The sequence below is a fragment of the Desertibacillus haloalkaliphilus genome (assembly GCF_019039105.1).
Classification (GTDB): Bacteria; Bacillota; Bacilli; order Bacillales; family KJ1-10-99; genus Desertibacillus; species Desertibacillus haloalkaliphilus.
Genome location: NZ_JAHPIV010000002.1, coordinates 1 through 332,252 on the forward strand (window position 1 = coordinate 1; position 332,252 = coordinate 332,252).

At 39.6% G+C, this 332,252-nt stretch carries 347 protein-coding genes, 6 tRNA genes, 2 other RNA genes, 4 pseudogenes, 2 riboswitches and 2 other annotated features; of the genes and pseudogenes, 280 read left to right on the forward strand and 79 right to left on the reverse strand.

What is annotated here, in order from left to right; genetic code table 11:
- Positions 1-173 precede the first annotated feature (173 nt).
- The 4 genes from KH400_RS02190 to KH400_RS02205 form a co-directional block, all read right to left on the reverse strand.
- Positions 174-1,181: a FecCD family ABC transporter permease gene (locus tag KH400_RS02190; protein ID WP_217221571.1), complete on the reverse strand. Its 1,008-nt coding sequence runs from the start codon at positions 1,179-1,181 to the stop codon at positions 174-176.
- Positions 1,178-2,188 (reverse strand): FecCD family ABC transporter permease, encoded by a 1,011-nt coding sequence (locus KH400_RS02195; RefSeq protein ID WP_217221572.1) that lies wholly within the window; start codon positions 2,186-2,188, stop codon positions 1,178-1,180. The genes KH400_RS02190 and KH400_RS02195 overlap by 4 nt, the downstream gene beginning before the upstream one ends.
- 114 nt (positions 2,189-2,302) lie before the next feature.
- Positions 2,303-3,220, reverse strand: coding sequence for an iron-hydroxamate ABC transporter substrate-binding protein (locus KH400_RS02200; protein WP_217221573.1), 918 nt, complete (start codon positions 3,218-3,220; stop codon positions 2,303-2,305).
- Positions 3,217-4,017 carry an ABC transporter ATP-binding protein gene (locus KH400_RS02205; RefSeq protein WP_217221574.1) on the reverse strand — a complete coding sequence of 267 codons (801 nt, stop codon included), beginning with the start codon at positions 4,015-4,017 and terminating at the stop codon, positions 3,217-3,219. Before KH400_RS02205 ends, KH400_RS02200 begins: the two co-directional genes overlap by 4 nt.
- Positions 4,018-4,193: 176 nt before the next feature.
- On the opposite strand from KH400_RS02205, the gene KH400_RS02210 reads away from it, so the two are divergent.
- The 6 genes from KH400_RS02210 to KH400_RS02235 all read left to right on the forward strand — a co-directional run bounded on the left by KH400_RS02210 (position 4,194) and on the right by KH400_RS02235 (position 9,797).
- Positions 4,194-4,790 carry an MSMEG_1061 family FMN-dependent PPOX-type flavoprotein gene (locus KH400_RS02210; protein ID WP_217221575.1) on the forward strand — a complete coding sequence of 199 codons (597 nt, stop codon included), beginning with the start codon at positions 4,194-4,196 and terminating at the stop codon, positions 4,788-4,790.
- A 325-nt stretch (positions 4,791-5,115) separates the two neighbouring features.
- Positions 5,116-6,114 carry an ABC transporter substrate-binding protein gene (locus KH400_RS02215; RefSeq protein WP_217221576.1) on the forward strand — a complete coding sequence of 333 codons (999 nt, stop codon included), beginning with the start codon at positions 5,116-5,118 and terminating at the stop codon, positions 6,112-6,114.
- Positions 6,115-6,323: 209 nt separating this feature from the next.
- The gene (locus tag KH400_RS02220) at positions 6,324-7,334 is read left to right on the forward strand and encodes a FecCD family ABC transporter permease (RefSeq protein WP_217222055.1); all 1,011 of its coding nucleotides are present in this window, start codon (positions 6,324-6,326) and stop codon (positions 7,332-7,334) included.
- Positions 7,331-8,356, forward strand: a complete 1,026-nt coding sequence (locus KH400_RS02225; protein WP_246589227.1) for a FecCD family ABC transporter permease — start codon at positions 7,331-7,333, stop codon at positions 8,354-8,356. Before KH400_RS02220 ends, KH400_RS02225 begins: the two co-directional genes overlap by 4 nt.
- Positions 8,357-8,374: 18 nt before the next feature.
- Positions 8,375-9,190: an ABC transporter ATP-binding protein gene (locus KH400_RS02230; protein WP_217222059.1), complete on the forward strand. Its 816-nt coding sequence runs from the start codon at positions 8,375-8,377 to the stop codon at positions 9,188-9,190.
- Between the two features lie 46 nt (positions 9,191-9,236).
- Positions 9,237-9,797 (forward strand): nitroreductase family protein, encoded by a 561-nt coding sequence (locus KH400_RS02235; protein WP_217221577.1) that lies wholly within the window; start codon positions 9,237-9,239, stop codon positions 9,795-9,797.
- Positions 9,798-9,920: 123 nt separating this feature from the next.
- On the opposite strand, the gene KH400_RS02240 is transcribed toward KH400_RS02235, so the two are convergent.
- Positions 9,921-11,675: a S8 family peptidase gene (locus KH400_RS02240; RefSeq protein ID WP_217221578.1), complete on the reverse strand. Its 1,755-nt coding sequence runs from the start codon at positions 11,673-11,675 to the stop codon at positions 9,921-9,923.
- Between the two features lie 208 nt (positions 11,676-11,883).
- Here KH400_RS02240 and KH400_RS02245 point away from each other — a divergent pair, with 208 nt between their 5' ends.
- The 11 genes from KH400_RS02245 to KH400_RS02295 all read left to right on the forward strand — a co-directional run bounded on the left by KH400_RS02245 (position 11,884) and on the right by KH400_RS02295 (position 24,301).
- Positions 11,884-13,341, forward strand: a complete 1,458-nt coding sequence (locus tag KH400_RS02245; RefSeq protein ID WP_246589229.1) for an alkaline phosphatase — start codon at positions 11,884-11,886, stop codon at positions 13,339-13,341.
- A gap of 303 nt (positions 13,342-13,644) precedes the next feature.
- The gene (locus tag KH400_RS02250; protein ID WP_217221579.1) at positions 13,645-14,790 is read left to right on the forward strand and encodes an acyl-CoA dehydrogenase; all 1,146 of its coding nucleotides are present in this window, start codon (positions 13,645-13,647) and stop codon (positions 14,788-14,790) included.
- Positions 14,791-14,913: 123 nt separating this feature from the next.
- A complete protein-coding gene (locus KH400_RS02255) occupies positions 14,914-16,524 on the forward strand; it encodes an AMP-binding protein (RefSeq protein WP_217222062.1) in 1,611 nt (536 codons plus the stop codon).
- An 88-nt stretch (positions 16,525-16,612) separates the two neighbouring features.
- A complete protein-coding gene (locus tag KH400_RS02260; protein ID WP_217221580.1) occupies positions 16,613-17,965 on the forward strand; it encodes an acetyl-CoA carboxylase biotin carboxylase subunit in 1,353 nt (450 codons plus the stop codon).
- Between the two features lie 31 nt (positions 17,966-17,996).
- The gene (locus tag KH400_RS02265; protein WP_217221581.1) at positions 17,997-18,209 is read left to right on the forward strand and encodes an acetyl-CoA carboxylase biotin carboxyl carrier protein subunit; all 213 of its coding nucleotides are present in this window, start codon (positions 17,997-17,999) and stop codon (positions 18,207-18,209) included.
- Positions 18,210-18,252: 43 nt separating this feature from the next.
- The gene (locus KH400_RS02270) at positions 18,253-19,161 is read left to right on the forward strand and encodes a hydroxymethylglutaryl-CoA lyase (RefSeq protein ID WP_217221582.1); all 909 of its coding nucleotides are present in this window, start codon (positions 18,253-18,255) and stop codon (positions 19,159-19,161) included.
- A gap of 38 nt (positions 19,162-19,199) precedes the next feature.
- Positions 19,200-19,982: an enoyl-CoA hydratase gene (locus KH400_RS02275; RefSeq protein ID WP_217221583.1), complete on the forward strand. Its 783-nt coding sequence runs from the start codon at positions 19,200-19,202 to the stop codon at positions 19,980-19,982.
- Positions 19,983-20,033: 51 nt separating this feature from the next.
- Positions 20,034-21,563, forward strand: coding sequence for an acyl-CoA carboxylase subunit beta (locus KH400_RS02280; RefSeq protein WP_217221584.1), 1,530 nt, complete (start codon positions 20,034-20,036; stop codon positions 21,561-21,563).
- 81 nt (positions 21,564-21,644) lie between these two features.
- Entirely contained in the window at positions 21,645-23,591 is a 1,947-nt protein-coding gene (locus KH400_RS02285) for an AMP-binding protein (protein WP_217221585.1), read from the forward strand.
- A 158-nt stretch (positions 23,592-23,749) separates the two neighbouring features.
- Positions 23,750-23,965 carry an alpha/beta-type small acid-soluble spore protein gene (locus tag KH400_RS02290; RefSeq protein WP_217221586.1) on the forward strand — a complete coding sequence of 72 codons (216 nt, stop codon included), beginning with the start codon at positions 23,750-23,752 and terminating at the stop codon, positions 23,963-23,965.
- An 84-nt stretch (positions 23,966-24,049) separates the two neighbouring features.
- Positions 24,050-24,301 (forward strand): hypothetical protein, encoded by a 252-nt coding sequence (locus KH400_RS02295; RefSeq protein WP_217221587.1) that lies wholly within the window; start codon positions 24,050-24,052, stop codon positions 24,299-24,301.
- 67 nt (positions 24,302-24,368) lie between these two features.
- Here the strand turns inward: KH400_RS02295 and KH400_RS02300 are convergent, their stop codons facing one another.
- The 7 genes from KH400_RS02300 to KH400_RS02330 form a co-directional block, all read right to left on the reverse strand.
- A complete protein-coding gene (locus KH400_RS02300) occupies positions 24,369-24,551 on the reverse strand; it encodes a hypothetical protein (protein WP_217221588.1) in 183 nt (60 codons plus the stop codon).
- Positions 24,552-24,632: 81 nt separating this feature from the next.
- Positions 24,633-24,848 (reverse strand): YheE family protein, encoded by a 216-nt coding sequence (locus KH400_RS02305; protein WP_217221589.1) that lies wholly within the window; start codon positions 24,846-24,848, stop codon positions 24,633-24,635.
- 237 nt (positions 24,849-25,085) lie between these two features.
- On the reverse strand, positions 25,086-25,568 hold the full coding sequence (locus KH400_RS02310) for a hypothetical protein (protein ID WP_217221590.1): 483 nt from the start codon (positions 25,566-25,568) through the stop codon (positions 25,086-25,088).
- A complete protein-coding gene (locus tag KH400_RS02315) occupies positions 25,537-26,751 on the reverse strand; it encodes a YheC/YheD family endospore coat-associated protein (RefSeq protein WP_217221591.1) in 1,215 nt (404 codons plus the stop codon). The genes KH400_RS02310 and KH400_RS02315 overlap by 32 nt, the downstream gene beginning before the upstream one ends.
- Before the next feature lie 2 nt (positions 26,752-26,753).
- On the reverse strand, positions 26,754-28,130 hold the full coding sequence (locus KH400_RS02320; RefSeq protein WP_217221592.1) for a YheC/YheD family endospore coat-associated protein: 1,377 nt from the start codon (positions 28,128-28,130) through the stop codon (positions 26,754-26,756).
- 9 nt (positions 28,131-28,139) lie between these two features.
- Entirely contained in the window at positions 28,140-29,216 is a 1,077-nt protein-coding gene (locus KH400_RS02325) for a YheC/YheD family endospore coat-associated protein (RefSeq protein ID WP_217221593.1), read from the reverse strand.
- Positions 29,217-29,250: 34 nt separating this feature from the next.
- The gene (locus KH400_RS02330) at positions 29,251-30,633 is read right to left on the reverse strand and encodes a YheC/YheD family endospore coat-associated protein (RefSeq protein ID WP_217221594.1); all 1,383 of its coding nucleotides are present in this window, start codon (positions 30,631-30,633) and stop codon (positions 29,251-29,253) included.
- 210 nt (positions 30,634-30,843) lie between these two features.
- On the opposite strand from KH400_RS02330, the gene KH400_RS02335 reads away from it, so the two are divergent.
- From KH400_RS02335 to KH400_RS02350, 4 genes are all read left to right on the forward strand, one after another.
- On the forward strand, positions 30,844-31,980 hold the full coding sequence (locus tag KH400_RS02335) for a DUF445 domain-containing protein (protein ID WP_312889006.1): 1,137 nt from the start codon (positions 30,844-30,846) through the stop codon (positions 31,978-31,980).
- A gap of 150 nt (positions 31,981-32,130) precedes the next feature.
- Complete coding sequence (locus tag KH400_RS02340) at positions 32,131-32,478, forward strand: YlbF/YmcA family competence regulator (RefSeq protein ID WP_217221595.1); 348 nt, start codon at positions 32,131-32,133, stop codon at positions 32,476-32,478.
- Between the two features lie 673 nt (positions 32,479-33,151).
- On the forward strand, positions 33,152-33,994 hold the full coding sequence (locus KH400_RS02345) for a Cof-type HAD-IIB family hydrolase (RefSeq protein WP_217221596.1): 843 nt from the start codon (positions 33,152-33,154) through the stop codon (positions 33,992-33,994).
- Positions 33,995-34,311: 317 nt separating this feature from the next.
- The gene (locus tag KH400_RS02350) at positions 34,312-35,805 is read left to right on the forward strand and encodes a coproporphyrinogen III oxidase (protein WP_217221597.1); all 1,494 of its coding nucleotides are present in this window, start codon (positions 34,312-34,314) and stop codon (positions 35,803-35,805) included.
- A 71-nt stretch (positions 35,806-35,876) separates the two neighbouring features.
- Here the strand turns inward: KH400_RS02350 and KH400_RS02355 are convergent, their stop codons facing one another.
- On the reverse strand, positions 35,877-36,059 hold the full coding sequence (locus tag KH400_RS02355; protein ID WP_217221598.1) for a YhzD family protein: 183 nt from the start codon (positions 36,057-36,059) through the stop codon (positions 35,877-35,879).
- A gap of 718 nt (positions 36,060-36,777) precedes the next feature.
- On the opposite strand from KH400_RS02355, the gene KH400_RS02360 reads away from it, so the two are divergent.
- The 4 genes from KH400_RS02360 to KH400_RS02375 all read left to right on the forward strand — a co-directional run bounded on the left by KH400_RS02360 (position 36,778) and on the right by KH400_RS02375 (position 39,988).
- Positions 36,778-37,068 (forward strand): hypothetical protein, encoded by a 291-nt coding sequence (locus KH400_RS02360; RefSeq protein WP_217221599.1) that lies wholly within the window; start codon positions 36,778-36,780, stop codon positions 37,066-37,068.
- A 339-nt stretch (positions 37,069-37,407) separates the two neighbouring features.
- Positions 37,408-38,307: an ABC transporter ATP-binding protein gene (locus tag KH400_RS02365; protein WP_217221600.1), complete on the forward strand. Its 900-nt coding sequence runs from the start codon at positions 37,408-37,410 to the stop codon at positions 38,305-38,307.
- Positions 38,300-39,571: an ABC transporter permease gene (locus KH400_RS02370; RefSeq protein WP_217221601.1), complete on the forward strand. Its 1,272-nt coding sequence runs from the start codon at positions 38,300-38,302 to the stop codon at positions 39,569-39,571. Before KH400_RS02365 ends, KH400_RS02370 begins: the two co-directional genes overlap by 8 nt.
- A 96-nt stretch (positions 39,572-39,667) precedes the next feature.
- Positions 39,668-39,988 (forward strand): LSm family protein, encoded by a 321-nt coding sequence (locus KH400_RS02375; protein WP_217221602.1) that lies wholly within the window; start codon positions 39,668-39,670, stop codon positions 39,986-39,988.
- 476 nt (positions 39,989-40,464) lie between these two features.
- Here the strand turns inward: KH400_RS02375 and KH400_RS02380 are convergent, their stop codons facing one another.
- The 3 genes from KH400_RS02380 to KH400_RS02390 are packed head-to-tail and all read right to left on the reverse strand — an operon-like array spanning position 40,465 to position 43,444.
- Positions 40,465-40,755 carry a Dabb family protein gene (locus KH400_RS02380; protein WP_217221603.1) on the reverse strand — a complete coding sequence of 97 codons (291 nt, stop codon included), beginning with the start codon at positions 40,753-40,755 and terminating at the stop codon, positions 40,465-40,467.
- A gap of 18 nt (positions 40,756-40,773) precedes the next feature.
- Positions 40,774-42,126, reverse strand: coding sequence for a xanthine/uracil/vitamin C permease (locus tag KH400_RS02385; protein WP_217221604.1), 1,353 nt, complete (start codon positions 42,124-42,126; stop codon positions 40,774-40,776).
- Between the two features lie 58 nt (positions 42,127-42,184).
- Positions 42,185-43,444: a flavin-dependent oxidoreductase gene (locus KH400_RS02390; protein ID WP_217221605.1), complete on the reverse strand. Its 1,260-nt coding sequence runs from the start codon at positions 43,442-43,444 to the stop codon at positions 42,185-42,187.
- 186 nt (positions 43,445-43,630) lie between these two features.
- Here KH400_RS02390 and KH400_RS02395 point away from each other — a divergent pair, with 186 nt between their 5' ends.
- The 6 genes from KH400_RS02395 (at position 43,631) to KH400_RS02420 (ending at position 51,530) form a co-directional block, all read left to right on the forward strand.
- Complete coding sequence (locus KH400_RS02395; RefSeq protein ID WP_217221606.1) at positions 43,631-44,905, forward strand: metallophosphoesterase family protein; 1,275 nt, start codon at positions 43,631-43,633, stop codon at positions 44,903-44,905.
- On the forward strand, positions 44,902-47,892 hold the full coding sequence (locus tag KH400_RS02400) for an ATP-binding protein (RefSeq protein ID WP_217221607.1): 2,991 nt from the start codon (positions 44,902-44,904) through the stop codon (positions 47,890-47,892). Before KH400_RS02395 ends, KH400_RS02400 begins: the two co-directional genes overlap by 4 nt.
- Positions 47,893-48,047: 155 nt before the next feature.
- Entirely contained in the window at positions 48,048-48,731 is a 684-nt protein-coding gene (locus tag KH400_RS02405; RefSeq protein WP_217221608.1) for a response regulator transcription factor, read from the forward strand.
- Positions 48,728-50,092 carry a sensor histidine kinase gene (locus KH400_RS02410; RefSeq protein ID WP_217221609.1) on the forward strand — a complete coding sequence of 455 codons (1,365 nt, stop codon included), beginning with the start codon at positions 48,728-48,730 and terminating at the stop codon, positions 50,090-50,092. The genes KH400_RS02405 and KH400_RS02410 overlap by 4 nt, the downstream gene beginning before the upstream one ends.
- Before the next feature lie 123 nt (positions 50,093-50,215).
- A complete protein-coding gene (gene yhaM / locus KH400_RS02415; RefSeq protein WP_217221610.1) occupies positions 50,216-51,175 on the forward strand; it encodes a 3'-5' exoribonuclease YhaM in 960 nt (319 codons plus the stop codon).
- 76 nt (positions 51,176-51,251) lie between these two features.
- Positions 51,252-51,530, forward strand: coding sequence for a sporulation YhaL family protein (locus KH400_RS02420; protein ID WP_281418629.1), 279 nt, complete (start codon positions 51,252-51,254; stop codon positions 51,528-51,530).
- A 44-nt stretch (positions 51,531-51,574) separates the two neighbouring features.
- On the opposite strand, the gene KH400_RS02425 is transcribed toward KH400_RS02420, so the two are convergent.
- Positions 51,575-52,450 (reverse strand): peptidylprolyl isomerase, encoded by an 876-nt coding sequence (locus KH400_RS02425; RefSeq protein WP_217221611.1) that lies wholly within the window; start codon positions 52,448-52,450, stop codon positions 51,575-51,577.
- Between the two features lie 249 nt (positions 52,451-52,699).
- On the opposite strand from KH400_RS02425, the gene KH400_RS02430 reads away from it, so the two are divergent.
- Together KH400_RS02430 and KH400_RS02435 are read left to right on the forward strand one after the other, a co-directional pair.
- The gene (locus KH400_RS02430; RefSeq protein ID WP_217222069.1) at positions 52,700-52,783 is read left to right on the forward strand and encodes a YjcZ family sporulation protein; all 84 of its coding nucleotides are present in this window, start codon (positions 52,700-52,702) and stop codon (positions 52,781-52,783) included.
- Positions 52,784-52,851: 68 nt separating this feature from the next.
- Entirely contained in the window at positions 52,852-52,938 is an 87-nt protein-coding gene (locus KH400_RS02435) for a YjcZ family sporulation protein (protein ID WP_217222071.1), read from the forward strand.
- Positions 52,939-53,009: 71 nt separating this feature from the next.
- Here KH400_RS02435 and KH400_RS23925 read toward each other — a convergent pair whose 3' ends face one another.
- On the reverse strand, positions 53,010-53,189 hold the full coding sequence (locus KH400_RS23925; protein ID WP_246589238.1) for a hypothetical protein: 180 nt from the start codon (positions 53,187-53,189) through the stop codon (positions 53,010-53,012).
- 164 nt (positions 53,190-53,353) lie between these two features.
- Between KH400_RS23925 and KH400_RS02440 the strand changes: the two genes are divergently transcribed.
- Positions 53,354-53,938, forward strand: coding sequence for a YpmS family protein (locus KH400_RS02440; RefSeq protein ID WP_217221612.1), 585 nt, complete (start codon positions 53,354-53,356; stop codon positions 53,936-53,938).
- Between the two features lie 66 nt (positions 53,939-54,004).
- Here the strand turns inward: KH400_RS02440 and KH400_RS02445 are convergent, their stop codons facing one another.
- A complete protein-coding gene (locus tag KH400_RS02445) occupies positions 54,005-54,550 on the reverse strand; it encodes a DUF3267 domain-containing protein (RefSeq protein ID WP_217221613.1) in 546 nt (181 codons plus the stop codon).
- 174 nt (positions 54,551-54,724) lie between these two features.
- Between KH400_RS02445 and KH400_RS02450 the strand changes: the two genes are divergently transcribed.
- Both KH400_RS02450 and KH400_RS02455 read left to right on the forward strand, forming a co-directional pair.
- Positions 54,725-56,395: a diguanylate cyclase gene (locus KH400_RS02450; RefSeq protein ID WP_217221614.1), complete on the forward strand. Its 1,671-nt coding sequence runs from the start codon at positions 54,725-54,727 to the stop codon at positions 56,393-56,395.
- 23 nt (positions 56,396-56,418) lie between these two features.
- On the forward strand, positions 56,419-56,769 hold the full coding sequence (locus KH400_RS02455) for a DUF1878 family protein (RefSeq protein WP_217221615.1): 351 nt from the start codon (positions 56,419-56,421) through the stop codon (positions 56,767-56,769).
- A gap of 28 nt (positions 56,770-56,797) precedes the next feature.
- Here KH400_RS02455 and KH400_RS02460 read toward each other — a convergent pair whose 3' ends face one another.
- Positions 56,798-57,376: an HTH-type transcriptional regulator Hpr gene (locus tag KH400_RS02460; RefSeq protein ID WP_217221616.1), complete on the reverse strand. Its 579-nt coding sequence runs from the start codon at positions 57,374-57,376 to the stop codon at positions 56,798-56,800.
- Positions 57,377-57,492: 116 nt separating this feature from the next.
- Positions 57,493-57,864 carry a YtxH domain-containing protein gene (locus tag KH400_RS02465; RefSeq protein WP_217221617.1) on the reverse strand — a complete coding sequence of 124 codons (372 nt, stop codon included), beginning with the start codon at positions 57,862-57,864 and terminating at the stop codon, positions 57,493-57,495.
- A gap of 295 nt (positions 57,865-58,159) precedes the next feature.
- Here KH400_RS02465 and KH400_RS02470 point away from each other — a divergent pair, with 295 nt between their 5' ends.
- Entirely contained in the window at positions 58,160-58,348 is a 189-nt protein-coding gene (locus KH400_RS02470) for a hypothetical protein (protein ID WP_217221618.1), read from the forward strand.
- A gap of 72 nt (positions 58,349-58,420) precedes the next feature.
- On the opposite strand, the gene serC is transcribed toward KH400_RS02470, so the two are convergent.
- Both serC and KH400_RS02480 read right to left on the reverse strand, forming a co-directional pair.
- Complete coding sequence (serC, locus tag KH400_RS02475) at positions 58,421-59,503, reverse strand: 3-phosphoserine/phosphohydroxythreonine transaminase (protein WP_217221619.1); 1,083 nt, start codon at positions 59,501-59,503, stop codon at positions 58,421-58,423.
- A 232-nt stretch (positions 59,504-59,735) separates the two neighbouring features.
- Entirely contained in the window at positions 59,736-60,167 is a 432-nt protein-coding gene (locus KH400_RS02480) for an HIT family protein (RefSeq protein WP_217221620.1), read from the reverse strand.
- Positions 60,168-60,413: 246 nt separating this feature from the next.
- On the opposite strand from KH400_RS02480, the gene KH400_RS02485 reads away from it, so the two are divergent.
- From KH400_RS02485 to KH400_RS02500, 4 genes are all read left to right on the forward strand, one after another.
- A complete protein-coding gene (locus KH400_RS02485) occupies positions 60,414-62,003 on the forward strand; it encodes a long-chain-fatty-acid--CoA ligase (RefSeq protein ID WP_217221621.1) in 1,590 nt (529 codons plus the stop codon).
- Positions 62,004-62,311: 308 nt separating this feature from the next.
- Entirely contained in the window at positions 62,312-63,052 is a 741-nt protein-coding gene (locus tag KH400_RS02490; RefSeq protein WP_217221622.1) for an ABC transporter ATP-binding protein, read from the forward strand.
- On the forward strand, positions 63,049-64,275 hold the full coding sequence (locus KH400_RS02495) for an ABC transporter permease (protein ID WP_246589240.1): 1,227 nt from the start codon (positions 63,049-63,051) through the stop codon (positions 64,273-64,275). The genes KH400_RS02490 and KH400_RS02495 overlap by 4 nt, the downstream gene beginning before the upstream one ends.
- A 70-nt stretch (positions 64,276-64,345) precedes the next feature.
- Positions 64,346-65,089, forward strand: coding sequence for an EcsC family protein (locus tag KH400_RS02500; RefSeq protein ID WP_217221623.1), 744 nt, complete (start codon positions 64,346-64,348; stop codon positions 65,087-65,089).
- A 52-nt stretch (positions 65,090-65,141) separates the two neighbouring features.
- Here the strand turns inward: KH400_RS02500 and KH400_RS02505 are convergent, their stop codons facing one another.
- Positions 65,142-66,317, reverse strand: a complete 1,176-nt coding sequence (locus KH400_RS02505; protein ID WP_246589242.1) for a M20 family metallopeptidase — start codon at positions 66,315-66,317, stop codon at positions 65,142-65,144.
- A gap of 30 nt (positions 66,318-66,347) precedes the next feature.
- Entirely contained in the window at positions 66,348-67,064 is a 717-nt protein-coding gene (locus KH400_RS02510) for a cytochrome c biogenesis CcdA family protein (RefSeq protein WP_217221624.1), read from the reverse strand.
- 349 nt (positions 67,065-67,413) lie between these two features.
- Here KH400_RS02510 and KH400_RS02515 point away from each other — a divergent pair, with 349 nt between their 5' ends.
- The 5 genes from KH400_RS02515 to KH400_RS02535 all read left to right on the forward strand — a co-directional run bounded on the left by KH400_RS02515 (position 67,414) and on the right by KH400_RS02535 (position 73,942).
- Positions 67,414-69,552 carry a transglycosylase domain-containing protein gene (locus tag KH400_RS02515; RefSeq protein WP_217221625.1) on the forward strand — a complete coding sequence of 713 codons (2,139 nt, stop codon included), beginning with the start codon at positions 67,414-67,416 and terminating at the stop codon, positions 69,550-69,552.
- 206 nt (positions 69,553-69,758) lie between these two features.
- Positions 69,759-69,980, forward strand: a complete 222-nt coding sequence (locus KH400_RS02520) for a hypothetical protein (RefSeq protein WP_217221626.1) — start codon at positions 69,759-69,761, stop codon at positions 69,978-69,980.
- A gap of 66 nt (positions 69,981-70,046) precedes the next feature.
- A complete protein-coding gene (locus tag KH400_RS02525; protein WP_217221627.1) occupies positions 70,047-71,168 on the forward strand; it encodes a GerAB/ArcD/ProY family transporter in 1,122 nt (373 codons plus the stop codon).
- 1 nt (position 71,169) lies between these two features.
- Entirely contained in the window at positions 71,170-72,390 is a 1,221-nt protein-coding gene (locus KH400_RS02530; RefSeq protein WP_217221628.1) for a Ger(x)C family spore germination protein, read from the forward strand.
- Between the two features lie 22 nt (positions 72,391-72,412).
- The gene (locus KH400_RS02535; protein WP_217221629.1) at positions 72,413-73,942 is read left to right on the forward strand and encodes a spore germination protein; all 1,530 of its coding nucleotides are present in this window, start codon (positions 72,413-72,415) and stop codon (positions 73,940-73,942) included.
- Between the two features lie 131 nt (positions 73,943-74,073).
- On the opposite strand, the gene KH400_RS02540 is transcribed toward KH400_RS02535, so the two are convergent.
- Positions 74,074-74,568, reverse strand: coding sequence for a hypothetical protein (locus KH400_RS02540; RefSeq protein WP_217221630.1), 495 nt, complete (start codon positions 74,566-74,568; stop codon positions 74,074-74,076).
- 362 nt (positions 74,569-74,930) lie between these two features.
- On the opposite strand from KH400_RS02540, the gene hemE reads away from it, so the two are divergent.
- Genes hemE through hemY form a run of 3 tightly spaced genes read left to right on the forward strand, consistent with a single transcriptional unit; the run spans position 74,931 to position 78,374 of the window.
- Positions 74,931-75,965: a uroporphyrinogen decarboxylase gene (gene hemE, locus KH400_RS02545; RefSeq protein WP_217221631.1), complete on the forward strand. Its 1,035-nt coding sequence runs from the start codon at positions 74,931-74,933 to the stop codon at positions 75,963-75,965.
- Positions 75,966-76,017: 52 nt separating this feature from the next.
- The gene (gene hemH, locus KH400_RS02550) at positions 76,018-76,956 is read left to right on the forward strand and encodes a ferrochelatase (RefSeq protein ID WP_217221632.1); all 939 of its coding nucleotides are present in this window, start codon (positions 76,018-76,020) and stop codon (positions 76,954-76,956) included.
- 2 nt (positions 76,957-76,958) lie between these two features.
- The gene (gene hemY, locus KH400_RS02555; protein WP_217221633.1) at positions 76,959-78,374 is read left to right on the forward strand and encodes a protoporphyrinogen oxidase; all 1,416 of its coding nucleotides are present in this window, start codon (positions 76,959-76,961) and stop codon (positions 78,372-78,374) included.
- Between the two features lie 135 nt (positions 78,375-78,509).
- Here hemY and KH400_RS02560 read toward each other — a convergent pair whose 3' ends face one another.
- The 4 genes from KH400_RS02560 to KH400_RS02575 form a co-directional block, all read right to left on the reverse strand.
- Positions 78,510-79,517 carry an aliphatic sulfonate ABC transporter substrate-binding protein gene (locus KH400_RS02560; RefSeq protein WP_217221634.1) on the reverse strand — a complete coding sequence of 336 codons (1,008 nt, stop codon included), beginning with the start codon at positions 79,515-79,517 and terminating at the stop codon, positions 78,510-78,512.
- A 41-nt stretch (positions 79,518-79,558) separates the two neighbouring features.
- Positions 79,559-80,329: an ABC transporter permease gene (locus tag KH400_RS02565; RefSeq protein WP_217221635.1), complete on the reverse strand. Its 771-nt coding sequence runs from the start codon at positions 80,327-80,329 to the stop codon at positions 79,559-79,561.
- A complete protein-coding gene (locus tag KH400_RS02570) occupies positions 80,262-81,107 on the reverse strand; it encodes an ABC transporter ATP-binding protein (protein WP_217221636.1) in 846 nt (281 codons plus the stop codon). The genes KH400_RS02565 and KH400_RS02570 overlap by 68 nt, the downstream gene beginning before the upstream one ends.
- 207 nt (positions 81,108-81,314) lie before the next feature.
- Positions 81,315-81,569 (reverse strand): hypothetical protein, encoded by a 255-nt coding sequence (locus KH400_RS02575; protein ID WP_217221637.1) that lies wholly within the window; start codon positions 81,567-81,569, stop codon positions 81,315-81,317.
- Between the two features lie 355 nt (positions 81,570-81,924).
- On the opposite strand from KH400_RS02575, the gene KH400_RS02580 reads away from it, so the two are divergent.
- The 4 genes from KH400_RS02580 (at position 81,925) to pheA (ending at position 85,335) form a co-directional block, all read left to right on the forward strand.
- Positions 81,925-82,464: a Spo0B C-terminal domain-containing protein gene (locus KH400_RS02580; protein WP_217221638.1), complete on the forward strand. Its 540-nt coding sequence runs from the start codon at positions 81,925-81,927 to the stop codon at positions 82,462-82,464.
- A gap of 25 nt (positions 82,465-82,489) precedes the next feature.
- Complete coding sequence (gene obgE, locus KH400_RS02585; RefSeq protein ID WP_217221639.1) at positions 82,490-83,773, forward strand: GTPase ObgE; 1,284 nt, start codon at positions 82,490-82,492, stop codon at positions 83,771-83,773.
- Positions 83,774-83,992: 219 nt separating this feature from the next.
- Positions 83,993-84,430 carry a transcriptional regulator ThrR gene (thrR, locus tag KH400_RS02590; protein WP_312889022.1) on the forward strand — a complete coding sequence of 146 codons (438 nt, stop codon included), beginning with the start codon at positions 83,993-83,995 and terminating at the stop codon, positions 84,428-84,430.
- 17 nt (positions 84,431-84,447) lie between these two features.
- Complete coding sequence (pheA, locus tag KH400_RS02595; RefSeq protein ID WP_217221641.1) at positions 84,448-85,335, forward strand: prephenate dehydratase; 888 nt, start codon at positions 84,448-84,450, stop codon at positions 85,333-85,335.
- 51 nt (positions 85,336-85,386) lie between these two features.
- Here the strand turns inward: pheA and KH400_RS02600 are convergent, their stop codons facing one another.
- Together KH400_RS02600 and KH400_RS02605 are read right to left on the reverse strand one after the other, a co-directional pair.
- Complete coding sequence (locus KH400_RS02600) at positions 85,387-85,920, reverse strand: transcription repressor NadR (protein ID WP_217221642.1); 534 nt, start codon at positions 85,918-85,920, stop codon at positions 85,387-85,389.
- A 21-nt stretch (positions 85,921-85,941) separates the two neighbouring features.
- Complete coding sequence (locus KH400_RS02605; protein ID WP_217221643.1) at positions 85,942-87,081, reverse strand: IscS subfamily cysteine desulfurase; 1,140 nt, start codon at positions 87,079-87,081, stop codon at positions 85,942-85,944.
- A gap of 117 nt (positions 87,082-87,198) precedes the next feature.
- Here KH400_RS02605 and nadB point away from each other — a divergent pair, with 117 nt between their 5' ends.
- The 13 genes from nadB to yajC all read left to right on the forward strand — a co-directional run bounded on the left by nadB (position 87,199) and on the right by yajC (position 99,790).
- A complete protein-coding gene (nadB, locus tag KH400_RS02610) occupies positions 87,199-88,773 on the forward strand; it encodes an L-aspartate oxidase (protein ID WP_217221644.1) in 1,575 nt (524 codons plus the stop codon).
- Positions 88,774-88,785: 12 nt separating this feature from the next.
- Positions 88,786-89,631: a carboxylating nicotinate-nucleotide diphosphorylase gene (nadC, locus tag KH400_RS02615; protein WP_217221645.1), complete on the forward strand. Its 846-nt coding sequence runs from the start codon at positions 88,786-88,788 to the stop codon at positions 89,629-89,631.
- Positions 89,628-90,731, forward strand: coding sequence for a quinolinate synthase NadA (nadA, locus tag KH400_RS02620; RefSeq protein WP_217221646.1), 1,104 nt, complete (start codon positions 89,628-89,630; stop codon positions 90,729-90,731). Before nadC ends, nadA begins: the two co-directional genes overlap by 4 nt.
- A gap of 233 nt (positions 90,732-90,964) precedes the next feature.
- Positions 90,965-92,125 (forward strand): SafA/ExsA family spore coat assembly protein, encoded by a 1,161-nt coding sequence (safA, locus tag KH400_RS02625; RefSeq protein WP_217221647.1) that lies wholly within the window; start codon positions 90,965-90,967, stop codon positions 92,123-92,125.
- A gap of 282 nt (positions 92,126-92,407) precedes the next feature.
- The gene (locus tag KH400_RS02630; protein ID WP_217221648.1) at positions 92,408-93,436 is read left to right on the forward strand and encodes a YhcN/YlaJ family sporulation lipoprotein; all 1,029 of its coding nucleotides are present in this window, start codon (positions 92,408-92,410) and stop codon (positions 93,434-93,436) included.
- Positions 93,437-93,562: 126 nt separating this feature from the next.
- Positions 93,563-94,321: a YebC/PmpR family DNA-binding transcriptional regulator gene (locus tag KH400_RS02635; RefSeq protein ID WP_217221649.1), complete on the forward strand. Its 759-nt coding sequence runs from the start codon at positions 93,563-93,565 to the stop codon at positions 94,319-94,321.
- Positions 94,322-94,419: 98 nt separating this feature from the next.
- Complete coding sequence (locus KH400_RS02640; RefSeq protein ID WP_217221650.1) at positions 94,420-94,995, forward strand: BofC C-terminal domain-containing protein; 576 nt, start codon at positions 94,420-94,422, stop codon at positions 94,993-94,995.
- A gap of 251 nt (positions 94,996-95,246) precedes the next feature.
- On the forward strand, positions 95,247-95,867 hold the full coding sequence (gene ruvA / locus KH400_RS02645) for a Holliday junction branch migration protein RuvA (RefSeq protein WP_217221651.1): 621 nt from the start codon (positions 95,247-95,249) through the stop codon (positions 95,865-95,867).
- 41 nt (positions 95,868-95,908) lie between these two features.
- Entirely contained in the window at positions 95,909-96,907 is a 999-nt protein-coding gene (gene ruvB / locus KH400_RS02650; RefSeq protein ID WP_217221652.1) for a Holliday junction branch migration DNA helicase RuvB, read from the forward strand.
- 5 nt (positions 96,908-96,912) lie between these two features.
- The gene (locus tag KH400_RS02655) at positions 96,913-97,122 is read left to right on the forward strand and encodes a DUF2905 domain-containing protein (RefSeq protein ID WP_246589324.1); all 210 of its coding nucleotides are present in this window, start codon (positions 96,913-96,915) and stop codon (positions 97,120-97,122) included.
- Positions 97,123-97,234: 112 nt separating this feature from the next.
- Entirely contained in the window at positions 97,235-98,278 is a 1,044-nt protein-coding gene (gene queA / locus KH400_RS02660; protein WP_217221654.1) for a tRNA preQ1(34) S-adenosylmethionine ribosyltransferase-isomerase QueA, read from the forward strand.
- Positions 98,278-99,417 (forward strand): tRNA guanosine(34) transglycosylase Tgt, encoded by a 1,140-nt coding sequence (gene tgt, locus KH400_RS02665; protein ID WP_217221655.1) that lies wholly within the window; start codon positions 98,278-98,280, stop codon positions 99,415-99,417. Before queA ends, tgt begins: the two co-directional genes overlap by 1 nt.
- A gap of 109 nt (positions 99,418-99,526) precedes the next feature.
- Complete coding sequence (gene yajC, locus KH400_RS02670; RefSeq protein WP_217221656.1) at positions 99,527-99,790, forward strand: preprotein translocase subunit YajC; 264 nt, start codon at positions 99,527-99,529, stop codon at positions 99,788-99,790.
- A 94-nt stretch (positions 99,791-99,884) separates the two neighbouring features.
- Here the strand turns inward: yajC and KH400_RS02675 are convergent, their stop codons facing one another.
- On the reverse strand, positions 99,885-100,265 hold the full coding sequence (locus KH400_RS02675; RefSeq protein WP_246589251.1) for a TIGR04086 family membrane protein: 381 nt from the start codon (positions 100,263-100,265) through the stop codon (positions 99,885-99,887).
- A 192-nt stretch (positions 100,266-100,457) separates the two neighbouring features.
- On the opposite strand from KH400_RS02675, the gene KH400_RS02680 reads away from it, so the two are divergent.
- From KH400_RS02680 to KH400_RS02700, 5 genes are all read left to right on the forward strand, one after another.
- Entirely contained in the window at positions 100,458-101,747 is a 1,290-nt protein-coding gene (locus KH400_RS02680; RefSeq protein WP_217221657.1) for an ArsB/NhaD family transporter, read from the forward strand.
- Positions 101,748-101,906: 159 nt separating this feature from the next.
- Entirely contained in the window at positions 101,907-102,566 is a 660-nt protein-coding gene (locus KH400_RS02685; RefSeq protein ID WP_217221658.1) for a DUF421 domain-containing protein, read from the forward strand.
- Between the two features lie 113 nt (positions 102,567-102,679).
- Entirely contained in the window at positions 102,680-103,018 is a 339-nt protein-coding gene (locus KH400_RS02690) for a hypothetical protein (RefSeq protein WP_217221659.1), read from the forward strand.
- A gap of 272 nt (positions 103,019-103,290) precedes the next feature.
- A complete protein-coding gene (locus KH400_RS02695) occupies positions 103,291-104,439 on the forward strand; it encodes a dicarboxylate/amino acid:cation symporter (protein WP_217221660.1) in 1,149 nt (382 codons plus the stop codon).
- A gap of 363 nt (positions 104,440-104,802) precedes the next feature.
- Complete coding sequence (locus tag KH400_RS02700) at positions 104,803-105,669, forward strand: SDR family oxidoreductase (protein ID WP_217221661.1); 867 nt, start codon at positions 104,803-104,805, stop codon at positions 105,667-105,669.
- A gap of 108 nt (positions 105,670-105,777) precedes the next feature.
- On the opposite strand, the gene spoVB is transcribed toward KH400_RS02700, so the two are convergent.
- Complete coding sequence (spoVB, locus tag KH400_RS02705; protein ID WP_217221662.1) at positions 105,778-107,346, reverse strand: stage V sporulation protein B; 1,569 nt, start codon at positions 107,344-107,346, stop codon at positions 105,778-105,780.
- Between the two features lie 184 nt (positions 107,347-107,530).
- On the opposite strand from spoVB, the gene KH400_RS02710 reads away from it, so the two are divergent.
- From KH400_RS02710 to KH400_RS02775, 14 genes are all read left to right on the forward strand, one after another.
- The gene (locus KH400_RS02710) at positions 107,531-108,352 is read left to right on the forward strand and encodes a DUF368 domain-containing protein (protein WP_217221663.1); all 822 of its coding nucleotides are present in this window, start codon (positions 107,531-107,533) and stop codon (positions 108,350-108,352) included.
- Between the two features lie 10 nt (positions 108,353-108,362).
- A complete protein-coding gene (locus KH400_RS02715; protein WP_312889007.1) occupies positions 108,363-108,674 on the forward strand; it encodes a post-transcriptional regulator in 312 nt (103 codons plus the stop codon).
- 132 nt (positions 108,675-108,806) lie between these two features.
- A complete protein-coding gene (gene secD / locus KH400_RS02720; RefSeq protein ID WP_217221664.1) occupies positions 108,807-110,105 on the forward strand; it encodes a protein translocase subunit SecD in 1,299 nt (432 codons plus the stop codon).
- On the forward strand, positions 110,095-111,027 hold the full coding sequence (secF, locus tag KH400_RS02725; protein WP_217221665.1) for a protein translocase subunit SecF: 933 nt from the start codon (positions 110,095-110,097) through the stop codon (positions 111,025-111,027). Before secD ends, secF begins: the two co-directional genes overlap by 11 nt.
- Before the next feature lie 160 nt (positions 111,028-111,187).
- Complete coding sequence (locus KH400_RS02730; RefSeq protein ID WP_217221666.1) at positions 111,188-112,105, forward strand: cation diffusion facilitator family transporter; 918 nt, start codon at positions 111,188-111,190, stop codon at positions 112,103-112,105.
- Positions 112,106-112,119: 14 nt separating this feature from the next.
- The gene (locus KH400_RS02735) at positions 112,120-112,473 is read left to right on the forward strand and encodes a LapA family protein (RefSeq protein ID WP_217221667.1); all 354 of its coding nucleotides are present in this window, start codon (positions 112,120-112,122) and stop codon (positions 112,471-112,473) included.
- A 104-nt stretch (positions 112,474-112,577) separates the two neighbouring features.
- Positions 112,578-114,935, forward strand: coding sequence for a single-stranded-DNA-specific exonuclease RecJ (gene recJ / locus KH400_RS02740; protein ID WP_217221668.1), 2,358 nt, complete (start codon positions 112,578-112,580; stop codon positions 114,933-114,935).
- Positions 114,935-115,447: an adenine phosphoribosyltransferase gene (locus KH400_RS02745; RefSeq protein ID WP_217221669.1), complete on the forward strand. Its 513-nt coding sequence runs from the start codon at positions 114,935-114,937 to the stop codon at positions 115,445-115,447. Before recJ ends, KH400_RS02745 begins: the two co-directional genes overlap by 1 nt.
- 210 nt (positions 115,448-115,657) lie before the next feature.
- Positions 115,658-117,841: a RelA/SpoT family protein gene (locus tag KH400_RS02750; protein ID WP_217221670.1), complete on the forward strand. Its 2,184-nt coding sequence runs from the start codon at positions 115,658-115,660 to the stop codon at positions 117,839-117,841.
- 143 nt (positions 117,842-117,984) lie between these two features.
- Positions 117,985-118,428, forward strand: coding sequence for a D-aminoacyl-tRNA deacylase (gene dtd, locus KH400_RS02755; protein ID WP_217221671.1), 444 nt, complete (start codon positions 117,985-117,987; stop codon positions 118,426-118,428).
- 95 nt (positions 118,429-118,523) lie between these two features.
- Positions 118,524-118,697, forward strand: a complete 174-nt coding sequence (locus KH400_RS02760) for a hypothetical protein (RefSeq protein ID WP_217221672.1) — start codon at positions 118,524-118,526, stop codon at positions 118,695-118,697.
- 73 nt (positions 118,698-118,770) lie between these two features.
- Positions 118,771-118,997, forward strand: a binding site (T-box leader).
- Positions 118,998-119,080: 83 nt separating this feature from the next.
- Positions 119,081-120,349 carry a histidine--tRNA ligase gene (gene hisS / locus KH400_RS02765; protein ID WP_217221673.1) on the forward strand — a complete coding sequence of 423 codons (1,269 nt, stop codon included), beginning with the start codon at positions 119,081-119,083 and terminating at the stop codon, positions 120,347-120,349.
- Positions 120,350-120,361: 12 nt separating this feature from the next.
- Positions 120,362-122,152, forward strand: coding sequence for an aspartate--tRNA ligase (aspS, locus tag KH400_RS02770; protein ID WP_217221674.1), 1,791 nt, complete (start codon positions 120,362-120,364; stop codon positions 122,150-122,152).
- A 76-nt stretch (positions 122,153-122,228) separates the two neighbouring features.
- Positions 122,229-122,339: riboswitch (SAM riboswitch) on the forward strand.
- Between the two features lie 69 nt (positions 122,340-122,408).
- Positions 122,409-123,623, forward strand: a complete 1,215-nt coding sequence (locus KH400_RS02775) for a homoserine dehydrogenase (RefSeq protein ID WP_217221675.1) — start codon at positions 122,409-122,411, stop codon at positions 123,621-123,623.
- Positions 123,624-123,715: 92 nt separating this feature from the next.
- On the opposite strand, the gene KH400_RS02780 is transcribed toward KH400_RS02775, so the two are convergent.
- Positions 123,716-124,003 (reverse strand): hypothetical protein, encoded by a 288-nt coding sequence (locus tag KH400_RS02780; protein ID WP_217221676.1) that lies wholly within the window; start codon positions 124,001-124,003, stop codon positions 123,716-123,718.
- A gap of 143 nt (positions 124,004-124,146) precedes the next feature.
- Between KH400_RS02780 and ssrS (KH400_RS02785) the strand changes: the two genes are divergently transcribed.
- From ssrS (KH400_RS02785) to KH400_RS02810, 6 genes are all read left to right on the forward strand, one after another.
- Positions 124,147-124,329, forward strand: a non-coding RNA gene (ssrS, locus tag KH400_RS02785) — 6S RNA.
- A gap of 285 nt (positions 124,330-124,614) precedes the next feature.
- Entirely contained in the window at positions 124,615-125,376 is a 762-nt protein-coding gene (locus KH400_RS02790; RefSeq protein WP_217221677.1) for a tRNA threonylcarbamoyladenosine dehydratase, read from the forward strand.
- A gap of 368 nt (positions 125,377-125,744) precedes the next feature.
- Positions 125,745-127,526 (forward strand): L-lactate permease, encoded by a 1,782-nt coding sequence (locus tag KH400_RS02795; protein ID WP_217221678.1) that lies wholly within the window; start codon positions 125,745-125,747, stop codon positions 127,524-127,526.
- 263 nt (positions 127,527-127,789) lie between these two features.
- Positions 127,790-128,509 carry a (Fe-S)-binding protein gene (locus tag KH400_RS02800; RefSeq protein WP_217221679.1) on the forward strand — a complete coding sequence of 240 codons (720 nt, stop codon included), beginning with the start codon at positions 127,790-127,792 and terminating at the stop codon, positions 128,507-128,509.
- Between the two features lie 22 nt (positions 128,510-128,531).
- Positions 128,532-129,962, forward strand: coding sequence for a LutB/LldF family L-lactate oxidation iron-sulfur protein (locus KH400_RS02805; RefSeq protein ID WP_217221680.1), 1,431 nt, complete (start codon positions 128,532-128,534; stop codon positions 129,960-129,962).
- The gene (locus KH400_RS02810) at positions 129,959-130,678 is read left to right on the forward strand and encodes a LutC/YkgG family protein (protein ID WP_217221681.1); all 720 of its coding nucleotides are present in this window, start codon (positions 129,959-129,961) and stop codon (positions 130,676-130,678) included. The genes KH400_RS02805 and KH400_RS02810 overlap by 4 nt, the downstream gene beginning before the upstream one ends.
- Before the next feature lie 165 nt (positions 130,679-130,843).
- Here KH400_RS02810 and KH400_RS02815 read toward each other — a convergent pair whose 3' ends face one another.
- Together KH400_RS02815 and KH400_RS02820 are read right to left on the reverse strand one after the other, a co-directional pair.
- Positions 130,844-131,443, reverse strand: a complete 600-nt coding sequence (locus tag KH400_RS02815; protein WP_217221682.1) for an RsfA family transcriptional regulator — start codon at positions 131,441-131,443, stop codon at positions 130,844-130,846.
- A gap of 241 nt (positions 131,444-131,684) precedes the next feature.
- Positions 131,685-132,944: a replication-associated recombination protein A gene (locus tag KH400_RS02820; RefSeq protein ID WP_217221683.1), complete on the reverse strand. Its 1,260-nt coding sequence runs from the start codon at positions 132,942-132,944 to the stop codon at positions 131,685-131,687.
- Positions 132,945-133,183: 239 nt separating this feature from the next.
- On the opposite strand from KH400_RS02820, the gene KH400_RS02825 reads away from it, so the two are divergent.
- The 20 genes from KH400_RS02825 (at position 133,184) to KH400_RS02920 (ending at position 152,600) form a co-directional block, all read left to right on the forward strand.
- Positions 133,184-133,876, forward strand: coding sequence for a YczE/YyaS/YitT family protein (locus tag KH400_RS02825; protein WP_217221684.1), 693 nt, complete (start codon positions 133,184-133,186; stop codon positions 133,874-133,876).
- Positions 133,809-134,228, forward strand: a complete 420-nt coding sequence (cymR, locus tag KH400_RS02830) for a cysteine metabolism transcriptional regulator CymR (RefSeq protein ID WP_217221685.1) — start codon at positions 133,809-133,811, stop codon at positions 134,226-134,228. The genes KH400_RS02825 and cymR overlap by 68 nt, the downstream gene beginning before the upstream one ends.
- Before the next feature lie 90 nt (positions 134,229-134,318).
- Positions 134,319-135,458: a cysteine desulfurase family protein gene (locus tag KH400_RS02835; protein WP_217221686.1), complete on the forward strand. Its 1,140-nt coding sequence runs from the start codon at positions 134,319-134,321 to the stop codon at positions 135,456-135,458.
- 55 nt (positions 135,459-135,513) lie between these two features.
- On the forward strand, positions 135,514-136,635 hold the full coding sequence (gene mnmA, locus KH400_RS02840; protein WP_217221687.1) for a tRNA 2-thiouridine(34) synthase MnmA: 1,122 nt from the start codon (positions 135,514-135,516) through the stop codon (positions 136,633-136,635).
- A gap of 211 nt (positions 136,636-136,846) precedes the next feature.
- Positions 136,847-137,512: a tetratricopeptide repeat protein gene (locus KH400_RS02845; RefSeq protein ID WP_217221688.1), complete on the forward strand. Its 666-nt coding sequence runs from the start codon at positions 136,847-136,849 to the stop codon at positions 137,510-137,512.
- A 13-nt stretch (positions 137,513-137,525) separates the two neighbouring features.
- Complete coding sequence (gene recD2, locus KH400_RS02850; RefSeq protein WP_217222081.1) at positions 137,526-139,826, forward strand: SF1B family DNA helicase RecD2; 2,301 nt, start codon at positions 137,526-137,528, stop codon at positions 139,824-139,826.
- Positions 139,827-139,894: 68 nt separating this feature from the next.
- Positions 139,895-140,380, forward strand: a complete 486-nt coding sequence (locus tag KH400_RS02855; protein WP_217221689.1) for a PRC-barrel domain-containing protein — start codon at positions 139,895-139,897, stop codon at positions 140,378-140,380.
- An 11-nt stretch (positions 140,381-140,391) separates the two neighbouring features.
- Positions 140,392-140,574: a YrzR-like zinc ribbon domain gene (locus KH400_RS02860; protein WP_217222083.1), complete on the forward strand. Its 183-nt coding sequence runs from the start codon at positions 140,392-140,394 to the stop codon at positions 140,572-140,574.
- A gap of 309 nt (positions 140,575-140,883) precedes the next feature.
- Positions 140,884-141,948 (forward strand): AI-2E family transporter, encoded by a 1,065-nt coding sequence (locus KH400_RS02865; protein ID WP_217221690.1) that lies wholly within the window; start codon positions 140,884-140,886, stop codon positions 141,946-141,948.
- A 75-nt stretch (positions 141,949-142,023) separates the two neighbouring features.
- Positions 142,024-142,235 (forward strand) — a binding site (T-box leader).
- A gap of 423 nt (positions 142,236-142,658) precedes the next feature.
- On the forward strand, positions 142,659-145,298 hold the full coding sequence (alaS, locus tag KH400_RS02870; protein WP_217221691.1) for an alanine--tRNA ligase: 2,640 nt from the start codon (positions 142,659-142,661) through the stop codon (positions 145,296-145,298).
- A gap of 79 nt (positions 145,299-145,377) precedes the next feature.
- On the forward strand, positions 145,378-145,650 hold the full coding sequence (locus tag KH400_RS02875; protein ID WP_217222085.1) for an IreB family regulatory phosphoprotein: 273 nt from the start codon (positions 145,378-145,380) through the stop codon (positions 145,648-145,650).
- The gene (ruvX, locus tag KH400_RS02880) at positions 145,647-146,069 is read left to right on the forward strand and encodes a Holliday junction resolvase RuvX (RefSeq protein ID WP_217221692.1); all 423 of its coding nucleotides are present in this window, start codon (positions 145,647-145,649) and stop codon (positions 146,067-146,069) included. The genes KH400_RS02875 and ruvX overlap by 4 nt, the downstream gene beginning before the upstream one ends.
- A gap of 20 nt (positions 146,070-146,089) precedes the next feature.
- Positions 146,090-146,377 (forward strand): DUF1292 domain-containing protein, encoded by a 288-nt coding sequence (locus KH400_RS02885; RefSeq protein ID WP_217221693.1) that lies wholly within the window; start codon positions 146,090-146,092, stop codon positions 146,375-146,377.
- Between the two features lie 108 nt (positions 146,378-146,485).
- The gene (mltG, locus tag KH400_RS02890) at positions 146,486-147,619 is read left to right on the forward strand and encodes an endolytic transglycosylase MltG (RefSeq protein ID WP_217221694.1); all 1,134 of its coding nucleotides are present in this window, start codon (positions 146,486-146,488) and stop codon (positions 147,617-147,619) included.
- An 85-nt stretch (positions 147,620-147,704) separates the two neighbouring features.
- The gene (locus KH400_RS02895) at positions 147,705-148,349 is read left to right on the forward strand and encodes an O-methyltransferase (protein ID WP_217221695.1); all 645 of its coding nucleotides are present in this window, start codon (positions 147,705-147,707) and stop codon (positions 148,347-148,349) included.
- Positions 148,350-148,370: 21 nt separating this feature from the next.
- On the forward strand, positions 148,371-149,306 hold the full coding sequence (locus KH400_RS02900) for a peptidase U32 family protein (RefSeq protein ID WP_217221696.1): 936 nt from the start codon (positions 148,371-148,373) through the stop codon (positions 149,304-149,306).
- Between the two features lie 13 nt (positions 149,307-149,319).
- Positions 149,320-150,603 carry a peptidase U32 family protein gene (locus KH400_RS02905; protein ID WP_217222094.1) on the forward strand — a complete coding sequence of 428 codons (1,284 nt, stop codon included), beginning with the start codon at positions 149,320-149,322 and terminating at the stop codon, positions 150,601-150,603.
- Entirely contained in the window at positions 150,596-151,228 is a 633-nt protein-coding gene (gene udk / locus KH400_RS02910) for a uridine kinase (protein WP_217221697.1), read from the forward strand. Before KH400_RS02905 ends, udk begins: the two co-directional genes overlap by 8 nt.
- A gap of 121 nt (positions 151,229-151,349) precedes the next feature.
- Positions 151,350-151,826 carry a transcription elongation factor GreA gene (gene greA, locus KH400_RS02915; protein ID WP_217221698.1) on the forward strand — a complete coding sequence of 159 codons (477 nt, stop codon included), beginning with the start codon at positions 151,350-151,352 and terminating at the stop codon, positions 151,824-151,826.
- Positions 151,827-151,979: 153 nt separating this feature from the next.
- Positions 151,980-152,600 carry a YrrS family protein gene (locus KH400_RS02920; RefSeq protein ID WP_217221699.1) on the forward strand — a complete coding sequence of 207 codons (621 nt, stop codon included), beginning with the start codon at positions 151,980-151,982 and terminating at the stop codon, positions 152,598-152,600.
- 68 nt (positions 152,601-152,668) lie between these two features.
- On the opposite strand, the gene KH400_RS02925 is transcribed toward KH400_RS02920, so the two are convergent.
- Positions 152,669-152,884 carry a YrzA family protein gene (locus KH400_RS02925; protein ID WP_217221700.1) on the reverse strand — a complete coding sequence of 72 codons (216 nt, stop codon included), beginning with the start codon at positions 152,882-152,884 and terminating at the stop codon, positions 152,669-152,671.
- A 142-nt stretch (positions 152,885-153,026) separates the two neighbouring features.
- On the opposite strand from KH400_RS02925, the gene mtnN reads away from it, so the two are divergent.
- Together mtnN and KH400_RS02935 are read left to right on the forward strand one after the other, a co-directional pair.
- Positions 153,027-153,728: a 5'-methylthioadenosine/S-adenosylhomocysteine nucleosidase gene (mtnN, locus tag KH400_RS02930; protein WP_217221701.1), complete on the forward strand. Its 702-nt coding sequence runs from the start codon at positions 153,027-153,029 to the stop codon at positions 153,726-153,728.
- A 307-nt stretch (positions 153,729-154,035) separates the two neighbouring features.
- On the forward strand, positions 154,036-154,278 hold the full coding sequence (locus KH400_RS02935; RefSeq protein WP_217221702.1) for a YrhC family protein: 243 nt from the start codon (positions 154,036-154,038) through the stop codon (positions 154,276-154,278).
- 230 nt (positions 154,279-154,508) lie between these two features.
- Here KH400_RS02935 and KH400_RS02940 read toward each other — a convergent pair whose 3' ends face one another.
- The 4 genes from KH400_RS02940 to KH400_RS02955 form a co-directional block, all read right to left on the reverse strand.
- The gene (locus KH400_RS02940) at positions 154,509-155,078 is read right to left on the reverse strand and encodes a YIP1 family protein (protein WP_217221703.1); all 570 of its coding nucleotides are present in this window, start codon (positions 155,076-155,078) and stop codon (positions 154,509-154,511) included.
- A gap of 62 nt (positions 155,079-155,140) precedes the next feature.
- The gene (locus KH400_RS02945; protein ID WP_217221704.1) at positions 155,141-156,787 is read right to left on the reverse strand and encodes a solute symporter family protein; all 1,647 of its coding nucleotides are present in this window, start codon (positions 156,785-156,787) and stop codon (positions 155,141-155,143) included.
- Position 156,788: 1 nt separating this feature from the next.
- Entirely contained in the window at positions 156,789-157,061 is a 273-nt protein-coding gene (locus KH400_RS02950; RefSeq protein ID WP_217221705.1) for a hypothetical protein, read from the reverse strand.
- Between the two features lie 418 nt (positions 157,062-157,479).
- Positions 157,480-158,103, reverse strand: a complete 624-nt coding sequence (locus KH400_RS02955) for an NUDIX hydrolase (protein ID WP_217221706.1) — start codon at positions 158,101-158,103, stop codon at positions 157,480-157,482.
- Between the two features lie 348 nt (positions 158,104-158,451).
- On the opposite strand from KH400_RS02955, the gene KH400_RS02960 reads away from it, so the two are divergent.
- The gene (locus KH400_RS02960; RefSeq protein ID WP_217221707.1) at positions 158,452-158,784 is read left to right on the forward strand and encodes a hypothetical protein; all 333 of its coding nucleotides are present in this window, start codon (positions 158,452-158,454) and stop codon (positions 158,782-158,784) included.
- 48 nt (positions 158,785-158,832) lie between these two features.
- On the opposite strand, the gene KH400_RS02965 is transcribed toward KH400_RS02960, so the two are convergent.
- Entirely contained in the window at positions 158,833-159,021 is a 189-nt protein-coding gene (locus tag KH400_RS02965) for a hypothetical protein (RefSeq protein ID WP_217221708.1), read from the reverse strand.
- 279 nt (positions 159,022-159,300) lie between these two features.
- Between KH400_RS02965 and ykzB the strand changes: the two genes are divergently transcribed.
- Complete coding sequence (gene ykzB, locus KH400_RS02970; protein ID WP_217221709.1) at positions 159,301-159,447, forward strand: protein YkzB; 147 nt, start codon at positions 159,301-159,303, stop codon at positions 159,445-159,447.
- Positions 159,448-159,580: 133 nt separating this feature from the next.
- Here the strand turns inward: ykzB and KH400_RS02975 are convergent, their stop codons facing one another.
- Positions 159,581-159,895 (reverse strand): hypothetical protein, encoded by a 315-nt coding sequence (locus KH400_RS02975; protein ID WP_217221710.1) that lies wholly within the window; start codon positions 159,893-159,895, stop codon positions 159,581-159,583.
- A gap of 184 nt (positions 159,896-160,079) precedes the next feature.
- On the opposite strand from KH400_RS02975, the pseudogene sigK reads away from it, so the two are divergent.
- Both sigK and KH400_RS02985 read left to right on the forward strand, forming a co-directional pair.
- Positions 160,080-160,526, forward strand: a pseudogene (gene sigK, locus KH400_RS02980) (RNA polymerase sporulation sigma factor SigK); the annotation flags it as partial.
- A gap of 81 nt (positions 160,527-160,607) precedes the next feature.
- On the forward strand, positions 160,608-162,188 hold the full coding sequence (locus KH400_RS02985) for a hypothetical protein (protein WP_217221711.1): 1,581 nt from the start codon (positions 160,608-160,610) through the stop codon (positions 162,186-162,188).
- 26 nt (positions 162,189-162,214) lie between these two features.
- Here KH400_RS02985 and KH400_RS02990 read toward each other — a convergent pair whose 3' ends face one another.
- From KH400_RS02990 to KH400_RS03005, 4 genes are all read right to left on the reverse strand, one after another.
- Positions 162,215-163,765, reverse strand: coding sequence for a recombinase family protein (locus KH400_RS02990; protein WP_217221712.1), 1,551 nt, complete (start codon positions 163,763-163,765; stop codon positions 162,215-162,217).
- Positions 163,766-163,779: 14 nt separating this feature from the next.
- Entirely contained in the window at positions 163,780-164,250 is a 471-nt protein-coding gene (locus tag KH400_RS02995) for an ImmA/IrrE family metallo-endopeptidase (RefSeq protein ID WP_217221713.1), read from the reverse strand.
- Between the two features lie 92 nt (positions 164,251-164,342).
- Positions 164,343-165,011: a restriction endonuclease gene (locus tag KH400_RS03000; RefSeq protein ID WP_217221714.1), complete on the reverse strand. Its 669-nt coding sequence runs from the start codon at positions 165,009-165,011 to the stop codon at positions 164,343-164,345.
- An 11-nt stretch (positions 165,012-165,022) separates the two neighbouring features.
- Positions 165,023-165,418 carry a helix-turn-helix domain-containing protein gene (locus tag KH400_RS03005; RefSeq protein WP_217221715.1) on the reverse strand — a complete coding sequence of 132 codons (396 nt, stop codon included), beginning with the start codon at positions 165,416-165,418 and terminating at the stop codon, positions 165,023-165,025.
- Between the two features lie 173 nt (positions 165,419-165,591).
- Here KH400_RS03005 and KH400_RS03010 point away from each other — a divergent pair, with 173 nt between their 5' ends.
- From KH400_RS03010 to KH400_RS03130, 25 genes are all read left to right on the forward strand, one after another.
- Positions 165,592-165,858: a helix-turn-helix transcriptional regulator gene (locus KH400_RS03010; RefSeq protein ID WP_217221716.1), complete on the forward strand. Its 267-nt coding sequence runs from the start codon at positions 165,592-165,594 to the stop codon at positions 165,856-165,858.
- A 55-nt stretch (positions 165,859-165,913) separates the two neighbouring features.
- Positions 165,914-166,159 carry a hypothetical protein gene (locus KH400_RS03015; RefSeq protein WP_217221717.1) on the forward strand — a complete coding sequence of 82 codons (246 nt, stop codon included), beginning with the start codon at positions 165,914-165,916 and terminating at the stop codon, positions 166,157-166,159.
- Positions 166,160-166,351: 192 nt separating this feature from the next.
- Positions 166,352-167,422, forward strand: a complete 1,071-nt coding sequence (locus KH400_RS03020; protein ID WP_217221718.1) for a hypothetical protein — start codon at positions 166,352-166,354, stop codon at positions 167,420-167,422.
- Positions 167,423-167,584: 162 nt separating this feature from the next.
- The gene (locus KH400_RS03025; protein WP_217221719.1) at positions 167,585-167,776 is read left to right on the forward strand and encodes a hypothetical protein; all 192 of its coding nucleotides are present in this window, start codon (positions 167,585-167,587) and stop codon (positions 167,774-167,776) included.
- Positions 167,777-167,844: 68 nt separating this feature from the next.
- Complete coding sequence (locus KH400_RS03030; RefSeq protein WP_246589255.1) at positions 167,845-168,045, forward strand: helix-turn-helix domain-containing protein; 201 nt, start codon at positions 167,845-167,847, stop codon at positions 168,043-168,045.
- A gap of 27 nt (positions 168,046-168,072) precedes the next feature.
- Positions 168,073-168,363: a hypothetical protein gene (locus KH400_RS03035; protein WP_217221720.1), complete on the forward strand. Its 291-nt coding sequence runs from the start codon at positions 168,073-168,075 to the stop codon at positions 168,361-168,363.
- Positions 168,364-168,662: 299 nt separating this feature from the next.
- Positions 168,663-168,899, forward strand: a complete 237-nt coding sequence (locus KH400_RS03040) for a hypothetical protein (RefSeq protein WP_217221721.1) — start codon at positions 168,663-168,665, stop codon at positions 168,897-168,899.
- Positions 168,900-169,020: 121 nt separating this feature from the next.
- Positions 169,021-169,161 (forward strand): hypothetical protein, encoded by a 141-nt coding sequence (locus KH400_RS03045; protein WP_217221722.1) that lies wholly within the window; start codon positions 169,021-169,023, stop codon positions 169,159-169,161.
- Between the two features lie 19 nt (positions 169,162-169,180).
- The gene (locus KH400_RS03050) at positions 169,181-169,339 is read left to right on the forward strand and encodes a PTS ascorbate transporter subunit IIC (RefSeq protein WP_217221723.1); all 159 of its coding nucleotides are present in this window, start codon (positions 169,181-169,183) and stop codon (positions 169,337-169,339) included.
- Between the two features lie 9 nt (positions 169,340-169,348).
- The gene (locus KH400_RS23930) at positions 169,349-170,143 is read left to right on the forward strand and encodes a hypothetical protein (protein WP_246589257.1); all 795 of its coding nucleotides are present in this window, start codon (positions 169,349-169,351) and stop codon (positions 170,141-170,143) included.
- A gap of 73 nt (positions 170,144-170,216) precedes the next feature.
- Positions 170,217-170,423, forward strand: coding sequence for a hypothetical protein (locus KH400_RS03060; RefSeq protein WP_246589258.1), 207 nt, complete (start codon positions 170,217-170,219; stop codon positions 170,421-170,423).
- 64 nt (positions 170,424-170,487) lie between these two features.
- On the forward strand, positions 170,488-171,618 hold the full coding sequence (locus KH400_RS03065) for an ICP22 family protein (protein ID WP_217221724.1): 1,131 nt from the start codon (positions 170,488-170,490) through the stop codon (positions 171,616-171,618).
- A gap of 16 nt (positions 171,619-171,634) precedes the next feature.
- Positions 171,635-173,746: a fibronectin type III domain-containing protein gene (locus KH400_RS03070; protein ID WP_217221725.1), complete on the forward strand. Its 2,112-nt coding sequence runs from the start codon at positions 171,635-171,637 to the stop codon at positions 173,744-173,746.
- On the forward strand, positions 173,743-173,898 hold the full coding sequence (locus KH400_RS03075; protein ID WP_217221726.1) for a hypothetical protein: 156 nt from the start codon (positions 173,743-173,745) through the stop codon (positions 173,896-173,898). Before KH400_RS03070 ends, KH400_RS03075 begins: the two co-directional genes overlap by 4 nt.
- Positions 173,899-173,901: 3 nt before the next feature.
- Positions 173,902-174,444 carry a hypothetical protein gene (locus KH400_RS03080; protein WP_217221727.1) on the forward strand — a complete coding sequence of 181 codons (543 nt, stop codon included), beginning with the start codon at positions 173,902-173,904 and terminating at the stop codon, positions 174,442-174,444.
- Positions 174,445-174,720 carry a hypothetical protein gene (locus tag KH400_RS03085; RefSeq protein ID WP_217221728.1) on the forward strand — a complete coding sequence of 92 codons (276 nt, stop codon included), beginning with the start codon at positions 174,445-174,447 and terminating at the stop codon, positions 174,718-174,720. It begins immediately after the preceding gene.
- Positions 174,711-174,860, forward strand: a complete 150-nt coding sequence (locus tag KH400_RS03090; protein ID WP_217221729.1) for a hypothetical protein — start codon at positions 174,711-174,713, stop codon at positions 174,858-174,860. Before KH400_RS03085 ends, KH400_RS03090 begins: the two co-directional genes overlap by 10 nt.
- Positions 174,861-175,259 carry a hypothetical protein gene (locus KH400_RS03095; protein ID WP_217221730.1) on the forward strand — a complete coding sequence of 133 codons (399 nt, stop codon included), beginning with the start codon at positions 174,861-174,863 and terminating at the stop codon, positions 175,257-175,259. It abuts the gene before it with no gap.
- An 11-nt stretch (positions 175,260-175,270) separates the two neighbouring features.
- Positions 175,271-175,423, forward strand: coding sequence for a hypothetical protein (locus KH400_RS03100; RefSeq protein WP_217221731.1), 153 nt, complete (start codon positions 175,271-175,273; stop codon positions 175,421-175,423).
- Between the two features lie 61 nt (positions 175,424-175,484).
- Complete coding sequence (locus KH400_RS03105) at positions 175,485-175,835, forward strand: hypothetical protein (RefSeq protein WP_217221732.1); 351 nt, start codon at positions 175,485-175,487, stop codon at positions 175,833-175,835.
- On the forward strand, positions 175,835-176,470 hold the full coding sequence (locus tag KH400_RS03110; RefSeq protein WP_217221733.1) for an ATPase: 636 nt from the start codon (positions 175,835-175,837) through the stop codon (positions 176,468-176,470). The genes KH400_RS03105 and KH400_RS03110 overlap by 1 nt, the downstream gene beginning before the upstream one ends.
- A complete protein-coding gene (locus KH400_RS03115; RefSeq protein ID WP_217221734.1) occupies positions 176,467-176,649 on the forward strand; it encodes a hypothetical protein in 183 nt (60 codons plus the stop codon). The genes KH400_RS03110 and KH400_RS03115 overlap by 4 nt, the downstream gene beginning before the upstream one ends.
- Positions 176,615-176,974, forward strand: a complete 360-nt coding sequence (locus KH400_RS03120; RefSeq protein ID WP_217221735.1) for a hypothetical protein — start codon at positions 176,615-176,617, stop codon at positions 176,972-176,974. The genes KH400_RS03115 and KH400_RS03120 overlap by 35 nt, the downstream gene beginning before the upstream one ends.
- Before the next feature lie 24 nt (positions 176,975-176,998).
- Positions 176,999-177,355: a hypothetical protein gene (locus tag KH400_RS03125; RefSeq protein ID WP_217221736.1), complete on the forward strand. Its 357-nt coding sequence runs from the start codon at positions 176,999-177,001 to the stop codon at positions 177,353-177,355.
- Positions 177,356-177,501: 146 nt separating this feature from the next.
- Positions 177,502-178,050 carry a recombinase family protein gene (locus KH400_RS03130; protein WP_217221737.1) on the forward strand — a complete coding sequence of 183 codons (549 nt, stop codon included), beginning with the start codon at positions 177,502-177,504 and terminating at the stop codon, positions 178,048-178,050.
- A 22-nt stretch (positions 178,051-178,072) separates the two neighbouring features.
- Here the strand turns inward: KH400_RS03130 and KH400_RS03135 are convergent, their stop codons facing one another.
- A complete protein-coding gene (locus KH400_RS03135) occupies positions 178,073-178,297 on the reverse strand; it encodes a transcriptional regulator (RefSeq protein WP_217221738.1) in 225 nt (74 codons plus the stop codon).
- Positions 178,298-178,569: 272 nt separating this feature from the next.
- Here KH400_RS03135 and KH400_RS03140 point away from each other — a divergent pair, with 272 nt between their 5' ends.
- The gene (locus KH400_RS03140) at positions 178,570-178,944 is read left to right on the forward strand and encodes a hypothetical protein (RefSeq protein WP_217221739.1); all 375 of its coding nucleotides are present in this window, start codon (positions 178,570-178,572) and stop codon (positions 178,942-178,944) included.
- Positions 178,945-179,138: 194 nt separating this feature from the next.
- Positions 179,139-179,426 (forward strand): annotated as a pseudogene (locus KH400_RS03145) (sigma-70 family RNA polymerase sigma factor); the annotation flags it as partial.
- 259 nt (positions 179,427-179,685) lie between these two features.
- Here KH400_RS03145 and hbs read toward each other — a convergent pair.
- Positions 179,686-179,961, reverse strand: coding sequence for a non-specific DNA-binding protein Hbs (gene hbs / locus KH400_RS03150; RefSeq protein ID WP_217221741.1), 276 nt, complete (start codon positions 179,959-179,961; stop codon positions 179,686-179,688).
- Between the two features lie 184 nt (positions 179,962-180,145).
- Positions 180,146-180,685, reverse strand: a complete 540-nt coding sequence (gene pssA, locus KH400_RS03155) for a CDP-diacylglycerol--serine O-phosphatidyltransferase (RefSeq protein WP_217221742.1) — start codon at positions 180,683-180,685, stop codon at positions 180,146-180,148.
- A gap of 159 nt (positions 180,686-180,844) precedes the next feature.
- Here pssA and KH400_RS03160 point away from each other — a divergent pair, with 159 nt between their 5' ends.
- The 4 genes and pseudogenes from KH400_RS03160 to KH400_RS03170 form a co-directional block, all read left to right on the forward strand.
- Positions 180,845-181,630 carry a phosphatidylserine decarboxylase gene (locus tag KH400_RS03160; RefSeq protein ID WP_217222104.1) on the forward strand — a complete coding sequence of 262 codons (786 nt, stop codon included), beginning with the start codon at positions 180,845-180,847 and terminating at the stop codon, positions 181,628-181,630.
- Positions 181,631-181,746: 116 nt separating this feature from the next.
- Positions 181,747-181,875, forward strand: a complete 129-nt coding sequence (locus tag KH400_RS03165; protein WP_217221743.1) for a sugar diacid recognition domain-containing protein — start codon at positions 181,747-181,749, stop codon at positions 181,873-181,875.
- A gap of 19 nt (positions 181,876-181,894) precedes the next feature.
- Positions 181,895-182,428 (forward strand): PucR family transcriptional regulator, encoded by a 534-nt coding sequence (locus KH400_RS26365; RefSeq protein ID WP_312889008.1) that lies wholly within the window; start codon positions 181,895-181,897, stop codon positions 182,426-182,428.
- Positions 182,412-183,071 (forward strand): annotated as a pseudogene (locus KH400_RS03170) ((Fe-S)-binding protein); the annotation flags it as partial. The gene KH400_RS26365 and the pseudogene KH400_RS03170, both read left to right, overlap by 17 nt.
- A 15-nt stretch (positions 183,072-183,086) precedes the next feature.
- Here the strand turns inward: KH400_RS03170 and mnhG are convergent.
- Genes mnhG through KH400_RS03205 form a run of 7 tightly spaced genes read right to left on the reverse strand, consistent with a single transcriptional unit; the run spans position 183,087 to position 188,855 of the window.
- Positions 183,087-183,464, reverse strand: a complete 378-nt coding sequence (gene mnhG, locus KH400_RS03175; protein WP_217222106.1) for a monovalent cation/H(+) antiporter subunit G — start codon at positions 183,462-183,464, stop codon at positions 183,087-183,089.
- Complete coding sequence (locus KH400_RS03180) at positions 183,439-183,720, reverse strand: Na(+)/H(+) antiporter subunit F1 (protein WP_217221745.1); 282 nt, start codon at positions 183,718-183,720, stop codon at positions 183,439-183,441. The genes mnhG and KH400_RS03180 overlap by 26 nt, the downstream gene beginning before the upstream one ends.
- Positions 183,710-184,198, reverse strand: a complete 489-nt coding sequence (locus tag KH400_RS03185) for a Na+/H+ antiporter subunit E (RefSeq protein ID WP_217221746.1) — start codon at positions 184,196-184,198, stop codon at positions 183,710-183,712. The genes KH400_RS03180 and KH400_RS03185 overlap by 11 nt, the downstream gene beginning before the upstream one ends.
- 5 nt (positions 184,199-184,203) lie before the next feature.
- Complete coding sequence (locus tag KH400_RS03190; protein ID WP_217221747.1) at positions 184,204-185,685, reverse strand: Na+/H+ antiporter subunit D; 1,482 nt, start codon at positions 185,683-185,685, stop codon at positions 184,204-184,206.
- A complete protein-coding gene (locus KH400_RS03195; protein ID WP_217221748.1) occupies positions 185,678-186,016 on the reverse strand; it encodes a Na(+)/H(+) antiporter subunit C in 339 nt (112 codons plus the stop codon). Before KH400_RS03195 ends, KH400_RS03190 begins: the two co-directional genes overlap by 8 nt.
- Entirely contained in the window at positions 186,016-186,441 is a 426-nt protein-coding gene (locus KH400_RS03200; protein ID WP_312889009.1) for a Na(+)/H(+) antiporter subunit B, read from the reverse strand. The genes KH400_RS03195 and KH400_RS03200 overlap by 1 nt, the downstream gene beginning before the upstream one ends.
- The gene (locus tag KH400_RS03205; RefSeq protein WP_217221749.1) at positions 186,438-188,855 is read right to left on the reverse strand and encodes a Na+/H+ antiporter subunit A; all 2,418 of its coding nucleotides are present in this window, start codon (positions 188,853-188,855) and stop codon (positions 186,438-186,440) included. The genes KH400_RS03200 and KH400_RS03205 overlap by 4 nt, the downstream gene beginning before the upstream one ends.
- 337 nt (positions 188,856-189,192) lie before the next feature.
- Between KH400_RS03205 and KH400_RS03210 the strand changes: the two genes are divergently transcribed.
- Entirely contained in the window at positions 189,193-189,423 is a 231-nt protein-coding gene (locus KH400_RS03210; RefSeq protein ID WP_217221750.1) for a hypothetical protein, read from the forward strand.
- 152 nt (positions 189,424-189,575) lie between these two features.
- Here the strand turns inward: KH400_RS03210 and KH400_RS03215 are convergent, their stop codons facing one another.
- The gene (locus KH400_RS03215) at positions 189,576-189,716 is read right to left on the reverse strand and encodes a sporulation histidine kinase inhibitor Sda (protein WP_217221751.1); all 141 of its coding nucleotides are present in this window, start codon (positions 189,714-189,716) and stop codon (positions 189,576-189,578) included.
- A 501-nt stretch (positions 189,717-190,217) separates the two neighbouring features.
- Here KH400_RS03215 and KH400_RS03220 point away from each other — a divergent pair.
- The 9 genes from KH400_RS03220 to KH400_RS03260 are packed head-to-tail and all read left to right on the forward strand — an operon-like array spanning position 190,218 to position 196,147.
- Positions 190,218-190,733, forward strand: a complete 516-nt coding sequence (locus KH400_RS03220) for a YqeG family HAD IIIA-type phosphatase (protein WP_217221752.1) — start codon at positions 190,218-190,220, stop codon at positions 190,731-190,733.
- 2 nt (positions 190,734-190,735) lie between these two features.
- Positions 190,736-191,845, forward strand: coding sequence for a ribosome biogenesis GTPase YqeH (yqeH, locus tag KH400_RS03225; RefSeq protein WP_217221753.1), 1,110 nt, complete (start codon positions 190,736-190,738; stop codon positions 191,843-191,845).
- 30 nt (positions 191,846-191,875) lie between these two features.
- Positions 191,876-192,709, forward strand: coding sequence for a shikimate dehydrogenase (gene aroE, locus KH400_RS03230; protein WP_217221754.1), 834 nt, complete (start codon positions 191,876-191,878; stop codon positions 192,707-192,709).
- Between the two features lies 1 nt (position 192,710).
- The gene (gene yhbY / locus KH400_RS03235; protein WP_217221755.1) at positions 192,711-193,004 is read left to right on the forward strand and encodes a ribosome assembly RNA-binding protein YhbY; all 294 of its coding nucleotides are present in this window, start codon (positions 192,711-192,713) and stop codon (positions 193,002-193,004) included.
- A 40-nt stretch (positions 193,005-193,044) separates the two neighbouring features.
- The gene (locus KH400_RS03240; protein ID WP_217221756.1) at positions 193,045-193,641 is read left to right on the forward strand and encodes a nicotinate-nucleotide adenylyltransferase; all 597 of its coding nucleotides are present in this window, start codon (positions 193,045-193,047) and stop codon (positions 193,639-193,641) included.
- Positions 193,610-194,188, forward strand: a complete 579-nt coding sequence (gene yqeK / locus KH400_RS03245) for a bis(5'-nucleosyl)-tetraphosphatase (symmetrical) YqeK (RefSeq protein WP_217221757.1) — start codon at positions 193,610-193,612, stop codon at positions 194,186-194,188. The genes KH400_RS03240 and yqeK overlap by 32 nt, the downstream gene beginning before the upstream one ends.
- Before the next feature lie 5 nt (positions 194,189-194,193).
- Entirely contained in the window at positions 194,194-194,547 is a 354-nt protein-coding gene (gene rsfS / locus KH400_RS03250; RefSeq protein WP_217221758.1) for a ribosome silencing factor, read from the forward strand.
- The gene (locus KH400_RS03255; protein ID WP_217221759.1) at positions 194,547-195,410 is read left to right on the forward strand and encodes a CvfB family protein; all 864 of its coding nucleotides are present in this window, start codon (positions 194,547-194,549) and stop codon (positions 195,408-195,410) included. Before rsfS ends, KH400_RS03255 begins: the two co-directional genes overlap by 1 nt.
- Complete coding sequence (locus KH400_RS03260; RefSeq protein WP_217221760.1) at positions 195,407-196,147, forward strand: class I SAM-dependent DNA methyltransferase; 741 nt, start codon at positions 195,407-195,409, stop codon at positions 196,145-196,147. The genes KH400_RS03255 and KH400_RS03260 overlap by 4 nt, the downstream gene beginning before the upstream one ends.
- 112 nt (positions 196,148-196,259) lie before the next feature.
- Here KH400_RS03260 and comER read toward each other — a convergent pair whose 3' ends face one another.
- Together comER and KH400_RS03270 are read right to left on the reverse strand one after the other, a co-directional pair.
- Complete coding sequence (gene comER / locus KH400_RS03265; protein ID WP_217221761.1) at positions 196,260-197,081, reverse strand: late competence protein ComER; 822 nt, start codon at positions 197,079-197,081, stop codon at positions 196,260-196,262.
- A 131-nt stretch (positions 197,082-197,212) separates the two neighbouring features.
- Complete coding sequence (locus KH400_RS03270; protein ID WP_217221762.1) at positions 197,213-197,473, reverse strand: DUF2533 family protein; 261 nt, start codon at positions 197,471-197,473, stop codon at positions 197,213-197,215.
- 45 nt (positions 197,474-197,518) lie between these two features.
- Between KH400_RS03270 and KH400_RS03275 the strand changes: the two genes are divergently transcribed.
- From KH400_RS03275 to KH400_RS03290, 4 genes are all read left to right on the forward strand, one after another.
- Entirely contained in the window at positions 197,519-198,133 is a 615-nt protein-coding gene (locus KH400_RS03275; protein WP_312889012.1) for a helix-hairpin-helix domain-containing protein, read from the forward strand.
- Between the two features lie 217 nt (positions 198,134-198,350).
- Entirely contained in the window at positions 198,351-199,637 is a 1,287-nt protein-coding gene (locus KH400_RS03280; RefSeq protein ID WP_217221763.1) for a homocysteine synthase, read from the forward strand.
- Between the two features lie 125 nt (positions 199,638-199,762).
- Complete coding sequence (locus KH400_RS03285) at positions 199,763-200,329, forward strand: ComE operon protein 2 (protein WP_217221764.1); 567 nt, start codon at positions 199,763-199,765, stop codon at positions 200,327-200,329.
- Between the two features lie 33 nt (positions 200,330-200,362).
- A complete protein-coding gene (locus KH400_RS03290) occupies positions 200,363-202,690 on the forward strand; it encodes a DNA internalization-related competence protein ComEC/Rec2 (RefSeq protein ID WP_217221765.1) in 2,328 nt (775 codons plus the stop codon).
- A gap of 101 nt (positions 202,691-202,791) precedes the next feature.
- On the opposite strand, the gene KH400_RS03295 is transcribed toward KH400_RS03290, so the two are convergent.
- Complete coding sequence (locus tag KH400_RS03295) at positions 202,792-202,926, reverse strand: YqzM family protein (protein WP_217221766.1); 135 nt, start codon at positions 202,924-202,926, stop codon at positions 202,792-202,794.
- A gap of 448 nt (positions 202,927-203,374) precedes the next feature.
- On the opposite strand from KH400_RS03295, the gene holA reads away from it, so the two are divergent.
- Entirely contained in the window at positions 203,375-204,412 is a 1,038-nt protein-coding gene (holA, locus tag KH400_RS03300; protein WP_217221767.1) for a DNA polymerase III subunit delta, read from the forward strand.
- 67 nt (positions 204,413-204,479) lie between these two features.
- Here holA and rpsT read toward each other — a convergent pair whose 3' ends face one another.
- Positions 204,480-204,746 (reverse strand): 30S ribosomal protein S20, encoded by a 267-nt coding sequence (rpsT, locus tag KH400_RS03305; protein WP_217221768.1) that lies wholly within the window; start codon positions 204,744-204,746, stop codon positions 204,480-204,482.
- 211 nt (positions 204,747-204,957) lie between these two features.
- Here rpsT and gpr point away from each other — a divergent pair, with 211 nt between their 5' ends.
- From gpr to deoC, 13 genes are all read left to right on the forward strand, one after another.
- On the forward strand, positions 204,958-206,076 hold the full coding sequence (gene gpr / locus KH400_RS03310) for a GPR endopeptidase (RefSeq protein ID WP_217221769.1): 1,119 nt from the start codon (positions 204,958-204,960) through the stop codon (positions 206,074-206,076).
- A 177-nt stretch (positions 206,077-206,253) separates the two neighbouring features.
- Positions 206,254-207,402, forward strand: a complete 1,149-nt coding sequence (gene spoIIP, locus KH400_RS03315; protein ID WP_217221770.1) for a stage II sporulation protein P — start codon at positions 206,254-206,256, stop codon at positions 207,400-207,402.
- A 49-nt stretch (positions 207,403-207,451) separates the two neighbouring features.
- The gene (locus KH400_RS03320; RefSeq protein ID WP_217221771.1) at positions 207,452-207,844 is read left to right on the forward strand and encodes a DUF3679 domain-containing protein; all 393 of its coding nucleotides are present in this window, start codon (positions 207,452-207,454) and stop codon (positions 207,842-207,844) included.
- 123 nt (positions 207,845-207,967) lie between these two features.
- Positions 207,968-209,794 (forward strand): translation elongation factor 4, encoded by a 1,827-nt coding sequence (gene lepA, locus KH400_RS03325; protein ID WP_217221772.1) that lies wholly within the window; start codon positions 207,968-207,970, stop codon positions 209,792-209,794.
- Positions 209,795-209,897: 103 nt separating this feature from the next.
- Positions 209,898-211,037 carry a radical SAM family heme chaperone HemW gene (gene hemW / locus KH400_RS03330; RefSeq protein ID WP_217221773.1) on the forward strand — a complete coding sequence of 380 codons (1,140 nt, stop codon included), beginning with the start codon at positions 209,898-209,900 and terminating at the stop codon, positions 211,035-211,037.
- Positions 211,038-211,237: 200 nt separating this feature from the next.
- Positions 211,238-212,269 carry a heat-inducible transcriptional repressor HrcA gene (hrcA, locus tag KH400_RS03335; RefSeq protein WP_217221774.1) on the forward strand — a complete coding sequence of 344 codons (1,032 nt, stop codon included), beginning with the start codon at positions 211,238-211,240 and terminating at the stop codon, positions 212,267-212,269.
- Positions 212,270-212,345: 76 nt separating this feature from the next.
- Entirely contained in the window at positions 212,346-212,948 is a 603-nt protein-coding gene (gene grpE / locus KH400_RS03340; RefSeq protein WP_217222114.1) for a nucleotide exchange factor GrpE, read from the forward strand.
- A 42-nt stretch (positions 212,949-212,990) separates the two neighbouring features.
- Complete coding sequence (gene dnaK / locus KH400_RS03345; protein ID WP_217221775.1) at positions 212,991-214,826, forward strand: molecular chaperone DnaK; 1,836 nt, start codon at positions 212,991-212,993, stop codon at positions 214,824-214,826.
- A 213-nt stretch (positions 214,827-215,039) separates the two neighbouring features.
- The gene (gene dnaJ, locus KH400_RS03350) at positions 215,040-216,152 is read left to right on the forward strand and encodes a molecular chaperone DnaJ (RefSeq protein ID WP_217221776.1); all 1,113 of its coding nucleotides are present in this window, start codon (positions 215,040-215,042) and stop codon (positions 216,150-216,152) included.
- A gap of 69 nt (positions 216,153-216,221) precedes the next feature.
- Positions 216,222-217,160, forward strand: coding sequence for a 50S ribosomal protein L11 methyltransferase (gene prmA, locus KH400_RS03355; protein ID WP_217221777.1), 939 nt, complete (start codon positions 216,222-216,224; stop codon positions 217,158-217,160).
- 51 nt (positions 217,161-217,211) lie between these two features.
- Positions 217,212-217,964, forward strand: a complete 753-nt coding sequence (locus KH400_RS03360) for a 16S rRNA (uracil(1498)-N(3))-methyltransferase (RefSeq protein WP_217221778.1) — start codon at positions 217,212-217,214, stop codon at positions 217,962-217,964.
- Between the two features lie 8 nt (positions 217,965-217,972).
- Positions 217,973-219,319, forward strand: coding sequence for a tRNA (N(6)-L-threonylcarbamoyladenosine(37)-C(2))-methylthiotransferase MtaB (mtaB, locus tag KH400_RS03365; protein ID WP_217221779.1), 1,347 nt, complete (start codon positions 217,973-217,975; stop codon positions 219,317-219,319).
- Between the two features lie 219 nt (positions 219,320-219,538).
- The gene (deoC, locus tag KH400_RS03370; protein ID WP_217221780.1) at positions 219,539-220,213 is read left to right on the forward strand and encodes a deoxyribose-phosphate aldolase; all 675 of its coding nucleotides are present in this window, start codon (positions 219,539-219,541) and stop codon (positions 220,211-220,213) included.
- Positions 220,214-220,309: 96 nt separating this feature from the next.
- Here deoC and KH400_RS03375 read toward each other — a convergent pair whose 3' ends face one another.
- The gene (locus KH400_RS03375; protein WP_217221781.1) at positions 220,310-221,245 is read right to left on the reverse strand and encodes a Na/Pi symporter; all 936 of its coding nucleotides are present in this window, start codon (positions 221,243-221,245) and stop codon (positions 220,310-220,312) included.
- Positions 221,246-221,529: 284 nt separating this feature from the next.
- On the opposite strand from KH400_RS03375, the gene KH400_RS03380 reads away from it, so the two are divergent.
- The 46 genes from KH400_RS03380 to KH400_RS03605 all read left to right on the forward strand — a co-directional run bounded on the left by KH400_RS03380 (position 221,530) and on the right by KH400_RS03605 (position 265,775).
- Entirely contained in the window at positions 221,530-222,735 is a 1,206-nt protein-coding gene (locus tag KH400_RS03380) for an acyl-CoA dehydrogenase family protein (RefSeq protein WP_217221782.1), read from the forward strand.
- Positions 222,736-222,927: 192 nt separating this feature from the next.
- A complete protein-coding gene (locus KH400_RS03385; protein ID WP_217221783.1) occupies positions 222,928-223,701 on the forward strand; it encodes an SDR family oxidoreductase in 774 nt (257 codons plus the stop codon).
- A gap of 17 nt (positions 223,702-223,718) precedes the next feature.
- Entirely contained in the window at positions 223,719-224,894 is a 1,176-nt protein-coding gene (locus KH400_RS03390) for a thiolase family protein (protein WP_217221784.1), read from the forward strand.
- 17 nt (positions 224,895-224,911) lie between these two features.
- On the forward strand, positions 224,912-225,664 hold the full coding sequence (locus KH400_RS03395) for an SDR family NAD(P)-dependent oxidoreductase (protein ID WP_217221799.1): 753 nt from the start codon (positions 224,912-224,914) through the stop codon (positions 225,662-225,664).
- 56 nt (positions 225,665-225,720) lie between these two features.
- Entirely contained in the window at positions 225,721-227,349 is a 1,629-nt protein-coding gene (locus tag KH400_RS03400; RefSeq protein WP_217221801.1) for a long-chain-fatty-acid--CoA ligase, read from the forward strand.
- Between the two features lie 89 nt (positions 227,350-227,438).
- Entirely contained in the window at positions 227,439-228,008 is a 570-nt protein-coding gene (locus KH400_RS03405; protein ID WP_217221802.1) for a TetR/AcrR family transcriptional regulator, read from the forward strand.
- A 73-nt stretch (positions 228,009-228,081) separates the two neighbouring features.
- Positions 228,082-228,969 carry a 3-hydroxyacyl-CoA dehydrogenase family protein gene (locus tag KH400_RS03410; protein WP_217221804.1) on the forward strand — a complete coding sequence of 296 codons (888 nt, stop codon included), beginning with the start codon at positions 228,082-228,084 and terminating at the stop codon, positions 228,967-228,969.
- A 160-nt stretch (positions 228,970-229,129) separates the two neighbouring features.
- Positions 229,130-229,522, forward strand: coding sequence for an acyl-CoA thioesterase (locus tag KH400_RS03415; protein WP_217221817.1), 393 nt, complete (start codon positions 229,130-229,132; stop codon positions 229,520-229,522).
- Between the two features lie 38 nt (positions 229,523-229,560).
- Positions 229,561-230,628, forward strand: a complete 1,068-nt coding sequence (locus KH400_RS03420; protein ID WP_217221818.1) for a phosphotransferase family protein — start codon at positions 229,561-229,563, stop codon at positions 230,626-230,628.
- 24 nt (positions 230,629-230,652) lie between these two features.
- Positions 230,653-231,417, forward strand: a complete 765-nt coding sequence (locus KH400_RS03425) for a 2-phosphosulfolactate phosphatase (RefSeq protein WP_217221820.1) — start codon at positions 230,653-230,655, stop codon at positions 231,415-231,417.
- Entirely contained in the window at positions 231,413-232,183 is a 771-nt protein-coding gene (locus tag KH400_RS03430; protein ID WP_217222116.1) for an SDR family NAD(P)-dependent oxidoreductase, read from the forward strand. Before KH400_RS03425 ends, KH400_RS03430 begins: the two co-directional genes overlap by 5 nt.
- Before the next feature lie 24 nt (positions 232,184-232,207).
- Positions 232,208-232,987 (forward strand): enoyl-CoA hydratase/isomerase family protein, encoded by a 780-nt coding sequence (locus tag KH400_RS03435; protein WP_312889014.1) that lies wholly within the window; start codon positions 232,208-232,210, stop codon positions 232,985-232,987.
- A gap of 161 nt (positions 232,988-233,148) precedes the next feature.
- Positions 233,149-234,123 carry a quinone oxidoreductase family protein gene (locus KH400_RS03440; protein ID WP_217221822.1) on the forward strand — a complete coding sequence of 325 codons (975 nt, stop codon included), beginning with the start codon at positions 233,149-233,151 and terminating at the stop codon, positions 234,121-234,123.
- Between the two features lie 132 nt (positions 234,124-234,255).
- Positions 234,256-235,848 (forward strand): long-chain-fatty-acid--CoA ligase, encoded by a 1,593-nt coding sequence (locus KH400_RS03445; RefSeq protein ID WP_217221824.1) that lies wholly within the window; start codon positions 234,256-234,258, stop codon positions 235,846-235,848.
- Between the two features lie 50 nt (positions 235,849-235,898).
- A complete protein-coding gene (locus KH400_RS03450) occupies positions 235,899-236,762 on the forward strand; it encodes a branched-chain amino acid ABC transporter permease (RefSeq protein ID WP_217221832.1) in 864 nt (287 codons plus the stop codon).
- Complete coding sequence (locus tag KH400_RS03455) at positions 236,762-237,766, forward strand: branched-chain amino acid ABC transporter permease (protein WP_217221834.1); 1,005 nt, start codon at positions 236,762-236,764, stop codon at positions 237,764-237,766. The genes KH400_RS03450 and KH400_RS03455 overlap by 1 nt, the downstream gene beginning before the upstream one ends.
- Positions 237,767-237,768: 2 nt before the next feature.
- Positions 237,769-238,542 (forward strand): ABC transporter ATP-binding protein, encoded by a 774-nt coding sequence (locus tag KH400_RS03460; protein WP_217222120.1) that lies wholly within the window; start codon positions 237,769-237,771, stop codon positions 238,540-238,542.
- Positions 238,526-239,233 (forward strand): ABC transporter ATP-binding protein, encoded by a 708-nt coding sequence (locus KH400_RS03465; RefSeq protein ID WP_217221841.1) that lies wholly within the window; start codon positions 238,526-238,528, stop codon positions 239,231-239,233. The genes KH400_RS03460 and KH400_RS03465 overlap by 17 nt, the downstream gene beginning before the upstream one ends.
- A gap of 75 nt (positions 239,234-239,308) precedes the next feature.
- Positions 239,309-240,517, forward strand: coding sequence for an ABC transporter substrate-binding protein (locus tag KH400_RS03470; protein ID WP_217221844.1), 1,209 nt, complete (start codon positions 239,309-239,311; stop codon positions 240,515-240,517).
- A gap of 254 nt (positions 240,518-240,771) precedes the next feature.
- Positions 240,772-240,945: a 30S ribosomal protein S21 gene (gene rpsU, locus KH400_RS03475; RefSeq protein WP_217221846.1), complete on the forward strand. Its 174-nt coding sequence runs from the start codon at positions 240,772-240,774 to the stop codon at positions 240,943-240,945.
- Positions 240,946-240,965: 20 nt separating this feature from the next.
- Positions 240,966-241,409, forward strand: coding sequence for a GatB/YqeY domain-containing protein (locus KH400_RS03480; protein ID WP_217221847.1), 444 nt, complete (start codon positions 240,966-240,968; stop codon positions 241,407-241,409).
- 155 nt (positions 241,410-241,564) lie between these two features.
- Positions 241,565-242,899, forward strand: coding sequence for an NfeD family protein (locus KH400_RS03485; RefSeq protein ID WP_217221866.1), 1,335 nt, complete (start codon positions 241,565-241,567; stop codon positions 242,897-242,899).
- Positions 242,900-242,927: 28 nt separating this feature from the next.
- On the forward strand, positions 242,928-243,914 hold the full coding sequence (gene floA, locus KH400_RS03490) for a flotillin-like protein FloA (RefSeq protein ID WP_217221868.1): 987 nt from the start codon (positions 242,928-242,930) through the stop codon (positions 243,912-243,914).
- A 39-nt stretch (positions 243,915-243,953) separates the two neighbouring features.
- A complete protein-coding gene (locus KH400_RS03495) occupies positions 243,954-244,496 on the forward strand; it encodes a YqfB family membrane protein (protein ID WP_217221870.1) in 543 nt (180 codons plus the stop codon).
- 226 nt (positions 244,497-244,722) lie between these two features.
- Positions 244,723-245,004, forward strand: a complete 282-nt coding sequence (yqfC, locus tag KH400_RS03500) for a sporulation protein YqfC (protein ID WP_217221872.1) — start codon at positions 244,723-244,725, stop codon at positions 245,002-245,004.
- 77 nt (positions 245,005-245,081) lie between these two features.
- Positions 245,082-246,269 (forward strand): sporulation protein YqfD, encoded by a 1,188-nt coding sequence (gene yqfD, locus KH400_RS03505; protein WP_217221874.1) that lies wholly within the window; start codon positions 245,082-245,084, stop codon positions 246,267-246,269.
- A 14-nt stretch (positions 246,270-246,283) separates the two neighbouring features.
- Entirely contained in the window at positions 246,284-247,243 is a 960-nt protein-coding gene (locus tag KH400_RS03510) for a PhoH family protein (RefSeq protein ID WP_438821100.1), read from the forward strand.
- A 186-nt stretch (positions 247,244-247,429) separates the two neighbouring features.
- A complete protein-coding gene (locus KH400_RS03515) occupies positions 247,430-249,589 on the forward strand; it encodes an HD family phosphohydrolase (protein WP_217221878.1) in 2,160 nt (719 codons plus the stop codon).
- The gene (gene ybeY, locus KH400_RS03520) at positions 249,586-250,056 is read left to right on the forward strand and encodes an rRNA maturation RNase YbeY (protein ID WP_217221892.1); all 471 of its coding nucleotides are present in this window, start codon (positions 249,586-249,588) and stop codon (positions 250,054-250,056) included. The genes KH400_RS03515 and ybeY overlap by 4 nt, the downstream gene beginning before the upstream one ends.
- Positions 250,040-250,435, forward strand: a complete 396-nt coding sequence (locus KH400_RS03525) for a diacylglycerol kinase family protein (protein ID WP_217221894.1) — start codon at positions 250,040-250,042, stop codon at positions 250,433-250,435. Before ybeY ends, KH400_RS03525 begins: the two co-directional genes overlap by 17 nt.
- Positions 250,436-250,480: 45 nt before the next feature.
- Positions 250,481-251,233 (forward strand): DUF502 domain-containing protein, encoded by a 753-nt coding sequence (locus KH400_RS03530; RefSeq protein ID WP_217221896.1) that lies wholly within the window; start codon positions 250,481-250,483, stop codon positions 251,231-251,233.
- A 1-nt stretch (position 251,234) separates the two neighbouring features.
- Complete coding sequence (locus tag KH400_RS03535; RefSeq protein WP_246589267.1) at positions 251,235-251,633, forward strand: cytidine deaminase; 399 nt, start codon at positions 251,235-251,237, stop codon at positions 251,631-251,633.
- On the forward strand, positions 251,626-252,534 hold the full coding sequence (era, locus tag KH400_RS03540; RefSeq protein ID WP_217221905.1) for a GTPase Era: 909 nt from the start codon (positions 251,626-251,628) through the stop codon (positions 252,532-252,534). The genes KH400_RS03535 and era overlap by 8 nt, the downstream gene beginning before the upstream one ends.
- Before the next feature lie 206 nt (positions 252,535-252,740).
- On the forward strand, positions 252,741-252,887 hold the full coding sequence (locus KH400_RS03545; protein ID WP_217221907.1) for a YqzL family protein: 147 nt from the start codon (positions 252,741-252,743) through the stop codon (positions 252,885-252,887).
- A 40-nt stretch (positions 252,888-252,927) separates the two neighbouring features.
- Positions 252,928-253,692 (forward strand): DNA repair protein RecO, encoded by a 765-nt coding sequence (gene recO / locus KH400_RS03550; RefSeq protein WP_217221909.1) that lies wholly within the window; start codon positions 252,928-252,930, stop codon positions 253,690-253,692.
- Positions 253,693-254,110: 418 nt separating this feature from the next.
- Entirely contained in the window at positions 254,111-255,001 is an 891-nt protein-coding gene (gene glyQ, locus KH400_RS03555) for a glycine--tRNA ligase subunit alpha (protein ID WP_217221911.1), read from the forward strand.
- Positions 254,994-257,078: a glycine--tRNA ligase subunit beta gene (gene glyS, locus KH400_RS03560; RefSeq protein WP_217221913.1), complete on the forward strand. Its 2,085-nt coding sequence runs from the start codon at positions 254,994-254,996 to the stop codon at positions 257,076-257,078. The genes glyQ and glyS overlap by 8 nt, the downstream gene beginning before the upstream one ends.
- Before the next feature lie 211 nt (positions 257,079-257,289).
- A complete protein-coding gene (ccpN, locus tag KH400_RS03565; RefSeq protein ID WP_217222123.1) occupies positions 257,290-257,925 on the forward strand; it encodes a transcriptional regulator CcpN in 636 nt (211 codons plus the stop codon).
- A 37-nt stretch (positions 257,926-257,962) separates the two neighbouring features.
- The gene (locus KH400_RS03570; RefSeq protein WP_217221915.1) at positions 257,963-258,778 is read left to right on the forward strand and encodes a pyruvate, water dikinase regulatory protein; all 816 of its coding nucleotides are present in this window, start codon (positions 257,963-257,965) and stop codon (positions 258,776-258,778) included.
- A gap of 283 nt (positions 258,779-259,061) precedes the next feature.
- Complete coding sequence (locus KH400_RS03575; protein WP_246589275.1) at positions 259,062-259,514, forward strand: YaiI/YqxD family protein; 453 nt, start codon at positions 259,062-259,064, stop codon at positions 259,512-259,514.
- A gap of 71 nt (positions 259,515-259,585) precedes the next feature.
- Positions 259,586-261,391, forward strand: a complete 1,806-nt coding sequence (gene dnaG, locus KH400_RS03580) for a DNA primase (RefSeq protein ID WP_217221926.1) — start codon at positions 259,586-259,588, stop codon at positions 261,389-261,391.
- 61 nt (positions 261,392-261,452) lie between these two features.
- Complete coding sequence (gene rpoD / locus KH400_RS03585; RefSeq protein WP_217221928.1) at positions 261,453-262,571, forward strand: RNA polymerase sigma factor RpoD; 1,119 nt, start codon at positions 261,453-261,455, stop codon at positions 262,569-262,571.
- A gap of 75 nt (positions 262,572-262,646) precedes the next feature.
- Positions 262,647-263,195 carry a hypothetical protein gene (locus KH400_RS03590; protein ID WP_217221930.1) on the forward strand — a complete coding sequence of 183 codons (549 nt, stop codon included), beginning with the start codon at positions 262,647-262,649 and terminating at the stop codon, positions 263,193-263,195.
- A 183-nt stretch (positions 263,196-263,378) separates the two neighbouring features.
- Entirely contained in the window at positions 263,379-263,753 is a 375-nt protein-coding gene (cccA, locus tag KH400_RS03595) for a cytochrome c550 (protein ID WP_217221932.1), read from the forward strand.
- Between the two features lie 196 nt (positions 263,754-263,949).
- On the forward strand, positions 263,950-264,657 hold the full coding sequence (locus KH400_RS03600) for a tRNA (adenine(22)-N(1))-methyltransferase (RefSeq protein WP_217221934.1): 708 nt from the start codon (positions 263,950-263,952) through the stop codon (positions 264,655-264,657).
- Positions 264,654-265,775 carry a Nif3-like dinuclear metal center hexameric protein gene (locus tag KH400_RS03605; RefSeq protein WP_217221937.1) on the forward strand — a complete coding sequence of 374 codons (1,122 nt, stop codon included), beginning with the start codon at positions 264,654-264,656 and terminating at the stop codon, positions 265,773-265,775. Before KH400_RS03600 ends, KH400_RS03605 begins: the two co-directional genes overlap by 4 nt.
- A gap of 101 nt (positions 265,776-265,876) precedes the next feature.
- Here the strand turns inward: KH400_RS03605 and KH400_RS03610 are convergent, their stop codons facing one another.
- The 3 genes from KH400_RS03610 to vrrA all read right to left on the reverse strand — a co-directional run bounded on the left by KH400_RS03610 (position 265,877) and on the right by vrrA (position 268,359).
- Positions 265,877-266,818: a 4-hydroxy-3-methylbut-2-enyl diphosphate reductase gene (locus tag KH400_RS03610; RefSeq protein WP_217221938.1), complete on the reverse strand. Its 942-nt coding sequence runs from the start codon at positions 266,816-266,818 to the stop codon at positions 265,877-265,879.
- 113 nt (positions 266,819-266,931) lie between these two features.
- Positions 266,932-267,423: a CarD family transcriptional regulator gene (locus tag KH400_RS03615; RefSeq protein ID WP_217222125.1), complete on the reverse strand. Its 492-nt coding sequence runs from the start codon at positions 267,421-267,423 to the stop codon at positions 266,932-266,934.
- 258 nt (positions 267,424-267,681) lie between these two features.
- Positions 267,682-268,359, reverse strand: coding sequence for a VrrA/YqfQ family protein (vrrA, locus tag KH400_RS03620; protein ID WP_217221940.1), 678 nt, complete (start codon positions 268,357-268,359; stop codon positions 267,682-267,684).
- Positions 268,360-268,543: 184 nt separating this feature from the next.
- Between vrrA and KH400_RS03625 the strand changes: the two genes are divergently transcribed.
- Together KH400_RS03625 and KH400_RS03630 are read left to right on the forward strand one after the other, a co-directional pair.
- Positions 268,544-269,881, forward strand: a complete 1,338-nt coding sequence (locus tag KH400_RS03625) for a DEAD/DEAH box helicase (protein ID WP_217221942.1) — start codon at positions 268,544-268,546, stop codon at positions 269,879-269,881.
- A 19-nt stretch (positions 269,882-269,900) separates the two neighbouring features.
- Positions 269,901-270,791 carry a deoxyribonuclease IV gene (locus tag KH400_RS03630; protein ID WP_217221944.1) on the forward strand — a complete coding sequence of 297 codons (891 nt, stop codon included), beginning with the start codon at positions 269,901-269,903 and terminating at the stop codon, positions 270,789-270,791.
- A gap of 35 nt (positions 270,792-270,826) precedes the next feature.
- Here the strand turns inward: KH400_RS03630 and KH400_RS03635 are convergent, their stop codons facing one another.
- A complete protein-coding gene (locus KH400_RS03635; protein ID WP_246589277.1) occupies positions 270,827-271,099 on the reverse strand; it encodes a DUF2624 family protein in 273 nt (90 codons plus the stop codon).
- A gap of 221 nt (positions 271,100-271,320) precedes the next feature.
- Here KH400_RS03635 and KH400_RS23945 point away from each other — a divergent pair, with 221 nt between their 5' ends.
- The 3 genes from KH400_RS23945 (at position 271,321) to KH400_RS03650 (ending at position 274,794) form a co-directional block, all read left to right on the forward strand.
- Positions 271,321-272,727, forward strand: a complete 1,407-nt coding sequence (locus KH400_RS23945) for a two-component system sensor histidine kinase NtrB (RefSeq protein WP_246589279.1) — start codon at positions 271,321-271,323, stop codon at positions 272,725-272,727.
- Positions 272,728-273,163: 436 nt separating this feature from the next.
- A complete protein-coding gene (locus KH400_RS03645; protein ID WP_217221946.1) occupies positions 273,164-273,928 on the forward strand; it encodes a metal ABC transporter ATP-binding protein in 765 nt (254 codons plus the stop codon).
- Positions 273,928-274,794: a metal ABC transporter permease gene (locus tag KH400_RS03650; RefSeq protein WP_217221948.1), complete on the forward strand. Its 867-nt coding sequence runs from the start codon at positions 273,928-273,930 to the stop codon at positions 274,792-274,794. The genes KH400_RS03645 and KH400_RS03650 overlap by 1 nt, the downstream gene beginning before the upstream one ends.
- 57 nt (positions 274,795-274,851) lie before the next feature.
- On the opposite strand, the gene KH400_RS03655 is transcribed toward KH400_RS03650, so the two are convergent.
- Positions 274,852-276,969 (reverse strand): RNA degradosome polyphosphate kinase, encoded by a 2,118-nt coding sequence (locus KH400_RS03655; protein ID WP_217221950.1) that lies wholly within the window; start codon positions 276,967-276,969, stop codon positions 274,852-274,854.
- A gap of 70 nt (positions 276,970-277,039) precedes the next feature.
- Positions 277,040-278,608, reverse strand: coding sequence for an exopolyphosphatase (gene ppx, locus KH400_RS03660; protein WP_217221952.1), 1,569 nt, complete (start codon positions 278,606-278,608; stop codon positions 277,040-277,042).
- A 209-nt stretch (positions 278,609-278,817) separates the two neighbouring features.
- Here ppx and KH400_RS03665 point away from each other — a divergent pair, with 209 nt between their 5' ends.
- The 6 genes from KH400_RS03665 (at position 278,818) to KH400_RS03690 (ending at position 282,367) form a co-directional block, all read left to right on the forward strand.
- Positions 278,818-279,582, forward strand: a complete 765-nt coding sequence (locus tag KH400_RS03665) for a metal ABC transporter ATP-binding protein (protein WP_217221954.1) — start codon at positions 278,818-278,820, stop codon at positions 279,580-279,582.
- Between the two features lie 15 nt (positions 279,583-279,597).
- A complete protein-coding gene (locus tag KH400_RS03670) occupies positions 279,598-280,473 on the forward strand; it encodes a metal ABC transporter permease (protein ID WP_217221956.1) in 876 nt (291 codons plus the stop codon).
- A gap of 85 nt (positions 280,474-280,558) precedes the next feature.
- Positions 280,559-281,386, forward strand: a complete 828-nt coding sequence (locus KH400_RS03675; protein ID WP_217221958.1) for a metal ABC transporter permease — start codon at positions 280,559-280,561, stop codon at positions 281,384-281,386.
- A gap of 13 nt (positions 281,387-281,399) precedes the next feature.
- The gene (locus tag KH400_RS03680) at positions 281,400-281,810 is read left to right on the forward strand and encodes a Fur family transcriptional regulator (RefSeq protein WP_217221960.1); all 411 of its coding nucleotides are present in this window, start codon (positions 281,400-281,402) and stop codon (positions 281,808-281,810) included.
- Between the two features lie 87 nt (positions 281,811-281,897).
- Entirely contained in the window at positions 281,898-282,053 is a 156-nt protein-coding gene (locus KH400_RS03685; protein WP_217222136.1) for a hypothetical protein, read from the forward strand.
- Positions 282,054-282,142: 89 nt separating this feature from the next.
- Positions 282,143-282,367, forward strand: coding sequence for a DUF1540 domain-containing protein (locus tag KH400_RS03690; protein WP_217221961.1), 225 nt, complete (start codon positions 282,143-282,145; stop codon positions 282,365-282,367).
- 112 nt (positions 282,368-282,479) lie between these two features.
- On the opposite strand, the gene KH400_RS03695 is transcribed toward KH400_RS03690, so the two are convergent.
- Positions 282,480-283,049 carry a hypothetical protein gene (locus KH400_RS03695; protein WP_217221963.1) on the reverse strand — a complete coding sequence of 190 codons (570 nt, stop codon included), beginning with the start codon at positions 283,047-283,049 and terminating at the stop codon, positions 282,480-282,482.
- Between the two features lie 157 nt (positions 283,050-283,206).
- Here KH400_RS03695 and KH400_RS03700 point away from each other — a divergent pair, with 157 nt between their 5' ends.
- Positions 283,207-283,593, forward strand: a complete 387-nt coding sequence (locus tag KH400_RS03700) for a hypothetical protein (protein ID WP_217221965.1) — start codon at positions 283,207-283,209, stop codon at positions 283,591-283,593.
- Positions 283,594-283,644: 51 nt separating this feature from the next.
- On the opposite strand, the gene ispG is transcribed toward KH400_RS03700, so the two are convergent.
- Both ispG and yqfZ read right to left on the reverse strand, forming a co-directional pair.
- Entirely contained in the window at positions 283,645-284,733 is a 1,089-nt protein-coding gene (ispG, locus tag KH400_RS03705; protein ID WP_217221967.1) for a flavodoxin-dependent (E)-4-hydroxy-3-methylbut-2-enyl-diphosphate synthase, read from the reverse strand.
- 210 nt (positions 284,734-284,943) lie between these two features.
- Positions 284,944-285,303 (reverse strand): protein YqfZ, encoded by a 360-nt coding sequence (yqfZ, locus tag KH400_RS03710; RefSeq protein ID WP_217221969.1) that lies wholly within the window; start codon positions 285,301-285,303, stop codon positions 284,944-284,946.
- A gap of 185 nt (positions 285,304-285,488) precedes the next feature.
- Between yqfZ and KH400_RS03715 the strand changes: the two genes are divergently transcribed.
- The 3 genes from KH400_RS03715 to KH400_RS03725 all read left to right on the forward strand — a co-directional run bounded on the left by KH400_RS03715 (position 285,489) and on the right by KH400_RS03725 (position 288,708).
- On the forward strand, positions 285,489-286,709 hold the full coding sequence (locus tag KH400_RS03715; protein ID WP_217221971.1) for an MFS transporter: 1,221 nt from the start codon (positions 285,489-285,491) through the stop codon (positions 286,707-286,709).
- Between the two features lie 91 nt (positions 286,710-286,800).
- Positions 286,801-287,658 carry a DUF1002 domain-containing protein gene (locus KH400_RS03720; RefSeq protein WP_217221973.1) on the forward strand — a complete coding sequence of 286 codons (858 nt, stop codon included), beginning with the start codon at positions 286,801-286,803 and terminating at the stop codon, positions 287,656-287,658.
- Between the two features lie 417 nt (positions 287,659-288,075).
- Positions 288,076-288,708: an NfeD family protein gene (locus tag KH400_RS03725; protein WP_217221975.1), complete on the forward strand. Its 633-nt coding sequence runs from the start codon at positions 288,076-288,078 to the stop codon at positions 288,706-288,708.
- Positions 288,709-288,793: 85 nt separating this feature from the next.
- Here KH400_RS03725 and KH400_RS03730 read toward each other — a convergent pair whose 3' ends face one another.
- Positions 288,794-289,573: a DUF1189 domain-containing protein gene (locus KH400_RS03730; protein ID WP_217221977.1), complete on the reverse strand. Its 780-nt coding sequence runs from the start codon at positions 289,571-289,573 to the stop codon at positions 288,794-288,796.
- Positions 289,574-289,901: 328 nt separating this feature from the next.
- On the opposite strand from KH400_RS03730, the gene KH400_RS03735 reads away from it, so the two are divergent.
- From KH400_RS03735 to KH400_RS03765, 7 genes are all read left to right on the forward strand, one after another.
- Positions 289,902-291,530, forward strand: a complete 1,629-nt coding sequence (locus tag KH400_RS03735; protein ID WP_217221979.1) for a Na/Pi cotransporter family protein — start codon at positions 289,902-289,904, stop codon at positions 291,528-291,530.
- 82 nt (positions 291,531-291,612) lie between these two features.
- Positions 291,613-292,101: a DUF456 domain-containing protein gene (locus KH400_RS03740; RefSeq protein ID WP_217221981.1), complete on the forward strand. Its 489-nt coding sequence runs from the start codon at positions 291,613-291,615 to the stop codon at positions 292,099-292,101.
- 110 nt (positions 292,102-292,211) lie between these two features.
- Positions 292,212-292,286 (forward strand) — tRNA-Asn (locus KH400_RS03745).
- A 4-nt stretch (positions 292,287-292,290) separates the two neighbouring features.
- Positions 292,291-292,367, forward strand: a tRNA-Met gene (locus KH400_RS03750).
- An 8-nt stretch (positions 292,368-292,375) separates the two neighbouring features.
- A tRNA-His gene (locus KH400_RS03755) sits at positions 292,376-292,451 on the forward strand.
- Positions 292,452-292,453: 2 nt separating this feature from the next.
- Positions 292,454-292,530 (forward strand) — tRNA-Ile (locus KH400_RS03760).
- Positions 292,531-292,546: 16 nt separating this feature from the next.
- Positions 292,547-292,639: transfer RNA gene (locus KH400_RS03765), tRNA-Ser, on the forward strand.
- A 321-nt stretch (positions 292,640-292,960) separates the two neighbouring features.
- On the opposite strand, the gene KH400_RS03770 is transcribed toward KH400_RS03765, so the two are convergent.
- Positions 292,961-293,794, reverse strand: a complete 834-nt coding sequence (locus KH400_RS03770) for an undecaprenyl-diphosphate phosphatase (RefSeq protein WP_217221983.1) — start codon at positions 293,792-293,794, stop codon at positions 292,961-292,963.
- Between the two features lie 282 nt (positions 293,795-294,076).
- On the opposite strand from KH400_RS03770, the gene sodA reads away from it, so the two are divergent.
- The 4 genes from sodA to KH400_RS03790 all read left to right on the forward strand — a co-directional run bounded on the left by sodA (position 294,077) and on the right by KH400_RS03790 (position 298,543).
- A complete protein-coding gene (sodA, locus tag KH400_RS03775; RefSeq protein ID WP_217221985.1) occupies positions 294,077-294,688 on the forward strand; it encodes a superoxide dismutase SodA in 612 nt (203 codons plus the stop codon).
- A 126-nt stretch (positions 294,689-294,814) separates the two neighbouring features.
- The gene (locus KH400_RS03780; protein WP_217221987.1) at positions 294,815-296,104 is read left to right on the forward strand and encodes an MFS transporter; all 1,290 of its coding nucleotides are present in this window, start codon (positions 294,815-294,817) and stop codon (positions 296,102-296,104) included.
- A 59-nt stretch (positions 296,105-296,163) separates the two neighbouring features.
- A non-coding RNA gene (gene ssrS / locus KH400_RS03785) (6S RNA) lies at positions 296,164-296,349 on the forward strand.
- A gap of 232 nt (positions 296,350-296,581) precedes the next feature.
- Positions 296,582-298,543: a peptidoglycan D,D-transpeptidase FtsI family protein gene (locus KH400_RS03790; RefSeq protein ID WP_217221989.1), complete on the forward strand. Its 1,962-nt coding sequence runs from the start codon at positions 296,582-296,584 to the stop codon at positions 298,541-298,543.
- A 68-nt stretch (positions 298,544-298,611) separates the two neighbouring features.
- Here KH400_RS03790 and KH400_RS03795 read toward each other — a convergent pair whose 3' ends face one another.
- Both KH400_RS03795 and KH400_RS03800 read right to left on the reverse strand, forming a co-directional pair.
- A complete protein-coding gene (locus KH400_RS03795) occupies positions 298,612-299,091 on the reverse strand; it encodes an endolytic transglycosylase MltG (RefSeq protein WP_217221992.1) in 480 nt (159 codons plus the stop codon).
- 41 nt (positions 299,092-299,132) lie between these two features.
- A complete protein-coding gene (locus tag KH400_RS03800; RefSeq protein ID WP_217221994.1) occupies positions 299,133-299,483 on the reverse strand; it encodes a hypothetical protein in 351 nt (116 codons plus the stop codon).
- 501 nt (positions 299,484-299,984) lie between these two features.
- On the opposite strand from KH400_RS03800, the gene KH400_RS03805 reads away from it, so the two are divergent.
- From KH400_RS03805 to KH400_RS03860, 12 genes are all read left to right on the forward strand, one after another.
- A complete protein-coding gene (locus KH400_RS03805) occupies positions 299,985-300,506 on the forward strand; it encodes a DUF4912 domain-containing protein (protein WP_217221996.1) in 522 nt (173 codons plus the stop codon).
- A 9-nt stretch (positions 300,507-300,515) separates the two neighbouring features.
- Positions 300,516-303,293, forward strand: a complete 2,778-nt coding sequence (locus tag KH400_RS03810; RefSeq protein ID WP_246589281.1) for a 1,4-alpha-glucan branching protein domain-containing protein — start codon at positions 300,516-300,518, stop codon at positions 303,291-303,293.
- Positions 303,294-303,308: 15 nt separating this feature from the next.
- Positions 303,309-305,723 (forward strand): sugar phosphate nucleotidyltransferase, encoded by a 2,415-nt coding sequence (locus KH400_RS03815; protein ID WP_217221998.1) that lies wholly within the window; start codon positions 303,309-303,311, stop codon positions 305,721-305,723.
- A 148-nt stretch (positions 305,724-305,871) separates the two neighbouring features.
- On the forward strand, positions 305,872-306,021 hold the full coding sequence (gene rpmG / locus KH400_RS03820; protein ID WP_217222000.1) for a 50S ribosomal protein L33: 150 nt from the start codon (positions 305,872-305,874) through the stop codon (positions 306,019-306,021).
- A 128-nt stretch (positions 306,022-306,149) separates the two neighbouring features.
- On the forward strand, positions 306,150-306,713 hold the full coding sequence (locus tag KH400_RS03825; RefSeq protein WP_217222002.1) for a 5-formyltetrahydrofolate cyclo-ligase: 564 nt from the start codon (positions 306,150-306,152) through the stop codon (positions 306,711-306,713).
- Positions 306,713-307,492, forward strand: a complete 780-nt coding sequence (locus KH400_RS03830) for a DUF92 domain-containing protein (protein WP_217222004.1) — start codon at positions 306,713-306,715, stop codon at positions 307,490-307,492. The genes KH400_RS03825 and KH400_RS03830 overlap by 1 nt, the downstream gene beginning before the upstream one ends.
- A gap of 25 nt (positions 307,493-307,517) precedes the next feature.
- Positions 307,518-308,540, forward strand: coding sequence for a ThiF family adenylyltransferase (locus tag KH400_RS03835; RefSeq protein ID WP_217222006.1), 1,023 nt, complete (start codon positions 307,518-307,520; stop codon positions 308,538-308,540).
- Between the two features lie 79 nt (positions 308,541-308,619).
- Positions 308,620-309,576 (forward strand): L-lactate dehydrogenase, encoded by a 957-nt coding sequence (locus KH400_RS03840; protein WP_217222008.1) that lies wholly within the window; start codon positions 308,620-308,622, stop codon positions 309,574-309,576.
- Between the two features lie 257 nt (positions 309,577-309,833).
- Complete coding sequence (gene nhaC / locus KH400_RS03845) at positions 309,834-311,204, forward strand: Na+/H+ antiporter NhaC (protein WP_217222010.1); 1,371 nt, start codon at positions 309,834-309,836, stop codon at positions 311,202-311,204.
- 68 nt (positions 311,205-311,272) lie between these two features.
- On the forward strand, positions 311,273-311,458 hold the full coding sequence (gene yqgO / locus KH400_RS03850) for a protein YqgO (RefSeq protein ID WP_217222012.1): 186 nt from the start codon (positions 311,273-311,275) through the stop codon (positions 311,456-311,458).
- Between the two features lie 178 nt (positions 311,459-311,636).
- Positions 311,637-312,395: an HAD family hydrolase gene (locus KH400_RS03855; protein ID WP_217222014.1), complete on the forward strand. Its 759-nt coding sequence runs from the start codon at positions 311,637-311,639 to the stop codon at positions 312,393-312,395.
- A gap of 4 nt (positions 312,396-312,399) precedes the next feature.
- Entirely contained in the window at positions 312,400-313,950 is a 1,551-nt protein-coding gene (locus KH400_RS03860; RefSeq protein ID WP_217222015.1) for a rhomboid family protein, read from the forward strand.
- Here KH400_RS03860 and KH400_RS03865 read toward each other — a convergent pair whose 3' ends face one another.
- Positions 313,951-314,826 carry a hypothetical protein gene (locus KH400_RS03865; RefSeq protein WP_217222017.1) on the reverse strand — a complete coding sequence of 292 codons (876 nt, stop codon included), beginning with the start codon at positions 314,824-314,826 and terminating at the stop codon, positions 313,951-313,953.
- A gap of 178 nt (positions 314,827-315,004) precedes the next feature.
- On the opposite strand from KH400_RS03865, the gene KH400_RS03870 reads away from it, so the two are divergent.
- Entirely contained in the window at positions 315,005-316,465 is a 1,461-nt protein-coding gene (locus tag KH400_RS03870; protein ID WP_217222019.1) for a spore germination protein, read from the forward strand.
- A 134-nt stretch (positions 316,466-316,599) separates the two neighbouring features.
- On the opposite strand, the gene KH400_RS03875 is transcribed toward KH400_RS03870, so the two are convergent.
- The gene (locus tag KH400_RS03875; protein ID WP_217222021.1) at positions 316,600-316,992 is read right to left on the reverse strand and encodes a YueI family protein; all 393 of its coding nucleotides are present in this window, start codon (positions 316,990-316,992) and stop codon (positions 316,600-316,602) included.
- 164 nt (positions 316,993-317,156) lie between these two features.
- On the opposite strand from KH400_RS03875, the gene KH400_RS03880 reads away from it, so the two are divergent.
- The 19 genes and pseudogenes from KH400_RS03880 (at position 317,157) to KH400_RS03965 (ending at position 332,252) form a co-directional block, all read left to right on the forward strand.
- Positions 317,157-317,669 (forward strand): hypothetical protein, encoded by a 513-nt coding sequence (locus KH400_RS03880; protein ID WP_217222023.1) that lies wholly within the window; start codon positions 317,157-317,159, stop codon positions 317,667-317,669.
- Positions 317,670-317,692: 23 nt separating this feature from the next.
- Positions 317,693-317,887 carry a YqgQ family protein gene (locus tag KH400_RS03885; RefSeq protein WP_217222026.1) on the forward strand — a complete coding sequence of 65 codons (195 nt, stop codon included), beginning with the start codon at positions 317,693-317,695 and terminating at the stop codon, positions 317,885-317,887.
- Between the two features lie 60 nt (positions 317,888-317,947).
- Entirely contained in the window at positions 317,948-318,919 is a 972-nt protein-coding gene (locus tag KH400_RS03890) for an ROK family glucokinase (RefSeq protein WP_217222027.1), read from the forward strand.
- Between the two features lie 436 nt (positions 318,920-319,355).
- A complete protein-coding gene (gene aspA / locus KH400_RS03895; protein ID WP_217222029.1) occupies positions 319,356-320,771 on the forward strand; it encodes an aspartate ammonia-lyase in 1,416 nt (471 codons plus the stop codon).
- A 154-nt stretch (positions 320,772-320,925) separates the two neighbouring features.
- The gene (locus KH400_RS03900; RefSeq protein WP_217222031.1) at positions 320,926-322,065 is read left to right on the forward strand and encodes a YqgU-like beta propeller domain-containing protein; all 1,140 of its coding nucleotides are present in this window, start codon (positions 320,926-320,928) and stop codon (positions 322,063-322,065) included.
- A gap of 64 nt (positions 322,066-322,129) precedes the next feature.
- A riboswitch (TPP riboswitch) is annotated at positions 322,130-322,237 on the forward strand.
- Between the two features lie 134 nt (positions 322,238-322,371).
- Positions 322,372-323,001: a thiamine phosphate synthase gene (gene thiE, locus KH400_RS03905; protein ID WP_217222033.1), complete on the forward strand. Its 630-nt coding sequence runs from the start codon at positions 322,372-322,374 to the stop codon at positions 322,999-323,001.
- A gap of 1 nt (position 323,002) precedes the next feature.
- Positions 323,003-323,200, forward strand: coding sequence for a sulfur carrier protein ThiS (gene thiS, locus KH400_RS03910; RefSeq protein WP_217222035.1), 198 nt, complete (start codon positions 323,003-323,005; stop codon positions 323,198-323,200).
- Positions 323,201-323,205: 5 nt separating this feature from the next.
- A complete protein-coding gene (locus KH400_RS03915; protein ID WP_217222037.1) occupies positions 323,206-323,988 on the forward strand; it encodes a thiazole synthase in 783 nt (260 codons plus the stop codon).
- Between the two features lie 120 nt (positions 323,989-324,108).
- Positions 324,109-325,218, forward strand: coding sequence for a glycine oxidase ThiO (gene thiO, locus KH400_RS03920; protein ID WP_217222039.1), 1,110 nt, complete (start codon positions 324,109-324,111; stop codon positions 325,216-325,218).
- Positions 325,219-325,251: 33 nt separating this feature from the next.
- The gene (gene thiD, locus KH400_RS03925; protein WP_217222041.1) at positions 325,252-326,055 is read left to right on the forward strand and encodes a bifunctional hydroxymethylpyrimidine kinase/phosphomethylpyrimidine kinase; all 804 of its coding nucleotides are present in this window, start codon (positions 325,252-325,254) and stop codon (positions 326,053-326,055) included.
- A 147-nt stretch (positions 326,056-326,202) separates the two neighbouring features.
- Positions 326,203-326,559, forward strand: a complete 357-nt coding sequence (locus KH400_RS03930; RefSeq protein WP_217222043.1) for a hypothetical protein — start codon at positions 326,203-326,205, stop codon at positions 326,557-326,559.
- A complete protein-coding gene (locus tag KH400_RS03935) occupies positions 326,556-327,251 on the forward strand; it encodes an ABC transporter ATP-binding protein (protein ID WP_312889021.1) in 696 nt (231 codons plus the stop codon). The genes KH400_RS03930 and KH400_RS03935 overlap by 4 nt, the downstream gene beginning before the upstream one ends.
- Positions 327,252-327,254: 3 nt before the next feature.
- Positions 327,255-328,028 (forward strand): ABC transporter permease, encoded by a 774-nt coding sequence (locus KH400_RS03940; protein WP_217222045.1) that lies wholly within the window; start codon positions 327,255-327,257, stop codon positions 328,026-328,028.
- An 11-nt stretch (positions 328,029-328,039) separates the two neighbouring features.
- Positions 328,040-328,645: a hypothetical protein gene (locus KH400_RS03945; RefSeq protein ID WP_217222047.1), complete on the forward strand. Its 606-nt coding sequence runs from the start codon at positions 328,040-328,042 to the stop codon at positions 328,643-328,645.
- A gap of 180 nt (positions 328,646-328,825) precedes the next feature.
- Positions 328,826-329,353, forward strand: a pseudogene (locus tag KH400_RS23950) (DUF1385 domain-containing protein); the annotation flags it as partial.
- A gap of 75 nt (positions 329,354-329,428) precedes the next feature.
- Positions 329,429-329,743 carry an MTH1187 family thiamine-binding protein gene (locus KH400_RS23955; RefSeq protein WP_246589367.1) on the forward strand — a complete coding sequence of 105 codons (315 nt, stop codon included), beginning with the start codon at positions 329,429-329,431 and terminating at the stop codon, positions 329,741-329,743.
- Positions 329,744-329,880: 137 nt separating this feature from the next.
- Positions 329,881-330,951 (forward strand): competence type IV pilus ATPase ComGA, encoded by a 1,071-nt coding sequence (gene comGA, locus KH400_RS03955; RefSeq protein WP_217222051.1) that lies wholly within the window; start codon positions 329,881-329,883, stop codon positions 330,949-330,951.
- Positions 330,917-331,975 carry a competence type IV pilus assembly protein ComGB gene (gene comGB, locus KH400_RS03960; protein WP_217222053.1) on the forward strand — a complete coding sequence of 353 codons (1,059 nt, stop codon included), beginning with the start codon at positions 330,917-330,919 and terminating at the stop codon, positions 331,973-331,975. Before comGA ends, comGB begins: the two co-directional genes overlap by 35 nt.
- A gap of 201 nt (positions 331,976-332,176) precedes the next feature.
- Positions 332,177-332,252, forward strand: a tRNA-Ala gene (locus KH400_RS03965).

Genomic DNA, 332,252 nt, shown 5'->3' on the forward strand with positions numbered 1-332,252 from the left:
AACTGACTAGAATAATATTTATTGGACAAAAATACTCCCCCTAAGGTAAAACAGATTTTTATTTTTTAATCTGTCTATCCTAGAGGGAGCATATCAAAAGGTAAAACCCCCCTTTTGCCCTAGCCTCTACATCATAAATGGACAGAGTTGGTTGTGGAGATAGATTTAATTCTTTACTTTTTCAATAATAAATACATAAAATAAGGGGCACCAATGAGTGCGACCATAATTCCCGCTGGTATGCCATCAGGGTCAACTAAATTTCGTCCAATGGTGTCCGCCAACAGTAATAACCAACCACCAATCAAGATGGCAACGGGGATAAATAGCTGGTTTCTCGGTCCTACAAGCGCTTTGGCAATGTGTGGAGCCATGAGACCGATAAAGGCAATACCCCCTGTAACTGACACCGCAGAGGCGGCTAATGCTACAGCTGTTAATAATAAAACGAGACGCTCTTTTTCAAGCGATATGCCAACACCAATTGATAGTTGTTCACCTAATCCAAGGATATTTAAGCGATTAGCTTTGTATAGAGTAAAGGGAATTAAAACCAATAACCATGGAAGGATCGCTAAAATAAACGGCCAATCCGATCCCAAAATGTTCCCAGCCAACCATTTAGCAATAAAATCAACTTTAGCGCGTTCAGCTGATGAGATTAGGACTATCATGACACCAGAAAGTGCGAGCGAGAAACCGACACCAACCAATACTAATCGAACAGGCTCGAGACCGGCATTTCGATCGTAAGCAAACAGGTAAATGAAGCAAGCTGTTAATAACGCCCCTAGAAAAGCAATGAGCGGAAGGACATAAACAAATGAACCAGCTTGTATTGGAAAAAACAAAAAGAAAACTGCAATCGCAACTCCTGCCCCAGCGTTAATACCGATAATCCCAGGATCAGCTAAATCATTTCGTGTTAACCCTTGTAAAATAGCGCCTGATAGAGCAAGTGCCATACCTGCTAACAATGTAATAATGATACGTGGTAAACGCACAGAAAATAAAACAAACTCTTCCTTAAATGTCCCTTGTCCGAAAATAGTAGGGATTAAGCGGTTATAAGATAAAGAGGAGTAGCCAATACCCATTGCAACAATTGACGTTGCGGTAATAAGTCCTAGTAAGAGCAATAGAATGATTCGTTGTTTTTTTAATAGCGAGTGATGGATCATGAGAATGCACTGCCTCCTTTACGAACGATGATGAGGAAGAAAGGTAAGCCCATCATTGCAACAATTGCTGCTACTGGTGTTTCAAAGGGGGCATTGATTGTTCGACCCAGTGTATCTGCTATTAACATAAATGTTGCACCTGCGATCGCGGACATCGGAAGGATAAAGCGATAATCTGTACCGACAATGGCACGAACGATATGAGGAATCATTAAGCCGACAAACGCTAAATTACCGACAAGAGCAACCGAGGCTCCAGCAAGCAAAATAATAACCATAAAAAGCGCCAATTTGATTAGAGCCGTTTTTTGCCCTAATCCGACCGCAACTTCTTCACTTAAACTTAAAATCGTCAGTTGTCTAGCTAAGAAAAGAGAAATGAAGATCCCGATCAAGATGAAGGGGACAATGACTTGAAGTTGAGTCCAAGTTGTTCCAATGACTCCGCCTGATGTCCACATCGATACATTTTTTGAGATTTTAAAGTAGATGGCAATCCCTTCGGCAATGGCGTAAAGGAATGCAGAGACGGCAGCACCAGCTAAAACAATCCGAAAAGGTGAAAAGTTCCCTTTTTTCATTGCACTAATACCAAAAACCATGATTGCTCCAATTGCTGCTCCGATAAAACAAGCGATCATAATGCTCAAGTAATTTGCAGAAGGGATAAAAGCAATCGTAATGGCAAGTGCTGCGTTTGCACCAGCCGTTAACCCAAGTAATCCAGGATCAGCTAGAGGATTTCTCGTTACCCCTTGCATAACCGCACCAGAAACCGCAAGTGCTGCTCCAACTAAAAGTGCGGCGATTTCACGCGGTAATCGAATTTCACGGATAATCGTAATGTGATCATTGGTAGCGTTCGTCGTAAGTGCTAGCCAAACATCTTTTGCAGATATGTTTGCTGCTCCAAAAGTTATAGCTATAATAAACATACCGATTAACAAAACGGATGCAACAATTAGTTTATAGATAAATGGGATCGTATGTTGTCGTTCATTTCTCATAAGCCTCTCATCTTTCTATTATAAAATAAAGGGTTGAGTCAAAAGGTCGCTTTGTACTCTTTTGACACCAACCCCGATACTAACGATATACTTTTGAGTAAACTTCCTAATTTGTTAGTTCTCTAGAAAGCTATCAATAAAGTAGTCTAACTGGAAATCTAATGTTACTGGGTCATTAAAGTAGAATTCATATAGGTTCACTTCAAATACGTTATTGTTTTGAACGGCTGGTATGTTGTTAAAAGTATCTGTTTCTTGGAAGGAGCTATCACTACCATCTGAACTCAAAATGACATAGTCTCCAGCAAACTCTGGCAGCACTTCTAGTGATAATGCATAGAAACCTGGCTCTAAAGCCTCTTCTTTAACTCTTTCAGGCATGTTTAATCCCATTTCTTGATAAAGGATTTCTGTCCCACGCCCCCAGTTGTCGCCATATACGTAAAATTGCTTATCAAAACTTTCAATGACAGATACTGTAGCATCTTCACCAATTTCTGCTTTAATCTCTTCTCCAGCGGCTTGAGCACGTTGTTTAAAATCATCAATCCAAGCTTGTGCTTCATCTTCTTTATTTAACAGCTTACCAATCTCTAAGTGCTGGGTTAAGTAATCAACTGCACCGTATGTATATGTGACGGTTGGAGCAATTTCATTTAGTTTATCGACGTTGTTAATGTTAGATAAGCCAATGATTAAATCAGGATCTAACTCAATAATCTTTTCTAAGCTTTCATCAGTTACTTCTTCAACATCATGTAAATGATCATCAAACTTTGGGTTCATTTTTGCCCAAGGGTCTACACCGACAAGGTTAACGTTTAATGCCATAACATTTCCTGCGTATGAAGATAGCACGACAACACGTTGTGGGTCAGCAGGAACTTCAATCGGGCCATTTTCTGATTCATAAGTTATCGTTTCAGTCGTGTCTTGAGGTGCTTCGTTTTGTTCTTCTGATGTTGTTTCGTTACTACACGCACTAATGAGTAGAGCTAGTACGAACATAAATGGGATGAATTGTTTTTTCATAGGGTTGATACTCCTTTTAATAGATTATATGTAATGCACATCGGTTTGCTTGTTCTAGGGTCACGTCCAACTTCGGCATCGATATGAAAAACTTTTTTTAGGACGTCTTTGTTCATTACTTCTTCAGAGTCCCCAGCTTTAACGATTTCTCCGTCTTTTAGAGCAATGATATAGTCGGCGAATCGAGCGGCTTGGTTTAAGTCATGGAGGACCATAACAATCGTTCGTCCTTGTTCAACATTTAAGTTTTGCAAGAGCTCTAAAACCTCTAGTTGGTGGGCCATATCTAAATAGGTGGTAGGCTCGTCTAGGAAAATAATCTCCGTCTCTTGAGCAAGTGCCATTGCAATCCACACACGCTGTCGCTGACCTCCTGATAAGGCGTCAACTGGACGAAATTTAAATTCCTTGATACCTGTAACTTCTAGTGTCCAGTCGATCACTTCATAATCTTTTTTCGATAAGCGTCCAAACCCTTTTTGATGAGGGAAGCGGCCGTAAGAAACGAGTTCACCGACGGTTAATCCACTTGCACTTTCTGGTGTTTGGGGTAAAATTGCCATTTTTTTCGCTAATGTTTTTGTGTTTTCTTTTGAGATATGTTCTCCATCTAAAATGACTGACCCAGATTGATGAGCAATGACTCTAGTAATCGCTTTCAAGAGTGTGGATTTACCACAGCCGTTTGAACCGATTATTGTGGTTATTTTTTTATCTGGGATTTCTACACTAAGGTTCTTTACAATGGCTTTTTCACCATAGCTTATGTGTAATTGGTCTGTATAAAGGCGTACCATGATGACCTCCAACCTAAATAGGTAGTTAATTTAATGATAATGATTATCAATATTGTTGTATTTAACTATAATATGAGTTTTTTTGACAGTCAATAGCCGAATTGAAAAATATTATCAGCTAGATTTAAGTTGTTTAATATGATATGTTCATTTAAAAAGTCGAAAAGAGGTTGTTTATGAAGCAGGTGAATTTTGCCGCGAACGCGATCACTTCAGAAGAGGAACTAAGGGAAATCATTGGTCACCCTCATCAGTTGGTTTTAAAAAAAAGCATTTCATTTATTGACGAAAAGTGCAAAGTGTTTATTTCGACGTCACCACTTTTGTTCCTGTCGACATCTGATTCCCATGGGAAATGTGATGTTTCTCCAAGAGGAGATCTTCCTGGGTCTATTAAAATTTTAAATAATAAGCAGCTAGTCATTCCTGATCGACCTGGAAATAAGCGCTTAGATTCAATATTAAATATTTTAACTAATCCTCAGATAGGTTTAATATTTCTTATTCCTGGCGTTGAAGAAGTGTTGCGTATTAACGGGCGGGCTACGGTCATTAATGATGGTGAAATCTTAAGCAAAATGAGTTTAAAGGGGAAAACTCCTTCACTTGGGATAGGTGTTGATGTGGAAGAGTGCTTTATTCATTGTCCTAGAGCATTAAAAGAGTCGAAGATCTGGAGCCCGGATATGTGGCCCGAAAAAGAAGAGGTACCAGCGATGATGGACATTTTTCGTGCGCATTTAAAAGTTAATGGAATAGATCTAAAAGAGTAAGAGTCTTATTAGAGTATTAGGGCGTATCCATATAGCTTTGGGATACGCCCTTTTTGGGGTAGGAGTGCGCTAGCAGGGACGAGAATCGAGGATGATAGCCTACTTGCACCGCCTTTGATTTAGTTAGAGGGTCGTACACTGGAGTGGGAGAAGCTGGTTCAAGAGTGTTGTAATGGTATAAATGATTTCGAAAAATAAAAAAGTTTATTGACATCTTCCTATATAAAATGTAGGATAATACCTATAAATGATAATCATTATCATTTATATAGTTTTACTGATAGTGATTTCAAGACTCGATTATACATAAGAGAGGGGAATTACAATGAAAAGAAAAACATCTTTGCTATTTTTTTTAGCAGTTATGCTAATAGGGATGGTCATCCTATCGGGGTGTGGTTCTGATCAGACGGGCAGTGAACCCGCACCAGAAACAGAAGTAGCAGATCAGACGGAAGAAACAAATGATACGGAAACTGCTGATACAAGAGTGATTACGCATGAAATGGGAGAAACAGAAATTAGTGGGACACCTGAACGAGTAGTTGTACTTGAGTTTTCATTTGTTGATGCACTAGCTTCACTTGGTATTACGCCAGTAGGGATTGCTGATGACGATGATTCGGAACGAATTATCGGCCCGATTGCAGAACAAATTGGTGATTATACGTCTGTTGGCGCGAGAAAAGAGCCGAGCTTTGAGATTATCGCAAGTTTACAACCAGACTTAATCATCGCCGATTTAAACCGCCATAAGGACTCATATGAGCAATTCAGTGAGATTGCACCAACGATCGTATTATCTAGTTTAAGTGCAAATTATCAAGAAAACATTGATGCATTTCCTGTGATTGCTGAAGCTCTTGGAGCAACGGAAGAAGCAAACCAACGTATGGCTGAACACGAGGAGTTAATTAGTGAATACAAAGCTAATGTACCCGAAGATGAACATCGTACATTCTTACCTGCAGTAGTAACAGAAACAGGTTTTCATGCTCACTCTTCGACTTCTTATACAGGGTCTTTACTTGAAACATTAGGATTTGTAAATGCGATTCAAGGTGAAGGTGTTGAAGATGCTACAAATAAAATTGATTTAGAAACAGTAGTAGAGCATAATCCAGATATTTTATTTTTAATGACGGCTGGTGGCGAAACCATTGTCAATGAGTGGGAAAATAACCCTTTATGGCAAGAAGTGAGTGCCGTAAAAAACGGCCATGTTTATGAAGTCGATCGTAATGAGTGGTCTCGTTTCCGTGGTTTAATTGCAGCGGAACTCATCGTTGAAGATACGATTAATCATTTATATGAACAGGAATAGGAAGTTCATCGGTATCGTCTCTTCGGTTCATTCAAAAAAAGCGGTAAAGTAGCTCTTCGCCGCTTTTCTTATCTTTTAATCTTGCTGTCGCTTAAAGGATAAGAAAAGCTGCGCGAAGACAATCTTTTCTTTTGGGAAAGTCTTATATATTGATTCATCTAAGGAAGTGACTTCGCGTGAATATTTCAACAAAACAAGGGCAAGTAAAAATGTTTAATCGATTGTCAAACCGATATTTTTATTTTGGGTTTCTTTTTATACTTGGGATTTCTGTTCTAAGTGTCGGGATATTGATGAGCACATCTGTAGGTATGGCTGATGTTCACTTCAGTCATGTGATCGAATCGTTTTTTATTGCTGATTTAGCTAAAGAGCATTTGATCGTGCAAACGGTTCGTTTACCGAGAGCTGTAATTGCTTGTATCATCGGAGCAAATTTAGCAGTCGCCGGTGCGATTATGCAAGCGATTACCCGTAACCCCCTTGCTTCGCCCCAAATATTTGGGATTAATGCAGGGGCCTCTTTCATGGTTGTTCTTTCCACTGTTTTATTTGCTGGATTCTCTTCATCTACGCTTGTTTATTTTGCTTTTATAGGTGCAGCCATTGGAGGAATCATGGTTTATTATTTAGGTTCTTCAGGTAGTGGTTTAACACCTGTGAAACTAGCTTTAGCTGGAATTGCCATTCACTTATTTTTGAGTGCATTAACAGAAGGGCTCATTATCTTTAATGAGCATACAACAGAAGGGGTTCTGTTTTGGTTAGCGGGAGCGATTGATAGTAAAAGTTGGCAAGATGTAAAACTAATATTGCCATGGGCTGTCACTGGGCTGATTTGTTCATTCTTGTTAGCTAAATCAATCAGTATCTTAAGTCTCGGTGATAATGTCGCCAAAGGACTAGGGCAAAGTATTGGCTGGATTCGGTTGTTATCAGGGGGGTTAGTCATTATCTTAGCAGGAGCTTCCGTTGCTGTTGCAGGTCCGATTGGTTTTGTAGGACTGATTATTCCTCATATTGCTAGGTATCTTGTTGGTGTTGATTATCGTGTAGTACTGCCATTTTCAGCTTTATTTGGAGCGATACTACTTGTCTATGCTGATGTGATTGCTAGGTTTATTGCATTTCCGTATGAGTCACCCGTTGGAATTGTGACGGCTTTATTAGGTGCCCCTTACTTCTTTTATTTAATCAGTAGGAGGCGAAAGATGTCATGATTAACCATGATACAAACCTAACTCATATGATAAGGAAAATAGATAGGCCTAAACTATTATTAATTATTTTACCGATTGCAATTATATTATTTTCTCTCATTAGTACTGGTGTAGGGGCAGTATTCATCCCTCCGCAAGAAGTGGTTGCTGTTTTGCTAGGCTCAGGAAACGATATGAATACATTCCTTATCGAAAGTTACCGAATTCCCCGAATTGTGCTAGCGATTCTTATAGGAGCTGGTTTAGCAGTTTCAGGGACCATTTTACAAGGAATTATTCGAAATCCATTAGCATCCCCTGACGTCATTGGAATTACAAAAGGTGCAGGGCTTGCTGCTGTTATCGTGATTATCTTGTTCCCGAATTCACCTGTTTACGTATTGCCTGTTTCTGCTTTCGCTGGTGCGATGGCTGTTGCTCTAATTCTTTATTTAATGGTTTATAAACAAGGGATTCAGCCGACAACCTTAGCTTTAGGTGGCGTTGCCTTAGGGGCAATCTGTCATGCGGGAATTCAGTATTTCATGATTAAGTATCCGCTTGAAATTAATGCAGCTTTAATTTGGTTAACAGGAAGCTTATGGTCACGGGGATGGGACCAAATTTACGGGGTTCTTCCCTGGATTCTTATTTTGTTACCTTTAACAATGGTTTTAGCGATAAAGCTAGATATTTTAAACCTTGGAGATGATGTCGCACAAGGTCTAGGTGAGAGTGTAACAAAAGTCCGCTTGCTTATGTTAATGATAGCTGTAGCTTTGGCCGCTTCTTGTGTGGCTGCTGTGGGATCAATCGGTTTTATCGGTTTAATTGCACCTCACATAGCAAGGAAACTTATAGGTGTGAAGCACAAACATTTGCTACCTATCTCAGCAATGATTGGTTCATTGTTGGTCGTAATAGCTGATGCAATCGGGAGAGGGATCGTTCCACCGAAGGAAATTCCGGTTGGGATTGTGATAGCCGTGATAGGAGCACCTTATTTTTTATATTTATTACGTAACTCAAAGAATAGTTTTTAAATTTAAAGGGGTGTAATGATGGGGAAGTTAAGTGCAGAACAACTTTATTTAGGATATGAATCTTCGACGATTGTTGAGAATTTAAACCTGACGATTCCAGAAGGCGAGATTACCATACTTATTGGTTCTAATGGTTGTGGAAAGTCAACGATTTTACGTTCCTTTGCAAGGTTATTACACCCAAAAAAAGGAGCAGTTTATCTTAACGGTGAGGACATTCAAAAGCAGTCGTCAAAATCGGTCGCCAAGAAATTAGCGATCTTACCACAGGGCCCACAAGCGCCGGAGGGATTAACGGTTAAAGAATTATGTTACTATGGTCGTCATCCTCATAAAGGTATCTTTTCTAAAAGTACAGATGATGATCACGAGATCGTGGAGTGGGCGCTTCATGCAACAGGGCTGACTTCCTTGGCAGAACGGTCTTTAGATGCTTTATCTGGAGGACAACGTCAAAGAGCTTGGATTGCGATGGCTCTGTCTCAAGGAACGGATCTGCTCTTATTAGATGAACCAACCACATATTTAGACTTAGCGCATCAAATTGAGGTGTTAGAGCTTTTAAAACGGTTAAATCATGAATATGGACGTACAATTATTATGGTTTTACACGATTTAAACCAAGCTTCTAGATATGCTGATCATTTAGTAAGTATTAGTGATGGCGACGTTTATCAGCAAGGGCCCCCGGCAGAAGTATTTACCGAAGACATGTTAAAGGATGTTTTTGGATTAGAGTGTAAAATCATTTCCGATCCTGTTGTTGGTACTCCAATGTGTGTACCGTTTGGTGTATCTAAACCTAAGAATGTCAAAAAAGCGATGTTAGGCTAATAGAACTACTTTTGGAAATCTATAAAAACTGAAAGGGGAAGGGTCTATGGAAGGGAAGACAAATTCTATTGTTGCTAAAGTAATCCGTGAACGTCGCTCAATCAAGAGCGGTTATACAGATCAACCTGTTTCACAAGAATTAATTCTTGAATTATTAAATGATGCGGTTTGGGCACCAAATCATTGTTTTAGAGAACCATGGCGCTTTATCTTTATACCAAAAGAGAATAAGGATGATTTTATTGAAGATATTGTGACCACCTATCCAAAAGAAGTTCAAGAAAATAAACGGCGCTATTTAAGTCAACCGACAGCTTTTCTCATTGTCGTTATGAATGAGGATCCAAGACAAAAGCAATGGGAAGAGGATTTTGGAGCAGTAAGTAGTCTTATCCAAAATTTCCAATTGTTAGCATGGGAACGAGAGCTAGGGGTTGTATGGAAAACAAACCCGCATATTCACGATCCAAAGGTGCGTGAAAGAGCAGGGGTGGAACCAGGAGAGAAGATTGTCGGCATTTTGCATATGGGATATTTTGACGAGGCTCCCAAAGCTAGAGAACGCACCCCAGCAGAGGAGAAGTTTACGGTATATAAGCGTTGTTAAAAGAGAATAAATACACCATTTCTAAAAGCAAGGAAGGATTGAAAGGAATACTTTTCATTAAATGATAAACAAAGCAGCAACCATCAAATGAAAATGATAGGGTTGCTGCTTTGTATTATGAAGTTACGGTTGATTCGTCAACTGAGGCGTAAGACGTTGCAGGAGTGTCGCCATTTGAGCACGGTCCATTTGCTCTTTTCCTGCGAATGTCGTCGCTGTCTTCCCTTTAAATACTTGGTGATGTGCTGCTGCAATAATGGCGTTACTTGCCCAATGACCTTCTACTACATCGGTAAATGGGTTTTGCATCTCAGCTGTTCGTTCTAATTGCAAAATGCGACTTAACATGGTAGCCATTTGTTCTCTTGTCATTGGTGTTTCTGGTGCGAATTGATTCGCTTCCAGCCCTCTCATAATACGATGTTGGGCTATGATTTCAATTTCTTCTCGTGCCCAATGGTTATAAATATCATGAAAGAAAGGAATGTCTTCTGGTGTACTTGTAAGATTAAGGACTCGAACTAAAATGACTGCAGCTTGTGCTCTTGTTAATTTTCCCTTCGGTGAAAAAAGGTTTCCTCCTGTCCCTTTCATCCAGCCACGCTCATACACTTCGTGAATGGCATCATTTGCCCAATGCCCAATTGTGTCTTGAAAATATTGCTGCTTGGGTACAGTAGGATCCGGTGAAGGCTCCTCAGGTACAGGATCATCTTGTATCTGGTCATCAGGTATAGTAGGATCCTCCGGTAAAGGTTCCTCAGGGTTAGAGTCATCTTGTGTCTGATCATCGGGTATAATAGGTTCCGGTAATTGAATGAGACCATAGCCAAACCAAGGGTCCCTTCCTGGTTCGCCTAAATCTAACGTATTCTCTCGTAATTCTTTTCGTAACTGGCTTACGTCCATGTCTGGGTAGTGTTGTTTCAGGAGCGCTAATGTTCCGGTTACGTAAGGGGCTGCCATACTTGTTCCATCTAATTGGACATAGTTATTGTGTAAGTACGTGCTTAAAATATTTACCCCAGGAGCACTAACTTCAACCGTAGGCCCTGTTGCCGAAAACGATCCTCGTCGATTATATTGATTTGTAGCAGCAACAGCGATCACAGAGTCGTATCTTGCAGGATAAGCCACAATATCCCCTATGCCTTGCGGATTCCCGTCGTTTCCGCCGGCCCCTACCACTAAAATGTTTTTCTCATAAGCTTTATCGACTGCATTTTTAAGTGCATTAGACTCTCGTTGCATCCCGAGGCTTAAATTGATAATGTCCATGTTATGATCGATTGACCAATCAATGGCGGCTATGATATCCGACAAATAGCCAAGTCCATCTTCATTTAATGACTTTAGTGCATAAATGGATGCTTCAGGAGCAACGCCAACAATTCCGATGTCATTATCATTTGCAGCGACAATGCCCGCAACATGTGTGCCATGACCATTATCATCATCATAAGAGTTAGTTCCAAATACAAATGTGGCTCCCCCAGAAATCGTTAAGTCCTCATGTTGAGCAATGCCTGTATCAACAATGGATATGTTTACCCCTTCACCGGTCAAACCATGATTATGAAAATTTGGGAGTTGGATCCTTTCATTCCCCCATGTTACCCGTTGCGGTTCAACAGAGACAAGTTGATCGGCTTCGACGGATAAAATGTTTGCTTGTTTCCTTACTTGATCTACATGCTCTAAGGGGAGGTAAACCGTTGCACTATCAACATTTTCAGGATCATCCATAATGATACCGTCATATGTCTCAACAACAGAAATGTCGTCTTCATAAACAACAATAAATCGCCCATACGTTTCAACATTTGATGCCGAGTCAAGCTGTATAGGAGGATCATCATTTGTTTGTAAAGGTGACATTCGGTCTACTTGAGGTTGAACACATGCTGTAAGTAGAATTAAAAGACTGAGTGAATAGATAAGGTTTTTTATTGTAGATCACCTTCCCTTTAGTTACGCATTTTCTGTTGTTAACATCCCCCAATTTCCTTGTGAACATGTCCAAGATTTGTGAGTGACCGTTTTTGAGCATGATCTTGGTCAAAAGTGGCAAAATAGGAAAGAAACTATGGCTATGATTTTTGAGAGAAAGTGGTGGATGCTGATGAAGCAGAAGATGATACAAGCTTTATTGGTTTTGTTGTTCATGGGGGGCTCAGTCAGTCCTGTTGCGGGGACGATGCTTAATCAGGTAGACATGCACACAATAAAACAAGAAAGCGTTCAAAACATTGATCAACCTAAAAATATTATACTAATGATTGCCGATGGTATGGGGGTTGGACAAATGGAGATCGCTCGTATATTTGAATATGGGAGGGAAGGCGAATTATTTATAGAAACCCTTCCACATACGGCTTTCATGAGAACATATTCAGCTGACCACTCAACAACTGATTCTGCAGCGGCAGGGACAGCTTTAGCAACTGGCCAAAAAACGAACAATGGTTTGATTGGAGTTTCTCCGGGCGGCGATGAACTGTTAAGCATTTTAAAGATATTCAAGGAGAGTGGCAAATCAGTTGGTGTTGTTTCGACCAATACAGTGACAGATGCGACCCCGGCTGCTTTTGTTGCAAATGTTGATGATCGTTGGAAAGGACAAGTGAAAATTGCCCGTCAGTTGTATGAAAATAACTGTGATATTATTCTTGGCGGTGGAAGGAAATTCTTTACTTCTGTTGAGGAAGATGAGGATTTACTATCATTATTCCAAAACAATGGGTATGATTACGTGCAAACAAAAGGCGAGCTAGCGAAGGTTAGGCCTGATGCTAATACAAAGTTACTTGGTTTGTTTCATGATTCACATATGAATTTTTTAGGTGATCGTGCCTATGTCGAAAGCAAAGAGCCTACACTTGTAGAAATGACTGAAAAGGCGATTTCAACAGCTTCACAAAACGAAGACGGATTTTTCTTAATGATTGAAGGAGCGAGAATAGATCATGCCTCGCATGCAGCCGACTTTAGTGGGATTTGGAGAGAGGTCATTGATTTTGATCGGGCTGTGCGTTCTGCAGTCAAATGGGCCCATCAAGATCAGGAAACATTAGTCGTTGTGGTGTCCGATCATGAAACAATGGGAGTTGCGGCCACAGAACCAATCGATATTGAAAGTCTCAAAAAAATTGACGTATCTCCGCAGTTTATGGCCGCACAATTGCAAGTCGATGAGCAAACGAACCGTTTTACAAACGAAAGCATTCATGCCGTTTTTTTAACATACGCGAACATAAATCTTACTGATGAAGAAATTGACTTGTTTCAAAGTGAAATTTTGGAGCGAGATGAAGGGATCTATCCAGAACATAAGGTAGGCTGGGAAATCGGAAGTTTCATTGCACAACATTATCAAGGAGGAATCATTGATTCAGATATCAGAAAAGCGAGTAAGACGACTTCGGGTCATACAAGTAACCTCGTGCCTATTTTTGCTTACGGTTTAGGTGCTAATAGGTTTAATGGAGTACTTGATAATACAGATATTCCAAAGATCATTTTGAGTATTAGTCGAATGAGATAAATCGTCTGAATGCAACCGTCTTTCCATAATGAAGGGCGGTTTTTTCCAGTTTATGGTATAAGTATACGATGGAACAAAAAGGGAAAGGCAAAGGAGGAATTTTCAAAACAGTTATTTGCTTGGGTCTATATGAGTTGTTATAGAGGAGACCAATCTAGCATAGAAATGAAAGGGGAAAAGCATTTTTAAAGTTATGTGATGAAGCAGAAGTACCTTTTTTGTATGGCTATTGGGGTAAATGTGAGAAGAACATTTGAACAAGTTTGGTCGTAAGAAAAGAAAGCACTTTTAGGAGGTCCTTGTATGAACTTTGATTTAACGAAAGAACAAATGATGGTTCGAGAGATGGTCAGGGACTTTGCCCAAAATGAAGTTGCACCAAAAGCGGAGTATGTTGATCGTGAAGCAGAATTTCCAATTGATACATTTCAAAAGATGGGTGAATTAGGGCTTCTAGGTATTCCGTTCCCTGAAGAGTACGGTGGATCAGGCGGAGATACAATTTCTTATGCCCTTGCTGTAGAAGAAATTGGTCGTGTCTGTGGGAGTACCGGGCTAAGCTACGCTGCAGCTGTCTCTTTGGGTGCCAGTCCGCTTTATTATTTCGGAACAGAAGAACAAAAGCAAAAATACTTAGTACCGCTTGCATCTGGGCAGGCACTTGGCTCGTTTGGATTAACCGAACCGAACGCAGGATCCGATGCAGGTGGGACACAAACCAAAGCGGTCCTTGATGGTGATGATTATGTGATTAATGGTGAGAAATGTTGGATTACCAATGCTGGATTTGCTAAGACCGTGATTGTAACTGCTGTCACCAGTAAAGATAAAAACGGGAAAAATATTATTTCAGCAATTATTGTACCAACGGATACACCAGGATTCACCATCAATAGTGATTACGACAAGATGGGCGTTCGGGGCTCAAACACATCTGAGCTTATTTTAGAGGATGTCCGTGTGCCGAAGGAAAATTTGTTGGGGGACCCTAAAAAAGGCTTTAAGCAATTTTTATATACATTAGATGGAGGCAGGATTTCAATTGCGGCATTAGCGGTTGGGATCGCGCAAGGGGCTTTTGATGCTGCACTTCAGTATTCAAAAGAACGTAAACAATTTGGGCAAACAATCTCCAAGTTCCAGGCGGTTCAATTTAAGCTCGCTGATATGGCAATGGAGATTGAATTAGCGCGTAACATGGTTTTAAAAGCTGCCTGGCTTAAAGATGAGGGGAAGCCATTCACAAAAGAAGGGGCATATGCCAAGCTATTTGCATCTGAAATGGCAACGCGCGTCTGTAACCAAGCGATTCAAATTCATGGCGGTTATGGTTATATGAAGGAATATGGAGTAGAACGGATGCTACGTGACGCAAAGTTAATGGAGATCGGAGAAGGGACTTCCGAGATTCAAAGACTTGTCATTGCTCGTCAACTAGGTTGTAGGTAATGAAAAATATCTACTCTAGCTAAGTACCTGACGAGATTGATATAGAAAATTATAAACAAACATAGGGAGAGATCTTGAGTGGCTGAGACATTACATCTTACCGTTGGCGATTTACTGTCAGAAATGGCGAACAAACAGCCGGACCATGAAGCTGTTGTTTACCCAGACCGTGGTTTACGTTATACGTATAAGCAATTTGATGAATTGTGCTGCCAAGCTGCAAAAGGTTTGATGAAGCTAGGTGTTAAGCGCGGAGAACATGTTGCCGTTTGGGCCACGAATCGTCCAGAGTGGCTTACGACTCAATTTGCAACTGGCAAAATGGGGGCTGTGCTCGTTACCGTCAATACAAGCTATCGAACAGCAGAACTAGAGTATTTATTAAAGCAATCGGATACGACAACGTTACTTTTAATGGATTCATTTCGGGATTCATCTTATATTGATATGCTTTATGACATCGTTCCAGAATTAAAGTCATCTGAACCTGGTAAGTTGAAATCTAAGAAATTACCATACTTAAAAAATATTATCTTTTTAGGCGAGGAACGTCATCCAGGAATGTTTTTGTGGTCAGATATTTTAGAAATGGGTGAAGATGTGAGTGATGCTGAGCTTATGGATCAAATGAACCGATTAGAGCCGGATGATGTCATCAACATGCAATATACGTCTGGAACTACTGGATTTCCAAAAGGGGTTATGCTAACCCATAATAATTTAATCAATAATGCGATCAATATTGCTGAGTGCATGAATGTAACAGCAACGGACCGTATGTGTATACCCGTCCCATTTTTCCATTGTTTTGGTTGTGTGTTAGGTACGATGGCTTGTGTGACAGTAGGGGCAACAATGGTTCCCCTTCAGGAGTTTGATCCGAAAACCGTATTACAAGCGGTTCAAAATGAGAAGTGCACCGCCCTTCATGGAGTGCCGACGATGTTTATTGCCGAGCTAAATCACCCTGACTTTGACAACTATGACTTATCACATTTACGAACAGGGATCATGGCTGGATCTAACTGCCCAATTGAGGTCATGAAGGCGGTTGTAGAACGCATGGGGGCTCGTGAAATTACAATTGCCTATGGTCAAACCGAATCTTCGCCAGTGATTACACAAACGCGAGTCGATGATCCACTCGACATAAGAGTAGGGACGGTTGGGCGTGCGTTGCCAAATGTGGAAGTGAAGATTGTTGAGCCAGGAACTGATAAAGAGGTCGCAAGAGGTGTCCAAGGTGAACTGTGTACGAGAGGTTACCATGTTATGAAAGGCTATTACAAAAATCCTGAAGCGACCGCAGCTACCATTACAGAGGATGGCTGGCTTCATACTGGAGATCTCGCAGTCATGGATGAAGCTGGATATTGTCGTATTACAGGGCGTCTTAAGGATATGATTATTCGTGGTGGGGAAAATGTTTATCCAAGAGAGATTGAGGAATTTTTATATCAGTATCCAAAAGTTCAAGATGTGCAAGTTGTTGGTGTCCCTGATCAAAAGTTTGGTGAAGAAATCTCAGCATGGATCATTTTAAAAGAAGGAGAAACAGCTACAGTTGAAGAAATCTATAATTATTGTAGGAAGATCGCTCGTTTTAAAATTCCACGATATATAGCATTTGTTGACGAATATCCAATGACTGCATCAGGTAAAATTCAAAAATTTAAATTAAAAGAGATGGCAAGTAAACAATTTCAATTACCTGACCAGTCACCACCCTCTTAATTTTGTAAGCGTTACCAACGGGTGTTTAATTTACTGAAATTTTTAAAGTGTTTGATTCATTCGATAAAAGTTACTAGAGGTGATGGTGTTGTTTAAAAAAGTGCTAATTGCCAATCGCGGTGAAATTGCTTGCCGAATTATTCGTACGTGTCAACGTTTAGGGGTTGCAACCGTTGCGGTTTATTCAGAGGCTGATGCTGAAGCTCCTCATGTCCAAATGGCAACGGAAGCCTATTTGATTGGGAAACCACGTGTGAATGAAAGTTATTTACAATTGGAACGCATTCTAGAGGTTGCAGCGCGAACGGGTGCAGAAGCGATCCACCCTGGGTATGGGTTACTATCAGAAAACCCAATGTTTGCAAAGCGTTGCAAAGAGGCTGGCATAGTATTCATTGGACCAGATGAAAATGTCATAGCCCGGATGGGAAGTAAAATTGAATCAAGAAAAGCAATGGCTGATGCGGGTATACCGGTAGTACCAGGGATCGCACGCCCGTTAACGGATGTTAATGAAGCTGTGCATGTCGCAAAAGAAATTGGATTTCCAGTGATGGTTAAGGCATCAGCTGGTGGTGGCGGTATCGGCATGCAAATGGTAGAAAATGAACAACAACTACGAAAAGCTTACGAAAGTAATCAACGACGTGCATCAGACTTTTTTGGTGATGGAGCGATGTATATTGAAAAGTATATCGAGAATCCACGCCATATTGAAATTCAAATCTTAGCTGATCACAGTGGAAATACGATTTATTTATGGGAGCGAGATTGTTCGGTTCAGCGTCGGCACCAAAAAGTGATCGAAGAGGCCCCTTCTCCTTTTTTAGATGAAGAAACAAGAAAGGAAATGGGTGAGGTTGCTGTCAAAGCAGCAAAGTCACTCAAATATACAAATGCCGGAACCGTTGAGTTTATCGTCGATGAACATAAAAATTATTATTTTCTTGAAATGAATACACGTCTTCAAGTTGAACACCCCGTGACAGAGGAAATTACAGGGTTAGATTTAGTTGAAGAGCAGTTAACTATTGCTGCAGGGAAGGATCTGAAGATAAGCCAAGATGAGGTGAAACGTTGTGGGCATGCGATTGAAGCTCGAATTTATGCGGAAGATCCGACGACGTTTTTTCCATCACCGGGGACAATCACAACGTTTCGACCATCAGAACAACCTTTTGTAAGGAACGAATGCGCGGTGAGCGAAGGCTCAGTTGTGACTCCATATTACGACCCAATGATTGCCAAGGTCATCGTATCAGCTCCAGACCGTAGCCAAGCGATTGAGAGGATGCTCAAAGCGTTAGAAGATTACGAAGTCGAAGGAATTAAAACAAATCTTCCGATGTTAAAGAAAGTCATCAGCCATGATGCATTTCAAGATGGAGCAGTAACGACTAAATTTGTTGCTCATTATTTACAAAATAAACCAATAAAATAAATAGAACAAGGATATGGGGAGGACGAACAAAATGAGTCAAGTGATAACGAATATGGCAGGGAATCTGTGGAAGTTACTCGTTAAAGAAGGTGATGAGGTAGAGGTAGGGCAGGAAGTGGCGATCTTAGAGTCGATGAAAATGGAGATTCCAGTTGAAGTTGAAATCGCAGGTACGGTAAAAGAAGTAAAGAAAGCTGAAGGCGACTTTGTGGATGAGGGTGATGTTTTGATCGAATTAGAATAAAAACGTTTGAAGGTACAGTGTGATCATTGAAAGGGGGAACGATATGAACTTTCCTACTAAAGCAATGATTAAAGAAGTAGGCCCTCGTGATGGTTTACAAAATGAAAATAGGTTTATCAAAACTGAGGATAAGATTGCATGGATCAATCAATTATCAGATTCCGGACTTAGCTACATTGAAGTAAGCTCTTTCGTCAATCCAAAGTGGATACCTGCACTAGCTGATGCTCTAGACGTTGCAAAAGGGATTACACGTCGAGAAGGGGTTACTTACGCGGCATTAGTCCCGAATCAAAAAGGGTTGGAACGAGCGCTCGAAGCAAAGATTGATGAGGTTTCGGTCTTTATGTCAGCGAGTGAAACTCATAACCAGAAAAATATAAATAAAAGTATTGAAGAGACTCTCCCTATTTTAAAGGACGTCGTCACAGACGGAATCAAAGCCGGTAAAACAACGAGAGGGTACATATCAACAGTTTTTGGTTGTCCGTATGAAAACGTTGTTGATGTGGAGCAAGTTGTACGTGTGTCAGAGCAGTTGTTTGAAATCGGGATTGATGAATTATCACTTGGTGACACCATTGGGGTTGCAAATCCAAGTCAGGTTCAGGATGTGCTCGACGTCTTGTTAAAGCGATTTCCAGCAGATAAATTAGCGATGCATTTTCACGATACGAGAGGTACAGCGATGGCTAATATCGTCGCTTCACTCGATATGGGGATCACGACTTTTGATAGTTCTATTGGTGGTCTTGGTGGCTGTCCTTATGCTCCAGGAGCTTCAGGGAATTTAGCGACCGATGATTTAGTGTATATGCTTGACGGTATGGGGATCACAACAGGAGTTGATCTAGAAAAATTAATGTCTGCTGCGAGATTTATTGAAGGGAAAATGGGTAAATCACTTCCTAGTCATCATTTGCAAGTTGCAGCAGAGAAGGGGTGTTCATAATGGTCTATTTTATGAACTCGATGTGGGGGGCTCATTCGGTGGATAAAAAAGTTTTGTATAACAAAGATGAGCATGGCATTGCGACTGTTGCGTTAAATCGCCCAGAAGCAGCTAATGCGTTGTCCTTACAAATGCTGTATGACTTACATGAAGTTCTTTATGATATTCAATTTGATCCAACTGTACGCTGTGTTGTCCTGACAGCTACGGGTGAAAAAAACTTCTGTGCTGGCGCTGATTTAAAAGAGCGTCAGGAGATGGAACCTACCGAAGTCCGTAAAACGGTGTCGTTGATTCGGAATACGATCAATGATATTGAGGCCTTGCCACAACCTGTCATCTGTGCAATCAACGGCAATGCTTTAGGTGGTGGCCTCGAACTCGCATTAGCATGTGATATACGTTTGGCGGCTAAAGGAAGTAAGCTGGGGTTGACTGAAACCTCATTAGCGATTATTCCAGGAGGCGGTGGAACACAGCGCTTGCCACGGTTGATTGGCAAAGGAAGAGCAAAAGAAATGATCTTCACAGCAAAGAAAATTGATGCGGCTGAGGCCGAATCGATAGGGTTAGTCGAATATGTAATCTCACAAGATGAATTGCTCAAAAAGGCAAATGAATTGGCAACACAAATCGGAGCGAATGGACCGGTCGCTGTAAAGCAAGCAAAGCTTGCCATCAATAAAGGTAATGAAACTGATCTGTCAACGGGGCTTGCGATTGAACAGAGTGCATATGAGATAACAATCCCAACGAAGGACCGTATCGAAGGCTTACAAGCATTTAAAGAAAAACGTTCACCGCAATATAAGGGGGAGTAGAAGCGTAGAAAGCTTGATGTGGATCATCAGCAAAAGGAGGATGATAAGAGGATGTCGGCAGAAAAGCACCTTCAAGAAAAACTAGAGCACATTGAGAAGGGCGGAGCAGCTAAATATCATGAAAGCAATGCGAAAAAAGGGAAGTTGTTTGTACGCGAGCGACTAGAACTATTATTTGATGATGGTATTGAATTTGAAGACGCAATGCTTGCCAACTGTCAGGCAGATGGTCTGCCAGCTGATGGTGTTGTAACCGGTGTGGGCAAGGTCAATGGTCAAACGGTTTGTGTGATGGCAAATGATTCAACCGTGAAAGCAGGTTCTTGGGGAGCGAGAACGGTTGAAAAAATTATTCGTATCCAAGAAACAGCAGAAAAGCTTATGGTACCTATGCTTTATTTAGTTGATTCTGCAGGAGCTAGGATTACTGATCAAGTCGAGATGTTTCCTGGTCGCAGGGGGGCTGGGAGAATCTTTTATAACCAAGTAAAGCTCTCAGGAAAAGTTCCGCAGGTTTGTTTATTATTTGGTCCTTCAGCGGCTGGAGGAGCTTATATCCCAGCCTTTTGTGACACGGTGATTATGGTCGACAAAAATGCTTCGATGTATCTGGGGTCACCGAGAATGGCAGAGATGGTTATTGGGGAGAAAGTATCCCTTGAAGAAATGGGTGGTGCTCGTATGCATTGCTCGGTATCAGGATGTGGAGATATTCTTGCACGTTCTGAGGAAGAGGCTATCGCCTTAGGGCGTGAGTATTTATCATATTTCCCAGCTAATTTTAAAGAGAAGACGCCTATTCACGAGGCGATCGCACCAAAAGCGTTTGAAAAGTCAATTGAAGAAATTATACCAGATAATCAAAATGCGCCATTTAATATGTATGAGTTAATTGAGCGTGTGATCGATGAGCATTCATTTTTTGAAATCAAAAAATTATTCGCACCGGAATTGATCACAGGATTGGCTAGGGTGAATGGACAAACCATCGGCATTATTGCCAACCAGCCGAGGATGAAGGGCGGGGTCTTATTTCATGATTCTGCCGACAAAGCGGCCAAATTTATTACATTATGTGATGCCTATCATATTCCATTGTTATTCTTAGCGGACATTCCTGGATTTATGATCGGTACGAAAGTTGAACGGGCAGGAATCATACGTCATGGGGCAAAAATGATTTCTGCCATGTCTGAGGCAACGGTACCTAAAATTTCAATCATTGTTCGAAAAGCTTATGGTGCAGGGCTATATGCGATGGCAGGACCTGCATTTGAACCAGATTGTTGTCTTGCATTACCGACGGCGCAAATTGCTGTGATGGGACCAGAAGCAGCCGTTAATGCTGTTTATGCAAACAAGATTGCTGAATTACCGGAAGAGGAACGTTCTCGTTTTATTGAGGAGAAGCGAGAAGAATATAAAGAAGATATCGATATTTATCGATTGGCATCTGAAATGGTGATTGATGGGGTGATTTCCGGAAATTCAATGCGTTCTGAATTAACAACACGGTTTTCTGCTTATATGTCGAAATACTTACTATTCTCTGAACGTAAGCACCCAGTATATCCAGTGTAAGCGAATCAGAGGTATACGCCAGCGATCTCGCTGGCTACATAGATTAAATAGATAAATAAAACGTTGAAGGAGATGGAGAAAATGTCAAAAAAAGCAGTTTGGTTTCCTAGTCAGGAATTAATTGAGTCAACACGCCTTTATCAGTGGATGGATAAGTTGGGGTACAACGATTATGAGCGTTTTCTTAAAGCATCAACAGATGATATTGCATGGTTTTGGGAAGAGGCTGAAAAAGAATTAAAGATTGAGTGGTATAAAGACTATCAAGAAACACTTGATTTATCTAATGGGGCGAAATGGCCTTCTTGGTACACGGGTGGTGAATTAAACGCTGTTCATAACTCTATAGAAAAATGGGCGAACAACCCAACGACTGCAAAGCAAAAGGCGTTAGTATGGGAAAGTGAAGATGGCATCGTTCAAACCTATACGTATCAGCAATTAAATGAAGAAGTTTCCCGCGTTGCTCATGGTTTAAAGAAAAATGGATTGACAAAAGGGGATATACTAGCGATTTACATGCCGATGCTTGCTGAAACGGTGATCGTGATGATGGCAGCAAGCAAAATTGGCGCTATTTATTCACCTGTTTTTTCAGGATATGGTGCAGATGCCGTTGCGACTCGGCTGCAAGCAGCCCAAGCGAAAATGATTGTCACCGCCGATGGCTTCTTGCGCCGCGGTAAAGAAGTAGCCATGAAAGAAGAAGCGGATCGCGCTGTCGCTGATTCCCCTTCCATAGAAAAAGTCATTGTTTATCGTAGGTTAAAAAGGGACATTCCATGGAATCAAAGTCGTGACCTTGATTGGGAGGATGTACGTAACACAGACCTATTAGAACAAACAGAATCAATGAAATCGGCTGATCCATTAATGCTGATCTATACCTCTGGGACAACAGGGCGACCAAAAGGAACGGTGCATACGCATGCCGGTTTCCCGATTAAATCAGGCTTTGATGCAGGCCTAGGGATGGATGTAAAACAAGGTGAGACGCTCTTTTGGTTTACTGATATGGGATGGATGATGGGGCCATTTCTTGTTTATGGGGGCTTAATCAATGGAGCAACGATTGTATTATATGAGGGAACACCTGATTTTCCAGAACCAGACCGCTTATGGAAGTTAGTGAGTGATCATGCGATTACGCATTTAGGCATTTCACCAACATTAATTCGCTCATTAATGAAGCACGGTGAGACTTGGGTTCAGAAACATGATATTCGATCCTTAAGGGCAATTGGCTCAACGGGCGAGCCTTGGAATCCAGAACCATGGCTATGGCTATTTGAAAAGGTCGGAAACCGGAACATTCCAATTTTTAATTATTCAGGAGGCACCGAAATTGCCGGAGGTATTCTTGGGAATGTATTAGTACGTCCAATAGAACCAATTACTTTTAATTCACCATTACCAGGCATGGATGTCGATGTATTTGATGAAAATGGTGACCCAGTCGAAAACCAAGTTGGCGAATTGGTCATTAAGCAACCTTGGGTTGGGATGACAAATGGGTTTTGGAAGGAGCCACAACGCTATGAAGAAGCGTATTGGAATCGCTGGAAAGATACGTGGGTGCACGGTGATTGGGTGATTAAAGATGATGAAGGATTCTGGACCATCACCGGAAGATCCGACGATATTTTAAATGTAGCTGGAAAACGTTTAGGACCTGCTGAACTTGAATCAATTCTCGTTGACCATCAATCAGTCGTTGAAGCAGCCACGATTGGAATCCCAGATGAAGTGAAAGGCGAAGCGGCCGTTTGTTTTGTCGTATTAGCACCAGCTTATGAAGCTTCAGAACCATTGAAAAATGAGTTAGTAACGTTGATTGCTGAAAAAATGGGGAAAGCGTTACGTCCAAAAGCACTTCACTTTGTCAATGATTTACCAAAAACCCGGAATGCAAAAGTAATGAGACGTGCGATTCGAGCGGCCTATACGCATCAAAATGCAGGTGATTTGTCTTCATTAGAAAACCCACAGTCTGTTAATGAGATTTCGAAGTTAAACAAACAATCATAAATAAAAAGGTGGGACTGGTCCTTACGTGTAATAATGTTGGGCCACCCCGCCTTTTTTTTACAACAAATAACAATCTGTTACCTAAAAATTGTTAAGCTGTATCATACATAGGATATCAGTTTTAAACACACTCTATGGGTACAGAAGGAGGTGATCACATGGCTACTAACAACAACAGCAACAACAGCAACCAATTACTTGTACCTGGTGTTGAGCAAGCATTAGATTCAATGAAGGTTGAGATTGCACAAGAGTTTGGTGTTCAACTTGGAGCTGATGCAACATCTCGCGCAAACGGCTCTGTAGGCGGTGAAATCACTAAACGCCTTGTTCAAATGGCTGAACAACAAATGAATGGATTTCCACAACAATAATAAATAGCAATGGCTATGAAGAGGTGGATGATACCACCTCTTCTTTTTTACCATGTGACATTACAGTGTAGAGGAGCATGTTCGATGAAGATTTGCCCACTATGTAACAATTTAGGTACGGTTGAAATGAGTTGTACAAAATGTCATCATCCACTTGAAGATAAAGGCCGGCTTATCGATTATTTTGATGATTATAGCGCTTATTTAGAAATTGATGATATGAAAAAAATTGATGGGATTCAAAATGACTTGAAAAATCACGAGTGTCCTCATTTGTTGTATTGTCCCAATTGTCAAAGTGACAAAGTGTTTCGGGTTACTGAGTGGAGCCATTAAAAAGAAAGAGGTTGCCGTAAAGAATCGATATACTGCTTTACGACAACCTCATAGAGATATCTACTTATTATGAACGTTCGGTTCGGTGAGGTGGTTCCTCTTTTTTAAAGTCATGTGCTTCTTCAATTTCACCTGAATCATCTTTCATACTGATGGACCCACCGCCTAAACCTTCATTAATCATGCGATCAACATCCATAAATAAATCTTCACGGGAACCGTTTGTAGGATGACTTTTCTTCTCAGACATACTTTCCCTCCTTTTTCTTATTAGTTTGTTCGTTCCCTTGAAATTTACTCGAAGAAGGTGAAAATCGTTTAGGAGATCGATTTAATGATCTTCATAGACGTGATAAAGCATTAAATCATGGATCTGCATTTCTATCGTTTTGATCACGTCAGCATTAGGTGATGCAGTAGGCCATTCAATGGTCCCGTCCTTATGGTATCGTCCTTGAAAGTATGTACCAGCATAAAAGAATGAAAATTCCCACTCACGTCGAACGAGGTTGTTGCGAATTTCTTTCCATTGAAAATGAGAAATCATAAGGTTACTCCTTTCTTTCTGTTTCATTACATGATAGCGGTTCCAATAACTAGTTCATCCAATGTTGCCATCTTCATAGTTCTATTGGTGACAGGAACCTGCTTATCGCTTTTTATATCGTATCATACTTTCGAGTGAAACAAGAGCAATAGGGCTGTGCCTAAATGAAAGTAACAGTCACCGAGTACTTGTAGTTAATCAAGGTGAACAATCATTGTTGGACCAGCCCTAGACCCTTTATTCGACAGATAATTCTCTTTCAAAGATGTCATTTTTATGCCAATGGCCCCCGGCAAACCAAAGAGAGACTTTTTCATGAGAATCTGCATACCCAATGGCAGCAAAACCAGCTTGAAGTGCCATTTTTACGATGTGAATATGATCATATTTTATTTTTGTGTAACAAACCCCTAACTCTTCTTTCATCTCTTTTAAGATGTTCAAAACAATATGCGTTCTTTGGTAAGTGGGGTGAACGATAAATGTTGAATTCGTTGTCCCGTAATTCGAACATGCCATCAGAGCAATCATTTTTCCATCCCAAAGGACTAGTTTTATTGATGTCCCCGGGCGGTTAAAGTGATGCCTGCGAAGCTGGAATAACCAGCGTGATGAATCACTATTGGCATTTTCTTGTTGATAACGTTTGACAAATTGCCAAATCGGTCTTCGGTATTTTTCCCAGTTGTCAGCTGTTATTGTCACTATATTCATCATCATCACTCTCCCATCGGAAACCACTATCACCATAAAACGTTTGGATAAGAGTTTCGATGCCTTTTCTTTTAATCGATTGTTCATCAAAAACCATAGGTTTTGAATTGGCCTCAAGAATCCAAAGATGTCCTTGCTTATCTCTACCGACATCAAGAGAAAGTTCACCAAGACGTCCATAGGCTTTTTCAAGCGTTTTAGCAGTCGTGATCGCTAACATGTGAAGACGTTGTTTGTTAAGCATTGGAGTGATTTGGTGGAGTGAAAGAATTGAACCCCCCCTTGGGACATGTGTTGTCAGTCCGCCTTCTGGAGCACACCGGACACCAATTCCGGTAACAGACCAAGTGCGCTGCACACGTTGAACATGAACTCTGAAGTCATATGTTTTGCCGTGGTATTGGTTAAGGTGTATATATTCTTGAAGGATGTAGTTTCGTTGTTTTAGTTTAGGCAAGAGAAAGTCGTAAAGCTCTTGAAAAGATGAAAATGTTTGTTTTAATTGTTGGTCTTGATAGCAAAACTGACGTTGAGATCGGCGAGATAATGAACAAATTCCAAGACCTTTGTGTCCATGGGCTGGCTTTAGATAAACGCTATGACCATTTCGTAGCCATGCTGACAGTTGCTTTTTTGAAGTGAGCAATTCCGTTTCTGGTAAAAACTGTTGTAACCATGTGTGTTTAGATAGCTGTTTGAAGGTATCCCACTTATTGAAAAAGTGAGGGTTAAAATACGGTATTTTGTTTTGCTTGATCCAGGTAAATGTTTTTTTCATACTCGTGGTTTGTTCTTCTTGAGGTGTAGGAATTCGATTATAAATCAAATCAGGGTATGGGAATGAACCTTTTACCCAGCTCTTCGCTTGCGGATGGTAAAAGTAACCATCTACACCTCCGTTTGAAACACAGTTGGGGGTGAAAATAAATACAATCCCCCCTTTTTTTTGCAAGGCAACGTGTATCCGTAAAAATGTTTTTTGGTTGCCGGCAAATGGTTTGCGGTTATGCTCACTCGTTAAAATCCCTATAACTGGACCGATCTTTCTGTGTTTGGCAATAACTCGGAACGAATACATTGATGGAGAAGAATCGGTAATTTTGGCGAGTGGTTGATTGTTTTTCCCCCATACAATTGTCTCTTCGGATAGTTGATGACCCCATTGTTTTGTTTGGGGATTATAATACAATCTCATGTTGTAAACATAAGCTCAGGTCGTGTGAGAGATTGTTTGGATAAATAGACGGCATAGGCCAATGGTAAACAACGTGATATGAGATCATCATAACGAAGTTTCGTGTGAGAGAAAATCGTTCGCCCTGGTTTTGAATTAGCCTCAAACATCCAAATCTTCTCATTTTTATCAATTCCTAAATCAAGCCCAATTTCCCCGATGTTTCCGGCTATTTTATGATCAATCGCTTTACTGAGTGTGATGGCTGTGTCTTTTAGGTGTTCAATTTTTTCCTTGCCAATTCCCATCTCCTCAAATAGTTCATGTGATGTCTTAATCTCGCCACCGCTCTTAATATGCGTGGTAACAGATCCAGGCCCAGCGACTTTGGCTGCAATGGCACTGATCTGCCACTTGCCATCGATATTTTTATTTGTGTGGATTCGAAAATCAACGGGTTTGTTTTCTACTTTCAGGAGATGAATCCCCTGTTGGGCAATGATGTTTGTAAGACCAGTTGGGAATTGTTTTTTTAATAAGCGCTTTAAAGAAGAATACCTTCGTAACCGATTTTTTTGGTGGTCACGAAATCGACAATAATAGAACGGATCATCCTTTAATTTGATCACTTGATGAATCCCTAAACCGAGACTGCCGCCGGCTGGTTTAAAATAGACATGTTGATGCTCTTCAAGTAAGGCTTCAATTTGTTCAATCGTTGGGTTTAAATAACTTTCCGGCAGGTGCTCACTTGTATGTTCATCGGTGCGCAACTGTTTGTAAATCTCCCATTTATTGAAAAAGCCAGGGTTAAACCAAGGGATCAGATAATCATTGACGAATCTCTCTTTAATTTTTTGATACGTTGGTAAACTTTCCGTTCTTCGGTTAGGTAAGCGATCATAAACGACATTTGGGAAGGGGACTTCACAACGCTCCCACCCTTTCTTTGTATGAAAGAAACCGTTGATTGTACCTGACTCCCAATTAATATGATGAGAACCAAAGATAAAATAAAAAGCCCCTACTTTTTGTTCAACGGACAAGAGTTTTGCGAAAAATAAAGAACGATCCCCAATCGGTCTGAGTGTTGAATTTGTAAACCCTGCGGTGAAGATTCCGACTAACGGTCCGATGGTGACCGTTCGGTTATGTTCAAATAGATGGATGTAGCCTTCGTGTGGGATCGAGAGCTTTTCCCAACAGTCACTCGTAAGCATATATTCATTTTTTTTATCCGGATGTGGTGCCACTCGACAAGGGATTGTCATCGAGCCGAAAGATAGTTGAGTCGGGAAACTTTTATTTTTTAGCCAGTTACGAAAGGTATGTTCAGGGACATATAAGGTGTTGTTATCATGTTGATATTTTCTTACGTATAGAGGTTTAGTCATGATTACTTCTCAACTCCTTTTTATCAATGAAGATAAGTGCTGACAAAATGCTAAAGGTGCCTCATAGAGTTGATCTTTATTAAAGCTATCGTCTTCGAGTAAAATCGTTCTCCCCGGCTTTGAATTTACTTCTAGTAACCAAACAGACTCACTTTGGTCAATCCCGATATCGATACCGAGTTCAAATAGGGGATGAAACGATGATTCTAATGAGCTTGGTAAGTGTTCAAGTAATTGATGGATGTTTGATTCAAGCTGTTGTTGTTTTTCTTCTGACAGGTGTTGAAGCCATTGTTGATAAGGATATATTTGTCCTCCAGCGTGTAGATTCGAGAGGAAATGTGCTTTTTTTCCTGTACGTACCGCTCTTCCTTGTTCACACCAAAAGCCATTTTTATCCTTTTGGAGAAAGACGCGAAGATCAAATGGGTGATTTTGCTGATTTTTGAGTGAAAGGAACGGTTGGAGGATGTAGCGTTGTGAATGGAGGAGCAATGATATCGATTCCGCCAATTTCACTTCGTTAATAAAACAATGAACGACTAGCAATTGATTCTTTTCTATTTTAACCTCGTAGTGAGTTGGTTTTTCTGTCACAACGAATATCCCTTGGCCTTGAGAACCAGAAGTGGGCTTTACTAACACCTCCTTGTAATGCTTCACATGTTTGATAATGTCACTTACATGTTCAACCTTTACGGTTTCAGGTAAATAGTTGCTAATGACTTTGTTTTTGTTTAGTGCTTTGAAGACTTCCCATTTATTTGGAAGTCCATAACCAAGGAAGGTGGTTTCATAGTGATCTCTTAACCAACGTATGATAGGAGCGTGTTTTTTATAGCAGGAAATTCGTCGGTAAAAACATCTGTCATAAATATACGTAGGTATAGGGAAGGTAGTAGTCACCCATCGATCTTCATTTGGATCATAACGTAAGCCATTGATCACTCGTGCTGTTGTTCGATCAACTTGTGAAGGTAAAAAGCGATAGACGGTGATATTATAATCACTTGCTCGATTTGCAATTTCGCGAAAATAAGTAAGCTCTTGTGAAACGTGCAACACTAAAATTCCTAAAGACAACATTTGTCGGTAGCCCCCTAAATCGAAGGTCGTTTCATCACCCCCGTATATCGTTATGTGTAGCCAGGTGATATGCATAGTGAATGATTGATTTTGCTGAAGGGCGAATGTCGTCAGCAGCTGGAAGTGGTGCTTGATTTTTTGATGGTTTTGTATTGACTTCGATCATCCATGGGTGACCGTTTTCATCGATACCGATATCAATACCAAATTCCCCATATAAACCGCTCGCTTCAGTTGAGAGAATCTCACATATGTTTACGGCTAATTCAGTAATGAACGATCGAAATTGTTTAATGGTTTCTTCAGCAAAAGCATCGTGTAAACTGTCTTCAAGACGCAAGACTTCACCGCCTTGAGCTAGGTTTGCAACAAACATTTCCTCGCGTGATGCTCTAGCAATGAGTGAAATGACACGCCATTTGCCATAAAGATCACGGGCGCAAAGAACACGGAAATCGAGGCTGCGGTTTTTGTAACGAGTGAGAGTCAACCCTTGCTGGATTAAGAACTGTTGCTTTTTTATCCGATATTTGAGATTACGGTACAGTTGATCAATTGTTGAAAAGGTTCGTTGCAATGGACCAGAGGCAGTTAGAAAGTCAACCTCAAACTGGTAATTATTTGTCTCTTGGATACGAAAAATACCTTTGCCTTCTTTGCCATGAATTGGCTTTAGATAGACGGTTTGATATGTTTCAATCATTTGTTCTAGTGATTCTTGATTCGTCAGTAAAGTCGTCTCCGGTAAGTACGGCTTAAGTTCGTCATACGTGGTTAGAATGTTGTGTACTTCCCATTTATTCAAAAAGTGATCATTAAAGATATGAATGTGTTGCTGGGTGCACTCGCTAAAAAATGTTTGATAATGATCAGACTGCTCTAGTTTTCGAGAACCGATTCGGTTATAAATGACCGAGGGCTTCGGGACTGGTTGTATACACCATTGTTCATTTTGAAGGATACACCCATAGATGTGTTCTTCTTGCCATTGATCAAGTGAAAATACATAGAGAAATACATGATTTTCGTTTGCATATGTCGCCATTTCTTTGCAAAATGAAGAGAGTGGGCCGAAAGAGGGCTCATGTTCACTTTCGTGCACCTTCGTAAGAATGGCAACAACAGGACCAAGGTGGAGGCATGGATACTCGTGATCAAAGGCAACACCAATTCGAAAGATATCGTCAGGTAATATCAGTTTGTTAGCTAAGGTTTTGCTGCATTGCAATAGTAATTCGTTCTGCTCAAGCGGCATACATTCAATGGTTGCTTCGTGCTGACCAAAACAAATGGAAAGGGATTGATGCAAATCAACTTTCCATAATCGAAATAATTGTTTAGAGAGGCGAATCTCATTAGAATGAGAAAAATCGTTATCATCTATTGATTGAACGGTTACTTTGTAATACGTGAGCATACGGTTCCCTCTTTTTCTGGGTAAAAGTGATCGTACCTCTTATGTTTTCATATTAAAATGTAACGTTTTGCAAATTTTAAAGATTTAATAGAAAATAAGGTAATGAATGTTGTTTCGAATAGTTAAGGCATTGGCCTAATGCTGATATCGTATGTTATGTTACTAGGTTAGAAAGTGTGAAAAATCAAAGGTAGAAGGAGTTTTGGGTTCGTGGAAAATGTATTTGTCCTATTGATAATGATTACAATTGGTGCAATCATTGGTGGTTTTACTAATTCGTTAGCAATTAAAATGCTATTTCGCCCGTATGTGCCAGTTTATATTGGGAAATGGCGTGTTCCATTTACACCAGGTCTTATCCCAAAAAGGCGAGGAGAGTTAGCAGATCAGCTAGGAAAGATGGTTGTCACTCATTTGCTAACTCCTGAGGGGATTCGCAAAAAATTAATGAATGCCTCTTTTGTTCGTGAGATGACGAATTGGGCTCAAGAAGAGGTAAGAACGTTGCTTACGAGTGAGCAGACGATCCAAGGGTTAGCAACAGAACAAATCGAGCTTGATGATGTAAGAAAACGACTTGAAGATAAGACATGTCAATTTATTGACCAACGTGTTGAGCGGTTTTTAGATCAAATTCGTGATCAAAAGCTTGCAGATGTCATACCTGATAATTATTTGACAAAAGCAGATGAGCTTGTACCAAAAGCTGCTGAGCTGATTTGTGAGCGAGGTGTTCAATACTTTTCGAGTACAGAAGGAAAAGAAAAGTTAAGTGAAATGATTGACCGGTTTTTACATGGACGGGGGACGCTAGGGAACATGGTTTCAATGTTTTTAGGCAATGATCGCCTCGTTGATAAGGTGCAACCAGAAGTAATTAAACTGCTTGAGGACCGTAGTACCCAGCAAACGATTGAACAGTTACTGCAAAAGGAATGGGCAAAGGTAAAAGAGATGAAAGTCAGCGCCATTGAACAAAAAATCAATAAAGAAGAAGTCATCTCGTTTCTCAAGACGAAGGTCATTACAGAAGTGCCTATCTTTGAATGGATTGAAGAGCCGTTTTCGAAGTGGACAAGTCCATATCAGAAGACGATTATTGAAGATTGGGTGCCAAAGGGGATTGAGTTACTTAAAGAGGTACTTTCTGGTCGTTTAGAGGACATGATGAAAAAAATACATTTAGATGATGTCGTTAAAGAGCAGGTTGAGGCGTTTTCGGTTGAGAGGCTCGAGGATATGGTGCTGTCGATTTCGCGGAGAGAATTCAAAATGATCACGTATTTAGGAGCCTTATTAGGAGGTAGTATTGGTTTTATTCAAGGACTGCTGGTGTTGTTCATTTAGTTTATTTAACGATGTCTAGGAAATGAAATTCATGACTAGAATAGATATCAGAATAGATAAAAAACGGGTATATTTTACTAACAGGGGTGAATTTTACCCCGTGAACATGTTATAGTCGTTTATGATTATATTTTTAAGGAGGACATTTCAATGTCAAATATGTATGATAAGGCTCACGAGTTAGAAAGTGCTCTACGTGAGAGTGAAGAGTTCCAAACGTTAAAGGAATTACATGATACGGTAAATAACGATGAATCCTCTAAACGTATGCTTGATAATTTCCGTAATCTTCAGCTTGAATTACAACAAAAGCAAATGCAAGGTGTGCAAATTACTGAAGAGGAAGCTCAATCTGCACAGCAGCAATTTGAGCTTGTTCAGCAACATGAGACAATCTCTAAGCTTATGGAAGCTGAGCAACGTTTGAGCACGGTAATTGGTGACATTAATCGTATTATTACTGAGCCTTTAGAGGATTTATACGGTAAACCTGAATAAATGATGTTAGTGAAAACTCTCTGTCACGTGATGATGGGGAGTTTTTTGCATAGGTTTAGCTAGTGTTATGATTCATGGGAGGGGGGATGGTGGATCGTTCGTCCTTAACCGAGGAGATCATGCCGAGTGCTTATGAAAGCGAAGGGCGTGCTTTCAACGCCTCTGCCTGATCTCCTCTTCGTCGCCTGTCGTCGCCGCAACCGGTTATCACCGGTTAGGACTCACTAGCTGAGGCTAGCTCATTCTTTTTTTATAGGGATTACGAATGTTGGAAAGGTGTACGCTGAGATGAGTGCCCGCAGTTTGGCAGTGCATGAATCATACTGATTGATCAGGTAGAGTCGTTCGTCCTTAACCGAGGAGATCATGCCGAGTGCTTATGAAAGCGAAGGGCGTGCTTTCAACGTCTCGTCATGAACTCCTCTGCGTCGCCTGTTGTCGTCGCAACCGGTTATCACCGGTTAGGACTCACTAGCATGAGGTAGCTCCTATCTTTTTAGGGATTGCTAAAAGTATTTCTTTCACGTGATTGATTCTAGTTTTACATGTTCAGATGTTCTAATTGCTAATTAAAGTACATAGTCTATACTGATCGGATCGTTGGCTTACTAATATTTATTTATCTTATCTTAGGTTAACGTCTAGAGACTTAGTACAAAAAAGGGGGATCATTGTGACCTATCGATTATTAGCACTAAATATTGATGGAACCCTATTACGTTCAAACTCTCGTATAAGTCGCCAAACGAAAGATGCGATTGAATATGCGAAGCAGAAAGGTGCTGTTGTTACTCTTGCAACAGAACGCCCTTTTCCATCAGCAAAAAAGATTGCAAAGTCATTAAAAATTGATCATGAACTGATTACTCATGATGGAGCATTTATTGCCTCAGACATTGAAGACCCAGTGTACGAGCGACGCTTACATGAAGATAAGGCCTTTCATATTGTCGAATTATTAGAGAATTACCATTGTCATATCCGCTTGCTACATGAAAGTTTTTCCGTTGGCAACAAGGTCCGTCAAAAAAATCAGCTCATTGCGAAAATGACGATTGGTCTTGGGGATCCAGTGTTTTATCCACTCAGTTTTGTAGATTCATTGAGTGAACACCTCCTTCAAGAACCGATTGCCCCACCGAAGATCAAAGCACAGTTTATGAATGAAGATGATCGTGAACGGGCGATTGAAGAGTTGGAACGAGAGGTACCTAATATTCGTATTACCAGAGCTACAGACGATCATATTGAGATTGTACCAGAAGGTGTCTCAAAGGCACGTGGTCTACAAATATTAGGGAATCGCCTAGGGATATCATTAAACGAAATGGTGGCTATTGGTGTTGGTGAAAATGATGTTGATATGATCACACAAGCAGGTCTAGGGGTAGCGATGGGGAACGCACCGGAGAACGTTAAACAATCGGCGGATTGGATTACACGTTCGAATAATCAAAATGGTGTTTCTTATATGGTTAGAGAAGTCTTCCGCAAGCAGTTACGAGTTAAATTGTAAATATGAGTAGAGTGTCGGTGTTCTTAATGAGGGTGATCCCTTTTTGAGAGCACCTTTTTTGTGATTTAGCAGTATGAGATACGTATAATAGAGAGTAAAACCAGTTCAAATTTGAGATGATAGTAGCAAAGGTAATTCATTGACCAAGATATGTTCGTCAAGTAAACTAAAAACTGGACTAAAAAGAGGGAGTTCAAAAGGTTTGGAAAAGTGGGATTAACTCAGCAACATATGATTTACTTTTTAAAAAAAGATAGTGAGGCTCCTTTTCCACCAATATGAACGGAAACATAAATTATGTTAGCAGGAGAGTAGCCATGGAAATTTTTGTACGTGGAGTAGATGAGCGTTATAAGAGATCGCTTGAACATATTGCCCAGCTTTATTTTGAAGAGGTAGAGGTGAATTTTACCGAACATGAGGAGAGTGACTTCGAGCTATCGCTTAATATTCGTGGTGAGCAGTTGATTCAAGTATCTGCGACGTTAGTAGGGAAGGATGCAAATGAACATGCTTCATTTGAAAAGCATGTCGGAACGTTATCGAGCGAGAAGGAGTGGCTGAAAAAGGCAAAGCAAGCCGCTAATCATGTGTTTGTCAAAGTTTTAACAGCTTATACTGGGATTGCCCAGCCTTGGGGGACGTTAACAGGTATTCGTCCAACGAAACTCATTCATCAGAAGCTACGCCAACTTCAGGACAAAGCGGCCGTGCATGAAGAACTTCGTCGGGACTACTTATTAAGTGAAGAGAAGATCGAACTCGTACAACGAATCGTTGATCGTCAGCTAGCTGTTGTTCCTGATTTATATAAGTTAGATCGTGAAGTAAGTATCTATATTGGGATCCCATTTTGTCCGACAAAATGTGCGTATTGTACGTTTCCTGCTTATGCGATAAATGGGAAAAATGGGTCAGTTGAAGCGTTCTTAGATGGGTTACATTATGAAATTGAAGAGACGGGTAAGTGGCTTGCAGAAAATGGGGTTAACATTACGACCGTCTATTTTGGTGGGGGCACACCAACGAGTATATCGGCCGAACAAATGGACAAGTTGTATGAAACGATGTACGAATCCTTCCCCAATATGGATCAGGTTCGTGAGTTAACGGTCGAAGCCGGACGCCCAGATACGATTACACCAGAAAAAGTAGAGGTCTTAAAAAAATGGAAGGTAGACCGAATCAGTATTAATCCCCAGTCATTTGAGGATGAAACGTTAAAAGCGATTGGTAGGCATCATAGCGTTGAGGAGACAGTTACGAAGTATAAATTGGCCCGAGAGCTTGGGTTAGAAAATATTAATATGGATTTGATTATCGGTTTACCTGGTGAGGGTGTACCGGAAATGCGTCATACTCTTGGTGAAACAGAAAAACTTCTACCAGAATCACTGACGGTTCACACGTTGTCATTTAAGCGAGCATCAACGATGACAAAAAATAAAGAAAAATACAAAGTTGCCAGTAGAGAAGAAGTATTAGATATGATGAAGATGACAAGTGAGTGGACGACTGAACAAGGCTATGAGCCTTATTATCTTTACCGTCAAAAAAATATCCTAGGGAACCTCGAGAATATTGGATATGCTTTCCCGGAAAAAGAGAGCATCTATAACATTATGATTATGGAGGAATGTCAAACAATTATTGGTCTCGGTTGTGGAGCGGCTAGTAAATGGGTAGAACCAGGGACAGGAAAAATTACTCGCCTCGCCAACCCAAAGGATCCGGTTACCTATAATGAGCGTTTTAAGCATTATACAGAGGAAAAAATAAAAGTACTTGCTGACCTATTTTCAAAAGAGTAGAGGGTTTTACAGTCTCGCAAATAAGTAGGGTGCCATAAAGGTTCGATTGATACCTTTCATGGCACCTTTTTTTATCGGTGGAAGTGGACTAATTTTCCCGATCGTGTCATGCGACTTGTATGATTGCTATAATTTTCGTCTGCTAAACGTTGCTCACAGAGTTCTTTTGCTTTATCATCATTTTCTGCTTCGATTGTTTCCTCTAAAAGTTTTTCACCTGATGGATCGTAAACCGTTAACGTATACTGATTCATTTCAATGCCCCCTTATTTTTAAGTCTAATACCAAAAGTCTGAATAGAAAGACAAGTCACTTAAACTAATTATACTAGAGAGGGTTGATGTTCCTCAATAAAAATTTGTACATATATGGGAATAGGACAACCTTCTTCTTCAAATATATGCTCTTGAGAGCGTAAAAAGTAGTAGTACTCCCACCTCATTTTAAGCATTGCTTTCATGTGAAACTTTCTATAGAGCTAGAATTGTTGTGAAATTTGAGAGAAATGGACAATCCCTACTTTTGTTCATTTAGGAAAAACTATGAAAAAAGACTGTCTTCGTGATGGATAATTATTCCTAATTTTTTGGGCGTTAGACTTTATAAAAAAACATCTTTAATTCCTATAAATATACGGGGGCGTTGTTTTTAGGATTGTTGCACATGTGTTGGTATTTGTCCATTTTTATCAGTCTTTAGTCAGTGGTGTTTTCTCCAACAGCTAAGCCGCGATTGACGTAAGAATTTAGTCTATTGACATAAAATGACATAATTATAATAATTAACAAAGTTGTTAACTAGTAACAGTTTAAGAATTGTAATGGCTGTGGTTGCTCCGTACAGACAATCTTTATGACTAGTTTTTTGTACATTAAGAGTAATAAGAAGATCAGTGAACCATTAGATAGAAGTGTTGATAAAAGCGTTGAATGGGTAGAAAAACATTCAACAAAATAATTAAGGGGTAATTCGATGCAAATTAAGTTTGTTCGTTCAAAAACGATGAATAAGATTGTTAAGTATTATGCAATATTTATGATTGTTAGCTTACTTGTTATTTCGTATTTAGGTGGTAATCATGATTATATTACTGTAAGAACGGGATGGACAGTCTTTTTCACCATTGCTGGTATAGGGATGTGTCTTGTATATATAGGTATATTTACATATCCTAAAGCAGAACGTAAGAAATTTTGGATGAAACATGGACTGGGAATTCTTATCTTTGGGTTAGTGATTATCTATAATCGTTTTTTCAGGTGACCGCATCGTTATCTAAGTGAGCATCATAAGTAAAGGGAGCTTTCGGATTTTGTCTACTAAGACGAGTCATTGAGAATAGAAAAATGGTGTTACTCTCCTATGAACCTAAGACCATGAGCGTGATTTGTAGGCTCTTATTTTGGTAGATAAACTACCAAAATGGGAGTCTTTTTGCATGGTAATTTTATTTTCGGTGATCCTTGCAATATGTTCACGATTTTCCTGAATTAGGGTACCAGTTATAAAACTACCATAGGAAATTTTTCAGAAAGCAATCTCAAGGAGAACGTTACAGTGTATGATAGAAAGAGGTGTTTTCTGTCAATAAGGGGTGTTCTCATGAGTTTACGAATAAATCATGTTACAAAACAATATGGAAATGTAACGGCTGTTGACCAACTCACGTTAGAGATTCAGCGTAATCAAATGTTTGGTGTATTAGGAGCAAACGGAGCAGGAAAGACAACGACATTTCGAATGATTCTTGGGCTACTTGATCCGTCCGAAGGTGAAATTACATGGAATGGCCAAACAATCGCTAAACGTATGAATGAAAAAATCGGTTATTTACCTGAAGAGCGTGGACTATATCCGAAGCTAAAAGTGGTCGATCAATTGGTCTACTTAGGTCGGTTAAGAGGAATGAAGAAACGTCAAGTTATTGATGAAATGAAATTATGGCTAGATCGGTTTCATGTACCAGAGTATGCGAACAAAAGGGTTGAAGAATTATCAAAAGGAAATCAACAAAAGGTTCAATTTATTGCCTCGGTCATCCATAAGCCTGAATTACTTATTCTTGATGAACCTTTCAGCGGTTTAGATCCGGTAAATGTCGAGCTTTTAAAAAAAGCGGTACTTGCTTTAAAAGAGCAGGGGACGACCATTCTATTTTCTAGCCATCGGATGGAGCATGTCGAAGAGCTTTGTGAGCATCTGTGCATCCTGCACAAGGGAAAAGCGGTTGTTCATGGAAATCTGCGCGATGTGAAACGATCGCATCGAAAAAAGAATGTGATGATCCACGCCGATTTTTCACTAGAATTTCTAAAGGAAATGGCAGGGGTATTACACTATAGAGAAACGCAAGAAGGTGCGATCCTGCAAATTGCAGATGAATCAGTATCACAACATATTTTTCAAGCAATATCAGGTTTTGGTTTTGTTCGAAAGTTTGAATTAGAAGAACCATCATTAAATGATATTTTTATTGAAAGAGTAGGTACTGAATATGAATAAGTTTTTTGTGATTTTATTTCATACATATATCAGCCGTTTAAAATCAAAATCGTTTATCATTACAACAATAATTACAGCTTTATTGGTTTTAGGTGTGACGAATTTACAGCAGATCATTACGCTTTTTGAACAGCAAGAACAAAGCAACATCATCGCTGTGACAGATAGGGATGGTGAGTGGTTAGATAAGCTAGAGAGGCAACTTGAGCCCGTCCAGGACCGTATTGAGCTTGTTCACTATGTTGAAACGGAACAGAGGGCTGAGGATGCAGTAAGGGATGGGGAGTTTGATGGGTATTTACAACTCACAACCTCGGCGTCAGGGCTGCCCCAAGCGGTCTATAAAGCAAATATCGTAGCTGAAGCTGTCGTGCCTCAGCAGGTTGAACAGGCATTACAACAACTTAAAATAGCAGCTGCGACAAAACAACTCGGCTTGCATGATACCCAGGTGGATGAAATGTTTGGAGCTGTGGACTTTGAGAGAGTAGCGCTACAAGAAGGAGCAAAATCGGAAGAAGAACTAAATCAAGCCCGTGTATTAGTCTACGTGTTGTTGTTTGTTATTTATTTTTCGGTTGTGTTTTATGGAAATATGATTGCGACTGAAGTGGCAACGGAGAAGTCGTCTCGAGTCATGGAAATCTTAATTTCGAGCGTATCACCAATAAAGCAAATGTTTGGGAAAATAGCTGCAGTTGCTTTGTTAGGGCTGACCCAATATGCGGTGATCATCGGAGTAGGATATGTCTCTATTCGCAATCGTTTTGAGCAAGAGGTCGATCATAGTCTCTATGAGGCGATGGGTCTTGGGCAGCTATCGTCGTTAACGATCTTCTATGCATTGCTTTTCTTCTTATTAGGTTATTTGCTCTATGCTACAATCTCAGCCATGCTTGGATCGTTAGTGAGTCGGATTGAGGATGTAAATCAAATGATTGCACCACTTAATTTATTAGTTATCGCTGCGTTTATTATTGCAATGTTCGGCTTAGGAAGCCCGGAATCGTCATTAATCACGTTCACATCATTTATACCATTCTTCTCACCGATGATTATGTTTCTACGTGTAGGGATGCTACAAGTACCTTTCTGGGAGGTAGCTGCAAGTATTAGTATTTTAATTGTTACGATATTGTTTTTTGCAGGTATTGGTGCGAGAGTTTATCGTGGCGGTGTTTTATTATATGGGAAGTCTTCTTCGTTCAAGGATGTGAAACGAGCGATTGTTATATCAAAAAATGAGAAACGACCGCCTTTATAGGATAATGGCTTTACATCCCTCCCGTAAAAATCATAAATGGGAGTAACCAAACGCCTATTGGATGAATAGAGTGATGGTGTAAAGGAGGAGATCGGTTTGCATCAACAGCAACAAATGTATACATTGGGTAATCATTACTTAAATCAGCCTGTATCCGTCCAAACAGTAGATAACCAAACGTTTCAAGGCATTGTCGAGCACGTTGACCCTCATTATCTTTATTTAGCAGTTCCTAATCAATCTATGCATCGTGAGGATCAAGAAACAAGACAATTTCCTGGGTATGGGGTGCCTTATGGTTACTTCCCGCCTTATGGCTATCCTTACTCCCCATATCCTTATTCGCCGATATCACGACTCGTATTGCCATTAACGGCCTTAGCTGCTTTAGCTTTGCTCCCTGGTTTATATTATTGAGAAGCGACAGTAAGATAGTTCTTAGTCTCACGTGGAGAGTTGATACTCACCGTGGGACTTTTTCTTTTTTAGCTGCTTGATCACAATTCTGTCGGTTACGCTGTCTGAAAGCAATCGAAAAAAAGTCTGGGAAAAGGTAAAGGGTTTAGTTTTGGGAGAGAAAAAATGCTACCGACATTAGAAATGGCACAATAATTGCCATACATTTCAAACTCTATTTCACAGTATGATCATAACTAGCAAACTAAAACGCTCAAGATTTTGCACTGAGCGTTTTTCTACGTAGTATTTAATTTTTTTGGTTCAACTAACGCATCCGTTCGGTTGAAGATGTGGCTATACCGACAAAAATAGTTTAACTATTTTTATGAAAGACATTTCCAACGTGAATCAGGCCTCCTATGTCCTTCATCGGCTTTATGAAGGACATTTCCATTGTGAATCAGGTGTCTTATGTCCCAGCTACTACAAGTTTGTTAAAAATCTACAACAATTATATCTTCTAAGCCGAGTTCATTTTTTAAATACGCTACCACTTCTTGGTGTTTCGGATGTGGTCCAAAGTTTTCAAGCGCTTGTTTGTTCTCAAATTTCACTGTCATTCCGACATCATATCCCTGGCTTCTATTAGAAAAATTTCGACCTTGTTGGATCTCAATGATTCCAGGGATTTCGTCTTTTAACTTTAACGTTTTATCAATAAGCTTATCCACCTGAGCATCTGTTACTGCTCCTGAAAATTTAATTAGTACAATATGGGTAACCATCGTTTAACTCTCCCTTATCTATGCCGCTTTATCTTCAGACTGACTATTATCGTTTTGCTTCCTTTCAAGTATGAAATAGAGTACGATCCCTACAATTAGGGCATGTGCTGCCCCGTATGTAGCTAATACAATCGCTGTGATCATTGCAACGCCTCGACTGATGTCCGTTTTAACATAGCTCAATCCTAGAGTAATACACAAATAGCCAGTTAAGATCATAGTAATCGATAGTGCAATGGGTAAGAAGGGCTGAAACAAGGTCACTAAAGGAAGGATGAAGCACCCTAATGTTAGTGAAATAACAAGCGTATTTGTACCCGAATAAATAGACTCCATCGCTTTTCTTCCATATGTATACCGCTCAACCACAGAAGCGGTTCCAGCTGTAAATATGGGGCCCGATAAGCCTGCATGTGGGGCAAACAGTCCATGAACAAAATTCCTTAAAAAAGCAACAAGGTGCAGTTTTGTTACATCATAATCAATAATCTCGTCTTTTCTCACTTTGTCGGCACGCTCAACAAGAGTTGTTCCTACAATGATATCGCCATAAGCGATAATATATCCCATAATGGCAATCGGGATCGCAATCATAAAAATTTCCAAGCTAGGAAAACCAACGACAAAAGGCGTATAGTTCCACATTTCTGCAAAGTTTGGAATCGTGATTCCCCACTCGATAGAAGGTGATGGATATTCTTTTACGACCCAACCGATAAAAATGGCAATTAAAATCGCCGGCATAATTCCAAAGTTGGCAATTGCTCTAGCAATCTGGCTTTTATTGTATAACGATTTATAGAAGCTTGAAAACATCATAAACAAACAAATAGCTCCACCAATAATCAGTGATATCGGAGTTTCAGCGAGATTTCCTCCGGGCTGAATTTCACCTATTAAAGCCGCTAACCCTGCCCCGATTAATATCCCTGCTTTTAGGGATGATGATAGTTTCTGAACAATGATTTTTCCGAGCCCGGTAATTCCTAAAATTAAAAATATAAATGCAACTAAGATTTGCACAGCGACTAGGGCTTGAATCGCCTCGGGACCAGGTTCAAAGTCGCCTAAAAAAATGATGATGAGCGGGATCAATGGTGTAATTAACCCTGGAACAAACGGGGTTCCTAATGCCGTCTGCATTAACATCAAAAGATGAAATACGATAACGACGGCAAGTGCCGCATCATAGGACATGCCAACATGATTTTCTAATACAGGAATGATACTTAACCCTATAGAAAAGAGAACAAATCCCTGGATCATTTCAGGCAATTCCAATCTATAATGGATGAGCGGAAGCCTGAATTTAAAAGGACCGATTGGCCAGTAAGGGAGTTCTTCTCCATTTTTTCGTTTATATAGTGCCATGACTTACTCCTTATTCGTATAAATTAGTCTACTAGCCAATGATTGAAATGTGATATTTTTATGCATTGATTTTATTCAATTGTTCCTTATCAAAACCAGCAATCTTCTTATATTTATTTGCAATATCTTCAAGTTCTTCTTGGGAAATTACATCGTTTAAATTCTCAAAGCCATTAGGTGCGCGTTCTTCGACAATTTGCATCACACTTTCCGGACCATTTTGTCGGTTGCTTCTAACAATTGATGCGGTAGGCTCAAGACGGGCTTCTTCATAAGCACGAAGGGCACTTATTACATCATTTTCTTCCGCTATTGCCTTTGCTAAAGCATCAGCATCAAGGATCGCTTGAGATGCTCCGTTAGACCCGATGGGGTACATTGGATGTGCCGCATCACCTAGTAATGTCACTCGTCCATAGCTCCATTGTGGTAATGGGTCGCGGTCAACCATTGGGAATTCATAAACATCATCGGTTTCTGCGATTAATGTAGGAATGTCTAGCCAATCAAACTTCCAATTAGAAAAGGCTGGAGCAAACTTTTGTTTGTCGATTTTTTTATTCCAATCACTACGTGGGGGTGCACCGTCATTAATATTTAATTCAGCAATCCAATTAACGAGTGACCTTCCTTCTGCGAGCGTCTTTGGGCAGATCGGATAAGCGACAAACTTTTGGTCTTGATATCCTGACATGATCATCGTTTTACCGGTAAGAAATGTCGATGACTCGGTTAGCCCTCTCCATAAAATGCGCCCGCTAAATTTCGGATCGCCTTCATTTGGATAAAATGACTTTCGCACAACAGAGTGAATGCCATCTGCAGCAATCAGCATATCAGCTTGATAGGTTCCTAGTTTTTGACCAGTCTTTCGGTCCGTAAAGTGCACGTCAACACGATCATCATAACGGTCAAAAGAGCTAAGGTGGTGTCCAGTGATCACTGCATCTTCCCCTAATTCTCTTTTCACAGCTTGATATAAAATCATTTGCAGTCTTCCGCGGTGTATCGAGTATTGAGGCCATTTATATCCGGAAGCAAGACCACGAGGCTCTTGCCAAATTTGCTGGCCGAATTTAGAAAAATATCTTAATTCTGCTGTTTGTATCCCTGTTTTCTCTAGTTCATCCGCTAATCCGAGCTCGGTTAATACACGTACGGCATGTGGGAGAAGGTTAATCCCAACACCCAATTCTCGTATTTCTTGTACACTTTCAAACACCTGCACTGACGCACCAACGCGGTAAAGTTTTAAGGCAGTAATAAGCCCGCCAATACCTCCACCGGCGATAATGACAGATTTCTTAGTTGTGGTCACAATAATTCCCCTCACTTATATTTTTTCATAATTATCGCATAAGTCAGTATAGTATGTATACACTATTGCAATATTTTTTGTAATTTAAATATTTACTTTCATTTAAAAAGGAATATCATTCAACTTTTTCTTTGGAGAACGTCTGTTCACATACTAAGATATCTTGTAAAATAAGGATACATACGATTGAACGTAATTATTCAAAGAGAAAGGAAGGTGCAAATGGCTGACTTACAATTTATTCATGCTGCCGATTTGCATTTAGATAGTCCTTTTCAAGGATTATCGCATTTACCGGAACGAATTTTTCGACGTGTACAAGATAGCACTTTTACATCCTTTACTCGTATTGTTGATGAAGCAATAAGAAGAGAGGTAGATTTTGTTTTGCTTGCAGGCGACTTGTATGATGGCGAAGATCGCAGTCTGAAAGCCCAATCTCGTTTGAAAGTTGAAATGAAGCGCCTCGAGCAAGCCAATATTGCTGTGTACGTGATCCATGGCAATCATGATCATTTATCAGGGAGATGGGCACGGCTTGATTGGCCAAGCAATGTTTATTTTTTTCGAGATGAAGTTGAAGTGTTTGAGTATGGCAGAGGTGGCGACGTTTTAGCTCATATATATGGTTATAGTTACCCGAGACGAGAAGTTATAGAAAACATATCAAAGAAGTATACGAAAAAAACGGGAGCAAGATATCATATTGGTTTGCTTCATGGTCAAGCGCAAGGAAGTAAGGGGCATGATCCTTATGCTCCTTTCTCGGTTCAGGAATTACTTGATAAGGAATTTGATTATTGGGCGCTTGGACACATCCATCAATATCAACAACTTGATCCGACAATTCTTTACCCGGGAAATATTCAAGGTCGAAATCGCAAGGAAATTGGTGAAAAAGGTTGTGTAGTCGTTCATCTATCAGAAAGCAAAATGGCTACAGAGTTTGTGGCAACAGCAGATATTATCTGGAAAAATACCAAGGTATCAATAACCGGAGTCGACTCGGTACAAGAGATTATCGACCGTTGTGAAGAAGCCGTTGAGTCTAACCGTGAACGGGGTCATGGTGTCATGCTTACCTTCACATTTGTAGGTCATGGTCCTCTTCATTCTGTTTTAGCAGATGAAGAGCAAGTTCATGAATGGTTGAATGAATTAAATGATCGGGAGGAGCGTCATCATTCATTTGTATGGATCGTTTCTTACCAGCGCCAAACAACGATAGCGTGGGATCGTGATCGTTTTCGTCAAGAAGACCATATAATTAGTGACTTTATTGGTGTTGTTGATCAACGTAAACAAGATCAGGATTTTTTCACAAAAGCAACGGCACAATTATATAAACACCGCCGAGCTAAGCGTTACCTCGAAGCATTGTCATCTGAAGAGCAAGAAAGGCTCATTGAGGAAGCAGAAGCGTTGATCATTTCAGAGCTGTTGAAGGAGGATGAACAATGAAAATCACCCGCCTTCATATTTATGGATTTGGCCGATTTGAAGATGTGATCATTGATACCATTTCTCCTTCCATTCAAGTTTTTTATGGTGAAAATGAGGTCGGGAAATCCACCTTGTTGGCCTTTATTCGTGCTGTTTTTTTTGGATTTCCTACAAAACAACAAAAGGAATTGAGGTTTGAACCGAAAACAGGAACAGCCTATGGCGGTAAGATCACATTAGAGACGAACATGTATGGTTCGGTTTCTATTGAGAGAGTAAAAGGGAAGGCGACTGGACAAGTCCGTGTTTATTTTGAAGATGGCACCATTGAAGGAGAAGAGGCCTTACCAAAACTGTTTGTAGGTATGGATCGTTCTATTTTTGAAGGAATCTTTTCTTTTGATTTAACCGGTCTACAAGGGATGAATCAACTAAAGTCAGGGCAGCTGTCTGATTATTTATATGGTGTTGGTATGACAGGGAATACGTCGATGATTAGTTTAGAAAAAAAACTTGAGAAACAACAAACAGAGTTATTTAAACCGAATGGAAAACGGCCATCTTTGAATCAAAAACTAATGGATTTAGAGTCACTGACTCAAACGATAAATGATTGGAAAGACAAACACGATCACTATAATATGATTGTTGCTCAAGTAAAAGATATTGAACATGAACTTGTAAGAGTGAGTCAAAACAAAAATAAACAGAAAGCGAGAATTCGTGAATTAGAAATTGATCGTACACTTCAACCACTTTTTGCAGAGCGTGCAGAGCTCAAGCAACGTCTAGCAAGATTACCTGAGCATGCACCATTTCCAGAGGATGGTTTGAATCGCTTAGAGCTCATTAAAGATAAATTGGTAACGTCACAGTCAGAGAAAATTGAATATGAGCGAAAGATGAAGGACCTCGATGAGAAGGTGAATGAGCTAACCCTTCATGATGATGTCTTATCGTATAAAGAAGAGATTGATCAAATAAAAGAGAATTTACGCGTGCATGATTTACGTCAGGAAGAGTTAAGAGCTTTAAAGCAGAAGGTCGAAACAGATGAGGAAGAACTGAGTGCTTCTCTTGAACAATTAGGAAAGAGTTGGAACGATGGAAAAATCAATCGATGTGAAACAAGTGTTACGGTAAAGGACCAATTGAAAGGGTTGCTAGATGATGAACGTCGGACGCGACAGCAGCTAGAGTTTTATGAACTGGAGCTCGAGAAACGCAGCGCATCACTTAAAGAAGTGAAGCAGCAAATCAAGGAATTAGAGATCCAAATAATCCCAAATGCAGAAAGGGAAAAACTTGAACAACAGCAGCATGCGTATCGGGCTAATAACGCTGATCAGAGGCATGTTGAGAATGCACTTACTAGCCTAGAACAACGACTTAATCAACAGGGGAAAGGACCATTTAGCCAAATTTCGTTGTTGGTCTGGTTCATCCTTGTTGGAGTAGTTGCGACCTCGGTCTGGCGTTTTTACTTAGGAGATTGGTTGACTGGAGGTCTCTTAGTAGTGATTGCATTCATAGGTACTCTCACAATGAAACGTAGGGAGAGTCATGCGGAAAACTTAGCTGTAGAGTTGCAAAAACAAAAGCAAATCATTGAAAGCAATGTAGCCAAGGAGTTTCCATCTGTTGATAGGGATGATCTTGAACATGGAAAATTTTTATTAGCGAAGGATACCGAGTTTCGTCAGCAGCTTCATGTCCTGGAAATGAGTGAATCTAGTGAACAACAGGCATATAAAAACACACTTTTGCATTGTGAGGAATTAGAAAAACGGTTACGAAGCATTTATAACGATATCGATGATTGGGCAGAGCGCAATGGCTTCCCGGCAAACCTTCAGGCAGATCAGTATCTAGACGTTTTTGAACTTGTGGAAAGAGCAAAGCGGTTCGTTAGAGCGATTGAGCGAACAAAAAAACAAGCAAGGGAGATAGCAACAGAAATAGAGAATGAACGTGAGAAGGTTCAGTATGTATGTAATCAGTTAGGTATCCGTTATCAAACATCGCACCATCGTCTCGTTGAGTACATGCTCCAACTTGTTGAAAGGGAGGAAGACACACGACGTCGCCAACAAAGATGGCTTAGTGAGCGAAGGGATATAGAAGATCATTACGCCATCGTCAATGATCAAATCAATTATTATCAAACAGAAGTAGAGTCATTATTTGCTCATGCCGGGGTTCATTCTGAAGATCACTATCGTCTCAAAGGAAAAGCGAAGCAAGATCATGAAGCGATTTGCCAACGACTTGCCCTAGTCAATGATCAAATAAAACGCTTCCTTCCTCGTGATCGTGATATTGAGCAAAAAGGAGCGGAAATTAGGGATATGAATGAGGGGGAGCTCCAAGAACAAATCCGTCAACTAGAAGAACGTATTGAGACATTCGAGAATGAAGAGCAGCAATACAATCGCCAGAGAGCAAAGCTTATTCATCAAATCGAGGAACTAGAAAAAGGAGGATCTTATTCGTACCACCTTCAGCTTCTTGAAACGAAACAAGCAGGATTTAATGATGAAGCGAGAAAATGGGCATTGTATAGTGTAGCAAGTCAGTTAATCAAGGAAACGAAAGTGATCTATGAAAACGAACGTCAACCAAAAGTCATTCAGCAAGCAGGACATTATTTTGCTAAGATGACCTCAGGTGAGTATACAAAGGTATTTGCACCGATTGGCGAAGAGAGGTTTATTATTGAAAGGCGAGATGGACTCAGGTTTACACCGGATGAACTTAGCCGAGGAACAGCTGAGCAGCTCTATTTGTCACTTCGGCTTGCACTTGCTGCAGTTTATGAATCTTCCTCTCCGAATCCAATGATCATGGATGATATCTTAGTTAATTTTGATGAAAAACGTACGAAAGCAGCTATTGAAGTGATTGATGAGGTGGCTAAGCGCCATCAGGTGATCTTTTTTACATGTCATCACCACTTGTTACCGTTGTTTGAGCAGGCTGACGTTCATCGCTTAGGTGAAATTTAATTTGAGTATAGCTATGCAAACATGATATATATGTAATAGAGGTGACGACCGCATACTAATATTTGAAGTTTGCGGTCGTTTTTGATAAATGACAGGATGTTTCGAAGTGGGCACGAATCTAGTTGATAAACACTACAGTAGAAAGGATTGTAGTAATGAGTGAATATGTGATTCATTTAGTAGAAGATGAAGAGAATTTGTCCGAAGTTCTAAAAGCGTATCTAGAGAAAGAAGGGTGGAGGATTGTTACCTTTGCTGAAGGAGATCAAGCACTTGCTGCCATTGATGATGCTCCACATTTATGGATATTAGATATTATGTTACCTGGTACAGATGGGTATACGCTATTAAAGGCGATCAAAGAGCGTTATGACACACCTGTGATTTTTATTTCTGCACGTGATCAAGACTTGGATCGAGTGCTTGGATTAGAAATGGGAAGTGATGATTATTTGGCGAAACCATTTTTACCACAAGAACTCGTCATACGTGCAAAAAAACTATTATCACGGATCTATGGCTCAGCACAGGAGGATCCGAAGAAAGTTGAATTGAATGAGTATGTGATCGATGCAGAAGGAAGAACTGTCGTCGATGCAAAAGATGGTGGAGAGGACCTTGTTGATTTAACGACGAAGGAAATGGACTTAATTTTATTGCTGACTAAACAAGTTGGCAAAGCCTTTTCTCGAGAAGAGATTATTGAACACGTTTGGGGCGAAAATTATTATGGTTCTGAGCGTGCGGTTGATGATGTCGTCCGGAGAATTCGAAAAAAAATGCCACGAATTCATTTAGAAACGTTATATGGATATGGGTATAGGATTCTTTCTTCATGATTAAAGTCCATTTAACACAACGTATATGGTTGTCGTTTATCTCATTAATCGTCTTGGTTGGTGTTTTAATTAGTGTGATCTATCCGATTTCTATAAATGAGACATTAACGGAGGAAACGTACCGGATCATTGAACAGGAACAAGCACGACATGCCAATCCTTATAGTGATTATTTTTCTCCACCACAATCAGAATTAGATTTCATTGAACGGCGTGATGCTGAACGTTCGGTCGGGCACTTATTTGTGTTAAACCAGTATGGAACATTGCGCGGCGATCCTGTTCCTAATGAGGTCTTACAGGAGATGGGCGAAAATGCCTATGCTCAAGAGGAGATGAGGGGACGCTATGAGCTTACTTATCGAGGGGCTACACTCTTTTATGTCATTACAAAGATGACTAGCACCCAACGGGAAGAAGCTTATCAAATTTCTTATATGTGGGACACCTACCGTGACCAAATGGTAAACCGTTTATGGGAACGTCTTGTCTACATTCTGTTGTTAACGGGTGTATTAAGTTTACTTCCAGTGATATGGTTAAAGCGTTATTTACGCCAGCCTTTGACGGTATTAGGAAACCACTTTGAACAAATTTCAAAGAGGAATTGGCAGGAGCCGTTTCATTGGGAGGGAGACGAAGACTTCCAAAAACTATCAAATCAGTTTGAAATGATGCGTCAAAATTTAATACGATATGATCGTTCGCAAAAGACATTTATCCAGCACGCCTCTCATGAATTAAAAACACCGATTATGGTGATAAAAAGCTATGCCCAATCAATCAAAGATGGCATTTTGCCAAAGGATAACATCGAGCAGACGATGGATGTTATTGTTGAAGAAACCAATCGTATGGAAAAACGAGTGAAGGATATGATTTACTACACAAAGCTTGATTCATTAAAAGAAGAGACGCCGAATCGTGAAGAAATTGTTTTCGGAGCGATTGCCTATCAACTGGAGGAACGTTTTAAAGTTCAGAGGGAAGACGTTACGTTTGTGATAGAGGGTTCAGATGTAACGTTTACTGGTGACTATGAACAATTACAAGTATTATTGGAGAATTTAGTTGAAAATGCACTTCGGTATGCATTGGATAAGATCTGGATTAAGGCTGCATTGACAGATGAGCATGTCATCATTTCAGTGGAAAACAACGGTGATAAAATTGAAGAGACAGATTTGCCTTATTTGTTTGATCCCTTTCATAAGGGGATTAAAGGACAATTCGGGTTAGGATTAGCGATTGTCAAACGGATTGCTGAACTACATGGTGGCTATCCTTCTGTTGAAAACAAGGACGATGGTGTATGCTTTAAATTAGCGCTACCAAAAGAAGCTAAGGATGATAGGGTATAACACCTTGTATTACTTTTCTCCTAAACAATGACAGTGAGCGAGTTATGTTTATGCTATACTTTTAAGGCGAGCAAGATATTGTTCATAAAACGAAAGAAAAGTCTAACTCTAGAGGTGGGAAGAATGAGAAAGGGAATTATTTATTACCATGTAGGTGAGAGTCTCGAAAGCTATTTTTTAATAAAATCAGTTACAAAAGGTGTAGCAAGTAATGGAAAACCTTTTTTAACGATTATCTTGAGTGATCATACAGGTGAGATAGAGGCAAAACTCTGGTCTTGTTCTCCTGAGGATGAGGCTACATTTGTTAGCAAATCAATTGTTCATATTATTGGTGATGTATCTGAGTATCGCGGTAAAAACCAATTAAAAATCAAAAGTATACGTCCAACAACCGCTCTTGATCATGTAAAGGTTGCTGATTTTGTCCGTTCAGCACCTCTTGATCCTGAAGAGATGTTAAGTCAGATCAACCAGTTTATCTTTGATATAAGTAATGCAAACATTCAACGAATCACAAGGCATTTAGTAAAAAAACATGAAAAGATGTTTTTAGAGTCTCCGGCTGCAACGAAAAATCACCATGAGTTTGTATCTGGACTTGCCTATCATGTTGTATCGATGTTGGAACTAGCAAAATCAATTGCTGCTCTTTACCCTTCGTTAGATACAGACCTTCTTTACGCAGGTGTCATTCTTCATGATCTTGGTAAAGTGAGAGAGTTATCTGGACCAATTGATACATCATATACGATTGAAGGAAAGTTATTAGGACATATCTCAATTATTGTCACTGAAATTGTTGAAACGGCAAATGAATTAGGCATAGAAAGTGAAGAGGTGTTACTGTTACAACATCTTGTCTTAAGTCACCATTCAAAAGGAGAATGGGGAAGTCCGAAAGCGCCGTTAATTCGTGAAGCTGAAATTTTGCACATGATTGATAATATTGATGCGAAAATGAACATGATGGACAGAGCACTTGAACGTGTACAACCTGGGGAATTCTCGGAGCGAGTTCGTGCCTTAGACAACCGCTCGTTTTATAAGCCAAGCTTTCATGAAAAACCGTTGGATGTTTAATAGATTTCATAGACATACCTTACTAGACGGCTGCATATAGTAATAGAAATAGCTTGTCTAGTTAGGAGGGATTGAGTTGGACAAACAAAAACTCATAAAAGCTTCGGCAGCAGCAGCGCTTGGTTTGTTAGCACTTATTTTTCTAGTCTCATCTACACCGGTGGCAGCTTTCTTTCAAACAACACCGATTTGGGTGTATGCTGTCATTATAGGCATTATTGCAAGTGGATATTTATCATTTAAATTTTCACTAGAAGAAAAAAGAGTAGAACAGAAGTGGATTGAGCAAGAGGGGGAAGTGTATATGAAGCGAATTGAGGCTGAGAGGGCGCGACGAAAACAATTGCCTGAATAAGAATTTTAAATAATAAAACGGCAGGAGCTCCTGCCGTTTTTTGTTTAAAATAGGTTTTCAAATTGTGGGTCTTTAATATCAATATTTGCATTTTCGAATAGCTCAGCTTGTACTTCTTCAATTGGTCTTGCTTGCTGTTGTACTAGCCTCTCACGAATGTCTTCTTGAAGTTCTTCAAAAGATGATTTTCGGTCGTCAAGCTTAATAATATGGAATCCAAATTGAGATTCAACCGGTTCGCTCAACTCACCAACATCAAGGTTAAATGCTGCCTCTTCAAACTCTGCAACCATTTGACCTCGACCGAAAAATCCAAGATCTCCACCTTGAGTTGCTGTACCATCCATTGAGTATTCTGCCGCAAGGTCTGAAAAGTCTTCACCTGCATTAAGCTTGTCCATGACTTCATTTGCCGTCTCTTCATCTTCAACTAAGATGTGGCTGGCTTTTACTTGTTCAAGCTGTTCTTGGTTTTCTTCAAAGTACTCTTGCATATCTTCCTCAGTAATGTCAATTCCCTGTGTTGATAACTCTGTAAGGACTAGCTGAGGTAAAATCATTTCATCTTTCAACTGGTCAATTGTAGATATCGGAAACTGGAACTGCATTTGCAGCATTTGTAACAGCTGTTCATCGTCTTCGATTCCAAATTCTTGTTTTAATGACTCTAACTCATCATTAATATCCGCTTCCGTAATATTTAATGCATCTGCTTCTGAACGTAGAAGTTGAGTTTGAACCATTTCAGAAAGGACAGTCTCACCATATTTCTCTTTTAATTCACTAACGAATTCTGCTTCTGTAATCACCATATCATTCATTTCAACGATTGCATCGCCTTCAGAGGCTTCATTCGTATTGCAGGCGCTAAGAGCGACCATACCAGCTATACCTAATGTGAACAATAATCGTTTGGACACGATTCACCACTCCTCTATACTTGTTGCTAAATTTTTAATGAGCACAATCATAACTATAGCATATTAAGTATTTAATTGAAAAACAATCTTCAGTTTAGAGGATATTCAAAAAGGGGTGTTTTTCCAATGTTTGAACAATGCACTTATAAAGTCACCGTGGATGAGAGTACAAAATAAGTAAAATGCCTATACCAATTTTATTTTTGTTGCATAGCATACTAGTAATCAAGTGATTAAGGAGGAATGAATATGTCTCACGGTTATTACGGCGGCTTCGCGCTAATTGTCGTGCTGTTCATCTTATTAATTATTGTTGGTGCTGCTTGGGCGTAGTAATTAGCTAGTAGGCGAAATAAATACTTGTTGCTAAAATGAAGGCCTTTTGAAGGAGGAATGTATGAATGAGTCATGGATATAAGGGTGGCTTTACACTCATTGTCGTTTTATTTATCTTGTTAATTATTGTAGGCGCAACTTGGATGTATTAATGAAGAAAGATAGGGGTGCGGGAAAAGGCGTAAATAATGCCTTTTCCCGCACCCCTTTGGTATTTATTTAGTTACGTAAATAGGATTTTTACGTAAGTAGACGTCAATAGGATAGTCATTAGTACATTTATTGTGCGAAATACTTTAGGTTGTCTTTCTTCAGGAATTTCTTTTTGTAAACAGAGAGCGTTTGTCATTGAGTTGATCATAAATAAGATAAATAAAGCAAAAAATATAAAAAAGAAAAGCATGTTATTGCCTCCAATTCGTCATATCTCCTTCATTAACTTTATCAAAAGTTTAGTGAAAAAGATAGTTTTTTAAATAAGAAAAAAGCTAGTAACAGGTTGGAAGTTCATAGTACGATAAAGGTAGAAGCAAGGAAGTCACAGATGATAGGAGAGAGACGTGTTTCGTGAAAGAGGATATTAGTAAATGGTGGAAGTATGCGTGCCTAACATTGCTTTCATTGATCGTTATGTTCGTTGTTGGTGTTTTTATCATCTTCAATCAGCTATTTCCAGAAGTAGAACAGACATCACCCATTCACTTTATAGATCAGGACAGTGAAGTTGCTTTCACAGTTTCAACGAATCGTGAACAAATCAACCAATGGATAAAATCAGAGCTTGCAAGTAATGAGCAAGAGACGTTGGACTTTTATGTAGAAATCACCGAAAACCAAATTTTATTTGAAACGTACTTAACAATATTATGGCGTACGACAAAAGCTGAAGTTACGTTTGTTCCTGAGGTTGCACCAAATGGTGATTTGCTCTTACAGCAACAGTCCGTTCAGGTTGGCAATCTTCCTTTGCCAGGTGAACAAGTCCTACAAATGATAGATCGTCATGTTGAGTTACCGAAGTTGGTTACGGTTTATCCAGATCAAAGGCTTGTTCGTCTGGCAGTATCAGAGCTTGAATTTGGAGGTTTTACATTCGGTGTTCGTCAATTTGATTTAGAAAACAACATCATAGAATTTATGATGCGACAATAGCTAGATTCCTACTAGGTATGACATTTCATGTTTGTCATACCTAGTTATATGTGTAGCCATCTATATTTATGCCGCTTTCCTTATCAATATATGGAAACCGTCCTCATGGTCTTCAATCAGGCAATCTTTTGGTGCTTGTAATAATTGTTTCGCGTAAATGAAATCATAAACACTTAAACCAATATTTAGCGCCGAAAAGATTGATAGATAATGTACGAATTGTGGCATGAAATAAGAAGCAAACATGCAAAAAATAGTAACGGAGATAGCCGGTGCAAGAAGTGATACTAGAAAAAGTTTTCGAGAGATCACTTTCTCAACATTACGATTAATGATTGGCACTTGTCTTCGCTGACGACGGACTTTAAAATGTATGCGATTGCCTGTCAGCCACAAGGGTAAGCAATGTAAAAGTTGGTGAATCGGACCAACTAATAATAGACCCATGAGAAAAGGGAAAAATCCGTACTCTACCAAGTGCGTTGCTGGAAACAACGTGCTCAGCACTAAGTAAGAAAATAAAAAATATAGTATGATAGCACTAATAGAAAGCATTGTTAGCCATAAAAACCCATAATCACGAGATATATTAATTGATTTCCAGCAATTCATATGTAATCGCACCTCCTTCAATCTATTTGACTAATTTACGATGTATTTGGTTATAAATCAATACCTATGACAAAAAATATTAAATTTAAAATTTTTTCGACACTAATGAAGTTTGCGTGAGATGTAAATGATGAATGATAAAGGGAATAAGCTGGCTATTGGAGGAATTTTTAAATGAAAAAGGAAATAAGTAATGAAACGAAAGAGCAAGTATTTAAATTGAATGCAAGAAATCGATTAGACGATTTATTAAAAGTAGCCAAGTCCCTGCGTCCCGTTGATTCAAATGTTGAACAAATGATTTTGAAAGAGGTATCTGAGCTGAAGTCAGAAGCAAAGATTTTAGGGTTAACGGAATTTACGCATATTGCCTCACTTGTTGAAAAGATGGGCGATGCTAATGAAATGATTCCTTTCTATATGAAAAGGCTGGTTGTCATCGCATTGGAAGAATTATTAGAACAGGTTCGACACACACATGATATACAGAAAAGATTACCGAAAGTACATGACCAAACGTTAATTGAAGCACTGAGGGAAGACCATAGGCAAGGTGGACCTAAGTCGATGTTAATTGTCGATAGTGATCTTTTGTTTTTGAACCGTGTGGCAGCCATTTTGAGTGAAGCGGGCTTTATGGTTGAAAAAGCAAATAATGGTACAGATGCATTGAGAAAAGTGTTAGACAAGTCGTTTGATTGTCTTGTTATAAACTATGAAATCTATGATACCAATGGAGCTGATTTTCTATCGGACTTGAGTGAAGTCATGACACACAGCTTGCTACCAATTGTGATCATTTACAATGATGAAGTGATTCAAACACAAGTCGATAGTAAAAAGATTCTTGCTGATGATACATTTGTAAAGCAAATAGAGCTAGACCCTTTACTACTAAGTGTACAGAGAATCATTGCTAGGAATGAGCGTATGAAACAACAAGTATATATTGATGAATTAACCGGTGCTTATACGCGTAGATTCTTCTTAGAGCAGCTGGAGTCACTGTACAAACAAGAGAATAGTAAGCAGGAGGAGTCGACGATTGCAATTATCGACCTCGACTTCTTCAAACGGGTAAATGATACATATGGTCACACAGTAGGAGACGAAGTGCTTAAGACATTTGCTCGGTTTATGCAGTCGCATGTTCGTGAACAAGATGTGTTTGCCCGCTATGGTGGTGAAGAATTTATCCTGTTATTCCCTGGAATTGATAGCAAAACAGCGGAAAAGCAATTAAACCAGTTGAGAGAAATATTTAGTAAGCAAAAGATTGCTGTTTCAGACGATGTCGACATCACGCAAACATTTAGTTGCGGAATTGTTGAAATCAAAAACGAGCAACTTGAAGTCATGACACCAACTGAACTCTTAAACGATGCAGATATCGCTTTATATGAGGCCAAAAAGGCGGGAAGGAATCAGGTGCTCGTATATCATGAAGGAATGCAAGCCAAAAATCATAAATATAAAATACTGATTGCCGATGATGATAAATTGATGCGGACAAAATTATTCAAGCAACTAGCAAAAGGAAATTGGGAACTATTACTTGCGACAAATGGTGAAGAAGCATTATCGATTGCCGTTAGTGAGCAGCCACAACTGATATTATTAGATGGGTGGATGCCCAAACTTGACGGGTTTCAGGCTTTACAGAAGCTAAGGGAGGACGTTCAATTTAAAGATACGGCTATTATCATGCTTACCGGTAATGACTCTTATGAAGACATCGCACAAGCGTTAAATATGGGTGCGGATGACTATGTAACGAAACCATTTTCAATCATTGAATTAGAGGCTCGGATGAATCGGTTATTGATTCGAAAAGACCTGAGATAGGGTATAAGGGTAGGTGAAGAGGAATGGAAACAATTGAAGAGCGGGTAGGGCGGTTAGAATATTACAAAAGGATCTTCGTTGAGATGGTGGATAAAGAGCGTTTCCCCTTTTATTATTTAATGGTTGAAAACGATTTGACAGAAGAAGAGGTAGAGGAGGTCTACGCTCTTTGTGAACATCTTAATCAACAATTAGAGGAGCAAAGAGATTCAGGTTTGTTGAACTACACTTCGCTCCTCATCCATTTTGTAGGTATGTTAAATGTAAAACTGAATCCAGAAGTAACGATTCAAGCCCTCTATAAACAAGGGTATTACCAACCATTAATGTTGCGGTTACGGAGTTTGATCGAAGAGATAGACAATTACGAATGAGAGTGAGGGAATAGGGCATCTTCTATACTCAGCTTGTTTCTAGTTCTTTATTTGAAATGGGTGTAAGTCGTCCATCCTCCTCGTCAAAGTCATGTTCAAATTTCTCTAACGACTTCTCAAAAATAGTCATAAAGTCATTGCCATATACGTGTCGGATAATGCTCATTAACTCAGAAAACTCTGGAAATTTTCCGTATAGTTCTTTAATTGGAAGTGCGCCACTATAAACACTATGATTACTAGGATTGTAGTTATCAAGAGTTTGTAGTAGTAGTTCCTCTCCATGATCAGTAAGATATACGTACGTATTCCGCTTGTCATTTTCTCTTTTGGAGAACGTTAAAAACCCTCGTTCCTCAAGCTTCTTTGAAAAATTAAAGGCAGTGGACACGTGCATCACTCCGAACTTCGCGATATCAGAAATCGATGCTCCTTCCAGGTGATACGTAATCCATAAAATATGATGTTCATTAATGTTTAAATCGTACGGTTTAATCCATGCTTGCCAATCTTTTTCAACAGATTTCCATAAAGCTTTACTTAACTGAGCGACTTTGTGGCTAAAGATAATTGATTGTTTTGTAGAATAAGGTTCATGACTATCCATCGTACTCCCCCCAATAAAAAATATTTGTTTACGATATTTTCTTTATATTATGACAAGAAATAGGTGAATAATAAAGGGTCTTTGATTATTTTTTCAAAAAATTCATTATTTTTTCGCTAAAGTTTTTCGTCATGTTCTTTTTTTGGTGTTCTTTTCGTTTCATCGATTGTTTTTTGAAGCTCATCGATTTCTTTTTGCAATTGATGGAGATGTGGTTTAATATCATCCTTCCAATCATCAACAGAGTCTTTCATTTCTGAAGCGGTCGCTTTCATCTTATTGACTCCTTCGTTCCATGTCTGTTGAAACTGACTTTTTAGTGCAATGCCTTCTTGCTTTGCTGTTAACAGGTTATCTTTAGTGGTGTTATAGTTAACCTTCACTGAGTGGCGTAACTCTTTTCCAGGAAGTGGTGTTGTCAGTAGCGTTGCTACACTCCCGATAACCCCGCCAGCTACTATACCGGCTATGAATGATTTGGTTTTCATTGTGCATCACCCTTCTGGTCGTTGTGTCTATATCTAAAATTTTTATGTTAAAAATTTTTACTATACGAGATTGGAACGTTGAGTTTGGACCTTCAGTTATAAAGCCAATTCACTTTCCGCTATGTCAGTCCGTGTCGTCGCTAGACAGCGAGTAGAGCTTTTCATAGTTCTATCTAAAGAAATTCTTCATAAATATTACATTAAACGATTTGTAACCGGTATCCATTCACCCGTTAACATTTCGCCGGTATAGTGATTTGTACACCTTCATTAGCAGCGTAAAGGAGGCTTGTGTATGTTTGGCGTTGTATTTGGATTGTTTGCTGCTTCTGTATTGTTCATTTATGGAATGATCCACACGCTTCTACAATTTAGAAAAGTCTCACAAGAACATAGTAAAAAGTGGAGGAATTATAGTATTCGCCTTGGTTTATTAGGATTAACGACGTTGACTGTTGCTGTTGTGCTGTTTAAACACTTATAACCCTAATAGGTGTTTAAAACAAAGCACCTCTGACTAGTCACATAGTCTGAAGGTGCTTTGGTAAAAGCTGTCTTATTTTTGATTCTTGAATTCAATCATAAATTGTCTTAATGCTTCACAAGCTTCAGGCGTTACCGCATTGTATGTAGAAGCACGACATCCACCAACCGAGCGGTGGCCATTGAGCCCAACAAACCCTTTTTCTTTTGCTTTTGCAAGGAACTCTTGATTTAATTCTTCGCTTGGTAAATTAAAGGTTATATTCATAAGTGATCTGCTGTTTTTCTCTGCATGTCCCTTATAAAAGCCGTTGCTCTCATCAATCACATCATAAATCATGTTTGCTTTTTCAATATTTCTCGCTTCAATTCCTGATGTACCACCTTGTTCTTTTACCCATTCAAGTACATTCGCAAGCATATATATTCCAAATGTTGGTGGTGTGTTATATAACGAGTTTTTGCCAGCGTGTGTATCATACCGTAGCATCGTTGGCACATTTTCAGGAGTTTTTTCCATCAAATCTTTGCGCAAAATGACTACAGTAACCCCAGATGGACCAAGGTTTTTTTGAGCACCAGCATAAATCATTGAAAAGTTGTTCACAGGTAATGGACGACTTAAAATATCGCTGGACATGTCGGCAATCACATTCGTGTCACCGAAGCTCGGAAACTCTTGCCATTGTGTACCGTAAATCGTATTATTGGATGTTATATGTAAATAGGCATCATTATCATTAATCGTGATATCGTTAGGCGCTGGAATGAACGTATAACCGCTCTCCTTACTACTTGCTCCGATCGTAGTTGCTCCTAATAGCTTACCTTCTTTTAATGCTTTTTCAGACCAAGAGCCTGTAAGCACATAATTTCCTTGTTGACCATCGCTCAGGAAGTTCATCGGAATCATCGTAAATTGAGTACTTGCCCCACCTTGTAACAATAATACTTCATAGTTGTCAGGGATTTGTAATAATTCCCGAAGTAATGATTGGGCTTTGTTATGAACTGCTTCGTATTCTTTACTGCGGTGACTTAATTCCATAACAGACATGCCTGTATTTTGAAAGTTTACTAATTCTGCTTGAGCCTTTTTTAATACGTCGACAGGCAACGCAGTAGGTCCAGCATTAAAATTATAAGCACGTTCCATATCTCTTCACTCCTTTAATTCATTAACTCATTGATGTGGATAGTTTACTCATATCGTAACATGTTCGGCATATAATTTTCTATTGTTTTTTAGATTATTTGAAAATTTGTTGCTTTTAAAAGAGAAAGATTAGATGTAGACGAAAAAAGGGAGTCCAACAGTAAGGTAACAGTCACCACTTCATAAGTGAGAGCGGATGGTTACTCTTTATCGGACAGCCCCTAAACAACGCTTATTCAATTCCTTCTGAAATTTGATTGGCTAGTTGCTGTAAATCTTCGGGTGAATAATCTTTGCTATGGTCTTTCCACACGGCACCGAAGCCATCTCCTTCACCGTAACGTGGAAGTAAATGTAAGTGGTAATGGAATACGGTTTGCCCCGCTGCTTCTCCGTTATTGTTAACGGTATTTAAACCAATCGGGTTAAATTGTTTTTTTATTGCATTTGCAATTTTAGGCACAACGGAGTAGAGGTGGCTAGCAACGTCAGGTGACAATTCAAAAATATCTTTTTGATGAACTTTTGGGATGACTAATGTATGTCCTTTTGTCACTTGACTAATATCAATAAAGGCTAATACATGCTCGTCTTCATATACTTTAGCAGAAGGGATTTCTCCTTTGGTAATTTTGCAGAAAATGCAATCTTGATCTGCTGACATCTAATATCACCCTACCTTTTTAAAAATGGAATATATTTCATCATAGCATATTTACCTTGAAAATTGTACAAGGATAGCCGGGGACTAGCACTTTACCCTTTTTATGGTATTTAAGTGTACTAAAACAGTTTAATTAATTCTCATATTTTATAAACACAGCTGTCAAAATTTGTGGTATAATATTTTTGAAAATTATAAAAAGATAAAAAGTATGGAGTGTGTAAATTACAAAAGGAGGGAACTAATATGCATGTACCTTTAGTCTTAACACATTTTCTTGATCGAGCTGTTAGTTTATACGGAGAAAAAGTTGCAGTTATTGATGGGGACAAATCAGTTACTTATTCTGAGTTAAATGACCGTGTGAATCAACTTTCTCATGGTTTGGAAGCGCTTAACATAAAGAAAGGTGATAAGGTTGCATACCTAGCACCAAATACACTAGAAATGCTAGAAGGCTTTTATGGAGTTTTTCAATTAGGTGGCGTGATGACACCATTAAATACGCGCTTAAAGCCAGACGACTATGTCTTTATTCTTAATCATAGTGAGAGTCAAGTGTTATTTGTTGAAGAGGAACTGTATCCGTTAATTGAGCCTGTTCGAGATCAGTTAACCTCAGTGAAACAAATTATCATTCACAGTGCGACAAAAGAATACAACGATTGTGTTAATTATGACAAGTGGTTAGCGGGGTATCCAGCGACAGCATTTGATCGAGCAGAACTTGAAGAAACAGATATTGCAAGCCTTCTCTATACGAGTGGGACAACCGGTAATCCAAAAGGGGTTATGTTAACTCATCGTAGCAACTATTTACATGCAATGGGAGCAATGCACCATTTACGAGTTTCAGATCAAGATACACTCATTCATATCCTGCCGATGTTCCATGTCAATGGCTGGGGATCGCCATTCTATTACACGGCCAATGGAGCTACTCAAGTGATGCAACGTAAAGTAGATGCAAAAGAGATCTTTGATAAAGTTGATAAATATAAGGTAAGTGTCGCGCATATGGCACCAACCGTATTAACGATGCTACTAGAATACTATTATAAAGAAAAGGAACAACTTAGCTTTGATCATGATACACGTGTTGTCATCGCTGGGTCTGCACCACCACCAGCATTTGTTACTCGAGTGGAAGAAGATCTAGGTTGGGAGTTTATTCAAGTGTACGGTATGACGGAAACGTCGCCATTATTTACAACTTCACAAGTACGCTCTCACCATTTAGACTTACCAAAGTCTGAACAAGCTCGACTAAAAGCTAAAGCTGGTTATGCGATGGTTGGTGCGATGGTAAAAGTTGTTGATGATGATGGCAATGAAGTTCCACATGATGGCAAAACAACCGGTGAAATCACGCTACGATCCAATGGTGTGATGGAATGCTATTTGAAAAATCCTGAGGCAACCGCAGAAACGATTCGAAATGGTTGGTTGCATACGGGTGATATGGGTACCGTTGATGAGAAAGGATATATTGACATCGTCGACCGGAAGAAGGACGTTATTATTAGCGGTGGGGAAAACATCTCTTCCATCGAAGTAGAGGGTGTACTATATGAACATCCGGCGATTCTCGAAGCTGCGGTAGTAGCTGCACCACATGAGAAGTGGGGAGAAGTTCCAGCTGCAGTTGTGGTTCTCAGAGAAGGGGAATCGTTAACTGAGGCGGATGTGATTGAATTTGCAAGAAGCAAAATGGCTCACTTTAAGGCTCCTAAAGTTGTTTCATTTGTGGAAGCGCTACCGAAAACAGCGTCTGGTAAGATTCAAAAGGTTCAAATTCGCAAAGAGTTTTGGGGAGAGGGCCGTATGGTTAACTAACCAAAGCTGAGAGGATGTCCCAAAAAGGTAAATCAACCTTTTGGGGCATCCCTTTTTTAAGAGCGTAAACACTTCTGCCATCAACGGATACACCAATGCCAGAAGTGTTTACGTATTTTCATTTTAAAATAGCATAGGAATAGTTAAGAAACAGTTTCTACAACAGTTTGTGTGAAGGGACTGTTTTTATTTATGCAAGGGGTATCTATAGTGATCAATTTTAATAGTTATTGGTATCAAGGGGATTAAGTTTGGTACTATAGAGATATATTGGTGTACATTTCGATTAGGTAGAGGATGAGAATCTTATGAATAAAATATTAGAAGTGGATAATGTTTCAGGTGGGTATCACTCACAAAAGAAAGTCTTGTATGACCTGAGTTTCTCAATTAAGGAAAGTGAAATTGTTGGTCTAATTGGTTTAAATGGAGCCGGTAAGAGTACAACAATTAAACATATATTGGGCTTAATGGAACCTACAGCAGGTTCGATTAAAATTAGCGGTAAGACGTTTTTCGAAGCACCGGAAGAATACCGTTCGTATTATAGTTTTATTCCAGAAACTCCAATTCTTTATGAGGATTTGACCTTAGCTGAGCACCTCGAATTAACAGCAATGGCCTATGGCTTAGATGAAACGGTATATAAGGAGCGTACGTCTCAGCTCTTAAAAGAATTTAAAATGGAAAAAATGATAAAGTGGTTTCCGAGTCACTTTTCTAAAGGGATGAGACAAAAAGTGATGATCATATGTGCGTTTTTGGTTCGACCTGATCTGTATATCGTCGATGAACCAATTGTCGGATTAGATCCCCTCGGTATCAAATCATTTTTAGATCTTATTGTATCGATGAAAGAAGAAGGGGCAGGGATTCTGATGTCAACACATATCCTCGCGACTGCAGAACGCTATTGTGATCGTTTTGTGATCCTCCATCAGGGAAGGATCGTTTTAACAGGGACCTTAAATGAAATGCGAGACAAATTAGGTTTACCAACGGCAACATTGGATGATATTTATATTGAAGTAACGAAGGATGAACAATGATGAGAGAAGATGTCATTGGTTTATGGAAACAGCGTGTCAAGGACTATTGGAACGAAGCGATTCGCTACTTAAGGTTAATTGCCAATAGTGGTTTTTTATTTACGATTTATATATTAATCATATTAGGAAGTTATTACTATAGTCTGTTTCTTGACTGGTTGCCGGATACATTTCCAACTGTATTATTTTTCGCATTGGTGATTGGTTTTCTCTTAACAAAAAGCCCTGTTCGAACGTTTGTTAAACAAGCTGATATTGTTTTTCTATTGCCGTTAGAGGCGAAACTTGATCGTTACTTTCGAGCTTCAATCGTTTATACGATGGTGTTTCAAGCGTTTACGTTAGTACTCGTCATGATTGTCTTGTCACCGATGTATTTTCAACGAATAGCAGGAGAACGGTATTCGTTTCTTGGTATCCTTCTTATTCTGTTAGCGGTAAAGTTTTGGAATATTACAGTGAGTTGGGAGGAACAGCGACTGCAATCCGAACGGAGTCGTGCGATGCATAAATGGCTACGGCTAGCGGTAAACATTAGCTTTGCGCTGTTAGTATTTGAGCAAGCGCCTATGATTTATCTCCTAGTGCTAGCTGTTGTGATGTTAGCACTAACCCTTGTTTATTACCGTCACCTAAAACGAATGCATAGCGTGAAGTGGGAGCACCTCATTGAAGTTGAAGAACGAATGTTAATGTCGTTCTATCGAATGGCCAACTCATTTACAGATGTTCCACACTTAAAGGCAAAGGTGAAACAACGGGCATGGTTAAGTGCTTTCACTCACTTGATTCCATTCAGACAGCAGTCAACGTTCCAATATCTATTTTTTAAATCATTTATTCGTTCAAATGATTATCTAGGCATATATGTTCGTTTGTTATTCATTGCAGGTTTGTTAATTTATTTACTTCCAAGTGGCTACATGCAATTGTTTATTTTTGCACTCTTTTTGTACATGTCGGGGTTACAGTTGTCAACGTTGTGGAACCATTATACGACCAAATTGTGGATTGATTTATATCCCTTACCACTTGAGGCAAGAAAACAATCATTCTCATTTGTAGTTTTTATCCTATTGTTGTGTAAAAGTGTGATCCTTACATTAGTGGCGCTACTCACTAGTGGGGCGATTACGAATTTGATAATGTTTATAGTGGTTGGAGTCGGCTTTAGTTATTTTTATGGCTATAAGCTAGTGCATCGAAGAAAAAAATACGCATAGATCATGTCGAGCCCTCATTAGTAGAAGTAATGAGGGTTTGAAACTTTTGATAAAAAAGTAGGTGACAACGATGGAGTATGAAAAGAAAGCCTTTGAGGAAATGAGGCGTTGGCAAAGAAAAATGATGAAGCGCCAATCAATGGCTGGTCGTTTTGCGAAAAAAGTTCAGAAGAAAATGAACAGTTATATTCCTGATAAGGTCCATGCGTTTGTTAGCTCAAGTATTAAAAATATGGTCCATGCGACTTTAATTGGGTCTGAGTATACGACGCAGAAAGTACCAGCGGAAACAAACTCCTTACAAGAGTGCGAATTAATGGTCAAAAATGCGATCATTAAATATAAACGAACGGCAGCTGCAGAAGGTGCAGGGACTGGGGCTGGAGGGATCTTGTTGGGTATGGCTGACTTTCCGTTATTGTTAGGGATTAAGATGAAATTTCTATTTGATGTTGCCAGCATTTATGGTTTTGATGTGAAAGATTATCGTGAACGGCTCTATATTCTGCATTTGTTTCAACTAGCATTTTCGAGTGAGGAGAAGCGTCATGAGGTGTTTTCAATTGTTTCAGATTGGGAGAAATATGTGAAACAACTACCAGAGAAAGAGGTGTATTTAGAACAAATTGATTGGAAATCATTTCAATTAGAATATCGAGACCATATCGATTTAGTAAAAATGCTACAACTCGTTCCAGGTTTTGGAGCGATTGTAGGAGCTGCAGCAAATTATCATTTTTTAGATGTACTAGGGGAAACGGCTATGAATGGTTATCGAATGAGAATCAAACAAAGACAGGAGCTATCTCGTTAAAGGGGCTCCTGTCTTTGTTTGGTTAGTGCGTGTTCAACATGCTACGAGTCTGTTAACCTTTTAAATAATCTAGCGTTGCTGAACCTAATGTTTTCGCGGCAAGCAATAATGAACGTTCATCGATATCAAATTTAGGATGATGATGTGGATAAGATACGTCCCAATCTGGGTGTTTGGCTCCTGTAAAGAAAAATGAACCTTTGACATGTTGGAGGTAATAAGCAAAATCCTCACCGCCCATTTTTGGTTCCATGTCTTCAAGGGTATTCACACCGGGTACGTCATTTGCTGCCTTTACTAGTTGGTTCGTTTCATATTCATGGTTCACAACAGCAGGATAGCCTCGGAAGTAATCGTAATTAGCCGTGACTTGATTGGCAATACAGGTGCCATCTATTACTCTTTTTATCTCTTCTTCAAAATGATCGCGAATGGATTCATCAAACGTGCGAACAGTTCCAACTAGTTTTGCAGAGTTAGCGATGACATTGAATGCATTACGCGCGTCAAATGAACCAATTGATAAGACCGCAGATTGTAGTGGGTTCACTCGACGACTGACAAGTTGTTGCAAATGAACGACAAGCTGTGAAGCTGTGACAATCGCATCTTTTGTTAAATGTGGTTCTGCACCATGTCCTCCATGACCGATGATTTCAATTTCAAAACGGTCAACTGCTGCCATAACCGGGCCCACGCGGTATTGAATCTTTCCTAATGGTTCTGTGGCCCAGAGGTGTGTTCCGAAGATGACATCTACACCTTCAAGACATCCGTCATTGATCATCTCAATCGCCCCACCAGGTGCGTATTCTTCAGCATGTTGATGAATAAAGACAACGGTACCTGCTAATTGCTCTTTCATTTGATTTAAGACGGTTGCAAGTCCAAGCAAGCTTGCCGTATGGCCATCGTGACCGCAGGCATGCATTACCCCATCAACTTTGGATTTGTATGGAACATCCTTTTCATCTTGAATAGGTAAAGCATCAAAGTCTGCACGAAGAGCGACGGTAGGTCCTGGTTTACCACCCTTTAATGTAGCAACAACACCGCGACCACCGACCTGGGTGCGGACGTCATGTCCGAGCTTTTGATGGTAGTTGGCGATGTAAGCGGGTGTTTCTACTTCTTCAAATGAAAGTTCTGGGTGTTGATGTAAGTACCGACGGATCTCTACTATCTCTTCATAGATTGAATCAAGTTGTTGAAATAAATGCTCTTTCATTGTTTCTCCCCCTATACAAATGCATCAGCGTCATATGTTGAATGGAACAAAGCGAGCAAGATACGCTGAAATCACGGCAAATTGACCAGTAAATAATAAGATACCTAAAACAATCATAATTGTACCACTAATTTTCTGAATTTTAGGGATCAATTTATTTAGTTTCTTCATTTTATTCAGCGAACGTGACCATAATAACGCCACAAGTAAAAATGGAAGTCCTAATCCAATCGAATAGACAAGTAGCATTAGCATTCCTTCTGTCATCGTATCTGATCGACCGGCTAACACTAAAATCGATCCAAGGACGAGACCGATACATGGTGACCAACCTGTACCAAATAAAAAGCCGAAAAGGACCGAGCTTCCAAAACTAGTTGACTTTTTTGGTGATGACGAAAATTTCTTTTCACTGATTAGCATGCGAATGGAGATCAGTCCAGTCATTTGTAGCCCAAAAACAACGATAATGATGCCACCAACTTGTTCAAATAATTGCCGGTTACTTGTAAAGAACTGACCGATAAATGTCGATGATGCTCCTAATAGTAAAAAGATGATCGTGAATCCGAGAATAAACCCGAGACTCCTCGTAATAATAAGCTTTCTCGTTGCATGAATTTGATTATCGGAAATCGTTGTTCCAGTTAACTGTGCTAGGTAAGCAGGAACTAACGGGACAATGCATGGCGATAAAAAAGAGACAACGCCTGCTAGAAAGGCTAGCCAAATAGTTACTTCTGTCAATATGTACACCTCCACTTGAAGTCTGTAGTTATATTCTATCATGTCTATGCTATTATACCGAATTTTTCCGCAAGAAGGATAGTCCAACCTATGAGTTCAGCAAATCCTCACTTTTGGCAAAGTGGAGTCATTGAGAGATTTGGCTAGTTTTGTCGAATTGTCTATAATATAATGAGAGGACTCTTTAAGAGTCTGTTCAAAAAGGGGTGTTTATCCCTAGCAGGCGTGCAGCGAGTGGAGCCATTGCAAAACACTTTTTAAACACGCTCTTTAATGTTTAATGCTAACTGACGACACACGAATCATTTTTGTAGAAAATCGATTTATGAAAATAAAGGGAGTTTAGTATATGACGAAAAAACGACTGCTCATCAGTCTTGCGCTCATTGTCGCCATGTTTGTTGTTGGACTGATTGGTTATATGACGATCATTTTCGCTGGGAATTATGTGATTGATGATAAAAAGTTAGTCATGAACTCAGCTAGCACGCTCGTAGATGAAGAGGGCGAACTCATCACGAGGTTATATCTTGAAAACCGAGATCTCGTTTCGATTCAGGACATACCTGGTTCTGTAAAAGATGCGTTTGTCGCGATTGAAGATACTCGCTTTTATGATCATCAAGGCATTGACGTTCGTGCTATTGGTCGCGCGCTTTACCGTGATATTTTGGCAGGGGCCAAGGTTGAAGGAGGAAGTACAATTACCCAGCAACTCGCAAAAAATACGTTTTTGTCTCATGATAAGTCATGGTTGCGCAAGACAAAAGAAGTGTTAATTGCGATGAATTTAGAAAGAAAATATAGTAAAGACGAGATTTTAGAAATGTATCTAAATCGGATCTATTTTGGCCATGGTGCATATGGGATCCAAGCCGCATCAAAGCTTTATTTTAATAAAGATGTAAGTGAGCTAACCGTTCATGAAGGGGCTTTGCTTGCTGGATTACCAAAAGGACCTAATAGCTACTCACCGATTACAAACCCTGAGCGAAGCAAACAACGCCGTAATCTCGTTCTGAATGTCATGGAGCGAGAGGGTTATTTGACACCAGAAGAGGCGATTCGTTCACAGGGGAAGACGCTGGCCATTGATCGAAATGAAAGTAGCGAAAATGAAGCGTACTTAACGTATATAGACATGGTGTTAGATGAAATTGAAGAAAAATATCATTTAACGAATGAAGAGGTCTTAACGGGTGGTTATACCATCGTCGTTCCTATGGACAAACAAGTGCAGCAGGCATCATTCGAGCTTTTTCAAAATGACGCTTATTTCCCCGGACAGGATGAGCATGTCCAAGGCTCTTATGTATTAATGGACTCTGAAACGGGTGGAGTCTTAGCTGTTCAGGGAGGCCGTGATTATGTACGAAAAGGAATGAACCGGGTCAATACTAAGCGACAACCAGGCTCAACTTTAAAGCCACTAGCCGTGTTTGCTCCGGCGTTAGAAACGGGGGAGTATGAACCGTATTCGCTGCTAAAAGATGAGCTACAAGATTACGGTGGTTACACACCAAGAAATGCGAGTAATGAATACCAAGGTGAGGTTACGATGTTTGATGCGATTACACACTCAGCGAATGCCCCTGCGGTTTGGCTTCTCAATGAATTAGGAGTACCGGCTGCCAAACGTGTTTTTGACACATTTGGGTTAAACATCCCTGATGAAGGGTTGGCGATTGCCCTAGGAGGATTAAAGGAGGGAGTGACTCCGCTTGAGATGACGACCATGTACCGCTCATTTGCCAATGAGGGGAGAGTCATTTCGCCTCATTTTGTCAAAGCGGTCTATGATCGTAATCAAGAGTTGATCGGTACGGCTGACCAAAAAGAAGAACAAGTCTTTTCAAAACAAACGGCATGGTATATGACGAGAATGTTAGAGTCTGTTGTTGATGAAGGAACAGCGGCTGTAGGGACTACGACACATGCGTTAGCTGGTAAAACAGGGACGACTTCTTATACAGGTGTTGCTGGAGCAACAAGAGATGCTTGGTTTGTCGGGTACACCCCTGACGTTGTCGGTTCGTTGTGGATGGGGTACGATGCAACGACACATGAACAACACCTAACAGGTGGGAGTGCTTATGCAACAACATTATTTAAAGATATTCTAAATGAAGTAGAGCGTGAGCATGTCACTGCTTTTACGAAGCCGGAGGGTGTCAACGATTTGGAACCACCAATTCGCTTTGTGGCGATTGATGATTTAGAGGCATCCTTAACACTTAGAGGGAAAGGACTAATAGGTGTGAAATTAAATTGGACACCATCAGCCGATGAGCGACTCCAATACCATATTTATGAAGTCAATGATGACGGATTGACGAAAGTGGCAACCGCCCAAAATGGCGAGGTCATTGTTGGTGATATTAATCTATTTTCTTTACAGGACTACGCCGTTGCCCCGTATAATCCATTAATTGATCGAGAAGGTCCGGTGTCAAATGTTGCCTCAGTGAAAATTGGATTCTCTTTTTAAAAAACAGGCTGTGTTGGTTCAACACAGCTTGTTTTTTATGTCGGAAAGGCACCATACTCGCTACCGTCTTTGATTAGAGGATGCGTGCAAGAAGTGATCTGTAGGTTTCGAGTAGATGACGATGCAAGGTATCTTTTTTCCTCATAATTTGGAAGAAGTGAGAAAAGCTATGAGAAATTAGAAAAATGTTTATAAAGGAGAAAAAAATGAGTAATTTCATCGATTATATCTTTGGTTTCTTGCCAAAACGTGCCGTTTTTTGGACGGCGTTTGGGACTTCGTTGTTTATTTTTTTTATGCAGTGGTTGAATGCAAAACTAAACGAATTAGTGAAGCTGCCGTATATGAGAGCAGAAAATCAGCAGAAGCGGAAGGAATTAGTAGGTCAAAGTGAACAGCCGACAGCAAATGACGGTAGTAAAAAATGAGGTTACGTTTGAACGACAAACTTACTTCCTGAGGGCTGAGCTCCGATACAGAAAGGGCGGGTTAGCATGAGTAACAATCGCTACAACATTGCCCCATATGAATTAGGAATTGTGATTTTTAGTATGGTCATGGGTGTTGGGATTCTAACCCTCCCGCGAGCATTAGTGGTAGAAATAGATACAGTTGATGGCTGGCTATCAATTGCAGGTTCAGGTTTAGTTATGATCATTTTGGTTTTTCTCTATGGGCGCTTGCAGCGTTGTTTTCCTGGGAAAGACTTTTTTGATTATATTGCTGGTAGCCAAGGAGGAAGGTGGCTGACATACGCATTAGCACTTTTGTTTTCACTGTATTTCATTTCCTTACTGTCATACCAAGCACGGATTCTTGCGATCGTTGTAAAAATGTACTTGCTTGATCAGACACCTTCGGAAGTGTTAGTAGCAGTGATTTTATTAGTGACCACTTATGGGGTAACGAAAGGGATTCAAGGACTTGTTCATTTAAGTTTAATGTTTCTGCCGATTATCGTATTCGTGTTAATGGTACTGTTACTAGCAAATATACCGAATATGGAGGTTGATCGGGTTTTACCGGTGTTGCCGGAAGGAGTTATGCCGGTATTAGCAGGGATGAAAGAGACGATCTTTGTGTTTTTAGGTGTAGAAGTTGTCCTATATTTAATGATGTATGTAAAAGCTGATGCTATTCGCACATTGCCACTAAATATATCCCTTGCGTTTGTCACAGTGTTATATATGCTCGTGTTTCTTGCTTGTGCATCGATCTTTGGTAGTCATGCACTTGAAACGATCGTTTTTCCGACGGTCGAAGTAGTCAAGGAGATTGAAGTTCCTGGTGCGTTCTTTGAACGTTTAGAATCAGCGATGATTACAATCTGGATTATGACGATTTTTAATACAATGACATTTGCTCAATTGCTAGCCTATCGATCAATTAAACGACATTTACTACATGATAAGAACCATCGTTGGTTATTGGCTACAATCGTACTTATTGTTTTTCTGACTGCCTTTATCCCTAATTCACTTGAAGACTTATTTATCTTTGGGGATGTAATTGGTTGGTTTGGACTCGGTTTATTCGTTCTGAGTTTGCTCATTGGATATCTAACCGTCTGGTATCGTAAGAAAAAGGCAAAGATCAACAGGGCAGAGGGGGTTTAATATGAAAACAAATCATTCAATTTTGGTGATTCTGTTGAGCATTGGCATCGTCCTTACGGGTTGTTGGGATTTAACTGAGATTGAAGAAATTGGCTTTGTGTTAGCGGTAGGTATCGATCCTGTCGATGATGAGGATGAAATGGTAAAGAAATATGAAGCTGAAAAAGGCCGATCGATTGGAAAAAAAACGGATCATGACCAATTCGTCAAAACATCATTTCAAGTCGCCATTCCGAGTAAGATTGAAGCTCAGGAAGGGGCAAGAACGGGTCGCGCGTTTTTAACCATTTCGTCAACAGCACCAACGAACTTTGAAACGAATAGACATATTGCTTCAAGACGAAGCCGGCGCTTAAATTTTGAACATTTAAAAGCGATTGTGATAAACGAGGAAATCGTTCGTCAACCAGAGATGCTTGAACACATGCTAGATTTTTTTATTCGTGACCATGAAATGCGGAGAAGAACGTATATGTATGTGACAGATGGAGATGGCAAGGAGGTGCTTGATATAAAGCTTCCCCTCGAAGAGCTAGGAGCTACCTCGATTACCGATATAACTGATAATGAAGATGCCGTGTTACAAATGCTTCCCCCCCTCACGATTGGTGAACTGTCTGAACTGATTGCTAGTGATCAAAGTTTTCTTATTCCAAGGGTTGCCCAGCATAATGATGACCTTAAAATCGCCGGAGCTGCTGTCGTTTCGGGGGCAGACAAACGTCTAGTAGGATGGCTCGGGGAAGAAGATGTGAAAGGGTACAACTGGATTACAGGTGAAGCGGAAAGTTCAATTATACAAGTATTGCATAGTGACATTGAGCCATTTGTTTATGAAGTAACTTCAATGTCATCAACGATTGATTATAAGCGAGAAAATAACAAAAATACATTTGATGTTGAAATTAGGGTTGAAGGTGCATTTACAGAGAGCTGGATTCATGATCTCGAAGTTGGTGATCCTGGTGTATTAAGGCAATTAGAAGATGAAATCGCTGCAGAGATTAGGCGCCAAGTCGAAGAAACGATTGAAAAGATGCAAACTGAGTTTCATGCAGATGTATTTGATTTTCTAAAAGAGGTCAGAAAAACAAATTATGATTATTGGAAAACTGTGAAAGACGAGTGGGACGGAGAAGACGGTGAGTTTAAAGATACTGAAGTATCCGTTGATGCGAAGGTGAAGATTCGTCATTACATGTTAAAAGAGCGTTTAGGTTAAAACGTTATTAGGGGGTGAACCAGTGTTTAAAAAGCTACTTAAGAGACTAAATGAAAATAGTGTTCGTCAATCGGACGAATATGACCTAGAGCTATCGGATAAGATTGAGGAAACGGTCAAGTCCGTTAATAATATTATTGGTGAGAGTAGTGATATCGTACAGCGCGATTTCCATATTGGAAAAAAAGTGAAAGCAACATTATTTTTTATTGATGGTCTAGCCGATGATAACGGAATTGAAAAGAAGATTATTAAGCCATTGATGTCAGCGAATCTTGAGGAACGTTCGATGTCTGACCGGAGCAAAATGATCGATCACTTAATGAAGGATGAAATTACATTTGTCGAGCCGTCTGTCGAAACGACCTTTGATGATGCAATATTACCGCTGATGTCAGGCGAAACGTTACTGATCATTGACGGGGTCAAACAGTTCTTTCTATTTGATACGCGTCAATTTACTCAACGGGCAATTGAAGAGCCAGATAGTGAAATTGTTGTTCGTGGTCCACGAGATGGATTTAATGAAGTGTTGCATACGAATGTTGTCTTGTTACGCAGACGTATTAGAGATCCCAATTTAACTGTTCAATTCGGTCAGGTAGGTAGACGTGCGAAACATGATTTTGCTCTCCTCTATATGAAAGGAATTGCTAATCAAGAGTTAATTGATGAGGTACGTTATCGAATGGCTTGTATTGATACCGATGACGTAGCGGAAACGGGCTCATTAGAGCAATACATTGAAGATAATGTCTTGTCGCCGTTCCCACAAATGATGCGAACGGAGCGACCAGATAAAATAGCTGATGCACTCTTAAATGGTAAAGTGGTTGTTGTCATGGATGGTACGCCGTTTGTGGTTATGATGCCAGTGACGTTTCATGAATTGTTTAAATCTCCAGAAGATAATTATGACCGTTGGCATATTGGTTCATTGTTGCGAATGTTACGCTATATCGCGGCTTTTATTGCGATGTTTCTTCCGGCCCTTTATATTGCAATGGTGTCGTACCATCAAGGAATGATTCCTACAACATTAGCTTTGTCGATCGCAGGTTCACGTGAGGGGGTTCCATTCCCAGGTTTTGTTGAAGCTTTTCTGATGGAGTTCACGATTGAGCTGTTACGTGAAGCAGGGGTTCGGCTTCCTCGTGCGGTTGGACAAACGATTGGGATTGTCGGTGGTTTAGTTATTGGTGATGCGGCCGTTCGTGCAGGTATCGTTAGCCCGATTATGGTTATCGTTGTCGCCTTAACAGCAATCGCTTCGTTTGCAATCCCTGCATATAATGTAAGTATCACGCTGCGAATTTTAAGGTTTGCGATGATGATTGCTGCTGCAATGTTCGGTTTATTTGGGATTGTTATTGTTTATATTTTAATTAATATTCATTTTGTTGGGTTACGAAGCTTTGGAAGCTATTATGCTTCACCATTTGCACCCTATTATTTCCCGGGTTGGCTCGATACGATCATTCGTGCCCCACATTCCATTCAGAAGAAGCGCCCAGCTGAACCAAAAACGGTGGATAACAGACGTTCGAAATAGTTATTTCCAAAGTGATGGGCTATCTAGTGCCATAATAGTAAAACGATCGAGAGTTATTCAGGTGAACTCGCTAGTCCTGTGCTAGTAGTAACTTTAGCTTGCTTGACCTCAGCTTTTGCTTCATATACATCCTAAGGTATTGTCGCTTTCCATTGCTGTAGAAATATTCTGCGTATCAGAGCACCGATCATAAAGCCTAAAACCATTGATAGGATCGGTAAAAAAATCGGACCTAGAAAAATGGGGGTTGTACTAACATTCGAATAGACAACCCCAAGCGTTGTTATATAGGCAGAGACCGCAAAAGGAATGGATAAGTATTTTGGAATCTGTTTCTTATTAATTTTTAACGCATCACAATAGCTGTCAAACATGGCGAAAATATATAAACAGGGGTAAAACATCGCCCATTGGTAATCTAAAACTTGAATGGCAGCATCCATATCTCCTTGAAAGCTGTGGACGATGCTAACGTTCAGCCTTGCTTGGACATTAATGATAAATTCTAACAAGATAAAAACAATACCCTTGATATACTTTTGATTGAGTAGCTGTCCGAAGCCTGGTAAAGCTATTGACCAGAGAAAGATTTCTTTTGGTTCGTAGTTTTTTTTAATAATGTCCATACAAGTTACTCCCTTATGTAAAAAAATGACTTCAATTCATAGATATCATCATTTACAGTTTTTGTAAAATATATACAAATGGCAGCAAGAGGGGCCCTAATGCCTACTCCCATTCAAGATTTCTATATGGAATCATTTGTAGGTTATACGTGGTATTTGCCAGACTTTCATAATGGGGATGTCAAATTCGATCCACAAAATCACGCCTGTTTTTTATCAATTTTATGACAGTTTACGACAGCATCTATACATAAGTGAATGTCAGAATTATAGTAGAAAGTATCTAACCATGATTTTTTTGTCGGTTTCGATTAAAATAGAAAGAAGTATGGAAAATGATGATCGCAGAAAGGTGTGTCACGATGAGTAAACAATTATTCAATGATAACTTTTTAAAAGCATGTAAGGGGGAAGAGACGAGCCATGTCCCAGTATGGTACATGAGACAAGCTGGTAGATCCCAACCAGAATACCGCAAATTAAAAGAAAAATATTCATTATTTGAAATTACTCATCAACCGGAATTATGTGCGTATGTCACAAAACTTCCAGTTGATCAATATAATAATGATGCTGCAATTTTATATAAAGATATCATGACACCGCTCCCTGCGATTGGTGTAGATGTTGAAATTAAGTCTGGGATTGGACCTGTGATTGAAAAGCCGATTCGTTCACTTGAAGACATTGAAAGGTTAGGAGAAATTCATCCTACGGAAGATGTCCCATATGTTTTAGATACGATCAAAATACTTAGAGAACAGTTAACCGTTCCATTAATTAGTTTTAGTGGGGCACCCTTTACCTTAGCGAGTTATATGATTGAGGGAGGTCCTTCAAAGAACTACAACAAAACGAAGGCATTTATGTATGCTCAACCAGAAGCTTGGTTCAAGTTAATGGACAGGCTAGCTGATATGACGATTACCTATGTCAAAGCACAAGTAGCAGCAGGAGCACAAGCCATTCAAATCTTTGATTCTTGGGTTGGGACGTTAAATGTGGCTGATTACCGCACATTTATCAAGCCTGTCATGCAGAGAATATTCACAGAACTCAAGGGTGAAAATGTTCCATTAATCATGTTTGGAGTAGGAGCGAGCCACTTAGTCAATGAGTGGAATGACTTACCATTAGATGTGGTTGGACTTGATTGGCGTATGACGATTAATCAAGCTCGTAACAAAGGTGTAATGAAACCTGTCCAAGGTAACTTAGACCCTGCGATCTTATTAGCACCATGGTCAGTGATTGAAGAACGTACAAAAGAAATTCTTGATCAAGGGATGCATCATCCGGGATATATCTTCAACCTAGGCCATGGCGTCTTCCCAGATGTGAAGCCTGAAACGTTAAAACGTTTAACGGCATTTGTGCATGAGTATACGAAAAAATAAGCAAGCAATAGAGAATCACCACTGAGTATTAAAGAAACTGGAGCGTGTTTATATGGCGAAGAAAACAATTGGGCTACTGGTGATGGCTTATGGAACACCACGGACTCAAGAAGAAATAGAACCTTACTATACACATATTCGACGCGGGCGAAAACCTTCAAAAGAAGCATTGGAGGATTTAACCAATCGTTATGAAGCCATTGGTGGTATTTCGCCGTTATCAAAAATTACTGAGCAACAGGCAGAGAAGCTTGAACAACGATTAAACGAGCTTAATGAAGAGGTGCAGTTTAAAGCTTATCTTGGATTAAAACATATTGATCCATTTATTGAAGATGCCGTAAAACAAATGAAGGATGATGGAATCGAAGAGGCGGTTAGCATCGTGTTGGCCCCTCATTTTTCGACGTTTAGTGTCAAGTCCTATAATGGACGTGCGAAAGAAGAGTCAGAAAAAATCGATGGACCAACGATGACAAGCATTGAAAGCTGGTATCGTGAACCGAAGTTTATCCGCTATTGGGCAGATCAAATTAAAGAAACGATGGCAAGCGTTGAAGATCAAGAGTCTACAGTGGTCATTTTTTCAGCACATAGCTTGCCAGAAAAAATTATCGAAATGGGCGATCCTTATCCTGAACAGCTTCAAGAAACAGCTGACTTGATTGCAGCAGAGGCTGGGATTAAGAATTATACGATAGGCTGGCAAAGTGAAGGAAATACACCAGATCCTTGGATTGGCCCTGATGTACAGGATTTGACAAGGGATTTATATAAACAAAAAGGGTATCAATCGATGATTTACTGCCCTGTAGGATTTGTTGCTGATCATCTTGAAGTGCTCTACGATAACGACTATGAATGTAAAGTTGTAACCGATGAGTTAGGCGTGAACTATTATCGTCCAGAAATGCCCAATGCAAAGGAAGAGTTTATTGATGCCTTAGCAACAATCGTTCTTAACAAACTTAATGGGAAAGAGCGTGAGTAGGCGTGGGAAATGATGTGAAAAGAGTAGCGATCATCGGTGGCGGAATTACTGGCCTAACAGCCGCCTATTATTTACAAAAAGAAAGCATGGCGAAAGGCCTTTCAATTGAATACCGTCTTATCGAAGCGAGCAATGAGCTTGGTGGTAAAGTGCAAACAGATTATACGGATGGATTCGTGATTGAGAGAGGGCCAGATTCGTTTTTAGCGAGAAAGACTAGTGCAGCAAAGTTAGCAAAAGAAGTAGGGCTTGAAGATGAGTTGGTTCATAACGATACCGGGAAGTCCTATGTATTAAATGGTGATAAATTGTATCCGATGCCTGGTGGGGCAATTATGGGAATTCCGACACAATTAACCCCATTTGCGGCGACGAAACTGTTTTCACCGGTCGGAAAGCTAAGAGCCGCTGGAGACTTGGTCTTGCCAAAAACGACTCAGCCAGATGTCGATCAATCGTTAGGAAGCTTTTTTAGAAAACGGTTAGGGAATGAAGTGGTCGATCGTCTAATTGAACCACTACTATCAGGAATTTATGCTGGTGATATTGATAAATTAAGCTTAATGGCGACATTTCCACAATTTCATCAAGTCGAGCAAAAGCACCGTAGCTTGATTTTAGGAATGAAAAATACTACACCGAAAAAGCCTAAAAGTACAAATCCGACTCAAGAGAAGCCTAAAGGTATGTTTTTAGGTTTGAAACGAGGCTTGTGCTCCTTGGTTGACAGTATTGAGAATCACCTTGATGAAGATTCTATTCTGAAAGGAACGAGCGTAACTTCGATTGTTCGCAATGGTGAGCAATTTGAGCTCACGTACTCAGATGGAAGAACCGAATCCTTTGACCGAGTGATTATGACAACACCATTTGATGTGACAAAAAAGGCATTGAATCAATACTCTTTTGTTACTGATGTTGAAGATATTCCAGCAACATCTGTTGCTACCGTAGCCATGGCATTTCCTGAGGATGCGATTCAACAAGATATTGAGGGAACAGGGTTTGTTGTCTCGAAAAAAAGTGATTATACGATCACAGCTTGTACGTGGACTCATCGAAAATGGAAGCATTCGACGCCAGAAGGATATGCATTATTACGAGGGTATGTCGGACGTGCAGGTGATGAAGAGATTGTTTACGAGTCGGATGATGTGATAATCGAAAAAGTCCTTTCCGATTTAAACAAAATTATGGATATAAAAGGAGAGCCAGAGTTTTTCCGAATCACTCGTTGGAAAAATGCGATGCCACAATATGTGGTTGGACATAAAAAGAAAATAGAGAATCTAACAGCTGAACTTCATTCAAAGCTACCAGGACTCTACTTAGCAGGGGCACCTTATGAGGGAATAGGGCTTCCAGATTGTATTGATTCGGGTGAAAAAGCTGTTAGTGAGCTATTAAGCTCAATATAAACGAGAAAAAGAGGTTTTCTAGCATGTCATCTGTTGGAAAGCCTCTTTTTGTGTTTGGCCACTTCCGGATATATATTGAATGTCGGTCAACTACAAAAAAAGTGCTACTCTTCATGTGAGCAGCACTTTTTACTGTTATTCTTCATTTGCAATTTGATCGAGTCTTGATGTATCAATAAAACCATCAAGGTTTGGTTCATCATCGATAAAGCCTAATTTGTATGATGCATCAGCCCAATCGATTAATGCCTCAGGATGAGTTTCTGTTGTTACCATCATACGCTCCCAAGCGTTTTCTAACACGGTTTCAGGTAATTCTGTTTGCGTCAGGTTAAAAATTGATTGGTTGATGATGTCTAGTGTTTCTTCCGTATTTTCTAATGCAAAGTCTACAGATGTTTTATGTGCTTGTAGAATACTGTCAACTAATTCAGGGTTTTCTTCTAAAAATGCTTGTGATGTAACAAGTACGACACTTGGTAATGTTTCGCCTAGGAATACTTCATCCCATTCAGCTACAACGTTAGCACCTAATTCTTCTACAAGATACGTTCCCCATGGTTCTGGAGCAGCATAAGCGTCCATACGTCCTTGTTCAAATAATGTGACTGCATTTGCAGGTGCTTGACGTGACATATGTTCAACAGTTCCACCGACACGGTTTGATTCTAAGCCAAGGTCTTGAAGCATGACTTCTAGTTGAACGTTGTGAGTACAACCATTACCTGGAGTTCCAAATGACATGTCATTAAAATCTTCAAGCGTTTCAATACCGGAGTCTTTTTCTGATACAATTAACGTTGCACCATTGGCTGCGGCTCCAAGGACAACTATATCTCCGCCACGTAAATAGTAGTTAATCGCAGGACCAGGACCAACGTAGCCGATATCGATCGTACCGGCATCTAATGCATTAATAAAATCGTTTCCATTAGGAAAATGTACTGATTCTGCTGTGACATCGCCTAATTCATCTTGGAAGAATCCCTTTTCAACACCGACTATTCCAGCGGCATGGTCTAAGTTAGGGAAATAGCCAATTGTAACTTCATCTGGCGCACCTCCGGATGATGAATCTGTACCACAAGCTGCCAAGAAGGCAACTGATAAGACGAAAACAAAACTGTAAACTAATCTTTTCATCGTAAAGTCTCCCCTTTAATTATTTATTATTATTATTATTATTAATTTGCAAGTCCCCATCTAGTCATTACACGTTTTTCAACTTTATTGAAGATGAGATATTCAACGATTAAACCGATGGCAGAAATAATGACCATAATTGCAATAACAAGGTCAAAATTAAAGAAGTCATTAGCATCCATTAATGTACGGCCAAGACCGCCTGTGCCAAGCAATTCCCCTGCCATTAGAGCACGCCACCCGAATGCCCATGCGAGCCGTGCACCTGATAATGCAGAGGGGATTGACGCTGGGATCATGACTTTCCAAACTAACTCCGCTTTCTTGTAGCCCATCGTTCGTGCTGCACGGATAAGAATCGGCTGGACGTTTTTGATACCCATACGCATGTTTGATGTCATTGCCCATGTTCCACCTAAAATAATAATCGCAATAATTGCTGTGTTACCGCCACCACCAAAGATGAGTAACATAATTGGTAACCATACAATACTTGGAATCGATTGTAATGCAATGACAAGAGATCCAATTGTTTCATCTGCCCATTTTGAGCGGGCAAGTAAAATACCTAAACATGAACCAATAATAATTGCAAAAACAAAGCCTACGCTGATTCGTGATAAACTCGTTAATAAGGCACTAGTTAAAATGCCAGATTCAAAGAATCCTAGATATAATTGTTCTAATGTTCCGCTTGGTGATGGAAACATCGTAGCGGAACGAAATTCATAGATTAAATTCAGTCTATATATGCTCTCCCATATTACGATTAGAGCCGTAAAGAAGAGTAGCCTTCTGACTATTGTAGTCATCTCCCATTTCCTCCCTCATGACTTTTTCGATTTCTCCTCCAAGTTGTTTCATTATTTTCTCTTCTAGTTCGATAAACTCCTTGCTTGCTTGTTGACGCGGTCGTGGGAGATCAACTGGGAATGTATTAATGATTCCCCCAGGACGTGTTCCCATAAGTACAATTCGATCCGATAACAAGATTGATTCGCGGATATTGTGGGTAACAAAGATAATGGTCTTTCCTGTAGCTTCCCAAATGTATTGGACTTCTTTATGAAGCATGGATCTTGTTTGTTCATCTAAAGCTCCAAATGGTTCATCCATTAATAAGATCGCAGGATCCATAGCAAGGGCACGTGCGATCGATACGCGCTGTTTCATTCCCCCTGACAATTCATGCGGGTAAGATTTAACAAATTTACTTAAGTGAACGAGCTTTAAATAATCCAGTGCTCGCTTTTCCGCCTCTTGTTTGCTCATTTTCTTTTTTAAACCGAACATAACGTTTTCTAAAACGGTGAGCCATGGCATGAGCGCAGCTTCTTGGAACACAACGCCTCGATCTGGGCCCGGCCCTTCAACGACGGTGTCGCCGACACGCACGATTCCATCTGAAGCTTTATCGAGACCAGCGATAATGTTTAAGAGCGTTGACTTTCCACATCCTGATGGGCCTAATAGTGATAGAAATTCTCCAGGTTTAATTGTTAGATTAATATCATCGAAGACCGTAAATGAACTTTTTTCATCTTTATTTGTAAATGTTTTCCTAACATTTTCTATATGAACACCAGCCATATCAACGTACCTCCTTATTGGAAAAAAGTATATAATTCATAAATCATATCTTTTTAGTCGGTTTTAAGTTAGCTTCAGTATATGATGGAATGATTTTTCTGTCAACAGTCTTTTTACGTTTGTTTTAGACGGTGAGGGATGACTGGAGAAGGTTTTATAAAAAAAGCAATTGAAGTGACGAAATCACCTCAATTGCTTTCCAATCAATTACTGTTGCTGATTGTTTTGTTGTTGAGCTTGTTGAAGCTGTTGAGTGGCTTGTTGAACCTGTTGTTGAGCTTGTTGAATTTGTTGTTGCTGTTGAGGAGTTGCTTGTTGTTGAGCTTGTTGAACTTGCTGTTGAGCCGCTTGAAGTTGTTGTTGAGCAGCCTGAAGTTGCTGAGGGTTGTTTTGAGCTTGCTGAATTGCTTGCTGAGCTTGTTGAACGGCTTGTTGAGCTTGTTGAACTTGTTGATTTTGCATGAGAAAACCTCCATTTAATGTACATGATTGTTTGTGTGTTTTTTAACACGCTACTTATCTTGTCCTGTGAAGCAGTAAATATTCAAAAAAAGTCGATCGATATTCATTTCCGTTTGGATCTTTACCTAGTTTAACGAATGAAGTCATACTTAATTGAAATTGTAACGAGTTGGTTTGTTATTTCATTTCTGCGATGAATTAGTTTGTGGTAAGATATAACAAGCAAACTTTCTATAAGAGGGTGTTCAAAAAGTTCGGTAAAAATGACTGTCAATTTCTTGGTTCTTTTTGTCCTTCTTTTTGAACATCACTATAATAAAAAATAGGGAGTAACTTTTAATTTAGGAGTGCACTTATGTCGGAGAAGTGGGATGTTTTAGATCTTCTTAGCCATACCCGTCACGATTGGCTAAACCAAATTCAACTAATTAAAGGAAATTTAGCCCTGAATCGTTTAGATCGTGTCGAAGAGGTGATTAACGATATTATTAATCAAACTCGCCATGAAAGTAAATTAACAAATATCGGTGTACCGAAGCTCGCTCGTAAATTCTTAACTTTCAACTGGGAGGATCACTCATTTGAATTAGAATTTGAAGTTCTTGGTGAGGTTGGGCATTTAACGAATGCAGAAGATGGATTATATGAATGGTGTCTTCATTTTTTTGAACTCATCGATCAAAGCTGTAGGTTGAGTGCACCAAACCATTTACTTGTTACATTACATTTATTAGAGAGCGAAAATAATCGAATCACATTTGATTTTCATGGAGAGCTATCAGATACAACGAAAGTGACCGAGTGGCTTGCTACAAAAGCATTGTTGTATGAGAGAGTATCGATTATGGAATCCTATGTAGAACAAGAAGAAGTTGTAGTAACGATCAAGCTTTAGGGAGTAAAAATAGAGGTGAAAAACAATGTTTGTAGATAAAGTAAAAGTATTTGTTAAAGGCGGTGACGGAGGTAATGGAATGGTTGCCTATCGTCGTGAGAAATATGTGCCAAATGGTGGACCAGCCGGGGGTGACGGTGGGAAAGGAGCCGATGTTGTTTTCGAAGTTGATGAAGGCTTACGAACACTAATGGATTTCCGTTATCAACGTCACTTTAAAGCATCCCGTGGTGAGAATGGTAGACCGAAAAACCAACATGGGAAAAATGCTGATGATTATGTCATTAAAGTCCCACCAGGAACGACGGTTGTTGATGATGATACAAAAGAAGTTATTGCAGATCTTGTACGTCACGAGCAACGTGCGGTTATTGCAAGAGGTGGACGTGGAGGACGTGGTAACTCACGTTTTGCAACTCCAGTGAACCCAGCTCCTGATATGGCAGAAAATGGTGAACCAGGTATTGAGCGTTATGTGACGCTAGAACTGAAAGTATTAGCAGATGTTGGCTTAGTTGGGTTTCCAAGCGTCGGAAAATCAACATTATTATCGGTTGTATCAGCAGCAAAACCGAAAATTGCTGATTATCATTTTACGACGATCAAGCCGAATTTAGGGGTTGTTGAAACGGACGACGGGCGTAGTTTTGTTATGGCGGACTTACCGGGTCTAATTGAAGGAGCTCATGAAGGTGTCGGATTAGGTCACCAGTTTTTGAAGCATATTGAGCGTACTAAGGTTATTGTTCATGTCATTGATATGAGTGGTCTTGAAGGGCGTGATCCTTATGAAGATTATCAAAAAATTAATGAAGAGTTAAAGCAATACAACTTGAGGCTACTCGAGCGACCACAAATTATCGTTGCAAATAAAATGGACATGCCAGATGCAAGTACACATTTGGAGATGTTTAAAGAGCGTCTTGAGGATGATGTTGAAATCTTTCCAATTTCTGCGATTACGAAGCAGGGCTTACGTGACTTGTTGTTAGCGATCGTTGAAAAAGTTGAAATTACACCTGAGTTCCCAATTGAAGAAGAAGTTGATTCTGAAGCTCGAGTTGTGTATCGTCACGAAACAAAAGAAGAGCCATTCCACATTACCCGTGCTGATGATGGAGCGTTTGTGATCTCCGGTACTGAAATTGAGAAATTATTTAAAATGACAGATTTATCTCGCGACGAGTCCGTCAGACGTTTCTCAAGACAGATGCGCTATATGGGCATTGATGAAGCGTTAAGAGAACGTGGCGCAAGAGATGGCGACACCGTCCGATTAATGAAGTTTGAATTTGAGTTTATCGAATAACTTACTAATTGCTGCCCATCACATGATCTGGGCAGCTTTTCTATGTTAACAAATAGTAAGAATGTTTCAGTAGATTATGAAAGGAAACTAGATGAAATTAGTGAAAATTTTATAAATCATCTCAAGAGCAGTTGTCAAAAAGTTCTTACAAATTTATAATAAATGAATAGCTTTTTATCTGTTGAATAGAATGTGGTGGTGAAGGTTGTGGCTGGCAAAATTGATCAGTTTTATCTCGTTCGTGAAGATATGTTAACAGAAGCGATGCAAAAAACATTGGAGGCAAAAGCGTTACTTGAGCGTGGAAAAGAGAACACGATTGCTGAAGCTGTCCACGCTGTTGGATTAAGTAGAAGTGCGTTTTATAAATATAAAGATGGAATCTTTCCTTTCCATACGATGGTGAAAGAAAAAATTATTACTTTATCAATAAACTTAGAGGATCGTTCTGGAGCCTTATCAGAACTGCTATCTCTAGTTGCCACAGAGGGATCAAACGTATTAACGATTAACCAAACGATCCCTCTGCAAGGCAGAGCAAATATAACATTAACGATTGATACAGCGCCGATGAAGACGACAATTAGTGATTTAGTAAAAAGCTTAGAAGAAATGGATGCTGTTGAGAAGGTTGAATTAGTTGGTTCAGGATCATGAGAAAGGGTTGAAAAAGAATGGGTAATAGTGTTGCTTATTTAGGACCAAAAGGAACATTTACAGAAATGGCTGCAGCGACGATTTTTCCAAACGAAGAACATAAGCCGTACACGACGATTCCCAATTGTATGGATGGATTAGCCCAAGGTGAAGTAGATTATGCGGTCGTTCCCCTTGAAAATGCAATTGAAGGATCAGTTAATTTAACGTTAGATTACTTAATCCACAAACATAACTTGCCAATTGTAGGTGAAGTGACTGTCCCGATTGAGCAACATTTGATGGTTCATAAAGAAAATGTTGATTCATGGACAACGATCAAAGAGGTACGCTCACACCCGCATGCGATTGCACAATGCCACGAATTTTTGCGAAACGTATTACCTGATGCAGACAAGGTTTATATGAATTCAACGGGATCAGCGGTGAAATGGGTAAAGGATCACCCAGAACAGCCGGTTGCAGCGATTGGCAATGAGTTAGCAGCTAAAAAATATCAACTTGAGATTGTTCAAGAAAATATTCATGACTATGACAATAACCATACGCGTTTTGTGATCTTAGATCGTGACGGTGCATCGATAGCGAATTCATCGCCATTGTATGTTGGTGATAAGACGACGATGATGGTGACGTTACCATCGGATTATTCCGGAGCCCTTCATCAAGTATTATCTGCCTTTGCTTGGCGCAAGCTCAATCTATCGAAGATTGAATCACGACCAATGAAAACAGGCTTAGGAAATTACTTTTTTGTCATCGATGTTGATCATAAAATGGACGATGTATTAATTCCAGGTGTTGTTGCCGAGCTCCAGGCGCTTGATTGTGGTGTGCGAATCCTAGGCAGTTACACATGTTACTCATTGACAAAGGCAAAAAAAACAGCTCCTTCGATTAAATAATATATTCCTAAGCAATAAAGCCGTCTCTTATCGTTGAGACGGCTTTATTGCTTAGGATGATAATAAAAAACCAGCTTTCTTTAAGGCTTCACAGGTATCATTAAGCTGTTGCTTCGTATCTGCTTCAATCGTGTGCAAATGGGTCCCATCTGTGAGATCAGCTAGCAAATTAGCGTTTGTTTCTTTCATCTTCGCTAAGAAATTCTCGACGTCACGACGGTTATGAATCAACAACGAGGCGGTTAAGTCGCCATAGACAGGGTGCTCGACCATGACATTTTTAACACTAGCCCCATGGTCAACGATGATCTGAAGCTCTTCCCTAGTATCATCTGCATGATGTTGGCAAGCGATGATTCGCTCGATTTTCGTATTTGCTTCGTTTAGCATCATGTACCCTTGTGAAGTGGCAATGATGGGGTAATTCCTCGCTTTTAAAATCGAGATGTCTTGCACGATCACTTGTCTACTGACATTTGTTTTTTCTGACAATTCACTTCCGGTTAACGCCTGTTGTGAGTGTTGCAATGATTGCAAGATAAACTCTCTTCGTTTTTCTCCTAATAATTTCTTTCCCTTGTCCATATACGGTTACACTCCTTACTTTTAAACCGGTGTTTTTGATTTGTAATCTTTTATTATTTTCTCTAGACAAGTAAGGGTTTGATCAATGTCTGCTTTAGTTGTATCTCTACCAAAGGTGAGTCGAATAAATTCATTGGCTTCTTGGACTGAACAGCCGACCGCAAGTAAGGCCTTCGAGGGCGCGTGTTGCCCTACTTTACATGCGCTGCCTGTCGAAATCGCAATACCATAGCGGTTGCATTCAAGCATGACGAGTTGTCCTTCCATTCCTTTAATTCGTAAGCCTAAATGATGGGGAAGACGATCGATGGGGTGCCCCTCAAGTTTAATCTTGTCAGAATCGATATGTTCGAGAAAGTATGTTTTTAAACGTGATAGACGGTTGCATTCTTCTGGTCGCTCATCGTCAGTTTCTTTTGCCGCTTGCGCAAAGGCAGCGATGGTAGGTACATCCAAGGTTCCAGGTCTAAACCCTTTTTCATGCGTTGTGTTTGGTACTTGCGCCTTCCAAGAGACTGCAGGATCAATATAAACTGCACCGATCCCTTTTGGTCCATAAATTTTATGAGCAGAGATTGAAATACTATCAAGCCTAGCTTCTTTGACATTAAGAGGAATTTTTCCAAAGGTCTGTACACAATCACTGTGAAATAGTATTCCCTTGTCTTTTAGTAATTGTCCGATTTCATAAATGGATTGGATCGTGCCGATTTCAGAATTGGCATGCTGAATCGAAACGAGCACTGTCGTTGATCGGATTGCCTTAGCCAGTTCACTGACGTTAATTTTGCCGTGACGGTCTACAGGCATATAGGTTACATTATACCCTTGTTGTTCTAGTAAGGAAAAGGTATTTAACAGGGACGGATGTTCAATCTCTGATGTAATCAGGTGGTTCCCTTTTTGTTTGTGTGCACCAAGCAGGGAGAGGACCGCTAAACGGTTTGCTTCTGAACCATTTCCTGTAAAGTAAACCCCATTACTATCGCCATTAATGATTGTTGAAATTTGCTTTCTAGAAGCAGTTACAATTTGGTCTGCTGTCGTTCCATAATCATGTAAACTATTAGAATTTCCGTAATAGTTTTTTGCTGCAGTTGTATAGGTTGCTAAGGCACTAGCAGACATCGGTGTCGTTGCTGCATGGTCAAGGTAAATCACGAGATCACTACTTTCTATATGAGATTTTAAAAAAAACTCTTGTCACTAGTTTAATTTTATGTAAATATAAGTGTCAAGACAGGTGTAAAGTAAACGTGGGAAGTGGGGGTGTTCAAAATGATTAGTAGACGGGCTGATGTCATCGTTATCGGTAGTGGGCTAGCGGGTTTAATGGCAGCCGAGATTCTTTCTTTACAAAAGAATGTGATTCTTATCACAAAGTCTAATTTGGAGCAAAGCAATTCAAGGTTGGCTCAAGGCGGTATCGCCGCTGCCATTAGTGATGCGGATGATTGGCGCGATCATTTTTTTGATACGGTTATGGCTGGAGGCTTTCATAATAAGCAACAAATCACCGAAAAGCTAGTTAAAAAAGGACCTGAGTTAATCGAAAAACTTTTACAGTTAGGTGTAACATTTGATCGACAACCTAATGGATCATGGGCGCTTGGAAAAGAAGGTGCCCATCGTAGAAGACGAATACTTCACGCTGGCGGTGATGCTACGGGTAAAGAATTGATCGACTGTTTGCTTTCTCGTGTTAAAGAGCATGTCACGATTTTCGAGCATGAGATGGCGTTGGATTTTTTGATCGACGAAGGCCAATGTGTAGGGGTAACGACAAAGAATGAGAATGGTAATCTCGTAACCTATTATGCTGATTTTACAATTTTAGCTAGTGGTGGTGCTGGACAACTGTATTCGGTGACCTCAAATGGTAAGAACGCGACAGGGGATGGGCTCGCCATGGCTTACCGGGCTGGTGCACGACTTGCTGATATGGAGTTTATTCAGTTTCACCCAACAATGGCTGTGAAAGACAAGCGAGCCATTGGACTCGTGTCAGAGGCCGTTCGAGGTGAAGGGGCAAGGCTTATTACGAGTCAAGGACATTTTATCATGGAAGGAATTCATGATGATGAAGATCTTGGACCAAGAGATGTGGTTGCGAGAGCGATTCATCAAGCCTTACTTCATGATGAAAAGGTCTACCTTTCAATTGCAGAAATTTCAAACTTTAAAGAACGTTTCCCATCGATTACACAATTATGCAAGGAGGCACAAATCGACACCTCAGCTGGAAAAATCCCGGTAGCACCTGGTGCACACTTTTTTATGGGTGGGGTGGATACCAATGAAGTCGGTGAAACGACTGTCCCTAGGTTATATGCTGTTGGGGAAGTTGCTCGAACGGGGGTACATGGTGCGAATCGCTTAGCTAGTAATTCATTATTAGAAGCGGTCGTATTTGCAAATGAAGTTGCGCAACACATCTTATCTCAACCGTTCTCGTTCGAGGCATATTACCAACCAAGCATACATCCACTTGAGAGTAAGGTAACTCTACCACAAGCAACTGAAATCCAAGAGATCATGAGCAAGTATGTTGGGATAACTCGTGATCACGACGGTTTAATGAAGGCTAAAAGATGGTTCGAGTCATTCGAACCGATGATCACAAATAACCACTTACTTCACGTCAGTGTCGAGCAAAAGACCATTTGTAATCTATTAACAGTCGGTTACCTCGTTACCTTATCTGCGTTGCTGCGCACGGAGAGTCGAGGTGGGCATTATCGTATGGATTATCCTCAGGCAAACGATGATTGGCTAGGTTTACAAACATATTGCTTGTATCCAAGTGACCCGAACGTGCAAGAGAAAGTTGAGAATATAAAGACGACTGTTTAGGAGCGATTAAGAATGAATCCAATCAAAGTAAGGGAGCAATTGAAACAATTTTTTATTGAGGATTTGGGTGAAGGTGATCTTACTAGTCAAACGGTTTTTACGAACGACCACGTAGGGAGCGGGACGTTTGTTGTAAAAAGTGATGGAATCATTAGTGGGGTTGAAGTGATTAGGCAAGCCTACGCATTATTTAATGAGGATATAGATGTTTCTTTATATGTTCGAGATGGGGCTGAAGTCAGACATGGAGATGTTATAGCCACTGTACATGGACCGATGGTTGATTTATTAAGTGCAGAACGTGTTGTTTTGAACCTCGTGCAGCGGATGAGTGGGGTTGCAACGCTTACGAATAAAGCTGTTGCAATACTCGGTAGCTCGCATACAAGAATCTGTGATACAAGAAAAACAACGCCAGGGCTACGGATGTTTGAAAAATATGCGGTTCGTTGTGGAGGTGGCTACAATCATCGTCTAGGGTTATACGATGGAGTCATGATTAAAGACAATCATATTGCAGCATGTGGTGGAATTACTGCCGCTGTTCGCCGCGTAAAGGACCAACTAGGGCATATGGTAAAAGTAGAAGTGGAAACGGAAACAAGAGAAGAAGTAATTGAGGCTGTAGAAGCGAAAGCAGATATTATTATGTTTGATAATCGTTCACCCGATGAGGTTCGTGAGTTTGTTGAGCTTGTTCCAGGTTCAATATCAACTGAGGTGTCAGGGGGAATCGATTTAGCAACGGTCGCTGATTATCGTGATACATTTGTTGATTATTTGTCGTTAGGGTTTTTAACGCATTCCGCAAGAGCTCTAGATATAAGTTTTAATGTTCAAGGAGGAAGCAAATCATGAGTGTTTTAGATCTAATGAATACACCGTTCGTATTACCTGAGAAGTATAGACAAATGACAACAGCTGAACTGCAGCAACGGGTTCGAGAAATAAAGGAAACGTTTGGTGAAAAATTATACATTCCTGGCCACCATTATCAAAAAGATGAAGTAATCGCTTTTGCCGATGATACAGGTGACTCATTACAGTTAGCACAACAATCAGCGAGTAATAAAAAAGCGGATTATATTGTATTTTGTGGTGTCCACTTTATGGCGGAAACGGCTGATATTTTAACAAGTGAGGAGCAAACGGTTATTTTACCTGATATGCGGGCTGGTTGTTCGATGGCGGATATGGCGGATATTCACCAGACCGAGGCCGCTTGGGACGTGTTTCAAGATGTTTTTGGAGATACGGTCTTGCCATTAACCTATGTGAATAGTACGGCAGCGATTAAAGCTTTTTGTGGACGCAATGGAGGGGCAACGGTCACTTCGTCGAATGCAAAGAAGATGGTTGAATGGGCATTTACACAAAAGGAACGGATCTTATTTTTGCCTGATCAACATTTAGGTAGAAATACAGCGTATGATTTAGGAATTACTTTGGACGAAATGGCTGTATGGGACCCTGTGACAGAGGCGTTTGAATACGATGGAGATATAAACAATGTGAAAGTGATTTTATGGAAAGGACATTGCTCGGTTCATGAGAAATTTACCGTTGAAAACATAAAGAAGTTACGACAGCAAGATCCCGATTATTCGATCATCGTGCACCCAGAATGTACACATGAAGTGGTCCAGCAAGCTGATTATAATGGCTCAACGAATGATATTATTAAAACATTAGAACAGGCAGCCCCTGGCAGTAAGTGGGCTGTTGGGACAGAAATGAATCTAGTAGCACGTCTTGCCAACCTTCACCAAGATAAGAAAGTAATCTCATTAAATCCAAATATGTGCCCATGCTTAACGATGAATCGAATTGATCTTCCGCATTTGTTATGGGCGTTAGAATCAATTAAACAAAATGAAGTCATCAATGAAATTACCGTTGATAAACAAACCGCTAACGATGCGATTCGTGCGCTCGAACGCATGTTAGTACGTGCATAAGGACCTGATCGAGGGGTGTTCTAAAGGTTTCCCACCAACCTTTAGGGCACCTTTTTATATGTAAAAACGAATGCCCTCTTATGTTCCGTTTCGTAAGTTTGGTATATACGTTATTGTTTGCGCATAGATTGTGCTGAGGGTATTCATTTTTAATACTAATTTTGTTCGTGAATGTACTTATACGCCTACCAATGCATAGGATGTAAAGAATTGTTTTAGGAGGGAGATAGACGGTGAAAATTCATATCGTTCAAAAAGGAGATACGTTATGGAAGTTAGCAGACAAGTATAATGTGGACTTTGAAGAACTAAAAGCAGCGAACCAGCAATTATCGAATCCGGACATGATTATGCCTGGAATGAAGGTGAAAATTCCAACAGCAGGTGTACCTGTGAAAAAGAAAGAAGCACCAGCGAAACCAAAAGAACATATGGCGCCAAAAGAGAAGCCCGTTCCCAAAGTAAAGAAAGAAGTACCTAAAGAGATGCCAAAACCAAAGCCAAAAGAAGTTCCGTATAAAATGCCGCCGAAAGAGCCAGAAAAAATACCAACGCCGCCTCATGTAGAAATGCCAATCATGCAGCAACCGATTATGCAACAACCTGTTCAGCAAAAACAGGAAATGAACATGAACTTCAATGTTTATAAACAACCAGCAAAACCGAAGCCAAAGGCAAAGCCAGAATATAAGGCTCCAAAGGTTCCTGAGCCGCCTAAGCCACCAAAACCTGTAAAGAAACCTGAAATCAAGAAGCCTGAGATAAAACATGAACCACCGAAGAAGCCCGATGTGAAACCGACAATCCCGAAAGACGTGAAGACAGAATTGCCAGAGCCGAAAATGGTAAAACCACCGATGCCACCGATGCCACCGATGGCACCACAGATGCCACAGATGGTACCACCGATGGCACCGCAAATGGCACCGCAAATGGCACCACAAATGGCACCACAAATGGCACCACAAATGGCACCGATGCCAAAAATGCCACCACAGATGCCACCACAGATGCCACCACAAATGGCACCGATGCAGTATATGCCGCAACATTGCGTACCGATGACTGGTGTGATCCCTGGTTGTGCTCAGCCATCACCGTATTCACCATATCCAATGATGCCACAGCACGGCTATGGCGGAATGGCACCGGAAGCTCCTTATCCATCACATATGGCCTATCCACCTGAACAACACCCGGGTTCTTATCAACATGCTCAGCCCCAGCAACCAGCAATGCCAGGAGCGATGCCATATGCAAGAGCTTACCAAACGTCCCAACAAAATGCGATGAGGGATCAATATTACAATCAGGTGACTCAATCAGAGGTTGATTCATCAGGAACAGAAGATCAATCGTCAGGTGCAGGGGGAAATTCTACATCAAATTATTAAATCCTAAATCAAAAAAGGCGAGGAATACCCTTCGCCTTTTTTTGGTTTAGGAAAATGGAAACCAAAGCGAAAAATAGTGCTTGTACGTTTACATTTTTTATGTAATTAGGTTTAACACTATGTTTAATACACATACGTTGGAAGGTGGGCGTACTGTGCCGTTATTGGGAGTGATGTCTATGTCGCTTTCACCCACCATTATTTCTTCTCTCTTCCTAGATATAACAGAGTAATTTAAACCTTCAGTTGCCATCATAAATGGTGAAAGGAGGTATTCAAAATATGAAAAAGTTTGCTCTTTCGTTAACAGCAGCCTCAATGATCTTAGGTGGACTTGCAGGTTGTGGAGTCGATAATCAAGGTGCAGATATGGGTGCGCGTCAAGTGGGTATGAATACACAAGCCACGGACCAGACAACAGGTACCGCAACAAGAAATGACACTGCAGCTCGAGGAGCTGGAGATCGTTGGACTGGTGAGGGGCCATTAACTGATATGATGACGCCAAACCGTCGTGATGCTGGTGCCGGCCTGATGGGTGAAAACGTTCGAGGACGTGGCATGTCACGTCAAAACGTTCGCGGAACTCAAACTGGTCAGCGTGAAGGTATTATTGGTCAAACTGGCAATCATCGTGGCCAAGGAGTGACTGGTGCGAATCAAGATCGTCGTGGTACGATTGGTCAAGCGAACATTAACCAGCGCCCGGCGGGAACAGGTACGTATGGTGGCGCTAATGTCGGTATGACAGGACAGCGCCAAGGTATGGGTGCAGCTGAATTAGATGGCCGACGAGCGACACAGGATGCCGGTGGTAGACGTACAACGGGCTTAACCGGACAAAGAGGTACTGGTGCGGGAGCTGCTGGATTAACTGGAAACCGCACTGGGATGGTTGATAATACGGGAACCCTGAGAGGACAAGCTCAAAACCGTGTGGGAACAGGTACTGCCAATTATCATCAAGACTATGATAGTCAAGCAGTACAACGCATAACAGACAGAGTGAACCGACTCGATAATGTAAATGACCCACGTGTCATTGTTAATGATAATACAGTAGTTGTTGGTATTGATGGAGATGGTCAAGATAGAGGGCGAATTGAGTCTCAAGTGCGTGAGGCTGTTAGAGAGGTCAATAATGACTATGACGTTCATGTTGTGACCGATCGTGATGGTGTAAACCGTATTCGCACAATGGATGACCGTTTGCGTGGTGGTGCAGCATTTGATGAAGTTGGTGCTACATTCCGAGAAATGATTGGGGATCTTGGTCGAGCGGCTCAACGACCATTTGAACGTTCTCGATAAATGATGAGGAACAAGAACAGGTAATAGCGCCTGTTCTTGTTTTTTTATGGGCAAATTCAAACATAAAAAAATTCGATGATCTATGTTAAAATAAAGAGACAGCAAGGAAAGAGGGGAGTCAATAAAGTGGCAGGACATTCGAAATGGAAAAATATCCAACACCGTAAAGGGAGACAAGATGCAATCCGTGGTAAGGTCTTCACGAAAATTTCAAAGGAAATTTTTGCCGCGACTCGAAATGGCGGTGATGATCCAACCACAAATGCCAGGTTACGGATGGCCATTAATAAAGCCAAGGCGGCGAATATGCCAAATGATAATATTGAACGAACGATAAAAAAAGCACTTGGGGAACTTGATGGGGTAACCTATGAGGAAATTCGTTATGAAGGTTATGGGCCTAGCGGGGTTGCAGTCATGGTCGATGTATTAACCGATAATAAAAACCGATCAGCCGCAGAGGTTCGGCACGCATTCAATAAAAACGGTGGAAATCTAGGTGAAAATGGCTGCGTTTCTTTTATGTTTGATCGCAAAGGTTTGCTTGTGATCGATCGTGAGCATGTCGATGTTGATGAAGATGAGATGTTATTAGAAGTGATTGAAGCTGGTGCCGATGAATTGGAAACAACAGAGGACGTATTTGAAATTTTGACAGACCCTGAAGAGTTTGAGCCTGTTAAGACCGCACTTGAAGAGCAAGGATATACATTTTCAACAGCAGAGGTTACGATGCTTCCGCAAACAAAAACGGAACTAACGGATGATGATGCTCTTAAGGTTCTTAAATTAATTGAAACATTAGAAGATAATGATGATGTACAGAACGTTTATCACAATCTAGAAGCAGCTGATGACGTTTATGAGAAGTTCCACCAAGGATAAAAAATTATACGGATAAAGACTTCCATTCATGGTAACAATATCATAATGAATGGAAGTTTTTTTATGAACAAATATAACTACTGGTGGTGATGATCAAGATGAAAGTTCGCCCATTGATTGTTTTAATTAAAAAGTATCCGGCTTTTATTGCTTTGTTCTTTTTAATGAGTTGTCTTATTGCATTTTCATCTATGGAAAAAAGTGTTGCTGAAAAAGTAGAGGATAAACCACCAGCTCAACAAGAAGAAACATATGAAGTGATGGGTCCCAAAACCGTTGAAGTGATTTTAGAAAGAGAGTATTTAGATGGAGAAGTGAGTGAAGAAGTTGTCGAGGAAACGATTTGGTCGATGGAGGACTTCTGGGCCTTTTATGAAAATTGGACACTCGTCGATCAGGCCGAAGACAAAGTCGTATTTAAACAGCAGGTGGATGACATTTCGCCTTTATTAAAAATAAATGGTTATTTTGGTATTTCTGAAGATGGAACATTAAAGTTATATGAAGGTAAACCGACCGAAGAAAATGTCATTCAGTCATTATATCAAATTAATACAAAGAAACTGAAAAGTCATCAGCATGTAAATTTGAAAGAAGGAATTCCTGTTCAATCGCGAGAGCATTATGAACAAGTGTTGAAAACCTTTAAAAAATTTGCGATTAAAGAAATGTAATAGGTTGGAGAGTGGTTGACGAGTTCGGAAACCACTCTTTTTTAGTGGTAAAAAGGCGGAGTGCGCTAGCAATGAGGAAAAGTCAGAGAAGTAAGCTTACTCGCGCCGCCTTAGGATTAAGTTTAAGGGTAAGTTCACTGAGGAAAAGAAGTTGATTCCGGGAATGAATGAAAGGCAATGACGGTTGCAACATCTTCATGATAATATAAAATAGAAATGAACGTTCGCAAAAAAAAAGGGGAGAATCACTTTTGATAGAATTTGTATATGGTAAAGTTGACTTTATTGATACACAATACATCGTTCTAGAAACGAGTAACATTGGGTATCAAATCTACTGCGCTAATCCGTTTGAATATCAAGCAAACCAAGAAGAAATGGTTAAAGTATATACGTATCAGCACGTTCGTGAAGATATATTACGGTTATATGGGTTTAAAACGAGACAGGAACGGGCATTGTTTGAGAAACTTTTGAATGTGTCAGGGATTGGACCTAAAGGAGCGTTAGCGGTTCTGGCGACAGGACAGCCTGATCATGTCATAAAAGCGATTGAAGAAGAGGATGAGGCATTTTTAGTGAAGTTCCCCGGGGTTGGAAAGAAAACGGCAAGACAAATGATTCTAGATTTAAAAGGGAAGTTGGATGATTTCGCACCGCACTTATTTGAATCTAGATCGATTGATGAAAGTGAAACATTAACACCGAAGGAACAGTTGAACTCAGGAGCACTTGATGAAGCGGTTGAAGCATTGAAGGCACTTGGGTATGTTGATCGAGAAATTAATCGTGTACTACCAACGCTTCGAGAAGAGGATACAACGACTGATCAATACATTAAGATGGCGTTGCAATTAATCATGAATCGTTAAGTGAATCGAATAGGTTGGAAAAAAGAGTGGAGGTGACTTCTGTGGATGAAAGGATGGTTTCGGCTGAGTCTCAGTTTGCTGAAGATGCGTTAGATTTTAGTTTGCGTCCAAGTGATTTAAGCCAGTACATCGGTCAAGAAAAAGTAAAAGAAAATCTACGTGTCTTTATTGAAGCGGCAAAAATGCGTGAAGAGGCGCTTGATCATGTTTTGCTATATGGTCCGCCTGGCTTAGGGAAAACAACGCTTTCGGCGATTATTGCAAATGAGATGGGCGTACAAATGCGCACAACTTCAGGACCTGCGATTGAGCGTCCTGGTGACTTAGCAGCGATTTTAACTGCGCTAGAGCCAGGTGATGTCTTATTTATTGATGAGATTCATCGTCTCAATCGAATTGTCGAAGAAGTGTTGTATCCGGCGATGGAGGATTTTTGTATTGACATTGTGATCGGTAAAGGACCGACAGCTAGGTCTGTACGGCTTGATTTACCTCCCTTTACATTGGTTGGTGCAACAACAAGGGCTGGATTGTTATCAGCGCCATTGCGTGATCGCTTTGGCGTCTTATCGCGACTTGAATTTTACCGAGAAGAAGAGCTTGCATTAATTGTAGACCGAACGGCGGAACTGCTCGGTGTAGAAATTCAAGGGCAAGCGACTAATGAGATTGCAAGACGGTCACGTGGTACACCAAGGATTGCGAACAGGCTATTACGCAGAGTTCGTGATTTTGCCCAAGTCCAAAGTGATGGTATCATCTCCGAGCAATTAGCGGTCGATGCACTTGAGAAGCTACAAGTGGATCGTTTGGGATTAGATCATATTGATCATAAGTTATTGATGGGGATTATCGAGAAGTTCCGTGGCGGTCCGGTAGGGTTAGATACCATTGCAGCTACGATTGGTGAAGAGGCACATACGATTGAGGATGTGTATGAGCCGTATTTGCTGCAAATTGGTTTCTTACAGCGAACCCCGCGTGGAAGAGTTGTGACGGCTGATGTCTATCACCATTTTAATATGGAGGTGCCAAAGTGAGTAGCATGCCAAAAATCTTAGTGACGGTTGGGATCGTTTTAATTGTTATTGGATTGTTGTGGCAGGTAGGTGGTAAATATTTTTCACTAGGCAAGCTCCCGGGCGACATTTTTATTAAAAAAGGAAATACGACATTTTATTTCCCGATTGTGACGTCAATTATTTTAAGTATCGTTCTATCGTTAATTTTTTACGTGATTGGTCGTTTTCGTTAAAAGATACTTGTCATTGAGTGCTCTGTTTTGTATTCTAAATAGGATTGTTGCACAATAACTTGTAAATAATAATCAAAGAACTAGCAATCCGAAGATGAAAAGGTGAATCGTTATGGATGTCAATCAATTTGATTTTACATTACCAGAAGAACTTATCGCACAGACGCCACTAAGAGAGCGGAGTGCTTCAAGGCTACTCGTTGTTGACCCAAAGGTGGAGAAGATTTCTCACCAACAATTTCCATCAATCATTGATTATCTCAATCCTGGTGACTGTTTGGTGTTAAATGATACAAGAGTTTTGCCAGCGAGATTATACGGGATGAAAGAAGAAACGGGTGCAAAAGTTGAAACCTTACTTTTGAAGCAATTGGAAAATGACCGTTGGGAGACATTGGTTAAACCGGCGAAACGGGTTAAAGTAGGAACAACTGTTACATTTGGAGATGGCCGGCTTCGGGGTGTTTGTGTAGAAGAACTAGAACACGGTGGGCGTGTGATTGAATTTAGCTATGAAGGGATTTTTCATGAAGTTCTTGATCAGCTAGGTGAAATGCCACTCCCGCCGTATATTACCGAGCAACTCGATGATAAAGAGCGTTATCAAACCGTATTTGCTAAACATCGTGGGTCCGCCGCAGCACCAACCGCAGGCCTTCATTTCACAGAACAATTATTGAAGGAGATTGAAGAGAAAGGTGTACATATCACCTATATTACCTTACATGTTGGGCTTGGCACGTTTCGACCAGTCAGTGTAGAGAATATTGAGGAGCATGACATGCATGCTGAGTTTTACCAAATGACAGAAGGGACCGCTCAATTGCTGAATCAGGTAAAGCGAGATGGCGGTCAAATTATTGCGGTTGGAACAACTTCTGCTCGGACATTAGAGACGATTGCTAGAGACAATGAAGGAACGTTCAAAGAATCGTCAGGCTGGACCGATATTTTTATTTTTCCTGGTTATCACTTTCAAGGCATCCATGGTATGATCACGAATTTCCATTTGCCTAAATCAACGCTAATGATGCTTGTTAGTGCCTTAGCCGGACGCGAATTTATCTTAAAAGCTTATGAAGAAGCGGTAAGAGAACGCTATCGCTTTTTTAGTTTTGGAGATGCAATGCTCATCTTAGAAGGGAGTTACAAGTAATGGCAGCCGTTACCTATGAACATATCAAAACGTGTAAGCAGTCAGGTGCGCGTTTAGGGAGAGTCCATACACCTCATGGGGTGTTTGAGACGCCTATCTTTATGCCTGTTGGGACATTGGCAACTGTAAAAACAATGAGTCCTGAGGAATTAAAGGAAATTGGCTCACAAATTATTTTAAGTAATACGTATCATTTATGGCTTCGACCTGGTCATGATATTGTGAAAGAAGCAGGTGGACTACATCAGTTTATGAATTGGGACAAGCCGATTTTAACAGATTCTGGTGGTTTTCAGGTCTTTAGTTTAAGTGACTTGCGTAAGATAAAAGAAGAAGGGGTTTATTTTCGAAATCATTTAAGTGGTGAAAAGCTGTTCTTAAGTCCTGAGGGAGCCATGGAGATTCAAAATGCCCTAGGTTCAGATATTATGATGGCCTTTGATGAGTGTCCTCCGTATCCGGCTGAACATGAGTATATGAAAAATTCAGTCGAGCGGACAAGCCGTTGGGCAGAGCGTTGTCTTGAAGGACATAAGCGCCCTAATGATCAAGGGTTATTTGGGATTATTCAAGGTGGCGAGTATGAAGATCTTCGGCGCCAAAGTGCGAGCGATTTAGTATCACTCGACTTTCCTGGGTACGCCATTGGAGGTTTATCCGTCGGTGAACCGAAAGATGTGATGAATCGTGTACTTGAATTTACGACACCACTACTTCCAGACAATAAGCCACGCTATTTAATGGGGGTGGGTTCACCAGATTCATTAATTGATGGGGCAATTCGAGGGGTCGACATGTTTGACTGTGTCTTGCCGACAAGAATTGCTAGAAATGGGACATTAATGACGAGCAAAGGACGTCTTGTCGTCCGGAATGCTAAATATGCGCGTGACTTTTCACCATTGGATGAAAATTGTGATTGTCATGTTTGTCGGAACTATTCACGAGCCTATATTCGTCATCTCGTTAAATGTGATGAAACGTTCGGATTTCGCTTAACCTCTTACCATAATCTTTATTTCTTGTTAAACTTAATGGAGCAAGTGAGGCAGGCGATTCGTGAAGATCGATTACTCGATTTTCGTGAAGAATTTTTTGAACAATATGGATTCAACAAACCAAATGCAAAAAACTTTTAAAATATACAGGAAAACTGTATGATTTAAAGTAATATAGTATAGGGTTGGCTCCGTAAAAAGGTTTGTCTTGCCAGCTTAACGTTATAGGTTTGTGAAAGGGGGGAGAACAATGGATTTATTAGCAACGCTTGGTCCGCTAATTTTAATGTTTGCGATTTTCTACTTTCTTTTAATTCGCCCGCAGCAAAAGCGACAAAAGGCAATTAAAGAAATGCATGATAACCTACAAAAAGGAAACAAGATCATTACAATTGGTGGTTTACATGGAACTATCGATGCAATTGATGAAGACAAAATTGTCATTCTAGTTGATGATAACCGTAAACTTACGTATGATCGCTCAGCTGTACGTGAAGTAGTCAATCCAGATTAATGTACATAAATAAAACGCAACCAGAAATTGGTTGCGTTTTATTTGGAGGTGTCTTAAAAGGTTTAAATCAACCATTTAGGACACCTCCTTTCTTTTAGGATTGATTGCTAAATAGATTAACTCCAATAATCCCACCTAAGACACCACAAGCGAGGTAGCCTGCGTGGTGAACATATTGTTCAAGTGAGAATGTTGAATTGTACCCTAAATATTGGATGAGAAATGTGATCACAGAATAAAGTAAGGCAGTTGCTGCACCAACGACCCAACCTTTCTGCTTCGAAATCATGCCTGATACAACACCCCCGATAAATAGTGCAAGGAAGGATGCCGTTAAGATCAGCCAAGAAAATGAAGATTCTGTAAATGCTGTGAAGGTTAATACTAAAGAGACAATAAAGCTAAAGGAAAGCGCAATTGCTAAAATCGTTAGTACGCCGTACAACATTCCTGGAATGATGCCCCGATGTGTCAAAAGTCCTCTCCCCTTTCATTATTCATTTGTTTACTAATAGCTTATTCGTGCTTGGACAGATTAGAATAATTTGTTTTAGAAAACAGCGTGTAACGCCAAAAAAGTAAAGATCTCGCCTTTAAAACATTTCTATTTGAGAAGTATTTTTAGGACGAACCCATCATAGGATGATAGAAATGGGGAGGAGATCAGATGGAAGTTACTTTGGCCTTTATCATTTTTACGATCAGTTATATTATCATTATTAGTGAAAAGTTGAACCGTGCTCTTGTTGCCTGTCTTGGTGGGGTCATGATGCTATTTGTCGGTGTGATTGATTTAGATGCCGCCTTTTTGCAACATATCGATTGGCATACGATCACACTTTTGTTAGCGATGATGATCCTCGTATCAATTACGAGTCAAAGTGGGGCATTTGAATACATAGCGGTAACCGTGGCGAAGCAAGTTAAAGGAAAACCGGTTCCTTTACTTATTTTTTTGTCGATCTTAACAGCAGTCGGTTCTGCTTTTTTAAATAACGTGACAACTGTACTCTTGATTGTACCGATCGTTTTAACCTTAACCCGAATGCTTGAAATGAATGCTGTCCCATTTTTGCTTACCATTATTCTTGCCTCTAATATAGGTGGTACTGCGACGTTAATTGGTGATCCTCCAAACCTGATGATTGGTCAAGCTGTTGAACATCTTAGTTTTAATGATTTTTTATTTCATTTAGGTCCGGTTGTTTTGTTTATCTTTATCGTCATTTTAACAGGTTTAGTCATGTATTATCGAAATTCACTAAAAGTAACGACAGAAAACCAAATGAGGTTACTAGCGATTGAGCCAAAGTCTTATTTAAAGCACAAGCCGTTATTAATTAAGTCAGTATCAGTTCTCGCTGTCACGACGTTCGGATTTATTATTCAGCCATTATTAAAGGTTGAATTAACGAGTATTGCGATGGCAGGTGCATTACTTTTAATGTTGTTAACGCATCAAGAACAAAATATTGAGGAAGTATTTAAGTCGGTCGAGTGGGTGACATTGTTTTTCTTTGTTGGTCTTTTTATGCTTGTTGGTGGATTAAAAGATGTCGGGATTATCGATGAAATTGCAAAATCGATTATATATTATACAGATGGAGATTTACCAAAAACATCAATCTTCATCTTGTGGAGTTCGGGAATACTTTCCGGTTTTGTTGATAATATCCCCTTTGTAGCGGCAATGATTCCTGTCATATTAGAATTTGAAAATTATGGTATGACGAATTTAGACCCTTTATGGTGGGCACTTGCATTAGGAGCTTGTCTCGGTGGGAATGGAACATTAATCGGTGCGACAGCGAATGTGATTGTCGCTGGGCTTGCAATGAAAGCCAAGCAACCGTTTAGTTACATGGAGTTTCTAAAGGTAGGTGCTCCTGTTGCGCTCGTTTCGTTTATTATTTCAACGGTTTATTTATATGTGAGGTACTTAATTCCATTTCACTAAAAAGAGGTTGGGGACAAAGGTTGGTTTTTTACCTTTTGCCCGAGCCTTTTTACTATGGAGTGATTTCCAAAAGCTGTAGGTCATGTTCTAACTGATTATGGTCAAACTAGGAATTAGACAAGCGATAAAGTAAACGAGGCAAGCGAGGAGGGAAAGAGGTTGGATTATGGAACAATGATATTACGAACATTATTGATTTATGTTATTATCCTTCTTGTTCTTCGCTTTATGGGGAAAAGAGAGATTGGTCAATTATCGGTAATTGATTTTGTCGTAAGTATCATGATTGCAGAACTAGCTGTGATCTCGATTGAAAATACGGCCGCACCAATGTTAAATACGATTGTTCCCATTCTTATTTTGTCGATCATTCAAATCACATTAGCTTATATCGGACTAAAAAGTGAAAAAATAAGAGATATAGTTGATGGAAAGCCATCGGTATTGATTAACCAAGGAAAGATTGACGAAAATGAGATGCGAAAACAACGTTACAATTTCGACGATCTCCTCGTTCAACTCCGACAAAATAAAATTAGGAGTGTTTCTGACGTTGAATTTGCTATTCTAGAGCCATCTGGAAAGTTATCTGTGATTGAAAAGGAAGCTAAAACAAATGGAGAAGATAACCTACATAATTTCCTTCCTGTCCCTCTCATTCTAGATGGTGAGATCCAGCAACAACATCTAGAGAAAATTAATCAAACACAGTTATGGTTAAGGCAAGAACTAAGAAAGTTAGGTTATCGAGATATAAAAAAAATCTCCTATTGTTCAGTTGATAAAAATGGTTCCTTTTTTATAGATTTGGATGATTAATCGTAGTGCTTACAATATAAATCCACAACTAATTTATGAGATCTAGACAGGCGTATAAGCAATGAGTGAAAAATGAAATAGGATATCATGAGACTTCTTAAAGGAGGCTTTTCATGTCCTATACGACTTACTATTATGACCTTTGTTGTAAACATCGTGGACAATTTGTCAAAATCCATGATCAAAGCGGTCACCTTTATCAAGGGAAAATTGTTGATGTAGATAGACAACATGTTTGGCTAGAACGAGAAGGTGCTGGGCCCTCGCGGAAAGCACCTAGCTTTGGTGGCTTTGGTTATGGGTTTTTTGGACCTTATGGCGGTGTAGGAGGCTATCCAGGTTATGGTGGTTACCCAGGTTATGGCCGTTATGGATTTGGCTATGGTCGAACGTTTCCGGTTGCACTAGCTGCCATTGGGGGATTTGCTTTAGGTGCTGCCTTTTTCTGGTAAATTGAGGGGCGGGACAAACCTACAATAGTGGCAATGACCACTTGCCACATGCCCGTTTGTGAGTCTCACAACGGGTTTTTAAAAGATGGTGGTGGCTACGCTCCTTGCTTCGAGGCTAGGATAAAAGGTAAAGCCAACCTTTTGTCCCAGCCTCTTTCTGCTTTCTTAGAAAATATATTTAAAAAATATCTTGAAATATTTTTTCGATAATGTAATATTGTAAGAAACAAATGTGCACTGTAAACAGACACTAAAAAAGTGAGGGGAAAAAAATGAAGTTAATACTTAAATTACTTGTGGGGATCATAGCAGGTATTCTTATAGGATTAGTTGGGCCTGAATTCATCGTTAGGCTAATGATTACAATAAAGACGGTGTTTGGAAGTTTTATTGGCTTTATTATTCCATTTATTATTTTATTTTTCATAGCTTCTGGTGTCGCTGGATTAGGTCAGCGCTCAGGAGGTCTTGTTGGAAAAACGGTTGGTGTTGCATACTTGTCAACCTTCTTGGCAGGGATCGTCGCATTTTTTGTGGCTAGCATCATCATCCCAAATATATCTAGTGGATATCAATCAATTGAGGAAGGGACGGCGGCGTTAGAGCCTCTTTTAAATATTGAATTCACACCACTTATGGGAGTTGTAACAGCGCTCATTACAGCTTTTGTATTTGGAATAGGTGTAGCGAAAACAGGTAGCGCGACATTAAAGTCAATGTTCGATGAAGGTAAAAAAATCATCGATTTAGTCATTTCAAAGATTATCATTCCTTTTTTACCATTGTACATCGCAGGGATTTTTGCTGAGCTTGCTTATGAAGGAACTGTTTTTGAAACTTTAAAAGTGTTCGGTGTTGTCTTAGTTCTAGCGATTTGTACTCATTGGCTATGGATCATCATTCAGTACATCACAGCTGGTTCAATTAGCAAACGAAATCCATTCCAATTATTAAAAAATATGTTGCCTGCTTATTTTACAGCGCTCGGAACAATGAGTAGTGCAGCGACAATTCCTGTGACATTACGTTCAACGAAACAAAACCGTGTGAAGGAAGATATTGCAAACTTTGTTGTACCGTTATCAGCAAACATTCATTTATCTGGAAGTGTGATTACAATCGTTACTTGTACGGTTGCGGTAATGACCTTAACACCAGAATTAGCCATGCCAAGCTTTACACAAATGATTCCGTTTATCCTTATGCTTGGTGTGATCATGGTGGCAGCGCCGGGTGTTCCTGGGGGAGCGATTATGGCAGCGACCGGGGTCTTAATGACGATGTTTGGGTTTAATGAGGCAGCCATTGGCTTAATGATTGCATTATATATGGCCCAAGATAGTTTTGGAACGGCGACAAACGTCACTGGGGACGGAGCCATTTCTGTCATTGTTGACCAAGTATCAGAAAAAAGTAAATAAAGTAGAAGAGGACAAGCAACACTTCTATCGTATGTTTTTGGGCTGGATGAAACAGTAAAATCAACTGTTTTGTCCAGCCTTTTTCGTACCTTTTTACAATAGGCTCTGTTATTGTTGAATGTTGATATTGGGCTCATTTTATGGGAGATATGAATGAAATCCTATGAGAAAATAAATTTTCTCCATGATTTTATTCATATCTTCCAACCTTTCAGTACCTGAAAGGCGTGCGAAACTAAGGTTTCGCACGAAATGAGCCCAATATCAACGACCATCAACACTAAACTTTAACACAGCCTTAAATAAAAGTTTAAGAACCGCTTATACTAATCGTAGGAATCTAGAGTGAAGGAGGCATCATTTTTGGATAAACGATCATATCCCATCAGTCAACCACCGCAACATCAAGATCAGCAACCGGGAATTGAATCAAACATGGTTCCGCTTCCGATGTATGAGAAGCCAACGTACCAAGGAAGTGGGAAATTACAAAATAAAGTAGCGTTACTGACAGGAGGAGATAGTGGCATTGGCCGTGCCGTAGCGGTTGCTTTTGCTAAAGAAGGTGCAGATGTTGTGATTTCGTATTTAAATGAACATGAGGATGCAGCAGAAACGAAACGACAAGTAGAGGAGGAGGGGAGGACGTGTTTACTCGTTAGCGGTGATATCGGTGAGGAGTCTTTTTGTGAGCAATTGGTTCAAGCGACCATTGACCAATATGGAAAAGTGGATGTGTTAATTAATAACGCAGCAGAACAGCATCCGCAAGCTGGAATTGATATGATTAGTGCCGAACAGCTAGAACGAACGTTTCGTACCAATGTTTTTGCGCCCTTTTATCTGATCAAAGCTGCGATCCCCTATCTAAAACCAGGGAGCTCAATTATTAATACGGCCTCAGTGACTGCTTACAAAGGCAACAAGCAGCTGATTGATTATTCAGCAACAAAAGGAGCACTTGTATCTCTGACACGGTCTTTATCAGAATCGTTAGCTGGACAAGGAATTCGTGTCAACGGTGTTGCGCCTGGGCCCATTTGGACGCCATTGATTCCATCCACTTTTTCGAGTGAAGATGTTGCTTCGTTTGGTCAAAACACAGCGATGATGCGAGCAGGACAACCAGAAGAATTAGCGCCGAGTTACGTATTTTTAGCCTCTGATGATTCTTCATATATGTCCGGCCAAATGATCCATGTCAACGGAGGCGAAATTGTTAACGGGTAGTATGAAAATAAAAAAGCAACCCAAAAAAGGGTAGCGACTTTGTCATTTGTTCTGGGGATGTCCCATAAGGTAGGAACCACACCTTTTTGAGACATCCCCAGTATCATTTTATTTTCTAATGAACAGCGATAAGAACTTACCGATAAAGGGAACACGGTTGATCTCTTCCTTTTTAATTAAGCCCAGGACAAGTAATAAAAGTCCGTAGACGATCGCAGTGATTGTAATTGAAATAATTGTACGTGGTAATAGTTGTATCGTTTCAAAGGAAAATTCGTATAAAACGTATCCTGTAATTGTTGTAATCGCCATCGTTATAACGACCTTAAGTAAGTCGCGTATGTTTAAAGTGAAACCAATCGATTTAACGACAGTCGCAAAGTGTAGCAATGTGACCAATACAATCCCAATGACAATGGCAAGGGCGGCCCCCATAATCCCGAGTTCCGGTCGTGTCGCGAGGGCGAAGATGGCGGCAATTTTGACGATTGCTCCAATAAAACTATTCATCATCGCTGCTTTAGCTAGATTAAGTGCCTGTAGTGTCGCTTGCAATGGTCCTTGGAAGTATAGGAAGATACTAAATGGAGCCATTACTTTTAAGTAAGATGCGACCGTTGGTTCATTATACATCAGGTCCATGATTGGTACGGCAAATACATATAAAACAACAATCGAAATTCCTCCAGAAATAAGGGCTAACCGTAACGCCTGCCCGAGACGGTGGTGAATCGTTGCATAGTGCTTCATTGCCGCTGCCTCACTAATGGCTGGGACGAGCGAAACGGAAAGTGAGTATGTGATAAATGTCGGTAAATACAGTAACGGGATCGCAAAACCTGAAAGTTCTCCATATTGAGTTGTAGCAACCGCTGTTGCCACACCGGCAATGGCGAGACTTTGTGCAACGACGATCGGCTCAAAGAAAAAGGTAATAGATCCGATGAGACGACTCCCTGTCGTTGGCAATGCTATGGCCATAAGGTCTTGGAAGGTCTTTTTTCCTTGTTTTAGGAAGTCGAAAAAACCGCGGCGAATTCGAATTCTTTTCTTCGCTTTGAACATGCAGATCATAAAAATGAGCGAGGCGAGCTCGCCAATAACAACTGAGATCATGGCACCAGCAGCTGCATATTCAACACCGTATGGTAAAAATGCTGATGTGAAAACAGCAACGAGGGTAATTCGAATGACTTGTTCGATCACTTGTGAATAAGCTGTCGGTCTCATATTTTGTCGCCCTTGAAAATAACCACGTAATACTGACGACAAGGCAACAATAGGTACGATTGGTGCAATCGCAATGAGTGGATAGTAGGCTCGTTCGTCTGTCAGTAAAGTCTCTGCTATAATGGGTGCAAATGCAATCATTCCAAATGTGAATACGAGACTTAATATGCCAGTAACAGTAAGGGAGACAACGAGAATGCGTTTGATTTTTCGACGGTCTGCGATAGCTTCAGCTTCTGCTACTAATTTTGAGATAGCTACCGGTAAGCCAAGCTGAGTTAGTGTGATGATGAGCAGAAGCGTTGGGACAGCCATCATATAAAGGCCGACGCCTTCAGCTCCCATGATTCTGGCGACGACAATTTTGTTTATGAAGCCAAGGATGCGTGTGATCAGTCCAGCTATAATTAAAATTAACGTACCCTGGAGAAAAGTTTGTTTTGACATGTACGCCCCTACTTTCTAAAAAAATGATGGATATTTTCCACAATTATTTATATGCTTATTAGGGGGCCAAGCATGACAAGTAGTTACTGAAAGAGAATAATTCAGTAAGAATCCTGGATGTTTGCTACATTGGCGCATGGCTCTTGGATGGATCATTGTAATGATAGAAAAAAGGAGTACAACTATGTTTGAATGGAAAAATATTTTACGTGGCATGATGATAGGGGCTTCAGATCTTGTTCCAGGTGTAAGTGGGGGGACGATTGGGGTCATTCTTGGCATTTATGATCGATTAATTGAGGCCATTAGTGGCTTTTTTAGTAGGAGGTGGAAGCAGTATCTAGGTTTTCTTATTCCATTAGGAATTGGAGCGGTTCTAGCGATCCTCCTTTTAAGCCGTTTAATCAAATGGTTATTGGAGTTCTATCCACAACCTACCTATTTTCTTTTTCTTGGTTTAATAGCCGGGATTGTACCTTATTTATTACGTCAAGTAGACTATAAAAATAACTTTCGTTTGCATCATTATTTTGTTTTACTTCTTGCTGGGGCATTGATTGCCTCAACATTGTTTTTTAGGCAGAGTGATGAGTCGATGGTGATTGAGACGTTGAATACTTCATCTGCTCTTCTGTTGTTTTTCTCGGGCTGGATTGCTAGTATGTCGATGCTTTTACCGGGGTTGAGTGGATCATTTGTCATGCTCTTATTAGGGGTGTATGCAACGGTTATTAATGCGCTAGCGACTTTAAATCTACCTATTATATTTGTTGTCGGGTGTGGAGTAGCTGTAGGCTTAGTCATTAGTAGTAAGTTAATACGGATGCTTTTGAAGACAATGCCGGTGTTTACGTATGCAGCGATCATTGGGATGGTGATCGGCTCCGTTTTTGTGATTTTTCCTGGAATCGAACAAAATATCTTGCTCTTGATCATTAGCCTACTGACCTTTGTTGCTGGCTTTTATGTAGCAACTTTCTTTGGGAAAAATGAGATCGAGTCTTAAAAGCTAGAATGTGATTAAGAATCAAAGAGAAGGGAGAGGAACGACTACGATGCAACAATTTGAAGTATGGAGAGAAGATGTTGAGCCAGCTTTGCAAAGCAAAGCTGACGAATTTCATTTTTTAGGTTATGATCGTACGAGTATAGATGACATTTGGGACTGTGTATTGGCGAAGGTGAAGAAGAAAAAAACGCATATCCACCTTCATGAATTCGTTCATTATATTTTAACACTGAAACCGAATGAATATATGACGTGGTTAACAATTGAGGCTTATAAGGGTCCTGATTGGTTTGCAAGTGAAAAACCGATGACTCCGTAAATATAAGTGAATGTTGTGAATGTTTAGCAGAAAATTGACAGGAAAAAACAATGGTCGCTATAATTGAAATATTGTGTTTTAAGTTTGTTTATATGGACAAGCGTTGGTGATTTTTTAAGGAGGCTTTTTAGAATGGTGAAAAAGGGTCGGATTTTTGCTTTTTTTCTCATTGTCGGTTTGCTTGCCGGGTTGATCGGATCAACGGTAATTGGAACTGCAAAAGAAATTAAGCTAGGCTTAGACCTTCAAGGTGGGTTTGAGATTTTGTATCAAGTACACCCTGCTGAAGAAGGAGACGTCATTGATGATGATGTGTTAAGCGCGACAGTTAGTGCGTTAAATCAGCGTGTAAATGTCATTGGTGTATCTGAACCGAATATTTCAATTGAGGGTGAAGATCGGATTCGCGTTCAGTTAGCTGGTGTCGAGGACCAACAGACCGCACGAGAATTATTGTCGACAGAAGCACAGCTTTCATTCCGTGATGTCAATGATGAATTAATGCTCGATGGTGCGGATTTAGAAGAAGGTGGGGCAAGCCCATCATTTGATGAAAATAATAATCCAATTGTTACATTAACATTAAAGGATGCGAGTTTGTTTGCGGACGTAACGAGAGAACTTTCCCAACGTCCGGAAGGTGAGAATCTTCTTGTTATTTGGCTCGATTATGAAGAAGGCGATTCGTTCCAAGAGGAGCTAATGAAAGAAGAGCCAAAATTTATGTCTGCGCCACGTGTTGGGCAAACATTGAACACGCGTAATGTTATGATTGAAGGGTCATTTACACTTGAGGAAACGCGCTTTTTAGCTGAAATTTTAAATGCAGGTTCACTGCCAGTACAGCTAGAAGAGATGTACTCAAATTCCGTCGGAGCAGCATTAGGTGAAGAGGCAATGGAGAAAACGATCTTTGCCGGGTTTATCGGGATCGCATTGATCTTCGCTTATATGTTGTTCTACTACCGCTTTATGGGGATCATTGCTATCATTTCTCTGTCTGCCTATATCTTCTTAGTGTTACTCGTCTTTAACTGGATGAATGCGGTATTAACGTTACCTGGGATCGCAGCACTGATCCTTGGTGTTGGGATGGCTGTTGATGCGAACATCATTACCTATGAACGTATTAAAGAAGAAATTCGTACGGGTAAATCGATTATGTCTGCATTTAGGGCAGGGAGCCGTCGCTCGTTATCAACGATTCTTGATGCCAATATTACAACGATTTTAGCGGCATCTGTTCTGTTTTACTATGGGACAAGCTCGGTTCAGGGGTTTGCGGTGATGTTAATCGTTAGTATTTTAACGAGCTTTATTACCTCTGTGTATGGCTCGCGCCTTCTTTTAGGACTTTGGGTCAACAGTCGTATTCTGAATAAGAAGCCACGTTTATTTGGGGTAAAGGAGGATGAGATTAGTGAACTTTAATTTTCAAGACCGCAATCTAGACTTTGTTAAACATCGTAAAAAGTTCTTTTCGTTCTCAATTGCCTTTACTCTCCTTGGCATTATCTTATTGTCAACAATTGGTTTAAACTTAGGGATCGATTTTGAAAGTGGTTCTCGAGTTGAAGTGATGTCTCCTGAGCCGTTAACAGCAGAGCAAGTGATTGAAGATTTTGCCCAAATTGGGGATGGATATGTTCCTGATGATGTAACGCTTGCAGGTGATCAAAATGAATATGGCTATGCACAGTTTATAGGTGTTCTAAATGCGGATGAAATAGCTGAAATTCAAGCGTACTTTGCCGAGCAATATGGTGCAGAACCCAATACAAGTACGGTATCGCCAACAGTGGGGCAAGAGCTAGCCCAAAACGCCTTAATCTCTGTGTTAATTGCCTCGGTTGGGATTATCATTTATGTTGCGATTCGCTTTGAGTTGCTGTATGGATTTGCAGCAATTATCGCGTTATTACATGACGCTTTCTTCATCATTACTATATTTAGCTTGTTACAAATTGAGATAAATGTACCATTTATTGCGGCGGTATTGACGATCGTCGGTTATTCAATCAACGATACGATTGTTACTTTTGACCGTATTCGTGAAAATATGAAAAATGCAAAACGCGTCAAAGGCTTTGCTGACCTGTCTGCGATTGTGAATAAGAGTTTGGTGCAAACACTAGCACGCTCTATTAATACTGTAGTCACAGTAATGTTTGCTGCGGCGGCGATTATGATCTTTGGTGGTGAGGCGATTCGCTCGTTTGCGTTTGCCTTGTTACTCGGATTAATTGCCGGAACCTACTCTTCGCTATTCTTAGCCTCACAGGTATGGTTAGTATGGAAAGCGAAACAACTTGAGAAGAAACGCTTTGACAGTCCGGCTGAAAATGAGGCGTAATTCTTCATTCAATAGAGAAAGAAATAAAAAGGCCATCGGTGCATACCATGGCCTTTTTATTGGTATAATTTACGTATGTGTAATCATAGCCACTATAAAATGAGGTGGATTGTAGTTCAAGCACGGATGTTTATATTTCTTGGTTTCGGGATGTGATACGATGGAAGCGCAAGAGAAGATTGATGAACGTTATCAAAAGGTCAAGTTTGGAGCCTGGATAGGTATTATTGGTAATGTAATGTTAGCGATTATCAAAGGGGTTGTTGGTATCATTGCCAATAGCCGAGCGCTCGTGGCAGATGCTGTCCATTCGGCATCCGATGTCGTTGGCTCGGTAGCTGTTTTAATTGGGGTTCGTGCAGCCAAACTGCCTCCTGATCGTGATCATCCATATGGTCATGGAAAAGCAGAGTCAGTAACAGCGATTATCGTTGCTGTTTTGTTGTTTGTCGTTGGGTTAGAGATTGCGATCTCAGCGGGTAAATCATTTTTTGAACCGATTGATGTACCAAAAACGATTGCGATTTATGCGATTGTGTTTTCAATGATTGTCAAAGAGCTTATGTTTAGGTACAAGTATCATTTGGGTAAGAAATATAGAAGTGAGGCGTTAATAACAGATGCCTGGCACCATCGCTCTGATGTGTTTTCTTCATTTGCTGCCTTACTTGGTGTAGGTGGAGCGATCATCGGTGGTTACTTTGGGGTATCATGGCTTGTTTATGCCGATCCAGTTGCCGGGATATTCGTTGCAATATTGATTATGAAGATGGCATGGTCGCTCGGTAGACAATCGATACATAATGCACTTGATCATGTGCTTCATGATGAAGATACAGAAGAAATGAGAGAGGTTGCTGCTTCAGTTGAGGGTGTGTTAAATATTGATGAGTTTCATGCACGCGAGCATGGTCACTACGTTATCGTTGATATTAAAATTGCCGTTAACCCCGAGATGACAGTAGAAGAAGGGCATGCTGTCGGTAAGAATGTGAAGCAAAAGTTAATCGAGATTGAACATGTACACAATGTCTTTGTTCATGTGAACCCGTATACAGCAAATGATACAGATGAGTAGGGGAAGGTGATTGGATGAGAGGTCAATGGAGTTTGATTTTGGGGTTAATTGCAGCACTCGTAATCGCTGTATTTGCAGTGATTAATGTGGATGCTGTACGTGTGAATTATGTATTTGGAACGGCGGAATGGCCGTTAATATTAGTTATCATTGGTTCAGTGTTAATGGGTGGAGTTATTGTAGGGTCTGTTGGTTTAGTAAAAGTGTACCAATTGCAACAAGAGATTAAGCGTTTGAACACGAAGCTTGCGAAAACGACAATGAACAATAAGCCAGAGACAGCTAATTCAAAGAAACCACAGCAAGAAAAGCAAACGGAAGAGAAAATGGCTAACAAGAGTGCTAACAAAAACGAAGCAAAGGAATAGTGCTTCATTAAAATTCAACGTTGATGATTGCTAGGAATGGAAATGGAATGTTATTGTAACCCCTTGTGACCTTTAGTATAATAGGTTGGTCAAGGGGTGTTTTTATGCTGAAAGCAAAAGCGAGATGGAAAATTGAGCAAAGTGATGATCGAAAAGTATCTGAGTTAACCAAACAGCTACAGCTTTCTCCTTTAGTAGCACAGCTGCTTATTAATCGTGGGATTGAAACGGTACAAGCAGCGAAACGTTTTTTATATAAAGAAAAAGTAGACGTTTATGATCCTTTTTTATTAGATGGGATGCGTGAATCGGTTGAGCGTATTGAACGGGCGCTTGAAGCAAACGAGAAAATCCTTATTTTTGGTGACTATGATGCTGATGGTGTTAGCAGTACAACGATTATGTACTATACGCTCCGTGAAAAACAGGCAGATTTTGATTTCTATATTCCGAATCGGTTTACAGAGGGCTATGGACCGAATGAACCAGCATTGAGATGGGCGAAAGAACAAGGATACGGGTTGGTCGTCACTGTTGATACAGGGATTTCTGCTGTGAAGGAAGCTGCTGTGGCCAAGGAATTAGGCCTAGATTTTATTGTGACGGACCATCATGAACCGCCGCCTGAATTGCCCGATGCCTATTGCATTATTAACCCGAAAAAGCCAGGTTGTCCATATCCATTTAAAGAGCTAGCCGGTGTCGGTGTTGCTTTTAAATTGGCGCATGCTTTACTAGGACGAGTTCCAACCGAGTGGCTAGATATTGTCGCGATTGGAACAATTGCTGACCTAGTACCACTTGTTGATGAGAATCGTTTGCTTGCAAAACTTGGCGTCGAAGCGTTGCAAGTGTCACAAAAGCCAGGAATAAAAGCAATAAAAAAAGTATGTGGCATCGACCAGCAAGTGATCAATGCCGAGCATGTCGGCTTTGGGATTGGTCCGCGAATTAATGCAGTTGGTCGTCTTGATTCCGCTGATCCTGCCGTACACCTGTTGATTTCAGAGGATCAAGAAGAGGCTGATGCGATCGCCGAAGATATTGATCAATTGAACCAAGATCGGAAAGAGATTGTTAACCAAATGGCTGAGGAAGCGATTGCTGAAGTTGAAGCCAATTATCCGCCTGATCAGCATTCTGTTCTCATTATAGCCAGGGAGAACTGGAACCCTGGAGTCATTGGGATTGTGGCCTCTCGCTTAGTCGAGCGCTATTACCGCCCAACGATCGTCTTGAGCATAGATCGTGAAAAAGGCGAAGCAAAAGGGTCTGCACGTAGTATTGAAGGGTTTGATATGTTTAGTAACCTCTCTAAAAGTCGGGATTTATTGCCACATTTTGGAGGGCATCCGATGGCAGCAGGGCTGACGATGGCGATCGAAGATATTGATGAACTGCGAAACCGATTAAATAAGCAAGCAGAGGAAACATTAACGAGTGAGGACTTCATACCGCTTACAAGTGTCGATCTTGTCACAACGCTTGATAGCATCTCAATTGAAGTGATTGAACAAATGGAGCAGTTAGCACCTTTTGGTGTTAGCAATCCAACGCCAAAAGTGATGATTGAAAATGTAGCGCTGTCGCACATTCGAAAAATTGGCAGTGAAAAAAACCATTTAAAAGTCACATTTGCTGAACATGACGCAACATTAGATGGCGTCGGATTCCATCAAGGCCATCTGTTTGATGAAATTAGTCCGACAGCCAAAGTATCTGCGATTGGTAAGCTTTCAATTAATGAATGGAACGGTCATTGTAAACCTCAGTTCATGCTCGAAGATGTCGCTGTAAATGAATGGCAGTTATTTGATTTTCGCGGTGTCCAAAAGTTGGCTGAGAAACTACAAGACCTGCCGAGAGAAAAACTCTTGTTGGTAGCGTTTCGCGGTGAAACAGTGGAGCAATTAGATCTTGCTTCCTATCGTGAAGAAGTCATTGCTATTGAAGAGGCTCCAACACCGATTGATTTTACTGATCGCTACGTGTTCTTTTTAGACTTACCATATGAGATGGAGCAGCTAAATCAGTTATTTGTAACTGCTGGTCAACCCGAGAGGATCTATACAGTTTTTCATCATCAAGAAGATCACTTTTTTACCACGAATCCAACACGTGAGCATTTTAAATGGTATTATGCTTTTCTAAAAAAACAAAAGACGTTTGACCTGAAGACACAAGGAGATCAGCTTGCAAAATATAAAGGCTGGTCAAAAGATACGGTTGACTTTATGACAAAGGTGTTTTTTGAATTAGAATTTGTTACAATAAAGGATGGCCTTATTACATTAATTGAACAGCCTTTAAAGAAGGATTTAGTGGCTTCAAAAACGTATCGCAGAAAACAAAGTCAAGCACACTTAGAAAATGAATTTGTTTATTCTTCCTACGATGTTCTAAAAGGTTGGTTTGACAATGTGATGAATGAGCAAAGCAAAATCAAGGAGACGATTAACTAATGGACTTTAAGAAACATATTACAATTGTAGAAGATTATCCGAAAGAAGGCATTCGTTTTAAAGATATTACGACATTAATGCAAAACGGTGAAGTATATAAACAAGCGATCGATGAAATGGCTCAATATGCAAAGGAAAAAAATGCAGATGTAATCGTTGGGCCAGAAGCGCGTGGGTTTGTTGTCGGTTGTCCTGTTGCTTACACGTTAGGGTTAGGTTTTGTTCCTGTTCGAAAAGAAGGGAAGCTACCGCGTGAAGTCGTCAAGGTTGACTATGGCCTTGAATATGGAAAAGATTGTTTGACTATTCATAAGGATGCAATTCAAGAAGGTCAGCGTGTCATCATTACAGATGATTTATTAGCAACCGGGGGTACCATTGAGGCTACGATCAAAATGGTTGAAGAACTTGGTGGAATCGTTGTCGGAATCGCGTTCATGATTGAGTTAACCTACCTTGATGGCCGTGAGAAATTAGATAGCTATGATATCTTTACGTTGACAACTTACTAAGAACAACGGATAAACTACCAGAGGGGTGCTCACGATCGAGCGCTCTTTGTTTATATGGAAAAAGCAAGCGGAGTTTTGCTAGATTGCATGATGAGCCACCGATTTGGCAATCTTCTTAACAATTTTTGTGTTTCCCTCTTTACAGAGTCTCTATTCTTAACGATAATAAAAGAAATATAGAAACGGATTGAAAAGGTTAAAGGTGATTCCATGACAATTGATCAAGTATTAGAAAAGGCGAGTCAATACCTTTCTGATGAACATATAGCTTTTTTAACAGATGCTTATCGTTTTGCTGAGTCCGCTCATAAAGAGCAGTATAGAAAATCAGGAGAACCATATATCTTACACCCAGTTTCGGTTGCAGGTATTTTAGTTGAACTTGAAATGGACCCCAATACGATAGCAGCAGCGTTTCTTCATGATGTAGTTGAAGATACGTCGGTGACACTTGAAGAGTTGGCAAGTGCCTTTAATGATGAAGTCGCCATGCTTGTCGATGGAGTCACAAAATTAGGGAAGATCAAATATAAGTCGAAAGAAGAACAACAAGCAGAAAACCACCGCAAAATGTTTGTTGCGATGGCCAAGGATATTCGTGTCATACTGATTAAGTTGGCTGATCGCCTCCATAATATGCGTACCCTAAAGCATTTGCCACCAGAAAAACAACGAAGAATTTCAAATGAAACGTTAGAAATCTTTGCACCGCTCGCACACCGTTTAGGGATATCCACTGTGAAGTGGGAGTTAGAAGATACGGCACTTCGTTACCTTGATCCACAACAGTATTATCGGATTGTTAATCTTATGAAGCGAAAGCGTGCGGAACGTGAATTATATATAAAAGATGTGATCGATAAGATTTATGAGAGCCTTGATGATATTAAGGTAGATGCAGATATTTCAGGGCGACCGAAGCATATTTACAGCATTTATCGCAAAATGGCATTGCAAAACAAACAGTTTAATGAAATTTATGATTTATTAGCGGTGCGAATTATTGTCAAAAATATCAAAGATTGTTATGCCGTTTTAGGTGTCATTCATACATGCTGGAAGCCGATGCCTGGGCGCTTCAAAGACTATATTGCGATGCCAAAAGCAAACATGTATCAGTCTCTTCATACAACCGTTATTGGGCCGAAAGGGGAACCGCTTGAGGTGCAAATTCGCTCAGAAGAAATGCATCGAATTGCCGAATATGGGGTCGCTGCTCATTGGGCATATAAAGAAGGAAAAACGGCAGATAACAATAAAAGTCTTGAAGATAAGCTTACGTGGTTTCGCGAAATTATTGAATGGCAAAATGATGCAAACGATGCACAGGAATTTATGGAGTCACTGAAGATTGACCTATTTTCTGATATGGTCTTCGTGTTTACACCGAAAGGGGACGTTATCGAGTTGCCTCGGGGATCTGTACCACTCGATTTTGCCTACCGGATCCATACGGAAATTGGCAATCGCTGTATAGGTGCTAAAGTGAATGGTAAAATGGTTCCGCTTGATCACCAATTGAAAACGGGTGATATTATTGAAGTGTTGACTTCTAAGCATTCATATGGTCCAAGCCAAGATTGGTTGAAGATTACTCAAAGTTCTCATGCGAAAAATAAAATTCGCCAATGGTATAAGAAAGAGCGACGTGAAGAGAACATTTCAAAAGGGAAAGAGCTTGTTGAAAAAGAAATCAAAAATCTTGATTGTGAACCAAAAGAAGTATTAACACCTGAAAATATTGAGGAAGTAGCTAATAAGTTTAGTTTTACAGGCGAGGAAGATATGTATGCAGCAGTTGGTTATAGTGGGATAAGCTCAAAACAGATTGCAACGCGACTAACAGAGAAATACCGTAAGCAAAAAGGACAAGAACAAGAAGAGCAATCACTCGCAGAGGCTGTCGCAGAAATTAGCCCATACACAGCCAAGAAAAAGACGAGCATCGGTGTTCGGGTTAAAGGTGTTGATAACTTATTGATTCGTCTCTCAAAATGCTGCAACCCAGTTCCAGGCGATGACATCATCGGCTTTATAACAAAGGGGCGCGGCGTCTCGATCCACCGATCTGATTGTCCGAATGTGAATAACAAAGAAGCGGAAGGCCGCTTGTTGACAGTTGAGTGGGAAGCATATAAGCAAGCGAAGAAGAGCTACAATGTTGATATTGAAATCACCGGTTATGACCGTAGAGGCTTGTTAAATGAAGTGCTACAAGCAGTTACTGAATCAAAAACGTATATGAATGCTGTATCTGGACGGTCTGATCACCGTAACAAGGTAGCAACGATTCATATGACGATTTCGATTCATAATAAAGATCACCTTTTTAAGGTAGTTGAAAAAATTAAACAGCTTCCTGATATTTATTCTGTGCGTCGAATTATGCACTAAGTTTAGCAATGAGCTGTTACCTAGTTTAAGTAACAATCACACCTCAGGCACACGAGCGGATAGATTTTTAGTAGGTGAGTCGTGACTTGACGAGGGCAGCTCTATTGTTGAGTTAAAAACGTTTATTATAGGGGTTTTTTGTTATGAAAGTCGTACTACAACGAGCAAAACAGGCATCTGTGACGGTTAATGGAGATGTCACAGGAGCGATTGATCACGGTCTTGTTTTACTAGTCGGGATTACGCATGATGATTCTATGGATGATGTTACATATGTTGCTGATAAAGTAGCCAATTTACGAATATTTGAAGATGAAAATCAAAAAATGAATTTATCGTTACTTGATGTCAAAGGCAGTGTGTTATCGGTATCACAGTTCACGTTATATGGTGATTGCCGTAAGGGACGTCGTCCTAATTTTATGAATGCAGCGAAGCCTGATGTAGCAAATGAGCTATATGAGGCGTTTAATCAAGAGTTGCGTTCGAAAGGGATTACCGTTGAAACTGGTGTGTTTGGTGAGATGATGGATGTTCAGTTAACAAATGATGGACCGGTTACTTTAATTATCGAAAGTAAATCTTAATGATTAAAAAGGTAAAAAATCTTTAATTATGAAATGAAACGTGTAATTTTGGAAAAGCTAGATCATAACTGTTGATAAAGAAAGGAAGAGCAACGATGAGATCTAGTTTAAAGCAAAATGGTGTTAGTAAAGCTGATCAGTTGTTTCACGTCGATTTTCATGATTTTATCAATCACGAACAACACCAGACAAATATGGAATTGGCTGATGAATTTGGCTTGTCATTACGAGAAGTGAATGTATTAAAAAAGAAGTTGTCGAGGAACTGATCGAATTTTGTCTAAAGTTATTGACACTGCCTTTATTCATTCGTATGATAGAATACAAATGAAAACGAACAAGTACGATCCATTGATGAGGAAAAGTAGTTAAGAATCTACATGTTTAGAGAGGGAATGTCTAGGCTGCAAGCATTTCTACATGTCTCTTAATGAATGAACACCTCAGAGGATTTTCTCTGAACCGAGATAGAAGTAGTAGGGGAAAACGTATGCAGGCGTTAACTGTTAAAGTGGAAGTGAACAGCTTCAATTAGGGTGGCACCACGGGTATACTCTCTCGTCCCTGAATGTATTCAGGGGTGGGAGTTTTTTGTGTTTTTTTGTATTTTTGTGCGTGCTGCAATAATCGTTAGAATGGAAGGAGTTTTGATATGAAAATCCAAATACCACGTGGGACGCAAGACATTCTCCCTGGTGACGTGGAATTATGGCAGTATATTGAGCAAACAGCACACGACATCTGCAAACGGTACAATTATAAGGAAATTCGTACACCGATGTTTGAACAAACAGAATTGTTCCAACGCGGAGTCGGGGATACGACGGATATTGTCCAAAAGGAAATGTACACATTTGAAGACCGTGGTGGTCGTAGTGTGACCTTACGACCTGAAGGTACAGCGTCTGTTGCGAGAGCGTATGTTGAAAATAAATTATATGGTGACCCAAACCAGCCGACGAAACTTTATTATATTGGTCCGATGTTCCGCTATGAGCGACCGCAGTCAGGCCGAATGAGACAGTTTGTCCAGTTTGGGATTGAGGCATTAGGTAGTGATGATCCGGCCATTGATGCTGAAGTCATTGCGTTAGCGATGGGTTTTTACAGTGAACTAGGCTTGAAAAATATTAAACTTGTACTCAACAGCCTAGGTGACCAAGAAAGTCGGGAAGCACATCGAAAAGCACTTATAGATCACTTTAAACCAAGCATCAGTGAATTTTGTAGTGATTGTCAGAGTCGCCTTGAAAAGAACCCATTAAGAATTTTGGATTGTAAAAAAGACAGTAATCATCCGTTAATGACGAATGCACCGTCAATACTCGAGTATCTAACGGATGAATCGAAGCAATACTTCGAGAAAGTAAAAAGCTACTTATCAGCGATGGAAATTGATTATGTGGTTGATGCAACACTCGTCCGTGGCCTTGATTATTACAACCATACAGCATTTGAAATTATGATTGATGGTGAAGGCTTTGGTGCAATTACGACCTTAAGTGGCGGTGGCCGCTATAATGGTTTAGTTGAAGATATCGGTGGACCGAACACACCTGGGATTGGATTTGCTTTAAGTATTGAGCGCTTATTAATGGCGTTAAAAGCACAAAATATTGAAATCCCAGTTGAGCAATCCATTGATTGTTACATTGTGACCATGGGGGAAAAAGCCCAAGATAGAAGTGCGAGCCTGCTCAACCAGTTACGCCAAGCAGGGATAAGTGCAGAAAAAGATTATCAAAATAGAAAAATGAAGGCACAGTTTAAAGCAGCTGATCGTCTTAAAGCGAAGTACACCGCCGTACTTGGGGATGACGAATTAGCAAGCAATAAAATCTCTGTCAAAGAGATGGAAACAGGCAATCAAGAAGAAGTCGCGATTGACGAGTTAGTTACATATTTACAAGGGAAATGTTAAGGAGGAATTAAAATGATTGGTAGAACACATCATTGTGGAGAAATTTTAGAAGAAACGATTGGACAACGCGTTCAGTTAAAAGGCTGGGTTCAAACTCGACGCGATTTAGGGCAAGTGATTTTTATTGATTTACGTGACCGTTCAGGGATTGTACAAATCGTATTTAGCCCAGAAGATTCTAATGAGGCACTACAAATCGCTGACCGTGTACGGAGTGAGTATGTTTTAGATATCGAAGGAACGGTTGTCAAGCGTGATGAGGAAACGGTCAATGAGAAAATCCCAACTGGTAAGGTTGAGGTTCGAGTGGATAAGATCAACATTTTAAATGCTGCTAAGGCGCTACCATTCCAAATCGAAGAAAACACGGATGTATCTGAGGATATTCGCTTAAAGTATCGCTATCTTGATTTGCGCCGTCCAGAAATGCAGGAGACATTTAAACTTCGTCATCGTACAACTAAGCTGATTCGAGATTTCCTTGATGATGAAAGCTTCTATGAAATTGAAACACCGATGTTAACGAAGAGTACACCAGAAGGGGCGCGTGACTATTTAGTTCCAAGTCGTGTTCATCATGGCGAATTTTATGCTTTACCACAGTCGCCGCAATTATTTAAACAATTATTAATGGTTTCGGGATTTGAGCGCTACTATCAAATTGTTCGTTGTTTCCGTGATGAGGACTTACGTGCTGACCGTCAGCCTGAATTTACCCAAGTCGATATTGAGACATCATTTATGGAAAAAGAAGATTTAATCTCAATGATGGAAACGATGATGGCAAAAATCGTTAAAGAAACTAAAGGAATGGACATTAACACGCCTTTTGAACGTTTAACGTATGATGATGCGATGAATCGTTTCGGTTCAGATAAACCAGATACACGTTTTGGGATGGAGCTTGTTGAGCTTTCAGATATCGTAAAAGATAGTAAGTTCAAGGTGTTTACAAATGCAATTGAAAACGGTGGAATCGTTAAAGGATTAAATGTGAAGGGGGTAGCAACTCGTTATTCTCGTAAAGAAATTGATGATTTAGCTGACTTCGTAGCGATTTATGGTGCGAAGGGGCTTGCATGGCTAAAAGTCGAAGAAGATGAGCTCAAAGGGCCGATTGCTAAATTCTTTAACGAAGAAGAGACAGCAGCACTTAGACAAGCGCTTGATGCAGAACCTGGCGATCTTCTATTCTTTGGAGCTGATAAAAAACAAGTCGTATTTGATAGTATGGGTGCCCTTCGTCTGAAGTTCGGTAAGGAACTTGGTTTAATTGATGAAAGTAAGTTCAACTTCTTATGGGTGACTGAATTCCCGCTTGTTGAATATGATGAAGATGCTAAGCGTTATGTTGCCTTACACCATCCGTTCACAAGACCGATGAAAGAAGATCTTGAGCATTTAGATACTGACCCTGGTCGTGTTCGTGCTGAAGCTTATGACCTTGTGCTGAACGGGTATGAATTAGGTGGCGGATCACAACGTATTTTTGAGCGTGATCTTCAAGAAAAAATGTTTAAAACACTTGGCTTCTCTGAGGAAGAAGCAAGAAGCCAATTCGGCTTCTTAATGGATGCCTTTGAATATGGTACACCACCTCATGGAGGAATTGCCCTTGGGTTGGATCGCATGATCATGATTTTAGCAGGCAGAACGAACCTACGTGATACGATTGCTTTCCCTAAAACAGCGAGTGCAAGTGACCTCCTCACAAATGCACCAGGTGAAGTGAGTGATGCTCAGCTTGAGGAATTAAACTTAAGCATTGTTCCGAAAAAAGAAGAGGAAGAAGTAAAGGCATAATTTATCATTGACAGAAGCAGAGACTCCTCGCTATAATTAGTCTCAAGCTTAAAAATAATAAGACATTTTCATAAATTACTTATCAAGAGTGGTTGAGGGACTGACCCTGTGACACCCGGCAACCGGTTTGTATTCACAAACTACGGTGCTAATTTCAGCAGAGCGTGAACGCTCTGAAAGATAAGTGAACGGTATTTTTAAAAAACCTTTCCTTATCGGAAAGGTTTTTTTTACTTACGCAGAGGAGGATGACACAATGATATCTATCGGTTTACTTGGATTTGGGACAGTCGGGGAAGGTGTTTTTGAACGAATTTATTCAGCAAAGGCTGAAATAGAACAGGTATTAGGAGATCGAGTAGAGGTAAAAAAGATTTTGGTGAAAGATTTTCAAAAACAAAGAAATGCTGATGAGCAATTATTTACTGATAATCCGAATGACTTTTTTAAGGATCGGTATGATATCGTTTTTGAGCAAATGGGCGGTGTTGAACCAGCCAAAGATTATATTAGTCGTCTATTAAACAGGAATGTACCTGTAATTACAGCTAATAAAAAATTAATTGCTTTTGCTGGTCGTGAGTTAGAAGCACTTGCAAATGAGCATGGTAGTTTTATTAGTTATGAAGCAGCCGTTGCTGGAGGAATCCCAATTATTAATGTCCTCAGCTCCTTGTTACCAACAACCGCAATCACTAAGGTTTCTGGGATCTTAAATGGAACGACAAATTACATAGTTACAGAGATGAATGAGAAGGGGCGCGATTTTGACGAAGTTCTAGAAGAGGCCCAAGCTCTGGGTTTTGCTGAAGCGGACCCAACAGATGATGTAGAGGGGTTTGATGCTTGGTATAAGCTACGGATTTTAAGTAAGTTATGCTTTGGAAGCTGGGCTGAACAGTCAACGTTTGCCCGCATTGGGATACGTAACGTTGAGCGTTGGCATATTGAGGCGGCAAAAACACATGGGCTGAAAATGAAACTCGTTGCTGAAGCAAGAACAGATGGAGAACGTGTTTTTGGGGGAGTACGACCTAGCTTTGTCGCACAAAGCCACCCGTTAGCTACAGTCGATGGCGTAACAAATGCGGTTCATCTTGAAGGAGAGTCTGGTACAAACTTATTATTTACTGGGCCAGGGGCTGGAAAAGAACCGACAGCAAATAGTATGGTTGAAGACTTTGTTCATCACTTTAGACAAACGAAGCAACCTGAATATAAACGAAAAAACATAAAAGCATGTACCAACCAAAGTGAATGGCTTCTTTTTTTCAAGAAAGAGGATGTTGATCGGGTGAAAGAGCATTTGGATCAGATCACTTACCACCTGAATGAAGTCATTGAAGAAGATGAGGGCTTCGGTTGGTTTATCACTACGGATACGTGCGTTGAATACTTGCCATTAACGGATGTCTATGACTCTTATCCCATTTATGGGAGGAAACTAGTGAAGCTTGAAGCAGCTGTATAAATATTTTTAAGGGATGTTCACAAACTTCGGTAAAAATGACTGTCAAAGTTCTTGGTTGTTTGTTCGTGCGCTGCCTCTTGAACGCACGTTAATTATGCTTTTTGTTTCAGTTGTTTAAATGAGTCAATAAAATGGTGAGGCGGCGTTTTGACGTATAACGATTTCACACCAGAATCAGTATGTAAATATAAAAAGCCGAACCCTGAATTAATAGGTCGGTAAGACATATCAAAAATTCGAGTTAGCGCAATGACTGATCCGTTCATATGAAGTTCGCTGTTATATAGCTCGAGGTCATACCAGTTTTCTACTGTTCGTTTCTCTGTCCAACCGATTTCTTGGTAGATCTCAACACAACGATGAATGGCTACAGGTTTCAAAGTAACGCCTCCTTTATCACAGTTAAATGTACCATAACTAGGCCTTGTCCTCAAATCAAGCGGCAAATGATTTCCTGTAAAATATCCGTAAAATGTTATTGAATCGCTTCATAACACATGGTATGATAAATGTAAGAAATTTAAGAGTCCTAAGGTGTTCGTAGGATACTCTACGTTTTGAGCCAACACTTTATAAGAGGGAGCTTGCAGTTCATAAATCGGAGTACATGCCTTTACAACTGAGGACGTATGAAGATTTAGACAGAGCACCCACCTGCGTGAGAGCAGGTTCAAAACTAAGTTTTTACGGCACAATTGGGACTCTTACCTATACATATTCGAAATCACCTAAGGGAAAACTTCTCTTAGTTTTTTTTATGTTGTAGTGGTTAAGGGGCGGAGTGCGCCAGCAGAGCTGATGCTTGATGAAGGAGGCTTACTCGCACCGCCTTTGATAGAAATCATTTGAGGGAGATTACCTTGATGAAGAGAAATTGTTTCAAGGAGAACGTAGTCCAAACTGTTTGCAAAACTTCCCTTTTATTTCTTACTATGGTATATTCAATTCCGAGTGTATTACGGAGAATAGAGGGTTTGGAAGGAGTTAACAGATGTTACATCAATTTTCTCGAAATGAATTGGCAATAGGCCATGATGGGCTAGATGTCTTAAAAAATAGTACGGTTGCAGTTTTGGGGATCGGAGGAGTAGGCTCATTTTCAGCTGAAGCATTAGCTCGGTCTGGGGTTGGTCGCCTCGTCCTCGTGGATAAAGATGATGTTGATATCACAAATGTCAATCGACAAGTCCATGCATTATTATCAACGGTAGGACAACCCAAAGTTGATTTAATGAAGGAACGAATTGCAGATATTAATCCAGACTGTGAGGTTATTGCTTTAAAGATGTTTTATACGGAAGAAACCTATGAGCAGTTTTTTGAATATGATCTTGATTTTGTTGTCGATGCAAGTGATACAATTTCCTATAAAATTCATTTGATGAAAGAGTGCCTTACACGAAACGTTCCGATTATCTCGAGCATGGGAGTAGCTAATAAAATGGATCCGACACGTTTAAGAATCGCCGACATTTCAAAAACGAGCTATGATCCAATCGCTAAGGTGATTCGTACAAAGTTAAGAAAACAAGGCATTCATAAAGGGATCAATGTTGTCTTTTCAGATGAACAGCCGATTAAAATCCGTGAAGACATACGTAAAGAAATTGTTCCTGAAGAAGCAGAGAATTCACCGATACGTAAAGCAAAAATGCCACCATCATCGAATGCGTTTGTTCCATCCGTTTCTGGCTTAATTATGGCTGGACATGTCGTTACAACGTTATTAAAGGATATTAAAATTGAACGATAGTCAATCAGTGAAATTTGAATAATTTTTTGCAAAAAGCAGCCGTTTTATGGCTGTTTTTTTCATTGTTTTGTGTGGTAAAGGGGCGGAGTGCGCGATCAGGAAGGAGTAATCAAGGGAGTTCGCTTACTCGCACCGCTTCGAAAATGGGTTATAGAAGATGTGCAATGGAAGCTTATATTAAAAAAACATTTCTGAAAAAATTCTGAACTTTTTAGTGATCAAACTCTTGAATAATTTATGAATTTTACTTATAATGAAACCACTTACATTAGTCATCTGATGACCGGTAGATATGATTATCATTATTTTTTCTATATATGGATAATGGGAATTAGATGAACTTACATACTTTTGAGGGGGGAAGGGAAATGAGTATTGGAGTTTTATCTTTATTAGCACTTGTACCTATTCTTTCAGTCTTATTGTTCTTAGTTATTTTACGTTGGCCTGCCAAACGTGCGATGCCGATTGCTTTTATTGTCACAGTTGTTATTGCGATGTTTGTCTGGGATGTGCCCGGTAATCAAGTGGCAGCTGCCAGTATGAACGGAGTTGTAACCGCTTTAGAAGTATTATTTATCGTCTTTGGTGCGATCTTGATGCTTAATACGTTAAAAGAAAGCGGTGCCATTCAAACGATACGTCAAGGATTTACGGACATTTCTCCAGACCGACGAGTTCAGGCGATTATCATTTGCTGGTTGTTTGGGTCATTTATCGAAGGGGCATCCGGCTGGGGAACGCCAGCGGCCATTGCAGCACCATTATTAGTAGCTGTTGGTTTTCCTGCGATGGGGGCAGTTATGGTTGCCTTAATCATTCAATCAACACCAGTGTCCTATGGGGCTGTAGGTACACCGATTTTAATTGGTGTTGGTTCAGGACTCAGTGGATCATCTATGGTTGAAGGGACTGCGTCAAGCTTAGGGATGACATTTGATGCGTATATTAACTCGATTGGTGGACAAGTTGCTATCATTCACGCGATTGTAGGGCTGTTGATTCCGCTGTTTATGGTTACCTTGTTAACGAGGTTCTTCGGTAAAAACAAGTCATTCACTGAAGGGCTAGCACTATGGAAGTTTGCGTTATTTGCAGGGGTGGCATTTACTGTCCCATTTGCAATTGTCGCTAACGTTCTTGGTCCAGAGTTTCCAGCGATGTTTGGAGGGTTAATCGGACTGGCGATTGTTGTTCCAGCTGCTAAACGAGGCTTTTTAATGCCGAAGAAAGTGTGGAATTTTGAAGAGAAATCTAAATGGGATCCGGAATGGACTGGTAAATTAGAGATTTCAAATCAACCGTTAGCGAAGCCAATATCACCATTTATGGCGTGGTTACCATACATTATCGTTGGTGCGTTACTCGTTATCACTCGTGTAAATTCACTACCATTTGGTGATTGGCTTAAAGCATTCACATTAGAGGCAAATAATATCTTTGGTACAGAAATATCAATTGATAGTGAGCCTTTATTCTTACCAGGTACTGTTTTAATCACGGTATCAATTATCTCGTATTTCCTTTACAAAATGACATCAAATGCTTATGGTCGCGCCCTCAAAGACTCTTTTGGAACGATTGTAAGCGCTGCACCAGCGTTGTTATTCTCGGTGCCGATGGTTCAAGTCTTTATCAACTCGGATGTCAATGCGAGTGGTTTTGAAAGCATGCCGCTTGTATTAGCTGAAGGTGTATCTGTTGCGATTGGTGAGAATTGGCCGGCGGTAGCGCCAGCGATCGGAGCATTAGGCGCGTTTGTTGCCGGAAGTAATACGATTAGTAACATGATGTTTTCGTTGTTCCAATTTGGTGTAGCTGAAAATATCGGTGTTGCTGGTGCAACGGTTGTCGCTCTTCAAGCGGTTGGAGGAGCTGCAGGTAACATGATTTGTGTTCACAATGTTGTAGCCGCTTCAGCAGCAGCCGGCTTAGTTGGAAAAGAAGGGAATTTAATTCGTAAAACACTGATCCCAACTACCTATTATGTATTCTTTGCAGGAGGTATTGGATTTGTTGCCTTAAATGGGTTTGGCTTCAATATCGGAACGTTGATGGTTACAATTGTCGTCAGTGGGGCTGTGTTCGCCTTTATTAAAGGAAGTCAAAAGCAACGTGAAGAAAGTAAGCAACAAAAAGACGCCGCATAGTTCAATTGTTGCCAATCGTGTGATGATTCTCTACAATAAGAATAAGAGATAGTCACTCATCATAGAATCAAATAAGGTGGAAAGTAGCTGTCTACTAAATGATTGTGTACCTAGGTGATGTACAAGATTCAGGAAGCTCTCGGAATAAGTTCTGAGGTTTTGATCTTAAGGTCACTGATCCTTCATTAAGATAGCTCCTTCCCACACTTTTTATTGAATAGGTCATCAGATGACCGGATAATTAACTCGAAGGGGATAGGACAATGAAAGTCTCATTATTTATTACATGTTTAGCAGATGTTTTTTATACAAATGTAGGTAAGCATACAGTTGAAGTGTTAGAACGGTTAGGGTGTGAAGTTGACTTTCCTGAGAATCAAACATGCTGTGGGCAACCTGCCTACAATAGCGGCTACCATAAAGAAGCGCGAGAAGTAGCCAAACATATGATTAGAACGTTCGAAAACTCAGATTACGTTGTTTCGCCAGCTGGCTCTTGTGTGTCGATGCTACATGAATATAAGCATTTGTTTGAAGATGACCCTGAGTGGCAGGTGCGTGCGGAGGAACTTGCTAATAAGTCTTTTGAATTTACGCAGTTTATTGTTGAAGTCTTAAAAGTTAAAGATGTCGGTGCAAAGCTGGATGCAAATGTGACATATCATACATCTTGCCATATGACAAGACTCCTCGGTGTCAAAGATGCTCCGATGACATTGTTAGAGAATGTTGAAGGGTTAACGTTAACAAGCTTACCGAACAAAGAAACGTGTTGCGGCTTCGGTGGAACTTTTTCGGTCAAAATGGTTCCAATTTCAGAACAAATGGTTAATGAGAAAATTGAACATATTGAAGAGACCAAAGCTGAAGTTTTAGTGGGAGCTGATTGCGGTTGTTTGATGAATATCGGTGGACGAATTGAACGTCAGGGCAAACCGATTAAAGTAATGCATATTGCCGAAGTTTTAGATAAAACGAAATAAAATAGAAAGTTGGTGAGTAACCATGGCTATGAAAATTGGTCAAGACGAGTTTTTTGGACGAGTCGACGAAGGCTTAAACAACACTTTTATGCGTAAGGCGATGGTTTCTGCGCAAGAACGGTTAAAGAATGGGCGACTAAACGCTGCTGATGAATTAGGAAATTGGGAGGATTGGCGAGATCATGCAGAAGAGATCCGTCAGCATACACTAGAAAACCTCGATTATTATTTAGAGCAATTAGCAGAAAACGTTGTAAAAAAAGGTGGGCATGTATATTTCGCACAAACAGCGGAAGAAGCAAACGAATATGTCCAGTCGATTGCTAAACAGAAACAAGCAAAAAAAGTAATCAAGTCAAAATCAATGGTTACTGAAGAAATTAGTATGAATGAAGCATTAGAAGCTGCTGGGTGTGAAGTGATTGAGTCAGATTTAGGCGAATACATTCTCCAAATTGATGATCATGACCCACCATCCCATATCGTTGCACCGGCTCTGCACAAAAACAAGGATCAAATTCGGGATACCTTTCATGAAAAGAAAGGCTATGAAAATACGTCGAAACCAGAAGAGTTGGCGTTGTTTGCACGTGAACAGCTCCGTGGCGAATTTTTAGAAGCGGATATTGGGATTACAGGATGTAACTTCGCAGTGGCTGAATCAGGAAGTATTTCCTTAGTGACAAATGAGGGAAATGCAAGACTAGCGTCAACACTGCCAAAAACGCAGATCACCGTGATGGGAATGGAGCGTATTGTTCCAACATGGGAAGAGTTAGATGTGTTAGTTAGTATGCTTTGTCGAAGTGCAGTCGGACAAAAATTAACAAGTTATATTACGGGATTAACCGGTCCGAAAGAAGAAGGCGATGTTGACGGGCCAGAAGAATTTCACTTAGTTATTGTAGACAACGGGCGTTCAAATATTCTCGGCACAGAATTTCAATCGGCATTACAATGTATTCGTTGTGCCGCTTGTATCAATGTTTGTCCAATATATCGACATATCGGTGGTCATTCTTACGGTTCGATTTATCCTGGGCCAATCGGTGCTGTCCTTTCACCGTTGTTAGGTGGCTATGATGATTACAAAGAGTTACCATACGCTTCAAGCTTATGTGGCGCTTGTACAGAAGCATGTCCGGTAAAAATTCCGTTGCATGATTTATTAATTAAGCATCGTCGCAATATGATTGAGAAAGAAGGAAAAGGTGCATTTGGAGAAAAATTAGCGATGAAAGGCTTTGCGATGGCAGCGAGCTCTCCTAAAATTTATAACATAGGGTCAAAAGCAGCACCAACGATGATGGGGCCATATTCAAAAGAGGGGAAAATCACGAAAGGACCAGGACCTGTGAAGCCGTGGACAGATATTCGTGACTTCCCTGAACCGAGCAAAGAGAACTTTAGATCGTGGTTTAAAAAACGTGATCAAGGAGGAACAAAATCATGACCTCTGGAATGATTCAAAATAAAGAAAAGTTTTTAAATACCGTTGCTGGTCGGCTAGGGAGAGACCGCCGAACATCAGGAGTTACTCGTCCACAGTGGAAAAAGCAACCACAATGGGAGGTATTTAAAGATTATTCGCAAGATCAATTGTTAGAGCAACTAAAAGAGCAATGTAGCCGTATTCACACAGAGATTGAAGTGACGACTTCCGCTCAGGTCGAGCGTGTACTTGGAGAAGTGATTGAGCGTTTTGATGGCAAATCATTAATTACATGGGATGATCCTCGATTCCACGAGCAAAAACTTGATAAATACTTTGATAAGCTAACTGGCGAAGGTAAAGAGTTTTATCAATGGGAGCCTGCACGCGGGGATGAGAACATTAAAATTGCCGAGAGAGCCGATATTGGCATTACGTTTTCTGATATGACACTTGCTGAATCAGGTACGGTCGTTTTATTAAGTGATCAAGGCAAAGGGCGTTCGGTCAGCTTGCTTCCAGAAAAGTATATTGCACTTATTCCAAAAAGTACCATTGTACCACGGATGACGCAAGCGACTCATGAAATTCATAAGATAGCAAAGCAAGAAGGACGTTTTCCTTCATGTGTGAACTTTATTTCAGGTCCAAGTAACAGTGCTGATATTGAAATGAACTTGGTCGTTGGCGTTCATGGACCGATTCAGGCGTGCTATATCGTCATTGAGGACGTATAAAAGGGTGTTCAAAAAGACCGAGTTGGCTTGCTCGTGCGCTTTCACAGAGCATAAGCTCCAGCTGCGACTTTAGCTGATTGGTACTTTTATTCCACCTTCTTGAACACGCACTATAAGTTAAAAGATATAGAGAAAAAGCAACAGAAATCATTATTTCTGTTGCTTTTATTTTGCGACTTTTTCAAGGTTCCCGTTTTTATCCATCTTAAATGTAGACGGTGACATTGGCTCGTCCTCTTGAAGAATAGCCATTCGTCTAGCACGATTCATGATCTGAATAAGTGATTGATAGTCTTCTTCAATGACTTTGTGATCCTTCTTCGTTTTCTCTAATTCTGATTCTAACTCTTTGTTTTTGGTTAACAGTTCGAGGTTTTCTTTTAGTAATTTTTCATTTTCTTTTTTTAGTTTGTCTGATTGATTGTCGTCTCGATTTAAGTGTTGCAAATAGCCGATGACATCGGTTAAAGATAGTTCACGGCTTTGTTCGGTTGTGATGGTTTGTACTGGTTTAGAGTAAGGGAGGTATGAAGCTGCCCGTTTCCGCTCTTTTCGTTCTTTTTTTGCTAATTTTATTTCTTCTTCATATTGTTGGCGTACGACCGCGTTCCAACGAAATCCACATGCAGCGGACGTACGATTTGTTTCGTCACCAACCTCATCGAAGGCACGTAGTTGCGTACTTCCTTCTCGAATGTGTCGTAGTACAGTTTCAGCTAGTAATAAATCATCTTCGTGGGACCATGCGTCTTGTCTTACTTTCATCTAAAAATCAACTCCTGTAAATGTTGTTTGTATCACTACTATTTCCAATATAGAGAATAGATATACCAGTGTGATAGAAAAATAATAGGTTTGATTTTTGAGAATAAAAGGCTTTCAAATAGTGTACCAATAATTTAGATGAAGGGGATAGAAGGAGTTTAATAAGTAATTGCTCACACTGTGGAGGCACAATAAACAGATTAACCTTTTCTAGGAAGCTGTCTATTGTGCATGAGGTGGCTTACTTAAGCTTGTTATAAATCTCGCTTAGTGCTTGTTCAAATTTTCCGGTCGTTTTCGGTTGATAATACGTTTTGTTTTTCAAGCGATCAGGGAGGTATTGTTGCTTGACCCAGCCGTGTTCATAATCATGCGGGTATTTGTAGTCGACCCCACGGCCAAGGTCTTTGGCTCCTTGATAATGGGCGTCTTTTAAGTGTGACGGAATTTCACCGGTATGTCCTTTGCGAATATCTGCTAATGCATGATCGAGTGCTTTATAGGCTGAATTTGATTTTGGAGACAAACAGAGCTCAATTACTGTATTTGCAAGTGGAATGCGCGCTTCAGGGAAGCCAACTCGCTCAGCAACTTCTATTGCAGCTAAGGCTCTTGGTCCAGCCTGTGGATTAGCCAAGCCAATATCTTCATACGCCGTTACAAGTAATCGCCGACTGATGCTCGTTAAATCTCCAACCTCGATTAGGCGCCCCAAATAGTGGAGGGCAGCGTCGACATCACTACCACGGATGGATTTCTGAAAGGCGGAGAGAACATCATAATGTCCATCACCATTCTTATCATGAGTAAAGCTTTTTTTCTGAATGCATTCCTCGGCCGTTTTGAGATCAATAGTAATTTTGCCGTCACTTTCTTTCGATGATAAAACAGCAAGTTCTAATGCATTTAAGGCGGTACGGACATCCCCTCCACAAGCGATTGCAAGATGATTAAGTGCATCTTCATCTATATCGACATTATAGGTTCCGAGTCCATCGCTTTGATCATGAACGGCACGCAGTATGGCTTCTTTGATATCCTCTGGTTGTAATGGATGTAACTCAAAGATTTGACAACGACTTCGTATCGCTGGGTTGATGGCGTGATATGGGTTTGCGGTTGTCGCTCCGATTAACGTGAGGAGCCCTTTCTCTAAAAATGGTAATAAAAAATCTTGTTTTCCTTTGTCAAGGCGATGGACTTCATCAAGAATTAAAATAAGTTTCCCTGACATTTTTGCTTCTTCAACAACAATTTCCATGTCTTTCTTATTGTGGACAACCGCGTTTAACAACTTATAGTGTGTATCTGTGCTACCGGCAATGGCGGTTGCAATTGATGTTTTTCCAGTCCCAGGAGGTCCGTATAAGATCATTGATGATAAATGATTCGCTTTGACCATGCGGTGGAGAAGCTTCCCTTTTGAAATGAGGTGTTGTTGTCCGATAATTTCTTCGATTTTTTTGGGTCTCATCCGATATGCTAATGGCTGTTTCTTCATTATATCTCTCCAATCGCTCGAATCTCTATCCTTAGTGTAAACAAAAACAGACGCCCTGAGAATAAAAAGAGCTTACTCCGAAATTTTCAATAAGTTTTCCTATGCGAAAATACAATATCTATTATTTTCATGCTATAATGGCAGGGACTTTATAAATTAATAATAAAGCGCTTTGATAAATCATTCACTTTCGAGTGTAAGCGTAACAAACGAGAGATTAAGAGATAGGATAGGGGCGAATGGAAGTGAGGACGAAGCGTTTTTTATTACGTTGGCTATTTTTTATGGTTGGATTAATCATTATGTCTTTTGGGATTGCACTATTGATTAAAGCTGACCTTGGTAGTGCACCATGGGATGTCTTACATATTGGTTTACAGCTTCAGTTTGGCTTAACAATTGGAACGTGGACAGTGATTGCTGGCTTTTTTATTATTGTCTTATCAACGTTGCTTACAAAAGAATGGCCACAAGCAGGGGCTTTTATTAATATGGTTCTTGTTGGTGTATTTGTAGATGTGTTCTATTTTATTCTGGAAACACCAAGTTCGTTGTACGGACAATTCTTGATGTTATTTTTGGGTATCATTATTATAGGGTATGGTATGGGGCTATACATCGCACCTAAGTGTGGTGCAGGGCCCAGAGACAGCTTAATGCTAGCTATAACGCAACGAACAGGCTGGAAAGTGCAATGGGTCAGAAGTGGGATGGAAGTGATTGTCCTGACTGTTGGCTGGTTGTTAGGTGGACCTGTTTTTATTGGTACGATTTTATTTAGTTTTGGAATCGGAACAGTTGTAGGGTTTACATTACCACAATGTCAACAATTTGTTGACCGAGTGATAGAAAGAGGGGTAAATAATGAAAATATCGACAAAAGGACGTTACGGGCTAACGATCATGATGGCATTAGCAAAGAAGTTCGGTGAAGGTCCCGTTTCGTTAAAATCGATTGCGAAGGATCATAATTTATCAGAGCATTATTTGGAGCAGTTGATTGCACCGCTCCGTAATGCCATGCTCGTTAAGAGTGTTCGCGGTGCATATGGAGGATATATGCTTGCCAAGGAACCAATTGAAATTACAGCAGGGGATATTATCCGTGTTTTAGAAGGGCCGATTAGCCCAGTGGAGGTTATGGATGATGAGGAGCCTGCCAAACGTGATTTATGGATTAAAATCCGTGACGCAGTAAAGGAAGTGTTAGATAATACGACACTTCATGATCTTGCGACGTATAAAGACAGTGGCGATCAAGAATATTACATGTTCTATATTTAAGTCATTAGGGTATACTTATGACAGATTTTGTTTTTACACGGTTTTAATTCGAGCAAATCGTGTGATAATAGTAAGAAGGTGAACGAAAACGTGGAACGTATTTATGTCGATCATGCCGCAACATCACCGGTACACCCAGATGTTGTCGATGCAATGATTCCATATTTAAAAGAGCATTTTGGGAACCCGTCGAGTATCCATCATTTTGGTCGGGAAAACCGTCATGCACTAGATTCAGCACGGCGAGTGATGGCTAACAGTATAAAGGCAAAAGACGATGAAATTATTTTTACAAGTGGCGGAACTGAAGCTGATAATATGGCGATTACTGGCTATGCGCTAGCAAACCGAAGCCGTGGGAACCATATTATTACGTCAGCCATCGAGCATCACGCAGTTCTTCATACGTGTCAAGCCCTTGAAAAACTTGGTTTTGAGGTCACTTATCTGCCGGTTGATTCATTTGGTTGCATTTCGCTTGATGACCTAAAGCAGGTGGTCCGTGAAGAGACCATCCTTATAACGATTATGTATGGAAATAATGAGGTCGGAACGTTACAACCGGTTGAAGAGATAGGCGGATTTTTACGCGAGAAAGGCATTGCTTTTCATACCGATGCTGTGCAAGCCTATGGTACTCTGGATATTAATGTCCAAGCACTTCCAGTTGACCTTTTATCTGTTTCCTCACATAAAATCAACGGACCAAAAGGGATCGGTTTCCTATATGCTCGTGAAGGGATTAAACTTGAGCCACATCTCCATGGGGGAGAACAAGAGCGAAAGCGACGCGCAGGTACGGAGAATATCGCGGCCATTGTTGGCTTTGCAAAAGCGGTTGAAATTGCACTTCATACCATGCCTGAAAGACAGGAAACATATCAATTGCTTTGTAGACGAATGGTTGATATTCTAAACGATGAACAAATCGAGTTTGAAATCAATGGCCATCAGCATCATCGATTACCTCATATTTTAAATATTAGTTTTCATGGGGTGAACGTTGAATCTTTCTTGGTTAATTTAGATCTTGCAGGGATTGCTGCGTCAAGTGGCTCCGCATGTACAGCTGGCTCGCTTGAACCGTCACATGTATTAGCGGCGATGTTTAGTCAAAACGAACGGATTGCCTCAGCCGTCCGTTTTAGTTTCGGTTTAGGTAATACAGTTGATGAAATCGAAAAAGTAGCTGTTGAAGTTGCCAAGATTGTTAAGCGAATTAAACAGTAGGTAGATAAAAAGCTAGGAAAAGGCTATAGGTTTGAAGATAATTGGTGGTGAGCTTATGGATAGACAACAAAAGAAACCTGAAGATACTCGCGTCGTCGTCGGTATGTCTGGTGGTGTAGACTCATCAGTAACAGCATTATTATTAAAAGAACAAGGCTATGACGTTATAGGTATCTTTATGAAAAATTGGGATGATACCGATGAAAATGGTGTATGTACAGCCACGGAGGATTACAATGATGTGATTCAGGTTTGTAACCAAATTGGAATCCCTTATTATGCGGTTAACTTTGAAAAGCAATATTGGGACAAAGTGTTCACCTATTTTCTTGATGAATATAAAGCTGGGCGGACACCAAATCCAGATGTAATGTGTAATAAAGAAATTAAATTTAAGGCATTTTTAGATCATGCGATGTCGCTCGGAGCTGATTATTTAGCTACTGGACACTATGCACGTGTTGAACAACGTGATGATAAGTTCCGCCTTCTTCGCGGCGTTGACGACAATAAAGACCAAACGTACTTTTTAAATGCGCTGAACCAGGAACAACTATCAAAAGCGATGTTTCCAATTGGGCATTTGCCTAAGGCGGAAGTTCGTGAAATTGCTTTGAAAGCTGATCTGGCAACAGCAAAGAAGAAGGACAGTACGGGGATTTGCTTTATTGGTGAACGGAATTTTAAAGAATTTCTAAGTTCATATTTACCAGCTCAACCAGGGGAAATGAAGACGTTAGATGGTGAGGTAAAGGGTAAGCATGACGGATTAATGTATTACACATTAGGTCAGAGACAAGGACTAGGTATCGGTGGTGCAGGTGAGCCTTGGTTCGTGATTGGAAAAGATCTCAAAGAAAATGTTCTCCTCGTCGGACAAGGATTTCACCATTCAGGTTTATATTCTGAAGGCTTGATAGCGACAGATATAAACTGGGTAACGGATGAAAAACGAACAGAAAAGTTTACGTGTACAGCGAAATTTAGATATCGACAAACCGATCAGCCTGTACGCGTGATTCCGAGAGCAAACGGTGAGGTTGAAGTACTGTTTGAGGAGCCACAGCGTGCCATTACACCAGGACAAGCGGTCGTCTTTTATGATGGTGATGAATGCTTGGGTGGAGGAACAATCGATACAGTCATTAAAGAAAGGGTTCGGGACAAAACTAGTTAAACTATTGGCAATGGCTTCACTCGTCACAAGCCCGTTGTGAGTCTCACAACGGGCTTTTAAAAGAAGGTGGCGGTTACGTTCATCGCTTCGAGGCTGGGACAAAAGGTAAAACCAACTTTTGTCCCAGCCTCTTTCTTTTTTGGATTCAAGAAGGTGTCGATTTTTGCTATACTCTAATGTAGTAAGGTTTGACGAAGAAAGGATGGCAACAATGACGGATAAAAATGAATTAGGCGTAAAATATATGCGTGAAAAGCAATATGAAGAGGCTGCTAAATTATTTAATGAAGCAATCGAAGAAAACCCAAAAGATGCAGTAGCTTATACCAACTTTGGAAATTTACTAGCAATGGTCGGCGAATTAGAAAAAGCGATTGTCTTTTTTGATCGCGCTCTTGAGATTGAACCAACGACAGCAACAGCTCATTACGGGGCTGGTAATGCGTTTTATAATTTAGAGCAATATGATGATGCGATTGATATGTTTCAAAAAGCAATCAAAAACAAGTTGGACGAGGCGGATGTCTATTTTATGTTAGGGATGTCTTACTATCAAAAAGGCAACCTTCCTCATGCTCTAGCCAATTTAAAAACAGCTGCTGAACGTAATCCTGAAGATCTAGATGCTCGTTTTCAATATGGGCTATGTCTGGCTCAATTAGAACAAATCGATGAGGCAATTACAGAATTTGAAGCGGTTATTGCTGGAAACGACAACCATGCGGACGCTTTTTTTAATTTAGGTGTGGCCTACGCTTATAAAGATGATCCACGGCGTGCGTTAAACTATTTTAATCAAGCATTAGAGATTCAACCGGATCATCTCCTTGCAGGTAATGGGAAGAAGAAAATTGAGGAAGTGTTAGCGGAAGAATAGGGGCGAGACTATGATGGAAAACCAGTCTTCTCTAGAACAAACCAATGAGCAACAAACCTTTATCAAAGGTGAATTGGAGCATTTAATTTTTCACAATGAAGATAATTTTTATACCGTAGCTAAAATTAAAATTCATGAAACAACTGAGGCGTTTGAGGAGAAATCAATTACTGTTGTCGGAGTGCTGCCACGGATTGAGGCAGATGAAGTGTATCTTTTCTTTGGCAACTTTAAAGAACATCCGAAGTTTGGTTTACAGTACCAAGTCGAGCAATTTCGTAAGGATATTCCACAAACGGCACACGGCATTATCCAGTATTTATCAAGTGATCGGTTTTATGGCATAGGAAAAAAGATGGCAGAACAAATCGTCAGAACCTTAGGGGAGCATGCGATTTCGATGATTTTAGAAAATCCATCAGTCCTTGAAAACGTTCCAAAGCTAACTGAAGCGAAAGCAAATCTTCTCTACGAGACGTTAGTTGCTGAGCAAGGTGTAGAGCAGGTCATCATTGCCCTTGCAGAGTACGGATTTGGAACAGAGTTGGCCATGAAAATATACCAAGTATACGGTGAAGAAACACTGAATACCGTCAAGGAAAATCCGTATCAATTGATCAGTGATGTTGAAGGGATAGGATTTAAAAAAGCCGATGCTCTCGGTGCTTCACTAGGGATTTCTGGTAATCACCCTGACCGAATACGAGCAGGATGCTTGTATTTGCTCCAAGAAGTTTGCTTGCAAGATGGACATGTGTTTATGCCTTTTGAACAATTGACAAATGAAGTTAGTGACTTACTGAGTGATGCTACGGTGACAATTGAGAATGAAGACATCAGAGAGCAAATTATTCGCTTAAATGAGGAATTAAAACTCGTCCTTGAGGAAGATCGGGTCTACGTTCTTTCCCTCTATTTTGCTGAAAAAGGGTTAGCAACGAATTTGAAACGAATGATGATCGAAGATGGGAATGATGAACGTTTTCCAGAGTCAGAGTTTTTGAAAGCGTTAGGTGAGTTAGAAGAACGCCTCGGAATTGAATATGCTCCTTCTCAAAAAGAAGCGATTCAAACAGCGCTATCTTCACCCATTATGCTTCTTACCGGTGGACCTGGTACAGGAAAGACAACGGTGATCAAAGGAATCGTTGAAACCTATGCTACCCTCCATGGCGTGTCATTAGATCCCAAAGATTATAAAAAAGAAGAACCATTTCCTGTATTACTTGTTGCACCGACAGGAAGAGCTGCTAAACGGATGAGTGAGGCAACAGGGCTACCTGCATTCACGATTCATCGTTTGTTAGGGTGGAAAGGTGGCCATAGTGGGTTCGAGAAAGATGAGGACAACCCATTGGAAGGCTCCTTGCTGATTGTCGATGAAGTATCGATGGTCGATATTTGGCTTGCCAATCAATTGTTTAAAGCACTTCCTGACGCGATGCAAGTCATTCTTGTTGGTGACGAGGACCAACTGCCATCTGTTGGTCCTGGACAAGTGTTCAGTGATTTATTAAAAGCAAATATGATTCCAACCGTACGACTTACCGATATTTATCGTCAGGCTGAAGGGTCTTCAATTATTCAAATGGCCCACGATATGAAACGTGGGCACTTGCCTCCAGATGTAACTGAGGCCAAGCCGGATCGGCGCTTTTTCCCTTGTCAGCAAGATCAAGTCGATGATGTGATCGAGCAAATTTGTCGAAATGCATCAAAGAAGGGTTATACAGCAAAAGATATTCAAGTGTTAGCACCTATGTATCGCGGTAATGCTGGAATTTCTCGGCTCAACGTTTTATTACAAAATTTATTTAACCCAAAAACAGAGCAAAAACGAGAAATCACATTTGGAGATACGAGTTATCGCACGGGGGATATTGTCCTTCAGCTCGTTAATAACCCTGAAGAAAACGTTTATAATGGCGACCGTGGCGAGATTGTTTCGATTTTTTATGCGAAGGAGAATGTTGATAAAGAAGATCAACTAGTCGTTTCATTTGATGGCATTGAAGTGGTTTATCCGAAAAAAGATTTAAATCAAATTACATTAGCCTATTGTACATCGATTCATAAATCGCAGGGCAGTGAATTTCCGATTGTGATCATGCCGATTGTTAAAGGCTATTATCGGATGCTTCAGCGAAATTTAATTTATACAGGGATTACACGTGCAAAAGATTATTTAATCCTATGTGGAGAAATGTCAGCTTTAAATGTCGCGATTGAGCGTCAAGATGAATCGAATCGGCAGTCGATGCTAAAAGAAAAGCTTCGCGACGCCTTAGAGGATGAATCCAAGGATCAAGCTTGAACTGTAACAGTGTATGAAAGCAGGTAAAACGCGATAGACTAAAAATGTTCGAAAAAGGTGGGATCGCTTTGCGAACATTTTCAGTCTTAAATGAACGAACAGTTTTTGATATTGATACTGGAACAGAGCTGGGAAAGGTAGAAGATCTTCTATTTAACGAAAAGGGTGTCGTTGTTGGCTTAGTAATGGATAAAAAAGGTTGGTTAAATCGCGATTTGTTTGTGCCGATCGATGCGGTTACTTCTCTTAGTCATGATGTCATCATGGTCGATGGTCAAAAGGGACAATTGGAGCCAATCCAAAAAAGCCACGAGTCTCTGTACTCGGTGACACAAGGTAAAAATAAAATTTTAGGGAAAACCTTGATGACAACTGAGGGAGAAAAGCTTGGGTTGGTAGAAGATGTATATTTTATGGAAGAAATGGGCATCATTGTAGGGTATGAAGTGACAGAGGGATTACTTGCTGATATTAAAGAGGGACGAAAGGTGATTCGCACCAACGAACCTCTTACAATTGGTGAAGATATCCTTGTCATTAATCTTGATGCATAGGGAGGCCTATGATGCGTTGTCCAAATTGTAATTGTAAAGATATAGGTAAAATTGGCTCTAATCAATATTACTGTTGGAATTGTTTTGTTGAAATGTCGATTGTAAATGGTCGATTTTCGCTTCATCAAGTGGAAGAGGATGGTTCGTTAAGTTCGCTTGATGATTTATTTGAAGATCAAGATATGAGTGTCTAGTAACTGTGATACAGTTACAATTGCTGTACGTTAGCCTTCCCATTGTCGGGAGGGTTATTTTGTGGTAAAGGGGCGGAGCTACCTAGCATGAAGGGAGAACGAGAGGTAGCTCATGTTGAATAGCAATGTAGTAAGTCCGCTCGCATCGCCTTTTAGAATTTGAAAGCTGGGTCCTTTAAGAGTGTGCTACTGTGTGGAAACTGGTGAAGGAAGAGGACTCAGATGTCTTCAATATCACTCCTATAAGCAATGAGAATTTCTTCATAAAGCGGAAACATTTTGAACAAACTATTGGTATGGAGGGCGCTTATGGAGAAAGCATCTAGCTTACAATGGTTAATTCGCTTGGCGAATTTGTTGCTCATCTTATTATGCGGGTATGTCGTGATGAAATTATCTCCAGCTTGGAGACCGATAGTTGATTTATTTATACAAGTTCTGATTCCTTTTTTTATTGCAGGTTTAATTACATATTTGCTGCACCCCGTGATTGAACAACTTCATGATATGGGGTTACCACGTCCACTTGCCGTTTTACTGATCTACTTCATTTTTTTTGGTGGGATCGGTTACCTCATTTTTCGTGGTACGCCGTACATTGTTTCACAATTAAAAGACTTTGCAGCTAACATTCCAGAATTTACGGAAACGTTTCGAGTCTGGTTTCAATTTTTTAATGAACGTTTGAATACAATGCCAGAGGGTGTACACCAACATGTTGAAGAATGGATTGGTGGACTAGAGGAATATTTAGATCGTTTTGTTGCTGGAATCATTGATGTTATTAAGCAAATCTTAAATTCGTTAATTTATTTTATTGTCATCCCGTTTTTAGTTTTTTATTTACTTAAGGATTTTAAGTTGGTTGAGAAAACAGCTTGGTATTTAACGCCAAGAAAATGGCGTGAAGAGAGCATTGCGTTTATTCATGATGTTGATAAGTCATTTGGTCGTTATATTCGCGGACAAATTCTCGTGTCCCTATCTGTTGGGTTATTAGCAATGACTGGGTTATGGCTCATCGGTATGCCGTACCCTGTGCTTCTCGGGATCTTTATCGGGATGACTGATATTATCCCATATTTTGGTGCTTTTCTTGGTGCAGTTCCTGCTTTGATTGTGGCTGCGATGCAATCGATGGAAATGCTTCTTTATACGGCCATTGTTATTTTTGTACTTCAGCAAGTAGAAGGTAACATTCTTTCACCTGTCATTGTCGGAAAGACTTTGCATATGCACCCTGTCTTAATTATGCTCGCCTTAATTATTGGAATCGAAATTGGGGGAATCTTTGGTTTGGTGTTAGCGGTACCGACATTGGCAATTATTAAAGTAATCCTCCTTCATGTGCGAGCAAATTTGATGAAAGATTGACATTCATTCGTTAGATTTCTATAATGAAAAAAGCATAGATTTTGGTCTAAAGTTGAAGGCGACAAATGAATGAAAAAATAAACGCTGATGGAACCGAGTATGTTAAAGCCCGTATAAAGAGAGGGGTTTCCGTGGCTGGAAGAAACCCTATACGAAGATTAACAGAACGCTACTCCGGAGTGCAGGAGAACCCTGCCGCTTCAACCACGTTACGGTTGTTGAAGGTGGTGAATAGGAAACCTATTCATAACCAGGGTGGTACCGCGTGAATAACTCTCGTCCCTGACTTAGGGATTGAGAGTTTTTTTTGGTAAAGGGGCGGAGTGCGCTAACATGTGAGGAACATCAAGGAAGTAGGCTTACTCGCACCGCCTTAGATTGAAAGTTGAAGGTGAGTTCCCTGGAGAAGGAGAAGTCTTTCGGGGTAGTGGCAAAGGGGCGGAGTGCGCTAGCATGTGAGAAACATCAAGGAAGTAAGCTTACTCGCACCGCCTTAGATTGAAGTAGAAGGTTAGGTCCCTGAAGAGGAAGAAGTTAAGTCGGAGTAGTGGCAAAGGGGCCTCCCGAGAGTACGCTAACATAGGTGAAAGGCGCATGGGCCTTCGATTCAAAGAGATACTTAGCTTAAAAGTGAGGATTCGGGATTCAATAAACTAGATTCCATCAGATGTTCGCTGATCAATGTCTAAAAAATTTAGGGAGGAAGTTTTATGAAAAATTTATCGTCAGCACAAGTGAGACAAATGTTTTTGGACTTTTTTCAAGAAAAAGGGCATGATATTGAACCGAGTGCATCGTTAGTTCCGCATGAAGATCCAACATTGTTATGGATTAATAGTGGTGTTGCGACACTAAAGAAATATTTCGATGGTCGTGTCATCCCGGAAAATCCACGGATTACGAACGCACAAAAATCAATTCGTACGAATGATATTGAAAACGTTGGTAAAACGGCCCGTCACCATACATTTTTCGAAATGCTCGGGAATTTTTCAATTGGTGACTATTTTAAAAAGGAAGCGATTCACTGGGCTTGGGAATTTTTGACCAGTGAAAAGTGGATTGGTTTTGAACCCGAGAAACTATCTGTAACCATTCACCCAGAAGACGACGAAGCATTTGAAATCTGGAATAAGGAAATCGGGGTAGATGAAAGCCGGATTATACGTTTGGAAGAGAACTTCTGGGATATTGGAGAAGGGCCAAGTGGACCAAATACGGAAATATTCTATGACCGTGGACCAGCTTATGGGGACGACCCAAATGACCCTGAGCTTTATCCTGGAGGAGAAAACGAACGTTACTTAGAAATCTGGAACCTTGTCTTCTCTCAATATAACCATAATCCAGACGGTTCATATACACCATTACCAAAGAAAAATATTGATACAGGTATGGGATTAGAGCGAATGGTATCGGTGATTCAAGATGTACCGACCAACTTCGATACGGACTTATTTATGCCAATTATTAAGGCAACTGAAGAGATTTCTAATAGTAAGTATGGTGAATCGAATGACAAAGATGTTTCCTACAAAGTGATTGCAGACCATGTTCGTACAGTGAGTTTTGCGATTTCTGATGGGGCTCTACCATCTAATGAAGGCCGTGGGTACGTCTTACGTCGCTTGTTGCGTCGTGCTGTACGCTATGCAAAGCTTATTCAAATTGAGCGCCCATTTATGTATGAACTCGTTCCAGTCGTAGCTGATATCATGGTTGATTTCTATCCAGAGGTAAAAGAAAAGGTAGCCTTTATTCAAAAAGTGATGAAAAATGAGGAAGAGCGATTCCATGAAACACTCAATGATGGTTTAGCTATTTTAGCAAAGATCATTGAGCAAACAGAACAAGCAAATGAAACGGTCATCCGTGGTGAGGATGTATTCAGATTATATGATACATATGGATTCCCAGTTGATTTAACAGAAGAATACGTTGAAGAAAAAGGAATGACTATTGACCGCGATGGATTTGAAACAGAAATGGAGCGCCAAAGAGAGCGTGCACGAGCAGCGCGCCAAGAAACGGACTCCATGCAAATTCAAGATCAAGTGCTAGCTGATATTACGGCAGAGAGTACATTTGTTGGATATGAGCAATTAACAGCTGATGCAAAAGTTGAAGTGATTGTTAAAGATAAGCAGGTTGTTGATGTCGCTACAGCGGGTGATGAGATTCAAGTGATCTTAAATGAGACACCTTTTTACGCTGAAAGTGGTGGACAAGTTGCTGACAAAGGGACATTAAAAGGTCAACAGGTAACTGCTGAGGTTGAAGATGTTCAAAAGGCACCTAATGGGCAGAACCTCCATACGGTAAAAATCACAGACGGAAGCTTGCGTACAGGAGATATAGTTCAGGCAACGGTTGAAGAGACAAGCCGTATTGGTATTGTGAAAAACCATACAGCAACACATTTACTGCATCAAGCGTTAAAGGAGACGTTAGGTGAGCATGTTAACCAAGCGGGTTCTCTTGTATCAGAAGATCGCTTGCGATTTGACTTTTCTCATTTTGGTCAAGTGACTGAGGAAGAGCTCGTAACCATTGAGCAAATCGTTAATGAAAAAGTATGGCAGGCAATCTCTGTGAACATTGAGAATAAAGCAATCGATGAAGCGAAAGCGATGGGAGCTATGGCGTTGTTCGGTGAAAAGTATGGTGATGTTGTTCGCGTTGTCCAAGTGAGTGATTATAGCATCGAGCTTTGCGGTGGTTGTCATGTGAATAATACAGCTGAAATTGGTTTATTTAAGATTGTTTCTGAATCAGGTATCGGTGCTGGTGTTCGTCGAATTGAGGCGGTCACTGGGCAAGGAGCTTACCTCTATATGAACAGCCAAATTGACTTGTTAAAAGAAACAGCTGCAGCAGTTAAAGCGAAAAATGTCAAAGAAGTTCCAGCTCGTGTCGAGGGCTTGCAACAACAAATTCGTGATTTGCAAAAAGAAAATGAATCGTTATCAGCTAAATTGGGGAATATGGAAGCAGGAAACCTCATTCATGATGCCGTTGAAATAAATGGCGTGAAGGTTCTCGCAAAAAGTGTAAATGCTGCAGATATGGATGGATTACGTTCAATCGTTGATACGTTAAAGAATGACATTGGTTCAGGTATTGTTGTTTTAGGTGCCGCTAATAATGGTAAGGTTAGTATTGTGGCAGGAGTTACGAAAGATCTTGTTTCAGATGGATACCATGCAGGGAAATTAGTGAAAGAAGTCGCTAGTCGCTGTGGTGGTGGCGGTGGAGGCCGTCCAGACATGGCACAAGCTGGTGGTAAAAATCCAGAGCAACTAGAAGAAGCTTTAAGCTACGTACACGAATTCGTTAAATCAATTTCCTAAATGATGCGAAGTAGTGTACAATAGAAGTAACGATAAAGTACGATGATTTTAAGGGCAGTTTGAGAAAGAGGTGTGGGTGATGAGCTCTATGGACAATACGATGAAATTCGATTTTCATGATGATTCAATCAAGGCGGATGTCCAGGAAGTTTTGTTAACGGTATATGAAGCTCTTGAGGAAAAGGGGTACAACCCAATCAATCAGATTGTAGGTTACTTATTATCAGGTGACCCAGCCTACATTCCAAGGCACAATGATGCCAGAACATTAATAAGGAAATTAGAACGTGATGAATTCATTGAAGAACTAGTAAAGTCCTATTTATCACAGCACCAAAGGGAGAAGGAATGAGAGTATTAGGCTTAGATGTGGGTTCCAAAACCATAGGCGTTGCTGTAAGTGATGAAATGGGTTGGACAGCACAAGGAATAGAAACGATTAAGCGAGATCTTGAACAGCCTGACAAGGACTGGGACCGTATAAGATCCATCATTGATGAGTATGCTATTAAAAAGGTAGTTGTCGGCCTCCCGAAAAATATGAATGGAACAATCGGACCGAGTGGAGAAGCTTGCCAAGCGTTTGCTGAACAGTTGAAAGAAAAGTTTGAACTTCCCGTTGAATTATGGGACGAGCGCTTAACCACAATGGCAGCTGAACGGATGTTAATTTCAGCTGATGTTAGCCGGAAGAAACGCAAAAAAGTGATTGATAAAATGGCAGCAGTCATGATCTTACAAGGGTATTTAGACCGAACAGCGCTACATTAAACAAAAGAGGTGTATCCAACATGGCAGAAGAAAGAGAACGTATTGTAATCCCGGATGAAAATGGGGACGAGCATTTATTTGATGTATTATTCACATTCGATGTCGATGAAACAGAGAAATCATATATGGTACTAGTTGATGCTGGTGCTGAGGAAAACGAAGAGGAAGAAGTTGAAGTACACGCCTTCCGCTACGAAGATAAAAAAGAAGGCGACGATGATTTAGCGTTATTCCCGATTGAAACGGATGAAGAGTGGAGTATGGTAGAAGAGATGTTAAATACGTATTCTGAAGGAGAAATGAAGTAATTCGTTTCTGGAAAAGCAAACCTTACGAGGTTTGCTTTTTTTTTCGACATTTCCTGCTGAAATTTTTGCTACATGTAGTATAATGATACAGGAAAAGGGGGGAGAGCATTGAAAAATGAGAACCAAGATACCCAAGATGATGGGTTGACAGAGCAAGTAAAACAAGCGAGAATTGTTAGAAAGATCGTCTTCATTACAGTGATTGTTCTTGTAATCGCGGTGGCTGTTATCGGCTTAAGCGGTTATTTATATGTAAAAAGTGCATTAGGTCCTGTTGATGAAACAAATACTGAATTGGTTGATGTCCATATTCCGATAGGATCATCAAGCACACAAATAGGAAATATTTTGGAAGAAGAAAGCTTAATTAAAAATAGCACCTTCTTCCGTTATTATGTTAGATATAACAATGAAACGGGATTTCAAGCTGGAGATTATCAATTGAACCAAGCGATGACTCTAGGGGAGATTATTGAAGAGTTAAAAGAAGGGACTCTTCATCAAGAACCGGAGCTTACATTTACGATTCCTGAAGGTCTCTGGTTAGAAGATATTGTAACAACGATTGCTGAGCATACAACGTATGACCAAGCTGAGATTGAAGAAGTTTTCGCTGATCGTGATATGATCGAAGAGTTGATTGCTAATTATGACCTACTAACCGATGATATTTTAGCTGAAGGCATCAAACAACCATTAGAGGGTTATTTGTTTCCTGCTCGATATGACTTTCTAGACGAGGATATGCCAGTCGAGCAAATCATTACTAGTATGATTGAGCGTACATCTGACGTCATTACGAAGTATGAACAAGACGTAAATGATAGTGTTTTGTCGATTCATGAATTGTTGACACTTGCCTCTATCATTGAGAGAGAAGCACAAACATCAGAAGATCGTTATCTTATTTCCGGGGTGCTATACAATCGTTTAGATCAAGGGATGCCATTACAGGTCGATCCTACTGTTGCTTATGCGATTGGTGAACACCGTTACATGACGTCGTATGCTGATTTAGAAGTTGATTCACCATATAATACGTACAAATATCCAGGAATTCCAATTGGTCCGATTGCCAATCCTGGTGAAGATGCGATCCGAGCTGCTTTGCAGCCCGAGTCTACAGATTACCTCTATTTTTATGCAAGAAGAAATGGTGAAGTAATCTACAATACAACGTATCGTGAACATCACGAAGTTCATCAAGAGTATCGACATGAATGGGTTGAAGCTGGAGAATAGTGGGAGTGCGAGAAATTCGCATTCCCTTTGTTTTTATGATAAAATAAGTCGTTAAATTAGGATACTATAGAGGAGCTAATTTCTGATGATATCAAAAGAAATTAATGATTATCTCGAATCGCTTATTAAGCCACGAAATGAGCTTATTAGCGAGATAGAGCAGTATGCGTCTATTCACGATGTACCAATTATGGAGCTTGTTGGAATCGAAACGATGCTCCAATTGTTAAATGTACAGAAGCCAAAGAAAATAGTAGAAATAGGTACTGCGATTGGATATTCTGCAATTCGAATGGCACAGCAATTGCCTGATAGTCAAATTGTAACAATTGAACGTGACCCTGAGCGCTATGAAAAAGCGCTGGAATTTATAGAGAGAGCAGGCGTAAGCGATCAAATTAAGGTTATTTTTGGAGATGCATTAGAGGTGGTTCAGGAGATTGAAAAATTAGGCCCCTTTGATGTATTATTTATTGATGCGGCTAAAGGTCAGTATCAACGTTTTTTTGAGCATTATGGTGCGCTAGTCAATGAGCAAGGAATGATTCTTTCTGATAATGTCCTCTTTAAAGGACTAGTAGCAAATCAAAACGCTGAACCTAAGCGGCTAAAGACCCTAGTTAAGAAACTTCAACAATATAATGAGTGGATTACCGCTCATCCTGAATATGAAACAACGATCCTCCCCATTGGAGATGGTATCGCAGTTAGTGTTAAACGAAAGAAATAATTAAAAGTAGGTGAGAGTAAAATGGCCGACAATAAGCCAGAATTATTAGTAACACCAACAGAGGTTAACGATATTGAACGATTAGTAGCTGCGGGAGCAACCGCTATTATGATTGGAGAAGAGCGGTTCGGTTTACGCTTAGCTGGTGAGTTTACGCGTGAGCATGTGAAAGAAGCTGTATCAATTGCTCATCGTTTAGGAGCAAAAGTATATGTCGCAATGAATGCGATCTTTCATAATGAACGTGTTGATGAGTTAGCTGATTATTTGCGATTTATAAATGACTGTTCTGTCGATGCGGTTGTTTTTGGTGATCCAGCTGTTTTAATGACGGCTCGTGAAGTAGCACCTGATATGAAATTGCATTGGAATACAGAAACGACGGCAACGAACTATTATACGGCTAATTATTGGGGACGTAAGGGAGCAAAACGTGCCGTTCTTGCCCGTGAAATCAATATGGATGCGATTGTCGAAATCAAAGAAAACGCTGATGTTGAAATTGAAGTTCAAGTTCATGGCATGACAGCGATGTTTCATTCAAAACGAAAGCTAATCGGTAACTACATGGAATTTCAAGGGAAAAGTTTAAGCGTCGAAAACCGTGGCAAAGACCGCAATATGTTCCTTTATGATCCTGAGCGTGATGCAAAATATCCGATCTTTGAAGATTCAAGCGGAACCCATATTATGAGTCCAAAGGATATTTGTATCATTGATGAGTTAGAGGAAATGTTAGATGCGGGGATAGATAGCTTTAAAATTGATGGAATCTTAAAGTCAGTTGACTATCTTGAAGAAGTCGTGAACATGTACCGAGAAGCGATTGATTTATATTTTGAAGATGAAGAGAAGTATGACAGTAAAAAAGAAGAGTATTTAAAACGAATCAATGAGATTCAACCTCACAATCGAGAGATCGATACAGGATTCTTCTTTAAAGAAACGGTATATTAAGGAGGGGTGTATGATGCAAGCCATTGCTGAAGTAACAAAAGAAGGTAAACGTATCATCACAAAAAAACCAGAACTATTAGCACCAGCAGGTAATTTAGAGAAATTAAAAATCGCAGTTCGTTACGGAGCAGACGCTGTTTATATTGGTGGACAAGAATTCGGTTTACGCTCAAATGCTGATAATTTTTCTAGTGAAGAGATGCGTGAAGGTGTTGAGTTTGCAAATCAATATGGAGCAAAAATTTACGTAACAACTAACATCTATGCTCATAATGAAAATATGGATGGATTAGAAGAGTATTTAAAAGACTTACAAGATGTAGGCATCACAGGAATTATCGTGGCTGATCCTTTAATTATTGAAACATGCCGTCGTGTCGCTCCTAAAGTTGAAGTTCACTTGAGTACACAACAATCATTAACGAACTGGTTATCGGTGAAGTATTGGAAAGAAGAAGGATTAGAACGTGTCGTTCTAGCCCGAGAAGTAGGCCTAGAAGAGATGCTTGAAATGAAGAGAAATGTCGATATTGAGATTGAAACGTTTGTTCACGGAGCGATGTGTATTTCATACTCTGGTCGCTGTGTCTTAAGTAACCATATGACGGCTCGTGATTCAAACCGTGGTGGCTGTTGTCAATCTTGTCGTTGGGATTATGACCTTTTTGAAGAGGAACATACAGACGGTAGTGTCAAAGAAAATCCATTATTTAAAGAAGAAGATGCGCAATACACGATGAGTCCAAAAGATTTAAACTTAATTCAATCAATTCCAAAGCTTATTGAAGCAGGAATTGATAGTCTCAAGGTCGAAGGAAGAATGAAGTCGATCCACTATGTGGCTACAGTCACTTCTGTGTACCGAAAAGTAATTGATGCATATTGTGCAGACCCTGAAAACTTTAAAATTAAGAAGGAATGGCTAGAAGAGTTAGACAAATGTGCGAACCGCGATACGGCTCCTGCATTTTTTGAAAATACTCCCACTTATAAAGAGCAGATGTTTGGGAATCATGGTAAGAAAACAACGTATGACTTTGCAGGGCTTGTCCTAGATTATGATGAAGAGACAAGCATAGTCACGCTACAACAGCGTAACTATTTCAAACCTGGAGATGAAGTGGAATTCTTCGGTCCTGATATCGAAAACTATAGACAAGTGATCGGTACGATCTGGGATGAGGATGGGAATGAAATTGATGCAGCAAGACATCCACTTCAAGTGATACGATTCCATGTGGATCGTCCTGTGCATCCATACGATATGATGCGTAAAGGGGTTCAAGCAAATGCATAAACCGATTATCATCGGTGTCGCTGGTGGAACTGGATCAGGGAAAACAACAGTGGCAAAAGAGATCTTTCAAAACTTTAATGATCAATCCATTGTATTAATTGAACAAGATGCCTATTATAAGGATCAAAGTCATTTAACGATGGATGAGCGTGTAAAGACGAACTATGATCACCCATTGGCTTTTGACAATGATTTATTAATTGAACAGTTAGAGCAGTTGCTAGCAGGACAGACGATTGAAAAGCCCGTCTATGATTATGAGCAGCACACTCGTTCAGAGCAGGTCACAGTCATTGAACCAAAAGATGTCATTATTTTAGAGGGCATTTTAATTCTAGAGGATGAGCGTCTGCGAGAGTTAATGGATATCAAGTTATTTGTCGATACTGATGCAGATATCCGTATTATTCGAAGACTTGCTCGGGATATTTCGGAGCGAGGGCGAACACTAGAATCGGTGATTGACCAGTATACTTCAGTTGTACGACCGATGCATTTACGTTTTATTGAGCCAACAAAACGCTATGCTGATGTTATTATCCCAGAAGGTGGACAGAACCGTGTCGCAATTGATCTAATGGTGACGAAAATAAGAACCATTATTGAACAAAAGGCATTTTTATAATAGCATAAGAAAAGCGAGGTACACTGCCTTGCTTTTCTTCTTACATACATACATTCATTTGGTTAAATTTTACCATAAATGTAATGATATTCTGTAAACGACAAAGAGGAGTGAAGTTTCAATGGCGGAAGAAAAAAAGCACTATATGACGCTTGAAGGGAAACAAAAGTTAGAGGAAGAATTAGAGTATTTAAAAACGGAAAAACGTAAAGAAGTTGTTGAACGAATAAAAGTTGCACGAAGCTTTGGGGACTTATCAGAGAACTCAGAGTATGATTCGGCTAAAGAAGAGCAAGCCTTTGTGGAAGGGCGTATCTCTCAAATTGAGAAAATGATTCGTAATGCTGAAATCATTGAAGAGGATGATAGTAATTCGACGATTGTTTCGTTAGGTAAATCAGTAAAGTTTATTGAATTACCTGATGGAGAGGAAGAAGAGTATACGATTGTCGGAAGTGCTGAATCAGATCCACTTGAAGGAAAGATTTCGAATGATTCACCGATGGCACAAAGTATGCTAGGTAAGCATGTTGGTGACGTTGTTGTAGTCAACACTCCTGGTGGAGAAATGGAAATAAAAATTTTAGAAGTGAAATAAATCGTCAGAATGGGCTGCTCAGTGTTGAGTAGCCTCCTTTACTTTTACCTGTTATTACTGAATCGTACAAAAGACCATCTCGAAAAAACAGCGGGTATCGGCTATAATGATGATGTAAGAATATAAGAATCGAAGGCAAAAGCAGGTGAGGATATGCAAGGTACAAACAGATATCAGCTTCAAAAGAAAAAAAGAATCAATAGGCTGTTAAATATTGCAATCGGGATCGTTGCACTATTAATTTTATTTTTTGGTGCTCAGCTTTTTCTAAGCAATCCAACTTCAGAAGAGACGATCAATGATATCACGGAAAATGAAGAAGAGGAGAACGAAGAAGCAGGGCAAGGTCGTGATGAAGAACAACATGATCAGCAGGAAGCACGTGAACCAGATCCAAGTGAGTCTGTCCCGAATGAAGAAGAAGAGCAAGAAGAACCCCTTGAAGAAGATGAATTACCCGAGGTCAATGACGGTGAATGGGAACCAATTGGTACCTCTCAACAGGAGTCAGCGGAAGAACCTTTTGTGGCAGACTATGATGAGAATGGACAAAATTGGGCAGAGATGGAAAGGGCATTGCAATATGCGACGGGCTTAGGAGAAGATATGGTTATTTGGCGACTCGGAAACGGAGGGAGTCCACAAACTGCTGTAGGAACGGTCAGTACGTATGAAAATAGACAAACCCCTTACCAAGTGAGGCTTGAATGGGTAATGAATGAAGGGTGGAAACCAACATCTGTAGAAGTGTTAGATAGTAACCCGTATCAATAGAACAAATACTTAGATAGAGGCTGCTAAAAAGGTGTTTAAGTTTTACTTTTTAGTAGCCTCTTTTAGGTTTAGTCACGTTTTTTTGCACCGAAATGAACAATCGCCGTATATGTAGGTCTACCTGACTGTGGATCACTGTGGACGTGATGGGAAATTTGTTTGACTTCGAGTAACAATGCTTTGTTGTTATCAATTTGTTCATTGATTTTTTTCTCTAATGTTTTCATATCTGAGGCTTCAAAACATTCGATTTTATCATCAATTGTTTCTAAGTGAATCTGCATACTTTCAACCACCCTTTTATTTGTTTGTTCAATACTATACCAAATGAAAACGGAAAAAGGAAATAGGATGAAATAAAAAACAGGAAGATGTATACTATAGAGCATACAAACTATAAACAAAAGTAATGAAAGGGATTGACGTATGAGAATAGGTATCATTGGAGCAATGGATGAGGAAGTAGAATTATTAAAGGAAAAGCTTGTAGATCGAAAAGACCAGGTCATTGCCGGATGTGAGTTTCATCATGGTAAAATTAATGATATGGAAGTGGTCTTATTAAAATCAGGCATTGGTAAGGTTAATGCTGCAATTGCAACGACTCTGTTAATTCAATTGTATTCGCCAACGTATGTGATCAATACTGGTTCTGCTGGCGGATTTAATGAAGGTCTTAAGGTAGGTGATATCGTCATCTCGACAGAAGTGCGCTATAACGATGTCGATGCAACGGTATTTGGTTATGAGTTTGGACAAGTTCCAAGGATGCCGGCTGCTTACCCACCTGCTCAAGAATTAGTAGACATTGCTGAACGCAGTGCTGCTAGTGTAGGGGTCGACTCTGCAAAAGGTTTAATCGTTTCAGGAGATTCTTTTATGAGTGATCACGAGCGTGTCGAAGAGGTTAAAAAGCTTTTTTCTAACCCTTATTGTGCCGAAATGGAGGCTGGAGCGATTGCTCAGGTTTGCTACCAATTTGAATGTCCATTTGTTGTGATTCGCTCTCTTTCTGATATTGCTGGGGTTGAAGCTAAACTTTCTTATGATCAATTTTTAGAAACGGCGTCTGTAAACTCGGCGAAGTTAGTACTATTAATGGTTGAAGAGCTAAAACACGCTGCATAATTCGTTAAAAAGTCTGATCTGATGAGATTAGGCTTTTTTAGTTGGAATTGGAACTCAGTGTTTTAGCATGGGGTCAATGTGTTAAGAAGGCGCACTCACGTCATTGTGATTAGAGTATGATGCATTTTAATGAAGTAGAAGAGGTTGATTGTCGAGGGAGGGAAAAGGCGCTTGAGGCGGCGTCTGCCTGGATATAAGTTAGGCGATAGACTTGTAGGAGTTTTAAGAAGTGATTTGGATACAATTACTTGTTCGTATTTAATCATTCAAATGGTAAAATGAAAGGAGTTGATAGGAGGGGAAAGTTATGCAAGAAAAAGAGATGAGAGAACTAGAAGGTAAGATAAATGATTATAAGCGATTTAGTTCTATCCTAGTATCTGTTAGTATCTTCCTCTTTCTCGGGTTAGTTATACCAGTAGAAGGAAAAGAGACATTCCACTCAGCTTTATTAATTACCGGTAATTTAATGATGTTAGCATTTTCGGTAATTTTCCACAAAAAGGCAGTTAATGCTCAAGAAGAAATGAATCAACATATAGAAACATAATAAAGAGTCTTGGACAAAAGGTTGTCTTTTTACCTTTTATCCAAGACTCTAAGCAATAAGCGTAACCGCCACCATCTTTAAAAAGCCCGTTGGGAGTGGGTTTCTTACAACGGGCTTTTGGCGAGTGAAGCGGTTGCCAATAATATTAACTAGTTTTGTCCCGTCAACTTTTTATACTTAAGAATCATGTCGATATTTCCAAGGAAATATCGACATGATGGTAAGAGCTTTTAACTTGGTGGTGTAACGATATAGTAGATGCAAATGAAGAAAATAAAGATCGCAATCACAGCAACATTTGCCCTCCAACGCATAAACCCTTGGGTAGTCTCTAATGTTTTTACACAAATGCGGTAGATCCATATAATCCCTAGGAGTGTTGCTAATCCTTGGATGATCGATATTGAATCATTTGCTCCAAGGGAAATAAATGCAGGTATCGCTAACATCGATGGGATTAAGGCAAAGCTAGATGCTCGTGTAAGGTTCCTGACAAAACCTGGACCACCTAGTCCTCGTGCACCGGCCCATAGCAATAAAGCTAACCCTAATCGTGTCAGAACCATTGTGACGATTCCAAAGAAAATGAAGATCCCAGGAACGACTAATGTTCGTAAAAAGTCAGTTTCAAAGCTAGCAATGTAGGTTGCATTTTGGCGAATGGAAAAGATCCCATATACAACCCCCAAAGCGATTACAACGATTCTTGCCCACATGTTCCATTGCTTCGATTCACTTAAGGTTTGAATGGCTTGTTTGTCAAGTAGTAGTGTTCTATATAGTAGTGTTAGTCCGGTCATGAAAATCCCCTCTTACTAAAGTTTCTGCATTGTTGGAACAGTGGTTGTTACATGTATACGTGTTACATATTCCAAGGCATAAGTGCCCAAATAAAGACGACAACACTGACTGCAGTGACTAAGAAAGCACCGAATTTACTGTTATATCTTTTTGGATTAACATCACTCCAACCGTGTACCCGTTCAATTAACTTGTGATCAGCTTCCGTCGTTAAGTTACTTTTCAGTGCGGAGATACGGTTAGTTACATAGGATACGACGACTAGTAATATAAAGCTAACAGGAACAGCTAGCATTGCACCTGATAGTCCCATTCCGTCCGTTGTCGCATGGCCACTCACAACGATGGAAGGGAAGACAAATGGTGAGACAATGATATAAAGTAAACCACCAATAACTGAAGCAGCGATTGCACCATATTTGTTGGCTTCTTTCCACCAAACGCCCATTAAGATGAGTGGTGCATTTGTAACCCCAGCAAGACCAAATGCCCAGAGAATACTAACGACGAGGAAATCAGGTGGGTTAATCCCTAGTAAAATACTAGCAATACCACCAGCCGCAATGGATATATAGCCTAGACGGACTTTGGATTTATTGCTTAAGTTCGGCTTAAGCGTTGAAACAATATCCTGTGAAATTAATGCGCCAATAGCAAGTAAGTTACCACCGAGAGTCGATAGACCAGCTGAAATAGCCCCTGCGATAACCAGTGCAGTTACCCATTCTGGGTTATAGACTAAGTTTAAAATAATCGTCAGCTTATCCATATCGCCTGGTGCAATCGTAATGTTCTCTGCCTGTGTAAAGTAAACGCCAGCAAATCCCATTGCATACGTAGCGGAAAACACTAAACCAAGTGCAAAGGCAAACCAAATCATGGCTTGACGGGCACTTTTTAAACTCGATGCCGTGTAAATACGCATAGCAAGGTGTGGCAAACCTAGAGAACCTAAGGTTAGAGCTGGAATAATCGCAAAATACCATTTGCTTGAATATTGATAATCAAAGAAGTTAGGCATCGCTTCTAGCATTTGAGGAACCATGTCTGCATAAAATAACGGTGGGAAATACCAACCAGATCCTCCCATTGCTTTCATAATCGCCCCAAGTGGGATGATAAACATAAGTGCAATAATAACCATTTGAATGGCGGCATTATTTGTAGCCCCAGACATTCCACCGACAGTGACATAACCAACAACTAAAAGCCCACCAACAATGAGACCTGTTAAGTATGGTATACCTAACAACGTTTCAAAAGTAACTGCAATCCCAATCATCTGTCCTAGGGAGTACATAATTGATACGAGGATCATAAATACAGCTGCAATAATGGATGCTGATTTCCCATAGCGTTCACGAACGAAATGAGTTGGTGAAAATGCACCCATACGACGCAGGCTTGTCCCGTAGATGATCGTAATTAAAGGGATTGCAAGAATCATTTGAATCCACATTAAAACAAACGGAACTTGTAAATCTAAAATAAGAGCAGTAACACCCAAAAATGTAGCTAAACTCATGTACGTTGATGCCATTGCGAGCCCATTGGTTACTGGACCAACACCACCACCTGCTACATATAAGTCTTCTACTGATTTACTTGCGCGATTTGAAATATAACCGACGATGTAAAACAAGATGAACGTTGCGATTACGGCGGTGATACCAATGATTGGATTCGATAACTGCCATGTTTGATCCATCTTAGCTCACCCCTCTTTCTGTACTGTTGTCTCGGTTCTGCTTGTCTTCTTCTTCAATGGCTGCATCGATATGATTTCCGATTTTACCTGCAATAATTGTTAAAAAGAGAACACCAAACCAACCGATTAAAATAGGGACGATGTACATGATCGGAAACCCGAATAGCCAACCGTCAACAGGAAATAATGAAAAGATAAATCCCATATGACCTGAAATTAAAAATAGACCTGACATAATGATCGTAAACCAAACTTCTTTTTTGTATGCGCTCATGTTTCCTCTCCTCTCCTCTTTTGAAAGTGCTTACAATTCATGAACAAAAAGATAGCTTTTCTTTTTGTTCTCACTAAAACGTACCCGCTTTTCTAGGAAAACAATAAATAAAAGCATGTAATAAACACATTATTGAAAATAGTCTGAATTATAAGCGCTTACATAGGGTAATAGTGATTGAAAAGAAATAATAACAATCCCCCTTTTGTAAAAGATTTTTCGACTTAATACTGAATTTACATCATATTTAGAATTGTTTCAAGTATAATCTTTAGAAAATTGACACTTTTTTTGAAACTTGTTAAGTTTTGTCGGACTATTTTTCGTAAAGTATAAAAAGGAGTGTACGAATGGGGAGAAGGTTGTGCGATATAGGAGGCGTGCGTGCACAAAACAGGATACTCACGCCTCTGTAGTATTATACGTTTGTTCGGATCAATTCTAAAAAGTGATGTAGAATTCGAGCGGTTAATCCCCAGATTACATAGTCATTGTACTCATAAAAATATTCGGGAATCGCCCCTACTCGCCAATTGTAGTTTTTACCATTAGGTATGAGATGGTAAGGAAAATTTTTTTCAGGCTCCACTTTAAGATTGATATCAAAACGTTGTGGTTTTGCTTCAAGAAAATAGTCCAGTGGAACATAGAAGACCTCATCAACTTCTAATGGGTTATGGCTTATCACCGCATGAGGGGCAATTTCACCGACAAATGGGTAAATTAATGAATCAAATGGCGTTACGACATAGTCAAGGGATGCTACTGTGTTGATTTGATTCGCTGGCAAACCGAGTTCCTCACAGAGCTCACGAATCGCTGTATGTTCCTCATCTTTATCACTTTCGTCAACTTTGCCTCCTGGAAAGCAAATCTCCCCTGGTTGCCTTCGTAGTTGATGAGAGCGTACCTCAAACAACAGGTTTATCTCCCCATTCCTTTCGATAAGTGGTATCATTACAGCAGACTTTAAAAAATTCTCATGACCAAGAATCTTGGCCTTTCGACCTTGAAGTTGATTTTTAATGGATTCAACACTCAATTTATTTGCTCCTTATCATTTAGTAATCTGTTCATTTATAGTGTGTTCTGATGTCATCCGTCGTTTTGCCTAGGATTGTAGAGATCCTCACGCTTTCAATAAAATTGTTAATGGATGTTAATTGAGGATCTTCATAAATGATCGTTACTCATCCTATGAATGTGAAACAACATTCCTGTATTTTAAACTAAGTATAGTAAAACTAATTCGCAACTTCAATTGCTTTAGAAATATATTAGCAAGTCGTACCGTCACGACATAAAGGAAGGGTTCATGTTGTGATAATTTCTTAAAGAATGTACATAGTAACAGTAAGAATGAAAATGATAAATGTTGAGAGGTGAACATATGGATAAGAGAGAACAGATGTTATCAATGATTGAACGCTTTGAACGTCATGTAAGCGTTCTTCCTGAGTCGCTACAAGCTAATTTAACCAAAATCAAGGACACCTTACAAACAATGACTACAGAAGAAGTAGAAGCTAAAACAGACGGAGTGTTCACAACGCCTGCAACTAATCGTCAGTTCCAAGAAAACCCTGCTGAGCTTTTACTATATTCATATAGTGAAATGGAGAATGTTGCTAGGGAAGAAGAGGAAAGCACTGAATTATACGAGGTTATTAAGCAAATGCAAACATTATTTTCAATTGAAGAGAAAGATGGGTATTTCCCATAATGATGTTGAGAAAAACTCGCTCAGTACGAATGCTGAACGAGTTTTTTACTAAAGGTGAACTAATGTAGCTTCTTTATTTTTTTGCTCGACAATTTCCTTCCATTCATTTAGTGTTCGAACGGCTTCTTCATATTCACGTTGACTAACAAGCTTTGTCCCATCTTGATCAAAGTGGATATAATACTGTAATCCATCTCCAGTGGTATGTACACTTACACCTCTTATTACGTCTCTCATCACGAGCACCCCTTTCTGTAACGTATGAATGAACTGTTTATTCGTTTATGATTAAATGCATATTCACTAAAATGATACCAATAATTTGTTTGTATTTGTATGATTTTGACGATATTTTTTTGATTTGTCACCAATTGAATAATAAATGTATGCATGTTGAAAGATTGGTCCAATAGTAAAAGTTTTTTCGTACATTATCTTCCAATCCTGATGTAAAAACATTTGATCTACCGTAAAATCAGAGTAACAAATCAGTCAGATAGTGAGGGAGTGGTTAGCATGGATAAACAGTTAATTGAATTAGCCAAAGAAATCGTAGCTCTAGATCGATTACGTGATAAAAGATTAGAAGATTTGATCATATTAGCAGGGAATGATGCCAATGAGGTGTTGAGGAAAGTTCAAATTGGGATGATAAAATACTGATTAATAAGCTCAATAACAGGTAGATAGTCATTTCGAAACAAAAATCATTTGATCAGTTTAAGTCTGTCCTAAAAGGGGATGAATCCGCTTTTAGGACAGTTTAATAATCAACAGGTAACTAAAGCTTTTCCGCTCAAAGCAGAAATGTACTAATGAACGTCGTTGCAATCCCTACAACTGACGCATACAACCATAGCTTAAGTCTAGCTATTTTCTTTTCAACAAAATCTTTGCGAACGTACTGCTCTTCATAAATCGTATCTTGAATAATAATTTTTACACGATCATAGTCTGGTACTTGATCGAGTGCTTCTTTGATCATGTTTTCCGTTTTTTCTACCGTTGGTAACTCTTCATGTTCTCTTAGCTGTTCTTCTGCTACGGATAGCCTCGTTTTCAACTCATTGAGTTCGATCTCATACGTTTGCATGTCTTTTGTATCCGCCATTCCTAACCACCTTATCATACATAGGTTTTGAAATTATAACAGGTGCCTAGTGGTAAACTATGTCACAAATGCTTAGTTGTGAAGTTATGGATGTAGAAACAACTTGTTCTTTTTTTATTGTACAGACACAGTCAAGCCCAATCCAACATAGACATGAGATATGAGTCTAATTGGAGGTGAGAAAGTGTCAAGTATTATTGCCGCATTCACCTACTTTATAAAAGAAGTGATGTTGTTTGTTTCGTTTGTTAAAAATAATGCGTTTCCACAACCACTAAAAAAAGAAGAGGAACGTAAATATTTAGAATTAATGGAGAAGGGAGATGAAGAAGCTAGAAACATTCTGATTGAACATAACCTTCGCTTAGTCGCTCACATTGTCAAAAAATTTGAGAATACGCGTGAGGATTCTGAAGACCTCATTTCGATTGGAACTATTGGATTAATAAAAGCAATTGAGAGCTATTCTTACGGTAAGGGAACGAAATTAGCCACATATGCAGCAAGGTGTATAGAAAATGAAATTCTTATGCATTTACGTGCACTAAAAAAAGTAAAAAAAGATGTCTCATTACATGACCCAATCGGTACAGATAAAGAAGGAAATGAAATAACACTAACGGGTTATCTGTTTTATTAGTTAGAGGATTCTCCCAAAAAGTATAGAAATTGATGTATATACTTGTCAAAAATACTAGGGAGGGGAATTTCTATGTCGAAAGTAGAAGAGTTAGATGAGAAGATGATGGAATTTTTTCAATACTATAGTAATTATAATAAGGTGCTTTCTGATTTTTTGGGTTGGGATATTTCATTTTTATATGGTGAAGAAAATGATTTGGTTAAGATTTCATATCCGACCAGTAATTTTTTTATTGAAGATGACACTTTTGAAAAAGCTTCTGATAAAAAAATGTACATAGATACTATGATTAATACTTTATATGAATTGAAGCAGAAGTATCCTGTTTTTGATCCATCTTTAAAATATATTTTAATTGATAAGTGGGTAAATAATATATTCTTAAATGAATGTGAAGGTTTAACGAATGAAATTGAAAAATTTTTAATGGCATTTAAAGAAGATTGTATTAACTTATGTTATAAGACCTATGAAAATACTGATATTAAGTTAGGAATAATAGGTTTCTTTCAAGAAACTGTTTATTCTGTGAAAGAAACTTTAGAAAAAAACAACTTAGATTTTATAGAGTTTGATACTCCTAATACATTAAGTGAGGTTATCAAATCAAAACCAACATTTAAATTAATCGATGGTAAATCATTAAGTTTGGTTATTAATGATTTTGAAGTTATAGGACTTGCTAGAAAAAAGAAGGATAGTAATAGCATTAGAGACATAATTCTCGAGAATAATATAGAACTCCAAAATATTAAAAATGAATTATATTGTAAGTTAATTGTTAAAAATATGATCGAACAGGCGATCGATGAAGACAGTTCGATAAGTAAGGTAGGTATTGATTATGATAAAATTGTTGATGATATAAATAATTTATTGGAAAAGTCAAATAAGAAGAAACCTAACTATTTTTATGTAGATGTATTTAATAAAGGTTTTGATGTGTATTTTTCAACAGGGGTAATCCTTGCGTATAACAAAGGTTTTTGGAGAGTCAAGAATTATAATTTATTATTTGAAATTTTAATTGAAAACTTACTAGTGGAGGATTTGAAGCGAACTATTGGAATGATGGTTTATGAACATAAGAATGGAGAGTCGGTTTACAAAGTTATTGTAGAGTCAATTAATAGGTTTATAAATTATATTAAAAATTTATCTCAACAAAATTCCGGTGCACTTTTTGTGATCCTTGAAAATAATAAAGAAATCATTGAAAGCGAAAATGGAAAAATAAATATGTCCTTATACGAAAATCAATTAGAATTTGATCAAGTGTATGATATTATTCCAAATGAACTAATCGATAAGGAACTTCTAGGAAAAGGAACTTATAATGACATTCAAAAGGATAGTAATCTGTATAAAGATATATTAAATATTGATAAATATCTCTTTTACTTAATATCATCGTTGGATGGTGCAGTTTTACTTGATAGCTCATTTAATATTCTTAGCTTTGGTGAGAATATTAAAACTTCAGAGTTACTCGCTTCTGGGACAAGTGACCTGCAACAAGCTAGTATTAATGGAACTCGGACCTACGCAGCGGTAGCTGCATCAAAATTTGGAATAGCGGTAAAAATATCAGAGGATGGAGATATAGAGGTATATAGAGAAATGGATGCTGAACCATTGTTAAGGATATAATAATTGAAAGAGGTATTAAACCCCTTTCAATTAGATAGCCTAGGATACAACACCAGCTCAAAATCATCATTGCGTTGGTGTTTTTCTTTTTTGTAAACAGCTTTATCAAGCACTGTTTTTAGTAGTGCGTTTCTTTTGCTTGGATCGGGGTCTTGACGATACATATCTAGGACATTTTGTACCTTCGGGATGATATCCTTTTGTGCTTGCTCACGTTGTTTCTCTTCGTAAATATCTGATTTAGCTTCCTCAATGTACAGCCTTGTTTCATTAATGCGGTTTGAAATTGTTTCGGATCGTTCCAAATATGTTTCCTCATCGTAGATTCCGCGTTCAAGGAAATCGTGAAGCCGGTTCTTTTGTTGCTGCAATTCCTCTAATTCCTTTTGTAATCCTACTAATGCATTTCTTTTTAATTCAACTATTGAATCATCAGATTCCTTTTCCGGTGCATGTTGCTCCCATTGGGCTTTATATTGTTCAAGCCAAATTTTTAATCCGGCTATTAATCTATTTTCTACGTGTTCAAAGCGTGTGCTTTTTGATTCGCAGAATTGGTTGTAGCATTTTATATGTGCAGCTTGTTTTGTATAAGGCCTTTTGATGACTGATGAACCGCAATGACCGCATTTGATTAACCCTGCTAATGGGTTTGTAATGCCGTTTTGTAATTGGTAAGGAACATGGTATTTTTTCTTTAAAATATCTTGAGCTTTTTGATAGGTTTCTAGTGAAATGATAGGTTCATGTTTCCCTTCAACGTCGATCCATTCCTCTTGTGGGCGTGTTTTAGTATCCCGACGCTTCCCAGGCTCAACAGACTTCTTTTGTTCTTTTTTTTTCCACTGAATTCGACCAGCATAAACCGCGTTTTTTATTATCGTTAGAACAGAACTGCTACTCCACTTTTTCCCCGTATAAGTTTTATAACCTAACTGGTTTAGTTTTGCAGCGATTTTTGCCGTTGCAATTCGCTCTGTATGATCAGGATGGGTGTACCATTCAAAGATCATTTTTACGATGGGAGCTTGATCAGGGTGCGGTTCAAGCGTCCGCCCGTTGTCTAACTCTTTGATGATATAACCATAAGGGGGACGCGTAGCAATATAATTTCCATCCTCAACCGATCGTATACGCCCACCTTGCAAACGTCGAGTGATGATCTTTAACTCTTTACGAGCCATGAACGCTTCAAATTCACTGTATTCCTCGTCCCATTCGTCCGAGAGATCATAAACTTTTCGAGGTGTAATGATCTTTGTTTTCGATTGTTGGAAGGTTTCAAGTATTAACCCTTGCTCACGCATGTTACCGCGTCCAAGTCGATCCATATCCATAACAAGTACAGCATTATATTTTTTATTTTCTACTTCTTTCAGTAATTCAAGCATCTGCGGTCGGTGCATGAGACTTTCCCCAGAGACGATTTCTTCACGTATTTTAATGATGTTAATGTTTTGTTTTTGCGCTACCTTTAACAAGGTTTTCTTATGTTTAGCGAGTGTTTCACCTTCTCCACGTGCTTCCGCTTCAAGATCGGCACGAGATTTACGAAGATACATGCAGACCCGTTCCATAGCAATCACCTTTTCTAAATAGCCTTTCTATTATTATAAATCTTTGTAAGCCGTTCATGACAAAGTTTTGGGGTAACCTTGAAGCGATCGGACATAATTTCTATAATGTCTGGGTCGTGTAAGTCCAAGTCAAAAAGCATGTGATAAGGTATAGCAGCATAGCGAGTAAAATGCCAGGCGTCTCTTTCTTGAAGCTCACGGAAGGCCTTTGACATTACTAGTTGCTGTCCCTCATGCCTTAAGATATGACACAGTTCATGATAGAACTGTTCACGCTGTTGTTGATGATCAAGGCTTGCTTTCACGGTTATTAGTTTTAGGCTTCCTAGCTGTATTGAATGAGCTTCCAGTGATCGTTTAAAGTGTATTCGGTAGGCGCGAGAGATATATTCCTCTGTTAGATTTTCTGGTGAAAAAATGCCGATTTTCTTATAGCGAGTCATAATCCATTCTTCTAGTGCAGTTGGTTGGTATACGATTTTCATAAAATCCCCCTCATCCAAGAAAAAGAGAACAAACGTTCTAGTTAATAATAAAAAACAAAGCCCTATTTGTAAAGGCTTTGTTTTTTAACCATTTAACCAGTCTTTTTCTTTGTAACTGGAAGTTTGTAGAAGTATTCTCCAGAAGATATTTTGGCTTTTGTTATGTTTGGAGAGGTTATGTAATCTTTGGGGGTATATGTAACCTTTTTAGGTTCCCTTTCAATAATATCTTTTATCGATGAATATTGCCCTTTTTTAAAAAAGGTTATTATTTTCTTTAAATCATTACGATCGATAATATTAATATTACAAGCAGTTCCTAGTTTTTTACTTCCGGCGCTAATATTTGTAGTTGAAGTAATAACAAGGCCTTTTGTACAACTATAAAACGGTTGTGCTGTATAGGCCTGCTGTAAAGCATCCATATTTAGTGAATTACCTTCTTTTATTCGTTTTGCTTGAATTACTGTCCGGTTCCCTTGACGGTCTTTAAAGATTACATCGGCTCCGAAATCTCTTGATTGTTGCGTTATGTATGTATTTTCATATCCAATTGCAGTGAATAAGACAAATAAATAATGTTCAAATCCAGAACCATCTTTCATCTTATCGATATCGTTAATTGTTATTTTTCGTAAATCATATTGTGTTTTTCGTATATTAGTTGGTGGATAAAACACCAATAAAAATAAACCTATTGCGACTGCTATTAATAAAATAATTATTGCTAATGCGATAGCCTGTGCTTGCAATGTATCCATTGTCATCCCCCTTATTTTTCTTTATTCCTTTCCTTTGCCTTATGAGCTACCCACTCAAAATGCCTTTTCAACTCTTCGACATCTTCTGGGGTGAAGTGTTTCCAGGCGTCCATGTCATGAAAGAAGATGTTTTCAATCCCTAAATCCTCTAGGACTTTATTTATTTCAGCTAGTGGATCATAGGTAGCGGTTTCTTTCTTTGGGGATGGATCGTCTGATCGTCCAAGGAGGTAATCGGTTGAAGTACTTAGAGCGTTTGCTAGATCAGAAAGCATATCATTTGAAGGTGAGCTATATCCCGTTTCATAGTTTGAAATTGTAGTCTTTTTTGTATTGACTTTTTTAGCTAGTTCTTCTTGTGTAAGTTTCCTTATCTTCCTTGCTTGACGTAATCTTTGCGATAACATAAGCATTCCCCTTTTATGTAGTAAATACGTTCAAGATAATTGTACTTCAAAATAATAAAAAATAAATTAAAATCCAAAATAGTTGTACTTATGTATTGACATCCAAAATACTTGGACTTAAAATGAACTTAAATAAATTCAAGATTCTTGGATTTGTTAGAGGAGGTGTTAAATTGAAAAATGTTGCTTTAATTAATGCGCGTAAAAAAGCTAATCTGTCTCAAGAAAAGTTAGCTGATATCATGGGCTGTAAAAAGACAACTATAAGTAACTGGGAGAATGGTTATTCAATCCCTAGGTTAAAGGACGCTTTTATGTTGTCTCATGTATTAAAAGCAGATATTAACGACCTTTTTTTATGTTATAAAGTCCAAGAAACTCATACAAATAATGTTGCCTTTATAAAAAAAACGACAAAATTAATTAACAAAATTTCTTAATTTATTATTTCGTCGATTATTGTCTATTACCTTTTTTGAAAGGGGGAGAAAAAGTATGGCTGTCCATCTGTCCAAACCTCATATAGTGTTACGAGGTGATCAGCAAATGGAAGAGAAAAAGTACGATGCTACTTACAAACTTGGGAAGACTACCGTTCATGTTGTTGCGCCAGAGCCGATGAGTGAGGAAGAACGTTATAAGAGGGTAAGGGAGTTTCACTTGGCTGGTTGGTCGATTTGGAATGACCTTTCTACAGAAAAGAAGCTGGAATTAAATAAAGAGGCAACAGCAGGCGTTTAAAGCCTGTTGCATATGTACAAGCATCCGTGCTTGTACTTGATGATACTCGCAAAAAATGTTGTCAAAATATCTTACATTTCGAAATATCGAAAAAAATGCCGCAAGAGCCACTAACTCTTACAGCATCCAATAAAAAATAGTTTTTTTCATTTTACCATACTACGGAGAAATCGGAAATTGGGGGAATCAACATTGACTGATCAAGTTAACATTACTGAGGGACAAAACGAATTTTCAAAAAGGGATCATATCACAATGGTTTTTCATTACGGGCAGATCGATCGCTGGGTTTCGTATGAGAAAGGGGATGATGTTATTCATTCAGATAATGCCGAGCAGTTTACGGAAGGTCATGAAGTGAAACTGTCTGAGACGGTCTTTATGAAGTGGATGAAGCTAACAACGATGGTTGATCGTACGATGGATCGTAAAGAGGATTTTCATGTGCGTAATAAAGTAACATCGATTGCTAAAATGCTTGGATATAGCAGCACAAGAGGGCTTTATAAGGTTTTAAAACCTTTATATGAAGTCGGATTAGTAGATCTTAAAGAAACAAAAGTAGGTTCATCTAAAATGATTGACATTATTGTCTACCCGTACCCTGTTTACGCAGACACACCAATCTGTAACCTTATGAAAGTGCGTTCATGGGAAAAAAGGGAATCATTCGGTATGGCTCTTTCTTATTCTGGAGTAGAAGCTCGGAACAAAAGTACACAGGAATCGGAACAAAAGTGCACAGGGGACGAGAACGAAAGTGCACAGGAACAGGAACAAAAGTGCACAGGGGTTGAAAACAAAAGTGCACAAGGGGCTGTGAACAAAAGTACACAGGAGCCTGTGCACAAAAGTGCACATACTAATATATATAATCTATCTAATACTAATAAGTCATCAAATATCAATAATCATCTAAGCAGTAAATTGGATCCGTCTGTAAAAATAACTTTCCAAAAATTTGCAGATGAACAAAAGATGAGTGACGATGAAATGACGACGATGATTGATAGATTAATTGGATTTGTACCAAACTCAAAAAAATATAGCAGTCACAAGAAGTATTATGCAAAAACACTGAAGTCTATTCGTGACAACGATAATCGCCAAGTGCGAAAAGACAAACTGCCTAAGAGCTTACAGTACGATCATCAAGAAACAAAAGAAAACCAAGAGCCTAACAACTCATCTAGCTTTGAAGAAGAGAAACAGCGTTTTGAAGAGATGTTAGCACAACGAAAAAAACAAAAGGAGCAAGCCTAATGGTGTCGATTAGCAAGATACGATCAGTGCTATATCAGATGGCTAAATACCTTGGTAACATTAACGCAGTACGTAGGGGGAAGGTAAACCAACGTATCAAAAGGCGAGCAGTTGGTAAGGTCACTGGAAGGCTTTTAGGAAGAATAAAATAAGGGAGTGCAGATGATGACCAATGAAACGTTAAGCATTATCAATGACTTTATCATCGATCAACTAGATCCACTCGATCAGGAGTTAATAAGCGAAGTTACAGCAGACCTTGAACCGATTGAATTATTCAATGAATTGGTCGCAACAGTAAGCGAGGCGCATGAGGTAACGAAGGCGTTTAGGGTGCTGGATAAGGCGTTGTGAAGAGTTGATGTTTACGCATTCGTAATTTAAAAATATTCATTTTACGTTTTCATAAAGGTGGTGGGGCTTTGTCTTTAACATGGGCGATATACGATGTTATGACTGCTGCTGAAGCTGAAACAACTTGGGGGTTAGCTAAAGGAACTGTTCGCGTCTATGCAAATAATCTGGCATTTAACGATGATGAAGCTAGAAAGAGTGCTGGAACATGGCTAGTAACAAATGAAGGGATGACTAGAGTTTTTGGAAGCGATAAAAGGTGTAATTAAGTTAAACCAAAGTAAGGAGGGGTGCAGTTGGGTTATCTGTCGCAGGTCAAGGTGAAGGGTAGGCGTTACATTTATCTCACAGAATACATAGGCATGAGCAGATTTACAACGAAAACAGAGATAAATGTATTCTCTTTTGGCAATCGCGAAAAGGCATTAGAAAAAATGACCTGGTGGCGCAAATATTTTCAAGAATTCCCCCAGGAACTTATTGATCGTGGGTATGGAAAAAAAGACCTTGATGAGTGGATCAGGACATTAGAAACAGGTAAATCCAAGACCGGAAGAAGTAATAAATTTAAAATTAAAGCAAAATGAATTAGGGAGTAAATTTCCCTAATTTTTTTTGTTTAGGGTGCTAGATTTTAAAGAAATAATAATTTCTTATATTTATCTCCCCTCTTCAGCAACTTCCCTAGGTGGAAACTTATCAAAAGTGTCACAATTCACTATATGCTCAATTCAAAAAGTGACTAAGTTAGCAAGAATTTTGCTCACAATCAAAGGATGATCAATAGAACCCCAAAATAAAGTTTTGGGGTATTTTGGGGTACGAACGATTAGAAAAAATTTGTATGATTGGAAACAAATAAAGCAATTGTGCTGAAGGTGATAAGATGGCTGAAGCAAATGAGGTTTATGTTAACTTTCCAGATGAAATGAAAGTATATCCGAAAGATGAGGAAACGATCTTTATTATTCATGATGAGGATCGAACCGAGGAAACGATAATTGAGACTGATCCTGGAAACATACACATTACCCATCAGATGACGTTAGGTGACGTAGTCATTTCAACACTTTTAGCATCTATACTGATTTTTATGATTCTGAATCGGATCATTAGGAGGTAGGCGACATGTATGAAGTCACAAGCGGTTCCAACTCAGATATATTTCTAGTTTATGTTGTAGTCGTTGGTGCTTGTATGATTGCTTATCCGTTAATCAGTTTGATTATAGGGGGCTTGAGTAAATGGAGGTAGGAACTTTACTTGCTGAAGCTTTCAAAGTTTGGCTGGGTAACAGTGATGTAATGGCTTTTGTTTTAGGCTTTACGCTATTTATTACATTCATCCTAGTTACACAGCAAATCTATAACGACACAAGGTCATGAAGGGAGTGGGTCGGATGCAATGGAATCATTAGGTAATGTATGGGATTTTAGTTTTTTCTGGAATGTATTTGGATTCCTTTTGCAGCTAGTCGCACCATTCGTCATGATCATTGTGGCAATTATCGCAGTTGGGTTACTACTTGCAGGGGTTATTTATGCAATCCGTAACAGAAATTAGGTGTTTTTGATGGGTATTGTAAAAAAGGTTGTTTATGTGTTTGTCGCTTTTCTGTTGTTACCGTTCGGTGATGCAGAAGCAAACACAGTAAGGAATAATATTCACAATTACACTGATTATTATGGGAATGAACTCGGTTCTAGCACTCCGCATGTTGCAGCTGACATGTACGCTGATTATCGCTTTACTTCTATAGAAATTAGGGCAAACACATCGTTTTCAATAATCACTGGTGACTACGGTGACTTTGAATCAACAATGCCTTATTCCCATGATGGTGAAGGATTCCAGACGTATACACACAACTTTGCCGATCATAATTATTCGTCGGAAGATACTGATTTATCTATGGAGTACATTTATATTGAGAGTGACCCTTCAGATGGTGAAGTTTTTTTAACAAAAGCTGTAACAAACGATCCAGAAAACATGTTAATCACATGGGATGATACAACCGATGAAGGTGATGATTCAAACGAAAATGATCCAGATCATGAGGGTGATTCCGGTAGCGATGATGGTTCAAGTGGAAGCGACCCCAGTGATGGAGGAAATGACAGTATAGGCGGAACTGATCCGGGCAATGGATTGCCAAGTTATCAAACCTTTTTGAGTGGTAACCGTTTAGGGGATTTATTCACGAATATTAGGTGGCTTCTTTTCTTTGTAGCACCAATTGTCATGATATGGTTTGCGATCAAAGCTATAGGCTTATTGATTCTCACTATTCGAAAAATCTTTGATTCTGGTGACCGCAATAGAAGGAGAGACGACGATGATGACTATGATGTCTATCATTACTAAATGAAGTTAGTAACTGGTTAACACCAGTTCAATATATAAACAACCTCAATGTTTTAAGGAGGAATATAAAAAAATGGAAGAAGAGACAGGAGGAACAGGAATGAACGTAGATTTTTCAGGAGTAACTTTACCGTTTGATGCAGCAGATCTTTTAACAAGTGCAGTTGAATTACTAGGTGTGGTAGGTCCTTTCGTATTACTAGGACTTGCAGTTGTATTTACACCAAAGATTATCGGCCTTATCCGAAATGCAGCAGGATCAGGTGGACGTACTCGATAAAACAGAGCAAGAGAGAGAAGGGGGACCTTCTTTCTCTTTTTGCTAAAAAGGTGCTGGATATTAAATGTTAAATAAAGTTACTAACTCAAATCTAAAGGAAAATGATGTAAAAATCAATTATAAATTTATTGTAGGCTTCCTCGTTTTCGTAATAATGGTTTTATTGATCACGTACCCTGCCTACGCAGTAACAAGCAATGTGTCCTACGATTCTAGTAATGATGTTTATGTTTATACCTATTCGTCCGACACAACAAACAAATTACTTGTTGAGTTTGAAGCTGCAAGTGGTGAAATGTACGGACCTTATGAGTATACAGGGAGTGATTATTTTGTAGGTGAGCATTATCAAACATGCAACGGCAACTACACTATGACGCACATGAATTTTGACGATGTTGTTCACGTTGATGAATTCACAACGACACAAATACAAAACCCTAGCTGTGATAGCTCACCCGGAGAAGGTGAGGATGATGGTGGCAATGATGGTTCATCCGATCCAGTAGAGGGTGGAGATTGTGATTACTGTGAAGTATTTCAATGTCCGGGGTGGAGTGAATATATGAGTGGGCTTAATGACATTAAAGATGCAATCCCTCCCCCACCTAATTGGGAGGAAGTATCTCAGACATTCGCGGAGTCGATTGGGCCAAGTATGGCTAGTGATATAGAAAGTGTTTTAGGGACAGCACCGGAACCACCGGAACCGCCTGGGGAAATTGTTCTGGAACCAGTTAATAAACCTTCCGGTGAAATTATATTCGATTATCGAGAGGAATTAGAGAAAAGCCAACCGACAATGGAAGATAATCAAGAATTACATGACGCAACCTTTGATACACAAGACGTTGCGGATCAAGCGCCAGTACTTGAATATCGAGAGGATGAAAGCGGAGGGTTTAGTATTCAAGACCCTGTTGATTCATTACCAAAGTTAGAATTTGATGATTACCCAATGCCAGGCGAAGGTGCTGGGGCGTGGGATCACCAACCAGAGCAGCCGGAAATGGATATGCCAATGCCGGAAGGTGGGGGAGAGGTTGAACCAATCGGAGAACCACCATTGCCGGATCAACAAACAAATGAAGCACCAGAGCCGGAACAGGGATATGAACCACCAACCCCAGACGGTGAGGATGTTCATCTAGGAAATTATAAAAATCATCCAGACGATCCAGACGGATCAGGTTAAAAGGGGGTTATAAGAATTGAAAAAAAAGTATTTAGCTTTAATGACTTTAGCTATTGGGTTGCTGTTTGGTCATTATGAAGCGTCAGCATCATATTATGCGGATGTGGAATCAGGAGACACTATTCAATTTGGTGGAGTTGAATGGCTTGTTCTTGATCCAGAAGATGGGCGAGTGATTTGGGATGAACCAGATATTAATGGTGACCCCTTTTGGAAAACAAGGACGTTTGACGATGGAAGTTCGAACGTTTGGGAAACGTCAGATGTTAGAGCTGATCTAAATAATAACTTAGTTAATGATTTAGATTTTAGTGATGGATCTAATAGTGATGTTATTACAAATATTGATTTAATAACAGAAGATGAATATATAGAATACTCAACATATTATAACGGTGATATTTTAGATTTTAATGATTGGGACTATCATTGGTGGACGAAAAATCCCACCTCAGATTCGACATTTCGTGTTCAACGTGTTAGCGGCGATGGTTTTATAAACTACAACAGTGCATCATCTTCTATCGGCACCCGCCCCGCTTTGAATTTGGAACCTAGAATATTTAAACCTGTACCAGAAGTTTCGAAATTAACAGCTGATCAAACGGATACAACCGTTACTCTACAATGGGAAAATTCAGATGTCTCAGAGGTTGATAGGGTTAATATTTATAAAGATGATAACTTATCAGCATCATTAAAAAATGGTGAAGATATCTATATATTCAACGAATTAGATTACTCCACTGAATACAGTTTTAAAGTCACAACGGTAAATAATGATGGCGAAGAAAGTGTTGGTAAAACAATTAATGTAAAGACAGACTATATTTATTTAGAAGATATAACTGTACATGGTGTTTATGATTATTATAATCGAATCTTTTTAAATTGGGATAATCCTACACAAGAAGGTTTCGAAAAGGTTTTAGTCTACGAAAATGGAGAGTTTATTGATGAAGTCGAAGCTCCTTATAGTTCGTATCTATTTGAACATTTAAAACCAGATACTGATTATACATTTTTACTAACGTCTCTTTATGATCCTTATGGTGAAACAGAAGGGGTTGAAGTTAATGCGAGAACGTCTCCAGTTCCAGAGGTTGAAGAGTTAACGATAGCATCTAATAGTTACCATGAAGTTAGTTTGATCTGGACACTCCCAGAAATGCAGGGATATGATTTTGCAGCCCTTTATTATGAAGGTGAAAAAGTTGCTCAAACAGACGGTTACAAGTTCTATATTGAAGGTTTTGAACCAGGGAAAACACACGAATTTGAAGTAAAAACGGTAACTGAGGACGGTTACGAATCGAATGGTGTACCTATTTCTGTTGACACACCGGAGGCACCTGAAAAAGAGGACGTTAGTAATGTAGAGGTTTCTACTACTTACGATCGTGTTGACTTGTCTTGGAGTATTCCGGAATACAACCCTAATTTTGAGTTTGTGAGAATCTACAGAAAAGACATGGAAGATAGCGACGAGAATGTAGTATCTACCTTTTTGTTTGGTTCAACGGCTTCAGCAAATGATGATGATTATGATCCTTTATTTGAAACAAATGGTACATACTTCAATGATTTAAGCGTTGAATCAGATAGTGATTATGAATATAAGCTGACAACAGAAAATACCGAAGGTGAAGAATCAGACGGCGTTTTTGTACAAGCATCGACAGAAGAAGAACCACTTCCAGAAATGGGTGGTGTTAATGATGAAAAGGACGAGAATGGAGACTACGTCTATTCGTGGTCAAGACCAACAGAAGGGGAAGTACAAGTATTAGTAGGTAGGGATGAATACGCAACGGTTCCAGCTAGTCAAGGGGAAATAACAATACCTGCTGACGATATGCAATATACGTTGATGGGTGATCCAGACGTTGAATTAGTACCTATTAGTGAATCTGGGTTAGTTGGGGTTCCGTCAGACCCTAATCTGAATTTAGGCGGCACCGGACTTCCATTTTCACCGAATGAGGTTTTAAAAACAGCAATGCAATTCCTTTTGATTATCGGACCTTTCGTTCTCCTTACGTTAGCGGTTTACTTTACACCTAAACTGATACGTTTAATTAAACAATCAGCAAATCAAAATCAAAATCGTAGGAGGGGGAGAGTGTGAGTAGTTCAGTGTTACAAAACGTTTTAGAGGTGCTATTCAGTGACATATTTTTTTACTTATCACCGATCCTCTTTGTTTTTGCTTTTACGCTTTTCTCTGATCGGTTGATTGATTTAGCTTACGGTGCGATCCAACACAAAAGAAGGCGGTAAAACATGTTCCTACTTGAAAACGTCATTGTATTAGGGGTTTTAGGTGATGCTTTCGGCAGTCTGTTTTCAGTCATATGGGATGGAATCGTTTGGATAGGTGAGCAGATCGGCGCTTTCTTTCAATGGTTGGGTGGATTGATATGGGATGCGATTCAATGGCTGGGCGAATTATTAAGAGATTTATTCTATGCCTTGATGGACTTGTTACTAAGTTTCTTTGAATTAATCTACGCTTTGATTGATTCATTGCTTTACTTTCTATTCCAGATCGGCACTTTAGCAGCAAAGCTATTCATTATTCTTTTTGAAGTCGCAAAGCTGATTTATTCGTTCTTTGTTGGGTTTGCGAATACGTTGGCTAGTCTAGCCTACCAACCGCAAACAACAGGCAGTCATGGATATAGCCAGATGATTGGACGGGTGTTTAGTGCAGCTGAACCATTGCAACTAAGTGTCATTGCTTACATGTTGCTTTTTATCATCTGGGTCTTCACAGCAATCCAAGTGATTAAACTATTGTCAAACTTACGAGTAGGGGGAGATTAAATGCGAGAAACGTTAAGAGCATGGGTGGACAGTATTTTCTCCCCTGCTCATACCTTCCTAGATATGGCTATTGAACGTTTACAGAGCGTCCAGCTAGTAACACAACAAGGGTTAAACATCGGTCAACATTTAGCGATTTTTGGAGATATGCCCCATGAATGGCAGCTAGTCATTAATAGTTTATTACTATCACTCGTTTTGATCGGATCGTTGTTTATGTTTAGAGCACTCATGAGAATCTATTTTGCGAAAAAGGACGGTGTTAAATGGTGGTAGATGCTTTTATTTATTTTGTGGCTATCGGTTCTGGAACAGCTACAGGAGTTGGGATTGTTGCATGGATCGGCTGGAAGATCATCCAGAGATCGAACCGCAAAGGGAATGTTGAGAAGAATAAAAGAAAGGCAGTGGTGTAAGTGTTTAGCTTTAAGAGAAAAAGAGATGGGGATGTTTTTGAAGAAACGCCCGATGTTTTGATTGTTTTCGATAATGAAGCGAAAACAAGCGATATAAAACGAATAAATGACATTTCCGAGGATTCGGTGATTGTCACAGGTCAATACAAAGTACCTTTAGAAGATTGTGAGATCACAAACAGCATTGAAGGAAGGCACTTTTTCTATCGTGCGCCCTCTCAATCCATTACAGAAACAAAACGTTTAGCTCAGCTAGAAAAGAACATTGTTTTGAATCAGATTACAAGTTATAGGGATCATTACGCAGAACAAGGGACGGACTTTACGAAAATTGGGTTACTTGTCATTATTGCGATTGCCTTTTTAATGTTTGGGGTTTCTAGTTGCACAGGTGTATAGGAGGTTTGAAAATGGATGAAAAAATCATTTATAAGATTTTCGAAATGAAAGGGCTCGTTGAATCACTCGTTGACCAACAAGAACAAGACGAATCGATTAGTTTTTTATCAGTTGAACGACTTCAATCACACCTTAACGAATGTGTTGATTTAATCACAAAATAACGTGTTGCTGAGGGCTTCTCTGTTGCAACGAAATTAAAATTGAAAGGTAGTTGTACACTAAATGCAAAAAAATAACGATGCTGAAAAGTTGCAAAGTGTCATTGGTGATAATCTCTTTCCAGAAGTTCATCATATATCAGATGTTAAGCAAGTGTTAGAAGAAATGAAAACCAATGCCCAAGAGTTACAAGAGTGGCAGATCAGAGCGATCCTTTTCTTAAAGCATTTAGGATCAAATGAATATTTACATGGACATAAAAACCCATACGTCGAAATTGAAAAAATGATTTTTGACGGCAAGGTGTTGGTAGCTGATCCGAATTATTATGTAGACACAATCGAAGCATTGATTCCAAAACCGCCGAAACCGGTTGTCATGGCGGAAAAAGCACCACAAGGGGGCAAAAGATAATGGCTCAACATTTATTTATCCAAGGGCCACTAGGAAGCGGCAAGACGTTTCTTATGTCATTACTCGCTCACCACTGGAGAGAAAAGGTGTTGGCAAGGGGCGGTGACATTCGATTATTTAGCAATTACGGCTTAAAAGATGCTCAACCGATGGATCACTATTCCGATTGGTACGATGTAGCAAGAGTGCAAGGGAGTATCTGTTGTTGGGATGAAGCACAAATGGCGTTTGATAGTAGACAAGCGTTAAAGTCTAGCTCAATTTACGCCAGCCAGCTAATGATGTTCACTCGTAAGATGAAAAGCGTTCAAATTTATTGTAGTCCGTCGATCAATAACGTTGATAGCCGGATTAGGCAGATTGTCGAGGTGCTGATCAATGTACGAAAGATAGGGAATAAAGGTTTTTCGATTATGTTCACCGACTTTCAAACGGGGGAGTTCATGCACAAACAGTTTTTACCGATGTGGAAAGCTAAAATGATTTTTAAAATGCAACTATATGATACCTATCAAATGGTTAGCGGCTTTCCTTTGCCGAATACAGAGCGAGAAGCAATTAAGTTCTTTGATGAGCTAGATCAGGCTCATAATGAAGGGAGAAGGGTAAAAGAGAGGGTGACTGTCGGATCATGATCAGTTCAGTATGGCTTCCGTTTTTAACAGCTGTCTTCCTTGCTATTGGTTTGTATACGTTTATTGACGTGTCTGTCGAAAATATCAGTCAAAAAATAAAAAAAGTAGTGGCAATTCAACGTATTAAGAAGGAGAGAAAACGAAATGAACCTAGAAAACCTTTCGTTAATACCAGATAATTATAAGGATCGGGATCCACGTAATTTACTTTATCACTTCCCATCTATGCCAAAAGTGAAGTTTGCTAAATTAATGAACAAATTTTATTACTTCAAAGCACTGGAAGCCGTTGAAGAAGCAGCTAGGAAAAATGGTTTCATTTTAGTTCCGTTCCAGTGTATGCATTGGAAACGAAAAAAAGATTATGCTCTTGATCGAAAGGTAAAATGTTGTGGACGATCCTTTTTTATGATGAAGGTTTCAGAATTAACTTCAAGTGAAAAAAATAAACTGATTGCCTTTTTAGAGGAAAATGATCTTTTAGGTAATGTAGTGGCTTCATAAAAACAAAAGAAAGCGAGAGGTTACATGATTACGTTAAGCCAAGAGCAAAGTTTAATTCTACAGTTTCACTTAAGTGTAATGAGAGGATCTGTAAAAAAAGGCTTTAAAAAGACTTATGGTTTTAAATATCGTGAGAAAATGAAGTTGTATGATGAAGTGATTAAGAAACTTCAAAGTGTTGATCAATCACTAGAAGTACAAGAGTACAACTTATCCATTGATGAAGTGGAAATGCTCAATCAATTTTTAGGATTTTATATAACGGAATTAGAAAGCAATTTATCAGGTGATGGTCAAGACGAGGATCAAAAAGATATTTTGCATATCATAAATGATCTAAAAGAAATGTCAAGGAAATTTCATGAGTATCTTGCAAACTAAACATTCTCAAAAACAACCGTTATTGGGAGAGTGTGCAGCTTGGGCTAACATTGCCCTTTTTTCTTGCAAAAACTTTCCCAAAACTCATTACCGTAATCTATCAACCTAAAATGTACGTTTATGAAAAAAGAGGAGTGAGGGAGACAGTGATTATTGGTTATGCCCGTGTGAGTACGAAAGAACAATCACTAGATATGCAGCTGGATGCACTTCATAAATCGGGTTGTGAGCGAATTTTTAAAGAAAAGGTGTCTGGGTCAAAAGATGACAGAGAACAGCTACACAGAGTGCTTGAGACGCTCAGGACAGGTGATAAGTTTGTTGTTTATAAATTAGATCGTCTTGCACGGTCTACTCTGAAGCTGTTAAAGGTTGCTGAACAATTAGAACAGCAGGGAGTAGAATTAATAAGCATTCAAGATAATATAGACACCACGACACCAATGGGAAAGGCTATGTTTCGAATGTTATCCGTTTTAGCTGAATTAGAACGCGATATGATTCGTGAGCGTACAAGATCAGGGCTAGAAGCTGCGAGAGCTAGAGGACGTAAAGGAGGACGCCCAAAGAAAAATGAAAAGAAAGTAGAGCAAGCACTCAAAATGTATAAAACCAAACAATTTACAATAGCCGAGATCACGGACGCAACAGGTGTTTCTAGCAGTACACTGTATAGATCAATAAGTTCCTTATAATAAGAGAGCTTATTGATCTTTTTTACATCCAAAAATCATCATATTCAACCTTTTTCCCCCATTTTGATTTTAATGACCTTCGTACTTTTTCAAAGGTAGAGAATTTCGGTTTATACTCTTTCTCATTACACATCCTTGACATTGTCCCGTGACCTACTTTTGCTTCTTTTTGTATATCAATTTGCTGTATATCATTCTTATCTAACCATTCCCCAAATTTAGTTCTTTTCTTTCCTAGTCCAAACATTACAAGACACCTCCTAAAAAGAGTGTTGTTATATGTCTTGGACAAAATATCCATTTTTTATACGAGTGAAAAAAATGGACATAATGGACAAGCTCTACCCCATATTATTTATTAAAGACGTCGATCAGACGTCATAACAACAAGGAGGAATGCTTCATGACAAAGGAAATGGCTATATATCTACTGGAGAGTAAGGACGTCTACTTGACGTCAGAAGGTAGAGAGATTCTAATAGCGATGATTTACGGACAAAAGGCGGTGACGTCACAGTAATGGTATATAGACCGACTGTAAGGTACCATGACGTTTTTCGTGACTATGTAAATAAACTATTCCATGCTACAACATTGGATCGAAATCAAATAATCCGAGCTGCCTTGTTTGCAGCTGCACACTCAAATGAATTTTATAAATTGATTGATGGCTATAAAAAAAGTGACGTCCCTCTTCCCTCTCCTATTTGGGAGCCTTTAGATCATGAATTATGGATGGAGCAGTGCAAAGAAAAGGGGAAGGGAGGGAGAGACGTCAATGCTAAACCTAAACGAGAGGGACCAGTTGAATCGATTGATCGAACTTCTCGAAAAGAGACAACAAACCGACGAATCCGATTCAAAAATAGTGGAGGAATTAAATTCTCATTCTAATGATGAAATTGTTGAGTGGGTTCCAGTAAGAGGGAAGGATCACTTATTAAAGAGAAGGGTTCGAAAACCGATGAAACCAAGTGATCTTCTTATACCTGGAGTGATAGCGGTGGCATTGTTTCTCAAAATTATATAAACATGGTAAAATCAGCGTTAAATAGCCACTTTTAAACAACAGATAACCTGTGAGTGTAAATGAGATAACATTGATTGATGTTCTTCAAGAAGATACAGATGATATTGCGGAGACAATCCAATTAAATATGGAGAAAAAACAAATTTATGAATACATTGGTGTCCTCGATGAACGAGAAAAAGAGGTTGTCATTGCTCGTTTTGGATTGGATATGAAAAAGGAAAAAACGCAGCGTGAAATTGCTAAAGAACTCCAAATTTCGCGTAGCTATGTTTCCAGAATTGAAAAGCGAGCATTAATGAAGTTGTTCCATGAGTTCTATCGCAGAAGTGGGAAGAAAACATAATTTACGGACAATTGTAGCAGTAAAAGCCAACTACGTAAGCTATGGAAAGAGTTACAGTTCATTTCCAATTATTTAATAGTGATGAAAAACGATTTTTGTGTGATAATAAAAACAACATCCCAGTTTTACCTGCATTTGACCGCCTCAATTTGGGATGGGCATTTGTTGGGGCGGTTTTTTTAATAACAAACATGACATGAAATAGATAAAAAGCAGTGGACCATACCATCGGGAGCACTGCTTTTTTTATTGTTATATATTATTCATTCACTGCGTCTTTTAATTGTTTACCAGGCTTAAATGCTGGGTTTTTCGATGCAGGAATTTCAATTTCTTCACCTGTTTGTGGATTACGCCCTTTGCGTGCAGAGCGTTCACGTACTTCGAAGCTACCAAAGCCTACAAGTTGGACTTTATCTCCTGCTATTAGTGTTTCTGTAATGCTGTCAAACATTGCGTCTACTGCTTTTGTAGCATCTTTTTTAGAAAGTTCAGCTTGTTCGGCTACTGCATTAATTAGTTCTGTCTTGTTCATGAAAAAACTCCCTTTCATACCATTAAAATTAAACTTGCATAACAAATTTACTCTTGAAAGCCTTGAAGTGTCAAGACTAAAGAGAGAATTTCCTCGAATTTGCCGGTTTTTTGCTGAATATATACCGAGTCATCATAAAAAAACCTGGCATTTGCATGCTAGGCTTTTCTTATTTAATGAGTTATCATACTTTTCTAACTTTTAAAGTGCTAATCATCAATAGAGATAAAATGAGGATAAAAAACATAAAGACATAAGAGGGGAGGAGTGATACGAATAGGAAACTCACTGTTAATAAACAGCCTGCTGCGGTAATTGGTAAGCCGATGAAGAAACCTGGAGATTCACTCACATTAAAACGGGCTAACCGAATGGCACCACATGCAATAAAAATGATGGTAAAAAATGCTCCTGCAAATCCAAATTCAGACAAAACTGCCTGATATAAGAGTAAAGATGGAGCAACTCCAAAGGATATAATGTCACAGAGAGAATCTAGTTGCTTGCCTAAATCAGAGGTAATATTTAGTTTACGTGCGACCATACCGTCAAGGCGATCAAAAAAGGCTGCTAACGTGATCAGTAAAAGGCTTGTTCGAAGTTCACCTTGTATAATAAAGACAAGTGCAAAGCTACCTAAACTTAAGTTAATAATCGTTAATAAATTTGCAGTCTGACTTTTAATTTTTTTAATCGTATGATCCAAGTGTTGTAATAAGAACATTGGCATCACTCCTTATTTTAAGGTTTTACAACATAAACCGAGTGAGTATAGTTTCTAATGTGTCTTATTAAAAGATAATAATACCATAGATCTTTGTTGTGTGCTACTGTAAAGCTAATAACCTTGTTTTTAAGATCTTATAGATAGGAGGATTACATGGTGAAAAAAGTCTTATATCAATGGTGTATTGAATTAACGTCTAATCGGTTTACTTCATTTTTGTTAAAAGCGTTTACATCATCGAGATTAAGTAGATTTGTAAATCGGTCATTTGTTCGCACCTATAACATCAACACGGATGAGATGGAAAAGCCGTTGCACGAATATAAAAGTCTTCAAGAACTATTTGTAAGAAAACTGAAGCCTGATGTAAGAGAGATCGATCTACGCAAAGGCCACGTGGTGAGCCCGGTAGATGGTGTTATTGCGTTTACAGGAACGCTCACAGGCGATCAAAGCTTTTACGTTAAAGGGCAAAAGTATTCGTTACGTGAATTACTTGGTAGTGAACAAAAGTGTAATAGATACAAAAATGGTTCGTATGCGATCTTTTACTTAAGCCCAAGTCACTATCATCGAATCCATAGTCCTGTTACTGGTTCTGTTGTCGATCAGTGGCTATTAGGTAAGAAGTCGTATCCTGTAAATGATATGGGCTTAATTTATGGAAAGAGACCACTATCTAAAAACTATCGGTTAATTACTGAAATCAAATCGGGTGGAAAGCATGTAGCTGTCGTCAAAGTAGGAGCCCTAAATGTGAATAGTATTCACACAACATATTCAACCGAACAATTAGAAAAAGGTGAAGAAATGGCTTATTTCTCATTTGGATCTACGGTGATCTTGTTATTTGAAGGCGATTTCTTTCGTTTTGGAGACTCACTTACCGTACCTAGTGATATAAGAGTTGGAAACAGTATAGGGATCACCGAGGAAAGATAAGACACGCAATGCTTCTGTCGCTATCGTACTACGTATTTTCTATTATCATATGTATATGATTTTCATGTATTAACATATTCAAATAAATCTATTTATTTTTTAGAAAGGGGAAAGCGATGAGATTACCTCCCATCCTCGCACAACGGGTTGTGAATGAAGTGACAAAAGTAATTGATGAAGAAGTTATCGTGGTTAATCGTAACGGGATGATTATCGCGGGAAGTGATCAAGATCGATATACCTAGGTGTTGTGTACTATTACAGGTGAAGGACTGGGAACTAAGTGACTTTCACATGGTTGAGCGTGAATTGCTTGAGTTACTGCGAGATACATTTACAAATGAATCAGAAGACATTATTGCTCGCTGGGGGTATGGACAAATGGTTTTGCTAAAAGCGATCAAAGGAACGACCGATGTCGAGTATTTAAAAACGGGTTTATCGGCCGTACAGGAGCGTTTAACAAAGAAGCTTGACTGCCAAACCTTAATTGGAGTGGGAGAAATATATGAAGCGATCGATATTGGACGGTCATATCGTGAAGCAAAACAAGCATTAAAGGTTGCGACAAAAGCAGCAACGATGGCGTTCTATGAAGACCTTACATTGGAGGTCGCCCTTGCTGAACTTTCTGATAAAACAAGGGAAACGATTATTGAGAAGGTCATTGGAGAATTGCTTCATGAAGAAGATCTCCTTGTTACATTACAGACGTACTTTGACGAACAATTATCGATTAAACAAACCGCACAACAACTGCACATTCATAGTAATACACTACAAAATCATTATTCCTGATCAACAAAATTGCTGCGGAGCTCTTCATGCACATAGTGGTGAAAAGGCAGCAGCAAAAGAATTAGCGAAGAAGAATTTGCTCGCTTTTGAACAAGCAGAGGTTGATTATATCATTTCAAATGCAGGTGGTTGTGGGGCGTTGTTAACTGAGTATGAACATTTGTTAGCTGATGAACCAAAGTGGCACGAACGAGCAAAAGTTTTCGCACGAAAAGTTAAAGACATTACCGTGGACTTAGCTGAAGTTGGTTTGCCAAAGATGAAGTTACCTAACCAGACGGTAACGTATCAAGATTCTTGTCACTTACGTAATGTAATGGGGACATCCATTGAACCGCGTCAATTGCTAAAGAATATAGAAGGTGTAACCTTTAATGAAATGAATGAGGCAGACCGTTGTTGTGGTTCTACAGGTGCGTATAACATTATTCAGCCTGAGATGTCGATGCAAATATTAGATCATAAAATGAAGCACGCTCAAGCAACAAACGCCCAAACCATTGTTACAGCAAATCCGGGATGTTTATTGCAAATGCGAGCGGGAATTGAAAGAGAAGGGTTAACTGATACGGCTAGAGCTGTACATATTGTTGATTTACTAGCAGAAGCAGTAAAGGAAGCTGACAAGGAGCAAATACTATAAAAAAACAGCTGTTGATTATTCAACAGCTGTTTTTTCTTTCTTCTTTTTTTTCGACTTATTCATTTTCTTTCCTAACTCGTCAATTGTACTTTGTTCCCATAACGGGACACCGATACGGTAAGCTGAGCGTGAAACGGTAAGACCAACGACTGGTGCGGTTAAGAAAACAAATAAGATCGTTAGTAGGATTTTCCCCATAAATAATTGTTCCGCAAATAAAAAGTAGAGAAAGGTAGCCAGCATGATGCTAATAACTCCAAGAGTAGCGCTCTTTGTAGCAGCATGGAGTCGTCCATAAACATCTGGGAAGCGGATAAGACCAATGGAACCTAGAAGGCTTAAAAATCCCCCCAGAATAGCCAAGATACTAATTAGAATCGCGATCAAAGACAGCACCCCTCTCTAAGAATTTCGCTAATGCGATTGAACCGATAAAAGCAATGATACTGATGACAAGGATGACTTCAGAATATGCTGTTGTTTCTTGAAGAATCATCAGGATGCCGATAAAGCCAATCAAATTGATCCCAAATGTATCAAGTGCGATAACACGATCAGACATTGTTGGTCCAATTATCGCTCGAATGAAGCAGACAAGCAAGGAAATTGACATCACTACTAATACGATCATTAAGATGTTATTTAGCATTAGAGTGTGTCACCTCCAAAATTGCTTTTTCAAACGTATTTTGAATTTGTTTAATCATTTTATCGCGATCAGGAACGTGGATCGCATGAACATATAGATATTTATTATCGTCTGAGAAATCCATTGTTAGAGTACCTGGTGTTAGCGAGATTAAACAGCCTAATAACGTTAATTCCCACTCGCTTTTTAATTTTGTCGGAACAGCAACGATTCCTGGTTCAATATTCATTTTCGGACTTAAGACGATTTTAATAACATCAATATTAGCCAAAATCAACTCTTTGATAAATAGAAAAAGTAACTTAACGGATGCTATGACACGCATAAAATAGAAGTCAAAGCGTAAAAACCTTCTTAAGACAAAGAGTATCAGGATTCCAATAAAATAACCGACGATAAAATCTAGGGCAGTGTAGCTATTTTGAAGGATCATCCAGATAAAGGCTAGTACAATACTTAATAAAATTTGAAAAGCCATAGCAACTACTCCTTAAGTACAGAATTAATATAAATCGAAGGATCGAGAATCTGGTCAGCTACTTGTAGTGAATATTGGAAAATTGGTTCTGCAGCAAACCCTAGTACAATCGTTAATGCGACAAGTGGTATGATTGGCACTAACAACGATCCAATTTTCTGCTTTGCTTGTGTTTCTGAATGTTTTTGTTCTCCCCAGAATGCATAGATAAAGATTTTCATCATTGAGAAGAGTGTTAATAAACCAACAAGTAAAGCTACCGTAACAATAATGTATCGTCCTTCTTCAAAGCCAGATAGAATTAAAGCAAATTTACTAAAGAACCCACTTAACGGTGGAATCCCGGCTAATGACATCGCTGAGATGAAGAACATCCAAGCAAGCCATGGATGGGTTTTTAATAATCCACCCATTTGTTTGAGATCCGTCGTTCCTGTGATCTTTTGGGTTGCTCCAGCAAATAGGAATAGTGCCGCTTTAACAATAATATGGTGAGCGATATAATAGATCGCCCCTGCTATCGCTAGTTGTGTATAAATTCCAAGCCCCATCACCATATAACCAACCTGACTAATGATGTGGTAGGAAAGAATTCGTTTGAAATCAAATTGCGATACGGCACCAAGGACGCCAAAGAACATTGTTAAGCCCGCAAGTGCCAAGATAATATTATGTGTAAACCCTGGATCATGTGTAAAGATTAATGTAAATGTTCGCATAATCGCGTAAATACCTACTTTTGTAAGTAGTCCCCCGAATAAAGCGGCGATTGCTGCTGGCGGACCATAGTAGGAACGTGGTAACCAGAAGTAAAGCGGGAACAATGCCCCCTTCATTCCAAAGACTAGCAAAAATAGAATTGCGATCGCATTAATGACTCCTTGTTGTTCAAGTTCTGCAACTCTTACGGCAAGGTCAGCAAAGTTCAATGTGCCAGTTGCTGCATATAAGTAAGCAACACCGACGATAAATAAGATTGATGCGAAGATATTGATTGCGACGTATTTTAATGATTCACGGAGCTGATATTTTGTACCGCCCATGACGATTAAGACATACGAAGCAATTAACATCACTTCAAAAAATACAAACAAGTTGAAAAGGTCACCAGTTAAAAAGGCACCATTAACACCAGTAATTAAGAAAAAGTAAAACGGGTAAAAGTAAAACTTTTCTCTTTCACTAGATATCGTTTGGAAGGCGAAGAATAAACAAACAACGCCGACGATGCTTGAGAGGATGACCATCATCGTCGCAAACATATCTGCGACGAGTACAATCCCAAATGGTGCTTGCCAGCTTCCAAGGGCTACGGTTTGAATTCCTTCTTGGTAAACGTAAATGGCTAAATAGATCGAAATACCGAGGAGGAATAAAGATGTCAAACCACTAATAAACCGTTGGATTCCATGCTGTTTAGCAAAGAAAATCAATAACACTCCAACTATAAATGGTATGAGTATTGGTAGAATGACTAAATTATTCATCAGCACTTCCCCTTAATTTATCTAGATCATCTGTTTTATGTTCTTTATACGTACGATAAGCTATGACAAGTAAAAACGCCGTTACCCCAAAGCTAATAACAATCGCGGTGAGTATTAACGCCTGAGGGAGTGGATCAGCATAATATGCCGCCTCTTCCCCAAGTAAAGGGGGAGAACCTTGTTTTAATCCTGCCATGGTGAGTAGTAAGAGATGGGCACCATGTGATAATAACATGAGTCCTAGTACAAGCCGTAATAGGCTTTTTGTGAGTATCAAGTAAGTTCCAACCATAAAGAGGACCCCTACAGTGATGGACATTAAAATTTCCATTACTTATCATCCTCCCCGATCGTTAAGATAATTAATAACGCGATTCCAACCACGACTAAATAGATACCTAAGTCAAATGGTAATGCCGTTGCTAAATGGACCTCACCAAATAGGGGAAGGTTAAAATAATCGTCAAACTGGTGTAAAAATGGATAACCCAATAGCATACTTGTTACACCAGTTAAAATAGCAATTAAAAGCCCCGATGCAATGATATGTGTAAAGTTAAACGGCAGCGCCTTTTTAATCGTGGTCATATCAAAAGTTAAATACATTAACAACAAGGCAGAAGCTGTCATTAGTCCCCCAATAAATCCTCCGCCGGGGTTGTTATGCCCGGCAAAGAACAAGTAAATCGAGAAGAGAAGAATGATAAACGTAACAATTCTCGTAATCGTATGGAGCATTACATTATTTGTCTTCACACATCTTCCCTCCCAGTCATTCGTAATTTAATTAAAGTTACAACACCTAATGCTGCAATCCCAAGTACTAATACTTCAAGTAGTGTATCAAGTCCACGGAAGTCAACAAGGATGACGTTTACCATGTTTTTACCACCAGCAAGGTCGTATGAGTTTTCAACGAAGAAGTCTGAAATTGGATTCATGTTATTCGTGTGACTCAATGCATAAGCACTTAGTGCTGTTAATGTGACCACTACACCGACAGCGACAGAAATGACGGCGTTTGTCATTTTAAAGCGCGGTGTGAACTTCTCTTTTCTAAGCTCCGGTAAATGATAAAACGCTAGTAACAATAGAACAACCATAACGGTTTCAATCAGCAATTGTGTTAGGGCTAGGTCTGGTGCTCTAAATACGACGAAGAATAGAGCGAGTAAGAACCCGATAATCCCAACGACGATAATGGCTGTAATTCGATGGTTGATGAATGGAATACTTAATGTTGCTGCAATAAATACAAACGTTAAAATCCACATATATGGTGAAATTTCCGCAACATTGACTGTATCGATCGTAAAGGCATTGTATCGATATAGCGTATACCCAACCATCAGCACTAAAAATGTGATCATGTACGCGAAATAATCACGTAATAACCCAGTCATTTGGATGTGAGTCACTTTTGTAGAACCTTTCACTAGCCATACAAGTGAATGGTCATACACATAATTTAACGGATCACGTTCACGTAAATATATCGCTGTTTTTGCCCACTTCTTCATTGATAAGAAGAATAATGTACCTACCACAATGACACCAATAGTCATAAATAGCTCCGTATTAAACCCATGCCACATATAAATGTTGACATAGAACGTTTCATTTGGTGCTAATAAACCTGGTAGAATGGCAGCCATTGCAGGTTCAATCAACGTATATGAAAGTAAATTTGGGAAAAACCCAAAAATAATTACTAGAGATCCTAAGATGATTGGACTAATAAGCATTCCAATCGGTGCCTCATGTACATGGCGATCGTAGTTTTCCTCTTTGAATTCCCCTGTAAATGTTTGAAAGAACATGATCATACAGTAGAGGAACGTAAACACACTAGCAATCCATGCGAGTACAGGGAAAAGCAGACCCCATGTTTCCATATTAAAAATATCTAGTGTGGCTGCATTTAAGACACCAGTAAAGAACATCTCCTTACTTAAAAAGCCGTTAAATGGTGGCAAACCGGCCATTGATGCAACACCAATTAATGAAATGGTAAACGTGATCGGCATTATACTCATTAAACCGCCCAGTTTACGGATATCACGTGTACCTGTTTCATGATCGATGATCCCAACGGTCATGAACAGACTACCTTTAAATGTTGCGTGGTTAATTAAATGAAAGATCGCTGCTAGTGTAGCAGTCGTATACATCGTTGTATCTGTACCATAACCATAGTATAACGACGCAGACCCTAGCCCTAACAAACACATGATTAAACCAAGTTGGCTGATCGTAGAAAAGGCTAAGATTGATTTTAAATCCTTTTGTCTAACTGCAGATATTGAACCCCAACATAACGTGACGATACCGAATCCAGCAACTAACCAGAACCATTCAGCGACACCACCGAATACAGGGGTTAAGCGTGCGACGAGATAAATCCCCGCTTTAACCATTGTTGCTGAGTGTAAGTAGGCACTAACAGGTGTTGGTGCTTCCATCGCATCTGGTAACCAAATATGAAATGGAAATTGAGCAGACTTTGTAAAAGCCCCTAGCAAAACAAGGATCATTGCTGGCAAGAATAGTGGGCTCGTTACAATCACATCTGCGACTTCAATAATTTCACGTATACTGAACGTTCCTGTCATCACATATAAAAGTGAAAAACCACCAAGCATAGAAAAACCACCAAATACTGTAATCAGCATTGATTTCTGTGCCCCATAGGTTGATTTTTCACGGTGGAACCAGTAACTGATCAATAAGGATGAAGCTAAGCTCGTTAATTCCCAAAACACATAAAGTACAATTAGGTTATCAGAGATAACAACCCCAAACATAGCTCCCATAAACATCAATAAATAAACATAGAAGTTATTTAATGACTCGGTTTTTTTCGATAGATAATAAATCGAATACAAAACAACTAATGAACCAATTCCCGAGATGAGTAATGCAAATAGTAGGCTTAATCCGTCAAGGTAAACCGTAAAATTAATACCTAATGACGGTACCCAAGGAACGGTTTCATGAATGACCCCACCATTAGAGGTAATGGGTAGAAATTGTAAAAAGAATACGAACAATGATAGTGGTAAAACAAGAACAAACCATCCAGTATGTATTTGACGAACATATTTATAAAAGAATGGTATCAAGATGGCTAATAGAAATGGTGCTAAAATAGCCCAATGTAGTGACGTCAAGTTTTGTTACCCCCTTATATAATTTGTAATTGAAGCAGGTCTTGGTTCATAAAAAAACCGATCATGTTCGAGGCTAAGACAAATTATATCCTAGATTTTTATTGCTTGCATCCTTTGCGCACCTTAAGCACAGCGTTTTCAAAAAGTTTATTAAATATGTAGGAAACCGTAAAAAAAACACAAAAAAAAATTTTTTCATTAGGTGTATCGCTTGCAAGTTTTTTGAACTCTTTTACTAAAAATGTAAAATCTGTGCAGTGGTATGTATATTTTACGTCTTTTTATCTCATCCTATACAAAAGCAACGTTGTGCAGTCAAGAAGATGAGGTGAGAGTAATGTTAATGAAAAAGGGATTCGTTAGTCTTTCAATTTTTTTCGTGTTATTTGCAAGTGCCTGGTGGTTACATAATATAAATGAACGAAATATTGAAATGCTTCGTTATAATGAAGCCGAACAAAACGATTTTGGGATTTTGGGTGTACAAGAGGATGATTACCGCCCAGTAGGCCCATTTTTACCTAGGGAATATATCCGTATTAATGAACGGGTTCATTATGTAGAGTAATTGCAAGACACCTCTAATAAAGTAGGATCTTGGCAAATGGTTATTTAGTTCGTTCATTGTTGTCAAAAAAAGCAATCACCAATGGTAAGGTGATTGCTTTTTCTGTGTGTGCTATCAATACGAAGTCTAGCTCCCCGTGATCAATGATCTCATTAAGAAGACAGCTTAAGCTTGTCTGCTAACGAACGACGTTTGATTTCTAACTTAATTAACTGTATAAAGTCTTCGCTTAATTGTAATTCAATTGCTTTATAATACGTTTCAATGAGAAGGTCATCTGATAATTTTTTCATTTTATTCTGCCGTTTGGCAGTTCACCTCCTTTATGATTACAATTATCAAGTGGATAAGAGTTGCTTTGCTTCATGTATGTCTGACTCATATTTCTAATAGAAAATGGAATATAATATAACTTGCCACATAAACTAGTATGTTAAACCTCTTTTGTTATCAAAAGTCTACCATGAATTGTAAAACGGAACAACCGTTCGATTTATCCACACATCGAGGTGGATAACTTGTTAGTATGTTGTTTACAATTGATGGAATTGTATGTAAGTTAAGGGATAATAACGTGAATAAAGTTATCCACAACTGTAGATTGCGACCGAGTTTTGTCGAAAAGTTTTTGGAATGATCCTAATGAAAGATAATAAAGCGAGTTTCAATTGAAAAATAATCAAGAAAAGGATATACTTTCTGTTTGTAGTTCTACAAAGGTTTGAAAAGGCGCAGTACCTTATATTTAAGTAGAAGTAGAGAAAGCGTGATGGTTTTTAGAGAGGTGGGTTGTGGTGTTTCGTTACTTTTTCCCAGATGAATATGTGAAAAGTATTTATGAGATAGACATTGATGAGCTTGTTAGTAAGGGGATAAAGGGTGTGATTACGGATCTTGATAACACGTTAGTTGAATGGGATCGACCGAATGCGACACCTGAGTTGATTGATTGGCTTGAGAAAGTAAAAGCGAAAGGCATTAACATTACGATTGTTTCTAATAATAATGAAATGAGAGTTAAGCAATTTTCTGAACCATTAGGAATTTCCTTTATTAGTCGTGCTCAAAAGCCGATGGGAAAGGCATTCCGTCAAGCCGTTCGTCAAATGCGACTGAACCGTGAGGAGGTCGTTGTCATCGGCGATCAAATTTTTACGGATGTATTTGGTGGCAATCGTTCAAGAATTCATACGATCCTTGTCGTCCCAGTCGCACGTACGGATGGTTTTTTCACTCGTTTTAACCGTAAGATGGAGCGAATTGTACTTTCTAAAATGAAGAAAAAAGGAATGATAGAGTGGGAGGATTAAACGTGGAACAAAGAGAGATCATTTGTGCAGGTTGTGGTGTTAAAGTTCAGTCCGAGGATAAAGCGAAATTAGGCTATGCACCAGCTTCTGCAATGGAACGAGATGTTGTTATTTGCCAACGTTGTTTCCGCTTAAAGCATTATAATGAAGTTCAAGATGTGTCACTCACAGATGATGACTTCTTAAAAATATTAAATCAACTCGGCCACACGGATGCACTGATTGTAAAAATTGTTGATATCTTTGACTTTAATGGAAGTTGGTTACCAGGTCTTCACCGCTTTGTCGGTAGAAACGATGTGTTATTAATTGGTAACAAAGTCGATTTGTTACCCAAATCCTTAAATCGAAATCGCTTAATTAATTGGATGAAAAAATCAGCGAAAGAGCTTGGATTAAAGCCAATCGACGTCCAGTTAATTAGCGCAGAGAAGGGAGAGGGCATCCTCGAAGCAGCGAGTGTCATTGACCGTTTGCGTGGAAATAAAGATGTCTATATTGTTGGTTGTACAAATGTCGGAAAGTCAACATTTATTAATCGAATGATTCGTGAGTTTGGTGGTGATGAGGAACAGCTGATCACGACGTCACATTTTCCAGGAACGACACTTGATATGATTGATATCCCACTTGATGATGGGAAGGCTCTTTATGATACACCTGGTATCATTAATCATCATCAGATTGCGCATTATATAGATAAAAAAGAATTAAAAGTTGTGACACCTAAAAAAGAAGTAAAACCGAAAGTGTTTCAACTCAATGAACAACAAACCTTGTTTTTTGGTGGGTTAGCACGTCTAGATTTTGTTGCCGGTGAGCATACATCCTTTGTGGCGTATGTTTCCAACGACATTCATATTCATCGCACAAAACTAGAGAAAGCAGATGAACTATATGAAAATCATGTCGCGCAACTTTTAACGCCCCCAGGGAAAGAAAGTGTTGAGAAATTACCACCACTTGAAAAGCATGACTTTCAAATAAAAGACGAGCCTTGTGATATTGTTTTTTCGGGATTAGGTTGGGTTACCATCAAAAATAAAAATGTGAAAATCAGTGCCTATGCGCCGAAAGGTGTTGGGGTATCGATTCGAGAATCATTAGTGTAAAAATAGTTGAGTTAAAGGATGAGAGAAGCTATGGGGAAACTATATGGGTTATTAGGTCATCCAGTGGCACATTCACTATCTCCACTTATGCATAATGATGCATTTAAAGATCAGCAATTACCGTATCACTATCAAGCCTTTGATGTGGAGCCGTCGCAACTAAAACAAGCAGTTGTTGGGTTGAAAGCCTTAGGTGTGTCTGGATTTAATGTGACGATACCACATAAGGTTGAAGTGATGAAATACCTTGATGCCGTTGATGAAGAAGCAAAGATCATTGGTGCTGTGAATACGGTAGTGAATGAAAATGGTACTTTTATTGGCTATAATACGGATGGTAGAGGGTACTTACAGTCATTATTAACAATTGCCAATGATTTGTCTGATAAGCATGTTCTTGTGGTTGGTGCTGGTGGAGCAGCTCGGGCAATCGTGACTGTATTATCACAACACGAAACAAAGACGTTAACAATCACAAATCGCACGAAGGGAAAAGCAGAGTTGTTGGCAGATGAATGTCGTCGAAAGACAGCGATAGATATTGTGTCTCTAGCACAAGCTGCTGAGAATATCGCCGGTTATGATGTGATCATTAATACGACATCTGTAGGGATGAGTCCGAATATTGATGATATCCCGTTGTCATTAGAACATCTTAAAGAAAGTGCAATTGTTAGTGATCTTATTTATAATCCTTTCAAAACAAAATGGCTTCACATCGCAGAAGAAAAAGGAGCGACAATCCATAATGGGATCGGTATGTTCGTTGGCCAAGGGGCACTAGCCTTTGAGAAATGGACAGGAATAAGACCGGACCTAAAAAGAATGGAAGAAGTCGTGATCAAACATCTAGGAGGAAAATAATATGGCATTAACAGGTAAACAGAAGCGATTTTTACGATCAAAAGCACACCACTTGAACCCGATTTTTCAAGTTGGAAAAGGTGGGGTGAATGAGAATATGGTCACACAGATCAATGAGGCATTAGAAGCGCGTGAACTTATAAAAATATCCATTTTACAAAACTGTGACCTAGATCGCAAAGAGGTTGCAGAAGAAGTAAGTGAGCGTACGAATGCAGAGCTCGTCCAGGTTATTGGAAGTATATTTGTTTTGTATAAAGAATCTACGGAAAATAAAACGATTGAATTACCATAATTTTCGCTTAGCGAATGAATAATAGGAGCATGATCGGTCTATGTGTAGAGTAGGAATATTAGGGGGGACGTTTGATCCGCCGCATTACGGTCATTTAATAATTGCTGAGGAAGCAAGAGTAGCCTGTCAGCTCGATGAGGTTTGGTTTATGCCAAGTCATATTCCGCCACATAAAAAAAGAGCTGACTTATCATCGAATGAAGACCGGGTCGAAATGGTCCGCTTGGCAATTAGTGATCATGACTCGTTTCATATAACGAAAATTGAACTTGAGCGTGAAGGACCTTCTTACACCGTTGATACGATGAAACAGCTTACGAACATGTACCCAACCTATCACTTTCATTTTATTATTGGCGGCGACATGATTGATTATTTACCAAAATGGCACGGAATTGAAGAATTATTGGAATTAGTTACATTTATTGGGTTGAAAAGACCCGGATATCCATCACATTCGCCCTACCAAGAGAAGATCATTGAAATTGGTGCTCCGCAACTAGAGATCTCTTCAAGTGAGATTAGAAAGAGAACGGCCACAGAGCGTAATACAAGGTACATGTTACCGGACGTTGTGAGAGCTTATGTGAAGGAGAGGGATTTATATGGAAAGAAGTGTAGCTCTAGAGACGGTTAAAGAACACTTAACTGAACATAGATATGAGCATACTATAGGTGTCATGGAAACAGCGATACAACTTGCTGAAAAATATGGAGCTAATGTAGCTCAGGCTGAGCTTGCTGCCATTTTTCATGATTATGCTAAATTTCGCCCTAAGGATGAAATGAAATCGATTATATTGAAGGAACATCTGCGTCAGGATTATTTACAGTATGGTGATGAACTACTTCATGCGCCGGTTGGTGCACATTTAGTTAAGGGAGAAGTCGGTATTAAAGATGAAGAGGTCTTACAAGCTATTTGTTACCACACGACTGGCCGTCCAAATATGTCGTTGCTTGAAAAGATTATTTATTTAGCGGATTATATTGAACCGGGGCGCTCATTTAAAGGTGTCGATCAAGTTCGTGAACTAGCACAAAACAGTCTAGATGAGGCGATTATTCAATCGCTAATCAATACGATCAACTTTTTAATGAAAAAGAAGCAACCGGTTTTTCCCGATACATTAGCGACATACAACCAAATGGTTAGAGATTTAAAAAAGGAAGGAAGGTCTTAGGCTAAATGAAAGAAAATCAAATGTTAAATTTAGTTGTTAAGGCAATTGACGATAAACGAGCAGAAAATATCATTGGATTGAATATGCAGGGGATTTCTGCCATTGCTGATTATTTTATTATTTGTCACGGTAATTCTGAAAAACAAGTGCAAGCCATTGCTCATGAGGTCAAAAAAACAGCACAAGAACACCATTACGATGTGAAACGGTTAGAAGGATTTGATGACGCACGGTGGGTGCTCATCGACCTTGATGACATTGTTGTTCATGTTTTCCATAAAGATGAGCGTCCGTATTATAATTTAGAAAAACTATGGGGAGATGCGCCTGCTATTGAGTTAGAAGGGGAATACAGCTAATGACATTAAAACCAGGTGTGATGAAAACCTTAACAGTTGCAAGAATATCATCGTTTGGTTATTTTCTTACTGATGGTACTGAGGATGTATTGCTTCATCGTAAAGAAGCGACGAAAGAGTTAGAAGTTGATGACAAGGTTGATGTTTTTCTTTACCATGACCATCAACAAAGGTTAGCAGCAACGATGGAGAAACCCCTGTTAACAGACGATGGCATTGCTTGGCTAGAAGTCGTAAATGTGAAACAAGGGCATGGCTTATTTCTTTATAATGGGATTTCTAGAGATTTGTTCTTATCCATTGATGAATTGCCTGAAGATCGCAAACGGTGGCCGAGGCCAGGAGACCGCCTGCCAGTGTCAATGACGTATGATAAGAAAGGCCGTGTAATGGCCAAGCTAGTGAAAGGTGCACCAATTGAAACACAGGCAAAACAGGCGGATAAAACATTGGTGAACAGCGAACTGATGGGGCATGTCTATCATATGTTGGATAATGGTGCCTTTCTGTTTACGGATGAAGGATATTTAGCGTTTTTGCATAACAAAGAAATGACTGAACAGCTAAGGCTAGGACAAGCATTAACAGTAAGGGTCATCTTTGTTCGTGAAGATGGTCGAGTCAATGTGACTCTTAAGCCACATCAACTTGAGAGTCGTATAAGCGATTCAGTTGAGATTTATAATTATTTACAACAACGTGGTGGGGCGATGCCGTATTGGGATAAGAGTCCATCTGAAGACATCAAAAAGCGCTTTGGGATCAGTAAGGCTGCATTTAAGCGAGCGCTCGGTAAACTAATGAAGGAAAATAAAGTTTATCAAGAAGAAGGTTGGACGTATGCAAAGGAGAAACACTCATGAGTTATCAGGCATTTGCTTATCTCTATGATCAATTAATGAGCGAAGCACCATATGATGAGTGGCTTCGCTACACGTATAAGGTCGATTCGGCGTACGGAAATAGTGGCAAACGAGTGCTTGACGTTGGCTGTGGGACGGGGGCAGTGACCACTTTACTTGCCAAACAAGGCTATGATGTAACAGGAGTTGATTTATCGGAAGATATGCTAACGGTTGCCCAAGAAAAGGTCGGAGAAGCCGGCCTCTCTGTCCCTTTTTATCAACAAGACATGAAAAACCTAGAAGGCATCGGTCCTTTTGATATGATCGTTGCTTTTTGCGACTCATTGAATTACTTACACACAGAAGAGGATGTACAACAAACGTTTGCTTCGTTTTATGACCACTTAAATGATGGAGGATTGTTACTATTTGACGTGCATTCTCTGTTTAAAGTAAACGAACGATTTATTGGAGCGACATTTGCTGACCATGATGAGCATATTTCATATATTTGGAAATCATTTCAAGGTGATTATCCAAATAGTGTCGAGCATGAATTGTCTTTTTTTGTGGAGGACGACTCCGGTCGTTATGAGCGCTTCGATGAATTGCATGTCCAACGCACATACGCTGAAAGTGTATACCGTCATTGGTTAGAATCGACAGGCTTTACTGTGGTTAAAGTCACAGGTGATTTTAACGATGAATTCGTGTCGAGTACGACTGAGCGGTTATTTTTTGCTGCAAAAAAATAGCAGGAATTTATAAATGATTGTCAAAAGTAATTAAAGAGTAACGAATGAATCGTATGATTAAAAAGACTTTAGGAGGAATGGACGATTAGTCACTCTCCTAAAGTCTACGTTCTTACGATTTAAATTGCTTACTAATCTTACTTCTGTCTTCATAATACTTTGCATGTGTTTTTTCAAATAGGTGATCAAACATCTCACCTAATTCTTCCTCTAACACCTTGATACCTTCACCAGTTATTCCACCTGGCACACATACTCTTTCTTGCAGTGCCGGAAGTGTAAACACCCCTTTTTCTAATAAGTTTCCTAATCCAATCATCATCTCTGTAGTCAATGCCGTCGCTTGTTCTTTTGTAATATCTGTTTGACGAACAGCAGCGTCTATAAATCCTTGCAATAGATAGCTGAAAAATGCAGGACCACAACTAACAATATCAGATGATACGCGAGTTATATTTTCTTCGATTTCAAGTGGTGTTGCAATATGTTCTAGTAATGTTTTTATCTTAAGGCGATCATTAGAATTGCAGCGGTCTCCAAAGCTGAGCAACACAGACCCGGCAAGCGCTCGGTTTGTAATACTTGGGATCGCACGAGCGACTTTGCAATCCACAATCGTTTCTAGTTCAGTGACAGATATCGGACTAGTGATGGAAATTAGAATTTGATTGGCAGATAGGTGGTGCCTGATAGGCATTAACAACGATTCGAATTGTAAAGGTTTTACACAAATGAAAATGATTTCTGCTTGATCAATCACCTTTTCTGGTGAATTAGCCACGGTGATTCCTGGATATTTTGATTTCACCTCGTCTGCTTTTTGTAGCGTTCGGTTTGTAATTGTTAGCTGGGATGGGTTAATTGCGTTTGATTCGATGAAAGAGTCAATCAATATTTTCCCCATACTTCCTGTTCCGATTACGCCGATGCGCAACTTGCATCCCCTCCTCTTCTCTGTTGATAACCGCTACATGTCTAATGACCTTTCTCGTATACAAGGTTAGGTTACCATGATGTTGGTCATTACCATGGGTATGTGAGGAGGAAAGGGATTATGCGCAATCCTTAGTTTTGTTTTTGTAAGTATTCAAGCACCATCGCTTTAGTTACTTTTTTGCGCGACGGAATGAATGAAAATTGTTTTGATAGTTGATTAATTTCTTCTGTGTACTCATTAATTTCTTTCGTTGAAAATTCATTTGTACGTTTCGCTTGTTCTAAGGTTACTTCTATTGCTTCCTCCCTTTTCCTATCTAACTCAAGGAACCGATCTTTTGCTTGTAGTTGTTTATTAACTTGTTTACCTATTTCTAAATGTACACTCATAGATGAATCTCCTTTTTAAAAATCTTAAAATTGTGGGTGATATCAGTGAAGATAACAAAACGTGAACAAATAATGCTAGTCATAATCATCATTTTACTGCTCGTAGTTAGTGTAAGCTTCTTTGGTGGGTTTGGCAATAAAGATGAAGAATTTAATGAAGATTTGGATTGGTTATTTGAGGAAGATACAGTAGAAACTGATGAGGAAGAAGTGGTAGAGGAGGTAAGCATTGTTATCGATATTAAAGGAGCGGTTTCTTCTCCAGGAGTGTACGAAATGCACAGTGGACAGCGTGTGTTCGATGTCATTGAACAAGCGGGAGGACTGTTAACTGAGGCAAATGAAGCGAAAATTAACTTGGCAGCCAAGTTGCAAGATGAGATGGTCATTTATGTACCAGAAATTGGAGAAGATAGCGAACAGGTAGAAGTCGTTACTGCGGTAGCCGAAGCATCAGATGAGGGGAACAAAGTTAGAATTAACAGTGCGACGACGGAAGAGCTTGAGCGCCTTCCAGGGGTGGGGCCTGCAAAAGCGGCAGCCATTCTATCGTTCCGTGAGGAGAATGGATCATTCACCACAGCTGATGAGCTGTTACAAGTTTCAGGCATTGGTGAGAAATCTCTAGAACAAATGAAAGAACAGATTGTTTTTAATTGACAGAACAGTGACAATATATTGACACCGTTTGCGAAGAAGTCTATAATCAGCCTCAAATAGTATGACTATCTATCGTTTTTAAGGTTTAAATGCTTCATTTTTAATGACTAGAGTGGCATGGTAGACAGAACTATTGTCTTTTAGCCTGTATACGAAAGACGAATGATATTGACATGACATTTCTCAAGCTAGAGGAGTGATCAAGGAGGGGAAACACATGAGTGGGAAAAATTGGTCATTAGAAACAATGGCTGTTCATGGGGGACAAGTTGTAGACCCTACGACAGGAGCGCGTGCAGTACCGATTTATCAAACTACGTCATACGGATTTAAAGATTCAGATCACGCAGCAAATTTATTCTCTTTATCAGAGCCAGGCAACATCTATACACGGATCATGAACCCCACGCAGGATGTATTCGAAAAACGGATCGCAGAATTAGAGGGCGGAGTCGGAGCGTTGGCGACTTCTAGTGGAAGTGCAGCTACCCATTTAGCGATATTAAACATTTGCGAAGCTGGGGATGAAGTTGTTGCTTCAAGCGCTTTATACGGGGGGACCTATAATTTATTCGTTCACACATTCAAAAAAATTGGAATTAATGTTCATCTTGTCGATGGAACAGACCCTTCAGCTTTTGAAAAAGCAATTACACCACGAACGAAGCTACTATTTGCTGAAGTCATTGGCAACCCGAATGGAGATGTGCTCGATATAGAACAAGTTTCCGCTGTTGCTCATAAGCACGATATACCCTTAATGGTTGATGCAACGTTTACAACACCTGCGCTCTGTCGGCCGATTGAGCATGGAGCGGATATTGTCATCCATTCAGCGACGAAATTCATTGGTGGTCATGGGACATCAATTGGTGGGGTCATCGTTGATAGCGGAAATTTTGATTGGACAAATGGGAAATTTCCTGGATTAACAGAACCGGACCCAAGTTATCATGGTCTCGTCTACACTGAGGCTGTAGGGAATTTAGCTTATATCACGAAGGCAAGAGTGCAATTAATGAGAGATTTAGGTCCAGCTATTGCGCCATTCAACTCATTTTTATTATTACAAGGTTTAGAGACGCTACATTTACGCATGGAGCGTCATAGCGAGAATGCGCAAAAAGTGGCTGAGTTTTTAGATAATCATGAGATAGTAGAATGGGTAAGTTATGCAGGCCTGTCTCATCATTCCTCATATAAATTGGCCACTAAGTACTTGCCAAATGGTAAAGGAGCCATTTTAACGTTTGGTATTAAAGGTGGCGTTGAAGAGGGTAAACGATTTATTAACTCATTAGACCTATTTTCACATGTTGCGAATGTCGGAGATGCTAAGTCTCTTGTTATCCACCCGGCAAGCACAACACACCAACAATTAACAGAAGAAGAGCAACGTTCTGCTGGAGTTCATCCAGAATTAATCCGTTTATCTATTGGGATTGAAAATGTAAACGATCTTATTGATGAGTTAGATCTTGCATTAAAAGCAAGTCAAAAATAAGACGGAAACAACCGCTCGGTTTCATCAATAAACCGGGTGGTTGAAGAAAATGACAAACGTTGACGAAACTTCTTGTGATTCGCTAAACTAATAGAAACTAGGAACAGACATAGGAGGAAAACAGCTTGAAACGAATTTCTTGGGATCAATATTTTATGGCACAAAGCCACCTATTAGCGTTAAGAAGTACATGTACTCGATTGATGGTTGGGGCTACTATTGTGCGTGATAAGCGAATCATTGCAGGAGGTTACAACGGTTCTATTTCTGGTGATGTCCATTGTGTAGATGATGGCTGTTATGTCGTGGATGGTCATTGTATTCGTACCATTCATGCGGAGATGAACGCGATTTTGCAATGTGCAAAATTTGGTGTACCTACAGAAGGGGCAGAAATTTATGTCACGCACTTTCCATGCGTGAACTGTTGTAAAGTAATTATCCAAAGCGGTATTAAAGCTGTCTATTATGCTTCTGATTATAAGAATCATCCCTACGCAGAAGAGTTATTTGCTAGTGCGGGGGTAAGAGTTGAGCAAGTGGAATTGGAGGAAATGATTTTAGATAGGAAAAACAGTGAGAAGCTTGCATTTACAGCTTCGTTGTTACAGAAGCTTTCTGAGGCTGGGCTACCTGAAGAGGAAATTAGATCTCTTCATGATCAAGCCAATCGTTTATATACGTCAAGTTAATAAACGGTGATGTTGGTTAATAGGGGGGATGAGGTGGAGGGTCGTTGGATTATTGCGGTTTTTGCAGCTATGCTCGGAATTGTTTCTCGATTAAATGGCATCTTCAATATTTGGTTTGCTGTACTAGCTTTCTCGTTGCTATGCTTTGTTGTACTTCGTCGTGGGTTACGTACACAACTTTTACTTACCTCTTTTTTGTTCTTCATCCTTCTCTACTTCACGGTGGATGGTCTAGAGCGTAACAACACGTCTGTGTATACGAATTTTCAGCCAACGAAAATCATTGGTAAGCTAACGTCTATTCCAGAAATTGATGGAGACCGTCTCTCTTTCCGTTTTACCTCTTCTGCTGGTGAGTTATTGCAAGTGTTTTACTACTTTAAATCTGAAAAAGAACAACAACAATTAAGCCAACTCAGCTATGGAATGACTTGTTCTTTTTCTGTTGTCTTCGATTCTCCTTCTATTGCTTCAAATTTCCATGCATTTGACTACAAGGACTACTTATATTATCAGAGGATCCACTGGATCGTCACTCCAACTACGATTGATCTTGCGCAGTGTGTTCAACACGATTTCACTCCTTATGACTATATTCAACAGTTTCGCCAGCATGGCTTATCTTATATTGACAATCATTTTCCTGAACAATTAGCCGGGATTGTTACTTCTTTAGTGTATGGGGAGAGGCAATTGATGGATGCTGATGTACTGAACGCTTATCAATCATTAGGCATCATTCATTTATTGGCGGTTTCAGGCTTACATGTCGGTTTAGTTACTGCTTGTGTTTTCTATTTGTTGTTGAGAATAGGGGTGATAAGGGAACGGGCGATGGATGTGTTACTTCTCATGTTACCTCTATATATGATTATCGCTGGAGCAGCCCCATCAGTTATACGGGCGTCTTTAATGGCTATGACGGTTTTAATCATCATTAGGTTTAAGAAGTCAATACATCCCCTTGACGGAATTAGCCTTGTTTGTATTTTGCTTTTATTGTTTAACCCTTATTATTTGTTTCAACTGGGGTTTCAACTATCTTTTCTCGTTAGTTATTCTTTACTCCTATCCGCTGAAACGATCCGAGGAAAGTACTCTAGTTACTTTGGGCAGCTACTAGCGGTCACATGTATTTCTCAGCTTGTTTCACTTCCACTTATTCTTTATCATTTCTACGAATTTTCACTTTGGAGTTTACCTCTTAATTTGATTTACATTCCGTTTATATCTCTATTTATACTTCCTTTTGCGTTTATCACATTACTTACCCACCTGTTGATGCCGCTGGTCGGTGAATTTTTCGTACTAGTTCTAGACTATATTGTACGTTTTGCACATGAGTGGTTGCTCTTACTAACCGAACAAAATGTTGGCACGCTTTTATTTGGGAAAATTTCTGATCTCGGGCTTGTGATTGCCTATTTACTCTTAATATATGGATTTATCTGTTGGGAACAACACCGATCTTGGAAGCGGTATATAGTACCGGTATGTGGGTTGTTGGCGGCAGCTGTTGTGCAATGGAATCTCCCTTACTTTCTAAATCAAGGAGAGATCACGATGATTGATGTAGGTCAAGGTGATAGTATGTTGATTGACTTGCCATATCGTAAGGAAGTATATCTCATTGATGGAGGTGGACAAGTTTCTATTAGAGAGGAGGAAGAATGGAGAGCTCGGAACCGTTCGTTTGACGTTGGTCATGATATCCTTTTACCTTATCTCAAAGCAAAGGGAATACGAAAGATCGATCGGTTAATCTTAACGCACGGGCACTATGATCATATTGGTGGTATTGAAGCGTTAATTGATCAAGTGATTATCGATAAGGTGTATTACCCGAAAGGCGAAGTGGCTGGAGACTTTGAACAACATTTGTTGAATAGTCTTCATCAAGCGGATGCCGATGTGTTGTTTGTTTCGGAAGGGAAACGGTGGCGGGTGGCAAATGATATGTTTGCGATCGTTTCACCAGTTGGAAACGAACAAAGCCTTAATGATCGTTCGATTGTTCTTTATGCTGTGATCGATGGAGTGCGATGGTTATTCACTGGGGATCTAGAAAAATCGGGAGAAGAACGGTTAATTCATACATATGAGAACCTTCCTGTCGATGTCTTAAAAGCGGGGCACCATGGAAGTCATACATCTTCGACAGACGCTTTTCTCGATCATATTAAACCTAAAGTAGCGTTAATTTCAGCAGGGAAAAATAATCGATATGGTCATCCGCATTCAGATTTGATTGAAAATTTTGAAGAGCGAGGAATCGCGATTTATCGCACTGATGAGAATGGAGCGATCCGCTTTAAGATTGGCAAACGTCAGCAAAACTTTGAAACAGCTACAAGCGAGTAAGGTAGTTCTTACATCATGACTGAAATGAAAAAAGAGCCGCCTCATAAGTCCTGTTGCTTAGCTTTTGAGACAGCTCCTTTCTTTGCTTTGCGCTTATGGCTTTAGTGTACGAACACATCAAATAATGTAGCAATAACAAAAACTACTGTAAAAAAGCCAAATGAAGCGATAAAGCCTACACCAGAATCAATTGCATCATTACGATTGCATTGTACTTCTTTTTCAAATTTGTTCATCTGGTATCCCTCCTAATCACTCTTTAGTATAAGCGAACAACCTTAAAAAATCTATATTGTTAAAAAAATTGACGATAAAAAACAGTAGTGTCCATACAAATGTCAAAAAATGAACAGTACGCATAGAGCTATGATGGTGGCTAATTTCACATTCACGGTAGTTTTTCCCGATTGGGCTGTAAAGAGTTGTCACCTATAGTTTAGATGTGCATAGGATATCATAACAAGTGACAAAGAAAGAAATGATCATCGTCTCCGAAAGGGGTTCCTAGGCCCTTTCTGAGACGTTTATCATAAATGGGGGGTTAGCTACTAGATAGCTAATCCCCTTTTTCACTTGTAAAGGATGTTGTCGATTCTTTTTGTCCTCCCTTTTTGAACACACACTTGTAAAGAACGATTGAACAGGCTAGGATGAAGGAAGTAAATGATTAGGGAGTGTCGTTGCATGTCATATCTTGACATAAAAAGAAAGGTCAATAATAACCAAATTGGACCACTTTATTTATTTTACGGTACAGAGACTTTTTTAATCGAGGATATCGTACAAACCATCATTGGCAAAGTTCTAACACCTGATGAGCATGACTTTAACTTATCGGTTTTTGAAATGAAAGAAACAGCCGTGGACGTAGCTGTTGAGGATGCACAAACGTTACCTTTTATGGGGAATAGAAGGATTGTCCTCGTTAAAGAAGCTTATTTTTTAACAGCCAATAAAGAAAAGGAAAAGATCGAACATGACTTAAAGCGCTTGGAAGAATACATAACAAACCCAGTAGCGGAAACTGTCTTTATTATTATTGCACCATATGAAAAATTAGATGAACGAAAGAAAATCGTTAAAACGCTTAAAAAACAAGGTGAAGTGTTACATGCTGTTGATTTTGATGAGGCGATGATGAAGCGCTGGCTTGAAGAGCGTGCGAAGCAATCAGAAGTCGTTATCGCAGAAGATGCGAAAGAGCACCTTATGCAATTATTAGGTGGAAAGCTGATGTTAATATCAATGGAAATGGAAAAGCTTGCTTTGTATGTTGGAAAAGAAGGTACGATTACAAAGGAGACGGTTGATCGTCTTGTAGCGCGTACATTTGAACAAGATGTCTTTGCTTTAGTAGACCATGTCGTTCATGAACGGATCGATCAAGGCTTACGGATCTTTTATGATTTGTTAAAACAAAATGAAGATCCGATAAAATTGTTGGCTTTACTTGTTCGGCAGTTCCGGATTATTTATCAAGTTAAAGAGTTAACAAGAAGAGGGTACTCGCAAAAACAAATGGCTGGTCAATTAAAATTACATCCGTATGCAGTAAAATTAGCTGCTGGACAAGCACGAAGGTTTGATGATGCGACCTTGATGAGAATTTTAAGCGACTTGGCTGATGCCGATTATAAAATAAAAAGTGGAAAGATGGATAAAACGCTAGCATTAGAATTATTTTTAACAACATTTAAGCAAAAGAAACAATTAGAGCAATAATGAGACTGGAACAAATGTTCCAGTCTCAATAAAAAAACGACTCATAAGAGTCGTTTTCTTTTGCGATTTATGCAGAAACTTCATTTAATTGTTTAGCAAGACGTGACTTTTGACGTGACGCTGCGTTTTTATGGATAAGTCCTTTGTTTGCTGCTTTATCAAGCTTTTTGGTTGCAAGCAAGAATGCTTCCTTCGCACCTTCAGCATCTTTGTTTTCAACTGTTGCTTCAAATTCTTTGATCGCAGTACGAAGTGCAGATTTAACTGCAGCGTTTTGTGCGCGACGCTTATCACTTACTTTAACACGTTTAATAGCAGATTTGATATTAGGCATTACTTTCACCTCCTTGATGCAACCTTTTTCGACATTGCAATTATAAATACAACACACTGCATTTTATCAAAAGTAAAACGTAAATGCAATAGAAGAATGAAAAGGTTTCTTGTGAGGGATGCTAACCATAACCAAAACCTTCTTCATTCAAACGATTCGGTTGTTCGATGAGGAGGGCTTTCGAAACTGTGGAAGGATAGGAGTGAATCGTGTGGATAAGGAATTAAATTTGGATCAATACAACCTACGAACAGATTTAGCGATTGAGGCTCATCAAATCGCGAATGAACAAGAAGAGAGAACAAGTGAAAAACAAAGAGAAGGAATAAATGGAGTTATTGTAAAAGAGCACGAAGTTGAAGGGGTCCACGTAACAGCGGTTGAGATTTCAGAGGAAGGTGCAGAACGTCTTGGAAAAAAAGCTGGTCGTTATTTGACGTTTGAAGCACAAGGAATTAGAAAAAAAGACACTGCTTTACAGGAAAAAGTTGAAGAAGTCTTTGCCAATGAATTTAGAACGTTTATCGAACAGATCGGAATACCGAAAGATGCAAGCTGTCTTGTTGTTGGTCTTGGGAACTGGAATGTTACTCCTGATGCACTTGGACCAATTGCGGTAGAAAATCTGTTAATTACGAAACACTTATTTGAAGTCGCGCCTGAGCAAGTATCAGATGGCTTTCGTTCGGTAAGTGCAATTGCACCCGGTGTGATGGGGCTAACCGGGATTGAAACAAGTGATGTCATTTTTGGGATCATTGAAAAATCAAAACCTGATTTTGTGATTGCGATTGATGCGTTAGCTTCACGCTCGATTGAACGTGTGAATACGACGATTCAAATATCGGATACAGGGATTCATCCTGGTTCAGGTGTAGGGAATAAGAGGAAGGAGTTAAGTAAGGAGACGTTAGGAATTCCAGTTATCGCTGTTGGTATCCCAACTGTTGTCGATGCGGTCTCTATTACAAGTGATACGATTGATTATGTGTTAAAACATATGGGAAAAGAAATGCGTGAGTCGAATAAGCCATCGAAAGCTTTGACACCAGCAGGAATGACGTTTGGTGAGAGACGTAAACTAACGGATGAAGACTTGCCAGACAAAGAAAATCGCCAAGCGATACTCGGGATGATCGGAAACTTAGAAGAAAATGAAAAGCGGCAACTCATCAAGGAAGTCTTGGCTCCAATGGGGCATAACTTGATGGTTACACCAAAAGAGGTCGATGTGTTTATTGAAGATATGGCCAATGTCATTGCCGCTGGCTTAAATGTTGCTCTTCATGGTGAGATCAATGAAGACAACGTCGGCTCCTATACACACTAGATTTAAATTGAGAACTCTCACAGTGGATGTGGGGGTTTTTTTTGTTGTGGGAATTGCGGGGTCTGTGCGATGTTTTGAGTGATGGATGTAAGTCCTAACCTTTTTTGAAAAAGTTGGTCTACTCTTACTGAGCCTGTCATAGAATGGTTCAAGAATGGTAGTTGAAAGGGTGGGAAAATGAGACGGAGTCAATTTAGAGGCTTCACCGTTTCTTTAAATCGGACAAGTGTTAAACGAATAGCTGTATTATGTATCGTTGGCATCATAGCGATTTTTATATTAACAGGAATGTTAACCTCATTCGGGCAAGGGACAAGTCTTGCTTCATCGTCTGTTCATGGTTGGACGAGTCATTTGGCTGAGGATGCTCTTGTTTACGTATTAGGTATGCAAAACCCTTATTTTACGCAGGCACTTCCTTCTGACAGTGAGCGACCGAAACTGATGTCAGTGGCATTTGAGATGGCAACGAGCATTAATCCTGATGACCCAAGGAGTTTATTAGGAAGAGAGCTTCCAGGCTTCGCCTTATTTGATGGTCACATTGTAGTAGCTGGGGAGGGAACTGATTATACGACGATGCCGATTGAATCTTCACCTCCAATGGAAGTGTTAATGGCAGAGAGAGAGGCTGCTGAACGTGAAGATGACGACGTGGACAAGCAAAATATAGAAAGTCAAACAGACCCTGAAATGACGACAGATGGTAGGGAGGTTGTTCATATCATTCACTCTCATAGCCGGGAGTCATTCTTTCCAGAATTAAACAATGCGGATGCAGCTCATCACCCTGATGTTAATATTACGCTCGTTGGTGAACGATTAGGGCAAGCGTTAGAAAAGCGAGGGATTGGTGTTGATGTCGACAAAACCGATGTAGAAGCGATGTTACACAATCGCGGGTGGCAGTATTCGCAATCGTACGATGCGTCAAGAGAAATCGTTCAAGACGCAATGAATCAAAATGACGATCTGGAGTTTTTCTTTGATATTCATCGCGATTCGCAACCGCGTGATATTACAACGGTTAACATCAATGGTGAAGACTATGGTCGAACATTTTTTGTTATTGGGCAAAACCATAATAGTTATGAACAGAATTTAGAGCTAGCAAAAGAGCTCCATGATCGCTTAGAGAAAGATTACCCAGGCTTAAGTCGAGGGGTTGTTGTTAAGGGTGGAGCAGGATCAAATGGACGGTACAACCAAGATTTATCGGAAAATTCACTACTGATTGAATTTGGTGGGGTTGATAATACACTCCAAGAACTTTATCGTTCCGCTGAGGCAATGGCAGAAGTGATTAGTGAATATTATTGGGAATAAACTTATGTGAATGAATAGGTAGATGTATTCATGAAAGGAGAGGGTTTAAGTGACAAAGTTTTTTAGTAAAATCATTTTTATAGCTTTTGTCTTATTTTTTGGAATTCTCTTTGGCATCTACCAAGCAAGTCAAGGAATGATGAGTGGGACCCCAACTTCGAACGCCGAAGTTGAAATTACGGAAGTTGAAATTACGGAACATTCGTCTAAGGATTCAAGTAAATCAAATGAGCGTCATTCTCATGATGAGCAAACCAAGAGAGACGATGATACTAACATTCAGGCCGTCGCTCACTTAAAAGACAAGCAACAGCGGCTAGCGGAAATTGATTCTCATAACTTTTTTTCAGAGCTAGGATCAAATTTAGCTGAGCTGCTGAAGGTGACGGTTGTCGCTATTTTAACGGTCGTTACATCGACAATTAATGATCTTCTAAATTAACAACTTATCAGCTTAAAGGCTAACTATAAATTGAGAATCGGGTTTAGTGATTGAATCCACCTCTAGCTATTGCTATAATTGATATTAGTGTATTTTGCGGAAGTTTGTAGGAGTGATGAATAGATGAACAAAGAAGAGAGACTGGCGCGCAGGTCGAAAATTCGTAACTTTTCGATCATCGCTCATATTGATCACGGGAAGTCGACATTGGCTGACCGGATTCTAGAGGCGACAAGTGCGTTAACACAACGTGAAATGAAAGACCAGATGCTTGATGCCATGGATTTAGAGCGTGAACGTGGAATTACAATCAAATTAAACTCAGTTCAATTAAAGTACAAAGCAAATGATGGCGAGGAGTATATTTTCCATTTAATTGATACACCTGGTCATGTCGACTTCTCTTATGAAGTATCAAGAAGTTTAGCCGCATGTGAGGGGGCACTTCTCATTATCGACGCGGCTCAAGGGATTGAAGCCCAAACATTAGCAAATGTTTATTTAGCTCTTGATAATGATTTGGAAATTCTACCAGTCGTTAATAAAATTGATTTGCCGAGCGCTGAGCCAGATCGCGTTAAGAAAGAAGTAGAAGATGTGATTGGTTTAGATACATCAGAAGCGGTTCTAGCTTCGGCAAAAAATGGTATCGGTATTGATGAAATTCTTGAACAAATCGTTGAAAAGGTTCCTGCTCCGACGGGGGATCCTGAAGGGCCGCTAAAAGCTTTAATTTTTGATTCGTTGTACGACCCTTACCGCGGTGTTATTGCTTATATTAGAATCGTAGAAGGAACGGTAAAGCCAGGACAAAAAATTAAAATGATGGCAACGGGAAAAGAATTTGAAGTGAGTGAGGTCGGTGTATTTACACCTAAGCCGGAAAAACGAGACGAGCTGACTGTAGGTGACGTTGGCTTTTTAACAGCAGCGATCAAAAATGTTGGTGATTCACGTGTCGGTGATACGATTACAAGTGCAGAACGTCCGGCAACTGAACCTCTTCCTGGCTATCGAAAAATGAATCCAATGGTCTTTTGTGGGCTATACCCTGTTGATACCAATGATTACAATGATTTACGTGATGCGCTTGAACGTCTAGAGTTGAATGACTCATCACTTCAATATGAGCCAGAGACATCACAAGCGTTAGGATTCGGTTTCCGTTGCGGATTTCTTGGGTTGTTACATATGGAAATTATCCAAGAGCGGATAGAGCGTGAATTTAATATTACATTGATTACAACCGCACCAAGTGTTATTTATAATGTTGAATTAACGGATGGTGAGACGGTTAAGGTTGATAACCCTGCAAACATGCCAACACAACAAAAAGTCGAGCATGTTGAAGAGCCATATGTGAAAGCAGACATTATGGTCCCGAACGATTTTGTTGGTGCTGTTATGGAATTATGCCAAGGAAAACGCGGTATCTTTATTGATATGCAATATTTAGATGAAAATCGCGTGTCGATCGTTTATGAGATTCCACTATCTGAGATTGTCTATGATTTCTTTGATCAATTAAAATCAAGTACGAAAGGATATGCATCCTTTGATTACGAACTTGTTGGTTACAAGCAATCAAACCTTGTTAAGATGGATATTCTCTTAAACGGAGAAAGAGTTGATGCGCTATCTGTCATTGTCCATCGTGACTTCGCTTATGAGCGTGGAAAGACGATCGTTGAAAAATTAAAAGAATTAATTCCGAGACAACAATTCGAAGTCCCGGTTCAAGCAAGTATCGGTCAAAAGATTATTGCGCGTTCAACGATTAAAGCGATTCGCAAAAATGTGTTGGCCAAATGTTATGGCGGTGACATCTCCCGAAAACGTAAGTTATTAGAGAAGCAAAAAGAAGGTAAGAAACGAATGAAAAACGTTGGGAATGTTGAAGTGCCTCAAGAAGCCTTTATGGCCGTTTTACGAATGGATGATAATAAATAACATGGCCTTATCGTGTGATCTACAATGAAAATGATGATACGAACCGCAGGAGAGTCTATTTCCTGCGGTTTTTAGTAAATATAGTTTGAAAGCAGTGATGTATATGCCAAAGTCCGTCTATGTCCATATTCCTTTTTGTGAACAGATTTGTCATTATTGCGATTTTAATAAGGTGTTTTTAAAGGGTCAGCCAGTTGCAGACTATTTGCAAGCATTAGATCAAGAATGTCGAAATACTGTTGCAAAAGTGCCACCAACACGTATAGAGACGATTTATGTTGGTGGGGGGACACCAACCGCCCTTAATGCAGAGCAACTTGATACATTGTTTAAGAGCTTAAACGATCATTTTGTCCCGAGAGCAGACCGGATTGAATTTACTGTCGAAGTGAATCCTGGAAGTATTGATCGTAAGAAATTAGAAGTTATGAAAGCTGCAGGGGTGAACCGATTAAGCATTGGTGTGCAGACATTTGATAATGACTTGTTAGCAGGAATTGGTCGTACGCATAAAAGTAAGGATATTTATCATACGATTGAATTAGCTAGAAGCTCTGGATTTGAGAATCTCTCCATCGACTTGATTTTTGGATTACCGAAGCAAACGGTTGAAAGTTTTCAGCGCACACTTGAAGAGACGATTTTGTTAGGGGTTGAGCATGTCTCGGCTTATTCACTTAAGGTCGAAGAAAAAACTGTTTTTTATAATTTGCAACGAAAAGGAAAATTGGTGCTCCCTCCAGAAGAAGCAGAAGTAAACATGTATGAACGGTTGTTAGCTGCGATGAGCGGTAATGGGTACCACCAGTATGAAATTAGCAACTTTGCAAAGGAAGGGTATGAGAGCACGCACAATTTAACATACTGGAACAATGAAGAGTACTACGGGATTGGCGCTGGTGCCCATGGTTACCTTGGCGCTGTGCGCACCGTGAATGCGGGACCGCTAAATAAATATATGAGCCTGATCCAAAAGCAAGGCAACCCATATATTGAGTCTCATGTTGTCTCGAAAAATGAGCGAATGGAAGAAGAAATGTTTATGGGGCTTCGAAAAAAGAAAGGGGTGTCGAAACAAAGGTTTTATCAACGCTTTGGTGTGAAGGTTGAGGATGTGTTTGCTGATCCGTTACAGCAATTAACGAAACAGGGGCTACTAAAGGTAGATGGCGACCAAATTTCGTTAACCGATACGGGAATCTTTCTTGGTAACGAAGTATTTGAAAAGTTTTTACTCATCTAAGTCGAAGTTTAGATTCGAGCGAAACGGTATAAGCTGTATATGATGAAATTCTTACATTCGTTAGAATCTAGATCTACGATCGGAGTCGCTCGGCCTCTGATGAATTTCGCTAATTCCGTTGACAAAAGCTGACCTTTTTGGTACTTTATCATTAGATTTAGCACTCGTTAATCTAGAGTGCTAACAGAGGTGAAGAAGGGATGTTAACAGAGCGCCAGTTATTTATTTTACAAGCAATTGTTGATGATTATATTCGTTCAGCAGAACCTGTTGGGTCTCGAAGTATTTCAAAGCGAGAGGATATCTCATATAGTCCTGCGACGATTCGAAATGAGATGGCAGACTTAGAGGAGCTTGGCTTTCTTGACAAACCGCACAGCTCAGCTGGTCGAATACCTTCTCAAAGGGGTTATCGTTATTATGTTGATCATTTGCTCATGCCACATTATTTATCGGATACAGAGCTTGTTGATATTAAAAAACTATTTGCAGAGAAGATTGATGAGGTTGAACAATTAATTCAACAATCTGCTAAGGTCCTCTCTAGTTTAACTAGCTATATATCTATTGTGTTAGGACCGGAAATGTTTGAGACGCGTTTGAAACATTTACAAATCATCCCATTAACACATGAAACAGCCGTAGCCATTATCGTAACTGATACTGGACATGTCGAAAATCAAACCATTACAATACCAGGTGGGATTGAGTTGGCAGATCTAGAAATGGTTGTTAATATTTTGAATGACCATTTAAAAGGTGTTCCGCTAAATGATCTAAATAAGAGGTTGAATACTGAAGTCGCTGCTGTTTTGAGGTCTCATATTGGAAATGTTAATCATGTGATGTCAATGTTAAATCGAACATTGAAGCCAGAGAAGTCTGAGAAAGTCTTTTACGGTGGGAAAACAAATCTATTAATGCAGCCAGAATTTCGCGATATAGAAAAAGTTCGATTGTTGCTAAATATTCTCGAGGAAGATGACCTTGTCCATCAGCTGTTTCGCTCAAATTCTGCGGGAATTAATGTTAAAATTGGACAGGAAAATAATTTAGAGGCGATCGATAATTGTAGTATCATTACTGCGTCTTATTCGATTGCAGGTAAGCATATGGGGACAGTGGGCATTCTTGGTCCGACTAGGATGGAATATCCACGGGTGATTGGAATTCTAGATCATATCTCAAAAGATTTAACAAAAGTGCTTACAGAGTTGTATCAAAAAGGGTAGTAATGGTAATATTGACAATTAGTTGTGGGAGAGAAATCTCCCATCTCTTTTGAAGTAGATTAGGGAGGTGAAGATGATGAAAGAAACAACAAATGAATCTGTTGAGAAAGAAGTAGAAGATGTTGAACAACAAGCTGCTAACGAGACTGATGAAAATATTGATGTAGAAGAACCAGTTGAAGAGAATCATCAGGAAGATGAGCAAGCCGTTGAGGAACGATCAGCAGAAGAGAAAAAAATAAAAGAACTAGAAGAAAAGGTAGAAGATGTAACCAATCGGTTACTTCGTGTTCAAGCCGATTATGATAACTTTCGCCGTCGCTCTAAAGATGAAAAAGAAGCGGCAGCTAAATATAGAGCTCAAAGTTTAGTTGAGGAATTACTTCCTGTACTAGATAATTTTGAACGTGCATTGGGTGTAGAACCAGAACATGAAGAGGCAAAATCGATCCAACAAGGGATGGAAATGGTATACCGCCAATTGCAAGATGCGTTAACAAAAGAGGGCGTTGAAGTGATTGAAACAGTTGGACAACAGTTTGACCCTCATAAGCACCAAGCGATTATGCAAGTAGAAGATGATGCTTATAAATCAAACGAAGTCGTTGAAGAATTGCAGAAGGGGTATCAATTGAAAGACCGTGTCATTCGCCCTTCAATGGTCAAAGTCAACGCATAAATGGTATTACATAAAACAAATGAGGAATAGGAGGAACATGTCATGAGTAAAGTAATTGGTATTGATTTAGGAACAACAAACTCTTGTGTTGCTGTTATGGAAGGTGGAGAAGCAACAGTCATACCTAACCCGGAAGGTAACCGCACAACACCATCGGTTGTCGCTTTTAAAGATGGTGAAAGACAAGTAGGTGAAGTAGCTAAACGTCAGGCGATCACGAACCCTAATACGGTTATTTCAATCAAGCGTCATATGGGTACTGATTATAAGGTAGACATTGAAGGGAAAGAGTATACACCGCAAGAACTTTCTGCAATTATTTTACAGAAACTAAAATCTGATGCAGAAGCTTACCTAGGTGAAACGGTAACAAAAGCAGTTATTACGGTACCAGCATACTTCAATGATTCACAACGTCAAGCAACAAAAGACGCTGGAAAAATTGCAGGTTTAGAAGTTGAGCGTATCGTCAACGAGCCAACAGCAGCAGCTCTTGCTTACGGGTTTGAAAAAGAAGAAGATCAAACGATCCTTGTGTATGACTTAGGTGGAGGTACATTTGACGTTTCGATTTTAGAGCTTGGTGACGGGTTCTTCGAAGTTAAAGCAACATCTGGTGATAACGAACTTGGTGGGGATGATTTTGACCAAGTGATTATCGATCACCTTGTTGAGGAATTCAAAAAAGAAAACGGTATTGACTTATCTCAAGATAAAATGGCGACTCAACGTTTAAAAGATGCAGCTGAGAAAGCAAAGAAAGATCTTTCAGGTGTGACACAAACACAAATTTCACTACCATTTATTACAGCGGATGCATCTGGACCGAAACACTTAGAACTAACACTCACTCGTGCGAAATTTGAAGAGCTATCTTCAGACTTAGTTGAGCGTACGATGGCACCAACTCGCCGTGCCCTACAAGATGCAGGCTTTTCTCAAGGTGAGATTGATAAAGTCGTGTTAGTCGGTGGTTCTACACGTATCCCTGCTGTTCAAGAATCGATTAAAAAGTTAACTGGTAAGGATCCACATAAAGGCGTGAACCCAGATGAGGTTGTTGCTTTAGGTGCAGCTGTTCAAGCTGGTGTACTTACTGGTGATGTTAAGGATGTCGTTCTACTCGACGTTACACCTCTATCTCTTGGTATCGAAACAATGGGTGGTGTGATGACGAAGCTAATTGATCGTAATACGACGATCCCAACAAGCAAATCACAAGTGTTCTCAACGGCAGCGGATAACCAACCATCTGTTGATATCCATGTTCTCCAAGGGGAGCGTGAAATGGCTGCTGATAACAAAACGCTAGGTCGTTTCCAATTAACGGATATCCCGCCGGCACCACGTGGTGTACCACAAATTGAGGTAAGCTTTGATATTGATGCAAATGGGATTGTAAATGTTAAAGCAAAAGATCTTGGCACAAACAAAGAGCAATCCATTACGATTACATCTTCTTCTGGCCTTTCTGAGGATGAAATCGAAAAGATGGTTAAAGACGCAGAAGAAAATGCCGAAGAAGATAAAAAGCGTCGTGAAGAAATTGAACTACGAAATGAAGCAGATCAGTTAGTCTTCACAACAGAGAAAACGTTAAAAGATCTTGGTGACAATGTTGACCAAGCAGAGATCGATAAAGCGAATGAAGCAAAAGATAAAGTGAAGTCAGCATTAGAAGGCGAAGATATCGAAGCGATCCGTTCTGCTAAGGATGAATTACAAGAAGTTGTTCAACAGCTTTCAACAAAGCTTTATGAACAAGCGGCACAAGCTGCTCAGCAAGCTCAAGGAGCAGAAGGTGAAGCAAGTGGAAATGCAGGCGATGACAATGTTGTCGATGCTGATTATGAAGAGGTAAATGATGATAAAAAGTAAGTAGATTGAACAAGTCAAAGTCAGGATATCTTGGCTTTGACTTTTTTTGACAATGAAAATAAAACGCTGCTGTCCGATGAGCGACCTTTTTTGTGTTCTCTTGGTCAGTGAACCTAGAAGCAAAGCGAACACCAGGACCCATGACACCCTTGCGTGATTGAAAGAATCAATGATAAGATAATCGTTATGTAATAGGAATCGGGAGTGGATACAATGAGTAAACGAGACTTTTATGAAGTACTGGGTGTTGACGAGAACGCCTCGGTTGATGAAATAAAAAAAGCCTACCGAAAGCTAGCTCGCAAATATCATCCAGATGTGAACAAGGCAGAAGATGCTGAAGAAAAATTTAAAGAGGTTAAAGAAGCCTATGATACGTTAAGTGACCCACAAAAGAAAGCACACTATGACCAATTTGGACACAGTGATCCGAACCAAGGATTCGGCGGCGGTGGTGGAGACTTCGGCGGCTTTGGCGACATTTTTGATATGTTCTTTGGCGGGGGTGGTCGTAGAAATCCGAATGCCCCAAGGCAAGGTGCAGACCTCCAATATACGATGACGTTAGAGTTTAAAGAAGCGGTTTTCGGTAAGGAAACGCAAATTGAGATCCCGCGTGAAGAAGACTGTCAAACATGCCATGGCTCAGGTGCAAAGCCAGGCACCAGCCCAGAGACATGTTCGCACTGTGGTGGTTCTGGTCAATTAAACATTGAGCAAAACACACCATTCGGTCGTGTCGTCAATCGCAGAGTATGTAACCATTGTGACGGTACTGGTAAGTTCGTTAAGGATAAATGTCAAACGTGTGGCGGTAAAGGGAAAGTTCGTAAGCAGAAGACGATTAATATTAATGTACCAGCGGGAATTGATCATGGCCAGCAAATTCGTTTATCAGGTCAGGGTGAGCCGGGTGTAAATGGCGGACCTGCAGGGGATCTGTATGTTGTCTTTAATGTAAAACCGCATGAATTCTTTGATCGTGACGGCGATGATATCTATTGTGAAATGCCTTTAACATTTGCTCAAGCCACGCTTGGTGATGAGATTGAAGTCCCGACATTAAATGGTAAAGTCAAATTGAAAATCCCAGCAGGAACACAAACGGGTACAAGTTTCCGTTTGCGCGGAAAGGGTGTACCGAATGTTCATGGAAGAGGTCAAGGAGACCAGCATGTAAATGTTCGTGTCATTACTCCGAAAAACTTAACTGAAAAACAAAAGGATTTGCTACGTGAATTTTCTGACCTAGGGGGCGCGAACCCTACGGATGAACAAAATGAAAACTTTTTTGCTAAAGTGAAACGTGCGTTTAAAGGTGATTAAGAGCCAAACAGTTATGTAATGTTAGATGCTCGTACTATTAAAGAAATAAAGGGAATGGAGTTGGTAGAAATGAAATGGTCTGAGTTTAGTATTCATACGACTCAGGAGGCTGTTGAACCGGTCTCAAATATTTTACATGAGGCGGGTGCTAGCGGGGTAGTGATTGAAGACCCCCATGACTTAGTGAAAGAATGGGGCGTTAACCTCGGTGAACTCTACCAACTCTCTCCCGATGATTATCCTGAAGAGGGAGTCATTGTTAAGGCATATTTTCCGGTCAATAGTTTTCTAGCCGAGACTATTGAAGAGATTAAAGAGTCAATTAATGGACTTCTTTTACACGATATTGATCTCGGTTATAACAAAGTGACGTTATCAGAAGTACAAGAGGAAGAATGGGCAACGGCATGGAAAAAATACTATAAGCCGGTCAAAGTATCGAATTCGATTACGATTAAACCGACATGGGAAGACTATACACCTGTAGATGATCATGAATGCATTATTGAACTTGATCCTGGTATGGCTTTTGGTACGGGAACACACCCAACGACCGTCTTATGTATTCAAGCCATCGAAAAAGCGATTCAACCTGGAGATTCGGTGGTTGATGTTGGAACAGGATCAGGCGTATTAAGTATCGCTGCGGCAAAATTAGGAGCAAAGCGAGTGTTAGCACTTGATCTCGATGAGATTGCCGTCAACAGTGCTCGTGTAAATTCAGAATTAAATCATGTTGAATCGGTCGTATCAGTTAAACAAAATAATTTATTAGAACAAATTGATGAACAAGCAGACTTAATTGTGGCAAATATTCTTGCTGAGGTTATCGTTCGTTTTGTTCATGATGCGGCAACGGTACTTAAGCCAAATGGTACATTTATTACTTCTGGGATTATAAATCGTAAAAAACAAGAAGTGAAAGATTGTTTACTGGAGAACGGCTTTATTATTGAAGAAACCCTACAAATGGAAGATTGGGTGGCATTTATCGCAAGAAAAAGCTAATTCGTCAGGGTCATTACCGCTTAACAAAGAAAAGAAGACAGGTGAGCGACATTGCAACGATACTTTGTAGACAAGACAGATATGACAGATAAAGCTGTAACTATTCGTGGTGACGATGTTAAGCACATTCGACGCGTCATGCGGATGGAACCTGGAGACCTATTGATTTGTAGTGATAATAATGGAAGAACGGCACGTTGTTCGATTGATTCATTGTCAGACGAGGAAGTAGTTGCAACGGTCATCGAATTGGTAAAGGAAACAACCGAGATGCCAGTAAAAATTACCATTGCACAAGGGCTACCAAAAGGTGATAAGCTAGAATATGTCGTTCAAAAAGGGACAGAACTCGGTGCAAACCGATTTATTCCTTTTGAAGCAACGCGATCGATTGTGAAATGGGATGCAAAAAAACAAAAGAAGAAAATAGAGCGCTTAGCAAAAATTGCAAAAGAGGCTTCTGAACAATCTCATCGCAGTTTTATCCCAGAAGTGACGGCAGTCCAGTCTCTCGATGAGATCATTACTGTAAGCCGCACCTATGAAACGAAACTCATAGCTTATGAGGAAGTAGCTAAAGCCGGAGACAAGAAAAAGCTTGCTGAAGCCTTCGAACAGACAAGCCCAGGATCATCGATACTTATCATAATTGGTCCTGAAGGTGGTTTAACAGAAGATGAAGTGAGTCGCTTAGAAGACGAAGGTTTTAATAGTTGTGGTTTTGGCCCAAGAATCTTACGAACAGAAACAGCATCATTGTATGTCCTTGCTGCTGCTTCTTATTATTATGAATTAATGAGGTGACGTAAAACATGCCAACGGTTGCTTTTCAAACATTAGGGTGTAAAGTAAATCATTATGAAACAGAGGCAATTTGGCAATTGTTTCAGCATGAGGGGTATGAAAAGGTTGATTTTGAACAATCATCAGATGTTTATGTAATTAATACATGCACAGTTACAAATACGGGAGATAAAAAGAGCCGTCAAGTGATCCGTCGAGCGATACGTAAAAACCCAGATGCGGTTATTTGTGTCACAGGTTGTTATGCACAAACCTCTCCTGCAGAGGTCATGGCAATTCCAGGTGTTGACATTGTTGTCGGGACACAAGATCGTGAAAAAATGATCCCATATATTGAACAATATAAGAAGGAACGCGAACCGATTAACGGGGTAGGCAATATTATGAAAGCTCGCGTCTATGAAGAGCTTGATGTGCCAGCGTTTACGGACCGTACACGAGCTTCATTAAAGATCCAGGAAGGCTGTAACAACTTCTGCACATTTTGTATTATTCCATGGGCACGAGGATTAATGCGTTCGAGGGATCCTAAAGATGTCATTCAACAAGCAAAACAACTAGTACAAGCTGGATACAAGGAAATTGTTTTAACCGGAATTCATACTGGTGGCTATGGTGAAGACTTAAAAGATTATAGTTTAGCTCAGTTGTTAGAAGAGTTAGAGGAGGTCGCTGGATTAAAGCGAATTCGAATTTCTTCAATTGAAGCGAGTCAAATTACCGATGAAGTGATTGAAGTAATCAATCGCTCAACGAAGGTCGTGCGCCATTTGCATATTCCACTTCAATCCGGTTCGGACACGGTATTAAAGCGTATGCGGCGTAAATATACGATGGCTTTCTTTGCTGAACGTCTCGAGCGCTTAAAAGAGGCACTACCAGGGCTTGCTGTTACTTCAGATGTGATTGTCGGTTTTCCAGGGGAAACGGATGAAGAATTCCAAGAGACGTATGATTTTATTGCTAAGCATAAATTCTCTGAACTTCACGTGTTTCCATATTCAAAACGAACGGGAACACCGGCAGCGCGCATGGATGAACAAGTTGATGAGGCCATTAAAAATGAGCGTGTGCACCGCTTAATTGAGTTGTCCAACCAACTTGCAAAAGAGTATGCGTCTCAATTTGAAGGTCAGGTACTAGAAGTGATCCCTGAAGAAAAAGATAAAGACAATGAGGATAGTGGTCTTTATATCGGATATACTGATAATTATTTAAAAGTTAAGCTTCCTGCAACAAGTGATATGATTGGTGAAATCGTAAAAGTGAAACTGACAAAGGCTGGATATCCCTACAGTGAAGGGGAGTTTGTTCGTACCGTCGAATCTGAACTTCCGGATGCTGTTTCAAGTTAGTCAAAAGCAAGGGAACAAGATAAGAGATAAATTGCAAGGGCAATGAGCGAAGTCGCTGCTTATACGCGAATCTGTGATTACGTGAGCCGTGCACGGCACTCATTGCCTCTGTTTTTTTTATCCGTTCATTCTCATCATAATCACCTAATCAGTGGTAGAAGCTATACATATATGATTCGACATCTAATTAAAACGTGTATTTCAGAAGGGAATGGTATCATGAATCAGTCAATCGCTCGTATGATTGATCACACGCTATTAAAAGCTGATGTAACAAAAGCGGACATTATTACATTAGCACAAGAGGCAAATGAGTATCAGTTTGCTTCTGTATGTATTAACCCAACATGGGTAAAAACTGCTTATGAACAACTAAAAGAGGCAGATGACGTGAAGGTCTGCACAGTAATTGGTTTTCCTCTTGGTGCAACAACCTCAAGAGTAAAGGCTTTTGAAACTGAACAAGCAATTAAAGATGGTGCAACAGAAATTGACATGGTTATTAACATTGGTGAATTAAAGGATAAAAATGATACAGCGGTACTTGAGGATATAAAAGCTGTTGTAGGGGTCGCAAAAGGACAAGCGTTAACAAAAGTGATTATTGAAACTTCGTTGTTGAGCGAAGAAGAAAAAATTAAAGCATGTCAGTTATCTGTAGAAGCTGGTGCTGACTTCGTAAAAACATCAACTGGCTTTTCAACAGCAGGGGCAACGATTCAAGATATTAAATTAATGCGAGAAACGGTAGGTCCTTCCATTGGAGTTAAGGCATCAGGAGGCGTAAGAGACCGTCAAACAGCTTTAGCAATGATTGAAGCAGGTGCAACACGAATTGGAGCTAGTGCTGGAATTGCCATTGTCAATGGTGGGACATCGGCTTCAGATTATTAATCCATAATGAAGTGATTGTCGTGATAAATACTAAAGAAAGGCATCCTAATAGGTAGAAGCCTACCTTAGGATGCCTCTTTTTGGTGAGTGTGCTTGTTATGAAGATGGTTGGCCGTGTATTTTTGTAATCATTTTTGCAAACCAACCGACAAATGGAAGGACAACAAGTGAACAAATGATATTGAAGATTGTACTTGCATGGGCTAGCTGCAAATTTGGAATTGATGTCAGTGAGCTTGAAATAGAACTTAACCACTCTACAAACGGCAAAAAGAGCAAGACGCCGATAATATTGAGCCAAATATGAGCAAACGCGACGAGCTTTGCTGCATGGTTAGAGCCGACACTGGCTAGAAATGCAGTAAAACAAGTCCCGATATTGGCTCCAAGCATAATAGCAATCCCAGCATGTAAAGCTAGCATGTTCTCATTCATAAATCCCATGGTGATCGCTGTTGTTGCTGTACTTGATTGAATGATTGCTGACAATGCTGTTCCAACACCAACACCTAGTAGTTGGTTTTCGTTTGTTAATTCAAAAAAGGAATGAGCAAATGGCAGCGAAGCAAGGGGATATGCTAATTTTTCAAGGCCTTGCATTGCTACAAAAATACAGCCTAACCCAAACGATATGCACCCAAGACAATATGTAAGGTGTTTGTTTATGACTAGAAATAGAATCCCTAATAATAATAGAGGGAAGATGAGTGCTGAGAGGTCAAACGCAATAATTTCGGTTGTCAATACAGTTCCAATATTGGTTCCTAGAATGATACCAATCGACTGTTTAAACGTAATGTATCCTGCTGCTACGAGTCCAACGGTCATGATCATGACAGCAGAACTACTTTGTAAGATGGCAGTTACGATTGTTCCTACGAGGAGACCTTTCCACGGTGAGTCTGTCATTTGCAATAATAGTTTTTTGAACTTTTCACCGGTCATATTGGCTAAACCCGTTCTCATTATCGTCATGCCGAATAAAAAAACAGCAATAAAAACAGCAAATAGTGTAAATAAATCCTGTATCATACGATCACCTCTAGTAGATTGTATGGACAAGAGTGAATAAGCATGACGACTTTTTTACAACAGTGTAAGCGCTCGGTTGTGAAGTGCTAGAAAAAAATAATCTATTTTTATAGCATGATTGGTTGAATTTTCTGAAAATATGGTTTATAGTATAGACGAACATAAATAAATGACTATGTTCATATATTTTTCACTAAAACATACTGACTGGTTAGTTTGTGTCGTGATTTGTCTATAACCATTTGCTGTTCTATAGTTATTAACCTTGGAAGGGGAGTATGAGTATGAACTTTGATTACACTGAGAAAGTAAAAAAGCTCCAAGAAAAAGTAACTCAATTTATGGAGGATGTGATTCTTCCAAATGAACAAACATATACAGAGCAACTAGATGCACAATCTGACCGCTGGCACATACCGCCAATCATGGAGGAAATGAAGCAGAAAGCGAAAGAAGCAGGGTTATGGAACTTATTTTTACCGGAAAGCGATCATGGAGCAGGCTTAACGAACCTGGAATATGCACCATTGTGCGAAATTATGGGGCGCTCTTCAATTGCTCCCGAAGTATTTAACTGTGCAGCACCAGACACAGGAAACATGGAAGTACTTGTACGTTACGGCTCAGAAAGTCAAAAAGATAAATGGCTTAAGCCACTATTAAATGGTGATATCCGCTCTGCTTTTTGTATGACAGAACCTGCCGTTGCGTCATCAGATGCTACCAATATTGAAGCTGAAATTAAAAGAGATGGCGACGAATATGTCATTAATGGGAGAAAGTGGTGGTCGTCAGGTGCTGGTGACCCACGTTGTGAAATCTTAATTGTGATGGGTAAAACCGATCCTACTGCAGAACGGCATGAACAGCAATCTATGATACTTGTACCGATGAATACGCCTGGCGTTAATGTGTTGCGAATGCTACCTGTCTTTGGATATGATGATGCACCTCATGGTCATGCAGAAATTGAATTTAATAATGTACGAGTGCCTGCTGAGAATATACTCTGGGGTGAAGGAAAAGGCTTTGCGATCGCACAAGGAAGACTGGGGCCTGGGAGAATTCACCATTGTATGAGAACAATTGGTGCCGCCGAACGTGCCCTTGAAACGTTATGTGAGCGTGTCACCGATCGTGTGGCTTTTGGTAAAACTCTAGCCGAACAAGGGGTTGTACGTGAATGGATTGCCGATTCGCGTATCGAAATCGAGCAAGCAAGATTACTTACGTTAAAAGCGGCTGACATGATGGATAAAGTAGGCAACAAAGTCGCAAAACAAGAAATTGCGATGATTAAAGTAGTAGCACCAACAATGGCATTAAAGGTGCTTGATCGCACGATCCAGGCGTTAGGTGGTGCAGGTGTGAGTGAAGATTTTCATGTAGCAAAGCATTATGCGCAGATACGAACACTGCGATTAGCGGATGGTCCAGATGAAGTTCATCGTCGTGCGATCGCGAGGACAGAGTTAAAACGATATCAGTAAGAACGAAAGAACTTGAATGGGAGTCATAGCTGAAGTAGAGAAGCTGTCGTTAACTTTGTAAGCGGTATCAAATAGAGGCAGTAAAGACTTGAGTTCTAACGAACGAAATGGATAAGTAGGAAACGATCGACAAAAACGAGTGCGTATCAATTCGTTGATTGCGTACTCGTCACTACGGGGAGGAAAGCGAACATGCATATTAACGAGCTTTTTGATTTATCAGGAAAAACCGCTATCGTTACTGGGGGCGGAAGAGGTTTAGGGGAGCAAATTGCTGCATCACTTGCAGAAGCAGGTGCGAATGTCGTTGTTTGTTCAAGAAAACTAGAAGCGTGTAAAGAAGTAAGTGATCGTCTAATAGAAAAAGGGATTGAATCTTTAGCTCTACAATGTGATGTAACGAATCCTGATCAGGTAAATGAGGTGGTTGAAAAAACAATCGATCGCTTCGGTAAGATTGACATTTTGTTTAATAATAGTGGAGCGACTTGGGCTGCACCTGTAGTTGAAATGCCATTAGAGGCTTGGCAAAAAGTGTTGAATGTCAATGCGACGGGGACGTTTTTGATGTCTCAGGCTGTCGGAAAAGTCATGATCGAACAAAAGTCAGGAAAGATCATTAACATCGCTTCTGTAGCTGGTCTTGGCGGAGCAGATCCTCGTCATATGGATACCATTGGCTATAACACAAGTAAGGGTGCTGTGATTACATTTACAAAAGATTTAGCGACAAAATGGGGAGAACATAACATCAATGTGAATGCGATTGCGCCGGGCTTCTTCCCAACAAAAATGTCCAAAGGATTGTTAGAACAAAACGGGGATCAGATTCTAAGCCGAACACCACTAAAAAGATATGGGAAAGATTATGAACTTAAGGGAGCTGCCCTGTTCTTAGCTGCTAAGGCGTCAGACTATGTGACTGGTGAAATTCTAGTCGTTGATGGTGGTACAAACGCTCAATAAAAAAAGGGGGAACGATCATGAAAAATAGAGAAGCAGTCGTAGTATCAGCCGTTAGAACGGCGATTGCAAGACAAGGTGGAGCACTCGCACATGTAAAGGCTCATGAGTTTGGTGCCGCGGTTATCAAAGAGGCTGTAAACCGTGTTGAATTGGATGCTGAACAAGTCGATGACGTTATTTTCGGAAATGTCTTAAGTGGTGGTGGGAACATTGCGCGTTTGACAGCCTTGCAGACCGGATTATCTTTGAACTTACCAGGTTTAACTGTTGATCGTCAATGTGGTTCCGGGATTAATGCGATTGCATTAGCTGCTCAGGCCATTCGTGCCGGTGACGGAGATGTGTTTATTGCCGGTGGAACAGAAAGTATGAGTCGGGCTCCATATTTAATGGATCGACCAACGAAAGCGTTTCATATGGTGCCGCCAAAGTTTAGATCATCACAATTATCTCCAAAAGAAATTGGTGATCCACCAATGGGGATTACTGCAGAAAATTTAGCTCAAAAATATAATATTAGCCGTGAGGAACAGGATGAATTTGCGTTAAGGAGCCAACAACGTATGGCAGCAGCCATGGAAGATCAGCGTTTTGCTGAACAGATTGTTCCAATTACAATCCCGCAACGTAAAGGTGATCCAGTCATTTTTGATCAAGATGAACACCCACGTCCGACCACAACGCTCGAGGGATTAACAAAGTTACCGCCGGCCTTTAAAGAAGATGGGACAGTTACAGCTGGTAGCAGTTCAGGATTAAATGATGCAGCTTCAGCACTAGTCATTATGTCGAGGGAGAAAGCGGATGCACTCGGACTTGAGCCACTGGCTGTCATTCGAGACTATACTGTAAGTGGTGTAGATCCAAATATTATGGGGATTGGACCTGTCCCAGCCACTCGTAAGCTATTAGCCAAAACAGGTATGAGCTTAGATGACATTGATTTGATTGAACTAAATGAAGCGTTTGCGGCGCAAGTGATTGCTTGTGACCGAGAGTTAGGGCTTGATCCAGAGAAATTAAATGTAAATGGGGGAGCGATTGCTCACGGCCATCCATTAGGAGCAACAGGTGCAATTTTAGCTACAAAGGCCATCTATGAACTAAAGCGAAGAGAGGCTAAGTATGCTCTATTAACGGCTTGTATTGGTGGTGGTCAAGGAATTGCGACGTTGATAGAGAGAGAACAATAATGTGAGGGCGTGACAGAATGAGAGTAAAAGGGAAAGTAGCAGTTGTAACAGGTGGAGGCAGTGGCATTGGTTGTGCAACTTCACTTCGGCTAGCAGAGGAAGGGGCTGCAGTTGTTGTTGCAGATCTAAATGAAGAAGCTGCAGCAAACACAGCAGAAGTTATTAAAGAAGCAGGTGGGGACGCAACGTTTGTAAAAACCGATGTCACAAACCCTGATGATGTCCAACAATTAATCAGCACCGCCACTCAGACGTATAAAGGGCTTGATATTCTTTTTAATAATGCTGGCATTTCCAATCAAGAATTAAAGTTAACTGAGCTTTCGTTAGAAGAGTGGGATCAAGTCATTAATGTGAATTTAAAAGGTGTTTACTTAGGGATGAAGTATGCGATTCCTGAAATGGAAAAGCAAAACGGTGGTTCGATTATTAATACATCAAGTGTATTAGGGTTTAAAGGGAAAAAGTATCAAGCGCCATACAATGCTTCGAAAGCGGGGGTCGTTACACTTACACAAAATGCAGCACTAGAATTTGGAACTAAAAACATTCGCGTGAATGCAATTGCCCCAGGTGTTATTGACACGCCAATTGTAGATGGGTGGCGAGAAAATGAGTGGAAGTGGGAGATTATATCAAAAGCAAATGCGCTTCGTAGACTTGGCAAGCCTGAGGAAGTCGCTAATGCGGTTTTATTTCTAGCATCGGATGAAGCCTCATTTATTACTGGTTCAACTTTGATGGTTGATGGCGGTGGATTGACCTTTTAATACGTTTACAGATAGCCATTCATTCTTTTGGTCCTATCATTTTTGGAGGTGGGAGTTTGGAAAGTCAAAAACGGTGGTTGACATTATATCCTGAGCATATTGCTAAAGAAGTTGAAATTCCAGTTAAATCGATCCCACAATTACTCAAGGACACAACCAAGAAATTTCCCGAGCAAACGGCTTTAACCTTTTTTGATGAACAAATAACTTATCAAGGGCTCTATAACACTGTCGAGAAGTTTGCTTCAGCTCTCCAACAGCATGAAATCAAGAAAGGTGATCGCGTTGCACTCATGTTGCCGAATTGCCCGCAATACGTGATTGCTTATTATGGTACATTACGAGCAGGTGGAATTGTCACTCAAGTAAATCCAATGCTTGTTGAACGTGAGCTGGCTTATTTAATCAATGATTCAGGAGCGGAGACAATCGTTGTTTATGAAGCGTTATTACCACGGGTAATGGCAGTTCAATCTGAAATCAATCTAAAAAATATCATTGTTGTTCCAGTAGACCATACGTCATCTCAAGCCGATGCTGGGGTAACGTTTACGGAATTTTTATCAACTGGAAACGTAACAGCCCAGACAACGTTGATCGATCCAGAAGAAGATGTGGCCGTCCTTCAATATACAGGAGGTACAACAGGAAGGTCAAAAGGTGCGATGTTGACACATCGCAATTTATTGGCAAACCTAACACAAACGTATGAATTTTTTAAAGATGACTTAAAAGTGGGTAAGGAAAAGATTCTTACCGTGATTCCGATGTTTCATGTTTTTGGAATGAGTTCGTGTATGAACTTAGCGGTTTATACAGGGTCAACGAGCATTATCTTACCACGGTTTGAGTTAGAAGAAGTACTAGAGACGATCAAGCGAGAACAACCAACGATTTTTCCTGGCGTTCCAACGATGTATGTTGCGATTACGAATCATCCCGATGCGGAGAAATATCAGATTGATAGTATTCGTACATGTAATAGTGGTAGTGCACCGATGCCCGTCGAACTATTAAAAGAATTTGAACAAAAAACGGGGGCGACGTTACTAGAAGGCTATGGATTATCGGAAACAGCTCCAACGACACATGTCAATCCAATTTTTGCTGAACGCAAGCCAGGCAGTGTTGGGATTGGGGTCCCTTCAACGGATTACCGGATTGTGGACATCGGATCTGGAGAAACGGATGTCCCTACCGGAGAATTAGGAGAGGTTGTCATTCGTGGTCCTCAAGTTATGAAAGGATACTGGAATATGCCTGAAGAGACAGCTCATACATTACGTGATGGTTGGCTTTATACGGGTGACATTGGCAAAGTCGATGAGGATGGTTATTTGTATATCGTTGATCGAAAAAAAGATTTAATTATAGCTAGTGGCTACAATATTTATCCACGTGATGTTGAAGAGGTCTTGTATGAACACCCTGCAGTAAAAGAGGCTGTGGTAATCGGTGTTCCTGATCGTTATCGCGGGGAAACGGTAAAAGCCATCCTTGTTTTAAAAGACGGTCAATCAGCTAATGTAGACGAACTCAAGTCGTATTGTGGACAACATTTAGCTGCTTATAAAGTACCTAAGATGATTGAATTTAGAGATGAACTACCTAAAACAAGTGTAGGAAAAATATTAAGAAGAACGTTGAGAGATGAGGTCAGAAACGGCAACAAAGGTTTGTCTTAATGCTCACTCCTAGAAAGATAACGAAGGAAAACAATGGTATGCTATAATTGGTGAATATAGAATTATATAAGATTGTGAGGAACCTTATCGTGAAAGAAAAAATTATTGAACAGAGCATACGGTTGTTTGGGCAGAACGGATTTACAGAAACATCAATCCAAGATATTGTGAACTCGTTAGGAGTGACCAAAGGGACATTTTATTATTATTTTACGAGTAAAGAAGAATTATTAATGGAAATTCATCTCCGTTTTATTGAAGATATACTCACGAAACAAAAGCAGATCATTGAAGAGCCAACGAAAGATTGTAAAGCAAAATTACATGATATTGTTTATATGCTCATTCATAATATAGAGTCCCAAGGACAAAGTGCGAGGATATTTTTCAGAGAAATCCAAAATTTATCAGAACATCATTTAGCACAAATATTTCCGAAACGTGATCAGTTTCGTGATCAATTACAAGAACTGTTATGTGAGGGGATCAAGCAAGGGGAATTTCGTAGTGATTTAAATGTAAAGGTTGTTTCGCTAGCGATATTAGGTGCTTGTAACTGGAGTTATCATTGGTTTCGACCAGATGGACCGTTACCTGATGTTGAAATTGCAAGCATTTACATTGATCTCTTTTTAAATGGTGTTGTAGAAAATAATTAGTTCATCTCCTTTCCTTTAGGGGATGTGTCATAAACATACTAACTAGTTAGTATCTATGAAGGGGGAAGCAAAGATGAAAGTGGAAGATATTAAGCAAATAACGGTTTTAGGGGCAGGTTCAATGGGGCATCAGATTGGAATGTTATCTGCTCTAGGTGGGTTTCAGACGATCATTCAAGATGTCCAAGAAGGAGCATTAGTAAAAGCAAAAGAAAGTCTCGAGTATCAAATGAATAAATGGGTGAAGAAAGGAAAAATCTCGGAGGAAGGCAAGCAAGAGGCTTTCAATCGCCTTTCATTTACTACAAGTTTAGAAGAAGCGGTCGTAAATACTGATTTTGTGATTGAAGCTGTTGTTGAGAAGCTGGATGTAAAACGAGAGGTATTTCAAAAGCTTGATCAACTAGCTCCTCCCCATGCGATATTGGCGACAAATAGTTCAACGATTGTTAATTCTAAAATTGCAGACGTCACGAATCGTCCGGAAAAAGTCTGTAACATGCACTTTTTCTTCCCACCGCTTGTCATGGATTGTGTAGAAGTTGTCAAAAGTGAGCATACGTCTGAAGAAACAGCACAATTAACGATGGATGTATGTGAAAAAATGAATCGTACTGGTGTCCTACTAAATAAAGAAATTTCAGGGTTTGTTGCAAACCGAATTTTAGGAGCGTTAACAAGGGAAGCGGTAAAATTATATGAAGAAGGGTATGCGGAATTTGAAGATATTGATTTAATTTGTAAGAAAGCATTGAACCATCCGATTGGTCCATTCGCACTGATGGATTTGTCTGGAATTGATGTTGCATACTATGTCAATCAGCAACGCTACGCTGAGACGGGAGATCCAGCGGATAAACCAGCGACTTGTATTGAGGAGAAGGTAAAGGCAGGGACGCTCGGTCGAAAAACTGGTAAAGGTTGGTATGATTATTCAACAAAGTCAAAAGTCAAACAGTGATGAACGTAGAGGAACGACAATATCTTTAAACTGTAAAGGTTAGCCATTGCGTTTTGATGCTTTAGGGCTAAAGTGTGTAAAGGGAGGGGAACGATGATACTGCTTGAGCATCCCTCCTTTACACATCATTGATTGGCGAGTGGATGGTGGGAGGAATAAGATGATTCATGAAACAAAAGTAAATGTCAGAATGTGCGAGACTGATGCATTAGGTCATATAAGCAACATTAGTTATTTTATTTACCTAGAGCAAGCTAGAATTGAGCTTTTTCGAATGTTGGGTGCAAATACGACTTCGTGGGACTTTATTTTAGCATCAACGTCGTGTGACTTTGTCCAACAAGGGTATTTTGAGCAAAGTATCGTAGTAAAAACAACGGTTAGTAAAATCGGTACGAAAAGTTTTACGATCGATCACGAGGTTGTTGATGCTAAATCAGAAACAGTAATTGCCCATGGTAAAGCTGTTGTTGTTTATTTCAACTTCGAGACTCAGGAGAGTGAACTGTTACCTGAAGACCTTAAAAAGAAATTAAATGCATATATGTTTTAACTTCATTTTTCTGAATTATCAGATTAGGGAGGGTGACCATGACAGGAAAAGATACCATTCCAGTACGAAAAGGTGAGGAACTTGATGTCTCTTCATTAGAGCAATTTTTAAAAAATAATATTGTAGGATTGAGTGATGATCGGCTTGAAATTAGTCAATTTGCAGCTGGACATTCGAACTTAACTTATGAGGTTAAAATTGGAGACTGGGAAGGGGTACTACGTCGCCCGCCACTAGGCCCGGTAGCTCCGAAGGCACATGATATGAACCGAGAATACAAAATTTTACGTGAGGTTCACCCTCATTTCCAATTAGCACCGAAGCCGTTGGTCTATAGTGATGATCAATCGGTTATTGGGAGTCCGTTTTTTGTTATGGAGCGTCGGCGCGGTGTTGTCATCGATAAAAAGTTTCCCGAGGGTGTTGAAGTCACTCCTACACTTTGTAAAAAAATCTCTGAAACGATGGTGTCAACGCTTGTTGACCTTCATTCAATTGATTATAAGCAAACGAAGTTAACGGAGTTAAGTAAACCAGAGGGGTTTATCGAACGTCAGGTTCATGGATGGATCAAACGGTATGACCGCTCAAAAACCGATAACGTGCACGGCGTTGAACAATTAAAACAATGGTTAACCAATCATATCCCTCGTTCATCGTCTTCAAGTGTGATTCACTATGATTTTAAGTTGAACAATGCGATGTTTGCAAAAAACGATCTCACGAAAATCGTCGGCTTGTTCGATTGGGAGATGACTACAGTAGGTGATCCACTTGCGGATTTAGGGGTGTTCTTGAGCTATTGGATTGAAAGGGAAGACCCAGAGCAGCTAAGAGTTGGATTTGATAAAGAACCGATTACGACTTTGCCAGGATTTATGACTCGGCAAGAAATGATTGAGATGTATGCAAAGCAGAGTGGTCGTGATGTAGCCAACATTCATTTCTATTTAACATTTGCTTATTTTAAATTAGCAGTCATTGTCCAACAGATTTATTATCGCTATAGGAAGGGGCAGACAAACGACGAACGGTTTGCAACGCTTAATCGTAAGGTTGATAGCTTGATTAATCATGCATTGTTTTTAACAGAGGTAGGGGAATAAACACGAATGGTTGAGGTGTGTACGATGGGGAAAATCCACCTTCTTTTTAAAAAAGAAGAGGTTGACGAGGGACAAATGAAAGGGAAAGTGGCGGTTGTATTTGATGTTTTATTAGCCACGTCTACGATTACGACTGGATTGTATTATGGGGCAAAAGAAGTTGTGCCCGTTTTGGATCATCGGCATGCACAAGCAGAAGCAAAAGATCGTGACAAAAACAGCTATGTGCTCGTTGGTGAATATCGAGGGAAGACCATTGAAGGGTTTCTTGATCCGACTCCGCTTACCTTAAGGGGGAAAGTAGAAGATAAGACGATGATCTTATCAACGACGAATGGGACGGTAGCAATCAATAAAGCAAGAGAAGCAACTAGAGTTTATATTGCAGCCATGATCAACGGAAAAAAAGTCGCTGAGAAGATCAATAGCGATCACCGAGATGATGAGATCATGATTATATGTTCAGGGTCCTCGGGGGAATTTTGTATCGAAGATTTTTATGGAGCTGGGTATTTCATTGACTGTATCCTTGCAAATCAGACGGCCGTATGGAAGCTGTCTGATGCTGCCCGTGCAGCGTATTATTTTTTTAAAGGTCAAGAGAACAATGGTGAAGACGTTTTGGGACACTCCCGTGTTGGTCAGATGCTATTAAGAAATAGCTTTGCTGAAGAAGTGAGCTATGTGGCTCGACAAGGAATCCTTTCCATCGTCCCTTATTTAAAAGATGAAGGGCATGTTGTCATAAAGGAGGAAAACGAATTTGATAGATCAAGAGAAAAACATTAGGTTTCAAGGGAAAATAGCACTTGTTACTGGGGCTGGAAGTGGTATTGGCGAATATACGGCTAAGCGTATTGCAAGTGAAGGGGCTACTGTGATTCTGGTTGGTAGAACGAAAGAAAAGCTGGACAGAGTTGCTGCAGATATCAATGAAACGACTACAGTAGGTTCGGCCGTTTCTTATGCAGCAGATGTGACAAGTGAAAAGGAAGTCGCATCATTAGCTCAATTTGTAAGGGATCAGTATGGGGACTTACACGTGCTGATTAACAATGCTGGTGGCTCAAAGCCGTCTGCTATTTTAGACATGTCAGAGCAAGAGTGGGATTGGGTGCAAGGTGTCAATCTAAAAAGTGTGTTTATCATTTCAAAACTACTAGCAAATGTGATGATCGAAGGTGCAAAAACAGGAGATACTGACCGCGCCATCGTTAATGTTGCTTCGTTATCAGGCCATAAGGCAGGTGCGAAAATCCCTCATTATAGTTCAGCAAAAGCGGGTGTTATCAACTTTTCTAAGGCATTGGCTAATGAGTTGGCTCCGCAAGGAATCCGTGTCAATTCAGTTTCACCAGGGTTTGTTGAAACACCGATGACTGAACGAGGCTTGCAAAACAGTCAATTTGAGGAGGCGATCAAGCGCAACACAGCGCTTAGACGAGTTGGTAACCCTGAAGAGATAGCTAATGTTATCGCTTTTGTTGGTTCGCATGAAGCAACCTATATGACTGGGTCGGATATTCTCGTAGATGGTGGTTGGTTAATCAACTAATTTTCTTATTAAAGGAGGATTCTAGTGGCAAATCAAGATTTGATTGTTCATGTTGAAAATAAGGTGATGTCGTTAACGTTAAATCGTCCAGAGGCTTTAAATGCATTTAGTCCAGAGATGATCTCAGGACTGCAAGCTGCGATTGAAGATGCAAAAACCAACGAGGACGTTCGGGTTGTAGTTATTTCTGGCGCTGGTAGGTCATTTAGTGCGGGGGGTGATGTGAAAAACATGGGTGTCGCAGAACCTGTAGATGCTTATAATCATATCGGGAGGTTAAATGAGCTCATTCTAGCAATGAAAGAGTTAGAAAAGCCGATTATAGCTTCTGTTCATGGTTTTGCAGCTGGAGCAGGCTTTAATTTAGCATTAGCCACAGATCTCATTCTAGCAGCGGAAGAAAGTAAGTTCGTCTTAAGCTTCTCAAAAGTTGGGTTAATTTCAGATGGTGGAGGCCTGTATTTCTTACCTCGGTTAGTCGGGGTTCATCGCGCTAAGGAGTTGCTACTTAACGCAGATCCGATTGACGCGAAGCGAGCGAAAGAATGGGGGATCGTCAATCAGCTTTATCCACAAGAACAACTGCAGGAAGAGACGATTCGTTATGCTACCCAATTGGCTCAAGGTCCAAGTAAGGCATTTGGTTTTATTAAGAAAATGACCGATCAAGCACTAACCTCAAATTTAGCTGAGATTCTTGAACAGGAGAGAATCACACAAGCGATGATCGTCACGACAAAAGACCATAAGGAAGGTGTCCGTGCTTTCAAAGAAAAAAGAACGCCAAATTTCCAAGGCGAATAAGGTGACATTTTGTCAGACGTTACGAGGTAATCTTGACGAAAAAAATAGAAATAACACTAGTTTCGTTGCAAGAAAAGAAGTTTGCAAATGGAGCAGGATTCTTGTGACTCGTTAATGAAAGTAACAACCTGAACGTTTGAAGAAAGAGATGTGATGTGTAGATGAAGGCGATCCAAGTAAAGGAGTTTGGAGGCCCTGATGTCCTCCGCCTTGTCGACGTAGCACGACCTGTACCTAAAGGACGTGAAGTGTTAGTTGAGGTGAAAGCGATTGGGGTCAATTATGCGGATATTGCTCGCCGAGAGGGACAATATGTGATTGATACCCCTTTACCGTTTACGCCTGGTGCAGAAATTGCTGGTGTTGTTGCCGAGATTGGTGACCAAGTAGAAAATGTTAAGGTCGGAATGCCTGTCGTGACTTTAATAAGTTCGACAGGGTATGCAGAATATGCGATTGCCGATGAGCAGTCATTAATTCCAATTCCAAATGGAATTGATTATCACCAAGCTGTTGCCCTGCCATTGCAAGGTCTTAGTGCCTATCATATTTTAAAGACGATGGGCAGGCTTGAAAGAGATGAAAGCGTTTTAATTCACGCGGCAGCAGGAGGAGTTGGAACGCTCGCTGTTCAACTAGCAAACCTTTTTGGTGCACGGAAAATCATTGCGACTGCAAGTACAGACGAAAAATTGGCATTAGCAAAAGAACTAGGCGCAACTGATGTCATCAACTATACAAATAGTGATTGGGAACAACAAGTTCTGGCCTGTACAGATGGATCCGGTGTTGATGTTGCGCTCGAAATGGCAGGGGGAGAGGTTTTTCATAAAACATTGACATGCTTGAGTTCATTTGGACGTATGGTTATATATGGGGTTGCTAGTGGTCAACCAGCTAAATTTTCACCATCCCGTTTAATGGAGAAAAATCAATCAGTGATTGGCTTTTTTCTTCCACAAATTATGAGAAAGCCACAGTTATTTAAACAAAGCTTAACCGACCTATTAACTTACCTTCAGAATGGAGACTTAAAGCTAACCATTGGTGGGGTTTATAAATTGGAGGAAGCGACCACTGTCCATAGGCTACTTCAATCTCGAAAAACAGCAGGGAAATTGGTACTAGAGCCTTAATGGCAAAAAGTGATATACACGTAGAGAGTGAATTCTCACTATAATAGTCAGAATATATTTAATTTTTTGTTACTTTTTCGGTGTTCTGCGCCAATCATACTAATCGGTCAGTATATTGAGGAGGAGATATTCATGGAACAGAAGCCTTGGTTAAAACATGTTGCAGAAGGAAATCCAAAGGAGGTTAATATTCCGATACAATCACTTCAGCAGTTATTGAAGCAATCAGTGGAGAAATATCGAGAGAATATAGCGATAACCTTTTATAACAAAACGTACACATATGGGCAATTACACACTGCGATTGAAAAGGTTGCAAGTTCATTTGTGAAATTAGGTATTAAAAAAGGCGATCGGGTAGCGATTATGTTGCCTAATTGTCCGCAATATCCGATTAGCTATTACGCTGCACTTCAATGTGGGGCAACGGTTGTGCAAGTCAACCCAATGTATAAAGCAGAGGAACTGAACCATATTTTAAAAGATTCAGGTGCCTCTTCGATCATAGTTTATGATCAGCTTCTACCGCTAGTTACTAGTATCAAAGAACAAACACAGGTCAGAGAAGTCATCGACGTTTCGTTTGATCAACCTTGTCGTTTTAATACCTTGATACAGGATGAAGGAGATCAGTCACCAGTGGTCGAGATCAATCCGAAAGAGGATATTGCTGTTTTGCAATACACTGGGGGAACGACAGGTCGTTCGAAGGGGGCGATGTTAACTCACTATAATATTGTTGCAAATACAATGCAAAGTGCTGCGACATCTAAAATAAAGACAAAAGTTGGTGAGGAAAGAGTTTTAACGATCTCTCCATTGTTTCACGTTTATGGAATGACGAGTGGAATGAACTTAACCTTTTATAATGGTGGCAATTTAATTTTACTTCCAAAGTTTGAAATTGAACAAGTGCTAGAGACGATTGAACGGTTAAAGCCAACAGGGTTCCCTGGCGTCCCAACGATGTACATCGCTTTACTCAACTATGCAAAGGAACGGCAAGTTGACTTAAGTTGTTTATCTTCTTGTATCAGTGGATCAGCACCACTACCATTAAATGTGTTACACGAATTTAAAGAAGCTACAGGTGCACCGATTGCTGAAGGATATGGGTTATCAGAGGCTTCACCAGTCACACACCGAAACCCAGTTGCTGGTTTGCAAAAACCAGGGAGCATCGGCATTCCAATTCCGAATACTGATGCAAAAATTGTTGATCGAGAAACTGGCAAACAAGATCTAGCGATTGGTGAAGTTGGCGAGTTGGTGATAAAAGGGCCTCAAATTATGAAAGGATACTGGCAATTGCCTGAGGAAACGAATAACACACTACGAGACGGATGGTTATACACAGGTGATTTAGCCAAGATGGATGAGGATGGTTTCTTTTATATTGTAGGTCGTAAAAAAGAAATGATTATTGCAAGCGGCTTTAACGTATATCCAATTGAAATAGAAGAAGTTCTTTATGCGCACCCACAAGTGTTAGAGGCCGCGGTGTTTGGGGTCCCAGATCCATATCGAGGCGAAACTATTCAAGCAAGTATTGTCTTAAAAGAAGGTGAGAGCTTGTCTGAAGAGGAGATTACAGCTTATTGTCGCAAACGTTTAGCTGCATATAAAGTACCGAAAGTCATTCAGTTCCTTCCTGAACTCCCTAAGTCAGCTGTCGGGAAAATTTTAAAACGCAAGCTTCAAGAACAAGTGCTTAAAGCACAGTAAAAGAGATATTGAGATGTAGTCTATGTAAGCATTAAAGGAGGGATAGATAGGTGGATGTCTTATTTCAACAAATACTTAATGGGTTAACAGTGGGAAGTGTGTATAGCCTTGTTGCGCTCGGTTTAACCCTCGTATATGGTATTTTGCATGTTCCGAATTTTGCTCATGGTGCCCTCTACATGATGGGGGGATACATTACATTAATTGCTATGACCTCACTTGGATTGCATTATTGGCTGGCAATTTTTTGTTCGATCATCGTTGTTGCTTTATTAGCTGTTCTAATGGAAAGGCTTGTGTTTCATCCATTACGTGAAGCCCCTCCAATCCATGACAAAATTGCTGCCATAGGTATATTACTTTTTTTGGAAGCATTTGCCCAACTCGTTTGGGGAGCGGACTACCGAAGGATGCCTACGCCATATGGTGAGGTCATCAATGTCTTTGGCTTAACCTTTACCATGCAACGATTATTAGTGATACTTGGCGCAGTTGTATCCATGATACTCCTGTATATCTTTTTAAAGAAAACCATCATCGGAGCGACAATTATTGCTATGTCACAGAATCGTGAAGGCGCTTTCTTAATGGGGATTAACTCTAACCGTGTCGCGATGATGACCTTTGCGATTTCAGGTGCACTTGCTGCTATTGCGGCATCGCTTGCTTCCCCAATTAATCTTGTGTTTCCAGGGATGGGACACCTCGTCATATTAAAAGCATTTGTGATTATTATTATCGGTGGGATGGGTAGTATCCCCGGTGCGATTATCGGAGGATACATTTTAGGGCTCGCAGAAAGTCTAGGCGCTACCTATATCTCTAGTAATTATAGTGATGTCATTGCATTCGCCTTACTTGTCATCATCTTAACCGTAAAACCTAATGGGTTGTTTGCAAAGGGGGTTCACTAATGAAGGCATTATTGAACCAAAGGAACGGGGTTATTTTGCTTCTACTCATTGCTATCCTCTTTCCACTGTTAGTAGATAATCAATATTATAACCAAGTGATGATTTTAGCATTTATTTGGACGATTGCTGTGTACGGATTAAATATCGTAGGGGGATATACCGGACAGCTTTCACTTGCCCACGCTGGTTTCTTCGCTGTTGGTGCTTATGCACTAGGTCTTTTAACTGTGAATGGTGGTTTAAACTTTTGGTTGGCTTTCGTATTAGCGATTGTGATTACCGCAGGACTTGGCTTAGTTGTTGGCTTAGTTGCTTTGCGTACAAAAGAACATTTCTTTGCGATCTATACGCTCATCGTCGGTTATATTATTTATTTGGTGATTTACAATTGGGATTCCTTAACGAACGGGGTACGTGGGTTAATTGGAATTCCAGAGCCTGGTTCTATTGGCCCGCTAACTTTTGAGAGCATGACTTCTCAATATTACCTGGTTCTTTTCTTCCTCGTACTGACGATTTTTGTTGTTCGACGAATTATTCAATCCCTAACAGGACGAACATTTATAGCGATTCGAAATAGTGAAGATTTAGCACAGACCATTGGGATTCCGACGATGAAAGTAAAATTATTGTCGTTTGTCGTATCAACGGCGTTTGCCGGATTAGCCGGTGCTTTGTATGCGTCGTTTATCCGCTTTATAGGCCCAGATATTGGCTACACAACGATCGTGTTTGATATGTTGATGTACTTAATCGTTGGTGGAATTGGAACATTGGCAGGTCCTTTAGTAGGGACGTTACTAGTTGTTTGGATCACACAATCTTTACAGTTCTTAGAAGACTACCGAATGATTATCTTTGGCCCGATTCTTGTCTTGTTGGTGATTTATTATCCGCGCGGAATTGTAGGTGCATATCTCGAGTGGAAAATGAACCGTACCTTGAAAAGGACCAAGCAAAAAAGCCATGTAAACCATCAAAAGCAACAGGCTGAGGAGGGATAATGATGCTCATTCAAACAGAGAATTTAACGAAAAGCTTTGGTGGCTTAACGGCTGTAAATGACGTCGACTTTTCAATCGAAAAAGGGAAAATCACTGCGATTATCGGTCCAAACGGGGCTGGTAAGTCAACGTTTTTTAACCTGATTAGCGGTGTGCACAAGCCAACCTCAGGTAGCGTCTATTTTAAAGGGCAGGACATTACCGTTCTTCCTTCCAACAAAATTGCAGAGCTAGGGATTGGTCGTACGTTCCAAACGACCCATCTCTTTGAACAAGCGACGGTGATGGACAATGTGATTGTTGGTCATCGCCTGCGAACCAAGTCGTCGATTTTTGATGCGATTTTTCGGACGCCACGTTTAAAAAGGGAAGAGAAGCAATGTCGCGATAAAGCACTTGAAGTTCTTGACTTTGTTGGACTAACAGACCAAGCGCATTTACCGATTGGATTAATCTCACAAGAAGCACAAAAGCGCACAGCCTTTGCATTAGCGCTAGCAACAGATCCTGACATTGTCTTTTTAGATGAACCAGCTGCAGGTGTTAACCCAGAAGAAACAGAGGGGTTAGCAGAGTTAATGAAAAAAATGGCAACCCAAGGGATTACGGTTTGTTTAATTGAGCACAAAATGCAGATGATCATGAACTTAGCCGATAAAATTATGGTCTTAAACCAAGGCAAAAAAATTGCTGAGGGGACCCCTGATGAAATTAAGACAAATGATGTAGTCATTGAAGCGTATTTAGGAGGCGGTAAGCTTGCTGAAACTGATTGATGTATCTGTGAAATATGGGCGGTTCCAAGCGTTAAACCGTGTGAGCATCGAAGTGAACAAGGGGGAACTTGTTGTCCTATTAGGTGCGAATGGATCGGGAAAAAGCACTATTTTTAGAACGATTAGTGGACTAACAAAGCCGTCTGAAGGAGAGATCTATTTTAATGAACGTAAGGTAGGCGGAAGTTCACCGAACCAAATGGTATCACAAGGGGTAGTACAGTGTCCTGAGGGGAGAAAGTTATTCCCGCAAATGTCGATTGAAGAAAATTTAACCATGGGTGCATATGTTCACCGTAGAAATAAGTCTGAAGTAAAGAAAACAATGAATGACGTTTATGAGCTGTTTCCGATTTTAAAAGATAAAAAAAGCGATCCGGCGGGGTCAATGAGTGGGGGACAGCAACAGATGTTAGCGATCGGTAGAGCGTTAATGGCAAAACCAAAAATTTTAATGCTTGATGAGCCTTCTCTTGGTTTAGCACCACTTGTCGTTGAACAAATGTTTGAAATCATTCAAGAAATCAATCGCAATGGTACTGATGTTTTGCTCGCTGAACAAAATGCACACGCGGCATTAAAGGTTGCGGATCGTGGATACGTGATCGAAAATGGTTCGATTGTTCTAGCGGATGATAGTGAGGCGTTATTTAACAATGATGAAATTCGTAAAGCCTATATTGGCGCATAGTTGACTATAGAGGGAGGTGAGGTAAAACGTTTTCCTGTTGTTGTTGGTTGAGCATGTATTTTTAAGGGGGGTATTATGATGATTGTAAAAAAGCGGTTGGCTCTAGGGTTAGGTTTTTTCCTCGTATTATTGTTGGCAGCTTGTGGAGGTGAATCGTCATCATCAGATGGGGAAGAATTGATTGATGGGATTGAAGATCCACATAACGATGAAGTTGTTAATATTGGATATAGTGGACCATTAAGTGGTCCGGCTGCTCTATATGGTGAAAATACATTAACTGGGATTCGTTTAGCTGTCGAACAAATCAATGACGGTGGCGGTTTTGATGTGAATGGTCAAAACTATATGCTAAACCTTGTTGCACTTGATGATATGTATTTACCAAATGAAACCGGTACAAATGCTAGACGGTTGGTTCAAGAGTACGATACACCTGCCATCTACATCCCACATAGCGGCGGTATTTTTGCATCACAAGTATTTAATGAGCAAGAAGAGTTTATCATTGCTGCTTATTCTTCGGAGCCGAATATTACTGAGCAAGGAAATGATTTAACAGTACGGATTCCACCAACCTATGATGTCTATATAGAACCTTTTTCAGAATATCAAATGGAGCGCTTTGGAGATAAAATTGCACTTTTACCTACTTCCTCAGAGTATGGTAAAGATTGGACGGATGCTTTAATCCCGAAATGGGAAGAGCTAGGCGGTGAAGTTGTGTATGAAGGGTCGGTTGACTTTAATAAGGATACTGATTTCTTTACAATCGTCACAAACGCTTTAAGTGAGGATCCCGACGTTTTATTTATCGGTGGACCTTCAGAACCGACAGCGTTAATCGCCAAGCAGGCACGAGAACTTGGATTTGAAGGCGGTTTTCTCATCATGGACCAAGCAAAATTAGATGAAATGGAAGTGGTATTAGAAACGATTGAACCACTTGAAGGATCAGTAGGAACACTTCCTTTAATTCATTCAGAATATCCTGGAACGGATGAGTTTGTGGCGCAATACAACGAAGAACATGGTCGAAACCCTGGCTCAGAAGCTGGTTTTAATTTTGTGATGACGTATGCGTTAGTCGAAGCGATGAAGGCTGCAGGGACTGTGTCAGATACTCATGAGATTATGGCTCATATGCAAGCTGGTTTAGATAATTTCCCTGAGGAAAAAATGGCCTATGAGATTAAGGAAATTGATAGTAATGGTGGCTTTAGTGTACCTTTACGAATGGGTGTTGTTGAAGATGGTGAAATTATTGAAGTGATACCAGAGTAAACCTGATCGATATGATGGGGGCAGGACAAAACTTGTTAAACTATTGGCAATGGATTCACTCGCCACATTCCTTCTTTTCGGATTATTCATTATTAGTGCCAACAATTTGTAGACATACCAGGTGTTGTAAGTGAAACTCTTTGCAAATAGGAGTTGACCTCGTTTCATCCTTGTATTATAATCTATAAAGACTTGTTTTTTAATACTAACTTTGTAACATGTGTTATTGGTTGTTTCGGAGGGAGGGAAATAAGATGGCAGAAACTCGTGTTCGCAAAAATGAATCGATTGATGCTGCTCTTCGTCGCTTCAAGAAAAGTCTTTCTAAAGAAGGAACATTAGCTGAAGTGAAAAAGCGTAAACACTATGAAAAGCCTAGTGTAAAGCGTAAGAAAAAGTCAGAGGCAGCAAGAAAGCGTAAGTTCTAACCTTGAGAGGGTGTTGATTTTTGAATCTTCTTGATCGTTTTAACCAAGATATTAAGCAAGCGATGAAAGACAAAGATAAGCTTAAACTCTCTGTTATTCGTATGGTTAAATCATCATTGCAGAATGAAGCGATTAAGCTTGGCAAAGAGCTTACAGAAGATGATTCGCTTACGGTGTTAAATCGCGAACTGAAACAACGCAAGGATTCCCTCCATGAGTTTGAAAAAGCAAACCGAGATGATTTAGCTTCCAAATTGCGTGATGAGATAGCGATTCTAGAAGTGTATATGCCAGAACAATTATCAGAAGATAACCTTTCTGAGATTGTAAAGCAAACAATTGCTGAGGTAGGTGCTTCTTCAAAAGCCGATATGGGCAAAGTTATGGGAGCGATCATGCCGAAGGTTAAAGGTAAAGCTGATGGTGGTCTTGTGAATCGTCTCGTACAACAACACTTATCATAAAGATATTACTAGCGCCTTGCACTGCAAGGCGCTTTTTGATGAGGAGAGGAAGATACATAATCTAAGGAATGATTCTTAAAAATAATGAAACCTAACCATACTATAGACGTATAATTAGAGGGATGGTATTGGTGTATAGAGAAAGGGGGATAGTTATGAAACAGCGATCGCGTCTTTTCTTATATGTGATGGTGATGATCATTGGTTTGCTATTGCTACCGGTTCAAACAATTGTAGGTAGTGAAGATCACGAAGAGGCCTTGGTTTATTACATACCTGTTGAACAGGAGGTTGAACGAGGGCTTGAAGCATTTTTGGATCGTTCGATAACAACAGCGATTGAAGATGGAGCAGATCACATCGTATTGGAAATTGATACGCCAGGAGGAGCTGTTGTAGCAGCAGGAAATATTGCTAAAATTATACGTGGGACAGAACTACCGATTACTGCTTATGTGACGAAGGAGGCTATATCAGCCGGAGCCTATATTGCGTTAAATGCAGATAAGATCGTAATGAGTCCTGGGTCAACAATGGGCTCAGCCGCAGTGATAGACGGTGGTGGAAATGCTGCTGATGAGAAAACACAATCGTACTGGCTAAGTGAAATGAGAGGGTCTGCTGAATTGAATGAGCGTGATCCGATTTATGCACAAGCGATGGCCGATGCTGAGGTTCATTTACCTGATTATGGGGCTGAACGAGGGCGTTTACTTACGTTAACGGCTGATCAGGCGCTTGAAGTCGGCTATGCAGAGGCCGTAGCATCTGATCGACAAGAATTGTTGTCATTTTTAGAATTGGAAGGTGCTGTTGAAAAGGAATCAGAGGTGACATTTGCAGAACAAATTGCTCGTTTTGTCACCAACCCAATAATCATTCCGATCCTTTTGTCAGTGGGGAGCTTAGGGCTAGTGCTAGAATTATATTCACCTGGCTTTGGTGTACCTGGAATTATGGGGCTTTCAGCATTAGGGCTGTTCTTTTTTGGACATATGTTTGCCGGTTTTGCTGGCTGGGAAGTCTTTATTTTATTTGGTGTCGGACTGCTGTTAATTTTAATAGAAATATTTATTCCGGGATTTGGGATATTCGGTATTCTTGGAATTGGTTCAATTATAGGAAGTATGGTATTAGCCTCATTCTCAACAATAAATATTTTAATATCGATTTTAATTGCTGTCGTCATCACGACAATTGGTTCAATCCTCGTTTTTAAATTCTTTGGGGCACGTGGGCCGTTTAAGAAGATTGTTCTTACAGATACAACAGGGTCAGAACAAGGATATATTTCTAATGTTACGAGGGAAGAGCTAATAGGAAAAGAAGGAATTACGCTTACCCCACTTCGCCCATCTGGCTCAGCTGTTTTTGGCGATGAACGACTTGACGTTGTTTCTGAAGGAGGATATATTGGACAGGATGAAAAAATTAAGATTGTAACAACCTCTGGAGCAAGGATTGTTGTTCGTCAAGTGAAAGAGGATTAATAAATGAGAAGAAGAAGGAGGAAATAACGTGGATGTAGGTTTACTGATTATTCTAGGTATTATCGTAGTTTTACTAGCTGTATTGTTTACATTTGTGCCCGTTGCGTTATGGATTTCGGCGCTAGCTGCTGGTGTCCGTGTCGGGATCTTTACACTAGTAGGGATGAGGCTTCGTCGTGTTATTCCAGCACGTGTTGTAAATCCGTTAATTAAGGCGGTAAAAGCAGGCCTTGATTTAAGCATTAACAAATTAGAGGGGCACTATTTAGCAGGTGGTAATGTTGACCGTGTCGTAAATGCTTTGATTGCGGCTCAACGTGCCAATATCGAATTGTCATTTGAAAGATGCGCAGCGATTGATTTAGCTGGACGTGACGTTCTTGAAGCGGTACAAATGAGTGTTAACCCAAAGGTGATTGAAACACCATTTATTGCCGGTGTGGCAATGGATGGGATTGAAGTGAAGGCTAAAGCAAGAATTACGGTACGTGCGAATATTGATCGTCTTGTCGGTGGTGCGGGCGAAGATACAGTTATTGCTCGTGTCGGTGAAGGGATTGTATCAACAATTGGTTCTTCAAATGATCATAAGAAGGTTTTAGAAAATCCTGACCTTATTTCGCAAACGGTCTTATCGAAAGGGCTGGATGCTGGAACAGCGTTTGAAATTTTATCCATTGATATTGCCGATATTGATATCGGTAAAAACATTGGTGCGGAACTTCAAACGGACCAAGCGGAAGCTGATAAAAACATTGCGCAGGCTAAAGCTGAAGAACGTCGTGCAATGGCTGTTGCAAAAGAACAAGAAATGAAAGCTCGTGTTGAAGAAATGCGTGCGAAGGTTGTTGAAGCTGAATCAGAAGTGCCGATGGCGATGTCTGAAGCGTTGCGTTCTGGAAATTTAGGTGTCATGGATTATATGAACATCCAAAATGTCATGGCGGACACAGATATGAGAGATTCTATTGGTAAGACAACTGGTGAAGATAAGAAAGGTGATAAGTCGCAATAATGCGTTCTAGCGTGAACGTTTGGAAAGGAGTCGATGACGATGTCATTAGATGCTCTCCTTGATTTTATCTTTCAAAACATTTTTCTAATCGTTTTATTGGCTGGTTCACTATTAAGCTTTTTAGGACGAAAGGAAGAAGCAAATAAGCAGAAACGTCCGTCTGAACAACGTGAGCAAGAACAAGAGATTGATTGGAAAGAGATATTTAAGCAAGAAGCGCCCGAGGAGCAAAAGCCGACGGCGGCTCCTCCTAGAAACGAACATGAATCTGAGGCAAGAGGTTACCATGCTGAGGCGCCTGCTCCATCGTTAGAGGAGGATCAGGCACAAAAGGATATCTTCGAGCGTTATGAAAAGATGAAACGTAAGAAACAAGAAGTAAAGGAAACGCTTGAAAACTTGAAAAAGCCTGAGGTTTCTGAAGATAAGGTGCAGCCGTCAGCGCAGTTGGACTTAAATTTCAAAACGATTACAAAAGAAGATGCGAAAAAAGGTGTCATCTGGTCGGAAGTTCTAGGGAGCCCTAGAGCCCGGAACCCACATCGAGCCTTTATGAATTATTCAAAAAGGAGACAAGGATAAGCAGTTGCTTATCCTTGTCTTCTTTTTATTTCTAGAATCAATTGAGTGACCTCCCCATTCTTGCACGCAGGAGGTTAGAAGGAGCAGGTATCAGTTCATGGGAATGAGAGGTTGTAAGCTAAAATAGGTGTGTCATTGTTTTTTTCTCAATTATTTTTATTCACAAATGTAGTGATAGTGAACCACTTTTTTTCATAAAGATGAGGGGAGAGGAGGTTCTTTTAGCATGAAAAAATGGAAGCAGAAAATAAAAAGTTGGATGACTGAGAGCATGGAACTTCCTGCAGATGTTCTCATGGATTTGCCACGAATTACAATGATCGGTCAAATTCATATTTATATTGAAAATCATCGCGGTGTATTGCAGTTTTCGAATCAGGAACTGCGTCTCCTTCTAGAGCAGGGACAGTTACTAATTAAGGGTGAAAGTTTTGTTATTAAGACGATTTTGCCTGAAGAATTGCTCTTGGAAGGGAAAATTGATCAGGTGATTTATCTCGATTCTTAATGGATGAGCTAAATAAAGAACATACATTTATAGGGAAAGAGAAACTGCAGCGATAAGTACTGTTTAGGGGGATGAACATGAAAAATAAATGGACCACCTTTTTATATGGGTATGTAAGAATCCGAATTGAAGGACCATATGCAGAACGACTTTTAAATCGGTGCATCGAAGAACGGTTGACGATATGGAACATTAAGCGGATTAGTGAAACTTCTGTCATTTGTTATCTGGCACTTGAAGATGTCAGTCGGCTACGGCCGCTCTTAAAAATGACAAGCTGTAAAGTAAGATTTACTGAGAGGAAAGGGCTCCCCTTTTTATTTAGGGCGATGTTATCGCGAGGTGGTTTTGCAACAGGGATTACTGCTTTTATAGCCATTCTGTTTTTGTTATCGAATATGGTATGGAATATATCAATTGAAGGTGCGACACCAGAGGTTGAACATGAATTAGAGCAAATTGTTAAAGAGATGGGGATTGAGAAAGGGAAATTTCATTTTTTATTACCAAGTGTGGAAGAAATTCAAAAAGAAGTCACAGAACGATTGGAAGATGCTACCTGGGTCGGTGTAAACTTAAGTGGGACGACCTACCACTTCCAAGTTGTTGAACAGGAATTGCCAGACCCTCAAGAACAGATTAGTCCAAGACATTTAGTGGCAAGTAAGAAGGCTGTTATTCACGACATTTTTGTTGAAGAGGGGCAAGCACTCGTAACTCCAAATGATTTTGTTGATAAAGGAGATATGCTGGTCTCAGGATTTATTGGTAAAGAAGGGAAAACGGAACTCGTACCTGCAACAGCTAATGTATTAGGAGAAATTTGGTACAAGTCTGAAGTTGATATTCCATTAAAAAGTTCGTTTGAAACGTTAACAGGTGATTATAAAAACAGACATTATGTAACACTATTTAATGTAGACCTGCCGATTTGGGGATTTGGGAAACCGGAGTTCATCAACTATGAAATATTTGTCGATGAAAGCAACTTTCGCTTTTTGAATTGGGAACTTCCAATCGGTTACAAAGAGGTACGAACTTTAGAAAAGAAAGAATTAACAAGAGAATATACAGAGGAAGAAGCAAAAGAAGTTGGCATGGAAATGGCAAAAGTCCAATTAGAAAAGCGATTAGCTGATGATTCTGTCATTCGTGGAGAAAATGTTTTGCACGAGACGATTGAGAATGGTAAAGTAAAATTAGAGATTCATTACCAAGTAATTGAAGATATTACATCGGAACAACCGATCATTCAAGGAGATTGAGTCTATTGTCAGAAATGAAATTGATTCAGTTAGAAGTAGAAGATGCAAATGAAACCCAATCATTATTTGGACCAAATGATGTACATTTAAAGCGAATGGAAGAAATGCTCAATGTTAAGATAGTCACTAGAGGCGGAGCCGTATCAGTAACTGGTGAGGACCGCGATATAAACATTGTAGGCGATTTGATAAGCGTGTTGTTAAAGCTTATTAGAAGAGGGGTGAGCTTATCAGAGCGTGATATTGTTTATGCCGTACAGCTTGCCAAACGTGACATGTTAGACGAGCTTTTGGAGCTATATCAAGAGAAAATTGCTGTTAATGCCAAGGGGAAGCCAATCTTAATTAAGACGCTTGGTCAGCGCCAATATGTCTCAGCCATTCGAATGCGTGATATGGTGTTTGGTATCGGTCCTGCCGGCACCGGTAAAACATACCTTGCAGTTGTTATGGCAGTTAGTGCACTGAAAGATGGCAAGGTAAAAAGGATCGTTTTAACGCGGCCAGCCGTGGAAGCAGGAGAAAGCTTAGGTTTTTTACCTGGTGACCTTAAGGAAAAGGTTGACCCTTACTTGCGACCTTTGTATGATGCACTTCATGATGTACTAGGAACAGAACAAACGGCAAGGCTAATGGAAAGGGGTACGATTGAAGTTGCTCCGTTGGCTTATATGAGGGGACGTACATTAGATGATGCTTTTGTCATTTTGGATGAAGCACAGAATACAACATCAGAACAGATTAAGATGTTTATCACTCGCCTGGGATTTGGTTCGAAAATGATCATTAACGGCGATCTAACTCAAATTGATCTACCGAAGGGAAAGAAGTCAGGTTTGAAAGTTGCGATTGAAATCCTTGCGGACATTCCTGACATTGATTTTGTTTACCTGCAAAAATCAGATGTCGTTCGTCATACGTTAGTTCAACGAATCCTTGACGCGTATCAACGTGCTGAAGATACAGATAAATGACTTGATGTGTATGAAGACCCTCATTGTTTGTTTTGAGGGTCTTGTCTTGTCCGAGTGAAACGTATAAGGTAGGCAGTTGTGAAACCACCAGTGCTTCCCTTTTCTCTAGCAAAAAAGAACGTTTAGTTTAAAACGGGACGAATTAGGAGAGACAAGGAAAAAGATGGAAGAGTTTGAGGTGAGAACATGGAGAAACGGTCACCTATCGATCAAATGAAATGGTGGAGAAAGGTAAAAGATCACCGTTATGTAAGAGCAATTCTTTTTTTTATTTTAGGCGCTATCTTATATTTGATGATGCTTGGGAATGTCATACCGGAAACAATGGATGTGAAGCTCTCGTCTGTTGCAGAGAGTGATATCCGTTCACCAATTACAGTTGAAAATAAAATAGCAACCGAAGAGAAGCGCAAGGAAGCAATAGAAGAAATTAGTCCTGTTTATGAACAAAAGAGTGAATATGCTCAAACGCAAGTCGAGAAAATCAATGATATCTTTGAAGTGATTAGGCTGGTCAATCAAGAACAAGAACAGCCAGAATCAGGTGACGAAGCTGTTCAATCAGTTACCTTTGAAGAGAAACTTGAGCATGTTCAAGAAGTTATTTCTTCAGGGACAAGCAATGACATCTCAGATGAAACGATTGGAACGCTTTTAGAAGCGAGTCAATCACAGCTACAGATCGCTCAAGAGGCCACAGCAAATGCTGTGTATGAAGTGATGAGTACAAAAATTGCTATTAATGATTTAGATGAAGCGCAACAATCTGTTGAGGATAAAATTATTATTCCAACAGTAAGCTCAAGCATGTACGAGGCTATGATAGAATTAGCTAGGTTTGCAATTATTCCAAACTATATTTATAATGATGCGGCTACAGAAGAGCTACGTCAGGAAGCGGTAGAAGCGGTCGAACCAGTGATGATCCGCGAGGGGCAATTGCTAGTACACGAAGGTGAAACGATCAATCATGAAGTCTATGAACAGTTGCGAATTGTCGGCATATTAGATGAAACCGTAAATATCTATCCATATCTCGGGTTAGCGCTCTTTGTTATTTTGATCATTGGAGTTCTTGCTTATTATTTAAATGAAGCGAAAACGAGTGTGAAAAATAATAATAGTCATTTATTGATGTATACGCTCGTCTTTTTTGTGGCTCTTGCTGTGATGAAGATAACGAGTTTAATTGAACATCTAGATTATCAAGCAATTGGTTTTATTGTGCCAATAGCCGTAGGTTCGATGTTACTTGCGATGTTAATTTCAGAGCGAGTGGCTTTGTTTACTGGTATTATCTTTGCAGTTTGTGGCAGTGTTATTTTTAACAATGAAGCTGTAGGTACATTTAATTTCACCTATGGGATTTATATTTTGTTTAGTTCTTTTGCGGGGGTATTTTTCTTAGGTAAATCAAATCGTATGTCTAGAATATTACAGGCGGGCTTTTTTGTCTCTATCATTAATATGATTACGGTGTTAGCGCTATTACTGATGAAAAGCGGCCAGTATAGTTTATTAGATTTAGGGATCCATTTAGGTATAGCTTTTTTATCTGGGTTTTTAGCCGCGGTGTTAACGTTAGGACTAATGCCGTTCTTTGAAGCTGGTTTTGGTATTTTATCAACGACAAAATTAATTGAGTTATCGAACCCGAATCAACCTCTGTTAAGAAAAATCTTAACAGAAACGCCAGGGACATATCATCATAGTGTGGTTGTAGGTAATTTGGCAGAAGCAGCTTGTGAAGCGATTGGAGCACATGGTTTGTTAGCCAGAGTGGGTGCTTATTATCATGATTTAGGCAAGACCAAACGGCCGCATTTCTTTATTGAAAATCAAATGAAAATGGAGAACCCACACGATAAGATTTCACCACAATTGAGTAAAACGATTATTATTTCACATCCGTATGATGGAGCTGAGATGTTAAGAGAATATAAAATGCCAAAAGAAATCATCGATATTGCTGAACAGCACCATGGTACAACATTGTTGAAATTCTTTTATCACAAAGCCAACCAAGAATCGGATCAAGAAATCCCCGAATCGCAGTTTCGTTATCCGGGGCCAAAAGCGCAAACGAAGGAAGCAGCTATTGTTGGGATTGCTGATTGTGTGGAAGCTGCTGTTCGGTCGATTTCGAAGCCTACACCGGATAAAATTGAATTAATGGTTCGTAAGATTATTACCGATCGCCTAGAAGATGGTCAGTTTAATGAGTGCGACCTCACGTTAAAAGAATTAAATGCGATTGTGACGTCAATGTGTGAAACATTAAAGGGGACATTCCATTCAAGAATTGAATATCCTGAGGATGCCAAAGAGAAGGGGGATCAGAAGTGAGAGTAGCTACCGATTTGTATGATGAAACGAATACGTTAAGTGAGGACCAATTGTTAGCCATTCAAGAGCTAGTTCATGTGGCTAGCGATATGGAAAATATCAGTGAAGGAACTGAGCTTTCGATTACGTTTGTTGATAACGAACGAATTAAAGAGATTAATCGTGAGTATCGAGATAAAGATGCTGTTACGGACGTGATTTCATTTGCTTTGAATGAGCAGGTAAGTGATGAGGTGGAAATTGTCGGGGGTGAGATTCCAAACTTATTGGGGGATATCATTATTTCCATTCCTCGTGCGACTGAACAAGCAAAATCTTATAATCACTCGTTTGAGCGAGAGATCGGTTTCCTAGTTGTTCACGGGATCCTACATTTATTAGGTTATGACCATATGACAGAGGAAGAAGAAAAACAAATGTTTTCAAGACAAAAGGAAATATTAGCTGCTTATGGGCTTGAAAGATAAACGCCGTTCGGGATGGGGACGTTTACTACGTTCATTTGTATATGCGTCATCTGGATTGAAGTATGTGATCGTAAATGAACAAAACATGCAAATTCATTTACTAATTAGTACGGTTGTTATCTTGTTGTCGTACGTACTATCGATTCCAATCATAGAACAGTTAATTTTAATCGTTGTAATTGGTGTTGTAATAGCTCTTGAAGTGATGAATACCGCTATAGAGAGGGTTGTTGATTTAGTGACAGAAGAATATCATCCACTAGCTGAATTAGCTAAAGATCTCTCTGCAGCAGCTGTTTTTGTATTTAGTATTGTCGCTGTTATCATCGGGATTATTGTTTTTTATCAACCAATGATTGAGTGGTTTTCTCGTTTGTAATCAACAGGTAAGGAATCTTTGAGAGGAGCGGAGTATTCAGTGCCCATGTGGAAGAGGTTACAAAAAAATATAATTGCTGGATTAATCTTCCTATTACCAGCCATTGTAACGATCTATGTTATCCATTTTCTATTTACCTTAATTGATACATTTTTAGGTCAGTTTATTACAAATCTTTTGAGGGCATTAAATATTATTTCTACAAGGGATGGGACAATATACTTTTTAGGTGTCTACACACCTTTTTCAGAGCGTTTATTAGGTATCGGTTTTGTTCTTACCATCTTTCTTATCACGTTAATTGGTTCGATGCGTCTAAAAGGGAAAGGTATTAAGGTTTTTACGTCGATTGACCGAGCATTTCGCCGTATTCCAATTGCGAACTCGATCTATACGTCGGTAGAACAAGTGATTCATGCGTTTGCTCAAGAGCGATCCTCTTTCAAAAAGGTTGTTTTGCTCGAATATCCTCGTAAAGGATTATATACCTTAGGATTCTTGACAGGGGAGTCGAAAGGCGAAGTGCAGCGAAAAACAAAAAAAGCATGCATTAATGTTTTTTTACCTACGACACCGAATCCAACATCTGGCTGGTTGGTGCTCGTTCCGAAAGAGGATGTAACGGTGCTGAATATGACGGTTGAACAAGGGTTAAAGTTTATTATTTCAGGAGGGGTTGTTGTTCCGCCGGATTCAGTTGCTGATGATTATGAGCAAGATCTAAACCTAGTGAACGAAGCGGAGTATGATCCAGATGAAATGATTATAAATGTTCGAAAAAAAAGAAAGGACGATTAAAATGGAAAACAAAGCGTTAATTGCGGAGGCTAAGAAAGCCAGAGAGTATGCATATGTTCCTTATTCTAACTTTAAAGTTGGTGCGGCTTTACTTACAACGGATGGCAAGTGTTATCACGGGTGCAACATTGAAAATGCATCATATAGTATGACCAATTGTGCCGAACGAACCGCTTTATTCAAAGCGTATTCTGAAGGGGTGAACGAGGTTACAGCGATAGCTGTAATCGGAGATACAGACCGGCCGATATCTCCGTGCGGGGCATGCAGACAAGTGATGTCTGAATTATGCTCACCGAGTACGAAGGTGATTCTCACCAATTTGAAAGGGGATATAGACGAAATGACAGTAGCAGATTTATTACCAGGAGCATTTTCAGCGGAGGATTTACATGAGTAAAGAAGAGTTTAAATCAGGATTTGTTTCAATTATTGGAAGACCAAATGTCGGAAAGTCGACGTTGCTAAACCATATTGTTGGGCAAAAAATTGCGATTATGAGCGATAAACCACAAACAACAAGAAATAAAATTCAAGGTGTGTATACTGATCAGGATGCACAAATTGTTTTTATGGATACACCAGGTATCCATAAACCGAAGCATAAGCTTGGTGATTTTATGATGAAAATTGCTAGCAATACGTTAAAAGAAGTTGACGTGATTTTATTTGTCGTTGATGCAGCGGAAGGCTATGGTGCTGGAGAACAATTTATTATTGAGCGCCTAAAAAATACAAAAACTCCTGTGTTTTTAGTCGTTAATAAAATAGACAAGCTTCACCCTGATCAGTTATTGCAGTTAATTGATGGGTATCGAACAAAATTTGATTTTAAAGAAATTATTCCAATTTCTGCACTTGAAGGGAATAATGTGAATACGTTACTTGAACAAATTACCGGTTATTTAGAAGAAGGACCGCAATATTATCCAAGTGACCAAGTGACGGATCACCCGGAGCGTTTTATTGTTGCGGAGCTCGTACGTGAAAAAGTTCTTCACTTGACAAGAGAAGAAATCCCGCACTCGATTGCTGTTGTCATTGAGCAGATGAAGAGAAGAGGAAACGGTGATACGGTTTATATTGGCGCGACTATTATCGTAGAGCGCTCGTCCCAAAAAGGAATCATTATAGGGAAGCAGGGAACTATGCTTCGTGAACTTGGACAGCGAGCTAGAAGTGATATTGAAGCATTACTTGGTTCAAAAGTCTTCCTAGAACTGTGGGTGAAGGTTCAAAAGGATTGGCGCAACAAAGCGATGCATTTACGTGATTTCGGGTTTAGGGAAGATGAATACTAAAGGAAACATGGTTTTGTTGTTAACAAATCCTTAACAATGGCTTTCTTTTTAGCCATTGTTTTTTTATGGAAAAAACAATATGATAAAAAGAAAAGCAAAAAATCAAAAAAGGAATTTACAAATTTTCCTTAACATGATTTTAGCAATCAAGGTCAATATAGTAGTACAGGGTGTCTAAAGTGCTTTTAAGAAAGGTGGAATCATTGATGCTTGAATTTTCCTGGAAAGTTTTTTCACAAACTGGAAACATCGATACGTACCTGCTGATGAAGGAAATTGAAAGAGAATCACAAGAATCAAATGAACAAATGATCGAAAAGTACAGTGAACTAGACGCTCATCCTACAAATTGATATTGATTGCACCACAAAAAAATGTGTGGTGATTTAGTGTATGTTGCAGAAAGCAGAAGCAATTGTAATCCGTACGACAAATTACGGTGAATCGCATTCGATTTTAACATTGTATACGAGAGAATTTGGGAAGGTTGGTGTTATGGCCCGAGGCGCTAAAAAGCCAAAAAGCCGGCTTGCATCGATCTCGCAATTGTTTATTTATGGAAGTTACCTATTTCATAAGAGCCCTGGATTATCGACGTTAAATCAGGGGGAAATTATTCACTCGTTCCGCACGATTCGTGAGGATCTCACAAGGGCTTCTTATGCATCTTATGTTGTTGAACTGATTGACCGATTGACAGATGAGAGGCAACGTAATCCTTACTTATTTGAACTTTTATGGCAAACATTGCAGTATATGGATGAAGGGGTAGACCCAGAAATTTTAACGCGAGTTTTTGAAGTGAAAATGCTCATTGTTGCTGGGATTCGTCCACAACTCGATTGTTGTGCAAGTTGTGGGCAAACGGAAGGTGACTTTGCATTTTCAATTAAAGAAGCTGGTTTTATTTGTCATCGCTGTTTTCACAAAGATCCATATGTGATGAAGATATCAACACATACCGTTAAGTTATTACGCTTGTTTTACCACTTTGATTTGAATCGATTAGGTAAGGTATCTGTAAAACAAGCAACGAAACAAGAATTAAAAGAAGTGATCTCAGCGTATTACGATGAATATTCGGGTCTATCCCTTAAGTCAAAAAGGTTCTTAGATCAGTTAGAACGAATGAATCTCTTAACGAATAGTGACAGTTGACAGGAGGTTGCCGAAAAAGTACGATTTTCACTTTTTAGCAACCTCTAAGTAAATGTGCGAAGCGATTACAATTCCTTGAAGCTTTTACCTTGGACATTTTCAGCAGTCTAAGTTGACAGCCTTGTTTTTTTTGCGTATTATTCTAGTTAAATTATATGGTGTAACGAAGGGAAGTAGTACTTATCTTCTTCATTGAAAGCGAACCTAGGATGGTGGAAGCTAGGGCAGTGAGCGGTAAGGAAGGCAGCCTGGAGCACAGTCGTGAAAGTGGCTTTTCCGTATTGGAAGGGCAAATAGGGTGGAACCGCGGGAAGACTCTCGTCCCTATGTCTGACTATAGGCATAGTGACGAGAGTTTTTTTTGCACAGCACTTTCAGGACGTTGAGTACACTAATGATAACAGTTGGAGGTTAACAAATGAATGTACAAGATATGATCTTAACGCTGCAAAACTTTTGGGCGAAACAAAATTGTTTAATTATGCAAGCGTATGATGTCGAAAAGGGTGCAGGTACAATGAATCCAATGACATATTTACGAAGCATTGGTCCTGAGCCATGGAATGTTGCTTATGTAGAACCATCTAGACGCCCAGCTGATGGCCGTTATGGGGAAAACCCGAATCGTCTGTATCAGCATCATCAATTTCAGGTCATCATGAAGCCTTCTCCAGATAACATTCAAGAGCTTTATTTACAGAGCTTAGAGGAGTTAGGAATTAACCCATTAGAGCATGACATTCGCTTCGTCGAGGATAACTGGGAGTCACCAACATTAGGTGCTTGGGGGCTTGGATGGGAAGTGTGGCTAGATGGAATGGAGATTACACAGTTTACGTATTTCCAGCAAGTTGGGGGCATTGATGCAAACCCAGTAGCTGCAGAAATTACATATGGAATCGAACGTTTAGCGTCTTACATTCAAGATAAGGAAAATGTTTTTGATTTAGAATGGGTAAATGGATTTACGTATGGTGATGTTTTCCTGCAGCCGGAATATGAGCATTCAAAATACACGTTTGAGGTTTCTGACAGCAAGATGTTGTTTAATTTATTTAGTACGTATGAACAAGAGGCTGAGCGTGCGATTGAAGAGAACCTCGTATTCCCAGCTTATGACTATGTGTTGAAGTGTTCGCACGTCTTTAATTTACTTGATGCAAGAGGAGCGATTTCGGTGACTGAGCGTACAGGCTATATCGGACGCGTTCGAAATCTCGCCAGAAAATGTGCAAAGGTATATTATGAGGAACGAGAACGGTTAGGTTTTCCAATGTTAAAAGGTGAGGAGGGACAAGAGAATGAGTAAACGTGATTTTTTATTAGAAATTGGACTTGAAGAAATGCCTGCACGGTTTGTGACAGATGCGATGAATCAATTAGCGACTACTTTAGCCCAATGGTTAAAAGCAGAAAGAATCTCTTATGAGCGTGTCACTTCCTTTTCAACACCACGTCGCTTAGCGGTTATTGTTGAAGGATTAGCAGAAAAGCAAGCGGATATGGAGGAAGAAGCGCGCGGACCTGCCAAGAAAATTGCAGTTGATGACAATGGTGATTGGACAAAGGCGGCGCTTGGTTTTGCACGAGGGCAAGGTGTAGACCCTACGGATTTATATTTTAGTGAAGTAAAAGGGACAGAATATGTCTTTGCCAAGAAATATACAGTTGGGCAAGTGACAAGTTCACTATTACCACAAGTAGAGGGACTCATTAAAGGGATGAACTTTCCAAAAAACATGCGTTGGAATCAATACGACCTCAAGTTTGTACGTCCGGTTAAGTGGTTAGTTGCTTTGTATGGCAGTGAAGTAGTTCCATTTGAAATCACAAACGTAGTGACAAATCATTATACATACGGTCATCGTTTTCTCGGTGGGGAGTGCAAAATTGAGAGCCCACAAGAATATAAAGACGCCCTCCGTTCTGAATTTGTGATCGTTGACCCGGATGAAAGAAAAGAAGCGATTCGTAACCAAATCGCAACAATTGAAAAAGAGAATCAGTGGGTAATTCCGATTGACGAAGAGCTTCTAGAAGAGGTTAACAATCTTGTTGAGTACCCAACAGCCCTTCATGGTAGCTATGATGAAGAGTTTTTATCGTTACCGAAAGAAGTGTTAATTACGTCCATGCGTGAGCATCAACGTTACTTCCCAGTAAAAAATAACGATGGCGAGTTATTAGCTAATTTCGTTACCGTTCGTAATGGGGATAGCAATCATTTGGAAAATGTCGTAAAAGGAAATGAAAAAGTATTGCGAGCACGACTTGCAGACGCGATGTTTTTCTACAAGGAAGATCAAAAACTAAAGTTGGATGACGCACTGTCGCAGCTAGAGAATATTGTTTATCATGAGGAGTTAGGCTCTATTGGTGATAAGGTGCGCCGGATTCGAGAAGCTACAAGTGACCTTGTGACCTTGCTAGGAATTGATGAACAAACGGCTAAACGTGCGGATCGAGCGGCGCAGTTATGTAAATTCGACCTCGTTACATTAATGGTTGATGAGTTTACCGAGCTTCAAGGTCGTATGGGTGAGGAATATGCGTTAATGGCAGGTGAGCATGAGTCAGTTGCAAAAGCAATTAGTGAACACTATATGCCACGCTTCTCAGGTGACCAAAGCCCATCGACACAAGTGGGAACGGTTGTTAGTATCGCTGATAAACTTGATACGATTACGACATGTTTCGCCATTGGTTTAATCCCGACAGGATCCCAAGACCCATATGCGCTACGTCGACAGTCTGCGGGAGTGATCCAAATGATTCTAGATCATAACTTATCGGTAAGTGTTGAAGAATTAATTGATGTATCGCTACAAGTCGTTGAGCAGCGTCAGTTGTTAAAACGAGATCGCAAAGACATTATGGCTGATTTAATTGATTTCTTTAAGTTGCGTATTAAACATACCTTACAGGACCGTGGCATCCGTTATGATGTGATTGAAGCCCTGTTAACAACATCAATTGATCGTGTAGATGTCATTGTCAAAAAAGCTGAATTGATTATGGAAAATCGCGAGGAAGTATCTTTTAAAGAGGTTGTTGAATCATTAAGCCGGGTGACAAACATTGCGAAAAAAGCTGAAGGAAAACAGCAGGCAGTAGAGCCTCGTTTGTTCGACCATACAGAAGAGAAAGAGTTATTTCGCGTAGTAAATGAGGTAGAAGAGGTTGTCGAACGTGCGTTGCGCGAAGGTGATGTTGAGCGTGCCTATAAGGCGATTGCTTCACTTAAAACGCCAATAAATAAGTATTTCGATCATATTATGGTGATGGCAGAAGATAACAAAGTAAAAGAAAATCGTTTGAGTCAAATGAGGCAGCTTGCAACAACGATTCATACATTTGCGCATTTCAACTCTCTAGTATTTGCTTAATGGACCAAAATGGAGAAACCTGTTACATGAAATGGGTTTCTCCATTATCTGAAATAAATAACAATTAGTATGAAACATACACTGATTATCCAAAAAAAGTTCACGTTATTTTGTAATTGAGCCGCTTTTTATTTCAAAAAATGCTTAAATAGTATATAATTAAACTTTGAAAAAGCATAACACATTTGTGTTGTGAAGGCGGTGAAGGACAATCGAACTAACAATTCGTCAAGAACAAATATTAGAAATCGTTAAGGACAATGGTCCAATTACTGGTGAGCAAATTGCAGAGAAGCTTTCGCTTACCAGAGCAACCCTGCGTCCGGATCTAGCGATATTAACAATGGCAGGTTTTCTAGATGCAAGGCCACGTGTTGGCTATTTTTATACAGGAAAGACTGGATCTCAATTATTAACGGAGAAAGTTAAGAACATCACTGTTCAGCAGTATCAGTCGATTCCTGTAGTCGTTAATGATTCCTCATCAGTCTACGATGCGATCTGTACGATGTTTTTAGAGGATGTCGGTACATTGTTTGTCGTTGATTCCGCAACAACATTAGTAGGGATTCTTTCGCGAAAAGATTTATTGCGGGCGAGCATTGGGAAGCAAGATTTAGAGTCGATGCCAGTTAGTATCATTATGACACGTATGCCAAACATAACGATGTGTAAGAAAGAGGATTTAATTATTGAAGTGGCTAATAAGCTAATAGATAAGCAAATTGATGCTCTTCCCGTAGTGAAACAACCTGATACGGGAACTGGTTATGAAGTTGTTGGCCGGATTACGAAAACAAATATCACAAAGGTTTTAGTTGATTTGGCTAATGATGACCTGATTTAAAGTATGTGAAGTGTGTGATTATTAGTAGGAGGTAGTGATGGAGGAGTTAAATCATCGTCCGATCGTTTACGTCGTCTCCGATTCCGTAGGCGAAACAGCTGAATTAGTTGTAAAAGCCGCGGCGAGTCAATTTGGTGGTTCAGGAGTAGAGATAAGACGGATTCCATATGTTGAAGATGAAGCAACCATTGATGAAGTGATTGTATTAGCAAAACAAGTACATGCTGTTATCGCATTTACGCTAGTTATTCCGGAAAAGAAACAATATTTACTTGACCAGGCTAAGGAAGCTGGTGTTGAAACGGTTGATATTATTGGGCCAATGCTTGATAAGATTGGTACTTTAACTCAACAAGAAGCACGTTATGAACCAGGATTGCTTTACCGACTAGATGAAGATTACTTCAGAAAAGTTGAAGCGATTGAGTTTGCCGTGAAGTATGATGATGGTCGTGACCCACGTGGCATCATGCGGGCAGATGTTGTTTTGATTGGAGTTTCACGAACATCGAAGACACCGTTATCTCAATATTTGGCTCATAAACGCTTAAAAGTTGCAAATGTGCCACTCGTACCAGAAGTTGAACCACCTGAAGAGTTGTTTAAAGTATCCCCCAAAAAATGCATTGGCTTAAAGATCAATTCAGAAAAGCTAAATGATATTCGAACTGAGCGTCTTAAGGCTTTAGGGTTAAAGGCAGAAGCTAACTACGCGAACATGGAGCGTATAAAAGAAGAGCTTGAATATGCAGAAAAGGTTATGGATAAAATTGGATGTACTGTGATAGATGTTTCAAGTAAAGCTGTAGAGGAAACGGCTAATTTGATTTCAAATATGTTTAGAGATAAGTAATCAAAAAAGTACAGGATTGTTTGTTAAAAACTCCTGTACTTTTTTTGTGGTCAAAATAGCAAAAATAAATTATAATAAAATATTGTGAATTTATTTTTTGAAGAAATAAGCATAAATCAAAAAAAGAACAAATAAATTGAAAAAGTCAAGACTTTTTCTTGTTTTTTTGGAAATGATAGTAAGAGAAGATCGTTATAAGTGGTTGCTCGACAAATTTCTCTTATAAAAAGAAAAAATAGCAGGATTCTGTAAGGAGATGTAGAAAACAAGACATATGCGAACAATGAAGCGGAACATTTGGGTCGACGCTGATTCGTGTCCTGTAAAAGAGGAAGTGATCACCATTGCAACTGAATATGAAGAAGACGTTGTTTTTATATCGTCATATGCCCACCACGTAACGGATCCTAGAGTGACGAACTCGATTGTTGTTGATTCGGAACGTGAAGCGGTCGACTTGTATATTGTCAATCATGTGAAGGCTGATGATATTGTGATTACACAGGATCATGCTTTAGCAGGAATTTTGCTTCCACGTGGGGCAAAGGTCATATCACCACGTGGTATCATTTTTACAGAAGCTGACATGCCACAACTGCTAGAATTTAGACACGCGTCTAAAAAGCAGAGGAGGGCTGGAAAAAAGACGAGTGGACCTAAAAAATTTTCCGAACAGGATCGACAAACGTTTTGTCGAACACTCCGGAAGATTTTATCAAAAAAAGAAGGATTATAGCAAAAAAAAACCGAAAGGTAATACTCGTCCAAAACGAAGACTTTTTACTATGAAAATGGTGATGAACATCCATGGGGAATCGTATACCGGAAGAAACGATTGAACAGATTAGAAGTTCTGTCGATATTGTAGAAGTAATCAGTGATTATGTTCAGTTAAAAAAACAAGGGCGTAATTATATAGGACTTTGTCCTTTCCATGGGGAGAAAACACCTTCATTTTCGGTTTCACCGGACAAACAATTGTTTCATTGTTTTGGGTGTGGAGCTGGAGGGAATGTATTTTCGTTTTTAATGCAAAATGAGGGATTTAGTTTTGTTGAGGCAATTAAACAATTGGCGCAGGTAGCTAAGGTTGACGTGCCAGAATTGAAACAATTTGAACAGGCGAAAAGCAAAAACCATCATTTGTCGGATGTTAGCCAAGGTTATGAACTTGTTGCGAAATTTTATCACCATGTTCTCGTTAATACAGAGCAAGGAGAACAAGCCCGAAATTATTTGCTGAATCGGGGCTTCACCGAGGAAATGATCCAGCATTTTCAGGTTGGTTATGCTGTTGATTCTTGGGATGCAACAACAAACCTACTTGCTAAAAGGAATTTTAATGTCGACAAAATGGAAAGTGTAGGCCTGCTTGCTAAACGGGATTTTGATGGCAAGTATTTTGACAGGTTCCGTAATCGAATTATGTTTCCGATTTGGGATGGGCAAGGTCATGTAATTGGTTTTGGTGGGCGGATCCTAGGAGAAGGACAGCCTAAATACTTAAATAGTCCTGAGTCGAAACTCTTTAATAAAAGCAAAACGATATATGGTCTTCATTTAGCAAGGCGAGAGATTCGAAAAGAAAATCAGGCCGTCTTATTTGAAGGATATGTCGATGTGATTGCTGCTTGGAATGCTGGAGTGAAAAATGGAGTGGCTACATTAGGTACAGCATTAACCGAAGAGCAAGCAAAAACAATTCGTCGTAATGCTGAAACTATCGTCATATGCTATGATTCAGATTCGGCTGGGGTTCAAGCAGCATATCGTGCTTCAAAGATTCTTCAAGATGCGGGGGGTTATGTTCGAGTCGCACAAATGCCTGAAGGCTTAGACCCCGATGACTTCATTCAAAAATTCGGTGGAGAGCGATTTAAAACGAATGTAATAGGGGCAAGCTTAACGTTAATGGCATTTAAGATGCAATATTTACGAAGAGATAAAAACCTTCAAGATGAAGGAGATCGAATGCAGTACATCGAAGAAGTACTGAGTGAAATTAGTAAATTGTCGAGAGCTGTCGAACGGGATCATTACCTAAGGCAACTCGCAGATGAGTTCTCGCTCTCTTTACATGCATTAAAACAAGAGCAATTTCAAATGTATAAAGCATCAAAACATAGGCATGAAACAAATGAACGCCAAGTAAGGCTCACGAATACAAAGCTAGAAGAAAAGCGTCTATTGCCAGCTTTTCAAAATGCAGAACGAATGTTGCTTGCTCATATGATGAGAGATGCAGATCTAGCAGAAAAAGTTCAGGAAAGTATCGGTGGTGCCTTTAATGTTGATGAATACCATGCCATTGCTGCTCATTTATATGCTTATTATGCGGAAGGCAATGAACCTGACTTTAGTCACTTTATACAGCGACTTGAAGATAGAAAGTTAGTGAATATAGCCACCGAAATTGCGATGCTAGACGTTGCTGGAGAGTTATCTGACCAAGAATTATCCGATTATATTAAGCAGATTGAAAATCATCCAAAATGGGTAGAAATAGAAGAAAAAGAACATCAAAAGAAAATGGCTGAAAAGGAAAACGATGTTGTTTTAGCAGCTAGAATAGCAATGGAAATTATTGATATGAAAAAGGCTCTTAAAGGATAATACCAACAAATTTTAAAATATGTCGAGATGTGTTGTGTCAAGAATGGAAGGAGGGGATCGAATGGCTGAGAAACCATTACGTCCACTGGCGGAAGGCGAATTAACCATCGATCAAGTGAAAGAACAATTAGTAGAGCTTGGGAAAAAGCGAGGAGTGTTATCATATGCAGATATCACTGAAAAATTAGCAGCTTTTGACCAAGATTCAGATCAAATGGACGAGTTCTTTGAATACCTTGGAGAGCAAGGTGTTGAAATCTTAAATGAAACCGAAGAAGTCCCAAGTCTCCAACAAGTTGCGAAGGAAGAGGAAGAGTTTGATCTTAACGATTTAAGTGTTCCTCCTGGAATCAAAATTAATGATCCTGTTCGAATGTACTTAAAAGAAATAGGTCGTGTCCCGCTTCTATCTGCAGAGGAGGAAATTGAACTAGCGAAAAGGATTGAAGAAGGCGATGAGGAAGCGAAGCGCCGTTTAGCTGAAGCAAACTTACGTCTTGTTGTTAGTATAGCTAAACGTTATGTTGGTCGTGGTATGTTATTTCTTGACCTGATTCAGGAAGGAAATATGGGGCTTATAAAGGCTGTAGAAAAGTTCGATTATGAAAAAGGTTATAAGTTTAGTACGTATGCTACATGGTGGATTAGACAAGCGATTACAAGAGCGATTGCCGATCAAGCGCGAACGATCCGTATCCCTGTGCATATGGTTGAGACGATTAACAAGCTTATTCGTGTTCAACGTCAGTTGTTACAGGACCTAGGACGCGAACCGACACCAGAAGAAGTTTCAGAAGAAATGGATTTAACACCTGATAAGGTACGAGAAATCTTAAAAATTGCTCAAGAGCCGGTATCACTTGAAACGCCGATTGGTGAAGAAGACGATTCCCATTTAGGTGATTTCATTGAAGATCAAGAAGCCCTTGCGCCATCTGATGCTGCTGCGTATGAATTACTAAAAGAGCAGTTAGAAGACGTTTTAGATACGCTAACGGATCGAGAAGAAAATGTTCTTCGCTTACGATTTGGATTAGACGATGGTCGAACTCGAACGCTTGAAGAAGTAGGAAAAGTCTTTGGCGTCACGCGTGAACGAATTCGTCAGATCGAAGCGAAGGCTTTACGAAAATTGCGACATCCAAGTCGAAGCAAACGCTTAAAAGATTTCTTAGAATAGAGATAAAGGTGGTTTACTTCGTAAGGAGTAAACCCTTTTTATACTGTTACACGGCTATGTTCAGGAGGAGAGCCGATGGACCCGCGACGTAAAGAGACGATTATAAAGGAAATCAAGTATTGGAAACAGAACAGTCTGTTACCTGAGCATTATTGTGATTTTTTACTAACTTTGTATACGGAAGGTACTGAAGAAACAGATTCAAAAAAACATTCGTTCTTTTCGCTTGAAGCGTTTAAGGCATCAGTATCAATCAGTTTCGTCATTGTGTTGTTGCTAATAACAATTGTTGTCATTTATTTTACTGATTTTTCTTTTGTTTTGCAAATGACCGTTTTAGCAACCATTATGGCAGTTCTATTTCTCATTGCATGGTACATATCGAAGTCTAGCCAATTGCTGTCTCACCTTTATATTTTATTTGCGGCGTTACTTAGCTTTTTAATGTTAGTCCATGTGACGTCAGAGTTTTTTCCTGAAAATCGGTTAGCAATGGGAATCGCTGTATTTATAACTTGTGTGTTGTGGATGCTTTCAGGGATTTGGTGGAAGGTTAGGTTTTTGATGATTGCTGGTATCGTTGGTTTGAGTTTGCTGGGTATTTTTGTCATACTGGAAGTCTAACCGACAAAATATAAAAAGTGAATTGGATTGTCAATGGGTTTTTTGTTAAAAAGTAGTGACAAAAACCGCAAAAATCCAGTTAACTCTTTTATCTTTAATTATTTTAAAGTAAAATATAGAAGGAATGTTCACTTTACTTTATAATGTTGAACGTGTACTTAAGTTGAAAAGGGGGATATACAAATGAAAGGTAAACCACTTGTTCCATTTGCAGTAACAGCAGTGCTCGGAATACTTTTAATGATTGTTCTTTCTCTTGTTGGCCTAAATCACCAAGCGACGCTTGAAGAAGGTGACGGGGAAGAAGTAGAAGAAGTTGTAGAATTTGATGACCCTATTCAGGCAGGTGAAGACCTTGTAAATCAGTCTTGTATTAGTTGTCATGGTAATGATCTAACAGGGGTTAGTGGCCCAGCAATTAATGCCTTAGAAGGTCAATACTCAGAAGATGAAATTGCAGATATTGTATTAAACGGTATCGGTGGGATGCCAGCAATGCCTCATAATGAGGTAGAAGCTGAGGCAATCGCTACATACTTACTATCGATTTCTGAGTAATAGCACAAAAAGAGGGGGAAGATTCTTCCCTCTTTTTTTTATGCTCTTATTTATAACGAATTGATATGATATCGTTTCATTTTTCTTTTCATGTAGGATCTGTAACTGTGGTCAAAGTTCTATCCCTCTCTTGCATACTAGATCAGGAAAAGCTATTATGAAGGAATGAATACATTGAAAATTGTGGTGAAGACAAATGAATGAAGTAAATTTATCTGATCGCTTATTACGTGTCGCAAATCATGTCCCTCAAGGGGCGAAGGTAGCTGATATTGGGTCTGATCATGCCTATTTACCATGCTACCTCTGTCTGGAAGGAATCATCGATGCTGGCGTTGCTGGTGAAGTTAATGAAGGGCCATTCCAATCTGCACTTAGTCAAGTAAAGAAGGTCGGGTTAGAACAGCAGATTGAAGTCAGAAAAGGGAATGGGCTTGAGGTGATCGAACAAGGTGAAGTTGATGTCATCACGATTGCTGGGATGGGCGGACCATTGATTAGAACGATCCTAGATGAAGGGAAGGATAAATTAAACGGAGTCAAGAAATTAATCTTACAGCCAAATATCGCCGCTGATAAACTACGAATATGGTTGAAAGATCAAAGTTGGGCGCTTGTAAGCGAAGAAATTTTTGAAGAAGATGAAAAAATTTATGAGTTGCTAATAGCAGAAAAGGGGGATGGCAGCCGTCCTTATGAGGAGGACCTAGAAACCGAGTTTTTGCTCGGTCCTTACTTGATGAGAGAAAAGAATGCTGCTTTTCGAAAGAAATGGGATCACGAATTAGCAAACTGGAAAAAGGTGCTTAGTCAATTTGAGCATGCCCAACATACTCCAGAAATGATTGCGAAAAAAGCAGATCTTCAAAGAAAGATTGATAAAGTTGAGGAGGTTTTATCATGAGTAAAATGGCAAATGGTCAGGCGATTATTCAAGCTTTTGAGAGTTGGTCACCGAAGTCATTAGCGGTTGAAGGTGATAAGGTTGGCTTGCAAGTCGGGACATTAAACAAACCGGTGCGAAAGGTTATGGTTGCGCTAGACGTCTTAGAAGATGTGATTGATGAAGCGATACATGAAGAGGTTGACCTCATTATTGCACACCACCCTTTAATTTTTAGACCATTGAAAAATATCATGACTGACCGTGCACATGGAAGGATTGTCGAAAAGGCGATTAAGAATGATATTACTATTTATGCAGCACACACGAATTTGGATGTTGCAAATGGTGGGGTAAACGATTTAATGGCAGAGGCATTAGGACTTGAAGATACCGAAGTGTTAGCTCCAACAACCTCTGTTCCTTTAAAAAAGGTTGTGATTTTTGTTCCGCACTCACATGCTGATCAAGTTAGACAAGCTATAGGTAATGCTGGAGGGGGGCATATCGGCAATTACAGCCACTGTACATATAATAGTGAAGGAACAGGAACGTTTGTCCCTGGAGCTGGTACTGATCCTTACATAGGTGAACAAGGAAAAATGGAGTTTGTTGATGAAGTAAAGGTCGAAAGCATTGTGCCAGTTGACTTACAGAACAAAGTTGTACGGGCAATGATAAACGCTCACCCTTATGAAGAACCAGCTTATGATATTTATCCATTGGATAATCAGGGCGAGACGTTGGGATTAGGTAGAATTGGTAAATTGAAGAATGATATGACCCTACAGCAGTTCGCTGAGCATGTGAAGGCTGCTTTTTCTGTTAAGGGAGCAAGAGTCGTCGGTGATTTAGAAGAAAAGGTTAAGAAAGTTGCTGTTTTAGGTGGGGATGGAAATAAGTATATGACGCAAGCGATGATGAAAGGTGCCGATGTATTTGTTACCGGAGATGTTTATTATCATGTTGCACACGATGCGATGATGGATGGATTAAACATTGTCGATCCTGGACATAATGTTGAGAAAGTTATGAAGGAAGGCGTAAAGCAGTTCCTTGAAGGTGTTGTCAAAGAGAAAAAATATAAGACGGAAGTCATCGCATCTCAGGTGCACACGGACCCATTTACATTTCTATAGGAAATAAAGAGGCTGTGACTAAAAGGTTGGTTTTACCTTTTTAGTCACAGCCTTTAATTTTTATTCATTTTGCCCCGGTCCCTTTACCTATGAGTTATAACCTATTTTGTTTTAACTTTAGGTAATAATTTTTGTAAGCTCACTTTTCTTTCAAGCGTATGAGTAGATGGATCGTTAGGATCGAATTGTTCGATGAAATTGATCACTTCTTTGGTAATGGGTGTAGGGGTTGATGCCCCTGAGGTGACACCAACTACCGATGCCTGGTTAATCCAATCGAGGCTTAATTCACTCAAGTCTGCAATGCGGTATGCAGGTGTATCAGCGATTTGCTCTGAAACTTGTGCAAGGCGATTTGAGTTATTGCTCTTTGGATCACCAACAACGATAACAACGTCTGCTTCTTTAGCTTGCTCTGCTACCGCTTCTTGCCTTACTTGTGTAGCTAAACAGATTTCATTATGAATTTCTGCATGTGGGTATTTCTTCATCGCACGGTTCATAATATCAGAAACATCCCATTGACTCATCGTTGTTTGATTTGTGATGATAATTTTATCTGATTGAATGCTAAGATCATCTACGTCATCAACATTACCAACGAGGTGAACAATATCAGGAGCAACACCGATAGCACCTTCAGGTTCTGGATGCCCTTTTTTTCCAACATAAATGATATCGTAACCCTCTGCTTTTTTTTCGCGAATAAGGTCATGAGTCCTTGTGACATCTGGGCAAGTTGCATCAACGGTCGTTAGCCCTTTTTCTTTGGCAACACGTCGTACCTCAGGTGAAACGCCATGAGCGGTGAAGATAACGGTACCTTTATCAACATTCTTTAAAATCTCTAATCGGTTGGGGCCGTCTAAAGAGATAATGCCTTCTTCTGAAAAAGCATCTGTCACATGTTTGTTATGCACAATCATCCCGAGAATATAGATGGGTCTTGGTAAGTCAAGGTTTTGAGCAGCTTGTCTTGCAAGGACCATTGCATCAACCACACCGTAACAGTAACCTCGTGGTGAAATTTTGAGTACTTTCATGATAGGCCTCCTAAACTATCTATTCAATGTCATTATCGATCAAATGAGTTGAGTTACATTCTTATCCATTATAAATCACGTATAAATCAATGACAATGAATATGGATAGGAAATTACTCGGAAGCAACGAGGTTATTCTCAATAAATTGGTAGGCCTCTTCTTCTGAAATATTGTTAACGAGTATAAGTTCACTAGCAATGAATTGTTTTGCTTTTTCTAAATTGTTGCGATCTTGAATGTGTAGACCGTTCGCACGGTCACTTGCCTTTTTGGATAAATTAGCAATAACATGGGCGGCATCTGTGATGCTTCCTGTTTTTAAGAGGTTTTCATTTTCTCTGGAGTAATGTTTTGGATTTTCTGGCTTTGTATCTGAACCATTTTTAAGCGCACTTACTAATTCGTCTACTTCTTCTTGTTCGATGACTTTTCGTAAGCCAGATTCTTCTATACGATTTTCAGGTAGCATGAGAGTGATATCATTGAGGGGAAAATAAAGGACATAATACGAAAGCGTCTCACCAAGAACATCCTTGACCTCGATGTCGCTAATTGTGCCAGCACCGTGGAAGGGGTAAACAACGTGTTCGCCGATTTTGAACATGGACATGTACATTCCTCCAATAACTTATTACTAAGAGTGTACCATAAAAAATAATAAAAATAAAATTTTACTACCAATGACCAATCACTGTCAATAATAAAATAAAAAAATGTAAAATAAAAAAGTATTAGAAAAAGGTCTGTCTCGCCAGTCGCGTAACAGTCATCTCAGGTACAATATGTAGAACTTTATTAAAAAGCTGTACTTATATTGTACCTGGATGAAATAAGCAGTCACGTATGAGATAGCCCCTATCAATTATATATATAATTTTGGTGCTGGTGTTATGCCTTCCTTTGTTCCTTTTGTTCCTTCGAGATCTTTTATTGATGTTGAAGTGGGTTCTTCAGTGGCGGTGGATGGTTGACTAGAAGGAGCTGGGTTTTCTTCTTCATCCTGTGTGCTCGGTTCTGTGGAATCTTCATTCACTTCAACATCAATCACTTCCTCTTCCGTTGAGTCTGAAGAGTCGTCTTCATCTGGATTTGAGGAATCAGAACCACCTGCAAACATTCCGAGAAGAGCGGGCATACTTTTAACAAGCGGGCCGTACTGCTGAATCATTGGTCCGACAGATTGCGCCATTCCAATCGCTTTTTGTGTGTTTTGAAGAAAGTTAAGAATATTATCCATTCCTAAACCTGTTCCTGTGTTGACAGGGTTTGTGCCTAAAGCTCCCGGTATTTGTTCAGCCCCTCCCATCATTCCTGGGAATCCAAATGGTTGCTGTGGTTGTTGTGGAGAACCTGGGAACATTGCCTGATTTGATGAAGGATTCGACCTTCCACCAAATAAGCGAGATAATAATCCCCCAGGTCTAGGAGGCACCTGCTGCATAGGCATTCCTTGGTAGCCTTGAAAGGGGTGCTGAGGCATTCCGTAAGAAGAGGAAGGAGGGTGATTCATCGGCATTTGAGATTGAGATCGTGGAAACATGGTTGTCATCCTTTCATTCTTCGAGTCCTACCTATCATAGCTATATGCATGAACAGATAAACGGTGAATAAAGTGGATTACACTACCAACGAATAACAATTTTATGGTAGAATAAACTATTGCAATAATGTCGAAACCAATAATAGGAACAAATGATAAATTAAATAAAAGGTAGGAGACAACGATGGAAAAATCACAATTTAAACGCTTAGAGCTTCAACCATTTTTACTTGAAGCGCTTCATGCGCAGGGCTTTAAAAAACCAACTGAAATTCAAGAGCGATTGGTCCCTGCAATTTCGAATGGGAAAGATGTTATTGGACAATCGGAAACGGGTTCTGGAAAAACACTAGCTTTTTTATTGCCAATTGTAAATAATATTGATCCAATGAACTTAGAGGTTCAAGCGGTGATTACCGCACCAACAAGGGAATTGGCGACTCAAATTCATAATGAGCTTAAGAAGTTACTGGATTATTGTGATCCTGAACAAATGATTCAAGCGAAGCTCATGGTTGGAGGAACCGATCGTTTACGGTCGATGGAAAAGCTAAAAATGCAACCCCATATTGTCGTCGGGACCCCGGGGCGCATTCATGATATGGTCACTGAACAGGCGTTAAAGATATATACAACAGCAACGCTTGTCGTTGATGAGGCAGACCAAATGTTAGATATGGGCTTTATTGCAGATGTAGATAAAATTGCTGCTCGTATGAGCGAGGAGTTACAAATGCTTGTTTTCTCTGCCACAATACCGGAAAAGCTCCAACCCTTTTTAAAAAAATATATGAACAATCCACGGCATGTCCATGTTAAACCGAAGCAGGTAACGACGCCGAACATTGATCACCGATTAATGCCACTTCGTCATCGTGATAAATTACAATTAGTGACTGATATTGCAACGGCATTGAACCCTTTTTTGGCTATTATTTTCACAAATACAAAAGAAGCTGCAGATGAAGTGGCTGATACACTTGCTGCACAAGGGTTAAATGTTGACCGATTACATGGTGGTTTGCATCCAAGACAACGGAAGCAAGTGATGAAACGAGTAAAAGATCTTAAAACGCAATTTTTAGTAGCGACCGATTTAGCTGCAAGAGGAATTGATATCAAAGGTGTCAGCCATATTATTAACTATGAATTGCCAAAGGATCTCGATTTTTATGTCCATCGTGTCGGGCGCACTGGGCGTGCTGGTGATACAGGGGTGGCTGTGACTCTATATGAGCAAACTGATCAATTCGCAATTGATAAATTAAAAAAACGAGGGATTTCCTTTACATATGTTGATTTGCGGCGCGGAGACTGGGTTACCTTAGAAAAGCCGAAAGAGCGTATCGAAAAAAGAAAGCTGACCAAAGCAGATATCTCACCGAAAACAGGTGGAAAGGCGAAGGCAAAAGGCAAAGCTGTAAAGCCAGGGTATAAAAAGAAGCAGCGCTGGCAACAAGAGCAGGAAGAAAAGCGTCAACGTAAACTTGCGCGCCGGAAACAGGGTCGAAACAAGAGATAAAGCAGGGAGTGGAGTTACAATGAAGATAGGTTCACATGTATCAATGAATGGAAAAAAGATGTTATTAGGATCTAGTGAAGAAGCGGCATCATATGGTGCAAATACCTTTATGATTTATACAGGTGCCCCGCAAAACACACGCCGTAAGCCGATTGAAGAACTGAATATTGAGGCTGGTAAGGAGCATATGAACGCTCATGGTATAGAGGAAATTGTCGTACATGCCCCATACATTATCAATATTGGCAATACACAAAAGCCTGAGACATTTGAACTTGGCGTCAATTTTTTGCGTTCTGAAATAGAGCGTACAGAGGCACTTGGTGCCAAACAAATTGTCCTACATCCAGGAGCACATGTTGGTGCAGGGTCAGAAGCAGGCATAAAAAAAATCATTGAAGGTCTTAATGAGGTTTTGCATAAAGATCAGCACGTTCAGATTGCGCTTGAGACAATGGCAGGAAAAGGCTCTGAATGTGGTCGTTCATTTGATGAATTAGCTAAAATCATTGATGGTGTCACTTTAAATGAAAAGTTATCTGTCTGCTTTGATACTTGTCATACTCATGATGCTGGATATGATATCGTTAACGATTTCGATGGAGTCTTAGAAGAGTTTGATCAAATTATTGGTGTTGAGCGATTGAAAGTACTTCATATCAATGATAGTAAAAATGAACGTGGTGCAGGAAAAGACCGTCATGAAAATATTGGCTTTGGTCATATTGGTTTTACGGCATTGAATCAAATTGTTCATCATCCACAACTAAAAGATGTGCCGAAAATATTAGAAACACCGTATGTCGGAACAGATAAAAAAAATAAAAAGCCTCCGTATCGTTTAGAAATTGAGATGTTAAGAAACAAGGCGTATGATGAAGAATTGAAAAATCGACTCCTTGAAGCATAGAAAAAAAGCAAGGTACTGACCTTGCTTTTTTTTCGTTATAGCATATGTTGAAATTGTTGAAGGAGTTGCTCAGCTTTTTTTGCCGTCTCTTGGTCAATTTCTGTTTTAATTTGATTGATGATTCTTTCACGTTGTTTTTCATTTAAGATATCGATAGGTTCAGCTCGAAGGATTTGGATGATTCGTTCTGCTTGTCTTTCGGTGATCGGCAGTTGGTATTGCTGGGACAATTGCATGAGCTCGGCTTTTGTAATTGAATTTAGCTTCGCATTAATCATTTGTTGCAATACAGGATTGATCATACTCATCTACACCCCTTACTTAGATCATACATATATGGTATGAGTTTCCATTAAGGTTGTGATCGGCTTTATGAACTTTCTGAATTCAGTGAATTGTATCTAGGAAATAGTGGTATTATTTTGTATAATGAGAAAAAGAAGCTTTTTACTAATATAAGCATATGACTAACAGTTCAATAGATATGTAGGTAACAATCCTTGATCTAGTCTTACTGAGGGAGGGTTTTATGATCAATTCATACTCCAATCATCAAAAAATAAATCAATTACACCATGAATTTGAAGCAATGAATCAGCAATACCGCTTGCTTCTCCAGAAAGATGGTCAGATTATAGATGTCGACGGTAGTTCAATTCTTACACAGAAGCATTCTTCATCAAATAACTTCTTTGACTTTTTTGAGGGTTGCGAGCGCGAAAAAGCCCAAAAGTTTTTAAAAAAGATTATTAAGTATGGAAAGCAAGATCTAGAAGAACTACAGCAGTGTATTGAGGATTGTTATCAGACAGTGATCTATAATGGATGTTATCTAGATGGTCAACTTTTATTAGTTGGGACGGTTATTAACGAACAATATAACGGTGGTTTTCCTGAACGAACAGATCCTCATAGTCGTAATGAGTTTCAGGAAGTATTGGAGCTTATAGATGTTTCTTTAGCAGTTGTCACACGTCAAGGAACGGTGAAGTTTTATAATCAATACTTTCAAGAAGTATTAGACCTAGATGAAGGTGAGATTACGATTGGTGATGACTTTGAGGACATTACGGAACACAATCAACTCTGTGCTGATGTCAAAGCAACGGTTCGGCATGTGATGGATAGTCATCAATCCTATCAAAGGGATTACGATGATCATGAACTATATTACCGGATTAAAGCCGTATATTCTAATGATCACGACAGTATTTTAATCATGATCTATGACCATTCGTTTGAAAAGCGATTTGAAGAACTGCTTACCTTTCAACAGCAAATGGAATCCGTTTCTCATATAGCTGCTGGTGTCGCCCACGAACTTAGGAATCCACTATCTGTTATCAAAGGTTTTTTGCAGTTGGCGGATTTAACGAAAAGCTTTTCAAAATATTATGATACGATTTTATCAGAACTTAATCGTATGAATGCCATTATTGAGGACTTCTTATCGGTATCACGAAAGAGGATTGAACAAAAAATACAATCCCCCCATGGAATTATGAAGTCTTTGTTTTATATTGTTAAATCAGAGTGTACCCTACATAATGTATCATTTGATTACAACCTGGATGAAACAACAGCTCAAGTACACGTCAATGAATCAATGATTAAACAAGTGATTTTAAATATTTTACGAAATGCGATTGAAGCTTTTGAAGACGAGAAAAATAGATATCTTAATATAAATACGAATGTGAGCAAGAGCTTTTATTATATTATCATCGAAGATAATGGCCCAGGTATGGATGAACGATTGTTGGAGAATATAGATAAGCCATTTTTTACGACAAAGGAAAAAGGGACTGGTATTGGTATCCCTTTGTGTAAAAAAATTATTGAGGATCATGGAGGCTCATTTTCGGTTAAAAGTGAATTAAATGTCGGGACGAAAGTAACGATTTCGTTGCCGATTGTCGGGGAAAAGAACTGCTAATTTATGTTAAGATATGCGGTTCTTTTTTATTGGATTGTGTAGCAAAGCACAAATTAGAGAAATCAGTCTACTCGGGTTACCTTAGAAGGGAGACAAGAAAGGTCGGGAAGAAGATACGGTATAATAAAGTAGAAGAGAGTGCGTAAAATGAATAGTACAATAAAATAGTTTACAAATGTTTAAGTAAAGGAATATAATTGGATATAGGATAAAAAGTTTCCCATAGGAAACTTTTTATCTGCAGGACGTGCACAGATCTTTGAAGCGCTCATAAAATAATTTTAAATTTATACATTAGATATATGAATGATATCTGTTCGTAGCAAAGGTATGTTGATCATGAGACATCCATTTTTCTTACCCAAAAAGTTGCTGCAATGCAACAATTGTTTCTTGAGTTAACTTTTAGTCATGGATGTGTAAGGAGGTTGTAAGGATGGGAAACAGTGAACGTATCGTTCATGTAGAAAACTTATCGGTATATTATGAAAATAATCAGGCAATAAAAAATGTTTCTTTTACAGCGAAAGCCGGACAATTAATTGGGATTGTTGGTCCAAATGGGGCAGGTAAATCTACTTTAGTTAAAGCAGTGATGGGTCTTGAGAAGGTGCGTACAGGAGACGTGTCTATTTTTGGTCAGTCTGTAAGCAAGGTGAGAGACCGTATTTCTTATGTTCCACAAAGAAGTCAAATTGATTGGGATTTTCCAGTCTTGGTCGAGGATGTTGTGATGATGGGGAGGTTTGCTCATATTCCTTGGTATCTTCGCCCACGCAAACAAGATCGCAAAATTGTGACGAAATCGCTAGAGAAAGTTGGGATGACAGACTATCGTAAAAGGCAGATCGGGGAGCTGTCTGGCGGGCAACAGCAGCGCGTCTTCATTGCAAGAGCTTTAGCACAACAGGCCGATCTTTTCTTTTTAGATGAACCATTTGTTGGAATTGATGTTACGTCTGAAAAAATCATTATCGATTTGCTTAGAGAGCTGCGAGAAGAAGGGAAAACGTTGTTTGTTGTTCATCACGATTTAAGTAAAGTAGAGGATTACTTTGATCAATTAATGTTACTTAATAAACAACTTATTCAATTTGGAGATGTGCAAGAAGTGTATAAGCCAAACTTCTTAAGTGAGACGTACCAAGGAAGCATTACGATGTTTGCAGATAATAACCACATGACGGTGGTGGGGAACTAATGGAACAAGTATCATTATTTATTGAACAATTGCAAACTTATCAGTATCTGCAACAGGCATTACTTGCAGCCGTTTTGGTAGGCATCATTTGTGGTGTCATTGGTTGCTTCATTATTTTGAGGGGTATGGCACTGATGGGTGATGCGATTTCACACGCTGTTTTACCAGGGGTCGTTATCGCATATATGGTCGGGGCGAGTTTCTTTATTGGTGCTGTTATTACAGGTGTCCTAACGGCACTTGCGATTGGTTATGTCTCCCAAAACAGCCGTATAAAAGATGATTCAGCGATCGGGATTATGTTTACCGCAGCTTTTGCCCTAGGTATTATCCTTGTAACGGGATTAGGTAGTACAGATGTCCATTTATGGCATATCTTATTTGGAAACGTATTAGCAGTATCGAGAAGTGATTTGTGGATTACGTTTGGAATTGGTATCTTCGTCATTGCGATGATTATTGTGTTCTACCGGCCATTGCTGCTTAGTACGTTTGATAGTACAATGGCAAAGGCGACTGGGTTACCTGTTCGGTTCATTCATTACATGTTGATGTTGTTGTTGTCACTAGTAACGGTTGCTTCACTGCAAACAGTCGGGATTGTTCTAGTCGTGGCTATGTTAATCACACCTGGTGCAACAGCTTATCTGCTTACAGATCGTTTGCCGGTCATGCTAGTTTTATCAGCAATCTTTGGAGTGATTTCTGGTGTTGTTGGTATTTACTATTCTGTTATTTATGATGTAGCCTCAGGGGCAGCGATCGTATTAGTGGCTTCGGTTTTATTTGCCCTTGCGTTTTTCTTTTCACCAAAACAAGGGATTGTTTCTAAAATGATTCGCTCACGATTTCAGAGCGCTAATTGAACGTAAAAAACAAGGAGCAAGTTCTCCTTGTTTTTTTACATATTGATTCCTATTCGCCTATTCTTCTTCATGAAATTGGGCAGCCATATCATAGAAGATTAGTTGACTTTGAACCGGTTGTTCGTCAAAGTGACGATAAACGTAGTGATAATTTCCTTCATTATCTTGCTCTCTTGCTTTTATATTATCTGAGAGTGTAATGGTTAAAATCGTTTTTATTCGTTCCTTTATTCGTTCACTAAAGATAGGGAATAAAATCTCTATTCGTTTCTCCATATTACGTGTCATCCAATCAGCGGATGATAAGTATAGTTTTTCTCCGCCGCCATGATGGAAGTAAAATATTCGGCTGTGTTCCAAAAAACGATCAACAATGCTTCGCACGCGGATGTTGTCACTAACTCCGGGTATATGGGGACGTAAGCAACAAATTCCGCGAACGATTAAATCAATTTTCACACCAGCTTGAGAGGCTTCATAGAGCTTAAGGATAATTGGCTTATCGGTTAAGGAATTCATTTTAGCGATGATTCGGCCTTCACCATATTGCTGATGGAATTTTATTTCCTGATCAATTAATGTAAGAAATGAATCTCGAATTTGATAAGGAGCAGTGGATAAATAATTCCATTCTGGTTTGTTGCTAAAACCACTCAGATAGTTAAAAAAATTGGTCGCATCCACACCAAAACGTTCATTTGCGGTTAAAATACCCATATCAGTGTACAACTTTGCTGTTGAATCGTTATAATTTCCTGTGCCGAGGTGGACAAACCGTTGAATTTCATTGTTGTTATGCCTGACAACTAATGTAATTTTGCTATGTGTTTTTAAGCCAGTAATGCCATAAATGACATGTACACCTGCTTTTTCAAGTTTTTTTGCCCACTGAATGTTGTTTTCTTCATCAAACCGTGCTTTAAGTTCGACTAATACAGTCACTTGTTTGCCACTTTCAGCAGCACGAGCTAAAGCGTTAACGATTGGTGAGTCACCACTCACACGGTAGAGTGTTTGTTTTATCGCTAGAACATTAGGATCATCAGCTGCTTTTGCGATAAAATCGACGATCGGTTGGAATGACTCGTAAGGGTGGTGAAGGAAAATATCCTTCTTTAAGATAGCTTCAAAAATATCGTCTTCATCTACTAAATCTTCAGGGGGCTGTGGAACTAACACGTCATTCACTAAATGCTCACACTCGGGTGCTAGCCGGTCATAAAATTTAGTGAAGAAGGTAAAGTCAAGTGGCCCCTTAAACGTGAAAACATCATACTTATGAATTTCAAGGACGTCAAGCAATAACCTCAACACTTTATTGTCCATCATACCTTCTCGCATTTCAAGACGTACAGCAGCGCCCCATTTTCTTTTCTTAAGTTCTTTTTCAATTTCTCTTAATAAATCACGTGCACCTTCTTCATGAATCGTGAGGTCTGCATTTCTCGTAATGCGAAATGGAGAAACTGATTTCACCTGATAGCCTGTAAATAATTTATCAATAAAATGACTGATGATGTCCTCAAGTAGAATAAACTGATGTTTTTGATTTGAAGATGGTAGTTGAACAAATCTTGTTAGAACACCAGGGGCTTGAACGATCGCAAGCTGTTCTTTTGCTTGTTTTTCATTGGACTTTTGGAGTACAACGGCCAAATTAATACTTTTATTTAATAGCATTGGGAATGGACGATAGGCGTCAATGGCCATCGGGGTTAACACAGGGAAAATATAATTATCAAAACGATCCTCTAAGTAATCGAGTTGTGCCGCTGATAATTCAGACGTTGTTAAGAATTGAAACCCCTCGTCATCCAACGCTGGTAGAATCGTTTCAGTTAAGACTCTGTCTTGTAACGCGACTAAATCTTTCGTTTTTTCGGATATTTTCTTTAATTGCTGCTTCGGTGTTAAGCCTGCTTTATTTTCTGGCTTATTGAATCCAGCCTTTACTTGATCCTTTAAGCCAGCAACCCGGACCATGAAGAATTCATCGAGGTTAGAGCTGAAGATCGCTAAAAATTTTAAACGTTCAAGTAATGGATTGCGTTCGTCAATGGCTTCTTCTAGTACACGTTTATTGAAAGCGAGCCAACTTAGTTCACGATTGTTGTAAAAGGTTGGGTTATTCATATCAATTGGACTGGCTTTAGTATCTCTATATAACTTTTCCATGTTGATCCTCAACCTTTCTCATCTTGTTTTGAGGGAAATACAAAAAATGAATGAACTATTATATATTTATTTAATTTATGTAATTTCTTAATTTTTTAGAAGCCACTGCTTGAAACTGGAGGTGGATCGTACATTTCAATGCTTTTTCGAGATGTTTTTTATACTTAACTGCTTGTTCCTGTTCAAAATGGATCGTACCGTCTTGATCATAGAAAACATAAATATTAAATTCGTTTTCTTTGTACGTTGTGACGTTGATATCTTTGACGAGATTGCGACGCGTACGGTTCAGGCTGTATGCCAGCTTAAGCATGGAACCTAATATTTCAAATTGCTTTAATTGGTTACCTGAGATGAGCGTACGATAGGACTTGGCAAAATGCTGTAAGTACGATCTAGATTTGAACGAGGAGATAAAGGCAATCGCAAGGCGCTCCTCATGAGATAAGCCGTCAATGGCTGTATGGGTTAAGAGATAAAATGTATGCTGACTGCTCGCTTCTGGGTTAATGTATTCTCCAATATATAATACACGCGCACTATACTGAAGAAGGCGGATCGGTTCTTCATTTTCTTCTAATCCTAAATAAGGCTGTAGCTGGTGGTATAATGTTCGAACGATTTTTGAAACTTGTTTAATATGTTCGATGTTTATTTCATAGCTATGAGTAAGTTGGTAAAAACTTTCCTCGGCAACATTCGGAAAACGCTCGATGCCAATTTGTTGTAACAGTTCTTCATAAAAAAGACCATCACGAAGCCCTTTATTACTTAGGATAAACGTTGGTGCACTCGTTTTCTTCATTAATATTGATATCGCTTCTACCGCTGGAATAATAATATCAGCACGGTCTTTCGATAAGCCAGCAATTCTTTGGCGCTCACTTAACGTACATGAACTAAGTAATTCAGCCATGTCGCTCATGTTCTCAGGTGAAAGTTGATATTGATGAAGTCCAGCTAACGGATAATTTTCCCGTCGCTGTTGGATTAATGATAGGTTGCGCGCACTTCCGCCAATGCCGACAACTGGGTAAGCGCAATTGGTTAACCATGGCAATTGAGAAAATTGATCATTTAAAAAAGTGGTTAGTTGTTGCCGTTCTTCGTCACTCGGTGGGTCATTTTTAAAAAACATTTGCTGAAGTGTGATCGCACCGAACGGAAAGCTATGGTAGTGTACTAAGTTTCGGTTAGTAAACAAACTTATTTCAGTGCTACCCCCACCGATATCAATGGAAACTCCATTTTGAATATTCGTGGAGTTGACGATGGCTAAATAACCGTAATAGGCTTCTTGATACTCAGAAAGTACAGTAACATTTATGTTGGTCTCGGTATGGATCTGTGTGAGAATTTTTTGTTGGTTGACCGCTTTTCGAATCGCAGCGGTAGCAACGGCCTTGACTTGATCGATGCGATGAAACGAGAGAAGGTCATGGAATTTTTTTAATGTATCGATAATAACAGAAATTCCCTCGTTTGTTATGTTGCCTTCTTGATCAAAATGATTACTTAATCTTGCTACGACTTTTAAATTATGAAGCTCTTTATAATGACCATTTTTGTCAATGGCGTTGATGACCAGTCGGATTGAATTTGAGCCCATATCGATAACAGCAAGTTTTCTTGAATTCATTCACGGTCACATCCTTAATCGGAAAAAATTGTTACTATTGCAATTATAGTATGGAATTGAACGTTTTACTATTATCGTATACAATTTATAAATTGCCATAAAAAAATAAGTCTAACAAATCGTAATCATTCCTAAATCATGATATAATACATTACATGTAAAATTGATGAACCTTAAGTTACTAGCGAAGCACGGAGGTTAAAAATTGAATGAATAAGAATCAAGTCATCGTTGATATTAGAGGGCTATCGTTCCGCTACGGTTCAAGAAATGTGCTCGAGGACATTTCTATGCAAATTGAGCATGGATCATTCTTAGGGTTAGTAGGACCGAATGGCTCAGGTAAATCGACGTTAATCAAATGTTTGCTAGGCTTGTTAAAGCCGCAAGAGGGTGAGATATACTTATTTAATAAAAAAGTTGATAAGTTCAAAGACTGGGATAAAATTGGTTTTGTATCACAAAAGGCGAATAGTTTTAACACGGGGTTTCCAGCGACAGTTTTTGAAGTGGTGTCTTTGGGACTATTTGGTAAGATTGGCATGTTTCGATTTTTACGCAGGCACCATAAAATGAAAGTTTACGATGTCATTGAAAGTGTTGGAATGAGCGACTATATTCATCAAAATATAGGCGAACTTTCTGGAGGCCAACAGCAACGGGTATTTATTGCTCGAGCGTTAGTGAGTGATCCTGAATTACTTATTTTAGACGAGCCGACAGTTGGTGTCGATGCCAAATCCGTGCATAACTTTTATCAGATGCTCAGCCATTTAAACCAAAAAAAGGGATTGACATTGCTACTAGTTACGCACGACATTGGGGCAATGACTGATCACGTTACAGATGTTGCGTGTTTAAATAAACACCTACATTTCCATGGGAATTCACAAGAGTTTGAAAATAACCAAGATCTCTCAGCCTTTTATGGGCATGATGTTCACCTACTTACCCATAATCATGAACATCATTAGCAGGAGGCAAAAATCATGCTAGACGTTTTTTTTCGTTATGAGTTTCTGCAAAATGCACTATTCATCGGAATAATGATTGGCTTTTTATCACCGATATTAGGTGTTTTTCTCGTCGTGCGTAGACTTTCATTAATTGCAGATGCGCTGTCACATATTACCTTATCGGGAATCGCGGCTAGTCTGCTGTTGGGTAACTATGTTGCATTTTTCCAAGGCTTAAATCCATTATATATGGGAGCGACCTTTTCGGTTACGGGCTCGTTATTGATTGAACGCTTGCGAACAGTCTATAAATATTACCAAGAATTAGCGATTCCAATTATTTTGTCAGGTGGCATCGGTCTTGGTGTTGTCTTTTTGTCATTAGCTGATGGGTTTAATACTGATTTATTTAATTATTTATTTGGCAGTATTATTGCTGTAAGCCGATCAGATTTCTGGACCATCCTCGTCATTACCATCGTTGTAACGATTTTGTTAGTGCTATTTTATAAAGAATTATTCTTTTTATCATTTGATGAAGAGCAAGCGGTTGTTGCAGGTATAAATCGTAAGCTATTGCATTTTATTTTCATCGTTATGGTTGCTTTAGTGATTGCTGCTTCGATGCGTGTCGTTGGGATTTTACTTGTTTCTGCATTAATGACGTTACCTGTAGCTGCAAGTATGAGGATAGCAAAAGGCTTCAAACAAATGTTTCTTTATTCGGTTATTTTCGGGGAAATTGCTGTTATAGGCGGACTGATTGCATCATTCCATTTAGACATTGCTCCTGGTGGAACGATCGTTCTCATCGCTGTTTTCATCCTCATTGCGGTGATTTTACTGAAGAAAGTAAGTCATTCTGTAACAGTGAAAGGACAAACGGCAAAAAAATCATCTATCAGTTAAGAAAGGATCATCTGCTGAGGTGATCATTTGTCAATCCCACCTCTTCTCGTGTAAAATAGCAGAGGATTTAGATGGGAGAATTTATATGGAATTATTGAGTCAATTGACCTTTTTAGAAAGAGGAATCATAGCAGCTGTTATTATTGGATTGATTTGCCCGATGGTCGGAGCTTTTTTACTCGTTCGGCGCATATCAATCGTTTCTGAATCGTTATCTCACATTACACTAACGGGATTATCTGCTGGGATTTTATTAGGACAAACGATTACTTATTTACATGTTATTAATCCACTATATTTTGGATTAGTGTTTTCGTTGGCCGGATCACTCCTAATTGAAAAGTTAAGGCAGATTTACAAACATTTTGAAGAGTTGGCTGTACCCATTATTTTATCAACAGGAGTGGGGTTAAGTGCCATATTTATTAGCCTTTCAGAGGGTGGCTATAATGAGTGGTATGCATATTTGTTTGGAAGTATCGTATCGGTGACTCTTGAAGACCTCTATTTCATTATTGTTACTGCACTAATCGTCGTTATTATTCTTGCAGTTTTTTATAAAGAGTTTGTTTCGATTTCTTTTGACCAAGAATATGCAAAAATTTCTGGGATCTCGATAAAAAAGTTAAATTTTATCTTTTCTTTATTAATTGCACTCGTTATAACGATCTCCATGAAAGTTGTCGGTATTTTATTAGTTGGAGCGATGGTTGTCCTTCCAACAGCAACGAGTATCCAAATGGCAAAAAGCTTTAAACAAGTGATCGGTTTTGGTGTCTTGTTTGCACAAGCAGCGATGTTAATAGGGATTTACTTATCGTACCAGCTTGATATCGCAACAGGTGGTGTGATTGTTTTAGTAGCGATTGCTTTATTAATCATTGTTTCAGGTGTGAAATCGCTTATTCGTTAAGGGGGTTGGGGTAGTGAATGTTGAAGAGGCTATTGAATTATTAAAGGAAAAGGGTTATAAGCATACAGGGAAACGAGAAGAAATGCTCCGACTGTTCTCCGATGAAAAGCGGTATTTATCAGCAAAGGATGTCCTTGAAAGCATGCAAGTGGAATACCCGGGGTTAAGTTTTGATACGATTTACCGTAATTTATCCTTGTTTGCTGATTTAGAAATATTAGAAATGACCGAGCTTGAAGGGGAGAAACGTTTTCGTTTTAGCTGTGCAACTTCTTCTCATCATCACCATCTTATTTGTCTAGATTGTGGGAAGACAAAAGAATTAAAGCAATGTCCTATGGATAAATTGAATGTAAACATGAGTGATTTTGAAGTTATCGGTCATAAATTTGAAGTTTATGGTTATTGTGATGGTTGCAAATAAAAGCATGAAGTCTTTGTAAAAGGCTTCATGCTTTTTTTATTTTTTCAAATACTAAAATTTGAAGTGCCGAAATGGAGGTGAGTTGGGGTGAAAAACAAAAAGCATATAGAGCATGATGAGCCAACAATAGCTACAGGTATTGATGACGATGAAGAATTGAGCCAAAAGGCAACGGAAGAAGACGTGAAAAAAGGAGAGTCTACAACGGTTGTACGTTTATCTTGGGATGAAGATGAAAGGTAAGAAGTGTTTTTCTTACTCGGTTTCCGATTGTTTACATGAGTTTGTTCCAAGCGGGTTGAACAACCTATAAGCAAGGAGGGGGATATAAAATGACTACACCAATTGTAAAATGTAATGTTTCAAACTGTACATTTTGGGGAGAAGGAAATAACTGTCAAGCTGATTCGATTCTTGTAGAAGTAGATCGTCATGCCAACAATGATTATAACGTTGAGGCAAGTGGCGAGCTTCTAGGTGATGCGGATCATAAGGATGAGGCTGGGAATGTTGCGGCCACTTGCTGTCATACGTTTAAACCTAAAAACGACAAATAAGTATAAAAGGAGGCACCACGCGTGTCTCCTTTTTATTACATTAGCGTCCCTTTTGGCTATTCATGTTCGCTCGCTTAAAGGTAATCAGAACTGCGGTCAAAGCGATGGAATCTTATTTTTGTATCCATTTGTTGACCCAGTCATTAGCTTCCTTCCAGTCATAGACTCGGATGACATTTTCAGGGGTAGGCTTACGATTGTATGGTGTATCAAGTAAAATGACAGGAATCTGACATTCTTCGGCTATGTCACAAGCATTATCATGCTTATCTTCAAAAAAGATATCAACTTGGTGTTCCTTAATGGCATCGATCTTATCATGTTGTCCAATAAGCTCAATGTGTCCGTATGGGATGGAGTTCTTTTCAAACCATTGCTGGGTAACTTCTAATAAATGGTCTCCACGTGCACTAATGTATACCAATTCATGTTGGTCGTTGGTTGCCCATTGTCTAATTACATCTTTAGAAAAAGAGGCGAGGTCAGCGTTCATATAGATGATTTGTTCATGCTCTTTCATCCAATCCCAAAACGTTTCAGATGAGACCCCAAGTAATTGAGTTAAATCATATTCGGTAATGTCATCTAATGTAATATTCTTTTTAAAATGTTTGTTTAAATAAGGAATGAACGTTCCTGGATGAGTAACAGTTCCATCAATATCAAGTCCAAATTTCTTCATGTGATCACCTCATGATTGTTTTTATCAACATCATAACACATTTTATATCCTACTCGTGCTTAAACGCTCCCTATACTTGCAAACATTTACACCTATAATGTGGTTTGATCTACTCATACTAAGACTGCACCTCAAAAACAGAAAGTGAGGGATTGAAATGGCTGATAATCGTTTTGAAAACGATGAAAGGTCTCTTGAATTAGAAAGGGAAGAGAGAGACCTTAATGAAGAAAGAGACTTTACTGAGGAGACGGCAGCAGAGGTTACTCCAACAGGCCCGATCGGTGTCGTTGGTGATCGTGAAGAACGAGAGGAAACAGAAGCTGCCAATGTTGATGATGAAACAGCTGGCAGAGGGGTAGGAACATTTGCGATTGTTCTTTCCATCCTTTCGTTATTCTTTTTACCAGTACTCTTAGGTGCTGCAGGTATTGTCGTTGGGTTTATTTCAAGACGTAATGGTGCATCAGCTCTAGGTAATTGGGCAATCGGTATTGGTGCAGTCTCCATTATTATGACTGTGTTTTTCTCCCCATTTTTCTAGATAAGTATAAACAAAGAAGCAGACTTCAATGTCTGCTTCTTTTTATACATATTATTTATTGAGGGCTTGCTTTTCGTGATATTCAGCGGCGATTTTATCGACTTCTTTCTTCAATTCATCAACCATCGTCTCTTCAGGTACTTTCCGTACGATTTCTCCGTGGCGGAATAATAAACCTTCACCACGGGCACCAGCAATACCGATGTCAGCTTCACGTGCTTCGCCAGGTCCGTTAACGGCACAACCAAGAACGGCCACTTTAATGGGTGCTTTTATGGTTGAGATATAGTTTTCGATGTCATTAGCGATACTAATTAAGTCAATTTCAATTCGTCCGCATGTTGGGCAAGAAATTAATGTTGCCGCATTTGAAGCAAGGCCAAATGATTTTAATAATTCGCGAGCAACCTTTATTTCTTCAACTGGATCAGCACTTAACGAGATGCGTACGGTATTCCCGATCCCCATGTTAAGGATGGCACCGAGCCCCGCAGCGCTTTTGATTGTACCGGCAAACAATGTGCCTGATTCTGTAATACCTAAATGGAGAGGATAGTCAAAGGCTTTGGCTGCTTTTTCGTATGCTTCAATGGCTAAGTTTACATCAGAGGCTTTCATTGAGACGATAATGTCATGAAAGTCTAGATCCTCTAAAATTTTGATGTGGTGTAAGGCGCTTTCCACCATTCCGTCTGCTGTTGGATATCCATATTTTTCAAGGATCTTCTTTTCTAGAGAGCCTGCATTTACACCGATTCGAATCGGTATTCCTTTTTCTTTAGCAGCTTTTACAACAGCTTCAACTTTTTCACGTTTTCCGATGTTACCAGGATTGATGCGGATTTTATCAGCTCCACCTTCAATCGCTTTTAAAGCTAATTTATAATCAAAATGAATATCAACAACTAATGGAATTGAAATTTGCGATTTAATGGATGCAATCGCTTCAGCTGCTTTCATATCTGGACATGCTACACGGACGATTTGACAACCAGCTTCTTCTAATCTGTGGATTTCAGCTACGGTTGCCTCGACATCATGTGTTTTTGTAGTTGTCATACTTTGGACAACAACTTCATTGTTACCACCAATTGTTAAATTCCCAACTTTTACAGGTCTTGTATTTGTACGATGAGTCACTTGGGTCACTTTTTATCTCGCCCCTTTATATCATTAGATCTATTTATTTCTTTTAGAGGATGTTCAAAAAGCGGTTCTTTTTGTCCTCCTTTTTTAACACGCACTTTCAGATAAAACTGTACGACAGTGCTTACCATTTTAAACAGACGATTTCATTTTATCAATGAATTGAATTGTTTGGCAACTAAATTTTCCTGACTGGATGTGAACTTATGGCTGGTAAATAGGGAAAAGATAGGTTTCTCCAACTTGTATTTCATCTGGATTGATGCCTGGATTTAACTCTTTAAAGTCATAAATGATCTCTTGGATAGAAGGAGCGATTGGACCTTCATGCAAATGTTCAACAATTGATAGAACGGTGTATCCAGGTTCAACGATCACTTCTTGACTAGGGATTGCGAGTGATGGATATGGGGTGTCTCTATCTTCGGAGTCGGTTACAGGTTCTGGCGCTTCAGCTTCCACATTTGACTTGTTTGGTGTTCCGGGTAAAGTTCCAGTTGTTAGATCATAATAAGAACTATAAAGAACGATAAATACAGCGATCCCGACGAGCAAACGTTTCATGGCTTGTCCTCCTTTTATCAAATACAAACGTAATTATTAGTAATAATTGGTAAAGGAATCGTTATATTCATTATATGCTTAACCTGTGGTTTTCATGACAACTAATTTGAGGAGAAACCGTTATTGCATCCAGAAGTTATAAATACAAGTACGAATGACTAAACTATTAGGAAGGGGACTTTGTAATGAGAGGAAAGGGGTCTTCGTCATTATTAATCGTTGTCCTTGGCTTACTGCCTTTTGTTATGGTGCTTGGAAATTCAATGCTCATTCCGATCTTACCGAATATGCAGGAGGACATGAATATTACATCATTTCAGAGTGGCTTAATTCTTACTGTTTTTTCAATACCGGCCGCGTTAATGATTCCAATTATTGGTTTTCTTTCTGATCGAATAGGTCGAAAGATTGTGGTGATCGTTTCGTTAAGTCTAGTTGTTATTGGCAGTATCCTCTCTGCACTTGCAGGGACAATGACCTCAGGAGATTCAGCGTTTCAGTTAGTACTAGTTAGCAGGGTGATTCAAGGCATTGGAGCAGGAGGGACAGCGCCTCTAGCCATGGTCATGATTGCTGATTTATTTGAAGGCAAGGTTCGGAGTAAAGCTCTAGGATCCATTGAGGTTTTTAATGGCATTGCCAAAGTCATTAGCCCGATCTTAGGGGCATTAGCAGCCATCTATTTTTGGTATAGTGCGTTCTATTTATATAGCACCGTCGCTCTTATCGTCTGTTTATGTATATGGTTTTTTATTGAGGAGGGTGAGGGTCGAAAAAGTAAAGAACGGATACCTGTTTACATGAAAAGGATGATCCATGTACTCAAGCGTGAGTTTCATTGGCTGATGCCAGTTTTTATAGCGGGAGGCATTGGGTTGTTTTTATTATTTGGTATGCTGTTTTATTTATCCTATGAAATCGAACGTATTTTTCAAATGGATGGATTTTTAAAAGGAAGTTTTTTTGCGATTCCACTTGGTGCTTTAACGATTGTTTCATTTTGGACAGGAAGGCAGATTGGGAGCGATATTGAAAAAGGTAAACGTTTTATGTTTTTAGGATTATCGATCCTATCGATCGGATTTGCTTGCTTAATCTTTTTCCATCAGTTGTATTATTTAATTTTGTTTTTAACGATCGCTTCCATTGGCTTGGGTTTATTTTTGCCATGTGCCAATACATTAATTACGTCTTCTGTTGACCAAAATGAACGAGGGTTAATTGTTTCCTTTTATGGAATGGTTCGTTTTCTAGGGGTTGCTTTAGGGCCAATGGTTTTTAGCCTTTGGATGGAAGCGGTCGTGGATATGTTTATTAAGTCATTGGTTCTGATTATCATTGTTGCTACTTGGAACTATTTTGTATTGTTCCCAAAGCCAGCTCAGCGTGTTCATACAAATAAGTAAATAGCCCCTTTTCTTTTTTTATGAAATCGAGTTAGATAACATTAATAGCTAAAATAATACCTTCATTAAGGGTAAGGAGCATGAGGCAAAGATGATAAAGATATTCATTCTTTTAGTGCTTAGTTTATTGACACCGATAAGTGTACTTGCAGACGCAGCCCCGGGAGATGTCATTGTTACATTAGGGGAGAGCTTGACAGCGGAGCAAGAGCAGCAACTTCTTGAGGAGATGAATGTCGGTGAGGATGTTGAAAAGATCTATGTGACCAATGACGAAGAGCACCATTATTTAGGTGACTATATCAGCCCTGCACAAATTGGAACTCGGGCGCTTTCTTCATCAAAAATAACACTCGCTCGCTCGGGAGCAGGTTTGCAAGTTGATACGAATAACATTACTTGGGTTTCTGAAGGAATGTATGCTAATGCGTTAGTAACTGCTGGGGTAAAGGACGCAGAGATTTATGTTACTGCACCTTTTCCTGTGTCAGGGACTGCTGCATTAACAGGATTAATTAAAGCGTATGAAGTTACAGCAGAGATTGAAATTCCTGAAGAGCAAAAGCAGGTCGCCAATGAGGAGCTAGTTCGTACAGGTGAGTTAGCCGATAGCATTGGTACAGAGCAAGCCACAGAGCTCATGACTAGGATTAAGGAAGAAATGGCAAGGCAACCAGTAGAAACAGAAGAAGATTTGCGTGATTTAATTACGAGGGTTGCTGAGGAATTAGGTATTACTTTGACTGAAGAAGAATTGAATGGGTTAGTTTCATTGTTTAATCGTATGAAGGATTTAAACATTGATTGGGATCAAGTACAAAATCAAATCGGAAAGATTAGAGATAATCTCGGTGAGTTTTTAAATCGTGAGGAAACACAGACATTTATCGCGAGTCTACTCGATGTGATTAACCAATTAATTGAAACCATAAAAGGATGGTTTAGGTAGTTGATCGGGCGACATTCATCCTGTTCAGTCATCAATGCCATAGTGAAAGTTTATGTATAAGCCCATTTCACTTGCTTTGAGGTAGTTTGTGCGTTGTTAGCATAAGATAGTGCGAGAGTTAGATAAAATTGCTTTGGGGCTGTTCTAAAGGTAAAATCACTTTAAGAACAGCCTTTTTTGTTGATGAACACATTCTTTCGTTATACAGTTGTTGTCTTAGTCGTAACATGTATGTACGTACAAATGTCTGATTCATGATTTTTGTCTTGTAGACGGTGGCTCGTTCTGGTATGTTTCTTTTGAATTGTCTTTTTTTTCATCATGATTCACCTCAAGGAATAGTTTTTCCAGTTTCGTTACTTTTATCAATGTTATTCGTATAGATAAAAAGAAAAGTAGGTTAAGGGGGGTTAAACATTGGAAGTACTATCGATTGCAAGCGTTGGTTTTCTTGTAGTTGGTTTAGGAACATTATTTTTAATTGGTGAGCTACTCGTAAGGGCGAAAGGGCTATTTGCATTGCTTGGTGTAGGGTTGATGTCTGTTTATTTTTCCTACCATATTGCAGATGGAGCATGGGGGCTATGGATCGTTCTTTTATATATTGTCGGTCTCATTTTAATCATTGTCGACGGAAAAGTGATTAATGATGGCACGGTTGCTGCTTTAGGTGTTGTACTGATGATTGTCGGGATTGCGATTCCGGCTCCGAACCTAGTGTATGGGATCCTCGTCTCAATGGGGCTAGTTATTGGCGGGTTTAGTGCTGCATTATTTTTAAAGGTGTTTCCTTCGCGCAACCTCTGGTCAAAAATGACGTTAAGAGACCAATTGACATCAGAGCAGGGGTACAACTCGATTAACGAGGATTACACATCACTGATAGGAAGAGATGGGAAAACCATCACACCGTTTCGACCGATCGGTACAGTTGAAATTGATGGAGATCATTATAGTGCCACAAGTGAGAGCCACTGGCTAGATGCGAATGTGTCTGTTGAAGTCACTGCTGTGGATGGGACTAGAATTGTGGTCAAAAAGAAAGAATAGGTACATAATATACACGTAAGGGGGTGTCCAAAGACACCCCCTATTTTTAATCGGATTGTGGTAAAAGCAGTAACGTGATAATAAGCTATTGTTGCATGCGAGATTTTGGTTTAGGTACTTTTTTTACAATTAAATTTAACATCACAATCGCGATAGCCCAATAAATCGTGAATGAGAAAGGAAGATAGATTCTTAAAGCATCCGTAATTCCAAAAAGCGTCGTTGGTAATGTAACTGCATATGCCGATAGTATCCATAATTGTTTGTAGGAAAGCTTCACTTGTGCTGATTTTCGAACAATAAATCCAATTAATGATAATGCAACAATCCCAATAAACTTTAATGCTGTGACAAATAAGTACATGAGAAACAGAACAAGTGCAATAATAATTGGCATCAGCTCAGAAACAGTTGCAGCAATTGCTTCAGTCTCAGTTTTTGTTAATGAAAGGTTCCCAAAATCTTGGTAACGAAGTTGTTGTGGGACGCCATCTGTAACTAATATTGCTTCGTGTTGCAATAGCGCAAATGCTTGCTCATATTCTTGGACGTTGGCTAGAGTAATCGTGCCAGTTGTATCAAATATAAAAGTGCCGTCCGCGGTTTCATCAATCATTGGTTCATCACTTTTTGAAGTTAACGTTCCATTAACAAATTCAAAATCAGGAACGTCTTGTTCGAGAGCTTGTTGAAACTGGTTAACTCCTTGGGTGAATGAGGTAGCGACATTTATACCCGCTGGTAAGGATACGATGGCCATCATTACAAAGATATATAATATGGTTTTACCTATCCCTTGAAAGCGGAATATTGCGATATCCTTAGGTGAATATAGGCTTTTAAAAAATTGTGTGAAGACGTTCATGATTAAGCTCCTTTGTATGTATGTTCCTTTCATTTCAGTTGTATTTTATCGGATAACTGTCATAAGGACAAGCACAACAATGAAATCAATGGGTTTAAATTCATGATTCAGGAAAATACTAAAAGGGAATTTCAATCGTTTGTGGCACTTGGTGAATACCGTTCATTATGAGTACAAATCTGTTTTTATTTAAAGAGACATTCAAAAATAAAAATCTTAATAAAATCTTTACAAATGATTAACAAATACTCAATAATAAACAAGTATGCTTGTAGAGGTTTGTCGAAACAGGTTTTATTATCTACATTTTTTGAAGGGATGAGAAGAATTGGATTTACAAACGTTGCTTTTTATGTTTTTTGGAGGTCTTGGGATCTTCCTATTTGGGATTAAGTCTATGGGGGACGGCCTTCAAAAAGTGGCCGGCGATCGGATGAGAGACATTTTAGATCGTTTTACTAGTAATCCTATTATGGGGGTTCTTGCTGGTATTGTTGTAACGATCTTGTTACAAACAAGTACAGGCACAACCGTTTTAACCATCGGTTTAGTAAATGCAGGTTTTATGAATTTACAGCAAGCCATCGGGGTAATTATGGGAGCGAATATCGGTACTACTGTAACAGCTTTTATCATCGGTATTAAAATATCGGCCTATTCGTTACCGATTATTGCGGTTGGTGTATTTTTACTATTCTTCTTTAAAAATAAAAAGGTTAACAATTATGGACAAGTCATTTTTGGGTTTGGTGCCCTCTTTTATGGTTTAAATTTAATGGGAGACGGGATGAAACCGTTACGTGAATTGCAAGCTTTTACTGACTTTACAATTAGTATGAGTGACAATCCTATTCTAGGGGTTGTGATTGGTACTGTATTTACAGTAGCGGTCCAAAGTTCGTCTGCATCTATTGGGTTATTGCAGCAATTATATGCCCAAGGAGCAATGGATTTAACTGCAGCACTACCTGTTTTATTTGGGGATAACATCGGTACAACGATAACTGCAGTACTCGCAGCGATGGGAGCATCAATAGCCGCTAAGCGAGCTGCGTTAACACATGTTATCTTTAACATTATTGGAACAATTATCGTCTTATCGATATTACCACTCTATATGCGCTTTGTCGCCTTTATCAAAGATGCACTAGAGCTAAATCCGGAAATGACAATCGCCTTTGCGCATGGGATTTTTAATGTCTCGAATACATTAATACAATTGCCATTTGTGGCGGTATTAGCTTTAATTGTGACGAAGCTTATCCCAGGGCAAGATTCAGCCGTTGAATATAAAGCCAAGCATTTGGATGAACGTTTTATTCAACAGTCATCATCGATTGCATTAGGACAAGCTGAAAAAGAAGTACTACGAATGGGTGAACTTGCAGAAAAAGGATTACAAGAAGCAGCGTTATATTTAAAAACGAACCAAAAGAAACATGGAGAGATGATTCCACAGTTTGAGGATGCAATTAATAATCTAGATCGTAAAATTACAGAATACCTTGTGCAGATTTCAGCTAGTTCACTATCAGAGTTTGACTCCAAGAAGCATTCAATGTTGATGAATACCGTTCGTGACCTTGAACGGATTGGAGACCATATGGAAAACTTGATGGAGCTCGTGGATTATCAAATATCAAATAAGGTTAAATTATCAGATGAAGCGATGGAAGATCTAGATGAAATGTTTATTTTAACAATTTCAACGATTCAACAAGCAGTAAAGGCGCTTGAGAATGGTGATACAGAAGAAGCAGAAGCGGTTGTGAAGAAAGAAGAAGCCATTGATAAAATGGAGAGAAAACTTCGCAAGCAACACATCGTACGTCTAAACAATGGGGAATGCACAGGCTCTGCTGGTATCGTTTTTGTTGATATCGTAAGTAATCTTGAGCGTATTGGCGACCACGCTGTGAATATCGCTGAAGCTGTCATTGGTGAAGAAGACTGGTAAACAAAACGCAAGAGAGGTGGGCTTAACAGGCTCCCTCCTTGCTTTTTTTACATGTATTCAAAAATAGGAAGGGGCAGGTTTTGTGGATGCTTTGATTTTATTAATCACTTTTATCTGTTTTATCGCTGCATTTATTGGTATCATCTATCCCATTATCCCAACAGTGATTTTTGTAGGATTGGCTTATGTTATCTATGGTCTCTATTTTGGTTTTCAGGCGCTCTCGGTCACGTTTTGGGTCATTCAAATCATATTGATTTTAAGTTTGTTGGCAGCAGATTTCATTAGTAACTTAGTAACGATTAAAAAATTTGGAGGATCGAATGCAGCGATTTGGGGGAGTACGATCGGCCTAGTCTTTGGACCGTTTGTGATTCCGGTCGCTGGGTTGTTTTTAGGAGCAATCATCGGGGCAATTTTAGCCGAACTAGTTGTTCACCGGCGTCCATTAGGTCCGGCTGTCAAAATCGGGATAGGGTCACTGGTAGGCTTTCTCGGCGGGGCCTTTTTAAAAGGATTACTATTGGTGGTCAGTATGTTATATTTTATTTTCGCTCATTTTGTATCGTGAGTATCCGGATAGTTGTAGGCTCCAGTAGGGAATTGCAGCCTTTTATTGATTTATAGTATTGACAATGTTGGAACCCTTTGATAATATAAAAAATGTCTTTAGACAAGTATTCCACAGTAGCTCAGTGGTAGAGCTATCGGCTGTTAACCGATCGGTCGCAGGTTCGAATCCTGCCTGTGGAGCCATTTTGGCGGTGTAGCTCAGCTGGCTAGAGCGTACGGTTCATACCCGTGAGGTCGGGGGTTCGATCCCCTCCGCCGCTACCAAATTGATGGCGACTGTGGCGAAGTGGTTAACGCACCGGATTGTGGCTCCGGCATTCGTGGGTTCGATTCCCATCAGTCGCCCCATTGGACCCTTAGCTCAGTTGGTTAGAGCTGACGGCTCATAACCGTCCGGTCGTAGGTTCGAGTCCTACAGGGTCCACCAATATGATTTATAACTAGGAGGAATACCCAAGTCTGGCTGAAGGGATCGGTCTTGAAAACCGACAGGCGGGTCAAACCGCGCGGGGGTTCGAATCCCTCTTCCTCCGCCATAACGATACATACTAACGATGTTTGTGTTACAACACAAACATCGTTTTTTTTGATGGTATAGGGACGGAGTGCCCGAACAAGGAAGAGTATTAGTGAATAAAGCTTACTCACTACCGCCTTTGGTTGGAGTTTTGTGGTGGGCACCGGGGAAGGCTAGAGATTCGAGGAGTAAGGATCCTTCCCAAGGGTGCGCCAGCAAAGGAGGTGTTCAACGAGTAGGCTTTATTTACCCCGCTTTTGATTCAGTATATGAACGGTACACTGAAGGATAATAAGTCTGTTCAAACAAGAAAGCCCTTTGATTCTAGATGTTGTTCACATTAAGAGGGAAGAACAGGTGTATCTCTTAAAAAGATCCAAACAAAAATTCCGGCAACGATGCAATAAAAGGCAAAATAGGTCAGCTTGGCATTCGTTAGCATGGCCATTAGCCATTTGATACCAACAATGGCAAACGCGAATGAAGCAGCAAATGCGATTGAAACTTCAACCCACATGCCATTATGAAAGAAGTTCGATAACTCGGGTAGTTTTAGTACTGTGATTCCAGCGATAACTGGTATCGATAACAGAAATGAATAGCGAACAGCAGTTTCTTTTGCTAATCCAGACCATAGAGCAACGATAAGTGTACTGCCTGCACGTGAGATTCCCGGTATGACAGCGAGTGCTTGTCCGATGCCGACAATTATTCCATCTTTCCAGGTCATATTTTTCACAGTTCTTGTCCCAGGTGAAATTCCGTGTTCAATTAAAATAAGAAAAATTCCTGTAACAATTAATGAGGCACCGATCGTTGCTGTGTTAGTGATGCGATCATCGACAATCTCTTCAATCCCTTTGCCTACCACCATGGTCACTATGGTAGCGAGAATAATAAACCATCCAAACCGATAGTTGCTATAGTGAGCATTGCTTTTCTTCCGTAAATAAGTAAAGAAATCCTTGGTTATTGCAACAACGTCTCTCCAAAAAAAACAAATAACGGCAAGTAAAGATGCAAAATGAAGAAAAACTTCAAAAACTAATGGCTCGTTTTTTGCCTCAATTCCAAGTAGTTTTTCAGTCAAAATTAAATGAGCAGAACTAGATATCGGTAAAAATTCTGATAACCCTTGGATAATTCCAATGATTAAGGCTTCAAACCAGGTCAAATGAACCCCCCACTTCCTATACATACGTTCGTATCCATATGTATGGCAGGGGTAGCAAAGATATGCTAAAAAAATGGTTTAACTTTTTGTTGAAATGGGTAGTTTATCAATAGAATTATCCTGCTAGAAATAACTTCCACAGTCCTGTGCTTTCTAATTGAAAGTTAAGATTATTTTTGGTATGGTATTACTTGAGAAACTTAGTAAACTTTTCTGTTGCTTATATTTGTTTACTTTTTCTGGGGGATCTCCCTCAAATCACTTTTAGGAGGAGAATGACTTATGGCAAAATATGAATTACCTAATTTACCTTATGATTTTAACGCTTTAGAACCACATATTGATGAAGAAACAATGAAAATTCATCATGGAAAGCATCACAATACTTATGTAACAAAATTAAATGGAGCTCTAGAAGGTCATGATGAGCTTGCAAGTAAAAGTGTTGAAGATCTTGTAAGCAACTTGGATGCCGTTCCAGAAAACATTCGTACGGCTGTACGAAATAACGGTGGTGGACATGCTAACCATACATTATTCTGGCAAATCTTAAGCCCAAATGGTGGCGGAGAGCCTACTGGAGAGCTTGCTGAAGCAATTAACAGCACATTTGGAAGCTTAGATAAGTTCAAAGAAGAATTCGCAGCTGCAGCAGCAGGTCGCTTTGGTTCTGGTTGGGCTTGGTTAATCGTTGATAACGGAAACCTAGCAATTACAAGCACACCAAACCAAGATACGCCTTTAATGGAAGGTAAAACACCAATCCTTGGTCTTGATGTTTGGGAGCATGCTTATTACTTAAATTATCAAAACCGTCGTCCTGATTACATTGCAGCATTCTGGAATGTAGTGAACTGGGATGAGGTTTCAAAGCGTTTTGCAGGAGCTAAATAATTTTTAATTGGTGGTCACCAGTGACCACCAATTTTTTTTGAATTCAGGCCACCTACAAAAAAGTTTTGTCTTTGTATAAGCGTAAACAGAAAAGGCAAACTACACGTAAGGGTGGTGGATTCGGGTATGAAAAACGTATTTAAAAAAATGATTGGTGACGTAGAAGTCAATCGTGATTTAATATTGTTATTACTTATTGGAGGACTGTATGCCTTAAGCATTGCCTTGTCAAATACGTTTGTTAATGTTTACTTATGGAAGCAATCTGGGGAATTTATGGATATTGCCCTCTACAATTTAGCGTCTGTCGTTTTGCAGCCGATTACGTTTATATTAGCAGGAAGATGGGCCAAGAAAATTGATCGTGTAATCGTTTTGCGTTTAGGGGTAAGTTTTTTATCGGTTTTCTATTTCACTGTCCTATTTTTAGGTGACAAAGCGAATGAATGGTTGCTAGTACTCGGGGGCCTACTTGGAATTGGCTTTGGTTTTTATTGGTTAGCATTTAATGTGCTTACGTTTGAAATTACTGAGCCAGAAACAAGGGATTTTTTCAATGGTTTTTTAGGGCTTTTGACATCTTTTGCGGGGATGATTGGTCCGATTCTTGCTGGTACATTAATTACTCAGATGGAGAAGTTTACTGGGTATAAAGTCATCTTTGCCATTTCGCTAACCATGTTTGTTGGCGCAGTGATTTTGAGTTTCTTTTTAAAACGTCGTCCAGCAACAGGGTCGTTTTGTTTCCGAAGAATTTTAGCGGAAAGAAAAAATAATGAAAATTGGAAGAGAATCTTACATGCTCACTTTTTTCAAGGGCTTCGTGAAGGAACATTTGTGTTTGTTATTGTAGTCTGGGTTTATATAGCGACACAAAGTGAACTGGCCATTGGTACGTATGGGCTAGTCGCGTCTGCTGTATCTTTTGTCAGTTATTTTGCCGCTACAAGACTGATCAAGCCTCACTATCGAAAAAAAGCGATATTATTTGGCGGGATTGGTCTGTATGTTGCGATTTTCCTGATTGTTTTTGATTTAACATTCACCCGCTTAATTTTATATGCGATTGTGATATCCATTTCATATCCAATCCTTTTAGTCCCCTATATCTCTTTGACCTATGATGTGATTGGTAAAGGGTGGAAAGCAGCGGAAATGAGAGTTGAATATATTGTTGTCCGCGAGCTTTTTCTAAACTTTGGTAGAATTACCTCTATCCTGGCGTTCCTTGCGACCATTACATTTTTTCAAGAAGAGACGGGAATACCTATCCTTTTATTAATTTTAGGTGCCGGTCACTTAGTCATTTATTTCTTTGTCCGCGGCTTAAAAGTAAAGTTTAATAAAGGCGGAGAAAGCTATTCATTTGCTCGGCAAGACCGTGGAGAAGGAGATAGTGGAGGCACGACATTGTAACAATTTCCATTTTGACATCAAAAGGAGATATGATATAATAAACATACAATATCAAACGAAACAGCCTGCCGTGTTTGTGAGCTTCTCCATGTTTCGAACCTTGGATATAAATAGGGAGTTTTAGATTAAAGGCATGACAACAAGCCATTCATGAGTAATGGAAGTTGAAAAATGGTCTTTTGCGAACACCCACCTGCGAGAGTAGGTTCCTGAAACATCGAAGCAACGGCATACGCGGGTTCTCTCTTAGACACCTAAGCTTAGGTGTCTATTCTACTGTAAAGGCTTATATTTTTCTAGCCATATAGAACTAAATGACTACATAGTTGAGTTAGAGCTACCTCCTATATTCGCTTTTAGGTCGCTTCTTAAGGTCAACGTGGTGATTAAAGATATGGCTACAAAAGAACTGAACTGAAAACTCGTTTATACTAGATCATAATAGCGGATGAAGCATATATTGAAAGGACTTTTCATATGGGACAGATGAAAAAGAAAAAAAACCATGTCTCTTCCCGTTTAAATGTACTCTTTTTTGTTGTTTTTATTTTATTTTCTGCCTTAATTCTTAAGCTAGGTATTGTTCAAATTGTTCAAGGGGAAGAGTATGTGAAGCAATTGGAACGAACAAGTAATGTCACAGCTCGAATTGATGCGCCTAGAGGGTTAATGTATGATCGAAACGGTAATATTGTTGTTGATAATGAATTAGAATTATCACTAACCTATACAAATCGAAGAGGTGTCACGAATGAAGAAAAACTTGAAGTTGCTGAAAAATTAGAAACGATGGTTGATATTGATACGTCCAAAGTGACTGAACGTGACATGAAGGATTTCTGGATTATTACGAGGGAAGAAGAAGCCAATGAAAAGGTTTCAATCGAGGAAAGAAGAGAAATTGATGATGTCATGGAAGAGTATCAATTAACACTTGATCGGATTACCGACGAAGAATTAGCTGAAATTTCTGAACGTGAAATGCGCGTTTTAGCGATTAAACGAGAAATGGATCGTGGATATGCCTTATCGCCACAACGGATCAAACAAGGAATTACGACGGAGGAAGCTCATGTCGTTAGTGAGCATCTAGCTGAGTTACCAGGGGTTGATATTCTTCGTGACTCGACCCGTGACTATGTCTATGGTGATTCTTTTCCAACTTTTTTCGGAAACACAGGGCAAATCCATCGTGACAAGTTAGATTATTACCTATCAAGAGGGTATGAACGTTCAGATATTGTTGGTACAAGTTTCCTAGAATTACAATATGAAGATGTGCTCCGTGGGCAGAAAGCAGTTGTTGAAAGTGTAACCAATTCCTCTGGGACGACCATTGGCTCCCCAAATGAAGAGCTTGGGCAGCGCGGCTATGATCTCGTTCTAACGATTGATATGGCATTACAACAGCAAGTAGAGGAGATTATTCGTCAAGAAGTTGATCGTGCGGGTGGTTCCTTTTTAGCAGATAAAGATGCCTACGCCGTCGTGCTAGATCCTAAAACTGGTGAATTGCTATCAATAGCGGGGTACAATGATCATTATGGAACCGTAGGTAATGCTTTTGAAATGGGGTCAACGGTTAAGGCAGCAACGGTGTTGGCTGGATTTGAAACAGGGGTTGTTCAGCCGGGAACTGTAGTTAATGATCGTCCACTTACCTTACCAGGAGGAATCACGAAACGTTCATGGCGAAGCTTTGGTTATATTAATGACCTTAAAGCGCTAGAAGTATCTTCGAATATATTTATGTTTGAAATTGCGATGAGGCTCGCTAATTCAAATGGTAGTCGGTTTATAACAGCTGATGTAAGAGAGGCCTATGATCAGATGCGCTATTATTACAGCCAATTTGGTCTAGGGGTACAAACCGGTGTCGACCTACCCGTCGATTCTCCTGGTCTTAATGGTGGTTATGGTGATCCAGGGAAACTGCTTGATTTAGGAATTGGTCAGTTTGATACGTATACACCATTGCAATTAGCTCAGTTTATAGCGACGATTGCAAATGATGGTTATCGAATGCAACCACGACTAGTAAAGGAAATCCGTGAACCTAGTGCATCAAAGGAGGACCTTGGGCGTGTTATCCATCAATTTGAGCCTACTGTTTTAAATCGTATTGATATGAGTGATGAGCATATTCAGCGAGTGCAAGAAGGATTACGACGTGTTATGCAAGGTTCTGAAGGTACTGCTCGCCAATATTTTGCTAATCGTTCATATAATCCAGCTGGTAAAACGGGTACGGCGCAGGTGACTGTGCACAGAACAAATGATGGTAATAACCAAACCCTTGTTGGATATGCACCATTTGATGATCCAGAAGTGGCTTTCGCGGTGATTGTACCAGGTGTCCAAAGTAGAGGGGGACAATCAGGAATTGCCAACCGAATTGGGCAAGGAATTTTAGATGCTTATTTTGATCTCCAACGTTAACAATGTTTCTATAGATTCATGTAACTAAAAAAACCGCCCATTTGAAGTGGGCGGTTTTTATTGCTTTTTTAACTGATGATGGTGGCAATCTCTTCGAATGACATCTCACTATTTAGTTGATATTCCCCGATATTAATGGATTGTGTTAAATTGTGTTCATGTAAGTAGTTTTGAAATTCATGCTGATCGTTAATGATGTTAGCTTTTTCTAATTCATTGGCAACCTCGCTACTACTCATCCCACGTTCAATCGTAAGATAGGTCTGATAGATGAAGATGCGTTCCGAATCAGGCTCGTCTTCTCGTGTATGATCGCCCTGTTGAAATTCCTCAATCGCCTGGAGTAATTCATCGTGTTCATTAGCCGGTAGGACAACGAGATCTTGCTGCTGTAAGTATTGCTCTATATCTGCGTTAGTTATTTCTAGTTCTTCATTTTCATACTCATATTCAGCTTGTGAGTTACTTTCATAAAAATAAAAGAAAGTCATAATACTGGTTGCGACGAACAGGCCGGTAGCAAACCCTCTAATCCCTTTTTGTGTCATGTTTCAAATACCCTTCCTTTTAGAAATTTACCGTGAACATGTTAACTATGTTGTTTTTCGTTATGTAATAGACTTTCGACTTCATGTTCAGCTAAAGAAGTTAGCTCAGCAATTTTTTCAATCGAATAGCCCGAATCATAATAGTCGTTAACTTCCTGTTTTAATGTTTCTGTAGGCGGGTAAGTATTCGATAAATACTTTTCTTCATGACCGACAAGAATTTCTTCTTCTAAAATTCTGACTTTTTTCTTTAGTTGATAGATTTCCTGCATGAGCGTAATTGAAAAATTTTCAATTTGGTTTTCAACTTCTTTAGAGCGGTCTTTTTTGATGAACGATAACACAAACAAAAGGCATGAAGCGATAAAAAGCGTAATGATAATTAATTCCAATCACGTAACCTCCTTATACCATCAATTCCACATTAACCGATAAACTTTGCTTATAAAATCTATTATACACCTCGAACGACGTTAAGAGAATGATAAACAATACGTAGAGTTTTGACAAAATTCCCTAAAAAACGTTACAAAATAAGGTCTAGGAGTATATTTAACGTAAAATAAAAGGATAAATTTGTCAACAAAAACGGATGAAACGATGATAGCACTTCCAAAAAAAATTTTTTTCTGCTGAAACCCAAGCCTGATAAAAGGGTGACAAATAAAGACAAAATAGACTTCTTGTTTAGTTCATGATTGCACTGTAAGATGATATTGTATTTCGAACAGATCGAATATTTTGTATTAAAGGTTTTGATTAATTGCTTCACTCGAATTCTTACTAGGGAGAAGGAGGCGTAGTGAATAAAGTTTTACATTAAAACAAATAAGAGGATTTAGTGTAATGGGTGAAGTCGTGAATAAATTTTGTAACAGAAAGAAGAGATGACATTGATTCGAGAAAAAATAATCACCGACAAGAAGCAGGAGTATACGTGGGAAGTTCCAAGTCGTTATTATCGTAATCGGTTTGTGTTAGAGGCACAGGCACCGAATGTTCTATATGGCTATTGGGAAGTATCAGATGGCAAACAACAAATGGTTGAACATCATTTTCGTACGAAGTGGCCACAGCTTGAAAAGGTATTACGTGTCTATGATATTACTGCTATTACGTTTAATGGACATAACGCTCACCGCAGCTATGATATTGTCATTCCGGAGATGACTGATAATTGGTTCTTTCACAATCTTGATTCTAATTGTACCTATTGTGTGGATTTTGGAACAAAGACGTATGAAGGGTCTTTTTTTACAATTCTTCGTTCTAATCCGATTGATACACCAAGAGTTGATCAACAACAGTGTGGCATCCATTCGTCAGCTGTATCTAAGTGGAGACAAGGTGTCCAATCAGAACCTGATTGGCTTGAACATTTTAGTACATATTCCTATTATCAAAAATTAAAGTAAGGAGATTGTATGGTGAAAAAAGGATATTATTCAATTGTTTTGCATGCACACCTACCTTATATCCGGCACCAAGAAGCAGATCGTTTAGAAGAAAGGTGGCTGTTTGAAGCAATAACTGAAACGTATATTCCGTTGATCTGGGTTCTTGAAGAGGCGAGCCAAACCAGTATAATCACACTATCACTTTCCCCTCCGCTTCTTGAGATGCTCACGGACCCAGTCATGAAGAGAAGGTATAGAAACTACATTAATCAAACCAAAGTGTTGCTTGAAAAAGAGTTTAATTCCGTCACCGATGAACGAACAAGAGAGATTGTTACCTTTTACAAACAGCGCTATGAACGTATTGAAAAAACCTACCTTGAATGGGACGGAAATATTGTAAATGCTTTTCGATATTTTCACGATCACGAACAGCTTGTCTGCGTGACGAGCTCTGCTACACACACATTTCTTCCCTATTTACAAACAAAAGAAGGCTTACGAACCCAAATTGTTCATGGCATTCAATGCTTTGAAAAACATTTTGGTCAACGCCCACTCGGATTTTGGCTTCCTGAATGTGCATTCACCCCAGGAGTCGATCGCGTTCTTTTTGAAGAGGGCATCCGCTATACATTTGTCGACGAACATGCGTTAAAGGCTGCGGACCCAACCCCCAAAAATGGAAGTGAGGCACCTGTTTTTTCGCCACATGGAGTTGTATTATTTCCTCGAAATGAAAAACTTTCACAGATGGTATGGAGCTCGGTGAGTGGGTACCCAGGTGATTATGATTATCGCGAGTTCTATCGTGATATTGCCTATCAGCGCGACTGGGAATACATTAAACCTTTCGTTCATCACGAAGGCATCCGAATTGACACAGGCTTGAAATATAACCGGATCACAGGGGATCAAGAGGATAAGGATCTTTATGTTCGTGAATGGGCGGAAAAGAAAGTTCAAAGTCATGGTGAGCATTTTATTGCATCCATTCATGATGAACTTCAAAACGTTCAAACCGCTGACCATCCACCAGCTTTACTCTTAACCCCATTTGACGCTGAGTTGTTCGGTCACTGGTGGTTTGAAGGTCCTGAATGGATTTGGCACTTGGTAACAGAGGGAGCGAGTCGCTTACCTTTTATCACGCCACAAGAGTATGTCGAAAAGTATAGTCACGATCTTGAAACAGCTCATGTATCATTTTCAACTTGGGGGAGACGTGGGTATGGTGAGGTGTGGTTAAATGAAAAAAATAGTTGGATGCATCGACATTTACATCAACTTGAAATCGACCTGATTGAAACAACGAGTCAATTTATAAATCCAAGTCAATTAGAAGAAAAGGCGATTGCTCAAATGATCCGAGAATGGATGCTCGCATCAAGCAGTGATTGGGCGTTTATTATTGATAATGAAAGTGCGTCTGACTATGCGATTGAACGTTTTAAAACACACCTAGGGCGCTATCAGCAAGTAAAGGAGAGGTTGTTTAACCAGACAATCTCTTGGCAGTGGTTAACAGAATTTGAATCTAGATTTCCATTCTTGTCCTCGATTGACATTGATATGATGCGTTCTGCTCATGACACGTATATTCAAAAGAAACGCAAAAGTCTTGTTGAACATTCTGTTCCGAATAGTTTGAACATTCTTATGCTCTCTTGGGAGTTTCCACCGATGATGGTTGGTGGGTTAGCTCGTCATGTGTTTGATTTATCACGCGCTCTTTGTGATGAGGGACATCAAGTTCACGTCATTACTGCTGCAGTTGATGGCTATCCCGAATATGAAATCAATCAAGGTGTGCATGTTCACCGAGTGAAAAGTTTACAACCGCATGCAGACCAGTTTTTCCATTGGGTGGGGAGTTTAAATCTAGCGTTAGCGGACTATGGAAGTGAGCTTGCAAAAATGATATCTTTCGATGTCATTCATGCGCATGATTGGCTTGTTAGTGTGGCTGCTAAAGGGCTCAAACATCAGTTAGAACTTCCGCTGGTCGCAACGATTCATGCGACTGAACATGGAAGAAACAATGGGATTCATGATGATCTTCAATATGAAATTAATCAAAAAGAATGGGAGCTAACCTATGAGGCTGATGAAGTCATTGTTTGTAGTCCGTATATGAAGGATGAAGTGGTGCATGTGTTTTCATTACCGAAAGAGAAAGTGTCAATTTTTCCAAATGGTGTAGACCCGCAGTTAATTCACAGTGAAGTTGATGAGCACAAAAAGCGAAGACATGATCATGATATGATCGTCTTTTCGGTCGGTCGAATCGTTAAAGAAAAAGGCTTTCAGACGATTATCGATGCTGCGCCAATCGTACGTGAAAAGCATCCACACGTTAAGTTTTTAATCGCCGGAAAGGGCCCGATGTTAGATGAATATCGAGCACTTGTAGAAGAACGAGGATTAGAAGAATTGGTTCAATTTTTAGGGTTTATAAGTGATGAAGAGCGCAACCAATTATTAACGACATGTGACATCGCTTTATTTCCAAGCCTTTATGAACCGTTTGGTATTGTTGCACTAGAAGGAATGGTTGCAGGCAAACCAACGATTGTTTCTGATACAGGGGGATTAGCTGGCATCATTCGTCATAAAGAAAATGGTCTGAAAATGCTTCCAGGAGATCCGTCGAGTCTTGCTTTGCAAGTTGATCATATGATTACGGATCAGGAAGGAGCGATGAACCTGGCAAAACAGGGAAAGATCGATGCAGAAACTGTTTTTAGTTGGAGAAGTATTGCAGAAGATACGAGTCGGTTGTTTGAAAAACTTTCACTTAAATAGGGGGATTTCTAATCTATGAAAGCTGTTATTATGGCTGGTGGTAAAGGTAGTCGCTTACGTCCGTTAACATGCAATGTGCCAAAACCAATGGTACCGCTTATTCATAAACCTGTGATGGAGTATAGTATTGAGTTATTAAAAAAGCATGGGATCACCGATATTGCGGTCACGCTACAGTACTTGCCTGAACAGATTAGGGAATATTTTGGTGACGGCAGTCGATTTGGAGTAAACCTTCATTATTTTGAGGAAACTACACCTCTTGGGACAGCTGGAAGTATAAAAAATGCGGAATCGTTTCTTGATGAACGTTTTATTGTTATTAGCGGTGATGCGCTGACAGACTTTGATTTATCAGCAGGGATTGACTACCATGAAAAGAAGGACGCCCTTGTCTCGATCTTTATGAAACAAGTTGATTCTCCTCTTGAGTTTGGGGTAATTATGACAAATGAAAATGGAGAGATTATCCGCTTTTTAGAAAAGCCTAGCTGGAGTGAAGTTTTCAGTGATACGGTTAATACAGGGATTTATGTACTTGAACCTGAAATCTTTTCTTATTTAGAGGAAGGCGTACAAACGGATTTTAGCAAGGACTTATTCCCATTATTAATGAAAGAAAATAAGCGTTTATTTGGCTATCAGGCAGATGGTTATTGGTCAGATATCGGAAATTTACAGCAATATCGGCAGACTCAATATGACATGTTGAATCGAAAGGTAACGGTTTCGTTACCAGGTACTGAAATTGAGCCAGGTGTATGGGTTGGTGAGCATGCGATTATTGAAAAAGGAGCAAAGGTTGAAGCACCTGTTTCTATTGGGCCTGGGTCTTTTATTCGTAAGGGTGCCCAAATTGGGGAGCACTCCATTGTCGGACGTAATAATGTCATATCAAGTGGGGCTTCTTTAAAGCGAAGTGTGTTATGGAGTGATATTTATGTCGGTGATCGTACGGAATTAAGAGGGACGACGATCTGTAATGGAACACGATTAGAAGAGGATACATCACTTTATGAACACTCAGTGATAGGTGATCACTGTACCATTGATAAAAAAGTAACCGTTAAGCCGGAAGTGAAAGTTTGGCCAAACAAAGAGGTTGAAGAGTCTTCTATTGTGCACACGTCAATCGTTTGGGGACGAAAAGCTTCGAAAACACTATTTAGTGGTCGTGGCATCTCAGGGTTAGCTAATGTTGAAATCACTCCTGATTTTATGGCTAGGTTAGCATCTGCTTGTGGATCAGTACTTGGGCAAGGGTGCAAGGTTTGTGTTAGTTCAGATAGCTCAGAATTTACACAATTAATGAAACAATCATTTATGCATGGGCTGCATTCTGCCGGAATTAGCACGGTAGATATCGGACCGTCTGTGACACCTTTACTTCGGTTTGTACTCGAACATGAGGAAATGAAGGCTGGGGTCTACTTTCGATTTGCAAACCGACAAAATGAAAAACAAGTTCAAATTGAATTTTTCGACCAAAAAGGACTTCATATTCATCCGGATATTCAACGAAAGATTGAGAATGCGTATTGGCAAGAAGATTACCGCCGGGCAGCCTTTGATTATATTGGGAAATCTGAAGTGGATGTAACGGCAGAAGATAAATATATTCGTGAACTTTTAAACAAGATTAGAAAACATACAGTTCAACAAGCGGGGTTTCGGATTGTTATTGATTACAACCTTCAGCCATATATGAATGTTATACCAAGGCTTCTCAAGGCGTTAAACTGTGAGGTATTCACAGTCCCTTACCGTATGAACACAAGTGAAATGACTCAATTTGTTAGAGCTGTAGATGCTGACCTCGGTGTTTTACTAGGGGAGAGTGGTGAATTTTTAAAGCTTATTGATGAGCATGGGCAGCTTGTCGATGATCATATCATGTTAGCCCTGTATGTGTTGCTACAATTTTATGATGGGAAACATGATCATATGGCGATTCCTGTCCATGCCTCAGATGAGTTAGATGAACTGGCTGAACGATTACATGGTAAAGTGATTCGTTCAAAGGCAGATCCCCGCTCGATGATGGAAACCGAAGGCACGACATTGAGCTTATTGTTTGATTGTCAGTACGCGCTTATTCATATGCTCGAAATGATGGCACTTCAAAAATCAACCGTAGCTGAAATCATCGCTCAGTTACCTACGATTCAAGTTCTACGTGAATCTGTATCATGTCCGAAACAAGCAAAAGGTCAAGTGATGAGAAAGTTAATACAAGATAGTCGCGATGAAAATGTTGAATTATTGGATGGTATCAAAGTAAATCATCCTGAAGGTGGTTGGACACTTATATTGCCTGATCATGAAGAACCGGTATTTACTGTGTATTCACAAGGTAATGATCTTGCTGTTGCAAGGCAGGTATCGATGAACTATGTAAATAAGATAAGAAAATATCAGCAAGTCACTTAATAAGAGTATATTTTCATTGTTGGAAGCTAGAGTAGACGGTGTTCATTCATTGGCAAGGTTCCCCTACAAACTTAGCTTGATTAATAGTTATGGTTTTGGTATTATAAAAAAGTATGAAATGAAGTAAACAGGTTTGGAGGGAAAATAGATGCGCGTAAATATTACTTTAGCTTGCACTGAAACTGGTGATCGTAACTATATCACTACTAAAAATAAACGTACTAACCCAGAGCGTCTTGAGCTAAAAAAATACAGCCCAAGATTAAAAAAATACACGCTCCATCGTGAAACAAAGTAAGCAGCGGGATTTTTATCCTCTGCTTTTTTTTTGCCATTTTTTAAGCATAGACCCTATTTAATCACTGTGGTAGATCATGTATAGTTAATGATAAATAGAGGCATTCATTTTGGTGGAGGGAGCTTATCATGGATAAAAGCACATTAAGATCTGAAATGAAACAGAAACTGAAGCAACTACCAAAAGATTCATATGATCGTAACTCGTTACGTATTTGTCAGCGATTGATCGAACAGCCTCAATGGCAAGAAGCAAAAACGATTGGAATGACAATTTCGATGACTGAAAAAAGAGAAGTTGATACGACACCAGTGATTGAAAAGGCTTGGCAACAAGGAAAGCAGGTTGTCATTCCCAAAACGTTTCCTTCTAATCATCGCTTAGAATTTTACAAACTGAGCTCGTTTGATCAATTAGAAGAAACGAATTTTGGCTTGAAAGAACCGAAGACTGAACAGACAGATTTAGTTCAACCGAGAGCGATAGATTTCTTAATTGTTCCAGGCGTAGTCTTTGACTATGACAAGTATCGCATTGGTTTTGGTGGTGGCTACTATGATCGCTTTTTAACGAGGTATGATGGTCCTACTTGTTCGTTGGCGTTTGAGTGCCAGCTTGTCTCGAAAGTTCCGCGTGAACCTTTTGATCTACCAGTGGCTACGATTATTACAAATGAGCGGGTTTATGAATAATGGCTTTTTTGATGGTGATGGGTGTTATCATCGCGAGTTACCTTGCTTATAAAAAGGGAGCACTTACTGTCTCTGGTACCATTGGTGCGATTGTTGTAGGAACAATCATTGCAATAGGTACAGGAATCAAAGGCCTCGCACTATTAGCGACCTTTTTTATCACATCCACATTTTTGAGCTTTTACAAAAAAGATCGAAAAGCAAACAGTGTGGTTGAAAAAGACGATCAACGTGATGGTATGCAAGTGTTCGCTAATGGAGGACTCGCCGCTTGCGCTTCGCTATTTTATCTATTAGATCCTTCTTTCGTTTGGATTGGTGCTTTTATCGGTGCGTTTGCTGCGGCAACTTCAGATACCTGGGCATCAGAAGTCGGAAGCTTAAGCCAGAAACAGCCGATTCATATCGGTAAGTGGCAGGCGGTTCCTCGTGGAACGTCAGGTGCAGTTTCGTCCTTAGGGATGTTCGCAGCTGTTTGTGGGGCTAGTCTCATTGCTATGGTTGGAATGTTCCTATGGTGGGAAGAGGGATCATGGGGGCTTTGGATGAGCTTGGCAATTGCCGGCTTTTTAGGGAATATCGCAGATACAGTGGTTGGTGCGAGTGCCCAAGTTACTTATTTTTGTAAGCTGTGTCAGAGCGAAACGGAGCAAACGAGTCATTGCGGTTGTAAAACGGTAAAGGTAGCTGGGGTTTCCTCAGTAAATAATGATACTGTCAATGTCGTGTGTACGTTGTCAGGAGCTATTTTGGGCGGGCTGGCAGTCGTTTTATTTTGAGAAAGAAGTGGAGAGTGAAGGTAGTATGGAAAATAGAAAGTTTGAACGCTATTCAAGACAGATGTTATTTGCCCCGATCGGTTCAGAGGGGCAAAAAAAATTGGCATCAAAAAAAGTATTGATTGTTGGTATGGGGGCTTTAGGTACAGTATTAGCTAATCATTTCGTTCGTGCTGGTGTAGGGCATGTTCGTTTTGCTGATCGTGATTATGTTGAACAGAGTAATTTACAACGACAAATGCTATTTGATGAAAGTGATGTAAGCGAGTCGCTCCCGAAAGCTGTCGCTGCAGAAAATAAATTAAGGAAAATCAACTCCGATGTGATAGTAGAAGGTGTTGTAACTGATGTGACGACAGCTACCATTGATGAGTTGATGTCAGGGGTTGATCTCGTCGTCGATGGTACTGATAACTTTCAAACGCGCTTTTTAATGAATGATGCGTGTTTTAAAGCTGGGATTCCGTTTGTTTATGGTGGTGCTGTTAGTTCACGAGGGATGTCAGGTATGTTTATTCCAGGTAAAACGCCGTGCTTGCGTTGTTTTATAAATCATGGGGATACTAGTGGACAAACGTGTGATACGATCGGAGTCATCGCTCCGGTCGTTGATATTGTCGCTTCGTTTCAAGCGATTGAAGCGCTAAAATATTTAGTTGGCGACCAAAGAGCAGAGAGAAAAAGCTTACTCACGTTTGATGTATGGAATTATCATATGTTTGAAATGAAATATAAAAAATCAAAAGAAAGTTGCCCAACGTGTAGTTTAGGAGAATATCCTGCGCTAGAGGAAGATGATTCGGACACGATGACTTCATTGTGCGGAAGAGAAACGGTTCAAATACAAATGGGACAACCACTAGAATTGGATGAGTGGGCTGAAAAGTTAAAGGGAGTGGCAACTGTACAAAAAACACCATTCTTACTTCGTGCCGAATTACCGGAAGGAGAGCGCCTTGTTTTGTTTCCTGATGGTCGAACCTTAGTACAAGGTACAGAAGATGTAACGAGAGCAAAGACATTATATGCTAGGTATATTGGCTTATAGGTTGTAGACCCTATGACTGTGCATGTACGGACAATGAAACGGTCAATGAATGTACGACAGTTAGGAAAGGGGTTTATCCATGTCTGGTAAAACGACACGTGTTGTTATTATCGGTGCTGGTTTTGTCGGTTCCAGCTATGCGTACGCTCTTTTAAATCAGGGTGTCGTAGATGAAATGGTGTTGCTTGACCTTAATCAAGCAAAGGCAAAAGGAGATGCCATGGACTTAAACCATGGCATGCCATATGGATCGCCAATGAAAATTTGGGCTGGGACGTATGAAGATTGCAAACAAGCGGATCTGGTTGTTATTACTGCGGGGGCGAATCAAGCACCGGGGGAGACAAGGCTTGATTTAATTGAAAAGAACACAAAGATTTTTCAATTAATTGTCAATGATGTGATGAGCTCGGGCTTTGATGGTATCTTTGTCGTAGCAACTAATCCTGTCGATATCTTATCTTATGTAACATGGAAGTTTTCCGGATTACCGACAGAGCGAGTCATAGGCTCAGGAACTATTTTGGATACTGTAAGGTTCAGGTTCTTACTAGGAGATTACTTTAATGTAGACCCTAGAAATGTTCATGCATACATTATGGGTGAGCATGGAGATACAGAGCTTCCGGTATGGAGTCATGCCGATATTGGTGGACGACCGATATTAAGTTACCTTAATAGTCATAGCGATATGTATACAAAAGAAAGTTTAGATGACATTTTCATCAATGTACGTGATGCCGCTTATCATATCATCGAGCGTAAGGGAGCAACGTATTACGGAATTGCACTAGGACTCGTTCGTCTAACAAAGGCAATTTTACGAAATGAAAATTCAGTTCTTACTATTTCAGCATTGTTACGTGGTGAATATGGATTAGAAGATATCTATATTGGAGTACCTGCAATTGTGAACGGTCATGGGGTACGTGAAGTGATGGAGTTACAATTGGATCAGGACGAAATGGAACAGTTTCATACCTCAGCGAATGTTTTAAAAGAAGCGATGTTGCCAATCGTTACATCGTATTTTTGATGAATAAACAAGGTGTCAATGAATGATGATTGGTGCCTTGTTTCTTTTTGTCGGTAGAGTAGGGTTACTCACGCCATCTAGTATAGTAAATAAAAAAACTCAGATCAATAAGTTATTATTTTTAAAAAACAAATTGACGTCTACTCATTCCTCCTTTATGATCATAATTAGTAGTTTTTCACTTGAATGCATAAAAGCATAAACGTGTAAAAGGAATGACGAAAGTTTTTTAAAATAATAGGGTGGAGAGGTTATTGATGGCAAAAACGCCGAGTTTATTTGTTTCGTTTTTTACTTTGGTTGGAATGTTAGCAGTTATTTTTTATAGTATTTTTGTGCTTGGAGTTGAACCGCATATCCCGTTAGCGGTTTGTCTAGTTGCTATGGTTGTCATTGGCCTATTGTATGGCTGTAGCTGGGCTAAGATAGAAGAAGGTTTCATTGATGGGATAAAACTTGGGATTAAACCAATTATTATTTTATGCCTAGTTGGTATGGTTATTGCTGTTTGGATGATGAGTGGTACAGTACCGACATTACTAACGATTGGTTTGTCGGTTATTTCACCACAATGGTTCGCGTTAAGTGCGATGTTTATTTGTATCATCGTTTCGAGTTTTTCAGGTAGTTCTTTCACAACGATCGGTACTGTTGGTGTCGCACTCATCGGAGTAGGAATGGCTTTAGGTGTGCCATTGGGGATAGCAGCAGGTGCGATCATTTGTGGGGCATGCTTTGGTGATAAGATGTCGCCCTTGTCAGACACGACGAACTTTGCACCTGGGATCTTAAATGTTGAACTGTTTTCTCATATTCGTCATATGATGTGGACGACGTTTCCGAGCCTGATTATTACAGCAACAATCTTTTTCTTTATTGGTAAAAATAGTACAGATTCTGTACCGTTAGCAAATATTGATGAGGCGATTCAAACCTTAGCAGTGAACTTTAATATCAGTTGGTTAACATTGCTTTCGCCATTACTTGTAGTGGTCATGGCTTTCAAACGTTGGCCGGTGATCCCTGTATTAGTGGTGGGGATTGCTACTGGACTTTTAACAGCACTACTTGTTCAAGGAAATATCACGACGGCTGCCTGGATGGCTGTATTACAGCATGGTTTTACCCTTGAGAGCGGAAATGAAATTGTCGATGGCATTGTTAACCGTGGTGGTTTACAGTCGATGATGTGGTCTGTATCTTTAATTATCATTGCACTCGCATTTGGTGGGATATTACAATCAATTGGATTACTTCAAGCGTTTATTGATGGATTGACAAGATATTTACATCATCAAGGACATTTAATTGCTTCTACAGCCGGAGCATCTATTGGAGTAAATGTGCTTACGGGAGAACAATACTTATCGATTTTATTACCCGGGCAAACGTTTAAACCGTTTTATGAGAAAGCAAACTTACAATTGAAGAATTTATCACGGACAATTGAGGATGCAGGTACGTTAGTAAACCCCCTTATTCCATGGGGCGTTAGTGGTGCCTTTTTTGCAAGTACCTTAGGTGTACCTGTAGCTGAATACTTACCATATGCATTCTTTTTACTGCTATCACCAGTGTTTACCGTTTTACTTGGATATCTTAACATTGGCGTAGCTAAAAAAGCGTAAAGGTGCTCGTGAAAACTTGGATAAAACCACTTGTTTTATGGCAAAGTAAGACGGAGGAGGTAGTCATTATGATGAATCGTGTGATTTCTTTTTTATCACTATTTGCTTCGATTTATGTGCTCTACCGTTATCGCTATCGATTAATAAATATGGTTTTAGGACAACGTTTCTTACGAAGGGCACTAGTAGCACTAACGTTGCAAATACCATATGTCCGAAATCGTTTAATGAATCGGATGGTTTCTTTGCCTTGAGATCCGTATGATAAAAGCACTGTCTGACTAATAGGCAGTGCTTTTATTGTGTAAATGACTTGAGTGATGATACATCTATGACCGTTCACCGAACATTCATTAGTCTTTTGTTTACAATGTTATCGTATCATTCGAAAACCGTCTGATACATTGGTATACTTAACATAATTGGAGGAGTATGATGCGCTGGAATACGATTTGTTTTGATTTAGATAATACACTATTTAGTCATGAACATGCGTTTGAACAGGCGATCACTCACTGTTATTATCAGTTTGTTCAACAATGGCTAGATGAAGGCCGATGCCGTTTACAGCCAGATGCAGCTGACTGGTTTAGGATATTTAAAAGGAATAGTGATTTGTATTGGTCCTCTTATGAGGATGGTCAAATTGGGGAAAAAACGTATCGCCGATTGCGGTATCATGATACAGTTAGGGCGCTTAACCTCCCATACACTGATCGGGAGGCTGACCGTTTTCACCAATATTATGATGCGGTGGTTGCTGATTTTTCTGAACCTTTTCCTGGTCTTCAAAGGTTTATAAAAGCGCTCGTACATGCAAGGGTTAATGTCGGGATAATAACTAATGGTTCAATGGCCAAGCAGTTGCGAAAAATCGATAAATTAGGAATTCGTTCAATTATCCCTGATGATTCGATTATTATCTCTGAAGCCGTTCATGCAGCTAAACCGAGCAAGGCAATTTTTGATGTAGCGAAAATGCGATTATGTACCTCTGAAGCTGAGGTTCCACTATATATTGGGGATTCATGGCAACAGGATGTTGTCGGAGCTCTTGACGCCAACTGGGATGCGATTTATCTAAATACACGTTTCGAAAAACCTAATACAGCACATGAGCCTGTTTGTATTTTTGAATCTTTTACAGATGTAATCGAATTTATTTACGATCAAAACAAATTGAAAGGATGAGTATATGGACGTTTTGCGTCATGACTTATTCTATTGGCAACTCGTCCATTACCTTGTCATTGAACAAGGAATGCGAGTCATTGAAGTAAGTCCAAGTCAACAAGAGATATGGCTTGAACATGAACATAGTAAAAAACGCCGTGTCCTTCGTATCGTACGTGCAGACATTGACTGGGCAAATTGGCTAAGGCGAGAAATTGATACAACGACAAAAAAGTTTGATGATCTCAGAAAACAGTTTGGCGATCGTTCAATGTTGGGGTTGAATATCTATGTTTCGACGTATTCGCCGATTGATGCGTGGGAGCATCATGTCTTAGAAGCGAATAATAATCAATTGAATCCGCGTACGAATGTGGAAACATTCTTGCTTGAAAATCGTAAACAAGAGCGAGTATCCGCTATAAAGCAAGTGTTTGAGCGGATCATGTTACCTGCGCCGAATCTAGCAAATTGGGATTTGGTTGACGAAATAGAGATGGAATACTTGAAGGATGAAGTGTTGCAAGAAGCTAAACGGAGGCGGAAACACGAGGAGTCTCTGTTTACATATGGAAAACCAATCTTTACATATGTTTTATTAGCTGTGATCTTGCTTATGTTTTCGGTTGTTGAATACATAGGGTCAAGCACAAACATGAGAACATTAATTGAATTTGGTGCTAAGTATAATCCGCTGATCGTAGAAGGGGAATGGTGGCGCTTCTTTTCTGCGATGTTTCTTCATATCGGGTTCTTACATTTATTTATGAATTCGTTTGCCTTGTTTTATTTAGGTGGAGCTGTCGAGAAGATCTTCGGTACACGCCGGTTTATCATTATTTATCTTGTTGCTGGTTTGTTTGGCTCGGCGGCAAGTTTTGCTTTCAATGAAGCAGTATCTGCTGGAGCTTCGGGTGCGATTTTTGGATGCTTCGGTGCCCTTTTATACTTTGGTGTCATCCATCGCAGGTTATTTTGGAGAACAATTGGTATGAGTGTCGTTGTTATTTTAACAATTAATCTTGCTCTTGGCTTTGCCGTACCGATGATTGATAATGGTGCCCACATTGGTGGATTAGTAGGGGGGTTTTTGGCCTCTGCCTTTGTTCACCTCCCCAGTCATCTTCCGCGCTGGAAAAAGCAATTTCTCATATTCATTCTCACATCTGCAGCGTTTTTAGCCTTGTTAGGGTTTGGCTTTGTTAACGATAACAAAAGTGGATCACCACTGGTGAACGTGCAACTTGCTCAAGAATATATTCAAGACGATAAATTCGAGAACGCATATCCATTACTCGTTGAAGCGATTGACGAAGGAGTGGAGCTGGCAGAAGCCTACTTTTTACTCGCCTATGTTGAGGCGCACCTTGAACGTTTCGAAGATGCCCACCATCACTTGTTATTGACGATTGAATTGAGAGAAGATTTTCATGAAGCACACTACAACCTTGCTTTAATTTACCTTGAATTAGGCCAAGATGAAGAGGCATTAACATCCGTAACACGTGCGCTGGAACATGAGCCCGACGATGAAAACTATCGTCTTTTATATGAAGAACTGCATCAGGAATGATTACGGTGAAAGGGTTTGTAACAGTTGCACCCTTTCACCGTCTTTGGTTTGAAAAACAATGATAAAATGATCGCTTGTTTCATGGATTAAAATTAGTGGTATTGAACTCCCGATTGGGCTGATGACAGACCCGTCATTCATTTTTATCCCTAAAAAATAGTTCTTGTAAATGCCCTCCCATAAGCCACCGATCACTTTTGAGGTTTCTTTTTGAGTGAGTCCTGGTAGAGGCTCGTCTTGATACTGTTTTAATTGTGTTAGTGGCAGTTTAGAGTACTTGTCAGTTGGGACGTTATAAAAATCAATGAGGTCATTCCAAACGTAATTCAATTGTTGAGAGACGATTGAATCTAAAATCGTTTTCGCTTCACGTTCTTTTCCATTACTTGGCTCCTTGAATGACTGTAACGGGGTTAATGGCGAGTCAATAACATATAATTGGTCATAGCTCATCTTCTGGCTACTCTTGATCTCATCATTTGGGTAATGCATTTCGGCATGATGAAAACTAATGGCTTCGAAATGCCCACTATCTTCCCCTGCAACCCGCTCTTCAAGAGAAAGACTCTGGCTATCCTCTTGCCAGGTAGACATCGTTTCCTTTAAGCGCCCATCCTCAAAAAGTAGAGAAAGGTCTTGTCTTAAATAAGCAACTTGATCCAAGCTCGATTCGGTATTCCAATCAAGTGTGTATTCATCCTCGTCTTCTAAAAGGAGAACTTGTAGTGATGTTGATGTTTCAAGGTAATTCACATTCGGGTCAATCGGAAAGAAAGTTAACGTCTCTCGTAATGAGTCTTTGCTCGTCAGAAAACTTAAAAAGAAGCCCATGACGAAAGCGATTAAAATCAGTAGCAACACTCGTTTTTTTTTCATAATAAACCTCCAACGGACAGCCTATGATGTCTTATAACTATGTTCGTCCCATCTGAAATATGAGGGACTTTATCAAAACGTTTTTTACATCGATCGTGTCCTCTAAAAGAATCTTACAAAACATGTATGGAAAAAAGTGTGATGAAGAACACTATAGGCTGAGTGGAGGCGATAGGTTATGAGTAATGAGACGAAACATCCAGTTCGTTCAAGTTTGGCTGAAAATGTCGCTTATTTAAAGAAAGAGCTGGGTGTTGATAAGAGCTTTGATATGATTCATATCGAGCTTGAATATGCTGAATTAGAGATGTCTTTATTTTTAGTTGATGGCTTTGGGAAAGACCAAGCAATAACACAAATTCAAAGGGAGTTAGGTCGAACAACAAAAGAAGACCTTGGCTCGAACCCATTAGAAAAATTAATTAAAAATCGTATCCCATATGTTGAAATTGATACGAGTGATGATTTAGATGAGGTTGTTGATGAGGTACTAGCGGGACCTGCAGCTCTTGTAGTTGAAGGCATCGACAAAGTGATCTTGGTTGATACGAGAACATATCCAGTTCGTGGTCCTGAAGAACCAGATACGGAGCAAGTAATTCGTGGTGCCAAGGATGGCTTTGTTGAAACACTAGTTGAAAATGTGGCGTTAACGCGGCGCCGAGTACGAGATCGTACCCTCCGCATTGAATATGAAAAGGTCGGTAGGCGATCAAAAACCGATTTATGTATCTCTTATATTGAGGATATCGCAGATCCAAAGATTGTAGACCATGTTAAGAAGTCGTTAAAGAAAATTACGACTGATGGCTTACCGATGGGGGATAAAACGATAGAGGAGTTTATTTTTGGCAGACATGTTAATCCCTATCCGATGGTCCGTTACACGGAGCGTCCAGATGTTGCTGCAACGCATTTATTTGAGGGTCATGTCATTGTCATGGTGGATGGCTCGCCAAGTGTCATCATTACACCGACAACATTTTGGCATCACCTGCAGCATGCAGAAGAATATCGGCAAAAACCATTGATTGGTGCAGCCCTACGCGGTGTTCGTTTTGCTGCTATATGGACGTCTATCTTTTTAATGCCTCTATGGTACTTAATGGCAACTAACGAAAATTTATTGCCCAATGTGATTCAATATGTTGGACCAGAAGACGAGGGGCAAATTTCTTTGCTGACCCAGTTTATATTAGCGGAGGTTGGGATTGAAATGTTGAGGATGGCTGCTATACATACTCCTTCAGCCCTCGCGACCGCACTTGGGTTAGTGGCTGCGATTCTCATTGGTGAAGTTGCTATAGAAGTCGGTTTATTTTCGCCAGAAGTTGTCCTTTATCTAGCCGTTGCTGCGGTAGGCTCGTTTGCGACACCAAGTTATGAAATGAGTCTCGCCAATCGCTTGATTCGTGTGGCATTATTAGTTGTAACCGCGATTTTCGGGGTCGGTGGCTTTGTTGGTGGTACCTTACTATTGATTGTATGGCTCGCGAGTATGAAAGTGTATGACACGCCGTATTTATGGCCTTTTCTTCCGTTTGAGTATCGCGCATTCCGTGATGTAATTGTCCGAACGCCAATTCCATTGAAACATCAACGGCCACGGTCTATCCACCCACAGGATATGGATCGGTAAAAGTGAAAGGCTATGACACCGTTTGTTTCGGTTTCAGTACTGTGAGATGTAACAAGAATAAACAAACACGCATCGATAATAATAGCTCGATGCGTGTTTTGCTTGCCAGCTTCATATACGCTCTAATTATTCATTCAATCACCCATTTCAGACTTGTAAAGGTCATCTTTGATAAAAATGTCTGTCTGGTTAATCGCTTCTTGTTTGCTTGCGAGGACAAGTCCGATTGGGGTCTCGTGTTCAACATTAACAACTGTAAAAGGGACTTGAAATTGATTAGCTTGTTTTACATAATTTGCATACAATTGATAGCTTAAGCTGCCATTTATAAATAATTGAATGTTTCTTTTTGATTTCATAATGTCAATTGCCTCGTCGTACATCCCTTTTTGGATGACTTGTTTTTTTGTGAGTGCTAGGTAGATTCGTTCAACAATCGTTGACAAGAACATTCTTCGCTCATCAGGTTTCGTTTCAGGAGTTCCGTATAGCCCACGTTCTAGTGCTTCTTGTAATTTATCTGACATTCGTATTCCCTCTTTCATCTAGGCATTGTTTATTTCTTGTCCTTATTTTCATGGAGTCTACATATAGTAACATAAACGCTTGGATAAGCGTATGAACATTGTATGGAAAACACAGAAGAGACGTTCGTCATTTCATCATGTCAGGCAAAGGAGGACGTTAGGCAGTGATGCAGTTGATCTCATTGTTAGCTTTCGCAAGTGGTGTTGGTATCGCTTTTGGTGGCTTGCTAATATCAAAAAGGACGTTGCCCCATCACTTTGTCACCTTGTCGATTACGTTGTTTTTTACTTTCTCGATCTACTTGGGAATGCTTCTCGGTCAATGGGTTGGGCAGTTGATTGGGATTCCTCTAATCAGTATAATTATCGGGTTGTTTTGTGTTGTATTTATCGTATTTTGCTTTCTCCATTATCACCCAACTTTGGGTTTCTTCCATAGTGAAGACAAGAAAATTTGGATTAGCACGTTTTTATTATTTCTATTTATGGGTCTTGAATATGCAACCGCTGACCTGAGTAAATGGTTCGTGATTTTATTCGGCTTCATTTTTTTGCTGTCAGTGATTGGTGGTGCCCGTGTTCAACACCGAATTTATGAACGATTATGGAGAAATCCAATCCCATCTTTTCTTCCTTTAGTTTTGTTACTTTTCATCGCTGTTATGAAATTGTTATAATAAGCTTGAGTAGGTGAGAGCTTATGAAAACGATCATGGATATTCAACAATTACTAAAGCGGTTTGGAACGATTATTTATACTGGTGACCGCTTAAGTGATTTTACATTAATGGAAGAAGAACTCCGTGAGCTGTACCAATGGGAGATGATTGATTCACAAACATTTCAACAAGCACTGCTATTGTTGCGCACGGAAGCATCTAAGCTGAAATCATAGTAATACTAATTCATGTACGAACGAAAAAACAACAAAGAATGGATTAAAGGTGATGAACGAATGACAGAAAAATGGCTTGTTGGTGTCGATGTCGGTGGCACAACAACTAAGATGGCTTTTATTACAGAGATAGGTGACATTGTAAAGAAGTGGGAAATTAATACGAATACAAAAGATGCAGGGAAGCATATTACTACTGAAATTGCAAATTCGATTACAGAACAGCTACAAACCCTTGGGCAGCAAAAGCAAATGCTCATAGGGATTGGTGTAGGTGCGCCTGGCTTTATTGATATGGAGACTGGGTTCATTTACAAAGCAGTGAATATTGGTTGGGAAAACTTCCCGCTAAAAGATGAGCTAGAACAAGCAACAGGACTTCCGGTTATTGTTGATAACGATGCAAATATCGCAGCTGTCGGAGAAATGTGGAGGGGTGCTGGTGATAAAGCCGAGCATTTGCTCTGTGTCACCTTAGGAACTGGCGTAGGTGGCGGTGTGATCGTCAATGGTGAGATTTTGCACGGTGTTAATGGCATGGCTGGTGAAATTGGTCATTTGACCTCAATTGCAGAAGGTGGTGCTCCATGTAATTGTGGGAAAACAGGTTGTTTAGAAACGATCGCATCGGCTACTGGAATTTCGAGGCTAGCTAAGGAAGGGATCGAAAAACAAAAAGATAGTCTTCTATACACTGTCAATGAGAGAAAGGGCGAAATCTCGGCAAAGGATGTGTTTGAGGCAGCTAAAGGAGGAGACGAATTAGCAATTGAGGTTGTGAAATCAGTTTCTCTTCATTTAGGCTTAGCCATTGCTAATTTAGCGAATGCGTTAAACCCTGAGAAAATTGTCATTGGTGGTGGCGTATCAAATGCTGGTGATATATTGTTAACACATGTTCAGGATGCGTTTCAACGGTTTGCTTTGTCACGAGCACAAGAAGGTGTGGAAGTAACGATTGCGACATTAGGAAATGATGCTGGTGTCATCGGCGGTGCATTTTTAGCAAAAACAAGCCATGATAAAAGCTAGGAAAAAAATCCTAGCTTTTTTTTGTAGGTGTTATCGATTAAAATGGACTTAGATGTTGTTCAACAGCAAGTTACATGCGGACAAAGAGTAGAACATAATAGATCAGCTTTCATAGTATAGTAATAGCAGTATAGATGATAGAGGGGATGGATGGTTCCCTTTTGCAAGGATTGTTGATCATGTGGAGTGATTGAAATTCTTAATGATGCGTTAATGACGAATGAGGGCGTTCGTGATCCGATTACCGACCTTTAGATGATGCTCTATGAATGGCTGAGAAACTGTTAATAGGGTTATAGTTTAAATGGTTTGCTTTTTAAAAGATGAGCTGGGTGAATAACATTAGTAATGATTCATAGGATCACTTATGAAACGTAAGTGTATAGTGGATGGACTTCGTAAATGATAAACTACTTGAAGTGAAGGAGAATGAGTGATGACAGCGTATCGTGTAGAACGGGATTTGTTAGGTGAAAAAAAAGTGCCTGTTGATGCTTATTATGGCATCCAAACCATGCGTGCAAAAGAAAACTTTCCAATCACAGGTTATCCACCTCATAAGGAATTAATACGTGCATTCGGTTTTGTGAAGAAAGCAGCAGCGATGGCTAACCGTGATGTTGGTGTATTAAATCCGAAGATTGCCAAAGCAATCATTTCAGCAAGTGAGGAAGTGATCGAAGGGAAATTGAACGATCATTTCGTTGTAGATTCGATCCAAGGGGGAGCAGGCACATCCTTTAATATGAATGCCAATGAAGTCATTGCGAACCGTGCGATTGAATTATTAGGTGGAAAAAAAGGTGAATATATTAAAGTTAGTCCTAACACCCATGTGAACATGGCCCAGTCAACAAATGATGCGTTCCCAACAGCTATTCATATCGCATGCCTGAATTTATCTCAAGGCTTAACAGATATACTTGAAGAATTGATTGATTCTCTAAAAGAGAAAGAAGCCGAGTTTGATGATGTGATCAAAATGGGACGGACCCATTTACAAGACGCAGTACCGATCCGTTTAGGTCAAGAATTTGGAGCATATCGACGTATGATACAACGTGACTTAAAACGTGTGCAGAACTCAGTGTTTGAGTTGTATGAAATTAATATGGGTGCAACAGCGGTTGGAACAGGCTTAAACGCAAAGCCTGAATATATAAAAAAAGTGGCAGCACATTTGTCAGAAGTAACAGAGATGCCGTTCCGTACAGCTGAAGACTTAGTGGATGCTACCCAAAACACAGATGCATACACAACACTTTCAAGCGCGTTAAAAATTTTAGCGATTAATCTTTCTAAAATGGCTAATGATTTACGACTAATGAGCTCAGGTCCGCGTACGGGAATTAACGAGATTAATTTACCATCAAGACAACCCGGGTCTTCGATTATGCCTGGAAAGGTTAATCCTGTTATGTGTGAGGTTATTAATCAGATTTCATTCCAGGTGATAGGTAATGACCATACGATTAGCTTGGCTTCAGAAGCAGGACAGTTAGAGCTTAATGTAATGGAGCCTGTACTTGTCTTTAATTTATTGCAGTCACTCTCGACACTGCAAAATGGTATTCAAGTATTTAAAAAGTTTGCTATTGATGGGATTACAGCAAATATTGAGCATTGTCGTGATATGGTTGAGCGCAGTGTTGGTATTATTACTGCAATTAACCCACACGTTGGTTATGAGACAGCTTCAAAAATTGCCAAGGAAGCAATCGAGACGGATCGACCGGTTCGTGAAATTTGCTTAGAACGTGGGATCTTATCAGAAAAAGAGTTAAATGAAATACTTGACCCAAAAGAAATGACGAACCCAGGTATTGCAGGAGCACATTACATTTTTAATTAAAATCGTCAGAAGGAGCGGGATGTCGCAGGTGATGTCCCGCTTTTTGAATTCGTCAACGTATGAATTGAGAGTTGTGAGTAAAAATGAGATAATAGGTGAGGTCAAAAAACAACCTCAAATGGAAAAAGAGAATAAAAAGTGAACGGGGGAGAAAATGGAAAGAGTGCTCATCGTAATTAGTTTATTTATCTTTCTATTATCAGGGTGTCAGTATGCGGATAAAGATGTGATAGTAGCAAGTGATCGACTGCTGAATCTCCATGAAAAACGGCAAATCCCCTCAGAATTTTATGGCCATAATGTACGATATCCTATTAAGACCAGTTCTTCTCGTTCTTTTATTGAAATAAGTGAATGGTTCGATGAACATACTGTTTTGTATTTAAAAGATGAAGAAGGCATCGCGAGGTTGCTTAAGCATAATGTTACAAACGGTGACGAGCAGGGATTCTTTCAAACCGAGGAAGCTATTTCAAATGTGACTGCGAACCATGATTATAGTTATTACGCCATTGAAACGGTGACTCGAGACTACGATGTATCATTATACCTAATAGATCGCGATGGCTTTATTCGTTATCAAATACAAGAGTTAGGTGAAGATTACTCCGTGTTTTGGAATCCTTATCAGCCAGAAGAACTTGTTGTTGTTTCATTTTTGCCGAACTGGGAATCGCAATTATACTATGTTAATGTCGCTAACGGTCAAATTTCTCCAATCGAATTAGACCAGACGTTTATCCAGTGGCTAGATATAAATCGGCTAGGGTATTTACATTGGGATCAAGACGAGCCGAGTTATTTTTCTTCTTTGTTCTCTTATGATATGAAGACAAACCAAAAAGTGTTAGTCGAAGAGGACATTTTATCATTTTTTTCATTTCCTAATCACAACTATTTGATCATTGATGTTGATTCAATCGATGAACTGATGTCCACGTATACCTTTTTCAAAGAAAACGAGACGATTCGTCAAATTGAGGTTCCAATATTAAATACGTATTCTGAGCAATGGTGGGTCCCTTATTTCACATTTGACCAAATGAACAGTATTTTTTACTATTTGAGACCTTTCTATAGTGGTAATTACGTTGATTATGAGGATGGATTTGAGTTAGTAGCACTTGATATTCGTTCTGGAGATGAAGAAGTGATCATTGAAGTGGAAAATGATGCACCGTTGAAACTATCGCCTGATGGGGAATCGATGTTGTATGGCTACCAATATGAACACCTCATTGATCTTAATGGAAATCAAATGGTTGATTTGTTCGTGCAATCAAATCGTTTTTAAACGATGGAACAATTGTTGTATTCTTATTAATTTATGTCATAATAGAGATTGATGGTACTACATTTGAAAAGACTAGGGGTGTCTATCGTGAGTAGGCTGAGAAAAAGGTGTTTCCTTTTACCCTTGAACCTGATCTGGAGATCCCAGCGTAGGAAAGTCGACTAATGAATGATGAACTTTAGCCGTAATCCACGTCGTTGGGTTATGGTTATTTGCATTGATAGTACTATATGGAAGGAATCTTCCAATCTAATTCCTAACTGGAGCAACGAGAGGAATGAAGACGATAGAAGGGTAGGGACAGTTATGAAGGATTTTAAACTGTATGCAATTACCGGAGAAGAATTTCACAGAGGTCGCGAGCTTACAAAAGTGATGGAAGAAGCGATTCTTGGTGGAGTTGATATTATTCAACTCCGTGATAAAAAAAGTAGTAAACGAGATGTTTTGCAAAAGGCACGTAAATTGAGAGAATTAACGAATAAGCATAATGTCACATTTATAGTGAACGACCATATTGATGTTGCACTTGCCGTTGATGCAGATGGCATTCATCTTGGTCAAGATGATCTTCCTATTCAAGAAGCGAGAAAAATTGTTGGAAATGACAAGATCATTGGCATCTCTACTCATGCGATTGAAGAAGCGAGAGCAGCTGAGCGGGATGGGGCAGATTATATTGGTGTTGGGCCTGTATTCCCAACCAATAGCAAGGAAGATGTTGTAGACCCTGTTACAACGGATTATGTTAGCCAAATTGCAAGGGAAATAAACATTCCCTTTGTTGCCATTGGAGGGATTAAGCTTCATAACGTCGATCAGGTACTAGCAGCTGGTGCGATGAGAATTTGTGCGATTAGTGAAATTGTCGGTAGTGATGATGTGAAAGGAACCTGTGAAACGTTTATTAAAAAAATTAACGGTGAGGAGAGCTAAGATGCTACTTTATATTAATGGCGAAGAGAAACAACTAGATGTTTCGAAACTTGATGAAGTCGTCAAACATTACCAATTAGAAGGCAACCTTGTCGTAACAGAGATCAATGGGGAAATTGTTGATCGTGAAGATTGGGAAGATACAGAGCTAAAAGAAGGTATGAAAATAGAGCTTGTTCATTTTGTAGGAGGAGGGTGAACCCTATGAAAACAAACGATAAATTAGTTATTGCAGGAAAAGAGCTATCATCACGATTTTTCTTAGGAACGGGGCGTTACCCGAATCCATTTGTCCAAAATGAAGCGATCAAAGCATCAGGTACAGAGGTGTTAACATTTGCAATTCGACGTGTTAACCTTGAGGCGCCAGATGAGGATGCTATTTTGCAGCACCTAGAAGGGCAAACGTTTACGTACTTACCAAACACATCAGGGGCAAAAACAGCGGAGGAAGCGATCCGTATTGCACGACTTGCAAAGGCATCTGGGTTAAGTAATTGGATTAAAATTGAAGTAAGTGTTAATGAAAAGACATTACTACCCGATCCAATTGAAACCCTAAAAGCAACAGAAGTATTAGCAAATGAGGGTTTTGTTGTGCTCCCTTATACATCTGATGATCCAGTCATTTGTAAGCGACTTGAAGAAGCAGGGGCAGCTGCGGTGATGCCAGGTGGTGCTCCGATTGGAACGGGATTAGGAATTCTAAATCCTTACAATTTATCATTGATTGTTGAAGAAGCGAATGTTCCAATCATCGTTGATGCTGGTCTAGGGTCTGCTCAAGATATCGTTCAAGCGATGGAGTTAGGGGTAGATGGTGTGTTAATGAATACACCTGTTGCAAAAGCAAAAGACCCAGTGACAATGGCAAAAGCAATGAAGCATGCAATTGAAGCAGGGCGCTTGTCATATCTAGCGGGGCGAATACCGAAGAAGCGTTATGCGACAGCAAGCAGTGGCTATGAAACTCACATGATCAAATAACCTGTTGGGGTTATCACATAAGTGACGGCATAACTCAGGCATAATAAACAGCTTGTGCCTGAGACTACCCTTACTGACCTTTGATTTAAGTTTTAATTTTTATAGAAAAGAGTGAATGTGATGGGAGAGCGTATTGTTGTACTAGGTGGAGGAATTATTGGGTTGGCTACTGCATTTGAGTGTCAAAGACGCGGGTATAAGGTTACAATCCTCGAAAAGGTGACGTGTGGTGGACAAGCGTCAGGAGCTGCAGCAGGAATGCTTGCTCCTTATTCAGAAATTGAAGAGGATCCTGATGACTTTTTTCGCTTGTGTTTAGCTAGCTTAAAACTATATCCAAAATGGCAGCAGGAAGTCAAAGATATTGCAAAGGCCGAATTTGAATATACAAATTCAGGGAGCTTACATTGTGTTTATCATGAAGCTGACTTATTATCATTAGAATCAAGACAACAATGGCAGGGAGACTTTGGTGCTGAGGCAGACATCTTGCAAGGGGAAGAACTCTATAAACGTGAACCGGAGTTATCTAAAGAAATCATTGCAGCGATGTACTATCCTGAAGAGAGTCATGTATTTGCACCCGACTATGTGAAGGCCCTTGAACAAGCGTGTCGAAACATTGGAGTACAAATTTATGAACAATTAGAGCAAGTTGATGTTGTTAATTGGGAAGAAGAGATACATTTGGTTGCCAAAGATGGACAAAGCTTTACAGGAGACCGACTCGTCATTTGCTCTGGAGCATGGGCATCTGAATTAGAGGGAACATTTGGATTATCCATTCCTGTACATCCGATCCGTGGACAAATTTGTGCCTACGATATGCCTGTAGGAAAAGTTAAGCATATCCTTTACTCTAGTCAAGGCTATTTAGTTCCAAAAGGAAATGGAACATTAGTTAATGGTGCTTCAGAGGATATTGCGGGTTTTAACACAACCGTAACTGAAAGAGGAATTCGCAGGTTAACAAATTGGAATAAAAATGTTTTGCCATACTTAGCAAACGAAATCCCATTCCATGAATGGGCGGGTTTGCGTCCAGCCACTCAAGATGGATATCCACTTATCGGGAAATTGTCAACAGCACCACATGTGATCTTTGCTACTGGGCATTATCGCAATGGAATTTTGTTGAGTCCAGTCACAGCACATATCGTAGCCGATTTATTAGAAGGTCAGCGTGATCGAGTTCCATTGCAAATGTTTGCCCCAGAGCGATTTAGTTAAGGACATATCATTCAAGTTGAAGGGGGAGCGAGAATGGCGATAAGAAAAGCATTGACGATAGCTGGCTCAGATAGCGGTGGTGGTGCTGGTATTCAAGCAGACTTAAAAACATTTCAAGAATTAGGTGTGTTTGGGACGAGTGCGATTACGGCGCTAACTGCTCAAAATACATTAGGCGTGCATGGGGTATTCCCGCAATCATTGGAAGCGATTGAAGCACAGCTCGATGCGGTACTTACTGATATTGGAACAGATGCAGTGAAAACAGGGATGCTATTTTCTGCTGATATTATTCGTTTAGTGGCACAAAAACTAAGTGAATATCAGGTTACTAATGTTGTTGTAGACCCAGTGATGATTGCCAAGGGCGGGGCAACACTTTTACAGCAACAGGCGATGACTGCATTAACTGAAGAACTGTTACCTATTGCGACAGTGATTACACCAAACTTGCCTGAAGCGAGTCAAATTCTAGGTAGCACTTCGATTACTACAATTGCGGACATGGAAGATGCTGCTGTAGAACTTCATAAACTTGGACCGAAATATGTTGTGTTAAAAGGCGGACACTTAGAGGGTGAACAGTCTCCAGACCTGTTGTATGATGGAGAGCAGTTACTTCCGTTTTATTCTGAACGAATTGAGACAAAGCACACGCATGGTACAGGATGTACGTTTGCCGCAGCGATTGCCGCAGAATTAGCAAAAGGTGCTACCATTGCTGAAGCTGTTAAAACAGCCAAAGTGTTCATAACTGAAGCGATTGCTTCATCGTTAGCGATCGGACGTGGAATAGGTCCGACTAATCATTCAGCTTATCGACAAATGAAAAAGTAAAGAGGTGAGCGTGAACTTCACGCTCTTTTTCATGGAGATGTATATTCATAAAATACGGGCACAACGATTGAGATATAACGTGAATCTCTAAGTAAGCGTCAAAGGATCAATATAAATGAGTAGGTGATAAGGTTGGATTATTGTTTTATGCGCACAGATACAGGCTATGATGCAATTATCCTAGCTATGAAAAATGAAAGCGGGCGTTACTCTGTTTTTCTATTAGCAGACAAGAAACAACCTGAGCTGTGGTTATTTGAAGGTGAAGAAGCTACCTTAAAAATGCGGGTGAGACAATGGTGTAAAACGAACCTTCCTGATGAATTAAAAATGATGAAGTTGAATGTCAAAATGAATCGTACAGCATATATGAAGGTCAAGGCATTTTTACAGAAGGAAAAGTTACCTTATGAAGTGAAAAAGAAGGATTTTTATGTTAGAAATAAGGACATCACATTTATTAAAGAAAGGATGTCTAGATTTATGGAGAATGATGAAGCGTGAGTCATTATATTGAATTATCTAATGTAAGCACACAGCAGTTGTCTAATATTACGTTAACGGTGGAAAAAGGTGAGTGCCTCGCATTAATCGGACCTTCAGGTGCAGGAAAAAGTAGCTTGTTGAAACTGCTTAATCGTTTAGAAGATCCCACGAAAGGTTGGATTCGTTTTAAAGGGAAGTCACTATTTGATTATCCCATTTTGGAACTTCGTCAAACAGTAGGAATGGTGTTTCAATCACCAGCCCTATTTGATGGAACCGTCGAAGCTAACCTTAAGTACGGACCATCCTTAAATGGAACTTGGGAGCCGTCGCAAGGAAAAAGGTTATTAGAGCAAGTACAGTTACCGCAAACCTTTTTAACCCGAGAAGTCGATGAGTTATCAGGAGGAGAAAAACAACGAGTGGCGTTAGCGAGAACCCTTGCTAATCAACCAGATGTATTGTTATTAGATGAAGTGACAAGTGCTTTAGATTTAAAAAATGTCGAGTCTATTGAGAGGTTACTAAAGTCGCTTCTGGATCAAGAAAAAACGATATTTATTGTTACACATAACCTAAATCAAGCAGAAAGACTTGGCGACCGAACGGTTTATATGGAAGCGGGGAAAATCATAGAGCAAGGTGAAACCACGCGCTTGCTAAATGAGCCGCAAACAGCTGAACTGAAGCAATTTTTAAAGGAGTCATAATACATGGTTGAGATCTCGAACACTTCAATGTTATTCTTACTCATTTTTGTGCTGATTCCTGTTTCTTTATCTTATCTTTATTCCTTACAATTAGGGCGCTCGATCATTTGGTCATCCTTTAGAGGTGTCATTCAACTCTTTCTTATCGGCTATGTGTTAACGTTTTTGTTTGATCTACCACCGTTACAAGGGATTCCCCTTATGCTAGGCGTCATGATTATGGTCGCAACGTTTCATGCCGGTAAAAAAGGACAAGGTCTACCATATATTCGCAGTGTTATTTTTACTATTATTGTTGCAGTCGAAGCGATGGTGCTCACGATGTGGCTTTCATTTGAAATGATTTCCTTTACTCCTGAACAAGTGATCCCGATGAGTGGAATGATCATTGGAAATAGTATGATTGCCATTGGGCTTGCTTTAGAACGTATGGGGCATCAATTCAAAGAAAGTTATGATAAAATTATTTCAGCACTATCTTTAGGTGCACATCCGAAACAAGCGACCCAACCGATTGTTCAAAAAGTTGTTAAAGCGGCGATGATTCCGAATATTGATGGTTTAAAAACAGTAGGTTTGGTACAACTCCCTGGAATGATGACAGGTTTGATACTTGGAGGGGTGCCACCTCTCGAAGCGATTCGTTATCAGATTGTTATCTCTCTTAGTATTTTCGTTTGTGTATCGGTTAGTGCTATGCTTGTGAGTGTTATTATTTATCGTTTCTTTTTTAACAAACATATGCAGCTGATTCGTTTGGGTCATGAAGAAGGTTGAGGTGAATAAACGTGTTAAATGGAAATAAGTTAGTTTTTATATTGCCATTAATCTTAATGGGGTTTATTTTTTATGGTGGTTATTCCTATTTGAATGAGTCTGAATATGTTACCAATGAGGAGCTTCAAGAAACATCAGTGATGGAGGTTTCAATTGGTAAAATGGATCAGGGGTATGAAATCACGGGATCGTGGAATTGGAATGAGGTCCCTGTAGAGGGGTTCTTGGGTGAGGATTATATTGGAATCACATTAATGGACCAATTGAATGAGCCATTCTTGCTTGAGGAAGGTGAAATTATCGAGAATGAGTTGTCGCTTATCCATAGTGGTCAAGAGGTTTGGACAACAAAGGGTAAATGGGTTGAAACCGGAATGATATTTTCATTTCCGAATGAACTAAAAGACCATGAGAGCTTAGGAGATCAAGGGCAACTCAAGCTTGTGATTTCGAGCGAGGAAATAGAGGAGCCACAAGTGTCGATGAGTTACTTACATACGTGGGTCGAACATCAAGGCTTGTTGTTAGAGGAGCCAAGGTTTTTAACGCCAACATTTAACGGTGACCAAGGAAAGGTTCCGTATTGGGTCATTGAGCGAATTGATCACCTGCAGTAGGAACTTTAGAAAGGAAAAGCCGATATGAAGGTTAAAGGGCTATCATACCAAAATGGAGTATTTTTCATAGGCAAACAATACGTCGCATGTGCCTATAGTGAAGATGGCAAGGTCGTAGATTGGGTTAAACCGTTGAACGGTCACACGCTATTGCAAATGATTCGTCAAGTTTTGATGTCGATGCCAGGGTGGTTTACCGGTTTAAGTGCGGTCTACATGCTGATGATTTTTTTGCCCAAAATTCTTATGGCTGTCGGTTTGCAGGTTCCATGGACGGGTTTGCCCTATTATTTTATTTTTTATTTTTTGTTCGGTACTCATTTTTTCTTTCCAGAACAATTACGTAAATATCATGGGGCTGAGCATAAGGTATTCAGTGAACGTGGAGTCATCAAACGCTCTCGTATGTACCGCATTAAGAAGGCGGCGATTACAAATCGCTACTGCTCGACTAATTATGTTGTGATTTACTTTAGTCTGGTCATTTTATTAACGAGTGTTTTCAGTCGTTTTGCGACCACGGGTGCTGCATTAGAGTGGGGATCATATGGTGCTGTATTACTTGTACCAATCGTGCATGCACTTCTAGAATTTCGCTTTTTTAAAGTAATGAGAAGGTATGTGCTATTTGTTTCGTACTTTTTACAAGAAAAGGTTACAACAACAACACCTGATCGTGTCCACCTTTTAACTGCGATTCAATCCTATCATGCGCTTGCCGAGGTTGAATTCCCAGAAAAATTAGTGGATAGACGTCATCAAAAAAAGAAGGAGGCCAAACATATGGCAATCGTAGATGTAACAGTAATACCAGTTGGTACTGGGGGGCCGAGTGTCAGTACATATGTAGCTGAAATTCAGCAAGTATTAGAAAACTACGGTGATAAAATTTCATTTAAATTGACACCGATGAGCACAATAATTGAAGGAGAGCTCCCTGTCTTATTTGAAGTCATTCAAGCGATCCATGAAGCACCATTTAAATCCGGTATAAAACGTGTTACAACGAATATTCGAATTGATGACCGCAGAGACAAATCGGTTCAAATGGATGATAAGGTAGAAGCTGTTACACGTAAATTAAATCAAGCGAAATAATTGAAAGGGAGGCAGTTCAAAGTGAAAACCTTTGTCACAGCCTCTTTTTTTATTTTATGTAGGATGGAGAAAGAGGAATTTGTAAAATAGTGTAGAATCCTTAATTATTCCATGATTTAGAAAGCAGGTGATGGTTTTTGTTAGATATCGAACAAAAAAGTAAATCTCTTCTTGAACGTGCGTATGTAGAGCGTGCCTCAGATATCCACATTATCCCTCGCGAAAAAGGCGCTACGATTCATTTCCGTGTTGATCAAGCCATATCTTTTGTTGAAACATTGTCAAAAAAGTCGAGTGAAAAGTTAATTTCGCATTTTAAATTTCGAGCTGGTATGGATATAGGTGAACGACGGCTACCACAGAGTGGTTCTTTAGATTTCGTGAGTAATGGCAAGCTTATCAACCTTCGTATATCCACATTACCGACCCCTTATTTTGAAAGTCTAGCGATACGACTACTTCCTCAAGAAGAAACGTACTCTCTTCATTCTTTATCATTATTTCCCACATCGACAAGACGTTTATCCTCGTTAACAAAACGAGCAAATGGATTGATTTTAATAACAGGACCAACTGGGTCTGGAAAAACGACGACCTTATACTCAATGCTCTATGAAGCGAAAAAGCACAAAAACAATAATATTATTACGTTAGAGGATCCGATTGAGAAGAAAACCGATGATTTCATTCAAGTAGAAGTCAATGATAAAGCGGGCCTAACTTATCTAGAGGGCTTACGAGCGATTTTAAGGCATGATCCTGATATTATTATGGTTGGTGAGATCAGGGATGAGTACACAGCAAAAATTGCTGTTCGAGCAGCTCTTACAGGTCACCTTGTCTTATCGACCGTCCACACGAAGGATACGATAGGTGCCATTTATCGGTTAATAGAGTTAGGAATTCCGATCCATGATCTAAAGCAAACAGTCATCGGAATTGCTTCTCAACGTCTAGTGGAACTTACTTGCCCTTATTGTGGAGAAGCATGCCATTCATTTTGTAGAAAGCAGAGACAGCGGCGTCGTTTAGCTGTTTATGAGATATTAAGCGAAACGTCTCTGACTAGTGTATTTGCATATGTAGAGGGCGATAAACAAGCACCGCGATTTCCGAGGTTGTCTAATCGTCTAGAGAAAGGAATCGCATTAGGGTACATCGCGGCAGGGTCTTATGATCAATGGATTGGTGATGCTAATGAGACGTGATAAATGGCCTCATAAACAAAAAGCAGAGTTTCTAAAACGCCTTGGACTTTATATGAAACAAGGGTATTCTGTCTCTGCTGGTATTGAGATGCTCTCCTATTACGAGACAAGGGAAGTAAAAGAGAAGTTAGATAACTTATTAAAGAACCTTCGTGAAGGATCAACGATTCATGAAGCATTAATTGAACTCAGGTTCCCAAAGGATATCCTTGGCTACCTTTACTTCTCCGAAAAATATGGCGATTTAGCTGAGGGACTCTCTGAAGCTGGATTGATCCTGCAAAAAAGAGAGGCTATAAAAGCAAAGTTGCAAAAAGTCTTTCGTTACCCATTATTACTACTATGGATGTTAATAGTGATTTCGATAGTTATGTTGAACTACTTATTCCCACATTTTCAATCGTTATTTGCCTCAATGGATATGGAATACCCATTAATTACTGTTTTATTTTTACAGATGATTGATTTACTCCCACTTTTTTTATTGCTCCTATTTATTTTTATTCTCATTTCCCTTATAGTTTATTTCACTCATTTTCGGCGGTATACACCGCAAAAGAAGCTCGGTTTGCTTTTGAAGGTCCCTATCCTAAATGACTTCTTATCATTATCCTTAACGTATTATTTTACCTTTCAGTTAAGTGGTCTACTAAAAGGTGGGATGTCCATTTTTGATGCATTAACAGTATTTGAAGAGCAAGATCACCTTCCGTTTTTTCAAATTGAGGCATCTGAGTTAAAAAGGGATTTACAATCAGGGGAGGAATTTTCCGACGCTTTATCTACACGACATTATTTTCGCAAAGAATTACCTCTTGTTATTAAACATGGTCAATTGCAAGGAAACCTAGTACTCGATTTAGCAAGTTACAGTGAGCTTTTATTGTCGACGATGGAATCGAAGGTGAAGAAGTACTTTATGTTTATCCAACCCGTATTGTTTTTATTGATCGGAAGTGTTGTATTGTTTATGTTTCTGTCGATAATGATTCCGATGTTTCAGTTAATGGGTTCATTAGGATGATGTTTTGTACTTATAAAAAGGGGAGTATAGTGTTTTTGTGTTTGCTCTCCTTTTTTGTTATAATTTGTGGTGGTTTTATAAGAGCGAACGCAAAAGCAAAAAAAAATTATGAAAAACTTGCAATTGCATTATGTTTGTGTTAAATTATTAAATGTCGCAGCGAGAGGTTACCTTTCAAAGCGACATGATCATATAGAAGATGGGGCCTTAGCTCAGCTGGGAGAGCGCCTGCCTTGCACGCAGGAGGTCAGCGGTTCGATCCCGCTAGGCTCCACCA

What these genes read in the sequence shown, in the direction of transcription:
- KH400_RS02190 (WP_217221571.1), bottom strand. Translation starts at nt 1,181, where the DNA reads ATGATCCATCACTCGCTATTAAAAAAACAACGAATCATTCTATTGCTC.
- KH400_RS02195 (WP_217221572.1), bottom strand. Translation starts at nt 2,188, where the DNA reads ATGAGAAATGAACGACAACATACGATCCCATTTATCTATAAACTAATT.
- KH400_RS02200 (WP_217221573.1), bottom strand. Translation starts at nt 3,220, where the DNA reads ATGAAAAAACAATTCATCCCATTTATGTTCGTACTAGCTCTACTCATT.
- KH400_RS02205 (WP_217221574.1), bottom strand. Translation starts at nt 4,017, where the DNA reads ATGGTACGCCTTTATACAGACCAATTACACATAAGCTATGGTGAAAAA.
- KH400_RS02210 (WP_217221575.1), top strand. Translation starts at nt 4,194, where the DNA reads ATGAAGCAGGTGAATTTTGCCGCGAACGCGATCACTTCAGAAGAGGAA.
- KH400_RS02215 (WP_217221576.1), top strand. Translation starts at nt 5,116, where the DNA reads ATGAAAAGAAAAACATCTTTGCTATTTTTTTTAGCAGTTATGCTAATA.
- KH400_RS02220 (WP_217222055.1), top strand. Translation starts at nt 6,324, where the DNA reads ATGTTTAATCGATTGTCAAACCGATATTTTTATTTTGGGTTTCTTTTT.
- KH400_RS02225 (WP_246589227.1), top strand. Translation starts at nt 7,331, where the DNA reads ATGATTAACCATGATACAAACCTAACTCATATGATAAGGAAAATAGAT.
- KH400_RS02230 (WP_217222059.1), top strand. Translation starts at nt 8,375, where the DNA reads ATGGGGAAGTTAAGTGCAGAACAACTTTATTTAGGATATGAATCTTCG.
- KH400_RS02235 (WP_217221577.1), top strand. Translation starts at nt 9,237, where the DNA reads ATGGAAGGGAAGACAAATTCTATTGTTGCTAAAGTAATCCGTGAACGT.
- KH400_RS02240 (WP_217221578.1), bottom strand. Translation starts at nt 11,675, where the DNA reads ATGTCACCTTTACAAACAAATGATGATCCTCCTATACAGCTTGACTCG.
- KH400_RS02245 (WP_246589229.1), top strand. Translation starts at nt 11,884, where the DNA reads ATGGCTATGATTTTTGAGAGAAAGTGGTGGATGCTGATGAAGCAGAAG.
- KH400_RS02250 (WP_217221579.1), top strand. Translation starts at nt 13,645, where the DNA reads ATGAACTTTGATTTAACGAAAGAACAAATGATGGTTCGAGAGATGGTC.
- KH400_RS02255 (WP_217222062.1), top strand. Translation starts at nt 14,914, where the DNA reads ATGGCGAACAAACAGCCGGACCATGAAGCTGTTGTTTACCCAGACCGT.
- KH400_RS02265 (WP_217221581.1), top strand. Translation starts at nt 17,997, where the DNA reads ATGAGTCAAGTGATAACGAATATGGCAGGGAATCTGTGGAAGTTACTC.
- KH400_RS02270 (WP_217221582.1), top strand. Translation starts at nt 18,253, where the DNA reads ATGAACTTTCCTACTAAAGCAATGATTAAAGAAGTAGGCCCTCGTGAT.
- KH400_RS02280 (WP_217221584.1), top strand. Translation starts at nt 20,034, where the DNA reads ATGTCGGCAGAAAAGCACCTTCAAGAAAAACTAGAGCACATTGAGAAG.
- KH400_RS02285 (WP_217221585.1), top strand. Translation starts at nt 21,645, where the DNA reads ATGTCAAAAAAAGCAGTTTGGTTTCCTAGTCAGGAATTAATTGAGTCA.
- KH400_RS02290 (WP_217221586.1), top strand. Translation starts at nt 23,750, where the DNA reads ATGGCTACTAACAACAACAGCAACAACAGCAACCAATTACTTGTACCT.
- KH400_RS02295 (WP_217221587.1), top strand. Translation starts at nt 24,050, where the DNA reads ATGAAGATTTGCCCACTATGTAACAATTTAGGTACGGTTGAAATGAGT.
- KH400_RS02300 (WP_217221588.1), bottom strand. Translation starts at nt 24,551, where the DNA reads ATGTCTGAGAAGAAAAGTCATCCTACAAACGGTTCCCGTGAAGATTTA.
- KH400_RS02305 (WP_217221589.1), bottom strand. Translation starts at nt 24,848, where the DNA reads ATGATTTCTCATTTTCAATGGAAAGAAATTCGCAACAACCTCGTTCGA.
- KH400_RS02310 (WP_217221590.1), bottom strand. Translation starts at nt 25,568, where the DNA reads ATGATGATGAATATAGTGACAATAACAGCTGACAACTGGGAAAAATAC.
- KH400_RS02320 (WP_217221592.1), bottom strand. Translation starts at nt 28,130, where the DNA reads ATGACTAAACCTCTATACGTAAGAAAATATCAACATGATAACAACACC.
- KH400_RS02325 (WP_217221593.1), bottom strand. Translation starts at nt 29,216, where the DNA reads ATGTTGTCTTTAGGAATTTTAGTGTTGCACGTTTCACAAGAGCTTACT.
- KH400_RS02330 (WP_217221594.1), bottom strand. Translation starts at nt 30,633, where the DNA reads ATGCTCACGTATTACAAAGTAACCGTTCAATCAATAGATGATAACGAT.
- KH400_RS02340 (WP_217221595.1), top strand. Translation starts at nt 32,131, where the DNA reads ATGTCAAATATGTATGATAAGGCTCACGAGTTAGAAAGTGCTCTACGT.
- KH400_RS02350 (WP_217221597.1), top strand. Translation starts at nt 34,312, where the DNA reads ATGGAAATTTTTGTACGTGGAGTAGATGAGCGTTATAAGAGATCGCTT.
- KH400_RS02355 (WP_217221598.1), bottom strand. Translation starts at nt 36,059, where the DNA reads ATGAATCAGTATACGTTAACGGTTTACGATCCATCAGGTGAAAAACTT.
- KH400_RS02360 (WP_217221599.1), top strand. Translation starts at nt 36,778, where the DNA reads ATGCAAATTAAGTTTGTTCGTTCAAAAACGATGAATAAGATTGTTAAG.
- KH400_RS02365 (WP_217221600.1), top strand. Translation starts at nt 37,408, where the DNA reads ATGAGTTTACGAATAAATCATGTTACAAAACAATATGGAAATGTAACG.
- KH400_RS02370 (WP_217221601.1), top strand. Translation starts at nt 38,300, where the DNA reads ATGAATAAGTTTTTTGTGATTTTATTTCATACATATATCAGCCGTTTA.
- KH400_RS02380 (WP_217221603.1), bottom strand. Translation starts at nt 40,755, where the DNA reads ATGGTTACCCATATTGTACTAATTAAATTTTCAGGAGCAGTAACAGAT.
- KH400_RS02385 (WP_217221604.1), bottom strand. Translation starts at nt 42,126, where the DNA reads ATGGCACTATATAAACGAAAAAATGGAGAAGAACTCCCTTACTGGCCA.
- KH400_RS02400 (WP_217221607.1), top strand. Translation starts at nt 44,902, where the DNA reads ATGAAAATCACCCGCCTTCATATTTATGGATTTGGCCGATTTGAAGAT.
- KH400_RS02405 (WP_217221608.1), top strand. Translation starts at nt 48,048, where the DNA reads ATGAGTGAATATGTGATTCATTTAGTAGAAGATGAAGAGAATTTGTCC.
- KH400_RS02410 (WP_217221609.1), top strand. Translation starts at nt 48,728, where the DNA reads ATGATTAAAGTCCATTTAACACAACGTATATGGTTGTCGTTTATCTCA.
- yhaM (WP_217221610.1), top strand. Translation starts at nt 50,216, where the DNA reads ATGAGAAAGGGAATTATTTATTACCATGTAGGTGAGAGTCTCGAAAGC.
- KH400_RS02430 (WP_217222069.1), top strand. Translation starts at nt 52,700, where the DNA reads ATGTCTCACGGTTATTACGGCGGCTTCGCGCTAATTGTCGTGCTGTTC.
- KH400_RS02435 (WP_217222071.1), top strand. Translation starts at nt 52,852, where the DNA reads ATGAGTCATGGATATAAGGGTGGCTTTACACTCATTGTCGTTTTATTT.
- KH400_RS23925 (WP_246589238.1), bottom strand. Translation starts at nt 53,189, where the DNA reads ATGCTTTTCTTTTTTATATTTTTTGCTTTATTTATCTTATTTATGATC.
- KH400_RS02445 (WP_217221613.1), bottom strand. Translation starts at nt 54,550, where the DNA reads ATGAATTGCTGGAAATCAATTAATATATCTCGTGATTATGGGTTTTTA.
- KH400_RS02450 (WP_217221614.1), top strand. Translation starts at nt 54,725, where the DNA reads ATGAAAAAGGAAATAAGTAATGAAACGAAAGAGCAAGTATTTAAATTG.
- KH400_RS02455 (WP_217221615.1), top strand. Translation starts at nt 56,419, where the DNA reads ATGGAAACAATTGAAGAGCGGGTAGGGCGGTTAGAATATTACAAAAGG.
- KH400_RS02460 (WP_217221616.1), bottom strand. Translation starts at nt 57,376, where the DNA reads ATGGATAGTCATGAACCTTATTCTACAAAACAATCAATTATCTTTAGC.
- KH400_RS02465 (WP_217221617.1), bottom strand. Translation starts at nt 57,864, where the DNA reads ATGAAAACCAAATCATTCATAGCCGGTATAGTAGCTGGCGGGGTTATC.
- KH400_RS02470 (WP_217221618.1), top strand. Translation starts at nt 58,160, where the DNA reads ATGTTTGGCGTTGTATTTGGATTGTTTGCTGCTTCTGTATTGTTCATT.
- serC (WP_217221619.1), bottom strand. Translation starts at nt 59,503, where the DNA reads ATGGAACGTGCTTATAATTTTAATGCTGGACCTACTGCGTTGCCTGTC.
- KH400_RS02480 (WP_217221620.1), bottom strand. Translation starts at nt 60,167, where the DNA reads ATGTCAGCAGATCAAGATTGCATTTTCTGCAAAATTACCAAAGGAGAA.
- KH400_RS02485 (WP_217221621.1), top strand. Translation starts at nt 60,414, where the DNA reads ATGCATGTACCTTTAGTCTTAACACATTTTCTTGATCGAGCTGTTAGT.
- KH400_RS02490 (WP_217221622.1), top strand. Translation starts at nt 62,312, where the DNA reads ATGAATAAAATATTAGAAGTGGATAATGTTTCAGGTGGGTATCACTCA.
- KH400_RS02495 (WP_246589240.1), top strand. Translation starts at nt 63,049, where the DNA reads ATGATGAGAGAAGATGTCATTGGTTTATGGAAACAGCGTGTCAAGGAC.
- KH400_RS02500 (WP_217221623.1), top strand. Translation starts at nt 64,346, where the DNA reads ATGGAGTATGAAAAGAAAGCCTTTGAGGAAATGAGGCGTTGGCAAAGA.
- KH400_RS02505 (WP_246589242.1), bottom strand. Translation starts at nt 66,317, where the DNA reads ATGAAAGAGCATTTATTTCAACAACTTGATTCAATCTATGAAGAGATA.
- KH400_RS02515 (WP_217221625.1), top strand. Translation starts at nt 67,414, where the DNA reads ATGACGAAAAAACGACTGCTCATCAGTCTTGCGCTCATTGTCGCCATG.
- KH400_RS02520 (WP_217221626.1), top strand. Translation starts at nt 69,759, where the DNA reads ATGAGTAATTTCATCGATTATATCTTTGGTTTCTTGCCAAAACGTGCC.
- KH400_RS02525 (WP_217221627.1), top strand. Translation starts at nt 70,047, where the DNA reads ATGAGTAACAATCGCTACAACATTGCCCCATATGAATTAGGAATTGTG.
- KH400_RS02530 (WP_217221628.1), top strand. Translation starts at nt 71,170, where the DNA reads ATGAAAACAAATCATTCAATTTTGGTGATTCTGTTGAGCATTGGCATC.
- KH400_RS02540 (WP_217221630.1), bottom strand. Translation starts at nt 74,568, where the DNA reads ATGGACATTATTAAAAAAAACTACGAACCAAAAGAAATCTTTCTCTGG.
- hemE (WP_217221631.1), top strand. Translation starts at nt 74,931, where the DNA reads ATGAGTAAACAATTATTCAATGATAACTTTTTAAAAGCATGTAAGGGG.
- hemH (WP_217221632.1), top strand. Translation starts at nt 76,018, where the DNA reads ATGGCGAAGAAAACAATTGGGCTACTGGTGATGGCTTATGGAACACCA.
- KH400_RS02560 (WP_217221634.1), bottom strand. Translation starts at nt 79,517, where the DNA reads ATGAAAAGATTAGTTTACAGTTTTGTTTTCGTCTTATCAGTTGCCTTC.
- KH400_RS02565 (WP_217221635.1), bottom strand. Translation starts at nt 80,329, where the DNA reads ATGACTACAATAGTCAGAAGGCTACTCTTCTTTACGGCTCTAATCGTA.
- KH400_RS02570 (WP_217221636.1), bottom strand. Translation starts at nt 81,107, where the DNA reads ATGGCTGGTGTTCATATAGAAAATGTTAGGAAAACATTTACAAATAAA.
- KH400_RS02575 (WP_217221637.1), bottom strand. Translation starts at nt 81,569, where the DNA reads ATGCAAAATCAACAAGTTCAACAAGCTCAACAAGCCGTTCAACAAGCT.
- KH400_RS02580 (WP_217221638.1), top strand. Translation starts at nt 81,925, where the DNA reads ATGTCGGAGAAGTGGGATGTTTTAGATCTTCTTAGCCATACCCGTCAC.
- obgE (WP_217221639.1), top strand. Translation starts at nt 82,490, where the DNA reads ATGTTTGTAGATAAAGTAAAAGTATTTGTTAAAGGCGGTGACGGAGGT.
- pheA (WP_217221641.1), top strand. Translation starts at nt 84,448, where the DNA reads ATGGGTAATAGTGTTGCTTATTTAGGACCAAAAGGAACATTTACAGAA.
- KH400_RS02600 (WP_217221642.1), bottom strand. Translation starts at nt 85,920, where the DNA reads ATGGACAAGGGAAAGAAATTATTAGGAGAAAAACGAAGAGAGTTTATC.
- nadB (WP_217221644.1), top strand. Translation starts at nt 87,199, where the DNA reads ATGATTAGTAGACGGGCTGATGTCATCGTTATCGGTAGTGGGCTAGCG.
- nadC (WP_217221645.1), top strand. Translation starts at nt 88,786, where the DNA reads ATGAATCCAATCAAAGTAAGGGAGCAATTGAAACAATTTTTTATTGAG.
- nadA (WP_217221646.1), top strand. Translation starts at nt 89,628, where the DNA reads ATGAGTGTTTTAGATCTAATGAATACACCGTTCGTATTACCTGAGAAG.
- KH400_RS02630 (WP_217221648.1), top strand. Translation starts at nt 92,408, where the DNA reads ATGAAAAAGTTTGCTCTTTCGTTAACAGCAGCCTCAATGATCTTAGGT.
- KH400_RS02640 (WP_217221650.1), top strand. Translation starts at nt 94,420, where the DNA reads ATGAAAGTTCGCCCATTGATTGTTTTAATTAAAAAGTATCCGGCTTTT.
- KH400_RS02655 (WP_246589324.1), top strand. Translation starts at nt 96,913, where the DNA reads ATGCCAAAAATCTTAGTGACGGTTGGGATCGTTTTAATTGTTATTGGA.
- queA (WP_217221654.1), top strand. Translation starts at nt 97,235, where the DNA reads ATGGATGTCAATCAATTTGATTTTACATTACCAGAAGAACTTATCGCA.
- tgt (WP_217221655.1), top strand. Translation starts at nt 98,278, where the DNA reads ATGGCAGCCGTTACCTATGAACATATCAAAACGTGTAAGCAGTCAGGT.
- yajC (WP_217221656.1), top strand. Translation starts at nt 99,527, where the DNA reads ATGGATTTATTAGCAACGCTTGGTCCGCTAATTTTAATGTTTGCGATT.
- KH400_RS02680 (WP_217221657.1), top strand. Translation starts at nt 100,458, where the DNA reads ATGGAAGTTACTTTGGCCTTTATCATTTTTACGATCAGTTATATTATC.
- KH400_RS02690 (WP_217221659.1), top strand. Translation starts at nt 102,680, where the DNA reads ATGTCCTATACGACTTACTATTATGACCTTTGTTGTAAACATCGTGGA.
- KH400_RS02695 (WP_217221660.1), top strand. Translation starts at nt 103,291, where the DNA reads ATGAAGTTAATACTTAAATTACTTGTGGGGATCATAGCAGGTATTCTT.
- spoVB (WP_217221662.1), bottom strand. Translation starts at nt 107,346, where the DNA reads ATGTCAAAACAAACTTTTCTCCAGGGTACGTTAATTTTAATTATAGCT.
- KH400_RS02710 (WP_217221663.1), top strand. Translation starts at nt 107,531, where the DNA reads ATGTTTGAATGGAAAAATATTTTACGTGGCATGATGATAGGGGCTTCA.
- secD (WP_217221664.1), top strand. Translation starts at nt 108,807, where the DNA reads ATGGTGAAAAAGGGTCGGATTTTTGCTTTTTTTCTCATTGTCGGTTTG.
- KH400_RS02730 (WP_217221666.1), top strand. Translation starts at nt 111,188, where the DNA reads ATGGAAGCGCAAGAGAAGATTGATGAACGTTATCAAAAGGTCAAGTTT.
- KH400_RS02735 (WP_217221667.1), top strand. Translation starts at nt 112,120, where the DNA reads ATGAGAGGTCAATGGAGTTTGATTTTGGGGTTAATTGCAGCACTCGTA.
- recJ (WP_217221668.1), top strand. Translation starts at nt 112,578, where the DNA reads ATGCTGAAAGCAAAAGCGAGATGGAAAATTGAGCAAAGTGATGATCGA.
- KH400_RS02745 (WP_217221669.1), top strand. Translation starts at nt 114,935, where the DNA reads ATGGACTTTAAGAAACATATTACAATTGTAGAAGATTATCCGAAAGAA.
- KH400_RS02750 (WP_217221670.1), top strand. Translation starts at nt 115,658, where the DNA reads ATGACAATTGATCAAGTATTAGAAAAGGCGAGTCAATACCTTTCTGAT.
- dtd (WP_217221671.1), top strand. Translation starts at nt 117,985, where the DNA reads ATGAAAGTCGTACTACAACGAGCAAAACAGGCATCTGTGACGGTTAAT.
- KH400_RS02760 (WP_217221672.1), top strand. Translation starts at nt 118,524, where the DNA reads ATGAGATCTAGTTTAAAGCAAAATGGTGTTAGTAAAGCTGATCAGTTG.
- hisS (WP_217221673.1), top strand. Translation starts at nt 119,081, where the DNA reads ATGAAAATCCAAATACCACGTGGGACGCAAGACATTCTCCCTGGTGAC.
- aspS (WP_217221674.1), top strand. Translation starts at nt 120,362, where the DNA reads ATGATTGGTAGAACACATCATTGTGGAGAAATTTTAGAAGAAACGATT.
- KH400_RS02775 (WP_217221675.1), top strand. Translation starts at nt 122,409, where the DNA reads ATGATATCTATCGGTTTACTTGGATTTGGGACAGTCGGGGAAGGTGTT.
- KH400_RS02790 (WP_217221677.1), top strand. Translation starts at nt 124,615, where the DNA reads ATGTTACATCAATTTTCTCGAAATGAATTGGCAATAGGCCATGATGGG.
- KH400_RS02795 (WP_217221678.1), top strand. Translation starts at nt 125,745, where the DNA reads ATGAGTATTGGAGTTTTATCTTTATTAGCACTTGTACCTATTCTTTCA.
- KH400_RS02800 (WP_217221679.1), top strand. Translation starts at nt 127,790, where the DNA reads ATGAAAGTCTCATTATTTATTACATGTTTAGCAGATGTTTTTTATACA.
- KH400_RS02805 (WP_217221680.1), top strand. Translation starts at nt 128,532, where the DNA reads ATGGCTATGAAAATTGGTCAAGACGAGTTTTTTGGACGAGTCGACGAA.
- KH400_RS02810 (WP_217221681.1), top strand. Translation starts at nt 129,959, where the DNA reads ATGACCTCTGGAATGATTCAAAATAAAGAAAAGTTTTTAAATACCGTT.
- KH400_RS02815 (WP_217221682.1), bottom strand. Translation starts at nt 131,443, where the DNA reads ATGAAAGTAAGACAAGACGCATGGTCCCACGAAGATGATTTATTACTA.
- KH400_RS02820 (WP_217221683.1), bottom strand. Translation starts at nt 132,944, where the DNA reads ATGAAGAAACAGCCATTAGCATATCGGATGAGACCCAAAAAAATCGAA.
- KH400_RS02825 (WP_217221684.1), top strand. Translation starts at nt 133,184, where the DNA reads ATGGAAGTGAGGACGAAGCGTTTTTTATTACGTTGGCTATTTTTTATG.
- cymR (WP_217221685.1), top strand. Translation starts at nt 133,809, where the DNA reads ATGAAAATATCGACAAAAGGACGTTACGGGCTAACGATCATGATGGCA.
- mnmA (WP_217221687.1), top strand. Translation starts at nt 135,514, where the DNA reads ATGGATAGACAACAAAAGAAACCTGAAGATACTCGCGTCGTCGTCGGT.
- KH400_RS02845 (WP_217221688.1), top strand. Translation starts at nt 136,847, where the DNA reads ATGACGGATAAAAATGAATTAGGCGTAAAATATATGCGTGAAAAGCAA.
- recD2 (WP_217222081.1), top strand. Translation starts at nt 137,526, where the DNA reads ATGGAAAACCAGTCTTCTCTAGAACAAACCAATGAGCAACAAACCTTT.
- KH400_RS02860 (WP_217222083.1), top strand. Translation starts at nt 140,392, where the DNA reads ATGCGTTGTCCAAATTGTAATTGTAAAGATATAGGTAAAATTGGCTCT.
- KH400_RS02865 (WP_217221690.1), top strand. Translation starts at nt 140,884, where the DNA reads ATGGAGAAAGCATCTAGCTTACAATGGTTAATTCGCTTGGCGAATTTG.
- alaS (WP_217221691.1), top strand. Translation starts at nt 142,659, where the DNA reads ATGAAAAATTTATCGTCAGCACAAGTGAGACAAATGTTTTTGGACTTT.
- KH400_RS02875 (WP_217222085.1), top strand. Translation starts at nt 145,378, where the DNA reads ATGAGCTCTATGGACAATACGATGAAATTCGATTTTCATGATGATTCA.
- ruvX (WP_217221692.1), top strand. Translation starts at nt 145,647, where the DNA reads ATGAGAGTATTAGGCTTAGATGTGGGTTCCAAAACCATAGGCGTTGCT.
- KH400_RS02885 (WP_217221693.1), top strand. Translation starts at nt 146,090, where the DNA reads ATGGCAGAAGAAAGAGAACGTATTGTAATCCCGGATGAAAATGGGGAC.
- KH400_RS02895 (WP_217221695.1), top strand. Translation starts at nt 147,705, where the DNA reads ATGATATCAAAAGAAATTAATGATTATCTCGAATCGCTTATTAAGCCA.
- KH400_RS02900 (WP_217221696.1), top strand. Translation starts at nt 148,371, where the DNA reads ATGGCCGACAATAAGCCAGAATTATTAGTAACACCAACAGAGGTTAAC.
- KH400_RS02905 (WP_217222094.1), top strand. Translation starts at nt 149,320, where the DNA reads ATGCAAGCCATTGCTGAAGTAACAAAAGAAGGTAAACGTATCATCACA.
- udk (WP_217221697.1), top strand. Translation starts at nt 150,596, where the DNA reads ATGCATAAACCGATTATCATCGGTGTCGCTGGTGGAACTGGATCAGGG.
- greA (WP_217221698.1), top strand. Translation starts at nt 151,350, where the DNA reads ATGGCGGAAGAAAAAAAGCACTATATGACGCTTGAAGGGAAACAAAAG.
- KH400_RS02920 (WP_217221699.1), top strand. Translation starts at nt 151,980, where the DNA reads ATGCAAGGTACAAACAGATATCAGCTTCAAAAGAAAAAAAGAATCAAT.
- KH400_RS02925 (WP_217221700.1), bottom strand. Translation starts at nt 152,884, where the DNA reads ATGCAGATTCACTTAGAAACAATTGATGATAAAATCGAATGTTTTGAA.
- mtnN (WP_217221701.1), top strand. Translation starts at nt 153,027, where the DNA reads ATGAGAATAGGTATCATTGGAGCAATGGATGAGGAAGTAGAATTATTA.
- KH400_RS02935 (WP_217221702.1), top strand. Translation starts at nt 154,036, where the DNA reads ATGCAAGAAAAAGAGATGAGAGAACTAGAAGGTAAGATAAATGATTAT.
- KH400_RS02940 (WP_217221703.1), bottom strand. Translation starts at nt 155,078, where the DNA reads ATGACCGGACTAACACTACTATATAGAACACTACTACTTGACAAACAA.
- KH400_RS02945 (WP_217221704.1), bottom strand. Translation starts at nt 156,787, where the DNA reads ATGGATCAAACATGGCAGTTATCGAATCCAATCATTGGTATCACCGCC.
- KH400_RS02950 (WP_217221705.1), bottom strand. Translation starts at nt 157,061, where the DNA reads ATGAGCGCATACAAAAAAGAAGTTTGGTTTACGATCATTATGTCAGGT.
- KH400_RS02960 (WP_217221707.1), top strand. Translation starts at nt 158,452, where the DNA reads ATGGATAAGAGAGAACAGATGTTATCAATGATTGAACGCTTTGAACGT.
- KH400_RS02965 (WP_217221708.1), bottom strand. Translation starts at nt 159,021, where the DNA reads ATGAGAGACGTAATAAGAGGTGTAAGTGTACATACCACTGGAGATGGA.
- ykzB (WP_217221709.1), top strand. Translation starts at nt 159,301, where the DNA reads ATGGATAAACAGTTAATTGAATTAGCCAAAGAAATCGTAGCTCTAGAT.
- KH400_RS02975 (WP_217221710.1), bottom strand. Translation starts at nt 159,895, where the DNA reads ATGGCGGATACAAAAGACATGCAAACGTATGAGATCGAACTCAATGAG.
- KH400_RS02985 (WP_217221711.1), top strand. Translation starts at nt 160,608, where the DNA reads ATGTCGAAAGTAGAAGAGTTAGATGAGAAGATGATGGAATTTTTTCAA.
- KH400_RS02990 (WP_217221712.1), bottom strand. Translation starts at nt 163,765, where the DNA reads ATGGAACGGGTCTGCATGTATCTTCGTAAATCTCGTGCCGATCTTGAA.
- KH400_RS02995 (WP_217221713.1), bottom strand. Translation starts at nt 164,250, where the DNA reads ATGAAAATCGTATACCAACCAACTGCACTAGAAGAATGGATTATGACT.
- KH400_RS03000 (WP_217221714.1), bottom strand. Translation starts at nt 165,011, where the DNA reads ATGGATACATTGCAAGCACAGGCTATCGCATTAGCAATAATTATTTTA.
- KH400_RS03005 (WP_217221715.1), bottom strand. Translation starts at nt 165,418, where the DNA reads ATGTTATCGCAAAGATTACGTCAAGCAAGGAAGATAAGGAAACTTACA.
- KH400_RS03015 (WP_217221717.1), top strand. Translation starts at nt 165,914, where the DNA reads ATGGCTGTCCATCTGTCCAAACCTCATATAGTGTTACGAGGTGATCAG.
- KH400_RS03025 (WP_217221719.1), top strand. Translation starts at nt 167,585, where the DNA reads ATGATGACCAATGAAACGTTAAGCATTATCAATGACTTTATCATCGAT.
- KH400_RS03040 (WP_217221721.1), top strand. Translation starts at nt 168,663, where the DNA reads ATGGCTGAAGCAAATGAGGTTTATGTTAACTTTCCAGATGAAATGAAA.
- KH400_RS03045 (WP_217221722.1), top strand. Translation starts at nt 169,021, where the DNA reads ATGGAGGTAGGAACTTTACTTGCTGAAGCTTTCAAAGTTTGGCTGGGT.
- KH400_RS03050 (WP_217221723.1), top strand. Translation starts at nt 169,181, where the DNA reads ATGGAATCATTAGGTAATGTATGGGATTTTAGTTTTTTCTGGAATGTA.
- KH400_RS23930 (WP_246589257.1), top strand. Translation starts at nt 169,349, where the DNA reads ATGGGTATTGTAAAAAAGGTTGTTTATGTGTTTGTCGCTTTTCTGTTG.
- KH400_RS03060 (WP_246589258.1), top strand. Translation starts at nt 170,217, where the DNA reads ATGGAAGAAGAGACAGGAGGAACAGGAATGAACGTAGATTTTTCAGGA.
- KH400_RS03065 (WP_217221724.1), top strand. Translation starts at nt 170,488, where the DNA reads ATGTTAAATAAAGTTACTAACTCAAATCTAAAGGAAAATGATGTAAAA.
- KH400_RS03080 (WP_217221727.1), top strand. Translation starts at nt 173,902, where the DNA reads ATGTTCCTACTTGAAAACGTCATTGTATTAGGGGTTTTAGGTGATGCT.
- KH400_RS03085 (WP_217221728.1), top strand. Translation starts at nt 174,445, where the DNA reads ATGCGAGAAACGTTAAGAGCATGGGTGGACAGTATTTTCTCCCCTGCT.
- KH400_RS03090 (WP_217221729.1), top strand. Translation starts at nt 174,711, where the DNA reads ATGGTGGTAGATGCTTTTATTTATTTTGTGGCTATCGGTTCTGGAACA.
- KH400_RS03100 (WP_217221731.1), top strand. Translation starts at nt 175,271, where the DNA reads ATGGATGAAAAAATCATTTATAAGATTTTCGAAATGAAAGGGCTCGTT.
- KH400_RS03105 (WP_217221732.1), top strand. Translation starts at nt 175,485, where the DNA reads ATGCAAAAAAATAACGATGCTGAAAAGTTGCAAAGTGTCATTGGTGAT.
- KH400_RS03110 (WP_217221733.1), top strand. Translation starts at nt 175,835, where the DNA reads ATGGCTCAACATTTATTTATCCAAGGGCCACTAGGAAGCGGCAAGACG.
- KH400_RS03115 (WP_217221734.1), top strand. Translation starts at nt 176,467, where the DNA reads ATGATCAGTTCAGTATGGCTTCCGTTTTTAACAGCTGTCTTCCTTGCT.
- KH400_RS03120 (WP_217221735.1), top strand. Translation starts at nt 176,615, where the DNA reads ATGAACCTAGAAAACCTTTCGTTAATACCAGATAATTATAAGGATCGG.
- KH400_RS03125 (WP_217221736.1), top strand. Translation starts at nt 176,999, where the DNA reads ATGATTACGTTAAGCCAAGAGCAAAGTTTAATTCTACAGTTTCACTTA.
- KH400_RS03135 (WP_217221738.1), bottom strand. Translation starts at nt 178,297, where the DNA reads ATGTTTGGACTAGGAAAGAAAAGAACTAAATTTGGGGAATGGTTAGAT.
- KH400_RS03140 (WP_217221739.1), top strand. Translation starts at nt 178,570, where the DNA reads ATGGTATATAGACCGACTGTAAGGTACCATGACGTTTTTCGTGACTAT.
- hbs (WP_217221741.1), bottom strand. Translation starts at nt 179,961, where the DNA reads ATGAACAAGACAGAACTAATTAATGCAGTAGCCGAACAAGCTGAACTT.
- pssA (WP_217221742.1), bottom strand. Translation starts at nt 180,685, where the DNA reads ATGTTCTTATTACAACACTTGGATCATACGATTAAAAAAATTAAAAGT.
- KH400_RS03165 (WP_217221743.1), top strand. Translation starts at nt 181,747, where the DNA reads ATGAGATTACCTCCCATCCTCGCACAACGGGTTGTGAATGAAGTGACA.
- KH400_RS03180 (WP_217221745.1), bottom strand. Translation starts at nt 183,720, where the DNA reads ATGCTAAATAACATCTTAATGATCGTATTAGTAGTGATGTCAATTTCC.
- KH400_RS03185 (WP_217221746.1), bottom strand. Translation starts at nt 184,198, where the DNA reads ATGGCTTTTCAAATTTTATTAAGTATTGTACTAGCCTTTATCTGGATG.
- KH400_RS03190 (WP_217221747.1), bottom strand. Translation starts at nt 185,685, where the DNA reads ATGAATAATTTAGTCATTCTACCAATACTCATACCATTTATAGTTGGA.
- KH400_RS03195 (WP_217221748.1), bottom strand. Translation starts at nt 186,016, where the DNA reads ATGGAAATTTTAATGTCCATCACTGTAGGGGTCCTCTTTATGGTTGGA.
- KH400_RS03210 (WP_217221750.1), top strand. Translation starts at nt 189,193, where the DNA reads ATGTTAATGAAAAAGGGATTCGTTAGTCTTTCAATTTTTTTCGTGTTA.
- KH400_RS03215 (WP_217221751.1), bottom strand. Translation starts at nt 189,716, where the DNA reads ATGAAAAAATTATCAGATGACCTTCTCATTGAAACGTATTATAAAGCA.
- aroE (WP_217221754.1), top strand. Translation starts at nt 191,876, where the DNA reads ATGGGGAAACTATATGGGTTATTAGGTCATCCAGTGGCACATTCACTA.
- yhbY (WP_217221755.1), top strand. Translation starts at nt 192,711, where the DNA reads ATGGCATTAACAGGTAAACAGAAGCGATTTTTACGATCAAAAGCACAC.
- KH400_RS03240 (WP_217221756.1), top strand. Translation starts at nt 193,045, where the DNA reads ATGTGTAGAGTAGGAATATTAGGGGGGACGTTTGATCCGCCGCATTAC.
- yqeK (WP_217221757.1), top strand. Translation starts at nt 193,610, where the DNA reads ATGGAAAGAAGTGTAGCTCTAGAGACGGTTAAAGAACACTTAACTGAA.
- rsfS (WP_217221758.1), top strand. Translation starts at nt 194,194, where the DNA reads ATGAAAGAAAATCAAATGTTAAATTTAGTTGTTAAGGCAATTGACGAT.
- KH400_RS03255 (WP_217221759.1), top strand. Translation starts at nt 194,547, where the DNA reads ATGACATTAAAACCAGGTGTGATGAAAACCTTAACAGTTGCAAGAATA.
- KH400_RS03260 (WP_217221760.1), top strand. Translation starts at nt 195,407, where the DNA reads ATGAGTTATCAGGCATTTGCTTATCTCTATGATCAATTAATGAGCGAA.
- KH400_RS03270 (WP_217221762.1), bottom strand. Translation starts at nt 197,473, where the DNA reads ATGAGTGTACATTTAGAAATAGGTAAACAAGTTAATAAACAACTACAA.
- KH400_RS03280 (WP_217221763.1), top strand. Translation starts at nt 198,351, where the DNA reads ATGAGTGGGAAAAATTGGTCATTAGAAACAATGGCTGTTCATGGGGGA.
- KH400_RS03295 (WP_217221766.1), bottom strand. Translation starts at nt 202,926, where the DNA reads ATGAACAAATTTGAAAAAGAAGTACAATGCAATCGTAATGATGCAATT.
- holA (WP_217221767.1), top strand. Translation starts at nt 203,375, where the DNA reads ATGTCATATCTTGACATAAAAAGAAAGGTCAATAATAACCAAATTGGA.
- rpsT (WP_217221768.1), bottom strand. Translation starts at nt 204,746, where the DNA reads ATGCCTAATATCAAATCTGCTATTAAACGTGTTAAAGTAAGTGATAAG.
- spoIIP (WP_217221770.1), top strand. Translation starts at nt 206,254, where the DNA reads ATGAGACGGAGTCAATTTAGAGGCTTCACCGTTTCTTTAAATCGGACA.
- lepA (WP_217221772.1), top strand. Translation starts at nt 207,968, where the DNA reads ATGAACAAAGAAGAGAGACTGGCGCGCAGGTCGAAAATTCGTAACTTT.
- hemW (WP_217221773.1), top strand. Translation starts at nt 209,898, where the DNA reads ATGCCAAAGTCCGTCTATGTCCATATTCCTTTTTGTGAACAGATTTGT.
- hrcA (WP_217221774.1), top strand. Translation starts at nt 211,238, where the DNA reads ATGTTAACAGAGCGCCAGTTATTTATTTTACAAGCAATTGTTGATGAT.
- grpE (WP_217222114.1), top strand. Translation starts at nt 212,346, where the DNA reads ATGAAAGAAACAACAAATGAATCTGTTGAGAAAGAAGTAGAAGATGTT.
- dnaK (WP_217221775.1), top strand. Translation starts at nt 212,991, where the DNA reads ATGAGTAAAGTAATTGGTATTGATTTAGGAACAACAAACTCTTGTGTT.
- dnaJ (WP_217221776.1), top strand. Translation starts at nt 215,040, where the DNA reads ATGAGTAAACGAGACTTTTATGAAGTACTGGGTGTTGACGAGAACGCC.
- prmA (WP_217221777.1), top strand. Translation starts at nt 216,222, where the DNA reads ATGAAATGGTCTGAGTTTAGTATTCATACGACTCAGGAGGCTGTTGAA.
- mtaB (WP_217221779.1), top strand. Translation starts at nt 217,973, where the DNA reads ATGCCAACGGTTGCTTTTCAAACATTAGGGTGTAAAGTAAATCATTAT.
- deoC (WP_217221780.1), top strand. Translation starts at nt 219,539, where the DNA reads ATGAATCAGTCAATCGCTCGTATGATTGATCACACGCTATTAAAAGCT.
- KH400_RS03375 (WP_217221781.1), bottom strand. Translation starts at nt 221,245, where the DNA reads ATGATACAGGATTTATTTACACTATTTGCTGTTTTTATTGCTGTTTTT.
- KH400_RS03380 (WP_217221782.1), top strand. Translation starts at nt 221,530, where the DNA reads ATGAACTTTGATTACACTGAGAAAGTAAAAAAGCTCCAAGAAAAAGTA.
- KH400_RS03385 (WP_217221783.1), top strand. Translation starts at nt 222,928, where the DNA reads ATGCATATTAACGAGCTTTTTGATTTATCAGGAAAAACCGCTATCGTT.
- KH400_RS03390 (WP_217221784.1), top strand. Translation starts at nt 223,719, where the DNA reads ATGAAAAATAGAGAAGCAGTCGTAGTATCAGCCGTTAGAACGGCGATT.
- KH400_RS03395 (WP_217221799.1), top strand. Translation starts at nt 224,912, where the DNA reads ATGAGAGTAAAAGGGAAAGTAGCAGTTGTAACAGGTGGAGGCAGTGGC.
- KH400_RS03410 (WP_217221804.1), top strand. Translation starts at nt 228,082, where the DNA reads ATGAAAGTGGAAGATATTAAGCAAATAACGGTTTTAGGGGCAGGTTCA.
- KH400_RS03415 (WP_217221817.1), top strand. Translation starts at nt 229,130, where the DNA reads ATGATTCATGAAACAAAAGTAAATGTCAGAATGTGCGAGACTGATGCA.
- KH400_RS03420 (WP_217221818.1), top strand. Translation starts at nt 229,561, where the DNA reads ATGACAGGAAAAGATACCATTCCAGTACGAAAAGGTGAGGAACTTGAT.
- KH400_RS03425 (WP_217221820.1), top strand. Translation starts at nt 230,653, where the DNA reads ATGGGGAAAATCCACCTTCTTTTTAAAAAAGAAGAGGTTGACGAGGGA.
- KH400_RS03440 (WP_217221822.1), top strand. Translation starts at nt 233,149, where the DNA reads ATGAAGGCGATCCAAGTAAAGGAGTTTGGAGGCCCTGATGTCCTCCGC.
- KH400_RS03445 (WP_217221824.1), top strand. Translation starts at nt 234,256, where the DNA reads ATGGAACAGAAGCCTTGGTTAAAACATGTTGCAGAAGGAAATCCAAAG.
- KH400_RS03455 (WP_217221834.1), top strand. Translation starts at nt 236,762, where the DNA reads ATGAAGGCATTATTGAACCAAAGGAACGGGGTTATTTTGCTTCTACTC.
- KH400_RS03460 (WP_217222120.1), top strand. Translation starts at nt 237,769, where the DNA reads ATGCTCATTCAAACAGAGAATTTAACGAAAAGCTTTGGTGGCTTAACG.
- KH400_RS03470 (WP_217221844.1), top strand. Translation starts at nt 239,309, where the DNA reads ATGATGATTGTAAAAAAGCGGTTGGCTCTAGGGTTAGGTTTTTTCCTC.
- rpsU (WP_217221846.1), top strand. Translation starts at nt 240,772, where the DNA reads ATGGCAGAAACTCGTGTTCGCAAAAATGAATCGATTGATGCTGCTCTT.
- KH400_RS03485 (WP_217221866.1), top strand. Translation starts at nt 241,565, where the DNA reads ATGAAACAGCGATCGCGTCTTTTCTTATATGTGATGGTGATGATCATT.
- KH400_RS03495 (WP_217221870.1), top strand. Translation starts at nt 243,954, where the DNA reads ATGTCATTAGATGCTCTCCTTGATTTTATCTTTCAAAACATTTTTCTA.
- yqfC (WP_217221872.1), top strand. Translation starts at nt 244,723, where the DNA reads ATGAAAAAATGGAAGCAGAAAATAAAAAGTTGGATGACTGAGAGCATG.
- yqfD (WP_217221874.1), top strand. Translation starts at nt 245,082, where the DNA reads ATGAAAAATAAATGGACCACCTTTTTATATGGGTATGTAAGAATCCGA.
- KH400_RS03510 (WP_438821100.1), top strand. Translation starts at nt 246,284, where the DNA reads ATGAAATTGATTCAGTTAGAAGTAGAAGATGCAAATGAAACCCAATCA.
- KH400_RS03515 (WP_217221878.1), top strand. Translation starts at nt 247,430, where the DNA reads ATGGAGAAACGGTCACCTATCGATCAAATGAAATGGTGGAGAAAGGTA.
- KH400_RS03525 (WP_217221894.1), top strand. Translation starts at nt 250,040, where the DNA reads ATGGGCTTGAAAGATAAACGCCGTTCGGGATGGGGACGTTTACTACGT.
- KH400_RS03530 (WP_217221896.1), top strand. Translation starts at nt 250,481, where the DNA reads ATGTGGAAGAGGTTACAAAAAAATATAATTGCTGGATTAATCTTCCTA.
- KH400_RS03535 (WP_246589267.1), top strand. Translation starts at nt 251,235, where the DNA reads ATGGAAAACAAAGCGTTAATTGCGGAGGCTAAGAAAGCCAGAGAGTAT.
- era (WP_217221905.1), top strand. Translation starts at nt 251,626, where the DNA reads ATGAGTAAAGAAGAGTTTAAATCAGGATTTGTTTCAATTATTGGAAGA.
- KH400_RS03545 (WP_217221907.1), top strand. Translation starts at nt 252,741, where the DNA reads ATGCTTGAATTTTCCTGGAAAGTTTTTTCACAAACTGGAAACATCGAT.
- recO (WP_217221909.1), top strand. Translation starts at nt 252,928, where the DNA reads ATGTTGCAGAAAGCAGAAGCAATTGTAATCCGTACGACAAATTACGGT.
- glyQ (WP_217221911.1), top strand. Translation starts at nt 254,111, where the DNA reads ATGAATGTACAAGATATGATCTTAACGCTGCAAAACTTTTGGGCGAAA.
- glyS (WP_217221913.1), top strand. Translation starts at nt 254,994, where the DNA reads ATGAGTAAACGTGATTTTTTATTAGAAATTGGACTTGAAGAAATGCCT.
- KH400_RS03570 (WP_217221915.1), top strand. Translation starts at nt 257,963, where the DNA reads ATGGAGGAGTTAAATCATCGTCCGATCGTTTACGTCGTCTCCGATTCC.
- KH400_RS03575 (WP_246589275.1), top strand. Translation starts at nt 259,062, where the DNA reads ATGAAGCGGAACATTTGGGTCGACGCTGATTCGTGTCCTGTAAAAGAG.
- dnaG (WP_217221926.1), top strand. Translation starts at nt 259,586, where the DNA reads ATGGGGAATCGTATACCGGAAGAAACGATTGAACAGATTAGAAGTTCT.
- rpoD (WP_217221928.1), top strand. Translation starts at nt 261,453, where the DNA reads ATGGCTGAGAAACCATTACGTCCACTGGCGGAAGGCGAATTAACCATC.
- KH400_RS03590 (WP_217221930.1), top strand. Translation starts at nt 262,647, where the DNA reads ATGGACCCGCGACGTAAAGAGACGATTATAAAGGAAATCAAGTATTGG.
- cccA (WP_217221932.1), top strand. Translation starts at nt 263,379, where the DNA reads ATGAAAGGTAAACCACTTGTTCCATTTGCAGTAACAGCAGTGCTCGGA.
- KH400_RS03600 (WP_217221934.1), top strand. Translation starts at nt 263,950, where the DNA reads ATGAATGAAGTAAATTTATCTGATCGCTTATTACGTGTCGCAAATCAT.
- KH400_RS03605 (WP_217221937.1), top strand. Translation starts at nt 264,654, where the DNA reads ATGAGTAAAATGGCAAATGGTCAGGCGATTATTCAAGCTTTTGAGAGT.
- KH400_RS03610 (WP_217221938.1), bottom strand. Translation starts at nt 266,818, where the DNA reads ATGAAAGTACTCAAAATTTCACCACGAGGTTACTGTTACGGTGTGGTT.
- KH400_RS03615 (WP_217222125.1), bottom strand. Translation starts at nt 267,423, where the DNA reads ATGTTCAAAATCGGCGAACACGTTGTTTACCCCTTCCACGGTGCTGGC.
- vrrA (WP_217221940.1), bottom strand. Translation starts at nt 268,359, where the DNA reads ATGTTTCCACGATCTCAATCTCAAATGCCGATGAATCACCCTCCTTCC.
- KH400_RS03625 (WP_217221942.1), top strand. Translation starts at nt 268,544, where the DNA reads ATGGAAAAATCACAATTTAAACGCTTAGAGCTTCAACCATTTTTACTT.
- KH400_RS03630 (WP_217221944.1), top strand. Translation starts at nt 269,901, where the DNA reads ATGAAGATAGGTTCACATGTATCAATGAATGGAAAAAAGATGTTATTA.
- KH400_RS03635 (WP_246589277.1), bottom strand. Translation starts at nt 271,099, where the DNA reads ATGAGTATGATCAATCCTGTATTGCAACAAATGATTAATGCGAAGCTA.
- KH400_RS23945 (WP_246589279.1), top strand. Translation starts at nt 271,321, where the DNA reads ATGATCAATTCATACTCCAATCATCAAAAAATAAATCAATTACACCAT.
- KH400_RS03645 (WP_217221946.1), top strand. Translation starts at nt 273,164, where the DNA reads ATGGGAAACAGTGAACGTATCGTTCATGTAGAAAACTTATCGGTATAT.
- KH400_RS03650 (WP_217221948.1), top strand. Translation starts at nt 273,928, where the DNA reads ATGGAACAAGTATCATTATTTATTGAACAATTGCAAACTTATCAGTAT.
- KH400_RS03655 (WP_217221950.1), bottom strand. Translation starts at nt 276,969, where the DNA reads ATGGAAAAGTTATATAGAGATACTAAAGCCAGTCCAATTGATATGAAT.
- ppx (WP_217221952.1), bottom strand. Translation starts at nt 278,608, where the DNA reads ATGAATTCAAGAAAACTTGCTGTTATCGATATGGGCTCAAATTCAATC.
- KH400_RS03665 (WP_217221954.1), top strand. Translation starts at nt 278,818, where the DNA reads ATGAATAAGAATCAAGTCATCGTTGATATTAGAGGGCTATCGTTCCGC.
- KH400_RS03670 (WP_217221956.1), top strand. Translation starts at nt 279,598, where the DNA reads ATGCTAGACGTTTTTTTTCGTTATGAGTTTCTGCAAAATGCACTATTC.
- KH400_RS03675 (WP_217221958.1), top strand. Translation starts at nt 280,559, where the DNA reads ATGGAATTATTGAGTCAATTGACCTTTTTAGAAAGAGGAATCATAGCA.
- KH400_RS03690 (WP_217221961.1), top strand. Translation starts at nt 282,143, where the DNA reads ATGACTACACCAATTGTAAAATGTAATGTTTCAAACTGTACATTTTGG.
- KH400_RS03695 (WP_217221963.1), bottom strand. Translation starts at nt 283,049, where the DNA reads ATGAAGAAATTTGGACTTGATATTGATGGAACTGTTACTCATCCAGGA.
- KH400_RS03700 (WP_217221965.1), top strand. Translation starts at nt 283,207, where the DNA reads ATGGCTGATAATCGTTTTGAAAACGATGAAAGGTCTCTTGAATTAGAA.
- yqfZ (WP_217221969.1), bottom strand. Translation starts at nt 285,303, where the DNA reads ATGAAACGTTTGCTCGTCGGGATCGCTGTATTTATCGTTCTTTATAGT.
- KH400_RS03715 (WP_217221971.1), top strand. Translation starts at nt 285,489, where the DNA reads ATGAGAGGAAAGGGGTCTTCGTCATTATTAATCGTTGTCCTTGGCTTA.
- KH400_RS03720 (WP_217221973.1), top strand. Translation starts at nt 286,801, where the DNA reads ATGATAAAGATATTCATTCTTTTAGTGCTTAGTTTATTGACACCGATA.
- KH400_RS03730 (WP_217221977.1), bottom strand. Translation starts at nt 289,573, where the DNA reads ATGAACGTCTTCACACAATTTTTTAAAAGCCTATATTCACCTAAGGAT.
- sodA (WP_217221985.1), top strand. Translation starts at nt 294,077, where the DNA reads ATGGCAAAATATGAATTACCTAATTTACCTTATGATTTTAACGCTTTA.
- KH400_RS03780 (WP_217221987.1), top strand. Translation starts at nt 294,815, where the DNA reads ATGAAAAACGTATTTAAAAAAATGATTGGTGACGTAGAAGTCAATCGT.
- KH400_RS03790 (WP_217221989.1), top strand. Translation starts at nt 296,582, where the DNA reads ATGGGACAGATGAAAAAGAAAAAAAACCATGTCTCTTCCCGTTTAAAT.
- KH400_RS03795 (WP_217221992.1), bottom strand. Translation starts at nt 299,091, where the DNA reads ATGACACAAAAAGGGATTAGAGGGTTTGCTACCGGCCTGTTCGTCGCA.
- KH400_RS03810 (WP_246589281.1), top strand. Translation starts at nt 300,516, where the DNA reads ATGGTGAAAAAAGGATATTATTCAATTGTTTTGCATGCACACCTACCT.
- KH400_RS03815 (WP_217221998.1), top strand. Translation starts at nt 303,309, where the DNA reads ATGAAAGCTGTTATTATGGCTGGTGGTAAAGGTAGTCGCTTACGTCCG.
- rpmG (WP_217222000.1), top strand. Translation starts at nt 305,872, where the DNA reads ATGCGCGTAAATATTACTTTAGCTTGCACTGAAACTGGTGATCGTAAC.
- KH400_RS03825 (WP_217222002.1), top strand. Translation starts at nt 306,150, where the DNA reads ATGGATAAAAGCACATTAAGATCTGAAATGAAACAGAAACTGAAGCAA.
- KH400_RS03830 (WP_217222004.1), top strand. Translation starts at nt 306,713, where the DNA reads ATGGCTTTTTTGATGGTGATGGGTGTTATCATCGCGAGTTACCTTGCT.
- KH400_RS03835 (WP_217222006.1), top strand. Translation starts at nt 307,518, where the DNA reads ATGGAAAATAGAAAGTTTGAACGCTATTCAAGACAGATGTTATTTGCC.
- KH400_RS03840 (WP_217222008.1), top strand. Translation starts at nt 308,620, where the DNA reads ATGTCTGGTAAAACGACACGTGTTGTTATTATCGGTGCTGGTTTTGTC.
- nhaC (WP_217222010.1), top strand. Translation starts at nt 309,834, where the DNA reads ATGGCAAAAACGCCGAGTTTATTTGTTTCGTTTTTTACTTTGGTTGGA.
- yqgO (WP_217222012.1), top strand. Translation starts at nt 311,273, where the DNA reads ATGATGAATCGTGTGATTTCTTTTTTATCACTATTTGCTTCGATTTAT.
- KH400_RS03855 (WP_217222014.1), top strand. Translation starts at nt 311,637, where the DNA reads ATGATGCGCTGGAATACGATTTGTTTTGATTTAGATAATACACTATTT.
- KH400_RS03860 (WP_217222015.1), top strand. Translation starts at nt 312,400, where the DNA reads ATGGACGTTTTGCGTCATGACTTATTCTATTGGCAACTCGTCCATTAC.
- KH400_RS03865 (WP_217222017.1), bottom strand. Translation starts at nt 314,826, where the DNA reads ATGAAAAAAAAACGAGTGTTGCTACTGATTTTAATCGCTTTCGTCATG.
- KH400_RS03870 (WP_217222019.1), top strand. Translation starts at nt 315,005, where the DNA reads ATGAGTAATGAGACGAAACATCCAGTTCGTTCAAGTTTGGCTGAAAAT.
- KH400_RS03875 (WP_217222021.1), bottom strand. Translation starts at nt 316,992, where the DNA reads ATGTCAGATAAATTACAAGAAGCACTAGAACGTGGGCTATACGGAACT.
- KH400_RS03885 (WP_217222026.1), top strand. Translation starts at nt 317,693, where the DNA reads ATGAAAACGATCATGGATATTCAACAATTACTAAAGCGGTTTGGAACG.
- KH400_RS03890 (WP_217222027.1), top strand. Translation starts at nt 317,948, where the DNA reads ATGACAGAAAAATGGCTTGTTGGTGTCGATGTCGGTGGCACAACAACT.
- aspA (WP_217222029.1), top strand. Translation starts at nt 319,356, where the DNA reads ATGACAGCGTATCGTGTAGAACGGGATTTGTTAGGTGAAAAAAAAGTG.
- KH400_RS03900 (WP_217222031.1), top strand. Translation starts at nt 320,926, where the DNA reads ATGGAAAGAGTGCTCATCGTAATTAGTTTATTTATCTTTCTATTATCA.
- thiE (WP_217222033.1), top strand. Translation starts at nt 322,372, where the DNA reads ATGAAGGATTTTAAACTGTATGCAATTACCGGAGAAGAATTTCACAGA.
- thiS (WP_217222035.1), top strand. Translation starts at nt 323,003, where the DNA reads ATGCTACTTTATATTAATGGCGAAGAGAAACAACTAGATGTTTCGAAA.
- KH400_RS03915 (WP_217222037.1), top strand. Translation starts at nt 323,206, where the DNA reads ATGAAAACAAACGATAAATTAGTTATTGCAGGAAAAGAGCTATCATCA.
- thiO (WP_217222039.1), top strand. Translation starts at nt 324,109, where the DNA reads ATGGGAGAGCGTATTGTTGTACTAGGTGGAGGAATTATTGGGTTGGCT.
- thiD (WP_217222041.1), top strand. Translation starts at nt 325,252, where the DNA reads ATGGCGATAAGAAAAGCATTGACGATAGCTGGCTCAGATAGCGGTGGT.
- KH400_RS03930 (WP_217222043.1), top strand. Translation starts at nt 326,203, where the DNA reads ATGCGCACAGATACAGGCTATGATGCAATTATCCTAGCTATGAAAAAT.
- KH400_RS03940 (WP_217222045.1), top strand. Translation starts at nt 327,255, where the DNA reads ATGGTTGAGATCTCGAACACTTCAATGTTATTCTTACTCATTTTTGTG.
- KH400_RS23955 (WP_246589367.1), top strand. Translation starts at nt 329,429, where the DNA reads ATGGCAATCGTAGATGTAACAGTAATACCAGTTGGTACTGGGGGGCCG.
- comGB (WP_217222053.1), top strand. Translation starts at nt 330,917, where the DNA reads ATGATCAATGGATTGGTGATGCTAATGAGACGTGATAAATGGCCTCAT.